This is a genomic window from Candidatus Nitrosocosmicus sp. T (assembly GCF_054408485.1).
On the sequence record NZ_CP166992.1, the window covers coordinates 692,057 to 1,153,429 of the forward strand.

The 461,373-nt window shown below is 34.0% G+C and carries 459 protein-coding genes, 7 tRNA genes, 1 rRNA gene and 7 pseudogenes (2 of these 474 only partly in view); 285 read left to right on the top strand and 189 right to left on the bottom strand.

Translation table 11 applies throughout. The annotated features are described in order from the left end of the window. A protein-coding gene (locus AB0A59_RS03620) for a hypothetical protein (RefSeq protein WP_458746554.1) crosses the window boundary here: on the top strand, positions 1–34 show its final stretch. It extends 338 nt beyond the left edge of the window; the window shows 34 of its 372 coding nt (coding positions 339–372); the start codon falls outside the window, past its left edge; its stop codon occupies positions 32–34. 501 nt (positions 35–535) lie between these two features. On the opposite strand, the gene AB0A59_RS03625 is transcribed toward AB0A59_RS03620, so the two are convergent. Together AB0A59_RS03625 and AB0A59_RS03630 are read right to left on the bottom strand one after the other, a co-directional pair. Beyond that, entirely contained in the window at positions 536–1,081 is a 546-nt protein-coding gene (locus tag AB0A59_RS03625; protein ID WP_458746556.1) for a hypothetical protein, read from the bottom strand. 274 nt (positions 1,082–1,355) lie between these two features. After that, positions 1,356–2,243 (bottom strand): LbetaH domain-containing protein, encoded by an 888-nt coding sequence (locus AB0A59_RS03630; protein WP_458746557.1) that lies wholly within the window; start codon positions 2,241–2,243, stop codon positions 1,356–1,358. Positions 2,244–2,553: 310 nt separating this feature from the next. On the opposite strand from AB0A59_RS03630, the gene AB0A59_RS03635 reads away from it, so the two are divergent. After that, on the top strand, positions 2,554–3,024 hold the full coding sequence (locus tag AB0A59_RS03635; RefSeq protein WP_458746559.1) for a hypothetical protein: 471 nt from the start codon (positions 2,554–2,556) through the stop codon (positions 3,022–3,024). 37 nt (positions 3,025–3,061) lie between these two features. Further along, a complete protein-coding gene (locus tag AB0A59_RS03640) occupies positions 3,062–3,490 on the top strand; it encodes a hypothetical protein (protein ID WP_458746561.1) in 429 nt (142 codons plus the stop codon). Between the two features lie 570 nt (positions 3,491–4,060). Here AB0A59_RS03640 and AB0A59_RS03645 read toward each other — a convergent pair. Next, entirely contained in the window at positions 4,061–4,240 is a 180-nt protein-coding gene (locus AB0A59_RS03645) for a hypothetical protein (protein WP_458746562.1), read from the bottom strand. A 440-nt stretch (positions 4,241–4,680) separates the two neighbouring features. Further along, positions 4,681–5,703, bottom strand: a complete 1,023-nt coding sequence (locus AB0A59_RS03650) for a cache domain-containing protein (RefSeq protein ID WP_458746564.1) — start codon at positions 5,701–5,703, stop codon at positions 4,681–4,683. Positions 5,704–6,509: 806 nt separating this feature from the next. Between AB0A59_RS03650 and AB0A59_RS03655 the strand changes: the two genes are divergently transcribed. From AB0A59_RS03655 to AB0A59_RS03665, 3 genes are all read left to right on the top strand, one after another. Beyond that, the gene (locus AB0A59_RS03655) at positions 6,510–7,829 is read left to right on the top strand and encodes a multicopper oxidase family protein (protein WP_458746566.1); all 1,320 of its coding nucleotides are present in this window, start codon (positions 6,510–6,512) and stop codon (positions 7,827–7,829) included. Between the two features lie 10 nt (positions 7,830–7,839). Further along, positions 7,840–8,013, top strand: coding sequence for a hypothetical protein (locus AB0A59_RS03660; protein WP_458746568.1), 174 nt, complete (start codon positions 7,840–7,842; stop codon positions 8,011–8,013). Positions 8,014–8,241: 228 nt separating this feature from the next. Then, positions 8,242–8,649, top strand: a complete 408-nt coding sequence (locus tag AB0A59_RS03665; protein WP_458746570.1) for a hypothetical protein — start codon at positions 8,242–8,244, stop codon at positions 8,647–8,649. A gap of 414 nt (positions 8,650–9,063) precedes the next feature. Here AB0A59_RS03665 and AB0A59_RS03670 read toward each other — a convergent pair whose 3' ends face one another. Next, positions 9,064–9,288, bottom strand: coding sequence for a hypothetical protein (locus AB0A59_RS03670; RefSeq protein ID WP_458746572.1), 225 nt, complete (start codon positions 9,286–9,288; stop codon positions 9,064–9,066). Between the two features lie 531 nt (positions 9,289–9,819). Here AB0A59_RS03670 and AB0A59_RS03675 point away from each other — a divergent pair. Continuing rightward, entirely contained in the window at positions 9,820–10,302 is a 483-nt protein-coding gene (locus AB0A59_RS03675; protein WP_458746573.1) for a hypothetical protein, read from the top strand. A gap of 412 nt (positions 10,303–10,714) precedes the next feature. Here the strand turns inward: AB0A59_RS03675 and AB0A59_RS03680 are convergent, their stop codons facing one another. Beyond that, the gene (locus AB0A59_RS03680) at positions 10,715–11,929 is read right to left on the bottom strand and encodes an alpha/beta hydrolase family protein (protein ID WP_458746575.1); all 1,215 of its coding nucleotides are present in this window, start codon (positions 11,927–11,929) and stop codon (positions 10,715–10,717) included. Between the two features lie 310 nt (positions 11,930–12,239). Here AB0A59_RS03680 and AB0A59_RS03685 point away from each other — a divergent pair, with 310 nt between their 5' ends. After that, positions 12,240–12,674: a secondary thiamine-phosphate synthase enzyme YjbQ gene (locus tag AB0A59_RS03685; RefSeq protein WP_458746577.1), complete on the top strand. Its 435-nt coding sequence runs from the start codon at positions 12,240–12,242 to the stop codon at positions 12,672–12,674. A 378-nt stretch (positions 12,675–13,052) separates the two neighbouring features. Here AB0A59_RS03685 and AB0A59_RS03690 read toward each other — a convergent pair whose 3' ends face one another. Next, complete coding sequence (locus tag AB0A59_RS03690) at positions 13,053–13,940, bottom strand: hypothetical protein (protein ID WP_458746579.1); 888 nt, start codon at positions 13,938–13,940, stop codon at positions 13,053–13,055. Positions 13,941–14,417: 477 nt separating this feature from the next. Continuing rightward, positions 14,418–14,594: an OsmC family protein gene (locus AB0A59_RS03695; RefSeq protein ID WP_458747549.1), complete on the bottom strand. Its 177-nt coding sequence runs from the start codon at positions 14,592–14,594 to the stop codon at positions 14,418–14,420. 287 nt (positions 14,595–14,881) lie between these two features. Here AB0A59_RS03695 and AB0A59_RS03700 point away from each other — a divergent pair, with 287 nt between their 5' ends. Next, positions 14,882–15,391, top strand: a complete 510-nt coding sequence (locus tag AB0A59_RS03700) for a hypothetical protein (RefSeq protein WP_458746581.1) — start codon at positions 14,882–14,884, stop codon at positions 15,389–15,391. Positions 15,392–15,506: 115 nt separating this feature from the next. Beyond that, positions 15,507–16,370: a peptidoglycan-binding domain-containing protein gene (locus tag AB0A59_RS03705; RefSeq protein WP_458746583.1), complete on the top strand. Its 864-nt coding sequence runs from the start codon at positions 15,507–15,509 to the stop codon at positions 16,368–16,370. 359 nt (positions 16,371–16,729) lie between these two features. Here AB0A59_RS03705 and AB0A59_RS03710 read toward each other — a convergent pair whose 3' ends face one another. The 5 genes and pseudogenes from AB0A59_RS03710 to AB0A59_RS03730 all read right to left on the bottom strand — a co-directional run bounded on the left by AB0A59_RS03710 (position 16,730) and on the right by AB0A59_RS03730 (position 21,604). After that, entirely contained in the window at positions 16,730–17,656 is a 927-nt protein-coding gene (locus tag AB0A59_RS03710; RefSeq protein WP_458746585.1) for an alpha/beta hydrolase, read from the bottom strand. A 429-nt stretch (positions 17,657–18,085) separates the two neighbouring features. Further along, entirely contained in the window at positions 18,086–18,865 is a 780-nt protein-coding gene (locus AB0A59_RS03715; RefSeq protein WP_458746587.1) for a DNA alkylation repair protein, read from the bottom strand. A gap of 383 nt (positions 18,866–19,248) precedes the next feature. Beyond that, positions 19,249–19,677: pseudogene (locus AB0A59_RS03720) on the bottom strand (nuclear transport factor 2 family protein). 577 nt (positions 19,678–20,254) lie between these two features. Beyond that, positions 20,255–20,713, bottom strand: a complete 459-nt coding sequence (locus AB0A59_RS03725) for a hypothetical protein (RefSeq protein ID WP_458746589.1) — start codon at positions 20,711–20,713, stop codon at positions 20,255–20,257. Between the two features lie 675 nt (positions 20,714–21,388). Beyond that, positions 21,389–21,604 (bottom strand): hypothetical protein, encoded by a 216-nt coding sequence (locus tag AB0A59_RS03730; protein ID WP_458746590.1) that lies wholly within the window; start codon positions 21,602–21,604, stop codon positions 21,389–21,391. A gap of 311 nt (positions 21,605–21,915) precedes the next feature. On the opposite strand from AB0A59_RS03730, the gene AB0A59_RS03735 reads away from it, so the two are divergent. Continuing rightward, positions 21,916–22,275 carry a hypothetical protein gene (locus AB0A59_RS03735; RefSeq protein WP_458746592.1) on the top strand — a complete coding sequence of 120 codons (360 nt, stop codon included), beginning with the start codon at positions 21,916–21,918 and terminating at the stop codon, positions 22,273–22,275. 387 nt (positions 22,276–22,662) lie between these two features. On the opposite strand, the gene AB0A59_RS03740 is transcribed toward AB0A59_RS03735, so the two are convergent. Continuing rightward, on the bottom strand, positions 22,663–23,193 hold the full coding sequence (locus tag AB0A59_RS03740; RefSeq protein WP_458746594.1) for a hypothetical protein: 531 nt from the start codon (positions 23,191–23,193) through the stop codon (positions 22,663–22,665). Between the two features lie 547 nt (positions 23,194–23,740). On the opposite strand from AB0A59_RS03740, the gene AB0A59_RS03745 reads away from it, so the two are divergent. Continuing rightward, the gene (locus tag AB0A59_RS03745; protein WP_458746596.1) at positions 23,741–24,364 is read left to right on the top strand and encodes a hypothetical protein; all 624 of its coding nucleotides are present in this window, start codon (positions 23,741–23,743) and stop codon (positions 24,362–24,364) included. A gap of 399 nt (positions 24,365–24,763) precedes the next feature. Here AB0A59_RS03745 and AB0A59_RS03750 read toward each other — a convergent pair whose 3' ends face one another. Continuing rightward, a complete protein-coding gene (locus tag AB0A59_RS03750) occupies positions 24,764–24,931 on the bottom strand; it encodes a hypothetical protein (protein ID WP_458746598.1) in 168 nt (55 codons plus the stop codon). Between the two features lie 632 nt (positions 24,932–25,563). Between AB0A59_RS03750 and AB0A59_RS03755 the strand changes: the two genes are divergently transcribed. The 4 genes from AB0A59_RS03755 (at position 25,564) to AB0A59_RS03770 (ending at position 29,680) form a co-directional block, all read left to right on the top strand. Further along, positions 25,564–26,190, top strand: a complete 627-nt coding sequence (locus AB0A59_RS03755; protein ID WP_458746600.1) for a hypothetical protein — start codon at positions 25,564–25,566, stop codon at positions 26,188–26,190. 133 nt (positions 26,191–26,323) lie between these two features. Beyond that, positions 26,324–27,613 carry an MFS transporter gene (locus AB0A59_RS03760; protein ID WP_458746602.1) on the top strand — a complete coding sequence of 430 codons (1,290 nt, stop codon included), beginning with the start codon at positions 26,324–26,326 and terminating at the stop codon, positions 27,611–27,613. A gap of 11 nt (positions 27,614–27,624) precedes the next feature. Next, positions 27,625–28,914 carry an MBL fold metallo-hydrolase gene (locus AB0A59_RS03765; protein ID WP_458746604.1) on the top strand — a complete coding sequence of 430 codons (1,290 nt, stop codon included), beginning with the start codon at positions 27,625–27,627 and terminating at the stop codon, positions 28,912–28,914. 382 nt (positions 28,915–29,296) lie between these two features. Then, a complete protein-coding gene (locus AB0A59_RS03770) occupies positions 29,297–29,680 on the top strand; it encodes an aminoacyl-tRNA hydrolase (RefSeq protein WP_458746606.1) in 384 nt (127 codons plus the stop codon). A gap of 418 nt (positions 29,681–30,098) precedes the next feature. Here AB0A59_RS03770 and AB0A59_RS03775 read toward each other — a convergent pair whose 3' ends face one another. Beyond that, positions 30,099–30,611 (bottom strand): 3-keto-disaccharide hydrolase, encoded by a 513-nt coding sequence (locus AB0A59_RS03775; protein WP_458746608.1) that lies wholly within the window; start codon positions 30,609–30,611, stop codon positions 30,099–30,101. Positions 30,612–31,228: 617 nt separating this feature from the next. Next, positions 31,229–31,762, bottom strand: coding sequence for a PsbP-related protein (locus tag AB0A59_RS03780; protein WP_458746610.1), 534 nt, complete (start codon positions 31,760–31,762; stop codon positions 31,229–31,231). A gap of 118 nt (positions 31,763–31,880) precedes the next feature. Here AB0A59_RS03780 and AB0A59_RS03785 point away from each other — a divergent pair, with 118 nt between their 5' ends. Further along, entirely contained in the window at positions 31,881–33,638 is a 1,758-nt protein-coding gene (locus AB0A59_RS03785; RefSeq protein ID WP_458746611.1) for a spermidine synthase, read from the top strand. Between the two features lie 662 nt (positions 33,639–34,300). Here the strand turns inward: AB0A59_RS03785 and AB0A59_RS03790 are convergent. The 3 genes from AB0A59_RS03790 to AB0A59_RS03800 form a co-directional block, all read right to left on the bottom strand. Next, complete coding sequence (locus AB0A59_RS03790) at positions 34,301–34,774, bottom strand: pyridoxamine 5'-phosphate oxidase family protein (RefSeq protein ID WP_458746613.1); 474 nt, start codon at positions 34,772–34,774, stop codon at positions 34,301–34,303. A gap of 697 nt (positions 34,775–35,471) precedes the next feature. Further along, on the bottom strand, positions 35,472–36,203 hold the full coding sequence (locus AB0A59_RS03795) for a hypothetical protein (RefSeq protein WP_458746616.1): 732 nt from the start codon (positions 36,201–36,203) through the stop codon (positions 35,472–35,474). A 1,152-nt stretch (positions 36,204–37,355) separates the two neighbouring features. Further along, positions 37,356–37,622: a hypothetical protein gene (locus AB0A59_RS03800; RefSeq protein ID WP_458746618.1), complete on the bottom strand. Its 267-nt coding sequence runs from the start codon at positions 37,620–37,622 to the stop codon at positions 37,356–37,358. A 141-nt stretch (positions 37,623–37,763) separates the two neighbouring features. Between AB0A59_RS03800 and AB0A59_RS03805 the strand changes: the two genes are divergently transcribed. After that, positions 37,764–38,081 (top strand): hypothetical protein, encoded by a 318-nt coding sequence (locus AB0A59_RS03805; RefSeq protein WP_458746620.1) that lies wholly within the window; start codon positions 37,764–37,766, stop codon positions 38,079–38,081. Between the two features lie 1,108 nt (positions 38,082–39,189). Here the strand turns inward: AB0A59_RS03805 and AB0A59_RS03810 are convergent. Next, on the bottom strand, positions 39,190–40,194 hold the full coding sequence (locus AB0A59_RS03810; protein ID WP_458746622.1) for an LLM class flavin-dependent oxidoreductase: 1,005 nt from the start codon (positions 40,192–40,194) through the stop codon (positions 39,190–39,192). A gap of 612 nt (positions 40,195–40,806) precedes the next feature. Beyond that, a complete protein-coding gene (locus AB0A59_RS03815) occupies positions 40,807–41,022 on the bottom strand; it encodes a hypothetical protein (RefSeq protein ID WP_458746624.1) in 216 nt (71 codons plus the stop codon). Between the two features lie 643 nt (positions 41,023–41,665). On the opposite strand from AB0A59_RS03815, the gene AB0A59_RS03820 reads away from it, so the two are divergent. Then, entirely contained in the window at positions 41,666–41,998 is a 333-nt protein-coding gene (locus AB0A59_RS03820; protein WP_458747550.1) for a pentapeptide repeat-containing protein, read from the top strand. A 1,142-nt stretch (positions 41,999–43,140) separates the two neighbouring features. Here the strand turns inward: AB0A59_RS03820 and AB0A59_RS03825 are convergent. Further along, positions 43,141–43,497 carry a hypothetical protein gene (locus tag AB0A59_RS03825; protein ID WP_458746626.1) on the bottom strand — a complete coding sequence of 119 codons (357 nt, stop codon included), beginning with the start codon at positions 43,495–43,497 and terminating at the stop codon, positions 43,141–43,143. 314 nt (positions 43,498–43,811) lie between these two features. Then, positions 43,812–44,387, bottom strand: coding sequence for a flavin reductase family protein (locus AB0A59_RS03830; protein WP_458746628.1), 576 nt, complete (start codon positions 44,385–44,387; stop codon positions 43,812–43,814). 381 nt (positions 44,388–44,768) lie between these two features. Here AB0A59_RS03830 and AB0A59_RS03835 point away from each other — a divergent pair, with 381 nt between their 5' ends. Then, entirely contained in the window at positions 44,769–44,993 is a 225-nt protein-coding gene (locus tag AB0A59_RS03835; RefSeq protein ID WP_458746629.1) for a hypothetical protein, read from the top strand. Between the two features lie 90 nt (positions 44,994–45,083). Here the strand turns inward: AB0A59_RS03835 and AB0A59_RS03840 are convergent, their stop codons facing one another. Then, complete coding sequence (locus AB0A59_RS03840) at positions 45,084–45,668, bottom strand: MarR family transcriptional regulator (protein ID WP_458746631.1); 585 nt, start codon at positions 45,666–45,668, stop codon at positions 45,084–45,086. A 676-nt stretch (positions 45,669–46,344) separates the two neighbouring features. Further along, complete coding sequence (locus tag AB0A59_RS03845) at positions 46,345–46,644, bottom strand: hypothetical protein (protein WP_458746633.1); 300 nt, start codon at positions 46,642–46,644, stop codon at positions 46,345–46,347. 198 nt (positions 46,645–46,842) lie between these two features. Between AB0A59_RS03845 and AB0A59_RS03850 the strand changes: the two genes are divergently transcribed. Next, complete coding sequence (locus AB0A59_RS03850; RefSeq protein ID WP_458746635.1) at positions 46,843–47,562, top strand: DsbA family protein; 720 nt, start codon at positions 46,843–46,845, stop codon at positions 47,560–47,562. 227 nt (positions 47,563–47,789) lie between these two features. On the opposite strand, the gene AB0A59_RS03855 is transcribed toward AB0A59_RS03850, so the two are convergent. After that, on the bottom strand, positions 47,790–47,948 hold the full coding sequence (locus AB0A59_RS03855; RefSeq protein ID WP_458746637.1) for a hypothetical protein: 159 nt from the start codon (positions 47,946–47,948) through the stop codon (positions 47,790–47,792). A 666-nt stretch (positions 47,949–48,614) separates the two neighbouring features. Here AB0A59_RS03855 and AB0A59_RS03860 point away from each other — a divergent pair. The 4 genes and pseudogenes from AB0A59_RS03860 (at position 48,615) to AB0A59_RS03875 (ending at position 50,849) form a co-directional block, all read left to right on the top strand. Beyond that, a complete protein-coding gene (locus AB0A59_RS03860; protein WP_458746638.1) occupies positions 48,615–49,457 on the top strand; it encodes a hypothetical protein in 843 nt (280 codons plus the stop codon). A 97-nt stretch (positions 49,458–49,554) separates the two neighbouring features. Beyond that, the gene (locus AB0A59_RS03865) at positions 49,555–49,794 is read left to right on the top strand and encodes a hypothetical protein (RefSeq protein WP_458746640.1); all 240 of its coding nucleotides are present in this window, start codon (positions 49,555–49,557) and stop codon (positions 49,792–49,794) included. Further along, the gene (locus tag AB0A59_RS03870; RefSeq protein ID WP_458746642.1) at positions 49,775–50,398 is read left to right on the top strand and encodes a sensor histidine kinase; all 624 of its coding nucleotides are present in this window, start codon (positions 49,775–49,777) and stop codon (positions 50,396–50,398) included. The genes AB0A59_RS03865 and AB0A59_RS03870 overlap by 20 nt, the downstream gene beginning before the upstream one ends. Positions 50,399–50,519: 121 nt before the next feature. After that, positions 50,520–50,849 (top strand): annotated as a pseudogene (locus AB0A59_RS03875) (sensor histidine kinase). Between the two features lie 276 nt (positions 50,850–51,125). Here the strand turns inward: AB0A59_RS03875 and AB0A59_RS03880 are convergent. Beyond that, positions 51,126–51,680, bottom strand: a complete 555-nt coding sequence (locus AB0A59_RS03880) for a hypothetical protein (protein ID WP_458746643.1) — start codon at positions 51,678–51,680, stop codon at positions 51,126–51,128. Between the two features lie 219 nt (positions 51,681–51,899). On the opposite strand from AB0A59_RS03880, the gene AB0A59_RS03885 reads away from it, so the two are divergent. Beyond that, positions 51,900–52,841 (top strand): metallophosphoesterase family protein, encoded by a 942-nt coding sequence (locus tag AB0A59_RS03885; protein ID WP_458746645.1) that lies wholly within the window; start codon positions 51,900–51,902, stop codon positions 52,839–52,841. 156 nt (positions 52,842–52,997) lie between these two features. Here the strand turns inward: AB0A59_RS03885 and AB0A59_RS03890 are convergent, their stop codons facing one another. Both AB0A59_RS03890 and AB0A59_RS03895 read right to left on the bottom strand, forming a co-directional pair. Then, on the bottom strand, positions 52,998–53,681 hold the full coding sequence (locus AB0A59_RS03890) for a methyltransferase (RefSeq protein ID WP_458746646.1): 684 nt from the start codon (positions 53,679–53,681) through the stop codon (positions 52,998–53,000). Next, on the bottom strand, positions 53,674–54,021 hold the full coding sequence (locus AB0A59_RS03895; RefSeq protein WP_458746647.1) for a methyltransferase family protein: 348 nt from the start codon (positions 54,019–54,021) through the stop codon (positions 53,674–53,676). Before AB0A59_RS03895 ends, AB0A59_RS03890 begins: the two co-directional genes overlap by 8 nt. 612 nt (positions 54,022–54,633) lie before the next feature. On the opposite strand from AB0A59_RS03895, the gene AB0A59_RS03900 reads away from it, so the two are divergent. The 4 genes from AB0A59_RS03900 (at position 54,634) to AB0A59_RS03915 (ending at position 59,705) form a co-directional block, all read left to right on the top strand. Further along, complete coding sequence (locus tag AB0A59_RS03900) at positions 54,634–55,191, top strand: hypothetical protein (RefSeq protein ID WP_458746649.1); 558 nt, start codon at positions 54,634–54,636, stop codon at positions 55,189–55,191. 294 nt (positions 55,192–55,485) lie between these two features. Continuing rightward, positions 55,486–56,985: a carboxypeptidase M32 gene (locus AB0A59_RS03905; RefSeq protein WP_458746651.1), complete on the top strand. Its 1,500-nt coding sequence runs from the start codon at positions 55,486–55,488 to the stop codon at positions 56,983–56,985. Positions 56,986–57,143: 158 nt separating this feature from the next. Further along, on the top strand, positions 57,144–58,895 hold the full coding sequence (locus AB0A59_RS03910; RefSeq protein WP_458746653.1) for a hypothetical protein: 1,752 nt from the start codon (positions 57,144–57,146) through the stop codon (positions 58,893–58,895). A gap of 267 nt (positions 58,896–59,162) precedes the next feature. After that, positions 59,163–59,705, top strand: a complete 543-nt coding sequence (locus tag AB0A59_RS03915) for a hypothetical protein (RefSeq protein ID WP_458746655.1) — start codon at positions 59,163–59,165, stop codon at positions 59,703–59,705. Positions 59,706–60,057: 352 nt separating this feature from the next. Here AB0A59_RS03915 and AB0A59_RS03920 read toward each other — a convergent pair whose 3' ends face one another. After that, positions 60,058–60,474, bottom strand: coding sequence for a response regulator (locus tag AB0A59_RS03920; protein ID WP_458746657.1), 417 nt, complete (start codon positions 60,472–60,474; stop codon positions 60,058–60,060). 536 nt (positions 60,475–61,010) lie between these two features. Between AB0A59_RS03920 and AB0A59_RS03925 the strand changes: the two genes are divergently transcribed. Further along, the gene (locus AB0A59_RS03925) at positions 61,011–62,066 is read left to right on the top strand and encodes a hypothetical protein (protein ID WP_458746659.1); all 1,056 of its coding nucleotides are present in this window, start codon (positions 61,011–61,013) and stop codon (positions 62,064–62,066) included. A gap of 271 nt (positions 62,067–62,337) precedes the next feature. On the opposite strand, the gene AB0A59_RS03930 is transcribed toward AB0A59_RS03925, so the two are convergent. After that, positions 62,338–62,886, bottom strand: a complete 549-nt coding sequence (locus AB0A59_RS03930; RefSeq protein ID WP_458746661.1) for a hypothetical protein — start codon at positions 62,884–62,886, stop codon at positions 62,338–62,340. Positions 62,887–63,220: 334 nt separating this feature from the next. On the opposite strand from AB0A59_RS03930, the gene AB0A59_RS03935 reads away from it, so the two are divergent. Next, positions 63,221–63,592: a hypothetical protein gene (locus AB0A59_RS03935; RefSeq protein WP_458746663.1), complete on the top strand. Its 372-nt coding sequence runs from the start codon at positions 63,221–63,223 to the stop codon at positions 63,590–63,592. A 406-nt stretch (positions 63,593–63,998) separates the two neighbouring features. Here AB0A59_RS03935 and AB0A59_RS03940 read toward each other — a convergent pair whose 3' ends face one another. Both AB0A59_RS03940 and AB0A59_RS03945 read right to left on the bottom strand, forming a co-directional pair. After that, the gene (locus tag AB0A59_RS03940; protein WP_458746664.1) at positions 63,999–64,814 is read right to left on the bottom strand and encodes an aldo/keto reductase; all 816 of its coding nucleotides are present in this window, start codon (positions 64,812–64,814) and stop codon (positions 63,999–64,001) included. A gap of 327 nt (positions 64,815–65,141) precedes the next feature. Beyond that, entirely contained in the window at positions 65,142–65,840 is a 699-nt protein-coding gene (locus AB0A59_RS03945; RefSeq protein WP_458746357.1) for a plasmid partition protein ParG, read from the bottom strand. A 50-nt stretch (positions 65,841–65,890) separates the two neighbouring features. Here AB0A59_RS03945 and AB0A59_RS03950 point away from each other — a divergent pair, with 50 nt between their 5' ends. The 3 genes from AB0A59_RS03950 (at position 65,891) to AB0A59_RS03960 (ending at position 67,525) form a co-directional block, all read left to right on the top strand. Beyond that, on the top strand, positions 65,891–66,715 hold the full coding sequence (locus AB0A59_RS03950) for a class I SAM-dependent methyltransferase (protein ID WP_458746666.1): 825 nt from the start codon (positions 65,891–65,893) through the stop codon (positions 66,713–66,715). 112 nt (positions 66,716–66,827) lie between these two features. Further along, positions 66,828–67,034, top strand: a complete 207-nt coding sequence (locus tag AB0A59_RS03955; RefSeq protein WP_458746667.1) for a hypothetical protein — start codon at positions 66,828–66,830, stop codon at positions 67,032–67,034. 272 nt (positions 67,035–67,306) lie between these two features. After that, positions 67,307–67,525, top strand: coding sequence for a hypothetical protein (locus AB0A59_RS03960; RefSeq protein ID WP_458746669.1), 219 nt, complete (start codon positions 67,307–67,309; stop codon positions 67,523–67,525). A gap of 285 nt (positions 67,526–67,810) precedes the next feature. Here AB0A59_RS03960 and AB0A59_RS03965 read toward each other — a convergent pair whose 3' ends face one another. Then, the gene (locus tag AB0A59_RS03965; RefSeq protein WP_458746671.1) at positions 67,811–67,975 is read right to left on the bottom strand and encodes a hypothetical protein; all 165 of its coding nucleotides are present in this window, start codon (positions 67,973–67,975) and stop codon (positions 67,811–67,813) included. A 414-nt stretch (positions 67,976–68,389) separates the two neighbouring features. After that, positions 68,390–69,961, bottom strand: coding sequence for a cytochrome P450 (locus tag AB0A59_RS03970; protein ID WP_458746673.1), 1,572 nt, complete (start codon positions 69,959–69,961; stop codon positions 68,390–68,392). Positions 69,962–70,409: 448 nt separating this feature from the next. On the opposite strand from AB0A59_RS03970, the gene AB0A59_RS03975 reads away from it, so the two are divergent. Then, a complete protein-coding gene (locus AB0A59_RS03975) occupies positions 70,410–71,201 on the top strand; it encodes a hypothetical protein (protein WP_458746675.1) in 792 nt (263 codons plus the stop codon). Between the two features lie 52 nt (positions 71,202–71,253). On the opposite strand, the gene AB0A59_RS03980 is transcribed toward AB0A59_RS03975, so the two are convergent. Then, positions 71,254–71,808 carry a hypothetical protein gene (locus tag AB0A59_RS03980; RefSeq protein ID WP_458746677.1) on the bottom strand — a complete coding sequence of 185 codons (555 nt, stop codon included), beginning with the start codon at positions 71,806–71,808 and terminating at the stop codon, positions 71,254–71,256. A gap of 1,397 nt (positions 71,809–73,205) precedes the next feature. On the opposite strand from AB0A59_RS03980, the gene AB0A59_RS03985 reads away from it, so the two are divergent. From AB0A59_RS03985 to AB0A59_RS04005, 5 genes are all read left to right on the top strand, one after another. Then, on the top strand, positions 73,206–73,472 hold the full coding sequence (locus AB0A59_RS03985; protein WP_458746679.1) for a hypothetical protein: 267 nt from the start codon (positions 73,206–73,208) through the stop codon (positions 73,470–73,472). A 108-nt stretch (positions 73,473–73,580) separates the two neighbouring features. Further along, entirely contained in the window at positions 73,581–74,153 is a 573-nt protein-coding gene (locus AB0A59_RS03990; RefSeq protein ID WP_458746681.1) for a hypothetical protein, read from the top strand. Next, entirely contained in the window at positions 74,150–74,428 is a 279-nt protein-coding gene (locus AB0A59_RS03995) for a hypothetical protein (protein ID WP_458746682.1), read from the top strand. The genes AB0A59_RS03990 and AB0A59_RS03995 overlap by 4 nt, the downstream gene beginning before the upstream one ends. Positions 74,429–74,663: 235 nt before the next feature. Continuing rightward, positions 74,664–75,380, top strand: a complete 717-nt coding sequence (locus AB0A59_RS04000; RefSeq protein WP_458746684.1) for an esterase/lipase family protein — start codon at positions 74,664–74,666, stop codon at positions 75,378–75,380. 490 nt (positions 75,381–75,870) lie between these two features. Then, a complete protein-coding gene (locus tag AB0A59_RS04005; protein ID WP_458746686.1) occupies positions 75,871–76,899 on the top strand; it encodes an aldo/keto reductase in 1,029 nt (342 codons plus the stop codon). A gap of 602 nt (positions 76,900–77,501) precedes the next feature. Here AB0A59_RS04005 and AB0A59_RS04010 read toward each other — a convergent pair. Continuing rightward, positions 77,502–77,642: a hypothetical protein gene (locus AB0A59_RS04010; RefSeq protein WP_458746687.1), complete on the bottom strand. Its 141-nt coding sequence runs from the start codon at positions 77,640–77,642 to the stop codon at positions 77,502–77,504. Positions 77,643–77,776: 134 nt separating this feature from the next. Between AB0A59_RS04010 and AB0A59_RS04015 the strand changes: the two genes are divergently transcribed. Then, on the top strand, positions 77,777–77,983 hold the full coding sequence (locus AB0A59_RS04015; protein WP_458746688.1) for a sporulation protein Cse60: 207 nt from the start codon (positions 77,777–77,779) through the stop codon (positions 77,981–77,983). Positions 77,984–78,250: 267 nt separating this feature from the next. Further along, the gene (locus AB0A59_RS04020) at positions 78,251–78,637 is read left to right on the top strand and encodes a hypothetical protein (protein WP_458746690.1); all 387 of its coding nucleotides are present in this window, start codon (positions 78,251–78,253) and stop codon (positions 78,635–78,637) included. Positions 78,638–79,303: 666 nt separating this feature from the next. On the opposite strand, the gene AB0A59_RS04025 is transcribed toward AB0A59_RS04020, so the two are convergent. Beyond that, positions 79,304–79,528 carry a hypothetical protein gene (locus AB0A59_RS04025; protein WP_458746692.1) on the bottom strand — a complete coding sequence of 75 codons (225 nt, stop codon included), beginning with the start codon at positions 79,526–79,528 and terminating at the stop codon, positions 79,304–79,306. Positions 79,529–79,842: 314 nt separating this feature from the next. Between AB0A59_RS04025 and AB0A59_RS04030 the strand changes: the two genes are divergently transcribed. Both AB0A59_RS04030 and AB0A59_RS04035 read left to right on the top strand, forming a co-directional pair. Continuing rightward, positions 79,843–80,259, top strand: a complete 417-nt coding sequence (locus AB0A59_RS04030; protein WP_458746694.1) for a large conductance mechanosensitive channel protein MscL — start codon at positions 79,843–79,845, stop codon at positions 80,257–80,259. Between the two features lie 174 nt (positions 80,260–80,433). Next, on the top strand, positions 80,434–80,604 hold the full coding sequence (locus tag AB0A59_RS04035) for a hypothetical protein (protein WP_458746695.1): 171 nt from the start codon (positions 80,434–80,436) through the stop codon (positions 80,602–80,604). A 476-nt stretch (positions 80,605–81,080) separates the two neighbouring features. Here the strand turns inward: AB0A59_RS04035 and AB0A59_RS04040 are convergent, their stop codons facing one another. Beyond that, entirely contained in the window at positions 81,081–81,512 is a 432-nt protein-coding gene (locus AB0A59_RS04040; protein ID WP_458746697.1) for a copper resistance CopC family protein, read from the bottom strand. A 589-nt stretch (positions 81,513–82,101) separates the two neighbouring features. On the opposite strand from AB0A59_RS04040, the gene AB0A59_RS04045 reads away from it, so the two are divergent. Both AB0A59_RS04045 and hsp20 (AB0A59_RS04050) read left to right on the top strand, forming a co-directional pair. Beyond that, a complete protein-coding gene (locus AB0A59_RS04045) occupies positions 82,102–82,548 on the top strand; it encodes a phosphoribosyltransferase (protein ID WP_458746699.1) in 447 nt (148 codons plus the stop codon). Positions 82,549–82,916: 368 nt separating this feature from the next. Continuing rightward, on the top strand, positions 82,917–83,573 hold the full coding sequence (gene hsp20, locus AB0A59_RS04050) for an archaeal heat shock protein Hsp20 (protein WP_458746701.1): 657 nt from the start codon (positions 82,917–82,919) through the stop codon (positions 83,571–83,573). 444 nt (positions 83,574–84,017) lie between these two features. Here hsp20 (AB0A59_RS04050) and AB0A59_RS04055 read toward each other — a convergent pair whose 3' ends face one another. After that, positions 84,018–84,266 carry a hypothetical protein gene (locus AB0A59_RS04055; protein WP_458746703.1) on the bottom strand — a complete coding sequence of 83 codons (249 nt, stop codon included), beginning with the start codon at positions 84,264–84,266 and terminating at the stop codon, positions 84,018–84,020. A 639-nt stretch (positions 84,267–84,905) separates the two neighbouring features. Here AB0A59_RS04055 and AB0A59_RS04060 point away from each other — a divergent pair. Both AB0A59_RS04060 and AB0A59_RS04065 read left to right on the top strand, forming a co-directional pair. Beyond that, positions 84,906–85,340 (top strand): hypothetical protein, encoded by a 435-nt coding sequence (locus tag AB0A59_RS04060; protein WP_458746705.1) that lies wholly within the window; start codon positions 84,906–84,908, stop codon positions 85,338–85,340. Positions 85,341–86,006: 666 nt separating this feature from the next. Beyond that, a complete protein-coding gene (locus AB0A59_RS04065; protein WP_458746707.1) occupies positions 86,007–86,717 on the top strand; it encodes a hypothetical protein in 711 nt (236 codons plus the stop codon). 402 nt (positions 86,718–87,119) lie between these two features. On the opposite strand, the gene AB0A59_RS04070 is transcribed toward AB0A59_RS04065, so the two are convergent. Next, on the bottom strand, positions 87,120–87,386 hold the full coding sequence (locus AB0A59_RS04070) for a hypothetical protein (RefSeq protein ID WP_458746708.1): 267 nt from the start codon (positions 87,384–87,386) through the stop codon (positions 87,120–87,122). Positions 87,387–87,750: 364 nt separating this feature from the next. Here AB0A59_RS04070 and AB0A59_RS04075 point away from each other — a divergent pair, with 364 nt between their 5' ends. From AB0A59_RS04075 to AB0A59_RS04085, 3 genes are all read left to right on the top strand, one after another. Further along, positions 87,751–88,485: a hypothetical protein gene (locus tag AB0A59_RS04075; RefSeq protein WP_458746709.1), complete on the top strand. Its 735-nt coding sequence runs from the start codon at positions 87,751–87,753 to the stop codon at positions 88,483–88,485. Between the two features lie 40 nt (positions 88,486–88,525). Next, positions 88,526–89,272, top strand: coding sequence for a YsnF/AvaK domain-containing protein (locus AB0A59_RS04080; RefSeq protein WP_458746711.1), 747 nt, complete (start codon positions 88,526–88,528; stop codon positions 89,270–89,272). 158 nt (positions 89,273–89,430) lie between these two features. Beyond that, positions 89,431–89,580 (top strand): hypothetical protein, encoded by a 150-nt coding sequence (locus AB0A59_RS04085; RefSeq protein ID WP_458746713.1) that lies wholly within the window; start codon positions 89,431–89,433, stop codon positions 89,578–89,580. 159 nt (positions 89,581–89,739) lie between these two features. Here the strand turns inward: AB0A59_RS04085 and AB0A59_RS04090 are convergent, their stop codons facing one another. Then, positions 89,740–90,048 (bottom strand): hypothetical protein, encoded by a 309-nt coding sequence (locus AB0A59_RS04090; RefSeq protein ID WP_458746715.1) that lies wholly within the window; start codon positions 90,046–90,048, stop codon positions 89,740–89,742. Positions 90,049–90,608: 560 nt separating this feature from the next. Here AB0A59_RS04090 and AB0A59_RS04095 point away from each other — a divergent pair. From AB0A59_RS04095 to AB0A59_RS04105, 3 genes and pseudogenes are all read left to right on the top strand, one after another. Next, positions 90,609–91,586 (top strand): radical SAM protein, encoded by a 978-nt coding sequence (locus AB0A59_RS04095; RefSeq protein ID WP_458746717.1) that lies wholly within the window; start codon positions 90,609–90,611, stop codon positions 91,584–91,586. A gap of 295 nt (positions 91,587–91,881) precedes the next feature. Continuing rightward, positions 91,882–92,052 (top strand): hypothetical protein, encoded by a 171-nt coding sequence (locus AB0A59_RS04100; protein WP_458746719.1) that lies wholly within the window; start codon positions 91,882–91,884, stop codon positions 92,050–92,052. 12 nt (positions 92,053–92,064) lie between these two features. Further along, positions 92,065–92,148 (top strand): annotated as a pseudogene (locus tag AB0A59_RS04105) (hypothetical protein); the annotation flags it as partial. A 380-nt stretch (positions 92,149–92,528) separates the two neighbouring features. Here the strand turns inward: AB0A59_RS04105 and AB0A59_RS04110 are convergent. Both AB0A59_RS04110 and AB0A59_RS04115 read right to left on the bottom strand, forming a co-directional pair. After that, positions 92,529–92,939, bottom strand: a complete 411-nt coding sequence (locus AB0A59_RS04110; RefSeq protein ID WP_458746721.1) for a hypothetical protein — start codon at positions 92,937–92,939, stop codon at positions 92,529–92,531. A 294-nt stretch (positions 92,940–93,233) separates the two neighbouring features. After that, positions 93,234–94,109: a manganese catalase family protein gene (locus tag AB0A59_RS04115; RefSeq protein ID WP_458746723.1), complete on the bottom strand. Its 876-nt coding sequence runs from the start codon at positions 94,107–94,109 to the stop codon at positions 93,234–93,236. A 673-nt stretch (positions 94,110–94,782) separates the two neighbouring features. Between AB0A59_RS04115 and AB0A59_RS04120 the strand changes: the two genes are divergently transcribed. Together AB0A59_RS04120 and AB0A59_RS04125 are read left to right on the top strand one after the other, a co-directional pair. Continuing rightward, positions 94,783–95,280, top strand: coding sequence for a hypothetical protein (locus tag AB0A59_RS04120; protein WP_458746725.1), 498 nt, complete (start codon positions 94,783–94,785; stop codon positions 95,278–95,280). A gap of 618 nt (positions 95,281–95,898) precedes the next feature. Beyond that, positions 95,899–96,288 carry a hypothetical protein gene (locus tag AB0A59_RS04125; protein ID WP_458746727.1) on the top strand — a complete coding sequence of 130 codons (390 nt, stop codon included), beginning with the start codon at positions 95,899–95,901 and terminating at the stop codon, positions 96,286–96,288. Positions 96,289–96,593: 305 nt separating this feature from the next. Here AB0A59_RS04125 and AB0A59_RS04130 read toward each other — a convergent pair whose 3' ends face one another. Further along, positions 96,594–97,322: a YsnF/AvaK domain-containing protein gene (locus tag AB0A59_RS04130; RefSeq protein WP_458746728.1), complete on the bottom strand. Its 729-nt coding sequence runs from the start codon at positions 97,320–97,322 to the stop codon at positions 96,594–96,596. 390 nt (positions 97,323–97,712) lie between these two features. On the opposite strand from AB0A59_RS04130, the gene AB0A59_RS04135 reads away from it, so the two are divergent. Further along, a complete protein-coding gene (locus AB0A59_RS04135; protein WP_458746730.1) occupies positions 97,713–98,039 on the top strand; it encodes a hypothetical protein in 327 nt (108 codons plus the stop codon). Positions 98,040–98,600: 561 nt separating this feature from the next. On the opposite strand, the gene AB0A59_RS04140 is transcribed toward AB0A59_RS04135, so the two are convergent. Continuing rightward, positions 98,601–99,149: a pyruvoyl-dependent arginine decarboxylase gene (locus tag AB0A59_RS04140; RefSeq protein ID WP_458747551.1), complete on the bottom strand. Its 549-nt coding sequence runs from the start codon at positions 99,147–99,149 to the stop codon at positions 98,601–98,603. A 440-nt stretch (positions 99,150–99,589) separates the two neighbouring features. On the opposite strand from AB0A59_RS04140, the gene AB0A59_RS04145 reads away from it, so the two are divergent. The 4 genes from AB0A59_RS04145 (at position 99,590) to AB0A59_RS04160 (ending at position 103,868) form a co-directional block, all read left to right on the top strand. Then, positions 99,590–100,462, top strand: coding sequence for a ParA family protein (locus tag AB0A59_RS04145; RefSeq protein WP_458746732.1), 873 nt, complete (start codon positions 99,590–99,592; stop codon positions 100,460–100,462). 365 nt (positions 100,463–100,827) lie between these two features. Beyond that, a complete protein-coding gene (locus AB0A59_RS04150) occupies positions 100,828–101,985 on the top strand; it encodes an adenylate/guanylate cyclase domain-containing protein (RefSeq protein ID WP_458746734.1) in 1,158 nt (385 codons plus the stop codon). Between the two features lie 328 nt (positions 101,986–102,313). Next, positions 102,314–102,577: a nickel-binding protein gene (locus AB0A59_RS04155; RefSeq protein WP_458746736.1), complete on the top strand. Its 264-nt coding sequence runs from the start codon at positions 102,314–102,316 to the stop codon at positions 102,575–102,577. 184 nt (positions 102,578–102,761) lie between these two features. Then, a complete protein-coding gene (locus tag AB0A59_RS04160) occupies positions 102,762–103,868 on the top strand; it encodes a hypothetical protein (protein ID WP_458746738.1) in 1,107 nt (368 codons plus the stop codon). Between the two features lie 248 nt (positions 103,869–104,116). Here AB0A59_RS04160 and AB0A59_RS04165 read toward each other — a convergent pair whose 3' ends face one another. Beyond that, positions 104,117–104,533: a VOC family protein gene (locus AB0A59_RS04165; RefSeq protein WP_458746740.1), complete on the bottom strand. Its 417-nt coding sequence runs from the start codon at positions 104,531–104,533 to the stop codon at positions 104,117–104,119. Between the two features lie 335 nt (positions 104,534–104,868). Next, positions 104,869–105,384, bottom strand: a complete 516-nt coding sequence (locus tag AB0A59_RS04170; RefSeq protein WP_458746742.1) for a CHRD domain-containing protein — start codon at positions 105,382–105,384, stop codon at positions 104,869–104,871. A gap of 280 nt (positions 105,385–105,664) precedes the next feature. Between AB0A59_RS04170 and hsp20 (AB0A59_RS04175) the strand changes: the two genes are divergently transcribed. Further along, positions 105,665–106,327, top strand: a complete 663-nt coding sequence (gene hsp20, locus AB0A59_RS04175) for an archaeal heat shock protein Hsp20 (protein ID WP_458746744.1) — start codon at positions 105,665–105,667, stop codon at positions 106,325–106,327. A 240-nt stretch (positions 106,328–106,567) separates the two neighbouring features. On the opposite strand, the gene AB0A59_RS04180 is transcribed toward hsp20 (AB0A59_RS04175), so the two are convergent. Further along, positions 106,568–107,458 carry a DUF72 domain-containing protein gene (locus tag AB0A59_RS04180; RefSeq protein ID WP_458746746.1) on the bottom strand — a complete coding sequence of 297 codons (891 nt, stop codon included), beginning with the start codon at positions 107,456–107,458 and terminating at the stop codon, positions 106,568–106,570. 135 nt (positions 107,459–107,593) lie between these two features. Between AB0A59_RS04180 and AB0A59_RS04185 the strand changes: the two genes are divergently transcribed. Then, the gene (locus AB0A59_RS04185; RefSeq protein ID WP_458746747.1) at positions 107,594–108,247 is read left to right on the top strand and encodes an NADPH-dependent F420 reductase; all 654 of its coding nucleotides are present in this window, start codon (positions 107,594–107,596) and stop codon (positions 108,245–108,247) included. A 192-nt stretch (positions 108,248–108,439) separates the two neighbouring features. On the opposite strand, the gene AB0A59_RS04190 is transcribed toward AB0A59_RS04185, so the two are convergent. Further along, entirely contained in the window at positions 108,440–108,934 is a 495-nt protein-coding gene (locus tag AB0A59_RS04190; protein WP_458746748.1) for a Mut7-C RNAse domain-containing protein, read from the bottom strand. A 237-nt stretch (positions 108,935–109,171) separates the two neighbouring features. Between AB0A59_RS04190 and AB0A59_RS04195 the strand changes: the two genes are divergently transcribed. The 6 genes from AB0A59_RS04195 to AB0A59_RS04220 all read left to right on the top strand — a co-directional run bounded on the left by AB0A59_RS04195 (position 109,172) and on the right by AB0A59_RS04220 (position 112,462). Then, on the top strand, positions 109,172–109,438 hold the full coding sequence (locus AB0A59_RS04195; RefSeq protein ID WP_458746750.1) for a hypothetical protein: 267 nt from the start codon (positions 109,172–109,174) through the stop codon (positions 109,436–109,438). Between the two features lie 173 nt (positions 109,439–109,611). Beyond that, entirely contained in the window at positions 109,612–109,974 is a 363-nt protein-coding gene (locus AB0A59_RS04200) for a putative quinol monooxygenase (protein ID WP_458746752.1), read from the top strand. Positions 109,975–110,208: 234 nt separating this feature from the next. After that, complete coding sequence (locus tag AB0A59_RS04205; RefSeq protein WP_458746754.1) at positions 110,209–110,451, top strand: hypothetical protein; 243 nt, start codon at positions 110,209–110,211, stop codon at positions 110,449–110,451. Between the two features lie 329 nt (positions 110,452–110,780). After that, on the top strand, positions 110,781–110,978 hold the full coding sequence (locus tag AB0A59_RS04210) for a CDGSH iron-sulfur domain-containing protein (RefSeq protein WP_458746756.1): 198 nt from the start codon (positions 110,781–110,783) through the stop codon (positions 110,976–110,978). A gap of 255 nt (positions 110,979–111,233) precedes the next feature. After that, on the top strand, positions 111,234–111,593 hold the full coding sequence (locus AB0A59_RS04215; protein WP_458746758.1) for a hypothetical protein: 360 nt from the start codon (positions 111,234–111,236) through the stop codon (positions 111,591–111,593). A gap of 494 nt (positions 111,594–112,087) precedes the next feature. Next, positions 112,088–112,462 (top strand): cytidine deaminase, encoded by a 375-nt coding sequence (locus tag AB0A59_RS04220; RefSeq protein WP_458746760.1) that lies wholly within the window; start codon positions 112,088–112,090, stop codon positions 112,460–112,462. A 178-nt stretch (positions 112,463–112,640) separates the two neighbouring features. Here AB0A59_RS04220 and AB0A59_RS04225 read toward each other — a convergent pair whose 3' ends face one another. After that, positions 112,641–113,600, bottom strand: a complete 960-nt coding sequence (locus tag AB0A59_RS04225; RefSeq protein ID WP_458746762.1) for an SPFH domain-containing protein — start codon at positions 113,598–113,600, stop codon at positions 112,641–112,643. Between the two features lie 292 nt (positions 113,601–113,892). Here AB0A59_RS04225 and AB0A59_RS04230 point away from each other — a divergent pair, with 292 nt between their 5' ends. Together AB0A59_RS04230 and AB0A59_RS04235 are read left to right on the top strand one after the other, a co-directional pair. Continuing rightward, on the top strand, positions 113,893–114,030 hold the full coding sequence (locus AB0A59_RS04230) for a hypothetical protein (RefSeq protein WP_458746764.1): 138 nt from the start codon (positions 113,893–113,895) through the stop codon (positions 114,028–114,030). Then, positions 114,031–114,780, top strand: coding sequence for an SDR family NAD(P)-dependent oxidoreductase (locus AB0A59_RS04235; protein WP_458747552.1), 750 nt, complete (start codon positions 114,031–114,033; stop codon positions 114,778–114,780). It abuts the gene before it with no gap. A gap of 346 nt (positions 114,781–115,126) precedes the next feature. Here AB0A59_RS04235 and AB0A59_RS04240 read toward each other — a convergent pair whose 3' ends face one another. The 3 genes from AB0A59_RS04240 to AB0A59_RS04250 form a co-directional block, all read right to left on the bottom strand. Further along, complete coding sequence (locus tag AB0A59_RS04240) at positions 115,127–116,410, bottom strand: alpha/beta hydrolase family protein (RefSeq protein WP_458746765.1); 1,284 nt, start codon at positions 116,408–116,410, stop codon at positions 115,127–115,129. A 493-nt stretch (positions 116,411–116,903) separates the two neighbouring features. Beyond that, the gene (locus AB0A59_RS04245; protein WP_458746767.1) at positions 116,904–117,155 is read right to left on the bottom strand and encodes a YjbQ family protein; all 252 of its coding nucleotides are present in this window, start codon (positions 117,153–117,155) and stop codon (positions 116,904–116,906) included. Between the two features lies 1 nt (position 117,156). Next, entirely contained in the window at positions 117,157–117,348 is a 192-nt protein-coding gene (locus tag AB0A59_RS04250; protein ID WP_458746769.1) for a YjbQ family protein, read from the bottom strand. A 325-nt stretch (positions 117,349–117,673) separates the two neighbouring features. Between AB0A59_RS04250 and AB0A59_RS04255 the strand changes: the two genes are divergently transcribed. The 3 genes and pseudogenes from AB0A59_RS04255 to AB0A59_RS04265 form a co-directional block, all read left to right on the top strand. Then, complete coding sequence (locus tag AB0A59_RS04255) at positions 117,674–119,461, top strand: Vgb family protein (protein WP_458746770.1); 1,788 nt, start codon at positions 117,674–117,676, stop codon at positions 119,459–119,461. Between the two features lie 255 nt (positions 119,462–119,716). After that, positions 119,717–120,976 (top strand): MBL fold metallo-hydrolase, encoded by a 1,260-nt coding sequence (locus tag AB0A59_RS04260; protein ID WP_458746772.1) that lies wholly within the window; start codon positions 119,717–119,719, stop codon positions 120,974–120,976. 298 nt (positions 120,977–121,274) lie between these two features. After that, a pseudogene (locus tag AB0A59_RS04265) lies at positions 121,275–121,445 on the top strand (hypothetical protein); the annotation flags it as partial. Between the two features lie 494 nt (positions 121,446–121,939). On the opposite strand, the gene AB0A59_RS04270 reads toward AB0A59_RS04265, so the two are convergent. Further along, positions 121,940–122,266 carry a hypothetical protein gene (locus AB0A59_RS04270; RefSeq protein ID WP_458746774.1) on the bottom strand — a complete coding sequence of 109 codons (327 nt, stop codon included), beginning with the start codon at positions 122,264–122,266 and terminating at the stop codon, positions 121,940–121,942. A 482-nt stretch (positions 122,267–122,748) separates the two neighbouring features. Between AB0A59_RS04270 and AB0A59_RS04275 the strand changes: the two genes are divergently transcribed. From AB0A59_RS04275 to AB0A59_RS04335, 13 genes are all read left to right on the top strand, one after another. After that, positions 122,749–123,195, top strand: coding sequence for a hypothetical protein (locus AB0A59_RS04275; protein ID WP_458746776.1), 447 nt, complete (start codon positions 122,749–122,751; stop codon positions 123,193–123,195). 398 nt (positions 123,196–123,593) lie between these two features. Further along, the gene (locus AB0A59_RS04280) at positions 123,594–124,097 is read left to right on the top strand and encodes a Dps family protein (RefSeq protein ID WP_458746777.1); all 504 of its coding nucleotides are present in this window, start codon (positions 123,594–123,596) and stop codon (positions 124,095–124,097) included. Positions 124,098–124,418: 321 nt separating this feature from the next. Then, entirely contained in the window at positions 124,419–124,817 is a 399-nt protein-coding gene (locus AB0A59_RS04285) for a response regulator (protein ID WP_458746779.1), read from the top strand. Between the two features lie 371 nt (positions 124,818–125,188). Then, positions 125,189–125,326, top strand: a complete 138-nt coding sequence (locus tag AB0A59_RS04290; RefSeq protein ID WP_458746781.1) for a hypothetical protein — start codon at positions 125,189–125,191, stop codon at positions 125,324–125,326. A 146-nt stretch (positions 125,327–125,472) separates the two neighbouring features. Beyond that, entirely contained in the window at positions 125,473–125,637 is a 165-nt protein-coding gene (locus tag AB0A59_RS04295) for a hypothetical protein (protein WP_458746783.1), read from the top strand. A gap of 246 nt (positions 125,638–125,883) precedes the next feature. Then, positions 125,884–126,501, top strand: coding sequence for a DNA-3-methyladenine glycosylase family protein (locus AB0A59_RS04300; RefSeq protein ID WP_458746785.1), 618 nt, complete (start codon positions 125,884–125,886; stop codon positions 126,499–126,501). Positions 126,502–127,007: 506 nt separating this feature from the next. Beyond that, positions 127,008–127,208 (top strand): hypothetical protein, encoded by a 201-nt coding sequence (locus tag AB0A59_RS04305; protein WP_458746787.1) that lies wholly within the window; start codon positions 127,008–127,010, stop codon positions 127,206–127,208. A gap of 221 nt (positions 127,209–127,429) precedes the next feature. Continuing rightward, positions 127,430–128,221: an AN1-type zinc finger domain-containing protein gene (locus tag AB0A59_RS04310; protein ID WP_458746789.1), complete on the top strand. Its 792-nt coding sequence runs from the start codon at positions 127,430–127,432 to the stop codon at positions 128,219–128,221. A gap of 483 nt (positions 128,222–128,704) precedes the next feature. Beyond that, positions 128,705–129,403 (top strand): hypothetical protein, encoded by a 699-nt coding sequence (locus AB0A59_RS04315; protein WP_458746791.1) that lies wholly within the window; start codon positions 128,705–128,707, stop codon positions 129,401–129,403. A 160-nt stretch (positions 129,404–129,563) separates the two neighbouring features. Next, the gene (locus AB0A59_RS04320; RefSeq protein WP_458746792.1) at positions 129,564–130,541 is read left to right on the top strand and encodes a magnesium transporter CorA family protein; all 978 of its coding nucleotides are present in this window, start codon (positions 129,564–129,566) and stop codon (positions 130,539–130,541) included. 1,575 nt (positions 130,542–132,116) lie between these two features. Beyond that, positions 132,117–133,547, top strand: a complete 1,431-nt coding sequence (locus AB0A59_RS04325; protein ID WP_458746793.1) for an MFS transporter — start codon at positions 132,117–132,119, stop codon at positions 133,545–133,547. A 304-nt stretch (positions 133,548–133,851) separates the two neighbouring features. Continuing rightward, positions 133,852–134,226, top strand: coding sequence for a hypothetical protein (locus AB0A59_RS04330; protein ID WP_458746795.1), 375 nt, complete (start codon positions 133,852–133,854; stop codon positions 134,224–134,226). 1,115 nt (positions 134,227–135,341) lie between these two features. Then, positions 135,342–136,823 (top strand): hypothetical protein, encoded by a 1,482-nt coding sequence (locus AB0A59_RS04335; RefSeq protein ID WP_458746797.1) that lies wholly within the window; start codon positions 135,342–135,344, stop codon positions 136,821–136,823. A gap of 484 nt (positions 136,824–137,307) precedes the next feature. Here AB0A59_RS04335 and AB0A59_RS04340 read toward each other — a convergent pair whose 3' ends face one another. Both AB0A59_RS04340 and AB0A59_RS04345 read right to left on the bottom strand, forming a co-directional pair. Then, positions 137,308–138,543 (bottom strand): cation:proton antiporter domain-containing protein, encoded by a 1,236-nt coding sequence (locus AB0A59_RS04340; RefSeq protein ID WP_458746799.1) that lies wholly within the window; start codon positions 138,541–138,543, stop codon positions 137,308–137,310. Positions 138,544–138,746: 203 nt separating this feature from the next. Then, positions 138,747–139,160 carry a hypothetical protein gene (locus AB0A59_RS04345; protein WP_458746801.1) on the bottom strand — a complete coding sequence of 138 codons (414 nt, stop codon included), beginning with the start codon at positions 139,158–139,160 and terminating at the stop codon, positions 138,747–138,749. Between the two features lie 786 nt (positions 139,161–139,946). On the opposite strand from AB0A59_RS04345, the gene AB0A59_RS04350 reads away from it, so the two are divergent. Both AB0A59_RS04350 and AB0A59_RS04355 read left to right on the top strand, forming a co-directional pair. Then, positions 139,947–140,006, top strand: coding sequence for a CbtB domain-containing protein (locus tag AB0A59_RS04350; protein WP_458747553.1), 60 nt, complete (start codon positions 139,947–139,949; stop codon positions 140,004–140,006). Positions 140,007–140,199: 193 nt separating this feature from the next. Continuing rightward, positions 140,200–141,273, top strand: a complete 1,074-nt coding sequence (locus tag AB0A59_RS04355) for an inositol-3-phosphate synthase (protein ID WP_458746803.1) — start codon at positions 140,200–140,202, stop codon at positions 141,271–141,273. A 53-nt stretch (positions 141,274–141,326) separates the two neighbouring features. On the opposite strand, the gene AB0A59_RS04360 is transcribed toward AB0A59_RS04355, so the two are convergent. Further along, positions 141,327–142,388 (bottom strand): PhoU domain-containing protein, encoded by a 1,062-nt coding sequence (locus AB0A59_RS04360; RefSeq protein WP_458746805.1) that lies wholly within the window; start codon positions 142,386–142,388, stop codon positions 141,327–141,329. A gap of 70 nt (positions 142,389–142,458) precedes the next feature. Here AB0A59_RS04360 and AB0A59_RS04365 point away from each other — a divergent pair, with 70 nt between their 5' ends. From AB0A59_RS04365 to AB0A59_RS04390, 6 genes are all read left to right on the top strand, one after another. Further along, complete coding sequence (locus AB0A59_RS04365) at positions 142,459–143,412, top strand: pantoate kinase (protein ID WP_458746806.1); 954 nt, start codon at positions 142,459–142,461, stop codon at positions 143,410–143,412. Between the two features lie 3 nt (positions 143,413–143,415). Further along, entirely contained in the window at positions 143,416–144,192 is a 777-nt protein-coding gene (locus AB0A59_RS04370) for a phosphopantothenate/pantothenate synthetase (RefSeq protein ID WP_458746808.1), read from the top strand. 69 nt (positions 144,193–144,261) lie between these two features. Beyond that, positions 144,262–145,119 (top strand): 3-methyl-2-oxobutanoate hydroxymethyltransferase, encoded by an 858-nt coding sequence (panB, locus tag AB0A59_RS04375; protein WP_458747554.1) that lies wholly within the window; start codon positions 144,262–144,264, stop codon positions 145,117–145,119. A 15-nt stretch (positions 145,120–145,134) separates the two neighbouring features. Further along, a complete protein-coding gene (locus AB0A59_RS04380) occupies positions 145,135–146,565 on the top strand; it encodes a phosphopantothenoylcysteine decarboxylase domain-containing protein (RefSeq protein WP_458746809.1) in 1,431 nt (476 codons plus the stop codon). Positions 146,566–146,683: 118 nt separating this feature from the next. Next, a complete protein-coding gene (locus AB0A59_RS04385) occupies positions 146,684–147,520 on the top strand; it encodes an isocitrate lyase/PEP mutase family protein (protein WP_458746811.1) in 837 nt (278 codons plus the stop codon). Between the two features lie 31 nt (positions 147,521–147,551). Further along, positions 147,552–149,111, top strand: coding sequence for a hypothetical protein (locus tag AB0A59_RS04390; RefSeq protein WP_458746813.1), 1,560 nt, complete (start codon positions 147,552–147,554; stop codon positions 149,109–149,111). 9 nt (positions 149,112–149,120) lie between these two features. Here AB0A59_RS04390 and AB0A59_RS04395 read toward each other — a convergent pair whose 3' ends face one another. Next, positions 149,121–149,957, bottom strand: a complete 837-nt coding sequence (locus AB0A59_RS04395; RefSeq protein ID WP_458746815.1) for a glycosyltransferase family A protein — start codon at positions 149,955–149,957, stop codon at positions 149,121–149,123. 439 nt (positions 149,958–150,396) lie between these two features. Between AB0A59_RS04395 and AB0A59_RS04400 the strand changes: the two genes are divergently transcribed. Together AB0A59_RS04400 and AB0A59_RS04405 are read left to right on the top strand one after the other, a co-directional pair. Continuing rightward, positions 150,397–151,539: a glycosyltransferase gene (locus tag AB0A59_RS04400; protein ID WP_458746817.1), complete on the top strand. Its 1,143-nt coding sequence runs from the start codon at positions 150,397–150,399 to the stop codon at positions 151,537–151,539. 186 nt (positions 151,540–151,725) lie between these two features. Further along, positions 151,726–152,349: a class I SAM-dependent methyltransferase gene (locus AB0A59_RS04405; protein ID WP_458746819.1), complete on the top strand. Its 624-nt coding sequence runs from the start codon at positions 151,726–151,728 to the stop codon at positions 152,347–152,349. A gap of 78 nt (positions 152,350–152,427) precedes the next feature. Here AB0A59_RS04405 and AB0A59_RS04410 read toward each other — a convergent pair whose 3' ends face one another. Further along, positions 152,428–153,330 carry a glycosyltransferase family protein gene (locus AB0A59_RS04410; protein WP_458746820.1) on the bottom strand — a complete coding sequence of 301 codons (903 nt, stop codon included), beginning with the start codon at positions 153,328–153,330 and terminating at the stop codon, positions 152,428–152,430. 443 nt (positions 153,331–153,773) lie between these two features. On the opposite strand from AB0A59_RS04410, the gene AB0A59_RS04415 reads away from it, so the two are divergent. Beyond that, positions 153,774–155,009, top strand: coding sequence for an asparagine synthase-related protein (locus tag AB0A59_RS04415; RefSeq protein WP_458746822.1), 1,236 nt, complete (start codon positions 153,774–153,776; stop codon positions 155,007–155,009). Between the two features lie 222 nt (positions 155,010–155,231). Continuing rightward, positions 155,232–155,744: a hypothetical protein gene (locus tag AB0A59_RS04420; protein ID WP_458746824.1), complete on the top strand. Its 513-nt coding sequence runs from the start codon at positions 155,232–155,234 to the stop codon at positions 155,742–155,744. A 14-nt stretch (positions 155,745–155,758) separates the two neighbouring features. Here AB0A59_RS04420 and AB0A59_RS04425 read toward each other — a convergent pair whose 3' ends face one another. Then, entirely contained in the window at positions 155,759–156,799 is a 1,041-nt protein-coding gene (locus AB0A59_RS04425) for an NAD(P)/FAD-dependent oxidoreductase (RefSeq protein ID WP_458746826.1), read from the bottom strand. Between the two features lie 208 nt (positions 156,800–157,007). Between AB0A59_RS04425 and AB0A59_RS04430 the strand changes: the two genes are divergently transcribed. Then, positions 157,008–157,877 carry a right-handed parallel beta-helix repeat-containing protein gene (locus AB0A59_RS04430; protein WP_458746827.1) on the top strand — a complete coding sequence of 290 codons (870 nt, stop codon included), beginning with the start codon at positions 157,008–157,010 and terminating at the stop codon, positions 157,875–157,877. 203 nt (positions 157,878–158,080) lie between these two features. Further along, positions 158,081–158,680 (top strand): hypothetical protein, encoded by a 600-nt coding sequence (locus AB0A59_RS04435; RefSeq protein ID WP_458746829.1) that lies wholly within the window; start codon positions 158,081–158,083, stop codon positions 158,678–158,680. Positions 158,681–158,728: 48 nt separating this feature from the next. Here the strand turns inward: AB0A59_RS04435 and AB0A59_RS04440 are convergent, their stop codons facing one another. The 3 genes from AB0A59_RS04440 to cobO are packed head-to-tail and all read right to left on the bottom strand — an operon-like array spanning position 158,729 to position 160,317. After that, positions 158,729–158,902 (bottom strand): RNA-protein complex protein Nop10, encoded by a 174-nt coding sequence (locus AB0A59_RS04440; RefSeq protein ID WP_458746831.1) that lies wholly within the window; start codon positions 158,900–158,902, stop codon positions 158,729–158,731. Between the two features lie 13 nt (positions 158,903–158,915). Then, the gene (locus AB0A59_RS04445; RefSeq protein ID WP_458746833.1) at positions 158,916–159,725 is read right to left on the bottom strand and encodes a translation initiation factor IF-2 subunit alpha; all 810 of its coding nucleotides are present in this window, start codon (positions 159,723–159,725) and stop codon (positions 158,916–158,918) included. Between the two features lie 49 nt (positions 159,726–159,774). Continuing rightward, the gene (gene cobO, locus AB0A59_RS04450) at positions 159,775–160,317 is read right to left on the bottom strand and encodes a cob(I)yrinic acid a,c-diamide adenosyltransferase (RefSeq protein WP_458747555.1); all 543 of its coding nucleotides are present in this window, start codon (positions 160,315–160,317) and stop codon (positions 159,775–159,777) included. Between the two features lie 253 nt (positions 160,318–160,570). On the opposite strand from cobO, the gene AB0A59_RS04455 reads away from it, so the two are divergent. Both AB0A59_RS04455 and AB0A59_RS04460 read left to right on the top strand, forming a co-directional pair. Continuing rightward, a complete protein-coding gene (locus tag AB0A59_RS04455; RefSeq protein WP_458746835.1) occupies positions 160,571–160,969 on the top strand; it encodes a pyridoxamine 5'-phosphate oxidase family protein in 399 nt (132 codons plus the stop codon). A gap of 1 nt (position 160,970) precedes the next feature. Further along, a complete protein-coding gene (locus AB0A59_RS04460) occupies positions 160,971–161,456 on the top strand; it encodes a hypothetical protein (RefSeq protein ID WP_458746837.1) in 486 nt (161 codons plus the stop codon). Here AB0A59_RS04460 and AB0A59_RS04465 read toward each other — a convergent pair. Beyond that, positions 161,449–162,513 (bottom strand): NAD(P)-binding domain-containing protein, encoded by a 1,065-nt coding sequence (locus tag AB0A59_RS04465; RefSeq protein ID WP_458746839.1) that lies wholly within the window; start codon positions 162,511–162,513, stop codon positions 161,449–161,451. The genes AB0A59_RS04460 and AB0A59_RS04465 overlap by 8 nt on opposite strands. A 115-nt stretch (positions 162,514–162,628) precedes the next feature. Continuing rightward, entirely contained in the window at positions 162,629–163,324 is a 696-nt protein-coding gene (locus tag AB0A59_RS04470; RefSeq protein WP_458747556.1) for a P-loop NTPase family protein, read from the bottom strand. Between the two features lie 64 nt (positions 163,325–163,388). Here AB0A59_RS04470 and AB0A59_RS04475 point away from each other — a divergent pair, with 64 nt between their 5' ends. The 6 genes from AB0A59_RS04475 (at position 163,389) to AB0A59_RS04500 (ending at position 168,890) form a co-directional block, all read left to right on the top strand. After that, positions 163,389–163,655 (top strand): LSM domain-containing protein, encoded by a 267-nt coding sequence (locus AB0A59_RS04475; RefSeq protein ID WP_458746841.1) that lies wholly within the window; start codon positions 163,389–163,391, stop codon positions 163,653–163,655. Positions 163,656–163,708: 53 nt separating this feature from the next. After that, positions 163,709–164,869, top strand: a complete 1,161-nt coding sequence (gene metK / locus AB0A59_RS04480) for a methionine adenosyltransferase (RefSeq protein WP_458747557.1) — start codon at positions 163,709–163,711, stop codon at positions 164,867–164,869. A 58-nt stretch (positions 164,870–164,927) separates the two neighbouring features. Continuing rightward, a complete protein-coding gene (locus tag AB0A59_RS04485; RefSeq protein WP_458746842.1) occupies positions 164,928–166,109 on the top strand; it encodes a cobalt-precorrin-5B (C(1))-methyltransferase in 1,182 nt (393 codons plus the stop codon). Between the two features lie 240 nt (positions 166,110–166,349). Next, positions 166,350–167,432: a cobalt-precorrin 5A hydrolase gene (locus AB0A59_RS04490; RefSeq protein WP_458746844.1), complete on the top strand. Its 1,083-nt coding sequence runs from the start codon at positions 166,350–166,352 to the stop codon at positions 167,430–167,432. Beyond that, the gene (locus AB0A59_RS04495) at positions 167,429–168,190 is read left to right on the top strand and encodes a sirohydrochlorin chelatase (RefSeq protein ID WP_458746846.1); all 762 of its coding nucleotides are present in this window, start codon (positions 167,429–167,431) and stop codon (positions 168,188–168,190) included. The genes AB0A59_RS04490 and AB0A59_RS04495 overlap by 4 nt, the downstream gene beginning before the upstream one ends. Continuing rightward, complete coding sequence (locus tag AB0A59_RS04500) at positions 168,177–168,890, top strand: precorrin-8X methylmutase (protein ID WP_458746848.1); 714 nt, start codon at positions 168,177–168,179, stop codon at positions 168,888–168,890. The genes AB0A59_RS04495 and AB0A59_RS04500 overlap by 14 nt, the downstream gene beginning before the upstream one ends. Before the next feature lie 72 nt (positions 168,891–168,962). Here AB0A59_RS04500 and AB0A59_RS04505 read toward each other — a convergent pair whose 3' ends face one another. The 5 genes and pseudogenes from AB0A59_RS04505 to AB0A59_RS04525 form a co-directional block, all read right to left on the bottom strand. Next, positions 168,963–170,390, bottom strand: a complete 1,428-nt coding sequence (locus AB0A59_RS04505) for a cobyrinate a,c-diamide synthase (RefSeq protein WP_458746850.1) — start codon at positions 170,388–170,390, stop codon at positions 168,963–168,965. A gap of 134 nt (positions 170,391–170,524) precedes the next feature. Further along, a complete protein-coding gene (gene uvrC, locus AB0A59_RS04510; protein ID WP_458746852.1) occupies positions 170,525–172,228 on the bottom strand; it encodes an excinuclease ABC subunit UvrC in 1,704 nt (567 codons plus the stop codon). Between the two features lie 82 nt (positions 172,229–172,310). Continuing rightward, complete coding sequence (gene uvrA / locus AB0A59_RS04515) at positions 172,311–175,202, bottom strand: excinuclease ABC subunit UvrA (protein WP_458746854.1); 2,892 nt, start codon at positions 175,200–175,202, stop codon at positions 172,311–172,313. A gap of 6 nt (positions 175,203–175,208) precedes the next feature. Further along, positions 175,209–177,169: pseudogene (gene uvrB / locus AB0A59_RS04520) on the bottom strand (excinuclease ABC subunit UvrB). Positions 177,170–177,290: 121 nt separating this feature from the next. Continuing rightward, positions 177,291–178,616, bottom strand: a complete 1,326-nt coding sequence (locus tag AB0A59_RS04525; RefSeq protein WP_458746856.1) for an ABC transporter permease — start codon at positions 178,614–178,616, stop codon at positions 177,291–177,293. 68 nt (positions 178,617–178,684) lie between these two features. Between AB0A59_RS04525 and AB0A59_RS04530 the strand changes: the two genes are divergently transcribed. Then, a complete protein-coding gene (locus AB0A59_RS04530; protein WP_458746858.1) occupies positions 178,685–179,392 on the top strand; it encodes a type 1 glutamine amidotransferase in 708 nt (235 codons plus the stop codon). Between the two features lie 666 nt (positions 179,393–180,058). Here the strand turns inward: AB0A59_RS04530 and AB0A59_RS04535 are convergent. Further along, a tRNA-His gene (locus AB0A59_RS04535) sits at positions 180,059–180,162 on the bottom strand. A gap of 131 nt (positions 180,163–180,293) precedes the next feature. Here AB0A59_RS04535 and twy1 point away from each other — a divergent pair. Then, positions 180,294–181,322 carry a 4-demethylwyosine synthase TYW1 gene (twy1, locus tag AB0A59_RS04540; RefSeq protein WP_458746860.1) on the top strand — a complete coding sequence of 343 codons (1,029 nt, stop codon included), beginning with the start codon at positions 180,294–180,296 and terminating at the stop codon, positions 181,320–181,322. Positions 181,323–181,336: 14 nt separating this feature from the next. On the opposite strand, the gene rdgB is transcribed toward twy1, so the two are convergent. Next, positions 181,337–181,909 (bottom strand): RdgB/HAM1 family non-canonical purine NTP pyrophosphatase, encoded by a 573-nt coding sequence (rdgB, locus tag AB0A59_RS04545; protein ID WP_458746862.1) that lies wholly within the window; start codon positions 181,907–181,909, stop codon positions 181,337–181,339. Between the two features lie 105 nt (positions 181,910–182,014). On the opposite strand from rdgB, the gene AB0A59_RS04550 reads away from it, so the two are divergent. The 3 genes from AB0A59_RS04550 to AB0A59_RS04560 all read left to right on the top strand — a co-directional run bounded on the left by AB0A59_RS04550 (position 182,015) and on the right by AB0A59_RS04560 (position 185,001). After that, positions 182,015–183,058 (top strand): sodium:calcium antiporter, encoded by a 1,044-nt coding sequence (locus AB0A59_RS04550; RefSeq protein WP_458746863.1) that lies wholly within the window; start codon positions 182,015–182,017, stop codon positions 183,056–183,058. Positions 183,059–183,224: 166 nt separating this feature from the next. Continuing rightward, the gene (locus AB0A59_RS04555; protein ID WP_458746865.1) at positions 183,225–183,797 is read left to right on the top strand and encodes a hypothetical protein; all 573 of its coding nucleotides are present in this window, start codon (positions 183,225–183,227) and stop codon (positions 183,795–183,797) included. A gap of 322 nt (positions 183,798–184,119) precedes the next feature. After that, positions 184,120–185,001 (top strand): radical SAM protein, encoded by an 882-nt coding sequence (locus AB0A59_RS04560; RefSeq protein ID WP_458746867.1) that lies wholly within the window; start codon positions 184,120–184,122, stop codon positions 184,999–185,001. Positions 185,002–185,525: 524 nt separating this feature from the next. On the opposite strand, the gene AB0A59_RS04565 is transcribed toward AB0A59_RS04560, so the two are convergent. Next, the gene (locus tag AB0A59_RS04565; protein ID WP_458746869.1) at positions 185,526–186,659 is read right to left on the bottom strand and encodes a M24 family metallopeptidase; all 1,134 of its coding nucleotides are present in this window, start codon (positions 186,657–186,659) and stop codon (positions 185,526–185,528) included. A gap of 80 nt (positions 186,660–186,739) precedes the next feature. On the opposite strand from AB0A59_RS04565, the gene AB0A59_RS04570 reads away from it, so the two are divergent. Next, positions 186,740–187,873: a pyridoxal-phosphate-dependent aminotransferase family protein gene (locus tag AB0A59_RS04570; RefSeq protein WP_458747558.1), complete on the top strand. Its 1,134-nt coding sequence runs from the start codon at positions 186,740–186,742 to the stop codon at positions 187,871–187,873. A gap of 57 nt (positions 187,874–187,930) precedes the next feature. Then, positions 187,931–188,770: an FKBP-type peptidyl-prolyl cis-trans isomerase gene (locus AB0A59_RS04575; protein ID WP_458746871.1), complete on the top strand. Its 840-nt coding sequence runs from the start codon at positions 187,931–187,933 to the stop codon at positions 188,768–188,770. Between the two features lie 40 nt (positions 188,771–188,810). Here AB0A59_RS04575 and AB0A59_RS04580 read toward each other — a convergent pair whose 3' ends face one another. Beyond that, positions 188,811–189,860 (bottom strand): sn-glycerol-1-phosphate dehydrogenase, encoded by a 1,050-nt coding sequence (locus AB0A59_RS04580; RefSeq protein ID WP_458746873.1) that lies wholly within the window; start codon positions 189,858–189,860, stop codon positions 188,811–188,813. Positions 189,861–189,940: 80 nt separating this feature from the next. Then, positions 189,941–190,285, bottom strand: coding sequence for a TRAM domain-containing protein (locus tag AB0A59_RS04585; protein WP_458746875.1), 345 nt, complete (start codon positions 190,283–190,285; stop codon positions 189,941–189,943). A 136-nt stretch (positions 190,286–190,421) separates the two neighbouring features. On the opposite strand from AB0A59_RS04585, the gene egtB reads away from it, so the two are divergent. Then, complete coding sequence (egtB, locus tag AB0A59_RS04590) at positions 190,422–191,738, top strand: ergothioneine biosynthesis protein EgtB (RefSeq protein WP_458747559.1); 1,317 nt, start codon at positions 190,422–190,424, stop codon at positions 191,736–191,738. Positions 191,739–191,768: 30 nt separating this feature from the next. On the opposite strand, the gene AB0A59_RS04595 is transcribed toward egtB, so the two are convergent. Beyond that, positions 191,769–193,553, bottom strand: a complete 1,785-nt coding sequence (locus tag AB0A59_RS04595; RefSeq protein WP_458746877.1) for a Vgb family protein — start codon at positions 193,551–193,553, stop codon at positions 191,769–191,771. A 264-nt stretch (positions 193,554–193,817) separates the two neighbouring features. Here AB0A59_RS04595 and AB0A59_RS04600 point away from each other — a divergent pair, with 264 nt between their 5' ends. The 6 genes from AB0A59_RS04600 to sepF all read left to right on the top strand — a co-directional run bounded on the left by AB0A59_RS04600 (position 193,818) and on the right by sepF (position 197,451). Then, the gene (locus AB0A59_RS04600) at positions 193,818–194,558 is read left to right on the top strand and encodes a 30S ribosomal protein S3ae (protein WP_458746879.1); all 741 of its coding nucleotides are present in this window, start codon (positions 193,818–193,820) and stop codon (positions 194,556–194,558) included. Between the two features lie 19 nt (positions 194,559–194,577). Beyond that, positions 194,578–194,967: an RNA-binding domain-containing protein gene (locus AB0A59_RS04605; protein ID WP_458746881.1), complete on the top strand. Its 390-nt coding sequence runs from the start codon at positions 194,578–194,580 to the stop codon at positions 194,965–194,967. An 11-nt stretch (positions 194,968–194,978) separates the two neighbouring features. Further along, positions 194,979–195,575 (top strand): PHP domain-containing protein, encoded by a 597-nt coding sequence (locus tag AB0A59_RS04610; RefSeq protein ID WP_458746883.1) that lies wholly within the window; start codon positions 194,979–194,981, stop codon positions 195,573–195,575. Further along, the gene (locus AB0A59_RS04615) at positions 195,562–195,927 is read left to right on the top strand and encodes an Rpp14/Pop5 family protein (protein WP_458746884.1); all 366 of its coding nucleotides are present in this window, start codon (positions 195,562–195,564) and stop codon (positions 195,925–195,927) included. Before AB0A59_RS04610 ends, AB0A59_RS04615 begins: the two co-directional genes overlap by 14 nt. Before the next feature lie 43 nt (positions 195,928–195,970). Continuing rightward, positions 195,971–197,080: a tRNA (5-methylaminomethyl-2-thiouridylate)-methyltransferase gene (locus AB0A59_RS04620; protein WP_458746886.1), complete on the top strand. Its 1,110-nt coding sequence runs from the start codon at positions 195,971–195,973 to the stop codon at positions 197,078–197,080. An 83-nt stretch (positions 197,081–197,163) separates the two neighbouring features. Further along, positions 197,164–197,451 (top strand): cell division protein SepF, encoded by a 288-nt coding sequence (sepF, locus tag AB0A59_RS04625; protein WP_458746888.1) that lies wholly within the window; start codon positions 197,164–197,166, stop codon positions 197,449–197,451. Positions 197,452–197,475: 24 nt separating this feature from the next. Here sepF and AB0A59_RS04630 read toward each other — a convergent pair whose 3' ends face one another. Beyond that, entirely contained in the window at positions 197,476–199,338 is a 1,863-nt protein-coding gene (locus AB0A59_RS04630; protein WP_458746890.1) for a beta-CASP ribonuclease aCPSF1, read from the bottom strand. A 172-nt stretch (positions 199,339–199,510) separates the two neighbouring features. Here AB0A59_RS04630 and AB0A59_RS04635 point away from each other — a divergent pair, with 172 nt between their 5' ends. Continuing rightward, positions 199,511–199,708, top strand: coding sequence for a hypothetical protein (locus AB0A59_RS04635; protein WP_458746891.1), 198 nt, complete (start codon positions 199,511–199,513; stop codon positions 199,706–199,708). Beyond that, a complete protein-coding gene (locus AB0A59_RS04640; protein ID WP_458746893.1) occupies positions 199,698–202,493 on the top strand; it encodes a DEAD/DEAH box helicase in 2,796 nt (931 codons plus the stop codon). Before AB0A59_RS04635 ends, AB0A59_RS04640 begins: the two co-directional genes overlap by 11 nt. A 53-nt stretch (positions 202,494–202,546) precedes the next feature. Here AB0A59_RS04640 and AB0A59_RS04645 read toward each other — a convergent pair whose 3' ends face one another. Together AB0A59_RS04645 and AB0A59_RS04650 are read right to left on the bottom strand one after the other, a co-directional pair. Next, positions 202,547–203,989 (bottom strand): hypothetical protein, encoded by a 1,443-nt coding sequence (locus AB0A59_RS04645; RefSeq protein WP_458746895.1) that lies wholly within the window; start codon positions 203,987–203,989, stop codon positions 202,547–202,549. A 353-nt stretch (positions 203,990–204,342) separates the two neighbouring features. Further along, positions 204,343–205,482: a hypothetical protein gene (locus AB0A59_RS04650; RefSeq protein ID WP_458746896.1), complete on the bottom strand. Its 1,140-nt coding sequence runs from the start codon at positions 205,480–205,482 to the stop codon at positions 204,343–204,345. 379 nt (positions 205,483–205,861) lie between these two features. Here AB0A59_RS04650 and AB0A59_RS04655 point away from each other — a divergent pair, with 379 nt between their 5' ends. From AB0A59_RS04655 to AB0A59_RS04715, 13 genes are all read left to right on the top strand, one after another. Continuing rightward, a complete protein-coding gene (locus AB0A59_RS04655) occupies positions 205,862–206,113 on the top strand; it encodes a DNA-directed RNA polymerase subunit H (RefSeq protein ID WP_196815457.1) in 252 nt (83 codons plus the stop codon). An 8-nt stretch (positions 206,114–206,121) separates the two neighbouring features. Continuing rightward, positions 206,122–209,484, top strand: a complete 3,363-nt coding sequence (locus AB0A59_RS04660) for a DNA-directed RNA polymerase subunit B (protein ID WP_458746898.1) — start codon at positions 206,122–206,124, stop codon at positions 209,482–209,484. 33 nt (positions 209,485–209,517) lie between these two features. Continuing rightward, positions 209,518–213,312, top strand: a complete 3,795-nt coding sequence (locus AB0A59_RS04665) for a DNA-directed RNA polymerase subunit A' (RefSeq protein ID WP_458746900.1) — start codon at positions 209,518–209,520, stop codon at positions 213,310–213,312. An 8-nt stretch (positions 213,313–213,320) separates the two neighbouring features. Next, positions 213,321–213,623, top strand: coding sequence for a ribosomal L7Ae/L30e/S12e/Gadd45 family protein (locus AB0A59_RS04670; RefSeq protein ID WP_458746902.1), 303 nt, complete (start codon positions 213,321–213,323; stop codon positions 213,621–213,623). 171 nt (positions 213,624–213,794) lie between these two features. Continuing rightward, the gene (locus AB0A59_RS04675; RefSeq protein ID WP_458746904.1) at positions 213,795–214,265 is read left to right on the top strand and encodes a NusA-like transcription termination signal-binding factor; all 471 of its coding nucleotides are present in this window, start codon (positions 213,795–213,797) and stop codon (positions 214,263–214,265) included. A gap of 6 nt (positions 214,266–214,271) precedes the next feature. Continuing rightward, positions 214,272–214,709: a 30S ribosomal protein S12 gene (locus tag AB0A59_RS04680; RefSeq protein ID WP_144733459.1), complete on the top strand. Its 438-nt coding sequence runs from the start codon at positions 214,272–214,274 to the stop codon at positions 214,707–214,709. 2 nt (positions 214,710–214,711) lie between these two features. Continuing rightward, positions 214,712–215,320 carry a 30S ribosomal protein S7 gene (locus tag AB0A59_RS04685; RefSeq protein ID WP_458746905.1) on the top strand — a complete coding sequence of 203 codons (609 nt, stop codon included), beginning with the start codon at positions 214,712–214,714 and terminating at the stop codon, positions 215,318–215,320. Between the two features lie 40 nt (positions 215,321–215,360). Next, positions 215,361–216,488 (top strand): hypothetical protein, encoded by a 1,128-nt coding sequence (locus AB0A59_RS04690; RefSeq protein ID WP_458746907.1) that lies wholly within the window; start codon positions 215,361–215,363, stop codon positions 216,486–216,488. Between the two features lie 32 nt (positions 216,489–216,520). Beyond that, complete coding sequence (locus AB0A59_RS04695; protein WP_458746909.1) at positions 216,521–217,762, top strand: AAA family ATPase; 1,242 nt, start codon at positions 216,521–216,523, stop codon at positions 217,760–217,762. Positions 217,763–218,319: 557 nt separating this feature from the next. Continuing rightward, positions 218,320–218,547: a hypothetical protein gene (locus AB0A59_RS04700; RefSeq protein ID WP_458746911.1), complete on the top strand. Its 228-nt coding sequence runs from the start codon at positions 218,320–218,322 to the stop codon at positions 218,545–218,547. Positions 218,548–218,632: 85 nt separating this feature from the next. Next, positions 218,633–220,177, top strand: a complete 1,545-nt coding sequence (locus tag AB0A59_RS04705) for an acyl-CoA carboxylase subunit beta (protein ID WP_458746913.1) — start codon at positions 218,633–218,635, stop codon at positions 220,175–220,177. Positions 220,178–220,189: 12 nt separating this feature from the next. Then, positions 220,190–221,698 carry an acetyl-CoA carboxylase biotin carboxylase subunit gene (locus AB0A59_RS04710; RefSeq protein ID WP_458746915.1) on the top strand — a complete coding sequence of 503 codons (1,509 nt, stop codon included), beginning with the start codon at positions 220,190–220,192 and terminating at the stop codon, positions 221,696–221,698. A gap of 6 nt (positions 221,699–221,704) precedes the next feature. Then, positions 221,705–222,217 carry an acyl-CoA carboxylase biotin carboxyl carrier protein subunit gene (locus AB0A59_RS04715; protein WP_458746917.1) on the top strand — a complete coding sequence of 171 codons (513 nt, stop codon included), beginning with the start codon at positions 221,705–221,707 and terminating at the stop codon, positions 222,215–222,217. Positions 222,218–222,318: 101 nt separating this feature from the next. Here AB0A59_RS04715 and AB0A59_RS04720 read toward each other — a convergent pair whose 3' ends face one another. The 4 genes from AB0A59_RS04720 to larC form a co-directional block, all read right to left on the bottom strand. Further along, positions 222,319–222,831, bottom strand: a complete 513-nt coding sequence (locus AB0A59_RS04720; RefSeq protein WP_458746919.1) for a redoxin domain-containing protein — start codon at positions 222,829–222,831, stop codon at positions 222,319–222,321. 118 nt (positions 222,832–222,949) lie between these two features. Beyond that, positions 222,950–224,158: a cysteine desulfurase family protein gene (locus AB0A59_RS04725; protein WP_458746921.1), complete on the bottom strand. Its 1,209-nt coding sequence runs from the start codon at positions 224,156–224,158 to the stop codon at positions 222,950–222,952. Next, positions 224,145–225,026 (bottom strand): ATP-dependent sacrificial sulfur transferase LarE, encoded by an 882-nt coding sequence (larE, locus tag AB0A59_RS04730; protein ID WP_458746923.1) that lies wholly within the window; start codon positions 225,024–225,026, stop codon positions 224,145–224,147. The genes AB0A59_RS04725 and larE overlap by 14 nt, the downstream gene beginning before the upstream one ends. Before the next feature lie 10 nt (positions 225,027–225,036). Further along, positions 225,037–226,296, bottom strand: coding sequence for a nickel pincer cofactor biosynthesis protein LarC (gene larC / locus AB0A59_RS04735; protein WP_458746925.1), 1,260 nt, complete (start codon positions 226,294–226,296; stop codon positions 225,037–225,039). Positions 226,297–226,445: 149 nt separating this feature from the next. On the opposite strand from larC, the gene AB0A59_RS04740 reads away from it, so the two are divergent. The 11 genes from AB0A59_RS04740 (at position 226,446) to AB0A59_RS04790 (ending at position 235,002) form a co-directional block, all read left to right on the top strand. Next, entirely contained in the window at positions 226,446–227,360 is a 915-nt protein-coding gene (locus tag AB0A59_RS04740) for a malate dehydrogenase (RefSeq protein WP_458746927.1), read from the top strand. A 19-nt stretch (positions 227,361–227,379) separates the two neighbouring features. Next, positions 227,380–227,583, top strand: coding sequence for a hypothetical protein (locus tag AB0A59_RS04745; protein WP_458746929.1), 204 nt, complete (start codon positions 227,380–227,382; stop codon positions 227,581–227,583). Positions 227,584–227,614: 31 nt separating this feature from the next. After that, positions 227,615–228,157, top strand: coding sequence for an AIR carboxylase family protein (locus AB0A59_RS04750; protein ID WP_458746931.1), 543 nt, complete (start codon positions 227,615–227,617; stop codon positions 228,155–228,157). 566 nt (positions 228,158–228,723) lie between these two features. Beyond that, positions 228,724–229,296, top strand: a complete 573-nt coding sequence (locus AB0A59_RS04755) for a 50S ribosomal protein L18 (RefSeq protein WP_458746933.1) — start codon at positions 228,724–228,726, stop codon at positions 229,294–229,296. 140 nt (positions 229,297–229,436) lie between these two features. Next, positions 229,437–230,057 carry a 30S ribosomal protein S5 gene (locus tag AB0A59_RS04760; RefSeq protein WP_458746935.1) on the top strand — a complete coding sequence of 207 codons (621 nt, stop codon included), beginning with the start codon at positions 229,437–229,439 and terminating at the stop codon, positions 230,055–230,057. Positions 230,058–230,065: 8 nt separating this feature from the next. Beyond that, positions 230,066–230,536 (top strand): uL30 family ribosomal protein, encoded by a 471-nt coding sequence (locus AB0A59_RS04765; protein ID WP_458746937.1) that lies wholly within the window; start codon positions 230,066–230,068, stop codon positions 230,534–230,536. A gap of 99 nt (positions 230,537–230,635) precedes the next feature. Next, the gene (locus tag AB0A59_RS04770; protein WP_458746939.1) at positions 230,636–231,073 is read left to right on the top strand and encodes an uL15 family ribosomal protein; all 438 of its coding nucleotides are present in this window, start codon (positions 230,636–230,638) and stop codon (positions 231,071–231,073) included. After that, positions 231,054–232,505, top strand: coding sequence for a preprotein translocase subunit SecY (gene secY, locus AB0A59_RS04775; protein WP_458746941.1), 1,452 nt, complete (start codon positions 231,054–231,056; stop codon positions 232,503–232,505). The genes AB0A59_RS04770 and secY overlap by 20 nt, the downstream gene beginning before the upstream one ends. Positions 232,506–232,666: 161 nt before the next feature. Continuing rightward, positions 232,667–233,227, top strand: a complete 561-nt coding sequence (locus tag AB0A59_RS04780) for an adenylate kinase (protein ID WP_458746943.1) — start codon at positions 232,667–232,669, stop codon at positions 233,225–233,227. 73 nt (positions 233,228–233,300) lie between these two features. Continuing rightward, positions 233,301–233,924, top strand: coding sequence for a cytidylate kinase-like family protein (locus AB0A59_RS04785; RefSeq protein WP_458746944.1), 624 nt, complete (start codon positions 233,301–233,303; stop codon positions 233,922–233,924). Positions 233,925–233,955: 31 nt separating this feature from the next. Then, positions 233,956–235,002, top strand: coding sequence for an RNA-guided pseudouridylation complex pseudouridine synthase subunit Cbf5 (locus AB0A59_RS04790; RefSeq protein ID WP_458746946.1), 1,047 nt, complete (start codon positions 233,956–233,958; stop codon positions 235,000–235,002). Between the two features lie 78 nt (positions 235,003–235,080). Here AB0A59_RS04790 and AB0A59_RS04795 read toward each other — a convergent pair whose 3' ends face one another. Next, a complete protein-coding gene (locus tag AB0A59_RS04795) occupies positions 235,081–235,239 on the bottom strand; it encodes a hypothetical protein (RefSeq protein ID WP_458746948.1) in 159 nt (52 codons plus the stop codon). A gap of 68 nt (positions 235,240–235,307) precedes the next feature. Here AB0A59_RS04795 and AB0A59_RS04800 point away from each other — a divergent pair, with 68 nt between their 5' ends. Genes AB0A59_RS04800 through AB0A59_RS04810 form a run of 3 tightly spaced genes read left to right on the top strand, consistent with a single transcriptional unit; the run spans position 235,308 to position 238,026 of the window. Further along, positions 235,308–236,384: a hypothetical protein gene (locus AB0A59_RS04800; protein ID WP_458746950.1), complete on the top strand. Its 1,077-nt coding sequence runs from the start codon at positions 235,308–235,310 to the stop codon at positions 236,382–236,384. 1 nt (position 236,385) lies between these two features. Continuing rightward, on the top strand, positions 236,386–237,612 hold the full coding sequence (locus AB0A59_RS04805) for a DNA primase small subunit domain-containing protein (RefSeq protein ID WP_458746952.1): 1,227 nt from the start codon (positions 236,386–236,388) through the stop codon (positions 237,610–237,612). A 39-nt stretch (positions 237,613–237,651) separates the two neighbouring features. Beyond that, positions 237,652–238,026: a hypothetical protein gene (locus AB0A59_RS04810; protein WP_458746954.1), complete on the top strand. Its 375-nt coding sequence runs from the start codon at positions 237,652–237,654 to the stop codon at positions 238,024–238,026. Between the two features lie 18 nt (positions 238,027–238,044). Here AB0A59_RS04810 and AB0A59_RS04815 read toward each other — a convergent pair whose 3' ends face one another. After that, positions 238,045–238,437 carry a hypothetical protein gene (locus tag AB0A59_RS04815; protein WP_458746956.1) on the bottom strand — a complete coding sequence of 131 codons (393 nt, stop codon included), beginning with the start codon at positions 238,435–238,437 and terminating at the stop codon, positions 238,045–238,047. Between the two features lie 96 nt (positions 238,438–238,533). Between AB0A59_RS04815 and mtnA the strand changes: the two genes are divergently transcribed. The 3 genes from mtnA (at position 238,534) to AB0A59_RS04830 (ending at position 240,258) form a co-directional block, all read left to right on the top strand. Further along, positions 238,534–239,589: an S-methyl-5-thioribose-1-phosphate isomerase gene (gene mtnA / locus AB0A59_RS04820; protein ID WP_458746958.1), complete on the top strand. Its 1,056-nt coding sequence runs from the start codon at positions 238,534–238,536 to the stop codon at positions 239,587–239,589. A gap of 70 nt (positions 239,590–239,659) precedes the next feature. Next, positions 239,660–239,950: a metal-sulfur cluster assembly factor gene (locus tag AB0A59_RS04825; RefSeq protein WP_458746960.1), complete on the top strand. Its 291-nt coding sequence runs from the start codon at positions 239,660–239,662 to the stop codon at positions 239,948–239,950. Further along, on the top strand, positions 239,908–240,258 hold the full coding sequence (locus AB0A59_RS04830; RefSeq protein WP_458746962.1) for a PqqD family protein: 351 nt from the start codon (positions 239,908–239,910) through the stop codon (positions 240,256–240,258). The genes AB0A59_RS04825 and AB0A59_RS04830 overlap by 43 nt, the downstream gene beginning before the upstream one ends. Positions 240,259–240,336: 78 nt before the next feature. On the opposite strand, the gene AB0A59_RS04835 is transcribed toward AB0A59_RS04830, so the two are convergent. Then, complete coding sequence (locus tag AB0A59_RS04835) at positions 240,337–240,714, bottom strand: translocase (protein ID WP_458746964.1); 378 nt, start codon at positions 240,712–240,714, stop codon at positions 240,337–240,339. 173 nt (positions 240,715–240,887) lie between these two features. On the opposite strand from AB0A59_RS04835, the gene AB0A59_RS04840 reads away from it, so the two are divergent. From AB0A59_RS04840 to AB0A59_RS04850, 3 genes are all read left to right on the top strand, one after another. Further along, positions 240,888–242,261, top strand: a complete 1,374-nt coding sequence (locus AB0A59_RS04840; RefSeq protein WP_458746966.1) for a nucleotide sugar dehydrogenase — start codon at positions 240,888–240,890, stop codon at positions 242,259–242,261. 71 nt (positions 242,262–242,332) lie between these two features. Then, on the top strand, positions 242,333–242,887 hold the full coding sequence (locus AB0A59_RS04845) for a thioredoxin family protein (protein ID WP_458746968.1): 555 nt from the start codon (positions 242,333–242,335) through the stop codon (positions 242,885–242,887). A 96-nt stretch (positions 242,888–242,983) separates the two neighbouring features. Continuing rightward, positions 242,984–244,507, top strand: a complete 1,524-nt coding sequence (locus AB0A59_RS04850) for a leucyl aminopeptidase (protein ID WP_458746970.1) — start codon at positions 242,984–242,986, stop codon at positions 244,505–244,507. A 58-nt stretch (positions 244,508–244,565) separates the two neighbouring features. Here the strand turns inward: AB0A59_RS04850 and rrf are convergent. Continuing rightward, a 5S ribosomal RNA gene (gene rrf, locus AB0A59_RS04855) occupies positions 244,566–244,684 on the bottom strand. Positions 244,685–244,973: 289 nt separating this feature from the next. Between rrf and AB0A59_RS04860 the strand changes: the two genes are divergently transcribed. Next, positions 244,974–246,764 carry a ribosome biogenesis/translation initiation ATPase RLI gene (locus AB0A59_RS04860; RefSeq protein WP_458747560.1) on the top strand — a complete coding sequence of 597 codons (1,791 nt, stop codon included), beginning with the start codon at positions 244,974–244,976 and terminating at the stop codon, positions 246,762–246,764. Positions 246,765–246,784: 20 nt separating this feature from the next. Then, the gene (locus tag AB0A59_RS04865; protein WP_458746972.1) at positions 246,785–247,630 is read left to right on the top strand and encodes a class I SAM-dependent methyltransferase; all 846 of its coding nucleotides are present in this window, start codon (positions 246,785–246,787) and stop codon (positions 247,628–247,630) included. Between the two features lie 23 nt (positions 247,631–247,653). Here the strand turns inward: AB0A59_RS04865 and AB0A59_RS04870 are convergent, their stop codons facing one another. Together AB0A59_RS04870 and cobT are read right to left on the bottom strand one after the other, a co-directional pair. After that, positions 247,654–247,863: a transcriptional regulator gene (locus AB0A59_RS04870; RefSeq protein WP_458746973.1), complete on the bottom strand. Its 210-nt coding sequence runs from the start codon at positions 247,861–247,863 to the stop codon at positions 247,654–247,656. A gap of 232 nt (positions 247,864–248,095) precedes the next feature. Next, entirely contained in the window at positions 248,096–249,067 is a 972-nt protein-coding gene (gene cobT, locus AB0A59_RS04875) for a nicotinate mononucleotide-dependent phosphoribosyltransferase CobT (RefSeq protein WP_458746974.1), read from the bottom strand. Positions 249,068–249,167: 100 nt separating this feature from the next. Between cobT and AB0A59_RS04880 the strand changes: the two genes are divergently transcribed. After that, positions 249,168–249,302 carry a hypothetical protein gene (locus AB0A59_RS04880; RefSeq protein WP_458746975.1) on the top strand — a complete coding sequence of 45 codons (135 nt, stop codon included), beginning with the start codon at positions 249,168–249,170 and terminating at the stop codon, positions 249,300–249,302. Here the strand turns inward: AB0A59_RS04880 and AB0A59_RS04885 are convergent. The 4 genes from AB0A59_RS04885 to AB0A59_RS04900 form a co-directional block, all read right to left on the bottom strand. After that, positions 249,289–249,903, bottom strand: a complete 615-nt coding sequence (locus AB0A59_RS04885) for an MBL fold metallo-hydrolase (RefSeq protein ID WP_458746976.1) — start codon at positions 249,901–249,903, stop codon at positions 249,289–249,291. The two genes, AB0A59_RS04880 and AB0A59_RS04885, sit on opposite strands and share 14 nt — an antisense overlap. A gap of 7 nt (positions 249,904–249,910) precedes the next feature. Further along, positions 249,911–250,654, bottom strand: a complete 744-nt coding sequence (locus AB0A59_RS04890; protein WP_458746977.1) for an NAD(P)H-hydrate epimerase — start codon at positions 250,652–250,654, stop codon at positions 249,911–249,913. A gap of 62 nt (positions 250,655–250,716) precedes the next feature. Continuing rightward, a complete protein-coding gene (locus AB0A59_RS04895; protein ID WP_458746978.1) occupies positions 250,717–250,962 on the bottom strand; it encodes a hypothetical protein in 246 nt (81 codons plus the stop codon). Positions 250,963–250,996: 34 nt separating this feature from the next. Next, positions 250,997–251,485, bottom strand: coding sequence for a resolvase (locus AB0A59_RS04900; protein ID WP_458746979.1), 489 nt, complete (start codon positions 251,483–251,485; stop codon positions 250,997–250,999). Between the two features lie 85 nt (positions 251,486–251,570). Between AB0A59_RS04900 and AB0A59_RS04905 the strand changes: the two genes are divergently transcribed. Beyond that, the gene (locus AB0A59_RS04905) at positions 251,571–252,209 is read left to right on the top strand and encodes an RNA-binding protein (RefSeq protein ID WP_458746980.1); all 639 of its coding nucleotides are present in this window, start codon (positions 251,571–251,573) and stop codon (positions 252,207–252,209) included. Positions 252,210–252,266: 57 nt separating this feature from the next. Here the strand turns inward: AB0A59_RS04905 and AB0A59_RS04910 are convergent, their stop codons facing one another. After that, complete coding sequence (locus tag AB0A59_RS04910; protein WP_458747561.1) at positions 252,267–253,727, bottom strand: NAD(P)/FAD-dependent oxidoreductase; 1,461 nt, start codon at positions 253,725–253,727, stop codon at positions 252,267–252,269. A 2,101-nt stretch (positions 253,728–255,828) separates the two neighbouring features. Here AB0A59_RS04910 and AB0A59_RS04915 point away from each other — a divergent pair. Next, entirely contained in the window at positions 255,829–256,395 is a 567-nt protein-coding gene (locus tag AB0A59_RS04915; protein WP_458746981.1) for a cupin domain-containing protein, read from the top strand. Positions 256,396–256,446: 51 nt separating this feature from the next. Here the strand turns inward: AB0A59_RS04915 and AB0A59_RS04920 are convergent, their stop codons facing one another. The 4 genes from AB0A59_RS04920 to hflX all read right to left on the bottom strand — a co-directional run bounded on the left by AB0A59_RS04920 (position 256,447) and on the right by hflX (position 259,499). Further along, positions 256,447–256,689, bottom strand: a complete 243-nt coding sequence (locus AB0A59_RS04920; protein ID WP_458746982.1) for a hypothetical protein — start codon at positions 256,687–256,689, stop codon at positions 256,447–256,449. Between the two features lie 118 nt (positions 256,690–256,807). Further along, positions 256,808–257,794: a magnesium transporter CorA family protein gene (locus AB0A59_RS04925; protein WP_458746983.1), complete on the bottom strand. Its 987-nt coding sequence runs from the start codon at positions 257,792–257,794 to the stop codon at positions 256,808–256,810. A 97-nt stretch (positions 257,795–257,891) separates the two neighbouring features. After that, complete coding sequence (locus tag AB0A59_RS04930) at positions 257,892–258,179, bottom strand: hypothetical protein (RefSeq protein WP_458746984.1); 288 nt, start codon at positions 258,177–258,179, stop codon at positions 257,892–257,894. 198 nt (positions 258,180–258,377) lie between these two features. Further along, entirely contained in the window at positions 258,378–259,499 is a 1,122-nt protein-coding gene (gene hflX / locus AB0A59_RS04935) for a GTPase HflX (protein ID WP_458746985.1), read from the bottom strand. A gap of 99 nt (positions 259,500–259,598) precedes the next feature. Between hflX and AB0A59_RS04940 the strand changes: the two genes are divergently transcribed. The 4 genes from AB0A59_RS04940 (at position 259,599) to AB0A59_RS04955 (ending at position 263,243) form a co-directional block, all read left to right on the top strand. Then, positions 259,599–260,096 (top strand): GNAT family N-acetyltransferase, encoded by a 498-nt coding sequence (locus AB0A59_RS04940; RefSeq protein ID WP_458746986.1) that lies wholly within the window; start codon positions 259,599–259,601, stop codon positions 260,094–260,096. 784 nt (positions 260,097–260,880) lie between these two features. Beyond that, complete coding sequence (locus AB0A59_RS04945; protein ID WP_458746987.1) at positions 260,881–261,174, top strand: winged helix-turn-helix domain-containing protein; 294 nt, start codon at positions 260,881–260,883, stop codon at positions 261,172–261,174. 303 nt (positions 261,175–261,477) lie between these two features. After that, a complete protein-coding gene (locus AB0A59_RS04950; protein WP_458746988.1) occupies positions 261,478–262,617 on the top strand; it encodes a hypothetical protein in 1,140 nt (379 codons plus the stop codon). Next, positions 262,617–263,243 carry a TetR/AcrR family transcriptional regulator gene (locus AB0A59_RS04955; protein ID WP_458746989.1) on the top strand — a complete coding sequence of 209 codons (627 nt, stop codon included), beginning with the start codon at positions 262,617–262,619 and terminating at the stop codon, positions 263,241–263,243. Before AB0A59_RS04950 ends, AB0A59_RS04955 begins: the two co-directional genes overlap by 1 nt. Before the next feature lie 175 nt (positions 263,244–263,418). Here AB0A59_RS04955 and AB0A59_RS04960 read toward each other — a convergent pair whose 3' ends face one another. Together AB0A59_RS04960 and AB0A59_RS04965 are read right to left on the bottom strand one after the other, a co-directional pair. Next, positions 263,419–264,231 (bottom strand): hypothetical protein, encoded by an 813-nt coding sequence (locus AB0A59_RS04960; RefSeq protein WP_458746990.1) that lies wholly within the window; start codon positions 264,229–264,231, stop codon positions 263,419–263,421. A 614-nt stretch (positions 264,232–264,845) separates the two neighbouring features. After that, on the bottom strand, positions 264,846–265,196 hold the full coding sequence (locus AB0A59_RS04965; protein WP_458746991.1) for a hypothetical protein: 351 nt from the start codon (positions 265,194–265,196) through the stop codon (positions 264,846–264,848). Between the two features lie 232 nt (positions 265,197–265,428). On the opposite strand from AB0A59_RS04965, the gene AB0A59_RS04970 reads away from it, so the two are divergent. Beyond that, a complete protein-coding gene (locus tag AB0A59_RS04970) occupies positions 265,429–265,857 on the top strand; it encodes a hypothetical protein (RefSeq protein ID WP_458746992.1) in 429 nt (142 codons plus the stop codon). Positions 265,858–266,417: 560 nt separating this feature from the next. Next, complete coding sequence (locus AB0A59_RS04975) at positions 266,418–266,696, top strand: hypothetical protein (RefSeq protein ID WP_458746993.1); 279 nt, start codon at positions 266,418–266,420, stop codon at positions 266,694–266,696. A gap of 735 nt (positions 266,697–267,431) precedes the next feature. Here AB0A59_RS04975 and AB0A59_RS04980 read toward each other — a convergent pair. After that, positions 267,432–268,199: a class I SAM-dependent methyltransferase gene (locus tag AB0A59_RS04980; protein ID WP_458746994.1), complete on the bottom strand. Its 768-nt coding sequence runs from the start codon at positions 268,197–268,199 to the stop codon at positions 267,432–267,434. A gap of 218 nt (positions 268,200–268,417) precedes the next feature. Here AB0A59_RS04980 and AB0A59_RS04985 point away from each other — a divergent pair, with 218 nt between their 5' ends. Next, positions 268,418–269,098, top strand: a complete 681-nt coding sequence (locus AB0A59_RS04985) for an adenylate/guanylate cyclase domain-containing protein (RefSeq protein ID WP_458746995.1) — start codon at positions 268,418–268,420, stop codon at positions 269,096–269,098. Between the two features lie 288 nt (positions 269,099–269,386). Here the strand turns inward: AB0A59_RS04985 and AB0A59_RS04990 are convergent. Beyond that, positions 269,387–269,487 (bottom strand) — tRNA-Ser (locus AB0A59_RS04990). 1,298 nt (positions 269,488–270,785) lie between these two features. Between AB0A59_RS04990 and AB0A59_RS04995 the strand changes: the two genes are divergently transcribed. The 5 genes from AB0A59_RS04995 to AB0A59_RS05015 all read left to right on the top strand — a co-directional run bounded on the left by AB0A59_RS04995 (position 270,786) and on the right by AB0A59_RS05015 (position 276,047). Then, complete coding sequence (locus tag AB0A59_RS04995) at positions 270,786–271,661, top strand: deoxyribonuclease IV (RefSeq protein WP_458746996.1); 876 nt, start codon at positions 270,786–270,788, stop codon at positions 271,659–271,661. An 821-nt stretch (positions 271,662–272,482) separates the two neighbouring features. Then, a complete protein-coding gene (locus AB0A59_RS05000; RefSeq protein ID WP_458746997.1) occupies positions 272,483–272,653 on the top strand; it encodes a hypothetical protein in 171 nt (56 codons plus the stop codon). A 77-nt stretch (positions 272,654–272,730) separates the two neighbouring features. Beyond that, on the top strand, positions 272,731–273,414 hold the full coding sequence (locus AB0A59_RS05005; RefSeq protein WP_458746998.1) for a hypothetical protein: 684 nt from the start codon (positions 272,731–272,733) through the stop codon (positions 273,412–273,414). Between the two features lie 75 nt (positions 273,415–273,489). Continuing rightward, complete coding sequence (locus AB0A59_RS05010) at positions 273,490–274,209, top strand: YsnF/AvaK domain-containing protein (RefSeq protein ID WP_458746999.1); 720 nt, start codon at positions 273,490–273,492, stop codon at positions 274,207–274,209. A gap of 368 nt (positions 274,210–274,577) precedes the next feature. Further along, positions 274,578–276,047: a glycine--tRNA ligase gene (locus AB0A59_RS05015; protein ID WP_458747000.1), complete on the top strand. Its 1,470-nt coding sequence runs from the start codon at positions 274,578–274,580 to the stop codon at positions 276,045–276,047. 16 nt (positions 276,048–276,063) lie between these two features. On the opposite strand, the gene AB0A59_RS05020 is transcribed toward AB0A59_RS05015, so the two are convergent. Continuing rightward, entirely contained in the window at positions 276,064–276,447 is a 384-nt protein-coding gene (locus AB0A59_RS05020) for a hypothetical protein (RefSeq protein WP_458747001.1), read from the bottom strand. Positions 276,448–276,545: 98 nt separating this feature from the next. On the opposite strand from AB0A59_RS05020, the gene AB0A59_RS05025 reads away from it, so the two are divergent. The 3 genes from AB0A59_RS05025 to AB0A59_RS05035 all read left to right on the top strand — a co-directional run bounded on the left by AB0A59_RS05025 (position 276,546) and on the right by AB0A59_RS05035 (position 279,507). Beyond that, positions 276,546–277,103 carry a type 1 glutamine amidotransferase gene (locus tag AB0A59_RS05025; RefSeq protein ID WP_458747002.1) on the top strand — a complete coding sequence of 186 codons (558 nt, stop codon included), beginning with the start codon at positions 276,546–276,548 and terminating at the stop codon, positions 277,101–277,103. Between the two features lie 77 nt (positions 277,104–277,180). Further along, on the top strand, positions 277,181–278,155 hold the full coding sequence (locus AB0A59_RS05030) for a tetratricopeptide repeat protein (protein WP_458747003.1): 975 nt from the start codon (positions 277,181–277,183) through the stop codon (positions 278,153–278,155). A 56-nt stretch (positions 278,156–278,211) separates the two neighbouring features. Continuing rightward, positions 278,212–279,507 carry a hypothetical protein gene (locus AB0A59_RS05035; protein ID WP_458747004.1) on the top strand — a complete coding sequence of 432 codons (1,296 nt, stop codon included), beginning with the start codon at positions 278,212–278,214 and terminating at the stop codon, positions 279,505–279,507. Here the strand turns inward: AB0A59_RS05035 and AB0A59_RS05040 are convergent. The 3 genes from AB0A59_RS05040 to AB0A59_RS05050 all read right to left on the bottom strand — a co-directional run bounded on the left by AB0A59_RS05040 (position 279,460) and on the right by AB0A59_RS05050 (position 283,925). Beyond that, positions 279,460–280,632 (bottom strand): glycosyltransferase, encoded by a 1,173-nt coding sequence (locus tag AB0A59_RS05040; RefSeq protein ID WP_458747005.1) that lies wholly within the window; start codon positions 280,630–280,632, stop codon positions 279,460–279,462. The genes AB0A59_RS05035 and AB0A59_RS05040 overlap by 48 nt on opposite strands. 181 nt (positions 280,633–280,813) lie before the next feature. Then, positions 280,814–281,185: a hypothetical protein gene (locus AB0A59_RS05045; RefSeq protein ID WP_458747006.1), complete on the bottom strand. Its 372-nt coding sequence runs from the start codon at positions 281,183–281,185 to the stop codon at positions 280,814–280,816. Positions 281,186–282,926: 1,741 nt separating this feature from the next. Continuing rightward, on the bottom strand, positions 282,927–283,925 hold the full coding sequence (locus AB0A59_RS05050) for a coiled-coil protein (RefSeq protein ID WP_458747007.1): 999 nt from the start codon (positions 283,923–283,925) through the stop codon (positions 282,927–282,929). Positions 283,926–284,265: 340 nt separating this feature from the next. On the opposite strand from AB0A59_RS05050, the gene AB0A59_RS05055 reads away from it, so the two are divergent. Next, positions 284,266–284,661 carry a hypothetical protein gene (locus tag AB0A59_RS05055; protein WP_144730414.1) on the top strand — a complete coding sequence of 132 codons (396 nt, stop codon included), beginning with the start codon at positions 284,266–284,268 and terminating at the stop codon, positions 284,659–284,661. Positions 284,662–284,669: 8 nt separating this feature from the next. Here AB0A59_RS05055 and AB0A59_RS05060 read toward each other — a convergent pair whose 3' ends face one another. Next, a complete protein-coding gene (locus AB0A59_RS05060; protein WP_458747008.1) occupies positions 284,670–285,371 on the bottom strand; it encodes a hypothetical protein in 702 nt (233 codons plus the stop codon). 194 nt (positions 285,372–285,565) lie between these two features. On the opposite strand from AB0A59_RS05060, the gene AB0A59_RS05065 reads away from it, so the two are divergent. Continuing rightward, positions 285,566–286,249 carry a hypothetical protein gene (locus tag AB0A59_RS05065; protein ID WP_458747009.1) on the top strand — a complete coding sequence of 228 codons (684 nt, stop codon included), beginning with the start codon at positions 285,566–285,568 and terminating at the stop codon, positions 286,247–286,249. 128 nt (positions 286,250–286,377) lie between these two features. On the opposite strand, the gene AB0A59_RS05070 is transcribed toward AB0A59_RS05065, so the two are convergent. The 3 genes from AB0A59_RS05070 to AB0A59_RS05080 form a co-directional block, all read right to left on the bottom strand. Further along, positions 286,378–287,412: a NosD domain-containing protein gene (locus AB0A59_RS05070; protein WP_458747562.1), complete on the bottom strand. Its 1,035-nt coding sequence runs from the start codon at positions 287,410–287,412 to the stop codon at positions 286,378–286,380. A gap of 27 nt (positions 287,413–287,439) precedes the next feature. Further along, positions 287,440–287,604: a hypothetical protein gene (locus AB0A59_RS05075; RefSeq protein ID WP_458747010.1), complete on the bottom strand. Its 165-nt coding sequence runs from the start codon at positions 287,602–287,604 to the stop codon at positions 287,440–287,442. A gap of 462 nt (positions 287,605–288,066) precedes the next feature. Next, positions 288,067–288,420 (bottom strand): hypothetical protein, encoded by a 354-nt coding sequence (locus AB0A59_RS05080; protein ID WP_458747011.1) that lies wholly within the window; start codon positions 288,418–288,420, stop codon positions 288,067–288,069. A 186-nt stretch (positions 288,421–288,606) separates the two neighbouring features. Here AB0A59_RS05080 and AB0A59_RS05085 point away from each other — a divergent pair. Then, a tRNA-Ala gene (locus AB0A59_RS05085) sits at positions 288,607–288,680 on the top strand. Between the two features lie 366 nt (positions 288,681–289,046). Here AB0A59_RS05085 and AB0A59_RS05090 read toward each other — a convergent pair. Beyond that, on the bottom strand, positions 289,047–291,515 hold the full coding sequence (locus AB0A59_RS05090; RefSeq protein WP_458747012.1) for an ATP-binding protein: 2,469 nt from the start codon (positions 291,513–291,515) through the stop codon (positions 289,047–289,049). 628 nt (positions 291,516–292,143) lie between these two features. On the opposite strand from AB0A59_RS05090, the gene AB0A59_RS05095 reads away from it, so the two are divergent. Further along, entirely contained in the window at positions 292,144–292,272 is a 129-nt protein-coding gene (locus tag AB0A59_RS05095; RefSeq protein ID WP_458747013.1) for a hypothetical protein, read from the top strand. A 123-nt stretch (positions 292,273–292,395) separates the two neighbouring features. Here the strand turns inward: AB0A59_RS05095 and AB0A59_RS05100 are convergent, their stop codons facing one another. Then, a complete protein-coding gene (locus AB0A59_RS05100; RefSeq protein WP_458747014.1) occupies positions 292,396–292,581 on the bottom strand; it encodes a hypothetical protein in 186 nt (61 codons plus the stop codon). 521 nt (positions 292,582–293,102) lie between these two features. On the opposite strand from AB0A59_RS05100, the gene AB0A59_RS05105 reads away from it, so the two are divergent. Then, entirely contained in the window at positions 293,103–293,723 is a 621-nt protein-coding gene (locus AB0A59_RS05105) for a hypothetical protein (protein ID WP_458747015.1), read from the top strand. Positions 293,724–295,437: 1,714 nt separating this feature from the next. On the opposite strand, the gene AB0A59_RS05110 is transcribed toward AB0A59_RS05105, so the two are convergent. Both AB0A59_RS05110 and AB0A59_RS05115 read right to left on the bottom strand, forming a co-directional pair. Next, positions 295,438–296,211, bottom strand: a complete 774-nt coding sequence (locus AB0A59_RS05110; RefSeq protein WP_458747016.1) for a cupredoxin domain-containing protein — start codon at positions 296,209–296,211, stop codon at positions 295,438–295,440. A 1,921-nt stretch (positions 296,212–298,132) separates the two neighbouring features. Further along, entirely contained in the window at positions 298,133–298,594 is a 462-nt protein-coding gene (locus AB0A59_RS05115; RefSeq protein ID WP_458747017.1) for a universal stress protein, read from the bottom strand. Between the two features lie 569 nt (positions 298,595–299,163). Between AB0A59_RS05115 and AB0A59_RS05120 the strand changes: the two genes are divergently transcribed. The 3 genes from AB0A59_RS05120 (at position 299,164) to AB0A59_RS05130 (ending at position 301,940) form a co-directional block, all read left to right on the top strand. Next, on the top strand, positions 299,164–299,919 hold the full coding sequence (locus AB0A59_RS05120) for a DUF72 domain-containing protein (RefSeq protein ID WP_458747018.1): 756 nt from the start codon (positions 299,164–299,166) through the stop codon (positions 299,917–299,919). Positions 299,920–300,186: 267 nt separating this feature from the next. Further along, positions 300,187–300,750, top strand: coding sequence for a hypothetical protein (locus AB0A59_RS05125; protein WP_458747019.1), 564 nt, complete (start codon positions 300,187–300,189; stop codon positions 300,748–300,750). Positions 300,751–301,610: 860 nt separating this feature from the next. Next, complete coding sequence (locus AB0A59_RS05130) at positions 301,611–301,940, top strand: hypothetical protein (protein WP_458747020.1); 330 nt, start codon at positions 301,611–301,613, stop codon at positions 301,938–301,940. Positions 301,941–302,062: 122 nt separating this feature from the next. Here AB0A59_RS05130 and AB0A59_RS05135 read toward each other — a convergent pair whose 3' ends face one another. The 3 genes from AB0A59_RS05135 to AB0A59_RS05145 all read right to left on the bottom strand — a co-directional run bounded on the left by AB0A59_RS05135 (position 302,063) and on the right by AB0A59_RS05145 (position 304,852). Further along, positions 302,063–302,539 carry a CBS domain-containing protein gene (locus tag AB0A59_RS05135; protein WP_458747021.1) on the bottom strand — a complete coding sequence of 159 codons (477 nt, stop codon included), beginning with the start codon at positions 302,537–302,539 and terminating at the stop codon, positions 302,063–302,065. Positions 302,540–303,063: 524 nt separating this feature from the next. Next, the gene (locus AB0A59_RS05140; RefSeq protein ID WP_458747022.1) at positions 303,064–304,194 is read right to left on the bottom strand and encodes a cache domain-containing protein; all 1,131 of its coding nucleotides are present in this window, start codon (positions 304,192–304,194) and stop codon (positions 303,064–303,066) included. 325 nt (positions 304,195–304,519) lie between these two features. Next, complete coding sequence (locus AB0A59_RS05145) at positions 304,520–304,852, bottom strand: hypothetical protein (protein ID WP_458747023.1); 333 nt, start codon at positions 304,850–304,852, stop codon at positions 304,520–304,522. Positions 304,853–305,394: 542 nt separating this feature from the next. On the opposite strand from AB0A59_RS05145, the gene AB0A59_RS05150 reads away from it, so the two are divergent. Further along, complete coding sequence (locus AB0A59_RS05150) at positions 305,395–305,625, top strand: hypothetical protein (RefSeq protein WP_458747024.1); 231 nt, start codon at positions 305,395–305,397, stop codon at positions 305,623–305,625. 718 nt (positions 305,626–306,343) lie between these two features. Here AB0A59_RS05150 and AB0A59_RS05155 read toward each other — a convergent pair. The 6 genes from AB0A59_RS05155 to AB0A59_RS05180 form a co-directional block, all read right to left on the bottom strand. Beyond that, positions 306,344–306,607, bottom strand: a complete 264-nt coding sequence (locus AB0A59_RS05155) for a DUF5661 family protein (RefSeq protein WP_458747025.1) — start codon at positions 306,605–306,607, stop codon at positions 306,344–306,346. A gap of 821 nt (positions 306,608–307,428) precedes the next feature. After that, on the bottom strand, positions 307,429–307,884 hold the full coding sequence (locus tag AB0A59_RS05160) for an acyl-CoA carboxylase biotin carboxyl carrier protein subunit (RefSeq protein WP_458747026.1): 456 nt from the start codon (positions 307,882–307,884) through the stop codon (positions 307,429–307,431). Next, entirely contained in the window at positions 307,881–308,093 is a 213-nt protein-coding gene (locus tag AB0A59_RS05165) for a hypothetical protein (protein ID WP_458747027.1), read from the bottom strand. The genes AB0A59_RS05160 and AB0A59_RS05165 overlap by 4 nt, the downstream gene beginning before the upstream one ends. Before the next feature lie 39 nt (positions 308,094–308,132). After that, positions 308,133–309,404 (bottom strand): acetyl-CoA carboxylase biotin carboxylase subunit, encoded by a 1,272-nt coding sequence (locus tag AB0A59_RS05170; protein ID WP_458747028.1) that lies wholly within the window; start codon positions 309,402–309,404, stop codon positions 308,133–308,135. Between the two features lie 136 nt (positions 309,405–309,540). Further along, on the bottom strand, positions 309,541–311,076 hold the full coding sequence (locus AB0A59_RS05175) for an acyl-CoA carboxylase subunit beta (protein WP_458747029.1): 1,536 nt from the start codon (positions 311,074–311,076) through the stop codon (positions 309,541–309,543). Between the two features lie 828 nt (positions 311,077–311,904). Further along, a complete protein-coding gene (locus AB0A59_RS05180) occupies positions 311,905–312,372 on the bottom strand; it encodes a hypothetical protein (RefSeq protein ID WP_458747030.1) in 468 nt (155 codons plus the stop codon). 383 nt (positions 312,373–312,755) lie between these two features. Here AB0A59_RS05180 and AB0A59_RS05185 point away from each other — a divergent pair, with 383 nt between their 5' ends. Together AB0A59_RS05185 and AB0A59_RS05190 are read left to right on the top strand one after the other, a co-directional pair. After that, positions 312,756–312,884 (top strand): ester cyclase, encoded by a 129-nt coding sequence (locus AB0A59_RS05185; protein ID WP_458747031.1) that lies wholly within the window; start codon positions 312,756–312,758, stop codon positions 312,882–312,884. A gap of 21 nt (positions 312,885–312,905) precedes the next feature. Next, complete coding sequence (locus AB0A59_RS05190; RefSeq protein WP_458747032.1) at positions 312,906–313,064, top strand: hypothetical protein; 159 nt, start codon at positions 312,906–312,908, stop codon at positions 313,062–313,064. A 90-nt stretch (positions 313,065–313,154) separates the two neighbouring features. On the opposite strand, the gene AB0A59_RS05195 is transcribed toward AB0A59_RS05190, so the two are convergent. The 5 genes from AB0A59_RS05195 to AB0A59_RS05215 form a co-directional block, all read right to left on the bottom strand. After that, a complete protein-coding gene (locus AB0A59_RS05195; RefSeq protein ID WP_458747033.1) occupies positions 313,155–313,391 on the bottom strand; it encodes a hypothetical protein in 237 nt (78 codons plus the stop codon). A 947-nt stretch (positions 313,392–314,338) separates the two neighbouring features. After that, a complete protein-coding gene (locus tag AB0A59_RS05200) occupies positions 314,339–314,776 on the bottom strand; it encodes a hypothetical protein (RefSeq protein WP_458747034.1) in 438 nt (145 codons plus the stop codon). A 59-nt stretch (positions 314,777–314,835) separates the two neighbouring features. Then, the gene (locus AB0A59_RS05205; RefSeq protein ID WP_458747035.1) at positions 314,836–315,222 is read right to left on the bottom strand and encodes a hypothetical protein; all 387 of its coding nucleotides are present in this window, start codon (positions 315,220–315,222) and stop codon (positions 314,836–314,838) included. 127 nt (positions 315,223–315,349) lie between these two features. Next, positions 315,350–315,694, bottom strand: a complete 345-nt coding sequence (locus tag AB0A59_RS05210) for a winged helix-turn-helix domain-containing protein (protein ID WP_458747036.1) — start codon at positions 315,692–315,694, stop codon at positions 315,350–315,352. Then, positions 315,691–315,948, bottom strand: coding sequence for a DUF7521 family protein (locus AB0A59_RS05215; RefSeq protein ID WP_458747037.1), 258 nt, complete (start codon positions 315,946–315,948; stop codon positions 315,691–315,693). Before AB0A59_RS05215 ends, AB0A59_RS05210 begins: the two co-directional genes overlap by 4 nt. 129 nt (positions 315,949–316,077) lie before the next feature. On the opposite strand from AB0A59_RS05215, the gene AB0A59_RS05220 reads away from it, so the two are divergent. After that, positions 316,078–316,491 carry a cupredoxin domain-containing protein gene (locus AB0A59_RS05220; protein ID WP_458747038.1) on the top strand — a complete coding sequence of 138 codons (414 nt, stop codon included), beginning with the start codon at positions 316,078–316,080 and terminating at the stop codon, positions 316,489–316,491. A gap of 175 nt (positions 316,492–316,666) precedes the next feature. On the opposite strand, the gene AB0A59_RS05225 is transcribed toward AB0A59_RS05220, so the two are convergent. After that, positions 316,667–317,509, bottom strand: a complete 843-nt coding sequence (locus tag AB0A59_RS05225) for a cupredoxin domain-containing protein (RefSeq protein ID WP_458747039.1) — start codon at positions 317,507–317,509, stop codon at positions 316,667–316,669. Between the two features lie 1,152 nt (positions 317,510–318,661). Between AB0A59_RS05225 and AB0A59_RS05230 the strand changes: the two genes are divergently transcribed. The 6 genes from AB0A59_RS05230 to AB0A59_RS05255 all read left to right on the top strand — a co-directional run bounded on the left by AB0A59_RS05230 (position 318,662) and on the right by AB0A59_RS05255 (position 324,520). Next, positions 318,662–319,249 carry a hypothetical protein gene (locus tag AB0A59_RS05230; protein WP_458747040.1) on the top strand — a complete coding sequence of 196 codons (588 nt, stop codon included), beginning with the start codon at positions 318,662–318,664 and terminating at the stop codon, positions 319,247–319,249. Between the two features lie 735 nt (positions 319,250–319,984). Further along, positions 319,985–321,496, top strand: coding sequence for a multicopper oxidase family protein (locus AB0A59_RS05235; RefSeq protein WP_458747041.1), 1,512 nt, complete (start codon positions 319,985–319,987; stop codon positions 321,494–321,496). 27 nt (positions 321,497–321,523) lie between these two features. Continuing rightward, positions 321,524–322,192 (top strand): hypothetical protein, encoded by a 669-nt coding sequence (locus AB0A59_RS05240; protein WP_458747042.1) that lies wholly within the window; start codon positions 321,524–321,526, stop codon positions 322,190–322,192. Between the two features lie 425 nt (positions 322,193–322,617). Further along, on the top strand, positions 322,618–322,908 hold the full coding sequence (locus AB0A59_RS05245) for a hypothetical protein (RefSeq protein ID WP_458747043.1): 291 nt from the start codon (positions 322,618–322,620) through the stop codon (positions 322,906–322,908). Between the two features lie 298 nt (positions 322,909–323,206). Further along, positions 323,207–323,473, top strand: coding sequence for a TFIIB-type zinc ribbon-containing protein (locus tag AB0A59_RS05250; RefSeq protein ID WP_458747044.1), 267 nt, complete (start codon positions 323,207–323,209; stop codon positions 323,471–323,473). 468 nt (positions 323,474–323,941) lie between these two features. Continuing rightward, positions 323,942–324,520, top strand: a complete 579-nt coding sequence (locus AB0A59_RS05255) for a hypothetical protein (RefSeq protein ID WP_458747045.1) — start codon at positions 323,942–323,944, stop codon at positions 324,518–324,520. A 286-nt stretch (positions 324,521–324,806) separates the two neighbouring features. Here AB0A59_RS05255 and AB0A59_RS05260 read toward each other — a convergent pair whose 3' ends face one another. After that, positions 324,807–325,577 carry a plastocyanin/azurin family copper-binding protein gene (locus AB0A59_RS05260; protein ID WP_458747046.1) on the bottom strand — a complete coding sequence of 257 codons (771 nt, stop codon included), beginning with the start codon at positions 325,575–325,577 and terminating at the stop codon, positions 324,807–324,809. A gap of 357 nt (positions 325,578–325,934) precedes the next feature. Between AB0A59_RS05260 and AB0A59_RS05265 the strand changes: the two genes are divergently transcribed. Next, positions 325,935–326,393, top strand: a complete 459-nt coding sequence (locus AB0A59_RS05265; RefSeq protein ID WP_458747047.1) for an FxLYD domain-containing protein — start codon at positions 325,935–325,937, stop codon at positions 326,391–326,393. A 232-nt stretch (positions 326,394–326,625) separates the two neighbouring features. On the opposite strand, the gene AB0A59_RS05270 is transcribed toward AB0A59_RS05265, so the two are convergent. After that, positions 326,626–326,757, bottom strand: a complete 132-nt coding sequence (locus tag AB0A59_RS05270; protein ID WP_458747048.1) for a hypothetical protein — start codon at positions 326,755–326,757, stop codon at positions 326,626–326,628. A gap of 661 nt (positions 326,758–327,418) precedes the next feature. Here AB0A59_RS05270 and AB0A59_RS05275 point away from each other — a divergent pair. From AB0A59_RS05275 to AB0A59_RS05295, 5 genes are all read left to right on the top strand, one after another. Beyond that, positions 327,419–327,973, top strand: coding sequence for an HdeD family acid-resistance protein (locus tag AB0A59_RS05275; protein WP_458747049.1), 555 nt, complete (start codon positions 327,419–327,421; stop codon positions 327,971–327,973). 1,076 nt (positions 327,974–329,049) lie between these two features. Further along, the gene (locus tag AB0A59_RS05280) at positions 329,050–329,214 is read left to right on the top strand and encodes a hypothetical protein (protein WP_458747050.1); all 165 of its coding nucleotides are present in this window, start codon (positions 329,050–329,052) and stop codon (positions 329,212–329,214) included. A 272-nt stretch (positions 329,215–329,486) separates the two neighbouring features. Then, a complete protein-coding gene (locus tag AB0A59_RS05285; RefSeq protein ID WP_458747051.1) occupies positions 329,487–329,819 on the top strand; it encodes a ZIP family metal transporter in 333 nt (110 codons plus the stop codon). A 454-nt stretch (positions 329,820–330,273) separates the two neighbouring features. Beyond that, on the top strand, positions 330,274–331,224 hold the full coding sequence (locus tag AB0A59_RS05290) for a cation diffusion facilitator family transporter (RefSeq protein ID WP_458747052.1): 951 nt from the start codon (positions 330,274–330,276) through the stop codon (positions 331,222–331,224). 799 nt (positions 331,225–332,023) lie between these two features. After that, positions 332,024–332,362, top strand: coding sequence for a hypothetical protein (locus AB0A59_RS05295; protein ID WP_458747053.1), 339 nt, complete (start codon positions 332,024–332,026; stop codon positions 332,360–332,362). Between the two features lie 447 nt (positions 332,363–332,809). Here AB0A59_RS05295 and AB0A59_RS05300 read toward each other — a convergent pair whose 3' ends face one another. Then, positions 332,810–333,415: a MarR family transcriptional regulator gene (locus AB0A59_RS05300; protein ID WP_458747054.1), complete on the bottom strand. Its 606-nt coding sequence runs from the start codon at positions 333,413–333,415 to the stop codon at positions 332,810–332,812. Between the two features lie 510 nt (positions 333,416–333,925). On the opposite strand from AB0A59_RS05300, the gene AB0A59_RS05305 reads away from it, so the two are divergent. Continuing rightward, entirely contained in the window at positions 333,926–334,471 is a 546-nt protein-coding gene (locus AB0A59_RS05305; protein WP_458747055.1) for a VOC family protein, read from the top strand. A gap of 492 nt (positions 334,472–334,963) precedes the next feature. Here the strand turns inward: AB0A59_RS05305 and AB0A59_RS05310 are convergent, their stop codons facing one another. After that, positions 334,964–335,125 (bottom strand): hypothetical protein, encoded by a 162-nt coding sequence (locus AB0A59_RS05310; RefSeq protein WP_458747056.1) that lies wholly within the window; start codon positions 335,123–335,125, stop codon positions 334,964–334,966. A gap of 566 nt (positions 335,126–335,691) precedes the next feature. Here AB0A59_RS05310 and AB0A59_RS05315 point away from each other — a divergent pair. From AB0A59_RS05315 to AB0A59_RS05330, 4 genes are all read left to right on the top strand, one after another. Continuing rightward, the gene (locus AB0A59_RS05315) at positions 335,692–336,243 is read left to right on the top strand and encodes a hypothetical protein (RefSeq protein ID WP_458747057.1); all 552 of its coding nucleotides are present in this window, start codon (positions 335,692–335,694) and stop codon (positions 336,241–336,243) included. 408 nt (positions 336,244–336,651) lie between these two features. Beyond that, positions 336,652–337,485, top strand: a complete 834-nt coding sequence (locus AB0A59_RS05320) for a hypothetical protein (RefSeq protein WP_458747058.1) — start codon at positions 336,652–336,654, stop codon at positions 337,483–337,485. 464 nt (positions 337,486–337,949) lie between these two features. Beyond that, positions 337,950–339,368: an MFS transporter gene (locus tag AB0A59_RS05325; protein ID WP_458747059.1), complete on the top strand. Its 1,419-nt coding sequence runs from the start codon at positions 337,950–337,952 to the stop codon at positions 339,366–339,368. A gap of 370 nt (positions 339,369–339,738) precedes the next feature. After that, positions 339,739–340,608, top strand: a complete 870-nt coding sequence (locus AB0A59_RS05330) for a S1C family serine protease (protein WP_458747060.1) — start codon at positions 339,739–339,741, stop codon at positions 340,606–340,608. 204 nt (positions 340,609–340,812) lie between these two features. On the opposite strand, the gene AB0A59_RS05335 is transcribed toward AB0A59_RS05330, so the two are convergent. Next, the gene (locus tag AB0A59_RS05335) at positions 340,813–341,436 is read right to left on the bottom strand and encodes a nitroreductase family protein (RefSeq protein WP_458747061.1); all 624 of its coding nucleotides are present in this window, start codon (positions 341,434–341,436) and stop codon (positions 340,813–340,815) included. Positions 341,437–341,548: 112 nt separating this feature from the next. Continuing rightward, on the bottom strand, positions 341,549–342,007 hold the full coding sequence (locus tag AB0A59_RS05340) for a hypothetical protein (RefSeq protein WP_458747062.1): 459 nt from the start codon (positions 342,005–342,007) through the stop codon (positions 341,549–341,551). Positions 342,008–342,195: 188 nt separating this feature from the next. On the opposite strand from AB0A59_RS05340, the gene AB0A59_RS05345 reads away from it, so the two are divergent. Further along, the gene (locus AB0A59_RS05345; RefSeq protein WP_458747063.1) at positions 342,196–342,816 is read left to right on the top strand and encodes a hypothetical protein; all 621 of its coding nucleotides are present in this window, start codon (positions 342,196–342,198) and stop codon (positions 342,814–342,816) included. 37 nt (positions 342,817–342,853) lie between these two features. Here AB0A59_RS05345 and AB0A59_RS05350 read toward each other — a convergent pair whose 3' ends face one another. Beyond that, positions 342,854–343,690, bottom strand: coding sequence for an SDR family oxidoreductase (locus tag AB0A59_RS05350; protein ID WP_458747064.1), 837 nt, complete (start codon positions 343,688–343,690; stop codon positions 342,854–342,856). 810 nt (positions 343,691–344,500) lie between these two features. After that, on the bottom strand, positions 344,501–344,731 hold the full coding sequence (locus tag AB0A59_RS05355; RefSeq protein ID WP_458747065.1) for a hypothetical protein: 231 nt from the start codon (positions 344,729–344,731) through the stop codon (positions 344,501–344,503). A gap of 189 nt (positions 344,732–344,920) precedes the next feature. On the opposite strand from AB0A59_RS05355, the gene AB0A59_RS05360 reads away from it, so the two are divergent. Together AB0A59_RS05360 and AB0A59_RS05365 are read left to right on the top strand one after the other, a co-directional pair. Beyond that, positions 344,921–345,202 (top strand): peptidylprolyl isomerase, encoded by a 282-nt coding sequence (locus tag AB0A59_RS05360; protein ID WP_458747066.1) that lies wholly within the window; start codon positions 344,921–344,923, stop codon positions 345,200–345,202. Positions 345,203–346,164: 962 nt separating this feature from the next. After that, positions 346,165–346,668: a hypothetical protein gene (locus AB0A59_RS05365; protein WP_458747067.1), complete on the top strand. Its 504-nt coding sequence runs from the start codon at positions 346,165–346,167 to the stop codon at positions 346,666–346,668. On the opposite strand, the gene AB0A59_RS05370 is transcribed toward AB0A59_RS05365, so the two are convergent. The 3 genes from AB0A59_RS05370 to AB0A59_RS05380 form a co-directional block, all read right to left on the bottom strand. After that, positions 346,665–346,880 (bottom strand): hypothetical protein, encoded by a 216-nt coding sequence (locus tag AB0A59_RS05370; protein ID WP_458747068.1) that lies wholly within the window; start codon positions 346,878–346,880, stop codon positions 346,665–346,667. The genes AB0A59_RS05365 and AB0A59_RS05370 overlap by 4 nt on opposite strands. Positions 346,881–347,161: 281 nt before the next feature. Beyond that, entirely contained in the window at positions 347,162–347,728 is a 567-nt protein-coding gene (locus AB0A59_RS05375) for a hypothetical protein (RefSeq protein ID WP_458747069.1), read from the bottom strand. Further along, positions 347,691–347,858, bottom strand: a complete 168-nt coding sequence (locus AB0A59_RS05380) for a hypothetical protein (protein ID WP_458747070.1) — start codon at positions 347,856–347,858, stop codon at positions 347,691–347,693. Before AB0A59_RS05380 ends, AB0A59_RS05375 begins: the two co-directional genes overlap by 38 nt. A gap of 362 nt (positions 347,859–348,220) precedes the next feature. Here AB0A59_RS05380 and AB0A59_RS05385 point away from each other — a divergent pair, with 362 nt between their 5' ends. Further along, on the top strand, positions 348,221–348,631 hold the full coding sequence (locus AB0A59_RS05385; RefSeq protein WP_458747071.1) for a PPOX class F420-dependent oxidoreductase: 411 nt from the start codon (positions 348,221–348,223) through the stop codon (positions 348,629–348,631). A 313-nt stretch (positions 348,632–348,944) separates the two neighbouring features. Here the strand turns inward: AB0A59_RS05385 and AB0A59_RS05390 are convergent, their stop codons facing one another. Next, positions 348,945–349,526 carry a GNAT family N-acetyltransferase gene (locus AB0A59_RS05390; RefSeq protein ID WP_458747072.1) on the bottom strand — a complete coding sequence of 194 codons (582 nt, stop codon included), beginning with the start codon at positions 349,524–349,526 and terminating at the stop codon, positions 348,945–348,947. Positions 349,527–350,118: 592 nt separating this feature from the next. Further along, entirely contained in the window at positions 350,119–351,162 is a 1,044-nt protein-coding gene (locus tag AB0A59_RS05395; RefSeq protein WP_458747073.1) for an alpha/beta fold hydrolase, read from the bottom strand. Positions 351,163–351,482: 320 nt separating this feature from the next. Here AB0A59_RS05395 and AB0A59_RS05400 point away from each other — a divergent pair, with 320 nt between their 5' ends. Both AB0A59_RS05400 and AB0A59_RS05405 read left to right on the top strand, forming a co-directional pair. Then, a complete protein-coding gene (locus AB0A59_RS05400; protein WP_458747074.1) occupies positions 351,483–351,908 on the top strand; it encodes an NUDIX domain-containing protein in 426 nt (141 codons plus the stop codon). A gap of 148 nt (positions 351,909–352,056) precedes the next feature. Further along, positions 352,057–353,585, top strand: a pseudogene (locus AB0A59_RS05405) (B12-binding domain-containing radical SAM protein). Between the two features lie 108 nt (positions 353,586–353,693). Here the strand turns inward: AB0A59_RS05405 and AB0A59_RS05410 are convergent. Beyond that, on the bottom strand, positions 353,694–354,029 hold the full coding sequence (locus AB0A59_RS05410; RefSeq protein ID WP_458747075.1) for a hypothetical protein: 336 nt from the start codon (positions 354,027–354,029) through the stop codon (positions 353,694–353,696). A gap of 52 nt (positions 354,030–354,081) precedes the next feature. After that, positions 354,082–354,924 (bottom strand): FAD-binding oxidoreductase, encoded by an 843-nt coding sequence (locus AB0A59_RS05415; RefSeq protein WP_458747076.1) that lies wholly within the window; start codon positions 354,922–354,924, stop codon positions 354,082–354,084. Between the two features lie 575 nt (positions 354,925–355,499). Here AB0A59_RS05415 and AB0A59_RS05420 point away from each other — a divergent pair. Further along, entirely contained in the window at positions 355,500–356,084 is a 585-nt protein-coding gene (locus tag AB0A59_RS05420) for a hypothetical protein (protein WP_458747077.1), read from the top strand. Between the two features lie 5 nt (positions 356,085–356,089). On the opposite strand, the gene AB0A59_RS05425 is transcribed toward AB0A59_RS05420, so the two are convergent. The 3 genes from AB0A59_RS05425 to AB0A59_RS05435 all read right to left on the bottom strand — a co-directional run bounded on the left by AB0A59_RS05425 (position 356,090) and on the right by AB0A59_RS05435 (position 357,894). Next, positions 356,090–356,557 carry a peroxiredoxin gene (locus tag AB0A59_RS05425; RefSeq protein WP_458747078.1) on the bottom strand — a complete coding sequence of 156 codons (468 nt, stop codon included), beginning with the start codon at positions 356,555–356,557 and terminating at the stop codon, positions 356,090–356,092. A 129-nt stretch (positions 356,558–356,686) separates the two neighbouring features. After that, complete coding sequence (locus AB0A59_RS05430) at positions 356,687–357,730, bottom strand: redoxin family protein (RefSeq protein WP_458747079.1); 1,044 nt, start codon at positions 357,728–357,730, stop codon at positions 356,687–356,689. 79 nt (positions 357,731–357,809) lie between these two features. Continuing rightward, positions 357,810–357,894, bottom strand: a tRNA-Leu gene (locus tag AB0A59_RS05435). A gap of 98 nt (positions 357,895–357,992) precedes the next feature. On the opposite strand from AB0A59_RS05435, the gene AB0A59_RS05440 reads away from it, so the two are divergent. The 10 genes from AB0A59_RS05440 (at position 357,993) to AB0A59_RS05485 (ending at position 368,061) form a co-directional block, all read left to right on the top strand. Then, complete coding sequence (locus AB0A59_RS05440) at positions 357,993–358,229, top strand: DNA-directed RNA polymerase subunit N (protein ID WP_458747080.1); 237 nt, start codon at positions 357,993–357,995, stop codon at positions 358,227–358,229. A gap of 6 nt (positions 358,230–358,235) precedes the next feature. After that, complete coding sequence (gene eno / locus AB0A59_RS05445; protein WP_458747081.1) at positions 358,236–359,486, top strand: phosphopyruvate hydratase; 1,251 nt, start codon at positions 358,236–358,238, stop codon at positions 359,484–359,486. A gap of 209 nt (positions 359,487–359,695) precedes the next feature. Continuing rightward, on the top strand, positions 359,696–360,328 hold the full coding sequence (gene rpsB / locus AB0A59_RS05450; RefSeq protein WP_458747563.1) for a 30S ribosomal protein S2: 633 nt from the start codon (positions 359,696–359,698) through the stop codon (positions 360,326–360,328). 7 nt (positions 360,329–360,335) lie between these two features. Next, positions 360,336–361,199, top strand: coding sequence for an AmmeMemoRadiSam system protein B (gene amrB / locus AB0A59_RS05455; RefSeq protein ID WP_458747082.1), 864 nt, complete (start codon positions 360,336–360,338; stop codon positions 361,197–361,199). Between the two features lie 33 nt (positions 361,200–361,232). Continuing rightward, positions 361,233–362,273, top strand: coding sequence for a mevalonate kinase (gene mvk / locus AB0A59_RS05460; protein WP_458747083.1), 1,041 nt, complete (start codon positions 361,233–361,235; stop codon positions 362,271–362,273). A 100-nt stretch (positions 362,274–362,373) separates the two neighbouring features. Further along, positions 362,374–363,189, top strand: coding sequence for an isopentenyl phosphate kinase (locus AB0A59_RS05465; protein WP_458747084.1), 816 nt, complete (start codon positions 362,374–362,376; stop codon positions 363,187–363,189). 41 nt (positions 363,190–363,230) lie between these two features. Beyond that, positions 363,231–364,349, top strand: coding sequence for a type 2 isopentenyl-diphosphate Delta-isomerase (fni, locus tag AB0A59_RS05470; protein ID WP_458747085.1), 1,119 nt, complete (start codon positions 363,231–363,233; stop codon positions 364,347–364,349). Further along, the gene (locus AB0A59_RS05475; RefSeq protein ID WP_458747086.1) at positions 364,324–365,331 is read left to right on the top strand and encodes a polyprenyl synthetase family protein; all 1,008 of its coding nucleotides are present in this window, start codon (positions 364,324–364,326) and stop codon (positions 365,329–365,331) included. Before fni ends, AB0A59_RS05475 begins: the two co-directional genes overlap by 26 nt. 6 nt (positions 365,332–365,337) lie before the next feature. Beyond that, positions 365,338–367,182, top strand: coding sequence for a glutamate--tRNA ligase (gltX, locus tag AB0A59_RS05480; RefSeq protein ID WP_458747087.1), 1,845 nt, complete (start codon positions 365,338–365,340; stop codon positions 367,180–367,182). A gap of 9 nt (positions 367,183–367,191) precedes the next feature. Next, positions 367,192–368,061 carry a fumarylacetoacetate hydrolase family protein gene (locus tag AB0A59_RS05485; protein WP_458747088.1) on the top strand — a complete coding sequence of 290 codons (870 nt, stop codon included), beginning with the start codon at positions 367,192–367,194 and terminating at the stop codon, positions 368,059–368,061. Between the two features lie 70 nt (positions 368,062–368,131). Here AB0A59_RS05485 and AB0A59_RS05490 read toward each other — a convergent pair whose 3' ends face one another. Next, a complete protein-coding gene (locus tag AB0A59_RS05490; protein WP_458747089.1) occupies positions 368,132–368,461 on the bottom strand; it encodes a hypothetical protein in 330 nt (109 codons plus the stop codon). 308 nt (positions 368,462–368,769) lie between these two features. On the opposite strand from AB0A59_RS05490, the gene AB0A59_RS05495 reads away from it, so the two are divergent. The 12 genes from AB0A59_RS05495 (at position 368,770) to AB0A59_RS05550 (ending at position 380,801) form a co-directional block, all read left to right on the top strand. Continuing rightward, complete coding sequence (locus AB0A59_RS05495) at positions 368,770–369,966, top strand: NAD(P)/FAD-dependent oxidoreductase (RefSeq protein WP_458747090.1); 1,197 nt, start codon at positions 368,770–368,772, stop codon at positions 369,964–369,966. A 61-nt stretch (positions 369,967–370,027) separates the two neighbouring features. Next, positions 370,028–370,402, top strand: a complete 375-nt coding sequence (locus tag AB0A59_RS05500; RefSeq protein WP_458747564.1) for an NADH-quinone oxidoreductase subunit A — start codon at positions 370,028–370,030, stop codon at positions 370,400–370,402. 60 nt (positions 370,403–370,462) lie between these two features. Next, positions 370,463–370,978, top strand: coding sequence for an NADH-quinone oxidoreductase subunit B (locus tag AB0A59_RS05505; RefSeq protein ID WP_458747091.1), 516 nt, complete (start codon positions 370,463–370,465; stop codon positions 370,976–370,978). Further along, the gene (locus AB0A59_RS05510) at positions 370,978–371,508 is read left to right on the top strand and encodes an NADH-quinone oxidoreductase subunit C (RefSeq protein ID WP_458747092.1); all 531 of its coding nucleotides are present in this window, start codon (positions 370,978–370,980) and stop codon (positions 371,506–371,508) included. The genes AB0A59_RS05505 and AB0A59_RS05510 overlap by 1 nt, the downstream gene beginning before the upstream one ends. Before the next feature lie 88 nt (positions 371,509–371,596). Continuing rightward, positions 371,597–372,676, top strand: a complete 1,080-nt coding sequence (locus tag AB0A59_RS05515; protein ID WP_458747565.1) for an NADH-quinone oxidoreductase subunit D — start codon at positions 371,597–371,599, stop codon at positions 372,674–372,676. Continuing rightward, a complete protein-coding gene (locus tag AB0A59_RS05520) occupies positions 372,676–373,977 on the top strand; it encodes a complex I subunit 1/NuoH family protein (RefSeq protein ID WP_458747093.1) in 1,302 nt (433 codons plus the stop codon). Before AB0A59_RS05515 ends, AB0A59_RS05520 begins: the two co-directional genes overlap by 1 nt. Beyond that, positions 373,974–374,474: a 4Fe-4S binding protein gene (locus AB0A59_RS05525; RefSeq protein WP_458747094.1), complete on the top strand. Its 501-nt coding sequence runs from the start codon at positions 373,974–373,976 to the stop codon at positions 374,472–374,474. Before AB0A59_RS05520 ends, AB0A59_RS05525 begins: the two co-directional genes overlap by 4 nt. Continuing rightward, the gene (locus tag AB0A59_RS05530) at positions 374,464–374,985 is read left to right on the top strand and encodes an NADH-quinone oxidoreductase subunit J family protein (RefSeq protein WP_458747095.1); all 522 of its coding nucleotides are present in this window, start codon (positions 374,464–374,466) and stop codon (positions 374,983–374,985) included. Before AB0A59_RS05525 ends, AB0A59_RS05530 begins: the two co-directional genes overlap by 11 nt. Beyond that, positions 374,969–375,271 (top strand): NADH-quinone oxidoreductase subunit NuoK, encoded by a 303-nt coding sequence (nuoK, locus tag AB0A59_RS05535; RefSeq protein WP_458747096.1) that lies wholly within the window; start codon positions 374,969–374,971, stop codon positions 375,269–375,271. The genes AB0A59_RS05530 and nuoK overlap by 17 nt, the downstream gene beginning before the upstream one ends. A 139-nt stretch (positions 375,272–375,410) precedes the next feature. Beyond that, the gene (locus tag AB0A59_RS05540) at positions 375,411–377,159 is read left to right on the top strand and encodes a complex I subunit 4 family protein (RefSeq protein WP_458747097.1); all 1,749 of its coding nucleotides are present in this window, start codon (positions 375,411–375,413) and stop codon (positions 377,157–377,159) included. Positions 377,160–377,163: 4 nt separating this feature from the next. Beyond that, positions 377,164–379,284, top strand: coding sequence for an NADH-quinone oxidoreductase subunit 5 family protein (locus AB0A59_RS05545; protein WP_458747566.1), 2,121 nt, complete (start codon positions 377,164–377,166; stop codon positions 379,282–379,284). Positions 379,285–379,301: 17 nt separating this feature from the next. Continuing rightward, positions 379,302–380,801: an NADH-quinone oxidoreductase subunit N gene (locus AB0A59_RS05550; RefSeq protein ID WP_458747098.1), complete on the top strand. Its 1,500-nt coding sequence runs from the start codon at positions 379,302–379,304 to the stop codon at positions 380,799–380,801. Between the two features lie 351 nt (positions 380,802–381,152). Here AB0A59_RS05550 and AB0A59_RS05555 read toward each other — a convergent pair whose 3' ends face one another. Then, positions 381,153–381,749, bottom strand: a complete 597-nt coding sequence (locus AB0A59_RS05555) for a uracil-DNA glycosylase (protein ID WP_458747099.1) — start codon at positions 381,747–381,749, stop codon at positions 381,153–381,155. A 32-nt stretch (positions 381,750–381,781) separates the two neighbouring features. Further along, positions 381,782–382,033, bottom strand: a complete 252-nt coding sequence (locus AB0A59_RS05560) for a hypothetical protein (RefSeq protein WP_458747100.1) — start codon at positions 382,031–382,033, stop codon at positions 381,782–381,784. Between the two features lie 448 nt (positions 382,034–382,481). On the opposite strand from AB0A59_RS05560, the gene AB0A59_RS05565 reads away from it, so the two are divergent. From AB0A59_RS05565 to ilvA, 3 genes are all read left to right on the top strand, one after another. Continuing rightward, complete coding sequence (locus tag AB0A59_RS05565; protein ID WP_458747101.1) at positions 382,482–383,417, top strand: transcription initiation factor IIB; 936 nt, start codon at positions 382,482–382,484, stop codon at positions 383,415–383,417. Positions 383,418–384,806: 1,389 nt separating this feature from the next. Beyond that, on the top strand, positions 384,807–384,968 hold the full coding sequence (locus AB0A59_RS05570) for a hypothetical protein (RefSeq protein ID WP_458747102.1): 162 nt from the start codon (positions 384,807–384,809) through the stop codon (positions 384,966–384,968). A 461-nt stretch (positions 384,969–385,429) separates the two neighbouring features. Further along, positions 385,430–386,635, top strand: coding sequence for a threonine ammonia-lyase (gene ilvA, locus AB0A59_RS05575; protein ID WP_458747103.1), 1,206 nt, complete (start codon positions 385,430–385,432; stop codon positions 386,633–386,635). 57 nt (positions 386,636–386,692) lie between these two features. Here the strand turns inward: ilvA and AB0A59_RS05580 are convergent, their stop codons facing one another. Then, on the bottom strand, positions 386,693–387,490 hold the full coding sequence (locus tag AB0A59_RS05580; RefSeq protein WP_458747104.1) for an SDR family NAD(P)-dependent oxidoreductase: 798 nt from the start codon (positions 387,488–387,490) through the stop codon (positions 386,693–386,695). A gap of 363 nt (positions 387,491–387,853) precedes the next feature. Next, the gene (locus tag AB0A59_RS05585) at positions 387,854–388,861 is read right to left on the bottom strand and encodes a magnesium transporter CorA family protein (RefSeq protein WP_458747105.1); all 1,008 of its coding nucleotides are present in this window, start codon (positions 388,859–388,861) and stop codon (positions 387,854–387,856) included. Between the two features lie 686 nt (positions 388,862–389,547). On the opposite strand from AB0A59_RS05585, the gene AB0A59_RS05590 reads away from it, so the two are divergent. Together AB0A59_RS05590 and AB0A59_RS05595 are read left to right on the top strand one after the other, a co-directional pair. Then, positions 389,548–389,733 carry a hypothetical protein gene (locus tag AB0A59_RS05590; protein ID WP_458747106.1) on the top strand — a complete coding sequence of 62 codons (186 nt, stop codon included), beginning with the start codon at positions 389,548–389,550 and terminating at the stop codon, positions 389,731–389,733. 600 nt (positions 389,734–390,333) lie between these two features. Beyond that, positions 390,334–390,654 (top strand): hypothetical protein, encoded by a 321-nt coding sequence (locus AB0A59_RS05595; RefSeq protein WP_458747107.1) that lies wholly within the window; start codon positions 390,334–390,336, stop codon positions 390,652–390,654. 323 nt (positions 390,655–390,977) lie between these two features. On the opposite strand, the gene AB0A59_RS05600 is transcribed toward AB0A59_RS05595, so the two are convergent. The 7 genes from AB0A59_RS05600 to AB0A59_RS05630 form a co-directional block, all read right to left on the bottom strand. After that, the gene (locus AB0A59_RS05600; protein WP_458747108.1) at positions 390,978–391,751 is read right to left on the bottom strand and encodes an NAD+ synthase; all 774 of its coding nucleotides are present in this window, start codon (positions 391,749–391,751) and stop codon (positions 390,978–390,980) included. Between the two features lie 592 nt (positions 391,752–392,343). Then, entirely contained in the window at positions 392,344–393,099 is a 756-nt protein-coding gene (locus AB0A59_RS05605; protein ID WP_458747109.1) for an HAD family hydrolase, read from the bottom strand. 571 nt (positions 393,100–393,670) lie between these two features. After that, complete coding sequence (locus AB0A59_RS05610; RefSeq protein ID WP_458747110.1) at positions 393,671–393,991, bottom strand: hypothetical protein; 321 nt, start codon at positions 393,989–393,991, stop codon at positions 393,671–393,673. Continuing rightward, positions 393,978–394,190 (bottom strand): hypothetical protein, encoded by a 213-nt coding sequence (locus AB0A59_RS05615; RefSeq protein ID WP_458747111.1) that lies wholly within the window; start codon positions 394,188–394,190, stop codon positions 393,978–393,980. The genes AB0A59_RS05610 and AB0A59_RS05615 overlap by 14 nt, the downstream gene beginning before the upstream one ends. 214 nt (positions 394,191–394,404) lie before the next feature. Continuing rightward, the gene (locus AB0A59_RS05620; RefSeq protein WP_458747112.1) at positions 394,405–395,448 is read right to left on the bottom strand and encodes a diacylglycerol/lipid kinase family protein; all 1,044 of its coding nucleotides are present in this window, start codon (positions 395,446–395,448) and stop codon (positions 394,405–394,407) included. 170 nt (positions 395,449–395,618) lie between these two features. After that, positions 395,619–396,176 (bottom strand): hypothetical protein, encoded by a 558-nt coding sequence (locus AB0A59_RS05625; RefSeq protein WP_458747113.1) that lies wholly within the window; start codon positions 396,174–396,176, stop codon positions 395,619–395,621. 72 nt (positions 396,177–396,248) lie between these two features. Continuing rightward, positions 396,249–396,578 carry a hypothetical protein gene (locus AB0A59_RS05630; protein WP_458747114.1) on the bottom strand — a complete coding sequence of 110 codons (330 nt, stop codon included), beginning with the start codon at positions 396,576–396,578 and terminating at the stop codon, positions 396,249–396,251. A 396-nt stretch (positions 396,579–396,974) separates the two neighbouring features. Between AB0A59_RS05630 and AB0A59_RS05635 the strand changes: the two genes are divergently transcribed. Beyond that, complete coding sequence (locus AB0A59_RS05635) at positions 396,975–397,262, top strand: hypothetical protein (RefSeq protein WP_458747115.1); 288 nt, start codon at positions 396,975–396,977, stop codon at positions 397,260–397,262. A 15-nt stretch (positions 397,263–397,277) separates the two neighbouring features. Here AB0A59_RS05635 and AB0A59_RS05640 read toward each other — a convergent pair whose 3' ends face one another. Further along, positions 397,278–398,267 (bottom strand): 2-hydroxyacid dehydrogenase, encoded by a 990-nt coding sequence (locus tag AB0A59_RS05640; RefSeq protein WP_458747116.1) that lies wholly within the window; start codon positions 398,265–398,267, stop codon positions 397,278–397,280. Between the two features lie 417 nt (positions 398,268–398,684). Here AB0A59_RS05640 and AB0A59_RS05645 point away from each other — a divergent pair, with 417 nt between their 5' ends. The 4 genes from AB0A59_RS05645 to AB0A59_RS05660 all read left to right on the top strand — a co-directional run bounded on the left by AB0A59_RS05645 (position 398,685) and on the right by AB0A59_RS05660 (position 402,580). Next, the gene (locus tag AB0A59_RS05645) at positions 398,685–399,506 is read left to right on the top strand and encodes an AAA family ATPase (RefSeq protein WP_458747117.1); all 822 of its coding nucleotides are present in this window, start codon (positions 398,685–398,687) and stop codon (positions 399,504–399,506) included. 99 nt (positions 399,507–399,605) lie between these two features. Further along, positions 399,606–400,745: a hypothetical protein gene (locus AB0A59_RS05650; protein WP_458747567.1), complete on the top strand. Its 1,140-nt coding sequence runs from the start codon at positions 399,606–399,608 to the stop codon at positions 400,743–400,745. Further along, positions 400,726–401,574: a GNAT family N-acetyltransferase gene (locus tag AB0A59_RS05655; protein ID WP_458747118.1), complete on the top strand. Its 849-nt coding sequence runs from the start codon at positions 400,726–400,728 to the stop codon at positions 401,572–401,574. The genes AB0A59_RS05650 and AB0A59_RS05655 overlap by 20 nt, the downstream gene beginning before the upstream one ends. Positions 401,575–401,611: 37 nt before the next feature. Continuing rightward, positions 401,612–402,580 (top strand): porphobilinogen synthase, encoded by a 969-nt coding sequence (locus AB0A59_RS05660; protein ID WP_458747119.1) that lies wholly within the window; start codon positions 401,612–401,614, stop codon positions 402,578–402,580. Here the strand turns inward: AB0A59_RS05660 and AB0A59_RS05665 are convergent. Further along, positions 402,577–403,026, bottom strand: a complete 450-nt coding sequence (locus AB0A59_RS05665; RefSeq protein ID WP_458747120.1) for a hypothetical protein — start codon at positions 403,024–403,026, stop codon at positions 402,577–402,579. The genes AB0A59_RS05660 and AB0A59_RS05665 overlap by 4 nt on opposite strands. A gap of 92 nt (positions 403,027–403,118) precedes the next feature. Between AB0A59_RS05665 and AB0A59_RS05670 the strand changes: the two genes are divergently transcribed. Further along, positions 403,119–403,280, top strand: a tRNA-Tyr gene (locus tag AB0A59_RS05670). Positions 403,281–403,301: 21 nt separating this feature from the next. Here the strand turns inward: AB0A59_RS05670 and AB0A59_RS05675 are convergent. After that, complete coding sequence (locus tag AB0A59_RS05675; protein WP_458747121.1) at positions 403,302–404,372, bottom strand: alcohol dehydrogenase; 1,071 nt, start codon at positions 404,370–404,372, stop codon at positions 403,302–403,304. 449 nt (positions 404,373–404,821) lie between these two features. Here AB0A59_RS05675 and AB0A59_RS05680 point away from each other — a divergent pair, with 449 nt between their 5' ends. Beyond that, a complete protein-coding gene (locus AB0A59_RS05680; protein WP_458747122.1) occupies positions 404,822–405,493 on the top strand; it encodes an adenylyltransferase/cytidyltransferase family protein in 672 nt (223 codons plus the stop codon). Here AB0A59_RS05680 and AB0A59_RS05685 read toward each other — a convergent pair. The 5 genes from AB0A59_RS05685 to AB0A59_RS05705 all read right to left on the bottom strand — a co-directional run bounded on the left by AB0A59_RS05685 (position 405,490) and on the right by AB0A59_RS05705 (position 408,870). Next, a complete protein-coding gene (locus tag AB0A59_RS05685; RefSeq protein WP_458747123.1) occupies positions 405,490–406,248 on the bottom strand; it encodes a DUF120 domain-containing protein in 759 nt (252 codons plus the stop codon). The two genes, AB0A59_RS05680 and AB0A59_RS05685, sit on opposite strands and share 4 nt — an antisense overlap. Before the next feature lie 7 nt (positions 406,249–406,255). Next, positions 406,256–407,599 carry a DNA primase DnaG gene (dnaG, locus tag AB0A59_RS05690; protein WP_458747568.1) on the bottom strand — a complete coding sequence of 448 codons (1,344 nt, stop codon included), beginning with the start codon at positions 407,597–407,599 and terminating at the stop codon, positions 406,256–406,258. A gap of 179 nt (positions 407,600–407,778) precedes the next feature. Next, complete coding sequence (locus AB0A59_RS05695; protein ID WP_458747124.1) at positions 407,779–408,174, bottom strand: toprim domain-containing protein; 396 nt, start codon at positions 408,172–408,174, stop codon at positions 407,779–407,781. 18 nt (positions 408,175–408,192) lie between these two features. Continuing rightward, complete coding sequence (locus AB0A59_RS05700) at positions 408,193–408,495, bottom strand: hypothetical protein (RefSeq protein ID WP_144730046.1); 303 nt, start codon at positions 408,493–408,495, stop codon at positions 408,193–408,195. 69 nt (positions 408,496–408,564) lie between these two features. Then, a complete protein-coding gene (locus AB0A59_RS05705) occupies positions 408,565–408,870 on the bottom strand; it encodes a hypothetical protein (protein WP_458747125.1) in 306 nt (101 codons plus the stop codon). Between the two features lie 97 nt (positions 408,871–408,967). Between AB0A59_RS05705 and AB0A59_RS05710 the strand changes: the two genes are divergently transcribed. Both AB0A59_RS05710 and AB0A59_RS05715 read left to right on the top strand, forming a co-directional pair. Then, positions 408,968–409,135: a 50S ribosomal protein L40e gene (locus AB0A59_RS05710; protein ID WP_458747126.1), complete on the top strand. Its 168-nt coding sequence runs from the start codon at positions 408,968–408,970 to the stop codon at positions 409,133–409,135. Between the two features lie 98 nt (positions 409,136–409,233). After that, a complete protein-coding gene (locus tag AB0A59_RS05715) occupies positions 409,234–410,958 on the top strand; it encodes a B12-binding domain-containing radical SAM protein (RefSeq protein ID WP_458747127.1) in 1,725 nt (574 codons plus the stop codon). A gap of 6 nt (positions 410,959–410,964) precedes the next feature. Here the strand turns inward: AB0A59_RS05715 and AB0A59_RS05720 are convergent, their stop codons facing one another. From AB0A59_RS05720 to AB0A59_RS05730, 3 genes are all read right to left on the bottom strand, one after another. Then, a complete protein-coding gene (locus tag AB0A59_RS05720) occupies positions 410,965–411,873 on the bottom strand; it encodes a hypothetical protein (RefSeq protein ID WP_458747128.1) in 909 nt (302 codons plus the stop codon). A gap of 64 nt (positions 411,874–411,937) precedes the next feature. Beyond that, positions 411,938–412,645, bottom strand: a complete 708-nt coding sequence (locus AB0A59_RS05725; protein WP_458747129.1) for a triose-phosphate isomerase — start codon at positions 412,643–412,645, stop codon at positions 411,938–411,940. Continuing rightward, a complete protein-coding gene (locus tag AB0A59_RS05730) occupies positions 412,629–413,711 on the bottom strand; it encodes a fructose 1,6-bisphosphatase (protein ID WP_458747130.1) in 1,083 nt (360 codons plus the stop codon). The genes AB0A59_RS05725 and AB0A59_RS05730 overlap by 17 nt, the downstream gene beginning before the upstream one ends. A 233-nt stretch (positions 413,712–413,944) precedes the next feature. On the opposite strand from AB0A59_RS05730, the gene AB0A59_RS05735 reads away from it, so the two are divergent. The 14 genes from AB0A59_RS05735 to AB0A59_RS05800 all read left to right on the top strand — a co-directional run bounded on the left by AB0A59_RS05735 (position 413,945) and on the right by AB0A59_RS05800 (position 427,298). Further along, the gene (locus AB0A59_RS05735) at positions 413,945–414,202 is read left to right on the top strand and encodes a hypothetical protein (RefSeq protein WP_134485267.1); all 258 of its coding nucleotides are present in this window, start codon (positions 413,945–413,947) and stop codon (positions 414,200–414,202) included. A 98-nt stretch (positions 414,203–414,300) separates the two neighbouring features. Further along, positions 414,301–415,488, top strand: coding sequence for an argininosuccinate synthase (locus AB0A59_RS05740; RefSeq protein WP_458747131.1), 1,188 nt, complete (start codon positions 414,301–414,303; stop codon positions 415,486–415,488). Positions 415,489–415,490: 2 nt separating this feature from the next. Beyond that, positions 415,491–416,363 (top strand): RimK family alpha-L-glutamate ligase, encoded by an 873-nt coding sequence (locus tag AB0A59_RS05745; protein WP_458747132.1) that lies wholly within the window; start codon positions 415,491–415,493, stop codon positions 416,361–416,363. Positions 416,364–416,489: 126 nt separating this feature from the next. Next, a complete protein-coding gene (gene argC / locus AB0A59_RS05750; RefSeq protein ID WP_458747133.1) occupies positions 416,490–417,542 on the top strand; it encodes an N-acetyl-gamma-glutamyl-phosphate reductase in 1,053 nt (350 codons plus the stop codon). Beyond that, positions 417,539–418,336, top strand: coding sequence for a [LysW]-aminoadipate/[LysW]-glutamate kinase (locus tag AB0A59_RS05755; RefSeq protein ID WP_458747134.1), 798 nt, complete (start codon positions 417,539–417,541; stop codon positions 418,334–418,336). Before argC ends, AB0A59_RS05755 begins: the two co-directional genes overlap by 4 nt. Continuing rightward, a complete protein-coding gene (locus AB0A59_RS05760) occupies positions 418,336–419,532 on the top strand; it encodes an aspartate aminotransferase family protein (RefSeq protein ID WP_458747569.1) in 1,197 nt (398 codons plus the stop codon). The genes AB0A59_RS05755 and AB0A59_RS05760 overlap by 1 nt, the downstream gene beginning before the upstream one ends. Then, entirely contained in the window at positions 419,525–419,959 is a 435-nt protein-coding gene (locus AB0A59_RS05765; protein ID WP_458747135.1) for an AsnC family transcriptional regulator, read from the top strand. The genes AB0A59_RS05760 and AB0A59_RS05765 overlap by 8 nt, the downstream gene beginning before the upstream one ends. Positions 419,960–420,131: 172 nt before the next feature. Beyond that, a complete protein-coding gene (locus AB0A59_RS05770; RefSeq protein ID WP_458747136.1) occupies positions 420,132–421,340 on the top strand; it encodes a LeuA family protein in 1,209 nt (402 codons plus the stop codon). Positions 421,341–421,344: 4 nt separating this feature from the next. Beyond that, complete coding sequence (gene lysW/argW / locus AB0A59_RS05775; RefSeq protein ID WP_144730454.1) at positions 421,345–421,518, top strand: alpha-aminoadipate/glutamate carrier protein LysW; 174 nt, start codon at positions 421,345–421,347, stop codon at positions 421,516–421,518. Continuing rightward, entirely contained in the window at positions 421,506–422,387 is an 882-nt protein-coding gene (lysX, locus tag AB0A59_RS05780) for a lysine biosynthesis protein LysX (RefSeq protein ID WP_458747137.1), read from the top strand. The genes lysW/argW and lysX overlap by 13 nt, the downstream gene beginning before the upstream one ends. Before the next feature lie 11 nt (positions 422,388–422,398). Further along, the gene (locus tag AB0A59_RS05785; RefSeq protein ID WP_458747138.1) at positions 422,399–423,541 is read left to right on the top strand and encodes a M20/M25/M40 family metallo-hydrolase; all 1,143 of its coding nucleotides are present in this window, start codon (positions 422,399–422,401) and stop codon (positions 423,539–423,541) included. A 67-nt stretch (positions 423,542–423,608) separates the two neighbouring features. After that, a complete protein-coding gene (gene dph5, locus AB0A59_RS05790; protein ID WP_458747139.1) occupies positions 423,609–424,718 on the top strand; it encodes a diphthine synthase in 1,110 nt (369 codons plus the stop codon). Positions 424,719–424,795: 77 nt separating this feature from the next. Further along, positions 424,796–426,304 (top strand): RAD55 family ATPase, encoded by a 1,509-nt coding sequence (locus tag AB0A59_RS05795; protein WP_458747140.1) that lies wholly within the window; start codon positions 424,796–424,798, stop codon positions 426,302–426,304. A gap of 58 nt (positions 426,305–426,362) precedes the next feature. Beyond that, positions 426,363–427,298: a metallophosphoesterase family protein gene (locus AB0A59_RS05800; RefSeq protein WP_458747141.1), complete on the top strand. Its 936-nt coding sequence runs from the start codon at positions 426,363–426,365 to the stop codon at positions 427,296–427,298. Between the two features lie 24 nt (positions 427,299–427,322). Here the strand turns inward: AB0A59_RS05800 and AB0A59_RS05805 are convergent, their stop codons facing one another. Next, positions 427,323–428,243, bottom strand: coding sequence for a transcription initiation factor IIB (locus AB0A59_RS05805; protein WP_458747142.1), 921 nt, complete (start codon positions 428,241–428,243; stop codon positions 427,323–427,325). Positions 428,244–428,415: 172 nt separating this feature from the next. Between AB0A59_RS05805 and AB0A59_RS05810 the strand changes: the two genes are divergently transcribed. Then, positions 428,416–429,804 carry a glycosyltransferase family 2 protein gene (locus AB0A59_RS05810; protein WP_458747143.1) on the top strand — a complete coding sequence of 463 codons (1,389 nt, stop codon included), beginning with the start codon at positions 428,416–428,418 and terminating at the stop codon, positions 429,802–429,804. A gap of 100 nt (positions 429,805–429,904) precedes the next feature. On the opposite strand, the gene AB0A59_RS05815 is transcribed toward AB0A59_RS05810, so the two are convergent. Continuing rightward, positions 429,905–430,002: transfer RNA gene (locus AB0A59_RS05815), tRNA-Leu, on the bottom strand. A 144-nt stretch (positions 430,003–430,146) separates the two neighbouring features. Here AB0A59_RS05815 and AB0A59_RS05820 point away from each other — a divergent pair. Further along, a complete protein-coding gene (locus tag AB0A59_RS05820; protein ID WP_458747144.1) occupies positions 430,147–430,440 on the top strand; it encodes a single stranded DNA-binding domain-containing protein in 294 nt (97 codons plus the stop codon). Between the two features lie 249 nt (positions 430,441–430,689). On the opposite strand, the gene AB0A59_RS05825 is transcribed toward AB0A59_RS05820, so the two are convergent. Together AB0A59_RS05825 and AB0A59_RS05830 are read right to left on the bottom strand one after the other, a co-directional pair. Then, a complete protein-coding gene (locus AB0A59_RS05825; protein ID WP_458747145.1) occupies positions 430,690–430,917 on the bottom strand; it encodes a hypothetical protein in 228 nt (75 codons plus the stop codon). A 336-nt stretch (positions 430,918–431,253) separates the two neighbouring features. Further along, positions 431,254–431,523, bottom strand: a complete 270-nt coding sequence (locus tag AB0A59_RS05830) for a hypothetical protein (protein ID WP_458747146.1) — start codon at positions 431,521–431,523, stop codon at positions 431,254–431,256. Positions 431,524–431,963: 440 nt separating this feature from the next. Here AB0A59_RS05830 and AB0A59_RS05835 point away from each other — a divergent pair. Continuing rightward, positions 431,964–432,032, top strand: a pseudogene (locus tag AB0A59_RS05835) (hypothetical protein); the annotation flags it as partial. 160 nt (positions 432,033–432,192) lie between these two features. Here the strand turns inward: AB0A59_RS05835 and AB0A59_RS05840 are convergent. Beyond that, complete coding sequence (locus tag AB0A59_RS05840) at positions 432,193–432,519, bottom strand: PH domain-containing protein (RefSeq protein WP_458747147.1); 327 nt, start codon at positions 432,517–432,519, stop codon at positions 432,193–432,195. Positions 432,520–432,589: 70 nt separating this feature from the next. Continuing rightward, the gene (locus tag AB0A59_RS05845; protein WP_458747148.1) at positions 432,590–433,231 is read right to left on the bottom strand and encodes a DNA-3-methyladenine glycosylase; all 642 of its coding nucleotides are present in this window, start codon (positions 433,229–433,231) and stop codon (positions 432,590–432,592) included. Between the two features lie 43 nt (positions 433,232–433,274). Between AB0A59_RS05845 and ahcY the strand changes: the two genes are divergently transcribed. Together ahcY and AB0A59_RS05855 are read left to right on the top strand one after the other, a co-directional pair. Further along, entirely contained in the window at positions 433,275–434,531 is a 1,257-nt protein-coding gene (gene ahcY / locus AB0A59_RS05850; protein ID WP_458747149.1) for an adenosylhomocysteinase, read from the top strand. 104 nt (positions 434,532–434,635) lie between these two features. Further along, a tRNA-Val gene (locus AB0A59_RS05855) sits at positions 434,636–434,710 on the top strand. Positions 434,711–434,735: 25 nt separating this feature from the next. Here the strand turns inward: AB0A59_RS05855 and AB0A59_RS05860 are convergent. Together AB0A59_RS05860 and AB0A59_RS05865 are read right to left on the bottom strand one after the other, a co-directional pair. Beyond that, positions 434,736–436,517 (bottom strand): DUF2070 family protein, encoded by a 1,782-nt coding sequence (locus tag AB0A59_RS05860; protein ID WP_458747150.1) that lies wholly within the window; start codon positions 436,515–436,517, stop codon positions 434,736–434,738. A gap of 16 nt (positions 436,518–436,533) precedes the next feature. Continuing rightward, complete coding sequence (locus AB0A59_RS05865) at positions 436,534–436,704, bottom strand: preprotein translocase subunit Sec61beta (protein WP_458747151.1); 171 nt, start codon at positions 436,702–436,704, stop codon at positions 436,534–436,536. A 119-nt stretch (positions 436,705–436,823) separates the two neighbouring features. Here AB0A59_RS05865 and AB0A59_RS05870 point away from each other — a divergent pair, with 119 nt between their 5' ends. Continuing rightward, positions 436,824–437,351: a TIGR00725 family protein gene (locus AB0A59_RS05870; RefSeq protein WP_458747570.1), complete on the top strand. Its 528-nt coding sequence runs from the start codon at positions 436,824–436,826 to the stop codon at positions 437,349–437,351. 60 nt (positions 437,352–437,411) lie between these two features. Here the strand turns inward: AB0A59_RS05870 and AB0A59_RS05875 are convergent, their stop codons facing one another. Together AB0A59_RS05875 and AB0A59_RS05880 are read right to left on the bottom strand one after the other, a co-directional pair. Beyond that, complete coding sequence (locus AB0A59_RS05875; RefSeq protein WP_458747152.1) at positions 437,412–438,551, bottom strand: 3-hydroxyacyl-CoA dehydrogenase family protein; 1,140 nt, start codon at positions 438,549–438,551, stop codon at positions 437,412–437,414. Between the two features lie 57 nt (positions 438,552–438,608). Continuing rightward, positions 438,609–439,934, bottom strand: coding sequence for a DEAD/DEAH box helicase (locus tag AB0A59_RS05880; protein ID WP_458747153.1), 1,326 nt, complete (start codon positions 439,932–439,934; stop codon positions 438,609–438,611). A 323-nt stretch (positions 439,935–440,257) separates the two neighbouring features. On the opposite strand from AB0A59_RS05880, the gene yciH reads away from it, so the two are divergent. Together yciH and AB0A59_RS05890 are read left to right on the top strand one after the other, a co-directional pair. Beyond that, a complete protein-coding gene (gene yciH, locus AB0A59_RS05885) occupies positions 440,258–440,566 on the top strand; it encodes a stress response translation initiation inhibitor YciH (protein WP_149862586.1) in 309 nt (102 codons plus the stop codon). A 42-nt stretch (positions 440,567–440,608) separates the two neighbouring features. Next, complete coding sequence (locus tag AB0A59_RS05890) at positions 440,609–441,592, top strand: hypothetical protein (protein ID WP_458747154.1); 984 nt, start codon at positions 440,609–440,611, stop codon at positions 441,590–441,592. Between the two features lie 14 nt (positions 441,593–441,606). Here AB0A59_RS05890 and AB0A59_RS05895 read toward each other — a convergent pair whose 3' ends face one another. Beyond that, positions 441,607–442,503 carry a transcription initiation factor IIB gene (locus AB0A59_RS05895; RefSeq protein WP_134485877.1) on the bottom strand — a complete coding sequence of 299 codons (897 nt, stop codon included), beginning with the start codon at positions 442,501–442,503 and terminating at the stop codon, positions 441,607–441,609. Between the two features lie 411 nt (positions 442,504–442,914). Between AB0A59_RS05895 and AB0A59_RS05900 the strand changes: the two genes are divergently transcribed. The 3 genes from AB0A59_RS05900 (at position 442,915) to AB0A59_RS05910 (ending at position 447,824) form a co-directional block, all read left to right on the top strand. Further along, the gene (locus tag AB0A59_RS05900; RefSeq protein ID WP_458747155.1) at positions 442,915–445,275 is read left to right on the top strand and encodes an ABC transporter substrate-binding protein; all 2,361 of its coding nucleotides are present in this window, start codon (positions 442,915–442,917) and stop codon (positions 445,273–445,275) included. 104 nt (positions 445,276–445,379) lie between these two features. Continuing rightward, the gene (locus AB0A59_RS05905) at positions 445,380–446,381 is read left to right on the top strand and encodes an ABC transporter permease (RefSeq protein ID WP_458747156.1); all 1,002 of its coding nucleotides are present in this window, start codon (positions 445,380–445,382) and stop codon (positions 446,379–446,381) included. Positions 446,382–446,405: 24 nt separating this feature from the next. After that, positions 446,406–447,824, top strand: a complete 1,419-nt coding sequence (locus AB0A59_RS05910; protein ID WP_458747157.1) for an ABC transporter permease — start codon at positions 446,406–446,408, stop codon at positions 447,822–447,824. Positions 447,825–447,845: 21 nt separating this feature from the next. Here the strand turns inward: AB0A59_RS05910 and AB0A59_RS05915 are convergent, their stop codons facing one another. Next, positions 447,846–448,271, bottom strand: coding sequence for a Mov34/MPN/PAD-1 family protein (locus AB0A59_RS05915; RefSeq protein ID WP_458747158.1), 426 nt, complete (start codon positions 448,269–448,271; stop codon positions 447,846–447,848). A gap of 142 nt (positions 448,272–448,413) precedes the next feature. Here AB0A59_RS05915 and AB0A59_RS05920 point away from each other — a divergent pair, with 142 nt between their 5' ends. From AB0A59_RS05920 to AB0A59_RS05930, 3 genes are all read left to right on the top strand, one after another. Next, a complete protein-coding gene (locus AB0A59_RS05920; RefSeq protein WP_458747159.1) occupies positions 448,414–449,904 on the top strand; it encodes a hypothetical protein in 1,491 nt (496 codons plus the stop codon). A 186-nt stretch (positions 449,905–450,090) separates the two neighbouring features. Beyond that, a complete protein-coding gene (locus AB0A59_RS05925; RefSeq protein WP_458747160.1) occupies positions 450,091–451,428 on the top strand; it encodes an NOP5/NOP56 family protein in 1,338 nt (445 codons plus the stop codon). A gap of 34 nt (positions 451,429–451,462) precedes the next feature. Continuing rightward, complete coding sequence (locus AB0A59_RS05930; RefSeq protein WP_458747161.1) at positions 451,463–452,164, top strand: fibrillarin-like rRNA/tRNA 2'-O-methyltransferase; 702 nt, start codon at positions 451,463–451,465, stop codon at positions 452,162–452,164. Positions 452,165–452,188: 24 nt separating this feature from the next. Here AB0A59_RS05930 and rnhB read toward each other — a convergent pair whose 3' ends face one another. After that, positions 452,189–452,836 carry a ribonuclease HII gene (gene rnhB / locus AB0A59_RS05935; protein ID WP_458747162.1) on the bottom strand — a complete coding sequence of 216 codons (648 nt, stop codon included), beginning with the start codon at positions 452,834–452,836 and terminating at the stop codon, positions 452,189–452,191. A gap of 243 nt (positions 452,837–453,079) precedes the next feature. Then, positions 453,080–453,298: a hypothetical protein gene (locus AB0A59_RS05940; protein ID WP_458747163.1), complete on the bottom strand. Its 219-nt coding sequence runs from the start codon at positions 453,296–453,298 to the stop codon at positions 453,080–453,082. A gap of 528 nt (positions 453,299–453,826) precedes the next feature. Here AB0A59_RS05940 and AB0A59_RS05945 point away from each other — a divergent pair. Further along, on the top strand, positions 453,827–455,038 hold the full coding sequence (locus AB0A59_RS05945; protein WP_458747164.1) for a tRNA (guanine-N1)-methyltransferase: 1,212 nt from the start codon (positions 453,827–453,829) through the stop codon (positions 455,036–455,038). A gap of 85 nt (positions 455,039–455,123) precedes the next feature. Here the strand turns inward: AB0A59_RS05945 and AB0A59_RS05950 are convergent, their stop codons facing one another. Next, positions 455,124–456,194, bottom strand: coding sequence for a hypothetical protein (locus tag AB0A59_RS05950; protein WP_458747165.1), 1,071 nt, complete (start codon positions 456,192–456,194; stop codon positions 455,124–455,126). A 100-nt stretch (positions 456,195–456,294) separates the two neighbouring features. On the opposite strand from AB0A59_RS05950, the gene pyrE reads away from it, so the two are divergent. Then, positions 456,295–456,918, top strand: coding sequence for an orotate phosphoribosyltransferase (gene pyrE / locus AB0A59_RS05955; RefSeq protein ID WP_458747166.1), 624 nt, complete (start codon positions 456,295–456,297; stop codon positions 456,916–456,918). Here the strand turns inward: pyrE and AB0A59_RS05960 are convergent. After that, on the bottom strand, positions 456,915–457,478 hold the full coding sequence (locus AB0A59_RS05960) for a TATA-box-binding protein (protein ID WP_144734851.1): 564 nt from the start codon (positions 457,476–457,478) through the stop codon (positions 456,915–456,917). The two genes, pyrE and AB0A59_RS05960, sit on opposite strands and share 4 nt — an antisense overlap. Before the next feature lie 347 nt (positions 457,479–457,825). Here AB0A59_RS05960 and AB0A59_RS05965 point away from each other — a divergent pair, with 347 nt between their 5' ends. The 4 genes from AB0A59_RS05965 (at position 457,826) to AB0A59_RS05980 (ending at position 460,844) form a co-directional block, all read left to right on the top strand. Further along, positions 457,826–459,211, top strand: a complete 1,386-nt coding sequence (locus AB0A59_RS05965; RefSeq protein ID WP_458747167.1) for an aspartate ammonia-lyase — start codon at positions 457,826–457,828, stop codon at positions 459,209–459,211. A gap of 274 nt (positions 459,212–459,485) precedes the next feature. Beyond that, positions 459,486–459,986, top strand: a complete 501-nt coding sequence (locus tag AB0A59_RS05970) for a DUF192 domain-containing protein (protein WP_458747168.1) — start codon at positions 459,486–459,488, stop codon at positions 459,984–459,986. Between the two features lie 305 nt (positions 459,987–460,291). Next, positions 460,292–460,450, top strand: coding sequence for a 50S ribosomal protein L39e (locus AB0A59_RS05975; protein ID WP_144734863.1), 159 nt, complete (start codon positions 460,292–460,294; stop codon positions 460,448–460,450). A 19-nt stretch (positions 460,451–460,469) separates the two neighbouring features. Further along, positions 460,470–460,844: a 50S ribosomal protein L31e gene (locus AB0A59_RS05980; protein ID WP_458747169.1), complete on the top strand. Its 375-nt coding sequence runs from the start codon at positions 460,470–460,472 to the stop codon at positions 460,842–460,844. 131 nt (positions 460,845–460,975) lie between these two features. On the opposite strand, the gene AB0A59_RS05985 is transcribed toward AB0A59_RS05980, so the two are convergent. Beyond that, positions 460,976–461,373: the 3' end of a hypothetical protein gene (locus AB0A59_RS05985; RefSeq protein WP_458747170.1), read on the bottom strand. The gene runs 595 nt beyond the window's last position; 398 of the gene's 993 nt are visible here — the last part of the coding sequence; its start codon lies beyond the right edge, outside the window; its stop codon occupies positions 460,976–460,978.

The following is a 461,373-nucleotide window of genomic DNA, read 5'->3' on the forward strand; positions in this document are numbered from 1 at the left end:
AATTGACGGCTTCAAATCAGAATCAGAATCTTAATATGGAATAGATATAAATCCAATCTCGAAAGGTCTAAGAATATGGAAAGTATGATCACCCCTTCGGTATATGTCTGAAATATAGTTAAAATCACATTGTTTACATTTTATGCTACGAGTCATCATATAATAAAAGACTGTATGAAATATTAGTTTTTTTCATAATGCCCCTAACAGTCATCTTACATGGTTTGCTTATGGTAATTAGATAAATATTCGGAATCCCATTTTATCATGAAATCTCTGATCTTTACCTGATGGATCATGACGGTCTGCTACGACCCGCTTAAACTTACTTATAGTAATTCGACTCAATCGTTGAAACCCTATAGGTTATTGTGTACATCCTTTTATCAATTCCATGTGAAAATCCTCATGATTTCCACCGAACACGCTACCAATTTATAGTAACGACATTCTAATGCATTACCCACTAATATTACTGAAATGGTGCTCTATGACTATATTACCAAATATGAATGAAGTTTAGTCTATTCACATGTTAACAATTGAGCTTATCTCTGATAACTTTTGTATGTTCCCCACCAAATTTGTTTAGAATGTCACAATAATTGTTTTCATTACTCTGGACTAGAGGAGAAACATGATATGTAGCTGTTGCGATACTACCACGAGATATAGAACATGAAGCTTTTATTTGTCCAAATGTTTTAACGTCGCAAGTATTAGAGCCTAGATGTGGATTAGAAAATTTAAACTCTACTGATCCCTGAACATCTCCAAATCTAACATTGGCTGTAACACTGCCCACCTCACTACCACCAAGGAATAGATTTCCTGCCGTCACCCATTTGATAATCGGTCCCACTTGTGGAGCAGGAGAAACAACAAATTTTCCAAGGGTCATATGCCCTCGAACGTCATAAAAGAAGCAACATCCACTCATAGTGGCAGTGGCTGTAATCCTTGCATCTGCTTTTTCAGTTAGAATAGGAACCAGAAATATCATCGTCCCTACAATTACAGAAAGCACCGCTAATTTTGTACGGTTCTTTTGCATCATTTTTGCAAAGCACAATTCATTCATACAATTCTACTTTGAAATGTCAATATAACAATGACTATTAATTATACCTCTAGATATTTCTCCTATACACTTAGTGATGATCGAACAGACTAAATTTTGATTTAGGAGGATTTTGTTGTTTAATTAATCATCAATGTTTTTTTATCATATCGTGCAACACAGATAGATATAATCAATATTATAAACCTAAGTTTCAAATTAGAGTCAAATTAGTTTTTCATAGCTGTGTAAATAAATAATATAGTTAATTACATCTTGACGAAATGTTACAGAATTAAGGAGAACGACTTGTTTCTAACATTCCTCTTTCCATCAAATTCTCTCGTTCTGCAATTCCAAGTTCTCCATATCCTTCTGCAAGTTTTTCATTCACATGAACTACTGCAGTATTGATATTCTCATAGTCGCTGCCTACTCTTTCTGGAAGACTGTTTGCTTGTTCCTGAGTTGTTATGACGCTACCAGGAGGTACAAATTTGTCGTCTGCAACTTCTATCCCTCCTGTTATAGTGCTTGCAACTCCAACTGCTACATCATTTCCCAGTTTAGCATCAAATACCAAACTTTCCATTCCAACAAATGTATTATTTCCTACATATGCCGGTCCATGTATCAATACACCATGTGCTAAGCTTACATTTTCACCAACAAAAACAGAATATCCGTTATCAAATCTGCTGTCATTCCCTAACAATCTTTCTCCAGTATTAGAAAAACGTCTTTCATCTATATTCTTGCCATTAAATGTAGTTTCTAAGCCATGCACTACAACACCGTCCTGCATGTTAGAAAGTGCTCCAATATAGAGGGGTGTGCCTTCATCACCTCTGCATACAGCTGTAGGTGCCACCAAAACCTTCTCCCCTATGTAACAATTTCCGATCACTATTGCAAACGGATGTATGAACGTAGATTCTTCCATAAATGGAAATGATACATTTGAATTAAAATCCGTTACAACATTTTGATGAATATTTGGCCAATCTTGATTATTTAATGTGCCTTCTTCACCTATTTGTTGTTGATTTAATACACTACCTTGTGCATAACTTTGAGGTAGTATGGTGATCAAAATAAACATACTTGTAATAAAAGGTAAAAAAGTCCATAGTTGATTCTTTTTGGCTATCATAACTATTACTTTAGTTAGTATTTTATACATAATACTCATTGTAAATTGTTATTACCTGTTTGGTCAAAATTATTACTATAATAAAATTAGATTCTTATACTCAGACCCATGCGAAAATCCTCATGATTTCGACCGAGCCCTGATACCAATACGGAACTTTATCCGCCGAATGTGCTCTCTGTATTAGTAACTATCAAGAAACAAAATATATATAATAATATGAATTTATTAAACAATTCTATTAGAATAATGTTTATCGTTACTTTCACTATTTATATATTGCAGTGTATGGGATTAGTCGAACAGGGCCCTTATATAGTCCATCATATAAAATCGTTTATTGAATAAAATAATTTTCAGCATAGTTGTAGTCGGAACAACACTTCTATTATTTAGTATTGTTACTGCTCATTATATGCTAGGTTCATATGATAAAGCACAGGCATTTAGGGCCGAAGATGGACAAAGATCAATGACAATTGAAAAAGCTCCTGTATCTATCTCCGGAGATAATGTTTATGTTGTATGGTGGACAAACAATACCGCAAATGGTGATGGGGAAGTCATGTTTCGAGCATCAAATGACTCCGGCGCTACATTTGGAGATAAAATCAACTTAAGCAACAACACCAACAACAATTCTGTGGATGCTATGATAGATTCAGACGGTGATAGTGTAGTAGTTACATGGTGGGAAAGAAATCAAACGTCTAACGAACCTGTGGCAAAAATAAGTAATGATAGCGGTGTTACATTTGGACCTATACTAAAACTTGCATTAAATAATACAATTGGCATCGCACAACAATAGGAAGTGAGTTAGTATAAGCAATTATCTTTTTACTGTTTTGGTAGCGCTTGTATTAGCAGGAGTAATCACATCGATAATTATTGTAAACTCATTGATGATTATCTCAGTAGATGCAAAGACTTGGTTACCGTCTAATTTTGATGCGCCCATATCCCTATCTGGAGACAATGTATACATAGTGTGGTGGACTAATAACACATCAAACAATATTAGCGAAGTAATGTTTCGCGCATCAACTGATGGGGGACAATCTTTTGAGGATAAGATAAATCTCAGTAATACTATTAATGCTAATTCCGATACAACAGAGATAGATTCAGACGGTGATAGTGTAGTAGTTACATGGTGGGAAAGAAATCAAACGTCTAACGAACCTATGGCAAAAATAAGTAATGATGCAGGACATACTTTCGGACCTCTAATACACCTCTCGCAGAATAAAACAATTAAAAATAACGAAGGGTAGCTTTTATTATTTTTTTGAAACTCCCAAAGAGCCAATAATGCATTTAACTCCATTAATCAAAAATTGATTATTGATTCAAATATCAAAGTTCTAATTAGACTCATGCGGATATGATTCTCATTAAAAACGCACTCTTATCTATGACTATCTCAAAGGTGTTACTAATATACCATTACCATCAATATTATGATTTTCGAACGTAACTGATTTGCTCTGCAAATTGTTTTAGTGTAATGAGATTTGTATTATAATCAAACCAAAAAAAGATTTGTAACATGCAATATGGATATATGATTCTAATTTTGGGTTGAAAACTAGCGTTAAATTTATTTCACATACCACGGAATCAGATATCTAATTTAGTAATTTAGTAACGATAGAAGTAGTATTCATAATTTAAGTATTAGAAGTTATGACATATCAATAAATTTTGAATGTTTCAGCGAACGTCGCTCCTGCAATAATTTGAGATGACCCAGAGGAATCTTTCTTAGCACCAGGCTTCGAATTGGCCACTCGGAGGCAATTCCTGAAGTGCCCCAGAGTTGCTGTCCGGATCATTAAAATGAACTAACTTACCCAAAATTGTCGGTTCACATCAGTAACATCCACTCCGCGCTTTTTAAAATCATCATGAGCTGCCTGAGTGTCCATGACTATCTTTTGTAAATCCTTAATGCTACCGGGTTTCATCTTGTCGGCAATACTAATCCCGAAACAAATTGAGCAGGCAGAACCTGGAGTTGTCATTTGAACAAAACGTAGCCTCTCGTTCCAGGTGTGGTCATGGTCTAAATTAAAAGCTACTTTACCTTTATAAAAATCAAGAGAATCGATATCGGCATTACTTTCTATGGACCCGCCTTTTGAAATATTTTAATTTTGATCTACTATTTATAAAAATAATTGAAGTAGCATATGTTTGAAATCTCAATACATCTTATTAGAAAAAAATAGAACAAATACTTATCCAATATCTTACTAGTCATTTGGTTTCATATCTGACCGAGGCATCTGTAGCATATGTAACTGAAAATGGTTCACCAGATGTTTTATGAAAAATTAGTGCATTTCCCACAAAATCAAATGAACCTATCTTATTTTGGTTGGGTTAATCTCCGTCATTCATTTATTGAAGTGCAAATACGATTTCCTGAGATGATTGTCCATGGTATCTAACAAGAGCTTTTTTACTTTGATGTATTTTGTAATAGCATTTCTTTTTGCTTATCGTTTTCCATTATACCATTATTGGTTATTGCATAATTGCTGGATGATACAACAGAATTGCCATTATTTGGTTGAATTAACAGAACGGCCCAATTGTTGAAAAGAGCTTTGACTGGATAGTACGAGACTAGCATTTCTGTGCAATTAACTATTTCTTTAACGGTGCCTGACTTCCCATTAATGGCATTTTGGAATCCCTGCAAATTGGCAAATGATTCGTTTCGGTTAGCTGATAGTATGTCTGAGTCAGCAACCACCTTACCAAGATTGTCAACATATGCTATGCGTTCATTGTTGGTCAGATTCAATAATTGAAGGCTCTCGTTAAATTCACTCATATCCAAACCACCCGCCCATATTCCTGCTAATGATCCATTTATTCCCGAATAGATGGGCACCGCCATCACGGCCTGATTCTGGCCAGAGGATGCAGATACTATTACATTACCCAAGAAAGTATCATTATTAGCTATCACTCCCTTGTAGTAATCTCTGAACGCAAAATTAGATTTAGAGAGATTCTCCTGAAGAGAATATGGTTCCTCAATATATATATCACCATTTGGCATCAAAAAGAACACCACCTGAAACTCTTCATATTTTTCCAAAATGTCTTTTGCTACTTGTCTTTTAGGGATATCCGCGTTTTGGGGGAGTCCTTTTTGCTGTCCTATCGTTTCGTCAAGCTTATTCACAGAGGTTACATTTTTAACTTCTGGCAACATACCCGTGAGTTCAAGTATTGCCGCAGCTTTTTCAAGTCGGTTCTCCATATCTTGTGCTAAAAGTTTTACATAATTATGAGCTTGATATGCATTGTTTTCAAAAATAGCTGTGTTATTGTTATTGCTGTTTCCATTTATTTCAGAAGGAATCTGTCCATTAGAAAGTGTTTGTGTTGCTAAAGATATTGCTAAAATGAGTAAAGTCAAACTCGCGATTCCATAGATTAGATTTTTAGTTACAAAGTTTTTGTTTCGCATGGCTAATCTCCTATACACAAAGACGATGTAATAGAAAGGTCTTTCTTTTACATAAAAGCTGATTTAATATATATCCCATGTAACCCATAAACGTATTGTCATTATCCGGGCAGTGGCCTTTCTAACTATAATTCAATTTCAAAATGTTAGAACCCCAGTCTGATAGATGTAGATTTGAGTTCCAAACTTCGCATATTTAATGTGCTTAAAATATGTGAATTATTGGAGAATGTGATTGAGAGAAAACTGGATAACTAATAGCGAAAAATTTTTATCTGTTTCCACCGAATCCGTTTTATATTATTATAGTGTTAATTTATATGTTATTTTGGTAACCGGCTGATATTGTTGAGAAAAAAATTTTACCTTGCCGGGTTAATTTCCATACTTCCGGACAGAGACGTGTAAACACTAATTGAGCAAACTAAACTTTTTCTATCACTGGGATCTTAGTTCTGTCGATCTTATAATGTACCAAAAAATATCATACAAGGGTACATACAATCTTGATCTGTATTTTAACAATCGTAATCACAACTAACTTTTAATTTTTGTAACTTAAATAATAACAATTAGTTGCACAAGTGTTAAATAACAAATGGTATAAGCGGGCAATATATATGAGTCAGACTAAAAAAAACTATTTTATTGATAAACAGAGCAATGAAGGAATTGAATATAAAGGGAATTATTTGGAAATATCAAAATTCTTGGCGACAGTCATCTAAATGGTCCATAAAATAAGGTTCTCCATTAATAGTTATGACCTCCTATACATTTTTTCCATCTCGATTTTTGTTTCGATAATGTTTGTATTTGGATCTTCAAATTATGATACTTTTGCCAGTGATCAGCATTCACCTTTGGATGGAATGAACTTTTCAAGGTCACAAGATGTTTATAGTAAAGACGGCGTTTTGAAAAGTACCATCTCTGCATCATATCATATAGGAAAAGTTGACAACCAATCAATTAGTTCTATGCTCTATAATGGTTCTCTTGGAGGACCAACTTTATACGTGCATCCTGGCGATAAGATCGAACTTGATTTGATAAATAACCTAAATGAATCTACTAATCTTCATTTTCATGGACTTCATGTATCTCCTGTAAATAATTCGGATAATGTATTTCTTGAAATTGCTCCTGGTAAGACACAGCATTATTCAGTCGATATTCCAAAAGATCATCCTCCTGGTAAGTTCTGGTACCATTCACACATACATCATATTTCTAATGAACAGGTTGCCTCGGGTCTGTCTGGCTTGATTATCGTGGAAGGGTTAGAACAGTTATTGCCAGAGCCATTACAGAATATCACAACCCAGAACTTTGCCTTGAGAGATTTCCCAGATAGTAGTACAACTACGAGTTCCTATCGAACCGTAAACGGAGACATCAATCCAAATATCAATATTACGTTAGGTGATACTCAATTATGGCGTTTTGCAAACATTGGTTCTGAACCATATTATGAAATTGGACTACAGGGCTACAAATTCTATGTTATAGCAGAAGATGGAAGCCCGGTTTGGGAGGTATGGGATAATGATACTCTATTGCTTCCTTCAGGAAAGAGGTTTGATGTACTGGTCACTGCTACAGACAACGGATCTATTCCATTAATGGCCTCTGCGTATTATCCACTCCCTGAGACCAAAATTGCGACTGTAAAGGTACAAGGTAACCAAAAAGAACCTGTAAAAGCTATTCCGACTAGCTTAATTTCAAAGGATGACCTAAATCTTAAGAACATTACTAATTATCGCGTCCTTAATTTTACATCGAACGACGAAGAGTTTATTTATAAAATAAATAACAAGACATTCGATGCTATCAGAATAGATCAGAAAATAAAACTGGGAGATATAGAGCAATGGAAGTTGATAAACTATGACGACGATGATCATCCCTTTCACATTCATGTGAATGATTTTGAGTTAATATCAGTTAATGGAAAGCCATATGACGCTCACGGATTACAGGATACGGTTATAATCCCAAGTCACGGTGAAGTAGTCATTCGGATAGCATTCGAAGATTTTGTGGGAAAATCCGTATATCATTGTCATATCATGTTCCATGGGGATAATGGCATGATGGGTACTTTTGAGGTCGTCAAATAGGTGATATAATGTGAACATAAGTATATTGAAGAGATTTTACTTAAAAAATAGCTGTACAAATGATATCGCTTGTGAAATCGTAGAATTTCATAGACATGAACCTCTCATAGGAACTGAACTTGCATACCATACGGAACTTAATTCCACCGGAGCAGTTAAAAGGATTTATGAACACCCGGTGTAAATCATTTATCAACGATAAATTCGAGTGGAACATCGACAAATCTTTTAGAACTTCTAATCGCGTTGTCTAAATCCTAATAGATTCTAATATATCAATAGGATAGAATAACTAACAAATTTTATAATTGATTCTCTATCCACTTACCTACCTTTCATCTACTTACAGGCCTATCACTTACCAATTTATATACTTACTTTTCTATAGTGACTATTACAAAGTGATTTAGTGTTGACAGGAAATCAGTGTGATTCAAATTGCGAAGTTCAATATGGAAGAGAAGGACATGCATCGTTGTACCATGGACATAATAAGCTTTCAGATAGATGTGAATGCAATAGTTGTGGATGTGAAACAACGTATCAAGATAGTAATGCTAGTTGTTCAAGTTGCAACGTTGATCCAATTGAAGGTGCAAAAAAATTACTGGAAAGTGCATTCTTTGAAGCTTTAAAAGAAGTTCATGTAGAGAAGATAAAGAAAATAATAGAAAGAGATTGGGGAAATAACATAGACAAAGCAGCTGAATTAGTGGTTAAAACAATTGAAAAACAATGGCAAACATCCTTATCTACTTCATCTCCAAGTAAGGAATTTTATGAAGAACTAAAAAAGATAATGACATCAGGCAATAAATAATTATTAATGATGTTCATATAATAAACTAAACATAATATTTTTTTTGATTAGAGTGACTAAATATGTCAAATTTGTTTTATATACCCAGAACCCGCAAACCATACGGAACTTAATCCCACCGAATACGCATAATATACAGGTCTATACCTAGTTATTTGCTATATTATTTGTTAAAAAGTGAAGATTTCGTCTATCTGTAAAATAATAAGAGGAGCCTAAATCTTGCCTGTTAGACTTGATACGACCATAAAGAATATTCAATTGTTAGAAAATTATAAAAATGCAGAGTTATTTTACCAATTCGATTTATATTTAAGATCCAATAATGGATGTAGTTCCTATGTAACTACAAAGTAGAGTATAAAAAGTAAAAAAAGTTAAACTAAAATAGATTTATCCACATATCGTTTCTAATTATTGCATCGTTGAATTATCCATCATACCTGTAGAATTGTTCGTTCCTCCAGTCATGTTGTTCGTTCCTCCAGTCATGTTGTTCGTTCCTCCAGTCATATTGCTAATTCCCTCGGTTATTTCTTCATGAAACATTGCAAAAACAGGAGATATCATAGCTCCTCCCACTAATGTCGATGTTGCTGCTATTATACTTAATATTACGAATAAGTTTATTTTATGCATGCATGATTTTAATTATTATGCTTTATAAGCTTATACAATGCTACATTATAGTAATGCCTAACTTTATTCATTTTAAATGATGTTGACTAAATAACTCGTCATATTAATTGTCATAAACTATTGATTTAGATATAAGCTGTGATCAAAATCAAAGTTATCAAATTACTGTTGCAGCAATCGTATCCTCTCCTGTAATTCTGTAATCCCCAACGACTTCGACTACAGAACCAACAGGAGAAGGATCCGCAGTCAATAAAAAACAGTTATTCCGAAATTCCCTACAATGAATACCTAGTTATAAGGAGACTCGCTGAAGTGGTTTAGAATCAATCATTCGCCGACTATATCAAAGATGTACTGGAGATAAGAACTCAAGCAGACTTAGACGACTATGTCACTGTATAAAAATCATTTGAGTCTGCTGAGAAATTGATGGAATGGGTTTAAGGAAAATACTGTGGGATACAGTATGATCATTTTTAAAACAGCAATCTACTATAATTTATTTGAAGAAGAGGGGAATCAAAGAGGATGGAGTTAGAGAAGAAACACTATGAAAATATAGAATTAGGCATAGCATTTGATTATCCATCAGATTGGGTCGAGATAACTGATGAGAGCATAAAGAATTTTGGTGCAGATGTGTTGATGCACAGCGATTCGGTAATTTTTGGGTTTAAAAGAGTGAATGTAAAAATAAACTCCGAGGGTCCCATTGAAATGGCTATTGAAAAAGTATTAAAAGATGCAATTTACTTAGGAGAGACAATACTCGAAGAATCAAAGTTAGATAAATATCCTATTAGAAGTGGCCGCTCTGGAACTGTAATCGTAAAGAGATTGTACGATGATAAAAATATAGTTATACATGAAAGAACGTTTATCATAAATGACAAAAAAGATCGTGGTTTTATAACCTTATTTGAACAGGATCAACAAAATACTAAAAGCATAGATTCTGTGAATCTTCAGAATCAACTGGAAGAACTATTTGAATCGTTTAGGTTTTTGTAGCAATTTGCTAGAAATAGTTATTTGATAGATTCAAATGAGTTTGAAAAAGATGCAGTATTCCCAAACTCCAATCCATCTGATGTTCTTCAATTTTATGATATAAGATATTGCATTAATTGATTTATTTGTTTTACTAGCAAAATAATTATTGATTTGGGTTGATTACTTGAGTCAAATTTGTTTCACATACCACCGAACCAGCATAACATACGGAACTTAATCACACCGAACTAACTACCTGCTTATAGTAGCTACATAATTATGTAATTGGGATATCTTGAACACTAAATTCCTAGTCTTTTATAAAGAAAATAAAGTCAATCAGAGTCCTCATCTCTAGCAAACTTTGACCTACTATATGTTGTGTGTTTCAACAACGACTATTTTCAGGACACCTAATCAGACTATTATTTCATTCTTGTTGCAAAATGGTAAATTTCTTGATATCTCTGATTGGATCTGAAAGCCATTCATAAAGGTCTTCTAGAACCTTTGATTCGATTGGTCCCCCAGCTACAGTAATCCATTGAGATGAAGGGTAAAACAAATGACCTAGGTTCGGATATGTAATCAACGTATGATCAGGATGTCTTACTTCTGTGAGTTTCTGTTGTAAAAGTAATGCGTGCTGTATTGGGGTTTGTGAATCATTCTTTCCATTCAATATCAGAATAGAGGTGTCGGAGGGAACTTTACTTATGATATCCAAATTAGGTATAGCAGAGTATTGTGATTTAAGCCAAATTGGACATGGTTTTAGACCGCACTTCTCATCTTGTGTCATAACTGATGCTAACCTGAGTTGGTCTATTAATCTCGGTTTAAGTTCATCATTAATACTTATGAATGTGTCATTATTCATATTATACTGGGGATTGAGCTGTTTGACTGTTCCATTGATAGTAGTAATGTTTTGAGTGAGAGCCTGAGTGAGATTTATTGGAATAGAGTGGAAAATACGATCCTCTAATGCTTCTTGCACTGATATTAATCCATTATGATTATGGTCTAGAACTTTCTGAGCATAGAGTATTGGGAGGGTAACGGCTTGATAGTATGCTTCTTCGTGATAGCCCAGGGCTACTGAGCCCATCAATACTATATTATCTACTATATCCGGATTGTTGATTGCAAGTCTTGTGACATACATAGTACCCTCGCTATGGCCAACTAGAGACATACTATTAGAATCAACCTCTGGTTGATGTAGAAGAACCTCTAGCGCTTTCTCTGCATCGTTTTCTAGATCGTTAACAGTTATATTCCCCCATACGTTGCTATCCAAAATAGTAAAATTTGCACCTACTCCCCTCTTGTCATACTGCAAGACTGCAAAACCTCTTTCTGAAAGATATTGTGCTACGTCAAAGAATGGTCTAGCAGATGGATAGATAAGCGAGCCTGTTTCGTTATCTATACGAACGTAGTTACCTGCAGTTTCATTCATATCAATAGGTCCAGAGCCAGATACAAGAAGAATACCTGGAAAGGGACCGTCACCTGTGGCCGGAAGATTTAGTCTAGCATTTGTCTCTAAACCATTGCCCAAATCAATAACCATGTTTCTATATTTTGTTGTCTGTAACTCTGATTGAGCATATGCTGTGAGAGTTAAACCGCAAAACAAAAAATATAAAACAAAAATGGAAAGAATTATTGAAATCTTTAAATACAAAGCATTTGATCATATGTGTTCTATGAATTAAAGATTACTAGTTCGTGATGGGTAGATATTGATCGTCCTTTTTTTCATAAATTTAATCATTGATAAATAGCCAACTACTATACTGATGAAAAACCCATGTGGATATCCTCATGATTTCCACCTGTGAGTATTCTTGTTATGCTGATTGAATAACAAAAAAGAGTCAAATTTGTTTCACATACCAAAGAATTCGTTTAATAGAAAAATTTTAAAATTTATGAAATAACACAAAATGTCAGCACAAAATATGACGGTGATTATAAAGAAAATTCAGATCAAATCGAAATCAGAAAATGACATTCTTGGTATTACAGATAAAGTATCACAGTTTGTTAAGGAGAGCAAAATAGAAAATGGGGCTGTTATAGTTTTTGTTGTCGGCTCCACCGCAGCAATCACAACGATAGAGTACGAACCAGGATTACGAAAGGACTTTCCAGAAATGTTGTCAAGACTGGCGCCTAGAGAGATTGAATACGCTCATGATAATACATGGCATGATGGAAATGGACACTCCCATGTTAGGGCCTCTTTGATTGGACCAAGCTTGGTCATTCCAATCTTAGAAGGTCATCTAACGCTTGGCACCTGGCAACAGATAGTGTTAGTAGAGATGGATACAAGACCGAGGGAACGCAAAATCATATTACAAGTGATGGGTGAATAAACATATGCCACAATTAGATGTAATAATAACTCTCCGCTGTATGACTGATCGTATTTTATTGTAGGATAGTATCCGCATTCATCCTCTCGATTCTACATTTTTAGTTTGATACTGCGTCTCTTCTAATGTCGCACATCTAGTACAATCCTATCCAAATACCTTACGAATCATAATCCCTAAGATTAGTTATCAAACCCATGTGAAAATTCACACGATTTCCACCGAGCCAGATACCATTTATAGTAACAAATAATATATTTAGTAAACCTAAAAAACTTCAGAACCTAAATTAATATATTTTGCTATCTGCTGCTGGGACTACTAGTAAGTGAGTTGTCGATGCAATGACTAAAACAAGTTGTAAAGACTATCGAGAAATTATGGATTATCATAGCATATTGCATAAGCCTGGACAGTTAAAGCTGAATCCGAATTTGAACTAGTAGTAATTGTGACTGTAAATGTGCTAAGAGAATCTGGAACTGCAGAGAAAGAAGTTACATTTCCATTAGTAATTTCATAAATAGGTCCTCCTCCTAGGATTAAATCATTGGCGTGACATGATGCAGTAGAGGAATAAGGGTTACCGCCAGCTTTATCAATTGGTCCGTGAATTATGTAGGTTTTTCCATCTAATGATGATGAATCAGTTGATGATGAATCAGTTGATGATGAATCAGTTGATGATGAATCAGTTGATGATGAATCAGTTGATGATGAATCAGTTGATGATGAATCCGCAACTATTACATTATTAGTATTATCTGTCGAACTGACCGAGTCCTTATTATTTGTTGGACAACCTGCACCACCAATACCATTAGGACCTGTAGAACAACCTGCACCAGCTTTGCCTCGGGTGATGGTATTATCTGTCGAACTGACCGAGTCCTTATTATTTGTTGGACAACCTGCACCACCAATACCATTAGGACCTGTAGAACAACCTGCACTACCTTGGCCTAATTGGCCTCCAGCACTACCTTGGCCTAATTGGCCTCCAGCACTACCTTGGCCTAATTGGCCTCCAGCACTACCTTGGCCTAATTGGCCTCCAGCACTACCTTGGCCTAATTGGCCTCCAGCACTACCTTGGCCTAATTGGCCTCCAGCACTACCTTGGCCTAATTGGCCTCCAGCACTACCTTGGCCTAATTGGCCTCCAGCACTACCTTGACCCTCATTCCCAAAATGTAGACCATTTCTTTGGGAAAAAGCGAAATCAAAATGACTAAAACTAATCGGGATGGTTAAAATTATAACCATTAATCCCTGTATTAATAATATATTTTTTAGGTATGACATGGAGTTAAAAATTGAAGATGGTAATATAGATTTTGTTTTATTTACAGTTTTATTTCTTTGATATATTCTCAATAATTTTAGATTCATGTGGATATCCTCATGGCTCTCACCGAACCTTTAAACAATAGGGACCTTTATCTCATATGACTCGATACCTGTTTTACTAATATTGAGTGATAATAATGGGTCAAATTTGTTTCACATACCGCTGAACCCGCTACCTGTTTTAGATTCATAACTTGCAATGATATAAAATGCAGGACATCAGGTCAAGTGACGATATCCTGAGTAAATCGCTAATATATTGCAGATTTTTGTGTCCATAATGGGTCAACTTAACTTTAATCTTTTTATTATAGTCCTCTTAATAGCAAATGCTTTGTCTTTAAAAGTAATATCACTAATGTTGAGTTGATATATTTTAAAACATCTGAACCCTTATACCATACGGAACTTAATCCCCCCGAATTCTCTACCAATTTTAGTAACGAATTCAACCTTCTCTATTTTTATACCTTGGGCAACAGCATGGTAGATTAGTGTTGTAGTAATACAACCGTTTAATGCTGCAAGAGCGTATTCTACTGGATTGGCACGTGATCTTTTCCTGATAATACTGGTGGTTTGTCCTTTTCAAATACAAAAGGCTGACTTCGAGTATGGATTTGACATGCCCCATCAAAGCCGTTAATTGTAGTTTGATTATGTCCTCCATCGATCCATCTACCTTTAGCACGGAAATTGAATTTTGAGACATCGAGTGTCTATAATTTGCGTCCATGGCTCCAAAAAGGTTTATGACACTTTTAGAAAATGTCTATTTTTTTGTTCAGTTACTCTGTATAAATGTCTTCACCATCATTACCTTTTTACTTAAATAGGATATGCTTGTTCACCAGAATGTGAACACAATTTCAAAGTTCATTCCAACGATGTCACTGTTCTTGTTGACAGCAGTATTGCTAGGTATATGGCCTTCTGCCAATCCGATATATGCACAGAATAACAACCAAACAACAACAACAGCAGCTATTGACCAGCTGGCATCAAATCTAACTCAGGCAAACTCAGAACTACCAATAAAACCGCAGCTTAAAGTAGAAATTCTAGTACCAATTTTTTACAACAATGGTACGAATGTAGAAGCTGAAAAACATAGAATAATGTTTGAAGAATTAGTTAAGCAATTTGGTGCAGTTAGCTCTGAAGACAATAATATAATAAATGGTTACTGGATTAATCCACAAGATAATAAATCCTATGCTGATAAAAACAAAGTGTACTGGATAATAGTGCCCGACACAGAAGAAAATAGACAGTACTTTGTCAATTTTCAAGACAAACTAGAGTCACTGTTCGATCAAGAATCAATCTTAATTTATTTTACTCCGGTACTGAATTTATTATCTTAGTGATGATGAGGAAAGTAAGGAACCAGAGGATGATCAATCAGAGCATAATGAATGTGGAAAGTGGGCCAATTTGTAATCCAAATCTATTTAAATCACCATATTTCACAGAACCTATTTGAATAGGATAATAAAGTCGTCATTACTTCTATCTTTGTTGATCATCTCCACTGTGGGGGTTTTGTCCCATTCTGGCACAGATTTATTAGCACAGACTTCTGTCACTACAACTTGTGATCCTAACGCTCAAACACTTAAGAAAGATAACACAGGTGATATTGTTGTTACACTACAAAATCTATTAGTAGAAAAAGGGTATATGGATAGAGATCATGTAGATGGAGATTTTGGACCCGGTACAGATGCAGCTGTCAAACAATTTCAAACAGATAATAGTTTGACTGCAGATGGAATCGTTGGTCCTACTACATGGCAAGTATTATGTTCGACCGCAGTACTACCTTCTGATGAAACACCAGGAATGATGAGCTGTCCTGATGGTAGTGAAGGTACTTCATGTCCGGCAGAAACTTCTCCGACTCCTCAACCAAGTGTTAACAAACAGATTACCCCACCTTTGGATGCAACCGATTCAATTTATAGCGCTAATAAAACTATGTTCTTGGGTTCAAAAAATATATCATTAACTCCTTATCTAGTGACAGAGGAACGTTCCTCTGATCACGGAATCCTAAAAGGTGTAGGGAATGTTACTAACAATCAAACTTATATAAGCACTCATTTATCTGATGAATTAATCCAGAGTACAGGTAATGGGACATTAGAGACTCAAGATGGAGAAAGTATTGCTTGGATTACTTCTGCTATAGGAAGACCGGCTGATGATGGTAGTTGGGTTTTCCATGAAATAATATTATTCAACAATACACAAAGCAAATCATTGGCTCTACTAAATAATAGCATAGGTTTAGTCAAGTCTACTGTTGGCAATGAACCGGATTACATGTGGCTTTTAGAGTAGAGATCTTTTTCGATGTCTAGCTTGAAAGTATGCTTATAGAGTATAAACGAACCCGGTTACCTATATAACCAAACCTCCCCGGGTCCATTTCGTTGATACTCATGTTCATAACGAAAACGATTCAATAGCTAAATCTTGACTTAATCTTATTTTTTGGATTCAAATAGAGTGAATGATTAAGTCAAATTTGTTTCACATGCCACCAAACCCGCTTAGAAATACTCACTAATATAGTTGATATACCGTATGGATTCGAGCCCCAAACTTAGTCTGCTCTATTTTCACATATTTTGAATATTTCGTTAGATAAAAGATAAAATTTGAAGAAAATTCTATTTACTCAAATTCCATTTTTGAATTCAGCTATATAGCTCCTTATTTAGTATGCTAGCAGCTTGAGATGTGGCTTCCTCTGCAGCTGGAGTATCAGCAATGACATTTAGCATCATAAAGTCATGGATTGTTCCAAGATATCTAGCTGATGCTACAGGTACTCCTGCTTCCATAAGCTTGTGAGCATAGGCTTCACCTTCATCGCGCAATACATCATTTTCGTCTATAATTACTAGTGTGAGTGGTAAACCTTGTAATTGCTCGATGGATGCTTGCAATGGAGAAACTAGTGGATCTTGTATGTTAGTATTCTGATTGTCAACATAATTATTCCAGAACCTTTTCATAGCATCACGAGTTAGAAAATAACCATTTTGGAATTGTTCATAGGAGGTTGTATTAAAGTTGTAGTCAGTAACTGGATAGAACAATGCTTGAAATGATATCATGGGACCACCTTTTTCTTTTGCTAGCATTGCTATGGCGGTAGCCATGTTACCACCAGCGCTATCTTCTGCAACTTCTAGTCGAGACGAATTAACATTAATAGATTGACCATTTTCAGCAACCCATTTAGTTGCTGCATATGCTTCTTCAAGAGCCTGAGGATACTTTGCTTCAGATGATAAAGTATAGTTTACATATACAATAGAAACATTAGCAGCATTAGCTAACTCTTTTATCAATCTTTCGTGAGTATCAAAACCTCCAAGCACCCATCCACCGCCATGAAAATACATAACAACAGGTAAAACTTGATTTTCACTAATACCTGCAGGACGAACAATTTGAATCGTTATTGTTTCATTATTTGGACCTACAGGGATTGTTTGATTTGGTACTTCGGTTTCAGGTATGTCTACAGGAAATGAAGATTGAAGTCCAGATAATGCCATCCTAGCTTCGTTAGGTGATAAAGAGTTTATTGGGGGATTATTTTTTGACTTTGTCAAGCAAAAACGATTTTGTACTTTGTTCTAATCCAGTATAATTTACAGGGTTAGTCGAATTAACTGTATATACTTTTGGAGTCAAATTATTTGATAAAAAGCTGAAATCGTTGAAGAAGGAGGAAGAGTAAGATATTCCATTAGATTTCCAAACACTAGAAGGGATATCGTAAATAAGAAGGTTGTATACAAAATAGATATTCTATATGTTTTATAATTATTTTTATGAATCATAGTTGTTTATTGTATCATATCTTAAAAACCCTCAGTTTCAATGGCTTTCAGAAATTTTTCTTTCTAGCAATTAGATATCATACAAAGATATGTTCTACTTTCATGATAAAACATCAAGAAATCCTTGGCTAGATCAAATTCTTAAATACAATAGATTAGATGACTATTATGAATCTGTAGATTGTTTTTTCATGTTTGTTAATTATATAGTATCAGCCTTTTAGCTTCGACGTTTCCTTTTTTTAATTCATTTCTTAATGCATGTTTTATTATCCATTGTGTATTAGTATTTTGAGAATTTGACCATTTTTTTAATACCTTAAATCCAATACTATAATTATCTTTTAAAATATCATTGAGGTTATTTGCTACTGATTTTTTTACAAATAATGATTCATCCTGTCTTAAATTCTCAAGTATAGGTAGGATTGGTTTTGGATCTCTAATAAATTGGTCGAGCTTTCTTGCCCAAGGGAGCCTTGGTCTTATCCCTTCAGAGGAAAGCCTTCTTACATGAACGTTTTTACTTTGTGACCATTCTAGCATTAAAGATATCATTCTATCTGGAAACCTGATAAGAAAAGGACGTACCGCATATTCACCAGTACTTCGCTGTGTTATTTGGTAAATTGCATTAGTTGATGTCTCAAAATCATCAATACCGTACTTTTCTACGAAAAATGCTATTGGCATAAGCCAGTAGCCGTCTCTAAACATCCCCGTCTCATTTTGATTGGGTGGTCCAAGTATGTTCATCATAATATTTACGGATTCTTTGTAGTCTTTAGGAAGAAATTCATAGAGTGAGTCTGTAATTACCTCGACACGAGCCTTTAGTTCCAGATTTTTCGTATCCTTATCTACTCTCTCGATAAACTTTTGTTTTTGAAATTTTGGAAATATATTGTAAATTTTGTCTGCAAGTAGTTTTGCAAGATCCCTACCATAATAAGATTTTAATTTAGTATATTCTGTCATTTATGTTCACCTTTCTAGTCAAACTCCAATTTTCTACTACTGACAACTTAGCGCCTCCTACATTCCAATATAGTTCTGTAAATGAAAGTGAAGACAAGGCGACTTGGGAAATGGATGAAGATAGTACGATAATTGAGACTAATAAGCTTCCTGAGGTTATTAATCTTAAATTATGATTAGACAATCGACAATCAAATCATTTTCCAGCTCGCCAATAAAATACTTTTTATCGATTGTGATGAAGTCAAAAACAGCCGTATAGTATATTGATGTATATTATGAATTCGATTTTGTTTGTTGCTTATATTATAGGAATATTTTCGCTATTGTTAAGAATTTTAACTAATATTTAGATTATTTGAGTTCTATTTATAGTAACGATATTATGAAATAGTGATATAAGGGAAATAATATTGAAGTGGCTTGTATCCTTCGTACATATGATAAACTTTAGCAATTATTTGCCAGTTACCGTTGATTTTGATCAGTGTATGAAAGTCAATGTAGTTAGCGCCAATCGCGTCTTTCTCCATATCAACGCGGACCACCGCAGTTGTCGGATTTATTGTCACAACGTCTAGATGTGTCTTGATGTCGGGCGCTGTACCGTTCTTCTCAACAAAATCATAGAGATTATCAATTGGACCTCCTGACAACCTGCCATTAGTGTAACTATACATAATGGCATCCTTGTGGAATGCGTCGGAAATAGTAGCTACACTACCTATTCGTAGCCCTTAAACATATTTCTTCACGGTCTCAACCACGTCTTCATAGTCCTTTGTAGCCATAATTTTGATATTTGTTGACATTTGTTTTCCATTTCATTGTTATCAAGACTGTCCTAAAAGTAAACTTATCCGAACCCTTATACCATGAGGAACTTACTCCCACAAAACTCGATGGCACAACTCTCATAGTATACATAACAAAAAAGTATTAATAATTTCTTATATTCAAGAAAACCCTGACAAAAAATTCTTCAGACATGATTCTAATACCTTTAAGAAAAAAGAAAATTGTGAAATTGAATAATTTATTACCTTTGAATGTCTACTCAAGATCAAACAAAGAATATTATTTCAAAAGATTAGACCTTTTTCCATTATTCTGGCATTACATGTGAAGATTTCTATGACAAGGCTGCAATCATTTAACATCCGTAAGAATAATCCTCAATGAACTTTAAAGTTCAAGCGTAACCTCATTAAACATCAAAAACAAAAAGCAGTCAACAATAAAATCAAATGGGACATTACTAAAAACATTAGAAAACCAACGTCATATAGTCAAAGCGATTGATATACTCATTTGATATAAAAAGATGAAAGACAACCTAGAGGAAAAACAAGTCCATGAATATGTTATGATACTCAAGGAGCAGATCGATCAACTGAGTATCTTTGTCCTTTTTGCAAGAATATTTGACACTATTATGTATAGAATCCATCCTATGATTGTAGTTGCAATGGAAACTCGAAATGAATCAAGCTGAATGAATTGAAAGAACAGGTACGTGGTAGTAAACTTCGTTACTAGATATGCTACTTCAGATAACCCTAATGTGGTTAGAAACTTTACCGAATCTTGTCTTAATCTTTCATTCTTTATTATTTTATCCTTATAAAGAAGAACAATGAAAGTCGAATTGAAAACAATAAAATCTGCAATCAAAGATACAGAAGATATTAAGAGATAGTTTTCATTAAAGAGAGAAGCAGATAAAGTTACTATTGCTATGTCAGCTATTGCAGTTATTATTGCAGATATTAGTAGATTCGTGTTATAATGAATTACGTTTCTATTTTTGTCATAAAAATTTTTGATGAGGCAAGATAGACTCATCACTGTATATTAGTATGCGAATTACTTAAATACGATTATTGGAAGATTCTCAAAAAATAGAGTGACAATCTCTAAATATATAATGTTTTTCCGATGTATGACTAAATTTTAAGTCTGTAATGGGTCGAAATTAAGAGATTAGATGTGTTTTCAAATTACCTGCAAGAGGATTCAAACGGTTTATCTATCTCCTTTTTATTCTATTGCGTTGGAATCCCTTGTTTTAAACACAAAGGCTACAAACCTCCTTCCTGCGCTTAATACATGATTTTTAGCATATTTTCATGGAAAAATATCCATCTATATAGTATATGTCAATCAAAAAATTGTAGTAGCTGCTAATTTGTCAGACCCGAGTTGGAAAATATTGAGAAAAGTAGTAAAAAAAGAAGGATGCAATATTTTCATTTTATATCATATTTCAGATTTTGACATCGTGTGGATATCTTCATTATTTCCACCTAACCCTCATACCCTACGAACTTAATCCCGCCCATATAGCTATATATTGTAGTAACGATATAGGAAGGCATAAGATGTAGAATAATTCTTAATTTTCATCTTTTTAAAAACAAATCTTTTTCTGTTTTCATCTTCACAATTGAGATCGTAGAAATATGACCATTGCCTATTTTGAGAGTAAAATTTAGATAAACGATCTTTTGGTATCTGTTTATATTATGATATATTCTTTTTTGCGCATGAATCACAGTATTTTTCTATAATGGTGGCTCCTTCTACACTGAATATTGCTTCCTGAGTAGCCGTGTTACCGCAAATTACACAGGGTTTTGTCTTTCCGCCAACATCAACAAATGCCCTTACCGACGAAAAATTCTTATGAAGAGAGTGTAGTGACATCATTTGAGGATTAGAATTTTTTTCGCTTGTCATATCATATATATACATTTCGTATCTATTAAGTATGTCATGATGCATATCGTTGACAGATTGCTCTAATCGTTACTATAAATCGAAATATAGAGATTTCATTTCGTTTTATAATGATAATACACGCAGATATTAACCAAGATAATGAAATGGAAATCCTATTTTCTTTGGACATCTATTTATAAATACCTAGTCAATTAAATAAGATGTACCTATTAGAATCAACGAAGTAACACATAGATGACGTTATAAAACTTGTTGCATTATATATTACATGAGAGCACATCATGACATTTATATTCTAAAGCGAGAAAATGACGATAGAAAAACATAAGGATAAGGCCGTTCCTCAATTAAATAGAAAGGGAAAATATGCGACTTCCACTGAAAATCGTAGATTAATGTGGGAATATATTATCTGGCCCTTAGTTTTAGAACTTAATAGGAATTATTTTACACCAGAGGAATATCATAAAATGAGAAATAAAGTTTCAATAGAAAAGAATATCCCAATTTCAAAAATGTCTGGGGGGCTGGTATCACTATTGCTTAAAGGAATTCTCACTCAAGATAATAAATATTATTCAATTCATTACAAATTAATTCCTTATATGAGAAAAAATGCCCACTTAGATTACGAAACTGTCCTAAGGGAAGTAAGATCAAAAAAATAAATGAATTATCCAAAAAGTAGCGTCATTGATCCTTCAACTTCAATTGTATATTTTATATTATTTTTGCTCATATTCGCTTGTTATCGTTTTCCCTATTTGGTGTAATTTCGACACTGAGAAAGCAAAGGTTATCTCCATAGCTGCATAATATTTTACCAAGTCCATCTATTGATCATTTGGGTAAATGACGCATTAATTCACTTTTAATTTCAAAAAAATTTTTCTAACCTATTTTGGACTTAAGTAGATATACTCATGATTTCCACAAACCAGAAACCAATGTATAGTAACTATTGCATTATGTTTTGGTGACAATAAAATTGAGAATGTTTATACTCTGAATTATGCTATGAATCTATCTCTAACTATTAATATAGTTACTGGCTATTATTGATGAGGAATTTCTATTTCATTTTTCCTACAAGTCTCAAACATTCTTTTAATATCATCCCTCTTTCCTTCCGGAACTTCATAATATACTACTATTTGTAAAGCGTTATTAGGCAAATTGTGTGATTGAGAGCCATGAGTTTTTCCTTTAAATTCCTTTATTAGATCAGTCAACAGCTCATATTGTTTTGTAACCGTATCTACCGATCCTTGAAGTATTTCCACAGAGTTATCCATTGGTTGTTTGTTGTTTGAGTTAAGCCATGATTTTTTATAATTGTAATTGTTCTTACTGCTATAATTATTATGTGGATTATTTTTGTAATATGTGGGCTTTGATGACGTATTATTATTAATTGCTGTTACATCTACTGAATTATTACTATTGATTGATCTGTTTGGACAAAAATGTTTCTTCTTTGTGAGAACCTCTGAATATTCGCTATTTAGGGTATTCCAGTAAATTTTGGTGTTGCAACCATACACACAGTATTTTGAATTAATGTTGGAGACGTCTAAAGTACTCATCTTTATTATATACTTTTGACTGTATATAACTATACACATTAATACACTGCGTAAGATAAGCTAATAATTAGTATCATATAAAAGTTCAAGCCAATCTTAGATTCATTAAAAGTTCCATTTTCCGAATGGACAACTCTATTGACAGTTTAGAGATGATCATCCATATTTAATCAATATTAAGGATATTTGAGTTAAGCCATTTAAAACTCTATTATTTCAAGCATGTGGATGTCCTCAAAGAATAAAAATTATCTTCGATCCTCTATGGTCAATTAAGCAGTTCACAGGAGAGGTAATTTTAACTCAGATTTGTTTCACATATCCACAAACACGGTAAGCATTTTAGTAACTATATAAATATATAAAAATTATGACAAATAATTAATATAATTGAAATAGCGGTGATTTATGATTGATTAGATATAAATCTTAATTATATATCAGCATTTTTTAATCATATCACCAATTGTAGTCTTGTCTTGTCAATTTCAGTCATTAAAAACCGTTTGATACCGATGTTTATATAGTATAATATCTAATAGATACTATGTCAAAGAAAGCAGAAACAAGAGAAAATCATTCAAGTTACACCAATGAACATAACATTAACAATTACAATAACAATAATATCGATTTCCAAGAATCCATTAACCAATCATTTGATGAAACCAAAGATAATATTAAAAAATCAATAGATGAATCAAGAAACCAAATTCCAAGAATTAATAGTATTGTAAATAGTTATCAAGAACAATCACTACAAACTGCAAAAGAGATATCAGAAGAATATATAGATTCTCAAAAAGAAGTCGTCAATTCACTCCAATCAGCATGGAGGCCATACAATGAAGCCTTTAATGGATTAGTTACCAACTTCTATTCTCCTGATGCAGCAGTTAAAGCATATTCAACATTTGTTAGTACTGTTGCAGACAATACCGTATCAGCTATTAGACTTTCAAACAACGTTATTTTCTCAACCCTTGATGCATGGAAACCAGTACTACAACAAACAAAAGATTTTGCAAGACACATATCAAACACAGGAGTAAACGCCGCAAGAACGTTTGAGCAAAATTCAAGACAAATAGCAGCAGATGTTAAAGATGTAACAGCCGATTCAAACGTAAACGCATCTACCAGTACTACCACAAAGTCCACAAGTCATTAACAACGAAATAAGAAAAATCAAATACTAAAATAACATTTAGCCCATTGATTTTTCCTTTTAGAGTTAAACAAACTCAAATTTTTAAATTCATCAATACTAAAATTACATTTACTCATCTGACCATTGTCTTTATACTCATATAAGGAAGTATGATTCAAAAAAAAATAAACCCATTTCAAGGCATTACTCATGTAGATATCCTCATGATTTCCACAAACCAGCAACCAATGTATAGTAACGATATAGGAAGGCATAAGATGTAGAATAATTCTTAATTTTCATCTTTTTAAAAACAAATCTTTTTCTGTTTTCATCTTCACAATTGAGATCGTAGAAATATGACCATTGCCTATTTTGAGAGTAAAATTTAGATAAACGATCTTTTGGTATCTGTTTATATTATGATATATTCTTTTTTGCGCATGAATCACAGTATTTTTCTATAATGGTGGCTCCTTCTACACTGAATATTGCTTCCTGAGTAGCCGTGTTACCGCAAATTACACAGGGTTTTGTCTTTCCGCCAACATCAACAAATGCCCTTACCGACGAAAATTTCTTTTCCATTCTATGTCTTCACTTTATTATTATTATTCAATTGCACTTATAGTATGTGTTTGCTAGATGTGAGCCAAATTTATATAAAAGACTATTAACCAAATGAATGTTTTATACTCATTGGTGAATTAAATTTATTTTCCATGCTGTAGTTGTTTATATAAAAGCTGAGGACAAGTTAATTAGAGCGTCCAAAGAATTTAGGAAATCTATTCCTAGACTTTGCAAAGGTTCTGTAATTTACCAAATTATCATTTGATCTATTTCATACACTTTTGAATTGAATCCCTAATGGCGCGCATTAAAATAAGAACGCATATTCATGATAGTTAATAATGGTCGAAACATCCACCCCTATACCACCAGGAACTTAATCCCACTGAATTAACAAAGCACGTATCAATACAATTTTATGAAAGATTTATTTTGTAAAAAAGTCAATAGGACAATAGATGCAAAATTCGGCGTGTGCTCAATGTAAGTGCTCTCCCGAAATCTGTTCAAGAGTAATAATAAAGTGCAAAAACTGCGTAGTAAAAAACTGTTGCTGTATACCTATACACAAAAGCCAATTCAAAATCTTAAATTTTAGTTGTATCCCACAAATATTTCAAAACATAAAAAAGGTGTTTATAGCCGCATTGGGAATTGAAATTTTATGCATAATTTCAGCAGAAATAGGAGAAAATATTGGGCTGTCTGTTTTTGGTTTTAACTTACTGGGTATTGTCATTGCATACTTCTTAGGGTTTGCAATAGCTGGTTTTTCCACTTTTATGACTATTTTGGGAAGATGGGACTTTGATGATGATGGTAACATAAAGAAAGCACAAAGTTGTTGTACTTTTCTTAAAGGGAATTCCAATAAAGGATTTCTATTTAATTTTAAATTTACATTCTTAAGTTTTGGGAAAGGATTAGCACAGTTTATACAGCATCGAAATAATCCTCAAATGAAATCCATTCTTAAAACTAGTATTATAATTTTAATTACAGCAGAAAGTGCATGTATATTGACTGCAGAAACAGTGACATTGATATTCTATCAGTATTCCATGTTCTTGGCTATCCCATTGGCTTTGCTAGTTGGAACATTTACATTAACTCTAGTAGAATCTATAAGAAAAAATAGTACCACTGATCCTGATTGTGGGTGTGAAAATTTTGACAATCAAGATATTTCATCCTCCTCATCCTCCTCATCCTCATTCACACGATCCAAATTTCTATCGCCATCCGAATTTAGGAGATTGAAGAAGGAACCTTAGTGGTTCTTCCATCAGTGCTCTTTGTGTCAGATAAAGAATTATCCATTTCCCGGTTTTTTTGGGAAGTAGTATTTTCAAATCAATCTTTAAATAGTTATCTTATGACCGTATTAACTCTTGAGGAAAATTAAGAATGGTTGGTAACAAGGATAATGATGGTCGGACTGAAAAACCGATTAAACTAGGTTTACGACCCAATCTTAATCAGTTCTTAATCCTTGTTTTAGTTAACGCGTTCGTAGGTTCGATGATAGGATTGGAGCAAACTGTAGTCCCACTTATCGGGACTAACGAATTCGGTATTCAATCGAATGTACTGGTGGTATCCTTTATTGCAAGCTTTGGATTAATAAAAGCAATTCTAAATCTTTTTGCTGGTAAAATATCAGACAAATGGGGTAGAAAAAATATATTAATTTTGGGATGGTTGTTTGGAATACCGGTTCCTATCATATTGCTTTTAGCACCAGACTGGAACTGGGTAATAATTGCCAATATATTTCTTGGAATTAACCAAGGACTGGCATGGTCTATGACTGTCAACATGAAGATTGATCTTGTCGGAAAAGAAAAAAGAGGGTTTGCATTAGGATTTAATGAATTTTCTGGATACTTTGCTGTAGCTGTTGTTGGTTTTGTAACAGGTTATTTAGCAGCCATATATGGGCTAAAACCATATCCATTTTATCTTGGGGTTATATTTGCTACTGCAGGATTTTTGATATCATGGCTAATTGTTAAGGATACAAAAAAGTTTACTCTCTTGGAAATAGAAACTCATGATTCTCTTGTCTCAGAAAATAAAGACAAGGATGCAACTAAAGGGGATTTGAGTTTTAGTCATGTATTTATTCAAACATCTTGGAGGAACCGCTCCTTGCTGGCCATTAGTCAAGCAGGATTAGTTAATAATTTGATATTTGGTGTTTCATGGGGGTTGTTCACCATTTATTTTTCATCTTTTGCCTTAAATACAAATGATATTGGCCTTTTGAAAGCACTACATCCTGGAATATGGGGAATTTTACAACTTGTTACAGGTTCACTAAGCGATAAAGTAGGAAGAAAAATTTTCATCTTTCCTGGCATGTTTATACAATCGATAGGAATCTGGATAATTTTATATTCTCAAGCATTTCCTGGCTGGATAACTGGAATGTCTCTATTAGGTGTTGGAACCGCGATGGTATACCCTAGCTTACTTGCAGCAATTAGTGATATTGCACATCCAAGCTGGCGGGCAACATCGCTGGGAGTATATAGATTTTGGAGAGATATAGGGTTTGTATTTGGTGCGCTTGGAATAGGATTTATCTCGGATTTATTTAATACGTTTATTGCAATTCAAGTAGTCGCATGGATTGGATTGGCTTCTGGTATTATAGTTATTTTTCTGATGAAAGAAACCAAAAATAGGTATTAACTGACTTCTAGATGGTAACTTCTCATCCAAATGCAATTTTAAATATTAATGAATCAACTAATGATAGTATGACAGTTGAAAATAATGACAGTAATGATAATAACAAGAATAATAATTTACGAATTACATCAGATGAGCTAAAGAAAAAAATAGACAAGGGAGAAGACATTTTTATACTTGACGTACGAAATCAACACGAACATGATGCATGGAGTGTATCTTATGACAGATATCAAAATACACCGTTAATTCCAGTTGATACAATAACTTCAAGTTCAGCTCTTAAACAGATTCCAAAAGATAAGGAAATCATTACATTTTGTACTCATGGACAAAGGTCATCAAATGCTGCGAAAATGCTTTCCGAATTAGGGTATAAGGTTAAGACCATTGAAGGGGGGTTGGATGGTTGGAGCACTATATATGATACTGCAATTGTAGATACCGATTCAGACATTTTGAAAATTTGGCAAATAAGACGTGTGTCAAAGGGGTGTATGAGTTATGTAGTTGCATCATTAAAAGACAAGAAAGCAACAATTATCGACGCTACTTGTAAAATCGACACGGTCCTCAAAGACATACTACAAGAAAATAGATTAAAAATAACTAGAGTTATTGATACTCACCTACATGCCGACCATTTGTCAGGTTCAACAAGAATTGCTAGTAAATATGGAGCCAAGATTTCGATTAGTTCACTTGAAAAATATGATACCAAAAACCTGGACTCTGAAAAGAACTTCAAACCCACGCTAATTTATAATGGAGATAAATTAGAAATTGGGGATGGAATTTACTTAGAAGCTATACATACCCCTGGTCATACAGATGGTAGTATATCTTTTAGACTGGAAATTAGAAAGACGAGTAAATTGGAAACAGAAAATGGTATAAGTAAATCAAAATACTTTATTTTTACTGGGGATACAATATTTGTAAATGGAGTTGGAAGGCCTGATCTCCATAAAAAGTCAGAAGAGTACGCCCAGAAACTTTATCAGACCTATCAGCAAAAGTTATTCAATTTACCTGATAATACTGTAATACTTCCATCTCACTATAGTTCAACCTTTAAACATGCAAAACCAGTTTTTGATACAATTGAATCTATCAGACACAAACTAAATTCTATTACCCTATCCGAAAAAGATTTTCTAAATTATATTACTTCAAATATTCCGCCCCAGCCAATGAATTATGAACAAATTGTATCCATAAATAAGAATTTGACCCATTGCGATAGGGTAGAGCAACAGGATTTAGAATCGGGTCCTAATTCCTGTGGTATCAGTGCATAGAAGGATAGATACCATCTCATGACTTTGATAATTTGGCTAACCATATAACTACTCAACCAAAGAAAAACCTTTTATCAAACCCATGTGGAGGTCCTCATGATTGCCACCGAAACTCTTACTCTGTGTGGTAACCTTATTTAACCACTATTAATATTCATACATACTTCTCACAATTTTAGTAATAATTATGTTAAGATCAGTAGAATTTATAGAACAACTATCAATCTGCATACAGTAATTTATCCAACCGCAGATTTAATTGAATATTTAAATTGGAATATTTAAACAGCCAGAGTTTACTTTGGTGAGTACAATTTTGAGATGTGACAGTAGATTGTTCATATACTAAACAGCTTGTAGTATAATTTCTGAGGTGAAAGATATGAATCTAGAAGGTGATAAAATAGCGATGTTTTTCCTAGTACGATCCGACATAAAAATGAGTAAGGGACAAATTGCAAGTAGAGTAGCAGATGTTACTCAATATGTAATAGAGGAATGCATACAGAGAAAATACATTACATATACAACATGGAAGAAATTTCATGCTTCTCAAAAAATTGTCTTAAAAGTAAACTCCATGAGAGAATTTTATGAATTGCATTCAAAATTGATGGATTTATCTCGCGTACTAAGTTTTCCTATCAAGATTGTAAAAGAAGATCAAAAAATAAGGGTAGCTGAAAATGTACCCACAGTCTTAGCATTTGGGCCGATAAAAAGAAACCAGGTTGAACACATAGTTGCTGATTTAAAGCTATTATAAATGGCTGCGAAAAAGCTAACATTTAATATTTTTCATTACAAATATGATCATGGGCTCTGTTTTCGAACCTAAGAATTTGTCAAAGAAACATCGGAAGAAGATTTCTCATGATTCGGTAAAAGATATACTTCCAGATACGCCTGAAAACTTGGAAGAAAAATAAACTATAAAATTAATTCTTACTGGTTGTCAAATCCGACATATCATTTATTTTTTATATATAAAGAAAAGAAAATATCTTGTCTATCTTAAGGTCTATCTAAAAAAAACAAAGTTTCCTTAATTATCATATATTTAAGTCAAAATATAAAGTCAATTTGTTTCACATGACCACGAACCAGCTTATTTATGTACACTAGTATGGTAAAGCCTTTGGTCTAAAAAATATGAAGAATTTTCTCATAAATGATAAACTTCTTTATAATATTTCTTTTATAAAGATATTTTTAAAATAAACCGTTGATTTGTCATCATGATTTTGCAATCCTATATATCCTTCTTTATTTCGAATTCCTTGAAAACCATCTATCACTTTTTCATCATTTATGATAACTGTATATTTTTGACCTTTTACTGAAACATAAAGACTATTCCAATATCCAGCAGGCTTTGATGCGACTTTAGATGGACCCATAAAACCATAGATTGCACCAGTCATGTGAATTGATTCTTTGTTAGGCAAGGCCAGATCATCAATCTGTATCTCGTACCCATTACTGACTGCATGCCAAGGATCACCTTGAGGATTTGAAAATCTTACGAATATCCCTGAGTTATCTTCAATGTGAGTAACTCTCCATTCAAGCATGAGAATAAAGTCTTTGAACTTCTTTTTGTAATGCCATAGCAATCCCATTCCTCCTCGGGTCTTAAGCAAGGGATGTTGTTTTTTGTCATCTCCATCTTCAAATATTATTGTAAAGCTAACCATTCCCGATCATTTTCCAACCATCTAAGTTACCATTAAATAGTTTGATAAAATCTATATTCCTTTCCTCTTTACAGTCTATTTTTTTACTCTCCAAAGATAATGCATGGAGCAAACCCGACTTAAAATTGTTCAAAATCTGTCATGTGTCCATTTTATTTTTCTATTGGAAAGTTTTGGTTGGCATTTGCGCCTTTTATCATTTAAAATTCAAACATAATTATCTATGTTCCATTCATATGGCCCAAATTAAAATAACTTGATATTTTTACTATTAATTCTCATAATTAATCATTTTAGACTTATTCAAGTCCTTTACACTCAAATACAGAAGTTAAAATCAAAAAGCCGTGTATTTCGCTAAATTTGATATTGTCAAATTCTAAACTCGCATGATTATCATACTCATCCCTCAGAACCCTTATACCATACGGAACTACAATGCTATGGAATGAGATACCTTTTATAGTAACGATGTGCTATAACATTTTCATATCAAAAGACTAAATCACAATTCTGAAAATATTAAATTTCAATCATTAGTAAAATATTTGAACGGTCTGATATAACGATACTTTTCTATGAACACATTCTTCTATTTTGTTTGAGAAATAAAAAAATTATGTGTTGAACATAAAGCTCTTTATTATTTGTTGAACTACAGGTAATGTTTCTGGAACTTTTGATTTAGGTGTAGTGAAATGTAATTGATATTGATTATCTCCATGAATCACAAATGTTTCCATATCAAATGTTCCAAGACCATGGATAAAATATGTTAATTCTTTGGCAGGTAAACCATCCACCGTTGTTGCTTCGTTTTTAAGAATTTCAACATTAAGGTTGCCATAGAATGATACTGGATCTTGTAGAAATGCAATTTCCTTTGCAACAATTTTGTCTAAACTATCGGGTGATACTGTTTGTGTTGTTTTATCTAATGATATGCTTACCCGAAGCGGAGAAATATTAAGGTAAGTAATATTTAGAGGGCTTGTTTCACCTATCGGCTTGAAAACTATAACCGTATCAGAACCATAATACGGAAAGGTTGAATTTTTTGGAGCAATCTCCCAGGTTGAGGGATAATCTACTTTAAATTCTGGATTGTCAAATGTTTGTAAGGTCGTATCTTGAGCATATACATTTGTCATTTCAATAATAGAAGTAATTAATACTGCTGTGAGTATACAGATACTTAATTTTTTTAATTGACTAAACGTGTTGATTATGATATCATATCTTTATAACATTATATAAAATATATATAAATTGATTTTAAAAATTTCTATTTCTTCTTTAAAGATTCTCTTAATTCTTGTATTTGTTGCTGGGCTTGCTACTATGTGTTTAGAATTCTCAATTAGTAGATTACTAGTTCCAATATTTGGAGACTCTATCTATACTTGGGGGAGTTTGATCGGCGTGGTTTTGGTAGGACTGAGTGGTGGATATCAATTAGGAGGGCAAATCGCAGATAAACTTCCCACATTTGAAAAATTTGGATCAATTTTATTTTCTGCTGGATTGTATATTCTCTTCATACCTTCTATTTCTCCACCGATCGTTGATTTCACCACGGAGATAACTGGAGTATATTTAGGAAACATAAATCAAAACTATGCTAATAATCTCAATTCTCTGCTTTCAACATTTTCTTTAATAATATTTCCCACCCTGTTATTGGGGATGATTTCTCCTTATGCAATAAAATTGGCAGCCAAATCAATGGATAACTTGGGAAATATTTCTGGTAACTTGTATTCTGTAGCGACAATTGGTAGCATTGTTGGAACTTTTTTGACCGTTTTTGTCCTTATTCCTTTCATTGAGATTAATGATATTTTATATGGCATGGGAGCTTTATTGTTACTATCTTCTCTATTTTATTTGAGAAAAATAGCAAAAGTATTGATTCTGATTTTGATTGTTATTGTACTTGTCTCTGTATTTTTTGACAATTTTCCTTTATTTTCTCTAGATTTTAGAAGTTTGCATTTTCATCCAGGTACCCTTGTTTATCAAACCGAAACGTTGTACAGCCATCTAGATGTAGTAGATAACTACGATTCGCCCAATAACAGGGCATTATTCTTAAACGGATTTCCACATAGCATAATGGACAAATCAGATCCCAACTCTCTAGTAAGTGATTATACAAGATTTTTTCCTATTGGGTTATTACTTAATGATAACGCCACCAACATATTGTTCATAGGTGGCGGAGGATTTTCGGGGCCCAAGTACTTTTTGGACAATTATCCAAATCTTTCAGTGGATGTCGTTGAGATTGATCCAAAAGTGGTAGACGTCGCAAGGGAGTATTTCTTATTGAATGATTCTAATCCTAAATTGAACATCTATACTCAAGATGCAAGGGATTATCTTGAACATTACCAGGGAAAATATGATGTTATAATCTTGGATGCTTTTTCAAAAACCTATGTTCCATTTCATCTCATGACACTAGAGTTTTATGATTTACTTTATACTAAACTGAGCGATGATGGACTTGTAGTGGCTAATCACATAGGATCTCCTGATGAAGATAAACCTGAATCCGACTTATATAGGGCTAATCTAAAGACATTCCTGGATGTTTTTCCTAAAGTGTTTGTATTTATGACCGATTATTCGAAAGACATCCAGAATCTTATTTTAACTTCCGTAAAGACTCTACCAATCTCCTCAACAAATAAAACAGATGACAGTACGTTGTCAGAACTTCAGAAATCAAAGCCATATATACTCCAAGAAGTTAATTATTCGGATTACCTACTAAAAACAGATAATTTACGATTAAGTGACGTTCCAATTTTAACTGATCAATACGCTCCAGTTGAAAGTTTACTTGATCCGATGTCTGGCAACTATTACGACAGGGATGTACAAAATAATAGCCAGGTTGGTACACTTGGTGAATCCGGCCCAGAGCAATATACTAGTATACCTTTTTCAACCTTAGCTATGTTGATAATTGCTCTTTTCTGGATTACACTGCAGAAACCTATTTGGACTAGTAAAAAGTAATGATATAAAATGCTTTATCATCTGACTCAACCTATTAAACTGAGATTGATCATAATAGAGAGATTTGCGATTAATTGTTGGGCCTTCTTACAACCGATCATTAGTTCGACTTAGTGAAGTCTTTACCAAACCCATGTAGGTATACTCATGATTTCCACAGAATAATATACCTTTGCTAGTAACAACTTTAATATACTCGTAAAAATTATAGTTCCAAAAATATTATTAAAATCAATATTATTGCAAATGTTAAGATCTGTGACTTAACTAGCATTTAGATTCTTGTCATAAAGATCTTGAATTTATAATACTTATAAAATACAATGAATTAATTACCTGAAACTTAAGATGACTTTCACTTTTTATCTTTCTTCTGATCCATAGTTAGTTACCACCTAGATATTTCTTGTCACAAAATCATGGTATCTATCAATAATATCACTTCAAAAAATTCAAAAAATATTGAGAAGAATCATTTAGGCTACAACGATGCCTCTATGTTATCAGGATCCAACTACTAAAGATTATCAAAGAGTTAGATAATCAGAATAATAATAACTGTGGCAATGATAATATCGATAACAAAAAAATACCGCATAAACCGCATAAACATGTTAATTCATTTCTGGGCTATAAACATAATTCACAATAGGAATCAATCACTACATTGACTTTCCAAAATCCCATGCAGAGAAAAATTTGGGCGTAATTTCAATAACAACCTGTATACCTTTTTTAGCATTTTCCAGAAGCATTTGGGCGAGAGGATTATCCAAAGTTCCTAAATACTTAACTATTATTTTCTCTATAATCGGTCTATTCCAATCAATATTTTCGGATATTTTTGCTATACCTCTTCCTTTTACCCCCTTATAAGGAAGATTCTCATCATCAATAGAGAAGTAAATCTTGTCGGAATTTTTGGATAAATTATGAGCCTTTCTTGTAGTTTTTTGAGTTGAGATATAAATTTTGCCTGATTCTTTATCATATAAAAACCAGAGTGGTTGAATAGACGGATATCCCTCTTCGTCGATTGTAGCCAGTTGCAAGTTAAGTTTAGTTTCTAAAAAACTATTGACTTCTTCCTCAGTGACCTCATTTGGCATACCCGGTAAAGACTGAATTAATTTCAATGTATAATCGAATATTCTATTTGATATAAGTTTTCGTGAGAATATGTTTGGAACCTGGTTATTATCGTGTTACTAATTTTCTAAAGTTCTCCTTGTCCTTTCCGATTCGTTCATTAAATGTCATTTTTGTATATCCGTGAGCCTCTATACCGTTGTCTTTTTGCATTCTCTAAAGTTCTTGCTCAGTTTCACCATACATTGTATGAGTGCAAACAGGATCACCTGCATCTTTACAGTTAAAACTTAATGTCATATTTACTGAGTATTTTACATTAAATTAAAGATACCTATTAGTTTCCTATAGAAAAAAGAAAAGAACCATCTATCTCGCAGAGTTCATGTTTAATTGCCTTTTGAAGTCCATGCGTATTTATTTTGAGTATAACCTATGCGATTACCCTGTGATTTTGACCAGACCATCGTAGTAGGATGCGCGACTTAATTTTACCTAATCCACGTTTAGTTTCATAAAATTAATAGAAATTAATAGCTGTGTTTGACTACTCCTGTTAATTAGATGATGGATTTCAGCATACTTATTCTGCAAATTTATTAATTTGGATATAATTATATTTCAAAGAGTAGATCAATATCTCTTATTCATATACCTTTTTTTATTAAAAATGCAATATTTTTCTTATGTGATCAAATTCTTCCTTTGAAATTTCGCCTTTAGATAGTCTCTGATTTAATGATTCTACAAGTCTATTCCTGATTTGGAATTGTCATACTTTATGTTGTTCTTTTTTAAGGATTCTTCTACTTCTCTTAGGAAATACCATTCTTCTCTTATATCTACATCAGGCTGCTTTCCTATCTTATAAAGAACCCTCATTATCTCATTTTTCTTTTTAGCAAAAGAACTTGGAACGTGCAGAGCTATCATGAATCCCTTCGTAGCAAACAACTTTTTCCATTCACTTGGATATGGTAAATGTGTAGGTGTAAAATCTAAAGGTAATACCTCATGTGGTGATCTATTTTTTTTGTCTTTATTTTTCCACAAATATCCTAGGTAACCTGGACTTCGCTGATATGGATCTTGTTGCTTTGGCTGAATTACATTATCTACAATAGTAGGATCATGTGTTCTTCCCACCACAATAAATGTAGTACCGCCGTATCTTTTTGTGGACTCGATTCGTCTTTGTATTTCTTTTGGATTTGGTTGTCCCTTATTAAAGAAGCCTGCAATATGTACCTGAATAATTGTGGTTTGGGGTTTATAACCAAAAAGTTCCAAGTATTTTTGAAATTCAATTTTTCTTTGAGAAGGTTCAATTTGTTTTGAGATTAAATCATTTACATGTTCGTATGTCAATTTATATTTTGAATTAACTTGAGATTTTTTAGGTATCTGTGTATTCGTTATAGCTTTTCCTACTCTCATTCCCCTTTTTTCAGTAACAAAATCGCCTTCTTTATTCATTTACCACTCATCTACCTATATTCTCCAATAACAGTCCTGGATGGAGATTTAAAATCTACAAAAGACATTTACATTTTTCATATGTATAATATAGTTAAAAAGGACTAACCAATCATCAGTAGTTGTTACAATCCAAACGATAGTCCATTACAAAACGAAATCTCAACAACAACTGCATTAATTCTAGTTAAGCATACAGCAATGAAACTGCTCTTGATGTTTTCTCTTTTGGGATACTCATCAATATAAAAACAAATAGGATGATAAAATAAGAAAATCGAAGCTATGGAAAAGAGGAGCCAATCTTAATGAATATAAAGGACTCAAAGGTGATAGAGCAAAACAAGAAGATGAAATTGAAAAAATAGGCAGAGAAATCAAGCTGGTTGAGAAGAACTTTATCGACAAGAAGAAGACCCAATAAACAAGAAAAATTTTTTGATTAGTTTAGTTTCAAAAGTAAATCACAAAATAACCTTCTTTAACATGCATACTGCCACTAAATACTCCATACGTCACTAACAAATAAATAGTGAAATTCGAAACTACAAAAATTTCTTTCCACTGACTTTTTCTTTCATATAAAACTTCATTTAGATTATATCTTCATCAGACATGATTCGTATCTACATCCTCGTGAATTCTACCTAAACTATCCGATAGGAACACGATCCCAACGAACACGCTACCTTGTTTTTGTATTTAAAGATGCAAAATGATCATAGATTAAATAATATGTTATACAACTATAATTGCTTTTATCGGATAGAACTATAATTTCGCAAGAAAATATAGTCTTATTCAATAAAGGCATTTTTAGACTCATTAATATACCATATTCTATTTCAAACATCACAAGTTCAGCCATGAGAATTGGGCTTCATTTTTTAAGATAGGCGTATAATTGTAATTAAGCCAGTTGTAATTATTATTATACCTAAGAACACCACAAATTTTTAAAAAATAAATTTCCTTCACCTGATTAATATTGATTTCTGACTGGTGTGAAATATATTACTCGTCCGATCCAATTCACTGCCCATTTTGAATAACAACTTTTCAGTGCAATACCAACGAATAGATTAACCGCTAATGTTACTGAAATGGTGCTTTATGACTGTGATATCAAAAATAAATAAAAATTTTGGTCTATTAGCGTGTTAACAGTTGCTTATCTCTGATAACTTGTGTATATCCCCCACCAAATTTGTATAGTATGTCACAATAATTGTTTTCATTACCCTGGACTAGAGGAGAAACATAATATGTAGCTGTTGCGATACTACCACGAGATATAGAACATGAAGCTTTTATTTGTCCAAATGTTTTAACCTTGCAAGTGTTAGAGCCTATAGGTGGATTAGAAAATTTGAATTCTACTAATCCCTGAACATTTCGAAGACTATTTTCCTCATACAATAAAGAATTGTATAAGAGTATGTAAGGAATTGGTTAAATTTGGTTATTATATGTCCCCCCAAAAAACTATATACCTTGAAAGGAACGAGCCAACGGAGTAGCTACTAAGTTAAATACTAGTTCAGTTACCACTACAATACAATGAAATTAGAATCATACATGTTAATGATGGTCCTTCTAAGTGCTCTCATGATACCTACGTCAATCGGTACCTACTTGGCATATGGTAGTAGTGATGATGATGACGATGATACCAACGATAGTGAAAATCAGGTTTGTTATCATAGTGGCTTTGAAGCTGGACAGAGTGGCTCGTACAACCAAACTCAACAAAGTGATTGTGGTACCAGTGAAACACATTACGCTCATGCATATTACCAGGGCTTTATTCAAGGTTGCATATCATCAGGGGGCGGAAGTTATTTTGCATGTGAAAATAAAACGCCTGGCCCTCCCTAGCTTTTTTTATTTTTATGTTTTTTTGATATCGACTAATTAATCCGTAAATCCAACCTTTATTCGCAATTTTCAGTACGTTATAGTCATCAAAAGAAAATATCTATTTGATTGGATCGTTTCTATTTTTTATTATCTTCTCATGTGCAGTTGGTGAACCAAGAGGATAGGTGCAATAGGGATGTATTGTCATGATTTAGACCTTAAAAGTTGGAATCAAAATGCAACTTTAGCACGTAATCCAGCTCATCAAATATTTTTAGATTACAGGTATGACAAAAATAGTAAAGATGCCACAGAAATATGAACCATAAAGGATGATAAAATATACATTGTTGAGTTTGTAGCTCAAGACGAGTTCTATAGTTTATACTTACCAGTCGTAAACGAAATTATTGATTCCTTTCAAATCACGAATTCTTAAAATTCACAATGGCTCTTCAGCTTTGTGAATAATTCTAAATTTATCTTGAATTTGGTAAAACGCCAAAATAAAACTAATTAATTTACTTCGTATCAGAATCTTTTATCCTCAGCGGTAAGAATCTATCCAAAATAGGATCAAATGTATTGGAAATCGGATTACATTCGTATATGGACTATATCTAACCCACGTAGTATTAACTGCTGTTTTATTACTAACTTACTGGGATCTTCAAATGACCACTCTGGATTGATATTTGATTCAAATTTGTTTCACATACCTACGAACCAGATAACTATTTTAGTAACAATATTAAGAATTAGATCTCTAGAATAAAATAACGTATAAAAATTAATATGTGAACAACTTCCATTTATGGGAATTTAAGCATATGGCTGGCGAATTCCACATTTAATACCGATTGGTTCGTGCTGTTGATGTTTTTACAGTTGGTTTTCAGGTTGCTGGTTTTACTATTGTGAGAACGCTACTACAACATTGCAAAATCTAATTTTGCTATTGCCATACAATTCGGATCGCCCTATTCTACACAAATAACTAATAGCAATGTCGAAGAATCAAACAATAACCAAAACATTTAGTCATTTTCTCCACCACCTGAAAGGTAGCAAGCTGATTGTTTTTAAAACCAGATGTCTAATGTATTCAGCAATGTCTTTGATGTTGTCAGATTGAAGATAAAATCTCAAAAGAGCGTAGTCTTTTAGCATGGTAATAAATATGAGAAACAGCCATGATTTCATCTACATGGGTTCGATTCAAAAAGAATTCTAAACCCTTTTTGACGGTGGAAGGGCCTCCAACAAAAGAATATTTGAGCCTTTCACCCACGGCATATTCCTCAAGTTGGTCCCAGATATCATTCATATTATTTACAGGGGGTTGTAATAATCCGTGGTTTCTTCTAATCATTCCTAATGCCATTAGTTGCACGGAGGTGAACAGATGATTTGCCTCTTCATCGGTATCAGCTGCAAACACATTGACAGCAGCCATGACATAAGGCTCCTTTAGAGTTTTTGAAGGCCGGAACCGTTCTCGATAGATATTAACAGCCGGTTCCAAGAATGTAGGAGCAAAATGACTAGCAAAAGCATATGGGAGTCCCAATTCCGCGGCCAGTTGAGCACTAAACATGCTAGAACCCAAAAGCCAGATTGGAATATTCAATCCTTCTCCTGGGGTAGCCCTTACCTCACGACCCGCGGTTTGAGGGGAAAAATAGTTCATTAATTCCTCTACACTGTTAGGAAAATCTTCCTCAGATTCATCTAGACTGCCACGCCTTAAGGCCATAGCAGTCATTCTATCAGTTCCCGGAGCACGGCCTAAACCTAGCTCAATCCTGCCAGGATACAAACTCTCTAGTGTTCCGAATTGTTCGGCTACGATCAGGGGGCTGTGGTTTGGAAGCATTATCCCTCCAGAGCCGACTCGAATGGTAGAAGTACCTCCTGCTATAAACCCAATTAGCACAGAAGTAGCTGCACTGGCTATCCCTTTCATATTGTGATGTTCTGCTAACCAATATCGCTTATACCCCCAGAGTTCTACGTGCTGAGCCAAATCTAAACTGTTTCGCATTGACTGGCTTGGAGTACCATCAGCGTTTACCATTACTAAGTCAAGAACCGATAAGGGTAGGTCAGTTTTCTTTCTAGGATGCTTCACAATGTAACCCTACTAATCCGATGTTTTTATATTTCAATTGATATTTCAAAATGGCCATGAGTCGATTGATGAGAGTGCTTTCACCAGCAGATAATTTTCATTCTCAATAGATTTGTTCTCAGGGTTTGGATTATATGCAATGCCTGAGGAAGTGAATGGTATTGACCATTATACAGTCTATGTAAAGGGAGATGGACCGCTTTTCTAATATAAGATGAGTCTACAAAGAATAAAATATTTGGTAAATCAGATCAACTGTCAACTCTATTACTATTTTTCTCGTCAAGTACAATTTAAAACATTATGTGTTTTACTCTGTTAGGCGAAAATTAATTATTGATTCACATCTTGAAATGGACAGCTTAGACTCATGTGGATATCTTCATGATTTCCACCGAATCCTCATACTCTACGGAACTTAATTCCGCACAAACAGCTATATATTGTAGTAACGATATAGGAAGCTATAAGATTAGGGTAATTCTTAATTTTCATCTTTTTAAAAACAAATCTTTTTCTGTTTTCATCTTCGCAATTGAGATCGTAGAAATATGACCCTTGCCTATTTTGAGAGTAAAGGTTAGATAAACGATCTTTTGGTATCTGTTTATGTTATGTTAAATTCTTTTTTGCGCATGAATCACAGTATTTTTCTATAATGGTAGCTCCTTCTACACTGAATACTGCTTCCTGAGTAGCCGTATTACCACAACTTACACAGTATTTTGTCTTTCCGCCAACATCAACAAATGCCCTTACCGACGAAAAATTCTTATGAAGAGAGTGTAAGGACGTAATTATAGGATTAGAATTTTTTTCGCTTGTCATATCATATATATACATTTCGTATCTATTAAGTATGTCATGATGCATATCGTTGACAGACTGCTCTAATCGTTACTATAAATCGAAATATAGAGATTTCATTTCGTTTTATAATGATAATACACGCAGATATTAATCGGGCTTTGGCATTTGACTCTGATCACATTGTAAAAATGAATTTTCTGGTGATTGTATAGACCTAACACGGGGACAGTATGGGTTATGAATGAACTTTATAGTAATTAGAATTAGAAGAAGATTCAAGTTAACAGATTAATATCGACCCATGTGGATTTCCTCCCGGTTTCCACCAAATCAGCAGCCCATTTATAGTAACGATATAAGATTCAATCGTGTTGGTGCTTACATTAGGTAGATTATTTTATTTTTATGTTACTTAGCAAAAAGAATATGTGATTGCTTCGTCTATGGCTGTCTGTCTCAGCCGTTAAAATTTTTAGGACACTATATTGCTACACTGCTATCCTGTTCTGTTGAATTTCCTTGTATTACGGGACAGTTATAAAGAATTTTCTCCGAAACTAGATTGTGCTCTAGCTCTATTTCGAGTTTTTAATGATTACTAGTCAGAAATAATTGGAAAAAGTCTTAGTTATCGCTTAGTTGCCTTCTCACCACTATTATTATTCACCGCTGTCATCTCCACCGCTGTCATCTCCACCGCTGTCATCTCCACCGCTGTCATCTCCACCGCTGTCATCTCCACCGCTGTCATCTCCACCGCTGTCATCTCCACCGCTGTCATCTCCACCGCTGTCATCTCCACCGCTGTCATCTCCACCGCTGTCATCTCCACCGCTGTCATCTCCACCGCTGTCATCTCCACCGCTGTCATCTCCACCGCTGTCATCTCCACCGCTGTCATCTCCACCGCTGTCATCTCCACCGCTGTCATCTGCTATCTCTCCTCCTGTCAATCTCGCAAAATAGCCTACTGAATGCTCATCCTGCCATTTAATGGTAAATTCATAGGTCTCAGCATTACTCTCAATGACTTCGTCAACTAGTTCTAAAGTAAACATCGATCTATCCCCGGAGTTGATAGTGGTAGGATTAAGGCGAGTTGATTCGGAACCTACAATTCCACTATCATTATAAAAAACTGCAGATATTTCGACTGATTTTGCACTGCCTGTTCCATTATTTAAAATCTCACCAACAATTTCATCGGCCAATACTTTGCTACTGTAATTTTGACTTAGTAATATCAGGTCATACTCTTTCTTGTTTTCCTGACTGAAAGCATCAGAATGAAGATTGATCTCTATAACCAATATTGTTATCAGCACAAATGATAATCCGAAAATTTCGATATTTGACAATGCTTTCATTATAGGTCATTAATGATGAGCATATAGATAAAACTTTTATTATAGATTTTTCTGTTCTATAATACTATTCATCACTATTATCGTAAAAATAAAAATTTTTTTGTTCATATCCTAGAGTAGATTTGTTCCTATGATTTACCATAAAGAAGATCATAGAGAAAGAAGTAACCTGATCTACAAATCATTTAGTTCTTAAATTCTGTTGGATTGTTTTTATTCAGTTGGATATTCGGTTGGAGTGATAGGAAGGAGTCAAATTTGTTTCACTTACCATCGAATCAACTACCTATTAATAGTAACATTTTAAACTACACCGTTAAAAGCAATTATTCTGGTTATTTGCGGATACATATTACAGAGTTCTCTGATATTTACAGTTTAAAGTTATAATACTGAATATAATATTAAGGATATTGACTTCTACTATATGAATTATAGAATTGTGATTATCGTTTGCGAGGAACTAATAACATACATGTGATTAGGTAACTATCCGTTATGTTACAAAAGCATAAAAGGAGACTATCTAAAAACTACTTTTTAATATCTTATAGCGAATTACTCACAGATTAGTGACTCTTTCCATTAAACCCTCATTGTATTGAGGTCTCTATGTATTAGTTATTCAATTCCAAGTATGTTCACGGAGAAAGATTAATGTAAATGTGTTAGAAAAATTTTAGCAGCCTTGACATTTCAGCAAAGCGTGATACATCATTAGGTAATACTTTTCATATCAATTCGGGTTGGATGAGCCTGTTTCTTTCAATTAGTGTGACTCGAAGTAAGACTCATCTGAACTATATGATTTAAACTCGGTCCACTCCATATCAAGGACTAGATTATTATTAACTTCCCTAGCTTTTGATATCGGAACGTCAAATCTTTGATCATAATCCCCAAATATCGTTATCTCGGTATCTGTTTTGCCCATCATAAAGCCCACGAAGTCTTCATTCAATAGACTTACTTTTTTGTTAAAAAGGGAACTAGGAAACCTATCTATAGCAGATTCGGTTGTTTCAATTTTAAATATTTCCTCTTCATTACTTAAATTTGTAGATACTAAAATATCATTTCTATCTAACAAGTACCTTCTTAATTCGTTATTGCCAGTTATTTGCATTAGTTAGTTATCAATTACCTTAATGCATTTCGGAATCAAGACATCAGACATTTTAGTATTTATTAAAATAGACCTTTGTTTATTTTTCATTTTTCTTAGCTGCAATAGCCTTATGAAGAGAGTGTAAAGACATCATTATAGGATTAGAATTTTTTTCGCTTGTCATATCATATATATACATTTCGTATCTATTAAGTATGTCATGATGCATATCGTTGACAGACTGCTCTAATCGTTACTATAAATCGAAATATAGAGATTTCATTTCGTTTTATAATGATAATACACAAATACTATGATTATTCTGCATTTCATCATTCTTGTTGGGAGGGTTTCCTATGTTTCTCTAAAATATCTTTTATACTTTGACGTTTATCTTCATTAGGCTTTGCTATGGGATGCAGGGACCAGTACATTCCGTTATTGTATATTAACGATTCTTTTTCAGTACTATGAATCGCTTCTATTACCTCTCCAATTAGCATTACATGATCCCCAAAAATGACCTCATTGAATAACTTACATTCAGCACTTAATGAAGCCCCTTTCACCATTAATACATTTATACTGTCTGCTTGATAGAATGGAAACCCCAAATCCTTTAAAGCATTAATTTTGTCATAGTCTCTTCCACTATATCCTCCAGCCACACTAGCAACGATTGTCTGATCAGTTGCACATAGGTTAATTCCAAATTCTTTTGACGCTCTGATATTTTCGACAGTGGCCTTTGTGGGTCCTAAAGAAACCGCTATAAGCCCTGGTCTGTAAGAAAGATGATGTGTCCATTCACATGCCAAAATATCGTGACCATGAGGACCATTTGATGTTATCAAGCCTATTGATGTAGCGAATTTATTTGAACGGGGATCACCCCAAGGTAAATCCATAACATGGAATTACAAAGTAGAGTTAATAAATCGTAATCAGCATCGGCTGTATCATACATCTAATACTAAACTTCTTTAGGTTGGTGTTTGAGAGGAAACATTTTTACAATGAAAAACCGGTCTTGACGACTGGAGCATATCACATTGCCACTACGTGGATTGATAATTTGAGTCAAATTTGTTTCATATACTACCGAGCAAACATAGTATATGGAACTTAATCCCAGTGAATAAGATACCCTTTTTTAGCAACAAGTTTATCTATAATAATGTTTTAGAATTAAAAATCAAAGGTTTCTAATAATCTGATTTGTAATAAATTCTTATGATTATTGAACATGCCAAAGAGTTTATCAGTAATATCGATATAGAATTGGAGAAATGAAAACATGTGAGATTTGTGGCGGTATAATGTCCTCTGGAACTACTAACACTGTATGTTCATCTTGTACTGGTATTAGAGAATCTACAACGGCTTTAAAAGACTCTCTTGCAGATCATATATGTGGTTGTATTAATACAGATAGAAAGAATTGCCCATTGTGCAAGAAACCTTGTCATCATGATACATCCTTAAACCCTAAGATATTGATTTCACCAATGTAATATGAAGATGCAGTAATCGACACACAATTTATCTTATTTTGTAAAAGAATATGGGCGACTTCAATTATCAATAAATGAGATTCAGGTTAGCTAAAAAGAATCAAATCCACCCATATCCATTCCACTATCAGCGCCCATATCGCTAAAACTACCTGTATCACCAGTATCAGACGCTGCTCCGGTATCTTCAGCTCCAGATCCTCCAGATTCACTAGCTTGGGCTTCACTTTGGGCGCTTTCGGCTGGGCTCATTGACATTCCCATAAAAGACATCATCGAACTAAACATTACCATATTCATTATTCCAGAAAATAGCATCATCGGCATCCACATTCTATTATCGTCCATATAGCTCTGCATTTGACCTTTATTGCCGGTTTCATAGAGTTGTTGAAGATGTTTAGATTTAATGACTAGTTCTTGCTTCTTTGATTCTAGTATTTTATCTCCTATTTCTGTGACATAAAGCTCAATCTTCTTATTGCCAAAAAAGCCTTTTTTTTCTACCATAGTGATAAGCTTTTGAGCATTCAAGTCATTGACTACTAATTCTATCTCATCTTTGGATAACTTTGTAACTTTTGATATGTTGTCTACCTTTTTTATACCTCTTGATATTGCAGCTAATATCATAAAATGATTTGGACTTTGACTAAAACCGTTATTTGAGGACATACTTCTTATATGAATACAAAATTATTTAAATCTTATTTGATTACCTAAGAGTTGGCAAAAAAAACTGAAATATTAAATCGTATGTTCAATTAGGATCTAATAAAACTGTATTAGAACTTATTTTTAAGATGGTTACCAGCACTATATTTTCGGAACTTAGGGGGGAGTCAGCCGAGTTCAAGAAAAGAACTTCAAAACTCATACATTTGGTAGAAAACGGAAACTCATCCCACCAATCCACGTTATATATGGGTCCATATAATAATTATTCGCTATATAATATGTCACAAAGCAATAGATTTCGTTTGTCGGCCAGATGCCAATAGGAGGCTAATTCTTGCCTGGTTAAACTTGAAACAACGATTAGAATATTCGATCTTATACTAAATGATCCTATAAGAGAGACATTAGGTCTTCCCATGGATCGAATTAAGACATATTGGAAGTTGGATAATTTTAGTTATAGACGATGCTTACATGTCTTTCACTGATCTGTAGTTGACAACTGGTGTTGCCATGGAGTATAATGTTACTATGTTTTAGTTATTGCGCAATATGGCTAACATGTTGCAACCAAAGTAACTGACTTTATAGTTCTCCTATTGCTCATAACATCATACACTACATGAATTCGTTAGAAATGAAATACATAACCTCTACTCCGCCCTCGCGTAGCTCAGCCTAGCGCCACATTTAATGCGGCGGGACAGTCCAATACCCTATTTATTATCGACTCCAAACCGATGGGAATATTTATTTCTTTGATTATTTTCTTGCTTCTACACTTGATTGACATGTATTCTTTTGCAAATTCCATGCTCATAGATTTAACACCAGAAAAATCTAATATAATCTCGTCATAAGGAATACCCAAAATCGTTTTCTCTAATTCTTTGGCAGTATTTGGCCTTAGTGTCAAAGTGGGAGAAAATATGTCTTTGATATATTCAACATAAAGAACTGACATTTTAATCATATTAGAACAAATTAGATGTTCAGATATAGCTATTTCTGTTGATTGTTATAAGTTCATTTCTAACTAAAAATGTTAAATTACAATTATAGAACATAACAAACAAGACTGGCTCAAACAAAAGATCAATATTCACTTTGAATTTTAATATAGCAAGAGAATGGAGTATATACAGGAAATGACAATAATAACTATTAGAGCATGGCATTTAATCTAAACTATCTCAGCGTTTATTCATCTTTTGTTTTTGCATTTTTTTTCTTATTCTTAGCATCAAATATCGTTTATACCGAATCAAATCCACATATAGTGAAGGATATTGCTTTTGCACAAACTCTAGATAACCTAACACTATCTACTTTAATTAATCAGGGATCACCATATTATGGAAATCTTAGCTCTCCATTAGTGCTTGTTGACTTTAGCGACTTTCAATGCCACCTATGCAAAAGATATGTAGACAATACAGAACAACAAATTAATTCCTCCTACATCCAAACAGATAAAGCAGTCTATGTATTTAAGCATCTTCCAAACAGAGGATTTGATTCTAAAAATGCTTCGCTAGCAGCACAATGTACAAATGACCAAGGAAAATTCTGGGAGTTTCACAAGATCTTGTATGCAAACCAAGGACCGATAGATTCTGGCTGGGTCAATACTGAAAACTTAAAGAAATTTGCTTCACAGTTATCAGGTATCAATATTACCAAGTTTAATTCATGCTTTGATACTAAAAAATATGGATCATTCATAGACAAAGATATTGCCTTGGCAAATTCTCTAGGCTTTACAGAAACTCCATCCTTTATAGCAATGACTAGTGAAGGTTCAATTATTGAAAAAATTCAGGGTCCAAAGCCTTTTCCAATATTTAAGTCAGTTATCGATAACTTGAAAAACAAGGCAATCAAGAATTAAATGTTAGGACTTTTCGCATTTAAAATAGCATACGGTTCAAATCCACCTTTATATATTGGGTTAACCATTCTAGTATTCACTTTATTTTGGATTTTTTTTAATGTCTTTGACGAACTGCTATATTTTTCTCCGATACTTTATTTTTATCTACCAAATGACGCTATAGCCGGGTTCATTTTATCTACTGCCAGTGCATTGCTTCTGGGAGTTGTTGTTTCGATGAACATTTACCTATTGAGAAATTCAAGTATAAAATTAGATAAATCGTTAATTTCAAGTTCATTTTTGACAATATTATCTAGCGCTTGCGCCAGCTGTTCTTCAATCGGATTTGTACTAATTTCTACTTTTGGCAGTGCAGGTATAATTGCTACCGCCTTTCTCACGAATTATCAAATTCCACTAAGATTGGTTTCAATAGGCATTTTGATTTTAGCTCTGTATACTGTTTGTCGCAGAACAACAAACAATTGTACATTAAATAATAAGTAACATGAATATTCAAGCTAAAGTGATACCAAAAATGAATAAAAGGTGGTTTACTCGTATGTTAGCAGCATAGCTTCTCTCTGATGACATTTGTTTGTTACCCAACTGTATTTGTTTATTATCTCACAATACTCGTTATTATTCTCCTGGAGTCGGAGAGAAACTGTAATGGCAAGTGATGCCGAATTGCTTGAACTTATACGACCTGTGACTATAAATAAGAAATGATGACTTGGATTGCAACTATTAGGCCCTGAACCTGGAGATGGATTAACGCTTTTGTTTAAAATGATGATGGATTTGAAATCAACAAATAGTATCAACGATTTCTTTTAAAGAGCGCAAAGGTATTTGAGTAAATAAAAATAGAACTGAAAGTTTAGCGCATCTTTTCTTTGTAGAATCAAAAATTGCATTCTAAAATATATAAGAAATGGTTGCAGCTATTTAGATATATCAACAGAGTACAAAGTATACTTAAATAAACAGAGTCAACCTTTAACATAGTCATTCTTAAATAGTATTTGCTGTATTCTTAATTGAATAATTGGAGGGCCAGTTTATTGTCTGTTCCAAAACCTAACGGCGAAGAATTTTCCTCTGCAAAAAACATCGATGCTCATTTTTCTGTCGATAACGATTCTGAGGATAAGTCTACTACCATAATAAAAAATAGAAGAAAGGCGCTTCAGGAGGCCTTTAGAAAATCTCTTACTTCTATAAATGACTATTATTGTATTACAGGAGAAGAAATGGCTAAAAGTTACAAACCTTTTATTCCTTTACTAAAAGAAAGGATAGCCCAGCGTCATGGCAGCACAAAAATTCTAACAGATATTGAACCTGGAGTAATTTATGCGGCAAAGGAATTTTCCGATGCAGGAGTAGAAATTAGACATATAGATAGTTCGGGCTTGAGACGCTGCGTTATTTATGACAATGAAGCAGCATATTTCTCAATTATAGAGCCATTGATCACTCGAGAGGCGACAAATTCAGTCAACCAAACCGAAGGAGAGGACTTGTGGATTGCTTCAAATGAGTCATCAGTTATATATTCTGCTAAAAAGCGCTTCCTTTCAGACTGGGATCGGGCTTTACCCCTAGACAAGAGAATAAAATATTTGGAAAAAGGTATAGAGCCAATAACAACAAAAGTGTTAGAAAAACCTGATGAAATTCTAAATCAAATCAGAAAGTTCAATACCTCGTCTAACCAAATTTACGCCTTTTCCACCATAGAAGGCCTAATAATGATTCGAAAAAACTTTCCAGAATTTCATAGTAAAATCCTACAGAAATACGAAAAAGGAGAACACTTGGGAGTCAAGTGGATAACTACCATTAATACAAAGGCAGATACGGAAGAGGTTAGATTTTTTTTGGAATCAGAGTTTCCAAATTAGACATGTAAAGGATTCTTTATTTACTAATTTCGGTTTAAGCGACAAAATACTACTTTCATCAGTTGATAGAATTGATTCAGCAAACATGATTAAAAGTATGCTCACAAGCAATGATCCTCTCTATCTTGAACATTACAAAAACATCTTTGAAAAAATGTGGATGATGGGTATAGATGCTGAAGAAAGAATACAAGATGTAATAAGTGGAAATTATGTTAATATCCAGGTAATACCGGATGCAATTGAATCCTTAAAATTAACTAGCAAATTATTTTCATCGATACAAAGAGAGGTATTGATAATTCTTTCATCTAACAATGGACTGCTTCGGTACTGAAGCATCGGGAGGTTTTAGGGTTCTCAACGAATTGGCATCAAAGGGAATAGATGTAAGAATTCTTAGTTCAATGGATTATAAAAATCAAGCTACTTATGACAGAATACAATCATCATATGGTAACATAAAGTTTAGAAGACTTGATACGATTATAAAAGCCGTTAATAGAATCAACATTTTAGACAGAGAAAAAACATTAGTATGGGAAATAAAAGATGATTCAAGTCTTAACTTTATAGATGCATTAGGAATTGCAATATTTATTGAAAGCAAATCTACCGCCATGTCTTATGCATTCATATTTGACAGTCTTTGGAATCAAACTAACCTGTACGAACAATTACAAATGGCCTATGAAAATCTAAAACTACACGAAAGAATGCAAAAGGATTTCATTGATTCAGTTGCACATGAATTAAGAACTCCCATTACACCCATTATCGGTCTTACAGAACACATAAAAGACAATTTGAAAAATGAAGAACAGGTACGGTTACTTGACATTGTAATAGACAACGGCAATAAATTACATGCGTTAAGTGAAAATATTCTAGACATAACTCGAATGGAGGGCAATATGATTAGCCTGAAGAAAGAACTCTGACATTAACCAACTATTAGTTAAAGTAGTAAAGAATTTTGAGTTATCCATTAGAAAAGACAAGGAAATATCTATCCAATATGACAACTTCAAGAAATATTTTATATATGCTGACAAGCACAGAATTGCTCAAGTTATTTCAAATCTGTTAGATAACTCTATTAAATTCATTTTGGACAAGAAAGGAGGATTGATATCAATAACAGTGGAACAAATGAAAGAAGAGGGAAAGAAGATAATTGTTGTTTGTGTAAAAGATAATGGCGAAGGTATACATCCAGAAATCTTTCCAAGACTTTTTAACAAATTTGCAACAAAGTCTTCTTAAGGTACAGGACTAGGACTATTTATCTGCAAAAACATTATAAAAATGCATGGTGGAAAGATTTGGGCTCAAAACAACAAGGAGGCCAATGGCGCCAGTTTTTTATTCAGCATACCATCAGACAGATAACTGATTACATGTAATTATAAATTTGTTAAACTATTCTTTTTGATTTCATAATTTCTAAAAAACAAAGAAAATAGGACCAAGAACCAGTGTGGATATCCTAATGATTTGCACCGAGCCCACATAATATACGGAACTTAATCTCACCGAGGCTATTATCGAAGGATCCTGATTTTAGAATACTCTATATCCGTATTAAAATCGTATTAAATTTTATTTTTTTTGGAATCATTCTCATCTTATACATTACGTGCTATTAAATTCTGTAAGAAACCACTATTATTTCTTTTGAAGCAGGTAACCTTTAAGAATTAAGAGTGTTGCCATAAATCCTAATATTACTCCAAATAGGATGTGTGCAATAAATCCAAATCCGTATATAGGAATAAGATTTTGTTCAATCGTTCTCTGATCTTTTGAGCTACTCTGGGCGGGACTGGATTGGTTCATGATGTCAACTAGATTTGGATAGACCATACTCATTGTAGTTGGAATATACAACACTATGAAAATAATAATTGAATAAACAATTCCTTCCATAATTCCTCTTTTAAGATTAATAATTCTGAATTTCTTTATCGTACTTACTATTACTGTAAATATTGCACCGGCGATGGCTCCAGTGAGTAAATGCATTCCAATACCCAATGTCAAATTAAGGTAATAGTCGTCATTGACATTACTTATTGCCATTCCTCTGGCTATGGATAAGTCATCTAAAGGAATTCCCATCATGCTAGTAGTAAGAAAAAGGAAAGGATACATGACGATGCTTGCAATGAGTCCTCCTAACGCTCCAAGCGATAGGGTTTTAACTATTCTTTGATATATCACAGAAATACCAACTCATTCTAAAATATACATAAAGGTATATGATGTAGATACAAACTAAAGTCAGGATAAACTGGTAGTAGAAAATTCGTTCTCGTCCCACCGAATCCGCATTAAATTTACATATATTATGTTACAAAAATTGTAATGCTGGTCTCATATTCAAATCTAAATTCTATTTTTATCTTAAATCATAAATGAAGGGGAGAATAAAGAATTTTTGTGAATTATCTCAAACTCTTACTCTCATTAACCATTGGAGCATCTTTTATCTTTATTCTGTTTCCATCTAGTATAATTGATGTATTTGGACAACAAGACATACCATTTAATGTCGCTGCAGTTGGAGATCTCGGTTGTAATGATAATGGAAAACAAACAATTTCATCAATAGCAAATATCCAACCCAATTTAGTTATTTTCTTAGGTGACTTGTCTTACGATACAAGTTTAGCTTGCTTTTTTGATCAAACAAAGGTTTTAGGAGAGAATGGAACTAGTCATACATTACTAACAATTGGTAATCATGATATAGGCAGTGGTGATGGTAATGAGGAAACAAAAAAACAACTTATGCAACATTATAGCATACCCGAAGAGGGATATTACAGCAGAACATTTGATCACAACGGCAGTAAAATTCTTGTTGTAGCAATGAATTTCACTGGATTAGAAGAAAATAACCAAAACAGCAATAGCGAGAAAAACAATTTAGAAAATGAACAATTTAACTTTGTTAAAAATGAATTAGAAAATTCGGATGCGGTATATAAGATTGTGATAAGTCATGCTCCCTTTGTTTCATCAGATTGCAATTCCATTTTAAAATTTCTTAGACTGATATCCTGTCACAGCACCTTAGAACAATGGAACAATAGCCTATTTGTCAAATATCACGATCTTTTTAAGAATACTGAAGTAGATATGGTGCTTTCCGGCCATAATCATAATTATCAGAGAGAAGAAAAAGATGGCATAAATTATGTTATCAGTGGACTTGGAGGTAGAAGCCAATATAAAATAATGGAGGAAAATGATACTCATTTTTATGATGTTTATGGCTTTTTGCAACTACAATTTTATCCTAAAGTTATTGAAGGCAAATTTATTCCAAATGATGATGGATATACAGAAAGAGACCGATTTAACGTAAAAGTGTCTTAGCAATCAAGTTAGCCATGAAATATTTATGAAAAGTTCTAGTGGTCAATGTACGAGTGCAAATGCAAATTACAAATACCATCCAGATTTACTAGTTCATGTCTCACAAAATATTAGTAAGAAAAAAAGTAACAAAACTTGATTAATTAAATGACTTAATTATATTGTTTTAGTGCATTCAATAACGCCAATCATGTTAGAATTGGGGTAATGAGTTTGGATATGTCGCCATCCGGATTGGCTTAAAATTGATTTATACTCTTCAATCGTTCTTTCTCTTCCAGTGGTAGCGCACATCATATGTATATCAAATAATTTAGAAAAATGTGGTGTCGCTGGGTCTGGTACTATGTGTTCAACAATGAATACCTTGGATTTGACAGGTGCAGTTTTGTGAATATTTGAAAGTATTTTTATGCATTCGTCATCATTCCAATCATGAAGAATCATTTTCATTATATATAGATCTGCAGAGGGGACTTGTTCAAACATATTCCCTATGATATATTTACAGCGATCCTGTAATCCCATTTTAGTAGGCCATGATGAATCTTGATTGTTGACCACATGCTCCAATTCTAAAATCATTCCATTGAGATGATTATATTTTGATAGCAAATGACTTAAAAGATGTCCTTGACCACCACCAATTTCACAAACATGAGAGACATTAGTAAAGTCATATCCATTCAACGCTTCTAATACCATGGCAGTATGCATTGCTGAATAACTGCTCATTGCATCATTGAAAACTTTAGAATAATCTGAATTTTGGCCCGCATATTCAAAAATGCTTTTGCCATATTCTGAAATAAATGCATTTTGTTGTCCATCTTTAATCATTCTTGACAAATGCTTCCATATTTGATAATGCTCTGGCCCTTCCTCTAGAAGCAAAACTCCTTGAAGAGTTTGAGGATGATTCTTTTCTTAGCAGTTCTCCTAAAGCCGTTATCGAGAATCTGCGGCCGTCCTCCTCTTCTTTTAAAAAACCTAAAGATGCTATTGATCTAAGAAGACGATATGCCATTGTCTCATTCAGATTCAAATCCCGTGCAATTTGACTTAATTCTTTGGGACTTGCTGTTAGGTAATCAAATACTCCTATCTTGGCACCAGTATACAGTATTTGACCTTTCCATCTACCAAATATGATATCCATAGTTTTATCAAATTCAGACATATGCTTATTCTATCAGACTTTTTATTATATGTTAATCAAAAATGATAAATTTCACCTAAATGTGTGTTGATAGCCCAAGTCATTTTTTCATTTCTTTAACATGTATGCAGATAAAATGGTTTCTGATTCTGATGCATAACTGGTCATTCTATTTTTTTATCTTGATGTTCTAAAATGAATGAAATAAATAATTAAACTCCATGTGGATATACACATGGTTTATGTCAAACTAGATATCTATTTTAGTAATAAGTAAAGGAGTAATTACTGCCATACTATCTGATTCTGATGAAATCCTTTGCACACCATCTGGCATTAAATATAATTACAATAATTCCAGTATAATTGCGCAGACGCATGAAGATATACTTTGAAAGATATTCTTAATTATGTCAATCGACATTGTAACATTCAAAGACTTTGATTTTATATTCCAAAAATGTTAATTATAAATTAATCAAGCAGGTAAAATCAGTTTGAGTTTAGAAGGCGACAATGTTTGAATTTTTTTTGATTATATATTGATAACTTTGCTACCTTTAATTCCGAATATTATAACGCAGTTGATAGCCTAAAACTTATAAATTTGTTATAGAGATATTATCACCGAGTTTGAATAAGGGAATAGATTCAATTCTGATCTTTGGTTCTGCTCTGTTAGTTTTTTCTATCTTTTCTTTACCGTATTTTCACGCTAATGCTCAACACCATGGAGCTCCACCTCCTCTAGCCACAATTGGAGACAGAAATATAATAATGAATTTTACCACAGAACCTAAAGATTTGATTGCTGGTAAGGCTGCCCAAATCGATATGCATTTGACCAATAAAAATTCTGGAGAAAAGATCCAGCATGTTACGTACAGGGTAACAGTGAGCAAAGAAGATCAAACCAAAATGTCTGAATTTTTTCATTCACATCTTGGAGAATTAACAATTTTGACTAAAAATGCACCATCCTCACAAATTGGGGTAGGTGGAACATTTGATTTACTGACTAATGCTTTTGTTCCAGATCCTTCTGGTAAAATAACTGTTAATGGTCCATTATTTTCAGAGGCAGGTGCGTATGAAATAGATATTGAAATAACAACAATGGACAATGACATAACAGATTTGCAAGTTCCACTGCAGTATCAATTTTTAGTAAATAGTAGTGCAACAAATTAGTACTAGCATTAAAATAATATGCGTTCAACTAAAGTGATATAACAAGTCTAGTTAGATTAGTTTTAGATAACAACGATAGCTTTAATGATGTGGTATTGAATGATGAAAACAGAACCAGATACCGATTGCGGTAACTGTAGACTCTGTTGAATCGAAAACCTGACAATTGATATAATATTGATCTTATCCACATTAGGTTCTCTTACTTCACCTTCCATTTTAGTCTCAAGATGCAGTCATCTCTAGCAAGGATTAATTGACCGATGTGATTGAGTTCTTGAGAGATACGACAAAATGAGATGCGAGAACCCTGTCATGAATCAAATTGTCGAAGCTTATAAGCCCATTTGGTCGCTCAAACATGCTATCTCTCTGATGGGATGGGACTTTGAGACTTATATGCCTAAAGACGGAACGGAAGAAAGGGGAATGGCTGATTCTCAGCTTCACATGCTGCACAAGGATCTTCTGCTAAAGAAAGATTTTATTGCTCTTATTGAGTCGGCTAAGAAACAGGGAAGCCTTGATGACTTTGAAAAGGGTATTATACGAGTACTCGACAGGGAGATAACGAAACAGGTCAAGATACCCAAAGAGTTGACTGAAGCAGAATCTCTGGTAAGAATTAGAGGAAACATGGCATGGAGGGAAGCGAGGGCAAAATCTGATTTCAAAAAGTATGAACCTCACTTGGAGAAAATGATAGAAATAAAGAAGCAAATCGCTGCGAAGTGGGGATATCAAAAGCATCCATATAATGCGCTGTTAGATACATTCGAAGAGCAACTTACTGTAGATGACTTGGATAAGGTATTTAGTGTATTAACTCCTCGTATTCAGAAGATTCTAAAAAAACTCGTAGATTCAAGCAGCCCGTTCTGCAAAGAAAACAAACTTGAAAAATCAAAGTATGATGCCAACAAAGTGGATGAGCTCAATCATGATATTTTGACTCTTCTTCAATACGACATGAAACGCTTCAGAATGGATATATCCACTCATCCTTTCACCGAGACTATGGGCCTTAACGACATCAGAATAACTACTCGCTATGAAGGCACTGATTTCAAAAAGTCAATATTTAGTACTATTCATGAAGCTGGTCATGCCTTGTATAATCTACAATGCGATCAGTCATTGTCTTTTACTCCTATTGAAGGCGGATCTTCACTTGCACTCCACGAATCTCAGTCAAGGTTTTGGGAGAACATTCTGTGCAGAAGTTTACCTTTTGTTCAATTGATAGGTCCTTTGATTAGAAAACAAGTAAATTTCGCAAACCAAACTACAGATGACGAATTGTACCTTTATTTCAATAATGTCAAGGCCGATTATATACGAGTTGACGCTGATGAAGTTACTTACAATTTACACATCGCAATAAGATATGAGATAGAGAAAAAAATATTTGGAGATAAGCTTAGTGTCTCTGAGATTCCTGAGTTTTGGAATGATAGAATGGAACAGCTGCTTGGAGTGAGACCAACTAAGGATTCAGAGGGAGTGCTGCAAGATACACATTGGAGTAGCGGCCTCTTTGGCTACTTCCCGACTTACACTCTGGGAAACTTGATTTCAGCGATCATTGCTTCAAAGATGCACAAAGATCTAGAGAACTATGAAGAAGACATCAAGAGAGGTAATTTTGATCCTATTAGAGAATGGTTGAGAGTAAAAATACACCAATATGGTTCTGCTTATGCCCCGAAGATACTACTTGATAATAGTCTAAATGAAGGCTATAATCCGGATTACTTTGTTACCTATCTTGAAACTAAATATCTTAGTTCCTAAACCTTACTCTTTTTGATTGGAGTTATATACTAATTCTATCTATAAGGACGATTTTAGGAATAAGTCTGAAATATAACAAAAGAAAATACATACAATTACTAATTGAATTAATAATTATATACATGGCTTTATATAGCCATACTCGTAATAAGTGCTGAATGAGTATCATTATTAATTTAAATACTATATCTATAGTTATAGTTACAATATCATTCATTTTACTTTTAGGTCCCACATCAATGACCATGAATGTATTTGCTACAACCAATACAGCTAATCAGGGCATAGGCCAATCACAATCTACACTTCAACTCGGTGTTTGTGTATCGGGAAACGGTACACTTTTTTCGTGTAACAATACAAATAACCAAAATCAAGCAAATAGCGGAAACAACGCAGCAGCTCAAAGTGGTGGTAGCGGTAGCGGTAGCGGTAGCGGTAACTCTGCAACCCAAGGAATAGGCCAATCACAAACCTCCAACCAAAACAGTGGCGTATCATCTGGTGGCAATACTACCAATTCTGGAAACAACGCAAACAACCAAAGCCAAACTAACACTGGAAACAACGCAGCAGCTCAAAGTGGTGGTAGCGGTAGCGGTAGCGGTAACTCTGCAACCCAAGGAATAGGCCAATCACAAACCTCCAACCAAAACAGTGGCGTATCATCTGGTGGCAATACTACCAATTCTGGAAACAACGCAAACAACCAAAGCCAAACTAACACTGGAAACAACGCAGCAGCTCAAAGTGGTGGTAGCGGTAGCGGTAGCGGTAACTCTGCAACCCAAGGCATAGGCCAATCACAAACCTCCAACCAAAACAGTGGCGTATCATCTGGTGGCAATACTACCAATTCTGGAAACAACGCAAACAACCAAAGCCAAACTAACACTGGAAACAACGCAGCAGCTCAAAGTGGTGGTAGCGGTAGCGGTAGCGGTAACTCTGCAACCCAAGGCATAGGCCAATCACAAACCTCTAACCAAAACGCACAATGTGTAGCAGGCGGAAACGTAGCCGATTCATGTAATAACACCAGTACTCAAAACCAAAATAATACTGGTAGTAATGCCGTAGGACAACAAGGCGGTAGCGGTAGCGGTAGCGGTAATTCTGCAACCCAAGGCATAGGCCAATCACAAACCTCTAACCAAAACGCACAATGTGTAGCAGGCGGCTCTTTAAGCAATTCATGTAGCAACACCAGTACCCAAAATCAAGCAAATAGCGGAAACAACGCAGCAGCTCAAAGTGGTGGTAGCGGTAGCGGTAACTCTGCAACCCAAGGCATAGGCCAATCACAAACCTCTAACCAAAACGCACAATGTGTAGCAGGCGGAAACGTAGCCGATTCATGTAATAACACCAGTACTCAAAACCAAAATAATACTGGTAGTAATGCCGTAGGACAACAAGGCGGTAGCGGTAGCGGTAGCGGTAGCGGTAATTCTGCAACCCAAGGCATAGGCCAATCACAAACCTCTAACCAAAACGCACAATGTGTAGCAGGCGGCTCTTTAAGCAATTCATGTAGCAACACCAGTACCCAAAATCAAGCAAATAGCGGAAACAACGCAGCAGCTCAAAGTGGTGGTAGCGGTAGCGGTAACTCTGCAACCCAAGGCATAGGCCAATCACAAACCTCTAACCAAAACGCACAATGTGTTTCTGGTAAAGACGCTATAGTATCTTGTGATAATGAAAACTTCCAAAACCAAGTAAATAGTGGAAGTAACGCATTAACACAACAAGGAGGTAGCGGTGACAGCAATGATAGCGGTGACAGCAATGATAGCGGTGACAGCAATGATAGCGGTGACAGCAATGATAGCGGTGACAGCAATGATAGCGGTGACAGCAATGATAGCGGTGACAGCAATGATAGCGGTGGAAATTCATCGGACTAAGACATACTTCAACCACAAACCTCCAACCAAAACAGTGGCGTATCATCTGGTGGCAATACTACCAATTCTATAAATATTTTATGATTAAATCTCATAAACACATGTGGATATCCTCATGATTTTCACTGATTTCGATATCTAGTTTAGTATCTATGTACTATACAATTAAAGAGTTTATTCGTATTGTTCGGTATTTTAAAAAGAAAACACCTCGATTATGATAAGGTCAAGAAGCAATTTAATATATCAGTATTCATTGTTATTGATATGCAATCTATAATATTGTTTATTATGATACTATTTAGTGTAAGTATATTATTACAAGTTGACAAAGAGGTATTCAGTCAACAATATCAAAATGAAAATGAAACTGCAGATCACGACTTCGATATTTTATCCACAAACTCTCTGAACTTATCTGCTCCAATATATCAGGCATATTCGGGAGTTTTTTTAGGAACTAAAAATTTATCATCCGGCCCGCCTATAATAAGCGAAGATTATGCTATCGAAAAAGCAGTTATGAAAAACGTGGGTAATGTAACCAATAATATGACCTTTGTGAATACTCACGTATCAGATGGTACAATCAAGAGCACATCCAAAGGAGTGATTACATCTGAAAACGGACAGAACATTAGTTGGATTGCGTCAGATATTGGAATGATTAATGACCATGGCGAATTGTTTCATGGAATTGTCCAATTTAATATAACAAATAGTTCAAGTTTCTCATTTCTGAATAATGCTACAGGTATAGACAAACAGACGCCGGAAATTAAAAGGACGATTTGGTTAATTGAGAAGTAGATATATACTGGTATGGATGGGTAAATACCAGGATATATGAATTAGTTGACAAGGCCATTAGAAATAAAGTGATACCTATGAGATAGACATAATTATAACCCAAAGCTGCGACTGAAAAAAAATAGTCAGAAATAGTTGAGATATTACATGATAGATGAACCACTGTTAGATTAGTTGATAAATTAGTCAAAAGTAATTTAACAAAAGAATTTGTCATAGTATATCATAATCAACTTTTAAAGACAGATTGGACTGTGTTGAGTTGTGGTACGATTGTAATTCTACTTTATGATCTAAAGTATTTGTCAACAATAAAACAGGTATTTCATGTATGGATTTCGCTGACTTTTTATTATCTTTCCAAAAGTGTGTTAACGGTACTAATTAATTTAATTAATGAAAATGGTTTATGCATGACCTCGTCAATTCTTACACCGTTGTTCAATTTATCTGATATCTCTAATTCAGAAATATCATAAGCAGATATCAAAACTGTCTTGATTAATGGATCAATGCACTTGATTTCATTTACCAATTGATAGCCATTAACTTTGGGCATACGGATATCTACAAGGATTATCCGATATTTTTTAGGATGCTCTTTTAATTCATCTAAAGCTACTGAAGAATCAACAAATGTAACTACTTTGAGTCCCTGTAACTCTAATGCTTTTTTATATACATAAAGCAAATCTTTTTCATCGTCAATAATCGCTATGCTACGATCATCTGCTCGATTAGATGATGTTCTAGGAGTATGGGGGGGCAATACATATTATATACAATTCGAACTATTAATGTTTTTGCAATGAAATGACAATCTACAACAATTTTCTTACTTTCTATTGACAATCAAGATATATAATTCAACTGGCTATGCGGATCATAACGATAATGAATAAGACAAACGATACTGCTATGGCCTTTTTTACCGATGTTAATAATAAACCATTTAACTGTTTTATGTGATAAAAAACACAAAAACAAATAATGCGAATTCCATACTCTAAAGTAACCATATTTAAGTATGATTTTTCTTAGAGAATGTGTATCTGTCTTTTATGCGATTTCCTTTGAAGCCAGATAAATCCCTATTTATATGTGTAATAATTTGCAATATATAGAAACTAAATTACACAATTTGCAATCTATGAAAAAATCCTTTTTATTACTTGGTTCTTGTAATTTTACTATTGTCATATATATATATTAATTTTCTTTATTTCTTCCATTTACTTTCCCACGATTTTTGCTGTATCACCTGCTTTTGAACCCCCCGCCTTCAGTGACCAGAGTAATGATTGGGTGCAAACTTTTGGTAACGAAAGCATTAGTCTAAAATCCGATCATGGAGATCTATTGGAAGTAAATTATCTTAGTGATGGAAAAACTTTGGAGGCCACACTTTGGTTAGGCTCAGATTCGGAAAATGCTTCCATCTATGATCAACCATTTAAAAAGATTAGTTATGGTATTCTTATTAAAATCGCTAGTTATAATATAAACACTGGATTTAGTGGGGCAGATTACAATTATTATATTGAATCGGTTAACGGAAAACGGAATGAATATCTTTATCAACCTTCCTCAACTGGCAGTCAAGTGCTTTTATATTCCAAAACAAATTATACTGAATTCTTTGGTGGTCCTACTATAGGACCAGGATATGTTAAACTTAACTTAAATTTAAGTTCGACTGATAATCCCAGAGAATACGGAATATTATTCTACGCTACAGATTCTTTCAAAACAAATGAAGTTAGTGATTTTACAGATTGGGTCGGCATTCCTCCATCTGCTATGACAATGGTAACATCTCCAAAGGATATAGTGGTAAGCCAAGGAATACAACAACTAGTTCCTGCCAATATCTTTTCAACCTTTTCTAATAATGTTACTGATATCAGCTTTAATAAAGGCAGCAATGATGGCGGCTCAGAATTCAAATCTAGCGGCCTACATGTATCTATCGAAAGAATTCAACCTCCATTATTTAAGATAGATGTATCTACTCAAACACCTATAGGGTTCTATACTGTTCCCTTCACTGCTTCGATATTTTTAGAAACAATTATCGAATCTATGGAACCTGCATCTAGTCATAATCAGAGTGGATTTATAAATTCCAAGCTTCAAGATTCCCAAAAATATCCCACATTTGGCTATGTAACTAATCCATCGATGAATCTGACAGTTACCGTGACACCACCGCTTAGTTTTGATGAACAGTTCAAGGAATTTTGGAGCATATATGGCCAACCAATCAGTATTATTGCAGGAGGATTTGCAGGAGGCTTTGCCTCATTAGTATTTGCAAAAATTAGAAAAACTGATAAGCAGTCCGAAGACACTAAAAGGTAAACTGAGTTGTATAATAAAAACTGTAAATTATTAATACTAATTCTTTAGATATATTGTCCCCTTTTTTCTACAATGCTTAATACATTTTACCTAGCTGATCAATTATTTTGTCCTAACGTACATGACTGTTAGGTACGGTGTTGTTGGTGGATGGTGAATTGTCGATTTCCCCGATTATTTTGTTCCTTTATCAAGGTATCATTATAGTCTTTATTTTTTATAGACTAGAGTATTAATTTTTGATTGCCTGTCTAGACTTTTCCATCAATAATTAATGCATCAAGTGTTCTGAACCTTGATATTCCATAAAATCTCTAATTGCATTGATTACTTCTTTCTCGTTTGTAATCATTGATAAAATGGAGCCATTGCTAATTTGTCTGATATCATATTCGATTAAATCTTTTTTTTCAATCATTGTATTTGTTCCAGGTACTTGCTCAGCATGAATGAAAAAAGGCTTTGTAAAATTACCATTTGAAAAGTCATTTTGAATATCGATGATATGTTCTCTAATCAGATTTAGTGTGTTTAGATCACTCGCATTTATAGGCCTTATGATAATCTCGCCGCCAGTTTCTGTTGGTATAAATTTATGAGTTATTTTCTCTTGCTCAAAGCCCATTGCAATATTACCTCGTTGAAGCATTGCTTCGGTTTGATTATTTATGGTAGTAGTGGGTTGGTGAGCATAGGTGGTGTTAATATCATCATCATATCTTGAAGCTTCGATAGTCTGAGATGGGTATACAAATTCAATAAATGAAAGGCTGGCTAGACTTGCTGAAAGTACTAAACTTACAAATATTAGATTATACATTAATTTATGTCGTATTGACATTAAATTGAGATTATAAAATTTTTGGTGTATTCGTAGAATATATCAATATGACTTGAGTAATGCATTTTTTAGATGAATTTTACTTATTTTCAAGGTTATGAAAATTAAGACAGCTCCAAAAATAGATTAGTATGGAATTTCATACTATTTTACCCGGCTATATTTTAGTCATTAATCTCGGTAGAAAAATGGATTAATTATGTGAGTAGATTAATTGCATGATGGTATGAAATATTTCTGAGTCTATGGAACCGGCCTTAGAATAATCCGTGGCAATATTTTTATATTTATTAAGAAAATAGTTACGAATCAAATGGACACCTTTTATCGTGCTACGCTCATTGTTTTAGTTTCTATTGTTGCAATAGGTTTAATTGCAATCCCATTGGGGAATCCCAAATTTATTGATAGGGCAATTATTTTGGAATTATCATTTGTCATACTATTTGTTTTTATGTGGAGAGGATACAATAAAGCGCTGTATGTATGTATCCCGTTATCTATCTTAGTTATTATTGGAAACAGCCTTGCTCCACCACATGTTAATTTGATGATAACCTTTTCTAAACCAATAAATGCAATTATTCTGGTTATTGGTGGATATGTATTACAAGTTGTTCTTATATACACTAGTTTAAGGTCTATATTGAACATAAAATCAAGAGGATCGACTACTGCAGCCTAAATTATGAGAATTACTATACTCTTACCTTTCTACTACTAAGGGAAATTCAACAAAATACAGGTTGTTGAGGGCGTTCAACCATAATGGTATTTGATTATTTTATTGCCTAATCCTTGAATAGAACTGTATAAGGATTTAATTTATTTCACATGTACCACAAAGCCGGTATCTATCTTAGTAACTTCGTTTCAGTTTATAACTATGCTAAATTAATCTAACTAGTAACTGATTTAATATTATGTCCCTTTTTGATTGCAATAATTGTCAATAATGTCTGTATATCAATACAATCTTTATTTTGACAAAAAACAGCTCTTTTAGATGTTATCTTTTGCTAATTAAAAACTACTTACATTTTATGCTAACCAATGGTAAAGCCCTACAAATAGACATATTGAAACTATAGCTAATCCAAAGTAACTGTATGCAAATTCTTATTCAATGAATCTAAAATTTCCATATCTTTTTGATTAATATGGAAGTCAAACACCTGACTGTTTTCTAAAATTCTTTTCTCATGGCTAGATTTTGGAATAACAACTAAATCATGTTGTAAACTCCAACGTACCAGTATTTGTGCAGGGGTTTTGTCATATATTTTTGCAGTTCTCACTATATCCTGGTCATCAAGCCTTAGGCCTCTTGTCAATGGACTATAAGCTTCTATCTGGATTAAATTGCGCTTACAGAATTGTAATAGATCTTTCTGATATAAGAATGGATGAAATTCCACTTGATTAATGGCAGGTACAACATCAGAGATGTGTATCGTTTCTTTCAATTCGTTGATGGAGTAGTTGCTTACTCCAATTACTCTGACTTTTCCACTATTTAGTAGCTTAATCATTGCCTTCCATGTTTCAATAATCTTTCCGTGAACTGGCCAATGTATAAGATAGAGATCCACATAAGATAGACCAAGACGTTTAACGCTAGACTCATATGCCTTTAGAGTGGAATCGTATCCTTGATCGCTGTTCCAGACCTTTGTAGTGATAAAGATATCTTCTCTTTTTACATCACTTTCCTTTAAGGCTGTGCCAACATCTGATTCATTACCATAAATCATAGCAGTATCAAAGTGTTTGTATCCAATTTCCAGTGCGTATTTGACTGCTTTGACAGTCGATTTCCCCGGAGGTATTTGATAAACTCCCAGTCCAAGTCGTGGTATTTGAATTCCATTATTTAATTTAGCCGTAGAATTTAAGGTAAATGACATACAAAATATAACTTTAGATCTGACTTAACTCTATCTATAACAGTCAATCAATCAGGACAACAAAATTTCCCTCCAACTTCTACAAATCAAAGGGAACCTGATATTCACCCAACCTTTATACCATGCGAAATTGAATCTCACAGAATTAAAAAGATTTGTGAAAATCTATCTTGATACAATGAGAATGAAGAAATTTGATCTCTACTCTACCAGAACTCTTTCTCTCCATCTCCCTCTCTCCATCTCCCTCTCTCCATCTTCTTTTGATTTTCACATATTAATTTTAAAACTTTGCTTATTTCGTTTACTTTTTCGTATCTCTTATAATTAACTTAAGAATAATTTATGTATACTCTCTTTAGTCAAATGCAACTTGAATATTTGATCATCATTGAGAATAAACACCTGGTCGTGTGATTCAAACAACTCTATCATTTCTGATGTAGATGCATTGAAAAGATTGGTCATCTCGTAGGCACAAAATACCAGACCCTCTAGTCTATTCTTATCATATTGTTTTTCAAGAGAAATTGCTTCGGAAATTGAAGAAGTTGCAATATCGTTAATGAGAAAATCCACCAAACATATTTCTTTATTATTAGAATTCTGCGATATGTTTTGCAATATGTCTTTAATATGTTTCATTTTATCTTTTTGAGATTGTTTGTACTGTACTATCGTTCCGTCAAACCAATCTAGTTTTTCTAATGCTTCGGTAATTAAAGTATTTGAAGAACGGGCAAAACATTTGAACCATTCGTCTTCTCGAGTCATCTTATCTAATGACTTGATCAAGTGTTGGATAGACTCTTCGTTATCATAAAGAAGTAAATGATGTCTTTTTGGGATTTCATCCTGTTTTTTTAGCCACTGATCCACGGCATCTTTTACAATTGAATTGATGGAGACACCTTTCTTTTTCGATTGATTGCCCAATTGCGAATGAATCTCATCGTCGAAGCCTCGAATTATCAAATTTCGTGTCATATCTTTATTTACCTGGTCGTGTCTTATAAGTGATATCACGCTATCAACTATAGAAAACTATATATAATATGATATCGTGATATCAAACTATGAGCCTTATAAATAAAGAAAGTGAAAAAGAAAAATCTGTGAACACTAAAGCTGAGAATGTTTGGAAACTGGGAGATTACCGTAGCATATCTACAATGCTTCCACCCATTTCTGCTCATTTGGTCAGGTCAATTGGCATCCAATCAGGAGAATCTGTGCTTGACGTAGCATGTGGTAATGGTAACACTGCAATTACCGCTAGGAGAAAGGGTGCAAATGCAACTGGAATTGATATCACATCTGAACTATTGGATCTGGCAGTAGAAGAAGCAAAAATAGCCCAGGTGGATGGAATAACTTGGAAAGAGGGTAATGCCCAGAACTTACCATTTGAAGATGAATCATTTGATGTTGTCCTTTCAACCTTTGGGCATATGTTTGCACCCCAAACTGATCTTGTCAGCAAAGAAATGATTCGTGTAACAAAGAAAGGTGGTAGAATAGGATTTGCAACATGGCCGCCCGAATTGGCCATTGGATCAATATTTAGAGTAAATGGTAAATACCTACCGAAAAATCCTGATACACCGCCTTCACCAATACTTTGGGGGATTCCCGAAGTCGTAAAAGAGAGATTAAATGGAATATCAGAAATCTACTTTGAAAGAGGAACAGCATTATTTCCCATTCTTAGTCCAAATCACTTTTGGGAGTTTATGAGTGCAAAATATGGTCCATTACTTAAAACTATTCAACTATTAAAGAATCAACACAGTACTAATCAAATCAATTTGTTTAGAGATGATTTCCTACGAGCAATAAATCCGTACGTTGTAGAGAATGGTATAAGACTAGGTTACCTTTTGACGGTAGCAAGAAAATAAAGTCTCATTCAATAAACACATTCTTTTTTGTACTTTGAGAACGCAATTTATGAAGGGAAAATTCAGTAGAAATGAATAGCATTATATGTCATAAGATTTAAGCTAATTGTACATGAATAAATTCAATGTATTCGTAGTTTTAAGTATCGTAGCCGCAACATCTTTATTTGCAGGAGTAGCAATGGTAACACCATCTTTTGCACAAGATAACATGTCAATGACAATGGATAACTCCTCAATGCCAATGGATCAAATGGGTAATATGACCATGAGTATGGATAATTCTACCGGTATGACTGGTAATTCAACTACACAATAACTAGAATAATATACCCAAAACAACAAAAACCACTTTTTTTAGATCAATCTTAACAATTAATTATTGTAGGTCAGACTAATCATTGCTGCCATAAGATGCAAATACAAAAATGATATATCTACCTAATATAAATGAGAATTATTGAGAGAAACCATTGATAAACGAAATCAAAGGTTCAATTATTATATTGATAAATATCTTCAGTAGACTCGACATAACAAGTATTTTAACTGTTGTATATTGATTTTATACTATGATAATAATACAGGAACATGAAAATCATCAGTATTATATCAGTTATTAGTATTATGACCGCAATAGCTTTAGTGAATGGCGTAACTCCATTTTCGACTTTTGTAAACGCTCAGACACCTTCTACTTCGGACCTTCCAGCAACTATAGGCAACGAATCCAATTCTGATATGGCCCTGACAAATAACTCGCTACCAGTGGAAAACGCTACTACTGTTAGTCCGGTATTTCCTAAGTAGATGAGTACCCATCGACTTAGCCTTTTATCTTAGTAACGACATTCCGTTAGGATAATATAAGACTGGTGATGTACTGAAGGTACAGTAAAATATAAAGTATTGGAATAACATTCAATTCAATTAGATTAACACTAATTTAGCACCAGTCTGGTATACGATGAGGAAGTTCAAATCTGTTTTATTCTAAAAAATAACGTTGTGATTTGTTACTGTTGCAATTTTGAAATGGCTTTTTTACGTCATCAAAGTTCATTGCTTGATGTACTTCAATATGGCTTCAAATCCTTAGAATAAAGGTTCTATAATAGTAGGAACAATACCTGTACTTGGTAAATCCAAAACAAAGATCATAGTCCTATTTCCACCGATTTCGGTAAAGTAAGATATTTCATAATTAAACTTTTTAATAGATTTCTCAAAATTCATTAAAAAGTTGGGATCCTTGACCATTTGATTACCTGCTGTAGTTGGAATAGTTGCTCTTACTAATACTCTTGTATAATTCTAACTTTAGATCTGTGCCCTTGATAATTAACCTTTCTAAATCTAAACAGCATGTGGAATTTTAAAGTTCTAACACCAGTCATACGATTTGTTGGGTGTTTTTAAGCTACGCATCAGTACCTTCGGAAGGATTAATAATAGATAGACCTATGATAATTGAAACAGTATGCGAGAAAGAAAAGATGGAACCTTTGTTAGTACCATTAATACAATTAATAGGCGACAATGGTTTTATTACAATACATAAAGTGGAGGTTGTATGGTTGAATTCTCTGCCCTCGCGATGCAATTAGAAAATATTTGGTTTTTTTCACTATGGAATTAAAGATAAATCTGTACAATGTCAGTGATTATTTACTTTTAAAATTCATTGTTGGACTTTGTATCAGATCTAGTTGATATTTTCATTCTTATACCATTTTTTGGCCTAAGTGTTACTAGTGGCTGTGGTTTTATATTTGCAATATCTTCCTCCTCAAGTGTAATTTTCCAATTATTGAGAACATTTGCTAACACAATGATGCCTTCAACCCAAGCTAATGGCTCCCCTATGCATGATTTAGGACCACCTCCAAACGGAAAATAGCTAAATCTTGGCATTGAGGCCTTAAATTTTGAAGACCATCTTTCCGGAATAAACTTTTCAGGATCTGAAAAGTACCTGACATCATGATGCATTAGATACTGACTCATTATAATGACTGAGCCAGAAGGTATGGTATACTTTTCATTTAGAGAGTAATCATGTATCGTCTGCCGACCTATGGCCCAAGATGGAGGGTAGAGTCTCATCGACTCCATCAAGACTTTTTCTGTATATTTTAACTTTGATAAATCTTCAAAGGTTATAATTTTCCTGTACCGGCCGTCGTCCTCTTTCTCATCATTTATGATGTTAATTTCATCTAGAATTTTAGATTCTATTTTAGGATTACAAGATAAAAGGTACAAAGTCCAAGTCAATGCGTTAGCAGTCGTCTCATGACCTGCTAAAAAAATCGTCATTACTTCATCTCTAAGCTGTTTGTCAGTCGTTCTTGAAATCTCTTCTTTCTGTTCTTTGGCCTTCTCAAGCAATAATTGTTCATTTTTATTGGTTACTTCATTGTGAGTTAAACTAATAAGGACAGAAAGAATATCTGATTCACTCTGAAGTTTCTGGGAATAATTTTGATTTCTTATCTTAGTATCATTAATTTCCAATTTATTTATTTTCTTGCATTCATTAATAGGTGTTTTTTTCTGATGCAGATCAATTTTACTATAAATTATATTATCTAGTTGATTTAACGCTTTCCTATATTCCAAGGTTAGAGGTATTGGCAGTCTTTCAATAATCCTTAAAAATGGAAGCCTGAGTTTGTTAATATATTCAATAATTAGTGTAATATGATCACTAATTTTATCGATCTCATTTAATGTTAGTACACTATTCCCAAATAGCAATTTACTAATTATAGAAAGTGTTAATTTGGTCATTTCTTTATGGATATTTACTATCATTCCATCTTTCCAGTTTGCATTTGCATATTCAATGCAATGTTCTGTTATTATGTTTCCATAAATCTTTATCTTATCTTTGGTAAATGCTTGCTGGACTATTCTTCTTTGTTTTGAGTGACTTTCGCCTTCATTTGTTATTAATCCGTTGCCAATTACTCGTTTTGCTAACTGCAATCCTGGACTTTTAACAAAATATTGATTGTGTTTTACTAGAATGTTCTCAATAAGATAAGGATCATTTATGAGATATACATGTAATTTGGGTCCCAATCTAAAATGAGAAATATCGCCGTAACTATTGACGATTTCTTTTAGTATTGGTAAAGGATTGGATATGAACTTTATAGCCAGATTGTAAGGAAATATCTCCCGAGGTCCAGGTGGATATATATAATTTCCATTTTTGTTATAATTTGGCTTTACTTTCATGGATTCTATCTATGTTCTAATATACAATAGTATAACTATTTTTGTGGTGTTTTAGCCACTATTGTAAATTTTTTATACCGTCTAATAACTTTGAGCAGTAAATGAGATGACAGTTCCCAGATGCAATAACCCATGTCTGTTATTGTGTAAGAACCATACAGGATCCCTATTCTTTTATAGATGAATAATACCCTTTAAATGATTAGAATTTCAAAATTTAAAATTTGGCCGTATAACATATCCGTCCTAGATCAGTAGCTTCAATGCCCTGTCTAAAAATCATTGACGATACCATGACTTTACGACTCAAAATAATGAATTTAGATTTCATTGCTTTATAGACAATCTTAAATAATTATTAGATTAATACTGTCCACTGATGAAAAAAGTCTGCATTTTAAAGAAGTATCCTTTCAAGTCCTATTGTATTATATTTATTGGAGTTTTTGTGACTGGAGTTCTATCTTGCAATATTGATAATAATCAGTCATTTGCAAGATATGACACCGTGGCATCAAATCATCAAATAAAATTAGAAGAAAGTTATCTGCCCGGAATTATGTATATTGATACGCAAGATGAAATATCTCTTTCCAGGATTTCAAGTGATAGTCCTCCTGCCAATAACAGCAATAGCAACAGCAACATTAATACGTTTCCAGATAATTCGGAATTTAGGCAAGACATTAGTGGAAAGTATAGCAATCCTAAATATGGTATAACAGAATTTGAAATTCCTGCTGGATGGTTTGCAACAGAAGGTATGAACGGAGATAATGGTATAATCCTCGCAATGCATCCTGATACAACCGAAGAATTTTTTACAAAGCTAAATTCTCCTTCAAACAAAGAAACTCTACCCATAATGAATCTAATTGTACAAGACAGAGAAGACCTGCGAGAAAGACAAATATCATCTATATCTAATGCTGAACCATCTTCTCTTTCGACCAAGTGTACAGAATTAACACAAAATTCAACTGCTACAATAAACGATAAACAATTTCAAATATCAACAATGAATTGCTCAACAAAGGATAAAGAGCCCGCACCCGGTGGTATTGATTTTGGTCATGATGAGTCAACAAAGTCTTACAAATATGATTCACCTAATACAATTTACGTCCTACAATTGATATTATCTAGCGAATATTCCCCAAACAAAATGGTAAATGATGTAGACCTTGCTAATTTCCAACCAATAATAGATAAGGCAATTCAAACATTAAAAATAGGATAATAACAAAATGCAAATTCTTTATTAATTAAATGGGGTCAAAAATCATTGCTAACTAGCGAGATGAAGGCGAGCCACTGGATTTTTCTGCAAGGGAGATAGAGTCGTCACCATTAATTTCCTGTTTGACTATTAGTCCTTGCTGCTCAAGTGAGTCAATTATTTGAATTATTGGTATAACTCCTAATCTATGCGAATACCGCTTTTTTAAACTACTAATCGTTACAAAATCTGTATTGAGTGTCAATTCAAATAATAATCTTTGAAATGATTGTGAATACTTTTCCAGATCATTTCTAGATAAAATCCCAAAGGTTTCTGAAGATACCTGATAGTATTCTGAAACTCTGTATATCCCCTCATAGAGGATGTTTAATTCATCTTTTTTATCATAACCAAGTAGTTTGTCTTGAACAAGAATTGGTAGGATACTATTTCTAAACGCTATCTTTGTCATAGGAAAATTGGTATCATCGTCCCATCCGATTTCTGTCCAAACCTTCTCAAATTGGACCTTTTTTCGGACGTCACCATTGACCAATTCAGCTACTCTTTTTAGAAAACTAAATGCATGGTCTTGTTCAACATAGTCCAATTCTGAAACTTTCATTATTAGAGATCTCTAGCATTTTTATTACATTTAAAGATGAATTGACACAATATTTATCTACATTTAAGTGAGTCATCATTTAAATATGCAATGTCTAGAATTCATGTTGATATTAGCGCGATTTAACCAAAGGAGAAATAGATTATTGAAACGATATGAGTATTTTTGAGTTTGGTGATGGCTAAAATATTTACAGGTAATAGACAAAGAAATATTTATTGAACCATGATCAATATAATGTATGTGCTAGTATTTTAAAGTTTTAGATACCTTCTGGCCCATCTATCTTTGACCGGATTAGTGGATATTCGTTATCGAACTATTACTTATATTGATCTTTGGCATGGAACTTATTGAAAATCCTCCAATATGTTCGGAGGAGAAATTCTTAACTCCTAGATAACCCGGTGTTAAATTACTGAACATACTATAAATTTCTTCAGAAATATTTTGACGCGCATAAGTTGTATTAAGGGTATTTATCAAGATCGATATTGTCAATATCAGTAATAGTGAATGATGTATCATCAAAAATATTTATGCAATAAAGGTTAATACATAGCTATGATTTTGCAAATGATATCAAATCATCCAGATTCAAATCCAACTAAATCGTCAATAAGGCCATTCTTGCCAAACTCTTCTTTGTGATAATAATTCGTTTCAGCTGTTCTTCTTTACATGAATTTCCAGTATTCTAAAATCCCAAAATACCTGATTTGATTAATATACTATCAGATCCTTCAGTGTGAATAAAAATATCCTCCATATATATCTGACTTGTCATATATCCATATTGATTAATTATGAGTGATGTTGTTGATTAACTTCAAGATAATGAAATCATTATAACTCGCTTAGTAGAACTCCAAAAAATAGTAGAGGGTTAGATATTTTAGAGACTTCTAAAATAAACCTCTTTGTCTCATTCATAGCAAGTGTCACAAAGCAGATTATGTCTTCAACTTTGTAATTCTCAAATAAATTATTGAATTGTTAGATCTACAAATATTTATTAGTACCATTATTAATATCTTGTACTAGAAACGTCCTACTATAAAATCATGATAAAAAATAAATATATAAAAATACTGTTCTTAAATATCAGCAAATGTTGTTTACTAGCACTAATATATCATAACTAGATATGGAGTCCTTCCTTTGCTAATAATTCCAATATTTTTCTTTTGAATATTTACAACAACCACCATTCTGAGGATAATCCTTTCCAAAGAATTGTTATTGATTGTAACACAATACCAATCGCTTAATAATATTATGGTACTGTATATAAACATGTTAACTCCAGTAAAGGCTGACGTTGAGACACATCAACAACGACCACAAACACATCGGGCATTAGTATTTCAATAAGGGGTGCATTAGGTGTATATGAAGTGGGGGCATGCAAGGCCCTGTATGATAAGCTGAATGAAACTGCTTCAAAAGAGAAGAGTTTTGGAATGATATTTATGCTGATACCGCGCTCTATGAAAGCCCCCTTTTTACATGGTTTTATAGATGCTTCATCATTTTTGAGAGATAGATTTAATGATTTTTGGATGAATGCATTTGAGAGCTTTGATGAATGTTCTTATAACTTTAGAAATAATCCTTATTTTCAATCTTTTCAGTATTTGTGGCCCGACGGACTTGAAAATTAGCGTCGAAAGAATCATTTCGAAGATCTTTTTCATGGCTTCAATTCTCGTACCTTCCAATGGGAATTCACAATGTTTTATCACCTCATACATCAACCCGATTTTCACTTTATGAATCCTTTTAACAATCTGTTCAAGCATGATAATGACTCTTTGACCAAAACCATTAAAAAATACTGGGACTATGAAGAACTCCCAATAAAGCCTGCAGAAGGACGACCAAGATTACTGGGTGTTACTGTTGATGTACAAGATACTACAACAATAATATTTGATAGTTACCCCAAAAAGGAATCCAAAATGTTATCAATTTATGGTAATGATGATATCAAACTAAGACATCAAGTGCGATACGACAAAGGGATTGGAATTGAACATTTGCTTACAACAATCTCTTCACATGTACGACTTAATTTTCCTACATTAAATGCTATAACAGGAGAAGTTGAAAATGATCAAATACTCAAAGGAATAATGTCGCTTCGATCCTTTATGGATGGTTTTTATCCTAGTAATACCCCGCTGAGAGAAGTACTTCAATCGCATCGAAATTATTGGTACAAAGTGACCTATATCCCCAAATTGAAGAAAGAACACCATGGGACCCCGATGCCATCAACAATAGAGTTCAAAATATATTGTTTCATGACAAGACTAAATATGACGAAAAAGTTACGACTATGATATCAGATTACATTAACATTATTAATGAATTGATAGATATAGTTAGGACCAAAGACAAAAACATAACTAAAGATAGTATTTACAGCCAGTTAGAGCAACAATTGAGAGACAGGTTGGTGAGCAATAACAGCGATGAGGGGCCCAGAGATATTAAAAATCTTAAGGGTAGATTTACCATAAATCAGGTACAGCGGGTTGTTTATGGAGATGGTCTAAAGATAGATGATAGTGATGATATTTTTGGCAAAGCATTTGATTTTTCAAAAGACCATTAATTATCTAATCGCGCCGGGAATTAACGATACAATCGCTAAATTCGATCTAAAATATTAATAATGTTATTTTTTATTATCGCTTTATCTAAATATATTTACATAGAAAAGGAGATTATACTATTGGTTATTTAAGGTATTATATGCCACTATTCTTGACTTGAAAAGTAAAATCAGTCTAAAAATTATAGTATTAATACCTTTAATGTTAGTAACATCTATGTGCATGATTGCTTGTTTGCTACCACTGCAACAAATTTTTGTTCAAGTTTCAGCTACTACAAGTAGCAATGTAACCGGACCATTGCCCGTTCTTTTGATACATGGTTATTTATCAGATGCTTCCATATGGAAAAAGTGGGAAGATTTGTTAAAAAAAGACAATATTCCAGTATTCCCAATAACTTTTACGCAAACTGATGATAAATGTGGTTCAGCTGCCGAACATGCAAAAGAATTATCAGATCAACTCGTTAATGTCAAAGACCAGACTGGTCAAAACAAAGTAAACATAGTTGGTCACAGTAAGGGCGGTTTAGATGCAAGGATGTATTTAGCCAATAACACTCAGGATGTTGCCAACTTAATAATGATTGGAACTCCTAATGCCGGTTCTCCATTAGCAGAAAATAATGATATATGTGCACCTGCAGTATACGATCTGAAACCAGGAGCTCCTGATACAAAAGTAAAGGAGAATCAAAATACTCAATATTATACCATTGCAGGTGATTGGAATCCTGATGCAGGAAACTGCGACCTATCACTATTTTCTCCTCTTCAGCAAGGAGGATATAATAGCCTTCCAAAACCCAACGACGGCATGGTTCCAGTATCTAGTGTGGAATCATTAGAATATTCAGATAGCCTTGGTCATAGTAAAAGCTGTCACTCGAATTTATTAAGTGAATATGAATATGGGTTAGCAAAAGATGTTCTCTTAGGAAATAAATAATATCGTAGTGATAGGAAGCCGATCCAATCACCATACTATTAGGAGCGTATATAATTATATATTAACGGTGAAACTGAAGCGATAATGATTAGAAGGTCCTGCGTCGAAATAATTAAAAAATTTTCTAAATACATGAATAAATAATCTAAGAATTTACCCATTGCTTGATAAAACTATATCCGAAAGAAGGAATATTTCTTGCAATTTTTCGCTAAACTAGCCTTATTGTTGTTGTAAAAATATGAAGTTTGATATTTTAGTTTCCTTCTATTAATTAAATATATTTCTAAAAAAATACTTAACAGTATAATATCAATATTATTTATTGCTTTAGAACGTTTATACTTGGAAAAAATAAGAGGTGTCTTATATCGACTATGCACAGATGACTATGATTTTAGTTTCGTGAACTAGAAATATACTTGAATCACAATATTTGTGGTTTTTGTACTTTATATTTGTAATACAAAATGTAAAGTAAACATGGAGAATGAATAATAATAAAAGTGAACAAGGCCACCACTACCAACTAGCTCCTGATTTGACAATTCATAGAATAATCAATGGCATGTGGCAGGTCGCAGGAGGACATGGATATATCGATCATGAATTGGCAATTGAGGATATGATGAAATATCATGAAGCTGGCTTTACTAGCTGGGACATGGCGGATATCTATGGCCCTGCAGAAGATTTTATTGGACAGTTCCGACGGAGATTAAGTGAGATAAAAGGGAATGATGAACTCGGTAGAATTCAGGCATTAACAAAATGGGTACCCCAACCAGAAAAAATCACATATCCAATCGTTAAAGAAAAAATACAGAAATCGCTAAACAGAATGAGTGTTGACTCTTTAGATTTACTTCAATTTCACTGGTGGGATTATAATAATCCTTATTACATCGCCGCTCTCAAATATTTGTCAGACCTTCGAGATGAAGGAATAGTCAAGCATATAGGCCTTACAAATTTTGATACTACACGTATGCAATTTATAATGGATTCAGGGTTACAAATTGTAACAAACCAAATTCAATATTCGATTATAGATCGTAGACCTGAGGTAAAGATGATTTCTTTTTGTAAGGAGCATAAAATTAGACTTCTTGCATATGGAAGTCTGTGTGGTGGCCTCCTATCAGAACGATATTTAAGAAGAACGCAACAGCCATCTGTAATTGAACTAGATACGTTAAGTTTACGAAAGTACAAGAAGATGATAGATAAGTGGGGCGGATGGAGCTTATTCCAAGAACTTTTATCCACTTTGGATGAAATTGCACAAAAATACAATGTGAATATTGCAAATGTAGCAACTCGATATATCCTGGAGAAACCTGTAGTTGCAGGTGCAATTATCGGTGCTAGGCTTGGGATATCTAATCATAGAAATAGTAATGTCCAAGTATTCAACTTCAGTTTGGATAAGTCAGATTATGATGCCATAGATACCGTATGTTCAAAATCAAACAACTTGTTTGACATGGTGGGAGACTGTGGTGATGAGTACAGATAATGATTTTTAGCCTAAATATTCTCATTAAACAGTTTGGAATGTTGTTCCAATTTGGGAGTAGTAAGCAATATGTAACTCTCGCTCAATATTAGCAACATACTATGATTAATGATTCATTGGATTATTGATTTTTCATAATCCTTATTTTTTAAAAGTGGATGCTTTTGAAGATTATCTAAACAATCTACTTATTTAGATCCGTAGAGTATCATAAGTCACCAATTGATGGATAGTAATCTCAGGAAATAATAAATTAGACAAAAATGTAATAAAAGTAAGTTTTAATCCCTATAGTTACAGAAATAATACATATTACGAAGGAGAGGATTACGAAAAGTACATTTCGTAAGGACCTTAATTAAAAATCATATTTTTTGGATATATTTTTACATGTTAGATATTATTTATAATTTATAATTTATAATTTATAATTTATAATTTATAATTTATGCGACCTCTGTGGATATCAACACGATTTTCACAAAACAAACATCTATCATAGTAACTGTTCTAATATGCAATTCGAATTGACGCAATTTTCAAATATTTAATTTACTAGAATAGGAATGGTCAATATACTTGTTGATAAAAAAAATTATAGCTTATTTTCTATTAGATGTTTTTCCATCAACTCTTTTCAGGGATATGACATTGCTATCATGATTTGTTAATTTTCCATAGGATCTAGTCCTGAGAATTGAACCATCCCCATCAGCACCACTACATGGTGATTTGTCATACATTATTACAATCGTATTAAAATACTGTTGACCTGTCAATAGGAGAACTAATATTATCTTTAGACTATCAATCTATGGTATTAAATCGAAGATTTTATATCAATAAAACATCTTATTGAAAATAAGGCGATTTGAATATGACCAGTGTAAAGTTCTATAATAACCAACGACTCTCCGATATTGAAAAAAACATTAATGAATTCCTTAAGAAAGAGGGGGTGAAGCAGTTAATTGACATTAAATTTAATGCTCTTAATAAAAACGGCATTGATGAATATACTGCTTTGATTATTTATGAAGAAAATATGCAGCCAGGCAAGGAAGATCCTCAAATGTACGAATAGTAATAGATCCTCTACATAGGATGTCCCAATCACTATTACTATCTTCAAAGTTCTCAATAGGCACAGTTTTGATATTATTTGGCATAATATTTCTTTTTCACTAGGGATGAAGTATCTCTACTAAACAAACTTATCATATAGGACAAAGATGGAAAGACTGACAATATATTAGGTCGACCGGGCAAGACGCATTCAGTCGAATCGATTTAAATTCTAGGGAGATGACGTTATAAAATTGCTATATATTATTAAATAGGAAGATCTACTATGTTAACTATATTCGTAAATCAAGAAAAAGTTAATAGTAAAACGTCGGACAAAGACTATATCCATTCCAATAAAAAAGGGAAATATGCGACTTCAACTGAAAATCGGAGGTTGGTATGGGAATATATTGTGTGGCCCCTTATACTAAAGATTAACAGAAATTATTTTACACCAGGCGAATATCACACAATCAGAAACAAAGTTTCATTAGAAAAGAATATTCCTACTTCAAAGGTGTCTGGAGGGCTGGTATCACTATTGCTTAAAGGAATCCTCACTCAAGATAAGAAATATTATTCAATTCATTACAAATTAATTCCTTATATGAGAATAAAATCCCATCTGGACTATGGAACAGTTTTAAGAGAAATTTGTTCTAAAAAATGATATATATTTAGTGGTAAATTAGTCTTGAATTCCTTCAGCTATGTATATGCATTTTTTTCTTCTTCATAATTCACTAAATGATTGATTATTGTCACGACCTTGCAGTATCCTAATCATACTGCCAATAGATTAACGCTTGACTCTTTTAAATGACAAATATTTTGCAAACTTGATTTACCTGATTAGATAACACAAGCAGATACAATTTGATTTGCATATAGCAGAACCTGCTAGAAGAATTATCTAATAAGATTTTTATAGAGAAAATACTGTGAATAGTTTTAATAGGTTAATGACTTTAAATATACAAAAAGAATATCTTTAACTGTAAAGTAAACATATTGATAAAACTAGATTAAACTAATTCAAATAGTGATTCTCACGGTGAGGTAGAGGTTTAGGATTGGGGTTAAGTGTTCATTCACAAATATTCCCCAACATTTTTTCAAAGTTTGTATCCAATTTTGACATTGACTTGTTCTGAAATGTATATTTTGAAAAAAATATTATCAAACTCATAGAGGTAATATTGACTCAAAATCACGACAATAATGATGAAAAGGATGCAACATTCTCATTTGGGTTACCCTTAAACAAATGATTACATGCCTACCAGTCAATGTGTACAAGTTTATTATAATAAATGTATGTAGTATAATAACTACATTACATGGGAGACGGCAAATTATTGTCTGACTCACCCGAATTATTTTCTAGCGGATTGGTTGCGTTAAACTTTTCCCCTATTGTTAAAGTTGGATTATTTGGATAAGTTAGATTTGAAGAATTTTCTATTGAAGATTGTGATGCTACTAGAATTATAGACTCGGTATTAAAAGATGCCGATACACTGAGAATTCCCACAAATATTAAGATAGTAGCTTTAATCATATGTTCATAATGCTAACATAATATAAATAATTACAAGATATTGATTAGCATGATTTGTTTTTTTTATTTAGATATTTCTACATGTATGAGCTTTTGTAATCTTGATGGATGAAGTTACACTGGTGTTTGCTAACAAATCGGATTGCAAATGTTTTAATGAGTTCAATCCAATCAATATCTAATTTAGTAACGAAATTTTAGATGGGTATACTAGAAATGCTAATTTGCAGTACCATCCACCCAACCATTAAAGAACTACAATTATCTTAGTAAATGATTACTAAAAAATATTCAGATATCATTTATTTCTAGTTTTGAAAAGATACCCATTGAGTAATGATGATATAAAGAAGAGCGAGCAAAATGATGAAGTGTTGATAGTAAAAAAAACACTCGCTCAAGAATTTTTTGACTTTTTAAAAACGTTTGGTGTAATTGGACTAGCATTAGCCTTTGTCGTAGGTCAGGCCGCTTCTGGACTAGTAACTTCATTAGTAAATGACATCATAAATCCTCTGATTGGTCTATTTTTGCCTTCGGGAAATCTGGATGCCATGTCCGCCAAAGTGATTAATATATCAGGCGAGCTTACAGAGTTTAGATACGGTCATCTTGTATCAAGTATTATCGATTTTCTGATCATTGCTCTTGTTGTATTTATCGCCTATAAGCAACTGTCGCGATTTAAACTGGTAGATGAAAAAACTTTAGCTCAGAAGAATAATCTTTAATATTTATTTTGAGTGGTTTCCTGTACAAGTCTAATTTCTCATTTTGTGGAATAGTCAAATCCGAAATGTATGTCTGTCCTTATGAGTTCAACTTAAGAATTTAATGATAGTTATTCTGAAAATATTCAATTTTCATCTTAAAAAGGAGAAATACTAGTACTTTTGGTAGGGATTATGGAAAATCACTCAATCAAACACACTGCTGGTTCTGTTATAATCAAACAATTTTCTGAACCCCCACCTAATCCGGAGCCTTACCCTACCCCTGATCCACGACCTCAGCCTACACCAGAACCCGTACCGGAGCCTAGTCCAGCACCAAATCCGGAACCTGAACCATACTAATAGACTACATATTCTTAGCTTATGAGGTCTCTGTTCTTAGCCTAGTTTGTTCTCTCCTTCTATTTTAATTCCTTTTTAATAATATCCTTAATCAATACAAAATAGATAAAGCGCAAATGTCTAGAATTATTCTATAGTCGGATTTACATTAAATATGCTGTTAGCAGGAATGTGTACTAAAATAAAATATCCATTATTTTTCCTCATCTCAATGTTTGAATGAATTTCTTGAACCGGAAAAGACATTAAAAAAGTTAAAAATGTATGAGTTCTGTTCCTGTGGTCACATCTTCTTTATTATTAGGAAGATATAAACCAAGAATAAAAAACAGGTTAAAAACAGAATCGGTTTAGATGTATTCATGTTCTAGCCTATTCTATCTCGATGCTCAAAAAGAATTATTATTATATTATTTATTTCAGAATTTACATTGTTTCTAACTCTATATCGACTCTTTCTCCTTCAGGTCTATTAATTAGTTTTCGTCTCGAGTATATGAAAAAACATAAGAACCTTTAGTAATGAAGCCATCATCTTTGGATAGAACTAACCAATTGATAGTATAATCACCAAATATTAATTTTGACTTATTCAATTTTACAGTAAGTACTTTCTCAGAATCGCCTACCTTGAGGTCATTATTGTCTATCCTTGTATCATTAAAATCGGTGACACGTATGATACTCACTTTTAATTCAGGCCTCTCGCTAAAAGTAATGATTACTTCGTCAGGTATTACTTGAGTAGAATTGATAATTTGATTAGGTTGAGGTTGATAGGCAATAGGACCAGCATGACCACTCACGGGCATTAATAACATGTAATTTCCTTTCATATACAAAATAGTAGATAATATAATAACTAAAATGAACGTCTTATTATTACTGATACTATTCTTTAGTTTCATTGTTCTACCCTTCGACAAAGTCTTACTGTCTTTTATAATACAATTACGGGTTTGTATATTTATAAATTTTAACTCTTTATCTATGGACCATCTGCTACTTACATTCTTTAACCAAATTTATACAAAATATTTGTCATTTAGGTGTTCAAAAATCATATTCTTTTTACTTGCCAATCTCTTTGAAAAGAGTCAGCTGAAGGTCGTTATGAATGTTTGTTGAAATAGTTGAAATAGAGTAAGCAACTGATTATCCAGGGTTCCTCAAAAGGGTTCATGATGAGCTCTCATTTGGGTTGTAAAAAGGTCCGTATAACCTCTCAACAAAAAATAGCACCTGATCTAGAAATTATATTTGTTTGTCCTCTACTTTATTGACCTGGTGATATCACATACATATATAGAATATACTCTACCCAACATATTGATTTTTTATAGTCATCTGTAAATACCAATTCGCTTCAAGTTATTCCTAACGTGTATCTTATCTAAACATATGGAACTATATACATTCTTAATAGAAGAAGCATAAAAACGAAATTATGATTCTTAATATTATTGTATTTGTTATAGCTAATAGTATAATAGGAATTTGAAGTTTAAAAAAAAAGGAGTGAACGAAAACAGCTCCCCTAGAGAGTATTGCAGTTGGGAGGAAGTCGGATTATTGACAAAGGTAGTTGCAACTAAAATACAAAGTTTAAACAAAAAGTATGATGTGATCCTAGGAATAACCAATGGTGGAATCATTCCAGCTAGGATGATGGCCCTCCATCTTGACATACATCATATTCAATTTATACCAGTTAGAAATAAAAATCTGTATACTGAAGAAATGCCTCAATTAACGACCGATAAGAAATATCTTGTAGTGGATGAAATATACGATACTGGTGAAACATTTACTAAAGTGCACCATGCAATGCGAATTATGAGAAGATTCAATGATACTAATGGCAAAGACACAGCATTTATCGGAAAAATATTGAATCATGACAAATGGATTATTTTCCCATGGGAACGAAAAATATTATCATAGTATAGATACTTACATCATCAGAAATACTTTTAGTTTAACAAATAGAAATGAATTGCATTAACGCTCAGGTCACGTACGAAACTATAAGAACCATAGCCTTTTAGGAGATTGGATAGTTGAACAAAAAGTATGATTAAAGACAATAACAATAAAGATGATAATCACGTCACAGTCTAGAGGTAGAATGTCTACTACTATAATGATTTGTAACTTGCTCTTACGCCATAACGAAATTAATACCTACAAAACATACCTGTTTCTGTAACGACAAGATTTCCATTCGACTTTGACCATGATGCCGAAATAAACATTAATTAACAAATAGACCATCATGGATAATAAACTATGTTAATTATATGGCCAGTACAATGAGTAATAGAGATCTAAACCCTTTTGACTGGTATAAAAATTTCTTTGCAAGACATATAGACAAAAATAGAGAAAGGTTTTTCGATGATTACTTTTCCGGCTTTGAGAAGATGCAAGATGAAATGGAGAGGATATTTAAGCAATTTAATAATATCCAATCCAATGCACCAAAAGAATTAGTAAGAGAATATCAAAAGCCTGATGGTACCAAAGTGCGAGAAGTAGGACCGATCGTATATGGATATTCGATGACCATTGGACCAGATGGCAAGCCACATATAAGCCAATTTGGAAACGTTAAAAACTTTGCGGGAGGATCAAATGAACATGAATTAAATCTCTCAGGTATTGGGTCAGGACCAGCCTTAACAGCAGAAAGAGAACCTTTAGCCGATCTAAATATCACTGATAAGGAAATTAAAGTTATAGTGGAGATGCCTGGAGTAAAAAAAGAGGAGATTAAAATAACTGCGATAGAGGGTACGGTAGAAATCACAACTACTGGTTATCAAAGAAAATATTATAAAACTGTAGAAATACCACCTGAAGCAGATATCGATTCAGCTAGCTCTACCTATAACAATGGAATATTAGAAATTGTTTTCAACAAAAACGAAAATATTAAGCCAAAAGGTAAGGAATTAAAGGTAGAATAATGTCACACTATAACCATACTTTTTCATGTTGTATGTGTTCCTTTCGTTAAAAAATGATTTAAAATGGCAAGTGTAAAGTGCTACAAGAATTATCAAACTAATATTGATGATCTCTATAATCATATAAAGAAAGAACTTTAAAAGGGGTCATCTGCAAAAAACTGCAGTCAATGGATCGCCAGTGGGTTAGCTGGTGCTTTAATAGATATCGTCATACAATCTTTTTCTAAAAAAAATTAGGAAAAAAATGCATCATATAAGTGAAGAGATTGATCCCTACCATGGCCCTGTTCTTTCTCGTGCGGTCATGACTGATCGGCTTCAGTTGATTCTTGAGAGAGCTTACAGCTAGCCTTACAAATAGATCTGTCGATTATATGAAGTTAGATAGGGACGAAGATAATTTACCTAGTCCTTGAGACTGCTTTACTGGTTCCTTTGTTTCTAATATGCTGCATTAAATACCGAAGCCGGAGGCCGGACGGTATCGCCTTCAGATTTATTAGGTACTTCATTGCAATTGGATTTCTGTCCTGTTTCTAGATACATATCGCACTCAAGGCATTTCACATTGCCGTCTGGTCCATAACAACATGTTTCTTTGCTTGTACCATTATCAAACTTACGATTAAGAAAAGTATGTTTGCTATTATCTAGTGCTAATACTTCGTTTGAGGATGAAATATTTGTCAAAAACAGGGCCAGGATAGCTAAAATACATTTTGATAGGAACGTTTTATTTATGTTTATTTTTTTTATTTAATTCATGATCCTACTTCTAATAAAATCATAAATCTTTTGCCAATAATTTTCGATATTCTTTGATTTCATTCTCTTAGAATAATAGTTTACTTGGAACAAAAATATTAATTTAGACTATAACATTACAATCATCCTATTAGCTGACAAAAGTATGATTATGTCAACCATATCGATTTCTATTTTGTGTTTATATGTATATGTTATTTTCCTTTAGCTGTTTATCGCCTACCAGTTTCTTGTCATATAGTGCTTATTTCAAAGGTCATATATCAAAAATGTCTCTTTAAACGGAACGCTATATTAATTAAATTGCTTAAACAAAATCCGATATGTTCTTAGATTTATAAATATACAAATAAGAATTAAGTCTGCATACACTAAATTGGCTGCCAATGGATTTAACGTGGTAAATATGGGTCATCTTGGTCCGATGATCCAAAAAATGAAATACTCTAATGATGGTATCCTCTTGAACACCATCTGATAATAATCAGGTGCGGTACTTTACTACAAATTTCATAATCACTATAATATTTTCATCTATTTATAAGATGTTTAATAAGAATTAATGTGAGTTCAAAAATTGAATGGAATGATGTAATCAGAAAGGAAGCAAGAGGGATAAATGATGAAGATCTTGGAGAGGTGCAAGAAGTGTCAAACGGTTTTATCGTAGTACAAAAAGGGATAATTAACAAAGAAAAGTTTTTTATCCCAAAGGACAAGGCCGAGAGCTTTGATGGTAAAATTCTTCAATTTAAAGTATCAAAGGATGAAGTCTCAAACAATTATCAGAGAGACACTTATCCGGAACCTACCCATCAAGATGAGTCCGATAAAACATCCACTATCAGGAAACCCGAAAAAATAACTATAGATGTGATCGAAGAAAAATTAGACATTTCTAAAAGAGCTGAAGGAAGTCACGTTTCACACGTCAAGGAATCAGTGAAGGAAATAAGAACAGTTCAAGTTCCAGTGGTTCTTGAGGAGATATCTAAATAGAGAAAACCCCATACAACAAAACAAACTGTTACTTCTCAAAAACCAATAACTTCAGGAAAGGAGATGAAAATGGACCTAACGCAGGAAAAGATAGAGATGTCCAAAAATCTATAATTAAAAGATAGTGATAGAAAAGAGCTAAATTACAGAAACTAGGCAGGTCACTGAATAGATCAGTTCAGAAACCGGATTCAAATAATAAAACGACAAACAACACATATTATCTCTGTAAACCGTTGAATTGGTAATAAATTTAGAAACTTAGATGTCCGTTAATAAATTGCGTATTGACAAGTTATCAGAATCCAACCGAATCTAATAACGATTTTATCAAACTTTAAGATAATTTGTAACCAAGTAAAACATACTACTTAATATTTGAAAAAGATGCAAACTGAAAAGAATAATTATGTAATTTGATAGATTTATGAAAATATCGGATTTTTTTATAGAATTATAATGTAGACATTTTATTAGATAATATGATTGATTACAAATTCAAAATAGTCTGGCAGGCATCATATTATTGACTAGTTTCTAATTATGTATGCAATTTTAAATATCGTCCAATAGATTTACAAATTTTTAATTCAAATACCACTCTGAAGTTAATCAGTATTTTAAGTTATTTGTGATAGTTATATAGTTTATTCTCAATTAGGATCTATGAATAACCCTAACAATGATAGTAGTAGTTTTGATTGGAAGAATAATAGTATAGATTGGAAAGATATTTTAAAAAAAGAAGCTAGGGGCTATGACAAAGGAGATGATTTGGGAGAAGTTCAAGAACTGGGTCATAATTTTGTAGTGACATTAAAAGGAAGAATAAGCAAGCACAAATTCTATCTACCAAAGCATTTGGTGAAAGGTTATGATGGTGAAACTTTATGGTTTAATATAACTCAACAAGACGCTGAAGATAATTTCAAAAAAGATAATCCTCCAAAAGAAGGAGAATATTCTAGGTATGAATCCGCTTCTGTAACGCAACAGCCCTCTGATTCAAATTCTTCATCTATTAGTCCAGGAGACAATATTGGTAGATCGTCAACTGGTAACATTAATCTTAATGAACGCCTTCCTTTGATAGAGCGAGGCAGCCAGGTTTCAGGTTCTAATAAGAAATTCAATAAATCAAAGACAGCTGTGGAGGATTGGGATTCAATAATTCATAAAGGTGCTAGAACGGGGGAAGGGCTAGCCATAGGAAGTGTAACCGCCGTTAATGCAGATTTTATAATTATCACTTCTGAAGGAGCACGAGAAGAATATAGTATTCCTAAAGGTGAAGTCGATTCATATAATGGTTCAGAAGTCATTTTAAATATCTCCAATGATCGACTAAGTCAATTTAAGGTAAAGGTCCCTAGGTAAAGGTCAAGTTAGTAACAAAGTTGGTATACTCAACGAAAGGAGATTATAATTTTTGTCTCTATTACTACTTCTATCTATATAGTTACTTACATAATCAAATAACTGGAAGGTGCCTCCTTGGTAAAATAAATTGGAATCCTAGGAATGTTTTAAGATAGGTTCTTACTACTTTGTATCCTAGTATCCAAACTATTGCATTAGAGTATAATGGAATTGATAATCACTTTACAGGAAATAATATAAGTACTCTCATGAGTTATATCATTAGTCATAAATGTATTTAATTCTCTAATTCTCAATTAATAAATGTTGAGTTCTCACTGAAAAGAGTGTCGAAGTAAAATAACCTTATAGATTTATAAGAATTTGGTAAGGTTTTCATTCAATCTAAGAAAAATTTATTTAAGGACTTGAACCATTAACTAAGTCTTTAAGTCCTTCAAAAATTCCTCCAGTAGCATTTGAAAGGGCTTCGCCAGTCTCATTGACAGCACCACCCAACCCTTCAGTTACATTTCCGGCTGCTTCGCCAGTCTCATTGACTGCACCCTGGGCATTCTCTCCTGTTTGATTGACTTGAGTTGTATTTTGAGCAAAGGAGTTGACACCCATGCTTCCAAGAGAAAGAACTAATGCCATACATATCATGAAAATTGTTGCATTCTTCATTTCTAAAAGGAAATAAATAGTAATATATAAATATTATGTTAATAGGAATATTTCGACCATGGGAATCAACCAAGAACCATGTCAAAAAAGCCGTTCTCTTTCTGAGATTGAATCCTGATCTCTGATAGTAAACGTTAAGATAAGCGTTATGATAGAAAATCATATTTTTGCTTTCTCACTTCGTATTATGAAGCTACAGTCTATTGACAGGCATTATCATTCCAAGGCAATATGAGTTTAAAGTTAAAATTATATTCTATTCTATCTGATATTTTAGAATATAACATGTGAAGCCCTTATAACGTCTGCTTCATCTAGGAGGTTGAATGTAGATAATTATAAGTTATCATGACCTTTCTGTTATATGAACAACACTTTCAAAGAAAATGGCGATCCCAAAGACAACAAAGATAGCCAACAATCGTATAACGATACTCTATCAACCAGTTCCGACATGCAAGATGAACAAATTGTAAGCCAAATTCCACTCTATTGCGAAGATTTTGAACTAACAAAAAAAGAAGTAGAAACTAACATCCAATTGGAGAAAACATGGGTACACACGACAAAGAAAATTGAAATCCCAATAAAATACGAAGAGATCCTACTCAACGGCAAAGAATTCGGTTCTTATGACCAAAAAGAAATAGTGGAAATGCTATCAAAGATAAAGGATAAAATTTCACATGTTTTTCATCATGATGAAGAGCATAAAAAAAACAATAATGAAGATTCTCGACCGGATAAGAAGTCTGACAAGCAGCAGCAGCAGCATGATAACCGTGATCCTTCTCATGAAAATAGGGAATTAGAGATTCATTATACTAAACAAGGTTCAAAAAAAGAAAAAGTCGATTCGCCATCAACTCCATTGGTATCACCAAACGGCTACAATACTAATCAATTCGAAAAAGTCATTCCTTTATGGGGCGAAGAAATAACTATCAATAGAAAATTAGTCAAAATGGGGGAGATCATTATTAGAAAATATCAAGTTAGTGAAAATCATGATATACAAGTTGAATTAAATAAAGAGAAATATTCGATAAAATATCCTGATGGTTTTGATATTAATGAAAAATATAAAACCTTGACCTAATTGTTATCAGGAATATATCTTTTGTTAAATACTAGGATATGTGTCTACCTCAAATGACAAAAATATCGATTTAGATAGTCTGGCCGAAAAAGAGGCCGTAGGAACTGATGGCTTAGACTTAGGTACTGTCAAGGAAATTGGAGGTACCTTTATTATTACTCAGAAAGGTTTGATAAATAAAAAAAAATATCATCTTCCTGTCTCATCTATAGAAAGCTTTGATGGGGATGTAGTTAGATTCGCCATAAATGAAACGAACTTGGAAAGTTATGAACAAGGGGAGGAAAATAAATTTGATGATTATTCTTCATTTAAGGCATCCGATATGTCAAAAGCAATTGAAACTACAATTCCTTTACTGAGCGAAGATCTGCAAGTCACAAAAAAAAATATCGAAGATAATATAAAAATAATAAAAGAACCTATGAAGGAAACCAAGACTGCTAAAATTGAGTTAATGTATGAAAAGATAACAATTGAAAAAAAGCCTATCAACAATGAATATAATGATCTGGAAAATTTTAATATTAAAAATCAGAAATCATCGTCGAATGAATCTGAATCCACAACAGAGCTTGAAAGCCAAAATGATTCAAAATTTAAAATTATTATTCCAATAAAAAGAGAAGAACCCGTAATCACAAAGAGATCCTTTGTTACAGAAGAATTAATTGTAAGGAAGCAATCCGTAACGGAAACAAAAACTATTACGGAAGAAATAACAAATGAAGAAATAAAGAATGACAGTCAGGACAATGATGAAAGTAAAAATAGGATACCGCTTTAGTATTAAAAACAATATTATACCTAAAAGTTATTATGAAATAATTTATTGTCCTCATTAAACGTATATCTTCAAAATAATCTTTAATTATATTTTTTGTATGCTTTATTATACTACTTTTAATGATATGCTGTATATTGTTTGTTTTCACCATCTATTAAATGGTATCTAAGAAAGTTACATCAAAAGATGATAAAAAAGGATTAGCTTCTGCAGACAAAGAAACAAAGAAGAAGGTCGCAAGTAAAGGTGGAAAAGCCAAGGCCAAGGTCACCGCAACAAAGAAGAGTAGCACTACGAAGAAAAAATAGTATTAAATCTATAATACTTATTTTTAATAAATTTTATTTCTTTAATATCTTGGATTCTTATAAAATAATGACATGATGGAATAAATAAATTCTTTTTCATGGTAAATTTCTGGTATAAATAAACCATTTAACAGCTTAAAATTATAATTTTATAATGTATTAAAATAACTGTTTAAGCGATTCGTATCTTTTAATATATTCAATTCCTTTGGGTGATATTACATAGTGAGGAACATCCGTGTACTCGCTATGCAATATTAGGTTTTTGTTGGTAACAGGTTTAATAAATTGATAAGATAATAATGATGAGAGTGTATGCTTGTTTGTTGAAATCCTGTATTTAGTTTGTGGGATTGGCTGGTTTTTTAGATAAAGTAGTGAGTCATACACACTATCATAGCGCGTTTTATACTCTTTCACTTTTACTTTTTGTCTTCGAACTAAAGCCGTCACGATTAAATCAAACATTATAAAATATATGCAAATCTTAATACGACAATCGATTAAAAATACCTTGTAATAAATATAGACAGTTAAAATAGTAGAATCATTGATAAAATAGTCACAAAGGCGATGACAAACTATTTTTGTTAATATAAAAAGACTAACCCAAATGGAATTTGCTCTCTTGTTCATAGCCACATCCTAAATACGTTTTGGAAATTATCGCTGTTATATAGAAGTGTTCACCTGAGTTGGTAACAACAGTCCATAAAGAAGAACTATCCAGAGAGACTTTGACCCTACAGCAATTGATGGAAAAGACATCCTTGTTGTGCCATTCGAACTTTTACAATTATGTGAGCAATAAATCAATGACGTTTCTATACTTTATCATCAAACATGTACAAACAATTAATTTCATTACTTTATCCTGTTATAGGAGTCCCTAGGACATCAAGGAGAGGAGCGAACAGGACATGACAGGATAGGTATAATGTAAAGAATCAGTATAAAACTCTTAAATAAAACGCTTAAATAAAACTGTATAAATTTAATTATCTGTTCGATGATATTTAATTATTATAATGGATTCTTGGTATAGCAAAAGTGCGCCTGTGTTTAACAGTAAGAAGAGTAAATCAATTCTTCATCCATTTACTGTAAATAACCACAAAGGTAACACCTTAAATTTGTACCAAGGATGTCAGCACAGATGCGGATACTGTTATGCTACTTATGAATGGTCGCCAGAATTTTATGATAAAATTTATGCAAAAAGTAATGCTCCTGAAATATTAGAAAGTCAATTATTAACTTGGAAGTTACCAAGTGTACAACCTGTTATGATTTCCTCAGCCACCGATGCTTATCAACCAGCAGAATTAAAGTTTGAATTAACAAGAAGGTGTGTTAAAATTTTGCAGAAATACCATATACCTTACTATGTATTCACAAAATCTGCATTAATATCTAGAGATCTTACACTCCATGAACAATACAAACATAATTGCTTTCTAGTGTGGTCGATTACAACATGTAATGAAAATATCCGACGAATAATAGAACCTGGGACTCCACCCTCATTTGTACTGTTTAAAGTGATAAAAAGATTTAGTGACCGTGGAATTCGATGTGCTGTAAATATCGATCCAATACTTCCGCTAATTACAGATTCGTTAAATGAGATTGAGTCAATAATAGATAATTGCTTCAATTCAGGTGTCCGTTATGTATTTGGAGCCCCGTTAAGACTTCGATCAGATATTTGGGAAAGAATGAAAATTGTATTCAAACTGGTAAATAAAAAGGAAACAGAAGTTATCAGACAGTATACCAAACTTTATCACTTTAAGGAACCCGTGAGACAGGGTTATAATTTTTATGTGGATAAAATTTATGCAGATACTATACAAAAAAATCTAAAGGAAAAGGTAATGGAGAAAGGCATGTTGTTTGATTTCCCTCATCTAGATGAAAACAGATACATGTCGAAAAAAAAGAAAGACAATAATAAAGATCAACTTACATTATTGAATTTCATTCAGAAAAAAACATTGCCGTAGATAAATATAGACGATATAGATAAAATGGGGGTAGAGAATAGTGATTCAGATCGAGTGAAGTTAAACAAGATGAACGAAAACCGCTTAAAAATTAGGATAATGTCTTGCCAAGGTAGCAAAATTTGAAAAATTATAATATATTTAATCTGTATTGCAATTTTGATTCTCATTATGTGCGGAATTTATGCTATCGCATTTATTATGGAGCAATATCATACTCATGGGTCCTCGAACACTCAAACTATGCTGTTACTACTAACACGACTAATGCTATCCTAATGCTACCACTACTCCGATGAACGTGACTCAAGTTAATGCTACTTCTACTAATAGTACCAAACCAGTCGATGGTTATGGTGGTTCACCCACTGATCCATTAACAGCGGTGAGACACCTATATGACGATCCTATCCCTAGAGTATATCAGTTTTGTAAACCTAATGATAAAATTATGACGGTATGTTAGCTATACGATAGCCGTTCTCCAAATACAACATTGATCGGAGTAGAGTATATGATCGATTGTAAAGTATATAAAATTTTACCAGATAGTAAAAGCTGAATTGGCATTATCACCAAGAGGAATTTCTCCAGACCGAGCAAATCCAAAATTCCCCTTTCTAAATGACCCGCAACAAAAAGAACGGCTATTGAAATTATCTGAATCAAATGGGAAGGTTATTTAGATTGGGACCCAATAGATACCATACCCATATCCTACCTCAAATACAACAAGTTCAACATCCATTTATGGTGAACCAGACTGTAAATAATAACACTGAAAAATATGTTGGTAGCTTTAAACAAACGTTAAAGTACCAGATTTATTTTATTTAGTTTGTCTGTCTTCTAATAACTTGAATGTTCTAATTTCTTTTATGGTAGTGCAAAAAAATTGTAATTGTGATAGATAGAAATTGGGATGGTTAGACCATGTAAATATTATTTGGTAGTATTGGAAAGTTTGTCCTCTGTATCCCTTTCTAATCTAGGTCCTATCGAAGCCCTTCCACCACCGGCTCTCGAGCCTCCAATTTCAATTACATCGTCAAAATTACTAAGATAGCGTAGGGTATCAAAATTCACTCGATGCTCTATAGCGGCATGTTCGCCATGTTCTTCATCTTTATGAAATGCTGGAACCACACCAAAATCTTTGATTATTGTCTCGCGGAAAGAATCAGTATTAGATCCCTCCTTTAAAAATACCTGAAGCGTGTAACCCGGATACTCTTCTTCCTTTAATGTATGTAACAAGTCTATGATCAATTTAGTTTTTACTTTAGGCAGGCAAGTTCTCATGGCATCCTCAAATTCAGTAAATTTCTTCTCGATACCGTCTGTACAGTCCATATGATTTCACTTTTCTCATATATAATATAGTATAAATATTTCATAGATTCTCTTAGATATGTAATCTTTATCGGTAACGTCTAAAGGTCTTTCCCTGTACATCCTAGGTAATTATATGCTCGACTTTGTAGACTAATATTTTAATAATGACAGACTATGTAATCAATATAAAATATTTTATGAATAGTGTTATAGTATTTTAAAACATAGAACCATTTGGACCCAATGAGTATGGGAACACTAATTTCTTACTAAATTTGTGAAATTAATGTCTCTCCTTAGTTGTTACCGCTTTTATAATTTCTTTGCCAATTTCATCAGTTCAGCGTCTAATCCTGGTGAAAACTCCTGTGGAGCTTCTGGCATGATAGGTATTTCAGCACCTTCAGGAAATCCTTCAATTACCTCTAGGGTACCACCATCATCAAATGGGGAATCACCTTTGAATATCTTATCTAGTAACGATGTTTCTCCTTTATTTGTAAATGTCCACATTTGATTATGCAAATTCTTGTTTTCCAAGTCTTTAACTTCTGGCATATTGGATGTATCTATTCTTGGAACGGGTAAAGCTTTCCCCCAATTTACTCCAAGAGTCTCTAAGGCTTTGGCAAAAACCTTTTCATGCACCAAATCTCTGACTATTAAATAGGAGACTGTAGACCTAAAGGCTTTATTATCACACATTTCATACAACCTACACTTTTGTAATCTTCCCGTGGCCTCGAGCATTAAATTATATAACATGTTAAGCACAAGATTTCCACTATCATATACATACGCAGCATTCCAAGGATTTCCTGCTGCATCAACTGGTCGAGCACTTTGGGCTGCAACCAAAAAGTGGTGAATATTTGGAGATTCTAATGCGATTGATAATGGTAATTCATTTGGTTGATTCGTATTAGTTGAAGCGCCTTCTAAAAGGATATTTATTGTATTTGTTATTTGCTCTACATGTCCAATCTCTTCAGTAGCCATGCTTCTTAGTAAATCTTGATAGGGTTTTGCATCTCCTCTAAAATTCATATTTTGGAAAAAATACTGCATCATAGTACGCATCTCTCCAAATTGACCTCCTAAACCCTCTTGCAAGGCTTGAGCGGCCTTGGGATCAGGTTTATCTGCAGGCGGTATCGGATGAGGAATTCTATTTACTGATAAAAACATATCATAACATACTAAAGATCAAAGTATTTAACAAACATATTGCAATAATTAGTTAATCATTTGAGGAAATTAAACCGTATTATTTCGTTATTACTCTAATACATACATACATTATGACAGATTCAATTTACTGAATTTACAGTTTAATTCTTTGACAGCCTGGACAAAACTGATGGTAAATATCATTTCATTTTTGTTCTTTTGTTCTATCGCCATCTTTTTTCCATTTGAGGTTGAAATTCGATTGTACAATGAGGACATTGCATACTTTCATGAATAATAAACTATATTAAATGTAAAAACTGCTCGCTATTTTATTACTCTCTTTAAGCATGTCCCAACTGTATATTGCAAATTGAATGGTTATAATATTATTTCTATCTATTGCAAATGTTTAAAATAAACATGTCATGTTTGAATTATGTAACACAATATGGTTACAATCTTAACTTATTCCATTTCTTGCTCTAATCTATATTCTATGTCCAGCGGTTAACCTTTCTAGATCTAGATTAAATATTACTAATTAATATGAGTAGAACCCAAAAGTATTGGACCTAGGTTATTATACGGTAAAATTCAAACTTTTATTAAATTATTGGAATGAAATTGGTAAGATAGTTCATCTACTTTTTAGTTGAGTTATTTAAATTTTTATACATATAGGATCATAGTGCCAAACAAAAAAGAAAATATAGAAAATCTGCAAAAGAAATTGGGTGAAGTTCTAGGCTTAGAACGAGCAGCTCAAAAAGCAGTGGATGAACTAGTCACCATGAAGTTATTAAAATCTGATTCCAAAACTGAAGCTAAGGAAATTCAAGGGGAGGCAAGTACTCATGAGGAAAAGATTCAAGAAGTTATTGGTATTTTTTCTGAAGATAAAAATGTGAAATTGGATGTTGCTAAAGTAGAAGAAAGTGCTAAAGAAACAGAGGAGAAAGCTACTCAGATTATGAAGACTTACCTAGGCGAAGAGCCGGATACATCCGAAGCATTAGAATTCCTGTGTCTAGCAGAAGGCGGCGAAGTTTCTCATTATGAAGTTTTACAGGCTATTTGTGAAAACTTTGATAATAAAAAAGCGTTATCAACAGTAAAATCTATCCTAAAAGAGGAACAAAGGCACCTCTCTCAGTGTATTGAGATGGCCAAATCGGCAGTTTCATAATAAAGTGCTTATCAATCTCTATAATATTGATAAACTGTTCATGTAATAGATGCTACACAATGATTCTATTACTCTTTTTATAGTAAGTGAAAATAATTTATTGAAGTAGGATGGGTTAAAAACGTAAGACTAAAAGTATATAGATTTGATCCTTGACCTAATGATCAAGGTCCATTACACTTCTCTTCAATAAGAGAGCCAATATGATTGGTTACAATTTCAGCATGAATCAATCCGATACACTAATTTACATTGAAGATGATATTATCATTGAATAGGATAAAAGAACTTTTTCTTGGTTTATGGATGGGGAAATAATAGAGAATTTAAAAGATTATGGATACCTTGGAGCAAGGAATGGCTATCGCGATTTATTTGAAATTACAGGGAGACCAATATGGTTATCAGACTATATAGATTGATAGCAAGTCCATTATCGAATTATGTGCTTAATAAGACCATGTGGCGAGAAAGTATCTTTCTAATCCATCCCATGACCGCCGCATAAACCCCTCAAACCTAATTTTAACAAAATTGATGCGATGCTTCTAATTCTCACAATTTTGTAACCATATTCTGGTTTTATAGTATGTTATATAATCAATATTGTAATACAAAATGGGAGAAATTATAGACAAAATCAAGGATAAAGCTAAAGACGTAAAAGATTCTGTGGTCGATACTACCAAAGATGTTGCGGGCAAGGCAGATAATTCAGTAGATCAATCAGGAAGAACAACGGTGGATTCTACTGATAAAGAGTATGAAGAAGGGGTAGCTGGGACAAATAAGCATAGACAAAGCGATCCATTAACAGAATATTCAGATAAAGAACCAATGACTCCGGCTAAATTAAATGCAGGCGAGCCAACGGCCGTAAAGAGAGATCCCAGTGATCAGAAAATTACTTCAGAAGGTCAAACTGGTACAACTACAGATACGGCTGCTGAGCAATACCGTAAACGTGGAATGACTAAGGTAGACTCAGATTCATCCAATACTATGTAGTTGATCATTTGAATTAACTACAAATACGGATAAATTTCTTTTTTTTTGTGCCTGTTAAATGATGAAGGCCACATTAAGCAAATAATAATTAGCAAAGGAAAATATCTAGTCAAGGAATTAAATTATAATCAAACAAAATACCTGTAGTTGTCTTTAAATACTACTGTTCTAAATAATAGTTGCAGATTTATCTATAAGTCCTTAACATTAAGATATTTGGATAAAATAAATTATATTTAAAACATAGAATCGGAATCTTTTGACCTTTCATCTAGCATAACACGAGTGACGAGTGAAATATTGTCTCAACTTTGAATATTTTGCCCCTTGTTATAACTAATTTCTTCATTTGTTATTTCTTCCGTAATAGTTTTTGTTTCCGTTACAGGATTCTTTTTTATAACTACTTCCTCTCTTACAAAGGATCTCTTTGTGATTATCGGTTCTTCTCTTTTTATTGGAATCAAGAATTCTGCCTTTGAATAAATTTCTGATCCATCACCCGGCTCTTGACTTGATTCCACATTATTCTTTAAATCAATATTCGTTCCTTTCTCATAGGTGTTGTCATTTTGATTGATATTTCTTCTTTCAATTGTTACCTTTTCATGCATTAACTGAATTTGCACTGTTTTTGTTTCCTTAATAGGTACTTTTACAATTTTTTTATTATCCTCAATAATGTTTTTGGTTACTTGGAGATTTTCACTGATCAATGGAATTAATGTTTCTTCATTTGTTGACGTATCTTGTGACTGGAGCAAAGATTTGTCATCGGCTGCACTTTCATCAATTTTTTGTTCATAAATTGAAAGATCTGACTCATTTAACGAGAAGTTTAGAAAAACTCCATTAAAGTATTTTGCAGAAGACTTTGGAAGGTGATAAATTTTCTTATTGAGCATACCTACCTCCGTAACTAAATAGTCGCCGGCTACTTCTTTGACTGTACCAAAATCCAAGCCATTCTCTCCAAGCGCTTCTTTTCCTACAACTTCATTCCAATTGATTTCAGTATCATTTTCAGATGACATATAAAATATATTATTTTAACAAATTATATATTGATAATAGGAATTACTCTCAAATTTCATTAATTAGTGTGGAATCTGTTAGGTCTGGACTGTTGCTTATATCTGCTCCCAATATTTGATAAATTAGAATAATGTGGTATAACACCAGGATTCTTTTTCTCTCAGGTAGTGGGGAGATATCCAAGAGTATAAATGACAGCTTTAGAAATGCGGGAGATAAAAGCCTCTTGATTCAATTTCCGAAGGAAAGGAAAAAAGTGATTGTGTGTAATTGTTGTGGCATTAGATAATTGACTATTTAGAAATAAATATCTCGACGTGTTTGCCAATTAACTACCAACATGCTGTCAAATTACTGAACTATTTAAAAATTGATGTCTATAGTAAGTTATGAGAGCAGTTTTAATTTTGGTTTCACTATTGTTTATACCTCTAGTAAATGTAGTCAATGCACAAAACATAGAGGGGCCTGGAGTACCTTTTGATCAAACTTCCGATACCAACGCAAATGTATCATTTCTTCCCGGAGACGGAAATATGAATTTTTCAGCTGATAATATGACAGTGGGATCAGAAAAAGCACTTAACAATACGATTGGGAATAGTACTGAATCTATGAAACCTGGTTTTGATCCAAGTAAACCAATAGACGAGTATGATACTAATTCTTCTGATTGGAATAAGATCCATCCCTTTGCACAAGGAAGGAGCGATTAAATTTAGTAAGCACCACTAATCCATCCATCACATTTTATAAGTGTCTTAATATTAATGAAATAATTTCAGAAGTTGTGGGTCGGAAATGGACAAAAAAGAATAAATCCGTTTTTGGAAGATCTTAGAAAAGTATATTCTTTCAAACGAACAGGAGGATTAAAGTAACTGACAAGAGAAATATATTATGAAAAAACTACTTGACCCTTTCTAATTTTATATAATTTGATATAACAAACATTGATTAAAACAAGGTATAAGACTTCAAATTCAATGAATGCAAAATATCATATTAAATGAAATTAATATAGAACTTAATTTCTTACCTCTGATATTTACGTTATTAATACTAAGTGAAAATGCCTTTCATCTGCATAACATTTATTTTTGTAATGTCTTTGGAGACAAGAAATAACATATCAAAATAAATTATTGTCCGAACAGGCTTTAATTATGCTCCACCATGCCCTACAGCGTTAAGATCGATCTCATCCACTGGCCTTCCAGTTATTAGGAACCCTTGTAGGAAGAGGGATTTACCATAGTGTCTCTTATAATATGGTTTTATAATATTAATACTGCTGCGCTAATTACTGTTGTCCACAAACCATCTTTATTTCCAGCAGCTGACTGAGTGAAATTTTGTGTCTTGTAGATTTTTCCTGAGAGCTTCCATTGTTCTTCATTCTGATCCCATGTGAGTGTCGGGTCTGTGGGCAATCCAATTGTTGTGGCGAGCATTTCCATAGCTAAATCCTCAGCATAATCTCCGGCCTTTACAGCCGTCTCTCCCGTCGAATGGTGCTCCGACAAATACCCATATCGAGCGTCATCGGCGGGCCTGGCTAACCCAATGGATGCAGCAATCAGCCTGTTTGGCTCGTTTGTAGCCGATCTAGCCATTACCGTAAAAACAATTTGTCCTGGTTTCAAATATTTTCTTCCCTCGTCCTTATTTACTATCTTACATTGCGGTGGCTTAATACTAGAAACAGATACAAGATTCAAATCGCTTATTGAAGCATCACGTAAGGCAAGTTCAAAACTTGTGAGATAATCTTTGTGGGTGCCTCTGCCTTTAGTAAAAAACATTATCTTTGGAATATATGCCAAAGGATCTGACAAAGGTATTTTTTCACTTGATTCATGATCTCCAATCATCTCTAGACAAATTGTGTAAATGATAGGTTAAAAACATGATTCAATAATTACAGATTTCTAAAAAGTCTGAACTCTTCATGCTAATGAACTGTATTTTCTCGAGAATCCTAGATGTAATGAAGATTGAAAAAAAATATAACATTTGACTTAACATGTAAATTAGGTTTTTTGGATTGTAATTACTCTTGTTTAGTCTACCAAACAAAGAACAATAAGGATTGTTTTATTGAATCGAGTCTTCTTAAAGCACCAAAATTTCGCAATTTATCTGTCGAGCATTTAAGAACGTTTCAACATCCTAAACTTTAATTGCTCCTAATTTCTTCGATTGAATTACTTAATGAATGCTTCCCACTGATAAGGTTAAATATTTAATAGTAAATTTTGACTTAGTGGCGAAAGTCATAGCATTTCATTCATACAAAGGAGGGACAGGTAAAACCACACTAGCGGTAAACCTTTCTGCCAATCTGGTGTCAAAGGGTTACAATGTTCTGCTTATTGATATGGACGTATATGCTCCAAGCTTATATGTATATTTTAATATTCAACCCAAGAAATGGATTAATGATTACTTAAATGATAAAATTTCCTTTTCTGATTCCATTTATGATTTCTCCCATGTTCTGAAGGAATTTCATTTGAACACTCGGATCAAAGAAAATGTAGGCTCATTTCATACTGTATTTTCTAATCCTTCAAAGCAAGAAATAACCGATTTGGACTCAGTCATGAGAAAGGACTCATCAAAGTCTCAAATGTTAAAGAAGATGCTATTTTTAAAAGAAACGGGTATTGCAGATACAGACTATGATTATATCATACTGGACACAAGTCCCGGTATTCGATATTGGTCAATTAATTCATTGGCCATTTCAGATACTATTTTTTTGTCTCTAAAGATGGATAATATAGACATTGAAGGTACTAAGCATCTGGCGATGGATGTATACGGTTCCTTCACAAGTTATGGAACTATTTCTTATCTTTTATTGAACCGAGTCGCAGGCTATTGTGAGCCTCCGGAGATCCCAGATCCAGGCAGCTCTATTTACGGTGAAAACTCTCCTTCTTTTGGCTCATTAGTGTTAGAACAAAATGAAACTATTAAGAATCTAGAAAGGTTAATTAAAATGGACGTTATTTCAATGATTCCTTGTTATTGTGATATGCAGTTTGAAAGACAGGAGTATTTAACTGCATTAAAAAATCCAGACCATCCTTTTTCAAAGAAAATCGATGAATTGTCAAAGAGAATTGAATAGTTCATGTCAGCCTATGATAGTTGAGAATCGGTTAACCGCTCGGATATGGAATCTTTTTATGGAAAAAAAGAAATATCTATTTGATATAATAATTTTGGATGAAACATTTCCCTGGTAATGACATCATAAGTAGAAACTTAACACAACCTGAGCTTGGAATATATCTGATTTATGGGCCAAAATCATCGGGAAAATTACATTATTGCAATAATTTTGTCTTAAACGGAATAACAGATGGGATTTTTTGTATTTGTATCAGTTCTTCATTCATAGAAAGGAAATATAAGCGCGTTTTCTTCTCGGGGAAAGAGAACCTGTGGATTAATTTGAAGGTGTTAAATCCATATACCTTAAACAGATACGGTATGTCTGATTTCAATGATGGTCAAGCGCTAATGCATCTTTTTGAAGAAATCAGACAATTAGTTGACACACATTCAAATCAACCTGTATACTTTGTCTTAAGTTCATTGACCAACTTTCTCGAAAATTTTAGTGATCAAGAGGTGATCAAATTTGTCACAAGTTTGGTCTTTCTTCTCAAAAACTATGAAATAAATTCCATTTTTACGATAGACAACACAGATCCTAAATCGTCCTTATTCGTTAACAAGATGGCCCATCTTTTTGATGGACTATTTGAAACTAAGTTGCCTTCTGATTCTTCTCAACCCCTCAAGTACATAAAACTAGTATCAATATTTGGAAATAATAATAGCAAATCTGATTGGATAAATTACACACTAGATAATAACAATATTATCACGGCGATTAGTAATCAAACGAGACTAATTTGCAATGTATGTAAGGAGCAAATTAATGAATCTCCAGTATTCTATCAAGACCTATCGTTTCATCAGGAGCATTTGACCATCTATATGAAATTAGTTAATTTTTACGGAAACTCCAAAATTGCGGAATTTGGATCATCGGGAATATTATATGCAAACTTCTTCTTTATTGATATCGTTGGATTGTCAGACCCTGTTTTGTCAGTTAAAAATCAAATAGAAAAGATCCAGATATTAAATAATTTAATTAATTCATGTAATTCTTATAAAAAAGATCGTGATAAGAAGATTCTTCCAACTGGAGACGGTATGGCGATAGGTTTCTTGACCGATCCTAAACTCCCTGTAGAATTAAGCTTGGAACTTCACAGAAAACTGGGAATACATAATTCAAATTCATCAAGTCAATCTGTAATTCGGGTACGTATTGGAATTGGTTCAGGCCATGTATTTATAGTCAATGATTTGAATGATAATCAAAATTTATGGGGTCCAGGTATAATACTTGCTAGGAGAGTTATGGATTTGGGGGACCAAGGTCATATTTTGATTGAAGGTGGATTTGCAAATAACTTATTTAGTATTGATAATGAGTTAAAGAGAGATATACATCATCTTGGAAATTTTTCCATAAAACATGGTCAAAAAATTGACGTTTATTCTCTATATAATCAATATGCGGGCAACGCTGAAATCCCACAAAAATTTTTAGATTTGGACAAATCAATTTAATATATCATATATTAATTATATGGATAAATCATTAAAATCTGATTTGATAAATACGATATTCCGTTTTTAGGGAATTCATTATCCTATTTATAATTACCTTTTACCGTAACTATTTATATTAATATTATTTTTTTTGTGTTATTACTTGGTCGATTTAAGTACTAGAAATAATCAAATTGCTATTGCTCCTATTTTTAACAATATGTTCCCTAATAACTAAAAGTAATATTCAAATGTCTATATGGATGGGATGGGATTTTAACCGGTATAGTGTCGATGCCTCGCATCTTGAGAATGTTTTTATAGCTTTGCCAAGTAAAAAGCCTGCATGGGTATTTTTCTTGATGTTCATAAAGTGCCATTTAAAGAAGAGAATCTCCAAGAGCTAGTAAATGCTCCAGCAGATGAATATGGCGTAACACATGTCAATTTATTTTACAACATGGAAGCTGGTGTATGTTTTTGTTTATTAAACGCCCCTGATAAAGAGGCAGTTATAAAGCATCACGATAAGGTTAATATAGAATGCGAATGGATAACAGAAGTTAGCATGGCAACAGGTAACGAATCTTTAAAATATTCTACAAACTGAGCGTATTTCGTTCAGAAAATTATCTCCTCTGCCAAAATTAATTATAGGGACCGGAATAGCCAATTACGAAAACAATAAAACTTGTCAGTAATTTACAATTTATTACATTGGCTTATTTTGACAAGTAAAAGAGTAAAGATAATCTTATATCTGTAGGTGGATTAATAACCTTAAGTTATTAGAAATGCCCCAAGATATCGGCATAAAGGAAGTCAATGTAAATCATACCCTTGATGAAGCCCTTAATCTAATATCTAAAATATTTTCCAGTACTGATCAATATTTAGAAATAATTGTAGATCAAGATTGGTTATGCCATTTAGTAGAGCATCCTTCAATTCTTACACTTGTCAAAAAACTGAAGCATCGCAGTATTGACACCAAGATCGTAGTGGAAATTAACAAGATGAATGTTAACTATTCGAAGCGACTAATGAAGTATTCTGATATAAAACATTCAGATGGGCTAGTGAGCTGTAGCTTTAGAAACAAACAATCCTACTGTTTTTGTCACATCTCAGAAAATGAATTGAGCGATCTGAGTCATGAAATTGAACCTCCAGAAAAATTTGTCCATTTTTTCTATGTCGATAACACTCATTTTGTAAACCAACAAAGTATTTTATTTAAACCTCTATGGCATGATTCCGTTCCCGCAAGGGAAAAAATAACTGAAATTGAAAAAGGTGTAATGGAAGTTATCTTAAATCCTGAATCTAAATCAGAAACTCATATCAATTCTAATAAAATACTTTTTCGCATAGTGGAATCTTGTGTAGATCAAGTACTAGTATTAATTCCTACAACTGCTCTCTTCTGGAGTTTTTATAGTAGCAATCTGCTCGTTTCAATTTCAAAGATGTTAGTCAAAGACGTGACTGTAAAAATACTAATTCACTTGGAAGATGATCAAACTGCCTTAAAAGACGAAATACGATATAAACTCAAAGAATTCTCTCAGGATTTGGATATTAATACTAATTTTTTCTCAAAAAAAATTCCCCAGTCCCATATCTCAATAATTGTAGACAATGTTGTTTTAGTAGAAATTGATTACAAGAATAATAAATCCATTCAATCCGAAGTCGAACTCAACCAAATAGTTTCCTTTTCCATTAATGATACCCGCGTATCATCCTCTACGTCGGTTTTTGACATGTTGTGGATACAATCTGATTTGGAAAGACAAAAAAAGATCAAACAAACCTATTTTGATATTTTTAAAGGATTCAATATGAAAAGCGAAAATTATACTAGAGATTGGAATTTTAAAAAAAAAGACAAGGAGTAGTTTAATACCTATGTCCAATTTTGCACTAAAATTACCAGACATCTTGAATGTTATTAATGTCCCTTGGTGCAATGCAGGGAGTCTAGAATCGAATTAATGTAGTGCACCATTGTGATGCTCTTATCAATTCTATCATACTATTGGTTTCATGATGTATCTTCAATAATTCATATCTAATCCCATCAATACAATGCTCATAATCTAGTACCATTATATGCTAGGTAAATCCTTGAATAGTATTATAGAGTTCAGGCGAATTTAACTATTAATGCATAATTCTGTAGTCGATATAAATTCAAAACAATCACGAGAAAAATAAACTGTATTTTTATTCCATCATAATCATAAATATAAAATGATAATTGCTGGCAAAAATCCAAGTCAAACAATCTTTCATCGAATGATATGCCATTAACCATTAGGTGGCTTTCCAATGAATCTTTCTTTTTGTCGTTATCAAGAATCCATATTGCAAAATGGTCAAGTCCAGGCTGGCCCACGATATTAACACTGTTAGGTAAGATGTTTGTTGCCCTCCAAGTATTAGTGGCAACATGATGGTGATATCCATCTGCGACAAAAAATATACTACAGGACAGGATGCAATATGGTAAAGACCAAGCAGAGCCTCGTAAAATTTTTGGCTTTAGGAAGGTTTGATACACATAAATGAACATGACCTATCCATGTTTTTACTAGGAAAACCACTTAATTTCCATAAATTTCATGATTTAACAAATTGTTGATGTCCCGAGATTCTGTTACCATCTGTACTTTTTTTTGCACTTATCCATGCCCATTCTCAAATAAACGAACTAGCATCACTTTAACACTCAAATTTTGGGTATAAAACTACTGTAACGGATAATTTTGTCTATTTAATATCTATTTAACCATCTTTCCTAATAAATGATAATTATACTTACTTTACTTTAGAAATATTAGCAAAAAAAATATCTTATTTATTGATTCTAAATCAATACAAAAAAATTATTGAGATTTATTCGGTACTTGATAATTGTCCTCTAATTTCACCATTTGGATTTTGCTCGGTGTGAACATTCACATACGTACTACCATTCTTCATTGCTGCTATCAAGTCTGATGTTGTTTTACCTTGCATTGGACCCTCTAAATTAATTGCTGTAATATTACCATTTATTGTAAACCCATTTTGATCTGGATTCTGAGCTGGATCGAATTTGAATAAGGTTACCACAATTGGTCCGTTTTCTCCTAGAACTCCGCTATGTATATGAGCTTGTGTTACAGCCTGAATTCCTGTAGCATTGGCATGGAAATCGATTGTCTCATTTGTTGGCTGAATTGGGACAAAAATTGCTTGGCCAGTTGCTTGCGTATCTACGGCTGGAACTTCTTCTTGACCTGTAAGGTTTGCAGCAAAATCGTGGTTTGCAAATACCGTTGGTGTACTTGAAATTGCAGATACTGCAATTACGCTTCCTAGCGCTAGAGCTATAGTTAGAAATAACATCTTATTGTTTTTGATTGTCATCCACTTATTGTCAATAATGTGGTATATAACCACTTTGTTGGTCTTCTCATTATCCTAGAAAGCAGCGATTGCCTCTTACTGTTACATGCCGTTTCCGTCGGCCTTCCTGAAGTCGATTATATCACAAAGAAAAAGAAAATTTTAAGTTCAGTAATACAACTATCACTATTTAATCAGTATTTTAAATTTGATTCATATATCACCATATGTCTCACTATTACATAATGTAAGAAAAATTTATATTATGTAATATATATTACATATTTTAGGAGAATAATAAATGTATAATAGAGATATAATACCAAGCGATTGGATCAGCCGATTCTTTGATGCAGGCTTCGGAAGAGGTAGAGATAGAGGATTATTCAATACAACAGACGTGTTCAGCGATCTTGACAATATCCATGAAGAAATGAATAGAATGTTTGATGTATTTAACAATATTTCAACCAATGCTCCAGAAGAACTTGTAAGAGAATACGAAACAAAAGAAGGTAGCAAAGTTAGAGAAGTCGGACCAATAGTATACGGATATTCAATGACTATCGGACCAGATGGTAAACCTCACGTAAGAGAATTTGGAAACGTCAAGAATTTGTATGATAACAATGTAAAAAAAATAGGAGGACAATCGCATAATAAGTCGCCTATATCTGCAGAAAGAGAGCCATTAGTTGATGTGAATACAACGGATAAAGAGGTCAAGGTAGTTGTAGAAATGCCGGGTATCAAAAAAGAAGACATAAAAATAAAAGCGTATGATTCCCAAGTTGAAGTAACAACATCAAAGGATTCACAGCGAAAATATCATAAAAATATAGAACTTCCCGAGTTAGCAGAAATTGAAACCGCAAGGTCAGTATATAACAATGGTATATTGGAAATAACTTTTGACAAAAAGAAAGTCAATAAACCCGCGGGTAAGGAAATTAAAATAGAGTAGACTCTAAATGACTACTCTGGACCTTAAATGACTATATTTTTTTCTAGGTTTCTAAAATAGAAACTTTATATTTATTTTGTTTTGATCAAAATTATTTGGTAATATTGTGTATTCACATTATGATCTGAATAGGTAGGACCTTTTGATCATACCCAAAACTTAGGACCAGTTAAATGAACTTTTCTATGCTGTGAGGAGATGAAAACTTTTATAGATACTAAAGCTGTGGCTCATTAATAATTAGAGTGTGTTTGATAGATATTTCTTTGCTTTCTCCATTACCCTCTTTTCAATTTCGGGTAAAGGCTGATTATTTATTAATTCTTTGAATTGTAATGAATTTACGATCGCTTTTCCACCATAATGGTTATTAAAATATATGAATATAGTATCCGTATTTTCCTTTATTTTGTTAATCTTTTTTATCCATGGAATAAGTTCCTTTTCAGAATAAAGATAATCGTACCAATAATGGTCTCGAGTTGTGTTTCTTCCATGGAGTCTGACCACTGCCAAATTATTTGATGTTAGATTATTCTCATTTGATAAAAATCCTAGATTTTCATGCGCAGGAGAATCGGTTAAAACAGATGCGATATTAAAGTGATGTAGCAATTCCAAAACTCCTTCTGTATTCCATGAATTATGTCTGAATTCTATGGCAATATTGTTCTTATTCTTAATATCAGGTCGTTTTCTCAGTGCATCTAAAAAGATCTCTAATCTATTGGATTCACTAATAGTAAAACTTGGTGGTAACTGTATTATTATTGCACCCAATTTCTTATTGCTTTCAAGTGGTGAAATTTTATTAAGGAATTCATTAAAATCCGTTATCACATTCCTGTTAATATCTAATCTCTTTTCATGTGTAATTATCTCGGGGACTTTAACTGATATTTTAAAGTTATTAGGTGTTGTCTTTGTTAGTCCTATAAATAAGCCTTCATTCATGTGATTATAGAATCTCTTATAGAAAGTAGCGTCCATCTCAACAGTGTTAAAGAATTGCGAATAGTAGTTGAGTTTCCGAGTTTTATTGTCAGGATAAAATACGTTTAGCCAACCTCCCTTTTCAGATGAATCACCATAATTCCATCCAGAACATCCTAAATATAATTGAGAACACATGAATAAAACTAATATGATAACTTGATAAATAAAAAAAATCGATTCCTTTTCTATTAATGCAATGTGAGATAATAAGAATCAAAAATATTGACTCGGTTTTCAAAGTTTTAATCTCTTCAATGTATCATCATGATTATGAAGATAGGAATATTAGGATCAGGGGAAGTCGGTAGAAGATTAGCGGATGGATGTATGAATCTTGGTCACCATGTGATGATTGGAACGCGTAATCCTGCAAAAGAAGAAATACAACAATGGATTGACAAGACTAAACATAAAGAAAATGCTTTTGTAGGATCATTTGCTGAGGCAGCATCTTTTGGAGAATTAATTATCATTTCTACCCTGTGGGAGGGAACTCGGAATGCAATAAATTTGGCCATTTCATCCAATTTTAATGACAAAATAGTTATTGATACAACAAATCCATTAGAATTTGCTAAGGATATGCCACCAAAGCTTTCACTTGGGTACGACAGATCTGCAGGTGAGGTGATTCAATCCTTGCTACCCAATTCCAAAGTAGTAAAGGCATTTAATATTGTAGGTAATCCTCATATGGTTTATCCAGACTTTCAGGGAGGTCCGCCAACTATGTTTATATGTGGCAATTTTAAAGACGCTAATAACCAAGTAGTTGAAAAATTATTAACCCCATTCGGTTGGGAGTCAATAGACTTGGGAGGAATTGAACAATCGAGATTATTAGAACCCCTTGCTATGTTGTGGATAACTTATTACATTCAAACAGGATCGGGAAACCATGCATTCAAGTTGCTAAAGAAATAATAATATATACCTCATTATAGTATGTGGAAAATCAAAATAAAATAATACTCGATATTAACTAGATATGTACTGTACACTTTTTTAGCACTTGAATTATAAAATTTGTGTCGATACTGTTTAATGGATCATTCCTAACCTAAAAACTCATAGAATAATATCCAATTATCACGTATTATTAATGAAAACATCGACCTACTTGCACTGCCTTAACAACTTGTTAATATTGCCTATAGATATGTTGATATTCTGCACATGAGTACCATCCCAATAAATTTTTGAACATTTTGAACATCTATAAATTGTTGATATGCTTTTGTATACTTTCTCAGGAATGGGATTACATACCATTGTCTTATCAAGTTTACTAAGAACGCCGTTGCAAATAGTACATGGGGTATTTTCATTTGGAACCGGATCGATATATCTAATACCACACTTCTCTAATATGAATACCAAATCTTTAACTTCATCATTATTATGGAGTAACAAACAATTATTACCCATTTTAGAGATCTTTAAATAAAGCGCTTTATCTCTAGTTACCAACATCTTCTGTTCATTTATACATTTATTGATTAAAAAATCGTCGTTAGCGGCTAACCAGAATTCGGTGTCAAACCCCATTATTCTTAATTTCTTTGCAATATTTCCTAGCACACAATCAACGATAAATCTTGGATAATTCACAAACTTAATCAGTATGTTTCCATTACTTTTAGTTATTCTAATATTGATAAATTACTTATAAGACTTTCTTGGTCATTTATCTCCCCTCTATCGGTTATAACTGTCCAGGAAAAAAGATCGCAAAATATTTGATATTTTGATATTATTACTAAAGATTATAATTCTTAATTGAACATCAAACTCTAAATTTTTAATATTAAAAGTAAGATTATAAGTGTTGATGTGCAATTAGCTTGAATGTCTGCTGATAATGATGTTCGAAATAATTTAGCAAAATATGAGAAATTTAAGGGTGGAGAGCCTGAGAAGGTAATGCTCTATCATACACTTAAACTTGAAAACTTGAAGATAATAAGTGATAAGACAAATTATTTGGATATGGATACTGCAAAGATTCCGATTGTCGATTTCGTATGTGACAGATGCAACCTTCCAATGGAGAATCAACAACATCCCTCCAAAGTAGATCTCGTCTGTGTAAACTGTAATCTCACATATCCATAGTATCAGAACTTAATTTTGAGAGCGTTGTATCAACTTTGAAATGACCGAACTATTTTCAAATATGTTTTGAATTTAGTATAAGGTTGTTATTTTGACTATTGCAAATAGTTCTACCTTAAATAGGATCATCCTTAAGTGATCCTAAGTTAAGATCCAAATGAAAGGATGCCGCGATGCAGCAAACATTACATTTTAGGGCAGAATTTACAATTTCAGAAGGAAAAATAAAACAATACAAAAAACTCATAAAGGAAATGAGCAAAGTAGTGAAGGCTAATGAGCCTGATACAATAAATTATCAGTTTTATTTCGACAAGTCTGAGACAAGGTGCATTGTACATGAAACATACACAAATTCTGAAGCGGTATTTTCTCATATCAATGGGGTTGCATCAAAAACAATTCTTCCAAGGATCCATGATTTATCTCGAATAACGAGATTTGAGGTTTTCGGGATTGCAAGCAAAAAGCTACAGAAAGCGATGGAAGGATTAAATCCACAAATCTATGTTCTATTTACAGGATTCAATCGTTAAATATAATGTATTTCCGCGCCTATTCCTAGAGAACACAGTATGTGAGAAAATAATTATCACTCCTTAATCATCCATTGTGAAATTCTCTACATTAATTATCAAAATAGTGTTAAATTAGTTCGACTAAGTTAGTATAATGACTACCTATTATAATTTAATCTAATTAAACATGTTTAAAATAAATCAAACAGAATATTTTTATCAATCTATGTTCTATATGATAAAAGATGTGTAATGTATTCCGACATCTCAAAAAACGATACTGACATTGCAAAATTCGAGAGATTAAAAGATAATTTTAGTTGGTTCTATTCAAATTATGAGGAGTTCAAGAAGGATTTTCATAATCAGTATGTGGCGGTCAAAGATAGAAAATATCTGGATAACGACGTCGACCTTGAAAGTCTCATAAAAAGACTTAATTTAAAGAATTACGACGATTCAATCGCTATCGAGTTCATAAATTCTAAAAGTTAAGACATTTCGAGTAAATAGCCACAATTATTTAGCAAAAGATTGAAACTCCAGGTAAAATACAAATTCAAATCAATGTCTAGTGGATATTTATTCTGATGTAGAATTATCATCCCGTAGAGAATCTATACCGTTTGACAGCACAACTCCAATTCTTACTCTATTTTATTTGAATTGCTATATCTGGGTGTCGAATAATCTCGTCATTACTTTAAATAAACATTTATAGAAATATATAGAAATATGATTACACCTTATCTTCAACACGAGAAACAGGCACCTGAAATTTTTCAACAATATTTTATATATTTCTAATTATCAATGTTGATTTAATGGTAAGATACGTAAAAAAAGAGGGTAAAGGGCCTATGGAAATTAAGTGTGGCAATGATAGTAAATGGATTTGTATGTGCGGACTAAGCCAAAACCAGCCATTTTGTGATGGTGCTCATAAAAATACACTAAATGAGGAGGATGGAAAAGTATATAGGTACAACACTGATGGCACAAGAAGTGAGATCCAAATCTGAATGAGTAATACTTTTGATTTATTCTATTTTTTTCTAATCAATAGCACAAGAAGCCATTCTTGGTAATTTTTCTTGCTAAAAAGTATTTTTGTATTGTTGCGCACTTTCACACGTACAATTATCTATTATTTCTATAAGGCTAGCTCAAAGGTGATCCTTTATTGTATATCAACTTAATATCGGAATTAGGTATTAAAGTGGACGAGAATGAAATAGATAGATGATAATATAGTTATATCTACAATATATCTTACAATGGAATCCGATTATAAATTCAGGTACGTGAATGAATACATTACAAATTTACTGGAAGGAAACATAACACTTCAGTATGAGGATATCGATTTGAAAGGTGAAAAAAAACCGGTCGAATATCTAGACAAGATTGAAAAATGGTTGGAATTCAGAAATAGAGTTAGAGGTGAGGATCCAGATGAATTTGCTAAACTTACAGGCGAATTGTTTACTCATCTTTTAGCTATACGATTAGGTGGTGTAATTGTAGATCACACATGTGAATATTGCGATATGACTGGTAACGAAGATGTGCATAATACCGAATCACTATCGACATCGACACCAACTCAGGGATCAAATGAGGTTTCAGAGTTCTAAATTTAATTATTTTTACTTTTACTTTAATTATTTCTGATAAATCATCATTCTATTATAACTCGTGGATTTATTCAATGCTATCTAAATAAAGCATCAAAAGTATGAAATGGTCTAACTAATTTAATTAAGTCCATGACTTGGAAAATCAATTTGATATTTCAAATCGATGTATAGTTATTTTATTTAATACTATTCTTTTTGCTGTTACCCTGATGCTATGCATTCTTAGAAAAGAATGAGCAGAGTTCTCTGATTTCTGTGTTTATTATTAGCCATGTGATTATTGTTATAGTCAAATACTTAACCTTGGGTCCTGATTGTATAATTACTAACACGGTCCTAAAGCACCTGTAAATCCTAGATTACTTTAATATTCTTCTTACCAGATTGTTTAGTTATAAGAGATTTTGGTACCTTTTAATTTAGTTGCCTTTCTGAGGAAACAAAGGTAAGAATTTGATTAATTCTTATTGAGAATCACAATGAGTTTACCTATGAACATGTTAATTGAAGTTGCTATGAAAAGTCTAAAAAAAGCATATAATCCATATTCTAAATTATCTGTAGGATGTGCCTTAAAAACTTCCTCTGGCAAGATCTATGATGGGGTTAATATTGAAAATTCAGTTTATGGGCTGACTATGTGCGCCGAAAGGGTCGCAGTCTTTAAGGCCGTTTCTGAAGGACACCCCGATATAGAAGAAATTGCCGTGGTGGCCTCTACCGGAAAGCCGATCTATCCATGCGGAGCCTGCAGACAAGTATTAATAGAATTCAATCCACGAACAAAAATTCGTTTGAGTGATGAAAAAATTATAACTTTATTAGAAATACTTCCCTTTGCATTTTCAAAAGACGCATTTGAATAAATTTGGTAGAACACAACTGACTATTGATAATGCATTACCTTCAAAACAATAACTTCAAAATTTGCCAATTCCAACTCACTGTCGTTATGATACTATCCAGGGAATCATAATGATTAAGCAATAGCAAGTATCGTTATCCTTGGTGGTCCATAATTAAAGAGTAGTTCGTGCTTTATCCTCATTGTTCTGGAACTCCAGATTTTTCTGTTGATTTGTTTATACCATCTTTTAAACTACTAAGGTATGCAATTGTTGCACCTAGATTTCCAAAACCTATGGAATTTAATGTTTCAGAGGGTACCATTATTACTGTATTTCCCTGAATTTTCATGGTTTCATATAGCATATTTGATTGCCTCAATGCATATGCAACAGGATTATTGGAATAAACCTTAGACGCATCGAGAAATTTCTGAGCCACAAGAACCTCTGATTCCCCGTATGTCACCCTTGCTTGTTTCTCTCTTTGAGCTTGTGCTTGCATTGACATTGCAGATTCTAATTCCTGTGGAATTATTACCTGTCTAATCTCAACACCAGTCACCATTATTCCCCAATTGTTAGATTCCACTGCGATCTTGGATTTGATGCTTTCGTTGATTTCTTCTCTTCTTGATAGAATTTCTTGAAACAAAGAAGAGCCTATACTATTTCGTAAGGTCGTTTGTGATACTTGTTGTATCATGTCATTAAAGTTTTCCACATTTAGATACGCATCGCTAGCCCTTTCTTCGATGATTTTGTATCTGAGTATTGCATCAATTGTTACTGGAACATTATCCTTTGTAAGCATTCTTTCTGCCTTAAACTCCGTTACTTTCTCACGAACATCTATAACTAAAACGTTATCTGCAAGAGGAATTCTTGTATGAATCCCCGGCTCTACCTGTTTCTTATATTTACCTAATCTTAAAATAATTGCCCGCTCATACTGATTAATAAGAATAAGAAAGGAGGAAATAATTAAAATGGCGCTTACTGTTAACAATATATAAAATACCATATCAATATCGGTGACCATCTCAGTCCAAACGGCTGCGATCAAAATTATGATAGCCAATACTAGTTGAATACCTGATCCTTTTTTGGTAAATTTATTCTTGGAAAAAAGCATATTAACATTTGATGAAATAGACATAAGTATAGAAAGTAAAACAAATATATAATGTTATTACAATTTTTTTTTAAAAGTCTATATTATTGCAATGATGAGTGAAAGTTTTATACTTGATCGTCTCCAATTTACAGAGGACTAGATGATGATCTCCTTCGTAGTTTCTTTTACATTACAAATGCTTAATATTGTTACTGCAGAATAATACAAATCATTGAGATTCTTGTTGCAATTTTTAATCATTTGGAATTTCTTATGCTGTTCACCCTAAGTGACAAAACATAATACTTAATTTTGATTACCTATTCTCTGCAGAATGTCTAACAATCACAAAAGCAAGGTGGCTCTTGTAACTGGGAGTTCTACCGGGATTGGTTTTGAGGCTTGTGCTACAATGAGGAATAAAAGCAAATCTAGGATTTTAGAGAATATTGCAAGGAGTGAAAATTTATAAATCAGAGTATTTGAAATGGATATGGACAAAGCCAATTCTGTTTGTGATACTATTGAAAAGATAGCTATCGAATACGGTAAAATAAATGTACTTGTCAATAACGCTGGATATGGTCTCTTTGGAGCATTAGAAGACTTTTTAATGGATGAAATAAAGAATCAATTTGATACTAATGTTTTTGGTGTGATTAGAGTAATTAGTGAAGTACTGCCAATAATGAGACAACAAAAGAATGGAATTATTATTAATATTAGCTCCCTGTCGGGATTGGCAGGAATCCCTACTCAATCTATATACTGTGCAACAAAATTTGCAGTAGAAGGTTTGAGCGAGGCCCATTCGTTTGAATTAGATCCTTTTGGAATAAAATTAGTCTTAATAGAGCCTGGTGTAATAAACACTGAATTCGTAAACGATTTAATTGTACCTACCAATAAATACGGAATTGATAAAGGTGGCGGATTGGTGCGTCCGTCTTACAATAACGAAAACAGAATCCCGTTATCCATCTACAGCAACACGGTTAACAAGTTTTTATCTTTTTATTATAGTGCTATGAGCCATACACCTCATCCACACGTTGTAGCGGACGAAATAGTTCGAGCAATCGCTAATTCTTCTAGCAATGACAATAAAAACACACCATTGAGAAGTAGTGTTGGAAATGATTCTAAAGAATATTCAAAGCTCAAAAAGGAGTTATCGGACAGAGATTTTCACGAATTATTAAAAAAGAACCTATTAAAATGAGATTGAAAAAGATTTATGTGAAAGTTAAATAGTCGTGTACTATCTTCATTTGTTTTGTATTTGTTTACTGAAATGATGAGGTGCCTTGCGCTAATTTTCTGCCCTCAAAGATTTGGGCCAAAAACACTAACCTTATTGTGGTTTGATAATCAAACTAAAAAAATTATAGAACTGTTCACAATACTTTTGAAAGCATTTAATCAAAAAGTTGGATAGTCAAAGTTAGTGTTTTAACAACTTGTCAACTTATAAACAAAAAATTGACCTCTTATTATGGTTTAAACTAAATACAATTCAATACATACTCGCTAATGAGTCCACAAATAATGCCATGTCCTTTACGCTTTCAAGGGGGCAGTAATTTTTTGTCAAGTATATCATCTAGCCAATCAAATATCCTCTGATTAGTGATAGCGGGTACACCACACTGACAATGCTCCTCTCCTCCTTCTTCTTGGGTAAATACTATGTACTTCTTTGATGAAGGCCCTAACGATGTCAGGCCTTCATAGACTTTCTTTGGTTGGCCCGGAAATGAATCGTCTTTCTCACCCTCTAAGACAAGAGTAGGACATTTAATAAGACTTAAAATATCTTTAGTTGAATATTTTTTAGCACCGGTAATTAATTCGTAAGGTGAATTTGTTCCAGTAGTCCACATTCCATGTTTTATATTGAATTTTACATTCGGATCCGACTTCATCAAATCCGAGAATGTCGCATTAACAAGTTGCGAATTGCCTGCTTCAATTGCAACCAGAAGTGATTTTGGCAGACCTGATTTAATTGCGTCGTATCCATCATAGACCCCGTCATAGAGAACACATGCCGATATCCTCGGTTCAAATGCAGCGGCCCTTGCAGCCAAATATCCTCCCATGCTGATTCCCATTAATACCACCCGCTCTAAATCTATATTGAATTCCTTCCTTTTTATTGTAATAAAGTCGAATACAGGCGTTACCACCTTTTCCCAATCATATCTAAAAGGTATTTTCTGTTTACGAATCACTTCTCCCTGTCCTGGACCTTCAAAAGTCAAACAATTATACCCTCTTTCTAATGCGGGTGCAGCGGCATAAGAATATAGTTCTTCCAATATAGAATCAAACCCTCCATGAACTATAAGTGTCGGAAAATTATTACTGCTTGGGATATCTAATTTTCTATTGCGATTATCACTATGTACTCGATTAGTATCACCATCATCTATACATCCCATATTCTTAAATGCGGCATTTTGTTCTTCTATATGATAATAGTAACCCGGTAAAATTGTTCCTTCATAAGGGATTTCCACAGCTTCAACTTTAAATGGAAACGTCGATATCGCATTTCTAAAACATTCTTTACTAAGTTCTATTGACGCATGAAATCGTGGATCAGCTGGCTCAATTAGCAAAAACCCCGCTGTACGATAGTAATTGGATGCGCGCAAAAAAGCCTCGTTTGCGCTTTTCAAATGACCTTCTGATATACAAACCTGGGCATAGTAATGTATCCTCTTTGCTGTCTTTATCCATTCATCGTACCAACTCTCAAAATCACATTCTTTAATACGATATGCTGTAGCGAGGCATTCTCCAATGTCTGCTCCTTTATAGTAGGTTTCAGCAATAGTTCTTAACAATAATGCAGAAAATGTTGAATCATTAAAAATCAGTTTCAATGGTAAGTTAAATCAATGGATCCATGCAGATAAGTATTGTGATTAGTACGTAACTGATAAAAAAGAACTGTATAAGACGATTCTATTTGATGCTGTTACTATGTACTTATCAGAATATTTCTTCTGTTTTCTTTTGAATTACCCGTGGTCGCTATTTTAACAATTTTAACAGGTAAGACTGCTCCAAATCTTTAATTTATCCCATACAAAAGAATTCAGGGCTTGTAAAAGTCAATTGTATTGTTTAAAATCCATATACCGTTGAATATATAGCAAGTAATTACAAGTAATCTTAATATTTTCTTTGCAACTCGATAAAATTATGCCTGGCAAAACCAAAGTAATATAAGATTACTGATGCTCAAAAAAATAAATTATAGATCATTTTTTTTAGGAAGCCATGCCAGAATTACTTTTCGGATTAGTATCAAAAACTTAATTTTAGCTTAAATATTCATATCGCTGAATCCGATACAATTAGATCTGATTTGAGAGCATCAAGCATGATTTTGCATTCTCTCGGTCTTTTGTCTATCTCTAAAAATACTATTTGTTGCCATAACCCTAAATCCAGATGGCCATTTTTAAATGGAATTGTTATACTAGGGCTACTTAGTGAAGCGCGAACATGAGAATGTTCATTTCTATTATGCCATGTATTGTCATGTTCATATTGTATGTTGTTCGGTGTTATCCTAGAAAGCATATTAGGAAGAGTATTTGAGCCCAGATTCATATTCTATGGTGGTAATTGCAGAAGTTGATCCAACCACAAAAACTGTTGCAATTCCATTTTTTAGTTTGCTTTTAGCTATAACTCTCGCAGTGTCTTCTGAAATATTGACAATATCATTTTCATCATTAATGTTAATTTTAATAGTTATATCTAATACTTTCATACCAGACTTTGGTACGCCTTTTTATTTTCTTTTTGTTTTAGTTGGAATCAACTGATAGAATGAATATAATAAATATTTATGGAACACTATTATCTGCCTATTACCAGACTGTTACAATTCATATGGCTTTGGACATCTAGAACGCATAAAATCCAATTCTAGGAGGATGGGGATTATTCCTTCTTACATCTAAAACGTATCTATCAGATTTCATTTATGGTAGCACTGGTGCATTATCAGAGTCATATGCTTGCAATTAGCGGCGCTTATGCTGATTGCAAAGGCTACAGGAATGATTATTAACTGTCAGAATTACTCATTCATTGTGAAACTTTTTGAAAATAATGTATATTCAAAGATCCCTGTAGTTACCATTATGATAATTTTTTGTATTTCAGTTATTTTTTCAAATCACCCTTATTCATTCTTTGATAACTCAATGTTCGTTTATGCAACTACTAATCCTTCTACTACGAATTCTGTTGGAAAAGTTATTGCACCTGCTCTTAACAATAACTCATTTTCCAATTCTAGTAACTTAAATACAGAAATAATCAAAACCATGTCTGATAAGGACCGGCCATTACTTTGTGGAAATAATGTAACAAATTCCAATTCCTATGTTCATGAATTTATTACACCGATTTTGTGTAGTCAACCTGTTGGATTAACAGTGGATCAAGAAAATAATATTTGGATAGCATCTGGAAAGTCAGGTACACTTTTGGTATTTAATACTAAAACACTACAGTTTGATAAAACCATAAAAATACCAAACTGGCTTGAACAAACAAGAAGCATAGGTTCTATGATATGGGATTTAAAACTTGATAATAATGGCGACCTCTGGTTTACTGATGAGCTTAGTAATTCCATTTGGAAGTATTTTGTCAAGGAAGGAAAGTTTGAAAATTATAGATTATTAGGGGAAGGTGGATACCCTCTATCAATAGCCTTTGATTCTGATGGTAACGTATGGTTTACCCAAGTTTTTGGCAATAGACTTGGATTTTTTGAACCTTCCAAGGTGATAAATAACACCACAGAAGGTATTTCAGAATTAGATATGTCAAGACAAATCGAATTCCAGACTATGGGACCTATTTCTAATGGTTTTGGATTCACCAATGACGATACAAATAGCAGTACTACTAACCCTACCAACGCAAATGATACATTGTGGTTTTCAACTGCTATCTTTCCTGTAGGAGGGCATATTATTAAATACGATATAACAGCAGGGTCTCTAACTATTCACGATGTGACCTATACTCATAGTGTTCCATTCAGTATTGCAGAAGATGAAAATGGTACTCTTTGGACTAATAGCCATATTGCAAATCTTTTCTTTTCGTTAAATCCAACTACAGGCGAAATAAAGCAATATGCAACCTCCAACCCCTCTACTTCTGGCAATTTAACCACTTTGCCATATTATAATGAATATAGAGATGGAAAGGTATGGTTCAATGAGCACTATGGAAACGCCATAGCATCATATGATCCTAAAAATAAAACTCTAGTCGAGTATTATATTCCATCACAAAATCCGTTATGGGTTAATTCTTCAAATCCCCTTAGATTCATATTTGATAATAATGGATCAATATGGTTTACAGAATGGACTGAAAATAAACTAGGTGTAATAACAAAAGATAGACTAGATAATATTCCAATTGCTATTGGAGTATCTAAGAATAACATAACTTTGGATAGGGAAGGTAATAGAGGAGATATGTTAGATATTTACGTTTATAATACTTTATCAAGTAACCATTCAATATCAACAAGTCCATTAATCAATGCAAGTGAATTATATTCTGATATTAGTAACAACGATACAAAATTGAATGAGTCTATGAATATAAGTATGGCTGCAACATCTTCAATATCTAAAAATGGTAAACTTGATAATCTTACGGCACAGTTTAGTCCTACATCTCTAATCGTCAGTGAACCCAAATTATCCAATACGAGTTCATCGCCACAAACTACCTCATTTAAAATTGAACCAACCAAAGAGGCGATTCCCGGAAACTATACATTGACAATTAGTGCGAAATACAATGATGATTTGACAGTCTCAAAAATAATTGATATGTTCATAAAATAGTAAAATAAGTTCATGTTAAAAATATGAGTAATCTACTCTAATGGAATGGATGGCTTTAATCTCATTCATTTTTTCAAGCTTGCTAACGTGCATATACTGATGATCGAGTAACTGACTTTGACTATCCAGGCGAACTTGTTTTGGACTGATAAGAAATAAATGATAAATGATTTACTTATTTTTCAATATATCATATCCAATATCAATTTATGATTTATAAATCTCAGTTTACAATTTATGAATATGATTAGACCAATGACAAGTTACAATGGTATTGATGATGACAAGAATAGTTTAGTTATTAAACCAACAGAGTTAAAGAAAAAGATGGATGAGGGCGAAGACATTTTTATTTTGGATGTCAGAAGTAAACAGGAACATGATTTGTGGACTATCTCATACGACAACTATCCAGATTCACTTGTCATCCCAGTAGATACATTAGCTTCTATAGATTCTCTAAAACAGATTCCAAAGAATAAAGAAGTTATTACATTTTGTGCTCACGGCCAAAGGTCTTCTATGGCAGCAAAAACACTTGCTTCCTTAGGATATAATGTTAGGACTGTTGAAGGAGGTATGACTGGATGGAGTAAACTGTACGATGTTGCTCCAATAGATATCGAATCAAATATTACATTGAAAATTTGGCAAATAAGACGAATATCAAAAGGGTGTATGAGCTATGTTATTGCATCGACAAAAGAGAAAAAAGCAATAATTATTGATGCTACATGCGAGATTGACACCGTTATCAATAATCTGCTTCAAGAAAATGGATTTATAGTTAGTAAAGTACTTGACACTCATATGCATGCAGATCATCTATCAGGTTCAGTCAAAGTTGCTATAAAGTATGGATCAGAGATAGCAGTCAGTTCATTTGAAAGCTACATCACGCAACAGTTATCACGTGAAAAGGAACCAAAATATAGATTAATCACAGCGGGAGAAAAATTTGAGATAGGAGATGGATTCTACTTAGAAGCGATTCATACCCCTGGGCATACAGATGGCAGCATGAGTTACTTATTGAAAATACATAATGTTGCTCAAAAAGAAGATATAGGCAAACAAGAAAATAGTGGTGATAATTTTGACAAAAATGATGGCAATTCAAATTACTATCTTTTTACAGGTGATACCATTTTTGTAAATGGGGTGGGAAGGCCAGATCTTCATAATAAATCAGAGGATTATACCAATAAACTTTACCATACTTACCATGACGTGATATTTAATCTACCTGACAAAACAATTATACTCCCTGCACATTACAGCTCCGCTTTTGAACATAAAAAACCCATTCTTGATTCATTGGGAGCTATCAAACAAAGACTGACTACTATAATTGATTCTAAAATTAAATTCATAGATTTCGTAACTTCAAACATACCGCCTCATCCAATGAATTACGAAAAAATAGTCTATCTAAATAAGAACTTGATCTCCTGCGATAGGGTCGATCAAGTGGATCTTGAATCTGGTCCAAATTCTTGTGGTATCAAGGCATAATGATTTGTCCCTATGCGTGTAGATTAATGAAAATCCTGGTATCACCTTGACAGTTGTAACACAACCCAAGATGTGAAGGCATGCCAAAACTAATGGTTAATAAAGCACCGGATATCTTGAGTAAAAGGATTATGTATTCTATGTGTGTCAATAAATGAGTTCTTGAGAAAAGTTCTTCGAAAATTGTCTGAAAGATTTAATGATCCTGAAGCTAGAGCACATCTTATTTTGACTTTTATGATAATTACCTAATGATACATGGTTTCCCTCAAAATTTACCACGAACAAAGAGGGATTTAAACAATTTATCTCTTTTCTTTGGAACGCCATTACTGATTTTAGAATCATATTTGATGAGACTATTACCGAGGAATTTAAGGTAGCTTGTCGATTTACTTTGCTTGGGATTCACAGGGATAAGTTTCTGAGGATGCCTCCAACCAATAAGATTTTTAGAGAAGTGGTATGACCATCTTTTACTTTCAGGATATTAAATACGTTCAGTGTTGAATCTGGTAGATATGATTTCTTTATTAGAACAATTAAAGCCGTAGTCACATCTGCTAGATTCATATCATTTTATTAGGAGTATCCATATGAAAGGTAAACAGAGTGTTGATGCTATTGAATCCTCTACTTCATTCCTTCTAGCCAAAAATTAACAATAGTAATATTCAAAATGTAATTCTATACAATGGTAACATACTTTCTTTAGGATGGAAATTCATTTAATTTTCGGATCTTTGGTAGATAAAGATCTGATCATAAAGCTCTAACGGGTAGTCGGTTTATACCACCCGATCTCAATTTAGTCGATTTTATTAATCTTATCTTACTAGATAATACTCCTAAAAATGCAGGATTAAATGGGAATAGTAAAAGAGAAGTTGCACTTATACTAAGGTGTCCTGTGGGTGCCCGTACCATTAATCATTAGTTGTTTGACCATTTTCTATGACGGTATTAAACATACTTTTGCATTTTAATGATAATAATTCTTGAAATTGCTATTCCTCTATAACCGGATGAAAGTTCATAAATAACAGGTTTAAATTTTCTTGACAAAAAATACTCAAGAAATGAAACAACTGCCTTTCCATGCATATCGGCTGTAAAAATTATTATAATTTCTGGTCTTAATTCGTTAACAATCTTTAGTAGTTCGTCTATACAATAGGATTTTAAATTTATTTTTTCCCACCTATAATGATTACTTAAAACTAGGTATTTTTCAGTGTCACCTTGATTTGGATTGGTACTTTCAGAAATAATAGTAATTTCGTCATTCATTTACTGGCACATCGTCTATACATACATTTTTATCTCAAGTGCAATTTGTTATAAAAATTATTATATGTGTCTAATTTATCGGTATATATCGATATCTTAAATAATTGTGGACTAGTCGGATTTACTAGTCATAGCATCTAATTGATCGAGCAAAGTGTCAACTATCTCTAGTTTCGAACCTGCTTGCACAATGTTCCCATCATTTAGTGCATCTTTGGCATCGTTTACATGCTACTGCACCCTCATCCAAACATACAGATGGATAAAACGTATGACTTGCAATTACATTCTGGGGTCTATGTGTTAATTAGTTCATTTTCAATTAGAAATCCATAATATATTCATAGAAGACGAAAATTATCGATGTCATGCTGACTTTACTTGAAACTATTATAACGGAAAATTATTTGATTATCTAATTATGGTACTTAAAATGTTATAAGCAATGAACTCCCGAAAATCTAAAGGGAGTTGAGATATGAATGAGCTTTTCTGATATTGAAAAAGCAGGAAAACTGGCAGAACAAGTAGCTTTGCAAATTCAAAATTCCAATGGCAATCTTAGAACAGTTTATTATAAACTTGAAGAAATTCTGATAAATTATAGGAAAAATAAGGTAGACGTAGATTTAATCATGCCTGCTATTTATGAAGTCGATTTTGAATTTAATAAGACGAATCCTGATGGTAGATCTGTATGGATTGCATATGCAGATGCGTTACACGAAGAGTTATGTGATTCAACAGGCAGTCTTCACAAGAAGGTGACATCTGGAAACGATCTAAATGGTGCATCCTTAGTTAATCATATTATGGATCAGTTGAATTTACCACCGAGTTCGGCTCTTTTGATAAGTCCCATAGCTGCAAGTATATTGGGATTAGGAGTAACAGCGTTTTGCAAACACGAAAATAAGAAATGTAACTAATGAACATATCAAAGTTGCATAACTCAGTCTCGATCAAATACAAAAATAAAGCAGAGTACATTAAAGAACATTTATTGATCAATTTAACTCATGTTTTGATGTTAAGAAATATGCCGTCATATGTTACCATTCTGATAAAAGAAGAAAAGAGAACTGGTAATTATTCTAGATCAATAGTGTTTTTAAAAATCTCTGTATCTTTAATAAAACTATATTTAAAATCGTCTATAGTAATTACATTAGTACAGCCTCGGTCATAAAACTTTCAGCATAATTAAATTATTTAGTCAACGGTTTGGCAGTGAGTAGGGTTTTAACTACTGCCTTTCTGCAATGACTAACCGCGAGGTGAAAAAATTCGTATTAGGTTTAATAACTTTCTTCCATATTGTTAATTCATGCTAGAAAAGCAAACCACTGAAATGAAAGAGAATATAGATATAGGCATTGAAGCAGAAAACAGAAAAGAGGTTGTAGGTATTCTTAATATTTTGTTAGCCGACGAATACTTGCTATTTACAAAAACGCGTAATTACCATTGGAATGTAGTTGGCAAGGATTTCAAAGAGCGACATGAATTTTTTCAAGAACAATATGAAAAATTAGATGGAATGATTGACGAAATTGCTGAAAGAACAAGGCAATTAGGTGGAGCCACAGTTGCAACGATGAATGAGTTTATGCAGATTACCAATTTGAAGGAAAATCCTGGGGAATATCCGTCTGATTTAAAAATGATCTCTAATTTATTAACGGATCATGAGAGCACTATAAAATATCTACGAAAAAGTGCAGATAAATGCGACGAGGAATATAATGATATGGGGACCAATGATTTTCTGATAGGTTTAATGGAAATTCATGAAAAAATGGCCTGGATGTTGAGAACGCATCTAGACTAATAATTATATCTGAGGCCATTTGACTACAATCTCAAGGTCTCAGCTGCGCTATTTATGATTTAATGAGTTATGGTATAGTTCGACAACCTTTCTGGGACGAGGAAGCTTCCTTTTTGGATGAACATGACTGAACTAGCAATATATCTTTTAACCCTTGGACAGAAAGGACCAAGATTGTGGAACCCATCTATAATTAATTACATGAAATGTAAATTGAGGTTTAAAAGGGAACTTGAATATGTAATTACTACTACTACCTTCATAGTGATATCTGAATATTTTACAGTTAAAATTTAATAGTTAGAAAGGTAACTTAGGATTATGAAATCTTCTAATTCAAATGCCAAGAAAAGGAAAGTGGTAATGATTTGTGAAGATGAAAAGGAATTACTTGATCTTTATTCCAGAGTGTTAGAATTGAGATATGATGTCATAAAAGTTTGTTCAGGAGCAGAATGTATACGTGAATATCTTGAGAATAAAGCGAATGGATCTCCAATTGATCTCCTTTTCTTGGATTATAAATTAGGTGATATGTTGGGCGATGATGTTGCCAAGAAGATTAAGAAAATGAATGGAATAAAGATAATCCTAATTTCAGCATATAATTTGGATGAGCCAATTAAAAATGAACTCTTAGAAAATAAATATATTGAAAAATTTTTACAAAAACCTATCCGAATGAGACAGATAATTCAAGTTGCGGCAGATTCAATCTGACATGATTTAAAAAATTCTTTTTCTAGATGGTAATATAGTAATTCATGTGATAGGGCCAGAAAAAGTTGGATATATTACTACTCCTCTTGTTTTTTTATTTACTATGAATAAATATTGAACCAAGAAAGATTGCAAATGGGGACTAACTATGGTTGGTTAGAATTTCTTCAATATTGTGAGTATAAAGTATCTGTTATAATTGTTTATGATTGATCATTTACTCACTTTTGTCGGTTTTATTGGTACGTGTCTTGCGTTATCTAGCACATTGATTCAGAAAATGAAAATAGTCAAACTAAAAAATAGATGTCGTTCGATTTGATTCATTCTTATCTTGATTATTGGTCTCATGGTAATGAATGACTTATGGAATGGGAAAAGAACTTATTGTTTTGATCTCGAGGAATTCTGCAGCTATGGGATTGAATATTTGTCTGTTAGCTTGCAAATCAAAATTTTCTGATAAACCATTAAGAGAAGATAATGATTATTTCTATCGACTTGGATAACTGGTTGAGTTGAAAAGATTCATTTTCTAAAACAATTGACCAGTTACTTAAATGATATTATTTTAGGCGTTGCTAAAGCATCATCCACAGAACTTGTGGAAAATAACTGATATTTTACTATTAGAATTCTCTGCATAAACAAGAATATGAACTATTTTAAGTATTATTCTCCAAATATCTTCATGAAGGGACGATGCGAAGAGTGTGGATTAGAAAACGTTGAAGTAATGAAGATATCAAAAGAAGGATCAAATGAAAAGGCCACTTTGTGTAATCAGTGTAGACCTGCTGATGGTGCTTATGCATATTAAGTTTCCACTTGGCGCTATGCATGACCAGGATCTATCACCGTTGGGTTTAGTAAGATGATTGAATACAACAATCATGAACAAAACAGACTGATGGCGATTAACTTAAGGCCAGAATAATACATGTAAATCTTCTCACTAGCAGAAAATAATCAAAAAGCATGAATATATTTAACCCTAGTTTAAGGGATATTGTTAGATATCAAAGAAAATCTTAAAACATGATCAAAACTATTTTATGTGTAGAATATGGGCGATCCGGATCCACTAGAATTACTTTCAAAACAGGACATGCGACTCGGGAAATTAATTAAATCTATCGGAAATTTTTCAATTCAGATCCACGATAATCTCTTTGAATCATTACTAAAATCTATAGTCTATCAGCAACTTGCCGGCAGTGCTGCAAATGCGATATATTCAAGATTTCTACTATATTATGATAATGCTATACCATCTCCCGAACAGATAATTTCAACTCCTGACACTGTTTTGAGATTTAGAATAGGACTATCATTCAAAAAGATAGAATATATTAAGAATTTGGCAACAAAGATCGCTTCCGGTGAATTAAATATCCATTATTTACCCAAACTTCAAGACGAAGAAATCATAACTGAATTAGTTAAAGTAAAAGGCATTGGTAGATGGACTGCTGAGATGTTTCTTATCTTCAGCCTGAATCGCGCAGATGTAATTCCATTGGACGATTTAGGGGTAAAAAAGGCAATTCAAAAATTATATAATTTATCAGACCTACCTACTCCCGCGTACATGCTAGAAGTATCGTCTAAATGGAAACCTTATAGGAGTATAGCTACTTGGTATTTGTGGAAATCATTATCTAGATTTGATTCTATTGGTTAGCTTTCCAGTAAATCCTTTATCATGTAGTCGAGTTACCTCATCTAATTTTAGAAATAGTGTTTTCCCCCTTAATCCCGATCTTCCTGTCTAAAATGTTTGGCCCCATAAACAATATACTTTTGTTTTGTGATCTAACAAACCTTATCTCGGTTAAGGAATATGAATCTGGGTATTTTGATAATCTGTATAATTTTATGGTCACACTTCCAGATTTCGTCAAAAGCATGCATTGTGAACCTCCTTCATTCTGAGATATCTTTCTAATTTTACATTAATTTGTTTTGATAAGTTCCTATGATATTTGATAAATAATACGCAAAGCCTATTTAGCGATGGGTAAATGAAATCAGGCATGAATACTTAAGCTTGTCAAAAGCTAATATTATTTAGTTACTACAATATAGGGATAACTTATAATACTCATGAGAGAACATACCTAATATTTTTACCAATAACTAGATTTTTTTAATAGGTGTTAAATACTTTGTTAAAAATATAAATTGGAAATGCTTAAACTATATTTACTCTTGATATCTACGCTTTTGGCATCCTCAACCCTTTTTGCAATACCAATAATTCCATCCATGCAGGCACAAGCTCCAACATCTGATCTACCAATGACTATAATCAATGAAACGAACTCTTCCAATAATACTGCAGAAGATGTCACAAATACTTATAACATGTCACAAATACGTTCTCAGTAAGATACTGCAAATCTCTATATTCTGAATTTTACTGTAATTTTGAAGTTAATTTGATATAAATGAATCTGCTATAGTAAGATATGAGGATTTGGACTCTCAAATATCTAGGGAAATGAACTAGAATTGCCATCATTTCTAAATAATAATGCTATTCTATTATCTACGATCACTGAGTGTTCGATCACTATTTCATGCTTATTGGAATCCATTAATCCATTACTATGACTACGGAAAGAAAAAAAAATCCTATCCAGTGCTATACTTGTGGATTGGTGGCTAGCTTACCTTTTAGATGTAATTACTGTAAAGAATACTTTTGCAGTGATCATAGAAATCCTTTACATCATTCATGCCCTTTTTTAAATTTCTATAATAAGCGGATACAAGGTACCCTCTTTAACGATAAACCAGATAGCAAATCCAATCTATCAGGATTACGAAACATAGGTAATATATTGAACATAAAGACGTCAAAAACCGAACTCATTCATCTTTCAGTAGCTACTGCACTTGTAATTTGTGTAGGTCTTTCATTGAATAATTATAGATACTTCTCTTGGCAATTCCTTGCAATTTTTACAAGTGCTTTTCTAGTACACGAATTGGCTCATAAGTTTTTGGCCCAATATTATGGTAGCTGGTCAGAATTCAGAGCTGAGATATATGGTCTTATTCTAACGGCAATCTCTGCTCTTCCTATAATGCCCTTCAAGTTCATCGCTCCTGGAGCAGTGATGGTCAGGATTTATGACCGATCTAAATTTGGTAGGGTGGCTCTCATAGGGCCGCTTACAAACTTGGCAATGGGTTTTTCATTTTTGATTTTAGCTTTGACTTACGACTCCTCTAACCCTTACTTCACGGTTGGTGCGTCGTTTAATGGCTGGATCTCCATGTTTAATCTTATACCCATGGGTATCTTAGATGGCCAAAAGATTTTTGATTGGAACAAATTAGTATGGGGCGCTGCTATGGCAGCTGCTATGGCACTTTTTATTATTGGATATCTATAGAAAATGCTCTAACCCATAATTTGAAAGTTATCCTTCTTATATGAACATCGAATTGCAAACTAATATCTAATTATGATTACTAGAATTTTTAACAAATCTCAAAAAGTGAAAACCAGCTATCATATCCAAAAAATAAATTAAATGAAAAACCTAACATTTGCAAAGGATTCCGTCGGAAAACAACATTTATTTTTAAACTTTCTAAATATCGATTAAGTAGATGAAAGAATATTTAGAGGAAAAGGTTATAAAGTACATAGTTTTCGTCAAATGCGATTAAATAATAAATAAAGTTTCAATTCTTTTTGGATTAATTTAATTTAGAGTGAATATAAACGTTTTAAGTAATAGGTTCCATTCAACTAAGACTATAGTATTCCACTACTTTCTTAATTAACCGGACGCTGTCATTCTGCATTACTATCCGTGACATTAATTCTTTAAATTGCAAATTCTTAATAGCAATATCGATGATGTAGTTCTATGACAAACAGCCAATTTCTTTCAATTTTATTTGTCTCGATGATGGCAACACTATTGGTGAGTGCTTATACAATTTCGAGTGTAAATATTAACTCTTATGCAACTTCGTCTCTTGGTCAGTCGATCCAACAAAATCAACAAGACCTGCAATCGGCTATCAATAGTCAGGTCCAACAATCGATTACCGATACTATTAACAACATAAACAATAGTAATAATTCAAGTATTAGCAACATGACTAGTAATCCAACACAAAATATTACCGATTCTACCATAGATTTGATAAAAGGAGGTATTACGAGCTTACAGAATGATCCACTAGATAACAGCACTACTTGGATAGTAGGCGGTGTATATAGGATGGAAAATCTTAGTTCGGAATCTCCAACATTTAACGGATCATTTTATATGGTAAAAACAGATGGTAATTCTTCTCATTCACATGAAATCTATGATTTATCCTTGAACAACCCACCAACTGACAGCGCTATAAGTAATGTTATACATCTTAATGGTACCACAACTGTGACCTTGAGAGACGAACCAATACATAATGTACCAACAAGCATTACCTTGTTAGGTGACAGTGCCATTAGTATTTTGTTGGATCCATTTAGGGTTAATAATCATTTTGGAGATTCCCCTATCTACGGTACTCAGCAATTAAAATGTGTGGATTCACCTGCATATTGTAAATGAGATTAATAGTCGGAATAACTCACCATGATATTAGGCTGCACATTACACATGAACAGGATCTTTGCCTAATTCATACTTATTTTTTCTTGTAATATCGTGACCTATAATGTGTTTTTCCATTACATTATATACTCAATCGACTATTGTATATTGATTTGAATTGGATTTTCCTGATTATGTTGACGGTTTGGAAACAATCACTAATCAAGATCTGTTATGGGTTTACTTAGAAAGGCCCACAAGAGAAAAAATGGATATAATATCCAAAAAATTTCCTATTCATGAGTTGAATATCGAAGATTGTTTGTCAAAGAATCAACTCCCAAAAATTGATAGGTATGACGACCATATCTTTGTTATACTTCAATTTCCAAATTCTCTGAAAGAAAGAGCTGCTCCAAGCTTTACCCAACTCTCTTTGTTTATAGGTAAGGATTATCTAATTTCAATTACTCAGGGTGATCTCCATCCGTTAACTGAACTATTTAGAAATTGTAAAATCAGCGATCAGAACAGCAGGAGTAATCTCATGGGTGGATCTCCAGGATACCTATTGCATTCCATTTTAGATGCTCTGGTTGACAATCTACTTCACATATTGATGAAAATTATTGGAAACTTAGACGACATAGAAGATGAAGTATTTGATGATAAAGTGGCAAATGCTAAAGAAATATCTATCCTCCGGAGGGAAATTACTACACTTCGCAGGATAGTCCTGCCCCTAAAACGAATCATGTTAGAAATTACATCTAGAGATGTCAAGAGATTTTCGGGTAGCGCAGAGGAAGAAGATCTGATTGATTATTTTGACGACATTAATGATCATATATCGAAGGTACTAGAAGCCCTTGACGAGTCAAAAGAAACAATTGAAATTTACAAAGATACAGATAATATGTTGAATTCAGAAAAAGCAAATAAAATTCTAAGCTTTCTAACAATATTGTTCACACTATCAATTCCAATTACCGTAGCAGGAACTTTCTATGGTATGAACATTGTTATTCCAGGCAGTGTCAATGAGGGGGAAAAAATTATAGATTACTTTCCACTTATTTTGACTGCGACACTTTCGTCATTGTCCGCAGGAGTTATGGTATATTACTTTAGAAAACTAGGCTGGATCAATTCGTAGAATCGTCTGAGAGGGATGTCACCATTTCTTTATTCTCTATATTAAACTTACATAAGTAAATCATTTCTCTAGAAGGAATGTGGGATCGAGATGGAGGGGAAGAGATCTTTGCTTGCCTATTCCATTATTTGTTGAATTCCTGTCGATACTTTCACCATTTCCATTATATGAACGGTCATTATAATAGTAGTCATATTTTTAGTGCCTGTTAAAAAACTAGTGGAAATTATCTGGTTAATTTTTCATGACAGAGTGCAAAAACATTCAATTGCATTCATGCTCAGCTCGTAAGAAAAATAAGTAAGCAAGATCAAATTGCAAATATTGTATCATTAGTATTTCTCATTAGGGTAAAATGAAAAGTGCTTTATCTATACCGCAATATGTAAAATGGTAAAGTAATAAACTATATACCATTCGTTAATACGATCTGAATTGATTTCTTAAGATACTATTATTGGTATCTTTCAATACTTGGCATTCCTTGCTTATAATAGATTGTAAAGTTTTGACCTTGAGAATAAGGACAATTTTCGATCGACCTGAGTATACCGTCCAGTGCTTAGACTATGCAAGTACCATTCTGTTTTATCTTTACTACGACGTTCTCCTGAATACTTGGGCTAAAAAGCTGCTGTAGAGATCCACCCATTAAGATAAAAACCAAAACTACTCCTACAATTATGAATAAAACTGCCAACATTTTTGGTGAAAGATCTAAATCGATTTTCTAATACAGGTACACTAGAATTCAACCTTATTATTATACTATGTTTTCATTTTTTATTGATGTATAACCGGATCCTCGAATGCATTTGATATCTTTATATGGTTATGATATCGCAATATATCATTTGACCGGGCCTGTAGTCCTAGGGTGCACACAGTATGAAGTGAAAACATCTACATTTATACTAACTTATTTTTAGAGGTATAGTTGTTAATTTTATTTAAAATTAATGTTTACCAGCTTATTAATCCTTCATGCATTACCTCTATGTTTACTTTGAGCCTAAATACGATATGAATTCTACAAAATGAGTTCTTAGGTGACAAGTCAGCAATCTAGTTCATTTGTCAAAGTTTCAAATCCATCATAATAATAAATAAAATGTAAATTGGTCGGTATTAAATAAGATAAAATTCTTCTTTTTAAAATGAATTGAAATTTCGTACTGCTTAAAGTTATTAGGATTATGATGAAAAAGCTCTTATTAAAACTATACTTAATCTTGCACAAATTAACGATCCATTCTTAGATATTTGTAACGGACCGATGTCTGGGTTACTTCTCATTAATGATCTTCAAATTAATGCAGTTGTAATGGAATATACGTTCTGAACATGACAATTATGATCATAATTTTTAAAAATTCAAACCTTCTGTTAATATCTCATTCTTTTAAGAGGCTTACAATTCTTTGAGTATTAAGCGTAGCTGATGCAATAAATATATTGCTTTAGGTTAAATGGTAATTATTATTATGTCCACATCTATAATATCAATAAAATAATGAGATTCATAAGCCTGTCCAAAGAACTGAGATTATCTCAAGTAAGGATCGGTTTCAATTTATGAATAAAAAGAATTCCGGGAAAGATGCATGGATTACACTCATGATCCTTAGCTCTCTTGCACTAATAACTATGTATGGCGAAACTATGCTTATTCCTGCTATCCCATATCTGATAGATGATTTCGGGATATCCTATAATACGTCATCTTGGATATTAACAGCTTATCTAATTGCTGGCGCAGTAATGACTCCAATCATAGGTAAACTTTCTGATATTTATGGGAAAAAAAAGATATTGGTGATTGTAATCGTGGTATATTCTGTGGGCACTTTGCTTGGAGGATTATCTAATGATATCTTTATGATGATGATTTCCAGGATAATCCAAGGCGCTGGTCTAGCTATGTTTCCTGTTGCTTTTGCAATTATCAGAGAGAAATTTCCAAATGAAAAACTTGCAATTGGTCAAGGAATTTTTACTTCAGTTTTTTCAGCGGGTGCCGTAGTTGGCCTTGGATTGGGAGCAACTATTGTTGAATATTTTAGCTGGCATATGACTTTTCTCTCAATAGTTCCTCTAATGATAATATTATTAATTGTAGTAATTAGATGGGTTAGAATTGATTCGGAAGAACTCGTCTCAAGAATACGAGGGATTATAGATATAAGCGGAACTCTGGTATTGGTAGGTATAGTTTCAACTTTCCTTATGGGTCTGACGTTATTACCGAATTCTATTTCTGGTCCGAATAACAATCTATTGGTAATAATTTTAGGTCTGTTTATAACTTCCATAGCCTTGTTACCCGTGTTCATTCTCACACAGAGAAGGGCACAATCCCCAATTATTGATCTCAACTTGTTGAAGGATACTGTTCTTTTGCCTACTAATATATTGATAATGAACATCGGTATTGCTTTATTTATAATATATCAAACTTTGCCAATCTTGATACAGAGTCCTACTCCGCTTGGATTCGGTGGTGGTCCCTTAGCCACTGCAAGTGTTCAACTTCCATTCATGATTTTGTCATTTGTAATTTCAGTTATATCTGGATTCTTAATATCTAAAATAGGTAACATAAAACCAACTTTAGCAGGAGGTATTATAAGTACTTTCGGATTCTTTCTGCTTTTTGTTTTTCATCCAACTACATTTGTGATATCTTTAGAACTTTGTATTATTGCAATAGGATTAGCTTTAGCAGAAATAGGTGCTTTTAATATATCATTGATATCTGCTCCTGTAAACCAGACTGGTACATCCTTAGGAATCACCATGCTAGTATTCTTGATTGGTATGTCATTAGGCCCTGCCATTGCTGGTATCTATTTAGAGATCTTTAAATCCGCCGTCGATAATACAAATGAATCTTATCCCACCCGTATCGCTTATGACTCGATCTTTGTAACTGCCGTATTTATTTCAATATTATCTGTGGGACTCACGCTGTTGATAACTAAGAGACTGTTATGTAAGGCAATATAGTCTTAGGTTTGTAACCATGCATGATCCAACTATTTGTAGGATTGAAAATTCTATCATAGTAGCAGTCCTCTCCTAAATATCATAATGATCTTAATTAACGAAATAAGAAGATAATATCTAAATATAAATTAGAATTCAGTCACTCTACTATCCTACAATACTTAAATTGAGGTATATGTTGAATATGTTATAAGTAATTTGATGCTGCTATTATTGATGAAAAATCAATTAGATCTGAATTGTAAAATATCCATAGAAATAATTAGAACGTATATAAATTCCTAAAACAACTTGAAATTAACTCTTGAAAAGAGAACTAGATGACACTTTTAAAGCATATATTGTACAACTAATTATTGATAAAAAAACAGAGCAGGCACTAGAGAGTTTAAGTAGATTTTATGAGATCAAACCGCCCCAAATCGTTGTTGGTACAATCAAAGGAAAGAGAAAGACAGTGTACGCAGTATATGTCCAAAGAGAAAGTAAAATTTATTGCATAAATTCTGATATTTTTTACAATCCCTTCATAATCATGCACGAATTCTATCATCATCTGCGAACCACAGCAGGAATCCATAAAGGATCAGAAAAACATGCTAACATGTATGCTAGAGACTTTGTCGATTCTTATAAAATTATTATGAATGGGATGATGGCGAAAACTAAGGATATATAGCATAAAGACATTTGTATTCGCCTTTGAAATATTGATCAGGAACATCAAACAAACCTATCTAACATTAGTAAATTGTTCTTATTGTTATTTGTTTGATCATCGGGTCATCTTCACAGTACTCTTTCTAGGATCCTTATTGTTTTAACTGATTAGGCCAATTCGAAAACTCAGAAATATCGAATGCAATTGACCCTAGTAAGTGAAAATGTCTTCATCTTTTATGTACTATATTTCCTCAAAGCAGCTCCCATCATATGGATCCTTAAAATATAATGTAGATATTCTTACACCTTAAATTATTTTACATAGTCTAGTAATTTATTGCACAAATCTCTACCATTATATATAATTTATTCCCTTTAACACACTAACATTTAGGACAAAGATAGTATTGATCAATTGCATCGAATCATAACAGATGTGTTGATAACAACGTGTAATCTAAAGACTATATTTTGTTGATTGTTATTAAAGTTGCTTTATACTTTGATGAATTTTTGTCAACTCTTAGTTTCGTATATTTGACCGACATTGGTTTACAATGACCCTTTGTTAAGTTCGATTCTAGATATTTTGGAATAATGGAAATTGATAACAAGTTATTCGATTTTGGAAACGCACCATCTAAGAAGATAAGTTTTACTCGAGAAAAGATCCGTATACCCATTTGATAGGGAAAATTTCATAAGGGGGGCAAAATCGAAATCATTCCAAAATTATTCATCTAATAATGATAGAACACAATACAATATTAACCTCTCGTAAAATTATGTTCAAATCTGGTGCGATGGTAATGTTCTGTTATTTGAATCTAATTCATGTTATACTTGTAAAAAGGATAGGTGCTATCTTTCTCTTATTATTTAGTAGTAATGTCGGATTACAATGAATGTACTTATCATATAAATCAATTCATTTACTCTGTTTTAGTCTAATTATTCTTTGATTAATCTAGTTAAAGCGTGATAAATGATAAAGATATCATAACTATATAAGCTTCGAGCCATCGAATTGCTGTTCACTCTTCGTATCTTTCTTACTAAAAAAGATATTGTACATTTTTTCAAGTAATGAGTTATCAAACTCCTTTATTATATAATGCTATTACTACTTGAATGATAAGGATTTTATCAGTAAATATGCTATTAATATTCTTAGTACTGATTTTTACGGCACCAACTGCACAAATGATTTTTTATCAAAATGTTGAAGCTCAAGGATCAAATACTTACAGAAGTAGTAGCTCAAATTTTGATATCAATAGCATATTTAATAACCTTCAAAATAATATTATAAATCCATCAGACGGATTGAATTCCGAAAATGTTGAAGCTCAAGGATCAAATACTTACAGAAGTAGTAGCTCAAATTTTGATATCAATAGCATATTTAATAACCTTCAAAATAGTTTTACCGATCCACTAGGACAGGTGGACATAATTTTTCCCCCTGAAAGTACAGAGTCTATGGTACCTGTAAATCAACCTAGCTCCACAGAGTCTATGGTACCTGTAAATCAACCTAGCTCCACAGAGTCTATGGTACCTGTAAATCAACCTAGCTCCACAGAGTCTATGGTACCTGTAAATCAACCTAGCTCCACAGAGTCTATGGTACCTGTAAATCAACCTAGCTCCACAGAGTCTATGGTACCTGTAAATCAACCTAGCTCCACAGAGTCTATGGTACCTGTAAATCAACCTAGCTCCACAGAGTCTATGGTACCTGTAAATCAACCTAGCTCCACAGAGTCTATGGTACCTGTAAATCAACCTAGCTCCACAGAGTCTATGGTACCTGTAAATCAACCTAGCTCCACAGAGTCTATGGTACCTGTAAATCAACCTAGCTCCACAGACAAACCATCTACCACAGACAAACCATCTACCACAGACAAACCATCTACCACAGACAAACCATCTACCACAGACAAACCATCTACCACAGACAAACCATCTACCACAGACAAACCATCTACCACAGACAAACCATCTACCACAGACAAACCATCTACCACAGACAAACCATCTACCACAGACACAACAGACTCTATAGCACCTCAAAGCGATAAATCAGAAGAAGAATCAAGCTCCACAGACAAACCATCTACCACAGACACAACAGACACAACAGACACAACAGACACAACAGACTCTATAGCACCTCAAAGCGATAAATCAGAAGAAGAATCAAGCTCCACAGACAAACCATCTACCACAGACACAACAGACACAACAGACACAACAGACACAACAGACTCTATAGCACCTCAAAGCGATAAATCAGAAGAAGAATCAAGCTCCACAGACAAACCATCTACCACAGACACAACAGACACAACAGACACAACAGACACAACAGACTCTATAGCACCTCAAAGCGATAAATCAGAAGAAGAATCAAGCTCCACAGACAAACCATCTACCACAGACACAACAGACACAACAGACACAACAGACTCTATAGCACCTCAAAGCGATAAATCAGAAGAAGAATCAAGCTCCACAGACAAACCATCTAATGCAGCCGGTAAAAAACCTGTAGAATTTACAAAGATAATATCTCCAACCAATACTAATCCTTCAATTGAAGGCTAAAACTTGGAGTCAAAGACCTATGATAACTTGGAGTTAACATTTTTTTCTTCCATATACCAATGGATCCTGCAACGAAAATAAAGTTAAGATTAGTATATCTAATTCACTTTGTAAAAGCATTGAACTTTAATACAATCTTCTGAAATGAGCTAGCCGTCGCTTCCTGCCGATCTCTAATAACGATCCTATTCCATTTTCCTTAAGGTCCTGTCGAGTTAATCTGCACTTGCATCTTCTAGTATGTCATTGTCGAACTTGACAGTTGCAGGTAAAAATTGGGATTTCAACTATTGATATGATCTTAGATATATTTGTTAAATTAAATGATGCCATATTTGGAATAGATCTGTAATGATGAAAATGGCTCCTAGATTAGTATTTAATTAAACCTTTGGGATTCAAGAATACGCCTAAAAAGGATAAAGGGGATTAGTGTAAAGCATATCGCGAATCCCCAAGTAATAATACATGTCCTATAACGTTTCTAATTCGGTTCTGCTGGCTTAGAATCATTTGGAGACTTTGAAGAACTGGTATCGACGTCCTTTTTCCTTTCAGCCAGTTTTAATCCTAACTTTATCAAATAAGGCGCTAAGAACGTGGAAATTAGCGTTATAGTTCCTATAATGGGTAATAGAAAGGAACTCACTATCCCTATATCTATTCCTCCTTTTGCTACAATTAATGACATCTCTCCACCTCTTGATGATGAGAGACTAATACCTGTCTGCATAGATGTGAGTTTGCTAAATCCTTGATATCTCGAGGTGAGGTACACAATAGCGAATTTTACAGCTGAAGTGACTCCCACAAGTAATAGTGCGGGTATTATGAATACTGGTATCAATTTGATATCCATTAATGCTCCTACTGAAACGAAAAATAAAGCTACGAACATATCTCTGATGGGTGTTGTCAGGATACTTGTAACAGCATGTGATTTTGATTCAGCTATCAGGACACCTGCAAAAAAAGCACCAACAGCTACTGAAATCCCAAGCAAATTTGACACATAGGCAAAGCCAAAGGCCAAACCTAGCACAGCCACTACCAAAACATCACTCTGGTTCGTCCTTGCAACAAAATCGACTAAGCGTGGAATTGTTCTCGAACCAATTATCAAAACTCCTGCAATAAATACCACTGTTATTCCTATGGGGATGAGGATTTCTACAATTGATATATTACCTGTTACCGTGGTTGATTGTAATAAGGCAAAAATCGATAATATTATTATGTCCTCGATAATCAGAATTCCTAGAGTAAGATATGACGCCTCCTCTCGTAGGATCTTTAATTCTTCTAATACCTTCATTATCACAACTGTGCTAGAAACGGATAACGCTACTGCCAAAAACAAGCTGTCATAGAAAGACATGTTTAGTGCCTGCCCTACGAAAAATCCTGCGATCAGTGTTCCTATTTGTTCTGCTACTGTTATGATTGTGGCCCTTTTACCTATCTTCCTCAGATTACGAATTGGAAATTCCATTCCAACTGTAAATAGCAGCAAAATTATTCCAATCTCTGCAAACAAGTTTAAGACTTCTACATTACTAATGAAACTGAAAGGGGGAGTATGAGGTCCTATAATTATGCCTGCCCCTATATATCCCAAAATTAGTGGCTGCTTCAATTTATATGAAATAATTGTCATTACCGCTGCGATTATCATTATTGTCGCAAAATCTTGTAAAATTTGGGTTATTTCTATAGCCACAATAAAAATTAATATATATATTATATAAATAATTGTAATTGTTTACCGGACATTAATTTAAAAAATTTTGTTTACCTGAAAAATACGTATGCTAGACAGTTCGATAGAGTTTTTTTACGCTGAAAATTAGTTTAGTATTCCATTAGTAAATTGCATAACAAAAGTATTTCTAAACTCAATTATTCATCTTTTATTAACTGTGGTTATGGGACCTGTTCTCCTTCCGTAGTTATTTTATAATGATCGACATTATTTGCACTAACAAAAAAGTAGAAATCTCTTTCATACCCTGGTTTAAAAGTTGAAGAAGCAGGTGTAATGAACCTGCTGGTTTCGGAAACTGTGCTATTCTTAGAATCAAATAATTCTACCAATACTTTTACATCTCTCACATCGAAAGTCGAGTTATTGATAGCGGTGCCTTTAACAGATATTAATCCCGTTGGACTTTCTCCTACTTCAATTTCTTTGAGCTCGAGACTAATTATTGTGCTAGAAAGCGAATTTATCATTCCTTGTTCTTGTGCATTTATCGGGTTCGCTGTTGAATTTACCAGAAATATAATGACTATTAAAATATTTGGTATCAAAATGAAGGAATTACTTATTACATTCACTCTTTTTCCTCTCCCTACTAAATATTTCATACCGTATCCTAGATATGAATTGTTATCCGGTGGGTAAAGTCGTATTTATGTGACAAAAGTTTGTAGTTTTTATATTTGAGATTAGCATTGAATTAATTATGGAGTAACAGTATCATGAGATCATGAAAAATACCTCGGCTATACACGAATACTAGCGAATTGATTAATTCGATAAATGATACATCGTTTTCCACATGTAAGGATTTTTATGAATTAATTTTTGCTTGTTTCTGACAAATAAAGTAAAAGGAGGGAGATCATTCAGTATCGTATTTTACTTAACCCCTGTTTCCGTCTTCTACTTCGATAATTTGGTCGTCAGGATATTTGACCACCTTAATATTACAATGCTTGCACTCGTAGTATTGAATGTCATGCCTATGACTAATAGATCCATTTAGCCATATCATCATATTTCGGCATCTCAAACAAGACATAGTCATACTCATGTGTGACAAATTTGTGTTATTAAATTCTTTTGATTTTTTACTAATTTCAATTAAAGTCTCGTTTAGATAGATACTTTAAGTCCGACAATCTGCCAACTTAGGACATTGCTCTACAAGATTATTTATTTAATAAGGATAAATGGTAAAATTATGAGTTTGTACCATAGCTTAGAATATTACTACTGATAGAGTACCAAAACTAGCGATTGGTATCTTAGCCGCCATAGCAATTTTAAGTATTTAAATAGTAGGAAATGAGCAAGGACAGCTTTTTAGCATGGTACAAGGAAAAGATGCATTTGACACAATGTGGCTTCACGAGTTTACCCATGATGTAAGACATGTGTCCGGTTTTTCCTGTCATTAGCAACCAATATCATTTTTTTAATTTCCGATGTCCATAGACAAACCGTATTTCAGATATTTTTGATCGAATTATCGGAATAAGACGTAAATACCGACTTATTCCTTATAAATTATAATATCTTATTTCTCATTATTCCCACTATTTCCAAGTTGTAAAATTTATATTAAAATTGTATATGATAGTGATCGTAACCATGGGTAAAAAAATAAATGTTGCAATTGCCGGTGTAGGAAATTGCGCTTCTGCTCTCATTCAAGGAATTCACTATTATAATTCTAATTCATCCTCTAAGGATTCTATCGGTCTTACTTCATTTAACCTCGGTGGCTATGAGCCGGGAGATATTAATTTTGTTGCTGCATTTGATATTGCCGAATCCAAAGTGGGAAAGGACCTGTCTGAAGCTATCATCTCGCCACCAAACAATGCTTTACAAATTATTAATGTTCCTCCAATTGGAATTAAAGTTCAAAAGGGTAACGTGTTAGATGGGGCAGGAAAGCATTTTTCAGAAGTGGTAAAACTTTCTGATGAGACAAATACCGATGTTTACAATATGCTAAAAGAAACGCATACTGATATCTTAATTAATTATTTGCCTGTTGGAAGTAGGGAAGCTAGCAGATACTATGCAGAAAAATGCCTTGAAGCAGGTGTTTGTTTTATTAATGCAATTCCAGTTTTCATATCGTCAGATTATACTTGGCAAAAACGGTTCGCGGAAAAAAATGTTCCATGTGCAGGGGATGATGTAATGAGCCAATTGGGTGCTACTGTAGTACACAAGACATTGGCAAAGTTGTGGGTGGACAGAGGGGTATCGATTGATGAGACCTATCAACTAAATATTGGTGGGGATATGGATTTCTACAATATGTTAGATGAAGAAAGATTGGAAGACAAGAGAGTTAGCAAAACTTCAGCGGTACAAGCTATGATACCATATGATGTGCCAATGAGGATAGGTCCGTCTGATTACGTTAACTTTCTTCATAACGATAAAGTTTGCTATATTTATATGAAAGGCCGAATACTGGGAGCAGTACCTATAGAACTAGACTTGAAATTACGCGTTCCAGATGCCTATAATAGTGCGGGCGTGATGATAGATGCAATTAGAGGCGCGAAAATCGCATTAGATAGAAACATCTCTGGACCTTTAGAGAGTATTTCAGCATACTGTTTTAAACATCCTCCAGTTCAAATGTCATATTCCACTGCCAAATCTAATTTCATCGATTTCATCGGCGGAAAAAAGGAACGATAGGTTAATTGTATAGTGTATTATTAACAACTTAAAATCCACATTGATTTTTAGACTTATTTTAGCATATAGGTTGGTTTTGCTAGATCAGTTATATCTATCCAACATTTTGCAATTTTATCAAGACAAGAAATACTATTTATCATTGCAATAGAATATGCTCCGTTTATCACAATCTCTTTGTTAGATGTTATATGCTGTTTTAATTCTGAAATTGACTTTTTAAATTCATCGTAGTTTTCAATTACCTTGAAAGCCTTATCCCTGCTTGTACTCGTAAAAGCTTCGATGGAATAATGCTGCATTTCTTCGAGTGCATATCCGATTTTTCTAATCAAATCTGCTATTTGGCTCTTTTCCCTAACTTCTGATAGATAAGATACTAATTCTGCTATTAAATCTCCTGCAGTTTCTAGATAATTAGCTGCTATTCTGTAATCGAGCATATCTATATTGCTTAGATTCAGATTGCTCGCAAGTTTTTTATTCATAATAGCTGTTCTTATTATTCTAACTAGAAGGAAATACTGTCTGTCTATTTCGTCGTCTCGGCTATCAATTTTTTTCTTTAGATCGCTTCCAAAACCTTCACTAAGTGAATGAATCGTTTCCTTGAACATTCCTGCAATGATTGAATTCATCATACTCAGTATTTTCTCAATGTTTAGAGTTTTAGCATCGATTAGAAATTGAAGATGTATGTTATAGCTATTCTCATCAACAATTTCTAATCCAATTAATTTTCGAGTAGCCCTTTTTATTGTTTCACTATCTTCAAATGATATTTGTTTCTTTGAATGTATATTTATTAGGGTATACCCTAATAAATAAGCCCCAAAAATTTTGTTTAACAGGATTTTTATCAACTTATCTTTAATATCAACATGATCATCAATATCATTTCTTGATTGTTGGTGATTGTTCTCCATTCCATACTCAAATTCTATTTTTATTTCTTCGTCTTGGTAATTATTATAAATTGAGACAGTATTGTCAATATTCGTTTCTATAGTTATGCTCCTTCCCTTACCCAGTGAATTTTTCTTTATCCAATCATTTGGAAGGGATATGAGAATACTACTGCCTATTTGTTGTAATATTCGGGTATATATTGTCATAATTTATATATATCAATATAAATAAATTATACTATATTTTTATATTTACTTTTGATTATAAAATGCTGTAGTGGTTTTAGTTACTCAAATGCCTGTGGCAGTGGCAAAGGGCTATAGTCCTGGCCACATTACCGGTTTTTTTGCCACACCGACCAAGCCTAATTCCATAGTAGATCCGAAATTTCTTGGATCTATAGGTGCTGGTTTTAGTATTGATAGGGGAATTACATCTACTGTCAAAGTATTTTACTCGGCTGAAAATAACTATGAAATAAGACTAAACGGGATTCCTAATTTTGAGCTAAAGGTGTCTAATTTTGTTGTAGCTTATTATATGCGGCTAATCTCTGACCCTGTTTTTCTTTCAATTGAGCATGATTGTGATTTGCCTATTGGGTTTGGATTAGGATCCAGTGGCTCGGCTGCTCTAAGTCTTTCTTATGCTCTTAATGCGGCACTAAAGACCAACTTGACCAATCTTCAGGCAGCTCAAATAGCACACAATGCAGATATAGCTTGCAAAACTGGACTGGGAACAGTAATATCGGAATTTACAGGGGGTTTTGAGTTACGTTTGAGTGAGGGAGGACCTGGGATTGGCAGAGTTATAAAATCTGAATTGTCTCCAGACCTACGCGTCATCATTTTATGCCTTGAGCCCATCAAAACCGAGTTGTGGTTAGATGAGTCCGTTACTAGTGAGAAAAAACATTTTTTGAATCTTTTGGGTAGAAAAATGGTAAATGATTTAAATAAAGATAAAAATGTCGAATCATTTCTCGATATGTCTTATCAATTTGCAAGTGAATATCAATTGGATGAGGGTAAGTGTCATTCTCCATTACATGTGCTGCAGGCAGAAGGCATTAAGGCTAGCGTGGCACTATTTGGACATACTTTATTTACACTGACCCAAAGAGATAAGATGTCTAAAATTGTGAGATTATTAGAACAATTTAAGGGACAACTATTAATTTGTGGGATTGACAATTTGGGTGCGAGACTGATTAAAAAGAATGACTAAGAGATGCCAAGGAAAATAGAATTACACGAAAGTCACCCAAGGTATTTATCCTTGTTAATGAGAGAAAAACTGGTAACAGGTTTTAGTAGGGGATTAGTAGCAACAGAGGGTCTGATCGCTCATGGGAGGGGTGAATGCTTTGACTATTTGCTGGGAGAATGCACAACAGAATCGGCTAGAGCGGCCATAAACGTTGCCTCTGCTATGCTGTTACTTGCTAGATATCCAGTAATTTCAGTAAATGGTAACGTTACTGCATTATGTGCAGAGCAGATATGTGGGTTAAATCGATCTATAGAAAACTCAATCATTGAAATAAATCTCTTTTATTATACCAAAGAAAGAGAAAAGTTGATATCAGAAGAATTCAAAAAATATGGATTAACAACATTATTAGGTATCAACCCAAAAAATCTTGTGAGTATTCCGGAACTAGAGAGTAACAGAAGACTAGTTGATCAGTATGGAATATCTAAAGCTGATGTTGTCTTTGTACCCCTAGAGGATGGTGATAGGACTATGGCCTTAAAACGTATGAATAAGAAAGTTATCACAGTGGATTTGAACCCTCTCTCAAGAACTTCATTGACATCCGATATAACAATAGTGGATAATATTGTTAGGGTAATTCCCCAGCTTATTGAAAGGGTCGAATATCATAAAAAATATTCTAGTGAAAACGACCTGAATGAACTCATAGAGGACTTTAATAATCTTGATGGCTTAAGAAAGACACTTGAAGTAATGAAATCTAAACAAGTATCCCTTTTAAAAAATTGACTTGCATATTATTTCTATTAGTTTTTTTAGACTCTACGTTAGGAGTTATGACTTGATCTGATTCCAAATATCAGTCACCTACAACAAAAAAAGAAAAAAAGTGAAAAAATCACTGTCGTGACTGCTTACGATTATACAACATCAAAGGTATGCGACGAATCAGGTGTAGACATATTGCTAGTTGGTGACAGTGCGGGTATGGTTATGTTGGGATACCCAAGTACAATTTCTGTTACTATGGAAGAAATGATGGTCTATTGCAGAGGTGTTGTTAGTGGATCAAACAATACTGTAATCATAGCCGATATGCCATTTGGATCCTATCAGTTTGATGAGTCATTGGCTTTTCTAAATGCCATAAAGTTCATTAAATTAGGTTGTCATGCTGTAAAAATTGAGGGTGGTGTTGAAGTTATTCCCCTTATCAGGAAACTTACAGAATATGGAATTCCGGTTATGGGACATATTGGATTAAAGCCTCAAACCTCATTCTTATGGGAAGGTTACAAGGTACAAGGTAGGACTGCTGATTCTGCTATTGCATTGTACGAACAAGCAATTGAAATAGAAAAAGCGGGCGCTTTTAGTTTAGTACTAGAACTAGTGACTAGACAAGTGGCTGAACAAATCTCCAGATCTCTTATTATTCCGACGATTGGGATAGGTTCAGGTAGCGGATGCGATGGTCAAGTTTTGGTCTTTCATGATCTGATTGGATCATACAATAAATTCAAACCAAAATTTGTAAAAAGATATCTGGAATCATTTCCTTTGTTATTGGGTGCAATGAAAAATTATATTGCAGATGTGAAGAATGGCAAATTTCCAGATGAAAATCATTCATTTTCCATTTCAGAAGAGGAGTTATTAAGGTTCAATAAATATCTCAGTACAAAAGCAAAGATTCGCAAGCTGAATCCAAAATAAACGGGACAATATGCCATGAGAGAAGATGAATCGTTCATTAAAAAATTCGTTGATACTAACGACGATGATAGATGTGATTTACATCCGTCAAAGGATATTAAATGCACTTTGGGAAATGAATTAAACGGAAGGCGAGTTGTAATTTGTATCACCGCTAGTGTAGCTTGCTACAAAGCGATAGACTTGATAAGAATTATGATAAGACATGGAGCTGAAGTATTTGTGGTAATCTCAAAGGCGGTTGAAAAATTCATGCATAAAGATTATTTTTTGTGGGCCAGTGGAAATTCGGTTATTTCAGAACTTTCTGGAGATTTGGAACACGTAAGGTTAGCAAACTACCAAGCATCTGATCTGATAATAGTATATCCGTGCACAGCTAATACAATAGGCAAGTTTGCAAATGGTATTGACGATACACCGGTAACCTCAGTGCTATCTATAGCATTAGGAGCGGGAGTTCCTATACTAATCGCTCCTGCGATGCATGATGCGATGTACCAAAATATGATCATCAAACAAAATATACAGTATTTAGAAAATATTGGAATAGCATTTATGAATCCGATCCTTGAAGAAGATAAAGCCAAAATAGCAACTGTGGAATCAGTCTTTCTGCGAAGCGTTGAACTTGTAAAGAATCAAATTTCAAAATATAGTAAGAAGAATGGAATGTCAAACGATCGGTTAGACTGGCATTTTTGTAAGGGTTCGATTGATAAATCGTTACCATTAAATCATCAACAAATGCGATCTTTTATGAAGCATAGAAAAATTTTGATATCTACAGGCAGCACCATTGAACACATAGATCCGATTCGGGTCATTTCTAATACTAGTTCTGGTAAAATGGGTTATTCCTTACTAAGGAAGGCCATTGATTTGGAGTTAGATATTACAGTTGTTAAGGGATCGACATCGATGGATCTAGAATATACTAAACTAAAGGACCAGTTTAATTTTAAGCTAATCGAAGCAAGATCAACCGAACAAATGATGGCTAGTATTGTAGGAGAATTATCTTCGAAATCATATGATATTATCATACTTGCCGCGGCAGTTTCTGATTTTAAACCCGAATTTTATTCTAGTGATAAAATCACAACTGGCACTCATTCGTTAGTCATTAGACTTGTGCCAACTGGTAAAATTGTTGATCAAGTTAAATGTATTCAAAGAGAAACGTATTTAGTTGCTTTTAAAGCTGAATATCATGTTTCAGAGCGAATACTTCTGGAAAGGTCCTACCAGAAGCTATTAGATTCAAATGCCAACATGGTTGTTGCCAATGACGTAAGCAATGAAGGTGCATTTGTTGGCTCCGATTCAAACAAGATTCTAATTGTGGATAAAATGAAAAATTATTATGATTTTCCACTTCTAAATAAGGAGACCGTTGCAGAAAACATTTTAAAACTAATATATTTAGATTTATCTAAAGAATAGAAGATGAATACTTGATTAAATTATCTGATTTCAATTAAGATAAGTCTATTAATTTTATATAAATAAAATTATATAAAGAGGTCAAAAGTAACACTATCATTTGTCGTTAAGTAAGTTATTGAGTCGTCAAAATGATATTTTAGTCATGCCTGGTGTATATGATGCTTTGACAGCTAAAATTGCTGAACACGTAGGTTTTGAGGCCATTTTTCAGACGGGATATGGAACATCGGCCTCATTGTTAGCATTGCCGGATTTTGGATTCTTAAGTATTACTGAAACTGTTGAAAACGCTCGGCGAATAACCCGAGCAGTTGATATACCATTAATAGTGGATGTGGATACTGGTTATGGTAACCCGTTGACCATATCTAAATTAGTAGATGATTTGCAAAGGATTGGCGTTTCAGGAATATTTCTTGAAGATCAGGTTTGGCCAAAAAGGTGTGGCCATATGGTAGGTAAAGAAGTAATCAATTCTCAAGAATACGTCCAAAAACTAAGGTCAGCTATTGATGCTAAGAAAAAGGACTCGGATTTCATAATTGTTGCCAGAACCGATGCAATGGCTCCATTGGGTATTGAAGAGGCCATAAAAAGGGGAAAGCTGTATAGCGAAATGGGTGCTGACATCGTTTTTGTAGAGGCACCTCGTTCTCTTGACGATATGAAGAATATTGCAAATCAAATTGATGCCCCTTTAGTTGCTAACATGATAGAGGAAGGTATAACCCCTAATTTGACCTCAAAAGAACTTTTAGAGATGGGTTATAAAATTGCCCTCTTTCCACTTTCTGGGTTATATTCCTCCACGTTTGCAATATTTGAAACGTTTAAGACTTTAAAAGAGACAGGTACAACAAAATCTCTAAAACATAAAATGATGCAATTTAAGGAATTTAATAAGTTGGTTAATCTAGATAAATATATGAACATGGAAAAAAAATATGCTTGATTTTATTCAAAGAACCTAAACTTGACTATTTTTGAATATACATATAGTTTATGCTATTTTGATCGTATTTGGCATTGGTTGCCTAATAGGAACTATTCCAATAATTCAAAACTTTCCATTTCCTGTAGGCTATGATTCCATCAATTATTATCTACCCACTCTATATAACCTGAATTCTAACCCCGTTATCGGAGAAGAATTATTTCCGGTTTATATATTTTTGGTCTATATTTTTTATTTGATCGTTTTTTCAGATCTATACTTTGCCTATAATGCTGTAAATATTGTTTTATATGGATCATTCGGTGTTACCACATTTCTTCTTATTAAGAACGTATTGAGACAATCGGTTGATAAAAGTATACTGTTTGCCATTTTTGTTATGTTTCAGTTAAGTACTTTGAGAATGGAATGGGATTTACATAGGGATATTTTGGCCCTTGTATTTCTTAATCTTTGTTTGGTTACCGTAAACAATATGAAGTCACTTGTTACCAATAAGTTTGTTCTCTTACAATACGTTAGTATTAGTATCATTTATGTGGCCACAATATTTTCTGATAGAATGATAGGAAGTTTATTAATTGTATCTTCAATCTTCCTTTCGATCCTACATAAACTCAAGATACTAGGTGTCGTTAACTTATTAATACTAATATTGTTTCTAACCTACTTCTTATTATCAGATGATGTCACTTTTGTTTCTATTGGCTCAAACCCAATTGATGTATTATTGAATCCCGTATTTAACAAGAATATTCTATTTCATTATGATTTACTTGTACTGCATCTATCACTAAATGGGATCCTTATTCCATTTTTCATCATAGGTTTCCTCAAAAAGTCTGATTCGTTAACCCTTAAAATTCCTACTTTTGTGACAATCATGTTTTCATTTAGTTGGCTAATCGTTCCTAATTATGATTACTTGGTACCGGAGCGTTGGATAATTCTTTCGGGATTTTTTATTTCCATATTTGGACTGTATGGATTCTTTCTACTTGTAGATAGATTGGTAAATTCAAAACTCAAAAATCTCATTTCAGTTTTATTTATAGCTTCTTTTGTCACGTACGGTATTTTGTTTATGATCCTCCCGTATGGAATTGTTTTTACTATACCTTCTGTATTCCAAAACCAAACTGGCTTGACATTCCCTTTGTCAATGTCTTTTAATTCATTAGAGATATCTAAGAACCAAGATTTGGTGAAATCTATAGAATGGATTAATTCTAATACTAAGAATAACTCACAAGTTATTGGGACAATGCATTGGAGAGGATGGTTTAATTTATTCCTAGAAAAACCACGTCAATATATTTTTTCAGAGACTATATCTCTTCGGACTGATAATTTTACAAAAGAGAAAAATATAGTAGGCTTGTACAACCTGCTGAAAAGTAAAATTGATTCTCAATGTGCTAATAAAGTGGAGACGTTTACTAACAGTAGTTCCGCGTTGGGAAATGAAGAAAATATTTTCTTGATCGATTTGAAATCAGGCTACTATGATACTCCGGACAACCATCCAATAGTTTACGATTCAGAATATTTTAATATTTATGAAATTACTCATTCAATTTGTGGGTGATCAGTCCTTCTATCTGGGTTTAATTAATGATTTAATTTTTTCGATCTGAGTCTTTCTAGTAAATTTTCTTATATCATCGGGATACAAACTATCGTACCCTTCCAGTTTCGGTTTATAGGATAAATAATAATATAGCATATACAATGCCCCTACTCTTCCAATAGGTTTGCTAGTACCAAAATATAGAAAAAATCTTCCGAATGCAAATAGAGGGTGATAACCCAGAGTTCTCATACTAGCACCGAATTCATAGAAATGATGATTTTGTCCAAGGGGTCTTGTATGCTCAAATTTTGCTTCTTTTAAAATAGTCTCTTTATATCCATTTTTTCTAGATGCAATTAAAATAGCTGATTCGTAACCCATTTTCTCAGGATAGTGATCGTATTCTTTATAAAAAAAGGAATTTCTAACAAATCTGCCTGCTCCACGAGGGGTTTTATAACCAATACCACCAAAATTTCCAGATACCACCGCATAATCTTTGTTCCTATCCATAAATCTAATTATCTTTTCAGCATAATCCTCGGTATAGATAGTATCGTCTGTTCCTATCATATGGTAATCGGTTTCCCCCAAACTTTTTTCAGTCTTCAGAGTCAAGGCTTTATTCCAGTTTTTAACCACTCGAGAAATATCATAGCCGAAATCAGGATTGGAGATGATAAATAAGTTATCTATTTTTTTAGATATCTCTATTAATATCTTTCCAGTATTATCTTTAGAGCCGTCATCTATTACAATTATATATGATGGCTTTGTGGTTTGATTTGATATTGACATTAAGGCTTTTTCAATATCGTTTTCAGAATTTCTACATGTTACAATTGTAAAATAAGTTCCCATAGTTTTAGATGACCAAGTAACAAGTAATAATCACTGAACATATAAGTTTTAAAATCGTCAAGGAATAAATTATATTCGATGTGAAGAACTGGGTACACATGGATTGACTCTTCCAAACAGAAGAATGGGTTGATAATACCGGAATAAACTGCGATTAATGAATATAGATGACCAATATCTTTAGGTAAATGAACTGACTCGTCATAGTATGTAATTTTAATTATCCATAGAAAATGATTAAGGCTATAATTTTTCGTATAAAACGTTATGGATTGCAAATTATGTCTATAAAAAAAATTCCATTTATACATAACAATCCTATTCATTTCCTTGTCTTCCAACAGTCGAAATTAAAATTTTGAATTAGCGATTATCAACTTTATGGATCTAGAGCATTATTTTATATTATCTTTTATCAAAATATTCAAAGTTGAAGATTTTGCACTTATCTACCGAAGGACTACCCGATTGGAGGATTGAAAAATCTGCACTAACGGCATCTAGTCAAGGACATGAGGTAATATTTGCTGGATCTAAAAGCCCATTTAAATATAATAGAAATACTTTTCCAAAAATCTATGAAGTTATATGGACGGCAAAAGCCAGATATGGGATTCCTTATTATTGGCATTTAGTAAAAAAACAAATATTTCGAATTATAAAAGATACTCGACCTGATATAGTCCATGCCCACAATATTTTCTCTGCTAAGATGATGCTTGAGTTTGATATACCATTTATCTACGATGATCATGAGTTTTGGTCCAAACAATCTCAATTATTACTTGAAATGGATAAACTAGATGAAGGTGTGGATAAGAGGGTGCGCATGAATGAATTAGTAAAAGATGTGCAAAGAAAAGTAAAAAGAAAAATAGTGAATCGTCATGTCAATCGTTTGTGGACTAAATGGGAAAGGGAATTAGTTTCAACAATCCCCACAATTACTGTTTCCAACGAAATAGCAAATAGGCTGAGAATTATAGGCAATAGTAACAAAATATTTGTTGTCCCTAATTTTCCAACGAAATTTGAAATAAGATATTCTAATAAACCCCGTCCTCACAACCAGTTGTCAAGCGTTTATGCTGGGGCGGACGGATTCAACAAAAAGAAGTATCCAAATAAGAATTTAGACGGGTTGACAGATATATTTACCCAAAACGATATCGGAGATCTTACAGTCATTGGTTGGGATGGGGAACCTTCCAATAAAATCAAATATACTGGTTTTCTACACAGAATTGACATGTTTAAAGAGATGTCCAATCATTCGATTGGTTTGATACCATTTAAAAAACACTGGTTTCACGAGTATATGAACTCTAATAAAGCATATGAATATGCTCATGCAGGGCTTTACGTAATGTGCACAAGTTCGCTTAAAGATACTCAAGTCGCTTTAAACCAACATTGTATTACATTTGCTGATCATGAGGAAATGAAAGAAGATCTATTATATTTTAAGAATAACATGGATGAATTGTATGAAAAGAGATTGAACTTATTTGAATATGCTCGTAATAATTTGATTTGGGAACTTAATGAAAAAAAAATTCTGGATGCATACAAAATGTGCTAATTCTTGAAACCATGTTGTTCGATTTGAAATGAGCTTGATAACTTTTGACTGCGATTAATTCAGTTTTTCATATATTCACATTCAAATCTTTCCAGAGTGAATCTGATTTGGTACTTTATTAACTGCCCTATCTGGGTGAATCTAAGCAAACAAAATAAATATATCTTGAGAGTGAAGTAGGAAGGCATGTCATATATTCCGAATGAATACTGGACACACCGAGGAAAAGACTATAAGAAGAATTTCAAATATGATCACAAATTTGAATTGCAAGAGCAAATGCTAATTGAGTATTTAAAAAAATATTCTTTTGACTCTGTTCTGGAGGTAGGATGTGGATTTGGCAGAATAACAAAATTATTACTTACTAATTTTCCAAAAATTAAAGAATATTTTGCATTTGATCTTTCTACACATCAAGTTGAAAATGCTAAGATAAACATCAGGGGGGTAAAAAATAACACAAATATCCAATTCGCGGTATCAGATATACAATCATTTCAACCAATTCAGAAATATGATTTAGTAATCGCGTCAGAAGTTCTGATGCATGTCTTGCCTTCTGAAATTGAACAAATTATTCAAAAGTTAGTTAGTTTATCAACTAAATATGTTTGCAATATTGATTGGTTTGAGGATAAAGTTCCTAAAAAGGCAGAATCTTTTAATTTTGTTCACCAATACCAAAAGATATATAATAATATTCCATCTATTAAAAATGTTTATCGCATTCCAATACTAAAAAAGAAAGGTTTCTTGTCTAAGGTTGATGCAAAACAGTCTATCTTTTTCTTAGAACTAAAAAATTAATGCATCATCTCTGTTAATGATTAAGTATCGCAGAGTTCAAGCTTGTACTATAGATACAATCATTCTAGAAGAAACGTGTTAAACTGAATAGTATTTATTCAAACTGATTATGATATTCTCTATAGAATGATTTTTTCTAACATACTCGTACCCTTCATTGCTTAATCTGTTAATCTCTTCCTCATCTTCCATTAATCTTATTAAATCCTCTTTTAGAGTCTCCTTGGTGGTTCTGTAAATCGGTGGTCTGTACTTCTCATATAAATAATCAGATACATAAGCTATTACAGGTTTTCTTAAAGCCATACCTTCAAGTTCAAATTTTCCGAACCAACCCACATCAGGCATTATTTTCCCGATTACGATATCTGATCTTTGAATCATTTGCATTGTTTGGATATGTGAAAAATTAAGGATTTCGACTATTTCACATTTATTCTCCTTTCTTAGTTCCTTTAGACCTATAGAATAATTTTCAGATGTTATCGAAGAATGAGTTCTGTAATAAGGGTAATGTGCTATCTGTTTTATCTCCTTATTCCTTGCAGTATTATGTACATAAAGTGAATTGACATTTTTACTTATTTCGTCGAAATCGATCGGATTAGGTACCCATTTTCCGTTCGGTGCATAGTCTAAGAGATCAGGAGTAGAAACTAGGCAAAAATCAAGATCTTTCTTTCCTCTAATGTCATCTCCATGATAATGCTTCAAATATATTTTACCTTGATTTCTCCCTTCCAAGCTCTTCCTTAAAGAACCATAAGGATAATGATAATGCCAAATATCATATTCCCTTTGTAATTTTTTAAATAACTTCCATCTCGCTAAAGGCGACATATAATTAATCATGTTACCTCCAAACTGATTGGAAATTAGTTTATTGAAGACAAATACATCTACTTCATGACCTTGTTTTTTTTGATAGTTAGATAATATTGAGGCTACTCCCGACGGGTTATTTATATGAGCTATTTTCATATACGAAAATGTAGCTAATCAACGTGCATAAATAAAAATCTTGTTACACTACAACGATGTTGATTGATCCGTCCGAATTTTGGTTTTAATATTCAGAAATGGCAAAGCTCGAACGCTTACAGGGGCCCAAAATTTGTTTTGTCCTAATTGAACAGGATCATTTCTAAATAGCATTAATTGTTCTTAATCTGTAATTCATCGTTATAAATATATGATTCCAAATTTTCACTTGCAATTGCAATATCGATGGATTCATCTAAATTGCAATGCATAGTATTAGGTGAGATTGTGATTAAATGGGGAATAATAGGAAAGGAGTGGATTAATAACGGATTTAATAAATTTTTTGTAGCTTTTCATATCAAAGCAATTTTGAAAAAATGAGACTGATCTTCAGCAATTCACTAAATTTATTAAATTAATCAGATATATGCAATCTAGTAATGTCTTTGATTTTAAATGATATTAATATAGCAAATTTTTTAACTTTAAGGTATGATCCTACTTTTACTAATTTACATACTCCTTTGAAAAGTGATTATTTTATTGAAAAAGAAATTGAAAACCTTGACTCAAAAATAGAGAATATTGTTAGGGCGGACTTGGAATCAAAACTGTCACAAAACAAGGCTTCAAAGGTTTCTATTGCCTTAAGTGGTGGCGTAGATTCAGGATTTACATTGATGATGATAAGGAATCTTCTGCCTGAGATACACATTGATTCCATATGCGTTGGTTTTGGGGATGATGATGATGAGATTTCTGAAGCAAAGAAAATTGCTCAACAATATGATTCTGATTTCCACGAATTAATTGTAGATAATGCGTTGAGGGATCTTCCAAAGTTGATATCCATAGCAGGAATGCCTAAATGGAACTTGTATCAATTCTACTCATTAGAACAAGCTGCCAGGTACTCTAACATATTTTTTTCCGGAGATGGCGGAGATGAAACATTTGGAGGTTATATTTTTCGTTATAGAAAATTTCTACAAGAGCTAGAAAATATCAGCAACCCTTCATGGCTAGATAAATCCAAACTTTATCTATCATGTCATGATTGTGATTGGGTTCCCAACCAAGATGACATATTTAATAAGAGATTAGGCTTTTCATGGATTCAAATCTATGAAAACTTTAGACCTTATTTTGATAACAACCTTCTTCCGTTAAACCAATTATTTCTAGCTGATTTTAATGGTAAATTATTACATGATTGGATTCCAACAAATGATACTTTTGGAAAGTACTTAGGCCTTGAAATTGATTCTGTGTTCTTAAATCCGAGGCTAATAGTCTTGGCTGCAAGCATACCATGGCACTATAAATATAGTTATGAAAAGAATATAGGAAAACTTCCTATTTTGTCCCTATTAAACAAGGTTTCGGGCTTTGGTAAATTTCAAGGAGTCAAAAAGGGGTTTTCATTGAATTTATTGAATTTGTGGAGGAATTATGGTAGAGAAATCGTTTTATCATATCTTAATGAAAATTCAGATTCAGTTAAAAATAATATCATTAATCCTAACTGGATAGAAGAGTCAATAACTTTGGTTGATAGTACGACTCATTCCGATATGAAAATCCGTTATATAAGCAAATTATTGTCGCTACTATCTTTTGAGATTTGGTATAGACTATTTGTATCGTTTACACTAAAAGCAAACACAAAATTATAAAACTAAATTACTTTCTCTTAAGATTGAGAATAACGAACAACAATCGATATGCTGGTATCGATACTGATAGGTATTTACAGAAATATTCATAGATACCACTAGAAATATAAAAATATTTTATGAGTCTCTTTTTTGTTCAACATTTAATAGACAAGATAAATCCTTTTTTGATGGGACTCGATATACTTATCGTTGTGCGCTGCACTGTGCATGTAAATCAAAATGAATAATAAATCTAAATTAGAGGCCCATTTAGTATGGTATATGAAACTAAAGATATCGCGAGTCTTCTTAAGACGACGATGGTTGGATTTTAGAAATGGACATAGTATTTATTTGGCATTTTTCCTTACTTTTGTTAACTTTATCTTAATATCGTACAACTTTTTCATAAAGCAACTACCATTTGGAATTGGTGATTATTTCAACCTGCCCATGTTCGTACTTTTATTTGCTTCAATCTATATCCCTGCTGCTATTATTCTAGGTGTTTGGCATCGAAAGCATCAGTACTCTGTTGAAAATGAAGCATTGCTCAGACAGAATTGGATGTGGGCATGGATTAGCCAATACCAAATTAGATTGATCAAGGGCAAGACCAATCCAAAGGAGGATGAATATGTTATAAATTATCTAAATGAAATACTAGTCAGAACGAACAAGAAGGATTTGATAGGCAAAGGGAGTGATGTAACTGATCTACCAAAAGAAAAGAAGCCTGAGGATGACAAATGATTAGATCTGATCTTTTATAATGCATTTACTAATCTCCTCATTTTTTCGAAATTAACTTCAAAGCCAAACCTCTTTTCATCCTTCTTCATGTTTTTATACATACTCAATAACAAATTAAAGTGCTTGACGGTACTTAGTTTACCATCCATTTTGAGCCTTACAATTCGGTAAACGTCATAGTAATAGTTGAATTTCCTTAGAATTTTTTCCCTATATTGTTTTTGGTCAAACTTTACCTTCTTGTGTTTGTTATCATCCAACACCTGTAGAAATATTTCACAGCTTAACAATGATGGAATGATTCCCTCACCAAGCATTGGAAACACAGTACCTATTGATTCTCCTACTCCGATGATATTGTTGTCGTAAAAAGGTTCCATCAGTTTCGGCGGTGAAAGTCGGATGGGCCTGCCTATTTTTTTGATTATTCGTGCATCTGGATGAGTTTCTAAGAATTCTTTTACTCCGTGATACTTTCTGTCAAGATTTCCTGCTCCCATAAAGCCCGTTCCATTGTCTAAAGGAAAATACCAAAAGTATCCACGAGCACCCTTGTAGCCAATTACATGAAATTCATTTATATCTTGAATGTTTTCGACCATATACTCATATGCTGGAATCGCAAAATCCTCTTGTGATTTAGGTAAAAATCTCCTATGGAACCCGGTACAATCTAAAACATAATCGTATTTATCTATAGGAAAAGTCTTTTTATCACAGTTAATACCGTACTCCACCCTGATACCAGTGAGCAAATCGCTCTCCCATTGTTTCTTATTATAGGTAACTAATCCGTCTAAATCGAGAAACTCTTCCTTACCATTAGGAAGTCCCATCCTTAATCTTCTTCCTACATGATAAATATATTCATCAAAATTAAGTCCTGCTTTACTTGAAAAGTACTCTAACATATGCCTTGATGCTCCCCATGCGCATACCGGCCAATGCATCTCTTTCTTATTTGATTCAAAGATAGTTATTTCGTGGCCAATTTTATTTAACATCCCACCAAGATAACTTCCGGCTACGCCGGCTCCGATCACAGCTATCTTCAATTGATATGGTTAGGCTCGAAATAATATTAATATTTGTATATTTTTTATAGTCCACTTTACTCCGATGATTGATTATACATAACGATTTATTACAAAAAAAGTTCTAATCAATCTAATTATTAATTATTTATATCTGATAGAAAGTAATCTTGAGTTACGTAAAAACAACAGTTTCCCATATATATTATACAATTGATTGTTTGTTTGAATGAATAACAAAATATATCTCATGGCGGCATTAATTGCATTTGCATCTGTTGGTGCTTTGTTAATACAGCCAACTGTAGCATCAGCACAAAGCAGCATGATAGACAATATTTTGAACAGTGCTCTCCCCTCTTCTAATACTAATGATAATAATCAACCATCACAAGCAAGTAGCAGCAGTAGCAGCGCAGTCCCATTAAGCACCAGCTTATCTTGTGGTCAAGTTATTAAACAAAGTGTAAAACTGACAGCCAACCTTGATTGTAAGACTGATGGTATAATTGTAGGTGCTGATGGCATTACAATTGATTTGAATGGATTTACATTAAGTGGCCCAGGAGAAAAGAGTTCTAAGGTCGGAATCATGTTTGCAGACAACGATGGCGTAACTGTTCAAGGTCCAGGAACAATTAAGAGCTTCCAAGCAGGTGCATTATTCTCAGGTGGAGAAGACAATAAAATATCCAGAGTCACATTCACAGAGAATGAAATCGCAGTATTTGAAACAGGATCCAAGAATGTAGTAATTGAAGACAATCTAATGTTTGGAAACAGCATTGGTGTAGCAGCTCACTCCTCATCAGGTTCAAAGTTGACCACAAACCTTTTCAAATCAAATGACTTGGCTGGTGTGACATTGGTCAACTCCGCAAGTAATGAACTGTCAATGAATACAATCCAAGGGTCTGTAAACGGTATCTTCTTAGATGGCCAAAGCACAAAGAATAACGTAAATTCAAATAATGTATTGCAAAACCGCGGTGTAGATTTGAATAACGGTAACGGTCTACCAACAAACATAAACGACAACGTGTTCTCAGACAATAACTGTAACACATCTGTCCCAGACGGTTTATGTTTGGGTAGATAAACCCTCCTTTTTCTTCTAAATAAGACAATATCTGAAATTTCTTTTTCAATTTTAAAATCAATCTATCTTTTAGCAATATATTTATTTTATCGCAGTTTAACAAACTTGTTATGAATATTCACCATCCCCTCGACCGAGTCGCTTTTGTTTACTTATCTTTTATCGTCCTACTAAGCTTTATTCTCTCATTTTCAAATCTGCAATTGACTTCAACAATTTATATATATGGTCAAGAAACAAATTCTTCTAGTAATAATGAATTCTTATTAAGCATCAATCAAACATATCTTTCTTTAATTCCATTAATGATTGAGGAAGTTCAAAACACCAATGCGAGCGATATCCCGATTAAACAAATAATGGAGGCAACTCCTTCAAATGCAACTGCCCTTCAAGACATTGTCAAAAATAATTCTAATAAAACAGCTCAAAACGAAGACAATACTACTTTAAACACAAGCAACAACGCTTCTAGACCTCAGGACCTCATTCCAGTCGTTGTTAATATGACTCAAAACACCAATGCGAGCGATATCCCTATCAAAAATGTAATTGATACTGTTCCTTCAAATGCAACTGCCCTTCAAGACATTGTCAAAAATAATTCTAATAAAACAGCTCAAAACGAAGACAATACTACTTTAAACACAAGCAACAACGCTTCTAGACCTCAGGACCTCATTCCAGTCGTTGTTAATATGACTCAAAACACCAATGCGAGCGACTTGGCATTCATGCGAATCATTGATGCAATCCCCGGATACAACAACTCAGAGTTAGATAATCAAAATTTCTTAAATTAATTTCATAAGTGAATTGGAAATTAGAATAAAACAATAGTTACTTAATACTCATTCTTTTTCCACAGTGTCTGCGTAGGCATCCATAATCCGATACCTTATATACTTATCATCGATGGAAAATTTTGGTGGATGTGGATCATTAGTCTCAGACTTACAAACTGGACATTTATCCTTTAATGTATATTGCTTACACATTCTACAAATTCTAATCCGATGTTTCATAGTTGTTCAACGATTAAATGTTTGTATGGGTTTTCTTTGATTCTTCCCTTGTAAATTTAAAAGTTCCTGAATTCTTTTCTATATTCGTCTTTATCTTTTCGATTGCTTGATTGAGGGCTTTCTCAGCTATTTTGAAATTTTCGGCTGTAACTGTGATCCTGTATTTTGGGGCACCTACGTAAGTAATATCTATTTTAGAATTATTTTTGGATCCATCTACAGATCCTAAAATATTCTTTATGATATCAATACCGTCTCCCTTTCTTACCATAATATCTAAGACTGCCCTGACTTCGATATGTGGGATCTGAATCTTCTTGCTTTCTACTTCTATCGCTTCAATTACTTCTGGTTTTAATTCGAGACTAGATAATACATCAGTTCCTTTGATGGCGACTGCTTCAAATGCATCATAGATAAAATCATATTTTTGGCTTATTTTTTCTTCAATCTCTCTTATGCTGTTTTGATCATAGCCAAGATTGGTCTTTATCACGTCCATAAAATTGGCGCCTTTTTCATCTTTTTTTACTTCCATGACTTTCGACTTCTTTTCTTCGCCAGTAACCTGTTTTAACGAAAGATCTACTTCTGACCTAATTGGATTAACTCTGATTACCTTGAGGACTGTTTTTTGTTTAGCCTTTACATACCTCTCAATATTTCTGATCCAGCCAGTGGCTATTTCTGATATATGTAAAAACGCAGTAAGATTGTCATATTCGTCAAGCGTTACATATGCTCCATGGCCCGTAACTTCTTTGACTGTAACTATAACTATTTCTCCCAAATCGGGGAGTTTTTTGGTTTCTGAAATACTCACTATGTTTAAACCAAATTCTTAGATTAATTAATTTTGCTTTTATAATCTTCTAAAAATCAATACCCTTTTTTGCCTTAATGCCCTTATTGTATGGGTGTTTAATTTCTCTCATCTCCGTAACCAGATCAGCCCTATGAAATATGTTGTCTGTTAAGTAATTCCCTGTTAATATTACAGTTACTTTAGCTGGTTTTGAGTCTAAAAGTGAAATAATTTCTTCTTCTTCAATTAGTTTAAGCTTTAATGCATAATTAATTTCGTCTAAAATAACAATATCATAATTTCCAGAGTTTATTTTCTCCTTAGCGATTGCCAAAGCATTTTTTGATGACTCTACATGCTCCTTAAAATCATGATCATCATCTATTATTCCTACAAATCCTTTTCCTGTTATTACTAATTCAAAATTTGGTTTTAATCTATTTGAGCTATAAATTTCTCCATAATTCCACTCGCCCTTGATGAACTGAATCATACAAACATTCATTTCGTATCCAATTGCTCTTAAAGCTACACCTAAAGCTGCAGTCGTTTTGCCTTTTCCATTACCATGGTACACAATTATTAATCCTTTATCCATAGTCCTCTTCAGTATTCTTAATTCAAGTTTACTGAAGCTCTCTATTTAGTATGTTCATCCAAAGTAAAGTATGGTCGATAAGTCCTACTTTAGCCATGACATTCTATGTGATTTATTAGATTGCATTAATAATTTATTTTGAAACTTATTTTCATGTTGATCAAGTGAGGCAATCATGGATAATGAAAATCAAATCCGACCATAAAATATGACTGCAATTAGTTTAAATTAACTCGACGGGTTAGGTGTTGCATGTAAACAGTCTATGTTCCAGTTAACACCTAGCGAGTTTGAATTTACTGTAGGAAATGAGTGTTGTAGATTAGCAACTTCTTTTAAAGATAGACCTCACGTCGTACCGGTTTCATATATCTACGAAAGCAATTTATTTTATATTTCAACTGACTATAATACAAAAAAATTATTCAATATTTATATGAATCCAAATGTCAGCTTAGCTATAGATATTTACGAACCAAATCAGAACAAAGGAATCATCGTAAACGGGAAAGTTAAAATAATTGAAAGTGGTCAAATTTATAACAAAATTTATTCACTTTTTTACAATAAATTTGAGTGGGTTCGAAATGATCCATGGAAAGAAGGAGAAGCTCCTTTTATAGAAATGAAACCGTATTCTAAAACTAGTTGGGGAATTAACTGATTTGAACATTAAATTTAAATTGGAACAAGCAGCCGGCGTAGTCTGTCAAGCTATCTACCCGATTTCTGTATCTTCATTTAGTGGAAAAGGTACAGAGGTTGGAATTTGTACACTATCGAGCATGGACCTTTTGAAGAAAATCTCGCGTAACCCTATAATGGATAAGCTTCTGATTGTAGGACGTTTATTTTCTGAAAACAAAGGTATTGATCATCTTATTCAGTTTTGTACGATATCCTTGACTATGAAATATTTGATTTTATGTGGGAAGGATACTAGTGGTCATTACCCGGCGGATGCATTAATGAATTTAATGCGAAATGGATTGGATGAAAATAACAAAATCATTGGAACCAAGGCTCCTTATCCATTTATAAAATCTCAAGCACATTTGGTTAATAAATTTAGGAAGCAAATAAAACTAATTGATATGTGTGAATGTTATGATTTGGGTAGAATTACCGATATGGTAAACGACCTTACTTAATTTTCTTAGTATAAAGCAACTGATTTGGCTCTGCTGCTTGCGTTTTTCTATCAGTATTAATTGTCACAGAGCCTGTGCTACCTTTTTTCTCTCTATTTTGGATATATTCTTTATAGTCCTCATCTATTTCCATGGCTGCTTGTAAAATCTTGCTTTTTATTGTATTAGATGAATTAATAAACATCTTTGTATCTTTGGGAAGACAGTGACCACCTATTCCATCTCTTGGTTCTAGTACTTCTACATTCCATTTTGTATTGAGTGATTCACGTAATTCCGAAAAACTGATACTATTAGACTTGCAATAAAGGTAAAGCTCTTCTGCAAATGCTATTTGGAGATATCTATGAGCATTCTCTACTATTTTGGTTAGCTCTGCTACTTCAACTGATGATACTGGATGCATTGGAATTGATAGACTTTTTAGCCCTTCTTTTGTCGCTGTAGTTGTAGTTGTAGTTGTAGTTGTAGTTGTATCTATTCCTTCTATTCTTCCTGCTCTTGTAGTTGGCATTCCTTCTGTTCCTGTTGTTTGTTGTGGGATTACCTCACGTCCATCATAAAAGTTAAGACCATGTTGTAGACAACAGTTGCTTACACCTCCTACAATACGTAATTGATTTACACCGTGAATTTCTTCTTCTAATGCATACCATCTATGTGGTGCATGTACAACGTGTAGTCTATGATCTACTTTTTCAAATACTTTTTTTGATGTACCTTTTGGTATAGTACTTTCAACTGATATTAGTGCACCTGTCTTTGCTTCTCTAGATATCTTTTCAACAACGGACATCAAACCATCTACTTGTGGTGTAAACATATCATCTGGTCTATGTGTGGATACACAGATAATTAATACGTCAAAATCACCAAAGTTTGTTGCTTGTTTTATTCCATAATTGGTCTCAGCTGATTGCATGGTTTTTTGATTTATATCGTATCCATAGGTATCAAAACCATGTTCTTTAACATATTTTGCAACTGGAAGACCAAGCTGGCCTAGTCCTATAATAACTACTTTGTTGTAGTCGTTTTTATAATTATAATTATACATCCTTTTAGTTTCTTCATTCAATTAACGTAAAAGAATAATTAATGATTTCTTAAGATTCTATCATTCTTTAAATCTATTACTTTTTACTATAATAATTTCTAGTATGTTTTAAATCTCATTGATGTTGCGCCGCGTTTAGCTCTACTAATAATTTTGAATCCCTTAGTCTTGAGGGATGAATGAACGTACATTCAATCAAATTTTGGGTTTTCCTTTTGATACTTGCTTTGATATGAATATATCTGATGATATCGTGATAAAAAGGTTCATAGTGGATTCCTTCAAAACTATTTCCCTCAAATTTCTCGACCAAAGTACTTGTAAAAATCATACTTATCTTTTTAGTTATGGCAATCAAAGCTATTTCTCTAATGAATCTTCTAACTTCATGTCTGATATTCTTATTCTGATTATAGAGAAATAAGGGTATTACATCATCAAGAATTACACAATCTATATCTAATACTTTAATTTTTTTTAAAAGACTAATTAGTTTATCTATTTCATAGATTCTTTGATAAGTTATATTTTTCAAAAAGATTCTAATTTCCTTGTCACTAACATCTGTTATCTCTTGAAGAAATTCATAAATCACTTCCGGCCTAAAATTGCCAGATCCGTCTATATATAGCGTTTTTTTCCTTTTCGTGCTAATTAGGGCGCAGATTAAGTATATAAGCTGGGTTCTCCCATGACCCTTCTTTTCAATCAATTCGATGAGTGTACCATTTCGGGTCAACAGGAGCAAAAGATCATCTAATTTTGCTAGTTCTGTACCTATGAGATTGGGTAATTCTCGATAGATAAAAATATTGTTTTGTTAGGCACATTTTGCTAGAGGAAGCTTTTTATTGTAGCCTAGGGTCTTTTCACAATTGATTAACAATATGGCAGCATCACCTTCACAACAACCTACTAAGAGACCATTAAATGTTTTACAGCGTTCTTTGAACAGAAAAGTTGCTGTAAGGTTAAAAAGCGAAATCGAATATAGAGGCAAAATGTCTAATGTAGATTCTTATATGAATCTAATTTTAGTTGATGCAGAAGAATTTGAGGGATCTGATCTGTTAGCAAATTATGGTAAAGTCGTTATAAGAGGTAATAATGTGCTTTTCATCAAATTAGAGAAAGAATTCTAACAGCAAGTATTTTCTGAATTCTTGCTCAATGATAATAATGCTCAATGATAATAATGCAACCACGAAAATATATATTTACATCTGAAAGTGTAACGGAAGGACATCCTGATAAGATATGCGATAGGATTTCTGATTCCATTCTTGACTCATTTCTAATTAATGATCCTGATGCAAGGGTAGCGGTAGAGGCCATGACAACTACAGGTGTAGTCATAGTAGCTGGAGAGGTGACTTCAACTCATAAAATAGATGTCCAGGATATTGTAAGAAATGAAATAAATGACATTGGTTATAATAAACCGGAATATGGATTTGATGGAAATACCTGTTCAGTGTTAGTTTCACTTCATGAACAAAGTCCTGATATCTCCATCGGAGTCACATCAAATGAATTAAAAGAGCAGGGCGCCGGCGACCAAGGACTTATGTTTGGGTTTGCTATTGACGAAACCCCTGAGTTTATGCCCTTGCCCATTACCCTTGCCCATAATTTGTCCCTGCGTTTATCCGAAGTAAGGAAGAAAAAAGAGTTAGATTGGGTTAGACCAGACGGCAAATCACAAGTTTCAATTCTGTATGAAGATAACAAACCAAAGTCGATCGATACTATAGTACTATCAACGCAGCATTCTCCTGAAATCTCTCAAGAACAGATTAATGAGGAAATTACCAAATTAGTCATAAATCCCGTTTGCTCAGATTGGATTACATCCGAAACGAAAGTTTTTGTCAATCCTACTGGTAGATTTGTTATTGGCGGACCGCCTGGCGATACAGGATTGACGGGTAGAAAAATCATAGCAGATACCTACGGAGGGATGGGAAGGCATGGAGGTGGAGCTTTTTCAGGCAAAGATCCTACTAAGGTAGATAGGTCTGCATGTTATATGGCCAGATATATATCAAAAAATATCGTGGCAGCAGGGTTGGCCACGAAATGTGAAGTTCAAATTGCTTATGCGATAGGTGTAGCAAAACCGGTATCCATTATGGTCGATACTTTTAAGACATCGATAGTAGACGAAGAAAAAATAGAGGCTAAGGTCAAGGACATCTTTGATACCAGTCCTGCAGGAATCATTAGATCTCTTAATCTGAAAAGACCAATTTATAAAAAGACTTCTGCATACGGACATTTTGGGCGAAGAGATGTTGACTTTAGTTGGGAAAAAACAGATAAAGCAGACGCTTTAAAGACAATTAGTATCCATTAAACAACGTAAAAGTTTTTTTTTGAGATCTTTGCATGATTATTTTAGTCGATGAAGGTTATTGAGCGAGTCAGATGAGAAAGTCACTAGTGATCTATCTCTCGCGGAAAGCGAACAGGATCTTCCTCAAGAAGTTAAAGAGAAAAAATTAAGGGGCCAGCTAAGAACTGGTTACACTACTGGGACCTCAGCATCGGCTGCTTCTAAATCCGCTCTTCTTGCACTCTTAACGGGAAAAAGTTTCGAAAGTGTACGTATTACACTTCCTAAAGGTAAAATAGTTACACTCAAAATTGCTTGGACAAAAATGAATGAAAATTCGGTTACTTCTGCAGTAATAAAAGATGGGGGAGATGACCCGGATGTAACTCATGGTGCTGAAATTTGTTCTACTGTCGAATTTACCCATGATAAAGGTAACATACAAATCATTGGTGGCACGGGAGTCGGTAAAGTCACAAAACCTGGACTTGGATTGTTGCTAGGACATGCTGCAATAAATCCAGTACCTATGAAAATGATTCGCGAAGCGGTGCATGAGGTTTTTGATCTTTATCCAAAGTTAGTTGAAAAACATGGCTTGAAAATATTAATCTCTGTTCCAAAGGGGGAAGAAATAGCAAAAAAAACTGATAACCCTCGACTGGGTATACTGGGAGGAATTTCAATTTTGGGGACAACCGGTATAGTACTTCCATATTCAACGGCTTCCTTTGCTGCTGCCATAAGACAGAGTTTGGATGTTGGGAAGGCACTACATGCAGATACTTTTATTCTTACAACGGGCGGCAGAAGTGAAGATTTTTGTAAAAGTTTGTTCGGCAATACTTATCCTGATCATTGTTATGTTCAGATGGGTGATTTTGCAGGCTATAGCGTAAAGCAATGCCACGACAAGAAAGTCAAGAGAGTATTTATAGCTGGATTCATTGGAAAATTAACTAAAATAGCAATGGGCGTCAAGCAAACACACGTAAGAGGCTCTCATGTCGATATGGAATTTATGGCTAAACTAGCTAAGGAAGTGGATGCTTCTGAAGATATTTTGAAACAAATCAGAGAGGCAAACACTGCACGACATGTTTCAGAAATAGTTGAAGCTCATCATGTCGAAGGTTTTTATGATCTTATTTGTAGAAATGCGGCTATCCAGTTAAATAATTATTCAAAAAACGAGTTATCAATAGAAGTTATTATGTTCGACTTTAAAGGATATACCATTGGTAGGTTCCCAAAAAAATAATAGGACTCGTTTGGTAAAAATAGTTTATCTTAGCCTGTTTCTGAAGGAATTATTAAAAGCTCGGTGAGAAACTGTTAAGTCATTATGTTTTCACAAATGATACTATCTTACTTAAATCTCAATACAATTTTTGACCTGACAGTAGATTCATTGACGTAGATAATAAATCTAGCAATGCAAACTTATAATAAAATAGTTATTGTAATAATATAGTAAAATATAGGAGATTCATATTTAGAATTGAATGAGAATATATACAAAAAGGGCATCGCTATTGTCGCTATAACTAAAAAGGGCATTGAAATCGCAAAGAGAATTCACGATACGTTAAGCGAATCGCAAATCTATGTACCGGAAAAATTTAGGGAATCGGATTCATCAATAATTTACTTCTCTGATTCCGTAATGAACAGGATAGGACCCATTTTTCAGGGATATACTTCGATAATTTGTATCTTTTCATTGGGAGCAGTTATTAGATTGATCTCACCTCATTTGAAAGATAAAAAGAACGATCCGGCTGTAATTGTAATAGATGATACTGCAAAATTCGTCATAAGCACGCTCTCAGGACATTTGGGCGGTGCTAACGAATTAACACTTAAAGTATCCAGCATCTTGAATTCGATCCCGGTAATTACTACTGCAGCGGATGTCAACAAAACCATTGCGATAGATCTATTGGGAAAAAAATTTGATTGGGTTATTGATAATTTTGAAAATGTAACAAAGGTAAGTGCTTTGATGGTGAACGAAGAGAAAATCGGAGTATTTCAAGATGCTGGAGAAAAGGATTGGTGGAATATGGATCAACTCCCAAAGAATGTCGAAACGGTACCTTTGATTGTTGGCTTGTTATCTAATGAATACAAGGCCTCTATAATTATTACAGATAAACTAGTGTCAAATAAATTCCTGACTGATAAATCAGTAATATATAGACCAAAATCACTTTATGTAGGGATCGGATTGCATTGGAATACCTCTAAGGAATCAATTCAACAAGGCATACTAAAAGTACTTGAAGAAAATGAGTTAAGCATAAAAAGTATCAAGGCCATTACCTCCATAGATAAAGGTAAGCGCATCGTTGGCTTGGATGAATTTTGCACTGAGAACAATATTCCACTACTTCTTTTTTCAAAAACTGAGCTAAATGAGATAGAAGTTCCTAATCCATCTGAATTAGTTGGAAAATATGAGGGAACATCTAGCGTGTCTGAAGCCTCTTCATTGGCAGGTTCGAAGGGTATTTTAATAGTACCTAAACAAAAGTTTCCACCAGATTTGACTGTCGCAATAAGTCGGGTGAACAATCAGTGAAAAAAGCATTGTTGATAATAGATCGAGGAAGCAAGATGAAAGAAGTACAGGAGGAATTGCATCATACATGTGAATTGATTAAATATAAAACTGACTATTCTTACGTAGGTTATTGCTTTCTAGAAGTTATTCCACCTTATATCGATGAAGGGATTAGAAAATGTATTGATAAAGGCGCTGATTCTATAACTATTGTTCCCTATTTCCTTTACCCTGGAATGAAACTTAAAGATGCTGTTACCCAAACTGCATCCATTATTTATCAAGAGAAAAAAAAAATAGTGATTACAAAACCCTTATCATATCAACCTATTATATCGGAAATAGTTCTCAAGCGGGTAAATTCCTTGATTATCGAAAGGGATCTAAATAATGACAAAAAAAACCTGTGTTTATTGTTAATTGGTCATGGTAGTAGCGATAAACGTTCTAGAGAAGCTTTTCTATATACCGTTAATAGCTTAAAAAAAACATACCGGAATGTTAAATTTTGTTTCTTGGAATTAGAACCACCAAATATAGAAGAAGGCATAAAGGAATGTATGACTTCTAACCCCCATACGATAGTAGTAATCCCATACTTTTTGCATAAAGGCGTCCACATTCAAAAGGACATCTTAGTTGATTTATCTAAAGCACAAGAAAAATATAATTTTGAAAGGTTGTTTATAGCTGGACATATAGGAGTGGATCCTGCAGTGATAGAGCTTGTAATCACACTAGCGAAGGAGGCTGAAGTTAAAAGTGGGATTTTCTAACATCAAAAGTAATGACTATGGTATAGGTAATCCTCAATCTCGAGACATGTCTACTAGGGCTTTTGGAATTGAGAAACAAAGTTTTGATATTATTGAATCCGAAATCGGAAATCATGAATATGTTGACAATGAATGGGCCGTGGTGAGACGGGTTATCCACGCTACTGCTGACTTTGATTTTGCAAAAAAAGATAGAATTATTTTCCATGAAAAAGCAATAGAATCTGCTTTCTTAGCTTTTTCCAGGAAATCATTTATCGTTACCGACGTGGAAATGGTATTACATGGTATCAATAAGAAATTATTATTGGATTTAGATCTAACTGGAATTTGTCTTATAAATGATCCTCAATTAAAAGAAATATCAAAGAAAACAAACAAAACAAGATCAGAGCTCGCCATGCAGAAGGCGGCTGACAAGATAAATGGTGGTATTGTCATCATTGGAAACGCCCCAACTGCTCTTTATGAATTAATTTTGATGATAAAGGAAAAAAAAACCTTACCATTACTAGTTATTGGAATTCCAGTTGGATTTGTGTCAGCAGTTGAATCTAAAATTGATTTATTAAAAATGGATATTCCTTATATTACAAACATAGGAAGGAAGGGCGGTAGTTCTGCAGCTTCATCTATTATTAACTCGCTCATGCTGTTGTATTCTACAAGAAGATCTACAAAGCAAACTTCGAAGGAATGATTGTGTTATTTTTGGTGTTAACCATTCAATAGAAAATAGTTTTACTTGTAAAAATCATAATGTCTGTTCATATTATTTTCTTGAGTACTGAATACAGCAGTCTATAAATCTATCTGAGAAAGTCGAATTAGCAAAATGTGTGTGCATGTATGAAGCAATACAGTTATGAGCATGGAAACCATCCTTTCCATCCTTTATACCTTTTCCCTTTTTTAGATTATAAATCAACTCAACGTCGGCGTTGTTAATAACTACATTTGAATAATGAAATTCATGACCTCTCACTTTCCGCATTTTTCCAAGATAAGTTTGATTATTATTTAACAAAGCCTCTGTATAACCAAGAGTAACTTTATTTGTCATAATGGTATCTGCATCAAACAACCCCACCATTTTGTGCTTTTTTTTACCGTTCTTATAGCCAGAAATTGTTTTTGTTAAATACATTAATCCTCCACATTCGGCATAAATGGGTATGCCTTTCTCTGCTAAATCCAGGATTGACCTGCGCATATTAGAATTGCTTTCTAATTTATCAGCAATTACTTCTGGAAACCCGCCGCCTAATATCATACCATTTGTATCTTTAGTCACACCATTATCATCGAGGGGACTGAAAAATTCAATTTTTGCCTTACTGTGTAATAAATCTAAATTGTCCTGGTAGTAAAAATTAAAAGACTTATCTAAAGCAATGGAAATCTTTACTTTTGAATCAAGCAATTTTTCAGAAGCTTGATACCTGGATTTTCTATCTACAAAGTCCAATGAGAACTTTTCAAAATTTGATTTATTTATATAATTCATGTTTTTACATATCTGGATAATCTCTTCAAAATCAAGATGTTCGGCAATAATATTGGAATTTATTATGATACTATCTTGTAATTTGTCGTTTAGTTCCATCCTTGGTATCAAGCCTAAATGTCTTTCATGATAAATTAGGCTTTTATCATTAAATATAGTTCCTACAATCGGTATCTTAATTTTTGATTCAAACGCTTCAGCAATATATCTCAAATGCCGTTCACTGGCAAGGTTGTTTAGTATTATTCCTGAAATCTTGATGTTGCGATCAAATTTGATAAAACCCAAGGCGATGGCAGCCAATGATCTGGCTGCTTTTCTTGCATCCACAACTAAAAGAATAGGCAAGTCTAGAATCCTTGCTACATGTGCGGTGCTTGCAAAATTATTCCTTCCAGACATTCCGTCGTACAATCCCATAACACCTTCTAGAACCGTAAAATCAGAATCAATAGAATTTTCCAAATAAGATTCTAACAATCCGTCAATTCCCATCAACCACACATCGAGATTTCTTGATCGGCGTTTTGATATCATATTATGGTAAGATGGGTCGATAAAATCGGGCCCTATTTTGAAGGGTTGAACTTTATATCCCCTTCTCAAAAGTCCCTGTATTATAGCAATTGATATTGTTGTCTTTCCCACCCCACTAGTAATTCCTGCTATAACAATTCCCGGGGTTTTCATCATAGAATGTTATCATAAATCACTTAAAAATATTATTTCAATGAGACCTTTCTGGTTATCAATATTGTAGTAGGTGTATTCAGCTTCCAAATGGGAGAACACACTCAAAATGACTATTCTGGTGAAATTCCCAATATCTACTGGCTTAATATTTTTTTCCTCAAATATCTATTATATGTTAAACCAAATCTATGCGATTCGTCTCTAATGTGTTGTAAAATTTTTAATGATTTCTTGTTTTTGGGGACAAAGATTGGCTCGCTCGAATATGACGTGTAAACTTCTTCGTTCTGTTTTGCCAAGGAAATGCAGTCGATCTCTCCCATGCCTATCTTTTTCAATTTTGTAATTGCCACGTTTAAGTGACCCTTTCCACCATCAATTACAATCAAGTCCGGAAATCTATCAATTAGTTTGTCATCTGAAACATCTTTGCAGATATTATCGGGCGAATATCTTCTCCCAATAATCTCATCCATCATCAAAAAGTCGTTTTGGTATAATACCTTTTTTATTTTGAATTTTCTATATCCGTTTTTATCTGGAATGCCGTTCATAAATCGGGTACAAGCTCCAACAGCGAAATCATTTCCAAAATTCGAAATATCGAAACAATCAATAATGTATGGCAATCTTTTCAATCTTAGTAATACCTTTAGTTCATCAAGAGCTGGTTCATGGTTCTTTTCAACATATGTCTTTAGATTGTTCAATATTAATTGCATAATATTAAACTTGTTCGTGTCATTGGATTTCGAGTGATGTTCCTCTGATAAGTAATCTGAATCCATAGAAATTATTTTGATCTGTGTTCCGGTCATCTGGTACAGGACTTCATTTAACTTTGCTTCCTCTTCAATATTTTTATTTAGATAGATAACATTTGGAACTGTTGTACTAGAATGATAGTATTGACAAATGAAATTTTCAATGGAATTATCTCCTAATAAGTCAAACTGATATTTTTTCATATCATTTATGACTCCGTTCTTACTAATTAGTGTCATTACGTGCATAATTTTTTGATTATCGTCCTCAAGAAATCCTATATATTCCTCTGATTTGTAGCCTCCGATAAAATTATTTTCCATTTTCTGATGCTGTAAGAGATTTTGTAGTCTGGTTAGGGTATCTCTGATGAAAATAGCTCTTTCATACTCTTGGTTGTTAGAAGCAATCTTCATTTCTGCCTCGAGTTTCTTATAAAAATCTCCGAGGGCTTCGTTATTGTCTAATATTCTTTTTAAGGATGTTACATTTTCTTTGTATTGCTCTTCATTAATCTTGTTAATACAGGGAGCATCGCAGTTTCCAATGTGATATTCTAAACATTCTTTTCTTGGAAGTCTGGTGCAGATCCTTATCTTAAACATTTTCCTCAATAAACCCACGGATAAGTATCTTGAGCTACCTTTTACAAATGGACCTATTACTTCTCCTTTTGTTCCTGAAAACTCTCCGTTTCGGTTTCTCCTTGTTACTAGTAACCTTGGAAACTTTTCATCTGTAACTTTTAAGTAGGTGTATCTTTGCTGGTCTTTAAGTTCAATATTATATATTGGCCTGTGCTTCTTGATCAAGTTTGATTCGAGGAGATATGCTTCAATTTCGTTATCTGTAATGATATAATCTATGCTTTTGATTTTAGTAATAAGCACTCTGGTTTTCCAATTTCCATCTTGATTTTTATGAATTTTTTTGGAAAAATAACTTTTGATTCTTCTATCAAGATCCTTTGCTTTGCCAATGTAAATAATCTTTTGTTGATAATCCTTCATAATATACACGCCGGGATTATGGGGATAAGGATATTTGATATAGCTGGACTCTCTTGCTTTCAATTTATATTTTTACCTTTGAATATTATTAATCATATATTTTAAGTCAAATAACGATGCCATTACTACCAAACCAAATATCTATTCACTTATTTTTCTCTATTACCAATTCTTTCGCTCTTAACTTTCTCATTTTTTCTTTTAGAAAATGTCCGGTGTAACTTGAGTTGTTCTCAGAAATTTCTTCTGGAGTACCTGCAGCTATAATTTGTCCCCCTTTATTTCCACCCTCAGGACCTAAATCTATAATCCAATCAGCAGAAGCGATGATATCGAGATTGTGTTCAATTACAATAATGGTATTTCCTAGTTCTCTTAATCTAAATAATATTTTTAATAATTTCTTTACATCAGCAAAGTGCAGTCCCGTAGTTGGCTCATCCAAGATATACATTGTGTTACCTGAATCCCTTTTTGAAAGTTCAGTAGCCAATTTTATCCTTTGAGCTTCTCCTCCTGACAGAGTAGTGGCTGGCTGCCCCAGATGTAAATAGCCCAAACCTACTTCATCCAACAACTTTAACTTGTTTCGAATGGGGGGATTGTTTTTAAAGAAGTCTAATGCTTCTTCCACAGTCATATTCAGAACATCGGAAATGCTTTTTCCTTTATATTTGACCGACAAAGTTTCACTATTGTATCTGGCTCCCTTACACTGATCACATGTAATATATACATCAGGTAAGAATTGCATTTCAATTTTTCTGACACCCGCTCCGTCACACATATCGCACCTGCCGCCAGGTAAATTGAATGAAAATCTTCCCATCTTATATCCTCTTTCCTTTGATAGTTGAGTTTTTGAAAATAGATCTCTTATGAAGGTAAAGGCATTGACATAAGTAATGGCATTTGACCGTGGGGTTCTACCAATTGGAGATTGATCTATCCCTATGACTTTATCAATGTTCTCTATTCCGACGATCTTATCATGCTTTCCAACTTTAGATTTGGATTTGTAAAAATAGTTGGTTAGGTAGTTGAACAATATATCGTTTACTAGTGTGGATTTTCCAGATCCAGAAACACCTGTAACTACTGTAATAACGCCTAATGGAAAAATGGGATTAATATCTTTAAGATTATTTTCAGATGCACCAAAAATTTTGATAAATCTCTCTCCAACCAGCCTGGGTTGAAGATTTTCATTTACCTTATTTCTTCCAATTAAAAAATCTGTTGTAAGGGAATCCTTACTTTCGAGTATATCGTCTAGTTCTCCTTGAGCAACTACGTGCCCGCCATGTGTTCCTGCTCCTGGGCCAATATCAATAATCCAATCAGCACTTCTAATTACTTCTTCATCATGTTCTACGACAATAACTGTATTTCCGATGTCTTTCAATTTGAAAAGGGTGTTTATGAGTAGACTATTGTCCCGCTGGTGTAAACCTATAGTTGGTTCATCTAAAACATAAAGCACACCGGTAAGATTAGTACCAATTTGGGTCGCCAATCTGATTCTTTGGGATTCCCCACCTGAAAGTGTACCTGCATTTCTATTCAAGTTCAGATAGTTCAAACCTACATTTGATAGAAACTTAAGTCTACTATTAATCTCCTTTAATATTTGCTTTGAAATTATCATATCACTCCTATTTAGGGTAATGTCACCAAAAAATTCAATTATTTTTTCTACAGGAAGGTTACAAATATCCATGATGGATTTTTTATTTATCCTTACAGAAAGAACCTCTTTTTTTAGTCTTTGACCGTTACACATTTCACATGGCTTTTCAATCATAAATTTTCTAATTTCTTCGCGTTTGGATTCTGAGTCGGTCTCATTGAATATTCTTTGTAGATTGAAAATTACTCCTTCAAACCTACCTGAGTATTCCCATGAGCTATCACTCGATCTTGATGTATAATTATATTTTATCCTTGAATCTGTTCCGTATAATATAACATCAATTTGCTCCTTGCTCATCCTGTCTATCGGCGTGTTTAGATTAAAACCGAATCTCTTACCTACATCCTTTAACATGGATGTTCTGAAACTTGCAAAATGGCCCGACGACCAAGGTTTAATGGCACCATCCAGAATAGTTTTGGTCTTATCTGGAATTATTAAGTCGACATCAAACTCTGTTTGAACACCCAATCCGTGACAGCTGGGGCAGGCACCAAACGGAGAATTGAATGAGAAAAATCTAGGTTCCATTTCTCCAATACTTATGTTGCATACAGGACATGAATTTTTTTGAGAAAATAAATGTTCTTTACCATCAATTAGAACCATGACAATACCACCACCTTTATCAATTGCATTTTGGACCGCCTCAAACACTCTGTCCTTCTCATCTAATATTTTATTGTTTGATATTCTATCAATAACAATCTCGATAGAGTGTCTTAATTGTTTCTCCTTGGCTGAAATAATATCGAATTTTTTACTGTCTGCAATATTTATTATATCTTTGTCAACTCTGATTCGAGAATAGCCTTGTTCCTTTAGAGATTCAAGAGTCTTTTCATAAGTCCCTTTTTTTTCTCTAATGACGGGAGCCAAAATTACTAGCATTCCTTCATTAGTGTTATTACTATTAATGGCTAGAATGGAGGTAACAATTGACTCCAAGGATTGATAGGATATTTCTCTTTCGCAATTAGGACGGTACGGGATACCGATTTTTGAAAACAACAATCTAAGATAGTCATAGATCTCAGTAATTGTTCCAACCGTTGAGCGTGGATTTTTATTAGTTGTCTTCTGTTGAATTGCTATTGCTGGTGATAGCCCATCGATTACATCTACATCCGGTTTATCCATTATTTGCAAAAACTGCCTTGCGTATGCCGAAAGCGATTCCACATATCTTCTTTGTCCCTCAGCAAAAATGGTATCAAAGGCCAAGGTAGATTTTCCAGAACCGGACAAACCTGTTATTACTATTAATTTATTTTTTGGAATTTCTAAGTTGAGATTTTTTAGGTTGTGTTGTTTTGCTCCTTTGATTACTATTTTGTTTTCCATTTTAGTTTAATTGGTTCTAAGTTTTAACAAAATTTCATTTACCTTTTTAAGATGCTGTCTATGTTCAATCGCTTTTTCAAACTCCAATTCCTCTGCAAATTTGTTCATCTGAGTCTCTATACTGGTTGATAACTCTATTAAATCATTTCTAGTCATTGTTTTTAGATTAACTTCCAGGTTTGAGATATCCGAATTCTTTTGAGGTATGGGCTTTAGGATACTTTTGGGTTCGATTTTATTTTCTAGGTTATATTCAATCTGTCTTTTGCGCCTTCTCTTGGTTTCCATCACTGCTTCTTGTATGGATTTTGTCACCGAATTTGAATATAGAATTACTTTCCCGTCTATATTTCTAGCCGCCCTTCCAAATGTTTGAATAAGACTGGTATAATTTCGTAAAAATCCTTCCTTGTCAGCGTCCAAAATGGCCACAAGCGAGACTTCAGGTAAGTCTAATCCTTCTCTCAACAGATTTATGCCGACCAACACGTCAAACTCGCCTGCTCTTAGCTGCCTTAGTAATTCAGTTCGTTCCAGACCATTTATTTCTGAATGAATATATCTTACTCTTATCCCATTTCTAGATAGGTAGTCTGCCATGTCTTCCGCCATCTTCTTTGTCAATGTCGTTACTAGTATTCTCTGTTTTTTGGAAACTCTCTCTTCGATTTGGCGGATTAGATCTGGAATTTGACCATTGGTCTTTTTTATCTCTATTTCAGGATCAACTAATCCTGTGGGTCGTACTAACTGCTCAACAAGATTATCATTATTATTTATCTCATATTTACCGGGTGTAGCGGATACAAATATTACATTGTTGAGATATTTTTCAAACTCATCAAACTTTAGAGGTCGGTTATCAAATGCGCTGGGCAATCGGAATCCATAATCTATCAAAGTTTTTTTCCTTGAATAATCCCCTTTATACATTCCCATAACCTGAGGAAGAGTTACATGCGATTCATCTATAACTAATAGAAAATCTTTATCAAAAAAATCTAAAAGGCAATAAGCCGGCTGCCCCTGCTTTCTGCCATCAAAATGTCTCGAATAATTCTCTATTCCGCTGCAATATCCCAATTCCGATAGCATTTCGAGATCATAATTTGTCCTAGATAGTAATCTTTGTCTTTCAAGTTCGGTAGGCAAATTGGGTAACCATTCTTCTAATTCTTTCTTTATAGAAACTAGTGCTCTTCTTTGACTATCTTCATCCACGATATAATGTTTGGCCGGAAAAATGATTATCGAATCTAGTTCTTTTTTTATCTCTTTGGTTACTTTATCAACTACTGTAATTCTTTCAATATTTTGTGCGAATAGATCGATTCTTATGATATCATCAGAATAGCCGGGAATTATATCTATGATATCTCCTTTAGGACCCTGAAGGATCCGCTTGTCAAATTTACATCATTTCTTTCGTATCTTATTTTTATTAAATTCCTGATGATGTTTTTTCTATCTGTTTCCATCTCTCTCTTAAGCATGAGGGATTGCTCCCTCCACTCATGAGGTGACCCTAAAGAGTATATACATGAAACAGTAGCTATAATTATTGTTGGTTCACCCGACAATAACATTGAAGTAGATTCAAGCCGCATTTGTTCGATTTTTTCATTTATCTCGGTATCTTTTTCTATATAAGTATCAGTTTGAGGCAAATAGCTTTCAGGTTGATAATAATCATAGAAGCTTACAAAATAACCTACATTATTGTTTGGAAAAAATTCTTTAAATTCTGCATATAGTTGGGCCGCTAATGTTTTGTTATGTGATATAACTAACGTGTTTTTATTGTATTTAGCTATTACATTGGCGACTGTAAAAGTTTTACCGCTCCCAGTAACTCCAAGGAGTATCTGTCTTTTTTTATTATTTTCTATTCCATCTATTAGTCCTTTGATTGCGGCTGGCTGATCTCCGCTGGGAATTAGATTGTTTGATATTTGGAACCTGCCCAATACTGACTACCTCATATATTTATACAGTAGACCCTGTCCCTCTCAAATAGGAATTTCTTCAACAAATTTATCTAATTCTATATGTTCTAAACGGATACATAATATTTTGCATTTCTTTAACTTAAGAATATTTAGACAATGCGTTAACTGGAGAAATTTTAGAGCCCTTGTAGGCCGGATAAAGCCCAGAAAAAATGCTCAGAACAATTACAACAATCCCAATTTTAGATATTTCTACGATATTAAAAACGGGGTAAATATCTAAAGGTAGATTAAGAAAATAAAGGAATCCACTTAAAAGGACATGCGAACCCAAAAACCCGAATACAATTCCTACAATAGCTCCAATTATCCCCAAAAATACTGATTCAGTTAAAAACATTCCAAGTATGACCCGATTTGTTCCACCCAATGCCTTGATTATTCCTATTTCTCTGGTTCTTTCAACTACTGAAGTATAGATTGTAATAATTATTCCAATGGACCCTACTATGAGCGAAAAAATTGCAATACTTGATATAAAGGTACTAATTCCGATTATAAATTTGGTCAAAGTTTTGATTATTTCAAGTGAATTGAGTATGGTTACCTGATTGTTAAAGTACTTTTGGACATCATTTACAATGCTTTCTACTTTGTCTATATCGTCATACGTCAAGAATAACAGATCATAATCATCTGATTTTTCCAGAATCTCCTTTCCTTTCTGTACATCAATGAAAATAGAATTATCTATGATCGGATTTCCAGTTGAATTAATGATTCTTAGGACTGCAAAACTGTTATTTATTGAGGGATTTGATTTGACATTCGTAAGTTCCTTCAAGTTACTTATTGTTACCCTTTTACTATTCATAGATTGATCTTTGTCTTCTTTACCGAGTGCATTATTGACGATTATCTCGGAAGAATTCATGAAAATTTTCTCACCTATTTTCTGAGGTATAATGACATAGTTTTGAGATGTCAAATTTGAGACCATAGACCTTATGTCTAAGTTAGGGATGATATCAGTCAAATTATTAATATCTGTAGCTAGCACATTGGTTACTTGGGAATAATTTTGATAATTTAACATTGCAACGCCCTGATAAGCAGGATTTATCTGTTGAACGCCGGAAATTTCCTTTAAGTATTGCATGGCTTTGTTATCAAAGGGGATATTTTTTCCTACCATAGTTATATTCTGGTCAAAGAGCACTTGTAGTTTATTCCGTATTCCTTCTATGCTTGATTCCTGTATTTTATCGGTGTTCGATATAACTATTTGATTGGGAAGAATTTTCTTAAAATTTTGTTCTACAAAGTATATTAAACCTTGAGAAAGGCTATTTAGGGAAACTAGTAATCCGCAACCCATTATAATCATTAGGATTGTTAAAGCATTCCTTGTTTTTCTCTCCTTCATGGAGCTGTATGTAAGGAAAAAAACCTCTTTAAAATCCATATTGTCTAGTTATGAGGAGTGGAACTGCTGGTAATATAATGTTTTTAAACAGGTATCTAATACGATTTATGTTATATTTGGGCAGTACTAACCAAATTCTATGTATAAAGAATATTTCGATTGAAACGCTGGGCAACATTGAAAGATATCTGCTATCAGACGGATTTGAAGTAAAAGAAATCCTTGCCGATACGAAGACAATCAAGTCCCAGAACTTGACCGATTATGATGCAGTTTTTATCCTTGGAGGTCCAATGTCTGTTAATGACAATATTGATTATCTGCTTGAAGAGAAAAAATTAATTCAGTCTACTTTCAATCTTGAAATTCCAGTTTTTGGAATTTGCCTTGGCTCACAACTGATTGCATCAAGCTGCGGAGGAAAGGTCTACCAAGGCCTAAAAAAAGAAATCGGATGGGGCGAGGTAAGAATAACTAGTAGAGGCCAATCGAGCATCTTTAATAAAATACTGGGGAATAAGATACAGGTATTTCATTGGCATGGTGATACGTTTACTTTACCTAGTGATGCTGAAATTTTGTCCGAATCAGACTTATATATACAAGCATTTAGATTCCAAAATGCTCTTGGAATTCAGTTTCATTTGGAGGTAACAAAGGATATGATCCGAAATTGGATTCATAAATATCAAAAAGAGTTAAAAACTGAAAAAATAAGTGAAGCTAGTATTTTTTACAATATCGATAAAAACATGTCTGAGGTAAAAAAAATTTCAAAGATAGTATATGAAAATTTTAAGCTTATGATTGAATAATTGTATTAATAAAATCTTGTGAACAGAGTTGACCTAACTGGAGTCTTCTAGCTGTATAATGTTACTACGATTATTTTATCTAACACGCAATAACTTTTACTATATAATAGAAACACATTTGAAGACAAGTAATCCTTGAATAATTTTTTTTGGTTTGATTCATATCTATTTTGCCTCATAAACTATGTTAGAAGGAGTTTGGGTAGACCCTAAGCTGCTGCCTAGATCGCCTATTGCTTTAATTACAAATTCTCCAAGTTTTTTATTATACACTATATTAGAGTTATTTGAATTAATATGCTAGTAAAAGACTTTAAGATATTAATTTTTAGGAGAACGCAAATATGTTCTTTATTCAATTATAACCTTTTTCTTGTTTCTACCTGTAGTTTACAAATAGAATATGTATGACACTATTTAAGATAAACTTTTAATAGAGGGATTATTTCTGTTTGATAAAGTATCCTGTTTTCAAATTATTATTGCATGGTATATTGACAGGGTGCTTTCATAATTTCCTTTACTGTGGACTGAAATTGGGTCGAGCCATAGAGGTGCCTACAATAATAGATGAATTAAGGTTTATTCCTATGTAATTACTTAAAGGGGATGGCATAATCGTAAAATTGATATCTGTTTAAGAAAAATACATAATTAAACCTAAGGGGCCTTCGGAGGGATTTGAACCCTCCTCAAGCGGTTTCTGTATTCTTTTAGAAGCTAAGTGAAATCCACAGCCGCCTATACTAACCAGGCTATACTACGAAGGCCACTAATTGAATCAAAATTTTATATCAATTATTTATATATAATTGTTTTAACTCTCAATACCTGGTAAAAATTATACATCAAGTTCTTTGACTGTACAAAACTTATATTTCTACAGTTATCCACTATAAAGATGAGCTGCTCAGGCGAAATATATTCTCACAGCAGTACCGATACTGATCTTATCCAGATTACACCCGCTGTCAAGCTAAAATTGAAAAAGGCCAAATACGGTGTATTTAATCATTCAGCCGTAGAATTATGCCATTGGACAAAAAAATCATTTTCTGATGGGGGGTCTTGTTATAAGCACAAATTTTATGGAATATCAACTCATAGATGTATGGAAATGACTCCTACAGCTCTTAATTGTGAGAATAGATGCATTTATTGTTGGAGACCAACCGAATTTTATGATACATTAGAGATGCCTGTACATTTAGTTGATGATCCTGAAATAATTGTCCAAAACCTTTTGGAGGAACGACGAAAATTAATTGTCGGATATTATGGAAAGACTGGAGTTAACATCTCCAAATTGGATGAATCTCTTTTTCCAGAACATTATGCAGTTTCTCTTTCAGGGGAACCAACCATGTATCCTAAATTACCTGAGCTAATAAAATACTTGTCCAATCTGAAGGCTACAAAGTCAATATTTTTGGTAACTAATGGTCAAGAACCTGCAATGTTATATAGATTGGCCAGTGAAAATGCATTACCTACTCAAATCTATCTGTCCACTAACGCTTCGAATAAAAATATGTTTTATAAAATAAATGGACCAAAGCATAGAAATGCATGGGAGAGATGGCTTCAAAGTCTCGATTTTATGTCCGGCGTAAACACCCGCACAGTCTTACGCTTTACCTTAATTCGAGATTTTAACGACGATCATACGTTTATTAAGGATTTTGCTAAATTAGTGAAGATAGCCAATCCACATTTTATTGAATTGAAATCATATATGCATATTGGAATGTCTACAAACCGATTAGAAGAATCAAATATGTTGGAGATGGATGAGATAAGGTCATTTGCCAAGGGATTGAAAACCCACCTGGGAAACTACTCTATAATGGATGAAAGTATAGTATCTCGAATTGTTGTTTTACAAAATAAGGATCGATTTATTTCTAGATGGATAGAAACTTACCCGTAGAATAGAACTTATGATCATTTTAGGGTTGAGTTTAAATACCATTTTACAAATTTATCTAAAGCAGCCTTTCTATGTGAAATTTTATTTTTCATTTCCAAATCCATTTGACCAAAGGTTACTTCAGAATTTTCAGGGACGAAGATCGGATCGAATCCCCAGCCTCCTTTTGTAAGGTGAAAGGAAATTTTGCCTTTTATTTCACCGGTAAATGATTTTATTTTCTGACCATCATAGAATGCTATTATTGACTTGAAACTCGCATTTCTGTTTATTTTATTGCCAAGCAGGTCAATAATCCCTCTATTTCCAATTGTTTTACTTATATATGAAGAGTAAACAGCGGGGAAACCATTTAGTGTTTCTATGAAAAGACCGTCATCTTCGACAAATACTTCCTTTTGATAAATCTTGAATGCTTGTTGAACTTTGTCTTCTGCCACTTCAGCTAAACTATCAGATTGAATTTCTTTTAGTTCCATTTTTTTGAATTCAATCTTAATTGTTTTTTTTCTAGTTGAAAGTAAGTTCTCTATTTCTTTATATTTGTTAATATTGCTACTTGCAAAATACATAACGTTCTTTAACATACTGTTTAATTTGATTTTACTGCACTAATTTGGGTCTTCTAATCATCAAATAGCTTAGACAAGATATTAAATTTATATGCTGTTTAGAGATAAACCTTAACGCTTTTGAATATTGAGAATTTTCTAGCAATGATTGCCTGGCTGGGAGCGCTTATCTTGGCAAGCTGGGTGCTATCATATGGTGCAGAGCATTTGTCGACTAGACTCGGAGCGAAGTTTGTAGGTAGGACCTTGTTGAGTGTTGCTACGACACTTCCGGAAATAGCAATTGTCATTTATGCCGCATCTGTTGGCCTTTATGAGGTTGCAATAGGTGCAGGGCTTGGAAGTAATATCTTGATGATGACTCTTGGTCTAGCATTAATGTTACTAATTGCAACTACAAGGTTATCAAAAGCGCCCTTAAAGAGAATCGATGTCAGCACCTTCAAGATTGATAAAGTGTTCTTGTTGGTTTCTGCTTTAATCAGTGCAATGCTATTGCTTGACGGATATAATTATATAGATGGATTCATTTTTGTTGGGATGTTTGTAGCATATATACTCATAGCATATATCGAAATGAAGAGAGAACAAAAGATAAATGAACCCGCTGTTGTTCAAACTGTGGAAGGTAAATCAGTTTCTACTCCAGTTCATGTTCTAACTAATAAGAATGATATGACAAAAGCCATTTTGGCTTTCGTCGCAGGTACTATTGGTATTTTGGTCGCTGCTGGTCCATTTATTAATTCTCTTCAGACCTTTTCTGAGGATATTGGAGTCTCAACTATTGTTTTAGCAGTCATTATTAGTCCTATTGCAGGAGAAATGCCCGAAAAAATTTCTATGATGATATTAGCCAGGAAGGGAGCTGCAGGTGCTGCGATAGCAATTGCTAACGTCCTTGGCTCAAAAATACTAAATAATTCTCTCTTATTGGGTGTGGCAATCATAGCTGCTATGTATCATGGTGGGTTCTTTACTACCATTCCCAATAGCGAGATGTTATGGTTTCAGATGATGCTTGCTACTTCAATCACAGTGGTTGCCTTAATTCCGATGTTTAAAAGATACATCGGCATTCGTTTTGGAATACTTCTCGTTGGACTCTATATACTGAGCATAGCGATTCAATTCTTTGCACCCGGGGAGATCAAACCTCATTAATTTTTCTAAATTAATTTAACTAGATATTATTTTCAATAAATACAATTTAATATCAAAATTATGGTAAAAAATTAGGTATAATTGAATGATAATATACAAATTAGTTATTTTTCTATAAAAATATTATATGTAAATTTTAAAAACAACCCTCTACTATTACTTTATAATGAATTTTGTTAAGTATGCAGCAGGGATGTTCGTTTTTGCAGGAATTATCTCTTTATTAGCCGGAAGCGGTGGAAATTATTTCACACAATCTGTGAATGCTCAATCTTTAGGTGAACAAATTGGTGACAGTATAGGTGGAGTACTAGATGAAACCGGTGAAGGACTTGGTAACGCAACAGAAACCTTGAGTGAAGTTGGTAGTAATGCAACAGAAGGTTTAAGCGGAGCAGCAAATGAAACTGGCGAAGCAGCTGGTAATGCAACAGAAGGTTTAAGCGGAGCAGCAAATGAAACTGGCGAAGCAGCTGGTAATGCAACAGAAGGTTTAAGCGGAGCAGCAAATGAAACTGGCGAAGCAGCTGGTAATGCAACAGAAGGTTTAAGCGGAGCAGCAAATGAAACTGGCGAAGCAGCTGGTAATGCAACAGAAGGTGCAAGTCAAGCCGCAAATAATACAGCAAGTGAAGCTGGACAAGCTGCAGACAATGCTACAACAAGCGGAAATGAAACAAATGCAACAGACTCCAAGAATCCATTGGATATGCTAATGAATTTGTTCAAGGGAAATTAGCAATTTATCCTTAACTCTTTTTTACACTTTCAATTTTTGATTATAAAAATTTCATAAAATATTGCAACTTTATTATTTAGATCTAAAAATGAGGAGACGTTAGGACTGCACCAAGCATGAACTACTTTTATATAACACAAATAAGAGGTAGTTCTAGCATTAACGCGCCTTTTTCATATAAATGTCTTAAATACTGATTTAGAATATGTTTTGGATAAGCAGAATCTGTGATATGGGAATATCAAAATAACAAATCTGAAAATTTGATCTAAACCTTTAATCGAACTTAAGTTATTTATTGTGGTTCATTGCATCTTAACTGATGGAATTAGTTTATGATTATCCTTTATATCGACCACCTTCTGAATCACAATCTTTAATTTTTCAAGTAACGTTGGGATGCTCTTTCAATAAATGTTCATTCTGTAATATGTACAGAACAAAGGAGTATTCCGAACGATCTATTGATGAGATTGAAAAGGAAATTGATTTGATGGCTAGTTATTATCCAGAGACCAAGCGGGTCTTCCTGGCAGACGGTGATGCACTAAACTTGGAAACTACCAAATTGATTCGTATTCTCTCTACGATTCGAAAAAAATTTAACAAATTGGAAAGGATATCAAGCTACTCCATGCCTAAGAATTTATTGGAAAAATCGCAAGATGAATTGACATCATTAAAAAGAGCCGGTCTAGATATGGTTTATCTAGGTATCGAGAGCGGGAATAATGCAGTCCTTAAAAAAGTAACAAAAGGTGCAACATCTAAAATGATTGTAGATAGCTGTAAAAAAGCCAAGGACACTGGATTTATTTTATCATGTATGATAATACTTGGTCTAGGAGGAAAATCTTATTCTAAGGTGCATGCAGAAGATACTGCCAAAATAATAAACGAAATAGAGCCAGATTATGTAGGAGCTTTAACTCTTTATATGGAACCTGAGATAGAAAAGGAGTTTTATATAAAGTTCAAAGAACCATTCATCCCACTTGATGATAAGGATGTATTGGATGAATTGTACAGTTTAATTAAGGGTATAAGTGTGAGTGACTCTATGATTTTTAGGGCGAATCATGCTTCGAATGTATACTCTATTGGTGGTACACTCCCTAAAGACAAGCAAAATATTTTAGAGAAAATTGGATATTTAAGGGAGCATCCTGAATTACTCAAGCCAAAGATGCTGAGAAGATTTTAAACAAAAGAGTCACTCTGAGTGACTAATCACATGATATATTTTCTCTGATTAAATAGGTAGTTCCAAATCAAAATTCAAATACTAAATTCATGAAGACCACTGCGATTTTTCAATCATAAACACTGAATAATAAAATACTAAATTAACCTTGCAATGCAATCCCACATATTGATTTTTTGTTTAGAAACCTATTCGACTATTTCTAAGCAGAATAAGAAAAAGGATGGGCAAATCTAGATGTTTGCATCAAAGATAGACCGTTTTAATCTACTGGGTAGGAACTGTCTATGATAGCATATTAAGATAGATAACTTGACTCCATTTCTAACTATTTTTTACCATAAAACTACTGACTGATGAACTTTGCATTTACTTCGTATTGATCCGATTTATTGGGTCAGTTCGTCGCAGGGTCATCATTGTGATACTCAGACTGGAGCAGCTAATTACTTCATCCCCAATTACATTTTTCTTGATGGTATTTAGACCTCTTTATTTGTTTTCGTTACTTCCATAACAGGAATTCAGAGGATAATCAAGTCTTTGTTAAAGGAATGAAAATTTGTGGCATCAAAATTTTGTCTAATGTTTCCATCCTTCCTTCTAACTATACATAAACTGTCCTCTATTCTTACCCCAAACTTATTTTCAATGTATACGCCTGGTTCTATGGTTATCGTCATATTTTCTTGGATACGACTTGTTATTTTGGGTCTTATCCAAGGTAATTCGTGGACCTCTAAGCCAATCCCGTGACCAGTTGAGTGAATAAAATATTCTCCAAAACCTTGCTTTTGAATTGTATCTCTGCAGGCTGCATCAACTAACGCGAAATTATCAGTTTCTGTTAATCGTCTAATTCCTTTTTCCTGTGCAACTTTTACAATATCATAAACGCTCTTCATCTTGTTAGATATTCTTCCTATTCCAAATGTTCTTGTTGCATCAGAAACATAATGATCATAACTTAAAGTAATATCTAACACTATGAATTCATCCTTCTTGATAGTTCTTTTGGATGTCTCCGCATGTGGAAACGAGGATTGCGGTCCGCTAGCGACTATTAGTGGGTTAGAGGTAAACTGATAAAAAGGAAATTTCGCACCCATTTTCATGGCTTCATACACAAGTATAGCCTGAATTTCTTCCTCCGACCTATTTACTTTAATTTCTTTGATTGCAACTTCAAAAAGTTTATCAATTATTTTAGAAGCTTTCTTAATATTTTCAATTTCGTGCGTATCTTTTATCTCTCTAAGTTCTTCTACCGGATTATAGCCAACTACCCGGTTCCTTCTACCTATTTTTTTAACCAGTTCTTTAATGATATTATTATCATTATTACTATAGAAGACAATGCTATTTTCCTTTAATTGATTCGATAAAGAATCTGTTAAGGTTTTGCCTCTGTCTGATGATATCACATCGCATTGCTTGGACATTCTTAAAGCTCGCATATACTCCAGTTTTGGGACTATTAGCTTTGAACTTAAAGTATCAAATATCACCAAGATACCTTCTCCCCAAAAACCTGTAAAATAGAAAATGTCTTCAGGCTTGTCGAGAATCATGGCCATACTTTCAGTAGCCTCTTCTTTTTGCCTTTGAGCAGTCATGAGTTTGATTAATTTCTCTCGCCTAGTCTTATGTTGGTTCAATTACCTCTCCTCCTGTATGACCAAAGCAAATGAATTACTTATAAATAACGGGTAGGCTTCCTGTAATTTTGAAAGTTGCCATGGAATATCTAGTAATGTTGCCAGGACCGACCAATGTTCCCAATAGAGTCATGAATGCTATGTTAGCTCCCATAATTAATCATAGAAGTGAAGATTTTAGAATATTATATAGATCGATAATAGAAAAAACTCAAAAGCTATTTCAGACACAAAGTGATATAGTTTTATTGTCTTCCTCCGGTACTGGGGCAGTAGAGGCATCGGTAGTAAATCTCATAAAAAAAGATGATAAGGTGGTTATTCCAGTAAACGGTGAATTTAGTACCAGATTGGCAGATTTAATTGATAGTTGGGGGGGAAAATCTATAAGGATAGAATCGCCATTTGGTGAGAACCCTCCATTCGAAAAATTTGAACAAGTTTTTGATGAACACAAGGATATCAAGGCATTATATGCAGTTTATAATGAAACTTCCACAGGGACAACAATTAGGTATATGGACAAGTTAGGTGATCTGTGCTCTAGAAATGATTGTTTCTTCATTGCTGATTCTGTGTCTATATTAGGTGGTGATGAATTGCCAGTGGATAAATGGAATATCGATTTATGCCTTACAGCATCTCAAAAGGCCATAGCTGCTCCTCCTGGAGTTTCTCCAATCTCAGTTAGTCCAAAGGCTAAGAAGTATATACAGGAAAATTCTGCACCGATTCTCTATTTTAATCTCAAGAGATATTTCAAATATTATCAAGAACATTATGAAACACCTTTTACTCCTGCATTACCATTGTGTTATGCATATAATGAAGCCCTTAATCTGATATTTGAAGAGGGATTAGCAAACAGGATTGAGCGACATAAAAGATGTGCGGAAGCCTTCTACGAGGGTTTGGGAGCGATGGGGTTGACTCCCTATGCAAAACTAGATGCACGCAGTAACGTCGTTATTGCTGTTAATTATTTACCCGGGATAGATGACAAGAAATTCAGAGATCTTTTATCCAATGAGTTTAAGATTCTAATCGCAGGTGGGTTTGGAAATCTCAAAGGTAGAGTTTTTAGAATCGGATCAATGGGGGAAGTTAATAAATATCATGTGGTTAGGACACTGTCTGCCATAGAATCTGCTTTACGAATGATGAACATCGAAGTCCCGTCAGGTGCAATCAACAAAGCAATTGCAAAATTATAAAATATCCTTTTTGTTTTATTGTCAAACTTAATATAGGGAAAATTAATAGCGAATTTTATGACATTGGAGAAAGGTTCTCTTATTCTACTTGATTATACTGCTAAGATTAAAGATACTAATGAGATTTTTGAGACAACTAGAGCGGATGATGTTAAAAATAATCCCGATTATGATCCAAATAAAAAATATGAACCACGATTATTAGGTGTAGGGGAAGGCTGGGTATTAAAAGGCTTAGATGAAGCATTACTAGAATCCAGTATCGATACACCATTAAATATTGAAATTCCACCTGACAAGGCTTTTGGGGAACGAGATCCTTCTAAAGTCCGAATGATCCCGTTACGTAAATTGGGTGAAAAAGCAAACGAAGTAAGCATCGGGGATGTAATAGAATTAGACGACCGAATCGGAATTATACGTTTTATTGGATCTGGACGAGTACAGGTTGATTTTAACCATAAATATGCAGGTAGGACTCTTGTCTATTCCGCAAATATTGTAAAAAAATTGGAAGATGACAATGAAAAAATTTCAAACCTAATTAGACGACGTTTGCCAATAGACTTGACAGAGGTTAAATATGAAAATAAAGAAAATGATTTAGAAATATCTCTACCTGAAAGTACGTTCTTGATTGAGGGTATTCAAATTATCAAAAGGGGAATCTCGACAGATATTTTTAAATTTATCCCTTCCTTGAAATCTGTCATATTTTTGGAGAAGTATCCTAACTCTGCTGCAAGCTCTGAGAAGCCCTCAGAAGAAGAAAATACTGCTTCTATTCCAGACAAAGATGCTATTAATGATGGAGATGAAAAGGATAAAAAAGATGATATCGAGATCGAGGATAAGACCACTGATGTCAGTCCTAAAACTAAAAAGGAGGAACCATAACTTTATTTTTGTGGTTGCTCTGCAATACAGATTTGTTTTTTCAATCTAAAATCCCTAATTCATGTAGAATGTCTTTATAGCTTGACGGACTAATCTCAAGCCTATTCAAGATGGTATACCTTTCAGGTCGAATTTTCTTTGCGAGTAGTAAAGCTTCCACTAGTTGATCTTTGTCTACGTCTATTTCCTTCGAAGTTGTGGGTGCACCAATTCTTTTCAATGCTTCCCTAATTTCCAACCAGTCTAAATTGTGCAATTTAGCCATAATGATGGTTCCAATCCCTACCCTTTCACCATGTAATCCACATTTATTTTCAGCTATGTATTCTAGGGCATGGCTAAAGAGGTGCTCTGACCCTGAACACGGTCTGCTACTTCCGGCTATACCAGCGGCTACACCCGAACTTATTAGTCCTTCAACTATGGTCCTTGTAACTTCAATAGTAATTTGGCTTTTCCTAATCTTCTTTGAAATATCTATAATCATTCTTGATCCTAAATAAGCTAACTTTGCTGCATACTCGCCATAGTACTCGTTCTTGTAGTCTCTTGCTAGCTCCCAATCCTTTATGGCGGTTGTCTTGGCAATTAAATCTCCGCATCCACTGGCAATTAGCCTGTAGGGGGCACTTGAAATAATGTCTAAATCTCCTATTATCTCTACTGGGGTATCCGCCTTTATAGAATAAGGTCTGTCATTTCCCTTAAGCGAAACAAAAGGACTTGAAATTCCATCATGTGAGGCTGATGTAGGAATACTGATGAATGAAACTTTCAATCTGGTCGCTATCATTTTTCCTAGGTCTATGCATCTACCTCCTCCCAAACCCATGATGATGGAGATGTTCCTATCTTTTAGAATATTTGTAAGCGAGTCGACTTGTTGAAACGATGCTTCTTTCGCAATTATCCATTCATACTGGAGATTGCTTTGAGCTAAACTATCCTCTATTATTCCTGCTATTTTATTTTTGACATTTATACCAGTTATGATCGCGATTTTATTAATATTCTGGTCACTATCTTTGATGAACTCTCCAGAGTTCTTTAATATGTTATTTCCTATTATTACCTTCCTAGGTAACTGCATTACATGAGTCAAACGGTAACTCATTTATTTATAAATAATTGAGAAAGTTTGGGAAAAAAACTAGAAAAGTTTTTTTGAGATTATTCTTCTGCTTTAGCTTCTACCAAATCTGCTGTGGCATAACCTCTTCCTACTCGGGTAATCTTAACTTTGACTTTGTCTCCTACTTTTGTATTCGGAACGAAAATAACTAGTCCCTGAATCCTTCCTACACCTGCATCTCCTCTTTTACTCATGGATTCTATATCAATCTCGTGTTCTTCTCCTGCATTTACTGGGGATGGCTTAAAAAATCTGTTGTAGCTACCGCCTCCATTGCCATTACCGCCTCCATTTTCATTTCTCCTATTGGGAAATCTTCTTTGACCATTGTCACCTTGTGAAATTTGTTCTATTCCGGATGGTTGTGATTCACTGTTTTCCAATCTATATCAGTACACTACTATAATATTATTGGATATTTCAACTTTGATGTTACGAGATCGCGCAAACATGTAAATTATGTTAAAATACTTTATTATATCAAAATATAGTATGCAAACCTCGTTGCAAATCGATAGTATGATCAAGGAGTTCATGGATGTGAGAAATAGAACTTTGGAATTATTTTCTCCTTTGGATATTGAGGATGCAGTGATGCAGTCGAGCGATTTCGGAAGCCCGCCTAATTGGCACATAGCACACGTGACATGGTTTTTTCACAAGATTTTGGAGAAATATTCTAAAAGTTATATCACTAATTATGAAGATTTTAATCTATCCTATTTGAATTCTTATTATCAAAAGTACGGTTCTATTCTCAAGAAAAGTGATAGAGGGAAGTATCCTAGGCCCACCGTTATGCAAACCATCAAGTATAGGAAGGAAATCGAGAAACTATTTATAGACTTTATAAAATTGACGAGTAATAACTCAAAAGACTATTCAGACCGATTAACTTTAGACATTTATACCGCAATTAATCATGAAAGGCAACATCAAGAGCTAATGATTTATGATTTTCAGCACTATTATAATCGATTCCTTGATGACTCCGATAACTATGTTCCAATAATATTTAATCCCTATATTGTCAGGGAACATGTTCCAGAAGAAATGGTCCGTATTGAAGGAGGTTTATTCTCACTAGGCTATAATGGTGAAGAATTTTGTTATGATAATGAGTTACCTGAAAACAAAGTATATTTGAATAATTACAAGATAGATAATAAATTAGTCACAAACCGGGAATTTGTTGAGTTCATTGAAGCAGGCGGATATCAAAATTATCGATATTGGTTGGCGGATGGCTGGGAAATAGTATTATCTGAAAATTGGAATTCACCTCTATATTGGGTATTCGACAAGGATGAAAATAAGTGGACCAAAAAGGATTTTAGAGGCACTCAGGAAATTCTAATGGATGAACCGGTTGTGAATTTGAGTTATTATGAGGCCGATGCTTTTTGTAAATGGGCCAGAAAGAGGTTGCCAACTGAGGCCGAATGGGAAAAAGCTGCATCATGGGATAGCAATTCTAACTCAAAAACTATTTATCCGTGGGGAAATGCTCCCATAACAAATGAGCACGCCAATCTGCTAGATTCTTATATTTGGCATCCTACGGAAGCAGGCTGCCACCCAAAAGGCAAGAGTCACTATGGATGCTATCAAATGATGGGTGATGTATGGGAATGGACCTCTTCTGAATACATGTTATATCCTGGCTTTCAATCTAGGTTCGAAGAGTATACCGATAAATGGGCAATCAATCAAAAGGTACTTCGTGGCGGAAGCTTTGCCACTCCAAAAGAACAAATACATAATAGCTACAGGAACTATTTCAAGCCTCATGAGCGGATACTTTTTTCAGGTTTTAGATGTGCGGCAGACGCTTAAATTATTCCATGATGAAATTGGGTAAGGCCATCAATCTAATATTTGTAGTTGTACTTTCTTTAAGATAGAAAAATCCTGTCCTTCAAGTCCTATCATCAAGGAGTAATTTCCTGGGGATATGTATTGAGTTTCTCTCAGAGTGATATCTATTTTTCCTAAGTTAATTGTTTTATTTTCGATTATTTGCTGAGATTTAATCTCAAAAATTTCAGGATCAAAAGTTACATTTAGACCCAATAAGTCTCCTTTGGGTTCAAATGTCCCTGAAATTATTGGCTTGAAGGAGATGGTGCTATTATTAGTAAACAATTCTTTTTGTTTATAGAAATCTAAACTTGAGTCAATATTATTAACCGATAGTTCTATCCTTTCTGTACTATAATTACCATTGTGGAGACTAATTACTTTAGGATTAACGGATAGAGATATGGGAATAACTTTATCCAAATCAATAAAACCAATCTTGTTTTCTGATTGTTCGGTAAACCAGACGCCCGATCCAATGCCCGCCGAGAAATTGGAGACATCTGTAGATACGTCAAACTGTAACACGTTAGAATAACCACATTGTTTGCTACTATTGATCGGATCGCATATAGAATAATGTATATTTTGACTTGGAATCCAATATTCTATTAAAGTATCGTTGTCTGGGACAAATCTCCCAATTTTGTTTCCAACGTGTTCGTTAGTCCAAATCGAGTTATCTTCGGTAGTCTTTATCCAATAAGGTAAGGTACTGTTGTGAAGATTTACCGACTTGTTTGAAATATCGTAATAATCAATTCCTATTATTCTTGACGACAGCGGTGATGTTACAACATGTTCTATATTCTGACTGGTAATTTTATTAGAGTTCCCTGGGGGAGAAATTTTGTAAAATGAACTAGTGGCATGATCTGTTATCCAGACCTTACCCTGGGGATCTATTGCTATACCAGTAGGAGATTTAATGTGCTTCGGTAATTCATAGATGTCAAATTTATTTTCCGTTATATCGTACCTGATTAAGACACCTTTTTTTTCAAACGCTAAAGCTGTAATCCAAATACTATTGTTTTCCTTATCGACTGCCAATGACCCCAATCCTGTTTCATAGGATGGAATATTTTGAAAAACATCCTTAAGCGGAATTGGTATCTCTTTGAGTCCTTCTGAGGTTCCATTTATCATTTTATCTATTTGACCATGCCACAAAGAGAGCGATCTTATTCCAATAAAATACATGCTGTTATTATCTTCAAAACCCATTGATATTGGATAAGAGGTAGAGAAAAACTCTGAATGAAAAGGAATGGGATAGTTATAGAATTTCTTTTCTATTTTATCAAACTTCCATAGTGAATTTAATTTTTCATCCGTGAACCAGAGGCTATTCATTGTGTTATCTAGTTTTATATCCCAACTCCAAGAGTTTCCCGCAGGAAGATCTCTTGAATACCAGAAAGGTAACATATACGATTCAAATATCTGCTTCAATGGATCAAATCCAAATAAAGTACCATTTCTGGTGGAAATAAACCATACTTTGTTGTCTGTTTTATCATAAGTAATAGCTATGGGGATACTACATAGCTCTGGGATCTTGAATTCTGTTACGAAATAATTGGAGTTTGGTGGACTCTCAACGCCGCAATTCCACTTTTCAAATTCCAAAATTGGATTTGTCATTTGTTGTTCCATTGTAGGTTCCACTGCATATGAATAGCTGTAAACCATTGAAAAACAAAGAAATGAAATTAGCGTTATTGACACGGATAGGAGAATCATCATTTTAGTCATACTATCGTACCCTAAACTTAGGATCTGAGACATGAAAATTCGTCATATGTATTTTCTATCGTGTTTATTAATTTGTTTGTATAGTCCTGTGTAACTGCGCAGTTAGGATTCATCTTAAGTTGATGAGCCAAATAGATAACTAAGGTTATTCCAACTAGATAAATAGAGTTTATGGTGCGATTTAAGTTTGATATTCGATTTATACCCGAGTTTGAAACATGTTCCAAACTGAAATGGATTGCCTAAAATTTTTAGAGTTAGTATAACTTATATTTTGGATTCAAGGATTGCCTGCATATGGCAAAAGGTTCCAGACGAGGGGGCAGGGTTCGTGATAAATGGAGAGATAAACAATGGATTATAGTGAATGCTCCGCCCGCATTTGACAGAGTCCCTCTAAATTATATTCCAATTTCCGATGTTAACAATGCAAAAGGAAGGGTAATTGAAAATACATTATATGATGTGCTTAAGCAAGATCCAACCCAACATCAAACTAAGATTTTTGTTCAGATTGATAGGATAAATTCTGGAATGGCTTCTACGATATTTAAAGGACATGAATATGCAAAAGAGTTTTTGAGGAGTCTCATCCGACGGGGCAGCTCTATGATAAATTTTGTTAATGAATATACAACATCTGATGGTTATGTTTTTAGGGTATCCGCTACAGCTTTTAGTCAGAGAAGAATAAATTCAGCAAAAAAACATGAAATCAGACTATCTATGGCCACATTGTTGGCTGAAAAAATTCCCATGCTATCTCTTGATGAATTTGTAAAAGAGGTGACTATGGGAAAAATGAGTTCCGATATGATGGACGTCGCAAAGAAGATAGCTCTCATCCGCCATGCGGGTGTAAAAAAAACTAAGCTTCTTTCATCTCCTCTAAAGGTCGATGGGGATAAAATAGATTCGGAAGGTTCCATTGCAGAAGCTAACTCTGAAGTTTCTACAGAAGCTAACTCTGAAGTTTCTACAGAAGAGGAGGTTGTAAATGTTCACAAAGAAGAATTAAACAAAGAAGAAGATACTTAGTATATCTTCATTTTTTGAATTGTTTTCATTCGTAGATATATCTATATTAGTTCATGCAACGGAGGATGAAAACAAAATATTGAATCACACTTTGGAAAGTTTTAAACTCTCTACCAATGTAGTTACCATCGATTGGGTGAAAACTGAGGGGCATTGGAAGAATCCAATAATGCGACTAAATATAACTACATCATTCGATATAGATCGACTATATGACGACCTTTGTAACCAGCTAAGAATTAACTATGGATCCGAGGATTTTGATAATTATTTGAAAAACAACCATGATGAAAAAGGCTCTGTATATGTTCGACTAGATAAACAAAACCTTTGTTTAGGAAATCTTCTCCTTTCTGATACGGATGCCGTCAGAGTGGTATTCAAAAAGAAAGGAAAATTTGAAAAATAAACTGATTACTGTTGTCCACAAATAGAAACATTATTGACCTCTCCGTTGGTTTTTCTTTTCCGGATAAGACAGTATCGTTCATAAAAAAATTCTTTTCCATAGATGTAATAGGAATTTATGATAATAGATTGCTAGCTAATGAGAAGGACTCTCTGGTATTGAGGATTCAAAATACGAAACAAGGTCTCATTACTACCAAAAATAACTATTTCTATTTGTACTACCAAAATTTCCAAGGAAATCTTGACAATACATATGGTAATACAGATATCTTGACAATGAGTGATTTTTTTAATTCTAAGAATCTTTTGAGGAAATTAGCGGGCAAGAACATTGGATTTGAATTTATGCTATCAAAATTAAGATATTTAAATATCTCAGATCTAGGCAGATGGTTTTCATTTGTGAAATATTTTTATGGTCTCTGTAAAAGATATGGACATCAGTTAATACTCTCCAGCGGTGCAAAAAATATCTATGAGCTAATTTCTTTGCGCATAATCAATTCTCTCCTTGATAAATTGGAAGTTTCTTCTACTGAGTATTGGTCTGACCTAAACCAATGGTTGTCTCGTAAAAAAAGGGGTTTAATCTATGACCCTATCTAAAAAAAAATACCGTTATATTGGCATTTATCTATCTAGTCGCTCATCCTCAAATAAACCTGGTATTCTAGAAGAACTATCTACTAGATATTTGGGATTATTTGGATCAATTGATTACAGTAATGCCAATATCCGAATTATCGAGATTAGCGATATTCCTAATTCAATCGTCATATTAAAATGCCGATTGGAATCTTTGACTAGCATGTTGATATCTCTTAGCCTTATTGAATTAGAATTGATGATTGTGTCTATATCAGGTACGCTAAAACAGCTCAAAAAAAAAATTCTAATGTTTTTGAATTATGTTTCTGAAAATCAAAAAGATCTCACGTTTAACTTCAAAGACAGCTAAGTATAAAGATGCCACTAAGCAACTATATACAATTCGAGACATAATGTTCAAATCAAATTCAATGAAATCAACATCGGAGGAAAATAAAGAACTACTTAACCATAAAACCAAAGATACTGTTGACAAGAAAAAAACTAAGGCAGTAGCGTTATTATCGGGTGGTCTAGACAGTCACTTGGCAGTTAGGATGGTGAAGGAACAAGGTATTGAGGTAGAGGCAGTTGCAATTAAGACACCGTTCTGCGATTTTGATTGTGGGAAAGGGTGTGGACATAAGGTTCTAGAAGTTGCCTCTGAACTAGACATAAAGTTAAAAACTGTTTACTTAGGAAAGGAATATCTTAACATGTTAAAGAATCCTAAACATGGCTATGGTTCTGGGATGAATCCTTGTATAGACTGTAGAATGATGATGTACGATGAAGCAAAGAAACACATGCAAGAAATTGGAGCAGACTTTATCATTACCGGTGAGGTCCTTCATCAGAGACCCATGAGTCAAAATTCAAATGCTCTGTCTGTAATTGAAAAAGGAACACAGATGGAGGGAAAAGTGCTACGACCATTGTCTGCACGGTTGTTGCCCTTAACAAACCCTGAAAATAATGGATTAATAAATCGTTCAATGCTTGGATCCATACGAGGACGTTCCAGAAAAGATCAGCTATATTTAGCCGATAAATATGAAATCTCAGATCCTCCTAACTCTGCTGGTGGATGCCTTTTAACGGATCCTCAGTTTTCGAAAAGAGCTAGGGATCTGTTCAAATTTTCTGTTCCAGAGCCAAGTATCAACGATGTGGAACTCCTGAAAATAGGCAGGCATTTCAGATTAAGCTCCTTCTCAAAACTGATTGTAGGACGGAACCATACTGAGAATGAAATGATAAAATCATTAAGCGATGATACTGACTATTTAATACAGCCAGTGATAGTTCCAGGTCCCTCCTCTATATTGAGGTTAAATGTCGATCCAGATCTGCGAAAACACAAATATCTATTGAATTTATCTATTCAAATTACCTTGCGTTACTCTGACACGAAAGTAGAAGAAACGTACGAAGTTTCAGTGATTAATAGAAGAAAAAAATTAGTTAGGACCTTATCGTCTCGACCATTGAATAAAAATGAAGTAGATGATTTCAGAATTTGAATATACTCTTATATATTAACTTTAATATCTTTCAATATTTATATTAATCAAGTAGTTTATACATTAATTATATATCTGATAAAATGCAAACAAAAAAAATTGGGGAAAGACCTATTTATTTAAAGACTTTTACTCTTCGTCATTCAAAAGATATTGTTGAAATTAAAAGGGATATCAAAAAAAATATGATAATTATTATCAGAATAACACCGCTGGCGCAGAGAGATGTCGGAGAGTTAAAAGTGGTCGTTGAAGATCTTTATAAATCCGTTACCATATTAGGTGGAGATATAGCAAGGTTGGGTGAAGAACGTATTATAATTACACCTCCTGAAGTAAAAATATGGCAAAACAACCCGGACGCACTTTGATGACTAGTATAACTGATTACTAAATTACAATAATTTTATGGCTTCTTGATTTTGTAAATATTGAGTTGAAATGTTATGGACTTTACTAGAATAACCACAAAAGTTTTGCACTTTTGATCTTTCACCGTGATTTACCAATATTTTCCTAAGCTTCGGTCTTAATCTTGAAATATATGCATTTAGTTGATTAAAATCAGAATGTGAATTAAATGAATAGATTGTTTCAATAGGGCATCTTAATTCCAAGTCTTCTTCGTCTAAAGATATCTTCCTTTGTCCATCTATGATCTCTTTCCCTAATGTTACACCGGATGGTTTCGATGTGAAAATTATCAGATTTCCGGGATCATTTGATATTCTTTTTAAATAGTCCTTCGAGGAGCTGCAATTTAACATTGAAGAAGGATAAATGATGACGCCTGAGTCCAATTTTTGAGTATTTATGTCTGTAATCGATGCTATATTTTTGGAACGGAAGGGATTGTAATCATTTGATATAATAGATTGCTGTAACTCTCGATTTAAGAATTCCAAGTTGAATTCGTGTATAGAATTGATTTCGGTTACCAACTTTTCAATATATAATTTGCATTTCATTATTTTTTTTTGTTTAATCAGCATATCCAGAGTAATCAGTAATTCTTGGGAGCTTCCAATTAATTGAGCGGGCATCAAAGCTAATTTTTGATTGTTGATTACCTTATTGAGCACTTCTATTAATTTTTCTTGCGCATCTTCCCGAGACATATAGGAGTCTTCTCTTCCACCATTTGTTCCTTCAATTAGTAGTGTCTCTACTCTGGGAAAGTTCCATACTGCATTTTCCAAATACGAACTTTTTCCAAATTTTATATCTCCAGTATACACAAAATTATGATCTCCATTTCCTATATGGAGATGAAATGACGAAGAACCAATAATATGTCCTGCATTGTAAAGTGTAACTTTAATATCCGGAGCAACATCTGTAACGATATTATAATTCAGATGAATTAGATGCGAAAAAACCTTTTCAAATTCCGTGTCCGTATAGTGTGCTTCAGGTCCGTAATGTTTTATGTATTCTCTATATAGAATATACATTAGGTACGCAGTAGGCTCTGTACAATACACTGGACCATTGTACCCATACTTGAATAACATAGGCAAAAATCCAGTATGGTCAAAATGAGCATGCGTTAACAAAACAGCATCAATTTCAGAAAGCTTGGTCCCAGTTGAATCGAATCGTGGAAACCTAGACAGAGGGTCTTTAGTATATATGTTCATACCACAATCTAGTAAAACATTACTTTCATTGGTGCTCAAAATCATTGACGACCTACCTATTTCTGCAAATCCTCCCAAAGTGTTCAAATTGGCCTCAATATTTGGATCTAACTTTTCACGAAATATTTTCTCACCTACTCTCTTATAAAATCGAATGCGATAGTCAGAAACATTTCTAATAATTTTGTTAATATTCTTGATTGTGACCATGTTTTTCGGGGTCTTTTTAAATGATATTTTCCACCCTGATTCTAAGGTGATATTATTTATGATCTTTTCATCTTTTATTACTTCGGATATTTTTTTTACGAATATTGTGGCTTCTCCCAACGCAGGATCAAACAATATATCTGTTATGTTTGATTCCTGAGAAACATATTTTTCAGCTACTTTTTGAACTTCGCCCTCGTCAATTCGAATATCTTCATCTATCCTTAATACTATTCGCTTTTTAATCTGGCCAACTATATTAGACAATATTTTATTATTCTCGAGTAAAAATTGAGGTTTGTTTGTGTGAAGAGCGATTCTAGGACCCTCATATTCAATTTTGGTCAAAGAACATTCTTTAGGAAGATTCTGTAAAATTGTTGCCATTACAGATTGACTTTCAGGCAAGTTCTGGCTCGATTCAAAGGACCTCGAGTACATTTGAATCACAGTTTTTGATTAAAATCAAATAGTAAAACAATTAACAAGGAACTTTTGAATATAAAAACCTATTTCTTTATTTCTCTTTTGTTCTTTAACATATTTATAAGCTGATTACTAATATCTATTAGTCCAAAGGATGGCTGATTATTTTGACAATTTAATTTTTTCATCATCAATAATTATATTTGTTGTCGCTTTGATTTGTATATTTGCTTATGAGTTTTTCTTTAGGGGTCAAGGCAATATTGCTGAACAATCTCGAGTAGTAGAAAAAATTAATAGAAAGGGTTCTAAATTTAAGCAAAAGCAACAGCCTGATAAAGTTGAAAAGTAGTTACACTCAATTAGAACGACATATATTAAATAAATTTTCAAAAGAATCTTTTTCAAAGTTAACTTCCATCCAGAATCAATCATTTAAGGTTTTAGTACGTGGGCGGGATTCTTTGCTGGTAGCGCCGACAGGTTCTGGAAAAACTGAATCTGCTATTATTCCAGTAATTACCATGTTAGCAGATGACAAAGGTATGGAATCCGCTGATGACAGAGGTATAAGATGTTTATATGTTACTCCTCAGCGTTCATTAAATAATGATGTTTTTAGAAGAATCATAAAGTATGCAACTAATGAAAATCTAAAAGTCGATATAAGACATGGCGATACATCGTATACTAAACGAAAAAAAATTTATCAAAATCCGCCAGACATATTGATAACCACTCCGGAATCCTTGGCAATTATGCTAGTTAATGAAAAGATGGGTCAGTTATTGAAAACAGTAAGATGGGTTATCATTGATGAGATTCACGAGATCATATCTTCCAAACGAGGATCTTATCTGTCGTTGTGCTTGGAACGTCTGACTTTTTTTTCTACTGGCTTTTGTAGAATAGGTGTTTCAGCTACTGTTGGAAACCTTGCTGAAACATCTCGTTTTTTGGTAGGAAAAAATAGGAAATGTGCAATTTTGGTAGATAAAACTCTGAGAAAATATGATATCGATCTTAAACATATAGAAGGATCAATTAAAGAAGTTTCTACCTTTATTTTAGACTATGTATCTAAAAATCATTCAGACTCTTCTGTTTTGTTATTTACAAATACTCGCGATGAATCTGAATTTTTGAGTACGGTACTCAAAAATCAGGGTAATTTGCAAGTTCAGGTACATCACGGTTCACTATCAAGAGATGCTCGAGAGGAAACTGAAAATTATTTGAGGAGTGGTTTTATCGGAATTGTGGTATGTACGTCTTCTCTTGAATTGGGGTTGGATATCGGATCGGTTGATCTCGTAATACATTATGGATCCCCTAGACAGGTATCAAAATTAATACAAAGGATTGGACGTAGTAGGCATACACGGAGATCATCTGCTAAGGGACTGATAATTACAAATAATCATGATGATTTTTTAGAATCATTGGGTATAATTCAAAGAGTTAGAAAAGGATCTATTGAAGATCAAATTCCACACGAATGTCCACTTGATGTGTTGGCGCATAACATAGTCGGAATGACGTTACAAACTAGAGAAAAGTTGAATTTGGAAAAATTATATGGAGTCTTTTCATCTGCTCACTTATTCAGATCACTGTCATATTTTGATTTCATTGATTGCATAAATATACTCGCTAATAGTTTTCTAATCCGATTAGACGTGGAAAAAAAACATGTTACAAGGACTGGAAAGTCTTATAAATACTATTATGAAAATGTTTCCACAATACCACACATCGTAAAGTTCGAAGTAATTGATTCGATATCAAAAAAGAGAATAGGTACCTTAGATCAACAGTTTGTGGGAGATTACGGAGAAAAGGGAAACGTCTTCGTCCTAAAAGGTTCACAGTGGAGAATATTGGTAATAGATGAGGGAAAACTTCAAGTTCATGTTGAACCGCTAAGCGGTGCTCCGATTAATGTTCCATATTGGGTAGGAGAAATGATACCAGTCGATTATGAAACTGCGGTGATGGTGGGCAAATTAAGAAAAAAAATTAGGTCAGAAAATTCAAGCAAAAAAATTGATGTTAGTTTCTCTGATACAGATCCGAAGATAATTGCTAATGTGTCAAGGAATATAAAATCGCTGGAAATTATTCCAGATTCCTCAAATTTAGTCTTTGAGACTATACCTAACGAAAGTATTATTGTAATCCATAGTACTCTAGGTTCAAAAATCAATAATACCTTGGGTTCATTACTGTCTACATTCCTCTCATCAAAGACTGGTTATATAATTGAGACTCGGTCAGATCCATATAGGATATTATTGAGTTCTGTGAGTATCAGATTAAGACGGAATCATATTTTTTCATTGTTTGATGATGAATTTGATGTAGAATCAGTATTAATAGCGTCTTTTAGCGGAACATATAATATCAATTGGAAAGTATGGGGTGTTGCGAAGCGATTTGGACTCATAAAAAAAGAGTCCGTTTACGATAAAAGGGTGGCCCGCATGCTTTATGATAGATACTATAAGACCTCGCTTAGTAAGGAATCGATTAGAGAATTAGTCCACGATAAGTATGATGTAAAAAAGACATCTCAAATAATTAAGGATATAAAATCTGGAGTCATCAATTTGCATTGGGTAGACACCCGTCAATTTTCCGGACTTGCTCAACCTATCTTATTACGTTCTAAGAAATCAATTTCGGCCCCACTTGGTATAGAAAATGGAATATTAGAATTGGTAAAGGAACGCTTGACCAAAACAAAGCATAAGTTAATTTGCATGAGATGCGGTAAATGGGAGAGAGTATTTGAAACTAAGGATATACCAAGCAAATTAGGTTGTCCATTCTGCAAATCCAAGCTAGTTGCGGCTACTTTTTGGAAGGATGGTGATTTGGGTAACATCATTGGTAGGAAAATTACTGGGGCTTCACTCTCAAAAGATGAAGAACATAAATTTGATAGAGCTTGGAAAATAGCTTCTTTGATAAATAATTTTGGAAAAATGGCTATTTTTGTGTTATCAGGTCACGGAATCGGAGCTGATACTTGTGCTAGGATCTTACGTAATTATACTGATGATGAGAACTTGTTGAAAACAATCTATGAAGCTGAAAAACAATACGTAATGACTAGAGGATTTTGGGACAATTGATGAAACTTGTTTATTTTAAGATCATTAATTAATCATGATCCATCATACCAATCTTAACTTATTTTCATAATATTTGAATAAGGTTTAAGAGATAACTCGATATTTCCTTCCTTTCCACTCGATGCATTTACTGCCAAAATTCTTACCCTTTCACCTATTTTGAGTTCACTTACTAAACTACTACTTTCTCTCCAACCCACTAATCTGATTTCTCCGGTGTCATCGCCTACTATTGTGTCTGCAACAGTCACTATTTCTCCACTCTTAGTGTTAACATCCATCTTATTTGGATTCTGAAGAACAATGACCTCCACTACATACGGCTTGTTCATGCTATCTATGTCTACTATTTTACTTTCAAACTGTCCAGCCATTGGTATATCTTTGTCCTCCTTCAAAATCTGTATGTAGGAGTCTTGAGCAGTTATCTCGATTGTATTTCCAAGAACTCTATTAGGATAACATTCAATCACGTCATCCGTTTCAATTTGAATATTAAATAGTTTACTATCTATTAATAATAAATATGACTTTGTAGCCTTATCTATTGCCATACAATGCATTTTCCTCTCTGACTGATCGATCCTTGCGGAGATAATCCTCAGTATGTAGTTCTCCACAGGTTCTATTTGCTCTACAAATTCAAACCCTGTACCCTCATCACCATGTATTTCTAAATCGCCATTACTAAAATTAGGATTACCTAGTTTCGTCTTCACGCCGATCAATTTGATTTTTGAGCCTATAGTCAAAGACTTTGGGACTTTTTCTTCATTAATATTCCAAACTATGGATCGAATTTTCCTCGTGTCGCTATCATTTGATAACTCCATGTGTAGGGATTTTGCACGTTCTCCTCTACTGTTGGTGAATGCAGATATCCTCGGATCCGAAGTAATTCTTCCAGAAATAACCATATTTTCTTTCGGAACATCTAGGTCATCAATAGTTTTTGTAATCTCAGAGAGTAAAGGAATTTGATATTTTTCGTATTCTGAAACAATTTCAATTGACCCGTGGCCGCTCAAGTTGATAATAGGTTTATTATCCATCCCGGCTTTGACCTGACCCTTTGATACTTTAATCAAATCTCCAAGCTTTAAATCCATCTGTTCGGGCAGATCTACAAAATCATCCCAGAGCTTTACTTTGATATTTGAATCCTTATCATAAATATGGATAGTTCTGTTCTTTGATTCCTGATTTGAATCCCTTTTCAAAAATATCTTGATTGGATTAATCGTCATAATTCTACCGACAGTAGTCACATCCCTGGCGCCAACGAATATTTCTTTGATACTATATTCTGATTTCGAGGTTTTTTCCAAAGAAATACCTAAATCTGCGGCCACTAGGAATAATGCCCCTTGGTCCGTCAAATACCCTGCACCTACCTTTGTCTTTTTTTCTTCAATCAATTCCTTTAATTTCGCAAAATTTAGGTCCTGCTTTTCTTCCAGAATAATTTCAATCATTTTATTATAGTCGAGTGCCAATTATGATGATCTAAATCACATTAGATATTTTAATTTAAAAAAATTTTCGTAGAATGTTAAGTGAAATATAATTTTTATCTCATGTATACCTTGCAATTGATTGAGTATCGACTCCTATTATAGTACGTAAATTGAAAAGAATTCGAGTGTGGATACATAATGTCGATTGGTTCATTACAGTAAATCTCTATCTCGCCTTGACACGAATGAGAAGGGTGGTCATACCTCAAGTATCGGGCATTTATCTTCGATTTTTCAGTTATCTCCAATCCTAAACTGATTGATCAGGATAGACGTGGGTTATAATATTGAATTCTACCTACATCCAAAGCATGTAAACAGTCTTATGTTGCTTATTTTCTAATATGAAACTTTCTCTTTCTATACAGGAAATAAACAATAGTAAAAATTATCCCGAGGATGAATGAAACCACGGATATCAAGAAATATAGATTTTGGTTACCATCATGAATATCATTCGGTTTAGAAATGCTTAAACCAGACTGATCTTGACTAGTTATATTACTAAGTTCTGTACCGATGATTTTGATCACTTTTGCATCTTTTCCAAATTCTATTACCAGTTTTCTAGTTTCATTTTCAACAGTAGAATCCTCAGATGATATATTTGATTTATTTTTGTTTACTATTTCCTGATATTTAGATGGTTGATTATTTATTAACACTGTAAAGTTCTTATCTGTTTCATCTATCCTCGAATCTATTATCCTCCGAGGCAGATCAATGGATAGTTCCCCATTTTCGTTATATGATGTTATATCGAGGGTTAGGGTTTTATTAATTCCTGATTTTGATTGTAGTTGGAGATCACTTAGGCTCCCGCCTTTTAGTTCGATGCTGGTGTAATAAATTTTATTATTAACTGTAATCGGGATAATTTGTTGCAATATATTGTTTAAACCAGACTGATCTTGACTAGTTATATTACTAAGTTCTGTACCGATGATTTTGATCACTTTTGCATCTTTTCCAAATTCTATTACCAGTTTTCTAGTTTCATTTTCAACAGTAGAATCCTCAGATGATATATTTGATTTATTTTTGTTTACTATTTCCTGATATTTAGATGGTTGATTATTTATTAACACTGTAAAGTTCTTATCTGTTTCATCTATCCTCGAATCTATTATCCTCCGAGGCAGATCAATTACTACACTATCTGATTTACTTTGACCTGGGGTTATTACAAGAGTAATACTCTTTTGATCATTATCATAAAGTATGTTGCTAATTCTAACTCCTACAGTTGATATTGATACTGGATTCAAAACATTATCTATATTGACTTGATAATAAATATCATTTTTTATATTCGGGAAACCCATAGGATTTCCATTTGCGGATGTGTTTCCAAAAATTTTGTCCTGACTTTTAGGGGTATCTATAGTCGTGTTATCTGCATTATTCAAACTAGCAAATGCATCTCTAAATCCAAAATTACTGCAACCTAATATTCCGATGCATAGTGACATCGCGAGCAGGCAAATTCCAATCAATACCACAGGTCCATACTTCCACAATAATTTAGTATAGGTCTAATCATATGATATAAGAATTCTGCGCTATCGATTTGCTTTAACATTCAATATGTCTCCTTGCATGTCTTGTTATTTTCTTACCTGTAAAGATCTATGGGTTGTGATTTCCCAATTATGCTTTTCTGAAATTACATTTACTTTATAATATCGAAATCTTCATTCTAGTATTGATAAATAATATAATTTCGGATTATTTTACAGGGGTTTATGCCGTCTGAGGGAATATTATATATATTCGATTACTGCTTTATTCGATACTTGACATTTATTTTGTTATTATGTGATCAAATAATTAGTATGGGGGAATTGTATATTGTCAGCTGAGAAGAAAGAGATAAGAATAGTTGATCATATTTACCAACCTAAACATGAAATTCTAACAAAAGATGAGGCTGAGCTTGTTTTCAAGAAATTCAATTCTAAACCCAGCCAATTTCCTTATATGATGTCTTCTGATAAAGGCATTCAAGGATTAGAGGCTCAACCTGGAGATGTAATTAAAATAACCAGGAAGAGTTCTACTGCGGGTGAAAGTGTATATTACCGATATGTAGTAGAAGGTTGATCTAGTTAATGACAGTCAGTATCAGTAATAATTCATTAGATATGTGGCCTATCATCAACGATATTTTGCGACGAGAGGGAGTAGCAAGGCAGCATCTCAATTCTTACAACGAGTTTATTGAACGGGGACTCCAAAGCATAATTGACGAGGTCAATGAGATAGAAATCGAAACGGCAGAGTATCCTTATAAAATAAAATTGGGAAAAATCAAAATGCAACAGCCTAGGATCATGGAACTAGATGGTTCAATTACTCACGTTGCACCTGTCGAAGCTCGACTTCGCAATTTAACTTACGCTTCTCCAATCATGTTGGAATGCAGCATAGTTGAAGAGGGCAAAACTTTGGAATCAAGATTTATCCATATTGGTGATATGCCTGTAATGGTAAAGTCAAACGCCTGTATGCTTCATAATTATTCTGAAACAAAATTAATCGATGTGGGGGAAGACCCAAAGGATCCTGGTGGATATTTCATCATAAACGGTTCAGAAAGAGTAATAGTTGGGTTGGAGGATCTTTCTTATAATAAGATCATCGTTGATATCGAGGAAACATCGGGTACCATGTTATACAAGGCAAAAGTATACTCTTCAATTGTTGGATATCGTGCAAAATTGGAGTTGATTATGAGGCCTGATGGTTCCATAGTTTCTAAGATTCCCGGTTCTCCAGTTGATATCCCCCTTATCATATTAGTGCGGGCTCTAGGTTTGGAGTCCGATAAAGATATTGCAAATGCAGTTTCTTTGAATGATACTATCCAGGATGAACTGGAGCCATCTTTTGAAAAATCTGGCGAAGTTGCCACTAGTAGGGACGCCATAATTTACATAAGTAAAAGAATTGCACCAGGCATGTTAGAAGAGTTTCAAATAAAAAGAGCCGAAACATTATTGGACTGGGGACTATTGCCTCATCTTGGTAAGAATCCTGATAACCGATACGAAAAGGCATTGTTTTTAGGAGAATCCGCATGCAAATTGGTTGAGTTAAATCTTAATTGGATTGAACCAGACGATAAGGACCATTATGGCAATAAAGTCATAAAATTTGCAGGTCAGATGTTGGCAGACCTATTCAGGACTGCATTTAGGAACCTTATTAGAGATATGAAATATCAGTTAGAAAGATCTGGTCAGAAGCGAGGAATCAATGCAGTAGCAGCCGCTGTCAGGCCCGGAATTATTTCTGACAAATTAAACAACGCAATAGCTACCGGAAATTGGGGAAGGGGTAGGGTCGGTGTTACCCAACTTCTAGATAGAACAAATTATATGTCTACAGTTAGTCACCTAAGGAGAATCCAGTCTCCACTAAGTCGAAGTCAACCCAATTTTGAAGCTAGGGATTTACATGCAACTCATTTTGGACGTATCTGTCCAGCCGAAACACCAGAAGGTTCTAATTGTGGATTAGTTAAAAACTTGGCACTATCTGCAGTAATTTCAGTCAGTGTTTTATCATCCGATGTAATTGAAAAATTATACGAATTGGGTGTTCAAAATGTGAACGAGGCAAATGATGATTTAAAACAAAAAGGTGCTAGAATATTTGTCGATGGCCGATTAATTGGATACATAGAAGATGGTCGTAATTTATCAAACAGATTGCGTACCATGAGACGATCTGGTAGAATGCACCCTCATATGGGAATCTATTTTTATTCTTCTTTGAATGACAACGCAACAAAAAGGTTGTATATCAGCTGTAACTCAGGCAGGGTATTGCGTCCGCTAGCAATAGTAAAAGATGGAAATATACTATTGACAAAGGAAGTGATCGAAAAGATTTCAAAGAAATTCTTATCATGGACTGATCTTTTATACATGGGAATTATAGAACTTGTAGATGCCAATGAGGAAGAAAATTGTTATATTGCAAGTGAACTTAGGAATATAACTAACGACCATACTCATGTTGAGATCTTCTTATCTTCGATATTGGGTGTTGGTGCCTCTATTATTCCATACCCTGAACATAATCAATCACCTAGGAATACCTATGAGAGTGCAATGGCAAAACAAAGTTTGGGCTTCTCTACTCCACTAATGAATGCGAGTACATATGTGAGGCAACATTTTATGCTTTATCCACAGATGCCTGTTGTAAGCACTAAAGCAATCAATTTATTGGGATTAGATGAACGACCAACCGGCCAAAATTGTGTGGTAGCGGTTTTGCCATTTGAAGGGTATAATATTGAAGATGCTGTAGTTTTTAGTAAATCATCAATAGATAGAGGACTAGCACGTACATTCTTTTATCGTGTTTATGAAGCTGAAGCTAAACAATATCCTGGAGGAATGAAGGATACTTTTGAGATCCCGTCTTCTGAAGCAAACATTCGTGGTTATCGTGGAGAAAAATCTTATCGTTTATTGGAACAAGATGGTGCTATAATGCATGAATCAGTTGTTAATGGTGGTGATATTTTGATTGGCCGAACTTCACCGCCCAGATTCATGGAGGAATACAAAGAGTTTGAAGTTAAGGGTCCATATCGACGTGACACATCAATAGGAGTTAGACCATCTGAGAATGGGGTGGTGGATACTGTCATCATGACTCAGTCTGTAGAAGGTGGCAAAATGTATAAGATCAGAGTTAGAGATATGCGTATTCCGGAGATAGGTGATAAATTTGCCTCCCGTCATGGTCAAAAAGGAGTTGTTGGTATGCTTGTAAACCAAGAGGATTTGCCTTATACCGAAGATGGTGTAGTACCAGATGTAATGATCAACCCTCACGCATTTCCTTCTAGAATGACAGTTGGGATGTTCATGGAGTCATTGGGTGGTAAAGCTGCTTCTTTGAGAGGTAAAATCGTTGATGGCTCTGCATTTTTGGGGGAAAAACTGAATGATATAAAGGATACAATGGAGTCTTATGGATTCAAGCATAGCGGAAAAGAGGTAATGTACGATGGGAGGACCGGGAAGCGATTCCCGGTTGACGTTTACGTTGGCGTTGTATACTATCAAAAACTTCATCATATGGTTGCTGACAAAATCCATAGTAGAGCAAGAGGTCAAGTTCAAATGTTAACAAAGCAACCTACAGAAGGTAGAGCTCGAGGGGGCGGGTTGAGGTTTGGAGAAATGGAAAGAGATTGTCTAATTGCATATGGTGCTTCAATGATGCTAAAGGACAGACTTTTAGAAGAATCTGATAAAGCAGAGATAAATGTATGCGAGAGATGCGGATTATTATCATATTTTGACACAAAACAGAGAAAATATGTATGCCGGGTCTGTGGTGATAAGGCAAAAATTTCCAGTGTTATTATTGCATATGCTTTCAAATTATTATTGCAAGAAATGATGAGTTTAAATGTCGCTCCACGCTTATTGGTAAAGGAGAAGGTTTAATCATTTTGGTTGCATATAATGGAGGTTTTTTAAATGAATGATGAATCTGTCAAGATATTAGATGGTATTAGATTTAGCATTTGGTCGCCTGTGGAGGTAAGAAAGTTTAGTGTTACTGAGGTAACGGCACCAGAAACGTATGATGAGGATGGAATGCCTGTTCAAGGAGGGTTGATGGACAACAGACTGGGAACGTTGGAGCCTGGTCAAAAATGTGCAACCTGCGGAAATACATCTGCCCGATGTCCAGGGCATTTTGGTCACATAGAACTTGCGGAACCCGTTTTACATATTGCTTTTATCGACGATATTCATAAATTGCTTTTGATTACGTGCAGATCTTGTAATCGTATCAAACTTAGTAATGAAGATTTAGAAAAATATAAAAATTTGCGAGACAGCAAGGCAGCATATGCTGTAATTACTCTTGAAAATGTTAAGGACGAGATTATTGAGAAGGCAAAGAAAGTTAAGGTTTGTCCGCACTGTCAGAAAGAACAGTATGATCTAATTTTTACAAAACCTACAATTTTTGTTGAAAAAACTGATGTAGGGGAAAATAGATTGCTACCAATAACAATTAGGGAAAGGCTGCTAAATGTTTCCAATGAAGACCTAATATTGCTAGGATATGATCCAAAGACTGCTCGACCAGAATGGTTCATTCTTCAAGTCTTGCCTGTTCCGCCAGTAACTGTGAGGCCGTCGATTATTCTAGAAACAGGTATTCGATCAGAGGATGACTTGACACATAAGTTAGTTGATATTATAAGAGTAAATCAGAGACTAAAAGAGAGCAAAGAAGCTGGCACACCACCTTTGATTGTCCAGGATTTGGTAGATCTATTACAGTATCACGTTACAACTTACTTTGACAATGAGGTGTCAGGTATCCCTCAGGCTCATCACAGGTCTGGAAGACCATTAAAGACAATAACCCAGAGACTCAAGGGTAAAGAAGGTCGATTTAGAGGATCCCTGTCAGGCAAACGAGTTGATTTTTCAAGTAGAACCGTAATTTCACCTGATCCAAATCTTACAATATCAGATGTAGGTGTCCCAAGTGATGTCGCAAAAAAGCTCACTATACCAGAAACTGTTTCTACTTGGAACATTGATAAACTGAAAAATCTTGTTTTAAATGGACCCAACAATTATCCTGGAGCCAATTACATTATTCGACCCGACGGTGTAAAAATAAGACTGGACTATGTAACAGATCGAGCCGCTATTGCTGATTCATTAATGAATGGCTATACTGTAGAGCGTCATTTAATGAATGGGGATGTTGTTATATTTAATCGACAGCCGTCATTGCATAGAATGTCTATTATGGCTCATAATGTAAGAGTACTCCCATATCGTACATTTAGACTCCATCCTGCTGTATGTCCACCATACAACGCTGACTTTGATGGTGACGAGATGAATCTGCACGTTCCTCAAAGCCAGGAGGCAAGGGCAGAAGCAGCCTTGTTAATGAGAGTCCAAGATCAGCTTATATCGCCGAGATATGGCGGTCCTATTATTGGTGCTATACGCGATTTCATAACCGGGGCATTCTTACTAACAAAGGATGAAACGATACTAACTGCTGATGAAATCGCTAATTTTGCGTATTTGGGTGGATATAGTGGACCTTTACCCAAACCTCATTTAGAGAAGGATGGAAAATCATTTTTTACCGGCAAGCAGTTATTTTCACTTTTCTTACCAAAGGACTTCAACTTTGTAATTACTTCAAAGTGGAATAAGGCTTCAAAGTTGCAGGGTAAGGATGTAGTCATCAAAAACGGACAATTGATGTCAGGTGTAATTGATAAAGCTTCTATAGGTGCAGAAGAACCAGATAGTGTACTTCACAGAATTACAAAGGACTACGGTAACGATGAAGCAAAAAAATTCTTGGATGCTATACTTATAATGTTAAAAACTTACATTACTCACAAGGGATTTAGCTATGGGTATTCCGATTTATGGCTGAGTGACGAAACTCGGAAAGAAATTCAAGATGTAATTCAAAAAACTTATAGTAAAATAGATGAATTGATAAAACAGTATCATGACGGTACATTGCCTTTAACCAGAGGTTTGTCTCCGGAGGAAGCTTTAGAGCTATATGTTGTTAATGAACTCTCAAGAGCAAGAGACAGAGCAGGAAAAATTGCCGACCGATCGTTTCCTGATGACAATTCTGGTGTAATCATGGCTTCAACTGGGGCAAGAGGTTCCACTTTGAATATTGGTCAGATGACCGCAGCTTTGGGTCAACAATCAATACGAGGAAAAAGGATTATTAAGGGGTACCGGAATAGAGCGTTACCACATTTTAGGCCTGGTGATCAAAACCCTGATTCTAAGGGCTTTGTAAAATCAAACTATAGGGACGGACTAAATCCGATCGAATTTTTCTTTCATGCAATGGGAGGTAGAGAAGGTTTAGTTGATACTGCAGTACGTACTCAACAATCAGGATATATGCAGCGCAGACTCATAAATGCGTTAGAACATCTTAAAATTGAATATGATTTAACTGTCCGTGACCCACATGGAAATATTATTCAATATATTTATGGGGATGATGGTATTGATCCAGCCAAAAGCGATCATGGGGATGCCGTAAATATTCCTAGGCTGGTAGAGAGTGAATCCGTTGTTGATGATGGGATCAAAACTAGTGAAGCTGAAATGAAGGATTTGTTGCTGAAATTCAAGGAGAAGATGAATCCTAAACTAACCCAGGAAATTGAAAATTCATTGGTGACCTATCCTCTTAGCAAGACGGGAATTAAGAAAGTAGTGCACAAAATAATGGATTTGTTTGAAAAAGCTTTGATAGAGCCAGGAGAAGCAGCAGGAGTTGTTACGGCTCAATCTATTGGAGAACCAGGTACACAGATGACCTTGAGAACTTTTCATTTTGCAGGAGTAAAAGAAAGGAATGTAACGCTAGGTCTGCCCAGACTTATTGAGCTAGTAGACGCAAGAAAGAAACCGGTTACCCCTACGATGGATATTTATCTTGATAATGAACACAAATTATCCAGAGAGAAAGCCTTAGATGTTGCAAAGAGAATTATTTTTACACGGATATCCGATCTCGTAGACAAAGTGGATACTGATTACAGTGGAAACTTGTCGTTTTTCTTCTCTGAAAAGAAGATCGCTGACCGAGGAACGTCTTTACAGGAAATCCACGAAGTTTTAAAAAGTTCTAAGAAGAGGTACGAAGTTACCATAAACGAAGTTAGTCTTGTTATAAAGGTTTCCTTGTCTCAGGAACCTGATGCTCAAACTTTACTAACATTACGAAATAAATTATTAAACGCGCGTGTCAAGGGTGTCCCTGATATCGAAAGAGTAACGATTGTAAAACAAAATGATGAATGGGTTATTCAAACAGCCGGCTCAAATTTGGCAAAAGTTGTACTTGTAGAGGGAATAGATGTATCTAGAATAACCACTAACAATGTATTTGAAATATGGCAAACTCTTGGGATTGAAGCTGCAAGAACCGCATTAGTCAAAGAAGTCACTAATACGTTAGAAGAGCAGGGTTTGGAAGTTGATATTCGACATATTATGCTAGTGGCAGATTTGATGACTTCAAAAGGGTACTTGCAACAAATCGGCCGTCATGGTATAGCTGGAACAAAGACTTCAGTATTGGCAAGGGCAGCTTTTGAGATTACTGTCCCCACAATCGCTAGGGCTGCACTAGAGGGACAAGTGGAACCATTAAAAGGAGTTACTGAAAATGTAATAGTCGGGGCCACAGTACCAGTTGGTACTGGAATGATTGATCTATATATGAGTGTAAAGGAATAGATAATTATATGAATGAAAAGAAATTAGCAAAATTCCTGAAGGAGGGTGTAAAAAATAATAAAGTAAAGACGGGGTATAAAGAAGTATTGCAGTATATTAAAGGCACAAAGTTAATTGTACTTTCAAAGACCTTGACCACGGAAAAGGAAGAGAAAATAAAAAAGTCCGCTGAACAGAGTGATATTTCTGTGATCCACTACCCTGGGAATTCTGTACTCCTCGGAAGACTTTGCAGCTTGTCATACGGAACCAGTGTAGTTTCATTAAAGAATGTCTCTGATGAAGAAATAAAAGATCTCATTAGTAGTTAATTACTACCCATTTTTACGGGGAAAACTGATTAAATCAATATGGCGATGTCTCTTTTTATCATTATTTACATATCTTGAATTTATTTCTTAAAATAGACTTAAATTGGGATAACTTTGAGAGAATTATTTATACTTGGATGAATTATTCTTCTGTTACTGGGTGCATATGAAATGAGTGAAAAAATTAAATTATCTCCTGATGAGTTTCGATTACTATCGTTATTTCAGACAGTCACGACCGCTGATGCTCGAGACTGTATAATTGACGAAAAGATGGAACGCGTAATATTTGTAGTAAACAGAGGTCAGATGGGAATGGCAATTGGCAAAGGAGGGTCCAATATTAAACAGTTACAAAACGTGATTAATAAGAAAATAGAATTGGTCGAACATTCTGATAATGCAACCGATTTTGTCAAAAATATTTTCAATTCAAATATTATACAAGAAATTCGAATTAATGATCATTTGGATGGAACTAAGATAGCCTTAGTTGTTGCAGATGCAAAGAAAAAGGGACTTGTTGTGGGTAAAGATGGCAGGAATGTCGACAAAGCGCGACTACTTGCGAAGAGATACTTCAATATTACGAATGTATTGGTTATTAGTCCGGAACAATTAATTAAAAGTGAAAAGATGTGATATTTATTGAGTAAATCACCCTTAGGATTATTCTCGGGTAGAGTTTTGAAAACAAAACGAAAGCGATCCCGATGGTCAAATAAATATTATAAACGTAGAATGTTGATGTTGGATAAGAAAGCTAATCCATTGGAGGGTGCTCCACAGGCCAGAGGTATTGTCTTGGAAAAGGTTGGCATTGAATCAAAACAGCCCAATTCTGCGGTCCGAAAATGTGTGCGTGTACAATTAATTAAAAATGGAAAGTCGATTACTGCATTTTTGCCAAGGGACGGTGCATTAAACTTTGTGGATGAACATGATGAAGTGGTTTTGGAAGGTATTGGAGGCTCAATGGGTGGTGCAATGGGTGATATCCCAGGGGTTAGATGGCAAGTATTCAAAGTAAATGGTGTATCACTAAATCAACTTGTAAGAGGAAAGAAAGAGAAACCAAGGCGATAATAATGAGTGGAAAAGAACAAGTAAATATGCTCCTATTTAACAAATGGGATACAAGACTTATCGAAATTGTTGATGAAGGGTTGAAAAATGTCATCCATTTACATCCCTCAATGACCATACCTGTAACATTTGGACGTCATGAGCATCAACGATTGAAAAAAGCAGAAGTCAATATTATTGAGCGTTTAGCCAACAAACTGATGCACTTTGGAAAAAGATATGCGAAAAATACTGGAAGAATGGGTGGTAAAAAGACAAAGGTTATGAACGTAGTGAAAACTGCACTCGAAATAATTTTTATAGAAACAGGTAAAAATCCTGTCGAATTGCTCATACGGGCCATAGAAAATGCAGCACCAAATGAGGATACTACCAGAATAGTATACGGTGGTGTCGTTTATCATGTTTCGGTGGATGTTTCACCTTTAAGAAGGGTGGACCTAGCATTACGATTCATTGCGGAGGGAGTACGCGAGTCCACCTATTCTTCACCCCAGGCTATGGAAGAAGTACTTGCTAAAGAAATAATGTTAGCCTCTGAGAACGACATGAACAGTTATGCCATAAAAAAGAAAAATGAACAGGAAAGGATTGCAATGTCATCTAGATGATAATAAACTGTCAGTTTCTATCATTATTTCGTGACATTCAATGAGTGGCAAAGATGATTATATATTTAATAAACCGAATTTATTAGTGACCGGATCCGGGAGAAAAATTTTTAAGAGTGGTTTGATCAGGGACAAAAAATACACTTCATTCAAATTCTATCTGAATAAATCAAGAAAAGAGTATGATGGTTTTGCCCAAAGATATAAGGACGGGATTTATGAATTAATAAAGTCTGATCCTGATCCTGTCAAGACGCACAGGGACTTCATAAAGGAAATTGGTGGGACCACTGAATTAGAACTTACTCCGGAAGAAATTGAATCGCTAAAGTTAAAATTGAAAAATCCGGCTAATTTGTTTGACAGAATCAATAGGATTCTTAATTCAAATTTCATAAAAATGACTTTTCCCGTATTTTATGCTCTTTTTGATGGCTACGCTGATAGTAGGGATTTACGAGATGATAAAATGAGAAATAATGTGATAGACGGACATTTGATCGCAATCGATTTGAGCGAGCCGATGGATAGAATTTTAGATAAAGATGAAGACCTTGATTATCTTGAAGATTACAAATTTATTAATCCATACATCCTCCTATTGGCAAAGCAAAAGATAAATGAAACAGCACCTGGAGTACTAGAAGAATTTCAATCTGGCTTCGCTGACGCCCTTTTAGGTCAACAAATCGATTATGAATTGAAAATCAAAAAACTTGAACTTACTTACGAGAATTTGGAACAAAGTTACAAGAAATATCGGTCGGTGCTAGGAACAGCTGGTAGAAACATGAGTCTAAATCAACGACCTTTGTCAGAAATTTATTACATAGGTATGGCAAAAGCTGCAGAATGTGTTGGGTGTGGAAATGAGATCCAAGATGCAATTGTTACTAAGGGAATCAAGTCTCCGTCATGGCCACTTTTTTATTCAAACCTAACTCATGATGTAAAAACAGGATTTAGATTAACCTTAGAAAAGAGTAAAATATATTTATCTGAGGCATACTTGGCATTGGAGATGCTAGATAACGATGTTAAGATAAAACCATTTCTTGAATTTCTGTTCCTAACAGTGAGCCATTATAATGAATTTTGGTATAGAGAGCTTGTAACCAAAAGAGCAGATCTTCTACATAGATTTCAGAACGATTTAGATAAAAAATAGTTTTTGATTTGATGTGGCGGTTTTAAGTTATTATGTGGATTGAAAAATACCGAGTGACAGAATTTGACAGTTTTTTTGGTAATGAAAAACCAAGGCTCATAATTGTAAACTGGTTAAAAAAATGGATTAAAGGCACAAAACCACTTATAATTATAGGCCCTCCTGGAACTGGAAAGACATCGTTTGTTAAATCATTGGCTAAATTGCTGGATTTTGATTTAGTTGAACTAAATGCGAGTGACCTCAGAAATAAAATTAATTTGGAGGGCATCATCAATCCGATGCTACTAAACAATAGTGTCTTTGGAAAGCAAATGCTGTTGTTTTTAGACGAAGTAGATGGTATCTCCGGTAGAGATGATTATGGCGGATTACCCTTTTTGTCTAATATATTAAAGAATGCCGATGTTCCGATAATAATGGCCTCAAATACTAAGATCTATAAAATGAAAGATATAATCAAAAATAGCAAGCTTGTTGAATTTAGACCGTTGTCATCATTTGCGAGTTATATGTTGCTCCAAAATGTAATGAGGATGGAGAAAAGACATTTAGAAGACATGGAGCAGTTTAATATCATTAATCAAAGTCGTGGTGATGCTCGGACCCTTTTGAATACTTTGCAAGCGCGGCTGGAGGGAGAGGTTCATTCAGATAGTAACACCGGTACTGAATTAGCTATTGAAGAATGTATTAACAAATTTTTTACTCTAACTGACATTTCCCAAGCAAAACAAATATTGATAACATCATCCATCCGTTATTCAACTCCGAAATACGGCTTTACCTCGGAGGAACGTAGCAAAGATTTCCTGAATGCTTTGTATACCAGCATTGTTAGCAACGAGAGAAATATACGATCAGATGATTTGGCAAACATATTAGGTAAGCTTTCTGAGATTGACTTATTTGTAAACCGGATATACGAAAAAAGGAATTGGAACTTACTAAGATATGCTAACGACATCTTGCTTCAGAAATTATTTAGGATTACTAGAGATAAGGCTATAGAATATAACCAATATTCCGTTCCATTCTCTTCGATGGGTCCAATATTTATGAGGGGGCAGTCATTAAGACCTGTTAGAACAGAACTATCAAAGATTTTTCACACAAGCATATCCAAAGTTGGCCTTTTTTATTATTCCAATTTCATTATGATTTTGAAAAATCTGGCTATTCGAGATATTGATTTTGAAAATCCTGAAAACTTAAAGTTAAATGAAATCATAGCCAAGGAAATTGAAAAACAGTCAAGTAAAACAAAACTTTAAACAGTGGTTATAATTTTTATACGTAGATAGATTGTACGATGAACAAGGATCCTTTACTCGCCCGTGATTGGATAAAGATGAGTATAAAATTTGCAGGTTTTTGTATAATTTGCAAACGAAAAATCAATCCAGCAGAAGTGGGTTATTGGTCTAGGGAGGCTAAATCAATCCTCCACCAAGATTGTTATAATTTGTCCAGTCTTCATACTAAAAAGATTAAAAATTCATTGAACAGCAAAACAGATCTAACTCAAAAAAATGGGGACATCTTGCTGGAAGAATTTATCACACATCGAGAAAATAAGGAAAAATGTTTTATATGCGGTAATCGGGTAAACTTTCATGATAATTTGATAATGACACTATTAAAACTTGAAAGAAATATCAGTACTCTAGACACAATTTTTTGTTCGACTTGCTTAACTTGCTTCGATCTTCTTATATATGAAGAATACAAACGTGCCTTTTCAAATAAGCTAAAATCCCTATAGAATCATCTGTTTGACGCTTTAAAAAGATTAAAATGTATATATCCACAAGATATGATTTGATATACATTGTCAAGTGAGTATGAATATAATGTCAGTAAGCTCTTGGCAGAAAAAGTAAAAAGATTACAGGAATTGCAAAATTCAGATAAATCTTCTAATTATGAAAAGGATTTCTTAAGGATGGAAATTGAAACCCTTGAATCCTTATATGAAAATTACAACCTGGGATTAAATTATTTTAGACGGGCTAAGGGGGGTAGGAATGGATTGCGTGAACTTCGAGAAAAGGACTAAATAAAGACATATTATTCAAAATGAATCAGCAATTATTCATAGCAAAATCTATATTTAATACTGATAGGGATTAAAAACATAATATATGCGTGAGGAAAAACTAAAACAATATTACGACCAAAAACACAGTGCTGAAGCAGGTGGAGGTCCAGATAAAGTTGAATCTCAGCATTCCAAGGGGAAGCTAACTGCAAGAGAGCGCATAAATCTTTTATTAGATCCAAATACATTTACTGAAATTGACAAATTTGTAACTCATCGAAGTGATGACCCTGAAATGAAAAAATATTATGGTGATGGATTGATAACTGGTTTTGGAACCATTAACGGTAGACAAGTGTTCATCTACGTTTATGATTTTACTGTTCTGGGTGGATCGCTAGGAGAAATGGCTGGAAAAAAAGTTTCTAAAGTTATGGCACATGCACTAAAGGTAGGATGTCCAATTATTGGTATACTTGATTCAGGCGGGGCAAGGATCCAGGAAGGTGTATCCAGCCTAGACGGTTATGGTGATATTTTTCTAAAGAATGCTCTTGCATCTGGTGTTATACCTCAAATAACTGCGAGTATTGGACCATGTGCTGGTGGAGCTGTATACTCTCCAGCGATGACAGATTTTGTTATAATGGTCGAAAATGTGGGCCAGATGTTTGTCACAGGACCAGAAGTTGTAAAAGAAGTCCTGAGTCAGGAGGTTACATTTGAGGAATTGGGAGGCGCTAGAACTCATGCTACAAAATCAGGAGTTGCACATTTCGTAGCTAAGGACGAGGTTGATTGCATGGATAAAATCAAAACATTACTCTCCTACCTTCCGCAGAATAACAAAGAAGAAGCCGAAATATTAGAAGAAGAGGTTGATGACCCTAACCGAATGGATAGTAATTTGATAAAGGTATTGCCTGATAATCCATATCAATCTTATGATATGAAGGAAATCATAGTTTCTCTTGTTGACAGTGGGAGTTTCTTTGAAGTTCATGAACTCTTTGCAGAAAACATAGTTGTAGGATTTGCAAGGATGGGTGGGAGGTCTATAGGTATTATTGCAAATCAGCCTTTGTTTTTAGCTGGCGCATTAGATATACACTCTTCTAATAAGGCTGCGAGATTTGTTAGATTTTGTGACTCATTTAATATTCCTATAATTACGCTTGTGGATACACCAGGATATTTACCGGGAGCTGATCAAGAACATAATGGAATTATTAGACATGGTAGCAAGCTTTTGTTCGCATATTGCGAGGCAACCGTCCCAAAAATTACGTGTATCATAGGCAAAGCATATGGCGGAGCATATATTGCCATGGGGAGCAAGAATCTTGGTACCGATTTAAACATTGCATGGCCCACAGCCGAAATTGCAGTACTAGGGCCCGAAGCAGCCATAACTATCATGCATAGAAAAAGTCTTAAGGATTCTCCTGATGCAGCGAGTAAAAAGAAAAGTTTGGCAAAAGAGTATCGAAACAAGTTTGCAAACCCTTACATAGCTGCGGAAAGGGGAACGATCGACTCTGTCATTGATCCTATGGAAACCAGGCCCTTAATAATAAGCGCACTAAATGCCCTTTCTAATAAGAAAGAGAGTAGACCATGGAAAAAGCATGGGAATATCAATTTATAGGTAGGTGATTGGATGTCAAAACAAATTTCTAGTATATTGATTGCAAACCGTGGAGAGATTGCCCTAAGAATCATTAGGGCCTGCAAGGAACTAGAACTAAAGTCGGTATCCGTATATTCGGATGAAGATAAGAGTTCAATTCATGTTAAACGAGCTGATGAGGCGTATTATATCGGAGCGGCGGCTCCTGCTCAAAGTTATTTAAACATGAACCGGATAATGGAAGTTGCTTTAAAAGCAGGTGTGGATGCGATTCATCCTGGATATGGATTTCTTTCAGAAAATGAAACTTTTGCTGAACTATGTGAGAAGAACAATATAATTTTTATTGGGCCTAAAAGTCTAGCGATGGAATTAACAGGAGATAAAATGAAGTGCAAGCGCATAATGAAACAAGCTAAAGTTCCCACAGTTCCGGGTAGTGAAGGAGTAATTGATGACGTTGATAAAGCCGTAGAGATTGCTCACGAAGCTGGATACCCCGTATTACTAAAATCAGCATACGGCGGGGGGGGACGCGGTATCAGACTTGCAAAGGACGAAAATGAGTTAAGACAGGAATTTGAAATGGCCTCCGCAGAGTCAAAAGCTGCGTTTGGAAAGGCTGCTTTATTTGTGGAAAAGTTTTTGGAAAAAATTCGACATATTGAATTTCAATTGATTAGGGATTCGCATGGCGATACAAGACATTTGTTTGAACGAGAATGTTCAATTCAAAGAAGGCATCAAAAATTAATTGAAATGTCTCCATCTCCAGTAATGACGCCTGAAAAGAGAAACGAAATTGGAGAAATTGCAAAGAGAGCCGCTGATGCCGTTGACTATCTTAATGCAGGAACAGCTGAATTTCTGTGCGATCCACAAGGTAATTTTTACTTTATTGAAATTAATTCTAGATTGCAAGTTGAACATCCCGTAACTGAGCTTGTTACAGGCCTGGATTTAGTCAAATTGCAAATATCGATTGCAAATGGCGAACCAATTCCCTTTAAGCAACAGGATCTCACATTAAGCGGTGCCGCAATGGAATGTCGTATTAATGCCGAAGATCCCTTCTATGACTTTGCTCCTTCAGTAGGTAAAGTACCTTATTGCAATTTACCGTACGGCCCAGGCATACGTGTGGATACTTATCTATATCCTGGATGCACGGTCTCAGGCTTTTATGATTCCTTGACCGCAAAGCTAATATCTTGGGGATCAACATTTGATGAATCGCGTCGAAGAATGCGAAATGCTTTGGATGAATTCACTATTGAGGGAATAAATACTACTATACCACTGTACAAAACTATAATGAATGATGAACACTTTATCAATGGTGATTTGTCCACAGATTACCTTGATAGGTATTCTATCATAGAGAAAATGAGGAAAGAATTAAAGGCAAAGAATTCTGATAAATTCAAAAGACTTTTACCGGCGGTCTCATCTGCGATCATCCAAACAGAATATGTCAAACGACCATCAAAGAGAGATCATTCTGTCCATAATACCTGGAAATTTGGAGGAGTTGCGTGAAAAAGAATGGAAATAAAGGTTGATGATATACAGGAAGAATTCAGCGGTAAAATTATAGGTTTTGATAAAGGAGGCAATTTAGTTATCCAAATTAATGGATCTAATCACCTCATAAATGTAATAGATATAAAATCAGACAAATTTGAATATTTGTTTGATAATACCTTTCATGAAATTAAGATTCTGGATGTCACGAGTACAGAATTAAAGATATTATTAGATGGTCAATTAATGTTGCTCAAGAAACATGCTAAATTGACTGAAATAATTGAAAAATCAAGTGCCGCTTCAGGAGGTAATACTTCTCAGAATACAATCTCAAGTCAGATACCTGGCAGGGTAATATCAATAGCTGTAACAAAAGGCGATGCTGTCAAGCAGGGGGATAACATAGTGGTTTTGGAATCAATGAAAATGCAAGTTGCTATCAAATCACCAAGAGATGGAACGGTAAGAGATCTCAAGGTTAAAGAAGGTCAAAGTATCTCAAGAAATGATGTTGTAGCAATTCTTGATTAAAGTTACAATTATTTGTATACAGATACTGCGGTTAGTCGTTCAATTTGGATCAAAAAAATGAAAATTTGAGCAATCGATTCTCTTCAAAAGGATTTAAATTTTTATGAGATTTTGGTTCTAATTTCTTCATAATCGGGTTCAATAAGTGGATTGTCTGTTACCCATTTATATACTATCTTCTGGTTACTATTATCCACAACAAATATGGATCTTTTAGCCACTTTGAAATCTTTTAATTTGCCTAAACTAGGCATCACAACATTGTATTGTTCTATCACTTCTCTGTTATAGTCACTTAAAATGGGAAAGTTTAAGTTATGGTGTTCAGCGAAAACTTTATTTGCAAAAGGACTATCAACAGATATTCCTAGGATATGTATGTTGTCTCTTTTCAAGCTACTAAGCGTATCTCTGAAATTACACATTTCGACAGTACAAACTGGAGAGCCTGCAGCTGGGAAGAACGCCAAAATAGTCATTCCTTCTTTATTATCTGATAAACTATGAACTTCCTGATTCGTATCTAAGAGCCCAAAATCTGGTGCCTTATCACCAATATTTATATCTTTATAAGCTGACTTGCTATTCAAATTGTTGTTCTGATTCGAAGACATCTATGATAATATGTGATTAGCATTAAAAAGAACCTTTCTGTATAGATACCCGTAATATTCTTAAGGTATGATACAGATTAGATTACTAGACTGATGGTGTAATAATCCAACGTTTCTTTCATACAAAGTCAAATCCGTTTATTTTTCTAAATTCTATAATTAGTTTTTTTAAAGTATCTATAGCAATTTTCAATTCCTCTTGTGTGTTTTGATGTCCGATGGAAAACCTTATGGAACCACTTATTTGATCATAATTCAATCCCAGAGCTTTCAGAACATGAGATGCTTTTTGTTTCTTATTAGAAGAACAAGCAGAACCGGTAGAAGCCTCAATACCATATTCATCTAATTTAATTAATAGATCCTCTCCATTTATGCCAGAGAAAGAAAAGTTAACATTATTAGAAATTCGATTCTCCATTGATCCATTTAATACAGATCCTGGTATTTCTCTGATTATCCTGTTTATCATGTATCTTTGTAGTTTCTTAATGTTGGCTTGGACGGATTCAAATTTATCCTTCCAAATTTCGCAGGCTTTGCCAAAGCCAACGATGGCACTTACATTCTCTGTTCCTGATCTTACATTCATTTCCTGTCCACCGCCAAATATTATCGGCTTAATGTGTATTCCTTGCCTTATGAATAACGCTCCTATTCCTTTTGGCCCATTTATCTTGTGAGACGAAATCGTCATCATATCTATTTTTAAGTCATTAACATCTATTGGAATTTTAGCAAGAGCTTGGACTGCATCTGAATGAAAAATAACATTCTTATTTTTTGCTTTCGCAGTTTCAACCAAAGCTCTGATTGGTTGAATAGTTCCTATTTCGTTATTAACTAACATAATACTAATCAAACTAGTATTTGGAGATATCATGTCACTAAAAATATCTAAATCAATCAATCCATCCTTCTTTATGGGCAAATGGTCTACCTCAAATTTTAGATCTTTCTCTATGAAGTTGATAGTCTCTAATATGGAGTCATGTTCTATTTTGGATATCAATATTCTATTGCAAGCTGGATTTATACTGTTTATCAGCCTAGCATATCCAATTAGGGCTAGATTGTTGGATTCAGTCCCACCAGAGGTAAAATAAATTTCATTAGATTTAGATCCGATTAAATTGGATATCTGTTTCCGCGCCTTGGAAACGGCGATAGTTGACTTTCTACCTAAATCATGAAGTGATGAAGGGTTTCCATAATTGGCAGTTAAAAATGGTAACATCTCATTCATTACATTCCTATCAATCGGAGAGGAAGATGCGTTATCTAAGTAAATGGGTTCTTTGATTTTAGTATGGTTATTTTCTGACATGTTTATCGATTGTTATTATCTCCTTCTGGTACAGTTTTCCAATATCCTTTTCCCTGTAACCTTCTAAATCTAAAGTGACATGCTTAAAGCCTAACTCTTTGAGCGCAAATACTATCTCATTCATTGCATCAAGGTTGCATAGTTTCGTAATTTCACTCTTCTCCACTTCAATTCTCGCTATCGTTCCATGATCCCTTACTCTTACTTGCTTCACGTCAGATATTTTTTTTACTATTATCTCGCATCTTTCAATACGTCTTAATTTGACTGAATCAATTTCCGTTCCGTGAGGAACTCGTGACGCTAAGCATGAATTCGAAGGTTTATCATAAACAGACAAATTTTTCATTTTGGCAAAGTGGCGGACTTCATTCTTTTTAAATCCAATTTCTAATAGAGGACTCTTTATTCCCTTCGAATGTAGCGCGACAATTCCTGGCCTTTCATCATCTAGGTCATCAACGTTCGTCCCATCTACAATAAGCGTGATATTTTTCTTCTTTGCTACGTTTAACAAATTGGCGGCCAATTCATTTCGGCAGTGAAAGCAACGAAGCTTATCGTTCCTTGTGAAACTTGGATTTTCTAATTCGTTGTATTCTACTAATAGATGATTTACATCAATTTCTCTGGCCACTTTTTTAGCTGTTTCTAATTCTTCGTTTGCCAATGTCTGATAGTTTGCTGTTACTGCCAGGACCATATCTTTCCCTAGTGCGTGCCTCGCTGCGAAGGCCACTAATGCACTATCTACTCCGCCGGAAAGGGCTACTAGAACATTACACTTTCTGGATCTAAACCAATTAAGCAGTAGATTATATCTACTATGATTTGAATCCTCTCTACTCTTGATGGTATTATTTGACATCTGTTATCAGCTATAAGTCATATAGATTCCTTTGAAATATTAAATTATTGACTGTCTCCATTGTCTTCTTCAAGGGAAAACCAAGTTTGTTGGCAATTTCCCTAACATTTTCGAACTCTGGTTTTATGTTAATTATTTTTCCTTGTTGATCTTTTGATATCTTTACACTTATGACATATTCATGATTTTCAATTGTAATAGGAAGCAGGACACTAAACCGCTCCAATCTGTATCTTTCATTTATAGTTTTTCTTATCCCTAATGTTCCTGTTTCATTAAAAATCAATTCTATGATCCTCTTTTCAATGTCTCCTGAACAAATAACTTTGAGAATATGTACTGGCCTATTCTTCTTAGTTATCCCGCTAACAACTGTAACATCCTTAACTCCTTCATCTAGTCTTGATATTTTTTCCACCAAGTCGCCAATCATTTCACCGGCCATATCGTCAATATTTGTCTCAAGAACCGATATCGTATCTGATTGTATCGAGTCATAAATATTAGACTCTCCTATAGATATTCTTAACACGTTAGGAATGCCGTCAAATTTTTTAATTCCAGTACCATATCCTATTTTATGAGGGATTAATTCGGGATATGTACTAATAATTCTAGGATTCAATCCCGCTAATATTGCTGCTCCTGTAGGGGTGGTAATTTCAGTGTGCACTGGACCTCCTGCTATGGGTAGCTCTAAAATCCTAAAAATTTCTAGCACTGCGTTAGTGGGATTTGGGATCGTTCCATGAGAGAATTGAGTTGTTCCACCGCCCACAGCGACCTTGGTAGAATAAAAAGTCGTATCACTAAACAGATCCAAATCATCAAGAGCAGTTGCACTGCCAATTATATCTGCGGCCGTATCAATGCTTGAAGACTCGTGGAGATGCAAGTCTTTAACTTCTTTATTATGAATTTTTGACTCTACTCTGATTATAGTCTTCATCGTTTCCATTACAAATTTTTTTGCCTCTTCAGAAATATTTGTAACCTCACAGCAATTGGCCAAAATTCTTAGCATCTCAGAGGCATTCCGCGCTCGTAATCTCTCTTCAATTTCAAGAAGTAATTTTGTCGCCCTTATTCCATTTGATTCAGAATTTATGAATTCTATCTTTTTTATGATGGTATCGGAAAATAATTTTTCTATCATCTTTATATTATTTATGATTTTATTTTTGTCGGCCCCGCAATCTACCAAAGCAGATAAGAACATGTCCCCTGAAATTCCTGCAACCTGCGGATCAATTACAACTATCTTTCTCAAATGTATTTTATTATGAGACTCTTCTATAATGGGCTTTATAGTCCAGACCTTAAATTGCGTATTAAATGCTTAATTTAGATATTGCCAATGGAACTTTAGAGTTGATAAAAATTTAAAACTATAAATAAAAAAAATAATGTCACATTTGTATGACAATATCTATTATTGGTTCTGGAAGAGTAGGTGCTTCAGTTGCTCTAAATTGCGGAATGAGGGAATTAGATCCCCAAATAAATCTAATTGATATTATCGAGGGCTTGCCACAAGGGGAGGCAATGGATATTAATCATCAATTATCTGAACAAGGTCTAGACAGTTTTGTTCAGGGCACCAATGACTTTAGTGTTTTGAGTGACTCAGAGATAATCGTTTTAGTTGCTGGAATCGGCCGAAAACCTGGGATGACAAGGATGGACCTCCTCAAAACAAATGCTTCTATTGTTAAGGATGTTTCATCAAAAATCGCTCAACATCGTGATTTATGTAACCTAATAATAGTAACTAATCCTTTGGATCCAATGACTTACCTTGCTCTAAAATCCACCAAATTGCCTAAGAATAACGTAATGGGTATGGGGGGAATGCTGGACTTGTCCCGATTCTCGAGCTTTATTAATGAGTATACCCGCTTATCCAGAAATTCTATTTCAGCAATGGTGATTAGTGAACATGGTGAAAAAATGTTACCATTAATTCGATTTTCCTCGATTTCTGGAATACCGTTAAGCCATTTCATAGATGAAAAGCAATCAAAGGAAATATATGAAAAAACTAAGCAAGTTGCTGCTGAAGTCATAAAGTACAAAGGAGCTACAGTATATGCACCAGGCAATGCAGTCGCAACCATGGTTGAATCGATAGTAAAAGACAAAAAAACTGTAATTCCATTATCTACGTATCTTGATGGTGAATATGGAGTAAAGGATGTTTGTATCGGGGTCCCTGCAATACTCGGGAGGAACGGAATAGAAAAAATTATAGAGTTGCCCCTAAACGAATTTGAACAACAAGAGTTCTCAGACGGAGTTAAAAATGTGAAGGAAGCAATCTCTCTTCTCCAATAATAGTTTTCTTGAAAGTTTTATGGATTTAAGGAATATCTTATTGGATTATTACAATAACAGGAGAACCCTTGATGATGTGATCAAATCCATATCTCTTTTTTCTGTAGAATACATAGAGAACGATATAGCTCAAATCGACATTAACAGAGATTTTAGAAAATCGATTCCAGAGATTGTTCTTGCAACCCGAAAAAAGACTAGCGAATTAGTACCTGATAGCTAATCGAGTTCTTGAGAAAAAAGGTTATGTCCTTATGAGCAAAATCAAACCGTTGATAGTAAGCAAATTAATAAGGTACTATAGTAAAAAAGGTTTTATTGTAGACAGAAGCCGTAACGGAACTTCTATACTAGTGTACGACACCATCTCTTCTCTCCCTGTAAACAGAGGGGGTAAAGTGGGAATAATTTGTGCAGGGACTTCTGATGTGGGGATTGCCGAAGAGGCACGCTTGGCAACATTAGTAATGGGCTGCACACCTCATCTTGCATATGATGTTGGTATAGCTGGGATTCAAAGATTGCTCGGCTCATTGAAGCAAATGGTGTCGGGTGGTATTGACGTGATAGTAGTAGTTGCCGGGATGGAAGGGGCACTTCCGGCTGTGGTGACCTCTTTGGTAACCGTACCAATAATTGGTGTGCCTTGTTCTGTAGGATATGGCTATGGTAACAATGGCAAAGGTGCTTTGGCGTCTATGCTCCAAACCTGTTCATTTGGCCTTTCAGTAGTAAATATCGACAACGGAATAGGGGGAGGCATTTTTGCAAGTCTAATCGCGAACAAAGGTCGATAAAGAGGTCAAATACATTTATGATTTTAAAATAAAAAACCTCAGCTAAGATCATTTTATTTAAGCCATCCGCGAAATTTTTGATCACCCCTGCGCCCAAATTCCTAAGAAACATGTCTATCTTTTCGGTAAAGAATAGATGATAGTTCTACTGTTGCTAAATCAATTGACTAGAGTTTAGATGTACATAGGTTTATTGAATCCGACTTGTAACTGCGTCACTAGCCTTGCATTACTCTTGGGGGGGGGACTTTCGACAATTAGGGTAAAACGGGGTATGTACAATACCTCTTGCAGACCATAATTTCATACCCAGTAGTCTAGTCCACAGTAAAGGGCGGATTTAATATCTGTAACAGTTCTTTAACCCACGCTAAATTCTAGACTGCAAAACAAAATTAAGCTATAAAATTTTAATTGATTTAGCAGTTTTAAAATAAATCTTTTGCGATGTTTGTATTAGGTTGGATAGCATTCTTATTCCATATTTGATTAGTCGATTTTTAAAACGTTTATAAGAGATTTAAGAGAGTTTTTTTGATTGTTAGAATAAAGGAAAGAAGTAATGAATGTCTTACATTAAAACGCTTAAAAGAATAAGAAATAATAAAACAAATTATAGAAAAAGAAAGGCCGTGCTAATCAGCAAGAGGAATTTCATAACAGTAAAAATAAGCAATCAAAATATTCACTGCCAACTAATCAAACCAGCGATTAAAGGTGATATTGTCCTCTCGTTTTCCAATAGTAAAGAACTAGCTAAATTTGAGTGGAAAGGTTCTACAAACAACTTATCTGCTTGCTACTTGGTAGGCTTGATGCTTGGAAAAAAAATGCTTGCCAAAAAAATTGATTCTGCAATCTTATATACTGGTCAAACCTCTTTCACAAGCAAAGTAGCAGCCTGTCTTAAAGGTATTGCAGCTTCGGGAGTTAACATTCCGTTATCTGAAGAATCTTTACCGAATGAAAATCGAATAAATGGTTCACATATATCTGAATATGCCACGATTCTTAAGGATGACAAAAATAAATATGAAAAACAATTTTCTAAACTGGTTAGTAAAAAAATTAATCCCGAAGAATATCCAAAGCATTTTGAAGAAGTGAAGACGCGGATTTCTGCCGGCAATTTCGAATAGGTGGAAACTTGGTCGCACTAATATTCACCGAAAGAATAATAAACAAAAAAATAACTGATTTTGATAAGGTACTGATGTGTTGAGAATGAAAGTTATGATGATTAATGAATTAATAATGCTTTATGGCTTAGGTGTAAAGAATGAGTAGAATGTCTAGGCCCAATGAACCTGAAGCCGAATGGAAACCCCGAACTACACTAGGCATCTTGGTAGCGAGTGGTAAGATCAACTCTATGGAGCAAATATTCGAAAATGGAATGAGGATTCAAGAATCTGAGATTGTGAAGCACCTGTTGCCTGATATCAAAACTCAGGTAGTTAGTGTTGAAATAGTGCAAAAACAAACCGATGCTGGCGAACTTACTAGATTTAATGCACTTGTAGCAATTGGCAATGAGTCTGGTTGGTTTGGAATAGGAAAGGGTAAAGCCTCACAAATGAGAAATGCTATAGACAAGGCCACTAACGCTTCGTACTTAAACGTCATCCCAGTAAAACTGGGATGTGGAAGTTGGGAATGTCGATGTCAACAAGCTCATTCAGTGCCATTTAAGGTGCAGGGTAGAGGTGGCAGTGTAACAATTGAATTGATTCCTGGACCGCGTGGATTAGGTATAGTAGCTGGTGAGAATATTAGAAACTTGTTAAAATTGGCGGGGCTAAAAGATTGTTGGAGCAAATCCTTTGGATCTACTAATACTATGTCATCTACTGCAAAAGCAATATTTAGTGCTTTAAGAAGTACGTTTATCACAGGATAGTGTTTGAAATGGTGTATTTAGTAGTTAGAATGAAAGGTACTGTTAATATCCCAAATTGGGCGAATGTAACACTACAGAGTTTACATCTTAACAAGAAATTTCGAGCAACACTAATTCCAGAAAATGATCAAACATTAGGGATGCTCCGGAAAATAAAGGAAATAGTTGCTTGGACGTCGGTTGAGGAAAACTTCATCAGAGAATTTATCGAGCAAAAAGGCCGTGCATCTGCCTCCAAATTGCTATCCAATCAAAACCAAGCAGAATCTGAAAAGGTATCTAATACGGATATTAACAAGGTCGTCTCTGAAGTCTCCAAAAATGAGATATACTTGTCTAAATTAGATGGAATAAAACCATGGTTCGCATTGAATCCTCCAAGAGGTGGTTTTAAGAAAAAATCAAAGGTTTTACATTCTCAAAACGGCATCTTGGGAGAGAATAAAGATTTGTTAGAAATCGTAAAGAGGATGATGTAGTCTATGAGTAAAAATAGTTTGACGTTTAGTAAAGCATTGCAAACTTTAATATTTATACCCAAAGTTGCTTATCCCCTAAGGAAAAATTGGTGATAATGGATGGCTACTCGATTAAGAAAAAGTAGAAAACAGCGTGGAAGTCGCTTCTGTGGATGGGGCCAAATTGGTCAACATAGGGCTTCAGGAAGTCGAGGCGGTGTAGGTAATGCTGGAAAGCACAAGCACTTCTTCATTAGAACCATTAAGGAGGAACCAAATCATTTTGGGCATGAACAATTTCATGCATTAAGGCCTAGTGACTCCGTAAAATGGATCAATATTAAAGATTTAAATGAATTGGTAAAATATTCAGAAACAAGTGAAGATGGTAAGGTTATACTTGATTTAGAAAAGTTAGGATATGACAAAGTCTTGGGAAGTGGAGCCATAAACTCTGCCCTTACAGTTAGAGTGAAAAGAATCTCAGACTCTGCCAAAAACAAAATCACAGCAGCTGGAGGAGAGGTGCTAATTTTAGATGAGCTCAATACAGAATGATGGCTTATTTAGAACAATTGTAAAGACTCTTTCTCCATTTATTCCACAAGTTGAGAAACCCAAAAAGAAAATTACTTTAACTAATAAATTAATATGGACCGGTATTGCCATGTTAATATATCTAGTAATGGGACAGGTCCCATTATTTGGAGTAAATGTTGATCCAGCTACTGATCCATTGGCTTTTGCCCGAGTAATCTTTGCTGCTCAACAGAGAACTTTACTGGAGCTAGGGATTGGTCCTATTGTTACTGCTGGTTTGTTAATGCAATTATTGAAAGGTTCTGATATATTAAAACTAAACTTTAAGGATCCTAATGATAGATCACTTTTTACATCTGCTACAAAGATAGTAACAATAATTGTAATAGTTGCAGAGACCCTGCTATATGGAGTGAGCGTATATGGTGGCGCTACTCCGTCGGGTTATCATTTGACCGTACTAATAGCGCAGTTGACGGCGGCGTGTATCGTAGTAATGTACCTAGATGAATTGGTTCAGAAGGGTTGGGGACTAGGCTCAGGAATTAGTATATTTATTATGGCCGGGGTTGCGCAAGCGATTTTGTGGAGTCTCTTTAATCCAATACCGATACCAAACGGCACTGAACTTAGTGGCTTGATACCATTCATGGTTACGAGTGGAATGGAAGGTCATATAGCGGACTCGGTATTGCGTTCAGCCCCACCTGCTCCAGTTCCAAATATGCCTAGTCTCTTTGCATTTGGTATTACCGCGGGGATATTGCTGCTATTGGTATACGTTCAGGGGATACACGTGGATATACCAATAGTATCGACCCGCTACAGGGGATTTACTGCAACATATCCAATCAAATTACTTTATACGTCTAATATCCCAGTGATTTTGGCGTCGGCGCTTATGGCGAATGCGCTTTTCATAGGGCAAATGGTCTGGATAAATTACAATCCAAATAACGATAATCCTGGCTTTAACTTAATAGCGCAGTATGATGCAGAGTCTCAGAATCCTACGGGCGGTCTCTTTTATTATATAACCGCACCTCGATCCTTTGAGGCTACCGTAGCTGATCCCGTAAGAGCGGTTGTATACGTACTGTTCTTGACTACTATTGTTACCATCTTTGGTCGGTTGTGGGTCGAGCTTGGTGGACTCTCAGCGAAGTCGGCGGCTAAGAATCTATTGGATGCTGATGTCCAAGTACCTGGTTTTAGACGGTCGGAAAGTTCGGTAGAATCGTTGCTGAATAGATATATCCCATCTGTGACTATAATAGGAGGAGTAATAATCGGATTACTGGCTTCCGTTTCAGATTTGTTCAGTGTGTTTGGAACTGGAATAGGATTGTTACTGATGGTGGATATACTCGTGAACTACTATAACTTGCTGGTTAGAGAACAAGTCGATGTTCATATGCCAAAATTAGCTTCCTTATTAGGACGCTCTTAGAAAATTTGGTCATATGATGATGATTGTAGGGCTAAAATCATCATCATACACTATATTTTCAAATAATAGTACTTTCCAATTTATTCAGACCAAAATTCTCAATTATAAAGCTAAAAATAAAGGATTTCTTTTTTAAATAGAATTGTATGACTAAACGCGTTATGATAGTTGGTATTCCAGGTGTAGGAAAATCTACTGTTATAACAAATGTATTCAATTTACTCTCTCAGGAGGGCATCGATACTAAAATCGCAGAATTTGGTAAGATAATGTTCGAACAAGCAAAACTCTTATCGATAAACAATCGCGACCAGCTCCGAAAATTATCTATAGAACAGCAGAGGTCACTACAAGAATTGACTGCAAATCATATTAATTCACTCGGTAACGACGTCGTAATAATCGACACGCACTTATTTATAAGAACCGACCACGGGTATTACCCCGGTATGCCATTAAAATTATTGAATATAATAAATCCTTCTCACTTGATACTCATAACAGCAAAATCCGAAGAAATTTACAAGCGTAGGGCGAATGATAATAGCAGACAAAGGGATTTAATTTCAATTGACCGCATTAGCCATGATTTAAGGCTATCTGAAAGTATGATATCTTCGAGCTCCATAATATCGGGTTGCCCTTTTTATATCATACAAAACAATACAGATGAGATTGGAAAGGCTAGCGATAATATCTGTAAGGTCATATTAGGCAAATGACGGTGAAAAACTCATTGATAGCTTTATATATACATAGGTCACTATTGACCAAAATCTAGTTTTAGTGTTAAAAATGGGATCGAGTCAAATTAAGGATATTAAAAAAAATGAAGACCATACGGATCGCAAGATGAGTATTGTGATATCTGGATGGCCTGCTGTAGGAAAGACTACAATTGCTGAAAATCTAGCAAAGGATTTTAATCTAAAACTGTGGAACGGGGGGGATATCTTAAAGATGATGGCGTATGAACGAGGTTATTCATCATCGCTCAATCATGATTGGTGGGATACAGAAGAGGCGGCCAAATTTATGAAAGAGCGTAACGATAATCCAAACTTTGATAGAGAGGTAGATAATCGGTTGATAGAACTAGTCAAAGAGGGGAATGTCGTAATTACGAGTTATACGTTACCATGGATCTCAGACGCAACGATAAATTTTTGGTTGCAAGGCTCTGTTGATAACAGATCAAAACGTATGTCAATGCGAGACAAGATTGATATCAATACTGCCAAGAAAATAGTACAAAGACGCGATGTTGAAAATAAACTGATTTATCAAAAACTATATCAATTCGAATTTGGAGAAAAGTTAGATGTATTTGACTTTGCCATGAATACTGATATATTGTCATTAGAATCTTTAATCATTATTTCAAAAAATATAGTAGAGAATGTAATAAGTTCATCTTGAGTAGTATGGAATCAAAAGGTAACGAACATTAATGGAATTTAATCTCCCACAATTAGACAATTTAGTTAAGATAAATGATGGAACATCCGATGAGAAATTTGGATATTATCCTAATAATAGACCTATAGCGCAATTATTAAGTTATGGACTGATCTTGTTGGATAAACCCCCTGGCACCACAAGCCATGAAATTGTTTCTTACGTTAAGAAAATACTTGGGTTGGAAAAAGCTGGACATAGTGGGACCTTAGATCCAGGAACAACTGGATTGTTGCCCATTGGGTTAGATGAAGGAACAAAAATAGTGCCTGTACTGCTCATGTGCCCAAAGGAATACGTTGCCCTAGCCAGACTTCATAGCCACGTTTCCAATGAAAATCTTCATCAAGTACTTAAAGAATTCACAGGTCCCATATATCAAAAGCCACCTCAAAGATCATCGGTAAAACGTCAGACACGTATTAGGACAATTTATGAACTAGAACTACAAGACCAATTCGATCGATTATTATTATTAAGAACATTATGTGAGTCAGGAACATATATTCGTAAACTGATATATGATATAGGAGAAGTCCTTGAAGGTGGTGCTTCAATGATAGAGCTACGGAGGACCAAAGTTTGTAATTTTGTAGATGAATCCGACTTTATTAGACTACATGATCTGGTAGATGCATTTCAGTTGTATAAAGAAAGCGGCAACGAAGAGAAACTTCGAAGAATTATACTTCCAATTGAAATGGCCATGAATCACATTCCTGCAATAACCATTAGGGATACTGCAATTGATGCACTTTGTCATGGCGCACAGTTGGCACTGCCTGGCATAGTATCCATTCCTAAAAACCTAAAAAAAGGCGATTTAGTAGGAATTTATTCACTAAAAGGCGAAATCGTTGGACTGGGTATATCTGTATTAGATTTTAATGAATTTCTTAGTAAAAAGAAGGGAATTGGCTTTCAAATAAAAAGAATCGTTATGAAACCAAATACATATCCTAAATTTTGGTCCACATCTGAGGATAATGCCAAGCCGACCAACTCTGAAATTAACAGTGATGAATCGATCTTTACATGATTTTGAACTTCTGATCCAGCCACAACTGGTAATTGTGAGGCAACTAGATTCGATCTAGATTTTTAGTAATTTAGATAGTTAAATAGTCTCTCCAAATCCTGGACTTGTTTTATCTAGCATTGATATTTTCCTTGCTAGGTTTTCCATAGTACCGGGCAAATGACAATTACACATGCAGTCATCACATTCTGCGTGTTTTAAATTCTTACAAGAGATTGAAAGTTGTAATTTTTCCATATACCTATCTTTTGAAAACATGTTCTAAATTTAATTGTTTAATCCATAGAAAATTTTATTTAATTTTGATGTGTTATGTAACCAAGTACAATTTGGTAGTGAGATTTGGTAATAAGGATTTAGCTAAATATCCTTTCTTAAAAGAAGCATTTTCGTATATTACTAAATATGATTTTAAACTCGAAGATCTTGACAGCAAAGATTATCTTCATCTTATAGATAGGGCTAGCGAAAAAATAGACCATTATCTATTTTTTGGAAGCTATGATTACCAAATTAATTATGGCAAAACACACGAAACGATAGTGCAAGAAGAGGTTATCGTATTCTTGATCTCATTATTATTAGTCAAATCTATCTCAATCGAAGCAGTGACTAAAAAATTTGCATTATTAGAATCAATGAGGTTTGAAAAATATCTTATTTCTGATTTGAACACAGCTAATCAAGACGATAAAACAATTAAACTGATATTATACAAGATTTTTGAGGATTTATTTAATACTAAAATCTTGTTAGAGGTAGATATTTACAATTTCTATAAAATCCGAATCAATGATTATTTGGACCACCCTATTGCATTTCAAGAGAAACAATGGAATTTAGTTAATAGAACTCTTCACAATGGATTTGTGTATTTGGATGGGATAGAAATAGTAAGGTTATTCAGAAATGAACTCTATTTACTAATAATTGATAGGATAAAGAAAATGAGCATTGATCGTATTCCAGATACTATAACGGCGATTTCAAAATCTATCAAAAGTCGATGGGAGCAATTGCATCCTTCTATCAACACGTATGCTTACAATGCAGTTACACCACCATGCATTCAACACATCTATGATCAAATTAGCAAAGGTGAGAATCTTCCCCATCCAGCCAGGTTGCTTTTGGGCACCTTCTTGATTTATTCTAATAAGACCTTGGAGGAAATGTTAGAACTCTTCAAGAGATTACCGGATTTTGATGAAAAAATTACTCGCTATCAGTTGGAACATCTTGCCGGAAAGAGAGGTAATTCTAAAAGATATTTTGTTCCTTCTTGTGAAAAAATCAAATTAGAAAATTTATGCTTTGAGACAAAAATATGTCAGGGAATTAGCAATCCTACTCAACTCATCAGGAAGAAACCAGATATCTAATATGTCTGATACATCTTCTTTTGATTTAGACAATTCCATAAAAAACGGAATACATACGTCTAGGTACCAAAATTCTGAGCCAAATGATAAGAATAAGAATTGGCTTGAAGGGGTCTTTAGGAAATACTATTTTTATCATTACTCTCTCCTTGAACTTGGCGAATTAATTAATGAACATGAATTTGGATTTAGACTGTTCGATGGCAAAATCCGTAGACACTTGGCCTTTAACAATAAAAAAGAACTATATGCATATATTATAAAATTTTCTCCTTCTGATATATTTTATTCCTCGTCCCGGTATCAGAATCCGAAGGCAGAAATGGATCAAAAAGGCTGGATTGGCTCTGATCTTATATTTGATATTGATGGAAAGGATCTTCATTTAGAGTGTGCTCAAAATCATAATCTAATTTTATGTAAGGATTGTAACTCTATTTCAAAAGGTATAGTCTCCAAATGTGTAGTGTGTAATGGTAGTCGATTACAAATTATTGACTTACCGTGTACTAAATGTTTCAAATCCTTAAACGTGGAAGTCAAAAAGTTGATAGAAATACTTAATGATGATTTCGGTATTGATAGTGAATGTATATTTAAATATTTTTCTGGCAATAACGGCTATCACCTTCATGTCATTGATAAGAATTTTTTTCATGCATCTGCCAAAAAAAGAAATGCCTTTGCACAATATTTAATGGGTAAAGGATACTTGATTGAGAATTTAGGTATTCGAAGAAATAAAGAAGGTGCTCTTATGCCGATATCCAATAAGATTCTCTATAATCGGGGATGGAGAAGAAGAATTTTTAATTCCATACGCATGCCAATTCAGAATCATAAAATTGATGACAAATTTGTCAAGAAATATAATAAGATGCAGGATACAAAAAATAACAATATAGAGGACATTATTAATAAGCATATTTTTGACCTCTCTGCACAAATCGACCCAAACGTCACTATGGATATTCACAGAATATTCCGACTTGCTGGTTCTCTTAATAGCAAGAGTGGATTAATCAAAGCTTTTTGTAAAGACTTGGATTCTTTCAACCCATTTGTGGATGCCTGCTTTATCGGAGATTCTAATGTTGAAATAGAATCCAAGTTAAATGTTAAAATATCTTTGAAAGGAAAACAATTTAGCATAAAAACCGGAAACAATACAGTTCCCGAGTATATGGCTGCCTATATGATTTGTAAGGGTATTGGAGATATCCACTAACAAGTATAATATTAAATTATGAAACCCCGATATTGAGTGATGGATCATGAATCAGATGGTGAACCAATTGCAGAATACTGGGTCATGGCATTTTTTAAATCAGATTCAAAAAATAGAACATATTATAGGCAATTTACCGCTGCCGGATTTTATGAAGCCTTTGATATCGTAATGACCTTCTCTGAAAAAACATCTTGTCAAATTCTTTGGTACAAAGAGAAACGAAAATGTGATTCAAAATTCACAGCATTAGGAATACCTTTATTGGAAAACATTTGCACTTTTTGTAATAAAGAGTTTAATAATATTGAGCCAATAAAGTGTAATTATGAAAAAAATAATTCCAATTGCAGTTCTGAATTTTGCTCTTTAGAATGTAAACAGGATCATTTTTACTTTAAACACGTTCGATAACTATATGGATTTTTATAATTAGATTGCCTTTTTTATCAATTTTAAGTATTCACTGACCATTTGAGGATCAATTACACCTTGAACCACTGAGGAGAAGCCAGATTCCAAAACGATATCCATTGCTACGGCACTGTAGGGAATCTCAAACTGTTCAATCTCTTGTTGATCTTCAGTTTCGTAAATTTGTTTATCGCTATTTCCAAATATCTTGAATCCGAAGATCCTGTCAATCTTTCGCATACCTGATCCCCCTCCCCTACCTCCAGCCGATCCACTAGATTCTTTGACCATCAGAACAAATATTGTATTTTCTTTCACGCGACCGTCTGCTACTTTTAAGTTAATTTCCTGCGATGAAACTATCAATTTCCGCATTGGAAGATTCAGTATCTCTGATACTCTTAAGACCATTAGACTAAGAGAATATCTATATGCTGACAAAAATATATTTATTGTATTTGATCTGTTGTTAGAATTAAATAATGAACTAATAATAATTTATCAATAATGGCTAAGCCTAACAATGGGGGTTATCTAACTACAATAGCTTGGGAAAATGATGGCGTGAAATTGATTGATCAAACGAAATTGCCAGAATCACTCGAATATATAATTTGTAAAAACCATTTGGAAGTAGCAGATGCAATAAGAAAGTTGGCAATTCGAGGAGCACCCGCAATTGGTGTTGCTGCAGCGATGGGACTTGCCCTTTGTGCTAATAACAGCACCAGTAATAACAAGAAAAGGGTGATGGAGGAATTAGGACTTGCATACGACATTTTGCTCAAGACTAGACCTACAGCCATCAACCTCAAATGGGGTTTAGATAGAGTACTTGAGGAAGCAAAGAAATACGATGGGGTAGACGATATCAAGAAACATACAATCCTACAGGCAATTAGAATGTCTCATGATGATGTTGCTATCAACAAGATGCTGGGAAAACTTGGCTCTGATTTAATAAATGATGGGGAGGTAGTAATGACCCATTGTAATGCTGGAGCATTGGCTACAGTTTCTTATGGAACAGCGTTGGGTGTAATCAGGTCAGTGATGGAGTCAGGGAAGAAGGTTAGCGTTATTGCAACAGAGACTAGACCCGTCATGCAGGGATCAAGGCTTACTGCATTTGAGTTAATGCATGATGGTATTGACGTTAGTTTGATTCCAGATACGGCAGTCGGTTATTTAATGTCTAACAAAATGATTGATAAAGTAGTTGTAGGAGCTGATAGGATACTAAAATCAGGCCATGTTTTTAACAAAATAGGTACTTATCAGGTGGCTCTACTTGCGAAAGTTCATAATATTCCATTTTACGTTGCTGCACCATTGTCAACTTTTGATATGAATAATAATGAAGAAGATATCGTTATTGAAGAGCGTTCCGTGGATGAAGTGGTAAAAATTGGAGAGAAAAGAATAGCACCAGTAGGGGTAAGAATTTTTAATCCTGCTTTTGATGTGACCTCGCCAGATTTAATTACTGGGATAATAACGGAGAAAGGGGTAATATATCCGCCATACGATCTAAACCTGAGGCCACTATTTCAGTCTGACTGAGAACTAGGCTGCTGCGACAGTTAGGGACCAAGCAAAAAAATTTAAAAAGAGGTTGGATTCACATTGAATAGTGTCTACAGAGCAAATAACCAGGGAAAGAGTCTTTTCTGAATTGCGAAAATGTATGGATCCAGAAATTCCAGTTAATGTAGTTGATCTTGGTTTGATTTATAACGTGGATGTTTCAGAAAAAAATAATATTGATATTAAAATGACCATGACTACTCGCGGTTGTCCATTACATGATACCTTAGTAAGTGACGTAAAAAAATATGTCAATACCATAGAGGGAGTGGGTGATATCAATGTACAAATAGTATGGGATCCCATGAAAAAAATCCGGCAGTCAGGGATAAACTAGGATTTGGCAAACCGACTTTGAGATTTCAGATCGACTATGAAAAATATATGCCAATGAAGACTGGCAAAGTAACTAAGCAGGAGGACGGGTCCTTAGTTCTAGTTAATGAAAAAGGACAAGGATTTATGGTAAATGAGAACATTATCGAGTTTTGGGAAAATTGTACTGGGGATCATACCATAAATCAGTTAGCAGACAATTTCTCAGAAAAACTAGGTCTCCCACGACAACAGATAGAACAGGAGGTAGTTCAGTTGATTCAGCAACTACTAGAAGCTGAGTTGTTAATGCCTCCAAAAGAGAATTAGTCAGGTATAGACAATCCAGTCGGTCATGTCCTGTTATGTCCGGTTAGTTTGCTGAGAACACAAGACCTTAATTTGATATCAATTAGTTTCTCTACTATTAGTTTCTTTCATTTTAGATGAGATTAGATTTCTTAATTCATCATCTACCATATCATCAGAATTTATGTTCAAGGATTTAGCAATTATATCTAGTTTTTCACGTTCCGACGATATGGGTCTTTGAATTTCCGGTCCTTTGTAAATATGGTTATTGGCAGTAGTCACAGATGTGGCTGGAACGAACATGTTTTTTTGTTCCATTATTTTCCCCTTAGCCTTTTCATATTCCCCTACAAATTTACCAATGGTTTTAGAAATACTGCCAATTTTCTTCGGAAATATGAAAATAATAATAACAATAAATATGATAAACCATTCAGAACCTGCGATATTTAGCTCATAGATAGGGAAAAACATTGCCTATTTATTAATGAATAAATGCAGTAATATTTTTCTTTTACTAGTACTACAATTTCCAAAGATTAACCTTTCGTTGAATGTTTAATCCGAGGAGATTTGATCATCTTTGTGAAAATATAATAACAAGTTGATAAAATATTCAATTTGTGAAATCAGGTGGAAACAAGGACATGTCTAATGTGCTCGTAGAAAACGACGTAACCTTGGAGCCTTTCGACTCTATAATTAGAAAATTTAAGTCAGGTGAATACATCATATCAGTGTATGGGTTAGGTCATGTGGGAGCTCCCATAGCCTCTGCCTGGTTGAGATCAGGTATAACTGTAATAGGCATTGATAAATCTGCAAAAGTTTTAGAAAATACTCGAAAAGGGGTGACACATATCCCAGAACCGATGGTTAATGAAACTTTTACCAGTAGTTTAAACAATAACAAATTATTGGTATACGATGACCCAATCCAAGCCTCCCGCGACTCAAAATTGAAGATGATATGCGTTCCTGTCCTGATAAGAAAAAACAAAGCCGATTTAAGTGCTGTAAAAGAGGTGGCTTTAGCCATTGGAAACGGTTTAAAGAGAAATGACATCGTTTCTGTACATCCGTCAGTACCTCCTGGAACTACAGAAAAGTTTTTGGTACCTCTTCTAGAGAAATCAAGCGGCTTGAAAGCTACATCGGATTTTTTTGTGATTTATAACCCGGAAAGGATTTATGAAGGTCGTGCCATTTTTGACATCGAAGAGGGTCATCCTGGGATTGTATCATCTAACGATATTTACAGTTTAGATCTCGCCGAAAAATTATTTGGTCTTATTTATAGGAAAGGAATAGTACGAATCTTGGGAATTAAAACGGCCGAAGCTGAAAAGTTATTTGAAGGTGTTTATAGGGATGTAAACATAGCTCTTGCAAACGAGCTTGCCAAGTTAAGTGATAGATTAAATATCGATTTTTGGGAAGCCAAAAAGGCTGCCAACTCACAAAATTTCTGTCATATCCATGATCCAGGAATTGGAGTAGGTGGTGCATGTATCCCAATTTATCCTCAATTCATCCTTGATGTTGCGGCAAGAAACAAGATAAATTGTAGAATTACTAAAACTGCTAGAACAATAAACAATGATATGCCTACCTACTCGTTAAACAATGCATTAAAAATGCTTCCTAGAAAGGGTATTACTCAATCCAAAATAACTATCCTCGGGCTTGCTTTTCGTGGTGGAGTGTCTGATACCAGACTCTCACCTACTTATGAACTAGTAAAAGAATTGACAAAGTTGAAAATTAAAGATGTTATAGTACATGATCCGTTGGTAAGAGAAGACCGTCTTATTTCAAAACATAGAAATGTTGAACTAGTGAATAATTTAGATTATGCTGTTACTAATCGCGATCTTATAATCTTGGCCACCAATCATCAAGAATATTTAATGCTCAACGCCTCCCTCATCGGCCAAACTCCTATCTATGACGGGAGAGGGTTTCTTAATCCTGACAATTTCGAAAAAAATCTTTATAGAGGGATAGGTAGGCCAGTTTAGCCCTGATTTCCTGACTAGATATTAATTTAATACTAATAACATTTTTATTTATTTTCAAAACTCACTATTTAATGGTCAAGACGCAATCTACACAAAAATTGATATCCGGATCTGATGCGCCTAATTTTTCATTAAAAGGTGTTGACAATAAAAATTACTCTTTGATGGATATTAATTCACGTACTCTTTTGATCGTGTTTATCTGCAATCACTGTCCTTACGTTAAAGCTAAAATAAATGATTTAATCTCCATGCAATCCAAATTTGAAAGCTCAGATTTACAAATTATAGCAATAAATAGTAACGACCCTGGTTATGAAGGAGAGGGATTTGATAATATGGTAAAATTTGCTCAGGAATTTTCTCTCAATTTCCCATATCTTATAGATGAAACTCAAAGTGTAGCTAGGAAATACGGAGCCGTGTGTACTCCAGATCCATTTCTATTTGATGAATCTAAAAAACTTGCTTTTCATGGCAAAATTAACGATGCTTTAGAACCTACCTCTAGACCCACAGTTAACACTATGGAAAATAATATTCAAAAAATACTGGACGGGAAAAAATCTACTATTGAAAAGGATTTTGATCCATCGATTGGTTGTTCAATCAAGTGGATTAATTAAAGTACAATAATCAAGGAATCAAATAGGAAAAGGCTAAATTTATTTAATTATTGTCAGTGAAGTAATTATAAATATATATATACATTCAATAGATTTATGGTAGAAATATCAATAAAGAATATTGATGACTTAGATATATTCGAAGGATTATTTGTCATCGGGTTAGATGAGAACAATAGAGATCTTAATTATTTAAGGAAAAATACCAAATTAATGGGTATTTTGAATACTCACAAAGTCATTCAAGAGGAACACTTGGAAAATATGAGGAAGTTTGGAAAAAGTATGATTCTTTACTTGAATGATGGTGACAAGATATTAAAGATTATGTTATTAGGGATTGGAGACAGTAAAAAACTCAATGAGGATAAATTTAGACAACTTGGGGGGATAATATCCCTCAAAGCAAGGGAGTTCAATTTTCCTAATGTCATAATATCTAATTTCTATTCAAGTTCCTCTCATATCGAATCAATAATCGAAGGTTTGCTCTTGTCTTTGTACGAGTTTAATAAATTTAAGGACGATAAAGTAAACGATCTATCGCCTACCTTTTATGAAAATTACTCGGTAGTATTAACCGCTGCGGACGACGATTTTATTGATAGAAATAAAATTAATATTGGTAAGGTAGTGAATATATGCGAAGCAGTTTTTTATTCCAGAGATCTTGCAAATTCTCCACCAAATGTAATTAATCCAAATGCTTTAGCCGATTCTGCTAAAACACTAGAAAAAATGAAAAACATTCATGTTGATATATTAAATCAGAACCAAATTAAGGACCTAGGCATGAATGGCATTATATCGGTTGGTAAAGGCAGCGAAAATGAACCCAAGTTAATCGTCGTGGAATACAATAATGCAACTACTTCTACAGACAAACCGATAGTCCTTGTCGGGAAAGCAGTAACGTTTGATACTGGTGGTATATCGATTAAACCCAGCGATAAGATGGACGAAATGAAATTTGATAAGAGTGGTGGATGTACGGTCTTAGGTATAATGAAGGCATTGGGGAATTTAGATCTTCCAATCAAAGTTGTAGCAATTATCCCAGCAGTAGAAAATATGCCTTCGGGATCTTCATATAGGCCGGGAGATATTATTCGAATGTATAACGGCAAAACCGTCGAAGTTCTGAACACTGATGCTGAGGGTAGATTGATCTTGGCTGATGCGTTGGCATATGGTATTTCACAATATTCTCCAAAATACATTCTTGATTTTGCTACCTTAACAGGTGCTTGCATAATTGCTCTGGGAACAAACATAGCAGGAGTAATAGGTAATGACAACAAATTGATTAATAAATTGGTATCAATATCGGATGTTACAGGGGAGAAAATTTGGCAGTTACCACTGTCAGAAGAGTTTTTAGATCTCATAAAGAGTAATGTTGCCACTATTAAGAATATTGGCGGCAGGACCGGTGGAACAATCACGGCCGCAGCATTTCTGTCACATTTTGTAAATAATGTATCATGGGCACATTTTGATATCGCCGGTACAGCCTGGACTCAAGATGGAACTGCAGACAAAAGTTACAATCCTAAAGGCTCCACAGGATTTGGAGTTCGCACCATCATAAAATTCCTAGAGGAGCATCAAACTGAGTAGTATATCTTATTTTTTCTTTTATCTTAGTTTTTTAATATGTATGAATAAATTGAGGTAAAAGTGCCAGCACTGCTGTTTCCCAACGGCTCACGCACGTCAGTATCAAGCAGCGACATTAGGTTTGACTTCCGGGTTCGGAATGGGACCGGGTCGGGCCCTAACGCTATGGCCGGCTACATTTTATTATAATTCCGTCAATTTAATCCTTCCTATATTTGCTAGCCGTTAAATCCACTTTACATATCCTAGGTTGGGAAATGAATTAGTAGGATTTTTTTGGATTCTGTTTTAGTTTTAGTTTTTTTTAGCTCTAGACAACTTCCCAAAATTTTTTGTTAAAGACATTAGCTTTCAGGGTTCCTCATTTTTTTAAATATTCTCTTATTTCTGTTTTGCTTCATTTGATTCAGGATTTATATAAAAGATTTGCGCATATTATAGTATACAATTGGATAAACATGGAAATTTGACTCATAGAGTTGCTGTTTTAGACCAGGAATTGTGCCAACCCAGAAAGTGTGGTCTAGAATGCATAATCTATTGCCCTGTAAATAAGACTGGTGGAGAATGTATTATTCAAAGGCCCGATGATGGGAAGGCTGTTATTTCTGAGGATTTATGTACGGGATGTACTATTTGTATTAAAAAGTGTCCTTTTGATGCTATTGTAATAGTTAATCTAGCCCATGAAATAGGTGTAGATAAAATACATCAATATGGAATTAATAGCTTCAGGTTATATAAGATTCCTATTCCAAAAGAAGGGACCGTAACAGGTATCGTTGGGAGAAACGGTATGGGGAAGTCTACAATAATAAACTTGCTTTCAGGAAATATAAAACCTAATTTTGGTAACTTTGATAAAGAATTAGATTGGGATGAAATTTTGACAAAGTTATCAAACATTGAGCTTCGAAAACACTTTGAAAAGATTCAAACCAAGTCGTTGCGTACTTCTATAAAGCCTCAGCTTGTATATCTCATCCCAAAGGTTTTCAAGGGTACTGTCTCTGAATTAATGAAAAAATACGATGAACGGAAAGTTTCTGATGTTTTAGTAGAAGAATTAGGTCTAAAAAATTCACTCGAAAGGGACCTTTCTACTCTAAGTGGGGGTGAATTGCAAAGGGTGGCCGTTGCAGTTGCTGCGGCAAAGGATGCGGAATATTACTTTTTCGACGAACCTTCTTCTTTTAATGATATATACCAACGTTTAGCCGTCGCGCGGGTAATAAATAATTTAGCTAATGAGGGTAAAAGTGTAATGATTGTAGAACATGATATGTCTTTGCTCGATTATTTATCGGATAATATCTATATCACTTATGGAGAGCCTGGTGCCTATGGTATAGTATCGTCTCTTCAAAGTACTAAAGTTGGTATAAATAATTTCTTGGAAGGCTATATTCCTACCGAAAATGTTCGGTTTAGGGATAAAGCTTATAAATTTGATATATCCAGTAATACCGAGACTATTCTCTCATCTTCTCCTGTAGTGGAATATACTGCCCTTATGAAGACACTTGGTCGGTTCTCCCTTACTGTTGAAAAGGGCGAAATCCATCAAGGTGAGGTAGTCGGAATTGTTGGGGCTAACGCTTTGGGTAAGACTACCTTTATGCGAATGCTGGCCGGTATAGAAAAAATCGATCAAGGTAGCCTGGACACTACCTTGCGAATATCATACAAGCCTCAATATCTCAACCAAGATATAGATGGTGATGTTCGCTCTTTGATCTATTCTGCAAATGGCGGACCCTTCGAAGGCACTAATGTAGAAGAACATATCTTTTCTCCTTTAGGAATCAAGAAGCTATATGACAAATCCTTAAAAGGGCTTAGCGGCGGTGAATTGCAAAAAGTAGCAATATCGTTATCATTAATAAGACCAGCTGATGTATATGCCCTGGATGAACCATCTGCATTTCTAGATATAGAAGACAGAATTACGTTTGCAAAATTCATACAGAGATTTACAAAGTCAAACGGAAAGTCTGCATTAGTTATAGATCATGATATCCAATTGATAGACTTGGTTTCCGATCGATTGATTATGTTTGAAGGTATTCCTGGTATAAAAGGAACAGGTAGCACTCCTATCACCAAGGAGATCGGTATGAATGACTTTCTTAAATCTTTGTCCATATCATTTAGAAGAGATGAGACAACTGGCAGACCCAGAGTCAACAAAGATAGCAGCAGGCTAGACAGACAGCAAAAAACCGAGGGAAATTACTACTACTTGAAGAATAAATAAATTGCAAGTCGTATTAGCAAATGAGTAAATTTTTAAAGAAACTCCTCAAAGGTGTATTGGAAGATGAGGAACTTGAAAAAGTTTATTCTTCATTTGATATAATAGGCGATATAGCCATTATCAAGATATCTGATTCTCTCTTGACAAAAAAAAATATTATTGGAGAGGTCATACTTCAAAGCATAAAAAATCTGAAATCTGTTTTTTTACAAAGGTCTTCAGTTTCTGGAGAATATAGGTTAAGAGATCTAGAAGTTATTGCTGGAGATGAGAGATACGTTACTTATTATCGGGAATATGATTGCAAGTTTTTAGTTAACGTGGCCACATCGTATTTTTCACCTAGATTGTCTACAGAGCGACTTCGAATTTCTAATTTGGTTTCTCCCGGAGAAATAGTGGTAAATATGTTTGCAGGTGTAGGAACATTTTCAGTAATAATGGCAAAAAGGCATCCTATAAAGGTGTATAATATTGATTCAAACTTGGATGCGTATATCTTGAGTATTCTAAATTCAAAAATAAACCGATTAAAGGATCGCATCTTCTCCATACATGGGGATTCGCAGGAAATACTCCGTTCAAACAGCTTTAAGGATCACATCGACAGAGTATTACTTCCATTGCCCGAAAGGGCCCATGAATTTGTAGATGTTTCCATAAATTGCTTAAAGCCCTCTGGAGGGCATTTACATTTTTTTTCTCACATAAAAAGTGAAACTAAATCTCAGGTTGTCTCTAATTCTGAGGCCCATATTCGCAACTTATTCTCAAAGTACAACTATGAAATAAAACATACCCAAATAGTTAGAGATGTAGCACCGCGAATTTATCAAACTGTTACAGATCTCTTTATTTTCAAGTGATCATGTTTTACTAGCAAGGGATCCTATTTCTCGTCGGTATTTTTTTCATTAACTGTAAGTGTGATTCCAATCCAGCCTACTATAAAAAATATTACACCTACGATTATTGCTACGGTCAGCTTTAGCAACAGAATTCCATATTCTGTAGCAAAAAGAGTATAGGCATAAGCAGGAAAAACAGACACAGCTATAAACAATAATAAGATTCCCTTGATTTTTTCAATTCCATTCATAGTTTTTTCATTCTAAAATTCTTGTATTTAAACTATCGAATTGTTCTTTAATAAGTGTATAAGTGATTAAGTGTATTATCTATTTTTTGTCAATACTAATCTGGGTTCTTCAATCGTTTTGGTATAGTTTTCCTCTATCTTGTGTAAAAATTGTTCTTTAGTTAAATGATCGTTATTTAGAAAGGCGGCAATAGAACTACCACCTGCACCTGCACCTTCTTTTACAAAGCCTTCAGAATAGGATTCTCAGTCCCTTTTTGGATGAGTTTTCTAAAAGGAGATCAATATAGAAAATAGGTACCTCATGAGAAATTTTATTCATCAGTCCAACAATATCTGATTTTTTATCTTTGATTATATAAGAGGTTGTTCCGATGCAGACATTATCTCTTAACTTTATATCTAATGATCTTAATAAAGCCAAGATACAACACATTTGAGTTCCTCCAGCTAATATAATTTTCTTCTCTCTTGAAATAATTTCTTCTGCCAATCCTACGACTGTGGGCATTAGTGGGTCTCCCAAATTGGATATGGCCTTAAAAGGGTCGTTTGAACAATCTCCAGCTCTCATATTGGATCTTGATAGAGCTTTCTCTATTACCTTGTTCTTCAATTCATTAGGGTTGTCCGGCATACTACTACTTACCATGTCATACCCATCAATACCAAGGGCTTGTAGGACACCCAATGCAGTTGTAGTACCTCCTGGAATACTTTCTCCTATAATCACAGCTTCATTTACTTTGGCTAATTCTTTACCAAGTGTTTTGCCCATTTCATAGTTATTCATTACATTGTCTAGCCCTAAGCCAGGCTCTTGAATTATGTTCTTTCCAAATTCTGAATTAATACTAACGTAGGGTGAGATGGGTTTTATCTTGGATCCAGAGTCGACTATTGATATTGGAATATTTGATAAATCCAATGCAGTTTTTGAAATTATTGCCGGCGTTGGTTTTCCATCTGGGGTAGCAGGTATTGTATCAATACATTTACATTTACCATAATAGATGTATTCGGCATCGGCGGCGGGTGTGTATTTTAACAATTCTGTATTTGCTCCAGCGACCGTCAGACCCGGGATGGTGGATGTTTCTGTATAGGATATTGCCAAAATAAAAGATGATTTATGTGATTTGAACGATAACAAATCATTATTGCCTGTTTTAGAAGGAACAGTTTTGATAACGTCGGTAATCAACAAAATTCTCTCAAAGTCTATTTATAATAACCTTTACTTATCGATGGCATGTGTTCTGTGATTTGAAGACTTTTTTTTGTTATGGCCTAATATCATTTGTATGCACATCTTAAAAACACAGGGGAAGGAAATGAAGGAAGGAAATGAAGGAGGGACAGGAGTCTATAACAGCAACAACCACAACAACAACGACATTTATTTGTATTGTCTTCCTCATGAAGTCATGTACTCATGAACCTAAGGAAATCATCTTTATTCTTGAACTTGAAAACAAAATTGGATTCAAATTCTTTTTGTAGCGTTGACGTCTTACTTGAACCATAATGATGGCCAGGGAGGATTGTCAAATTTCCATCCAAGTTAACTAGTTTACTATATATAGAATCAAACATTTCTTCTGGATTTCCTCCAGGCAAATCTAGTCTTCCGCAACTACCTACAAATACGGTATCTCCGGTAACCATAACCTTGTCATCAATTATTAAACAAATACTATCTCTGGAGTGGCCCGGCGTGTGAATTATCTTAATCTTTATATCATAAAATTCAATAAACTGTCCATCCTCTACGGCGATGTCTTTCTCTAGCGGAGATAACTTATGTTGTATAACTTTTGCTCCTGTAGTGCTTTTTACTTGTTCATTACCGAATATATGATCAAAATGTGAATGTGTGTTTATAATGTACCTATTACTAAGCGAATTTTTTTTTAGGTATTCATAGATAATTTCTAGGTTCCAAGAGGGATCCACGATTATTGAGTCCTTATTTTTTTCATCTACAATTACGTATGTGAAATTTGCCATTTCTCCTACCAGAAATTGTTCAACTCTCATGCTCTTTTCACTCCACCCCTTTTTCCGATTCAAATGGTATTCCAATCTTTCTAACTATTAATTTTCCTGCATTTTCAAAATTCTTCAGTATTCCATGTTTTGGTCGATGAAATGTTATCGTAGCGTCTGCATAAATTGCTTTGTCAATAATTTTTCCGCTGTCCGGATCTAACCCTGAAGGAATATCCACCGCGAGTATAAAACTAGTTTCCTTGCAATAATTTATTGCGTCAATAACTTTTGAAAATGGTTCCTTTATCTCTCCCTTAATTCCTGTCCCAAATATCCCGTCTATAATGATATTTGATTTTTTAATTTCATATTCAATTTCAGTAATATCGTTTGATTCTAATGTAATTTTTCTAACCGATTCCATTTTGTTTATAATTTGCCAATTTAAACTGGATTCTGGAGTTTTTAATTCTTCAGGGCGACATAATAGTATCACAGATAAGTTGCTTTTATTATTAGATTTATTTCTTGCAAGAATGTATCCTGATAGGTGGCGGATTGCAACTAATGCATCACCACCATTATTTCCCTTACCACAAACAGCAACAATAGATTTATTCAGGATATTTTCTTTGAAATCGTCTATCAAGAAATCTGCAACTCTAGATCCTGCATTCTCCATCATCAATATTTTCTTCATCGAATAGATTGAATCACCGTTATTCTCAATCTCGTACATTTGACTCGATGATATCGGCTCAAACCCTTTCTCGACTGCATAATTATCATTTAAATTCATAAATTTACTTACCTTTCAGACTGTATTAATAAATTTTTCCCAAAAAATTGCTGACAGTTTTATTACTGGTATGAATGCAGTCTCTTTTCTTCATGTGATTTTACTTTCTGATCAAGAGGTTCTTTATGATCTTTTGTAATGTGAGGTTTATAACATTCATCGTGAAGGATTCCTATGTCACAGAATTCACATGATGTTACAAATTCTAATTCCTTGAAATTTTGTTTACAAAAACTGCATTTCTCATTGGGCAATGACTCGGTTAATAACGGTTTTAGCCATCCTTCTCTCCATAAAACATTGGGCAATAAATAAACAGTAATCTGATCCCTTAAATATCTGTTATATATTAAAAGGCATCAGATAATTTTTTAATTTAACTTTCTTGATTTTAGAATCATAAATTGCATAGGTATCTCCATTGTAATTACATTTAATGATCGGAAATTTTTTTGGTTTTTTCTTAAATCTTACTATTTTGTAGTACTCTTTTGTTTTTCTTGGCAGGTATTTTATTTCCCCCTTAACTATTAGCCTTTGTTTTCTCATAAATTTAAATGCCAAAATTATATATCTGTCTTGATAAGCTTCAAACATTTGTGTAATGAGATAACATCTATCAATTTGATCTTGGGGTACATATATGCTATTACTAGTAGCCGTCTTTGCCTCTATTGATAGTAATATAGAGTCTGTGTTGTTTACTGCTACAATATCAGGTAAGCCTGTGCTCGACCCTCCCAATCTTCGCGCAATCCATTCTCCACAATTTAGTTGCTTAACCAAACGATACTCAAAATTATACCCTCTGCTTCTGCGAATACTGGTCATCTATTTCAACGTTTGATTTAGATGCCATAAATTTTTTTTTATACGTTCGTAGCAACTATTTATAACGAGCTATGAAACTCTAATTATGACTTTTGATATTGATTCTACCAAATTACATAATTCCTTGAATGAATTTTCATCCTATCTGAAACAAGTGGAATCAAGTAGGGAGAAATTAATTAAAGAAAATAGGGAAATTATTGCTTTAAGTAGCAAAGCTATTATCTTGTTACACAGTGGAAAGACAGTTGAAGCAAATGAATTAATTAATAATGCGTTTTCTTTGCTATCAGAACTTAAAAAATATGTGATTTCTGATTTAGAACGCTATCTGTGGCCTGCAGAACAAGAATATGTTGAAGCTGTTATTCTAAAAGAGATTGTAGAAAGGAAAGACCATTTTAGCGGACATGCCGAGCTGCAGGTTTCATTCAATGCATATATTACAGGACTGCTTGATTGCATCGGTGAAATCAAGAGAATGATTTATGATAATCTTAGAAGGGACGACTTTGAATCGTCATTGTCTTTATTTACTATCATGCAATCCTTATATGATTCAATCTACCCATTTTCGTTCTATGACAATATTATTTCTGGGGTTAGAAAGAAACTAGATGTTGGTAAACGCATAATCGATGATGTTCGTATTTCTATAACAGAGGAATACAGGCGAAAAAGCTTTCTAGACAGGATCGACAATTCGACCATCGTAAAAGGATAGATAGTATTAGATCCCTAAAGCAGGGAAACCTTTCTTAATGTCCTAAAAAAATAAAGGCTAAGCAAATTTGGCAAAAGCTTCAGAAAGATATTTGTTTAGCTTATTGGACCAATCCGGGAATCCTTCTGATGTATCGGGATAATTTCTATAATGTTTGACTAATTCTTCATTCATTTGAGAGGTAAATTTCAAGTCATCTGCAAGTTTCTTATTTAATGCTCCTCTTATCATCATACCTAGCTTGCTAACAGTGCTAAATTCTGGATGTTCGCCGTTAGTAATTTTATCAACATCCATTTTCGACAGAAAGTGCTTCATGCCATAGTTAATCTGTTCGTTGGTGAGTTGTTGGAGCATTCTTCTGAAAACTTCCAAGCCAGCCGTCTTGTAGCCATATTCGTTAATGAAATTCTTATTATACTTCCAAAGCCCGTTCTCTGAAACATCTCCTGATTCTATTGCTTCAACTAGGTCTTTTCCAGCTATTGTGGCTGCAATTATTGCAGGACCTATTCCGCCAGCATCCAGTGGCTTTGGCATCCATGCCGAGTCTCCAACCATCATATAGCCATTGGCAACCATGCAGTCGTTCTGCCTCCTTACTGAAACCTGCCATGTACCCCATTCGTTGCCTAGGTCCTCCTCACCTTTTGATAACCTTGGATTTGATATAACCGGATTGACACCTACATAATCGTCAATTAACCTTTTCAAATCCCTCTTTCTTCCACTCTCCTTGTTTGCTTTATCAAACAGCTTTTGTTGAACACCCAAACCAATATTCACTTTATTTTCTCCTTTTGGAAAGACCCATCCATAACCACCTGGAGCCAAATTTTGATCTAAGTGAATTATACAATATTCAGGGTCAAAAAACGTCTTGTCTTCGGTACCCTTTTTATCAAAATCGTAAATATACCTGCCAGTAGATTCTAGATCATTCCTATCTATCCTTCTTTGTATGTAAGTTTTAATCGGTAGATTTGTGCGTAGTACCGAAGTAACACCAGTGCAATCGACTACCACTTTAGCAGTTTTTTTAAATATTTCCTTAGTCTTTGTATTTTCCCCTTCAACACCGACGATAAAATTATTCTCAGATGTTAGTTGTCTAATCATGATATTGCTAGCTATTTCAACTCCCAATTTGCTCGCCTCCGTAACTTGCTTTTGGGGTAACTGTTTTCTATTTAATATATACCCCTCACCATCAAATGAGACTCGGGTTTCGTGATCCGGTGAAAAGGCTACTACTCCCTTTACTGGATGTTCAATTTCTGGGTAACCCCATGATATTTTGATTCTATCTGTCATGTAATCAACAGTGTTTTTCCCTACCGCATCTCCACAAATCCAACCAGAAATGGTCTTTCTTCCTTGAATGTCGATAGAGTTCCTATCTAGTACTAGAATCTTCATTCTTTGTTTAGAATAGTAAGCTGCAGATGAGGCTACTATTAGTCCAGCTAACCCTCCACCTGCTACTATGATGTCATAATCTGTTTTTGACAGGCTCATCTTTTCCTGATAATAGGTATAAGAAAGGATAATTAAAGCTATGTTGTCAGTATCTTCAATCAAGAATTATTCTCAATTATAAATAATAAAACAAAAGGACAAAATTGGGACTAAATACTGGGATTGATATTAAAAACAGCAATTTAGGTCGTGAATATATTAATATTAATAATCTAATAATACATCAATAATAAACTTATAATACAGTAGATGAAAATCACGATGCAATCGATCTCATTGCAATTCGCAAAAAGATTGACGTTGATGACGAAAAGGCGTATCTAGTTTCCTATTTATCCTGAGGCCATGACATCTGTGACTGAATTTGACTTATTGAAAACCTTGGGTTTGATATAGACTCTCCAAATGTTTTTAGAATGTCTTTTGTATCATCATCAAGGAAAACAGATTGATTTTAGAAAATAGATATCAATTGCAGCCCTGACCTTAACATGGAATTGATGCTATCTTCCACTGCACTTTCAGCAGATTCAAGGATAGTATTTGCCGATTTCAAATCTCCTGCGAATGAAAACTGGTATGCCTGAGTTAAGTTTGACTGTACATTTTCAAATCCAAACTGTTCCTTGATTTTATTCCAGATTATTTCTCCTTGTTTCTTTAGATCATTTTCTATATCATCCTCAGCCTGAATAATTTGGTTACTTATTGGCTCTGTCTCCTAATCGGCCTCTGCCTCGACTGATACGGTCCAGATTAACAAACCATTCCAAGTTACAAATGTTACAAGAAATACTCTAACAAGTAGACCAAAAATACAGGGAAAATAATGATTCAATATTCTGTTACTCAAAAAACAAGTATAGAGTTTCAAAATTTATATTTAAAGATATTTACTGCTTTTTATATCGTCTGCCATATCCTTTTTTTGCCGATTTTAAGAATCTGTAAAATGCCTTCTCTTATATATGAGGAGGAACCACAAGTAGGGACTAATTCAACGATTATCTGCAACTAGAGATATAGATCTTGTTGAATGGACCGTCAAATTGTTTTGACGAAAATCAATTTGAACATCTAAAAGCTCAAGTATCATGAATTGCTTACTAATATCGTGACAACAGAAATCGATCAATTTTTTCGTAATATCAAGTGTGATCACTGCAATAAAATAATAGAAAAAAAGGTAAAGTATTACTTTGATCAACCTAATGTTGTTTTGTTATCAGCTGACGTGTGTACAGATTGTAGCTACCGCATAAGTTTAAAATAATTCTCGATGAACAAACCTGCACATAAGCAAATAATCTAAAATATGCAATGGATGTATCTCATTTCTATTTGTTAGGGATTTTAGATCGAGGTTTTTTTATTCTTTTCTACCCTGTCTATTTTCATCCATTTTGTGCATTTCTTAGCTAAAGATGTATTATCGATAGATTAGCATCAGAATCTAACTCTAATTACAGTTAATTTTACAAGCCAAAACGCTGCTAAATACATACAGCTTTATTGTCTCTACCTCGATTGGGATAAATAACGAGTCCTGAATCACATTTGAGCAAAATTATTAATATATAGTTCCGCACGATTATTCTGTAACTCAAACAAAATTTTTGGTGAAGTTGACACAAAATATTAATCAAGTTAGTCCTTTTACTATAGCATAGCAAATTGGAGCGAGAGATAGACACAGCAAACCCTGAACAGAAAAAGACAAAAATTGAGTGTATTAGATGTGGTTCGATAATGGGGGAAATTACTGTATGTCACCTTAAATGCCTTAACTGTGGAGCGGAATTGACTTGTTCTGATAAAGGAAATTTCTGGTAAGCACAGTTTGGCGCGATAGGGTTATCTGATGAGACAATACTATAATTAGCATAACTAATCATTTATCCGGTACTTAATTCAATAAATCAATCTCTTGTTCTCAAATATTTTTCTTTGAGTCTGCGATTAATAACTACTTCAACCCTTTTCAAAAAGAATGATCATACGTTACATTTCCAAAATTTTTACATATAGATAATTTTCAAGCTCCTATTAGGCTAATTACGTAATCACTTATCTTGATTGTAGATGATAAAATCCAACTGATTGTATATACCAGTTAGAATAAATTCTGGATTTCTTAAGAATGAATGTGATTAGACAAAATCTTTACTATTCAAATGAAAAAAAAGTTAATCCTTATTATTTTGATGGTGACGTAATAATTAGAGAAATTTATAACGAATCTAATAGTAATGATCAGGAAGTCTATTTTGTAGAATTTGCTAGAGGGGCATTGACTACTATTCATTATCATGAAACTGAGCAATTCTTAGTTCCTCTATATGGGAATGGTATAATAGGCGAAATTGGTATTAACAAATCTAATCCATTGCTGGACTTTACTTTTGAGAGTCTGACTATAAAATCGCTAAGTGTTGGAGAAATTGTTTCTATTAAACCAGATATTCTGCATTTTCATGGTGCATCACCTGATCAAAATTTTTCGCATGTGGCATTTCGAAACATGTTTGAAGCTAAATCAGTTTCTCAAAAGAATGAATCAATTCGTACGCAAACAATATGGGGCTATGAGATGATCGCCAAAGCACTAGAATCCGAAGACCAATCTAGAATATTAAATGAATTGAATAAGATTTCTGAAAAAATTCGGGACGCCGTTTCTACATGGGCGAAAGATAAAAAGGCTTAAAACTTATTAGGATTAGAAATTTATGATAAACTTGTCAAAAAAAAATAAAGGTTAGTTACTTTGATTTTCGTTAGTTGCTAGACTATTCTCAAGGTTATTTGCTGGATTACTGATGTTTGTATCATTTGCGAAAATTGCATTGTTACTTCCTTCTATTGCTTCCAGATCTTGGATTGTTTCGGTATTGTTAGGATACATGGATGTTGTATTTTGTGCTAATGCATTACCAAAACTAAAACTCATTAGTATTGCTGCAAAAGTAAAAGCTGCCACAATGATTGTTTTATTTTCCATTGGATAAAAAAGTAATAATGTATTATAAAAATATATTGAAATGTTATTATAGTACTTTTCGAAAAGTCGAAAAGGAGATGTTGCTAAAAGAGTCAAGATATGCCGTGATTACTATATATTACTTTGTAAGATTAGTGAGCCATCCGAGCTTTCTAAAATAGTATAGCATTATGATTACCGATCCGACTGAAAAACTTAATGTGATGATTAAAGGTATAAAATCCATTAAATTATAGCTATAATTTGTACTTCCTGGAATTATGATATTCATTCCATAAAAGGTTCCAATTACTGTGACGGGAATTGATAAAGTAAAAAGTATTGTCAGGAAACTCAGTATTTTGTTAGTTTTCTCGCTGCTAAGCATATGGTCCGTATCCTTGTAAATTTCAATTGTTTCCTTGGACTCATCAAGGGCTTCAAGTACCTTAGAAACGTGGTCATTGATATCATTAAAATAAGAAATTAAATCATCTTCTTCTAAATCGGTAGAGAATTTTCTTACATCTCTTGAAATGATTTCCAACATGATTCTTTTTAGCGGTCCAACTATTCGACGAAGAGTTGTTATTTCTCGTCTCAACATTGAGATTTCTTTTGCTATAGCTACCTTGTCATCAAAAACTGCATCCTCAATATCATCCAGGTTGCCGATCACTTTCATCAATATATGTAGCAAATCATCCACTAAAGCATCTAATATTGAATGTAATAGGTGTCCTGGAGAATTTCCCATCATGTTTAATTTGTTCTTTCCGCTATCCATTTTACAGGCCTGAAATAGCTCAGAGAGTGGTTTCAAGTCTCCATGATGAATGGATATTAAGAAATTTTTTCCAATGAAAAGTGAAAGCTGGCTAAATCGTGGAGACGTCTTTTCCTTCTGGGTCGTCGGAAATTGTAATATTATAAAAACATGATCATCGTATCTGTCTATTTTTGGCAATTGATTTTTGGACAAACAATCTTCAATGTTCAATTCATGGAGTGAATATTTTTTTGAGACCAGATCCATTTTTTCCCTGGTCGGCTGCTCAATGTATACCCATTCTAGTCCTCTACTTACCAGTGACTCCAACCCTTGAAATCGATTAGACAATGTCATCTTGCATAACCTTTGTTAGTTTCATTTAATTTCAAGAACTCCTTACTAATTAAGCTACTACGTTCCGAATCTATACAAAACCAAGATACATACCTTACTATTTTTTAGAGGGAAAATCCTTCAAGTTATGGGACTTACATCTATGACAATTCGGTGATTCCGATGAGGCTAGATAATTAACATAAAAGCAATTTGTGCATTGCTTACGTTCAAACCTTGATTTTAAGATGACTGCTCCATTATCCTCTTTAACAATCAAAACATTCCTATTATTAAGATCAGATATAACGCTACTAAATAACTCGGTTATTTCTTTCATATTCCAGTTTCTATATTTGAGGTAGTTTTCTTTCATGATACGACAGATCTCCTCACTGTCAAACATCCGATTAAATTCTCCACCATTATTATTGTTTATACGAAAGAAGTAATCTCGCAGATACCATTCAAATTCGAATGATAAAATTTCCGTATTCACGTACTTTTTTTAATAAATATTATTATTTTTTAACTCTTTCGGTTTAGTGATATGAAGCATCCCATGGATCTCTTAGGTAATCAGTGAACGGAAATGGATAGGGTATTATATTGGAGGAGATGCCTGATTTACTAACTGCTTGGAAATTAACTTCTTCAACCCCGGAAGATTGTAACCCATTTGAGCTGAAATGGGTATTATTTGATCCATGCTTTCATTTACATTTAGCTCAATTATCTTGTCATTGATTTCATTGTTTTTTACCATATCTATTTTGTTTAATACTAAAATACACTTTTGAAAAGGAATCTGCAATTTTGACAAAATTTCAAGGGAACTTTTTAATTTTTTCTTTATAACAGGAACTTCATCGCTAAAATCTACTATTAATAAGATGATATTCGCGTAATTCAGCTCGGATAGGGTAGACTTGAACGCCTCGATCATGTAAGGTGGTAACTTACTAATGAACCCAATCGTATCTGAAACTAGAACTTTTCTACCCTCAATCTCAGAAGCACGGGTAAAAGTCGTCAATGTAGTAAACAATTTGGTACTAGTCTCCTTATTCTCGCTTGACAATATGTTAAACAATGATGTCTTGCCTGCCGAAGTATAGCCTGTCAAAGATATCAAGGGTAGGTTGTCTGAGAGTCTTTGGATCCTATGGAGAGCTCTTTTTTTCTCCTCTGCTTGTAGTTTTTTCTTTAATAATGCGGTTCTTTTCTTTATATCCAGAATGTGTACGTCTGCATCATATTTTCCTAGACCAAAAAATCCGGGCTGTTCACCTAACTTCGCGAGCCGTGACTTTTCTTTTACTCTTACAATATCGTATTTTAGTTGTGCAAGCTTTACTTGAATCTTTGATTCATTAGTTATCGCTCTATTTAGGAAAATCTCTAAAATCAATTTCTCTCTATCTAATACGTCTATTTTGCATAATCTTGCAAGATTATACTGTTGACTTGGTTTTAGAACTTCATCAAATATTATTACATCAGGTTTTAATGCCGCAACTCTTTCTTTGATTTCTTCTGCCTTTCCCTTTCCTACACCAAATCTTGAACGGGTCAAGTTTTTCTGGCTAATTATCTCTATGACGGAGTATCCAATTGATTCAGCAAGGCTTTTCGCCTCGGATAGTGTAAATTGGTTTGGATACGTGATTAATAGTGCTTTCCTATCCTCTGAATACATTAATTTTGATTTTTCTAATCTTAACATCCAATTTAAACTATCAGCTTATTTAGGAGGATTCTCTTTGAGTTTTGATAAAAAATATTTGGTAAAGTTAAATAATTTGTTTTAAATATGATATATTGTTTGCAAGTAGCATTAAGGAGAGTTAACGGCTATACAATACGAAGATGTGCTTACGAGGATTTGAATCCAGTAATTAGCATTAATTTGAAAACTCTTCCCGAACATTATACCGAGTATTTTTTTGAGTCACTCTTACGCGAAATTCCAGAAGCATTCATTATAGCAGAAATAGATAATGTAGTGGTAGGCTATATAATGTGCAAATTAGAATTTGGTTTCTCCAATTTTAGGAAACTTGGCTTTGTAAAAAAGGGACACGTTGTATCTATAGCATTGTTGCAAGAACATAGAGGCAAAAATATTGGGGAAGCACTGATGATAGAGGGTATAAATGGGATTTCAACAAGGAAGGGTGACGAGATTTACTTAGAAGTCCGTACGAGTAATGGTCCTGCTATTTCATTATATCATAAACTTGGATTTCAAATCAAATCAGTACTAAAATCCTATTATAGAGACGGGGAAGATGCCAACCTGATGGCTCTAGAAATATCTTAAACTATAGTAAAGTAAATAAAATAATTTACCTAATTACAAAAAAATGAATTAAATAGATGATATTTTACTAAACTAGTATGAATATATTTGAACCCTCTACGTTTTTGGCCATTTTCCCATATGTTTTCATCTCCTCTTTTCCAATCTTTGGAATAATATTGGTCACATATTGGTTGGTAAAGGATAAGAGATCGATAATTAGGAAAAAGTGATTTATTTACATCCACCTTGATTTTATCTCTATTCTCGACATAGCTCCGACAATTGGTAATTATTTTTGAATGTTTGTCTTTTTCAATGCTGCTCGTGTCCTAGTGATTTACGATCCTTATACAATAAACGAGAATGTATCGTCTATTCATCAGTAGTCTATTGTATAATAGTCAGATATCTTGGTTGGTTTAGGATTAAACAAATTATGCATAAATCGGATCATTATAATTTTGAAGTTGGGAGAGGAGGACAGTGAGGATGGGAGGACAGTGAGGATGGGAGGACAGTGAGGATGGGAGGACAGTGAGGATGGGAGGACAGTGAGGATGGGAGGACAGTGAGGATGGGAGGACAGTGAGGATGGGAGGACAGTGAGGATGGGAGACCGAGAGGCATAGGCTGGAGTGATCCTATCCTTCTTTTCAGGGTATGCTATTGGAAATGATAAACCAAGCAAAATGATTCTAACTAAGACTTTAATGGATAAGGGATGATCATAATTTGACCAATGAGTACATTTTTTTTTATCCTGTATTTAATTTAACCAAACATTTACAGTCATTGAATTCGTTTGTTAATAAAGGGAAGAGAAAGAGGGAAGACAAAGTATCGGGACAAGTGTCAAATCTTCTACCTAATTGTAAAGAGTTGTATAGGTAAATACCAAACCAAAAATAAACTTAGTTATTACAGCTCGTATAAAAGATTGAATGAATATCTGGCAGACTTGATGCGGTTGAATTTACTATTATTTGATGAAAAAAAACAAAGATTCATAGCAACTCCGAAAGGAAATGACTTTGTAAGAAAATACGATAACATCATAGAGTTTATCCCCACTTTTAAAAGAGACTATGAAATATAGTGTAACTTTTTTAAGATATTCTAGACTAATTCCATCATCTCTACACATCTGCTGAGGACTTTTCTTAATAACAATTCAATAACTTTTCTCTTTTTGGTCACATTGCGGTCTAAAATGTCATTATTAAAAAATTCATTTTGTGAATTAAATTCATATTATTTTGTTATCTGCTCATTTTAAAAAAGTTTAGATGGCTTAATTTATCGTGCAATAGGATTGTCTTAAATTTGACTCTCTCATATCTATAGTGATTTTGACTGACCAGTCAGTAATATTTATATGCTCTAAATTTGTACTACTTATATGGAACCAAAACTTGGCCTGTCTACCAGTGCTTTTAAATTTCCCATGATTATATTGATATTTGCATCCATTGGTTCCCTCCTGCAAATAGGTGGCGGTAATTGGGATGTTACTTCACATTTATTACTTATTCCTGAATCGTTTTTTACTCCTTCTCATGCCTTGCTTTACGCTGGTATAGGTATCTTGTCTCTTTCTGCTATCATGGGGGGTGCCATATTGATGAAATATGGTGAATTAAAGAAAACCGGTATGACTCTATCCTTTAAATTACTCATAATAGGATCTGCTTTATCAATTATATCCGGACCGAGTGATTTTATCTGGCACGAAACCTTTGGAGTGGATGGATTTCTCAGTCCGACCCATCTGATGTTAATTACAGGAATGCTAATCAATACCTTTGCTGTTGCAATTGGACTCTTTCGATTAAATTCTGTTGTCAAGACCGGTACTTTATATCAACTTGGGAGAATGTTCTTTGTTGCAGCTATGATAGCCTTATGGTTAAATTTGATATCTTATGTTTACATTTTTGCTTTGCCCATTTCTAATGGCGAACTATTTAATTTTAATTTGAATCCACTAGCGGAATCATTAATAGCGTTAGTACTATTGCCCTCAATTAATTCAGCTTTGTTCCTGTTTGTTCTAAGAAGTACGCATACTGTCGGGATTGCTAGTGTTATAGCAGCCGGAGTCATCTTGTTAACAGCGTTTACTAATATATTACCATCCCAAGCGCTTTCGAATTTACTTCCTTTTTACCTTCTAACGATTATTCCATTCATCTTGATTGACTTGCTGATTCATGACAAACTTCCATTAGGGAATAGAATAATTGGTAATAAACTCAAAGCTGTAATTTCTGGGGCTATTTCAGGTTCTCTATTTTATATTATGGGATATCCATTGCTTCCTTTGACGCTTTCTAATTACCTGACGCCCATTGATTTGGAACAGGTGGGATTTATAACAATTGTTGACATTCTTCCAAGTTTTATCAATTCTTTACCTGTGGTATTGCCCATAACCATTTTTATAGGTGCTATCTTTGGGATTTTATCTATCTGGATTTATGACAGAATCGAGGGCTACAAGGAAAGAAATTCCAAATCTAATCGAGTGATCGTTGAATAATGTGTGCAAAGGTTACTTTAGAACACAAGTTAGAAATACGAGATAGAATTGTTGCAGGTGCGCTCATTTCCTTTTCTAAAAACGGGTTTGATAAAACTAGAATGGATGACATAGCCGCTAAGTCGGGAGTGAGCAAGGGAACTATTTATATTTATTTTAAAAGTAAAGAGGAACTTTTCTATGAACTGTGTGAAAAGAACTTGGTTGCACTTAGAGAACAGTTATTTTCATTACTCGTTATCAATTATGAAGGTAACAATGCAAAGAATGATAAATTAATTTCTAATGCGAAAGGATTCTTTAATAGTTTTAGTCAAGTTGAAAATAGTTATATAATTTTTCTAGAAATTTTGTCAAAATCTACACGAAATAAAAAACTAAAATCAATACTATATTCTCAACATGAAAAGATCGTTACAAGTATGAAGGAACATATCTTGGACTCTATTAAGAATGAAAAAACAAGAAATTTTCCGGAAGAGAAAGAAATTGATAGTATGGTTATGAGCCTAATGACAGTTTACAATGGACTAATGATGAACAGACTTCTAGGGATAAAAGAAGAAACAAACAAGAAGACATGGGATGACAGCGTGAGCAGGATTATTGGGACTATGCGAAAGTAATTACCAAACTAGAATGTATGAAATAGTATTTGTAATAAAAAAATCAAAAAATTTTATAGTTTTAATATGTTGTTATTGAAAATTATACTAAAAATAGTAATCCGAATAAAAAACCCCTTGATAGGGAATGATTGTTTGCTAGCTTGCAAAGTCCATGATTATTAAATATATTTAATTATCGACGATTCCCCATGTCGCTGTGCTCGCCTCCACCGCCACTCTGTGGTGAAAAGCCTCCACCGCCACTCTGTGGTGAAAAGCCTCCACCGCCACTCTGTGGTGAAAAGCCTCCACCGCCACTCTGTGGTGAAAAGCCTCCGGCACTGTGCTGATGTGAAACGCCACTGTGATGAGCATATGTCCCACTGCCGCTTTGTTCTACATGATTACCCGTACTGTAGTTGGTATTGTGTGCATGAGTACCACTTGAATGATTATCGTAGGCGGTTCTGCTGTCTCCACGGTCATCATGGTTCACTTTGTTACCATTATCGTCATAATGGAATTTCTGGTTATGATTGTTGTTTGTATAATAGTACTTGTGACCGTCATTGTCGTACCAATAGTTTTGACCTTGAGCATTTGTATAATAATTATTACCACTTTCATCCTTGTAGTAAGAATTACCACTTTCATCCTTGTAGTAAGAATTACCACTTTCATCCTTGTAGTAAGAATTACCACTTTCATCCTTGTAGTAATAGTTGTTACCTCCATCGGAGTCGTCATCGCTGTCTTCATCGTAGTAAATTGGTTGACCATAATAGTCATAATCATCCACAACAGTCTCATTAACTACGTTTGGTACCGTTGCATTTTGTCCCAAAACACTTGTTTCTGTTGCATTTTGTCCCAAAACACTTGTTTCTGTTGCATTTTGTCCCAAAACACTTGTTGATGATCCTAACAAAGTTACTGTTACAAGAAAAATTGCAACAATACAAGTAAATATGAACCGGTTACCTAAAATCGATCTTTTATCACCCATTACCGTCATATGTTATAAATTGTATATAAAGATATTGAGAATAACTTCCTAAAGTCCAAAAAATGGACAAAAGATTTATCAAGTAACAAGGAATTTTTATTAGCTTTAATTATTATTTCTAATTCCTAGTAGTATTTTCACTTTTTAGAAATCTTTGTTTGATCTTTCCAAGACACATAAAGTAAGTCAACTAAATGCACATGTCTTGTGCTACTAAAAGAGAACGGATATAACAAAAGGACATAGGCGTAAAACATTTCTATGTTGTCATTTTAAACTTCCATAAACTATTCTAGCGTAAGCTATCTAAAATTATATCTGGCTAAAAGTCATGCACAAAGATTTTCTTTCTTTTATATAATATGTGACAAATACATTTGTTTTACTAAATAAGATATCTAGATGGATGCAGAACTATATACTCAATTTAAAAAGTTTTTCATAATCATTTCCTTAATAAAATATAACTGACGTCGGCTGATAAAATAAGCCATAGTTCATAACTAAATTTAAAAATACTATTTATGATGAGTGCTTTTACGCCAAGTACATTGTCAAGATTAGGGGATAAGATATACTGATCCAAGGCGGTTTGTTATGAAAATTGAGAGCCACTATTTGGGATTATCGATGGGAAATGATAACGTAGAGCGTATCAAATTAACAATCGGGATATATATACATTGATTATTGTTACCAATGGCATCTGTAAATTTAAAATCAGCTGTCAGTTTGTTTAATTCTATAAATTTTCTGAAAGGTTTTTCGGTTAGAACATGATAATGGGCAACAACACCACCAACCATGCCAGTATGAACAAATAGTATTTCTTTATCTTTGAACGTAATATGATAAAGCATTGGTGTAATGGCCATGAATGACTGTGACATGTACAATATGACATTTAACAAATCCTTCATATTTTCATATTGAAGATAAGTGGTAAACCATTCTCCTTGCGACATGCATTACCTTACAAGTCATACGATTATATATGTTACCTATATTTATTAATAGTGAGAAAAATCCATATTATTGATGGCTAAAAATTATGTAATAGTTAGTAGCATTTAATCAAAAGTTTTAGCAAAGACAATCCATACTACCAAATTCTTCATATGAGCATATATTCCAATAACAACCTGAATAGCCTAATTAGCACTGAATTTAATAATGACCAAATAATCATAGAATTAAATGGCTAGTTTCTTAAGACCTCCATTAGACTTTACAGTTTCAAGGGAAGATTGGTGTAGATATAATTTATCGGACGACTCCATTCTAAAGATTAAGTTAATAGCCACTAAAATCCGAAAAAAAAATAATGATTATAATATTGATATCCAAAATGTAATTGTGGTGTTATCAAATGAGCGAGGTCAAGCAGATTCTAAATCCTATACTCCACCCCAATTACAACAATCGATAACACATGATGTTAATTATACAACTATAACTCAAGATTGGAATGAATATATCGTTGATGATGGGGCGATTATAAAGGTTCAGCCCATGGTAACGAAAGTATCAAAAACATCAAAATTTGATCTTAATGGTGATCCTGTATACTTAGTTAATGTACAAGGTAATGTAGTAGTTGAGCTACCAAAACCAAAAAGTCAATAATATTTATTTGTCTGACTAATCTTTACACTTTCAATTTAGACGCTGATGTGGAGAAAACAACTGATGGAGCAATCATTCTTATTGATATTATTTTAAATAAATTAAACTCTGGTCACCTTTTCCAATGATTTCGGTAACCTCTGGATAATTCCTAGTTAATGATTGTTTAGGTTATTGAGTTCTAACGCAAAAAATTACTAATATATCCATGGATTTTAAGATTTTAAGATTGATATTAATAGGCTGTTTCCGAGAGTAAAGCTCCGGGAGAGGGATTTGAATTCCGCAGCAATACTTGACAAGACAGAATACAAATAAATTTCCAAACCATTTTGAAAAAATACTATTCTAAAGGGTCATAGAAATACAGAGAGGGCTATCAGAACCAAGTTTTTTTAGGATGAAATCTATTTGTAGTTTCTCAACACGTGAGATATGGGACAGATACGACATGAACCAATGGTGGGTTCATCAATTGTATTCTATTTAAGTTTTAAGTCGTTTTCTAATAGTACAATGTTCAATAAGAATATATAGTAAGACTTCTCTATTTATATTGATTGCAAACTCATACAAAAACAGGAATGTTAGGACAAACCCGTGCTAATGGAGAGAAAGAGGACTTGGAATGCAGTACTCGACAGCAGATGATGGATTACTATTATCTCAAATTCCAACATGATCATGGTTTTGTAATCGGAGATAATAAGTTAAAGCGTAATGTTGAAGTTATGATAGGTAAGCAAACTCTATATTGTTGTTTTCATGATACTCGCAATGCTTTACACGAATGTGAACATATTAAATTTATCAAAACGTTAGACGAAATACAAAATTAGTCTGCTAGTTTTTTTATTATAACCTTCATTCTTTTGAACCCTCGCACCCTTTTAATTTATTCATAAAAAGAATTTTCCGAATTATTAGATTTACAGGATTTCTCCATGTCAACTAGGCATTGGAAAAGAAGTTATTTGTAGAATTGGTATAGAAATGTATCCATGGGCTATATTTAATTTTTAATTAGATGATACTTAAAAATATTGGTAAAACTGACAAAGATCAAATGCCCTTACTCTCTATTAGTAATGCAATTATAAATTTTACTTACACTGAATTTGGCAAATATAGTCATGATTATTAACAATGCATTGGCGAGATGAAAATTTCTTTATCTAGGAGAATCAGAGTGAAGATTTTCAAATATTGTATACTAAATGTATTTCCGTTATTTAGAAATGAAAATTAATTATAGAATCGTTGTAATGTCGTTTTTCAAGAAATAAGAAGTACGTATAAAAACTCATATCAGATTATCGATTTATTTATCTATTTTCAAAGTTTAAAGCTAATCGAGTCTTCGGATACTACTCTGTCCGATTATCCAGCATATTAGATTCATAATACCCACAGGCTTGAAGGTACAGAACTTAACAATCTGCAAATTTGGAGTGCAGTTGGTGATAGGGCATACGTATTAACTTATGGCGCTATTCCCAAAGAATTTGATGATTCATTGCCTGTCATTCAGAATATGATTGACTCATTCGAAATACAAGAAATACTATAATTCCTTATTTCTTTGCTATTGTTATAAGGTATCCTAATCTCAATGCATTATCTGAAATATATGGCACCAAAGTTTTGATATAATCCTTTTTGAAGGATTCAATTTTATCTTTATCCAAGGAATTTATTACCTGAATCATAAAACCCGCTTTAGTGATTGTATCCTGCCAGTAGTGCTTCGGACTCAGAAGGGGAATACTAATTGTTTCTCTTTCAAAGAAAATGTCCTCAATACCTGGCAAAAGTTGTTTCACTCTTTCTGGCATTCCCCAGTTATAAGGCGAAAATGCTTCAGAAGATAATGTATTATATTTGGAAACAACTTCGGATAGTTTTCCGACAGCCAATTCTGGTGGCCAACTTGTGAATCCTAAGCGTCCACCTTTCTTTAAAACTCGTACCATTTCTTTACCTGCTAACCCTTGATTAGCTGCAAAAATGTGACCAAAGGTTGACAAAACAACATCAAAAGATTCATCTTCAAACGGTAGGTCCTCTGCATCACATTCTTTCCAGTCTATCCCGCTAATACCCGCAATTTTTTCTTCTTGTTTTGCCAATGCTAAAAGCTTGGGAGTAATATCAATTCCAGTAACTTTTGCTCCCATCCTTCGAGCAGTTATCGCTGTATTACCATATCCGCATGCTATATCCAAAACTGAATCGTCTGCTTGCAACTTTACAAATTTTGTCAATCGAGCAGATACCGGAGGAAAAAATTGGCCTCTACTTCTATAATCTCCTAAACTCCATATTTCTTTGGGACTATACAATTATAAATTCTACATTATGAAGTTAAATAAATATGAATACTATAATAAATTCGATAAGTTACTACATAGTAAATACAACTTCACCGACAGAGTATAATGTAGAGTAGTTTGAAAAGCGTCAAAAACAGAGCCATGTCAATTTGTTTTTAATGTCGTAAATAAGGAACCTGTAACATATTACAAACATTTAGATTCGTATAAGAGGATGAAAGGAAGAGATGATCAAAGATATTGATATTAGCAGGGATGAACTAGTGAAATATTTTGATTCAAACATTCTCAATATCTTGATGGACCATGAACAGCGAACATTGAAAAACAAATATCTTTCTGTTGTATTTTGGGATATCAGTGGATTTGCTAATTTGTGCAACAAGTTAGTTGATGAACCGTTCGCAATAAGTGAACTTTTAAAATTATATTTTCAAGAAGCAAATGATATTATTCATAGGTATGACGGAATAATCGATAAATTCATCGGAGATGGGGTAATGGCGTACTTTGGATATCCATCGGATGAAAAACGCGAAATTGCGTCAGCCGCAATTAATGCAGCTTTAGATTTGAGAGAAAAATTTGAAGATATCAAAGTATACTGGTTAACTAAATTTGTTGATAAATCAATTAGTTTAGAAGATGTATTTGTGAAATGTGGCATTCATAGAGGAAACGTTTTGTTTGGACTATTAGAAACTAAATCTAGGAATCAAATAACTCTTGTAGGCACTAATGTTAATTTCGCAAGTAGATTGGAAGGAATAGCAGAAAAAAATCAAATAGTTGTTTCAAAAGAGATAATTAATCTGATAGGAAATAATTATTATTTCGATACCATTACTCATGACATTCATGCATACGGAAAAACCGAAGTATTTGATATTAAAGGAAAAAGAGAGTAGAAAGATGCATCTTTGTTCTGAATCTTTTAGCCAACTAGTTGTTTATACTCGTAGTGTTATACCAGGGAGCTAGAAACCGGTAACTCAGCAAAGCAAATTTGATTCAAAATAAAGAAAATACAGAAATTTTTCTCTTAGGGTTTTAGCACAATTTTAGTAGTATTATCTTTGTCATTGTAAACCGATCATAAATTGCTAAATAATTCTTAATTCAGGATTTAAAAATGGACTATTTTTCTCGGTTAATGGAATTCCTACGACCCATCCATTTTGTATTCTCGAGTAAGGCGCCGGGAGAGGGATTTGAACCCTCGAGGCCCTCACGGGCCACAAGCTATTCAGTTTCCTAATTTCCAGGCTTGCGCCCTTCCAGGCTAGGCGACCCCGGCTTTTGATTAAATGATAATTGTCCTCTTTTTATGTATATCTAATATTAATTTATATTCTAAAATTAACTCATCTCTATCCTGTCAATCATCCGGCCTGATAACAAATCAAATTTATAAATCTTTGAATGGCCGGTGCTAGCTTTATGATCTTGGACATCTGAATAAAATAGAAAATTTTGATTACATTGAGTACAAACCCAAACAATATTTAGATCTTTATCATTCATCTCTTTGTCTAAGCATACGATTCAAACATACGATATAAGCAGTTTGAAAACAAATAATATTAATTTATTTTGATTATTCTTAAGTAAAAATATCTCCAATTATTATAACGATAAAGTGTAAATGACTATTTTAATACAGTGCTGTTTAGAGTGTTTATTACAGGATATTGCTATGTATTAATCAATCTCGTTTCACATTATATATAAAAGGTTTCCATAAATTATATAGTATATTCTTATTTTGTTGCTTTAATTATTTCAAACAGTATATATATTCAGATGATCGGGTGTCAACATAGCAGAACAGAATGAGTAGATTCAAAGAACGTTGATTTTTTGGATATCAAACTCATTTAAGTTGATTCCACACAGAGCAATACATTATAAAAGAAAATTCTTTTTAAACTTATTAAAAAAAATAAGGTTGCTCAATTGGAGTTATAATTTCCATTGTTACCTTTTAACCTTTAACAAAAAATCCTAAACCTTAGAAGTTCCAATTACTAGGAGATATTTGGAATATTTTTTCCGTATAATTATCAACGCTCGAGGGCACAGGGCCCAAATAACTCAATATATCAGACTTTTGAATTTAATCTTGCTAAAATAGTCCTTTAGAGAGTCCCAGATCATGCCGAATTCAATAGAGATAAATTCAGAGAAACTATCTTGTAGATTCTTTTAGCAGTTTAAAGAATAATAACTGCTAAATTATATGCGGATTAACTTATTTCGCTAGAAATAGCATACTTTTAGATGAACGTATTTCATCGGACATTGTAAGAGTATGAATAGGGTTAAGGAACTAGTTGTGGTACCTGCTTCCTCCTTTGTTCTTACCCCTAGGATTATGTCCGCTCGCAACCAAATGATCTGCCTTGTTTTTCAGTAGTTTAATAACATGAACAACTATCACATGCATAATGTTATTTTGCTAGAATTGAGAATACACCTATTATCCATTGCCACTATATTTGCATTTATTACCCTTTGTTTGCATAAGATAAATTCTCCGGAGATTTATTTCTAAATAATTAACTTATAAATTTCTGACATATAATTTTGTTTATAGTGGTTCTCAGATTAGGTGTCCACGTATCAATTGGTGGTGGTATTGCGAATTCGGTTGATAACGCATTAAGGATTGGCTGTTCGGCCTTTCAGATATTCACTAGAAGTCCAAGACAATGGAATACCAAGGAATTGACGCCGCAGGAAGCGGATATTTTCAAAGAAAAATTAACAAAGAGTCCAATAAATTCCGAATCCGTTGTAGTGCATATGCCATATTTGCCTAATCTATCTGGACCGAAAAGTGAAATGTATGAAAAATCCATATTAGTATTAAAAGACGAAATAACACGATGTAATATGCTTGGGATACCTTATCTTGTTATACATCTGGGTAGTCATCTAGGTCAGGGACCAAAAAATGGAATAAATCAACTTGTAAATGCATGTAGAAAATCATTGCATTCGTACAGCGACCTTGGTCTATCAAGAAATAAAGTAAAGATCCTTTTGGAAAATAGTGCCGGACAAAAAAATAGCATTGGAAGCCGGATTGAAGAAATCCAGAGTATATTTGATATCCTTGGGAAGAATGACTTTGGTTTGTGCCTCGATACCTGTCACTTATTTGCTGCAGGATATGATTTATCTAATAAAAGTGATGCTTCCAGTCTCATTGATAATGTAGATAGGATTATTGGTCTAGAAAATTTGAAAATAATCCATTTGAATGATTCAAAAGGCGACTTGGGGTCTAACCTTGATAGACATCATCATGTTGGTTTGGGAAAAATTGGCGAAAGTGGATTAAGATGCCTAATAAATAACAAGAAATTAAGTCAAGTTCCATTTATAATGGAAACACCTGTTGACTCTACAAGAAATGATGCTGATAATATAGATTTTGTTAGAAATGTGTTAAGTGATAGTCATTGATAATTGTGATTGCATAAATTTTTTGCTTTCACTTTTCCTTGAAAAAGTACTGGCTGAAAGAGTATATCTCATATTTGATTAACCAATTCTGTGTGTTGCTTGTTTTGGATGAAATAAACCAATGAGCAAAAGATAATGAATACGCGTTAATCAACGAGTATTGTTCGGTGTAATTTAGCTTTTGACAATAGTGCAATTATAGGAATCGATTATAGCATTTTGTTTGAACCAGGTGTTAATGCTGTTCAATATTGTAAACGCCAGCAAAATTCTGGATTTCAAAGATCGAATATTCCAAGTCCGAGTTTTTTTAGAAACCATAGATATTTTAAATGCCATCTTATAATTGATATTTATCCCAAATCCGTCGATAGGCTCAATGAAAAGAAGATAGTAAAGGCGTCTTTTGGAACTTATGCTCTGTAAACCCTAATTAATTGAAATGTCATGGCTTGTAAGAATGACTGACCAAATTAAGGAGCGTTACCCTTTGCAGAGCCTTTATTACCTTCCTAAAATAAAATTTAATGTTAACAATTATCATGGATGACGGGGGAGAATATTTTAATGAAAATAATACTGTGTTCTTTGTTTCACTTTTGTCTATCACTATCTCTATCAAGATTTTTATCAATTGATACACACACAACGAGCCTGGTTTAGCTGATTTCTGTTTTTGAATCAATAGTCAACTGGGATTTCAAAGAAGCAAGTAATTCAGGCTGGCTGAGATATCGTCAAAAATCTGTTTAGTCTAGTTGTTGAGGATTTAGTAGGGTTCATTTTTTTAAACTTATTAGTCGAGACAATCAAGTAGTCTTATGATTAGGATAAAGGAGGAGAAGCTTCATGCTAGACAATCGGAGAGAGTTATTCTTGTACTTGATAATCATAGCGAAATAATTTTTGATTCTTATCCTGTAGTTATTAAACCAAGTCACATGAAACATACTATTTATCAGGGATCAGTTTTGGAAAAAAAAACAAAATGAATCGCTGATATTTTTTTCTTATACTCTTTCTAATAGATGTATATAACATTTATATCATAATACCATAGGTTAGATAGATGGTCTCTCAAACTGATGAAAATAAATTCGATATGAAATTATCTGGCGATCAAAAAATCAACAATTTTGAAGGCCAAGATAATCCCGAAAGTGATGGGCTTATCAAAACCGAAGAACTGGTGAGAAAAATTCCATTGTTCAACGAAAAACTTGACGTTACTAAAAAAACAGAAAAAGGAAAGTTGGTAATTGAAAAGAAATGGATTACGGTTAAGAAGAAAATTGAGATACCATTAAAATATGAAGAGATATTCATAAATGGTAAGGTATTCGATTCTTTTAATGATAAAGAGCTAAGCGAAATATTCTCCCGAATTAAAAGTAAAATTTCTGATGTGTTTTTACATGAAAGAACAGATCTTGAAAACAACAAACAAGCTGAACCAGCAGGGAGTGAAATAGAAATTGTTTGCTTAGAACCAGGAGGAAAAGATTCTGATAAAAATATATCAAGTGAGAAACCATTAGCGCTTTCAGATGGAACGAAGGCAGACCATAATAATAACCAACAGATACTAGAGTTATGGGGAGAGGAAATCGTTATAAATAAGAAGATGGTAAAACTAGCCGAGATTGTACTAAAGAAATATCAGGTGGAAGAAAAACGAAAAATCGATGTTGAAGTTAGTCGAGAAAAACTTACTCTAAAATTTCCGGGTAATATAAAGGAAGAGATATTTTAATCTGGGATATAATAAATTATTGCTGTTAAAATCACAATCCATATTATTTTATATATCTTATTATAACTATAGAATGTGCATGTTAGTAACAATAACGATAATATAGATTGGACAAATGTTGTTAAAAAGGAAGTAATTGGCACCGACGGTTTGGATCTTGGAGAAGTTGTAGAGATTGGTGATAATTTTATTGTAGTACAAAAGGGATTATTGAACAAGAAAAGGTACATAATACCGATTTCAACCGCCGAGAGTTTCGATGGTGATATACTACGAGTTAAAGTTAACGAAAACGAATTATCTGGATATGAGGAAACAACTGAACCGAAGTTCAAAGATTATTCTACATTTAAATCATCGGATATGTCCAAGGAAATGGAAACTAAAATTCCTCTAATAGGAGAGAATCTAGTGGTGTCAAAAAAGGTCGTCGAGGATAATGTCGATATTATTAAAGAGCCAATTAAAGAAACAAGAACTGTTGAGATAGATTTGACTTATGAAAAAGTTAACATTGAACGTATACCTTTTAACAATGAAGAAAAAGGTACGAAAGATTCTCCTAATCAAAACCTAGGGGAAGGACGAACTGAAATTGAAAAACCAGTATCTTCGAGAACGCAAATTTCTATTCCGCTGAAAAGAGAGGTCCCAGTCATAATTAAGAATCCATATATTCGCGAGGAGGTAGTTATAAAAAAGAAGCCAGTAAAGGAGACCAAAATAATTACTGCTGACGTGACAAATGAGGAGGTTACTTTCGAAGACAAAGATCCCAATCAAAATATAACATAAAATTTGATTAAATTTAATCATCTGAATATTTAGCTTCAAGAATAGTCTAGCAATCTGACAAAGATTAAACTTAATTTGTTAACAAGAGAGGCCACGTTTTCTGTGGCAATTATTTAATAATAATGTGAGAGACCATACCTAGTATTGCTTATGAGATTCCCCTCTACCATTGTCTTTGATATCTTTGTTTTTGATCTGATTTTGTAATATTCAGAACTACTCAATATCATCAAAATCTCGATATAGAGTAATTTTTATTAAAATCGGTTCTGTTTTTTTTTATTTTTTTCATAAAAAAGATACCAATACAATATTTTTTTCCCACAAATAGATTTAAGGATCTGAATTTTCATATATGAATATTATCGATGAATACATATGATGAAATAATACAGTTAGCGCTAGAGCGAGGATTTTATTTTCCAAGTAGTGAATTATATTCTGATGCAAATGCAGGATTTTGGGAATATGGACCCAATGGTGTAAGAATGAAAAATAAGTTCTTGGAGCTATGGAGAAGAGAATTAGTTCGAAGAGACAACATGCTTGAAATTGATGGATCTCAAATAATGAGCAAAAATGTATTCATGGCTTCAGGTCACTTAACAAATTTTACCGATCCAGTTGTTAAATGTAAAAAATGTTCTAGCTCCTTTAGGGCAGATAAGCTGATACAAGAAGTGGCCAACATAGATGTTCCGGAAAGATTGGAAAATGAAAATGTTGATAATTTGATAATACAGAACAATATTAAATGTCCTCTATGTAAAGGTGAAATTTCTAAATCTGAAAGATTTAACATGATGTTTAAGGTAGAGATTGGACCAAATCGAGACGAGGCTTACTTACGACCTGAGACATGCCAGTCCATTTTTGTTGATTTCTCTAGAATATTTAAAGTTAGTAGGGGTAAATTACCTTTAGGTATAGCTCAGGTAGGTAAGAGTTTTAGAAATGAAATATCGCCAAGACAGGGACTTTTACGCCTTAGGGAGTTTTATCAGGCGGAGATCGAAGTGTTTTGTAACGCTGCAAAATTAGATGATTTTAGCAAATATGATGAAATAAAGAATACCACTTTGAGATTTTTTGATACTCGTATAGTGGAACTTTCCGTTGAACAAGCATTAGAACAAAAGATATTGCCAAATAAGTTAGTAGCTTATTATTTAGCATTACTCGTTGAGTTCTTTGATAAGACCGGGATAGACAAGAAAAGAACTAGACTCAGACGTTTGTCAGATCAAGAAAAGGCTTTTTATTCTACAGTTGCATTTGACTTCGAGGTTGATACGTCCATAGGATGGTTAGAATTAGTTGCTTGCAACTACCGCTCAGATTACGACCTAAAGTCTCACTCAGTAACTAGTAAGACTAATCTTGAAGTAATGGATGACGATACTAAAGTATTGCCACACGTATTTGAACTCTCTCTGGGGGTAGATCGGTGTATTTACTCTATACTAGAACATTCGTATTTTGTAGATAGGGAGAACGATGATCGAGTTGTCTTGAAATTAAGACCATATCTTTCACCTATTCACGCAGGTATACTTCCACTAGTAAAGAAACAAGAGTTTAAGGATAAAGCATCTAGGATTCTATCCAATATTCAAAGAGATTTTGATATTTTCTATGATGAATCTGGCTCAATCGGACGTCGTTATCGTCGTCTTGAAGAAATCGGAACACCTTTTGCCTTTACTATTGATCATCAAACACTTGAGGATGACTCCGTAACAGTCAGGTTTCGCGATTCTATGAAACAGGAGCGGATTAAGATAGATGCTGCGCACTCATTTCTGACCAAACACATATTTTCGTTTGACGTGATCTGAGATATTTGAAATCTGACTACCAATAAGCGCTATCTGTTTCATCTATTTGATTTTTTTGTGTGTTTTTATTTTTACTATCTCCTCTATCTTCCTTCTCTTTTTTTTGTTTTACATGTTCAATATAATTCATAATTAGCGATTCTTCCTTGAAGATCCCTTCGGCTGCAATAACAGAAGGGGCTTTCGTAGTTGGTAACTCTCCGCAACAGCTTTCTTCAAATTTCTTTATGTGATATTTTACGAATTCTATCTTATTATTTTTGAACAGTTCTAGTATCTTTTGTGACTGGGGTGAATCATCCACCAATATTATCGGCTTTCTGGCTCTCAATTTGATCCCTGGTATCAATATTACAAGGGGACAATTGCAATAATATTTTATCGATTGTATCATGATCAAATATGTAACTCTCTATTTTGAGTTTGATTCATAGGTTAATAGCAAACTAAAAATAATTTCGATTTATATAATAAGTCTAAACACACTTGAAAACACTTTTGATAAACAACTTTTCACCGTACATTTGTGATATTGTAGAATTATTAAATGAACTTGAAAATGATTTTGAATGCTATGATTGTAATCAAATCCATGCACTTGACGCCCATTTAGAGTTGCTACAGCGATTTGATAGCGTCATATTGTCAGGACGACAACGAAACTCCTCCCTTATCAACAAGATTAATTCTCGTATTGTGAAGGGTTGTCTAGTATTAGACAAACCATTGTTGGGAATTTGTTATGGCGGGCAGATTCTAGGATTGACTCTAGGTTGTACATTAAAGAAAATTCAAAAGATTAGAGATACAATTAAAATTGATCTGTTAGAACCGACGCCAATACTTGAAGGTTATAAATCGGTTAAGATGTATGAGAGTCATAATTTTTGTATTTCAACCCTGTCTGATGATTTTAAGTTACTTGGAACATCTTCTCACTGTGATAACGAATTATTCTGTCTTAATAAAAAACCACTATTTGGTACACAGTTTCATCCTGAAAAAAGCGGCAAACCTGGAAAGCACCTTTTGGAGAATTTCCTCAATATACATTAAGATGTACACAAGCATTTTCTAACCATTCATATGAATTAACATTATGATTTTTATTTACTATCTAGTATAGTTACGGTGTGTACAAGAATGAAAAAGATAATAATATACAGATAACACTTCCCCTTGTTAGCAAAAATGAAGATAATGTAGTTTTTCCACTTGTATTAAATGTATTAACGAAATTCTGGGGCGAAATGACACCAGATGAAGATATTTTACAGAGATCTACACAATATACGAGTCATAAGGGTACCATTTTTATAGAAGGGTTAGAAATAATTGAAGAAAGATTCAATTTATTATCCAAAGTATATCAGGGCTCTTTAGATGATTTGAAGAAACGACTTGGTCAAGGAATCCCATTAATCGTTATCTTACCTGGTATAAATGAGACGATTCAATTTGCTACCATCGTGACTGGTTATGATCCTGAGGAAAAAAGATTACTAACTTATGTCCCTGAACCCGATTCATTTGGAGCCATACCGGAAGAAAGATTTTTTAGCGAATGGGCACAGGAGGATTATTTAACCATGATGATATATCCAGAGGATGCCAAAGATATACTCAAAAATAGCTCTTTTAAGTTTGAAAAAACGAATCGAATTTCTTTAGAAGTCGAAAGACTAAAAATCAAAGGTAAAACTAAAGAAGCTCTAGAATTGCTTACAAATACATTTAACAATTTTGTAGATGAGAAGGATAATCCACAATTATTGTTAATGATGGCCGGAATTCTTAATGAGCAAGACGATGAAAAATGTGTTGAACTTTATCAAAAAATTATAAAAATAAATCCAAAATTTTATTTGGCCCATAGAGGATTGGGAAACTATTACCTAAAGAGGAAAAACTATCTGCAATCGAGACAACATTATTTGGACGCCATAAATATTAGTCCATCACGCTACGGACCGATTTATAAGAATCTGGGTATTGCATACTTAAACCTCGGTAATGAAACTTCTGCAAAAGAATCGTTTAGGGAATATCTTCAACGTGTACCTAATGCCCCCGATAGCAAGAATATTCTTGATTTCATAAATTCATAACTGTTTCTCTTATAGATGAATGTTCTTGTAATCCATCTGGTTTGTATGATTCTAAAATGAGTAACACCAACTTTACATTATCCGCAGACAATAGAAAAGCTATCGTGATAGAGTCCACATTTAAATCTATTTCATTTATAAATTTATTAAAAAAATCAGCCACTGCCTTGCTCAGTTCTTATAAATACAAAATAAAGTCCATCAAAAAGGAGGGATATTACATAATCATATTCTTAGATAACGATTCACAACTAGTTCAAGCTACTGAGATATTAGGGAAGTTGGCGGGAATATCTTATATTTTTATAGGTATAACGAAAAAACTTCAGTATGATACTTTATCTAGTAGCGCCTTATCAATTGCAAATAAGTTCTTAATGGACGGTGAAAAATATCTGGTCAAGATAGAAAGTTCAAAGTTGACCAAGCCCAGAGATGGTGACTTCATATATAATAAATATGATCTTGATTTCTTTCTTCAAAGTGAATTATCCAGCAAAGCAAAGGGCCTTGTTTCTGTAAAAGATGAGTCTCAAGCAGACAAAATATTGTACATCCTTATTGGAAACAAAATTGCATTCGTGAGCTTATTGGTGCTTAAGGGCTCTGATCGTACTCCTTTTAATTATGTACAGGAAATGGTGGTATGTCCTCTTTATGACGATTGCTCCATGTTGTCGCTAGTGCAAGTTTTAGATTCAGGGTATATGCCTATACCGATATTTTTCTTTTCAGATCGGCTTCAACTAATAAAACAATTGAGAAAATTTGATGTAATAATTAGGAATTACCCCATCGACTCAATTACTTTCTATTTATTCTCTATGACGGTAATTGTTGAATCAGCATCTTTAGAAACTGCCAACATCGTATCAAAGGAGCGTGGTCTGTCCAAGTACAAGGACAGGTACAAGTACAAGGACAAGGACAAGGACAAATGGAATCAAATTCAGCACTTAATTTATGAGCAAGTTATTATCAAGATTTTAGTTGATTCAAATTTTGAATCCTTTCTTGTTAGTTTTCCATTTGTTCCCTACATTCATCCTAACTGGTTTATTCAGAAAAACATTAGATTGTTCCATCAATCAGAAAAAATGCTTCTCACACCCCTTCTTTTTAGGTTTCCTCCTGGGCTGTTAGAAAGAGAATTAACAAAATTAATAGACCCAAATTATACTAGGAATTCCGCCACCTCTTCTATACAAAATTATTTAATTGACAGCGAGCCAAAGGATTTTGATAAGATTGTGACCGAGTATGCAAACCCCAATAGAGACTTAATTCGTAAGAAGAAATTTTCATTAGATGTAAGAAAGAACGATATCCTTGATGTTTTGAATACCATCTAGTTTATTACTAATTTTCATTAAATTCAGTATTCTGTCTTCATAGGAGCTATTACAAATCAATTCGTTTAATACATTGACAAGGGTGGTTTGATTCATTGTTTTTGAATCAATCGTCTTGCCTATCCCGAGTCTCTCAATCTTGGATGAATTTGACAGTTGCTCTCCGTGACTCTCAATAGGAATAGATAAAATTGGCTTTCCATATTGAATGGCTTGCGATATAGCAGTGTGTCCACCACGCATAATAATGACATCCGAAAGATAAAATATTTCGTCTTTGTATGGACACCATTCAAAATACCACATATTGCTAGAAATTTTTCTTGGTACTATACTGCCGCTAGACTTTCCTTCAGAGAAAACAAATTGAATTGAAGGCTGCTTCTTAAAAAGATCAATGAGCTTCATTATTATCGGTATCCTTGTACCCGTAGGTCCACTAATGTGGACAAAAACAAGCGGTTTTCCATTTTCAAACTGTAGATCTGCCTTAGCTTTGGAAATACTATCTTCAGTAATTTTTGCCCTAGGGGTTACAAACCCTACATAATCTAATTTTGATTTGATTGATTTTACGGAATTTATTGTACTTTCTGAAATGGTGTATGGTGGAGGCAAATCTGGTATCAGGATTCTGTCTGACATTTTCCACATTCCTCCCATAAGCTCACCATTACAAGTCTCGAAAAATCTTCCAGCCTTGAACTCTCGCAATCTGGGAGTTAGTAGAAGTTTAATCTGATTAATTATTAAGATCTTTGGTATGTTTAATATTTTAGCGGCTATAAGCGGGGATAATCGAGAATCAGATATCGCTATCTGGGGACCAAAGTTCTTCATATATTTTATTTCCTTATTCACTTGGACAGGTAAATTGACAAGCCATTGTGGTATTTTATTTATATTATTTTTGACTGAGAATTGCCCATCCTTTCCCCACATAAATTCCACTGGGGGAACTTTTTTACACTCAAAGCCTTGTCTCTGTATATAGTTGCGCGCCTCACCAAATGATGAGAAGAGCATTTCAATGCCGGGTCTTTTTATATTCTCTGCTAATATTAAGAGTCTGCTGGCGTGGCCTAAGCCAACGCCATATGGTGCCAGATAAACCCTTTGCATCATAAAGACGATTTTTGAAGAGACTAAAAAGTGTTCAGATAAACAATTAAACAGGTCCCTCACTGGTGCAACCATGAGTAAGGGCGAAATCGATAAAAAGTCTAGTTTGGAACACTAAGGCTTTGGTTTCTTAGTTATATTAACAAGATACTATCACGGGCTTTTACAGACATAAATATACACCTTATTCGTTAATTTTTTTACCATTTGTTTTGATTTTGGAAATTTCAGGGATCATCCAGATAAATTTTGTGTGAATACAATTATTTGATTGATCTGTTTCACATTGCAATTCACCATTTACATAGAACACATCAACTAGAATTTTCTTTTTGACATCCTTTAAGGTTATTCTATTTCCTTGATACGAATCGACTGATAAGGAGGGCGCAACCCGTGATAGAAATTCCTCTTTCTCTAAATATACTTGTAAAAAATCGTTTACATATTCCTTAATATTAATACGCTTTTGGATTGCTCTTTGTTTCATCTTTTCATAATTCTCAACAAAGATCTCAACCGTAACTACGCTTCTTCCTCCCCTCTTGACGGGCATAAATATGACAGCATGTGCTTCCGTTTAATAATTTCTATTAACATATGAAAATATATTATTCGATATAGTTATATATTATAACATGTTTATACATGTTATAATATGTTAATTAAACGGATATTTTTGTTTCAGCTGACTCTGTCTCTTAAGCAAATAAAAATAAAGGAAATAAACCCAATCAGGAAATTAGCCCGCAACAATCGGAAGAAAATACGACGTGGATTAGAAGAATTTAGTGGGAATAATATCGTCATGAATCAATGGTTAAGATTAAAAAGGTTATGTGAGCTCCTTCATTGCATCGTCAATTTCCATGGAAATAAAACCTATGATCCATTGACTGTGTTTACACTATCCCTATTGCTTTTGAAAAAGTTGTTGCTAATATTAGTATTTGTCATCTGTAAACTAATGAACGACCTTTTAGACGAATTAATTAAAGGAAATTGAAACCTGACATTTTGATGAAGAAGATGAATGGATTGACATTTGCTGGCCGACCAAGTTATATGACGAAGCCTGTTAGGGCAATGAGATGATTAACGGACTTATCCTTCTGAGGGCAAATACCCTACACTAAAAATATAATCTGCTTGATGAAGCAAATAACCCAAACTATGCTCAACCCTACAGTTTTGAGGGAGAGGGGTGGCGTCAGCGGCTTGGGCTAGAGTATAATCGCTACAGGTGTTTTCAATTAAATCATTTAAGACAATGGCAGTCGACGATGTTAAAAAGTCATATGACAGATTATACCCGCAAATTGGATTGAACGAGCAAGAAAATGACTATTTGATATATTAGGGGGTTATTCTTTTATCCATAAGGAATCTTTCTGCTGAGTCTTTGAGCATTATATACATTATTTATATACTAAACATTTAATAAAATTTTTATCAGATAGCATTTAATATATGAAAATACTTAGAACGTAAAGGACATTTTCTATAAGTAATAGCCCAAGGTTTTAATTTTTAAAGTTTATCTGAAATTATATTTAAGCGATCTATATACATTATAATTTGGATAATTGATTATGCTTTGGTGTCGTCTAGTGTCTCTAGATGTCTCTAAGTGTCAGCAATTTAAACAACCAAGTCCAAAACGGGAATAAAAGTCTCAATATATTATATAATCAAGTCGTTAAAGGGATCTCCGGGGTCGTCCTAATATTAGTACATTGTTTGATCATAAAAGGTCAATTGCTATAGGCGTAGAGTCTTGTAATAATTGCGCTCACGATGTCATTCATAGTCAAGGTTCATAGACTTTTTGTTTTAAGCGTTAAATCGTGTTTTTAAGATATTTAAAATTAATTGATTTATCTACCTTGGTTATCTTTTGTAAATTTATTGCATCTCTATCTATTTCAAAATATCATTGTATCTATCCCGATGATTTCATTCTAAAGTTTGATTCGCTAGTTATTTGATTATTTAATAGTATTATATTTATTCTATTGCCGTACTTGTTGAAAATCTGGAATCAATATGGAATATCATGATTTCTCTTATTATTTTCATTATGCTAGGTAGTAAGCCTTCTGCCGATCGCAGGACGCTATTATATGAATCATCAAGTCCCATATTAAGGAGCATTGAAATTTGGTTAGCAATATTTTTAAAAAAATATAGATAAGAATTAAACTAGTATATGCTTAAAATAACGTCTTCAGCTTTCAAAGCATACAATTAGCATAGTCGTAAAAAATTAATAAATGATTTACCCTAACTATTCATTATTAGTCAGATTCTTCTGCATAAATCAATTTCATTTCATCGAAGGTAAGTTTTTCTCCGCTCGACATTTTCTTCATGGCAACTTCTTTTAACGAATTCCACAAGTCTTGATTTTCTCTGTTCTTGCGCATCTTGTCTTGAGGTATTTCATGCCTGGTCTTTCTTTCTGGGCTATAACGTCTTTGTCTTTCTGAAGAATGCTGTAACCTGTTTCTCTTAAATTCAATAGCATTCAGTTGGGTATCTACCATTTCGATTTTTGCCCCGGCTTCTCTAACCCTATGAATTACACCTCGTCTTTGCTCGTAAAGTTCTTCCCTTGTATTCAGCAATTCATCTAAATTTGACTTTATTTTGCCAATTATCTTTCCTACATCAGCTTTTTGATCAAATATATCATTCATTTTTCCCTTTATGTCCTCAAACTTTGTTGCCATTGACTTGTAGGTGTCTTCCTTCTTGTGAATAACACGTAATGCATGTAACCTAGTAGCTATTTCCTTTGATTTTAAGACCAACCTCCTTTCTTCGTCCTTTGATAATTTCTTTGTTTGAATGTCTCTCTCTATTTGCTCTAGTGCCTTTGTTAAATTGGATATATTGTACTTGTCTCGTCTTGCTCTTGGACCTCCGCTAGAAGCTTTGGTATCCAGAGATCTCATTCTTTTCCTTTCTTCAATCAGATTGTTTTTTAGCTCTGTAAATTTTGCATAATCTGCATCCTTTACTTCATTAATTTGTTTAAGTTTTAGCCTTTCAGCTTCTAACTTTACTCTTTCTTCGTCAATAACCTTCTTTGTCTCTTCAATCCTTTCGTTAATTTTCTCAATTTGGGTTTCCCCTACTTTTTGCTCTTCTATTAACGACTTTTTGAAATCTAATAGAGTTTTTTGATTTGAATCTATTGCATTTTCTGATCTATTGTCTTTTTTTGTCGTAGAAGCTGAAGCTGCAGCAGAAGGAGCTGTAGCCGTATTTCCACTGTTCTGTTCTTGAACCACGCCGCTTATAACCTGTTAAAATATGCAAAGATATATTTTTTTTCATTTCATTTTAGTAACCTTTTTTGCTATTGAATGATGAAACATGATTTATGGCTCACTGTCAACATTATTGATTAATAGGTCTGTGCAAAGGCGATAATATTTCTAATAGAATGATGGTTAATAATTGACTTCATTAACTGACCATCAAGGCAGATAGAATAGAAGAGAAAAACCCAGTTCCAAGTCTATCCTCATTTCTTTTTTTAGTACCGAGAAGCAGCATATTCTCGAAGAGCGTGAATAAGGTATATACATATATTTATATTCTATCTTGTGGATTAATATATGAGTTAGAATGGATGATTTTGATAAAGATTTTCCAGGGTTTGATTGGAAAAATACTCCAGCTTATAAACATCCAGGAGGAAAAGACTGTCCTTGTCCAAAGCATGAGTATATTAGAGAGCAAATTAATGTTGCCAAGACTTTAAATACAAATAGTAAAAACGTAGATACCGATAAAAAACCTACTTCAAATGTTACCCTTAAATTTTGCCCTGATCATTATAATGTTTATTTCAAAGAGGTGATTCCTGCAATGCCTTTAAAATATAGAATAATTACCAAAATCGCATTGAAATTGGGAGCCGTTGTAATACAGCAAATTCCTTATATGATGTCTGATAAGTGCTTTTATTGCAAATTTGGTTCGGGCGGCTTCGATAAGAAAGTAGAACTGCCACCAATTTAATCTTAACCTTATTTTATGTCTGATTTTTTTAATAAATTTTTTGCCAGGTTAGTATGATCAGCTACTAAAACGAGGGCAGCTATGTTTCTGACGATTACTGATAGGTACGGTAATTTATCGTTTGGATTGTTTTTATATCCCTCTAAAAATGATTGTTCTACAATTTTATATTTTTCATTCTCCAGATCCAGTAGACTAGCCAAGAAAATACCGATATCAAGGCTCTTTGTATACTCTGTAGCATGATTCTGTATCAACCCTAGGTCGGTACGAATTATTTCTAAATCCTTCACTAAATAGTTCTGAGCTTTGTTGTCAATGAAACAAGATCCACTATTGTGTAAACTCCTGGTGATTGTGCCAACCTTAGAAACAATTTCTAAGTTGTTGCTCTTTTTTAGAAATCCGTAAAGATTTCCACCATCTATATATTCCTCAATAATGACATCCTTGTTTATTTCTATTAATTTAGGAGTGCGAATTCCTATATCCTTTAATTTCTGTCTATTAAATGAGCCTTCATTTAGTATAATGGATTTTCCGATTCGAAGTGGAGGCGTGGGATGCATTAGTATAAATGAAATAAACGTAAAGATGAAAACTAAAAGATATTCATTAATGCTCTTAACTGCCTTATTTCTCTTGATTACAACCATTTTACCATCAATTTTTGAAATTGCAATATCCCGCTGCCAATTCACAAAATGCAAAATAATTTAATCTCTTTACTAAAAGTAATCTATTTTAAAAACTTTTAAACATAGGGTTCGAAATCGTCAAATTAACGCTTGACAAATTTTTTTATTTTTTTAAAGTCGCAAATTAATGTGTATATAGGATTAGTGGCTATCGAAGAAAATTTACTATATAAAACTTAATAGAAGGTGTACTATAAAATATTCCTGTGTTTACGTACACAAACTTTTTTAGAATTTTAAGCACTTTTGTAATTGCTGGAGCTTTGTTATCTCTAACAGGCACAAATGCACAAGCATTATCGGGATCTTTAACTGATTATAAATTTGGATATGGTCCTATAGCAAGCATAAATAATGACTGGATATTAGCTGGTCATTGGATGGGTTATCATCACCTTTCAAACTTAACCGATTCAGGCTTTCATTCAACATTTGATATGGTAATGGAAAATGGATCAGCTCCTCATATGCATCAAATATCTAACGGTACTATTAGCGACGTAAGAATGGATGGAAATAATACTGCTATCCAGGGATCCGTAACAATAACAATGAAAGATGGACCTGTGTCAGATGTACCGACTAATTGGACAATTTATAATAACAATACCCTCGCCATTGATTTGGAACCTTCAAAGATTAACAATCACTTTGGTGAATCCTCAATCTATGGGCTCGTATTAACGCCGGAGAAGGAGATGAATATAATGAATAAAATGATGGAGGATACAAAATTCATGGATCAATGGATTCCATTGATGATGCAAAATATGATGAGTAAAATGGATTTAAATGGTAAAAATATTTCATCGATGCCTCAAATGATGAATCATTCAATTTCAAATAGCAGTATGGCAATGAATATGGAAAATAACACGGTGATACCATAGACAGATTAACCGTCTTCCAAACAAATATTCTTTATTTTATTTAAAATAAGATTTATAAGAATTTTTTGATGCATACAATATAAACCACTTGAAGTGTTACTTACTATCATAATATCTTTAATACCTGCCTACCTGCCTATGCATAAACCCGATGGAAGACTTGTTATACAATTGTTGTTAGCATAATGATTATTGTTGATGTTTATCGGAAGATTATTTGCATTGTTGATATCAAGTACATTATTAAATACATTGTTAAAGTCCACATAATTTAAGGAGCTTTGTGTATCTAAGAAAATTCCATTTGTTGTGTTCAATATGTTGTTACCATTGATCAGTGTGTTTTCAGTATTGATTAAAGTGACTCCGGACAATCTATTTTTGCTTAATTGATTATATTTGATGTCGGCACCATCGGATGAATGCAAAGCTACACCGATGGTGTTGTTATTTATCATGTTATTTGATATTTCAGAGTTTTGAGCACCAGTTACATAAAAGGCAACTCTATTGTTGTTAAGGTTTATCTCATGAGCGAAAACATTATTACTTCCAGATAAATAAATCCCAGATTGGAAACCCGATATGATGCCGTTTCCAGATATCGTCACATTATGCTGTCCTGCTATCATTATTCCCACCTTATTGCTGTTTACTCCGGGACCTTTTAGAGAATACCCATTCATATCTATAATAGTATCATTTGCTCCAACGATTATTCCATCGCTCTTGCAAATCAAATTCGAATTTAACTTTACTTTGCCTTGGACAATTTGACCGCAAGCAGGATGTATTTCTGCGATACGCTGTTGTGATACTTCGGACACTTGATTTACTCCTTCTCGATTTTCTTCCGGAGTTTCCGATACTTCTTCATTTGTTTGATCATCTTCTACTGATATATCACTGGTTTGGGGTTGTTCTATTTCGTTTTGACTTTCATCATTAGTATTCCTATTAGAATTCCCTGTATTTTGACTGGTAATGATATCCCTGTCAGGGTCAAGTTGAGACGTCTGGATGTCCGCAGAGTTATCCGTCGTAGAACTGAATGCTATATTATTTGCTGATAATGGAAATTGAAACAAAAAAATAGAGAAGAAAAGAATTGCAAATGACGAATTTAATAATAAATTCTTAAAGCTTGGGATTACTACTCTCATCACCGATAAAATTCTACACGATGTATATTATATCAATATTACCTTTGTACTGCTCTCTTTATACTCTGCAATCGCAATCGAACCTATGACCGCACTATTATAGACAAAGACTACACTATACTCTATTATTCTGAGAAATTCTATCTTGATTATTTGTATCTCGCTCTCCTTGGGCCACTTCTTCTGATGCATACGTTAAACCAAACATTGTGATATTACTAATAGACTAAAATAACTTGAAGAGGTATAGACGTTGAATCCATTGGTCTATCGTATACTTTACAATAGTCCCAAAAGAATGTTAGTTTGGATAAGTTTCATAAAATTTTGTTTTCGATTGAGCAATTTGTTTGCCATTTCTTTGAATGTTCCCTGGTTACGCAAGAGGAATAAAAAATGGACATTTATTTGGCACCTATTTTGATATCTGAAACGGGGCGGAGTAGTAATTATTCAAATCATGAATGAGTGTGAATTTTCGATTTTACTTTAGAAATTTTGTTCCTTTTTGGATCGGAAATCTTCATGATAATCCACTCTAAGATTGGAATTTAAATGAAGGTGGTAAAAGTGGTGGAATAGCCTAGCAATTTCTTATTTTGATTTATACTCTTTCTTTTTGGTACAAGTTTGACAACATTCTTACCAAAATGCCTACTTGTTTAGATAATTTTCTTCTAGCTGCAGATACTTTTTTTTCAAATTCTCATAATCAGATGGCTGTATGTCAGGAGCATTCAGGTACAAGTAATTTTTCATAGGCTGATTGTTTTTGATATTTTTCCAGTTTGATAGGAATTTCTTTATGAAATCATCGATAACTTCCTTATTCGTTATTCCGGTTGAATCAATTTTGAGACTCTCATTAATGATGCATATCTCCTCTTTGTTGTCGCCGCTGATATACTCGATTGGAATTGGTTTAAATTTTTTACGTTCGACCTTGTTAGGAATTATTACAGCAATGTAGGGTTTTTCTTCAATCTCTAATCTTTTCTTTTCTCCCATTACTTATATTAGAACATAAAAATTAAAAATTAATTGGATCAAAATAAATTCGAATAATAAATGCAATTTTTGCCGTATGATTTCAATTGTTTTTCAATAGGTAAGGGGATTCCTTCGACAATTTTTCTATGAAATACTAGTAACTCAACAAATATTAATGCGTCACAAAAATTAATGTTAACAGACGGGCCGATCGTCTAGCCTGGTAGGATACGGCATTGGCATTGCCGAGGTCGTGGGTTCGAATCCCACTCGGTCCATATCGTTTCTGTATTCTTTTTAGGTTCCACAACTAATAATAAATCATAGAAATTGAACCTTAATTCACACCGACAAATTAGCCAAAATCCATATTCTCATTTTTGTACTTTATAAAGTCTCCACAAACCAGGAGGCGATACCCAGATCGGTTTAAAACTTTTCTGGACTTCCTTGAAATTACAGGAAAGGGAATCAAGGAAAGACTGAAATAATTTTTAATTTCAACCTACTGAGATTAGAACAGCGCAGAGAAAAAAAAAGAGATAGTTCTCCATTTTCGCTATATTATATGCTTTTTTTATCTATATGTATTTTTTTCTCTGATTTTAATATCAAAAGAATAAAAGTGTTACTTGCGTTATACCTTAATTTATCAATGGCAGACTGAAACTAAATGTGGCACCAGGTTCATCTTTGTTGTTCTCTGCCCAAATCTTTCCACCATGTATTTCTATAATGCGTTTTGAGATATATAGTCCCAATCCCGTTCCAGATTCGTGTTTACTATCTGTAACAAATTTTTCAAACAAATGCGGAAATATTTTTTTATCTATTCCTTTACCTTTATCTTTGACTCTTATTACTATTGTTCTTTTCGTTTTCTTTTTTAGAGAGGGGGATATCTTATTGCGTGCTTTCTCCTCATCATCTTTATTAACTAAATAACGTGTTGAAGCTTTATTGTCACATTTATTGTTAAAATCGATAACTGGACCTTCTTTCTCGTTTGATGTTTCACTGTCTATAATTTTCATGCTTATCGTAATATCCTGATTTGATTCTGAAAATTTTAAAGCATTACTTAGAAGGTTTGTCAATACTTGATAAATCATCATTTTATCTACATTTACGATCGGCTTAGCCTCAAAATGCTGTTCTTCCAAGTGTATACTGATATTTTTTCTCCTCTTCTCTTCTATACGATCTGCTCTAGCCGGCATTTCTTGTAAATCATGTACGATATCTTTTACAAGGTCATAGATGTTGATATTTTCTTTTTCAAATGCTAACAAATTGTTTTCTATTCTGGTGACATTTAGAAAATTTTCCAGCAATCCATTTAATCGGTACGCATTTTTGATAATTGTTTCAAATAATTTAGTATGATGAGTTTCGCTGCTGCTGGCTCCTTCTTTTTTGGTTTCCAATCCGATCTCAGAAAACCCCATAATGGCCTGAATAGGCGTCCGTAACTCATGAGCAGTAATGTCAATAAACTCTTTATACCGTCTCTCGTTATTTGATATCTTTTTATTTACCTTTTTAAGATCTTTATATAGTTGTATTCCACTCCATAGGCTCTCAAATATCGAACTATAGGACGAAACAAGGGGTCTGCTGTTAGAATAGATCGCAAGTTTTGTGGGCTCGGAGTTTTTATAATATAGTTTATTCAATTCCCAACACAAAACCTCATTGCGATCAACTACTAAAATTGACATACCCTCTGCTTCATTATTGTAGTTTTTCTTGTCAATCAGATCAAACTGTACAGGAGACATTGAATTTTGAATATAATTCTTAATTTTGCTAATGTATTTGACTTCTTTTTGATTTTGTTCGTTATCGAGCTGAATTTCAGAACGTGGTGATAAAGGTGTGGAAAGTAGTATTCTTACTCTAACTGACTTTTCTTTAACAAGCCTATTGAAGGCCTCAAATGTTTGGTTATTTAATAATTGATTAAAAGCATTGCTTGATGCTAGAATCAACGTAACATCCTGTCTGGTTTTTTCTATCATTTGTAAGATTATTTTAGAAAACTCTTCTGAATTACGAATTAGCTCTGTCCTCTGCTCCTTTTGTCCAGATTTTACCAATTCTAACTCCCGTAGTCTAATATACGATTCTGTTCCAGATTTCCACAATCTTTCAAACACAACGTTGAAATGGTTTACGTACACTTTGTCATTGCTAATCAAGACCTTTGGCTGATGAGCTACATTTTGTATATTGCTGTCCTCCAACCCCTCAATCGTGAAATTGAAATATTTATCTGTGACACTAAAATTGACAGGAATGTCGTCAAGATGTCTGAATTGCACACCTTTATTCGAAAAGGATTTTATCGTTTCAATATCTTTTATGTGGATTGGACATAGCCACCTTATGCCTTTGTGTTTTCCATTCTTCATTTTTTCTAGAATACGCATAAAGGACTTGCCTATTTCTTTATTCAAAGAGTCAATCCATTCAGCTGTCGAGCATACTGAGAGCCACATAGAAGACTCTGTTACCGTTGTAGCTCTATTGATTATTTCTCGAGGATCGTCTATTATGGTGGTAACTATCGAACCATAATCTCCTTCTATTTCTCTAATTTTTTGCTCTGCAGGTGTAGCAATGTTCCAAAAGCTATTGAAGATAAGCAGTTGCTGTTGTAGTAAGGCGACTGAATTAGAATATAGTAGTTTTAGATCAGTTTCTTGCTCTCGTGAGAGCATGGAAGCAATATATTCTCCTGCATCGTTAATACTAAAGTTTCCTTTAATATCATTAATGTGCCTTACTTCTCCAAAAGTCATAAGCACCTTACAATTGTTGATGTTATTCGCATTTATGTCCGTGATGACTCTAATTCTACCTTTTCTTTCCTTAAATTTTTCAAAACCATTCCTATATTTAGGAGAACTCAATGCTGTCAATGGCCATGTATTGAGCTGTCCGCAAATGTCGATTCGTTTTACAGAACTTTGAATAAATCTTACCAAAATGTTATTGGTATCATCGATTGCAGAAATTATTGTGATTTTGTCATCGAACGTGGCTTTATCTTGATTAGATTCTATATTATTTGTGTTGGAATTTAAATATTTTTTTTCGCTAAAGCCCACGTTGTTATGTCTTTATTCTACTGTAGAGCATTTGTATATATAGACAATCTTAATGCGGGGAAATTATCTTATATGCTATTGCTATCGTATAGAATTGCTTAAAAAGTCAAAGTCATTCTTAAAAATGTATATAATCTTGGTACGATTGATTATCAAATACCATAAAAGATATCATTGATTAAGTTCCATGTCATTTATGCCCCGAATCCCTTTTGATTTCCAATCAAATTTGGTCAACCCCATTTGTCTCTTGGCGGATTATTTAGGCTATTCAAAGGACAAGATAAATTATTTAAAAATTAAATAAAACTAGATATCGTATCAAAGACTGATAAAATATGCTTTCTTCTGATCTGCTACTTTTGAAATACGTTAGGAATAGTTGTTAACATATGATCAGGAGCAGTGAGGTTTGGTTACCCTACGGGCTCTGCTTGTGTAAGTACAAAGTTTGTATTAGAGGAGTAAAGCGAATCAATGTCATATGAACTTAAACCATTGGTATTAGAACTGTGATAATAGAATCAGATGTAATTGATACTGACTTTCATCATACTTCTCTGATTACAAAGAAATCCAAGGATCCTAATTCGCCTTAGCTCCATTAATGAAGGCCATGCGGTCTAACATGAACAAGATGATTGGCAGTGGTTCAACACCACGATATATTGCTATAGTCATACTCAAAACAATTACCGGTCAAAGCGCAAAATTACGATACCTAGCAGTTAAAGATGTTGAACAATGGATGAAATAAGACAAAAATGTCTTATGAAGAATTTATAAAGATGATGAAACGGTCTTTTTTAGAACTATGGTCTAGGTGTATACTTCCTAGCTTATGATAAATTTATGTCTATTGATAGCATTGTTTCAAGTGTTAGCCCAACTTGTTGCCACAGAAGGGACAAAAATTAAAAATATACTCATCAATGCGTTTAGGGTAACCGTCGTCATTCATACAGAATATCTCTACTTTGTTTTTTTCAATAACGTTGACCCCAAAACCTCTTTGCCAGGAGTCATCCTCCAATTCGTGTAATTCTCTACAACAATACTTTTTCATTTTAATTAATCATTTAGTACTTGTCGCTGATGTAAAAAATTTGGGTTAATAATTAGCATGATTACGCCTAGAAAACCCCGTAACCAAGGATCAAATTTAGTCTGTTTATTAAAAACTCAAAAAATATATTCAATGGTTTTCGAATAAATCATTTATACACTTTCCTAGTAACTTCATTAATGAACTATGGGTGAAAGAGAATTAAGAAAATTTGTGTTCTTTAATGAAAGTTAATTTGAATTCATTATTTTAAAGATTGATCTAATAAATACAGTCCTATTTTTATCAAAAATAACCGTGTCGATGAAATAAATTTTCTAAAGAATCTTTTACTGATATGATTTTAATGTGCACCAAATAACCTCCTTATTTAGATGCAATAAATGACTTTGGGTTACGGCATGACGAGTATTGCGATGATTAACGGGATGATATTAATGGAGTAGATATTACTAGGACCTTCTTACATGAATGTGTAATATAGAAGTCTTATATACCCTGAAGACTATGTTAATAGAGACATGAAACTAAGAACAAATAAACCCTTTTTAATAACTAGTGTATTCCTCTTCGCCGCCGCAATAGTATTAGCCAGCGCAATGAATAGCAACAATGTGGTAGCACAATCAACAGGAGGAGTTAATACCTTTAGTGCTGAAGGAAATATAGGAACCCTAGCACTCTCTCCGGAAAGTTTGCAATCTTTGAATGCATCCCAAGATACGAATTTAAATTTTGTACTTGGTGGAGACTGGAGCTTTGATGTATCAAATGGTCAACTACAAGACTTTAAAGTCGAACTAAACAGGCATTCATTAGGAGGCCATGAAGCTGAAACTCACGTGATAGACGGACTAGACAACGCTACTGCTGTAACAAATACAACAGGAAATGATCAAATCACCTTAACTGGTAATAATACACAATTTCAAGGTCTAGCAAATATTGAGACTGTAGAGACAGGTAAGGTATGGGAAGATGTTCCAGTATTAGCATATTTGATCAATGGGCATATACTTAACCTATCTTTCGACGTATCAAAAACTGATGGACATTTCTTAAATCTTCCGTTGATAGGTGTAGTAACATCATTAACAGAGGGCAGTAGTAATGGTCAGGCAAACTCAACAGCAATTCAATAGACATTTAATCTCTCATTTTTTTTGATCTGTATATTTTGATTATAATTCTCAAGTTATGAATATTTGAGTCGTAATATTTGGTATTTTACACTAAATTATATAATTTAAATATATATCAAAAACTGGAAAACTTGAACATAAAATCACATTCCTTTTTTTTAAAATTGTTTAGTCTATATTTTAAATTTATTTTACGTTTTTTCTGAGGGCGCCGAATAAGCAAGCTTTCTGTTTTTTTTAAATATTCATATTTTTATGAATATGTGATAAATCGTCTCTGTTCTTTTGAAGACAAGTCTATAACATGAAGATGTCTTATTTCATCTTTGAGCACCAAAAATAGAACCTCTCTTGAAGAATCATCATTCTGGGTCTGTATTATAATATTCTAGGTGTGTCACTAGCTAGTGTTCATGTCATTTTTGCCGCGAATCCTACATGTTACTAATTAGGAACAAAAATAAATTGACTTGAAAGAAAATACCCATTTCTTTTGAACTAAAGAAAAGTATCAACTCAAGCATTGGAATTTGTCAAATTTTTGTAAGGCTTCACCTTGATACATTATCTTTTGATTTAGTCAAATAGTTGTGTCAAACATGGATTTCATAAATTATAACTCAATTAACAACTGCCTGTTCAATATATTTTGACTATTTCTTGAGCCTTGAATTTATGTTAAGTAATGAGCATAATTATAAAAATTGTGCTTTTTAGATATATTTAAAATTGTTTATTAAGATCGTCAAGAAAGCTAGGGTACTAAAAAACCGATGAAATATTCCTTATTCTATTCCATTATGTTTGATTAAATCGAGGCAGAAATCATCCTGTATTTTCAATGTGATATCTTCCTTCAATCTCATTTAATTTAATTGAATCAATATGCAAATTTGAGATTCAGATAATTTCACAAAGGGTAATAAAATTTGCAACAGTAGTGTTGCAAAATTAGAAAGTTAATCTCACTTTACTGCTCAAAGAACTTCTGAAATCTTGCTTTTTTGTAGTTTGGAAAGTTGCTTTGTCAGAAGTCTCTTATCTTATTTATAGTAAAAATATGGTAATCAAATACCTCTTTAAAGTAATTTTTCTTTCGATTATACTTCACAGGTTGTTTAGGTGCCATATTCAATTCTTCAACCATACGACCAATACTTAAGATTTCAAAAACAATGTGAATTGAGGTAATTTTTGAACTTGGTTGACTAATACTGAAAGCGATTTGGGGCTAAGTCAACTCCTTTTCTTCTTCAGAAAGTTTAAACTGTTCTGTTATTTCTCCAATAGGTTCTATGATCACAGGAGCATAGTATATTTTGTAATATTGATTTTATCTATTATTTAAGACGAATCTACTCCAATGCCACTACTAAAAATTGATCGTATTCTTCTATCTAAGTGTCGTGTGACAAAGTCATTCTAATCTGAATCGTAAGAATAGATTCTATTCTATGTTTGAGTTCTTTATGGGCTTTTCCATAAGTCTAATTAATCTTATAACCGCAGAAAGACACATATTAAAAAAGTAATTACCAACGTGTTTTAGTATTTAATTTAGATTAGTTGCAGTTTCTCGTATATGATGACTAAAAAAGGTTTAAGCCAGAACGAGAACAAAAGAAAAAACGACAGGTTACTAAAATAGATTTGATTTAAAGATAAAAAACGAAGAAAATGGGGGAATTAGATTCAGAGGCAATCTGTTTGTGTACTAAGTAACCGTTTGTAAAGTAAACTCATCCACTATTGGCGTTTCAGGTTGTACAGAATTAACGGCTGTCACCTCTGCTCTTATGGTATAGTTGCTGTCTCCTTCTAAGAACGGTGCATCAATATGATATGCTCCTGTGCTGCTAAAGTCTGGACCATATACGTTAGTCTGATTTCCATGGCTTTGTATTAATTCCAAGGGTAACGACTCACCACTAGTGACAAATGTATCAGTGAAGACTGTATTATTATTGTCCTTTGATATAGTGATATTGTATGCGATAGGGGTTGTTCTATCTAGAGGCACTGTTAACGGTGCAAAGTCAACAAGTGTTCTAAAGTTCTCTGTGAGGTTGAATAGGGTGCCAACACCTGATGACATTTTAAAATAATGGCCATTTTCATATGAATCACTTGCTGATACTATTGCCTGTCTCCAGGGATGAATTATACAGTGATAAATATAATCTCCAGGATTTTCAAATGTGTATTGAAAGAATGCGTTTGCAGTTGGTGGCATTATTCCAGAATTAAAAATTGAACCAGCATCAGATGCGTTGGGGGCACCACTTGTAACTGTGTGAGGCTGACCATAATCATTGTTAAACCATGCTACGGTAGTCCCAACAGGAACACTAATTGCAGGTGGGTAATAGTGATTCGGACTATCTCTTTGAGCAGCTCCAGGGATTATACTAACAGCATAAGTTGAAGGGGTATTTTGAAGTGTAGCCATACTTCCAAATTGAGCATGGGCACTGGGTATTATTGTCATTGATGGCGTCAATGTACTCGTAGTGATAATTATAAACAGCGATGCTACTAATATCATCGACAAACAACGGTTCTTTGAATTTCGTATAAAATTCATTATCATCATAACAGCTTGAATGCTTATAACGTTTATTATGTAGGGAGGGCTAACATACTATGACTGTAGTCTATATAATTTATAAAAATGAATTCAAATTTGCAGGGTGTGAATCTCCACTGTCCATCAAGGTGACTAATTCAGCTACAATTTTAACTCTTCAAATAAAATGCTCTTCTTTTTGATTTAGCAAATTAAATATTAATTACTTGATAATAAAGACAAAGTGTAAAAAAAGAGTAAAGTGGATCTGTTAGCTTGTAGTTGAGTTAGTTTGGCTGCTCTGGTCTGTCAGTGATGTTACTATACCAAAAAAAGCTAAATCTACGAAATGCCCTTCTGTTTTTGCAAAACTCGATTTAATGATTCTGTTCAGCATATAATAAGTCTTCAGGTATCATAGAAATACACAGATGCCTTTCTTAAATGAATATCTAATTACTTTTTTTAATGATATTTGTCAAAAGAACGGCTACCAAAAATCTCAGAATAAGATAAATAGTTAAATTTAGCCATACGTTTTCAAATGGTTGGTAACTAAAATACTCGACGGTTGATGATAGTAAAAAATTAATCTACTAAATTTTATAATTAATTAAGTTCCATGTCATTTATGCCGCGAATCCCACTCGGTCCATATCATTTCTGTATTCTTTTTAGGTTCCACAACTAATAATAAATCATAGAAATTGAACCTTAATTCACACCGACAAATTAGCCGAAATCCATATTCTCATTTTTGTACTTTATAAAGTCTCCACAAACCAGGAGGCGATACCCAGATCGGTTTAAAACTTTTCTGGACTTCCTTGAAATTACAGAAAAGGGAATCAAGGAAAGACTGAAATAATTTTTATGAATTGGCCAAAGAAAATCCCCAATTGCTACAAGATTCTCTGCTAAACTTCTTCATCTATCAGAAGCAACGAGTATCAAAAGGTGAGATGGTTGCATCTACTATTTCTAATTATTACAAACCTGTCAAATTATTTTGTGAGGTAAACGACATCCTGATAAACTAGAAATTCATTTCAAGGGGAATCCCGAGAGGGAAACATGCATCTGATGATAGAGCTCCTACTTTGGAAGAAATAGATCAATTATTAAAATATCCTGATCTACGAATAAAACCCATAGTTTTGTTTATGATCTCATTAGGAGTTAGAATAGGAGCCTGGGATTATCTAAAATGGAAGTAGATTGTCCCGTATGAAGATCAAGAACAAAATATCATTGCAGCCAAGGTAATCGTTTATGCCGGTGAGCTATAGCAGTATTATTGGCCGGACTTGGCAAATTACTATTATGGTAAGTTGAACCTTGACAAAATCTCTTTCTATAAAGCGGATGGTGTCCAGAACCACACAAAGAGGTTTATTGATATGTTCTTAGAGTTGTTCAAGGACAGAGCCCGAATGGTTGGAAGTGGCCGCTACTCTAATAGATGTCACAAACTATACCGATAATGAGCAAGAATGTTTGATCAGGGTGTACGCCATGAAGTCAAAATAAAATGCAAGCTTCATTGATAATACTTGGAATGAGTTAAAAGATAAAAATTTAGTGAATTATAAACATGGTCTCAAATTGAACAACTTTTTGTCAATGTTTTAGAAGTTCAAATAGTATAATTAATTAAAGTGAAAACGAGATAGGGCTTTTCATAACAAAAAGACAAAATAATGTTTATATTTATCCTTGTTAGAATACTAGTTATAGAATCTCATTAACAGAGCCTTTATCATTATTAATCGTCGCGGATGAGAACTGTTATTAATTAACGATATTGAGTTATAACATGGTTTATAAAAAAAAGATGAATCATTTAATGAACTATAAGTACCGGGCAATCAGCTAATTCTGATACTTTTCTTGTAACACTGCCTAATGCACCTATCTTGGAAATGCCTTTTAGCCGTTTGCCGGTACCCATAACAACCATGTCTATCTTATTGTCTTGCACAAACTTCAAAATTTCTTCTGAAGCAACACCCCAAAGACAGTAAGTGCTGATAGATATGATGTTCTTTTCCTTCTTTAACTTATCAATTATGGAATCAGCCCTTTGATTCCACCCTTTCTCTATTGATTTACCTATGGTTACCCTAGCTACTTCGATTGCAGGTCTGTCGTTTCCTAGAATTAGTGATGCAGGTATTCCTATATCGTTAACAACATGAAGAATAATTAAAGGGACATTCATTTGTTCTGCTAACTCAGAGGCCTTTTCTATTGCCATGTCAGAAGCTTCAGTTCCATCATCTGTTACTACTATTTTATTTATCATATTATCTGTATAGTTATTGGATATAATAATACCTATTTATAGAACTCATTTAAAATGAGTTCATATAGTCGCATGAATCAGTCATGGTAAATACTGACACAGAATAATATTACAAGACAAATGGATGAAACCTGTTAATAGAGAATATGACTTTGAGTATGATGTTTAATTAATATTTAAGTATGTGAATTAAAGGAAAGTCCAAACTAATAATATTTGGCATTATATATTTTTGGAATGATGAAAAATATCAAAATCTAAAATTGTCTAAGTATACCGAATTGGTAGGTAGATACAAGTCGTTTCATCTTGGAGGATTTGAATTGATCTAGCATAAGGCACACTTTTTTTCAGATTTATTTGTTAAAGTTTGTCTTAAAATATTATTTTAAGAAACACAGTTAATTATACATATTAAAGGTCTTCGATCGTAAAAGGAACCAAAGAAGTGATACAGTAAATAAAAGAAAATCTACAAAGTGGAAGAATAAAAGGAAGATACTTAATATAATCCTAAGTGAAAATTGAACTGTATTCTTTTAAAACTAGGTAATTAATCATATTTAATAGTGAATCTTTATGTTGGATGCTCTGGATGGACGTATTCTGGATGGAGGGGCACATTTTATCCCAGGAACCTTGAGAATTGGCAGAGACTATCGTATTATTCAAGGTTTTTTAATTTTATAGAAGTTGATTCAACTTTTTATTATGTTCCATCAAGATATGTCATCCAAGGGTGGAAAAACAAAACTCCAGATGATTTTAAATTCACCTTTAAAATTCCACAGGTGATAACACATGTAAACAAGCTTGAAAGAGTTTCCAAATACCTTGCATACTTTTTTTATGTAATGGAACCAATATTAGATAAAACGCTGATGCTTCTCATTCAGCTTCCGTCATATATGTCGGCAAAGGTAGGTTTGGAATCACTAGCTCACTTTTTAGATAAACTAGATAAGAGACACAGATACGCTTTGGAGGTACGAGAATCATCATGGTTTAATGCCAGTGTATACGATTTTCTGAGCGATAATGATATTACATTAGTCTGGCGAGTGAGGGAGGATTTAAAAACTCCAACCTTTGTAACCACTGATACTATTTATCTAAGATTCATTGGTGATAGAATTGCTGACCAGAGAAACTTTGGATTGAACATAAAAGACAAGGAAGATGAACTAAAAGAGTATGTCACACACATAAAGGATACAGTAAAAGGCCATAGCATTCATGACGTCATTGCTACTTTCAATAACAATTACGCAGGATTTAGTCCTCAGTTAGCCAATGATTTTCTGAGACTAATTTATGAACCTTAGGAAATGGTTGGTTGATGTATAAAACAAAAAAGCTCAACTATACTCTCCAGATATTAAGAATTATACTAATAAGAATAATTCTAGCATTTGTATGTATTAACTCGACTCAGTTTTTCATTTGTTTATTTTTAAACTACTCATTTTGCTTGAGGCATCTCTCGAACACACATTTCATCGCAGAAATTTAATTTATCATCTAGAAGAAAATTCCCTTATTATCTTGGTAAATTATTATATGGTAGATTTTTCTTAATAACCCGAAGTAAAATGCTAAAACATAATAGCTTCAAAACAGTCTCGGTACTTGCTGTAGTATTTTTTGCAGTATTTATGATAACAGGTCCTGCCGCATATAATTTTCAAAGTGTATTAGGACACTATGGAGTCAAACTGGACAAATGTGAAGATGATGACGATTACTATGACGATAACAAGAAAGATTGTGATAGGAACTTTAAGAAGCATGACAAAGAGGATGACTACTGCGATGATAAAGAACATGACCACAACGGACATGATAACGGAGACGAGTGGTGCGATGATCATGGAGAAGGTAAGGGAAACGATGACGACTGTGATGATAATGGCAAAGATGAAGACCGTGGTGATGATGACTGTGATGATAATGGACATGACCATGATAACGACAACGGCCATGATGACAGACATGATGAAAATGGAAATAACCAAGCATCTCAAGCCATAGGTCAGTCACAATCATCAAGTCAAAACAGCCAAGTAGCTTCAGGCGCTGATACAACAGCCGCGGGAAATAACATAAACCTACAAAACCAAGAAAATACTGGTAACAATGCAATAGCACAACAATAACATTTCCTTTTTTTTATCAAAATAAACTGATTTTATTTCTGATTTAGAATATAATAGTCACAAATGCAATCTTGCGTATTTCATCCTTTCTTGTAGGATTACAATTTATAAAATTGATTCCTGATATATTCGACATTAGACCTCGACCAGTTCGATTTATTTTTCTCTTTTGCCAAGGAGATCAATAGAATTAGTAAATGTTAATCGCTTATTTTGTTATTGAGCAACTCTGTTTATTATACTCAAACTTCTTGGCTTTACGCCGCTAAAAATGACGTTTTTAATAACAAAATAATTTATTCAGAATCTTTTCAATTCTAAAACCGAAGATGGACGGTTGACGTAAAAAGATACAGATGAAAAGTGTCAGTTAGGAAAATATTCCCCATCTAAATATGTGCTTCTTGGTCATGTATTTATTTGGATTAAAAGAACCATTGGAAAAAATTCCTCTTGCGCTGGACGCATTTCAGTTGATCAAAATAGTCACTGTCACAGTCACAGTTACTAAATTTCATATGTTATAATTGGGTTTATAACTAAATTCTGGTAATTCTCTGCTAAACTGTTTGTAAGAATAATATCCGAAAAGTTGAAAACTCTAATCCATCTAAAGAGAAATTAAAAAAGAAAATTACGCACCGAAAGTTTGGATAGATATTCCATCTTTAATCTATTTTTCAATATTAAAGCAACAAGTTAGAGAGAAGGTTGTTTCTGGTTGTGGAGGCACTACAAAATCTATTTAGGTGTTATCAAAGTATCGTGTTACTTAACACATATTAATATTATAATCTATTCTGAATGCAATATTAAATTAGGAAGAGTTTGATTATATTGAATGAATTTGATGAATTATCATGTCTGGAAATTGTAATAAAAATAGATTAGAGTTGGCTTTTCCAAAAGTATTTGATTGGATAAAGGCTGCGAAAATAATTGATGAAAGTAACATCCAGAATGCAAGTGTTGCCTTGGACATGTCACTGGAAAATACATACCCAATTTTGAAAAATGGAAATCCGCTAAAAAGTGAAGGCAACGTACTAGAGTATCAGGTTGACAAGCCAGTGTTAATAGATGACAATACTGGCCAAATAATAAATTGTTTTTCTGATGTTGATAGCGAAAGTAGGCATAAAAAGTCATCTATGCCAACTTCAAATGAAGATCGGATACCATTACGATGACCAAAGAAAGCAATTGATATTCTTACAAATTAATTTTGCTATAAAGGTATATTTTAAATAATAAATACCACATATAGATAGAAAAAAAAATTAAGATCCTGACAAATAAAGAAAAAAAATAATTATTTAAAAAATGAGTTGCTAAACCAATGATGTGAAAATTCTTGGTACATATCCTTTTGTGGGATTGGAAAATTACTATCCATGACGGTGGTAATCAAGTTCTTATTCTTCATTAGAGTATTAAATAAATCGTGTTCTGTGACAATACCTACAAAGCTGTTTCCCTCAAGTACAATAATTCTTCGAATCTTTCTTTCATACATCAGTTTCATTGCATCCAAAACAGATGACCTTGATGATAATGTGATTATAGGATGACTCATAAGCTCCTTGATAGGCACCTGCATATTGACTAGCTGTGTTGAACTTAGAATTCTGATTATATCTTTTTCAGTAATTATTCCAACCGGATTTTTACTTTCATTACTATCAATGACAACAACTGATCCTATTTTATTATCAAACATAATCTTGGATATTTCGAAAATATTTTGATTCTGTTCTGCGGTTTTGACATCCTTATTTAATATGTCCATTATACTAATTGATTCTAGACTCATTTAATATGGTTGACACTTTGGGTATTTAGATTTTCTGAAAAAATTAAATTAAGTTTTGGAAAACAGCCATCTATAGTATATAATGAACGGTATTCTTCTCATATAGATGAGTTTTGCAGAGTAAATTTATGTCCATTCCTATTAGGAGAAAAGTCCAAACATAAATAACAATCCGAATCCTAACTATATATAAAGCAGCATAATGTAGTAATTCATCCAATCATTCAACTTAAAAATCAATATTGGAATATGGCTTGAATGGATTAAAAAATAGGTTAGACGAATAGCACAATTTCAAATAGATATATAAACCCTACTTAATGTAATGAAAATATTATTACTAAATAATTTAAACTAGATTATATAGTACACGAAAAGGGTTTTTTCAAGTTTTAGAAGAAGTAGATCGGTTAGAAAGTTCAAAAATAATCCAACAGATGAAACGATATTAAAAAATCCTTGATATATGTAATTCTTCTCCCTCTGTTTGAAATTTTGTTTTAATCCGACGTACCTGTTGCATCAACTGATTGCATCAACAGGACAACAAAAGTATTATGAAATACCTGGACCGGATAATACGTTACTGAAATGTCCTTATTCTCTATTGTGTCTAAAGTCAAACCCGATTGTCCGTTTATGGCATTCCTAAAACTAGTGAGATTGGCAAAAGACTCGGCAATCGTGCTTTTGTTCGCATCAGAATCTGCAATTTTCAGTCCATTGTGTCCTACATAGACGACACGCGTGTACCCATCTGAAGATGTAAGATTAATCGATTGAAGGTCTTCATTCAAAGTCTCAAAGTCAAGACCTCCTGCCCAAATGCCAACCATAGTAGAATTGTCTTCTAACGAAAATACTGGAACTGCTATTATAGATTGCAATTGACCTGAAGATACCGATTGGGTGGGATCTCCTAAATAAATCTCATTTGTGTCAATTACTCCTTTGAAGTAATCGCGAAATCCCAGATTGTTTACCGTGGACATTATCTGTCTGGAGTACGGTTCGTCAAGATATATATCTCCATTTGGCATTATAAAAATAATTATCTGAAAATCCTCATAACTTGACAAAATATTTTGAGCCACCAGTCTCTTTTCAATATCTGCATATGGAGGTATTCCGTGTAAAGTGGTTAGTGTTTGATTAAGCAAGTGACTAAGCGGAACTTCTCTTATCTGTGGTAGTTGACTGGTCAGGTTAAGTACTGCACCTGCATTTTGAATATAGTTTTCAAGGCTTTTTGCCAAGATTTTTGTTATAACTGTGCTATTCTGTACACTTTCTGGATCAATAATAGGGCTGACCTGACCTTGATTCATGTTGTTGATCGTATCTGTAAATGTTTGCTGAACTTGATTCTCTATTGTTCTCTGCAAATCCTGTTGGTTCTGTTGGATTGATTCACCAAGTGAAGGATCAGAACCAGAAGAAGTAGTTGTCGCGTTGACATAAGGAATAGCATCAAAATTTTGAATATATGTTATAGAATATAACGAGGACAAAAGGAACGAAATCATAAAAATAGCTCTAACCTTATTTTGTGCCATCGCTGATGAATGTGTGACTGCTAATAACAAATTCAAACGCATTGAAAGGCTTGATGATCTTTCTTTATTTTTCATACAACCACTGCTTTTATACCGAGGCAATAGATATATCTATTTCGCAGTAAAGAAAATCTGACACAGCTCCTGGGCTCGTAATACGCCTATTAATAGACTCGTTGGACTAGGTTAATAACTAAATCCTTTTTTAGCCTCAATAACATGAGATATAGAGATAAATAGTTGCGATGGCCTGACAATCAGACCGATCGCTAATGACATACCACAATACTTTAGGTCATCTATGTCTTAATAGATTATGAGACAAAAAGACCATACTCAAACCGATTGGGTTTGGTGAATTACTTAAAAGCCAATTGGAAAACACTAATTATTACAGTCATTATGGGTATGAATAAAGACTCAGTTGTATTATCTTGTTTCTTATGGGTTCTTTGACCGATATCTCATCTGCCGGAAGGTTCAGAAAAGTGGTAAAACAAATAATTGGTTTCAATCTGTCAATACTTTCTGAAAATGCCTCATATAGTGAATTTACCAGTTCATTTCTCTCTTGAGGATGTAAAACGGTAATTTTAGGGTAAACTTTAAGGGTATTAATATCAAGATCAAGATGCCTTCCTAAATGTTTTCTATACGAATTTATTCCTTCAAAAAGATATTTTAATATTTTAACTTCATCATCTTTTTGTTCATACAAACTTTTCCTTACCATTACTTTTGCATAATGATATCGGAAATGTTTTACTGCTATTAAAGAAACTAGATGCAGATAACCTTCAAAAAAGATTATGAATAACAGTATAGATCGTATGGAGAAATTAAATGGATCCGAGGATAAGAATTCAGTGAATGAACCTAACAATCGATACCTATAAAGTCAATGATCCCAAAAAGTATTGCGAGTGGAATTGCGATATACACGATTTTTAAGCTAAGATCTCTTGTAAAGAACCGATATCGGCACACATCCCAGGAGATGAGAATTGCTATTAACAGACTGTTAATAGATTTGTCCATGTTACTGTGTTGCAGATAATCGAAAAATCACCTTTCACTTCATAGCAAACTCTATAATTGGAGTTAATGTTGTTACTATATTGTGATACAACTGGATTAAGCTTGATAAAGTCTATTTTTAACCACAATTTGAAAAGAGAAAGAAAAAAATGATATGATCTAAAAGTTTTCAATTTCACGTAGTAGTTTATTAGCATCGACAGCTATTTAGTAGGTATGAAGTGTCGTATTTGTAATATGCCAATTGTAGTTGTACCCTTAAAGACAGTTACACTTGATAAACAGAAGGAGATTTACTATGATTTAATTTTAGACATATGTGATTATTGTAATGGGCCTGTGATAGGAGTTCGTAAACGCAATAGGCAAGATCCCACGTCACTTAGCAATAATGAGAATGAGCATAAGGAATTAGAAGATAAAATGGACTTTTATACAAAGAGTAATGATAATAATGGGATTTACTGAATCCTTATCTTGATAAATCTGCATCTATATATGGAATCAGTTTGTTTATACTGAGACATGATTGCACTTGGGGATCCTCTACAAATCTATTTGATTTGTTTCTTTGAACAGAATTTGTCCTGTATACCTCTTTAAGAACAATATTGTAAGACCGAAATTTAAAAACACAAATCATTTTTGATAATTTGTTCATTGTCTTGTAAATCATCTTTTTTGCCACAAAATTACTAGAATGTTAATAATTAACAAGATGTGTTACAAACTAGCGAGTTTAATACGAAATGATTCGCCTGCTCCAACAAAAAAATCGTTCACAGATGATCAAATTGGAATCAATATAATTATCATTGATCATAATGAATTTTTATAATCATTAGAACCCTATGGCCACAAAGAACATATTTACCACGGACGACGACTTTTAATAATTGAATAATCTATAATAAATCGAGACTGTAAGAAACATGCTTAAGTAAGTAGCCTATTACCACAGAAGGAACAGAAATTGAATGTATACTAATCTATACACTTGGGGTAACCAGCATCATCCATACAAAACATCTCTACGTTGTCTTTTTCTATTATGTTGACCCAAAACCTCTGCCAATTTTGAAATCAGAAGTGTTGAAAACTTGTATAAATATTTAAAACATAGAGAAGGAATTACCGTACAATTAATATGCCTTCCTAAAATTAAATTTAAACATTATTAATGGTACTATACCTGCTCTTCTTTTGCTTGACTTTCCATTTTTTGCAGTCGTGTATAATAATCAGGAAATTCATTTAAATGTGCCAGTGCAATCTTTCCGGTTGTTATTTCATCATCATTCGTTACATTAGTTGATAACTCGCGACTCCCGTGTTCTAATTCTACATCTAACCCCATTCTAAATTGCTCTGCGTCAAACTTAGTCCAATCGATACCTATAGACTCGCCAATTCTTCTGGCATCATCTTTTGTAAAATGTTTTGCTGTCATGAAATAATAATTATAAGATTACTTATTAGAATTTTTTCTTTTTTATTAAAAATGAAACATATAATATTTATAAAGAATAAATTTTTTCATTATACGACTCTCGAAATAGAACGATGACATTAATGTTGCTTTTATGTGTTTACATCCCAATAGAGGGGCATCAACAATAGATAATCAAAAAAAAAGCTTACGGTGTCAAAATGCAAATGATATTTTAGTAGGTATTCATATTTACTTAGATGATCTAATTATTTTGATGTGTCATATCAATGCACTGAGGTGGCTGCTGGATCCTCTTCCATAAGGCCAAGTATATTGTTTTCAGTGTCCTTAAAGACTGTCATATACCCAACACCTGGTATTGCTGTCTTTGGCTGAATAATTTCTCTACCATTTTCCTTTATAAGTAATGAATATTTTACGACGGAATCAACATTGATGAACGGAGTAAGATACTACAAGATTTTATCACGTTTTGCCAATCCTCCGTCAATCCCATGTTCACTCTCATTTCCTGTCTTTACTTGCCAGCATTACATTGGTCCTTCCCATTTTTTTAAACTCCCACGCAAACACCTTCTCGTAGAATCTGATGTCTCGCTCTGGCTCATCTGCTGTAAAGTCCAAATATGATATCTGTGTTATGTGTAAATTACCATCAGAGAAATCACTTATAAAAATTATGAATTACTAATAATTATTTTTTCAAGATATGAATTCAAATAATATTATGAACTTCAAAGACAAGAAGTTCATCGCTTATCGTATGAAAAAAGAAAATTATGTCCGGTCATCTAAATACAACATTTCAGATGGAAGTACTACTCAAAAATTAGTATTATTTCTCCTGCTTTTACAGGTTGCTGTTTGTTGAACAATATTTCTATTATCTTTCCATCTCTAGGAGATTTAATTTCGTTGTACATTTTCATTGCTTCAAGAACTAAAAGAGATTGACCCCTCTTAACATATGATCCAAGTTGCACGTAAATATCAATTATATTTCCACTCATGGGTGCATGCAATTCCCGTATGGTTTCTTGGTCGATATTTATTTTAGATATCGTGTATGCCAAGCCATTTATGATTAAGAAAGATTGTTGTTTACCATCATTTCCTATTCCTGTTCTCTCATAAAAATCAAGACAAAACCTCTTTGAATCTATAACAATTTCATTTTCTTTTATTTTGGTCAAATCTATAGCTTTATCATTTATGAAGATTTTATTCTCATCTAATTTTACTTCATAAGTTGTTCCGTTAACCTCTAACTTCATTTGGCCCATCTCATAGAATTTTCTAAATTATAATTTCCTTGTAAATTAAGAAATTCTTCAAATCTACTTAAAATCCATGGTTGTCTCTGCCCATTTTCTTGCGGTGTTTCGTCTTCTTTAAAGTACTTACTTGATGATCCTGATCTTTTCAATATATTTTCAAATATTATTGCTGCAATTTCTCCACCCTTTTCTGAATATGATTTCATTTTTTCAACAAAAGCAGTATCGTAATTTCCGGTTAGAAATCAATCATCATTTAAAGCAGATAAATGAAAAGGTATGGTTGATGGAATCCCAGAAATTCTGAAAGATAAGAGAGTATTTTTCATTTTTTCAATTGCTTCTTCTCTATTTTCTGCCCTGACTATTACTTTGGCAATTAAAGAATCATAAAATGGTGGGATGTTATATCCTTCATACACTGAACCATCTATCCTAATAGATCTTGAATCAATAGGAGGGGTATAATTATTTACCAAACCAGGATATGGTGCAAAGCTAATAGGATGTTCAGCATTTATTCTGCACTCAATGGCATGCCCGCTGGCTTTTATATCATTTTGTTCAAGTGTCATCCCATTCCTACACGATATGTTGAGTTGTTGTTCTACTATATCAATTCCAGTAACGGCTTCTGTTATTGGATGTTCGACTTGTATCCTTGAATTTATCTCCATAAAATAAAAGGACTTATCCTTTAAAAGAAATTCGACCGTTCCAGCGTTATCATATCGAATTTTTTTCATAATTTCAACTGCAGTTTTTACCAAACTCTCCCTAGCGACGTCATCTAATGCTGGAGATGGTGTTTCTTCGATTAATTTTTGATGTCTCCTCTGAATAGTGCATTCTCTTTCTCCTAGATGGATTATTCTCGAACGATCACCTATTATCTGTACTTCTATATGTCTTGGATTTTGTACATATTTTTCAAGATATACTCTACCTGAACCAAAGCTTAATAACGCTTCTCTTATAGAGAACTTTAATAATTTTGTCAATTGTTGAGGAGTATTTATTATTTGAAGTCCCCTTCCTCCTCCTCCTCTTGCAGCTTTTATAATTACCGGATATCCTAATTCTTCTGCAAATTCCAATGCCTCATTTATATCCGATACTTCTTTACCCTTTATAGTAGTAGCAACGTTTGATAATATCTCTTTAGCTAACACTTTATCTCCCGAAATTTTTAATACATCAGCAGAAGGGCCTATAAAGACCAATCCCTCTTTGTTACACAAATTAGCAAATTCTGATTTTTCAGCAAGAAAACCATAACCTGGATGTATGGATGTGCAATCCATTTTTCTTGCCGCATCAACTATCTTGATCATATTCAAATAACTCTCATTGGGCAAATTTCCACCGATATTTTCTACACTGTCACAATGTTTTATATGCAAGCTATCCTTGTCAGCATCAGAATATATTCCACATGGAGAATATCCTAGTTTACGACATGTCTTGGCCACTCTTATCACAATTTCCCCTCTATTAGCTATAAGTATTCTCTCCATTCTGAAACTAAGTCACAAGGTAAAATTAAAATTGTTCTATACCAAAAAATTTTAATATACACCAGCAGATTACGTAATGGCCTATCTACAAAACCTTTTTGTACCAAAAAATTGATCAAACTTATTAAATTATGGTTTATATAGGCATGTTTCCATGTTTTCTTTTTGGTAAATCTTCTCTTTTCCTATTGATGGCCTTTAGAGCAGAAATGAGTTTCTGTCGAGTCTCTCGAGGCATTATTACATTGTCAATATAACCTTTAGAGGCTGCAATATATGGATTTGAAAATTTTTTTTCATAATCCGATACTAACTCAGATCTTCTTTTGACTTTATTTTCAGAAATAGATAATTCTTTCCTAAAAATAATATTGCATGCACTTTCGGCACCCATAACAGCGATCTCAGCTTTTGGCCAAGCGAAATTATAATCTCCTCCTATATGTTTACTATTCATTACATCATATGCTCCACCATAAGCCTTTCTTGTGATTACTGAAAGTCTAGGTACTGTAGCTTCCGAGAATGCGAACAACAGCTTTGCACCGTGTCTTATTATTCCCCTCCATTCCTGATCTGTACCAGGAAGAAAACCAGGAACATCAACGAAAGTTATTATGGGAATGTTGAAGCAGTCACAAAATCTTACAAATCTTGCTGCCTTGTTGCAAGAATCTATATCTAAAACTCCGGCTAAAATTTCTGGGTTATTGGCTACTATACCTACAGTGGTACCATCTAACCTAGCAAAACCAATTATAATATTTCTAGCCCAGAATTTTTGGACTTCGAAAAAGTCTCCCTTATCAACTACTTTTCTAATTACACTTTCCATACTATATGACATATGTGAGTCGGAAGGAAGGATTGAATCAAGGCTTTCGTCCAGAAGAGTAGAACTATCAATTGATTTGACCTTTGGTGATGATTCCAAATTGTTGGACGGAATAAATGATAGCAATTTTTTCAATATTTCAAAACAATCATATTCATCATCTGCAACAAAATGAGCTACGCCACTTTTTTCATTATGTATGTAAGCGCCACCTAGATCTGTAGATGTAACATTTTCATTGGAGACCTGTCTCACAACATCTGGACCAGTGACAAACATGTATGCTGATTTTGTCATTATTATAAAATCGGTCAAAGCTGGAGAATAAACTGCACCCCCCGCACAAGGGCCCATTATCAAGGATATTTGAGGAATTATGCCAGAGACTCTAACATTTCTATGGAATATATCTGCATAACCACCTAGGCTTTCGACCCCTTCTTGAATCCTCGCACCTCCAGAATCGTTTATGCCTATTATTGGAACCCCTTGTTTTAATGCATGATCCATTACCTTACATATCTTTGATGCAAAACCAAGACCAAGTGAACCACCAAAGACTGTAAAGTCATGACAAAAAGAGTAGACTAAACGAGAATCTATTCTTCCATAACCTGTTATAACACCGTCACCTAGAATTTTTTTATTTTCCATTCCAAAATCATGACAACTGTGAATCACAAAAGGATCTATTTCCTCAAAACTAGCTGTATCAAATAAGGCATTGATTCTTTCAAACGCCGTCAATTGACCCTTTTTTCTTCGTTCTTCTAGTTTCTCTTTTCCACCACCTAGAAGATGAGTTATCCTTGTTGCTTCTAAATCAGAAAAATTCATGATCCAAATTATGCAACTGAATAAAAAGAGTTTTCGTTATCGTTCTAGTAGTGTTCTAATTGTTATTGCAAAATCAGATGAAATAGGATAATTTACCAGTTATTTAAAAACAAAGATTCTGAGGGTGTTTATATAGGTTTTATTGTTGTTTTGAATTAATCTTGTCTTCAGATTATATATAGAATTTGAGGCCCTGACGTTATGAAGATCTTATAGCATTCTACTTATTGTATGTGGGGTATTAGGTTCAAAGTTAAAACGCTCAGTATAAGCGCCAGGTACTCACTGAACCATATTTCTTTGCGCGGCCATCAAAGTACCCCACAGAGTGTGAATGGATGTTTGCCGCCTATATGGCCAACAATAATAAAAAAGGAAATGAGATAGAAGTGAATCATCTCGAAATAGATGTAGGTAAAAGAATTGATGAGTTTTAGAGTCATTAGGTGAAAAAAAGTAGGTCCTAATTCATTCATTATTCGTAACCTTTGGCAAATAAAAAGTCAAAGATATGGGAACTATTTGGTTCTTGCATAACATCCCAGAAAATTAAGTGCTACAGGAATTAGAGTTTTAATCAAAGATGCTTGGCAGATCCAATGTTTAAGAGGGAAATGAACACCCCAAAATGGAGAATACAATTTCAGAAAATTTGATTTTAAAAAGTGTACATGGATTTTGAAAATTTTTTAAAACGGAATGACAGAACGTCATGAGGGTACTCATCGTTTCAATGCTAATGTCACATGATACCGCCAGTTTTCTCCCTCTGATTAATATTCTTATTAAGATCAATATTATATCAGAGAATTCACAGATAATCAAAATTCATAAATTATTGATTGCTTCTTGCATATCTTTTTCACTTAAACCTTGATATTTCATAATTTGCTCATAGACCGGTCCTTTAGTGACTAATTTTGGTCCTGGTTCCAGTATCGAAATAGTATGCTTGATCAGATCATTCATATATCTTATCCACTCTGTCAATTGTTCTTTTAGACTCTCATCCGAAGTCACTTTCGCGGTTCCTATTATTTGACCTAGTTGATGAAATGCCACAATGATCATCAGTCTAACTCGTTGACATTCTTGCTTAAAATTATCATTATCTTTTATATTTGAAATTGTCTTACTTAGGTGATATTGACAATTATCAAGTGATGTTGCAACTTCATTTGCTTTCACAAATTCGATAAATTTATTAGAGAAGTTCGCCAGACCCATATTCAAATCTGCAAACCCTATCTTTGCCCCATTCAAAGTGATTTCATTGCCAGTCCTTTTTATTAACATCTCATGCTCTCTCCCTTTGATCAGCGTTACAATTTTTGTGAGCAATTCCATAATATTTTTCTCAGAAAGATATTATATAAATTTAGGTTGCAATTCCATAGGATGTTTAATAAATGCAAAAAGAATCAGAATTGTATCTTCCGATTATTATTCGGGTTTTTATTGTTGATAGGCGGTGGCTGCTTGCCTATAGTTTATTCTCAAAGTTCTAACTTGTCTCAAACAAACCCGCCGGACGTTAAAAAAACAAGGACGTAATTGTTGAATTAACAGATGCTTTTAACGAAAGAAATCTTACCGCGATAGATACGCTTGTTGCAAAAGATATTAAAGAGCATAGGCCAGGTGCATGACAAGGAGTATAGGCAACGAAAGGTTTTCTTATGGCCCTCCAAACAGCGTTCCCAGACTTTAAGACCGCTATAAACCGGATAGTAGCAGAAGGTGACAAGGTAATTGTATTTACAAATACTACAGGCATTCATGAAGGACCATTTATAATTGCACCATGAATACCACCTACAGGTAAAGTATTGTCATTTCAAACAGGCGATTTTTACACTATGGGTGAAAACGGAACGATTGTAGAGCACCAAGACGTTATTGAAATCGTGGACATGCTTCAAAAGATGGGCGCTATACAATTCTTAACAAACTCCTCTTCTTCCTCATCCTCATCATTATTACCATAATCGTTGGCGCAATAGATCAATAGATAAGTTTTATATCTTATCATTTTGTGCATTGATATGGAGCTATCCTATCGAACAGGAATAATAATTTTATTGGCTTTCAAAATTAATAGTATAACCTATTATTTGTATTACAAATCCAACAATCAAAAGAATCGCGCCCAGTCGTGCCAATCGTGTTTCTAATATTCTGTGTTTTATTTCATGTTCACTGTGTTTTGACATTTTCTCGATTGTTTGACTAGACCTGAAAATCTTACCGTAATACATCAGTATTGCTCCAATAATATCTATCAACAAGCCAATCACAATTATGATGTCTAACACTATGCTACTATTTCTAGGACGTTATTAATAGTAATAGAAACCACAAAGCATTCAAAAATGTCATCGATCACCTATCGTTTTTAAATTAAAGTAAATTTACTCAAAAAGTCATCTTTGACCGAAACATTCATTGTTGGGAATGTATCTTGGATTTTTCTTTTACAAAAGAAAAGAAAATCAAAGTAGATGAGGGTTGTAGATTTGAAATATCAAGAGCATCGAAATTATTGTGATATATAAGCCTTTTATAATTTTTAAAATAGATTTTGTTTAATAAACTAATAAAAAAGTTAGGAGCTATGTAAAAGACTGATAAAACATTCATTATTATATTCACTATGTGTGAAAGAAATCATGGCCGAAAATTTTTAGTCCTTTTTCTATTATGCGATTATCTTTCATTTTCATTTTAGTTAATTGAATCAATATGCAAATTTGAGATTCAGATAATTTCACAAAGGGTAATAAAATTTGCAACAGTAGTGTTGCAAAATTAGAAAGTTAATCTCACTTTACTGCTCAAAGAACTTCTGAAATCTTGCTTTTTTGTAGTTTGGAAAGTTGCTTTGTCAGAAGTCTCTTATCTTATTTATAGTAAAAATATGGTAATCAAATACCTCTTTAAAGTAATTTTTCTTTCGATTATACTTCACAGGTTGTTTAGGTGCCATATTCAATTCTTCAACCATACGACCAATACTTAAGATTTCAAAAACAATGTGAATTGAGGTAATTTTTGAACTTGGTTGACTAATACTGAAAGCGATTTGGGGCTAAGTCAACTCCTTTTCTTCTTCAGAAAGTTTAAACTGTTCTGTTATTTCTCCAATAGGTTCTATGATCACAGGAGCATAGTATATTTTGTAATATTGATTTTATCTATTATTTAAGACGAATCTACTCCAATGCCACTACTAAAAATTGATCGTATTCTTCTATCTAACTGTTCACTTAATCGTAACATTCGATTGCCTTATGTTGTATATAGAAAAAGCAGACAACGCTACTACTATAACCTGAAAGATTTTAGAGATCATGTCTAATCTTCCGACATAATACTCGACGCCAATAACTGGAACACCAATAGTTCTAGAGGCTATGTATGTTACTATCAATCCGATAGATATTATAATGACTACTATATGTGGAATCGTGTTTGTATAATTTGATTTTAGAACCCAAATGCCTAGAATGAAATTAACTATTCCTACCGAAATAAAAAAAGCCATTTCAATCTGTTTTTCTGCCAATTCTCCTTGTATTCCAAATTCTGAGAGCTCTTTGAAATCTTCGTATTCACCGTTTGCTACAACAAAGTAAACGATTCCCGTCACAAAAAGAAAGGCTACCAAAATATAGTTAACATATTTTTGATTTATTATCATGACTAAAATTATCTCCTGTGAACGAAACAGAAAAATGACAAAAAAATGAAGATGATTTTTTAAGATAGGCCTTTTTTGGCTTCTTCTGCGTGAGTAACTGCCCCGGTTGTATCACCTTCTTTTAACGCTTTTAATGAAGCCTCAATATGTTTTTCAGAGTTTACAGCGCCTGGATTGTCTTCTAGCGCAAGTTCTGCTTGGTATAATTGCTTTTTGGCTTCAGAATCGTCACCACTGTTTATAGCTGCTATTCCTGCATCTATTGCCTTTACCACTGGACTATCAGACAAAGTGGATGTTTGAGGAACAGAGCTTGTCGTGGTATTTTCTATTGAATCGGTAGTATTTGTTTGAGCATACGTACTGATGCTGCTTGAAACCAAAAGTATTGACACTGTTAGGGCGATTGTAAGCAGTTTACTAAATGAGGATGTAGAGATATTCATTAAATCATTATACTGATTAAATTTATAATAAATTACCGCCCATTCTCACTATATGAGAATACGAGTATAGCTGATAGAACAGTATGTATAGGGTATAACAATAAAAAGTAACACTTGAATTAGAGATTTAACCTTTAAACTGCTGCCACAGTCTAGCTATTTTATCTTCTAGAGGCTTGTGTTTAGCGTTGTATACGAGTTTTTTGTTTTTGTATCTTATAGATATTTCGTAAATCCAGAGAGTATAGAATGCTTCATCTAATCCATCCATTCTACGCAAGATTTTTGTTTTCTTGATTATGTCTAGGTCTTCTAATTTGCTCATTTTTCTATATGTGGAAGATAACGGCAAATCCAATATGGTGGCCACCTGTTGAATAGTGATCTCTTTTTCTTCAAGCAATTTCATTATTCGAAGACTAGCATCATCTAAAAGAATGGACAGATAATCTCTTGTGGCTAGACTCTTCAACTTTTAAGCACTGCAACAATCACAAACACAAATCCAGCTATTTCGGTGATTTCTTCAATTAATTCCTTATTGCTTTCTTCTGCAAAATTCATATAATCTCCTATTATGGTATCTCCCATAGTTATGAGAAAAAATCCAAATGCAAGGTAGAGCATTGGAAGATACTTTGATCTTACAAAAGCCCTGGCAGCAAAGTAAACAAGTATGAAACCTAAAAGAATATGAATTAAAATTACCAGCCCTAACCAGTCCATTGATTAGATGAAATAGACAAGGGTTAAAACCATTTTCAGATTAATCCCTCTTTTAATATAGATCAAAATGGTTTATAATAAAATTGGCTAACGCTTTAAATTTTTATAACAGCTTTTATAACCATTATTATGAAAACTAGTTATTATGTGTATTTTCTACCCCTGTTTGTAATGGCTATTGGCCTTATTTCTTTACCTGTCTATCAAAGCCTTGCTCAAAGTACACATTCAGAAGCTGACTCTACTCCCATTAATGCTGTCATTATGATAACAACGGGAGAACAAGGACAACCCGTTTTTAGTCCGCAAAAGACAGAGATAAAGCAAGGAGACGAAATATTGATTGTGAACAATGTAACCCAACAACAAACATTTACCAACGGCAATGGAACCGGAGATCAGATGGATGGCAAAATATTTTCAGTAGAAATAGCTCCAGACAGTTTTGCAGAATACTTGGCTTCAAACATCTCTCCTGGTAATTACACATTCTATTCAGAGAATGATCCTAATCTAAAGGGTGAACTCATCGTATCGCCTTAGCAAGATTTAGCCTATCAGTCTGTTTTTTTTATACAAGTTGATTCTAAAGCTTAACTTGTAGTATCATTATGTTAAGTTCGTATTAACGATAGAATATGCCATTACTAAATTAAACTAAGAAAAAAATTTGTAAATTGTTTGTTCCTTTGTCTTCTTTTATTTTTAATTCTTCCCATTAACTATATGGCAAGGAGGAAGATAACTCGCTAATAGGAGGAATAATGGTGTCAAGAGCATTGCCTTGGGAAGTCCAAACTATTAATGTCTGTACATCTCCTGTCCCCTTTTGTCCTCCTCTTAAATCGTTAAAGTCATACATGCTATCAATTGTCAATCCTGCATTTTGAATATCTTGAACATATGCGTCAATATCTTGTGTTGGAACCATCAATACTCCTACCGTGTCTTTTGTTGAGTTGTCTGCTGAATTGGCAATAGATGAAGTCGAATTGTCAACTACTGTTACTGTTCCGGTCATTGTAACACCTGGGTCTCCCTCAGCTTGATAGTTATATAAACCAGGTTCATTGAAGGTAAATGTTTGAGATAATTGCATATCAGTTATTTCTCCAGTATTAAATAAGGTGGATGATCCATCAGTGTCTTTTACATCTATAGTACGTTCATGGCCTACATCCCCGTTAAACCAACCTATGGTGGTTCCAGCACTTACAACTGCATTTTCTGGTACAAAGTGTTGGTCCAAAAATCTGGCTTCATTGTCTTCACCAGCAGCATGATGACCTTCATTTGGGATAAGAATAACGAGATTTTTTATACTGTCGCCCAAAGTCATTGTTTTGGTGTTAAAAATGCTTTCTGCATTGATATTTGGTTGATTATTATCGCCAATGCTACCGACACCGTTATTGTTACTATTCGTAATAGTAGCAGCGCTACTAGTGTCATTATCTAATTGCGCATATGCGTCATAGTCGAAAGAAGAGTATTGTGTCGAAAAAGAAAATACAACAAGCATGCCAAAAATAAATAAAACTACTGGAATTGTATTGATCATAGTCTAAATGGTATTTTATCAGTAATATTAGTAATACGTTTAATTCGTTAGAGTCAGTTATTATGAAGGGATTTTCCATATCACCTTTGCGCATCAATTTAATTGCTTTCAAATATGAGAATTAGAATAAGGCATATAAACAAAATAATCGTGAAAATGGGTATAAACACATGTCATAAGTTGCATCTAGGAAGGAATATCTCATCTTTCCCAGATGTAAGTGCCATTTAGCCTAAATGACGCATAGTATATTGTCATCTTATCTCTATTAAATATTACGAGAGGTTGAACAATGAAATGTATTTATGAAAAAATAATTGAAGAGTCAAATCCTACCTTTAATTGTAATTATTTTCGGGGATCGGATTTAAATTTCGAGATTACAATGCCTCTTAATCTATGATTATAACAATAATAATATTGAATCAATTCGGGTGTTGATATGAATAACTATAGTAACGAACTACTTCATACTCTGGTTTTGTTAAAAGTTCATTTTCCATGTCAAGATTTTTCATTTGAGAAATAGTTTTAAATCTATATAGACTTTCAAAATCGTATATGCCACGAAATCGGCATCGCCTTCGGGCTCTCATTCATAACAAAAGATAGAGTTCCGTGTCATATTTGCCGCGAATCCCACTCAGTCCATTCTAGTAAAGCCTCGTTAAAAGACCTCAGTTACTAAATCTTCTATCTCTTTTTTGGTTAAGATCAATGTTTGTAGCATTAGGCACTGCTAATTATCTTGAAAGGTCTTCATTCTCTGCTTCTAAAGCAAATAATTAACATTAGTTGATGAATCAAGACGGCTGTACCAACTTTTGACATTGGGTATATGCTTGAGTAGTAGACGGGTTTGTGCCTGCTTGAGATACGCCTTTGCATTCCATGAATTACCTACGGGTTGATACTTGTTATAATTCTAGGATTTTCCAACATTTCCGTTCATAATTCGAATGTACTGTAATATTTTATATCCATGGTCAAAAAATGGCAAAATACAAAAACGTTAAATACCAATTACTAGAACTAGGTAATATACATGAGTCTGAGCACTAGAAATTATTATAATGATAATAGAAAATACAATATGGAATCTAAACTAAGCGGAATTGCTTGGAATGGTCAATTGATGGAGCGAATAATTCGATGATCCAACACATACGACCCCAGATCAAGACTTGTACCTTACTATGTACACTTACTATATCGATGTTTGTTTTAGTAATGTTTGCTTTTGATCATTCAAATTATACTACAGTATTTTTTATTCCGAATGCATATGCTACCAACGGTCCTGAGGCAATAGGTGGTCTGGCCGCAACTGTTGATTTGGGTAGTCCCTTTTATATTCAACATTATCAGCATGTTGTTGAGCCACCACAATCGGAATCGGAACCAAATCTTTACGTAAACCATACAAACGAAGGAATAATCAATGGAAACTTGACCGTAATTCAGGAAGGGAACACCACAGAGACTTTCAGAAATAATAACACAGTCTATCTCCAAGGTTTCAGAAATCTAACAACTGATAGTGATCTGGATGCGGCAAGTTATAATTTCCAAGCAATAGGTAACTACAGTCCAGATAACACTTACGAAAGTAGAGGCGTGGCAATTTTTGATGAAGGTGCTACTGGAGAACTATCATTTCTAGAGAATTCAGTTGCCATCTATAAGGTCAAGGTTGATGCCGACGGAAACGGGGCATTTCTTATGTGGCACTTGAAATAAGATGTATGGCACTGGAAAACTATCAAATTAGAAATACAAGTAAATGAGGGAATGGCACATAAAAACAACATAATATTCCGATAAAGTAGAACCGCTTGGAGTAGTGGACCTAGAAGCCTCAACTAGCACGTGAATAAATAGTACGGATAGTAGCAGCCTATCCTCTTAGAATTGTAAAAGCTAGCACACTTTTCCCTGGCACTTCAGAACGAAATATTTCTTGTTTTAAATCCTGATAGTAATACGCTATAATTCTGGGATTTCCCATAATTCTGTTCATAATTCAAAACTATACCACCTTTATATCCTATAAAGAGAATGATTAAAATTAAAAATACAGAAGGTTTTATTGATAACTTTGATGTTGGTATCTATCGAAACGAAGGCGCAGTGTACATATCCTCAAACTGCGATGTGGTATTAGTTTAAACTAATCCACTGGTTTATACATTATATAATTTCATTTTTTAATTGTTAATAACTACACTGGCAGTTAAATATATCAATACATTGTTCATTTTTTAATGTTTTTTTGGTTAGGTCGTACGTATTATGGCAAAAATATGAGGTTAAAACCAAAAATTTTAGCAAGCAATAAATAGCAATTGAAAGAAGCGAGCATTACTGATGATACAGAATAATAACTATTACTTTTTTAATAAGCAGTTCAGTTTAAGAATTGAATATAAAAGAAACCATTTAGAAAGATCAAAATACCTGGCGGGATTTAATTAGATGGTCAACAAAATAAAACCTTCTATTAATAGCCGTGGCTTTGTGTACACTTTTTCCATTTCTATGTTTGTTTTGATGATAATGTTTGCATTTGATCATTCAAATTTCAATGCTTTAGCCCAAAATCAATCTTTGCCTTTTTCTGATATTTATAGCGAACAAGTATTAAAAAAAATAAACGATAAGGATCATTTGGCTGGGATGAACTTTTCAAAGCCTGTAGATGTATACAGCAAAGATGGGGTTTTGCAAACTACACTCGTTGCTGATTACAAGATAGGTAAAGTGGACAACAAGACAATCACTGGAATGGTATACAATGGTTCTCTCGTGGGACCTGCTTTTCATGTCTATCCTGGAGACAGAGTGGAGATTGATTTGGTAAACAATCTCAATGAATCTACCAACCTGCATTTCCATGGACTTCATGTGTCTCCTGGAAATACTTCTGATAATATATTTCTGAATGTTGAGCCAGGCAAGACGCTGCACTATACGGTCGATATTCCGAAAAATCATGACCCAGGCACGAATTGGTATCATTCACATTTGCATAAACTTTCTTATGGACAAGTTTCGGGAGGGATGTCTGGATTGTTTATTATTGAAGGCTTAGAACAGTTATTGCCAGACCCATTACAGAATATCACTAAACAGCCCGTTGCCATGAAGGATTTTCCATTTGACAATCTATTCGTTACTACACATAATTTGAGTAACACAATGACGGGCCGTGAAAGCCTAACCGTTAACGGGGAAGTCAATCCGGTTATCAACATAAAATCAGGCGAGACTCAGTTATGGCGCCTTGCCAACATCGGTTCTGAGAATGAATACACGCTCACACTCCCCGGCAATACATTCCATGTTATAACAGAAGATGGAAGCCCGGTTTGGGAAGTATGGAATAATGATACTCTTTTCTTCCCATCGGGAAAACGGTTTGATGTACTGGTGACTGCCAACGGGAGTGGGCCTATTCCATTAGGAGTTCCTGCTAACCCCTTTACTGCACCGTACGATTCACATGTTGCGACTGTAAATGTACAAGGTAACCAAACAGATGCGAATTCTGCAGATACTCTCCCTACAAGCTTAATTCCAGAGAGGGACTTGAGTAATGCGAACATATCTAATTATCGAGTCCTTAATTTCTCATCAAATGATAGAGATTGGATCTACGAGATAAATAATACGACCTTTGATCCTAACAGAGTAGATATAACAGCGAAGCTTGGAACTGTAGAGGAGTGGAAGTTAGTAAACCTTGATAAAATCTCTTCTGGCAACATACATCCATTTCATATCCATGTAAATGACTTTCAGGTAATGTCAGTTAACGGAAAACCATATGACGCTCACGGGTACCAAGATACAGTTATTATTCCAACTGAAGGTGAAGTGGTCATTCGAATCCCGTTTGATGATTTTGTAGGAAAATCCGTCTATCACTGCCACCTGATGTTTCATGGGGACTTTGGCATGATGGGTATCTTTGAGGTCGTTAAGTAGATGATGATGTTATTGGAGATTAATAGCATGTTTGAGATAATTATGTCCCAAAAAGGAAAAGCAGTGGCTATGATCGTTGTAATGGCCTTTGCCGTAGCCGGACTTACAGCAGTAACCTCTCTTTCAGATTCGCTTGTGATAGCTCAAGGCGTCGGTAATCTTTCAGATCCGTCTGTAGTAGCGGAATTATCTGGATTGAACAAACACCCCAATTTAACACCCGGAAATGTTTCAGATTCGTCTGGGGTATCCCAGAACCAAGATAACGACCCAAATGATTGTTTTAGGACAAACAATAACATAGATACTTGTCCTTTGCACTCTCATTTTAAAGGCCTCAGTAATGCCACAACGGATTGTTTTAAGATAGTTGGAGAAGCGAAGGTAAGCACCGGCGATGCTCAAAATTACACGGAAAGTGTACAGAGCTTTTTCTCCTTACTACCTACAAACAACGAACTAACATCAATAAATGAAAATATAGGTGGAGGCAGCGGTCCAGTAACTGATATGAAGGGTATATGGGATTTAATGAAGAGTGAGGACATGACTCGAAACGATAGGCAATTGGTATTGGACGAAATTAATAGCATCTTGGCAACCGCCCAACCCGGGTTCACCCAAATACAACAGGATGCGCTAAGTTTCTGTTTTACAGATGAAACCAATGCTTTGGGCCCTGGACTTAACTATTAGGTCCATCACCTTTTCTTTAGACTAGACAATAGTCTGTAAGATTGCCACTTTCCATTTATTCATTCTTGTTTCATAAATTTCGATTCAAAGTGACTGACAGCCGAACCTGATTCCCCAACCATTAGTATGTTGTAACACTTCCTTGTCATATTTGCCGCGAATCCCACTCATTCCACTTTTATAACAGTGATAAAATACGGTTCTCACAATAATAATAGTGATATAGAACCAATGGACTAGCCAGTTTTAGACGACTTAATAAATAGGATTATCTATGATTTTGGTCTATTTGATCGTATATTCTAATAGATTCTAATTCTAGTTATGAAATCATGGTACTATGTAGCAATGGTAAAAAATGAATCCATAAAATTATACTTATACTAAACTAAGTATTATATATCATAAAATAAAAGGTACCTCGCATGAATAAATTCAATGCATTCTTAGTTTTAAGTATCGTAGCAGTCACGTCAATATTCGCAGGAGTAGCAATGGTAACACCAGCAGTAGCACAAGGTAATTCAACAATACCAATGGGTGATATGGGTAATACGACGATGACGATGGACAATTCTACTAGTATGACTAGTAATTCGACTAACTCAACCGAATCAGAAGAAGAAAGCTCTGAGAGTGGCGAAAGTGAAGAAGAAAGCTCTGAGAGTGGCGAAAGTGAAGAAGAAAGCTCTGAGAGTGGCGAAAGTGAAGACTAACTTTAAATCATTTTAATTTTTTGTCTAGTGATTCCTAAGCTACATTAATTATTGATTTCTGAGAGAATAGTTACGACTTCGAGGACTATCTTATGGGTAGATTCTTAATGTTCATTAATAAACTCTAGCAAGAAATTACATTTTTTAAAAATGAAAATTAACTGATTTTTCAGTTGTTAAAAAGGTATAAAAACTTAGTTAGAATACAAATTTACTTGTTAAAAGAAAGAAATAGAGGTTTATAGATACACAATGTTGCTTATAGTAATTTATAAACTTTAAAGTACAATTTCAGACAATGAGTTTATTGTGTCCTAATTGTTCCACTGAAATGAGATTAAGCAATAGATCAGGGGTTGAAATAGATCAATGTCCTAGATGCAAAGGTGTATGGCTAGATCGTGGAGAATTAGAAAAAGTTGCAAATATGCAAAACAGGTACGAAGATGAACACTACCAAAAATATCACTATGGAAGAGGTCATGATGACGATGACGATGACTACTATCGTAGAAGAAAACACAAAAAAGGCGGTTTCTTGGGTGATTTATTTGACTTTGGTTGATTATGTACGAATAAATAATTCAATACTCCTCTTTTAATCGAATTTTAGGGGTTCTTATAGGGTAGATTATGGATAATGTATCCATCCAGGGTTAATTTATGATATTTACTGTATCTGCATGGTTCACTCGAAGAACTTTGGGATACTTGTGCCTCTCTGGGATAAAATAACGACGTAGGATTCCTATACTATACCCTATTACTTGAGTAACTTATATGAAAAAAATGTTTATCCGTATCCCAAAACAACCAGATTCTTATATAGTAGATTTGTTGATGACCATCGATTCTTGTCAGATAGCCGTCAGATAGCCGTCAGATAGCCGTTAAAGACAGACACTGCTTAACTTGGAATGGTAAAATCATCATCAAAATTTTGATATAAATACTCTTTTTTTGTTATATATAACATGTATAAGATTGGGAAAGGCGATTCCTCAAGCAATAGAGGTCAGTCCTTAGAGGCTGGTTGAGAGGTATATCGCGTGACAGCATAGCCATAGAGAACAAAATAGGGTATCGCAGTGTTTCTACTATAATTGATCAATTCCGACTCCAAATAGCAGATATGGATTTATTGAGAGCAGTTTCTATAGAGTTAAGAAAGAAGGACCTTGATCTATATCAGTTAGGTGCCTCTATTAGATTGAAAAGGAAATTAGACAAGATAAACTTACCAGAAGAACAAATAGAAAATGTCCTTGAGCAAATGAGCATCCATTGCTTTCAGGAAGATACTGATATTGAACAATTCTTTGTCCAGATCGACAAAGTTACACAGATGTCTAATACTCTTGGTATTTCAATATTTGATATTTCAGAAATCATTGAAAGAGAAAAACGGGAATTAGCCCGATTAGATGAACTGATATTCATTAATACTAAAGAAATTAGTAGACAGATAGTAGAGGAAGGAATTACGAAGAAAGACTTGGATGAATATAGAATGACAAGACCGCTTGCAGACAGAATAAAGCAGCTGGAGTGGGAATCAAAAGAGAAGGATCGAATTATAAGAAATTATTTACGATTCCTAGAAAAATGGTAAATGTTACAGGTTTGAAAACCTGTAAGCGTAGGATAAGTACAATATTCCACCAGCCGTGGAAACTGGATGCTTTTCATGAACCCTCACTCCATTGGCAATCGCCTGTGAGATGTGACATTCCATCTATGATGCTTTTAGGAGGTGGTTGAGTAATCATAAATTTTCATGGCTATTTTTCCAATATGATTGAGACTTAATTTAGTAATTTAAAAAGTAGAGAATGATAAAATGTTTACTCATGGAGATATTATACTCCATTAGCATTCCATGATTGCCTTATCTTATCTTATGTTACTGTTATGCTTCCGGTCATCCATGGATGCAATATACAGATATAGTTGTATGTCCCAGGTTTCTCAAATGTTACTGTAAATGTATTTCCTGCACCTGGATATTCTTGCTCCATACCCTTTGGAAGGAACCAACCGGAGTTGACATATTTTTCGGTACCGACAATCGTATAATTCGCATTGGGACTCATAAACTCAACATTACCAGTAGAGTCTATCACAGTTGGATTAAATGTTCTTGCATTTATGGCTATGATGGTGTTGGTGCCGTTTTGGCCTGGTAATACTATGGGCTCGTTGTTAGAGTTAGGGGGGAGAGCTGTGAATGTTGTGGTATTTGAAACAGACAGGGGAGAAACCACTCCTGCCATTGTGTTATTATCCATTACAAATGTCACCGTATGTGGTTCGCCTACCTCTGTAGGATTATGCCAAATCACAGGTTGTCCCACGTTTGCTTCAATATTGTCCGGAATATACATGGTGAGAGGGGCAGTATAATTACCTCCGCCAGCCGCAATCTCAATAGATTTGTTGTCTTGTTGTTCCTGTTGTTGTTGTTGTTGTTGTTGTTGTTGTTCCTGTTGTTGTTGTTGTTGTTGTTGTTGTTGTTGCGTCTGTTCCTGTGACTGTGAGGTTGCAAACACCAAGATATTCTTATCCTCTGTTGTGGTTTCAGATACAAAAAACAATAATGACATGAACACCATTGAAGTTATTGTTGCTATTACCATTGCAAAGATGGTTGAGCCTGATTTGTTACTCATCTTTTCAATATTATTGTGCTGCTTTATTAGTTTTCGGTGATTATTCTGGTTCTATTACTCAAGGACATTAAAATCATTGTTGTATTAGTCGACAAATACCAAATTAAACTAATTATATGTTGAATTGTGTGATTCTATCTTAAAATATGATAATGATATTCCCAACCGCCTAGAAAGTTAATGAAACTTTTGTAGCTGCCGTAAGTAATTAGATTCGGTGGATTACTATAAAGCCCTGTAAGACATACAAGTCATAATTTGGAGAAATACAATAGAGCACTAAGATTAACCTTGATATTTTGACTTAGATTCAATCACAAAGAAAATTTAATTAATATGCTTTTACTACAGAAGATAATGAAAAAAGTCTATTCTATTGTATTATCTTCTCTTGTTTTTGCTCTAGCAATACCTTTCGCTTATGGACAACAACTTGATAATCCTACAAATCCTAATACCACTATAAATCAAAACACAACTACAAACGCTCCTGAATCTATCATAGGCAAGAGCGAAAATCTTACAATAACCGATCTTAGATACCGTGCGGAATCAAATCAAATAACGGGAACGGTCACAAATAACTCGACAAATGAGCAGTCTTCTATAACCATATATGCGGTCCTTTTTGATAGTGATGATTCTTTTCTTGGAATATCTGAAGGAAGACCTTTAGTTGAATCTCTTCCACCATCTGATAATTCTCCATTCTCAATAGATTTGCTATCAGGATTTGGATTCTATGCAATGCCTGAGGACCCAAAGAGTATTAGCCATTATACAATATATGTAAAAGGATCCGAACCACTTTTCTAATACAATTAAAATCTACAAAGATTAAAAAAAGCAAGTCGATAAGGTCAAAGGGCCAACCAATAATTATCTTTCTCTCCGATTACAAATAAGTACTATATGGCATGTTTTTCCCACAACCAAAAATTGATTATTGAATAGACTCTTAAAAGTCCTTTTTAGATTCATAATCATGCCTAGAAAAAACAGCAGAGTCCAGCGTGTTAGAAACGGATTCGTTATATTTAAGACTACTTCAATTACCTGTGGGAATAGCTTTTGTAATGCTTAATCCAATAATGGGTATTATCGCAATCAAATATGGTAATGGCGTGTAATGTGTATTTCTTATAGCGGCTGTGATCTCGATTGCTATGATATTTATCACGGCAATATTGAAAAGGAGGGCAGCTTCAACAAAATTGTCATCTTAGTAACAAATAAAATATGATAAACTTTATTCTGTGCGTATGAGCAATCAAAGCCAATCATCATAGGTTAATTTCAATAATGCCTTTGTACTTTAAAAATTTGAGTGCAGATCTTAAATCATAGACCCGATTTTCTGCTTTGTCAGGAATCAAAGTCATATTGAAACCTCATTCAAGGTTCCTTCCCATGTGATCTTGTGGTCAATCCAGTCTATTAGATCAACCTTTTCTGATGTTCTGATGGTTCAAACATTTAAAACATTAGAGAAACTGATACTTTTATAGATGATGACAAGTTGATTTGGGCGGATAATTTACCTTATTTCCTAAATATTTACCTATTCAACCATTATAATCTAGTGAAAATGATCGCTAATACCGAATCCTTTTTTTTATCTCTACCGGAATCTAACAAACCTGCGTTTACAATTCATGATATTATTAATCTCTAATATTTGTAAAACTTTATATCTACAGTAACCTATTACTATTGAGTAGTATTATGAAGTATTTGAATACATATGCATTTAATGCATTTCATTTCCAACAATGCCATATTTTCTTGTCTAACATTCCAAAGTCTAGTACCGACTTTAACTCTCTAAGGGGGACCTTTTTTTGAGTATTGATAAATCTCCAGTTTGGGTACGTGCAGCCCAGATTGGTCTGGGTATAATTATCTTAATTCTATCTATAGTGGTATTGCTTAATCCAGTTATAGGAGGCATTTCGATAATTTTTATCCTTGCACTACTCTTATTCTTTGCTGGAATTGAAAAGGTCGTTTCGGGTATTATTGGAAAGGGAAAATCGCGCTTTGCCAATATTGCATTAGGAATTATTGTGATCATCATTTCATTGATAGCAATGACATATCCAGTAGGAGCAACTGTAATCGTAGTTGTATTGCTTGGTATAGCATTACTAGTTGATGGTATATCAAGAATAATTCACGGGCTAAAAAGTAGAAAGGAAACAGGAAAGTCAAACCTATTTGGTATGGGAGTCGGTGCTTTGGAAGTAATCTTTGCAATAGCAGTTATTGTTATCCCAAATATTGGAATCGCCTTGGCAGGAATCTTGATAGGCATAGCTTTGCTAATAACAAGCATACAAATAATTTATGCAGGGGTTACCGGTCGTTCTAGAAGCAAGGATACGTTGACAAAGTAGCAGCTTTATTTTACCTATAAAATTTTTTTTCTTTTTTTAAATAACCAATTCTTTTTGTTTCGCTAGTTTGTTTTAGAATAGTTTTTAATTTTGGGAATTGCCAATAGGATCATAGCAGATTACTATATTATAATATTTTTGTTCACTGGAAATGATGACTAAAAGTAAAAATTAAACTTGTATAGATTTAGATATTCTCAAGCTAGGTAAATTATATTTCTATTCTATTATTTTGTCATGTGGCAAAATTTCCATTTAATTATTATGATATTTGAAATTTAATTTTTTCTATCACCTTTCGTCATTAAATTTATTACTCAAATTCTTTTGTGTAATTGAATAGTAGGAACTTATAATATGCTTCTCCATTTTCTGATATTATAGCAAATTCAATTAATTTGATGATTTTTCAGATATTCGTTATTCATTGTTCTGAAGTAATCTAATTCGAGATTAATTTGAATCAAATCTTTCTTGTTACATAGTTACTATTTAATAGATAGCAGCAGTTGATAGCAATGGAAGGGCAGTGCAATTTAATAGCAATAACGATCATCCTTTTCTAAATAAATATATTTAATAATATTTTGGTTAAATAGAATTTACTAAGATGGTAAACACATTTGTATAACTCTCTTTATCAGCCATACTAATCGGTTTCAGGATTAAATTAGATATCAGTTACTATTAGAAGAGTTTTTAATTAATCGGTATGGCTGCTAGATGGTTCAAGTACGGTGCATGGGGCTAAACTCAATACTACACCAAAGGATTGAAAGTCCCTTAGACGGAGTATTTGATCAACAGACTTAAATTGTTACCAATGTTTGGGAATAATAGTTTTTAAAAACGCAAACGCATAATCAAATCAAATTTCGAACTTTATCGAGCCAAAAAAAGACTGATTAAATATAATCGTGACAATAAGGTATAAGTTAATTCATTGCTTTATATTGAAGAATAAATTTATAGTTTGTTTTTAATTAATAAACAGGTTAAATGGTCGATTATGCCAACTCATCTATAGAATCGTTGATGCTAACTATCCTTGTATCATTCTTAGTAGCATCCCATTTTTGATAGCATCAATCATTTCCAAAGAATATGGACACTCACTTAGATTACGTGCAGATCTTGCCTCATTTTCATCCGGCATTTTTATCGGGACCGTAACATTTAGCATTATAGAAGAATCTGTTAAAATGGGTGACATTTTTACCATGGGAATTGGATTGGAATAGGAGCTGTAACTTTTAGTTTAGTGCGATACAAGATCGAAAGCAAACCAACGCTGTTCATAAATAAGGATAACGGCAAACAAAATATTGCAGATTCAAATACGATTGGTCATGACAACTCTGTATAGAAAAATAGTACTGACAAAGAAACAGAAATTCTAACTGAGAAAACAGGGTCAGGAAAGCTAATAGTAATAAGCACTTTAACAGATAGTCATCCAGAAACTGTCATGATTGGAGTCATGATCGCGCTGGGTATCCCGTGATTATTTCCTATGGCTTTGGCATTATTTATTGGAAACTTTGCAGCTACTATTGTAGGTACCAGAGAGCTGATTGCAGAAAGGGAACCCAAAAGAAAGATTCTACAAAAATGGGACATGGTATTCATGTTCGTTACGATAGGAGGTCCAATTGGATACTTTCTAACACTGTTTCTTAATGAGTATTACTTGTCAATTGTATTCAGTTTTGCAGCAGGAGCGTTAATGTCATTGGTAAAAGAAGAATTGATACCTAATGTATACAAGAAGGTAAATTGGCATATTGGGCTTTCTGCATGCGTAGGATTATTCGTGAGTTTTGCAATATTTCACTTTAACCAATAACTTTATTCAGACATTTTCGGACTTGACCTTAATTTCACTCTTGCAATATTTCTTGACATGAATCGCGTGTAGACCTACTGCCCAATAGATACAAATCTAATAAATTGCTCACTTCCAAATATGGAGGCTATATCTGGTCAATATTTCCTATAATTGCTAGTAGTTCAATAAACTTGCTATTTTCAATAGATATCAACGAAATATTATACAGAACAGATATGAATTTTTAAAGATAAAGCATATCATAATCACTTTTCTATTGAGAAGTATTTGGATCGCTGAATGAACAGCACAAATTATCATGACAGTATAGAAGGATTTGATCAATACTTTTCGTATTAAAATACATTGCAATATCTTTTGGAATTTTAGTTGATAAAGATCCGCTCAAGTCATTCAAAAACTCATAAATATTTTATTCAAATTTATTAGCAATCAGGAAGAAAATAAAGTAATGGCGGGGGGAGGCGAATCAAAGAAGGCTATCTACGCTGCATTGTTTGGCAATTTAGCCATTGCTATATCTAAGCTTTTTGCAGCGTTATTTACAGGCAGTACGTCTATGTGGGCTGAAACGTATCATTCATTCTCCGATACTTTCAATCAAGTGCTACTTTTGTTAGGTGTAAAGACAAGTAAAAGGGAGGCAAATGAAAAATATCCTTTTGGATACGGCAAGGAACAGTTCTTTTGGTCGTTTGTTGTAGCCATACTTATATTTGGCGTATCAGGTGTGTTATCTTTAGAACATGGTATCAGTTATTTTTTAAGTGGTCATGATGCTCACAGAGTAGAAAACACTTTAATTAATTATATTATTTTGGCAATAGCTTTTGCATTTGAGGCAAATGCAATCAGAATAGCCTTTGCAATATTTAGAAAGACAATCACAGATAGAGGTGATAAATTAACTTTACCTATTTTGTTCACCGAGCTAAAAGAAAACAAAGATCCGGTTATTATGACAGTACTTGTAGAAGACGCAGCTGCTCTGCTGGGAATAATAATTGCAGCAGTAGCGTTGTTGCTTTCTGATATTACAGGAAATTCTGCATATGATGCAATAGGCTCTCTCTTAATTGGAATAGTGCTAATGGGTTTTGCATTATTTTTGGCTAGGGAAAACAGGGGTATGCTTATAGGTGAAGCGATGTCCAAACGAGATTACAAAAAGGTATACGACGCAGTAATTAAAATCCCTGAAGTAAAAAAAATAATATCAATCCGTACTATGCACTTTGGTGCTGAAGATGTTCTGATAGCTATTGAAGTGAGTTTGATTGAGAATTTGCATACTGGGGCGATTGAATCCAGTATTGACAATATTGAAAATAAAATCAAGGAAGCCATACCCTACGTTAACACTTCCAAAATATACATAGAGCTAACACAGGCGATTAAATAAAATAGGTGATTTCAATTTGAAATGAGAAGAACTATCAAAATATCTCTAATGCACCAAACAGACTAGTCGACGCTATTTGATATCAAATATTATTATGAATCTAAAAGAATTAGGGTCTTGTCTAAATTAATTGGTAACGGATCCTCCTATGAGATCTCATTTAATATAATTAATAAATTACAGAAAATTGATGATCCTCTATCATTTAGAACTAATTACAACCGATAACACATTTTGGTTAACTGATTCCAAGATTTCAGCAGTTTAGAATCTATTAACGTCAAAAGCAGGATTAAAAATTCTTTGCAACTTTAAATCGAGTAAGTTATCTAGGCTTATGGCTTTTTTGAATGGTTTATTATAGTAGTAAAAGTCATCACAGATGTTACTTATATCTAGAAAACTATCTTTGCAATTTTATTAAATTTAGATCCTTTCTCTTTTACCCTTAACATATATTTTTAAGCGCTAAAAGAATTATGACATTTTAATTGTGAATTATTTGGAGTCAATATACATAAAAATAATTTTTGAACATGATTGGCATATTATGTATCAATGATAATTGTGTAAAAGTGTTCTCAAACAATTAAGTAGTGTCAAATATTGATCATCCATGATATCGTTTCTAACAAAATTTTCAAGTGTTTATAGTTATAGATTTGAGGTCTTAGACAAACGAGAGCCAAAAATTTTTATGCTACTCAGAGTGCAAGATCAGTAGAAACAATATACTTGTATTTTATTTCAGTTTTTCATATTGTCAAATTTTAATACTATTTGTGAGAATGTAGAATATATGAAACCCACAAGCCTACTAGTCATATCGCTTTTAATAATACCGTCTAGCTTAATGTTCTCTATATCTGGTTTGGTAGCAAGTCCAAATCATGCTGTCTATGCAATATGTAACGAAACAACAGATCCAAATGTAGTATGTAATGAGCAATATAATACCCGTTCAAACACACTTACCACTACAACATCAAGTAACACCACTACTAGTAGTACCGATATTAGTGAAGAAGAACCAGAATCAGCTTTGTGTTTTGACATTACTTGCAGTTTAACAGAAGACTATATTTCAGACTATGAGATTGATTCTGAAGATAGCTTATCAGATGTAATTGATTACTAAACAGATGATAAGTTTTAGGGATCAACTAATTAATTTAGTTTAATTTACTATATCTCAAATGTCATTAGTTAAATAATATGTTTTATAATATGGAATGCTTTTATAAAATAGAATTATAATTTCGCAAGAAATTTTAGTCCTATTTAACAAAAGCAAAATCCTGGTTTTAACATGTGCAAGCAGACTTTCTCTTCTTATTGTTTTTGTTTTAAATAACCGAATGTTTTTTTCAAGAACATCAACGTAAATTTAACAGGTTAATATATCTAAATAATAAATAGCCAAAATTAATATACGTTGTTAACCAGTTACGGAGAATTAATCTTTATTCTGTTAGCAAATAATACAATAAAAGGTAAAGACCGAAGTTAAATCATGACAGAATCCATTCTGTTAAAAAGTATGGATCTAAAATATCACTTTTACTTCTGTGTTTCATGGTGCTTGCTAAAAAGAATCAAATCCCCCCATATCCATTCCACTGTCAGCGCCCACATCGCTAAAACCACCTGTATCTGAAGCGCCCGTGTCTGATGCGCCAGTATCAGACGCTGCTCCTGTATCTTCAGCACCAGACCCTCCTGATTCGTCTACTTGTCCTTCAGTTTGAGCGCTTTCAGCCGGATTCATTGCCATTCCCATAAAAGCCATCATAGATCCAAACATTACCATGCTCATTATTCCAGAAAATAACATCATCGGCATCCAACTTCTATTATCGTCCATCATGCTCTGCATTTGACCCTTATTGCCGGTTTCATAGAGTTGTTGAAGATATTTGGATTTCTTGACTAGTTCTTGTTTTTTTGAATCTAATACTCTCGCACCCGTTTCTGAAGTATGAAACTCGGTCTTCTTATTACCAAAAAAGCCCTTTTTTACTACCATGGTAATTAGCTTTTGATTTTTTAGGTCATTTACAATCAATTCTACCTCGTCTTTAGATAGTTTTGTAACTTTGGCAATACTATCTATCTTTTTCATACCCCGAGAAATCGCATCTAGTACCATGAAATGATTTGGACTTTGACTAAATCCGTTATCTGAAGACATACATTTGTATGAATAGGAAATTATTTAAGTATTTGAATAAGTAATCAACAATATCTAATAAAATTAACTGATTAAGTCATTTATTGAGCGAGCTAGAACCTGGAAAATCTAAAACGGTAACTCAAGTATTTATTATATGAATACTAGATTTTCTCACTCTTGTTTTGTTACTTTTGCAGGAGTCAGCCAAATTTTTTGTTGGGACACTACAAAGCTTATACTTCATACTTTTGGCTAAAAAGCCTCATTTTTCTATCCTGTGTTTCTTAGAAGCGGGACCATTATGTAGTGACCCTTCATAATGAGCAAGTTAGACCATGTTTCCATTTATATCATAAAATTAAAAGAACTACGACGACAGATGTATTTGCCATCAGTTCCATACTAGCCTAATCGATGACTTGCTTTTCTCAGGTTTGTGATAAAATTGATTATTCAAGAAAACAATGAATAGACATTTTGGTAGGGTTAAAGAATAAAAATGAATATCGGCTATGAAGTATTTAGTATATGAACGATTGTGGCATCACAAATAAACCTTCATCATCATCATCATCAGTACAACCGATATATCCAAAAACGTTAAATCACATAGCAATTAGCGTATCCGATCTAGATTACGCTGCAAAATGGTATAAAGAAGTTCTCGGGTTTACCGTATTGGCAGGACCGGTAGAGTTTATACTCGATGATTCTCAAGTGGGCATTGCATTGAAAGATATTCATGGCCCTGACCTAAAAAAGATGAGAATGATTTGGATGAGTTCAGGTAATCAGATAGGATTTGAAATTATTGAATATTTGGAGCCAAAGGCCGTTAGACGTCAAGAGAATTTTGAGTATTGGAAATCAGGAATTACCCACATTTGCATTACTGATCCAAATATCGAAGATTTATGCCACAAGATTTCAGAAACCGGTGGAAAGCAGAGAAGCCGGGTGTGGGAAATTGTTCCAACAAAAGGAAACAAAATAGCATTTTGCGAAGATCCATTTGGAAATATCATAGAGATTTATAGTAATGGTTATGAACAAACCGTAACTTCTGTTGTGTAGGCTGGGAACTATAGTACTATTAATTCTTCTTCTGCTTTTCTGATATCTGAAAACAATAATTATAGTAAATTCGTACCTTGTGAAATGTCTTGGGTCGATCTTAGCCTATAACAAGACTGCTCTATTTTATAGAAAAAATTAACTGCAATACATAATATTCAGCTTTGATCAGTCGTTTTAAACTTGATTTTCTAGATGACTAATAGAATATTTACCTTTGATATGTTACTAATATTAATGATGATTTATTATTTAGAATAAACATGTACTCGGCTTTCTTAAATAAATAATTATTATAGATTATTAGGTGGCAATAAAGGCTAATAATGATACTTTGTTGGTGAGCTTGGAATTGTTCTATCTAAAGCCTTTTTTTGATTTAATTTTGTTGTAAAATGATCAAATACAAAAGAGAAGCAAAATAAAAGAATTTGTAATATAAATAGAGGTACGATATTGCAAAGTTACCAGAATTAATTAGAGATAGTTATATCACCTATATGTATTGGCTTCACCAGCAGTTGTAGTAATATTAGATATATTGGTACCTTCATTCAATGTGGTATTGCCTTCTAATAGAGGCTCTAAAGTGGTCTGTGTTTGATTATTATCAGTAGATTGTGCCATTGCTGGGATCAGAATTCCACCTAACATACTGAAAGATATAATGATGCCTAATATAGTACAAATATTCAAAATCTTCATAAAATTATACGATAAACATATTATATAACGTACATACTTGAATTATCTCCAATTCCTTAGTCCTCATTTGTTAATGAATAATTGAGCTTACAAATTCCGAATTATATTTGATAAAATCTGAGGTTTAGCATAATTCTGCCTTCATCTAATAATGAAAATCCACAATTTATATTTTAAGTATATTTTTATATTCCATGTCCTTAAAACATGCTTGTTTTGCAAATGAATGCATTTGAAACCTAACCATTATTTCTTGTCCCATATTTTAGCACCTATTGGGTTGTAAAGGATTATGTGTAAGATATGATAGACTAGGGGGAGGAAAAGAATCTGTTTATGCTTTGGGGTATAAACGCTCTTCAGGATGCAGTTTATATATAAAATTCAGCGGGACTCGCTATCCATGTTGCAATTATCCTTTGCGAACCAAAAAGAGGGATTAACAAAGTCAAAGTTTACCTTTGTAAACAAAACAAACAAAGCATATTATTATATAACACGAAAAATTCTTTTGGATGCATGACAGTGGTAGTTCAAGTTCGGGCGAATCCAAAAAAACTGCAACCATGACATTTAGAATCGACGAAAATGTATTAAATGTCTTGAGGACAGAATCGGATAGGAATCAAATCACATTAAATAGTTTAGTAAATCAGCTCCTCAAACGCTATGTTAACTGGGATATGTTTGAACCAAAAGTGGGTATGATACCAATAGCAAAGCCAATTGTAGTTGAATTATTTAAAAAGATGAGTAAAGAGGAGATATCGAGCATGGCTGTGAATATTGGTAAGGATGTTGTTCATGATATCGCCCTATTTATGAAGAACCGTATGGATCTTGAATCATTTCTTTCATGGTTTGAAACAAGGATGGCTAGTTCATTGACAGAAACTAATCACACGGTGCAAGCTGGTTATCATATCTACGTTTTAAAGCATGAACTGGGAGAAAATTGGTCACTATATCATAAAATTATCTTAGAATCAATGTTCAATGAAATATTCAATATGACTATAAATATTACGATAAGCAGTACAACAATTAGATTCAAGTTCAGAATCTAAATTTCCAAAACAGCTAAATAATTTGCTGTTTTCTCCTATGCAGAAAAATATCCTCCATGTGTCTCTGTAGTTCTCACAATACCGCTAATTGTTCCATCTTTATTACTATTTCCAGGGAATTTAGAGAATATACGCAAAATAATGAACTGTCTTCAAATTCAAATCCGATAATGACATTCTAGCATAGTGAAACTGATTGAAATTTGAGATATTTACGATATGTATATTTTAGGGTAGAGAATGTGTATTTATGGAGTAATATATTTTAATTTCAATCATTCTTTTGCTACATAATAATAATTTGATATAAAGTATACGTTACCAAACTCTACAACATTATTATATAACTTTTTTACTAATAAATTTTCTATAAATGTCTTTATATAGTTTTTTATATAGAATATAGAGATGAATAACAAATCATTTGCAAATAAAGCTATAATTACGTCAACAGCACTAGCAATCTCATTCATACTTTTGATGGGGCCTACGTCTATGACCATGAATACCTTTGCTACAACTAACACAGCCAACCAAGGTATCGGCCAATCACAGGCTTCAACCCAATTAGGAATTTGTATCTCAGGCGACGGAACTCTATTTTCATGTAATAATCTAAGCTTCCAAAACCAAGAGAACGAAGGAAACAATGCAGCAGCACAAAGTGGAGGAGATGATGATAACGGTGGCAACAGTGCCAACCAAGGTATCGGTCAATCACAAGAATCAGAACAAAGTGCATTATGCGTTTCTGGTGAAGGAACATTCCTATCATGTAACAATGTAAACGTACAAAACCAAGAGAACGAAGGAAACAACGCATTAACTCAACAAAGCGGTAGTAACGGCTATAACTATAATGGTGGCAACAGTGCCAACCAAGCTATTGGCCAGTCACAATCTTCAATTCAAAGCAGTACCGTAGTCTCTGGTGATGACTCGATACTATCAGGTAACAACGTAAATGTACAAAACCAAGAGAACGAAGGAAACAACGCATTAGCCCAACAAAGTGGAGGAAATGGTAATGGTGATGATTATGACCATGATAAGAAGGATAAGAAATCAAACCACAATGAGGATAACGACGGCAACAGCTCCAACCAAGGCATCAGCCAATCCCAGGACTCTGATCAAAGCAGTACCGTAGTCTCTGGTGATGACTCAGTAGGTTCAGGTAACAACGTAAACGTACAAAACCAAGAGAACGAAGGAAACAACGCAGCAGCACAACAAGATTAACTACTAAAATAACTTCCTTTTTTATTTTTTCTTCTTTGATTTTTTAAGAAATTATCATTTTAAAGAAACGATTCTATATATCTATGCCATTACTATGCCATTTCTAGCGAATTTTATGATTGTCAGCAAGAATCAGATGGAAAATAACTTTAACTATTATTATTAAAAAACAAATGTTTGACTATAAAAAAAGATGATCTATAGATCTCTTTCATTGTCGTGCATTTCAATGATCTGTCTCATTACCAAATTGGTATAAAGTCCTGATAACATAATCGGCAAAACCACTGCAGATGTGCAATCAATTCTGATAAACAATTCTAATTTCTTAGTCTAGTTTTCAAAGCCCAATTGATTTTAGAAAGAGAGGGTTGTTCTTTTAGCTCCTATATAATCGAAGAAATATTCATCCTTTATTGTGAAGCATTTGTATATGATGGTTAAGCTATCATATTTAAGATAATTTGAATTACAAATGGTTAGCATTAAGTAATACAACTATTGGTACCCTCATGGCATCTCTTGATAGAAATATAGTAATAATAGCTCTTCCTTCAATTGCCAACGAATTACATACATCTCTTATTACACTGGTCTGGATTGCAATTGGGTACTGGGTAATAACTGCTTCAATGCTATTGACATTTGGAAGACTAGCTGATATGTTTGGCCGAGTCAAATTATATAATCTAGGATTTGCTTTGTTTACAATTGGTTCCGGGCTTTGTTGCGTATCTCAGACAGGAGAACAATTGATTGTTTTTCGAATTATCCAGGCATTTGGAGCAGCTTTTATTTTTTCAAATAGCTCTGCCATCCTATCGGACTCATTCCCAGAATCAGAGAGGGGAAAGGCTTTGGGGATAAACCAAATATCTATTGTAGTGGGATCAGTCATGGGCTTAGTGATCGGTGGGGCTTTAACCTCATATTTTGGGTGGAGGTCTATATTCTGGATAAATATTCCTATAGGAATATTTGCTACACTATGGGCATTCTCAAAACTAAAAGAACTGGGAACAATAAAAAAAGAAAAAATTGACTGGCTAGGAAATTTGTTATTTGCTGGAGGATTGATAGTCCTATTAATTGGAATCACTTTCGGGTCCTTTCATCTTTTAAATATTTTCGAAACTATCTTGTTTATACTGGCCGGATTCTCTTTGTTAATACTATTTTATAAAAATGAGAAAAAAGTTAGTTTTCCCATGATGGATCTTACCTTATTTAGACTTAGACTTTTCACCAGTAGTAATATTGCAATTTTCTTAAACTCACTTGCACGTGGAGCATTTACTTTTGTGATGGTATTTTACCTCCAAGGACCCACCATGCGCTTAAGCCCATTAGACTCGGGAATTTATTTAATTCCAGTCTCCCTCGCATTAGCTATAGTTGCTCCTATAACTGGCTGGTTTTTTGATAAATATAGGTTTCAAATTATCTCTCAAGCAGGATTGATAGTTTCTGCAATAGGGTTTGTATTGTTAACTGCCATGGGCACAACGATTTCATACGTAGATGCAATACTGCCACTTGCGCTCATAGGGGCAGGAATGGGTATATTTACATCGCCTAATAGAGCCACTATAATGAATTCGGTACCATCAAATAGGAGAGGGGTTGCGGCCGGTATCGGTACTACTTTGGTTATGACTGGAAGTGCGTTTAGTATAGGATTGGTATTTTTGATATTTTCTGCTCTACTGCCGTCCGAGTCTGTCGGCGTTATCTTTTCAGGTTCGACTGACCACACAAGTCTTAATTCAATTCAATTCAATAATACCAACCTAGACGGGTTTATTTTGTCAATTCATGTAATATTCATAATTTCTGCTTTATTGATGATATCTTCAGTACTGATTCAGCGTAAAATGAATTAATTTAAATTTAACAAAATATCATTTTTTGTTTAATTCGGTTTTGAATGGATATTACCTAATACAATTGTATTATTATTTTGATAGCGATTAGTGGTAAATTATCCATTAATAGAACCCACTATACTATTTATATTAGACATCGTCCATAAATCTATCTAGTGGTAAGAAAGTTATCATCAAATACAAATGAGAATTCTTTAGTCTATTTGTTAAAACCCTTTTGCTTTTCTGATGCGCCGGTTATTTTCCACGGGTTATCATTGAAGGAGGAGTTTTCTAAATAATACCATTTGATTATGAGAATGAAAATATAATCATAAACGCAGTTGAAAAGGTTAACAAAGATGTAGTAAACATAGCCAGCGTAAGAATGGTCAAGGATCAACTATTACGAATTTTTCCTGTTGAAGGTGTTGGATCTGGGGTAATAATTGATAAGAAGGGATACATATTGACAAATAATCATGTCATCGAGAAGGCAAACAAGTTAAAAGTTACAACCACGGACGGAAATATTTATGACGGAACAGTAATAGGAACGGACCCTCTCACTGATTTAGCTATAATCAAGATCGAATCCAAAGATGCGTTATCTTACGCGGAATTAGGCAATTCGGAAGAATTGAAAATAGGGCAAATAGTAATTGCAATTGGGAATCCTTTTGGTTTGGATGGGGGTCCATCTGTTACCGCAGGGATCATAAGCTCTTTAAGCAGAAAATTACAGTTTGATAGAGGTATCATGGAGCTTGTTCAAACTGATGCATCGATCAATCCTGGTAATTCTGGAGGCCCACTTATAAATACAAAAGGCCAAGTAATTGGAATAAATACTGCAAAAATGCCATACGCGCAAGGCATAGGATTTGCAGTGCCCATAAACGTTGCAAAGTTGATAATAAATGATTTAATAATGAACGGCCGCGTTACCAACAGACCCTGGATAGGCATTTCCACAATAAAGATTACGAGTGAATTGGCAAATTCTTATGGACTACCAACCAACGAGGGCTCCTTAATTGCTGAAGTACAAAGAGATGGTCCAGCTTACATCGCCGATTTGCGTAAAGGAGACATCATTGAATCGGTGGATGGGATAAAAATAACTGATCCATATCAGATTTCTCATCATATACGAAAGAGGAACATTAAAGACCAAATAATTATCCAAATCAATAGATATGGAAAAAAAATGGATAAGGAAATCCAATTAATGCCTCATCCAACAAACCTCAATTAAATAGTCCCAAAAAGAAGATTTTTTGGTTTGACATCCGCAAGACTAGGCTATTTCATTTTTTTCAATACCTTTATTCTTGTTTTATTTTATTCTGTCAATAAATTTGCGTGATACTAATATGAGTATCTATTCTAAATAAATTTACTAGATTGTTATGGAACTATATAATATGCTCTTCAAGATAATGCATAGGAATTGTCTTATTTATTCCTCATTTAACATTTTTTGTATACCCTGACCCATGTCTTCTAAAAATGCTATTTGAGATAAATGCTTTCTCTCCCTAGGTTTTGTATTTTTAACTTTGAATTTTTCTGGTAAACTATCATTCGTACCTTGATATCCTATGGCTATCATGATCCCAACTTCATAATCGTCAGGTATCTTGAATATCTCTTTTGCTAATTTTACATTAAATCCACCCATCTCGTGCATAATTAGACCTTGATTAAAACATTCCAGAAACATATTTTCATTTGCAGCACCAAGGTCATGAAAATAAAGTCTATTTGGCTCTAGACTATCCGTATAGGTCTTTTTTGTGATAGAACATATCAAGATAGGTGCTTGTTTTGCAAAGGAATTTGATTCTTGCAGAACTGATTGAGCCTCAAATAATCTACTGGGATTGTCACTTGTAAAAATAATATAACGCCAGGGTTGTTCGTTTCTCGAAGATGGTGTCCACCTTGCTGCCTCTAGTATCGAAAATAGCTTTGTTTTCTCAACCCTTCTAGTCGTAAATGCTCGAGCACTCCACCTTTTTCTTAAAAGGTCATGAATAGGATGGTCAGTCACCGCATGATTATCTATAATGCTATTCTCCAAATTGAATCAATAAATAATCCATAAATCATTAATTAAAGTTCTTAAAAGGCTAAACAGTTTGAAGGGTACTGTGATTATATATTAAAAAATTCCATGACCAAATTATTCAGTATCATTTTCTAGAAATTGTGGATTTCCTTCTCTTATTGTTTGTTAATTTTCTAACTTGTTGTCCATCTTCCTCGATTTCTTGATCAGCTGGTTGGTTTCTTATGCTTAGTTTTGCGACACGGGGGGTAGCCATAGCAAATTGAATATGGAAACATGCAGATGATTGACAGAGTGAACAATGTAACTTTTCGTCATTAAAATGGATTTCCGTAGTCTTATTTTCTTTATAGTCTTTGATGTAGAGCGTATCTCTGGTGCATCCCTCCTCTGACAAGAAAGGAGCATAGTGTTTCAAAAATTCATCTTTTTCTAGTATTTCATGTAGTAACTCGTTTACAAATCCTCCAAAGTGTTCATTTATATAGGGATTTCTCTCTCGTTCCCTTTTCCATTTACTTCTTAACTCTTTTACAATGTTAACTCTGAGCGTAATTAATTCAGCGGAATTTGATCTCGGCATCCTTCTAGTCATCTTAGGCTAAAGTGATATATAACTTTAATAATCAATGGAGTACAGTAGATATGCTACTTTATGCAGTGTAACATGAGCTAGGTCTTTTCCATTTCTCCTTTCCCTTCCCCATTTCTCCTTCGCATCAGCGTGACAAAACAGAGAAAATTAAATAACTAGTGATTCCCTTGTTATTAATGTATAATAAACTCGTTCTTTTTGTTTTTATTCCATTATCATTATTGCTATTATTGATAGGAACAATGATCTTTCAACATGATTATGTCAAAGCACAATCGAATTCGGCGCAAAAAACATTTACCGATCCAAATTACCAATACAATCTTACATATCCATTAGACTGGGAAATAGCTCCAAGAAATTCCACCTTCCCATATTATGGAGAAACTACAGCACTAGTTCTACGACCAGTAATGGATGAACATGTCACTCCATTAAATGAAATATTTTTTAGCATTTCTATTAGTAATGTAAAGAGATCGCTAGTAGACAGTCAGTTATTACCATCAGGATTCTTGGATAAATTAGTCTCTGATAAGATTAGTTCTTTTCATGATCAATCATCAATCTATGGAAATTTGAATGTAAAGCTACTTGGAAATAACTACACTAGACTTGCTGATCAGCCTGCCAAAGAATTGACATTCCTACCCCAAAATATCGGGACCTTTGAAGTGGATACTTACACAATCTATAATAACCAATTGTATCATTTCAATTTCATTAGTCCAGAGTCAAATGCATCGGAAATGTACGAGGAGTTTCAACAAATTAAAGAATCTTTTAGATTCATGTAATAGGATTCTATCCATGATCCTGCTATTCTACCTTTAGTCAGCTACTCATGTTCTTTATCAGATTATGAAAGTCTTCATCTGATACCTTGTTTTTTATTTCCATAATCTGTTCCACATCTTTACCTGCTAGATATCTCAACTTTGGATTGGAGTCGTTTATGGCATCCAGTACAACCTTAGCAACATTTTCGGGCCTCTCGCCAGTCTGAATTAATTTTTTCATTCCCTTATCCATATTATTCATAAATTGAAAGTAAGGAGAATTAGGATCTGTAGATTTTTGTGCTAGTACCGCGGCTTTAATAAAGTTGGTCTTGATTATTCCAGGCTCTACAAGTACAGTCCTAATCCCAAATGGTTCGAGCTCATACGATATAGATTCAGTTAATCCCTCCATAGCAAATTTTGAACTCACATAGGCTGAACTAGTTGCAATGCCAAAACGGCCAAGACCAGAACTTATATTGACAATTATTCCAGATCTCTGCTTTCTCATAATGGGTAACACTGCCTGTGTGGCTCGTATCAATCCAAAAAAATTAGTGTCAAATTGTAATCTAATCTCATCCATCAAAAGATCTTCGAAAGCTCCACTCAAACCATATCCTGCGTTATTAACCAAGACATTGATTTGATGGGACTGATTTTCTATGATTTCAATAGCTTGTTTAACCGACATATCATTTGTGACGTCAAGTTGAATACATCTCAAAGGAATGTTTTCTTCATCGGCGATAGATTTCAGCGTTGAACTTTTCTTTAAATCCCTCATCGTTGCGTAGGTAATGAATCCATGTCTTGCTAACATCAAAGATGTTTCAAAACCTATTCCACTTGAACTTCCAGTCACAATTGCAACTCTCTTCTCACTCATAATTTTATGTAAAAATGTCAAATTAATAAGCTATTCAGATACAAGTAAGTTGATTGATTCAAAGCTTAATTTCACATTGCGGGCTATATTATTAACCCTATTTTGTTGCATTCATGTTGGATATGCGCCCCATAATATAGATAGATTTTATTTTAACATCAACTTGCCTGATCCTAAACATTGCAGATATTCAACAAATCACTCTGAATTCCAAATTGATTTATTTATTATTTTTTTGTCTCAGGATTTACTCAACAAGTAATTTATTTTCAATTCTTTATCTGGTTTTAATATGGATATCAATTAATAGTAAATGGATGAAGGGATAATAAGGTTTTTATGATATCAAAAAAAGATGATTTCTCTACTACTTTTTCAGTAAGAGTAGATCAATTTAAAAACATCACGTCTAAGTAATATTTCAAAGACATCGATTGAAGTCTATATTGAAGTAATAAAATCAATCAATTTTGGAACTATTGCAAGGCACTGTTATGATGACCAACAACAGTGCCTTCTTTGATAATTATACAACACTGGCATCCAGAATTTAGACAACTCTTTGATTTCTTATGATTACAGATAGAACACATACATATCTTAGCTAGATTCTGCTTTTGATCTCATGTTCTTGAATGAAGGATATCTACTAAACAACGTCATTAGTATTCCTAATATAATAACGATAGTGCCTGGGAGAAAAGTTCTAGATATCATAAGAAATATACCTAACCCCATCATACATAGGCTTCCAATCAATAAAATATTCATGAATTTCACACTCCAATAATGTATATCATACATTCTCTCTTAATTGGTGATCTCATTTTCAGGATTTACCTTCTTTTTTCTAATTTTTCTGATTTTTTCAAGAATCTCCGCTAGCTGATCTTCTGAAATTTTTGATATCCTTGAATCACATTCAATACCTTCTGCATCCAAGACTTGTTCAGTGATATCCACAATTTCGTTCTTATGTGTTATTTCCTCTTCGGTTAACATGTTCAAACTTGCAAATCTGAAAAAGGCAAAATCGCTCATGAAAGAATACTATGCGTAGTACTAGTTATATTTATAGACTAGAAAATGAATTTACAAGTGAGGAACCTATACAAATTGTGCTTATGCTTAAGCCCAGCAAAATTAATATAGAATTTGTCTAGAGTTTCCCACTCTTTCAAAATGTTTATTTATTTCGAGAATTTCAATTTAGATTGAGAGTAGAATAAGATGGCTGATAAAATCAAATGTTATCATATTTTGGTAAAGAAGCAAAGCGAAGCATTGTCGCTATTAGAAAAATTGAAAAAAGGGGAAGGCTTTTCAAACCTGGCTAAGGAGTTTTCTATTGACAAAGGAAGTGGCAAAAAAGGAGGCGACCTGGGCTTCTTTGGAAAAGGGATGATGGTCAAACCTTTTGAAGAGGCGGCATTCAAGCTAAAAAAGGGAGAAGTTACGTCTGAGCCTGTAAAGACCGAATTTGGGTATCATATTATTAAGCGGTCTGGATAATAGTAAAAGAGAATTACGGTTTGTGTCTATTTCGATCAGTGTAAGACAAATTTGTACCGATTGGGAAGTCTTTTAAAATTCTGATTTTATAATCAAATCATGATTTTTTTTAAATTGTAACTGAATATTACTACCTATCTTGGCTGACTTGCCAATTTAACTTATTTTTTGAACATTTTTCTAAACAAATAAAAAATAGATACAAGGTTTTATTTTTTTTCAATCTAATTGTTGAATTCTAAATAATTTAAAGAATTTTTCAGTCATAGAATGCAATATAGTTGAATTTAACCTTCTGAATGTGCGAATTGATATGAACCAGACCAGGTCAAACATCAACCTTCAAATCAGTACAATGCTTTGAAAATGATAAACGAGAAATACCAACAAAAATTTAATCTGTTCAACAGAAAACATTCGTATTTTACAATGGAATTAAGTACATAGAAAAATGTTATTATAGTGACTTTAGCTCATCAGCGGCATCAACTGTTACAGAACTCGTTATACACATCTTGTAATCGTTTCTTGTTTTTATTGTAGTCAGCTAAATTCTGATTTAGGCTGAGATATGGTCCTCCAAATGCTAAAAGAGTTTTCTTACTTTCAGATTTCCATCTTAGGTTCGGAAGGATATGTTTTCATTTTATCTTTAAAAAAGTGATTATTTGCATTATGACAGCAGTCCTGCTTTGACAGCAATTTTACACGGGAACACGAGTACACTTGCTATCTAGCAGGGATCATAATGCAAACAGAATTTATAATACATCGGGTAATATAAACTGAAATATTATCCATTAATTAAGAGTAAATTTTGTCGGATTTGTATTGATTCAATCCTTAAACATGATCGCTTTAGTATGGGCAAGTCCTAACAACATAAATACTAGTAAAAGAAATGCCAATCATAATATCCAAAGATTAGATTTTTACATCTTTTACGTACAAATCTTAAGGTTTTGTATGGAGCTAGGAAAAGAAAGCCCCAGGATAAGATTCATGACTCTGATATACTCTTTGGATCCTGTCTGCGAAAAGCATTTTATGCTCGTACTGTTAAAGACTATGAATTAACTATAGAAGACATTGACAATTTTGTGAAGGGCGAGTCCTCTGAATATGTTCTTGTACGGCTTGCAGACGTCGGTATAAGTCAAATGGAATTATTATTTGAAGATGATCTAATAGCAAGGCCTGATCTGATGACAGGTTCTCAGTCTCATAGGACGGAATCTCAAGACGCCGTTTCCACAAAAAAGGTTAATGAGGCTGAAATCATCGTTGAATTCAAAGATACAAAGAGCTTTGAGAGGTTAAAACCAGATAGCAAGCAGTTTAAATCCTATTTCCGTCAACTATTGTATTATTTGGTTATTGCTGAATATGATACCGCGATACTTTGTATTCGTTATGCAAACAACCGAAGAATGGTCTGGATAAAACGAGACAGTGGTGGGGATTAATTCTTTTCTCCTAAAGCAACTGACCAAGATGGAGAAGGCACTTTGGCTGAAATCGAGTCTTGGACCGTACTATTAGAAAAAGGATCTCCTATCCGTGATATTTTAAAAGAAGAAATTCGAAAGAGTTTCTTTGCTAAAATCTGCGCTTGATGCCAATAGCGACATTCAGCTGCCAAAGGTAGCTGAAGAATAGAAATGTATAAAATGTCCATTTAAACAAACTTGTAATCCCTCAAGTGTAACTAAGCAAGATTCTGAAATAGACTTTTTAGATGAAGATGAATTGATAGTAACAATAGAATCCAATTAGTTTAAAAGTTATTTAAGGGCGTACATTAGGAAACAATATTCCTAACAGTCGGATTAAGTACCTGAGAGTATATTGTATCTAAGAATTCTCTCATGCACGAAAATTCAAAGATTTTCTGCATTAATATACTTGTGAAACTTTATAAATTCATCTGAGAATCTCATATGCTTATTTTACTCAAATCTAGCAAATCCTCTTAAATGCCCATACCAATCTCCCGCTCGTTCTTGTAAAGTTAAATTGATATTTTGGATAATAAATTTTCTCGGCCAACGATTTTGTCGTCTTAAATATGAGAAGTTTGATTTGTTTATCTTTGTTTATTGATTGGACCAGGCCGATACAAAATAGCATTATGTATTTTCCAATTCCATAGCATCTGTATTGTTTATCGATACCTATTTTCTTTATCAAGAGTGCACAGGTAGGTCTTTGATAAAATGCTTCGTTCTTCCCTCTTACTTCGCGTTGAGGAATAAATTCAGGTTCCTTCATATGCAACCTAATCAGATGAATAGAAAAAAAACCTATCCAATTGTCAAAGTACTTTATTACGTATTTTACCTCATCAGTATCAGATTTGCCACTTAAGATATAATTCTCATAATACTCTTGAACTGCTAGCGGGTCCTCACCATTTGTTTGTCTGAAATCTATGCGGGGTAGTTGATGTTCCTTTGGATTAAAAATCTTAAATTTTAATCCATCTGGATCAAACTGAGTCGTCTGAGTCATGCCTATGTTTTTCATAAAACGCAGATGCTTCGGTTAAGAATTCTTGTTCTTTGGCATTAATTTTATCATTTAAATATTCACTAATTTGGTGATATTCACCACATTCTAGGAAAATATCAGATTGTAAAGTAAACAATTTTGTCATAATTATATATCAATAAAGCACTATTAAAATATCGTTGATCGGGGTTTTGGCGCGAATTCGATGAATAAATGCCGTCTGTTTGAGAGTATGATAATAAAATATTATGAAATTATTCATTATTCCATAGAAACAATATTTTTGATATGATTTTATATTAAAAAAAATATTCAGATGCTTCGGATTATACTAGTGTTAAATAAGGTCCATCCCGTCTGAAAAAGTACAGTTCCAGTATTATTAGACTTGTATTTTTTATTGCTAGCTTATACTGTTTCGTATCGATTTAGACAAGTTCTCTTGATTAAATATACCTAAAGGGATGTGTTTAAAAACCATAGTGAAAAGTAATATATGTACTAAGTATGAGTCAACACCAAACCGATATTAGTCAACCTCCTATCAAGAATCTTTTTGAAGACAAGAACCTGGCGTTTGTTGCTACTATAATGAAAAATGGATTTCCACAGATAACCCCTACTTGGATCGATATACAAGGTAATGAGATTTTCATCAATACCGCTCTAGGTAGAGTAAAACAGAAGAATGTAGCAAGAGACCCAAGAATAGCTATCTCCCTAGTAGATCGCAATAATCCTTATCATATGGTAACCTTGAGGGGAGAAGTCATTGACCAAATAGCCGGTGAAGAAGCTGACAGACATATAGACAAAATGGCAAAAAAATATCTAGACAAAGACAAATATCCATTCAGAGCGCCAGGTGAGAAAAGAGTCATTCTAAAGGTAAAACCTTTACGAGTAGCGTATATATAAAAATCAGTCTAAGATGATTATCCGTAACTGTTATCAAGTCAGTAACTTGGTTTTAAGGGCCATCAAAATAGTATCCCTAAAGATCAGATTTTGATTGAAGCCTTTGATTATTTTTTAACTGTACGGTTAAAAATACATTGGAATACGGCTATGATAGAGATGTTTTTCATATCGCTCATGAATAAAAATGATTTTTCAATAAGTTAGAAATATCAAAGTAAAATTCTATTTCGAAATTTTAATTTTAATGGTATTAAATTTTTTAGATCTCGAATAGGATGATATTTTGATTTAGATGGGCAATCATTGCTGTCTAGTTTCTGAGTTTTTCTGCCAAATTCACCTTTACTTGCGGCCATTCTTCATTAATAATACTATAGCATGCCGTATCTCTTATCCTCCCATTTCTCATTATCTTGTGATTTCGCAAAATTCCGTCTTGCTTTGCACCTAGTCTCTCAATTGCTTTTCTTGATACTTGGTTTAGCGCATCTGTTCTAATTTCTACTGCAATGCAATTTAGCTTTTCAAATGCATGTTCTAACATTAAAAACTTAGCCTCGGTATTTACAGGGGACCTCCGATAAGATTTTGATATCCATGTGTGCCCTATTTCTACTCTGTAATTTTGGTGATCAATATTTAAAAATCTAGTGGTCCCAACTATGATTTTCAAATGCTTGTCGACTATAATGAAAGGTAAACTAGTACTATCATGTTTTATCAAGTTCTGTAAATAAATGGACATTTCTTCAATACTTGGGAATGATGCGAATGGGTTTTTCCAAATTTCTCCATCAACTGCTGCATTACATAAGCCATTCAAATCATCGAGTATGGGCGAACGCAGTACTATATGACTGTGCTCCATCGTTATATCATGGATGTCAAGCATGTATCAAACATAGTAATAGACCATTACTGCTTAATTAAATCGAATGTTTCTTTATATGCTGATTCATTTTATAAAACGTTAACACTTTGTAGTTGTCGAATCTCCGTCCGGATACATTATAATACTCGATGATGCTTTGTGGCGGAAACACGCATAACTACCGAATACAATCAGTGTGTTTAATGAATGGATAATGCATTAAATAATTAAATATGCTGTGCTTATTATTGTGGATCATGATGATGATGAATAAATAAAGGATTTACACTTTATTCAACAGGGAGATAAAAACCGTAAACGAATTCTATGACGTTATCTATGTCTCTGAAAGGTAAAAAGGATGTTGCAGGTAATGCCAAAGCTGAAATAAATGTTAATAGAGTTACCATTTTATCTCGTAATATCTAAGTAGGTCTGACCTGATGCTATATTATACTGATTTTCTTAAAACGATGATAATCAAATATGGCACTAGTCGTTGAAACTTTTGTAACGGAGATATTGATACTTCTTACATTATTTTGTCAAGAAGAGAATTCAATATACTATTGATTACTAGAACCGCATTCATCGTTCACATTCTGTCAACTATTTATTTTGTAGTTGACAGAAATGTTTGCAAAATCATATCAATTTCCGCAGGATACTGATCCATTACTGCATGACCAGCATCTTTTATCTGTACAAGCCAGGCCCCTGGAACTTTGCTTGCAATGACTAAAGCATTTGCATGTGGGACATAGAGATTATCGTCTGTTCCGGCTATGACCAATGTGGGTTTGGCTATTTTAGCAAGCTCGTTACAAGCGCCATTCCAGTCGGTTGACTCCCAAGCAAATCCGGCGTCCTTCTGGTTGTTCAATGCTTCAGGTGAAAGACCTGGCTTCATTTGTTGGAATGTAAAGTTTTCTGGAATGTCAACAGATTCAGGATGCAATTTTATCCATCCCGCCCCTAAGGAGGCAGTTACAAGTGCTTTTAATTCATCCTCAGAAATAGATTCATTGTTTAGAGATTTATCTGCCATTTCGGACATCGATTTCATAAACTCGGCTGGTTTAGGTATTCCATCTTTACCACCACAGGTTGAAGCAACAAGTATAATGCTATTGACCTTCTCAGGATACATAACTGCAAATTGCTGGGTTACAAATGAACCCAGAGAATATCCAAAAATGTTTGCCTGTGGTATTTTCAAAGCATCCAATAAACCAGCCGTATCATTTGCGAGTAACTGTATAGAATATGGCTCGGAACCATCTGTTGTATTTCCAACTCCGCGACTATCAAACACTATTACTGTGTTATTTGAAGAGATAGGAGTTAGAAAGGACGGATCCCAAGCATCCATGTTATCGGAAGCACCATTGTGAAGAATTATCGGGTCACCTTTACCGAATATTTTGTATGCAATATCGATATCTCCAACATGGACTTTTTCTAATGGAATATCCTGTATATTCACTAAATTGGTATTATTGCTTGAATTGGCTTGATCAGAACCTGCTTGACCACGCACTACATTAGTAACGCCACTATAACCATAGTTACTAATTATTGAACTTGAGAGAATTAGAGTATACGCGACTACTATTATGAAAAGATAATCTTTTCTTAACTGTCTTTTATCATACACAACGCCATTCAGTCGTCATAGTATAAAAACAGGCTCGAATCTTACATGAGGTTTTGAGGGTTCAAATTTCGCACCTCGCACTTTATTATGCATAAAACTAACTGTTTGTTGGTATATGGCTGAAGATAAAAAGAGGGTAAATGGACTATGTTTTTTATGATTCATTAGGAGTATATTGGCTGCTTGACTCTGGGGTAACTCCTTCAGTGACATTCTCCTCTGCATTTAAACGAAATTTTACCTATTATATGTACGAGAAAATCCATAGAAACAGTATTATATTTATTACTTTACAATCTACGTAATTGGGATAGAGAAGAGTGACGATAGAGCTATCAGTGGGTGCAATAATAAGATATCAATCTGTTGAATTTAATAGAGATCATTCGGAATTTCTACTTTTGAGAAATAAACGGGGATTTTGGGGTTTTCCCCAAGGCCACAAGGAAAGAGGCGAGAATGAAATTCAGACATTGCAGAGAGAGGTACAGGAAGAAACCGGGATCGTCGATTTAGATATACACCAATACATCGGCAAAATTCAATATAAATACTTTAGAGCGGATGGAATTCGATCAGAGAAGGAAGTAAAATTTTATTTTGCAACTACTCCAATTAGAGAAGTCACAATATCAAATGAACACGAAGGTTTCAAATGGACTACTTATCAAGATGCGCTTTCACTTTTAGATCACCGTCAACTGAAATCCATAATACTAAAAGGCAGAAGAAGAGGCCTTTATTAACACGGATGCTTCTAAAGTTACTGTCCTACTCCGCATACTCTAAATGCTATGAAAATAATTTTATACCTACGTTTTATTAATAGAAGCGGATATAGATTAAAAAATGGTTGCTGGTAAAAGAATAGTACTAACTGCCGATCGTAGTTTGATGACCAATTATAGAGGTAATTTTCTCTATGGGTTTATTGCATGTGGCCCATATGAGCTTGTCCCTGAATTTGTTTTTGATAAACTTTTTTGTCCTAGTGTTGAAACTGATAAGAATACTGGCGAAATCAAAGTTGCCCAATGTGGTTTACGTCGTATCGAAAGTGCATTAATACGAGAGTATGATAAAAGTGAGGTATTCCTAGCACATCCGGAAATGTTGGAGAAGTGTATTGGACCACAAACCAAGGTTGTTGGAATAAATGTCATGGATCCGTTGGGAATGGCTCCGGTTACTACTACTATGTCCCCTGAAAAATTATCTTATGTGGCAATGAAATTTAAAAAAATGTGTGCTTCAATCATTCAGTTAAAAAAGAAATATGATTTTAAAGTTGTCGTTGGAGGTAATGGGTCTTGGGAATTAGCTAAACCTGAGAGGATGAAGATTCATGGAATTGACACCGTTGTGATAGGTGAGGCTGATGAATTAGCTTTAGATTTGTTCCATGACCTGGAAGCTGGGGACGCACCCGAACTCCTGCATACTTTTGTACGCAATATAGAGAATATTCCTGTTATACGTGGTCCAACGATTAACTCATTAATTGAAGCCATGAGAGGTTGTGGACGAGGTTGTGATTTTTGTGACGTCAATAAGAGATCTAAGAAGGATATTCCATTAGAAAGATTACAGGAGGAGGCGAAAATAAACTTGCAATATGGTTTCGATTCTATCTGGCTGCAATCAGATGAAATGCTTCTTTATGGCTGTGATAACAAAGATTTTATACCAAATCAGGATGCAATTTTGGGTGTTTGGAAGGGCCTGAAATCGGTAGGAGTAATTTTGTGGGTACCACTCACATGACATTGTCTGCCGTTGCTTCCTCTCCAGATTTGATAAAAAGTATATCACAGGTAAATGATATGGAAAATAATGGTCGTTGGCTTGCCACTAACTTGGGAGTTGAAACTGTCGCTCCACGAATGGTAAAAAAACATCTTGGAGTAAAAACGAGGCCTTTTCAACCAGAAGAATGGGGAGCAGTTGTAAGAGAGGGATGCAAAATATTAAATCAAAATCATTGGTTCCCCGCACTAACACTGATAATTGGATGGCCCGATGAAACACCTGATGAGACTCAATACACTATTGATTTGATCCAGGATTTCAGACAAATGCGTATGAGAGGATTAGTCGCCCCATTGCTATATCAGGATTTCTCTGAGAAAAATTCAATGCACTTTGGAAATTTGAATGAATCACAATTTGCGCTTTTCTGGACCTGCTGGCAACACAATCTTAGGGTTATAAGCGATATTATACCTATAATTATTCGTAACAAGTCGTACGGACCTGCTATGAAAGTGTTCATGGCAATGTTAATAAAGTTTGGAACGTGGGCCATTATGAAATACTTGCGTGGCCTCTCTAAGGGATTATTTGAAGGAAAACCTGCTGAAGATATTGTTGCAAAATATGTAAGGCCGCGTTCTGTGACCGCTCCAATGCCTCCAAAATTATGAAATAGAGCGAATCTATTTTAGAATTTTAGTTACATGTTTTGTTTCCAGCTCAATTGAGCGAGAATATTTGATGTTTTTCCAAGATTTATTCTTGGAAAAAAAGACAAACTATTGTATTGAACTAATTTGACTTAATGCTACATCAGCAATGGTGTCCCTCTTAGGAGTGATGACAATAAAATAATTCTTGTCAGCTCTCTCCATAACATTGACTAATTTATGTTTTTTTGCAGAGATATCAAATTCGTACATTCCGCGTTCAAGATTCCCCTTAGTATAAATCATCAGTAGTGTCTCTCCTGATAACGGGGTAATAGGGACCATCGAAAATACATATCCTTTGTAAGAACTAATTGGAAGGATTTGTTTCATATAGGGCGCTACAGAAACCAAATAAATCAAAACATCTTCGATAGTTTCGAATTCTTCAAATTCAAATTTCATTTAAATTAACTATTTGAAAGTAGGTTAAATAAACTTTATAACAAAAAGAGGTTTATCCGTACGATTCAAATTTAACATCAAATGTGCCGTCTTTTCTCTTGTTCCTTTCGGTTACAAAACCCTTTGGTACAAGTGAATCTAGTACTCCATCTACAGTTCCCTGCCATCCGCACACATAAAATGATGTATTTTGAGGAGTAATTTTCTCGCCTACAAGTTCTTCCAATGGGGATTTATCATTACCTGGCATTGGACGTAGGAAAGTTTCCACTCTCCCCTTGTGCCCATTCCAGGACCTATTGAACCATTCTTGAGGTCTGCTTATACTAGCTCGATATCTGAAATTCCATGCATTATCACCTTTATCCAAACTCTCCTCCTCCAGCTCGGTTAATAATTCTCTATAACTTAGCTCATCGACATAGCTTGCACCGTGAAGGACAATGATTTGTCTTTTAGTCCCTTTGGATTTTAGGTGCAGAGAATATGATATGAATGGGGCCAAACCTGTTCCACCCCCAATTAAAACTAGTCTTCTGTTATCTGGACCGCCGTCAGGCATTTTTTCATTAATTGTAAAAATGCCAGTAGGTTTGACCCAATTAATTTCGTCACCTTCTTTTTTATCAAATAATTGAGTTGTAAGCCTTCCGGGTAGTGGTTTTTTAACCCACCGTACTATAAGTTCAAAGTATTTTTTTTGTTCGGGAGGTGAGGCAATAGAATATGCTCTTCTTATCACTTTACCTTCATTTGGAACATTCAAACCCAAGGTAACAAACTGACCAGGTTTAAAGTCTGGAACTTGGCCATCGTTTGGTTTAACATGAAAAATCGCAAGGTCTTCCTTTAAAACCCTAATATATGAAACTGTTGCCTTATTGTCTACTACCATAATATTCTCTGTTTTAAGCCAAGTTAGTTAAATATTTTGTTTTCATAATTTTTATTAACTAATAAGTGTTTTAATTATCGGACTGGAAATTACGAGATCTCATAACGATTTTGTCATGACGAATCATTATTAAATGAACCCTACACAAAACTGGAGGAGACCTGGATGATACTCTTAACAGATGATTTGGTCTAGTTGAACTTTTTAATAATAGTATAGTAAGGAGATCCTTTGTGTCTTTCGATACATTTTTGACAAATCGATTTATCACCGTATTTCTTATGACAGGGACAATCGCAAACCAAATTCATGTTGGATCCCAAATAATACTCTATGAGAAATTGACGAAACATATAAATCGTTATATAATATATTACGAAATTCTAAAAGTCAAGAGGTGTTCGATTAACCATCTCATGAGTACCAATGGTCCTCAAGTGAATCTACATACCGCTTATGATATCAACATTCTGAGAATTGATGAGAGTGTCTTTTTCATCTTTTACCGATAAACATCCGAATTTCTATATAGTATAAAGTATAATCTAAATACGACTGAAATTTTGACCGAATCCATGCACTCACTTGTTACAAATTCAATTATTTCTTCAACATCTTGCAAGAAGTTTTTGGCTTCTGATGGTATCTCATCTAACTATCTGTTACTGAAGGATCCATCAGGAAAAGTATTGCTTAATTGCAAGGATGTGAATGCTCTGAAAGGTAAAATAGACGGAGTAGGCGTTTCTTTTGCTATAACTAAGAATTTAGACGAGTATCAGTTTCTTGTATGTAAATACATTCCCACATTACCTGATCATGATGTGTTTAAGTTGAAATTTCAAAAGATGCGTTTGCTTATTATCCTGTTCATAAATAAGATGGTCAAAATACTACTTCAACCTAAAATAAACTCGAAGGTCTTGGCTGACTTAAATAGACACGGTAATGCTATCTTGTTAGAGGTTTCTGAATTAACTCAAGAGTATCGTGAAAGAGACAAAGACGACAACGTCAGTTATTGTTTCAACAGTAAAAATGCAGATAAAATAAATCTCAAAATGGACTATTTTATCCAATATGAGGCAACCGAAATCCAAATTAATCGGATTCTTTTATCAATTTATGGTTTTGATACAACAGCATCTGCAGTTGAATGAAAGTGTTATTCCTCGCTAAAAAATTCTAGGACTTCTCTACTATGACCTTTAGGTTTAACGCTTGAATATATTTTGGCAATTTTACCAGTTTGATCAACAAGAAAGGTTGACCTTGTAATACCATAGTACTCCTTACCCATGAATTTTTTGAGGCCGTATACACCGTAACCCTTCGAAATTTCATTATTAGGATCAGCTGCTAGCATATACGGAATATTCATTTTCGATCTGAATTTTATATGAGAATCCTCCGAATCCGGACTTATTCCGATAACCTCGATCCCTTGTTGTTCAAACAGATCATAGTCTCTAGTGAATTCCTCGGCCTCTACGGTACAACCAGGTGTAAAATCTTTTGGATAAAAGTAAATAACTATTTTCTTTTGATTTAGTAGATTTGACAACTTGAATTTTTCACCTTTAGAGTTTTGAAACTCAAAATCGAAGGGTTTGTGGCCCTCTCTGACTTCCATTACATCATGGCCTTCTTGATTTGTCATATTGTAATGTTCACATACTCAAAGATACATGTTTGTTTTCATCTTGTCTTACCTTTTGCTCAACAGGCATCTATAACTAAAATCTCTGACTGTCATTATGCTCTAACCAAATACAAATGTATAAAAATAAAAATTATCTGTAGTAGGTAGTATTTCTAATATATGACTTTCAGGATTTGATGTCTTAACTATATTCATGATATGTGGCCATGTGATTTCGAAAAAACTGGAACTACTATCCTTTTTTGTATGATATCCTAATTGTTGATCAGTTAAAAATTGACCATCAAGCTTGATATTTGCAAATGCAGGCTTTTTGTCTATACTTGCAACTATTACATTCACATTCGAAGCCATATTGTATTTGAAGATGATTGCTGGCTGCTTCTCTTTATGGTCAAATGATGCCTTTATACCCTCTCTATTCCATTTCCATTTGCCTCTTAAATATACGGTATTATCCAACACGGTTACAGGTCCATTAAACACGTTATATTCATCAATTTTAGCTTTCTGATTATTACCAAACCTTGTAAGACGGGAGTAACCAACACAGATCTCAGGGGCCATACCGGTAAAGTGCATTCCATATATTTTGGTCACCTCATTTTTTTCCTTGTTATTTTCATTGAATAAATCATCCTGTGAATCTGATAATTTTCCCTTTTGCTGTACCAACGGTGCGTCCGAGTATGGAAGATCGAGCAAATCGTTCAATGCCTCTTTAAAATCATCAAATGTCCCATAACCTGGATGTTCGTATCTAACAAACCCGTCTCTGTCAATCAGAATGTGCTTGGGCCAGTATGAATTTCCATATACCTCCCAAGTCTTATTGTTGGTATCATATCCAGTTATATATTCATTTAATTCTAACTCTTTTAATGCCCTTTCAACATTAGTGATATTTTTGGCAAAATCGTACTCAGCGGAATGAATTCCAACAACAACCAAACCTTTGTCCGAGTATTCCTCTTTAATCTTCTTTATCGTTGGGATGGTTCTTAAGCAAAAAATACAAGTATATGTCCAGAAATCCAAAAGTACTACCTTACCCTTTAATTCTTTTATACTATGATTGGAATTATCGTTCCAATTGTTGATATCTTTAAACTCAGGTGCTGATATAGCAGGTATAATGTCCATCTAATGACTATTTTCTGTCCATGTAATTTATGTCTGTATTCTAGCCGCTTATAGGATCTTGTTAAAGAGTCATATCAGATGCGGGAGATGGGATTTGAACCCACGAACCCCTAAGGGATAAGGCCCTCAACCTTACGCCTTTGGCCAAGCTGGGCGACTCCCGCTTTGACCTTTTATTATAGGAAGGATAATTTGAATATTCCCAATAATATTATAACGTGATTTTGAATGATTTTTATTATGGAGTTCATTTTTTTATACCATGCTTGTTCCAGTAAGATGCTTTACATGTGGAAAACTAATAGCTAATATCTATAATGAATATTTAACCCGGTTAAAACAGGGAGAAGAACCGAATAAAATTATGGATTCTTTAAAAATTACAAGATATTGTTGTAGAAGGATGTTTGTCTCGAGTGTAGAGACCATATATCAAGTCATTCCATATTATGAATCTCTGCGGAAACGAAGGGCGGAGATACAATCTGAGATGGAATGATAGACATTGCCTAAAATCACTTCGATTGAGGAAAGGTTAGTTTTTAACAGCCGAGGCGATAAATCCATCGAAATTGATGTTAAGTCTGACAACAAATTTCAGGGAAGGGCTTGTGCTCCCTCCGGTGCTAGCGTCGGAATGTATGAGGCACAAAGCTTTGTTCAAAATGATCCAGAGCAAACCCTCAAAAATTTTAGAAATATAAAGAATAAATTTATTGGAATTGACAGCACAGATCTCAAAAATTTACACGATGTAATCAAAACAGTAGATCCCTCTGATAATTATTCTAATATTGGCGGAGCAGTAGCTTACGCTCTTACTATAGCCACTGTGGAGTCAGCTGCCAGAGCCATGAATATTCCATTTTACAAAGTCTTGAATCCTCAAATGGATAGGATTAGTTTCCCCTATCCTCTCGGGAATGTATTGGGAGGTGGTGCTCATGCTGGGCCCGGAACTCCTGACTTGCAGGAATTTTTGATATGTCCTATCAAATCGAAATCTATCTTTGAAGCAATCTCTTTGAATTCGCAGATTCACAAGGAGGTAAAAAAAAGTATCGAAAAAATCGACAGTAAATTTACGTATGGAAAAGGAGATGAAGGTGGCTGGGCGCCTGCTATTGTGAATGATCGCGCCATTGAACTAGTTGAAAACGCAATCATTAACTGTGGATATGATCCAAAGAAAGAAGTTAGAATGGGTGTAGATTTCGCAAGCTCTTCCTTATGGGATAACCACAAGAAAGTATATGATTACCGACGTGAGGGCATCATTAGAACAACAGAGGAGCAGATAGACTATACTAACAAATTAATCCGTGATTACAACCTCGTTTATGCGGAAGATCCGTTACATGAAGAGGATTTTGAGAACATGTCGGTTATTACTAGGGATAACCCTGGATGCTTCATTACAGGTGATGATTTGCTTGTTACAAACACAAATAGAGTTAGGATTGCGGCTGAAATTAAGGCATGTTCTGGAGCAATTTTGAAGGTAAATCAAGCAGGCACCTTATATGATGCCATGTTATTTGCAGAAGAATGTAACAAGAGTAATATCAAAATCATTACCTCCCATCGATCGGGTGAATCGGTTGATAGTCATATTTCTCATATTTCAATCGCTACAAATTCAATAATGATAAAAACTGGAATAGTAGGCGGTGAAAGGATTTCCAAATTAAATGAATTATTAAGAGTGTCAGAGTATGGTTTAATAGAAGGAATGGCTAAATGGAGCAGTATATAATGAATATGAATACTGAAGAATTGGATTCTATTGATAATTCTAATAATGAACAACTTGATAAAACAGTTAATGATGATCCTTCCAAAACTGAGGACGAAGATTCAACGAATACTACTGTTAATACAGAAGAAACTTCTGAAAGTTCTAATCAAATTGAACAATCAACCATAGGCAATGAGGAATCTAGCAGCAGCAACAGCATGTCTGAAATGGCAGAACAATCAGAATCATTGGAAGATCCTAATAATTTAGAGAAAATGATATTATCAACCGGAATCAGAGTGGGAACTCCAATTAAAACTAAATTTATGACATCATTCATAACTCGTGCTAATCCAGAAGGGTTATACATACTTGATATTAGTAAAACCCTTGCCCGAATTGATGTTGCCGCTAAATTTATTGGTAGAACTAATATTGCCAATGTTGCAGTCACATCTGCAAGGGAATACGGAAAAACACCAATCGAAAAATTTTGTGAACTGACGGGTGCTCGTGGTATATTTGGAAGATTTATGCCCGGAACTTTTACAAATCCTTCACTACCAAAATATTTAGAACCTGAAATAGTTATAGTCACAGATCCGCAAGCCGATGAGCAAGCGGTATTAGAAGCGACAAGAGCTGGGGTCCCCGTAATCGCTTTATCAAATAGTGACAATATTACCGCTAAAGTAGATTTGGTAATACCATCAAATAATAGGGGCAGGAAAGCTCTTGCCACAGTATATTGGCTTTTGACAAAAGAAGTCCTCAAAAAACAAGGGAAGATAAAATCTGACTCTGAAATGCCATTAACAATAGATGATTTCGAGGCAAAACTAGTTGAAGAGTTAATCTAATAAAGTTTTGACACGTGAACATAACTTTAGTGGCGTTTTTTATCCTAAAGATTATGGGAAATTGAATGAGTCGATTCAAAACTTTTTTTCACTTTTAAATTCTTCCCCTGAAGATAGCAAATTCTTACAAATGGTAACTGAGTATATCCAAAATAAGAAGATCCTAACATTCATAGTTCCTCATGGCTCATATGATTACTCTGGTTTTGTGGCTGCATTTACTTATTATCTAATAGATAAAATAGAATGCCAAAACTTCATAATATTATCTTCTGATCATCGTGGAACAAGCCCTGGGATCTCCCTGATGGATCATGGTTATTGGAACACACCATTAGGTCAAGCACAAATTAATGAGATAATGGCAGATAATTTGATAAAGAAAAGTAGTACCGGCTTTATACATGTAGATTCATATTCTTTTGAAATAGATAATACAATTGAAACTCAGTTACCATTTATTCAAGTTCTGAAGAAGAATAATTTCAGATTTTTACCTATACTCCAAAGAAAGCAGGACAAAAACACTTGTATAAAATTGGCAAAGTTATTAGCAAGTATATTACCACAAGATGAGAGGGTTGTATTAATTGCTACAACCAACTTTACTCACTACCTAGGTTATGAGGAATGCTATGCCATCGACAAAAAAATGATTTCGGAGATTACCAAGATGGATGTAGAGTCTTTTTACAATACGTTAAAAAACTATTTTCAGTATATTTGTGGATATGGTTGCGTAGCTACTGCTATAGAATTTTCAAAACAATTGGGAAATTTTGATGTTATTTTATTAAAACATCTTACAAGCGGCGATATCGATGGCAATAGGTCGTCTGTGGTGGGATATTCATCGATTCTAATGCTTTAGCGGATTCAAGGAGCAGGGGGAGGATGAGTTTGATTGATTTCACATGCTAAAACTTTTGAAAGACAGATAGTAACAATAGCACCAGGGAAAGTGATCCTCTTTGGAGAGCACTTTGTGGTTTATGGATATCCTTCATTAATTGCATCGATAAATAGGTTCTTTAAAGTAAAAGTAATTTTCTGGCCCTCTACAGGCAACGACATTCAAATTGAATCAAATCTAGGTTTTAGAGCCACCGTACGGGATTCAGTACTTATCTTCCCACCAGATCAAGACAAGGCATTCTACGAAACCATCAGGAAATTGTACAATGTTATTAAATATTTGGTGACTAGTACTACAATTCATGTGCAACCCAGATATAATATTTTTATTCATTTGGACTCTGAAATTCCGCTAGGAGGAGGACTTGGATCCTCTTCAGCTTTTTGTGTTGCATTAACAGCTGCCCTTTACCATTTAGTAAATAACAAAGTAGATAAGAATATGATTTGTTTTGAATCTATTAACGCGGAGAAAATAATCAATAGAAATACTTCAGGGGCTGATTGTAATATTTGCACATTTGGAGGTTTGGGACAATTTGATAAATCAAACGGTTTTAAAAGGATTTCAGCGGATTTCAGCGATTACCAGTTTTTGATAATAGATAGTGGAGTCTCCCATGATACATTTTCTATGATAGAGAAAGTATCTAAAATCAAAAATAACAATCCTAATGCTTTTAGTAACCTATGTAATGAATATGGAAGTATTTATGATCAAGTTTACAGCTTCCTTGAGGATAAAGAACTTGGACAGATTGGTGAACTTTTAAATAGAAACCACGAGATTCTCGCGAAACTGTCTTTGTCTAATCCAATAATTGATAAGATAGTTAATATTTGCAATTCTGAGGGCTCATTGGGAACAAAAATTACAGGGGCAGGAGGTGGGGGCTCGGTCTTATCGCTTATACACAAGGAGGATCAATCAGTACCCAAAAAAATACTAAAAAGATTGGATTTGCTAAATTTAAAATATTTCTTTGCAAAGATTGATCCTGAGGGCCTAAGGATTGATTTCAAAAATTAGATACCTCATCAAAAATAGACTACACGACTATCTAGATTATCAAATATTTTTTAAATCACACAGTTAATAATATCTTGATATTTCATTAATTAAATACATCTTGAAGAGCAGTAATTTAATTATTATAAAGCTAGGCGGATCCGTCGTTACATTCAAAGAAAAACCATTGACCCCAAACTTCAATGGGATTGAAAAAATAGTAGGGGTGTTGGGTGAAATTAATAAAAATTTCAAGATTATTATTGTTCATGGTGGGGGATCTTTTGGCCACTATTGGTCTGTAAAATATGATATGCACACCAAACCATATCCGTATTCAGATCTAGGTGTATCAGTAGTTCATGAATCTATGATTAAACTAAATCACATAATTATTAATAAATTCATAGAGTCTAAATTAAAACCTTATTCGATTCAACCGTCTGCATTCGTATTCAATAGTGTGGCAGATCCTGAAAGGATACATAATATTCTTGATATGACTACTGAGAATGATCTGATACCCATTACGTTTGGAGATGTAATTTATACCTCGGGTAATAACTTTTCGATCCTTTCCGGGGATACAATCATGTCCATGCTGTGTAAGGTGTTAAATCCAAAGTTCTCTATTTTCACCACAAATGTAGATGGAGTATATAGTGATATTACGAAAGGAGAAATAATTCGAGAAATTCAAGTCGATAAGATGGGAACTAGCAATATTCTTTTGGAAGGGGTGAGAAAAAAAGGACACTCTAATTCTACTTTTGATGTTACTGGCGGAATGAAACGGAAAATTACTGAATCTATTCAAATTGCAAATTCAGGGCGTCCGGTATATTTGATAAACGGTTTCCATCCAGAAAGAATATTAGATATAATTCACGATCGTGAGTACATCGGTACATGTATAAGAACCAGTTCTGGGAGTTAGCAGGAAATTGAGGTATTCAAATCTCTGGAAGGGAGTTACAAATGGATCGCGATAATCCCTCCCTTTCAGAAAAACAAGTTGAAACAATTAAGAAAAGAAAAAAAGAAGGGATAGACATTCCTCTAAAGGAACAGGTCCAAGGCAAAGAAAGTACAACTCTTTTGGAAGATGTTTATTTGATCCACAATGCCTTGCCAGAAATCAACTTCGAGGATATAAAATTGAATACCACTTTTCTTGGTAGGAGCTTTTCTGCTCCTATAATTATTGATTCGATGACCGGTGGCACTGATGAAGCATTATTGATTAACAAGAGGCTTGGTCAAATTGCAGAGAAATATGGGTTTGCAATGGGACTTGGAAGTCAAAGGGCTGGGCTGAAAAGTGACAAGCTGATTCCGAGTTACTCTGTTGCCCGTAGTGTTGCCCCAAATGCTTACTTGATTGCAAATATAGGTGGGGCTCAACTTGCTGAAGGGCTGTCAAAAGACGAAGTCAAAAAAATCATACAAATGATTGATGCAGACGCGTTAGCCATACATTTGAACCCACTACAAGAATTAATTCAACCCGAGGGGGAGCCACGCTTTAAGGGTATTCTACAAAAAATAACCTCACTAAGAGACAACATAGAGATTCCCATTATAGTCAAAGAAGTGGGCTCAGGAATTTCGCCTGAAGTTGCAGTCAGGCTCCAAGGCGCTGGTATAAGAGCTATTAACGTTGCAGGATCGGGAGGCACTAGCTGGGCTGGGATAGAAAAAATAAGAGCAGATAATGTAAAGAGTGATCTAAAATCCAATTTAGGCAACCTGTTTTGGGACTGGGGTATACCGACTGCTCTCTGTGTTTTATTAACTTCAAAATATGTAGACATCCCTGTGATTGCTTCGGGTGGACTTCGAAATGGCCTAGAAATAGCCAAGTGTTTGATGCTTGGAGCTAAAATGTGTGCAATGGCATTTCCTTTCTTAAAGAAGGCTGCAGAGTCCGAAAATGAATTGGACAAATTTACACAATTGATTTTAGCACAGTTGAGAGGTACTATGTTTTTGTTAGGTACATCTAATATTGAATCTCTAGTTAATACAAGATATATATTGAAAGATAAATTAGCAAGTATGTTGAATAGTTATGAGTTCAGAAGAAATAAAAACTGAAATCAATTTTGTTGCTTCTAAAATAAATCAATTTATTCTCAATAATATTTCTGGCGAACCTTTTGTTTTGTATGCGCCTTCATTGCACTATATCAAGAGTGGGGGTAAGAGGCTGAGACCGTTTATGACTATAAAATCCTGCGAACTTCTCAATGGTAATTTACAATCATCATTGCCTGCTGCTGCTTCTATAGAATTGATTCATAATTTTACATTGGTTCACGACGACATAATGGATAATGATAACATTAGGCATAACGTGACGACAGTGCATAGGCAATTCGGAATACCTTTGGCAATATTAGCTGGGGATGTTCTCTTTTCCAAAGCATTCCAGGTAATATCTGTTCATGGTAAAGAAGTTGGAATCGATCAATCGGTCCTACTAAGGATGGTTGATATACTATCCTCTTCCTGTACGGATGTTTGCGAGGGACAAGCCTTGGATATACAAATGGCACAGGATGACGAATTTTCTTCAACTAAATCGTATATTGAAATGATTGAAAAAAAAACTGCTGCCCTGTTTAGAGTTTCATGCGAATTGGGCACGTTATCATCGCCAGATTTTACTGAAAAAGACTTTGAAAATTTGTCTGCCTATGGGAAGAAGATTGGTGTTGCATTTCAATTAATAGATGATCTAATTGGAATTCATGGAGATTCAAAAATAACTGGCAAATTTGTAGGAAATGATATACGAGAGGGGAAAAAAACTCTGCCTATCTTATTGGCTTTTCAGAATCTGAGTTCTACCAATAAGGATTTACTAAAACAGCTATTTGGCAGTAAGAATGCCAAAGATTCTGTAATTGCGGAGATGATAAAAAAAATCGCTGAAATTAAAGTCGATAAGGAAGTTCGTGACATTGCCAACAACTACGCTGAAGAAGCTTTCAAAACATTGCAATCCTATGACCGTTCTCCTGCCTTAATTTCATTAGAAAATTCTGCAAAATACATCGTAGAGCGGAGTTTGTAGTTCATATTGACCTCTGATCAGAAATTTATCAATACCGTTAAATTGATAGCCTTAAAAAACGCTATAGATTTTAACAACACAATAAAAATTGACGTTGTTATTTCAAAGACTTTTTCAATCTCAAAGTACTTGATAGGGAAAATCAATGTAATAGATTTAGTCCCAGAAATAAAAGAAATTGCCGGTGAATTAAACAGACTATCGATTGAAGAAAAAAAAATACTATATGATTCAATTATTTTGGAGAAGAATCATTATTTAGAAGACATCCAAAGTGGCTCGGCGGCAAACGATAATACCCAAAAGGCATTAGAAAACAAAAGAAAAAAAACAATATCCGGAAAGGGTATCGAATTTGAACTCCCAAATTTGGATGGGGCAATACAAGGTAAAGTAGTAACAAGATTTCCACCAGAACCAAATGGCTATCCTCATATTGGACATGCCAAAGCGGCAGTAATTGATGAAGAATATGCTAGGAAGTATGGAGGAAAATTGATCTTGCGATATGATGATACCAACCCTCTAAAAGAAAAGATTGAATACTACCATGCCATAAAAGATGGTCTTGATTGGCTGCAGGTAAAACCAGATAAAATTAAAAATACTTCTGATGATATTCTCAAAATCTATGAATATGGTAGGAAGCTAATAAGGAGAAATTTTGCATATGTTTGTTCATGTTCGCAAGAAAATATCAAGAGTAATCGCCAAAATGCTATCGCGTGTGAATGTACTAATAATTCGATTGAACATAATTTGTATGAATTTGAAAATTTGATCTCAGGAAATTATGATCAGAACCCCGCAATCCTTAGGTACAGAGGAAATATGTCCAGTTTAAACACTGCAATGCGGGACCCAACTCTTTTTAGAATCATATCAGGGGGCCTTCACCCTAAGGTAGGGTCAGAATTTTCATTATGGCCTACTTATGATTTTGCCGCCCCTGTAGAAGATAGCCTTGATGGGGTTACTCATGCCTTTAGGACCAAAGAATACGAATTACGAAATGAATTATATTTTTCTATCTTGGACAATCTTTCTTTAACAAAACCAAAGCTAATTGAATTCTCAAGGTTGGAATTTGAAGGCATTCCGGTTTCTAAGCGGAAAATTACACCATTGATTGAAAAGGGCATAATAAAGAATTGGGATGATCCCAGACTGCCTACACTATTAGGTTTGAGGAGGCGCGGAATACTACCCCAAGCAATTAGAAAATTTGTTCTTTCACTCGGTATTACATTATCTGAAACCAAACCCTCGATGGAAATATTGGAGTCATTTAATCGGAAACTGTTGGATTCCAAAGCACCACGACTCTACTTTGTCAAAAATCCCGTCCAGGTAAACATAGATTCGCTTAACATCGATACAGTTGAGATAAGAAATCATCCTACTCTTGACATGGGTAAGAGGTTAATACGGGTGGGAAATATAATTTATATATCTAACGATGATGCAATTAAACTAAAAATCGGAGATACATTAAGATTAATGGACTTATGCAACATAGAAATTCTGTCAATTGAAAAAAATCTCAATATGAATAATGACGGTGTAGATGGCCGCAACATTATTATCTATGCAAAAAATAAGGGAAATGAAATTTCTCACAATATTCCAAAGATTCAATGGGTCTCTAACTCTGACTCTCAAAATTATAGGATCTTAAGACCACTAGCGCTATACCATGGAGACAAATACAACGAAAATAATTTAATAGAAGATTGCGGATTATCAGAATCCCATATATCAAAACTTGAGCTGGGAACTGCCATTCAATTTGTTAGATATGGATTCTGTAGGATTGATGATAGTTCAACTGCAATATTTACACATAGGTGATTTAAAAAAATGAAAATAGCAAGAATTAGATTAAAAGATTCAGTAGAAACATACGGCATTGTATCAGAAGATGGAAAGAAGATTATTACCAAAGAACAGATTCAGGAAAAGACTGGAGTCCCAATACCACCGCGAATTAAAGAATTCTTATTTGGCGGTTGGCTTTCAGAAATAAATTCTGTTGGATCTGGACTTACATATGATTTGCCCATAGATGAGGTTGATTTATTAGCTCCTCTTCCCAATCCGCCTAAAATTATATGTCTAGCTTTCAATTATTATGATCATGCCCGTGATGCAGGATTGACTCCTTCGGAAGAACCTGTAATATTCTTAAAACCAAGAACAGCGTTAAATTCTCCTCACGGAAATGTCATCTCTCCTTCCTACGTAAAGCGGCTAGATTATGAAGCAGAAATAGCAGTAATTATTGGAAGACAGGTAAAAAAAATTTCTGAGAAAGATTCATTAGATGCCGTATTTGGTTACATGATATTCCACGATGTTTCTGCGCGAGATATCCAGTTTAGGGATAAACAATTCACACGAGGGAAAAGTATTGATACGTTTGCTCCTTGCGGGCCATGGATAACGACTAAGGACGAAATTCAAGATCCTCAAAAATTACGTATTACAACCAAGGTAAACGGGGAATTAAGGCAAAATTCATCAAGTAGCAATATGGTTATCCCTATAAGGAAAATAATATCTTCATTGAGTGATCTTATAACAATTGAGCCTGGAGATATCATATCAACTGGAACTCCTGCTGGAGTAGCTATGTCAATGAAAGAACCTAGATATTTGAAACATGATGATATAGTAGAAATTTCTATTGAGGGATTGGGAACGATCAGAAATCGGATCATGTTTAATTGAATAGAGTAAAACAACCATCCAGTTTTCCCAATTAAGGTATCGCTTTGTTATAATCATTTGTAATTATTATTCAATCATGATTTCGCGATTCGGTATTCTTGGATTCTTTGTCCAAAGCCATTTTTAGTTCATATTCTAATAATCCACAATAATGCTTGTACGTTTCTACCAATTGTTCTCTAATAGTAGCTAATTGCATTGACAGGTTAAGCGTTTGTACACAACTCTCAAGTGATCTCTCAGAAGCGAATACTTCCATCTCTAATTTAAATTTCTTTACTATCTCTCTCTGCTCATCACTGATTTCTTCAATCGATTTAATGATTGACTGGATATTTTCATTTAATTGCCTAGTCTCCCTTTTATCCTCCTCATGGGGGCGTTTTCGCAGAAATATCAAACTAAACACCGTTTGTGCGCATAATTATTATTTATTTACTAAATCAAAGTCGTGAGAAAATAATTTATTCAAATTCTCCAGCCTCTTATCTAGTATATCTAGGTCTGGTTGTAACTACTTGTAACCCAACTATGTCCTGCAAATATATTTAATCAAGAATATGGTCTGTGCATCTACTTTGAATCAAGGTCGGATGAGTAGGGTGTTATTTATTAGAAATTGGATCCTCCTATACGATTATTAAATGAATCATAACATTAAACAAAGAAATATGTATAATACCCCTTGGAGAATAAATTATTAATTTATTGAAATATGACATTGCGATAGTAGGGGGAGGACCAGCAGGATTATCTGCAGCATATTCTGCTTCAAAACATGGTGCAAATGTGATCCTTTTCGAGAAGGATCCTTCTTTTGGTCATAATATTAGGACCAGTGGTGTTACCTGGATCAAGGAGATTGAAAAATTTGGTATTACAGAGGAATACTATAATCCTATCAAGAATTTTTCCTTTGTATCACCCACTAATCAAATCATGATTTCAGGTACTTTTAATTCCGCATGTGTTCTAGATGTGAGGAAAACTTATCAATATCTAGCATCAAAAGCAGCATCCGAGGGTAGCAATCTGCTTGTGAAAAGCCAAGTTATTGATGTTCAAAAAAATTCACAAAGACATTCAAGCATCCTGAAAGTGAATTCTCCTAGCGGATCATTGGATGTGGAGGCGACTTTAGTAATAGATGCATCTGGCTTTAGTAGTTTTGTTTCAAGGAAATTAGGATACGTCGACTCGTGGAAGAGATATGGCATTGGAGCAGAATATGAATGCTATTGTGATAGTGTAGATAGAGAAACTATGTGCCTTATGGTGGGACAGATTTATTCGGAGGCCGGATATGCTTGGCTTTTTCCGTTATCAGAAAATCGAGTAAGAATAGGGGTGGGCATTGGAAAACCAAATTCAAATACTGACCCATTAGCTAAATTGAACAAAATCATGAAAAGTCTGTTGCCTCCATTAGATAAACTTGGAAAAATTCAACCTTTGGAGTTACATTACGGCATGATTCCAAATGAAGGATTGCGGTTAAATAGTGTTTTTGATGGATTGATTATGGTTGGAGATACCGTAGGTCAGGCAAATCCACTTGTGTTAGAAGGCATAAGATATGCAATTGAGTTTGGACGTTTGGCCGGAAAGGTAGGAGCTGAATCTTTGAAACACGATTCGTCGCAAGATTCCTTGAGGCCCTATGAAGTAGCAAATAAAACCCTCCTTGAAAAAAAAATAAAATCAGCATTAAAGGTTCAATCAAGATGGCTTGGTCTTTCTGACTCAGAATGGGACAAAGAAATTGAAATAATAAAAGAATTGTCAATAGATGAATTTTTAGATTTTATTAAATCAGATTTTACATACACTAAAATGACCAAACTAGCTCTTAACCATCCCAAACTGATTGTTAAACAATTGTTTAAGCTCGTACTAAACAAATAGTCTCTTCTATGAGCATCAAATAAGAAGATATAAATATCTTCTATTGTCAGCCACTGTTAATTTGGCAGGAGAAACCGCTACGCAATTTCTTCCAATATTATATTTATTTGGATTTGGAATCTTAGCTGGGGTCCCTTCAATAGTTTTGTCGAGGTTGTTGATGACAAGAAGAAGGTACAATCCAGTAAAATTTCTTCCAATGGAATGTGGTCAAGTTCCTTCAGGAGAAGGACGATCTCATTTTATGATGCAGTATTATTCTTATATCCTAATGTTTGTAGTGTTCGATGTAATGTCTATCTTTCTGTATGCATGGGGTGTTACCTTTTTCTCTATCCCTAAAGAGGCAACATTGCCAATGATAGGATTTTTGGGTATTATGTTCGCCGCAATGGGGTATGCATTGTTTTTGGCCGGCAGAAAAGGAATCTGGTAATCTTGTTGAACACAATAGGTATTAATAACTTGAATGTAAATATTTATCAAGTGTAGAGGTATGTTAAAGGAGCTCGTTAACCCTACCAATTTTAATGTTTTAGTGTCTAAGCTAGGTGATGTTTTAGTCAAAGCTTTGGATGAACCATTAGGCTATGCAATTAACTGGGGCCGAGTCTGGTCACTATGGCCCGTTCACTTGGAAACTGCTTGTTGTAGTGTTGAATTTGGTGCTGTTTCTAGTCCGCGCTATGACGCTGAACGATTTGGAATACTGGAAGCATTTGGATCTTTAAGACAGTGTGACTTGATAGTTGTTCAAGGAACCGTCACAAGGAAAATGGCACCTAGGCTCAGAATGGTTTATGATCAAATGCCAGAGCCAAAATACGTTATTGCTATGGGAGCATGCGCAATAACAGGTGGATTGTATCTAGATTCATACAATGTTTTACCTGGATGTGATAGTATTTTGCCAGTAGATGTGTATGTCCCTGGTTGCCCGCCAAGACCTGAAACTTTGATTCAAGGTACTATGCTGTTGCAAGAAAAAATTAAAAGGTCGAAAATTAAATAATGGAAAACGCCGAAACCAAAAATAATCAAACAAAATTACTGGAAGTTAAAGAAGAAGCGACTCATTTACTATCTAATAGTCTCATTAATTCAGTCATTACTAATTTTGGAGAACAAGTTAAACTTGTGTATAAAAAAGAAAATCGTTCCAAAATAATGGTGAGTCCTGAAAACCTTGTAGAAACAGCGCTTTATTTGAGAAATAACCATGGATTTGATCATGCTGAATCGGCCTCGGGAACTGACTACCCTACTGATAATCAAATTGAGATTAATTATCATCTAGGATCGTATAGTAACACCGATTATTATCCTTATATTGTCATACTATCGACGAGAGTGGATAGAAGCGATCCTAAATCAAATAGCTTGATAAATATATTTCCAAGTGTAGAATATCATGAACGTGAAACGTATGAAATGCTGGGTGTTTATTTTTTGGGTCATCCACGTAATGAGAGATTTATTTTGCCTGAAGATTGGGCGGATATACCACCTCTTAGAAAGGATTTCCGCATAAAAGGAAGATGATTATGAAATGAGCAGTCTGGAGGACAAAATCGATGAGGCAAAGAAATTATCACTTCAAATAACAAAGGAAACTGAAGATGACCGATTAATGACTCTAAGTGTTGGTCCACAACACCCAGGGTCAGGCCATTTTAGATTCGTTATTAAAGTTGATGGAGACTATATAGTATACGTAGATCCTGACCCCGGCTATGTTCATAGGGGACATGAAAAAATGTGTGAATATAGAAATCACTTTCAAAATATACCCCATTTAGAACGCCCAGTGATTCATGATTCTTGCAATATTACTTATTCTTACAGTCTGGCTGTTGAGGATCTTGCGGATATCTCAGTTCCCAGAAGGGGACAGTTCATTAGAGCACTCGCATCGGAACTTAGTAGGCTATCTTACACATTGTATTGGCTAGCAATATATGGTATATTCTTAGGACATTCAACAATGTTCATGTGGCCTGCTGGAGATAGGGAACTGCTTATTGATTTATTAGAGCGATTAACTGGGGCCAGAATAACTAATGCATTCAATATTCCTGGTGGAGTTAGAAATGATATTCCCTATAATTTTAAAGAAAAATGTCTGTCTCAGGTTAATTATTTTGAAAAAAGGCTTAAAGAATATGACGATATTTTTTTTAATAATCCACTGTTAAGACAAAGAACTGAGGGTGTAGGAGTTTTAACCAAAGAAGATGCGATTAAACTAGGTGTGACAGGTTCTGTCTTGAGGGCATCGGGTGTACCATACGATATAAGAAAAGTGGAACCATATGACGTTTATAATGAGCTTGATTTTAATGTCCAATATATGAAAACATGCGATTCATTTGCAAGAGCATATGTTCCTATGCTGGATATGCGTGAATCCTGTCACATAATTAGACAATTACTGGATAAGATGCCTGAGTCAGGAGACGTTAGAGAAAAATTGCAATTTAATCTTAAGAGTCCCCCTGGTGAAACATACAAGAGAGTAGAATCAGGAAGGGGAGCTTTGGGGTATCATGTGGTTAGCGATGGATCACCAAAACCCTATAGGGTAAAGGCATCGGTTGGTTCATTTAGGAATTTACTTGCTTTACCTTTCCTGCTAACAGGATCAAAATTGGGTGATATGCCTGCAATTTATTGGTCTCTTAATTATTGGCCGGTGGAGGCTGACAGATAATGGGTTCACTGACTCCAGATTTTAGATTCGGGAACTTCGTAGGCAGTGTAGTTTGGCTCCTATTTGTTGTCTTAGCGTTAGTTACCTTACTTATTCTTCCGATAATCTTTTTTACATTGTTTTATGTTCCTTTGCCTGAAGTCGACGGACAAGTCTTAACACCATATCTTTTCTTTTCGATGATGGTTGATCCTTCCAGAACGCTTCCTATTGTTCAATTTTTTGTTCACACCGACCTGTTTAGGGCAGCTGTTTTTCCAGGGTTTGGATTTGCAGCTTTGATAGCCGCAGCTACAATATTTGTCGAACGAAAATTGCTGGCCAAAATGCAATTGCGTGTAGGACCATTATATGCTGGTAAAGTTGAAGGTATCTTCCAATTATTGGCAGACGGGTTAAAACTTCTTACAAAAGAGATTATAGTACCTTCAGGCGCTGACAAACCCATATTCTGGTTGGCCCCCATAATGTTTGTGTCTACTGCTGCTGCGGTAGTAGCGCTGATTCCAGTAGCTTCAGGATGGGTAGTCGCTGATGTTAGCGTAGGGTTATTAGCTGCTTTTGCAATATTGGGCTTCTTTCCGTTGATTGCATTACTATTTTCATGGGCCAGTAATAGTAAATATCCATTTTTAGGAGGATTAAGGGCTCTCCACCAAATGATTGCCTTTGAGATACCTTTTTTCTTATCGGCGTTACCGGTTGTTATTCTATCGTCGTCACTTAATCTCTCAGAAATTGCGAGATCACAAAATGCTTTCTGGAATATCTTTCTACTCCCGATCAACGCTTTTGTATTTTTCATTTCTTCACTAGCTGAATTAGAAAGGATTCCGTTCGATTTACCCGAAGCTGAGAGTGAAATAGTTGCAGGCTGGTTGACTGAGACTACGGGGATGATATACGGATTAATACAACTTGGTAGCTATTTGAAATTGTATGCTCTAGCAGGATTATTTGTAATTCTCTTCTTGGGTGGATGGTCGGGTCCCCAAATTTTTCCCCAAGAATTAATTCCAGGAGCTCATGATTCTAATTTTCCATTACTGCAAATGTTAGCTTTAGATGGTCTATACAACCCTATAACAGTAAATAGCATATTCTGGTTCTTGGTGAAAACAATAGTGATTATATTTCTAATGTTGATTATCCGAGGTATCAATCCACGAATCAGAATTGATATTTTGCTTCATACTGGATGGTACAAACTGATAGTTTTAACATTCATAAATCTGTTCGTCGTATTAATGTTGATTTACGGTGGAATTATTGGACCGGAGGGAGTGATTTCGATACGATGAAAACTGCAACAGGTTTCATAAAAGCACTGGAGTCTGGAACTAAGCATATACTTTTAAAGAGATTTACCCTCCGTTATCCTGAAGAAAAGCTGAAATTCGTGGGTGACGGATACCAATTTGACCCCAAAAAAGGAGTTGGAATTGCGGGGACGAGAGGTAGACATATTTTGTTTCATGACAAATGTACCGGATGTCAACTTTGTGCTATCGCTTGCGAAGGAATAGCAGAAGCAATAACTATGGTAAAAGTTGATGAGCAATGGAAGCAAAATAAAAAATCTATAATGCCTCAAATCGATTATGGAAAGTGTGTTTTTTGTGGTCTGTGTGTAGATGCATGCCCATTTTATGCATTATATATGACCAATGACTATGAGTTATCCTCTTACACAAAATCTCATTTAATATATACTCCATCCCAATTGGCCGTCAAACCAAAATATGACGGCGATGTAGAAATAAAAATAGGACGCCGAGGTGCTTATCATGGTAGATAGCGTATTTGTGGGATTGTCTGTTATCACGATTGGTTCAGCTATCTTGTCTCTTGAGAGCCGGGAGTTACTATACGGTGGTATAGCACTGGCAATTTCCATGCTAGGGATAGCGGGTTACTTTATTATTTTGGACGCTCCTTTCGTTGCAATGTTTCAAATAGCTGTGTATGTGGGTGCAGTTGCGGTTCTTATAATATTTACCATCATGTTGGTAAGAGCACAGAATACCGTTACGAAAAAAGAAACTAGGAAAAGAAAGGTTGCAGGTATCTTACTTGGATTAGCCTTTCTTATTTTAGCCGGATCGATTTTAGGAAACTCTTCTGTAAACCAGCTGAAATTTAACGATACAGTTCCCATATTTGATGTCCAGGCTATAGGGAAAGAATTAATGACATACTATTCACCGGTATTGATAGTATTGGCGCTAACACTGGCAGCAGCGATAATAGGTGCATTGGCTTTAGCACGAAGAGAGGATATTGAGGAAAGAAATGAACCAGCCAATTGATTTTCTCTATATAGCTGTAATTCTATTATCCATTGGAATTTATGGATTAGTTGTAAAAAGAAATGCTCTGAGACTTATATTTTCCATAGAGCTAATAGCAAACGCTGTAAACCTTGCACTTATCGCATTTTCGAGAATGCTGCCTAGTCCTCAGGGCCAAGTCTTTGTTCTTTTTTCCATTGCAATCTCTGCTGCTGAAGTTGCAGTAGGCTTAGGAATCATAATTGTGGCCTATAGATTCTATAAAGACATTGATGTTACCGAATATAAGAACCTTAAGAATTAATTTTTATCCACCATATTTATTTTTTTGAAAATTCAACCGTATAATATATAAAAGGAGTTAATGTCGTTGAGGTAGGGGTATTCGGAGCAAGAGAATGTAGATGGTGGATTCTTCCTATTATCTAATGGTGGCAACATTTATGCCCTTGATATTATCACCGGTAGTATATTTTTTAGGTAAACGAAAGGGAATAAACATTACGACGTGGTTGACATTTGGAATTTTAGCTATCTCCACAATATTGGTGATTATCCCATCCATAGACCTAGGTTCTGGGGGATCATATCAAGAAGTCTTTGATTGGAGTCAATTAGGTCATTTCGGGTTAAAATTAGACGGTTTAAGCATTCCTTTTGCAATTTCGATTTATTTGTTATCAACTATTGTAGTTATTTATTCAAAGCCATACATGACAAGAAAAATTCTCCTTCAATATGAACAGGTTAAAAATTCCTCTGATCTGGAAATTAAGGATGCTGAAAGCCAGTTGTATTCTTTTGAGGACGGAAAAACTTTGTCTTCATTAATTCTCTCAGTAGAGCAAAAATCCTATTTGAATAGTCAGATGGGCTTGTATTATTCTCTCTACCTTGTATTTGCGGTGGGTATGCTTGGCACTGTTTTAGCAACTAATTTATTTGAATTTTATGTATTCTTTGAACTTATGTTAGTTCCGGCTTTCTTTTTGATTGCATTCTATGGATACGGAAAAAGGAAAAGAACTTCATTAATGTTCTTTTTCTGGGCCCATGTCGGTGCAGTAATCCTACTATTGGGTTTAATGGCCATGGGTTTTCTAGCCGGTGGATTTGATTATGACACAGTTAAGGCAAATGTATCTCAAATTCCACATGCATGGATAGCCGTCATTGTGGCTGCACTTGTTATCGGATTTGGTGTAAAACTTGGTGCTTTCCTTGTGCACATATGGTTGCCTGATACATATACGGATGCTCCAACACCAATTACAGTACTGATATCATCAGTAATGACTGGAATAGGTGCATATGGTCTGATCAGAATTTGGATTGAACTGTTGGCGGGCCCTGGAAACTATACTGATTATAGTATTTACGTAAGTCTATGGGGGGTTGCAACAATGATTTACGGCGGTGCAATGTCCCTAATGCAAAAAGATATCAAAAGAGTTTTGGCTTACTCAAGTATAAGTTCGATGGGCTATCTGCTTTTTGGAATAGGGTCGGAGAGCGTTCTGGGTATTAGCGGTGCAATTTTTATGTATGTTACTCATGCTTTGGGAAAAGGCCTATTGTTTATGATGGCTGGTTCAATTATCTTACAAACGGGAACAAGAAACATGGATAAATTAGGTGGCTTAGGTGGAAAAATGCCATACACAGCCGTATTTGCCATGATTGGAGGACTAACGATCATTGGTGTACCAATTACAAGTGGCTTTATGTCTGAATGGGTTCTTTTTAACGGCGCTCTACAAAATGCAGTAGTTGACTGGAGTACTATTAAGGCGATATCCTTCGCTTTGGCTATTACTACAACTATATTGACTTCTGCTTATATTTTGTGGATGTATAAACGGATTTTTTATGGTGTTACCCCAGAAACATTAAAAAATGTACGTGATTCGAGTAAATATGTTTTAGTAACCATGGGAATTTTGGCTTCATTAACTTTGATTCTGGGAGTATATCCTGATTTATTTTACAAACCAATTATAGGATACGTTGAAAATCTGTATGAGAATTCAAACGAGCTTATACCAGTAAAGATCAAACCTGGAATGGCTCAAGTAAATGAAACACTTACAAATCATACACAGGCCAGTAGTGCTGCTTTGCTAGGTAATTCTGAATTCCAGAGGACACATCTAATATCAGATAACCAAAGCGGTCATTCCATTAATATATAGGTGAATAGATCTGGCTGAAGTTTTAGGTTTTGAAGGACTAGGTGTAATTGCTTGGTTAATTTGGATGACTCCATTTATAGGAGCTGCATTCATTCCTATTTTAAGAAAAAGTAGTGAAAAATTTAAAAGTTACATAGCTGTTGTCTTCTCAATTGTTAGTGCACTGTTGGCACTGACTATCTTGCCTTTGGGCTTATCAAATGGGGAAATACATAGTCAAATTCCATGGTTTTCAGCTTTAAATCTGGAAGCAGGTGTACTTGCTGATCCCCTTGCTATAATTATGAGTAATTTAGTCGCTTGGATTTCGGCGGCTATATTTATCTATTCTGTATCCTACATGCGCAGAGAAAAATCCCTGATAAGGTATTGGTTCTTTATGCTGTTCTTTATTGGATCAATGCAGCTTATTGTATTATCCGATAACTTGTTGATGGTATTTTTCGGTTGGGAAGGTGTGGGACTTGCTTCCTATGCTCTGATAGGATTTTGGTATTCTGATAGACGGAAAGATTATGTTGGCAAGGAAGGACATACCGCTTGGGGTATACCTCAGTGGACATCTCCTACCCATGCTGGGATAAAGGCGTTCTTACTTAACAGGGCTGGAGATGTAATGATGCTGACTGGCATGTTTATGATCTTTATGTATGCGGGTACTTTTGGCTTTAGAGAGTTATTGGCCGACCAAAGCTGGGCAAATGAGATGATGCAGCAAAATCTATTGGTGCCTGCGGCTGTTCTAATATTTGGAGGAGCTATAGGCAAATCAGCTCAATTTCCATTGAATGAATGGTTATTAGAGGCAATGACTGGACCTACATCTGTTTCGGCTCTCATCCACGCTGCAACAATGGTAAAAGCAGGTGTATTTCTTGTTGCGAGAATTGGTCCATTATTTTTTGCACTGTCTGTATTTAATATGACGCAGTTTTTTGAGATAGTTACCTGGGTCGGAGCGATAACTGCTATTTTGTTGGCTACTCAAGCAATAGTTAATCCTGAAATAAAAAAGGTTTTGGCTTATTCTACAGGATCACAGATCGGATATATGATGATGGCCCTGGGAATTGCAGGTCTGTCAACAAACTTTGTCGACGGATATACTGCTGGATTCTTTCACTTGATTAGCCATGCACTGTTTAAAGCTTCTTTGTTTATGGCGGCAGGTGCTATAATACATACGGTACACTCTAGGTTCATGAACGATATGGGTGGGTTGAAAAAGAATATGAGAAAAACTTATATTTTCATGCTACTTGCAAGTTTATCACTAGCGGGTGCTCCATTAATAACATCAGGATTCTGGAGCAAAGATGCAATTTTTGCTTCTATTATTGAATCTAACTATGAATTCTCATCGTATATCTTTTTTATTGCTGTTACAGTAGCCGTAATGACTGCCTTTTATACATTTAGGATGGTGGGACTTGTATTTTTTGGAAAATCAAGCCAAAAAGTGGTCAATATGGAAAATAAAGGTCATCGTATACATGAAGTAAATAAACTCATGTGGCTTCCTTTTGCGGTTCTGGCAATTGCATCTATTGTAATAGGAGTCGTAGGATTTGCTTTTGAGGGCCAATTGCATCATTTGTTTGCAGCCTATCTTGCCAGTACATTTGGCATCATCGAAGGCGGAGTCGTACCCCTAGAAGGCTCCGCAGACCCACAGAGCCAACAAGAAGTAATAAAGTCAGACACATCTTCTACCCACGGGGCTGAACAGGAAGGATGGAACCTCAATCCAATTGCGGTTATTGCATCTGTAACAGCATTTGGCTTGGGGGGATTTCTGGGCTACTTATTTTACATCAAAAGAATCGCCGATCCGAAGAAGATCAACGACAACGTTGTTTCAAAGGCTTTATGGAAGTTCCTTTACAACCGATGGTATCTTAATTCCATTCTATACTGGGGAGGTGTTGTTGTACCCCTGGCGGTTTATAGGCGAATATACAGGTATTTTGAAGATATCTTAATGTATGGAATTAATCCTTCGGTCCAACATTCAATGGTGTTCTTATCTAGAGTGACAAAAGCGGCACAATCGGGTAACGTACAGACATATCTCTATGTATTCTCGGCTGGTATAATTCTAATTACCATGTTACTTTTGAGTTAAGGAGTGAATGAGTAATAATGATTGATATATTTTCAACTCCTGCTTTAGTAACCATTATCTTAGGAAGCGTAGCTTTATTAATTCCAATAATAGATGCCTTGAATAAAGAGCGAGGCACCAAAAATAAAGTTTATAGCGCAATAGCCTTTGGGGCTCTAGCTTTGGCGCTTGTCCTTGTAATATATAGGATATTTTCTGGAGAAAATCTTCCTGCCTTGTCATTAACAAAGAGCGGGGTGATAGCAGATGACATTTTTGGTGCATTCTTTTCTATTGCATTTCTTATAGTATCTATTATGGTGACAGTTTCTTCATGGAGTTACATGAAGAAAAAAAGCAATCATGCAGCCTACTATTCTTTAATATTATTATCAAGCATAGGGATGATCCTTATAGGGTATTCAACTGATTTCGTAATGTTGTTAGTTGCTTGGGAACTTATGTCTATTCCTACTTATGCATTGGCAGCTTTTAACAAAAGGGATCCAATCTCAAACGAAGCTTCAATCAAATATTTCTTGTTTGGAGCCCTATCGTCAGCAATAATTGTTTTAGCGATGGGAATTGTGTATGGATTAACCGGAACCACTAATATTTACGATTCTATTATCGCAATGTCGCAGCTGAATACCGATTTGATCCCATTTGCTTTACTGGCAGTCGGCCTTTTTATTGCGGGCTTTGGCTTCAAAATGGGTCTAGTTCCATTTCATATGTGGTTGCCTGATACATATTCTGGAGCACCAACAACAGTTGCTACGCTGCTTGCAGCAGGAACAAAAAAAGCTGGATTCGCAGCTGCCATTAGAGTCATAGTTATTGGTTTAATAGCACTCAATGTCCACTGGACATTTACACTTGCAATAATAGCCATTTTTACAATGACCCTAGGCAATCTGGGGGCTCTAACTCAGAAAAGTATTCCGAGAATCCTTGCCTATTCCAGCATTGCGCAGGCTGGATATATTTTAATAGGCCTTGCGGTGGCTCCATATTCTAATTATGGTTTAGATGCTTCTTTGTTACAAATAATGAACCACGCAGTAATGAAATCTGCTGCATTTATTGCTGCCGCAGGCGTGATCATAACCCTAGCTGGCTATACACTAGAAAAATACACAGGATTGGGATTTAGAATGCCTATTACTGCCTTCGTGCTTACTATTTCTTTACTTGCGTTGGCTGGAGTGCCTCCTCTGAATGGTTTTTGGGGTAAATATTTGATCTTTGGTGCAGCCTTGGATAGTGGCCAAATAGTATGGTGGGGACCCTATCTGGCAATAGCAGGTGTCCTAAATAGTGCACTATCTCTGGGTTATTATGCTTGGATCATAAGGAAAATGTATATGGAAAAAGGCGAGAATAGAGTCAGACAGAAGGAACCAAAGTCGATAGTTGCTGTTTTGTTATTTGCTTTAGGTTTTATGATAATATTCGGTATATGGTACGCCCCATTGCTGGACCTAGCTTCAATGGCTGTTCCTAATGATTTGACACATTTAATAAGTGCCAAATAACAAACTCAAATTTACTATCCTTTACCTTAACTTTTTGTTTCCCAAATATTGTACTATTGCTACATCTACATCTACATCTTAATTGATGTTACTTTTTTTAGAACTATTAATATTGCAGTATTATTCTATATTTTAAAACTTCTAACTCAATATATGATCAGAAATGATTAAAGAAACTATTACTAATAACATTAGATACATTGGAGAGGAAAGTTATTTAATAACCTCATGATCAATATGATTGAAAACCCATCTTGACATTTTCCATCTTTTGATTTTTGCATTGCTTTTTCTGTTATTATTTAACATCTTGGCAGTTAAAAATTGTCTTTACTTTTCCTTTTAGTTAAGTTAAAAAAATCTATCTATACTTTGGTCTTGATCGTTAACTATTCTTGATAGCTCTTTGATATCTTCAAAGAAAACTTGCTTTAATTTGTTATTATAAATAGTTGCTGCAGGGTGATATGTTATAAAGTATTTTAATGGCGGTCGATTGATTATTTTTCCACGATGATGTGTCATATGTTCTAAACCAAGTAACGACTTTAGCGCTGTGGCGCCTAAAATACAAATAACTTTAGGTGAAATAATCTCAATCTCTTTTTTTAAATATTGATCAGTGCATATTCTTATTTCTTCTTCAGTTGGGATTCTATTGTTAGGTGGTCTGCATTTGACCACATTCGTGATAAAAGTATCTTTTCTTGCTATTCCCGCATCGACCAAAGCTTGATCCAAAATTTTACCGGCACTCCCTATAAATGGCATACCCATTTCATCCTCATTTTTTCCGGGAGCTTCGCCTATTAGGATTATTTTTCTGGTGAAATTGCCAGTTCCCGGTACGGCATTCTTTCTAGTTACTGATAGGTCGCATAGGATACATCGAATTACTTTGTTTTTAATTGATTCTAATGATACATTGTGCGAATCCGGCTCAGTCATAATTATAAAAAAGTGACAAGAGTTCTTAAGGATTAATATTTAGATTCAGTTACTGACTCTGAGGACAACCCTCCGGTGTTATTTTGTGCATCTCCTTGGGATGAATCATTAACTGTCAAATCTGCAGGACTTGAGCTAGAATTTGTAATTGCAACATCTACTGACTCTGAGGACAACCCTCCGGTGTTATTAGAGAAGCCAGTATTGTTGGATTGAGCAATCACGGTGGGAAATCCGACCATTAGTAGTGGTAAAATAAGAATAAACCATCTAGAACTATTCATATCCTTTTCTATAATTTTTGTAATATAAAATAATTTCGTTAGGTATGATTTTCATTTATCTGCGAGTCCTCGGCTTATAGCGATAAGCATTTCATTTCTGACATCTGCAACTTATAATATTCGTTTACCACTATAAAATATTAAAATAAGGGTTTTGATTGCCTCTGTTATGGATACTAACATACAATAATCATGGCAGTTATCGACCAATATTACTTAATTAACTTACCAACATTAGGTTTCTTTAACCATAATACCACTTGGTGGGATTATTTCATCAGATTTTTATATCATGATGATCAATAATGTCAATATTTTTATCATCTTTAATCCAAATGTTACATAAATATAATGTTGATAGCGTTTACTTACTGATTATTATAATAGAAACGATAAAATGGTGGAAAACCATTATAATAAGAACTAAAATGTGGTGGAAAAAATCAAAATGAATCAAAAATTAATTAATTCGTATTTATCAGTCTTATGCCCTTTATGTAACAAGCACACTAATATAATTACCGATCAGAATTCTGGTGAATTGATCTGCACTACCTGTGGAAGTGTTATTATTGACAACACCGATTTAACAAGGTCTGAATGGGCTTCTTCAAATATTCAAGAACTAGACTTCAGGGATAGAACAGGCGGACCAACTTCTTTGGCGAAGTACGATCGTGGGCTCTCGACTGTGATAGGGAAAGTAGATAAAGATGCGTCTGGCCGTCAGATTGACTTGGCAATGAAAAGCAGAATAAATCGGTGGAGAACCTGGGATACCCGATCTCAAACAAAGGATTCTTCAAAAAGAAATCTTCAGACTGCGTTTATCCACCTATACACTATGAAAGATGTGCTTGGATTACCCGAATCGGCAATTGAAAAGATTGCATATCTTTACAGGAAAATACAGGAACGAAAATTAGTAAAAGGCAGAACAATTAAGGGTGCTTTGGCTGTTGCTTCTTATATCACCTGTAGAGAATTAGGGATACCCAGGACACTAAAAGAAATAGCAAGAATTACTAATCTTAAGGAAAAAGAGATTGCGCGAATATACAGAAAAGTAATGTTGGAACTGGATATCAAAGTACCTCAAGTCGATGCACTAAAAGAAATAATTAAGATCGGAAATATTTGCGGGATTTCAGAGAGAGCGAAACGACGGGCCGTCAAAATGATGATGACTGTAAGGAAAACGGCTATATATGCCGGGAAGAATCCTATGGGTTTGGCTGGGGCTGTTCTTTACTTATCATGTAAGGAATATGATGAGGAAATCACTCAAAGTAAGATTGCAGAAGTTGCGGGCGTAACAGAAGTTACGCTAAGGCACGATTTAGATATAGTAATAAAACTAACCGAGATTAAGTTAAGTAACTAAATTCTATATCTCGACTACAATTCTAATTCTTTTTAAATTCACAAATATTAAATAATCAACAATAATAAATTTTGCCTAGGACTTTTGAATGTAGGGAAAGTCATTCCATTATAATTAAAGTATGAATAATTTATTCAACGCTACTAAATATTTTGCCTTAAAGACTCGTGAAAAAAAGTGATCCCAAAAATAAATATCAAAATCTCAGTTAATCTAAAGACAGTTTTTCACTTAATAATATTCTAAAGGCTTTGATCTAATTTCTAATTTCAATAATTATTTGAATTTTTAAAAAGATGAATTTTAACAGAACAAATGCAATTAATCCACATCTTAATTTTATGATTCGCAATATTCTTTATGGTCGTTAATAAACTTGTTATTATATGATAGGAGATCTATTATCAGCCAATTCCGTGTTTGGCCTTTCTCCATTACCACATTAATGTCTCGGTGAATGGAATAGAAACCCGGGACATCGTTTTGTATGTTAAATTGTTTAACATTTTATTTAACAATATGTAAATTGAAATATGTACTACTTTCTCAAATAAGTCAAAGTGAGTACAAAACTAAAAGATAATACCTAAATTGAAATACTAATTTTGAAGGAAAACCAAAAGAGAAATTCCAATTAATTGGATCGTCAAAATTTATTCATTAAACAACATCCTTCTTATTTAAATCAATCAATAACCAGAAATTCGGAAACCTTTTTACTGGCAGTCCGCCTAAATTCGAAGCATAATGACTTTACTATGTCAAATACACTTTGCTTTTGTCCTATGAGTGTATCAAAATATATCTACTCTACTGAGTTTGAGGTACATTTCATTCTAAATAAAAGTCGTCAAAGATCTGAGGTATTGTGTAGGTGTCATTTGAAGGCCCATGCAGTTGTAGTCCATTGACCAATTCTTTGACATTTGGGACACTGTCTTCTATTAACATATTGTTCTACAGATTCGTTAATTTCTGGCTCAATAATAATTTGTTCTCCACAATAGCATTTCATCATTTCAAGCATATACATAGCCAATCATTCCTAGGTATTTTAGTTTATTCGAAATCCATTTCCATCTGATTTAATAACGCTTAGTACGTGTCGAATTGCATATTGTATTGAGCAACCAAATATATCTATACGCTAAGACGATCAACTAATACTGCCGTTGAATAAGGAATGTACATACTCTCAGGATGCCGCGGCTGTCTATTTTTTCGTCACCTCCAATTTGCCTCCCTATTTGTATTCGGAGGATGCTTCTTGTAATTCATAAAATTTAGCATACAGATCTTTACAGTATTACTAGTTGACTACAAGTGAGAATGATCAATTCTATATAGATCTTAATATATTTTGTTGATATTTTATGTATGAACAGAATATTGTCAAATGAAAATACTGAAAATCTCGAAGAATCTCAACAAAATCAAAAAAAAATTGGTTCGGCATCAGATAACCCAGAAACCGCAGGTCCTTCTGAAAATCTTAGAGAGGAAGCGCTTGAAGAAACAGATAAAGAGAACACCGAGAAGGAACCCGCCTAATCTTTTTTAGCAAATCAATCATATGATATTACATTTTATATTCCTTTATCAAGATGTTTGAGATTGTAAAGAATTAATTCAAAAAAAGGATATGTGAATTTAATGGTCCACTTTTATAATTATACATAGGATATTTAACTATAATCTGTAATTCGGTAACTTTGCTTTCTTGAATTAAAGTATGTTAGCTTGGTAAAATAACCTCTGATTTTAAATCTTCATTTATCGGTCGAGATATATATTTAAATAAAATATTAGACAAATGAAGATAATAATAATTACAATGCTTCATTGTTAGAGCATAATTTGTGTGTGATTTTAGCCTATTTTAATATCCTTCATTAATCCATGCTTTCCTGACTCTAATGGTTATAGTTAGGGCCAGACAGTGAGGTTAAATACAACAGATTTAAATAAACGTCATTTGATCTAATGAAAGATAAGAAATTTTTAACTTAGACTTGAACAACATTAAGGAGGCTCAAAGACTACTTTCAAGTTATAACATCAGAAGAACAGATCTAATAAAATCGGCAACATTTTCTAAATTAACTGGTAACAACGTTTATCTTAAACTCGAATGCCTTCAGAAAACAGGATCCTTCAAAGTTCGGGGAGCAATGGTAAAAATTCATAATTTGTCAAATGAGTCAAAAAAGAATGGTGTAATTGCAGCTTCGGCTGGAAATCATGCTCAAGCAGTAGCTTTTGCTTCTAATTATCATAATATTTCATGTACCATTGTTATGCCTAAAAATGCATCTCCAAGTAAAATTGTTGCTACAAAGTCCTATGGGGCAAAAGTAATTTTAGAAGGAAACAGTTACGATGAATCTGCTAATTCTGTCAAAGATTTGGCTGAGAAAGAAAATAAAATCATCATTCCTGCTTTTGAAGATTTAGATATAATATCGGGGCAGGGAACAGTCGGTTTGGAGATAATGGAGGACTTAGAAAACCTAGATGAAGTTTATGTTCCTGTAGGAGGGGGTGGTTTGATTGCGGGGATATCCGTAGCGATAAAATCAATCAATCCAAGGGTAAAAATAATTGGTGTTGAATCTACCGCTTTTCCCACTATGAAAAAATCAATTTCTACCAATAAGATAATGAAGGCTAAAGAAGGCTACACTATTGCAGATGGTATCTCTATCAAAACTCCTGGAAAACTAACCTTCGAAATCATAAAGAAGAATGTAGATAGTATTGTATTGATAGATGATAATGCAATTGTAAAGACAATGTTTTTATTGATGGAACGATCAAAAATCGTGTCAGAACCTGCTGGCGCTGCAGCTCTTGCTTACCTTATTTCTAAGAAGAAAAACAATAAACGAGGCAAGAATTTGGTCTCAATCATATCTGGTGGCAATGTGGACATGTATCTTTTGGGTCAGATAGTGGCGAAAGGCTTGATGCAAACAGGCAGGTTATTGAAAATATTTGTAGATCTTAATGATAAACCTGGAGCCTTAAAAAAAATTGTTGATGAGATATCAAAGGCTAGCGTGAACATTGTCGAGGTAGAACACGATCGATTGAGTTCCAACATCCCCGCTGGTACTGCTGGAGTATATTTAAGTTTAGAGTTAGAGAATAAAAACCAAGCCAATACTTTAATGGATTTGTTCAAAAAAGAAAAAATAAATTTTGAAATTGTAAAATAGCGTTAATATCTCTATTTTTACCTTGTTTACGAATAGATTACTGTTCTATTTTTACAACTAAACTAATACTGTTCCACCGTCTACGACTATGGTGTTGCCTGTAGCGTAGGAGAAATAGTCATCGGCTAAGCAGGCAGCGACCCTAGCTACCTCGCGAGGTTCACCCCATCTTTTCATGGGCGACTCTAGAGCGGCTCTGATTATGATTTGCTCTGACATTGAATCTAGTGTAGCTGGTGTAGCGATATTACCTAATGCGAGAGTATATGCTCTAATCCCGTATCTGCTGTACTCTTTGGCTATACTTTTCGTTAATGTAATGCATCCAGACTTAGCAATGGAGTAAGGGAAACCTCCTGCATGTCCTGAAATTGCAGGGGTGGAGGAAATATTAATTATTACGCCGCCCACCGCTTCTTTGTCCGTCTTTTTGCTGCTTAGATTTACAGTAAAAGATTTTTGCATCATAATCGGAAGTACACCTTGACAAAGTCTTATTGATCCAAATAAGTCGACCTCAATTATCTTTCTAAGCTCTTCAATAGATCCCTCATGTATTTTTTTATTCCAGATGATATCGTCAAATGGATAACCTGAATTATTTACCAAAATGTCGATTTTCTGATATCTGTTCATAACGTTTTCTATAAATTTATTTACGCTTAATTGATTGGTTACATCGACTTGGAGTGCATGAGTTGCACCACTCATCTTAGCGGCCGCCGTCTTCGATTGATTCTTATTTCGAGAACATACTATGACGATAGCTCCTCTTTCTGAAAGCTCCTTTGCTATCTCAAATCCAATGCCTCTACTTGAACCAGTAACGACTGCAACTTTATCTAGAAGTGACATTTCATTATATGATGACGTACAATCTTTATATTTGATGGCTCTTTATTTTCACCAATAGCTAAAAAGTAAGACAGTGATCAAATATTTTAAGTTTTGATCAACTAAACTTGTTGTGAAATTGATGATATTCTAAGACGAATCAAATTTACTATTATTAGTAGCGGTAAAAGTATGTTTAAATGACATTTGCTATAAACAATCAATAGAAAAGGATATTAGAAATAATTGTTCGACTAATCAATTATTTCATATCAAATTTTAGAGCTTCAATATAGCTTACACTTTCATGGAATCTGATAGCGTTTGATCCAATTGGGTCTTGAGGTAAACTAAATTGATATTAAAAATCATGTCTTATCGGACCTAGCCTTTTGAATTCAGCTTGGAATTGGAATTAGGATATATATCTTCCTTTGAAAAAATCCATTCTTTACGCTTAAAAAAAACTAATAATACTATTGAAATTAATACCATTGTCACTAGGACTGTGACTAATCCTGGGGGAATGTCACTTAATCTGGCCAGGTCTAATCCATTCATTCCATAAATTCCTGTAATAAGAGATAAGGGTAGGATTATCGCACTAAAAACTGTCAGAATTCGCATTGTATCATTAAGTTGTAACGATATATTTGCGATGTATAAATCTCGGGTGGAATTTATGGTATCACCATATGATTCTATCAATTGAATCAACTGTCCTATGTCGTCATAGGCAACTTGTAAATATCTTATTTCATTACCTTGATTTTGCATATGTATCAAAAAGTTTACAGCGTCTCTTGTGTACCAGAAATGCCGTCTTATTACTATGCTTTGTTTTGCCACTACATCTAGATAGTTGAGCATGCTCTTGGAAGGCTTTTTGAATAAAGATTTTTGTTCAAAATCTGAAAGAGTAATCTCTATTGAAGTTAAAAGTTGTTCATATCTTGATATTATTTCCCCGATAATTGTAAAATATAGTGCATTAATACTTAATACTAATAGTTTTCTATTCTTTTTTTCAATAATATCCTTAATGGTTGAAAATATTTCAACCTGAGATGAATGTAAGGTGATTATCCAATTCTTGCCAACATAAATATAAACGCCTTCAATTAGCAATTGTTTAATTGTTTTAAAACGAATATCTAATAATATACTAAAGGTATGATTGTCGAGTATCCTTATCTGCGGTCTTTTCGTTTTCTGACCAATAAGCCTTAGACTGTCCTCATCTAGACCGTATTCTTCTCCAATGGATTTCAGATCTTGGGGCGACGGATCACTTATATCAATCCACAATTTATCGGTATCTTTAACTGCTGGACTATTCTGCTCGGTCTTAATTCCTTCTTGATTATAGTAGATATATCGCTTTGTTTGCAAGGATCTAATTTCTGATAATAGAGGGTAAATACATTTGATATTAATATGTCGAATCTTTTTTATGAAATTATTTGTGAAATTAGTAAATTTTCCATTATAGAAATTGAATTTTCAAATTATCCGCACAATGATATTTGTTACATTCTTAAAAAATGAGTTAATTTTGTCATGAAGAAATGTAGATAATGAGTTGGTATCAATTAATATGAACATCTGATTAGAAAATATCAATAAGGGCTTCTTTTTGCCTTATTGCTAGTGATAAGGCTCTGTACAAGTTCTACAATAAAACTATTAGAGTGAGAAAATCTGGTTGGTTCGAGTTAGGAAGGAATGGCAACGGAATTACCAATTCTTATGCATCCCAAGTGACGTTTAAGAAAGTAATCCATATTTTTTAAGTAAGGCTATGGTTAAAGATTTCTACAAAAGTAGTAAATCCCATTCATAAATATGAATAGATAAGCAAGAAGTAAAAATCAATTCAGATTACTTTCAGACAAATAGAGATTAACCATAATCAAGGCAAATTTACTCATTTATCCATCAACAGGAGATATATCATGAATACATTGTGGAAAAAATGATGCATTTATGATAATTGTCATCTTACTACTTGAACAAAATCCCTAATTAGGTATGAAATTTACTGGATGTTAATAACCTTTTTTGTATAATAAGAAGGTATGAGTTTAGTTGGAGGAATAATCCTATTAATAGTAGGAATCATTTTGTATGCAGTAGCTGGAATGTTACCACCCGTTGCCACAAAAATTGCTAGAATTCTGGGCATTATATTAGCGATCATAGGTGTAATCTTAATTGTGTTAGCAGCTTTAGGAGTTGCATTTGGTTTGGCTTTACCATTGTGAGAACCACTGTAAATTAAATCAAACCAGGTGTAAACTAGGCAATTTTTTTTATATTTGGCGCGGAATTCTATTAAATGACCTTTTCATTTTTTTTAGATTCGGACATAATCAGTTAATGTTGAATATACATTTTTCGGTCTTTTTTCGAACCAGGAGAAAATAGAATTCGGTAGTGCGGTTTTAACAGATCATTGACCAATATATAGTACATGAAGCCTAGTTGGCTACTATTATCCTAAGAAAGTAAGATATACGCTTATCCTCTGCGGTGCTTTACTACATTATATTATTTCTCAGAATGCCCTTATCTTGAGCCGCTACTAGATGCAAATTAATAATTGAATTTAGAGAACTATTATAAGGCCTGAATTATAATTGCTAGTAACCTACTCAATAGTAATTTTCGCGTTATAACGATCCTCTATAATAGTTTCTTCTGTTTGTATAAAACCTTTTATTATTGTATATAAATATAAATATTCAACCAGAGATAAAACCCAAGAATCCTCAATAAGAGAAGGAACATACAAAAAGGATTGTATAGGATAAAGGGTTACTATTTACCTAATTGCTTATTTATTATCTATCAGAACTTGTAATATGACAAGAAAAGCAAGAGATTTCAGAGTGCAGAAACTCAGAAATTCAATTAAATTTTACTTACCAAGAATAGAAGGATATCTAGAAGTTGTAAAAAAGTTATCGAGCGAGTTTGAAGGCATGACTCTGATCGAGTTTGATGGATATTTTGAAAAAAAAATCGAACCTACAAAGTATGTTAGAGTAGAAGTACATAAGAATAAACTAAACAAAAAAAGCCTAATCAGACAGGCAAATGAGCTAAGAAAAATTTTAAAGCAAAAGAGTATTGCAATAGAGATAAACAATGAAATGATTTTGGTCGAAGCCGATAGCGGCTAATATAGTAAAATAACCACAGAATCTTAAGCAACAATATCAAATGATCTAGAAATGATTTTCAATTTGTTGAGTCAATTTCTTTTAGTATTCGACTTATAATGCTTGTTAACCTATTTCAGAATGGCTTAATGACCTACCATCATTTTTTAGTTTCTCCTAGATGATAAAATATACGTGATCCTAGTAATAATTATATGTTAATTGATCAGGACAGTAACATTTTGAAATAAGTTGTTATATAGCAATATATATATAATAGCCACTTGATTTTTTTTTGATTGCTTCAAAAAAAGATTGAAAAATCATTAATAAAAACGAGCCCTTTACTTAAAATTCAGTTTACACATAGGAATTGGTAACTCATGTTTGTGTCTGTTACTTTTTATCCACTCAATAACTGTCTTCACGTTTTTTCCATCCACTCCACTTATCTCAGGGACTGGCGTATTTTTTAAGATTTTATTAAAATTTATTTGATCAAGAATTTTGTCAATAATATCATATGATACACCTATTTCACCTTCGGCGGTCTGTCCCTTCCAAAGTCTTGCACTACTTTGCTTTTTAATAATATCATTAGGTACACCTATGTAGCTGGCGATTTTCCTAACTTCTGTTTTATACAAGTCTGCAATTGGAAATATGTCTGCTCCGCCATCTCCAAATTTTGTGAAATAACCAAGTTGCAATTCAGTTTTGTCTGCTGTTCCTACTACTATTCCTCCTTCGGCTGCAGCGTAGTAGTAGAGAATAGCCATCCTGAGTCTAACAAGAAAGTTGGCTTTTGCTAGCTTATTCCGAGGAAAGTTCTTTACGATCTGATTTTTACCCTTGCCAATATCTATCAACTCATAATTAATATTCAATTTTTTTGAGATTTCTAGTCCATGCTTTACATCGGTCTTTGGCGTTACAGAATAGTCAGGAAGTAATAGACCGAGAACTTTATCAGATCCTAGAGAATAGGCTGAGAGATAAGCGGTAAGGGTCGAATCTATTCCACCGCTAATTCCAATGACAACACATTTTGCGTTTCTTGACTTTACCTCCTTTTTCATAAATCTTGCAATTTTTTCTAAAATCTTTTTTTCATTCAATCATTACTACCCTCCTCTGACGCACTAAGTCGCATATGATCCACACTATAATTATTTCTAATAATTTAAATTAATAACTTGCCAATTAATACAAAGACGATCATTATACTTAATATACCATATACACAAATATTTATCCTAATTGAAGATTTTGGGATATTCTCGTATTGAACTTGTAAACATAGCAATCTCATCACTATGGTTTCATAGCAAAGGTAAATTGTTTTAATCCTGTTTTAAAAGAGTACTCGCGGTCTGATCATAATAGTCTAGTATTTACTATAAATATGAAATAGAAGGTAGTACCTTTAATTCAAATGAAAGATTGATAAACATCCTTCTTGCTACAAGGGCAAAGATTAAGGAAAATTTTTTAATTTACCCGAAGTTTAAAGAACCTTTTCGATACTCAGTAATATTCGACATATAAAAAAGTAAATTTTCCAAAATAATAATTATCAACTTAAACCAATAAGTTATCCCTTTAGAGATGATATCACACGGTGTAACTTCTCTCACAAACAATTAACAAGGTCGGAAATGTTCTCTATTATGAGCTTGACTAAATTTAGTACCTCTAGAAGAGTATCATTTATTTATGTTCTAATAAGTTATCATCATGACAGCACCAATCTACTAAAAATTTTGTAGCTGATTGAGTATCTTTAAAAACCCTTTTCCTTTCAAATTCGATTTCATTTGGATTATCATAAAAATCTGATAATTCAAGGGGTGTGTTGTTAAGTGTAATGATATATTGAATCTTGGCCTTTGCAGCTGAATTAACACCTAGTGGTGAATTTTCTACAACTAAGGCTTCTGAAGGACTAAGGCTAAGTTTAGAAAGGGCCGTGCTAAACGGCTCTGGACTTGGTTTCCCTTCTTCCAAGTCATCGCCGGATATAATTAAATCAAATTTATCAAGGTTATTTTGTTTTAACAGCGATTCAACCTCACTTTTAGATGCCCCACTTACCACAGCTTTTAAGCAATTCTCACAATTAATTAATTCAATTAATTCGGTTACTCCTGAAAAAATTGTCGCTCTTTGGTGCTGTTCAAATAATTCTTTTTTCCTATTACTAATACTTTCAACAAGTTTTTCATCAGGTGTTTTGAGATTATTTCTTTCGAAAATTTTCTTGATGAGGCCTGGACCGGGCATTCCCTCAAGTAAGAACACGTCTCTTTTGTCTATCTCAAGTTTGACAATTTCTTTAAATGCAATCTGGAAAGCCTCTGCATGAAAAGGCATTGCATCTATCAGGACGCCGTCCATATCAAATAAAATTCCTTTCAACTTATAGTTGATGAATCTCAGTTCAATAATATAAAGTAGAGAGGACAATATATCGTGCCGTCCTCTTGTTTTTTTGATCAAAAAGGGATTTACCTTTAAAAGTAAAATTATATAAGAAGAGACGTAATTCTTGATAAACTAACTTTGATCCGGCATTCGTTAAATAACATCTGAATAAATCAGTCAATATGTAAAAAAATTATCCTGCTTGCTTCATCTTCCAAGGACTTTAAATCTGAAAGCAATTGATCATTCCACTCCTCATTTTTTTTTAGTTCAGCGGATTTCTCATCCATCGTAGATACAAATTTACCTGTTCGTACTTCATTTGTAGGAATATATTATCGTACAGAAGATCATATCTTAATTCCGTATTCACTTTCAAATTCGTTGTCTCCTGTTGTCGATGATCAACAATAAAATCAGTATTTCTTTTATTAGACACAGCATAAATAGCATAAATAGCCAAGTCTATGATGGTGAGTTACTAACTATGTGCAGATATTTAAATTGTATCGAAATTCATTATTCTATGTGAATAAGAGAGACGGCTAGATACCATTTGGAAGACCAGATTTATTACTATCTATCCCTTGATCATTAGCTAAGTTTAGATGGTTTATTCCAAACATAAAAGCAGGTCACTTGTAGTTAGTTTCTCCGTCACTTTCTTGCGCTCTATTTTGACTAGCAGGGTTATTCCCTCATTACTAGAAAAATATGATCGGCTGTTACCGTCATAAGATATTAGTCCATATTCAATTAAGTAAAACAAGTATTTTTTGATCAATTCGCTTGAGATGGGTAATAGTCTTTGAATATTAAGATTAATCATCTGAATTGATGAGCCTCTTAAACACATCAATAAAATAGGTTGGAAGATAACTGCCTCCATAACCAATATATTTTTAGGTTTTTCTTGATCTTTAATTAATTTCATTTCGAAATCCGCCAGCGATTATTTCATTATTCGCTTGTCCAGTATTCGTCCTCAATATAGGTAACTCATAATACATTACAATTTTTATACTTTCATCAGTTAAATAGGCGCTAATTTTCTCACATGAGCGATCGATCCCTATCTTAGAGAACTGTTGCATTTTAGATAAATTGTTATCATCTAAACTGATCTTGACCATGTTTAAAAATTTTAGAACAACATTCTATATAAGGGCTGATCCGTCTTATGACCTGGTGACTATCTTTATAATAATCTCAAATTACTGAATCACAGTGGGCTAATAATTGCAAACAAATCCACACGGCTGTTAAGATTTTGCAAACTAAGAGTAAATCGACTCCTTGCAACGAAAATACAATGAGCCATATGTAAATATCAATAAATTAAGTGATTCACAAACGAATAGCTAAATTTTGGGGATGGATCCTAAATATGCCTGGTAAAATTCCGATAGGTTCTCCATCAACTGTTACAATTATATTATTTTGAATTTCAGTTATCCATCTTGCTGTTTGAGACTGACCATAATAGATATCATCCTCATTATCAATGGCCTCTTCCCCCTTTTTTATATTTATCAATTTATTTAGGATTTTGAAGCTATCCGAATTTTTTATTACTATTGTATCTAATAGTCCATCTGCCATGTCTGCCTTAGTTGCAACTTGGAATCCCCCTCCTAAAAAACTGCCATTAGATACCATACCCATGGTCATTTTCGTCAACAGTCTATTACTTGTACCGTTGCCTTCAAGTGTCCCCTCGATAATTTCACATATATTGCTTTTGTAGGTAGGTAAAGTTGCAATTATTCCTGTAACAGTCGAAAGTATTCGACTACCGATTTGATCTCTTACCAGTTTAGATTTATCGATAATTTCTGCTCCCAATCCTATCTCAGCAGCATTTAGGAATAATCTAAATTCAGATTTTGGATATTGCTCCCTACTGGCCATCACTAATGCAGCAATAATATCAATCTTTTTAATATTATTAGATCCTGTTAGGACCTTACAACATTCCTCAAAATCCGGAGGTAAACCCAAAGACTTGACCAATACATTGCGCGTTCCTCCTGGAAGTATCATCAAGACCGCGTCTGGATTGATTGGTTCGACATCAGTAATCGCTAGCAACTCGTCATTCTTGATATTTTTAAAATCTGCAGAGTCCAGACTTCTATTGATATTTTCTTTGAAAAATCCATTAGTAACTTCATTTATTATCCCGTCACCACCTATTGGTATTATATGAGTAGCTCCTTGCTCTAGATGCTTGCGAGTGAGCAACGTCCCATCTCCTGTTTTAATTGTGAATACGAATTTTAAGTCATTACCAAAATACTTGCTTAATATTTGTTCAATAGAGTCCCAGTTTTTTCCTGTTTGACCACCATTAGAATTAGGATTAACTATAACAATAGTATTGTCTGGCATGTAGCGTAACTAAGCATAAGCAGTAGGGAAGATTACATATAAATTATACAGGATGTATTGTTTTATAAAAATAAAACCGAACCCTGCCATTTCACTGAAGTTCAAATATATACGTCGGAATCTTATTTTTTATATAATTTTGTAACCGACAACGATAGGATAATTGTCTGCTAGTCTTCGGGGTTAATATCGTTAATAAGCTTGGATGATTCAATGACACTTTTAATCTGCATGTCATCACTACCTGAAATGATCTTTGATACAGTTGGCTTTGCTTCCTTTCCTAATATTAATGCCTCCTTACCTTTTCGCATTACCACAACCGTCATGTTATTTTCTGTCAATTTACGGGCCAACTTCTTAGCCAAATTCAACTGCAGTTGGAGACTAGAATCCTTATCAGTCATTGTGTGTATAAATTCCTTGGCGTCATCTAGTTTATCTAATAGTTTATCTACTGAACTTTCAGTTTCATTCTGACCTCGTACACTTTTATCATTATAAGTATCACTAAGATTCTCTTTAACTAATTCAAATAATTCAGGTTCTACCATATTAATATCAAATTTGTTTGATTCCTTATCAGAAGTAGCAATCATATCTATAGCTAATTTATTCTGGATTTTAATATGTAATTTTCCACTTTTTACTGTTTTAAGAGTTTTTACTAACTTGTCAATTAAGAAATAACTCGGACTCTCAATTGTTATATCATCGATGTCAGCCAATTCAACCTATCTCAATCATTTGTGTGGAAGTCCGTCGAATCTAGCTTCTCAAATAATTGAAGCTGCATGATATCAATGTATGACGTCATTATTGCTTTCATAGCCTCGAATATCCACTTTGCTTGGCATTTCATAACCTTTCTTTCCTTCAACTCTAACATTATTTTTCTTATGAACTTCGGCTGAAATGCGAAGAGTACCGTTTACATTAAGATTACCACCACCAATCTGGCGTCCTTCAGGACCTTTTGCTGTGGGCATCTCTATTTTGAGGTTATTAAATGAATAAGTAATTATTGCACCCTTTCCTGTTAACTTCTCAATTAATCGTTCTAAAACAGGTGCACCCTCTTCTGAAATTTTATGAGTTATCTTATTTAGATTATTATTTAATTGATTCATCGATACAATAATACAACTACATAAAACGTTATAAATTGTATATATTTTATTTCCTCGCTATCTGCATTAATGAGAGGATAAATCAAGTTCTAGGAGGAAAACATAACCCATGGACAAATTAAGTTGATATCGCATCAGGATAGTAAATAGTATATGGGGGTTGGGCTCAGGGTAATAAAAAACTGATAAAGTTATTATATTAGAATAATCAAACTTCTGATTTCTCAAATGTAGTTTGCTATTAACACTGCTATATCCATTCAAAGAGTAACCAGTCAATAGGATGATTAAAACATATACTACATCCAATTTGATAGTGGTAGATAAGCTTTAGGTCGTCTATACTATCCTGAGAAACAAAGAACTTTAATTGGATAAGGTGAATTGTTTCAATAGTTGATCCCTGAGCATTGTTCTTTTGTATCAGAAGGTAATAAATGCCCTCTTCCACCTGAATTTATTATCGAGGTAGAAGATGAGATAGACGACAGTACATTTATGATAGGATTAACCTGTTCTGACCACAGAGTCATATTAGAGAATAAATTTCATTTACTCCAAAAAGATAACGCTATTCCTTCGGGCAAAATAAGATTGACAAATATAAAAATTATTCACACGGACTGTATCAAAGGCAATCAAGAAGATAAAGAAGAGGTCAGGAGTAAGAGGCTAAATATATAGTTTTTAATAATATCGTCATTCCAATAATAATGCCTTGTCTTCCTGGCCTCTCAGTACGTGAATTATGTTTGAGGCAGCAATTTCCGCCATTTTATTTCGAGTATCAAAACTTGCACTACCTATATGTGGTAATAGAACTACATTATGCATTTTAAGCAATGGATTGTTACTCCGTATTGGCTCGTCCTCAAAGACATCTAGACCAGCTCCTGCAATCAACTTCTCCTTTAAGCCGCGAATCAAATCTTCCTCTTTAACAATTTTGCCTCTTGATATATTTACCAAACAGGCATTATTTTTCATCAATTTGATCTTTTCATAATCTATTAAGTGATAGCTGTCTTTATTTAACGTACAGCAAATTATGATATAGTCTGAATATGAAATAAGTGTTTGTAAATTACAATATTCCAGTTTGTCGAGCAATTTGTCATCCCCAATATCATTTTGATTGAAATTCCTTTGTGTGAATAATATTTTCATCCCAAATCCAATTGCACGCCTACAAATTGCTCTGCCAATTTTTCCCATCCCTATGACTCCCAGTGTTTTGTGATGTAAGTCCATTCCAATCATTAGATCGGGATTCCAGCCATATTTCCATTTACCTTTTCTCAGATATTTATCGGCCTCCACTAGTCTTCTCCCAACACAAAGCATTAACCCAAATCCCAAATCAGCTGTTGTTTCGGTAAGGATGTTCCCCGTATATCCTATCTTTATTTGTCTCCTGCGTGCTTCTGAGACATCGATATGTTCATAGCCAGTACTGAAAGTGCTTATCACTTTAAGTGATCTACCAGCAATATCCATTATTTGCTTGTCAATCTTATCATTAAGAAAGCACAAAATTGCATCAACGCCCTTCGCATTATCCATCAATTCTCGATATCGAAGAGGTGCCTTTTTTTGATTAATGATTATTTCACAATCAGTCTTTAAGATGTTTAAGCCTACTTCAGAAATCGGTCTTGTTACCAAGACAATCGGTTTGTTTTTTCTCAACAAATATTGTCTATCGAGGTAATGCTATATTATTTCTTAATCCCCTATTCATGATCAAGATAAAAATCAAGATATTATGCATACACAACGACTAAATTATAGTTTATTTATAACCCCGTGTCATTCCTAACGATCAGAAGTCTTATTCTACACTCAAAATTCTATATACATTGCTTTGAACTTAAATTCACCCATATTTACATGAGTTTTATATATTACCATGTTATCAAGAGAAAAAATAAATAAAATTATACCTCCAAAGAGCTGGGAACTTTTCGACATTATTGTGATAGGAGTGAACTTTCCTATGATAAGGGAATAGATAGAACGAAGTCGAAAAGTCTTAACTTGTAAAAGCAGAAATAATGTACTTCACTTTACAAGCATATTTTTATAGATTACTGGTTATTAAATTTCATGCAAGATCGTTCTACTGATGCGCAAAGGAATGAAATGAATTCAATTAGCAAAGGTAAAAGTCATAAGCTCAAAAAGAGAATGGAAAATAAGAATGATCCTGATAACTCGGAGGTATTTCTGATTGAAAAAGATTTCATGGAATTATCAGAAAACTTATTTGCAAACATAGTTGGATACGATGACATTAAAAGGATTTTTAAATATGCATTTAATTCATCGTTACCAGTCCATATACTGTTAGTGGGTCCGCCTGGATCGGCTAAAACGCTATTCTTAATGGAATGTATGAAGCTTTCTCGTTCGTATTTTACATTGGGTAGCCATAGCACAAAGGCAGGAATGTTAGATTACTTGTTTAATAACAGACCAAAAAATCTAATTATCGATGAAATTGAATATATGGCGATCAAGGATCAGGCCGCTTTATTAAGCTTAATGGAAACGGGTATATTAAGTGAAACCAAATATGAAAAGACTCGAAAATCAATCATGAGGACGTGGGTATTTGCATCCTGCAATGACGAAAAAAAACTTTTAACACCTTTACTTTCTCGTTTCTTTGTGCTTTATTTTAAGAAATATGATTACGCTACATTTGAGAAAATATCAAACCATATTTTAGCAACTGAGTGCAATACTGATTTTGAAATCTCGACTCTCATTGCTCAATTGGTTTGGAATAAACTGAAATCCAGAGATATACGAGACTGTATCAAAATAGGTCGAATTTGTAATAACAAGGATGATGTTTGCATGATAGTAAACACTCTAAAAAGGTATGACAATAGAAATGCTGGTAATGTTAAGAATATTTCATAGAAAATGTATGGCATTCTGTATTTGAATTTCTTGTCACCTTCTGTATGTCCAATCAGTAAAATACTTTAGTGTACTTTTTTGATTAAAGCACAAAAAAATTTGAAAATTTTTATCTGTGGTCCAACGTTATATGAAAAAAGTCATTTGGGACATGCGAGAATCTTTATTTTTTTTAATTTTTTGATCAATTATTTCAAATATCTGGGGCTATCTCCAATTGCTGTCGTACAATTGACTGATATTGATCCGAAAATATTCGATAAAATGATGGCATCTGATAATATTATCTTACCTGACAGTATAACTTTACCTCACCTGACACAACTAATTAAGGATTTACAACAATTAAAGGTTATAAAGAACTTTACATTCACCCGAGTATCTAATTTCCAATTTCAAATGATGAACCAAATAATAAACTTAGTAAAACTCAAGAAGGTTTATTCTTATGGAGGGAATATTTATCTTAGAATAGATTCAGATGTGCAGAGTCCTTTTGGCTTCACAGCAGAACAATTGAATGATATGCCAATTGATATCTCGCCAGGTAAATTAAATCAAAAAGATATAATGCTTTGGAATGCTGAAAATTTTTATGATCTCCCTATAAAGGGTAATGATCGCGCTGAATTCTACTTTAGGAATCTAGTAAGCGGAATCCCTGGATGGCATTATCAAGATTTTCAAATCATAAAATCTGTTTTTAACAATAATTACGATATACATGGTGGGGCCGAAGAGTTAATGTATCCTCACCACGAATTCATTTTTAAAATATCTCATCAGATCCAAAAGATTAATCACCTGAGTGAAAAAAAACCACAGTGGATTCACATAGGCATATTAAAGATCAAGTCTAAGAAGATGTCCAATTCCAGAGGCAATACTATCACTATCAGTGATTTCCTAAACAAGTATTCTCCAAATTCCTTAAAAATTCTGTTCTTGCTTGAGCACTATAACAAAGACCTTAGTTTCAATGGTAGGAAATTGAGGAATGCGGTTCAGATAGATAATGAAATTTCGTCATATTTTATGTCGGAATCTTTTAAAACCGAAAATTTACTACAATCAGTGAATGAATCTGATACACAAAAATTTTCCGAGTTTTTGAGAATCTTGAACAATAATTATGACACAAAATCAGCAATCAGTCATATAATAAAGTGTATAAGAGGTCTAGAAAGTGCTAGTTACGTAAAGAAGATGACCGATCTACTTGGATTGTACTATAATTGAAAAACTGAGATCAAATGAACTTGAATTCTGTAAGAATTGGAGTGATAAGGCAATCGAATTAAAAAATTCCGTCCATATTTTAGCTAATGGGGATTTAGGAGACGACTATTTTCTTAATCGTGTCTTCTTAGTTGACGGAAGTGAGGATTCTAACACACAAGAAAAGGAAATATTGTCAAACGTATCAAGTTTGAAAGAAATTTCTAAAAAGCAGATACCTACTGTGTATGTACATATCGATGATAACTATTCATCTCATAAATCAATATTGGAAAAGAATGGCTTTAGGGAAATTGATAAATTGATAGGATTAGTCCGAGTGGTTAATAATCGAGAATCCTTTTCAATTAAAGAATTTGGGGCACAAAAATCACTCTTAAATGGAGAAACGTATAAGGTGGTCGAGACCTCAGGTGAATTGGATGAATGGATTGATGTTTATATCTCATCATTTGGAATTGCGATGGAAAAAAGAAATATTATTCGTACTATTCTTCATAAAGAGAATTTTAGGAATAGCAAATTTATTTTATCTGAGCAAAAATCCATAGATAACATAAATCAGCTGAATTTAGAGCCAATGGGATGCTGCATGTTTTTTCCCACAAATAACGTCCTAGGCCTTTACTGTTTAGGTACCAATCAGAAGTATCGAAATAAGGGTATCGCTTCTAGAATTATAGATTTTGCAGTCGCATATGCCATAATTAATAATTTGAATTATCTAGGGCTTCAGGCACTATATAGCGACCATAAGATAGAATTCTATCAAAGAAGACAATTCACAAAAGTTTATACCAATGCCATTTATTCTCTCCCTGTCAGTTAGATTTAATATATCATTTGGTCCACTTATTAAAAATCTATTGACATTTCTTCAACGTATACAGGATGACCTGATTTTTCCAGTATTCGTTTATGAGGATGAGCATGCCTACAAACAAAGCTTAAAGTCAGGCTACATGAACAGCTCAAAGGTATTTTCGAAGAACTTGACCATTCGGTTTGAAGAGTTAGCTCATCTTAAAATCACTAATTTGTTATTATTTGGGATTCCTAGAAATAGAAACAGGTTGGGAAGTGAATCTTTTAATAAGAACGGTGTGACTCAGAGGGCAATCCAAACGATAAAAAAAAATTTTGAGAGGAAATTTAACATTCTCTCAGACGTATGTGTATGCCAATACAATACAAGCGGTCATTGTGGTGTTACAAAAATGTTCCCAGAGAATATTAAACAATACAGGATTGAAACAAGAATAGATAATGACAAGACTCTAGATATTCTCGGAAAAATTTCATTGAGTCACTGCGAGAGTGGTTCCGATTTCATAGCTCCTTCTTCAATGATGGATGGTCAAATAATGTACCTTTCAAATTTGTTAAATCAAAATGGGTTTAATAATGTCAAGATAATGAGTTATTCAGCTAAACATAATTCTTGTCTATACTCCCCATTTCGTAATTATAACTATCTTAACGCTAGCTTCATAGACAAATCAGGTTATCAAAGTAATTTCAACAATCCTAAGGAATCGGCAAGAGAAATTCTGCATGATGTGAAGGAGGGTGCGGACTGGGTAATGATAAAACCTTCATTGTGGTATATGGATTTAATAAGATCAATTAAAAAAATTATAGACGTCCCTTTGGTGGTTCAGAATGTCTCAGGAGAGTATGCATTATTAAAAGCAGGGTCAAAAATAGACCCCATTAACCAGCATGAATGGATAGTCCAATATCTCAAAAGTTTAAGGAGGGCTGGTGCTGACAAAATAATTTCTTATTTAATGCTTGACCTGTTTGTTGAGCTTGATTCGGGTCTGCGTTTTTAATTTGAATTCTGATTCTGATTGGATTTCTCTGGATAAGAGATCATCTGACCACTTGTAGAATCGACGTAGTATTTTGTATTATTTGCCGTAATTTCCCAGCCATAATGAATACCGCCCGTTAAGGGCTCAACGGTATTGCCCAGTATTTTGCCTAGTTCGTGAGTAGTTTTATCTGCTTGATATACAGTTCCATTAGCTTTTACCATTACATATGTAGATGTAAATTTCTGATCAAGATCTTCAAATGTGATATTTCTTAGTTGATCCATGGATTGATTAAAAACGTCGTGTAGAATTATTATATAAGCTTCTTCTGGGATGAGCTTGCCAGAGGTAGAATTGGGTTGACTTAATGAATAACTCAATACCAAGTACATTGCAAAAGTAAATCCAATGGACAATAGAATTATGAATATTACTTTATTACGGGCAATATCCAATTTCATTAAGATATATTATTGACTAAAAAACACTATATATTCATTGATTTATGGCTTTACGATTAGATTATATATCATTTCTATTAAAAATTACCTATCCCGCGGTAGCTCAGCCTGGTAGAGCTTTCGGCTGTAGTTGTTGGCAGATTATTGCTAATCGTACATCAGCCTATCAGGCTTACATTCAACAGTAACCGAAGAGTCGCAGGCTCAAACAAAAAATAAGAGATTATTTTTTGGAGTAAATCCTGCTCGCGGGATACAAACAAATGAAGATTTTTTTAATTAGGATTTATTATGGCCCGTCCAATGATTTTACCGTTCTTCAAATCATTTAAAGCCTCATTGACCTGGTCAAGAGAGAATCTTTTATCTAAGACTGTGCGTACTTTTCCGTCAGACGCAAGGGTTACCAATTCTGTTAAATCCTGAAATGTTCCCGTATAAGCTCCTGTCAAAGTATATCCTCTCAAAGGAATCATTGGTAAGTTAAGTTCCATCGATCCACCAAATAATCCAACCATAATTAGCTTGCCCCTTTTCCGTAACATGTTAAATGAATTCACAGATGTAATGTTATTATTTACAAAGTCCAAGACCACATCTGTTCCCGATCCATTGGTAAGATCTTTGACTTCTTTTACCACATCTTGTTTCTCTTTAGTATTAATAATGTTGTCTGCCCCAAGCTTTTTTGCTTCTGCCAATTTTTGATCATTCACATCGATAACAGTTATTCTTGATTTGTAAATAGCTTCAGCGACTTGTACAGCCATCAGCCCTAGTCCACCAGCCCCTACTATTACAATATTATGATTATCTTCTAGACTTGGTATAGGCTTTGCTTTTTTTACCGCATTATATGCTGTCAACCCCGAGCAGGCCAGTGACGAAGCAGAATCAAAGTCAAGCCGTTCAAGTTTAATCAGAAACTTTGAATCTGGAATTAAAACATATTGCGCATATCCGCCACTTTGATAAATTCCAAGAGTTCGTGGATTATCACATAGGTTTTGTTCTCCTGATATGCAAGCAGGACAGGTTCTGTCCCCTAGCCATGGATAAACCAATACCCTGTCACCTAAATTAAAATTATTTACAGCATTACCCACTTCTTCTATTGTTCCAGATATTTCATGGCCGGGTATAAGAGGAAATTTAACACCTCTATCCTCAACCTTCATAAAGACGCCTTTTGGGCCGGCATATCCTCCCTCCCATAAATGGAGATCGCTATGACATACCCCAGATGCTACGACTTTGACCAAAACTTGATTCCCTTCAGGTTTGGGTTTTTCAACTTCATTAATTACTAATGGTTCATTTGTTTTAATAATTTGAGCCCCTTTCATATCAAAATCAAGGCCTCCTTGTTTAATTATCTTTGCTAATAAATATGATATTCAAAAGAATATATTAATTCAAATGCTAAAACTATTGATGTCAATGATGACGACGAAGAGCCGTCTGAAATTTCATGGTGACGAAGATTATGAGGTACTGAGACATCAAAATTTAATAGGATGAAATAATAGATATTTTTATTCGCTATCTAAAATATCAATATCACATTCAAAATATAACGCAATCATATTAATACTGTGTCCAACGGCCTGCAGTTTGGGTTACTACAGAAGAGTCAGGTAGTACCGGTGTAGATACTATTGCAATGCTTGGTTGGTTTAAATTTCTAGAGCTTACAAGTTACTTTGCAAACCGCTTAATAATCCTAGTTAATGAAATATCAAAACTCATGAGATGTAAAATTATATACAGTGAAGTTCATGATAAATCAAATTTAATGAATTCGATACAACGATTCCTACTATGTTCGATATATAGTAATAATTTGATAGATAACCAAATTTCTAATCCCATATTGCCATATTTAACTAAAAAATTGGCATTTGATATCACCTTTTATAAAAATCAATTAACAGAACTTGAAAAACTGGGCTTAATTGTTACAAAACAAATTGGATCCGATTCCGAAAAAAGTTTGAACAATATGACTTGCATACTTACGAATTTAGGTCGTGAACAGATTAAGGTTGTGCTTGTAGGAGGGGTGTTTGATCTACTTCACGTTGGTCATATTCATACACTAAAATCTGCTAAATTATTAGGGGACGTCCTAATTGTTGTAGTTGCGACTGACTCTACAATTAGTACCTTGAAAAAAAATCGCAAGATTTACCATGACGAAAAGAGCCGGTTAGAGTTAGTTTCGTCAATAAAATTTGTAGACAAAGCTATTATTGGAAGAAAAAAATCCATTTATGATACAGTCGAATTCGTGAGGCCCGATGTCATTGCTTTAGGTTATGACCAAACTCATGATGAAATAGTGATGAAAAAAAATTGTTTTGATCGTGGCTTGACTCTTGATGTTGTCAGACTTTCCTCCCCCCTTCCAAAACTAAAAAGTTCATTAATTAAAAGCGAATTGGGAAACTCTTTTTATGAATTTTAAGTATTTCCCACAGATTCTTTAATCTTTACAACAACGTTATCTCCATTTTTTAGATTTGATGATTCTTTTATGTTCAAAGGGCCAATGACCTCTATTAGATTATTGTTATGATGAGTCCTTTCCAATAAAAGAACGTGAACATCATATGAAATATCAGTTGTTTGCGATTGGGTCAAGTCACGAGAGTATCTTGTTTCTTGAGATATAGTGGCTGGGTAGCATCTCACCCAGCCAAAAGTCCTATCCGAATTTTTGAAACCATCAATGAAAATAGAGGGGTAATTTATCAAATCTTTTCTTGAATTCATATAATTCTTATCCTCAATTTTTACGTTAAGCGTTCCAGGAAATGGTTCATAACCCAATTTATTTTGAAACTGTTTCTTGTACCCCTCCAGTGACATGTAATAAGCACCTTCTCCCATCCCAGTAACGATTTTACCTTTAAAAAGCATGGACTTAATTTGAGATTTCTCCATAGATACTTTTAACAAATTATAAATATTCTGTAATATTTCACAGCCGGTTTCTGTCAGTTTCATTCCAAATTTTTTTTTATTTTTTACTCTTTCTATTAGGTTCTCTTTCTCTAGGTCGATTATTATTTTTGAAGCCGTTTGTTGGGATCTATTAATTATGTGACTTATTTCTGTACTCGTAATTTCTAAATAACTGTCTTTCCCTCCATTTGACAATAAATGAATCATTACTAAAAGATGAAAATAGTTAAAGTTTGAATACTCTTTAACCATCATTATGCAATTATCTACTACTGATTGGCTGGCTAATCAACCCCATATCTGAAAATGTTTGAACACGAACATCTGGGTTTACCCTTTTTAGATTGCTCGTTCTATGACCTATTACATACTTTATACCCGATTTAGCTGCAGCCTCAACGAGCCTAGGGGTAATTATGCCGTCTAATATTAGTAGATTTACGTCATTTAAGCTAGATATTTTCTTCATTATTTCTGATATCGGAATTTTAACTATCCTTTTCATTGACTTATCAAAACCCATCGCTTCTAAAGTTTCATTTATTTCTTGAAATACTTTTTTAACAGTGGAGATAATTTCTTCATCTTCTTTCGAAGTCGTGCTATCGGGGATTAGCATTTGCTTGCTACTGTCATAATTATTATTTTTGTTGAAGCTTTGATTGTTAAAATCTCTGTTATATGGGAATGTGTTATTTTGGTCTTGATTATTTAACTGATTCTGGGAATGATCCACTCTATGAGTATTCCTAATTTGTTGGACATTCGATGGAACGGTGTTCGTGTCGTTGATTCTATCTTTCATAAGCTGTTCTACATCTTTCAATATTTCTGAAATCTCCAGCGGGGTGCACTCCTCTACCTCCCTACCGGAAGGAGCTCTGTATACTTTCTCAATATCTACCAGCCCTTGTAACTCCTTTAGTATCAAATCCCCAGCACGATCTCCGTCAATAAAAGCAACAGTCCGTTTTCCCTGGGTCAATTTTAAAATAGTTTCGTCAATTTTTGCACCTTCTATTGCAATTGAATTATCATATCCCGCTCTTAAGAGATTGATTACATCTGCACGTCCCTCTACAAGTATTATCCAATCGCTATCAAAAACGCCTACACCGCATGCTAGTTGGGCCTTCCCAAAAGTTGTCAATCTGCCGGGTTTGCTTGCATCATAAACATCCTTTAACATTTCTTCTCCTTCGCTAATGGTTTTGGTTGCCCATTCTTGGACAATTTTTTTGGCTCTATCTACTATTACTTTCTTCTTTATCGCTCTAATGTCATCAATTCCAACCAAAGAAAATTTTGCTTGGAAAGGTCCCACTTTATCAATACTTTCAATAGCTGCAGCTATCAAAGCTGCTGTAGAAATATCAGTACTCATGGGAATCAAGGCATCTCCACGTGCTGAGTTAGACTTGGTATCTACGTTTACTTCAATTCGGCCGACCTTCGAAACCTTCTGTAGTTCGTTTAAGTTCATCTCTGGACCCAACAATCCTTCAGTTTGGCCAAAAATAGCTCCAATAATATCGGCCTTCTCAACTAGTCCATCAACATCAAACTTTAGCTTGACATGATATTTTACAATACCAGTATTTGGCATTTTTATTACTTCGTTATTAACTTTATTGATCATATTTCACTGATTATCATATCTATAATGGCTTACCTTGATTAAGTTTTTTGTTTTAAAATTTTTACGTGATTAATGACACTTTTGAATTTTTACAATACAAATCTTATGTCGACCATAAAATTATTTAATTAAACTTTTTGTTTTATTTAATTTCTTGACATACTATTGTAGAATGATTTTAATTCCTCAACGGTCCTTATTTTTCCTCGTGTAATATTCACTATTCTGTATCTGTAATAATTATCAATATACCTTTGATTTAATAACAGCGAGATTTTTCTAGTCATTATTTCACCACTATGATCCAAATCTAAAAGCAAAATTAATTTCTTATATTTATTTCTGAAATTATCTACTAAATTTACAATATTTTTATAGTTGTGAAATGCTCGAATGTTTCCAGAACAACCTAAATAATACAATGCTTCCAAATCTCTTTTACCCTCTACCAAAATCAATGAATCTGTGGTGGATTCACTGTTTATTTGATTGACGAATTCTCTTAGTTCTCTTAATTTCTCTAGTCGCTGGGTGCGATCCATAATTCCATTCCATTATAGTTACGAGCCTACTCTCTTCATTTTTGAGCCGCACTTTGGACAGGAAGATTGATTATGTTTTGTTCCACAGCTCATACAATAGTAGCTTACGGAACTCCCATTCCCTCCGAATACAGAGCCTGCCATGCCCATCTTTTTCATGGCTCTATTTCTAATGTAATAACTAAGCAAAATGAAAACTACTATTATTACCGGTAAAGATAACGGAAAAGGTAGCAAGAACGAGATTGCAAGACTTATTCCTAAGGATATACCAATCCACAATAATTGTTGAGACAAGAATTGTTTGTTATTATCTATCACTATCTCTCAGTATAATAATTAAGAAACATTATATATAAAATGTTTCCCATAAAGATTAAGGCCCACAATTTAGCTATATTCTGCGTAATACTTGTATCTCTTCTCCACTTCCTTATTCTTCCCTTCTTGAACTATATCGATTTCTTTTCTCAATAGTTTCTTGGAATACTCAATAAATCTAATTCCCTCTTCTGTAGTTGGAAATTTGCCTAACGAAAATTGAAATTGGTCCATAAATTCAATTACTTTATCTCTAAATTCTTCTTTTGAAGGATTCTTGTAACTATTGACTTTAAACCAGGAAACTGCTAATTGAGAAGCATAAAGCCTTGCTATATCTTCAACTAATCTGTCAACTTCAAAGTAATCAGCCACCAGGTAAACCCACTTTGATAATTTATAAGTTTTATTCGATGTTTCTAAATCGTTAAATAGAAAGATAAAAATGTGAATGATTTCTAAAAAAGTTATTATGCCAATTACCGATGTAACAAAAAGAAGTATTGCGCAGCAGCGTCGATTATTTTTCAAAATCTGTTTTAATTGTGGCGCAAAAAATCCAATAGGCGGAACTCGATGTAGAAAGTGTCACGGCAGTCAAATGAGATTGAAGAATAGAACCCTAGGTGCGAAGAAATAATCTCTTGGTTGGCATTTATTTATTGTAATTTTTTAGATTTTAAATAAGAAAACTTTAATTATCTTTTTTGATTCCTACACTTTGAGATAACAAATAATATGAAGTACCCAAAGGTTGTTCTTACCGCTGATAGAACATTAATGTCTCCCTATCGAGGAATTTCACTTGCATCATTTTTTGGATGTGCTCCTGCACTTGATCCAAATCGTAGTCATGATTCTATTTGGTATAAGATTTTAGGAAATCAAGTTACTCCTAAATTGCTTTTTGATTTTATTTGTAACCCTATTGCTAATTCAAACGGATTGGCCGATTACGCACCATATGGCTTGAGAAAGGTTGAAGCAGCATTACTGAGAGATGGATATGCAAAGGACGATGTAGTTGTAGCTCATCCCGATCATATTGACAAATTCATTGGACCACCGACCGAATTCGTAGGTACATATGAAATGGACCCACTAGGCATGGGTCCGGTTACGATGACATTTACTTATGGGAGAAAACAAATGTCCTACGCTGAGTTTTATAACCGAGATCTTCATCATCGAATTAATGCTGCCAAGCAAAAGAATGGAAGCAAGGCAAAAGTAGTGGTAGGGGCCTCCGGGACGTGGCAGTATAATTATGACCCCGCCAAAATTGAAGAATATGGATTGTATGCAATCGTTGAGGGAGATTTGGGAGGCATTGGACCTGAAATTGATGGAGCAGGAGGGAGGTTTTTTGATGCCATGATCAATAATGAGTTGGAAACAGCTAATCCATTTAAGAAATCCGAGTTTAAAGTTGAAATAAAGGAATTCGATAGAAACGGTAGAAAATATCACGGTAGATTTGTTCATTATTCAAGAGAACCAAGCGTAGCTGAAATTCCGGATATAGTCAATCCCAGTATGCATGGAATGGTTGAAGTGATGAGAGGATGCGGAAGAGGGTGCAAATTTTGCGATGTTACACTTCGACCATTACGCTATTATCCAGTAGAAAAAGTGCAAAAAGAAATCCGGATCAATATGAAATATGGTGGATTAAAGAATGCTTGGATCCATAGCGATGATATTTTTGTTTATGGTCTTAATCCAAGGACAACCAAAAATATGCAGCCAAACAGAGAAGCAATTGAAGAACTATTCAAAGGGATTATGGAAACTGGAGTAGAACATACTAATCCTACCCATGGAACATTAGCGGGTGCTATTGCCGATGAGAAACTTATACCCAATCTTTCCCGAATAATCAAAGCTGGACCTGCTAATCACATTGGTGTTCAATGTGGGTTCGAGACAGGCAGCATCAGATTGATAGGCAAATATGCCGACAGAAAGTTGGCTCCATTTAGACCGTCTGAATGGCATTGGGTGGTGAAAGAAGGTGTAAAAACACTAAATGAAAATTACTGGGTACCTGCATTTACTCTTATCATGGGATTGGATAATAATGAGACTGCTGAAGATAGTTGGGAGACTATCCAACTGATACACCAGTTAGAAAAGGAACAACCTGATTCTAAATTCACCGTAACGCCATTGACTTTTGTTCCCATTGGACTGTTAGAAAAGTCTGACTTCTTTGATATAGGGAACACAATGGATCCAGCAAAATTAGGTGTTATGTATAAAACATGGCAACACAACTTCAAATACGCCATTCACAAATTCATGCATAAGGTTGGCCAAAATGATCCAATAAAGAAATTCTTCTTTGCTTCACTTGCTAGGACGTTAGGAGGTGTGCCCTTGAATGCGATGGAAAGGTATGCTCGTAAGAAGAGCCCTGAACACGAAAAAGTAATTGAAAAAATCAAGGCACAGTATGCATAGAGTTGTCTAATTAGTATTCTTTATTTCTAGTTTACTTAAGAAGGGTTCAATCTCTGAATAAATCGGGCTAGAGACTGATTTTTCCAACTTTTCCTTCATTGCCTTATTTGAGAAAACAATGATTTCATATTTTTCTTTACCATCTTGATTGATAAGAGATGAATGTAAGAATCTTATGGCCGTTTCATTATGTGAAACAACGATTATAGTGGTTTTTCCCTTTACCCTTTTAGATAATTTATTGATATAACGTTGAAAATCTATATCAAAAAAGGGATCAATAACGTTTTCAACATTTCCTATAATGGTAGAATTTAGGCCATCTCGCCGTGTCAAAACATCAATCATTATGCAGATAGGTAAAGATTCGTCGTCTCCAGATACTAATACAAGTAAGGAGTTACTGAAGCTTCGATTACTATTACTATTTGTTTTAATATTATTTCTCAATAATCTGAATGAGTCGGTAAGATTGGTAAGTAAGTGAATTTTTTCTGTTTTTCCTATTTTCCCTCTGTTATACAATTCCAGAATGGTATTCAAAACTGGGAAACAAACATCTGTGAAAATTTTCCTCATATTGATATTCCGGTTGATAAGACTTAGAACTATATTGTCTGTGAATTCCTTTTGACCATTGATGAGGGATTCAATGATCTTTTGCTGAATCTCAAGGAAATTTTCATCCTTCAAATCTAAATTGATAATTCCCGGGTCTAAAAACCAAAAGTTTACAGAGCCAATTCTTTTCCTGTTTAGGATTTTTTGAAAATATAGTATATCAAGATATTTGGATATCGTAATACGATTAGTTCCTAGTTTGTTTGAAATTTCACTACTAGACATAGGATTATTATTTTGTAAGAGATCTATTACTCCTTTCTGAATATCGTATAAATCGTACTTCTTATACATTGGTTACAATGATTTGGTTGGAATCATTTAAAAAGAATTTTTTTGTGTACTCGATTTACAAACTTCAAAATTGCGATGCCAATTCATAAATCTTCTCGTACCAATTTTTTGACTTTACAATGCTACTAGCTGCAAGTATCCCTTTTGAGCCCAATTCGACTGCGATTCTTATGTCTTCTGATGAATTTATTCCGGCACCACAAATTAACTGCGAACGGCTTCCTACTAATTTTAAATGTTGAAACGAATTAGTTATTAAAGATGGCCTTTCTGTAGCGATAGATTTTTTGGTTCCGATTAGATCTGGAGGTTCTATGGCTACATAGTCGGGCCCCATAGAACTAATATCTCTTAGTTCTGCCAAATTTTTTGCACATACAATGCTAAGCAGACCCAGTGAATGCAATCTCGGAATCAAGTCTCTTATAATATTCTGATTTATTGGATGTTCACTATGATTTATTATTGAACCGCCTCCACCTGCATCTTTAATAATCTCTGGAATTGAAAAACCTGTACTTGCACCTGGTTGATGGGCGTCTACATGTTGTGCTATTACACTTAATTTAGTATTTTTTGCCAGCCATGCTAATAGGACTTGGGGTGGCGAAAGGATAATTTCAGTATCGGTCTGCTCGCTAACTCGTTCCGCTTCTTTTGTAAGAGATAAAGCCTTATCACCTGAGATCTCTAGATAGTTTTTAAAATTGATGATGAGCGGTCCCTTTCTCGTTGACATTGGGGTTTGTGGCAATTTATTTGAATTTTTCATTCAATTTAGTCATTCTAGCTTCGTATCCTTTGTTATATTCTAATTCTTCAGGCACAAGCGTTGCTGGATGAATAAATCCTTGAACTCTCAACATCGTTGCACGCTCAGATGCTAACCTACGTTGATATTCCCAATCGGCTGTCCCAAATCCGTCATGGGGACCAGTAAGCCTTCCATTGTGCATACTGAATAATAGGCATGAAACTATAGGGATTGAATAATTCAAACTTGCTGCAGAGTTTAGCGAAACGGGCATAAATGGCATGTGATGGCTACCTCGAGTATTTCCTGCTACTATGTGAGGATCATTAAAGGCACTTCCTGCTTCTTCGGTGGCGGGAAAATTCTTTTGAGTTCGTACGATTGCAATTGGATCATCTTTTCCAACATATGTACCGGCGATATTATGAAGCCTATCAGTAGAACTTGACACAATTTGTTCTCGCTCGTGTGTTAACACAGAATGTACCACATATCTGCCTGGATACATCAAAGCTGCCTCCAGCTCTGGTTTATCATTCCATAACTTTAGATCAGCAATTTTGCCTGACATCACATCCATGATCCTAAATATTACACCTTCTGCAAGCTCCTCATTAATAATCAAACCTGTATTGCTTCTCGCGTCAACAAACATTCTCCAAAAGGGAAAATTATAAGCCCCGGGCTCAGTTTTATCTGCTGCAAATACGCAAAATACTTCACTGGGTCTTTCTTCCATTTCTATCTCGGCAACTCCTGGGCCCATTCCTTTTACATTTCCAGAGAATGAGTCTTTAAGTAAATCTTGCCCTGCTCCGTATAAACCCTGTTCTTTAGCTATTTTTGTCCCCTCGGTAAATGCATCCCAGGCAAGTTTGTGAATCTCCTTATTATCTGTGCCTAGCGTATGTGTCATCACAATATGGATATCATCGCCGGTATATCCGATATAACTATCAATCAACATTCCTTTTCCATTTTTTAGGATAAAATCCCTAACAGTTTGAACCAATTTATCACTAGGTCTGGTGTGTCCTCCGATTCCTCCAATGTCTGCTTTTATTGCTGAAACAGTGATCCTCATACTCAACTTGGATTCTAAGTGATTTAAAAATTTTTGTTTCGCTCGAAATTACAATACTTAATCTATGTTCAGAGGATTTTGAAACAACAAGCTTGTTCTCTTTGGTAAAAGAAGAAAATATAATGATTTGTTAAAGTTATTTTTTACTAATGACTAAACTATTCTGTGATTAATATCATTATTTGTTGCCAAAAAAAGTAACCAATAAATATCCTTAGCATTACTTTACTGTCATGCGTGACGCAAATTTAATAAAAATAATGATCGAAGAAAGAGCTTTAGTGAAATTGATAAAGACTATCGGAGAAAAGGAATATTCAACAAGAGACTTATTGAAGAAATTGGGGGCCTATGGGTATGGTCATAAATTACTCATAAAAGCTGAAGATAAAGGATTAGTTGAACGAAGTAACGTAAAAAACAAGACTTATAATAAATTGACGAAAGAAGGTAAAAAAATTATAAGATTGGCTAAGGAGATCGGGGTATAGTTTTATTTTAAGGGATTGATAAATCATTCTGATCTGACGATTCTTTCCTTTTTATTTCACAAAGATTAAATTATTAGTTATACAACGGACGCGTATTAATGAACAAAGTAATTCTAGCTTTTTCTGGTGGATTGGATACATCTGTTTGTGTAAAATATTTACAGAATCTTCATAAACTTGATGTAATCACGCTTACTGTTGATGTAGGTCAAAATGATAACTTTGATGAAATTAAAAGAATTTCAACAGAACTGGGTGCTATCGAACATATTTATATTGACTCAAAACAGGAATTCGTTGACAACTATGTAACTCCAGCAATTAAGGCAAACGCCCTTTATCAACAAAAATATCCTCTTGCTACAGCACTAGCTCGACCGCTGATTGCTAGTAAAGCTGTTGATATGGCCAAAAAATATAATGCTATGTCTATTTCTCATGGATGTACGGGGAAGGGTAACGATCAAGTTAGATTTGATCTTACAATTAGATCTCTGGATCCGAATTTGAATATAATTGCTCCAATTAGGGATCTGAACCTTACAAGGGATAAAGAATTGAAATATGCAAGTGAGATGGGTATTAAAATAAGTGAAATAGCTAAGAAATATAGTATTGATGAAAATCTATGGGGTCGAGCGATAGAAGGTGGACTCCTTGAGAATTTAGAGAACGAACCTTTGAGTGATTCACTTAAATACGTTCATCATGACAATACCTCTCCTGAATATATAACGATCGGCTTCGAAAAAGGAATACCTATTTCTATCAACGATCAAAAAATGGATCTAGAAATGTTGATCGCTGAGCTCAATAATATTGCAGGATCGCATGGAGTTGGTATAATTGATCATATTGAGGATAGAATAGTAGGCATAAAGTCGCGTGAAGTGTACGAAGCCCCTGCTGCACTCGTATTAATTGAGGCTCACAAAGATCTTGAAAAATTGGTATTGACCAACTTGGAACTTCGTTTCAAGCTTTTAGTTGATGATCAATGGGCATGGCTATCGTATTCAGGATTGTGGCATGATCCACTTTTATCCGATTTGAATGCTTTCATCGAGCGAACTCAACAAAGGGTAAGCGGCGAAATAAAGGTTAAAATGCATAACGAATCCTATCGAGTAGTAGGGAGAAAATCGATGTTTTCACTTTACAATAATGACACTGTAACCTATATGTCCAATTCTAACTTTGATCAAACATTAGCGAGAGGATTTGTAGCACTTTGGGGTCTACAATCTACCGTAGCAAATTCAAAAATTATGGAAAATAAGGAGTAAAAATGGTAAAATTAGATATCCTATTTGATAAATTACGATTCGAAGAAAAGGCTCTCTATAATACTGCAATTAAGAAAGGAATCAACGTACGGTTAATTGATTCACGAAATATCATCATTGATACGGATGATTTAGATTCAAATGAATTGGAATTTGCTGATGTATTGTTGCAACGCAGTATAAGCCACTTTCGGGGACAATTTCTGACCTATTGTCTAGAATTGTGCGGGTATAACGTAATTAATAATTCAAAAATTGGAGAAATATGCGGAAACAAACTACTGACTTCAATGATACTTAAGAAAAACAATATACCGACCCCTAAGTCTTATTTCTCATTTAATTCTGATTCTGCCTTTAACTTTATAAATACTAAAGATTTGGAACAGAACCCATTAGTTTTCAAACCAGTGATTGGATCTTGGGGACGTGGTGTATTTCCAGTTCGGAATAAAGAAATAGGGAAGATAATTGTGGAAATGAGGCAAGAAAGTCCTAGCCCTTTCTCCAGTATTTTTTATTTTCAAGAGCTCATTCATAGGCCCCCAAGGGATATTCGTTGTATAGTTGTTGGTGAAAAATTAATTGCAGCAGTATATAGATATTCGTCGGACGGCGAATGGCGGACGAATGTCGCTAAAGGCGGTAAGGTTGAATTAATTGAATCTACATCCGAATTGGAGGAATTGGCTTTAAAGGCAGCAAAAGCAGTAGGTATTGGTGTTTTGGGTATAGACATGATGGAAGATCAAAAGCGGGGACTAGTGGTACATGAAATAAATAACACAGTAGAGTTTAGAGGAGCCAGTCTAGCTACCGGTATTGATGTTGCTGATACCATCGTTGAATATGCAAAAGATTGTGGCAAAAGATAGAAAAAATAATATCGACAAAAAATTTAAATGAGGATTATTGAACGATTTATTATTTATGAAATTCATTGTTGCTATATACTTTTTATTTGAAAAAGAGGTAATTGAATATACATTGAGGAATTCTAAATGAAAATTGGAGTTATAGGAGCTTCCGGTTTTGTGGGTGGAGAGTTGCTTCGTCTGTTAGTGACTCACCCCAAGGTCGAGGTCTCGATAGTTACGTCAAGACAAAAAAAAGGCGAATATGTACATAGGATTCATCCGAGTCTCAAAAGTTTTATTAATTTAACGTTTTCTGATCTTAATCTTGATAAATTAACAGACACATGTGATATAGTTTTTGTTTCTGTTCCTCATGGTAAATCAAATAAAATCGTTAACGAGCTTTATAAGAGGGGTATCAAAATAATCGATCTTTCTGCAGATTTTAGATTGAAGAACCCAGACGATTATGTAAAATGGTATGGATGGGAACATCCTTATCCTGAAATGCTGTCTAAGTCGGTATATGGAGTTCCAGAATTTCATAGAGACCAAATAAAAAATGCAAAACTGGTTTCATGTCCTGGATGTATGGCTGTTACGTCGATCCTCGCATTAAAGCCGCTAATTGAGAACGATGTGATAGATACCGAGCACCTTGTAGTGGATAGTAAGATAGGCTCATCAGGTGCAGGGGGACAGGCGAATTCAGCAACACACCATGCGATGCGCTATGGAGTTATTCGACCTTATAAGCCTGCCAAACATCGTCACACCGGGGAAATAGAACAAGAGCTAAGTTTGTTGGGTGGCAAGAAAATTCATGTTAGTATGACCCCTCATGCTGTTAATATGGTAAGGGGGATATTGACAACTAATCATGCATTTTTAAAGAAGGATCTAAGTGAGTTAGAACTTTGGAAGATGTATAGAAATTCGTACAACAATGAATTTTTCGTGAGGTTAATAAGGGACAAGAACGGGATTTACAAATTTCCAGATCCGAAATTTGTAATAGCATCTAATTTTTGTGATGTTGGATTCGACTTGGATGAAGACAATAAACGAATCGTAGCTATGTCCGCTTCTGATAATCTGATGAAAGGTGCAGCAGGCTCAGCAATTCAAAACCTCAACGTAATGTCAGGATTTGATGAAATGACTGGGCTAAAATTCACTCCAGTTACTCCAGTATGATCGTTATCAAAATAGGTGGAAGCATAGTTGAGGGATTAAACCCTTCTATCTTGGATGATTTTAATGAATTAGTAAAAGAACAAAAATTGGTAATAGTTCATGGAGGCGGAAAGGATGTTACCAGTATCGCTACCAGTATGGGAAAGGAACAGAAATTCATAACATCGCCAGCTGGTAAGCAGAGTAGATATACCGATAAAGAAACGGCCATGATTTATACAATGGTGATGTCAGGGAAGATTAGTAAGAACATTACTGCGATGCTTGAAAGTAAAGGCATATCATCTGTAGGAATAAGTGGCATTGATGGTGAAACCATAAAGGCATACCGTAAAAAGAAATTGATGATATTAAACGAAAAGGGAAGAAAAATGATAATAGATGGAGGTTACACTGGAAAAGTCTCAACAGTGAATCCCAAATTAATTAATTGCTTATTAGACAACGATTATGTCCCAGTCGTTTCTCCGATAGCTATTAGCGATGAGTTTGAATTTCTGAATATAGACGGGGATCGCGCAGCGGCCAATGTAGCTGGAGCCTTAAAATCTGATGTAATAATCTTCATCACCAACGTGAATGGGCTTTTTATGAATGATAAATTAGTATCGAGTATTTCTCTAGAAGAAGCGAAAAACATGCTCCCCAAAATTGGACCTGGAATGGAAAAAAAAGTGCTTGCTTCCACCGAGGCTTTGTCTATGGGTGTAAAAAAAGCTATAATAGCCTCTGGTTCGGTACAAAATCCTATAATGTCTGCTCTTGAAAATAAGAATTGTACAGTGATCTCATGATGCATGAGGTAGAGAATGAAGAGTCCTTTGTAGGTAGTTTGTATCAGAGGTTTCCTGTTAATATTACAAAAGGAAAAGGATGCAAAGTCTGGGACATTAGCGGTAAAGAATATCTTGATTGTATGGGTGGATATGGAGTAGCCCTAGTAGGTCATTGCAATGATCGGGTCGTAAAGGCAATAACGAGTCAAGCCCAAAATTTGATTACCTGTCATATGTCTGTTTACAATGACGTCCGTATTGATTTTCTTAAGAAGTTCTCTAAAATTGCTCCGACGAATTTACAAAAAACCTTTTTCACAAATAGCGGAACTGAATCTGTGGAAGCTGCCTTAAAATTTTCCAGAAAATACACTAGTAAACCAGGCGTTTTAGCCTTAAACGGTGGGTACCATGGAAAAACTTTCGGGTCTCTGTCTGTAACCTATAATGAGAAATATCGAAAGTCATTTTTACCATTATTGGATCATATGCAATTCATTTCTTATTCTGAATCTAACATGATTTCAGAGATCTTGACAAAGTCGGATAAAAAGATAGGCGCCGTAATAGTCGAGCCTATCCAAGGCGAAACCGGAATCATTATGCCACCTTCCGGTTTTCTAAAAGAAATTAGGAATATTTGCAATGAAAATAGCCTCGTACTTATTTTTGACGAAATACAATCTGGGCTAGGACGAACTGGAAAAATGTGGGCAGGTCAGCATTGGGAAGTTGAGCCTGATATTATGTGCTTGGCAAAGGGTATTGCAGGCGGCGTTCCAATGGGACTCACAGTCATGCGTTCTGAAATTTTAGACTGTCTGAAAATTGGAGAACATTCTTCTACATTTGCCGGAAATCCATTAGCGTGCGCAGCTGGTTCTGCCACCATTGATTCAATAATTGAGGATAAGCTCGTGTCAAACTCTGAAAAAATGGGTCGTATCTTTAAGTCAGGTCTTTTAGAAATTAAAGAAAAATACAAGATTATTCGTGAGATTAGGGGGGTTGGAATGATGTTGGGAGTAGAAATGAGGTTTGATGTGAAAGACATTCTTCTTGATGGTATCAAAAACGGTATTTTATTGCTCTATTCCGGTAGAAACATTTTAAGATTGCTACCTCCAATAGTCATGAAAGAAGAAGAAGTGAACAAGTCTCTGGAATTAATTGATAAGCTAATTTATAACGAGGAGAGAAGACGATTTGGCTGATAATCTGAATAGTATAGATGAGAAAATAATAGGGTTGCTGAAAACTGATTCACGCAAGTCGTTTGTCGAGATCGCAAATTCTATAGGGATGTCAGAATCCGCAGTTCGTCGCAGAGTGAAAAACTTGCAAGACACAGGAGTAATACGAAAGTTTACAATCGACATGGGTCCTTCAAATAAGACGAGTGCCATAACGCTAATTTCAGTAAGCTCAGTAGCTGATACGTCTAAGGTGTCTGACCAATTATTAAAGCTCAAGGGTATTGAAATAGTATACGAGATTACTGGACAGTATGACATAGCAACTATAATAGTAGCTCCTACCATATTAGAAATAAACTCGTATATTGATGAAATACGTAAAATTGACGGAGTATCGGATACTAATACGGTCATAATCTTGAGAACACTGGGAAGCCTAAATTAGATATGGTTAGCACAGTAAAAATGTTATTGTCATTATCCATCTAATTTATCAGGGAATTACTATTAACGCTTGATATCTATTGTTTTATCAAAAGACATTATATAGTTGATTTAATTTATTTTTTAACGAAAACATACATTAAATAACCGATTATAGTAATATTATATGTCGAATGTCACTAAAAACAGATGACCCTAACTATTTTGCTCATCAGTATAATGATTCTGAGAGGGATAAGAAAAAAATCAGAATCCTAGACTCTACTCTTAGAGAAGGAGAGCAGCATCCCGGTGTATCATTCTCCAATAAACAAAGAATCCAGATAGCTTGGATGTTGGATTCCTTTGGAGTAGATCAGATAGAAATTAGTCCGATAGTTTCACCTGATCATCACGAAGCGACCAAAATAATCATGAAGCAAGGGTTAAAAGCTGACATTGTAGCACATGTAAGAGCAATAAAATCTGATGTGGATAGAGCACTAGATTGTGATACCAATTGGGTTGCAACATACATGGGAATTTCTGATATTCATTTGTTAGCAAAGCTTCGAATATCTAGAGAAGAGGCGAAACAGAGGGCACTTGAGGTAGTTGATTATATTAAATCTCATGGCCTAAAATCGCGCTTTACTATGGAAGACGCCAGTAGAACCGACCCGGAATTTTTACTAGAAATGTGTAGAGAAATGAATCAGAGAGGAATAGAAAGAATTAGCATTCCAGATACTGTTGGGATCATGAGGCCACGAGGAATGTATAACTTAGTTAAAATGGTATACGATAATATAGACAATTCTAAAACTTCTTTAGATGTACACTGTCATAATGATGTAGGTTTGGCACTTTCCAATGCATTATCGGGATGTGACGGTGGAGCTGATCAAATTCACACAACTATAGATGGACTTGGTGAACGGACTGGAATTCCTACCTTAGCTGAAACTGCTGTTGCCTTGAACTTAATCTACAAATCCAATAACAGTTTTAGACTGCACCTCTTGAAGGACCTGTCTCGAACAATATCCGACTACACAAGCATTCCAATCCATGAATCAAAACCACTTGTGGGGGACAGTGCTTATAAACATAAAGCGGGCACCCACTTGGCAGCTATACTGAGAAACCCCTCAGCATATGAAATCATCGAACCTAAACAAGTAGGGAATCGTCGTAAAATAGTGTTCGGGGAGTTGTCAGGGAAGAACGGCTCTGCCTATTTATTATCCCTCCTTGGTTTGGATTCTAACAAAGAAAATGCAGAATGTTTGGCCAAGGGTTTGAAAGAGCTGCGGATGGGTGATATTTTGGAACTATTTTTAGACGAAAAATTGGAGAGAAAAATACTTAATGAGGATTATGTCAAAAATAATAAGGAATAATAAAATGGCAAAAGTTAATTGTAAGGAATGTGATGCGGAAATTCCAATACCAGCTGACTCGATGCAAGGTGAAATCGTTACCTGTCCTGACTGCGGAGAAAGTTTTGAATTGGTAAAATCTGGTGACGAATTCAGTATAAAGCCTGCGCAAGTAGTTGGAGAAGATTGGGGACAATAAATATAGAGGAAGGTGAATCTTCTCTCTATATCCTTTTTGACAATATACGTTGGGAGGAGAAATCCATTATCGAAAAAGCAAAACAAAGCGATTTGGACCTAAAGCCTATTGATTGCAAAGACCTTGTACTTTTCCTAAATGAAGATACGAAAAGATTTAAGGAGAAAGTCATTTTACAACGTTGTATAAGCTATTTTAGAAGTTTGCATTCAACGGCCGGACTAGAAGGATTGGGTGCAAGAATGATTAATTCTTTGTATACGTCATTCATGTGCGGCAATAAGTTAATTTCTCATATAGAACTCCAAAAAAATGGAATACAAACCCCTACCGCAATATGTGCCTTTAATACTAATTCATCTCTAGAAGGCATCAAAAAATTTGGTTACCCTGTAGTTATAAAGCCCACTGTAGGAAGCTGGGGGCGACTAATTGGGCTATTAAATGATGAGGAAGCAGTGAAGGCAGTCTTAGAAGATAGAGAACATATGTTTCCCATTTATCACATTAATTATTTTGAAGAATTTATTAAAAGACCACCTAGAGATATTCGGGCTATAGTAATTGGTGATAAAGTTGTTGCCGCGATCTATAGGTATTCCGGGAACAATGAATGGAAGACTAATATGGCTTTAGGTGGTCATGCTTCTCCTTGTCCCATTACGACAGAATTAGAAGATATTTGTATAAAATCCTCAAAAATTTTTAAGGGTGACATAGTGGGAGTGGACCTAATGGAAAGTGAAAAATACGGATTAGTTGTTCATGAAGTAAATAATACTACTGAATTCAAGAATACTGTGCGAGTAACTGGTGTTGACATTCCCGGTTTAATTTTGGATTATATGGTAAATATTCATAAGAGATAATTATCTAAAAAATGGTATCTCCAAATTTTGCTATAGAGTTATTAAAAAATACTTTGGAAATCTATACTCCATCAAGGTCCGAATCTCAACTTGCCAATTTCTTGAAAGATATTTGTATGGATTTAGGTTTTGAGAGCGCTAACATTGACAGCGTTGGAAACATGATCGCAGTTAGAGGAAACGGAGAACCGGTTATTCTCCTCTGCGGCCATATGGATACTGTCCCAGGGATTGTACCTGTCAGGCTCGAGGGAGATTATCTGTACGGGCGCGGTGCTTCTGATGCAAAGGCCCCGTTAATTTCAATGTTATTGGCAGCGGCAGACATTCCAAAACAAGCAGGCACATTTATTTTCGCTGCTGTCGTAGACGAAGAGGGAAATGCCACAGGAATAAAAAATCTGGTAAAAGATACTACATTAAATCCCGACTATGCTATATTTGGAGAACCCAGCGGAATAGAAAATATCACCATTTCGTATAAAGGTCGTCTTGAAATCCGTCTGATGTGTGATGTCGATGATAGTGCACATGCGAGTGCACCTTGGCTGTCATTAAATGCAATCGATGAATTATACAATGTGTGGAATGATTTGAAAAGCGTATTTCAGAGTAAGGAATTAGCTAACACAAAAAGCAAAGCTGATCAGATTAGTTACAGCGTCACGGAAATAAATGGAGGTACAAGTCATAATGTTACTCCTCAAAAATGTAGAATAACTATAGATATACGTATTCCAACGAATTTATCCTGCGACAAAGTATTAGAGCTGATTGATATGCGCATAAATGAGATTAAAAATTTCATTAAAGGTGTAAAGATAAAGTATCGAGTAGAGGATAAAACCGAACCCTTTCAGGCTAACGTTTCCTCTCCGTTGGTACGGGCCTTAGTTTTATCCATTTTGGAACAAAGAAAAAAAAGACCCTTATTATTAAGGAAAACTGGAACAGGAGACATGAATATCCTGGGAAATGTTTTGAACATTCCTGTGGTGACTTATGGACCTGGCGATCCTCATTCATCTCATACAGTTGACGAAAAAGTGTTTGTTCCCGACTATTTGACTGGTGTAGAAATTTACAAAGCTGCATTATTTCATATGGTCAGGCTTCACAAAAATCTTCAAGAAAAATCAAATACATACAGCTGATATGAGGATCGGTGGCAGGAACCATACATTAATATAAATTAGAATAATTAACGGGAAGAATTAGAAAATGTTGTATATAATTGGCATCGGAATTAATGAGTTCGAATCCTTATCCTTAGGATCTTTGGAAATATTAAAAAACAGTGATATAATATATGTTGAAAGATTTACTGGATTTATTTCAGATGAATTTATGCAGAACCTGTCAAATTTACTGCGAAATTCACGTGATTCTAAATCAAGAAACGATATTGAAATTAAGTTCATTAAGAGGTGGTTTATCGAAGATGGACGAGAGGTTCTTGAAAATGCTCAAAAATCTCTTATATCCATCTTAGTATACGGAGACCCCTTAGTAGCAACTACTTACAACGAATTACTTGTGAGGGCAAAAAAACAATCCATAGAATTTAGAGTTGTTCATTCCTCTTCTGGAATCCTTTCACTAATGGGCGAGTCCGGCCTTCAACCTTACAAATTTGGGAAGATGGTCACCATGATGGACGATCCAATGTCTTCTATTACAGTATACAATACAATATATGAAAATATGTGCCTTGGGTTGCATACACTAATACTTACAGAGTACAACAATGATGATGAAAAAAATAATTTTCAGTCAATTTCTGATCCATTCTTCTTGTCGCCCAGCAGAGTCATGGATCTATTACTAGAGAGAGAAAAAGAAATCAAACTCCTAAATTTTTCTACTGAAACATATGGTATGGTGGCCACTAAAATAGGACATAGGGAGTCAACCTTTAATTCTGGAACAATCAAGTCACTATTGAAGTTAGAATATAGGGGTGGTCCCAATTCGATTATTATTCCTGGAAGATTGCACTTCACCGAGGTAGATGCGATCAGATATCTTACTAGTATGTTAGATGAACCAACTGATAACACTGAGCGTATTCACCGATTGGCTCACAGGATGCTGAACAAGTACATTCCTAATACTAAAGCCGCTGTTGATAATATGTATCAGCTTATTAAAAGTGAGTTAAATGGGCTATCAAAAGATTACGCACCTGTGATTGAAAATGCCGAAAACTATTTGCTTGACGCACAAAATTTTTACAACCAAGGGAGGCTTGAACTAGCCATACTAAGTGTGGGGTACGCCGAAGGTTTAATCGATTCCATTAGATTTCAGAAAAATATGAATCCTTGGTAGGTTTTTGTATACTAATTTTTTATAGTTGATAGTTTAGAATTGTTAATAGAATATCTTAGTTTAAGATGTATTAAGTAATGTCCGAGAGCAACAGAATTTCTTCCAATGATGATGACAATAGCATCAATAGTACGGACGTCGATAGACCCAAACGGAATAAGAGAAATACAATGGGTCATTTGCCAAGTGAGCTCCTTAAGTTTGTCAAAAATGAATCATATTCGTTACTTATAAAAGGTAAACCAGGGACAGGTAAAACTACATTTGCACTCACTCTATTAGACAATCTTAACGATGGTAGTAACTACTTTTATATTTCTACACGTCTGTCATTAAAACAACTATTATTTTATTACCCGTGGGTTGAAAAATTTTTCTCGAAAGATGAGAATAAGTCTGGTTATAGATTTGAAGACGCGCGCCTAGATGAACCAGAATCATTATTTGAAAGAATCACTAATCAATTAATGGATGTAAAATCTCCAGTAATAATAATCGATACATGGGACACTATTGCATCATTTATGGATCGAGAGTCGAGACTAAATAATGAGAGAGTGTTGCAGATTTGGAGAGAGAGGGCAGGAGCTAAACTAATCTTTCTAAGCGAAACTTTCGATCTTGGAATTTTGGATTCAATTGTTGATGGAGTTGTTACTTTGGATAACAGTATTTCGGATTCTACTAGCAACAGACAATTGACAATAAATAAACTCCGAGGGTTATCCATTAGATGTAGCAGTTATTCTTATTCATTATATGGCGGCGTTTTTTATACGTCCGACTTGATTAAGGATTTAAACTTATTTTCAACTCTTGAAAAAATAAAGCCCTTCTATGAGAGGTCAAAGTTGATTGTTAATAAACAATCAAACAAGTCAAAGTCTAAGACAATTGATGACTTTGATGTACAAGAACTTTTTATAAAGAATAATTTTATCTCAATTTTTGTAGGAGATAATATTAATAATGAATTGTTAATATCATTATTATTAAAACCAATTTGCTTCTGGATGAACAAAACTAACAACAAAATAATGCTAAATAATTTTGGAACCGGTTTCAAATATTTGTGTGAGAGAATCTTAAGTTATCACTTGTCTAATGAAGAGGTTATAGACAAATTATTAAAACAAGAAATTAATTTTACAGACTCATTCGGAGTCCTTAGGAACAAACATGAGAAGGAAGAATTAAGTAACTATGATATCCGAGCTATTAATGATAAGATAAAACTTACAGGTTCATTAAACTCGCAGACAGATCCGAATCCAAAACTGTATGATTCTCTGCATCTCAAAGAGGAAACGAATATACTAAATATTTTAAATGCATCTAACTTACTATCTCTCTTAAATGATGAATCCTTCTTAAATCTACTACAACACAGCTTTGCTATAAATGTAATTGTCATTAGGCCACCGGAAACGAATATGAAATTAGGCTTCTTAGAGAAAGGCATACACCTGGAAATGAACTTGGTCGGAAAAAATATTTTGATAAGACTTTTTGATCGTGATATCATATTGTTTGAAACTATACTCGATAGATCTCGCTTATTCGTGGAATGGCGTCATATTCTTTGATCACATTTTATCTGCAAACATCAATAAATTTAATTTAATCAATGCATAACATTATCAAATGGAAGATCTATTTTCGGTTTTTGATTATACCCTTGAAGAAAGTAGACTGCTGGTAGAAAAGATTACCTCAATTCACAAGGATCAAAAATTCCATGGTTTTTTTTCAGATGTTGGTATGATTTCAGGTGACTATCTTAATTTTCAAATTCCAGACAATTTAGTCGTGGTGGGAGACTTACACGGTGATTTTAGATCATTAAAAAAAATAATGTACAAGATCAACTATTATCAGTATTTAAAGAGCGAGTCAAACATACTAATTTTCTTGGGCGATTACATTGATAGAGGTAAATATTCTCTGGAGGTATTGCTTTTCCTTTGTAGTATTAAATCTATGTTCCCTACCAATATATTCATGTTAAGAGGTAATCATGAAGCATATCATCGATTTCCATTTTCCTCCTTTGATTTTCTCAAGGATCTGCAAAACAAATTTGATGATTCTGGCAAGACACTCTATATCAATACAATGATACCATTTTTCGATTCACTTTCTGGTATTTGCGAAATAAATGGGTTTTCTCTTTTGGTACACGGAGGTGTACCTGTGATACAGGATAATGAGTTTCTTAGAAATTATAAATTTAGAATGTCTAACATGAATTCAGACCAAGAATTATTGCAAGAAATACTCTGGAATGATCCTCGGGAATTTACCGATAGAGAATGGCAGGTCTCAAATAGAGGATTAGGTAAATACTTTGGAATCAATACTACAATGAGTTGGATCAATCATACTAAGACCAAGTTGATAATAAGAGGCCATGAACCTTGTATGGGATATAAATTTAATCACAACAACAGGGTACTAACACTGTTCTCATCAAAAGATCCATATCCAAAGTTTGAATCCTCATATCTAGAAATTTCAAAAAAACAAATTGAAGCCCTTGAGCTAACTCTTGATATTAAGGAATTTATCCGCCGAACTTAGCGTATTTTTTTGTTATAGACTAACTTAAAGCTCTGTCTTTGACTTTATTTCTTTACATCTTTTCCTTAATGAAACAGTTGAAATTTCTGCAACTTGACATATTTCTACTTGTCTTAAGAATTCATTGCAATTCTGGGAAGCTAGATAGATTATAGATCCTGCCAAAGCTCTTGGATTCTTGCCTATTGAAATTCTGTTTTGCTGGACCAGCGAAAAAATTCGTAGAGCTTCTCTTTTTGTCTTTTCACTTAGTTGTAAGCGGTTACATATTAGCGTAACATAATCCGGTCCGTGTAAGACAGGCATCTGGAGTGAGAGTTCTTTTAGTATCAGTTTGTAGTGAGACATTATATCTTTGGTGGTTATATTGCAAGCAGTTGCGATATCTGTAATTGTTTTAGGTGTAGCAGTTTCTCTGCATGCAGCATATAATGCTGCCCCTACCAATCCTAGAGTTGAACGTCCCTTTGCTAGTTTCTTGAGCGCTGCTTTTCTATATATGTAAGCCGCTCCTTCTATCACTGCCTGACTGAGATACAATTTATCTCCAAAGTTATTCAAAAGTTTTAATGCTTTCTCTAAATTCCTAGAAACAGAATCATTGAGTTGAGCTCTATTGTTCCAAGTTCTTAATCTTTGGATATTATTTTTTTGAGACGAATCCAAAGCTTTCCCTCTAGCGTCAGTGTCTCCGATTCCAATTAATGTCGAAAGCCCCTTGTTATGGATTGCAAGTGATTCAGGCATACCTGTTCTTGTCCTGTCATTATATCCGGAATTATTTCTAAAACTTGCCATCGAGTCAGAATTGGGGTCTTGACTTGATACACAACCGCAAGATGAGCATACATATTCGAAAGATACATTATCAAAAATAACAGAATCACTTTTACAAAATTCACATACTAGTGGCTTTGAATTCTCTACCTTGCCTTCGGGATGCATAAAACTATATTCAATCCTTTATCACTTATAACAGTTATTATTTATATTTTTTCCAAAAATTAAGTATATCTATGTTATTAGTAATTCCTCTATTACCGCAAGTCTGTTTTAATAAAATTCTGATAAAAATAAACGATTAAATTATTAAATAATAATAATATTAGTTATTTAATTGATTGACAATGCTGCTTTAATGATAGCTATGATTCTTTGGATATTCTTTATTCCAAACGCCGTTAAATTATTCTATAGATTTGTCAGAAACAATAAACAATTTATAGAAAAGGATCTTAGGAGAATTCCCAATGATCCAAAGATTATATTCCAGATTACTACCAAATCTGCTACAAAAACCAGTGTTGTAAAACGTGGAATTCAATCGATTATTGATTCATGTAAATCGACGAAATACTCAAAGTACGAGATTTTAGTTGTAACTGAAGATCCGAAAGATATTGAAACATTGGAATTCATGCCTTGTAAGGTGCTTTGTGTTGAAAAGAGCTTCTCACCTGATGCCATCAAGAAAGCTAGAGCGCTGCAATTCGCGGTAGAGTCAAGAAGAAAACTAAAAAAGCAGAATTCAGACCATTGGATTTTTCATATGGATGATGAGAGTTATGTCGTATCACAAACTATTCTCTCGATTTTAAAATTTATACGTGAAAAGAAGGGAATAGCAAGTGAGGGCCCGATATTCTATCCACTGAAATTTGAAAAGGCTAATAGGATAACTGCTTTGGCAGAATCTATGAGAGCTTTTGGTTGTTTTGAATGTGTTACTCATATGCATCATCCCCCACCAATACATATGCACGGGAGTAATCTGCTCGTTCGATCTGACGTTGAGGACAAAATTGGCTGGGAGTTTGGACCAATCTTGGCGGAGGATCAAAGATTTGGATATGAATTATTTAAGAAATATGGGAGGAATTCAATGGGCTGGCATGGAGGAATTCTCTTAGAACAACCACCTCTGAACATCAAAGATCATTTTATGCAGAGGAGGCGTTGGGTAATAGGTAATTTGCAAAATATAGGGAATTTTTCAAGGCTATTTAAGATTAGATTAATATATAAATGCACATCCTTTTTCCTTGGATTTGTTTCTGGAGTTATCTCCTTAGCCTTGGCCTTTTACATTAATGTTCCAAAATTAATAAGTGTATTTTCATATGCAAGTTTTGATTGGAACAATAACATAAGTTTTGACTTGTTCGTATGGTTTGATAGAATAGTGCATATTAACAGCTCATATAACGAAATATTGAGACCGCTTTTTGATATACAAATTTTTGACGGTACCCTTGCTCTAATCTTACTGTTTTCAAGCACAGTTTGGTTATTGTCTTATCAAGTAGGACTCTTTCTTAATCTAAAATATACCAAAATTGGGAGATTGAAGCGCATATTTTTACATTTTCAAACCTTAATACTTGCTCCTTTTTTAGGACTGTTGGAATCGTTTCCCGCCTTCTATTCAGTCATCGAGTTCTATTTCTACAAGTTAATTAGACAAAATAAATTGAAATCGTATGATTTTTACGTCGTAAAAAAATAATATTCTGAGCGTGTAGGTTTGTACCTACTCCGCGTGCTAATCCTTGGAAATGAATACTTTTCATTTTATAGTTGTCCCGTCGCAAAAATTAAAAATGCGATGGAGGAGGTGGGATTCGAACCCACGAACCCCTAAAGGACGGGATTTCTTAATATAATCTTGAGTCCTGCGCGTTTGACCAGGCTACGCGACTCCTCCTTTGTAAAAATAATGAAGAAAACTCTGTATTATAATCTTTTGATCTTTGAAGAGTAATAAATTTTGGAACATGGGTAAGAGCCATCAAAAATAAAAATGATAAAATTTTATATTAATTAGAATTAAACATAATAAAAGATGACAATGAAGATAAATGAACTAACAAATGATATGAGGCATGTTACGATTGAAGGTAAGATCGAAAAAATTAGTGAACCTAGGACAGTAAATTTACGTGCAGGGGGCTCGGCGCTTGTAGCTGATGCAATGATCTCTGACGACACGGGGACCATAAAACTATCGTTATGGGACGATCAAATAAAGATGGTTAAAGAAGGAGATAAAATATCAATAGAGAATGGATATACTCAAGCCTTTAGGGGCGAAAATAGTCTTAATATAGGACGGTATGGAAAAATCGCAGTTATGGATGAATAAAATACCTTGACGTAGCTTATCTTTTTCTATTTTTTAATTGCATTAGATCGAGTTCTATGAACCTTTTGTACTATTTCCTAAATGATTCTTTCAATTGTGGTAATTATTATTTTCATTCGACCTCTTTCCATCTATTTAGAGTTTTGACTTATTTAGTCTAATCAATAATTGTGTTGTTTTGATATGGGGGATCTTGCTCATATTTGGTAGTCTAAAACTGCTTTCATAGTATCGCAAAAAAATTAAGGATTATCCAATACCAATCGGGAAACGCATTCTCAAGGATTCAGAGATAGTAACTAGGAAAGGTATCATTCTTAAGATGCAGATATTTTCAGTAATTCTATAATAGATATTTGGTGAAATTCTCCAGCCTGAGTTCTCCTCAAAGCTTACTATTTCAACAGTCCATGTGATAGAAATATTATGACTGGGCAGAGCCGGCACCACTGCAAATACCGAGTCAAAGAAAACCACCGGGAAAATCTTTCACTGCTTCAAATGACCTTAATCTGAATGATTAGGTTATGAATTCTGAATAAGTCGATAAAGGATTTTGATATCGGAATCTGCCGTTATTGCTTGTGAACTCACTATTACATTTCATTGGAAAGACTTCTTAAAAATTTTTCATTATTCCCAAGTTTTCAATCAGATATGAGCTTTGGTAATGCTTTTAATGTCTGTCCTTTACTGTTACAAGATCACACCATAATCTTATTTAAAATCATAACCAAATGATTTTGTTATGCAATTATTATAAACTCCTATATTTTATAGATTGTTTTTCATCTTGATGCATTACCTTAAATGTTATGGTATTCTTATTCTAATTATTCCTTCACTATTTTTGGCAGGCGTATTCAGCCCTTTATCTTTTGGGGCAGTTGATAAACCCCATATTATAACTCCAACAAAAAGCATCTGTTGCCAGAATGATACAAATGCCGGCTCCGAGCCTACTTCCACTTCTCTTGCAAGCCCATTGAAGAAAATAAACACAGATGAGAAAAAAATTATAACTCCAACAAAAAGCATCTGTTGCCAGAATGATACAAATGCCGGCTCCGAGCCTACTTCCACTTCTCTTGCAAGCCCATTGAAGAAAATAAGTACAAAACCAATCCAATCAGATGATTCAGAGAAAACTCAGTCTACTTCCACTTCACTTGCAAGCCCATTGAAGAAAATAAGTACAAAACCAATCCAATCAGATGATTCAGAGAAAACTCAGTCTACTTCCACTTCACTTGCAAGCCCATTGAAGAAAATAAACACAGATGAGAAAAAAATTATAACTCCAACAAAAAGCATCTGTTGCCAGAATGATACAAATGCCGGCTCCGAGCCTACTTCCACTTCTCTTGCAAGCCCATTGAAGAAAATAAGTACAAAACCAATCCAATCAGATGAAGAAGATAATTTAGAACGTAAACTTCATGAATCTGCTGAGAAAAATAATGATCGGAACCTTTCTGATTTAATTCAAACTAATCTGGCTAAACTACTTAGTGCAGATCCAGCTGAGATTGAGGATAACAACAACGATAACAACAACGATAACAACAACGATAACAACAACGATAACAACAACGATAACAACAACGATAACAACAACGATAACAACAACGATAACAACAACGATAACAACAACGATAACAACAACGATAACAACAACGATAACAACAACGATAAACTGGATGAATTAAGGTCCCTTGTAAGCACAGTTATGTCCTAATTCATTTTAATTAGTTATTTTGAATTAATTAAGCATTCAAGAATCTTGAACATGTTTCTTACTTCATTTGATGGCCCTTTAATGTCTAACTTGATTCCGCCATTAATGGATATTTTTGCTAGATTTAATAACCCACCTTTTTCTTTGTATTCTAATCCTTGCAATCTTTCAATTTTTTCACAAATAACATCCTCGGATTTATTTATGAACCCACTTTCCCTGTATAATAAGATTCTCTTGTTTGTGATAAACAAGTCATACTTTTTGTTTGCATATTCGATTTCTCTTCGACAGATAAATTTCACTTGTTCTTCAGGTACTAAGAAATCTTTCAGCGGCATTTTAGAATAATTTCCAAGCAGCTATATATTGAATAAAGTCTATGGATTTAATCTGTTTAGTAATTATATTTTAGCTTCGAGACAAAAACTTGCTTGGTTGATAGCGCAAGCTGTTTAGGTCTTGTCTTAGCATAATGAATCTCCATTTTTTTTCAATACCCGTTGAGATGCCAATCCTAATAGTTTGAGAGACTCTGAATCGATTAGTTGAAGAAAGATACTCGTTCTCCTCGACATAGAAATAGTTATTTATTGAATGATCGGTTACATCGAGATTGTTATGTTTGATGGTAATCTTGAATGCCTGAGTCAATCTTCCCGGTCCCGTAGTCAAATTATATAAATTTTCAGTCTTCCTGAATAACTTCATTAAATTAATTCCTTCAAAGGGCTCTATCGATCGGATTAGGACTGCTCCTGCCAATTGATTTTGATTCCTTGCCACAATATTGAGACAATGATGATTCCCATAAATGAAGTATATATAAAGTCGGCCTACCTCTCCGAACATTGAGGCATTTCTAGGAGTCATTTTTTTATATGCGTGGCTTGCGGGGTCATCTGTGTAACCATATGCCTCCGTTTCTGTAATTATTCCGCTGATCTTGAAATAGTTGCCCATAAAGTGCGTGTACTTGACTAAAACCTTTCCAATCAAGGAACTAGCCACCTTGGGTGTTTCTTTCTCAAAAAATGATTTTTTGAGCCTCAACTATTGTGTTAAAGTAATATAAGGTCTGTATATTTTTTTACCTATGGAATATAGAATTAAGGATATTTCCTTAGCAGATAAAGGTAAAAAAAAAATCGAATGGGCTGAAGCGAATATGCCCGTACTATTATCTCTAAAAAATAAATATAAAGAATCAAAACCGCTAAAGGATCTTGTGGTTGGTGGTTGTTTGCACGTAACTAAGGAAACAGCCGTTTTAACTAAAACACTTGCAGCAGCTGGAGCCAAAATAGCATGGTCGGGATGTAATCCCTTAAGTACTAATGACGATATTGCTGCCTCACTCGTAAGAGACGAAGAATTGTCCATTTTCGCAAGCAGGGGAGTGACAACTAGCGAATATTATGAAGATATATACTCAGTCCTAAAGTTCAACCCTGATATTACGATTGATGATGGTGCCGACCTGACAATTGAATTTCATAAAGCATTTGAAAAATATGGAAAGAATATCATTGGAGGGACAGAGGAAACTACTACTGGAGTTTTAAGATTAAAAGCTCTTGAAAAAACATCAAAACTTAGTTACCCTATAGTAGCTGTTAATGATGCTGAAACCAAACATGACTTTGATAATGTTTACGGTACGGGCCAATCTGCTCTCGATGGTATCATTCGGGCAACTAATGTATTAATTGCTGGTAAAGCAGTGGTCGTTGCTGGTTACGGACATGTCGGAAAGGGGATCGCAAGCAGGGCTAGAGGATTTGGTGCATCGGTAATTGTTACTGAAATCGATCCAATAAATGCCTTAAAGGCAAAGATGGATGGCTTTATAGTTGCCCCAATGGAAGAAGCAGCATCTATTGGTGATTTATTTATTACATCAACAGGTTGTAAAGATGTTATAGTTGGTTCGCATATTGAAAAAATGAAGGATGGCGTGATCCTAGCTAATGCAGGACACTTTAATGTGGAGATTTCCATTGAGGAGATTAAAGGTTTGGCTAAAAGTTCAAAGCATGTAAATGAAAATGTAGAACAATTTATTTTGAAAAATGATTCAAAGATTAATGTAATTGGGGAAGGAAGATTGGTAAACTTGGTAGCCGCAGAAGGTCATCCCTCCGAAGTTATGGATATGAGTTTTGCTAACCAGTTCTTATCGGTGCTTAACCTTGTTAATAACAAAGGCAAATTTGAAAACAAAATTTATGAGATCGATAGGGATCAAGATTTGCTTATAGCAGGCCTAAAGTTAGAAGCAATGGGGATAAGCATAGACAAATTATCTGAGGTTCAAAATAAATACCTCAGTGAATATGGTGAAGGTACATAACTGTCTGAGCATAACGATTCATTTATCCCCTGAACGTAACGATGATCCAACAGCCAAAAGTTAATTAATCTTCATATTTTAACACTAGAAGGGCATTCATTTCTGGATGGGTAGTCTAGCCTGGTTAGGATACCTGTCTCACACACAGGTGGTCGAGAGTTCAAATCTCTCCTCATCCATCGCCATACTAAAACTAAATATGAATTAGGTAAATAGTAACATTAGGATATATACAACAAAAGTAATTGCCAGGAATACTTTTGTTACTAGAAAAGATTTTTCCAAGGCGTTTGAATAATCATCAAATTGGTTGTTTCCCATGACCATTACTTTACTTTCTATCTTAAAAATATCAAATGTTGCTTTATTTAGAGAAACTTTTGCTCTTTTAGCTAACGATTGGAATACGTCCAATATATTTGACTCCGGAGTGACGTCACCTAATGTATAATAGCCTTTAGTATTTCTCTTCCCTGATGTGGAATGAGTGTCAGAAGTACAAATTTCTATGATCTCTAAATTTTCTGCTACAAGAGTGTCTACAATTTTCTCTCTAAAGCCATTTTTCATATTGTTAGAATCGATCCAACATAGCGAGTAGTCTATGTTATTAATTGAAATGATCAATAGTCCAAACTGGCCGTGTCCTAAATCTGGTTGTCTTAACAAATCCTTCTTCGTCTGTTCCTCTATTTGAAAACTATTAGCATATCCTACCTTAAAGTAAAATTGTTCTGATCCTCTTAGTCTAATCAAGCATTCTTTACCGATTTTTATCAGTACTTTTATATGCTCTTGTTCGATTTTTTCCCCAAGCGAATTATGAGCGTCAATAATCAAAATTTGCTCAAAACCAATTTGTTTTGCATATATTTCAAGCTCTGTTTTCACATCAGGTGGTATGTCCTCCATCCCTGAGGGAGACTTTGAAAATAAGATTATTACATTTTTTCCAAGAGCAAACCCACTGCAGTTACAATCCTTGTTACGAATTGTAATCGGAATGGAACATTTATCACCTGCCTCTAAATGACTGTGCTGATCTAATGACATTAAATATTTTTCAACCTCTTTCTTTGAAGGTATGTTTAAAGAATGGTCGGAAATACTATGCATGACCATCGCAGAATTTGAATAAAATTTAAAAATATCGTATGGCAAATTGCTGCCTCCTATTGGGTTAAAAGGACCCGGATGGAGTTCAGGTAGTACAATAGAAATTTCCTTCTGATTATCAGGCTTTAATCTTACAATTAGAGTATTGACTATCTTAGGACTTGCTTTCGCTTCTGCAATCTTTTCCATTTCATCTGATTTATTCTCGGTCCATGCAATAAGAAAAGCTTGCAATATCTTAAAAGCACTAGTAAAATTGGGTCTGCCGATCCTGTCGATTATGATTGTCCATAACACACCTATGAACAAGATAACCGACCCGAATACGTATACTGCAAAGTTTGTGTAAAATATATGGTTAAAGTAAAAAAAAGAAAATAAAATGAAAATGATCAACGGTTGAATGAATGAAATCGGGATAGTTCTCTTTAACGATGCTCCAAATACTGACACAAAAATACCTATACGTAGGCCTATGGCCATAAACATCCCTTGCAAAACGAAATTGATGGTCAAACTGTTTGTATTAATAATGAATTCAGAAATAAATCCACCAATTACGGTTAGAGTCCAAAGAAGATTTGCAAAGGCAGATACGTGCAAGACTTTGGAAAATCTGTTTAGAGGTGTGCCACGTAATGAAAGGTAGTCAAAAACAAGTGTGACTGAAAATACAGATGCAATGATTGGAAGACTTGTCAAAAAATCAGTGATAGAGTGTGGAGTAATTACGAAATTAATTAATGCGACATTTGTAATTAAACTTAAGATTGATATTAGATAAGAAAATTTCTCTGAAGAGGGATTTATATTTGTAAATAACCATCTTTTATGAAGACTGGAAACACTATCAGACTCAAAATTACTCATTAATAGTCAAAGAAATTTAGACTGGAATCAAAATTTTTATTGCTATTGAAACAGCAATTAAAGCTCCTGCAATTCCTAATATAATTTCCGGCTTTACCTTAACTCCTTTGGTTTCATCCTCAAAAAACCTTAAAAGACCAGCACTGGATGCAGGTAAAGGTGCATTCTTCTTCGCCTTCTTACTCATATTTAAAAATTCTTACAATCTAAATAAAAGCATTTCTGTATCAAAAAAAATGAAACAACTAATCTATTTCTAGATCATATTTAAATGATAGTCTTTTTACTTTAACTAGTTTGAAACGAGTGCAAATTGGGGTGATAGGATACAATAGTGGCTCCCTTCCAATTAAATCAAAAACGCTCGATTTAGCCTACGAGGTGGGGAGTATTATAGCAAAGAAAAATGCTATCTTGGTTTGCGGTGGTTTGGGTGGGGTAATGGAATACTCTTGTAAAGGCGCTAAAGACAATAATGGTTTCACTATTGGGATTGTTCCACAGGAGGATTATGCAATTGCCAACAAGTACTGTGACGCGGTAATATGTACAGGAATTGGACTGTCCAGGGATTTTATCGTTGCTTACTCTTCCGATGGCCTTATCTCAGTTGGAGGCGGTGTTGGTACGTTAATTGAACTTTGCGTTGGATATATAGCAAAAAAGCCCATGGTATCTATTTCGGATAGTGGTGGGATTTCTGATGACTATGGAGGAAAATATTTAGATGAACGAAAGAGAGTCATGATCGAAAAAATAAAGTCTCCAAAGGAGGCCGTAGAATACATATTAAAAAAAATCGTCCACAATAATGGTAGAATATGTTGCATTTAACTCCCATATCGGTATAAGAGTCGATACTCCGAATCAAATCATAAGGAAATTGAAATCATTTTATTTTATCGAATACAAATATTGATTCGGGTGATAAAAGAATCCATGTTTTGATTCTAATTCTAATAATTTGTTTATGATGCTACTAGGTCCATTCTTCTCAAACAAATCAAAAATATCAATTTTAAGACCCATACCCAATTTCAATGCATCGTTCAAATCCTCTATAGTACAAACTTCATTATCAATAAGCCAGGCAGCATTATTAGCTGCGACCCCTAAAATTGAATAAGGATGATACTTTGACGCCTTTTCTGGCGTTAGGTCTATCCTTTCATAATTGCTACCCTTGTATTCATAAAAGCCTTTTCCAGATTTTTGGCCCAGGTCATGATTGTCGAATAACTCTTTAATTTTTGGATGTGGCAAAAGGACTGTGTTGTCTCTTAAATGCATCTCATAAGAGGCTTTATGAATAACATCAAGGCCGGTATAATCGGCAAGTTCAAAAATTCCCATTGGAAATCCCAAATTGAATTTAACTGAAGAATCAATTACCTCCATAGAAACCTTATCTCTATCCATCGAGTAGAGAGCCTCATGCACCATTGGTATGAAAACTCTATTTACGATAAATCCTGATACATCCTTATTACAAACTACTGGATGTTTGTTGATCTTAATAATATAATTTGTTACTTCTTGTGTTACTTTAGAATCTGTTCTGGTGCCTGGAATGACTTCGACCAATTTCATTAATTGAGGGGGATTAAAAAAATGGACGCCAATGAATTTGTCTGGACGGTCTGTTAGTTTGCTCAACTCCGTAATGGGTAACGTACTGGTATTTGATGCAAAGATAATGTTCTTTTCTGCCAAACTATTCAACTCCTGATAAACCTTTTTCTTCAAATCATAATCTTCAGGGACTGCCTCAATTATTAAATCAGCCTTCTCTACTGCTTTTTGAAGGTTGACCACAGGTGTAATATTATTATAAAAAATATCAACTTCCTCTTTGGAAATCCTATTCTTTTCCGCAAGTTTTTGTAAAGACCATTTGATCTTGTCCATTGCCTTATCTAGGAATTTTTGTTCAATATCACGTAATACTACTTTATAACCTGCCATGGCTGATACTTGAGCAATTCCATGACCCATAATTCCTGAACCTAAAACAGTTATATTTTTTATTGACACAATCAGCGATTAGTTAGGATCAAAATATATCTTTTGTTTTCTACCAATTTAATTAATCTAAAATTCATCCGTGATTCTAGTTTGTTTTGTTCCTGTTCTGATAATTTTACTGCTTTTCTTGCCAACTGCTTTATCTACCATTCTTAGAATATTATTATCTCTGGTCTCTTTAGCATAAATCAGATATATCCATGCACTGTCCTTTTCTTCGGTTTTCCTGATTACCCTGCCTATTCTTTGGGCAATCTGATTTATGTTAGAAGTATTTGAAAGAATTATGGCTATTCTGACTTGGGGAATATCAAAACCTATTTCCAAAGTGTGAACTGATAGAAGAGGATAAAAATCCTCTCCCCATTTTTCAAGAATTATCTTCCGATCCTTGGTTTTTATCTTTGAATGGATTATCTCCGATCTAATATTTTTCTTATTAAGTATTTCCTGTAATGTTATAATCGAATCTATAGTTTCACTGAAAACCATTATCTTTTCATTATTATGTTTCTGAATTATAGAAACTGCTTTTGATAATTTTAGTTTGGACGAATTCAATAAATCCTTTCTCAATCGTACTTGGTTAAACCATTCCTTTGCGTACTTTGAACGCATACCACCTTGGTAAAGGATCTTTGAGATAATGGCTGGGTCATAAGCATTTAGTTTGTAGGAAATATTCCTAATGGACTCGCTGGTTTTTTTATAGATCTCTTTTTCTTCGTTTGTAAGGCTCACCTCAATAGAAACTATTTCAGGTTTGGCTAATCTTCCATCGTCTACTGCCTCCTTGATGAGATATTTCTTAACAGGAGGGATTATCTCAATAATTTCTTTGTACTTTGGATCTAATTCATTAATCGTAGCTGTCAGCCCTAAAATCTTTCTTTTCGGATCGGATGTTATTATTTTAAATAATTTCTTGAAAGAGAAGGCTGTGTTACTTAATAAATGAACTTCATCAAGAATGACTAGTTTTGCTTGTTCAATTAATGAATAATTATTTATTGCGCTTTGATAAGTCGAAATAGTAATTTCCTTTTGATCTTTTCTTTCTCCATAATATGTTCCTACATATTCTTTTGGAATATTGTATCTTAAGAGTCGGTTAACGTTTTGTTCAATTAGTACTATCCGAGGAACGAGGAATAAAATATTAAAAGAATACCTAAAGTCATCTTTAACCTGGGACTCACTAATTACTTCTAAACATGCTCTCCTGGCGCTCTCGTATGCTATTTCAGTCTTGCCGGTACCGGTTGAATAAATAATGGATCCTCGGTAACCGTTTTTAATCCATGAATCAACTGCCGCAACTTGGTCTGGTTTTAACGCAAAAGGGAATTTAAGTGAGAAAATGGCAGGAGACATACCACTATTTGTGTCCATTTTTATTTAATCCTTACACAATCAAAATTAAAGTAAATTAACTAAACACAGTATAGAACAAAATAACGGTCTTGTGAATTATTGGTGAAAGGTCTGTAAATCATTTAAACAAAGTTATTGCTCAAATGAATTCGAAAATACATATGTGAACATTTTGAGATATTCCTCAAACTTTAGTATCAATTTCGAAATATTGTGATATATTTTAAATGCTTTTCTAATCTCAGTACTAATGTAATCTTCAACCTGATCATTCCAGGTTTAAAAAATCAGTGACTAAGGAAGGCTTAATAATAGGAATTAGGTATATCAAGCATTAATAGATGGCTGTAATATGCAAAAAATGTGGCCTACCTGATGATTTATGTGCATGTGGAGAGTTAGATAAAGAAGATACTCGAATTGTAGTAAGGTTAGAAACCCGCCGATTTTCTAAGACAACTACCATGATTGAGGGGTTAGATCCAAAAATCAACGATATACATACAATTGTTAAGGAGTTGAAAAGCAGGTTAGCATGTGGCGGTACAGCAAAAGATGGTTTTATACTTTTACAAGGTGATCATAGGGATATTGTCAAAAATTATTTAGTTGTAAAGGGCTTTAATGAAGCTTCAATAGAAGTAATGTAGATTAATCATATTAAGAAAAGACTTTTGCTAAACAAATTATCTTTGAATAAAGTTATAAATTGGATAGAGGGTACCCTCATCTTTATCGTTATCTTGGTAACGGCTTTGTCTTTCGTTATAGGGTTCTTTTTAGTTTTTTCTACAAATCTTGGTGATGAAGTTCATTGGTATAGTGATGTTCCCCTTGATTTTTTGATATTTGGAATTTTTGGACTTAATTCAATATATTTCAACTTGGGAATTACTTTCATGTTATTTTGGACCGTTTATCTGGCTTGTTATGTGTTCTGTTTTCTAAAACCTATTCCAATCCTTAGTTTGTCTTCAGTCAAAAAATCAATTCAAATCATTGGGCTTCAGGCGATCAAAATTCAGCGGAATAATTATCTTGCTATAACTATTTCTTGGTTTTCAGGCTATTTTGTGCTCTCTATTTTAATAGATGTTATACAACAGCTATTTGGTTTCAAGTTAGGGAACCCTTTAACAACTAACCCTCTATTATCCTTTTTCTATTTATCTGCAGCACCTCTGAATGAGGAAGTTTTATTTAGAGTTATACTTTTAGGTATACCTTTATACCTTTTATTTATCCCATTTGGTAAGGGTTTATTCCTTTCAACACTTACTCATCCATTTAAGAATATTTCGTCTAGAAAAGGAAAATACATTACAATAGCAATTGCTATAATAATTGCATTGAATTCGCTAGCTTTTGGATTATCTCATGTTTTATTTGGGGGTGGATATGAAATAGGAAAAATAACTCAGGCGGGGCTGGGAGGAGTTATAATAGCTTGGATTTACTACAGACACGGCCTTTTTTCAGCGATAACATTTCATTGGATTTCCAACTATGTGTTTTTTGCATACAGTATTTTTGGATATTTTTTGTTTCAAACTCCTTGGAACACCGAATCTGATAATATATTTTTGGCCTTACTATCAATGGTTTTTATAATAATTGGTATCGTATTTTTGTATAGGCTTTTTGAGCAATTAATTACAAAGTATTGGAAAAAATAAAAAAAGTAATTTTTTTACAATTTCAAATGAGTTTTAAGTCCCTTATACCTATTTCGGATAGTAACTTCAGTGACACCAGCTGCTTCCGCAACATCTTTTTGAGTTTTATTTTCACCATTCATTACGCAAGCGACATAAAGTGCTGCAGCTGCTAGTCCCATTGGATCCTTTCCTGCCGATATCTTACCTTCTTCTGCTTTCTTTAGAATTTCTAAAGCCTTTCTTTTTGTTTTTTCCGTAAGTCCGGCCTTGCTAGCTATCCTTGCAACACATTTTACCGGATCAACCACTGGCATTTTAAGATCCAATTCTCTAATCAGTAATCTATAACACCTTGCAACGTCCTTCTTTTTTATGTTACTGGCATTTGCAACATCTTTTAATGTTCTAGGTGTTTCTGTATCTCTACATGCAGCATAGAGCGCAGCGGCGACCAGTGCTGAGATAGATCTACCTCTTACTAAACCTTTTTCTAAAGCCTTTCTATAAACATAAGCAGCTTTCTCAATCACCGCATCACCGACTGCTAACTTATCTTTTAACCTGTCCAATTCACTAAATGCTTGCCTGAAATTTCTGTCTACAGGCTCATGGACCTGACTTCTACTATCCCATGTCCTTAACCTTTCAATTGTGCTCTTCATGGAGGCAGACAGAGGTTTACCCGATGCATCTTTATCTACTGGTCCAATAATGGTAGCTAAGCCCATGTCATGCATCGCCAAGGAGGTGGGTACACCTGCTCTACTTCTATCTTCATGTTCTTCTTTGGAAAAGGCTCTCCATTCTGGTCCAGTTTCTTCTATTCTCTCCGTAACTACAAAGCCGCAATTGCCACAAAACATTTCCCCGGTTGAATTATCTGTAACCATCGGACCTTTGCCACACCGTGGACATCGGTCACCAAACATGGAAATATCTTTTACCAATATTTATCACCATAAAACTTATAAAGTAATTCCACATGTATTTATATCTTTCCTTACATATAAATATATCGGAAATTATCTAACTTTAGAATTTAATACTTTGCTTTAGTTCTTTTTCTCCTCTCTACTTTTGCGTATTTCTTGCTTTCACTTCTCTTTGAACTATAAGCATGAGTTCTTTTTGCACTTTTATTACTCATGAATAAAAATAATGGGCGATTATTTATATACTATAGGGTTTGCTGCTGAGATGAAACGTACTGAAATAATGAATTTATAATGCACTATTCCTTCTATATTCTATTAATGAGGAATATGATATATTCGCTGTATTTTTTGATAGTAGTTTTCGTCATCGTTTTTTTCATTTCTTGTGATTCTGCTTTTTCTCAGTTGAATCAGACTGGCGGCTATGCTGACCAAGTTAAATTCATAAGGTTTTCTAATGAAAATGTCGCGTATCAAGAAGTGAGTAATGGTCAGCTTGATAGTTACTTTTTTCAAATTCCTCTACAACTGGTAGAATCAGCTAAAAAAAATCCAAATTTACAAGTGTTTGAGAAAGAAGGCCTTTCTTATGGTTTGTTATTAAATCCCTATCATAGTAACCAAACATTCAATCCTTTTTCAATCAAAGAAATTAGATTTGCAATGAATTTCTTAATTGATAGAAACTTTATTGTAAATAATATTTTAAAAGGATTTAGCAATCCTATTGTAGAGCCATATGGACCCACATCTCCAGAATACCATAATGTGTTGCCTGTAGTAGATCCATTGAAAATCCGTTATGATATAACCCTTGCTACCAAAAGTATCGAGGATTCTATGACAAAGGCGGGAGCAGTTATGGATCAAACAGGCAAATATACTCTAAACGGAAAACCCGTACTTGTTAAGATTTTGATTAGAAATGATGATTTGATAAGAAAAGCATTCGGTGATTTTGTTGCATCTGAAATTGAAAAAGTTGGATTTACGGTCATGAAAGAATATGGCGATTTGACAAAAGCCAATAGAGTTGTTTATGGATCAAACCCTGCAGATTTAGAATGGAATATTTACACCGAATCCTACATATCTAGTTCATTCTCAAGGTATAATCCAACAACTGTCAGTCAAATGTATGCCCCATGGTTTGGAAATATGCCGGGGTCTCAGAATCCTGGCTTTTGGCAATACTCCAATTCTACAATTGATGATCTAACACAAAATCTAGTGTTTAACAACTTTACATCCGAAACAGAACGAAATCATTTATTACAACAAGCAGAGTCAGTAGGTTTACAAGAAGCAGTTCGTCTGTTTTTTGCAAGATCCTTCGATCCATACATATCTTCATCAAAAATTAGTGGCTTAATTAATGATTATTCTGCTGGTATTGCTAACAAATTGTCGTTAATAAATGCTATAAAAGACGATACCAATAATTCTACTCTTAATATAGGGATGAAGGAAGTATATCAAGGAGCCTGGAATAATGTTAAGGGCTGTTCAGATTTCTATTGTAGAATTATATATTCGCTTATTGCTGACACGCCAACGATATCGAATCCCTATTCTGGTGACCCTGAACCCTCCAGGAATCAATGGACCAATTTAGTTTCAAAAGGACCTACAGACAAGGTCATAGTTCCAGATGATGCTATTACTTGGAATTCACATAATCAAAGTTGGGGTAAAAACAAAAATCAGAGTAACTCTGCATTGAGCAAAGTTACGATGCAACCTCTATTCTCAAAATGGCATAATGGGGAAATCATGGATAAATACGATCTAATGTACTCTTATTATTTTCCGTTTGAATGGTCCACTGATACCAAAAACGCTGATAAAACTTTTGATGCCGAATATTCCAGTTTAGTTTTTCCAACTCTATCCCTGATTAAAGGTATAAAATTTTATGACAACAGTACTTTTGATACATATGTAGATCTTTGGCACTACGATAAAAAACTAGTTCCCTCTTACGGGACTTTATGGCCTTCCGAACCGTGGGAAATTACCGCGGCTACAGAACGCCTAGTTGCTGATAGTAAATTAGCATATTCAAAATCTGACGCTAATATCAAACAGATAGATCAGTTATCACTAAATCTTCCAGTGCAATCCGAATTGATAAAACAAGAGTTGGTCAAAATGTCTAATGAAAAATATATACCCAATGCTTTGAAAGGTTTGGTGAGTTTGGAATATGTACTTGAACGCTACCAGGCATCAATAGATTGGATAAATACTCATCACAATGCAGTTATTGGAAACGGGCCTTATTACTTGCAAACTTTTAATCCTACAGGAGGAGTTGTAATCTTGAATGCCTTTAGAGATACTACCTATCCATTCAAGACAGGGGAATACTCTGACTTTAAAAACCCTCCTGAACTGCGTGTTGATACGGTTAATGTTCCAAGGTTCTTAAAAATAGGCGATCCTTATAATTTTGACTTGCGGGTAAAAGTAAACAATCAGTCTAACAGCTCAAATAGTTTTGGTGCGATCATTGATTATTTCATTTCTGACAGAAATAATAAGATCGTGATAGAAGGCTCTTATATAGTAAATAATAACTCTAATAATCAATCTAATAGTGAAGTTCAACCTAAACCGGATGAATCCGGAATTGTAGCCGTCTCATTGAATGCAACTCAGACACAGGAACTCATACCGGGTCCAGCGAAAATGAAGCTTATTATTACCTCTACAGAGTCACCAAAGCCTCTAATCCAGGAAATGACGTTAATTGCCCGGCCTTGAATAGCGTTTAATACAGCGACTTAGACGAATTTGCCTTGATGACTTTCTTCATTTACCTTTTAAAAAAAATTTCGATTTTGATATCGGTTTTAATTATTACCCTATTGATTACAATATTCCTATTAGGATCGACAATTGACAAAATAATGATAGATAATATCCGACTACAGATAACTAATTCTGTATTCGACTCTTTAGCTGAAAATCAAAGACTAAATCAGCTACAAGACCCGCAGGAAAGGCAGTCAATCATCGATAAACAAGTTAGCATTCAAATTAAAAGTTTGGGTCTAGACGAACCTTGGTATTCACCAAAAAAAATCATCAATAGTCTTGTTCAAGTCATGACGTTAAACCTAGGTAATTCTAGATTTTTTACTACATATGATGGCTCAAGCAGCGTGAATGAATTAATAATTGAAAAAGTGCCCAATACGATTTTATTGTTTACTACCTCATCCATAACTGTAGTAGCCATAGGAGTAGTAATAGGTTCTTATTTAGCAAAGAGAGAAGGAAAAATTTCGGACAGAGTAGTTGCTGGGCTTGCATCTGTCAGCCAAAGTGTACCTCCATGGTGGTTCTCAATGATAATGATTGTTTTGTTCTCATTCTTACTGCAAATTTTTCCGGCTAGATCAACCCCTTTGATTTCTCCAGATACTCCAGGATACTTTATTGATTTATTATATCATATGACTTTACCTTTTATTACAATGGTTATCCTAGGTTTTGCATCATCAGTATACTATGTCAAATATATAGTTCTGAGGATAATTGATGAAGATTATATAAAAGCCCTAGGAATTATTGGATTGCCTTCTAGAAAGATTTTACTCCGACACGCTTTGAAGAACGCTGGGCCCCAATTGACTACTATGCTAGGATTAGGTCTTACTGCAACATTGGGTGGATCAATACTGATAGAAGAAATATTTGATTGGCCCGGCATGGGAAACCTGTTCTATAATGCAGTTATTCAGAATGATTCACCCCTAATTATAGGATTAGTATACTTCTTTACATTGCTTTATTTATTAACAAGATTGGTACTGGACCTTACACTTTCAATTCTAAATCCACGAATTAGAACTGGAGACGAATGAGTTATTGGATGTGCTCTATTTAATTTGACGAATAAAATGAATCTTTATTTAAAGCATTACAAGGGTGGTGTCTTGGGCTTTTGCCTACTTCTGGTTTTGATCGGCATCACTATCTATACAGTTTTTTATATTCCAGAAAAGGAACGATCGGAATGGAATAATCCCTTTTATTGGATTGATTTCCCTAAAAATGCGGCCCCTGTTTGGGTTAATTATTTCTTGATGCCTTTTCACCAGCAATTACCAGAACACAAGGTATATTCTAGTGACGAAGCTTTACTTTCATCTTATTCGGAAACCGACTTTAAAGTGAGCAATCTTACATTTTTGTACGAATATATGTATGGGCAATTTCCATCCGCATTTAATATACCATTTTCATTGGAGATTGGTGAAATTCCTCCAGCATTAGAAATTTCGGTTAAAAGGCCTGATGGATTGATATTTGTCCTATATTATAACTCTTTAGACTCATTACCAACCATTCAAAACGAAAGTGGCGCTCAACCTTCTGAAGACCAAATCGAAAACTACGAATTATCTCAAAGACTTTATTCATCGTCTAAAGAGGTAATTGATTCTTTAATGAAATATTCAGGTGTATTTAACTTTTCTTTAACTGGTTTACCTGCGGAAAAAATTATTTTCTCTGAAACTCATTCAAATATACCTCTCAAAGGAACATATCAGTTTATATTTACTACTTATTCATTTGATAATGACACCATTCTAAGAGATATAAATCTCATAATAGAAGGTAAAGTGTTTGGATTATTAGGAACAGATGAATTCAGACGAGATATATCCTTTGGGATCATGATTGGGACTCCAGTAGCACTACTAATTGGAGTTACAGTAGCATCATCTTCGACAACTATTGGTCTTTTATATGGCTTGATCGCAGGATATAAAGGGGGAAAAACAGGAACGTTTATGTTAATAGTAATTGATATTTTTCTATCGATTCCAACAATGGTATTGTTTATAATATTATCACTTAATTTTGGAAGGAGCCTATTATTTTTAATTGGGCTTTTTGTTTTATTTGGTTGGCCTGGATTGGCATTAATTAATCGGACATTCAGTGTTCAAATTAAGAATTATCCTTATGTCGAAGCGTCTAAATTAATGGGCGAATCTGATTTTAAGGTCGTATTGAGGCATATTATTCCTCAATTAATCCCGTTTACCCTTGCCAATTTTGCACTTTCGGTGCCCGCAGCCATACTGGCTGAGTCGGCCTTAAGCTTCCTGGGATTTGGTGATCCATCATTTCCTACATGGGGACAAATGTTGCAGGATGCTCATTTCTCATCCGCCGAAATACTAGGATACTGGTGGTGGATATTACCTCCTGGTCTTATGATATCTATTACTAGCATAGCGTTTATTCTGATAGGACGATCTTTAGAATACAGAGCCAAAATGAGCAAAAAGCAATGAATGGTAATCTATTTTCTCCTCTCAAGCGGTACCTTCCCTACCTTGGCTATCGTATGCATGAATATTCTCCTCATCATAGGGATGACATATAATAATAGAGATTAAGCCATAGAAATGGTTTAGGTCCTCAAGGGAAGGTTGACTTGAACCACTTGGATGAGAATGAGCTGTTCCAAGATACTTTAAATCGAATGGTAATTCGTTTATTGGAAACCCCGAATAAAAGGGACCGTGTACGGAGAAAGGAGGGATGACTAAATTGTTAATAAATATCTCTGATTTTTTTCTTTCACCCTCTAGAATCAGTATTCCCTCATATGGATGATGCATTTTAGCATAAGAAATCAATCCATTGATTACATTTTGGGTTATTGCAACAATTTTTTTTTTATTTATATGTCTTTCAGAAGTGTTTTTTTTTCTACCACTCAAAAACCCAAAATCCATTATAGATCTTAAGACCTACTAGGATAAAAAATGATATTTGGATTCATTTAAAAATCTTAACTAATTCTTTTATCCAAAAAGTATAACCTTAATTTTTATGTTATATTGAGCTTGTTAATAAAATAACAAGCTTTTAATATTTTTGGTAAGTACTATTTCTAGTTTGATTTATCAGATTTCCATCATGCTTATTTTTTCTACCTTTATAATTATTGGTGGGCTTTTTTCAGGTGCAAATGCACAAATTCTCCCACAAAACAACAATCAAGATTCAGATTCTAAACCAATTACTGCTCCTTCGTCTACTACTACTATGATAAAAAATCCTTACGGGATCAGAATTACAAACCCAACAAATGGCGTTCAGTTTTTTATCAATGGTACCGATTATTTTGATAGTACTGGAAAAAGACTTTCTGTTGAAGGTTTTTCTGTATCAAACAACGGTAATTTGACTAACTGTGATGTTTCGATAGTGACTAATAGCATTTTTCCCTATCAAAATGTGAATGGGACTGGTCCTCTAGGTAAAGCGGACTTTTCTAAATGGAATTACATGTTCAATTCCAACTATGCAAACTTGCATGAAGGGTCAAACAAGATCACTTCAAAATTAAGTTGTGAAGGAGGAGTTGCGAAGGCATATTATAGTGTTAATATAACAGGAGTAAAATTTACTGGGACATTTCCAGCTTCCTCTTCGAATTTGCCCTCGGGTACTGAGGGTATGACAGGTACCAGCTTACCTTCAAACTCGAATGTTGTAGGTAAATCTCAAAGTAATTTGAGTTCAAGCGATATCAACTCATCTACTGAAAATTTACCACTTCCTGTGACTGGAATTGCAATAGAATCGCCTTCCAATGGAGAAACAATTAATATTGATAAATCTATAAATATTAACGGCACTTCAGAATATCCAACTAATTATGATTGTGAAGTACTTTTAGGTGATGGTAATACGGAAGGCGTAATTGCACCAACTAGCGCTAATCATTCTAATTTTAAGAAAACTATACCTGAAGGCATTAACGGCACTAGTGATTATAGAAATTGGAGCATGGTACTTGAACCTGGATTAAATAACCTAAAGAATGGTTCACAATCCTTAACTGCTAAATTGCAATGCTATTCCCCGCTATCCTCCGTGAAATTTGCAAAGATAAATGTAGTTACAAATACTTCTAAACCTTTAGAACTTAAAGCAATGGATGTTAGTATTGACAAGACTGGTCAAGGTACAAACCAAAAAATAGTCATAGGCGTAAATGACGCTACAACAAATGATCCTTTAGTAGGTAGTGCTATTACTGGTTCAATTAACGCTGATCCGTTTTCGGGGACTACCGACTCGCTTGGGAAATACAGCGTAACAATACCATCTGCTGTTTTAGCTTCTGGCGCAACCGTTAGCGTATCGGTTTCTGCTTCTGCTGATGGTTATAAGATTAAAAGGACTAGTACTACTTTTGAAGGATCACCTGCACTCTCTGATGAAACAACTCCACCTACGTCCGATGCAGATAATCGAGATGTAACAAACAACGAAGAGGACCTTGCAGATAAAATATTCGATGATGTGCAAAAGCAATTAAGTGAGCAGGGAATTAATATCCCTCTTCCATTCGGATAGCATAAGTACGGTTGACTAATTACATATCGATTGAATATAATTAACAACTTCTGTAGTTAGATTATCAATACGATGTGATTATGTATTCTTTTTTTTGAGCTTATTATCCTTTTAGATTAGAGTTTCAACCAGAAAAATAACAAAGTTATTATTCTTTATCTCTTAAGTTAACTTGAAATTAGATTTATGACTGACAATGTGTACAAATTTTTGGTTCTTGAGTTAGGCATTGCTATTGTAGATGAAAAGAATCAAATCCAGTCCTTTAAAAAATTTCACGAGCCTGTACAATCCCACTTAAAAATAAAGAATAGGGACTATGCTGAAATCTCGGAGAGCTTGGAATTTTTTAAAGTTAAACCAGAATTATTACAAACTAATTACCCCGAGATAATAGATCATCTAAGAATCAATTCGTTTAATTCTGAAAAAATTTCTGCATTAGAGGAAAGACAATTTCAGGTTGATAAGATCAGTTTATACACAAGGATGTATGATTCTAATCAACAGGACCATTCAGATCTAGGGAGGAAAGTATTAGACGATTTAAGAGAATTCTCTCTCAAATGGTCTTCAATAAGGGTTCAGGAAGCATCAGAGCAATTAGATTTGCATATCAGTCAATCCATCAATGCATTGGACGAAATTGACAAGATATTAAATACTGTTGGAACTCGTATGAGAGAATGGTATGGGCTTCATTTTCCTGAATTAGATAATCTACTTCAGAATATAGTAACATATGCAAACATTGTATCCAAAGTTGGAAAGCGGCAGGAAATTACAGGAGATTTCTTACAAAGTTTGGAAATTCCGGAGAACAAAATTGAGATTATTCTAACGACAGCAAAGAGAAGCAAAGGAGGTAAAATTACTGAAGAAAATTTATTAATATTAAAGAGTTTAGCCAATGAAGTCATTTCATTGGCACAAATTAGAAAGACCTTGGAGGATCATATTGATGTATCCATGGAAGAGATCTCACCAAATTTAAAGGAATTACTAACTGCCACTGTCGGAGCACGATTAATAGCCAAGGCAGGGAGCTTGAAAAGGCTAGCTTCATTGTCATCTAGCACTATTCAGATTCTAGGTGCTGAAAAGGCATTATTTAGGACTTTGAAAACTGGAGCTAATCCACCAAAGCATGGCTTACTTTTTCAGCATCCTGTTATTCATTCTGCACCAAAATGGCAAAGGGGGAAACTGGCAAGGGCCATTTCTTCAAAAGCTGCAATTGCTGCGCGAGTTGATCTTTATAGTCGTAATCCTGAATCAAGCAATACATTGGCAAGTAAGTTAAATGATCGCATTAGAGAAATTCAAGAAAAGTATAAAGAACCTTCAGAAATTCAACAGAGACAGCAACAACAAAATTTCAAACGAGGGGATAGGAATTCATATACTAGAAATAAAGGAAAGAAATACGGGAGAGATAGAGATAGAGATGGAGAAAGAGATAGAGATTTTAAATTTAAGAAGAATAAGTTCAAAAAAAGGTTTAATAAATCTAATAAAAAGTAATGATTTGTATTTACAACAGAAGGTATGATGTTAGATGAATCAGTTATCTCTTCTTAAATCATTTGACAATGGATCTTTTGTGATATTGGTAGACCAAGCAAAAGAGAGATACTTGGCAACCCAAAATCTAGACCCAGGAAAAAGTGTTTATGGAGAAAAAATAATAAAAATCGATGATCTTGAGTATAGGATTTGGGAACCTTATAGAAGTAAATTAGCTGGAGCAATATTGAAGAATCTCAAAGGAAACCCAATTATGGAATCTACCTCGGTGCTTTATCTGGGTACATCAACCGGAACAACTGTGAGTCATGTATCAGACATAGTGGGAAACAAAGGAAGAATATTTGCAGTAGAACCATCGGTCCGTGTTGCAAGGGAGTTTTTAGAAAATGTTGCCTCGAGAAGAAAAAATATAATTCCTATTTTAATGGATGCAAGAAGATTTTTGCATTATTACTCATATTACGGTTTGGTTGATGTAGTGTATTCAGATATCGCACAACCCGATCAAACTGATATTGCCATCAATAACTGTAAGTGTTACTTAAAACCCGAAGGGGAATTGATAATAGTAATTAAGACAAGAAGTATTGACGTACTGACAGACCCTAAATTGGTAACTCAACATGAAGCTAAGAAACTGGAGGATAATCAATTCCAAATTTTACAGATTATTAATCTAGAGCCTTTTGATAAGGATCATTCATTGATTCATGCAAAATATCTAGGTTAAGTCGTTTGATAGATAAAAGTTTTTTTAGAAAAGCTTTGTTTGAACACATTCGTTTATTAGATTTTGGACAGGGCTCCACGAGAATCTAATGTACTCTTTATTTTCGTTATCAAAAAGATGATTTCTTAGGTATAATTTTGTCAATGGATCAGAGGGATATCCTGAGCCTATTTTCTTACTTAAGATTGCTTCTATTTTCTTAATCTCTCTATCCCTAGTAACCTTGGCTATTACAGATGCTGCAGAAACTATCAAATTATCTGTGTCAGCCTTGTGAAAGCAGTATATTTTGACAGACTTTTTTGTCAAATTTTTTAGGATTGATTGTTTGAATCGGTCCGGCTTTACGTCACATGCGTCAATAATAATCTTATCTGCGTTAATATTGTCCGCAGTGATTGTCATGAATCTTGATTCCAAAACATTCAATTTTTTGTGGCGCACATAATTGTCGATAGTCATGGGATTTATTCTACATATGAAAATAGAAACGGCCGATTGTAAAATTTTAGTATACATTGTTTCTCTTTTAAGGACTGTAAGTTTCTTAGAATCTGTTATACCTTCATATTTTATATTTTCTATTCCTGTAGCGTCAAATGAGAGACCTGCGATTACCAGCGGACCAATTACAGAGCCTCTCCCAGCCTCATCAATTCCGCCTAAAAGCAATTCTATCTACTATTGTTGAATTCATTAATCCTATATTAATGAAATACTCTCCATTCTCAAATGATGAGTCACTTTGTCTATAAATATAAGCCTGCCATAAATTGACTTCGTAAAATGTTTAGACTTCTCATAACTGATATAAAATTATCTGTTTCTGGTCTCTACATAGAGGATCTTGGGGTATTAAACATATACTTCTAATCTTTTAACTTTGAGCAATTATAGATAAGGAGCTCCATGAATCTATTTAGAGATATAAACGTGTTGAACTGTTATTTTTATTCTGGGAATAGATATGGATACAAGACTGTTTACAGAATGAGTGCCCAAACTGCTAACAGAATCCGTTCCATAAAGCATTTCATTTTCTTGACTAAGATTATAGGAGAAAGTTAACAAAAGTAAAATTTTTTGATGTTTTGCTCTTCCATGCTTTGGTTTGTTAGAATAGACTCCATCCATAGCATGTAAACAATTTTATCATGAAAGTACAGAGTTGCGCCATAAGTTATTGCGATATAATACTAAAAATACCCTTTTTACTAATTCAACATCAGGTATATGCTGATTTATGTGGAGTAGATTTCATTTAGTGCAGCAGATTTATGTGTAATTAGAAGCAGAATGTTTTGTGATTAAATGGCGTGGAAGTGGATTGAAATATTCACACAGAATGCTATTAGGGAAAAAATCTAAAAATGTTACTTGGGAAAGCTTTTGATTTGACTACATATCGGAACCTCTTCAAACAATCTTTTCTGAATCCTCAAACTTTTATGGTCGTCATTGAGATAGCCACTTTTTATTGTTGCACCGAGATTCACAATTAGAAAAAAACAATTTTCAGAAAAATAAGGTCAAATTGAAAATAAAAAAAATCAAGATGACTAGTGCTTATCTTCTGAGAGGAAAAATATCCATTAGTATGATACTATTTTGCTAAGCTAGCATTGAGATTGAATAAATATGGGCTGTGTCTTCCTTTATTATTTGGATAGAAAAAATACCCCGAATGATTGGTCCACGATCAAAGAAGGTGACGTCACACTGTTGGTTCCATCCATGGCATTAGCACAAAAAGAACCTCCTAAATTTCCTGCTTTCTTTAACCCCGCAGCAAAATTTAATCGAGATGTTTCTGTTTTGATATACCGACATTACCTTGATCAGTCAAGAAAGAATATTTCCTTCGTTGATTCCATGTGTGGGTTAGGGGCAAGAGGAGTAAGAGTCGGAAAAGAGATCCCGCAGATTCGAAAAGTAATTTTTAATGATTTTAATATGTTATCAGCTCAAGCGGCAAAAGTTAATACTATAATAAATAATGTATACAACAAGTGTGATTTTTATTCTTCCGAAATTTGTAGTTTCCTGTCCGCTAGTTCCAATTTTGCTAATCGCGCGACGATAATTGATTTAGATCCTTTCGGGACTCCTGCGCCTTTTTTGGATTGTATATTACGAGCGGTTGAAAATGATGGGATGATCTCAATTACTGCAACCGATACCGCGGTACTGTTAGGTGTTTATCCACGAGTATGTTATAGAAAATATTATGGAATACCTTTGAGAGTTATGTATGCTCTAGAAATTGGTACAAGATTGTTACTCTCTTGTACAGCACTAGTTGCCTCCAGGCTTGATCTTTATATTCGCCCTATCTTTGCACATTCCTATAGAAATTATATTCGAATTTATTGTAAAGTATCAAAAAGCAATTACTTGGCTAACAAAATATCTGACAAAATAGGACATATCCTTCATTGTTTTGAATGTGGATATAGAGAATTAATGAAAAAAAGTCCTTCTGATATTCATTGTCCATTGTGTCAGAAAAAAATGAGGATTGGCGGCCCATTATGGATATCTAATATATTCGATAAAAATTTGATCGTCAAAATACTGACCGGAATACTTGAATCCGAAGTTAGAAATGAAAAAGAATCAAAACTTGGTATTCAAAATGTCAATCATACCAAGAGGTTTTTTGAAATCGCTTCTAATGAATTAGATCAGATTCCGTATCATTACATAAGCGACGAATTTGGGAAACTCATGAAAAATAGCACCCATTCACTTACAAAAATAATTGATAAATTGACTATGGATGGATATAACACCAGCCCGACCATTTTTTCATCAACGGGGTTTAAAACAGATGCAAATCTACAGGAAATAAAGTCTAGCCTTTCTAATCTCTGAAAATTCTCTTTTTCAGATGGATAAATGACAAAAATGGGGTGTTGGAAAATACTAATATTCCCAATTCAGTTATTTGTTTGAATGCTCAGATACTAACCCGTGTAATTTCCGAATTTGGAATTATGATAGATTTTGAATACTTGCCATTCTTCTCAATAATTAGATCCAATGCATCCTTTATCCTTGGTAGTGATTTCAATCCTAATTTATCTAGATAGACTCGAGGAAGAGTTGAGATTAAAAATATCTCATGTTTTTCTCTTAACATATTGAGAAAATTAATATGTTCCAAATGTTTTGTATATTGATATTTATCAAGTCCATTTAAATCAAGCCTATTTTCAATTAGCTTGAGTAGTGCACCATTGCCTACTCCTGCTTTGCTTTCTGATAATAGTATTATGATTCCATGGTCTATTACTGCGTGGCAATTATTCCATAAAAGATTCAAACTATTTCCTATGGTCGTTTGGCATGAAAAGTTTGTGTTACCGGAAATGAATCCCGATTTTGAAGATTCAGCGGTTGGTTGTGTGATTGACTTAAACCTTTGAATGGCTTGGTTAAAAGAATCTGTAAGGTCTCCGATGAAGATTGAATCTATTCCTTCGTTATCGGAAATCACATGTATCGACTGAAAATTAAACTTAGATGTTATTTCAGTTGCTAATTTAAGAGATTCCGTATACTTACCTGATTGAGGTAACGAATCAATGATTGTAGCATACACTTGATTCATTCCCTCAGGATAGCATTCCCTTAGCAATCTGACTGGTGCTCCTGTATAACCAAATAACGGATCGTATTCGATTCTATCTATTAATATGATGTTCTTAAATTTACTTACTTTATCCAATACTTCTTGGCCGGCTAATTTACTGAGACTAATACCATTATCGTTAAGCTGTTGTTTTAATTTTTGAGGAATAGATTTAGAAAGAATACGGTACTCAATATTTTGGATATTCAAAGCTTTTGACTTGTTTTGTATCAGTTCTAACAATGGTAATACAAAGTAAAAGGGACTTGAAATCAGAATCAATGTCGATTCTTTAATCAATATTTTATTCTCAAATTCATTTCTCAAGATTTCCATATTTAGTTGATTCATTGAGGGCCTTGGTATCTGGGAAATATTCTCATATTTGATGTCCAATATGATTTCTGACTCACCGTACCCTAACCATATTTCCGGCATAATAGAGTAAGAAAGTATGAGTAACATATAAAATCAGAGATCACTTAATAACCAAGAATTGAACGAAAGTGATAGAGTCCAGCTTGAGGAAGATATTGTACTATTTTTATTCGATAGAAACGCAATTAAAATCGGAAATTTTACTCTCTCGAGTGGTAAGAAGAGTCGTTTTTATCTGGATTTGCGGATACTTCAAAGTCATCCTGTTTATTTTAGAAAAGCAATCTTCTTATTGACATACCTTATTCATTCGCAAATCGGACTTGGAAGTTTTGATTATATATGCTCTGTACCAACTTCAGGAACCGTTTTTGGTTCGGCTCTTTCATACGAACTTTTCAAGCCCCATATTTACATCAGGAAAGATCTTAAGAGCTATGGTATGCAGAAAAAAATAGAAGGAGAATTCACTCCAAACTCAAAAATATTATTTGTGGATGATGTAATTACAACGGGCCATTCAGTATTATCAGGAATCAAATCATTAGCCAATCGTTCAACCGTCAGCGGAATAGTTGTGTTAGTAGATCGACAACAAGGATCTAAAGATATACATGATCAGTTCGCAATAAAAATAAAAAGTGCAATTCCAATTCATCACATTATTAAAATCCTAAAAGACAATAATAGGATCGATAAAAATGAGTACGAGGCAATAAAAAAAGAGATCAAAGAATACTAACTTTCGTATATCATTAAGTTCTTTTCTTCCAAAAGAGTGTGCAAATTAGTAACTGCCCTGTATACTTCAGTTTCTTTTTTTGCGCCAGTGCAAACCAGCTTGCCACTGGCAAACAACAAAATTACTGTTTTCGGATCTAACATCCTATGTATTAATCCTGGAAACTGCTCCGGCTCGTACATACTTCTAGGCAATATTCTTGCTGCTAACTCTAAATGGATCTTACCTCCTAGACTTGCTGAGGCAACAATATTCTGAATCTCAATTATAGGATCATTTTCTACAGGAATTCCACCCTTTCGTAACTTCTGAACTACACTTCTTACTGCCTTGATTGCTTGTTCTTCTGATTTTGCGCCGGTACACACCATCTTACCTGAACTAAAAATTAAAGTAGCGGTTTTGGGGGCTTTTAATCTAAATACTAACCCTGGAAATTGATCAGGATGATATTCTACGTCGGGAAATATCTGTGTAATTAAGTTTAAATTAATAGTTTGATTGACCGTTGCAGATGCCACAACGTTTTCTATACTCACCATTGGCTTTGTTTGGGGCATTATTCGTTTCCTTGGGTATATATATACTCGATATAAATATACCTTTATGTGATATTGTCAAGTTTGATCAATACCACAACTTCTTAATCGCATTTAACAAATATCTCATTATTCTAATCATTTGTTGAAATTTATTAAAATATTAGTCGATTTATATCAGTATTTATTTAGGAAAAAGCTTTATGATATAATTATTACTTATAAATATACAAATGACTTTATTCTAGCCCTATGACAATAAAAGGAAATCGAAATAAAGTGCATTTCATTTCCAAATCAATAACGTTGATCGAAGTTTGCAAGCCTTACGTTATATATTTTAAATATCCCTAATAAAAATGAAAACTATGTCTCAAAAAATTAGATTTGATAAGGATTCATTAGGTGAGGTAGAAGTCCCTGAAAATGCCTACTATGGTCCATTCACTGCACGAGCAATGAAACAATATCAAATTACTAAACTTCGTCCGCATCCGAACTTTATCAAATCCTTCATACTGATTAAGAAAGCAGCTGCTATAACAAATCAAGACCTTGGAGTATTAGCGCCACGAATCGCCAACCCCATAATCAGAAGCTGCGATGAAATTTTGGAGGGAAAATTGTCTGATCAATTTGTAATCGAGACACTGAATTCGGGAGCAAGTACGGCTTTTAATATGAATTGTAACGAAGTAATTGCAAACCGAGCCTTAGAAATACTTGACAAACCGAGGGGTTCTTATGAAATAATAAGCCCCAATGACCATGTGAATATGTCTCAGTCTAGTAACGATACCTCCCCGACGGCCATTCATATCTCTATCATCTTTAATTGTTTAGACTTAATAAAATCGTTGGATCTATTAATTCATTCGATAGAAAAAAAAGCAACTGATTTTAAGGACGATATAAAAATTGGTAGAACACATCTCATGGATGCAATCCCTGTTACTATGGGGGACGAATTTAGTTCATATTTGTTTGCATTAACAAAATCAAAGAAATTTATCATTAGTTCTGTGGAGCAACTTTACTATGTGGCCCTTGGGGGCACCGCAGTAGGAACGGGAGCAAATACCCCAAAAGGTTATCAACACCTTGTGGTGGAAAACCTAGCAAATATTTCAAGACTACCTTTGAAGCCGTCTCCCAACTTATTCTACTCTCTACAAAGTAAGCTCGATGTTGCTAATTGCTCCTCTTCAATAAAAAATTTGGCTATCGAATTGACAAAAATGTCAAACGATATTAGGTTAATGGCTTCAGGACCCACGGCTGGATTCGCAGAAATCACAATTCCAGCCGTTCATGCCGGGTCCTCAATAATGCCTGGAAAAGTCAATCCTTCTCTATCTGAGACCATGAATATGATTTGTTTCATCGTAATCGGTAATGATCTTTCTGTAACTCTTGCATGTCAAGCAGGGCAGTTTGAATTAAACGTTATGCTTGGAGGTATGGTCAAATCAATCCTAGATTCTACAGATATGCTTACTAACTTCCTGCCTATATTTTCTAAGAATATGATCGATGGTATACAAACGAACAAACAAAAACTTCAATTAAGTGTACAAAAGAGTCCCGTGTTGGTTACATTATTGAATCCCATATTAGGATATCTGAAAGCAGCTGAAATTTACAAAGAAGCAATGTCTAGCAATAAAACCATCAAAGAAGTAATACTCGAAAAAAAGTTAATGACTGAGCAAGAATTCGATAACGCATTATCAAAGGAAAAACTCCTCTCATAATCGTTATCCTTGTTATATTTATTATTTAAGGGGAATATTTACAAATATCACAAAACCTGAATTGTTCACCATCTAGATGATTAAAATGTACTCCACAGGCTCTACACGTATGATGAGAATCTCCATAACCGTCCGAAGCTATAAAATCGTTACTAGTTAAACTAGGACTCTTGCAATTTATGCATCTGCAATTGCACTCCATATGTGTAATGCTCTATCGCATTATAAAAAATGTATTGTTTAAATTATGTAAACGATTTGTACATCGATACAATTGAAGAAAATTATTTTCTCACTGTTTACATATTTAGTTTTTTCTCTAGTGTTGTTATTTCCAATAGTAGATAATGAATTTGGAAGCGTACTAGCGCAACAAAGGGAACAAAATCAAACTGCTTTGGTATCGGTGGGAGGAGAGAATATAATTGCCACTCTGTCAACGACTCCAGAATCTCAGTCCAAAGGATTAGCAATTAAAGATTCCATCAAGCAAAACGAAGGAATGCTATTCATCTTTAAATCGGCGCAAAAATACTCATTTTGGATGAAGGATATGAAATTTCCGATAGACATTCTATGGATTGATTCATCAGGGAAAATCGTCCACATTGAAAAAAATCTTCAGCCCTGTGTTTTCTTGCTACCGTGTCCGTCCTATTCACCTCATGACGATTCTTTGTATGTTTTAGAGGTTATTTCCAATTTTACAAATAAATTTGATATAAAAATCGGTGACCAGGTCTACTCGAATGCCATACAACATATTCAAGGTTAGATATTTTTACTATGATTTGAAACTATCAACTAACTTCTTATGATAATTGCTGAGACATTGTAACTGTGATTCTTGGCCTTTTGAAATGACTTTAATTTTTTTTAATTGCTTCACAGTATAAATGGATTTCATAAAGTTAAAGCAGGTTTCACAGACATACATTTGTTACCTACACAATAGGAAATAGGCAATTAATTTGTTATTTCATATATGATGCATTCATAAAATTCACGAAACAATTTTGCCTGATTAACTTTGTTGTATGTTAACACTTAAAAATAGGTTATATTGTAAAATAAGATATTATGGCTGCCCGCAAAAGTACTACTAGAAAAATAAGACTATTAAAGAAAATTAAGCAAAACAGACCGGTGCCAGCCTGGATTATTATTCGGACACACCGACATGTCAGAACAAATCCAAAAAGAAGGTCATGGCGTAGATCAGATGTGAATATAGGATAAGAAAAGGAGATGATGTAAAATGTCAAATGTTGAGGATACACTAGCAAGAATTTATACAATAAATTTAAGTAAAGCATGGCTAACACCGAAGCATAAAAGAACTGATAGAGTAGTTAACATGATTAAAGAATTCGCCATAAAGCATATGAAAAGTTCTCAAATTAAAATTGATCAAGAGCTAAATCGATATATTTGGGAAAGAGGTAAGACTAATCCTCCAAGGAAGGTAAGAGTTAGAATTGTTAAAGATGAAGATGATCAGGTTATAATTTCTCTATATGAGGATGTCATCATAGAATCAGGTTCTCAAATGAAAACTGAAGAATCAATAGGAATCGAAGAGAAAGGTGACGGAGTTCCAATTGAAGAGAGTGGAGAGAAAGAAAAGAAATAGCAATGACTTAAGCTGATATAGATTTTCTTCAAAACAATTTTTTATAATTAAAATTATCAACAACTTAAGAATTAAAAAATTTCTGATAGTGGATTGGTAGACAGATATTATTCAGTTTTCATGTATAAAATTCAATTACTGAACCTTCTGTTACTTACAGTAAATACCGATTCAATATCATTGAAATATGGTATTTGAATATCATCCATTGCTATCTCAGGCTCAAAATCTAAAATGTTTTTCTTTGGAATCAAAAAGTTCAGCGGATCGTATCCCGATACAATATCTTTATTTGTCTTGACCACAATATGACATTTTGTAACTTCATTTCCTTCTTCCATTATGTTTACTTCTTTTTCAGCTTCGGAAAGTAAATTATTAGTTGTCTCTATAACATTCTCTATTATTGAGATTTTTTCCCTAGGCTGATACAAATAGAGCGAGCATTTTTGAATACTATTAATATCAATTTTTTGTGTCAATTGGGCCATTGTATCAATAAATGCATTCTTTATACCCTTTGTCGATT

Bases quoted from the DNA above. Each gene is read 5' to 3' on its own strand.
- AB0A59_RS03715 (WP_458746587.1), bottom strand. From the start codon at position 18,865: ATGACAGAATATACTAAATTAAAATCTTATTATGGTAGGGATCTTGCA.
- AB0A59_RS04305 (WP_458746787.1), top strand. From the start codon at position 127,008: ATGCTTAAACTATATTTACTCTTGATATCTACGCTTTTGGCATCCTCA.
- AB0A59_RS05070 (WP_458747562.1), bottom strand. From the start codon at position 287,412: ATGAGAGTAGTAATCCCAAGCTTTAAGAATTTATTATTAAATTCGTCA.
- AB0A59_RS04455 (WP_458746835.1), top strand. From the start codon at position 160,571: ATGTTCCAGTTAACACCTAGCGAGTTTGAATTTACTGTAGGAAATGAG.
- AB0A59_RS04285 (WP_458746779.1), top strand. From the start codon at position 124,419: ATGAAATCTTCTAATTCAAATGCCAAGAAAAGGAAAGTGGTAATGATT.
- AB0A59_RS04405 (WP_458746819.1), top strand. From the start codon at position 151,726: ATGTCATATATTCCGAATGAATACTGGACACACCGAGGAAAAGACTAT.
- AB0A59_RS04800 (WP_458746950.1), top strand. From the start codon at position 235,308: ATGTGTTATGTAACCAAGTACAATTTGGTAGTGAGATTTGGTAATAAG.
- AB0A59_RS05355 (WP_458747065.1), bottom strand. From the start codon at position 344,731: ATGAGCGATTTTGCCTTTTTCAGATTTGCAAGTTTGAACATGTTAACC.
- AB0A59_RS03850 (WP_458746635.1), top strand. From the start codon at position 46,843: ATGGCATTTAATCTAAACTATCTCAGCGTTTATTCATCTTTTGTTTTT.
- AB0A59_RS05035 (WP_458747004.1), top strand. From the start codon at position 278,212: ATGAGTAACACCAACTTTACATTATCCGCAGACAATAGAAAAGCTATC.
- AB0A59_RS04380 (WP_458746809.1), top strand. From the start codon at position 145,135: ATGAGAGAAGATGAATCGTTCATTAAAAAATTCGTTGATACTAACGAC.
- AB0A59_RS04795 (WP_458746948.1), bottom strand. From the start codon at position 235,239: ATGGAAAAATTACAACTTTCAATCTCTTGTAAGAATTTAAAACACGCA.
- AB0A59_RS05345 (WP_458747063.1), top strand. From the start codon at position 342,196: ATGTATAATAAACTCGTTCTTTTTGTTTTTATTCCATTATCATTATTG.
- AB0A59_RS05150 (WP_458747024.1), top strand. From the start codon at position 305,395: ATGCCAATTGTAGTTGTACCCTTAAAGACAGTTACACTTGATAAACAG.
- AB0A59_RS05410 (WP_458747075.1), bottom strand. From the start codon at position 354,029: ATGAAATTTGAATTTGAAGAATTCGAAACTATCGAAGATGTTTTGATT.
- AB0A59_RS04765 (WP_458746937.1), top strand. From the start codon at position 230,066: ATGGTGTATTTAGTAGTTAGAATGAAAGGTACTGTTAATATCCCAAAT.
- AB0A59_RS05895 (WP_134485877.1), bottom strand. From the start codon at position 442,503: ATGTTTGGTGACCGATGTCCACGGTGTGGCAAAGGTCCGATGGTTACA.
- AB0A59_RS05225 (WP_458747039.1), bottom strand. From the start codon at position 317,509: ATGATCAATACAATTCCAGTAGTTTTATTTATTTTTGGCATGCTTGTT.
- AB0A59_RS04310 (WP_458746789.1), top strand. From the start codon at position 127,430: ATGACTACGGAAAGAAAAAAAAATCCTATCCAGTGCTATACTTGTGGA.
- AB0A59_RS05240 (WP_458747042.1), top strand. From the start codon at position 321,524: ATGTTTGAGATAATTATGTCCCAAAAAGGAAAAGCAGTGGCTATGATC.
- AB0A59_RS04130 (WP_458746728.1), bottom strand. From the start codon at position 97,322: ATGTCATCTGAAAATGATACTGAAATCAATTGGAATGAAGTTGTAGGA.
- AB0A59_RS05735 (WP_134485267.1), top strand. From the start codon at position 413,945: ATGCGTGACGCAAATTTAATAAAAATAATGATCGAAGAAAGAGCTTTA.
- AB0A59_RS03670 (WP_458746572.1), bottom strand. From the start codon at position 9,288: ATGCATAAAATAAACTTATTCGTAATATTAAGTATAATAGCAGCAACA.
- AB0A59_RS04020 (WP_458746690.1), top strand. From the start codon at position 78,251: ATGTTAACTATATTCGTAAATCAAGAAAAAGTTAATAGTAAAACGTCG.
- AB0A59_RS05260 (WP_458747046.1), bottom strand. From the start codon at position 325,577: ATGAGTAACAAATCAGGCTCAACCATCTTTGCAATGGTAATAGCAACA.
- AB0A59_RS04230 (WP_458746764.1), top strand. From the start codon at position 113,893: ATGTCTAACAATCACAAAAGCAAGGTGGCTCTTGTAACTGGGAGTTCT.
- AB0A59_RS03950 (WP_458746666.1), top strand. From the start codon at position 65,891: ATGAGCCTTATAAATAAAGAAAGTGAAAAAGAAAAATCTGTGAACACT.
- AB0A59_RS05045 (WP_458747006.1), bottom strand. From the start codon at position 281,185: ATGCCCGTCAAGAGGGGAGGAAGAAGCGTAGTTACGGTTGAGATCTTT.
- AB0A59_RS03735 (WP_458746592.1), top strand. From the start codon at position 21,916: ATGACGATAGAAAAACATAAGGATAAGGCCGTTCCTCAATTAAATAGA.
- AB0A59_RS03650 (WP_458746564.1), bottom strand. From the start codon at position 5,703: ATGCGAAACAAAAACTTTGTAACTAAAAATCTAATCTATGGAATCGCG.
- AB0A59_RS04160 (WP_458746738.1), top strand. From the start codon at position 102,762: ATGCCCCAAGATATCGGCATAAAGGAAGTCAATGTAAATCATACCCTT.
- AB0A59_RS05180 (WP_458747030.1), bottom strand. From the start codon at position 312,372: ATGTTAATAAAAAGGACTGGCAATGAAATCACTTTGAATGGGGCAAAG.
- AB0A59_RS03840 (WP_458746631.1), bottom strand. From the start codon at position 45,668: ATGTCCTCAAATAACGGTTTTAGTCAAAGTCCAAATCATTTTATGATA.
- AB0A59_RS05795 (WP_458747140.1), top strand. From the start codon at position 424,796: ATGTCCGAGAGCAACAGAATTTCTTCCAATGATGATGACAATAGCATC.
- AB0A59_RS05170 (WP_458747028.1), bottom strand. From the start codon at position 309,404: ATGGAGAGAATACTTATAGCTAATAGAGGGGAAATTGTGATAAGAGTG.
- AB0A59_RS04270 (WP_458746774.1), bottom strand. From the start codon at position 122,266: ATGAATGACGAAATTACTATTATTTCTGAAAGTACCAATCCAAATCAA.
- AB0A59_RS05960 (WP_144734851.1), bottom strand. From the start codon at position 457,478: ATGCCCCAAACAAAGCCAATGGTGAGTATAGAAAACGTTGTGGCATCT.
- AB0A59_RS05285 (WP_458747051.1), top strand. From the start codon at position 329,487: ATGGCTTTGGCATTATTTATTGGAAACTTTGCAGCTACTATTGTAGGT.
- AB0A59_RS04965 (WP_458746991.1), bottom strand. From the start codon at position 265,196: ATGTCGCAAGGAGAATGGTTTACCACTTATCTTCAATATGAAAATATG.
- AB0A59_RS04805 (WP_458746952.1), top strand. From the start codon at position 236,386: ATGTCTGATACATCTTCTTTTGATTTAGACAATTCCATAAAAAACGGA.
- AB0A59_RS04920 (WP_458746982.1), bottom strand. From the start codon at position 256,689: ATGGAAAATAAAACAATCATTGTGGCAGCTTTTACTTTTGCAGCAATA.
- AB0A59_RS04785 (WP_458746944.1), top strand. From the start codon at position 233,301: ATGGGATCGAGTCAAATTAAGGATATTAAAAAAAATGAAGACCATACG.
- ahcY (WP_458747149.1), top strand. From the start codon at position 433,275: ATGGAATATAGAATTAAGGATATTTCCTTAGCAGATAAAGGTAAAAAA.
- AB0A59_RS04870 (WP_458746973.1), bottom strand. From the start codon at position 247,863: ATGAATGGAATTGAAAAAATCAAGGGAATCTTATTATTGTTTATAGCT.
- AB0A59_RS04335 (WP_458746797.1), top strand. From the start codon at position 135,342: ATGATAAGGATTTTATCAGTAAATATGCTATTAATATTCTTAGTACTG.
- AB0A59_RS03745 (WP_458746596.1), top strand. From the start codon at position 23,741: ATGTCAAAGAAAGCAGAAACAAGAGAAAATCATTCAAGTTACACCAAT.
- AB0A59_RS04180 (WP_458746746.1), bottom strand. From the start codon at position 107,458: ATGTGTTCTCAATTATATTTAGGATGTTCTGGATGGAATTATGGTGAT.
- AB0A59_RS05710 (WP_458747126.1), top strand. From the start codon at position 408,968: ATGCCAATTACCGATGTAACAAAAAGAAGTATTGCGCAGCAGCGTCGA.
- AB0A59_RS04925 (WP_458746983.1), bottom strand. From the start codon at position 257,794: ATGACATTGTCTAATCGATTTCAAGGGTTGGAGTCACTGGTAAGTAGA.
- AB0A59_RS04525 (WP_458746856.1), bottom strand. From the start codon at position 178,616: ATGGATTTTAAAGAGGTTTTTTTCCTTACATACAGCTCCATGAAGGAG.
- AB0A59_RS04780 (WP_458746943.1), top strand. From the start codon at position 232,667: ATGATAGTTGGTATTCCAGGTGTAGGAAAATCTACTGTTATAACAAAT.
- AB0A59_RS04155 (WP_458746736.1), top strand. From the start codon at position 102,314: ATGGGTATTTTTCTTGATGTTCATAAAGTGCCATTTAAAGAAGAGAAT.
- AB0A59_RS03750 (WP_458746598.1), bottom strand. From the start codon at position 24,931: ATGGAAAAGAAATTTTCGTCGGTAAGGGCATTTGTTGATGTTGGCGGA.
- AB0A59_RS04065 (WP_458746707.1), top strand. From the start codon at position 86,007: ATGAATAACCCTAACAATGATAGTAGTAGTTTTGATTGGAAGAATAAT.
- AB0A59_RS05370 (WP_458747068.1), bottom strand. From the start codon at position 346,880: ATGGACATTTTATACATTTCTATTCTTCAGCTACCTTTGGCAGCTGAA.
- AB0A59_RS04360 (WP_458746805.1), bottom strand. From the start codon at position 142,388: ATGACAATATATACCCGAATATTACAACAAATAGGCAGTAGTATTCTC.
- AB0A59_RS05580 (WP_458747104.1), bottom strand. From the start codon at position 387,490: ATGTCACTTCTAGATAAAGTTGCAGTCGTTACTGGTTCAAGTAGAGGC.
- AB0A59_RS04615 (WP_458746884.1), top strand. From the start codon at position 195,562: ATGACCCTATCTAAAAAAAAATACCGTTATATTGGCATTTATCTATCT.
- AB0A59_RS04010 (WP_458746687.1), bottom strand. From the start codon at position 77,642: ATGTATGACAAATCACCATGTAGTGGTGCTGATGGGGATGGTTCAATT.
- AB0A59_RS05980 (WP_458747169.1), top strand. From the start codon at position 460,470: ATGTCAAATGTTGAGGATACACTAGCAAGAATTTATACAATAAATTTA.
- AB0A59_RS04710 (WP_458746915.1), top strand. From the start codon at position 220,190: ATGTCAAAACAAATTTCTAGTATATTGATTGCAAACCGTGGAGAGATT.
- AB0A59_RS04185 (WP_458746747.1), top strand. From the start codon at position 107,594: ATGAAGATAGGAATATTAGGATCAGGGGAAGTCGGTAGAAGATTAGCG.
- AB0A59_RS05610 (WP_458747110.1), bottom strand. From the start codon at position 393,991: ATGAAATTAATTAAAGATCAAGAAAAACCTAAAAATATATTGGTTATG.
- AB0A59_RS04815 (WP_458746956.1), bottom strand. From the start codon at position 238,437: ATGGTCTTAAGAGTATCAGAGATACTGAATCTTCCAATGCGGAAATTG.
- AB0A59_RS05630 (WP_458747114.1), bottom strand. From the start codon at position 396,578: ATGAATCAATTAAATAATAATCTAAATAAGATAACTCATAAAATTTCA.
- AB0A59_RS04910 (WP_458747561.1), bottom strand. From the start codon at position 253,727: ATGAGCCTGTCAAAAACAGATTATGACATCATAGTAGCAGGTGGAGGG.
- AB0A59_RS04530 (WP_458746858.1), top strand. From the start codon at position 178,685: ATGTTATATTTGGGCAGTACTAACCAAATTCTATGTATAAAGAATATT.
- AB0A59_RS05390 (WP_458747072.1), bottom strand. From the start codon at position 349,526: ATGCTTGACATCCATGATATAACGATGGAGCACAGTCATATAGTACTG.
- egtB (WP_458747559.1), top strand. From the start codon at position 190,422: ATGATCAAGGAGTTCATGGATGTGAGAAATAGAACTTTGGAATTATTT.
- AB0A59_RS05200 (WP_458747034.1), bottom strand. From the start codon at position 314,776: ATGATAATAAATCAAAAATATGTTAACTATATTTTGGTAGCCTTTCTT.
- AB0A59_RS04865 (WP_458746972.1), top strand. From the start codon at position 246,785: ATGAGTAAATTTTTAAAGAAACTCCTCAAAGGTGTATTGGAAGATGAG.
- AB0A59_RS05680 (WP_458747122.1), top strand. From the start codon at position 404,822: ATGAATTCGATACAACGATTCCTACTATGTTCGATATATAGTAATAAT.
- nuoK (WP_458747096.1), top strand. From the start codon at position 374,969: ATGAACCAGCCAATTGATTTTCTCTATATAGCTGTAATTCTATTATCC.
- AB0A59_RS03955 (WP_458746667.1), top strand. From the start codon at position 66,828: ATGAATAAATTCAATGTATTCGTAGTTTTAAGTATCGTAGCCGCAACA.
- AB0A59_RS04665 (WP_458746900.1), top strand. From the start codon at position 209,518: ATGAATGATGAATCTGTCAAGATATTAGATGGTATTAGATTTAGCATT.
- AB0A59_RS05420 (WP_458747077.1), top strand. From the start codon at position 355,500: ATGCACTCACTTGTTACAAATTCAATTATTTCTTCAACATCTTGCAAG.
- AB0A59_RS05290 (WP_458747052.1), top strand. From the start codon at position 330,274: ATGGCGGGGGGAGGCGAATCAAAGAAGGCTATCTACGCTGCATTGTTT.
- AB0A59_RS05880 (WP_458747153.1), bottom strand. From the start codon at position 439,934: ATGGACACAAATAGTGGTATGTCTCCTGCCATTTTCTCACTTAAATTC.
- AB0A59_RS05715 (WP_458747127.1), top strand. From the start codon at position 409,234: ATGAAGTACCCAAAGGTTGTTCTTACCGCTGATAGAACATTAATGTCT.
- AB0A59_RS04195 (WP_458746750.1), top strand. From the start codon at position 109,172: ATGTCTGCTGATAATGATGTTCGAAATAATTTAGCAAAATATGAGAAA.
- AB0A59_RS05385 (WP_458747071.1), top strand. From the start codon at position 348,221: ATGAGTCAACACCAAACCGATATTAGTCAACCTCCTATCAAGAATCTT.
- AB0A59_RS05440 (WP_458747080.1), top strand. From the start codon at position 357,993: ATGCTTGTTCCAGTAAGATGCTTTACATGTGGAAAACTAATAGCTAAT.
- AB0A59_RS05205 (WP_458747035.1), bottom strand. From the start codon at position 315,222: ATGAATATCTCTACATCCTCATTTAGTAAACTGCTTACAATCGCCCTA.
- mtnA (WP_458746958.1), top strand. From the start codon at position 238,534: ATGGCTAAGCCTAACAATGGGGGTTATCTAACTACAATAGCTTGGGAA.
- AB0A59_RS05135 (WP_458747021.1), bottom strand. From the start codon at position 302,539: ATGGACATATTAAATAAGGATGTCAAAACCGCAGAACAGAATCAAAAT.
- AB0A59_RS04890 (WP_458746977.1), bottom strand. From the start codon at position 250,654: ATGAATTTAAATGATAATTATGCAGTCGAGAAAGGGTTTGAGCCGATA.
- AB0A59_RS03865 (WP_458746640.1), top strand. From the start codon at position 49,555: ATGCTCACAAGCAATGATCCTCTCTATCTTGAACATTACAAAAACATC.
- AB0A59_RS05105 (WP_458747015.1), top strand. From the start codon at position 293,103: ATGAAACTAAGAACAAATAAACCCTTTTTAATAACTAGTGTATTCCTC.
- AB0A59_RS04505 (WP_458746850.1), bottom strand. From the start codon at position 170,390: ATGATGAAAACCCCGGGAATTGTTATAGCAGGAATTACTAGTGGGGTG.
- AB0A59_RS05860 (WP_458747150.1), bottom strand. From the start codon at position 436,517: ATGAGTAATTTTGAGTCTGATAGTGTTTCCAGTCTTCATAAAAGATGG.
- AB0A59_RS05975 (WP_144734863.1), top strand. From the start codon at position 460,292: ATGGCTGCCCGCAAAAGTACTACTAGAAAAATAAGACTATTAAAGAAA.
- AB0A59_RS03915 (WP_458746655.1), top strand. From the start codon at position 59,163: ATGCAATCTATAATATTGTTTATTATGATACTATTTAGTGTAAGTATA.
- AB0A59_RS03675 (WP_458746573.1), top strand. From the start codon at position 9,820: ATGGAGTTAGAGAAGAAACACTATGAAAATATAGAATTAGGCATAGCA.
- AB0A59_RS04040 (WP_458746697.1), bottom strand. From the start codon at position 81,512: ATGAAACTAAAGAATAGTATCAGTAATAATAAGACGTTCATTTTAGTT.
- AB0A59_RS04290 (WP_458746781.1), top strand. From the start codon at position 125,189: ATGGGAAAAGAACTTATTGTTTTGATCTCGAGGAATTCTGCAGCTATG.
- dph5 (WP_458747139.1), top strand. From the start codon at position 423,609: ATGTTGTATATAATTGGCATCGGAATTAATGAGTTCGAATCCTTATCC.
- AB0A59_RS05515 (WP_458747565.1), top strand. From the start codon at position 371,597: ATGACTCTAAGTGTTGGTCCACAACACCCAGGGTCAGGCCATTTTAGA.
- AB0A59_RS04750 (WP_458746931.1), top strand. From the start codon at position 227,615: ATGAGCAAAATCAAACCGTTGATAGTAAGCAAATTAATAAGGTACTAT.
- AB0A59_RS04745 (WP_458746929.1), top strand. From the start codon at position 227,380: ATGGATTTAAGGAATATCTTATTGGATTATTACAATAACAGGAGAACC.
- AB0A59_RS04440 (WP_458746831.1), bottom strand. From the start codon at position 158,902: ATGAAACATCGGATTAGAATTTGTAGAATGTGTAAGCAATATACATTA.
- AB0A59_RS03830 (WP_458746628.1), bottom strand. From the start codon at position 44,387: ATGGATTTACCTTGGGGTGATCCCCGTTCAAATAAATTCGCTACATCA.
- AB0A59_RS04215 (WP_458746758.1), top strand. From the start codon at position 111,234: ATGGAATCCGATTATAAATTCAGGTACGTGAATGAATACATTACAAAT.
- AB0A59_RS03805 (WP_458746620.1), top strand. From the start codon at position 37,764: ATGAAATTAGAATCATACATGTTAATGATGGTCCTTCTAAGTGCTCTC.
- AB0A59_RS03765 (WP_458746604.1), top strand. From the start codon at position 27,625: ATGGTAACTTCTCATCCAAATGCAATTTTAAATATTAATGAATCAACT.
- AB0A59_RS05425 (WP_458747078.1), bottom strand. From the start codon at position 356,557: ATGGAAGTCAGAGAGGGCCACAAACCCTTCGATTTTGAGTTTCAAAAC.
- AB0A59_RS04900 (WP_458746979.1), bottom strand. From the start codon at position 251,485: ATGACCAGTATTCGCAGAAGCAGAGGGTATAATTTTGAGTATCGTTTG.
- AB0A59_RS05820 (WP_458747144.1), top strand. From the start codon at position 430,147: ATGAAGATAAATGAACTAACAAATGATATGAGGCATGTTACGATTGAA.
- AB0A59_RS05510 (WP_458747092.1), top strand. From the start codon at position 370,978: ATGGAAAACGCCGAAACCAAAAATAATCAAACAAAATTACTGGAAGTT.
- AB0A59_RS05595 (WP_458747107.1), top strand. From the start codon at position 390,334: ATGACAAGAAAAGCAAGAGATTTCAGAGTGCAGAAACTCAGAAATTCA.
- AB0A59_RS03625 (WP_458746556.1), bottom strand. From the start codon at position 1,081: ATGAATGAATTGTGCTTTGCAAAAATGATGCAAAAGAACCGTACAAAA.
- AB0A59_RS04620 (WP_458746886.1), top strand. From the start codon at position 195,971: ATGTTCAAATCAAATTCAATGAAATCAACATCGGAGGAAAATAAAGAA.
- AB0A59_RS04275 (WP_458746776.1), top strand. From the start codon at position 122,749: ATGAGCTTTTCTGATATTGAAAAAGCAGGAAAACTGGCAGAACAAGTA.
- AB0A59_RS05520 (WP_458747093.1), top strand. From the start codon at position 372,676: ATGGGTTCACTGACTCCAGATTTTAGATTCGGGAACTTCGTAGGCAGT.
- AB0A59_RS04705 (WP_458746913.1), top strand. From the start codon at position 218,633: ATGCGTGAGGAAAAACTAAAACAATATTACGACCAAAAACACAGTGCT.
- AB0A59_RS05300 (WP_458747054.1), bottom strand. From the start codon at position 333,415: ATGTCTTCAGATAACGGATTTAGTCAAAGTCCAAATCATTTCATGGTA.
- AB0A59_RS04420 (WP_458746824.1), top strand. From the start codon at position 155,232: ATGAATAATAAATCTAAATTAGAGGCCCATTTAGTATGGTATATGAAA.
- AB0A59_RS04715 (WP_458746917.1), top strand. From the start codon at position 221,705: ATGGAAATAAAGGTTGATGATATACAGGAAGAATTCAGCGGTAAAATT.
- AB0A59_RS04570 (WP_458747558.1), top strand. From the start codon at position 186,740: ATGGAATATCTAGTAATGTTGCCAGGACCGACCAATGTTCCCAATAGA.
- AB0A59_RS05925 (WP_458747160.1), top strand. From the start codon at position 450,091: ATGACTGACAATGTGTACAAATTTTTGGTTCTTGAGTTAGGCATTGCT.
- AB0A59_RS04840 (WP_458746966.1), top strand. From the start codon at position 240,888: ATGTCTAATGTGCTCGTAGAAAACGACGTAACCTTGGAGCCTTTCGAC.
- AB0A59_RS04250 (WP_458746769.1), bottom strand. From the start codon at position 117,348: ATGAAAGTATTAGATATAACTATTAAAATTAACATTAATGATGAAAAT.
- AB0A59_RS04295 (WP_458746783.1), top strand. From the start codon at position 125,473: ATGAACTATTTTAAGTATTATTCTCCAAATATCTTCATGAAGGGACGA.
- AB0A59_RS03775 (WP_458746608.1), bottom strand. From the start codon at position 30,611: ATGGTTAGCTTTACAATAATATTTGAAGATGGAGATGACAAAAAACAA.
- AB0A59_RS03930 (WP_458746661.1), bottom strand. From the start codon at position 62,886: ATGTATAATCTAATATTTGTAAGTTTAGTACTTTCAGCAAGTCTAGCC.
- AB0A59_RS05930 (WP_458747161.1), top strand. From the start codon at position 451,463: ATGAATCAGTTATCTCTTCTTAAATCATTTGACAATGGATCTTTTGTG.
- AB0A59_RS04260 (WP_458746772.1), top strand. From the start codon at position 119,717: ATGACAAGTTACAATGGTATTGATGATGACAAGAATAGTTTAGTTATT.
- AB0A59_RS03730 (WP_458746590.1), bottom strand. From the start codon at position 21,604: ATGACAAGCGAAAAAAATTCTAATCCTCAAATGATGTCACTACACTCT.
- AB0A59_RS05185 (WP_458747031.1), top strand. From the start codon at position 312,756: ATGGCCCTCCAAACAGCGTTCCCAGACTTTAAGACCGCTATAAACCGG.
- sepF (WP_458746888.1), top strand. From the start codon at position 197,164: ATGCAAACAAAAAAAATTGGGGAAAGACCTATTTATTTAAAGACTTTT.
- AB0A59_RS03690 (WP_458746579.1), bottom strand. From the start codon at position 13,940: ATGGTTATAATTTTAACCATCCCGATTAGTTTTAGTCATTTTGATTTC.
- AB0A59_RS05160 (WP_458747026.1), bottom strand. From the start codon at position 307,884: ATGAAGTTAGAGGTTAACGGAACAACTTATGAAGTAAAATTAGATGAG.
- AB0A59_RS03965 (WP_458746671.1), bottom strand. From the start codon at position 67,975: ATGGTCAAGGATCCCAACTTTTTAATGAATTTTGAGAAATCTATTAAA.
- AB0A59_RS04035 (WP_458746695.1), top strand. From the start codon at position 80,434: ATGGAAAATCACTCAATCAAACACACTGCTGGTTCTGTTATAATCAAA.
- AB0A59_RS04725 (WP_458746921.1), bottom strand. From the start codon at position 224,158: ATGTCAGAAAATAACCATACTAAAATCAAAGAACCCATTTACTTAGAT.
- AB0A59_RS04560 (WP_458746867.1), top strand. From the start codon at position 184,120: ATGGAATTAGTTTATGATTATCCTTTATATCGACCACCTTCTGAATCA.
- AB0A59_RS04555 (WP_458746865.1), top strand. From the start codon at position 183,225: ATGAATTTTGTTAAGTATGCAGCAGGGATGTTCGTTTTTGCAGGAATT.
- AB0A59_RS03770 (WP_458746606.1), top strand. From the start codon at position 29,297: ATGAATCTAGAAGGTGATAAAATAGCGATGTTTTTCCTAGTACGATCC.
- AB0A59_RS04755 (WP_458746933.1), top strand. From the start codon at position 228,724: ATGTCTTACATTAAAACGCTTAAAAGAATAAGAAATAATAAAACAAAT.
- AB0A59_RS03630 (WP_458746557.1), bottom strand. From the start codon at position 2,243: ATGTATAAAATACTAACTAAAGTAATAGTTATGATAGCCAAAAAGAAT.
- AB0A59_RS05040 (WP_458747005.1), bottom strand. From the start codon at position 280,632: ATGATGCAAAGGGTTTATCTGGCACCATATGGCGTTGGCTTAGGCCAC.
- AB0A59_RS03685 (WP_458746577.1), top strand. From the start codon at position 12,240: ATGTCAGCACAAAATATGACGGTGATTATAAAGAAAATTCAGATCAAA.
- AB0A59_RS05110 (WP_458747016.1), bottom strand. From the start codon at position 296,211: ATGACAATAATACCCAGTGCCCATGCTCAATTTGGAAGTATGGCTACA.
- AB0A59_RS03990 (WP_458746681.1), top strand. From the start codon at position 73,581: ATGAATCCTTTTAACAATCTGTTCAAGCATGATAATGACTCTTTGACC.
- larE (WP_458746923.1), bottom strand. From the start codon at position 225,026: ATGTCAAATAATACCATCAAGAGTAGAGAGGATTCAAATCATAGTAGA.
- AB0A59_RS04830 (WP_458746962.1), top strand. From the start codon at position 239,908: ATGGGATCCCATGAAAAAAATCCGGCAGTCAGGGATAAACTAGGATTT.
- AB0A59_RS04200 (WP_458746752.1), top strand. From the start codon at position 109,612: ATGCAGCAAACATTACATTTTAGGGCAGAATTTACAATTTCAGAAGGA.
- AB0A59_RS05115 (WP_458747017.1), bottom strand. From the start codon at position 298,594: ATGATAAATAAAATAGTAGTAACAGATGATGGAACTGAAGCTTCTGAC.
- AB0A59_RS05265 (WP_458747047.1), top strand. From the start codon at position 325,935: ATGAAAAAAGTCTATTCTATTGTATTATCTTCTCTTGTTTTTGCTCTA.
- AB0A59_RS05215 (WP_458747037.1), bottom strand. From the start codon at position 315,948: ATGGACTGGTTAGGGCTGGTAATTTTAATTCATATTCTTTTAGGTTTC.
- dnaG (WP_458747568.1), bottom strand. From the start codon at position 407,599: ATGCCAAATACTGGTATTGTAAAATATCATGTCAAGCTAAAGTTTGAT.
- AB0A59_RS04370 (WP_458746808.1), top strand. From the start codon at position 143,416: ATGCCAAGGAAAATAGAATTACACGAAAGTCACCCAAGGTATTTATCC.
- AB0A59_RS04150 (WP_458746734.1), top strand. From the start codon at position 100,828: ATGTCTGATTTCAATGATGGTCAAGCGCTAATGCATCTTTTTGAAGAA.
- AB0A59_RS05730 (WP_458747130.1), bottom strand. From the start codon at position 413,711: ATGAGGATCACTGTTTCAGCAATAAAAGCAGACATTGGAGGAATCGGA.
- AB0A59_RS03940 (WP_458746664.1), bottom strand. From the start codon at position 64,814: ATGTCATTTACCTTAAATTCTACGGCTAAATTAAATAATGGAATTCAA.
- AB0A59_RS04635 (WP_458746891.1), top strand. From the start codon at position 199,511: ATGGCTGATTATTTTGACAATTTAATTTTTTCATCATCAATAATTATA.
- AB0A59_RS04135 (WP_458746730.1), top strand. From the start codon at position 97,713: ATGAGAGCAGTTTTAATTTTGGTTTCACTATTGTTTATACCTCTAGTA.
- AB0A59_RS04650 (WP_458746896.1), bottom strand. From the start codon at position 205,482: ATGTCACTATGCATCGGAATATTAGGTTGCAGTAATTTTGGATTTAGA.
- hsp20 (WP_458746701.1), top strand. From the start codon at position 82,917: ATGAGTAATAGAGATCTAAACCCTTTTGACTGGTATAAAAATTTCTTT.
- AB0A59_RS04850 (WP_458746970.1), top strand. From the start codon at position 242,984: ATGGTAGAAATATCAATAAAGAATATTGATGACTTAGATATATTCGAA.
- AB0A59_RS05665 (WP_458747120.1), bottom strand. From the start codon at position 403,026: ATGAAATTGGATATTGCCCGTAATAAAGTAATATTCATAATTCTATTG.
- AB0A59_RS03980 (WP_458746677.1), bottom strand. From the start codon at position 71,808: ATGAAAGTTTCAGAATTGGACTATGTTGAACAAGACCATGCATTTAGT.
- AB0A59_RS03780 (WP_458746610.1), bottom strand. From the start codon at position 31,762: ATGACAAATGTATATGCTCAAGATACGACCTTACAAACATTTGACAAT.
- AB0A59_RS04905 (WP_458746980.1), top strand. From the start codon at position 251,571: ATGACTTTTGATATTGATTCTACCAAATTACATAATTCCTTGAATGAA.
- AB0A59_RS05305 (WP_458747055.1), top strand. From the start codon at position 333,926: ATGAACGATTGTGGCATCACAAATAAACCTTCATCATCATCATCATCA.
- AB0A59_RS04090 (WP_458746715.1), bottom strand. From the start codon at position 90,048: ATGTTTGATTTAATCGTGACGGCTTTAGTTCGAAGACAAAAAGTAAAA.
- AB0A59_RS04955 (WP_458746989.1), top strand. From the start codon at position 262,617: ATGTGTGCAAAGGTTACTTTAGAACACAAGTTAGAAATACGAGATAGA.
- AB0A59_RS05770 (WP_458747136.1), top strand. From the start codon at position 420,132: ATGTCACTAAAAACAGATGACCCTAACTATTTTGCTCATCAGTATAAT.
- AB0A59_RS05755 (WP_458747134.1), top strand. From the start codon at position 417,539: ATGATCGTTATCAAAATAGGTGGAAGCATAGTTGAGGGATTAAACCCT.
- AB0A59_RS04210 (WP_458746756.1), top strand. From the start codon at position 110,781: ATGGTAAGATACGTAAAAAAAGAGGGTAAAGGGCCTATGGAAATTAAG.
- AB0A59_RS03740 (WP_458746594.1), bottom strand. From the start codon at position 23,193: ATGAGTACTTTAGACGTCTCCAACATTAATTCAAAATACTGTGTGTAT.
- AB0A59_RS05360 (WP_458747066.1), top strand. From the start codon at position 344,921: ATGGCTGATAAAATCAAATGTTATCATATTTTGGTAAAGAAGCAAAGC.
- AB0A59_RS04970 (WP_458746992.1), top strand. From the start codon at position 265,429: ATGGCTAGTTTCTTAAGACCTCCATTAGACTTTACAGTTTCAAGGGAA.
- yciH (WP_149862586.1), top strand. From the start codon at position 440,258: ATGGCTGTAATATGCAAAAAATGTGGCCTACCTGATGATTTATGTGCA.
- AB0A59_RS04085 (WP_458746713.1), top strand. From the start codon at position 89,431: ATGGTATCTAAGAAAGTTACATCAAAAGATGATAAAAAAGGATTAGCT.
- AB0A59_RS05800 (WP_458747141.1), top strand. From the start codon at position 426,363: ATGGAAGATCTATTTTCGGTTTTTGATTATACCCTTGAAGAAAGTAGA.
- AB0A59_RS05550 (WP_458747098.1), top strand. From the start codon at position 379,302: ATGATTGATATATTTTCAACTCCTGCTTTAGTAACCATTATCTTAGGA.
- AB0A59_RS04880 (WP_458746975.1), top strand. From the start codon at position 249,168: ATGCACATCTTAAAAACACAGGGGAAGGAAATGAAGGAAGGAAATGAA.
- AB0A59_RS04015 (WP_458746688.1), top strand. From the start codon at position 77,777: ATGACCAGTGTAAAGTTCTATAATAACCAACGACTCTCCGATATTGAA.
- AB0A59_RS04430 (WP_458746827.1), top strand. From the start codon at position 157,008: ATGAATAACAAAATATATCTCATGGCGGCATTAATTGCATTTGCATCT.
- AB0A59_RS03960 (WP_458746669.1), top strand. From the start codon at position 67,307: ATGAAAATCATCAGTATTATATCAGTTATTAGTATTATGACCGCAATA.
- twy1 (WP_458746860.1), top strand. From the start codon at position 180,294: ATGAGCTGCTCAGGCGAAATATATTCTCACAGCAGTACCGATACTGAT.
- AB0A59_RS05485 (WP_458747088.1), top strand. From the start codon at position 367,192: ATGAAAATAGCAAGAATTAGATTAAAAGATTCAGTAGAAACATACGGC.
- AB0A59_RS04225 (WP_458746762.1), bottom strand. From the start codon at position 113,600: ATGTCTATTTCATCAAATGTTAATATGCTTTTTTCCAAGAATAAATTT.
- AB0A59_RS03825 (WP_458746626.1), bottom strand. From the start codon at position 43,497: ATGCAAATAACTGGCAATAACGAATTAAGAAGGTACTTGTTAGATAGA.
- AB0A59_RS04770 (WP_458746939.1), top strand. From the start codon at position 230,636: ATGGCTACTCGATTAAGAAAAAGTAGAAAACAGCGTGGAAGTCGCTTC.
- metK (WP_458747557.1), top strand. From the start codon at position 163,709: ATGCAACCACGAAAATATATATTTACATCTGAAAGTGTAACGGAAGGA.
- AB0A59_RS05725 (WP_458747129.1), bottom strand. From the start codon at position 412,645: ATGAAAAATTCAAATAAATTGCCACAAACCCCAATGTCAACGAGAAAG.
- AB0A59_RS04280 (WP_458746777.1), top strand. From the start codon at position 123,594: ATGCTAGAAAAGCAAACCACTGAAATGAAAGAGAATATAGATATAGGC.
- AB0A59_RS03835 (WP_458746629.1), top strand. From the start codon at position 44,769: ATGAAAACATGTGAGATTTGTGGCGGTATAATGTCCTCTGGAACTACT.
- AB0A59_RS04395 (WP_458746815.1), bottom strand. From the start codon at position 149,957: ATGGGAACTTATTTTACAATTGTAACATGTAGAAATTCTGAAAACGAT.
- AB0A59_RS04690 (WP_458746907.1), top strand. From the start codon at position 215,361: ATGAGTGGCAAAGATGATTATATATTTAATAAACCGAATTTATTAGTG.
- AB0A59_RS05675 (WP_458747121.1), bottom strand. From the start codon at position 404,372: ATGAAAGGGGCTCAAATTATTAAAACAAATGAACCATTAGTAATTAAT.
- AB0A59_RS05555 (WP_458747099.1), bottom strand. From the start codon at position 381,749: ATGACTGAGCCGGATTCGCACAATGTATCATTAGAATCAATTAAAAAC.
- AB0A59_RS04740 (WP_458746927.1), top strand. From the start codon at position 226,446: ATGACAATATCTATTATTGGTTCTGGAAGAGTAGGTGCTTCAGTTGCT.
- AB0A59_RS05915 (WP_458747158.1), bottom strand. From the start codon at position 448,271: ATGGATTTTGGGTTTTTGAGTGGTAGAAAAAAAAACACTTCTGAAAGA.
- AB0A59_RS04100 (WP_458746719.1), top strand. From the start codon at position 91,882: ATGAACGTGACTCAAGTTAATGCTACTTCTACTAATAGTACCAAACCA.
- AB0A59_RS05175 (WP_458747029.1), bottom strand. From the start codon at position 311,076: ATGAATTTTTCTGATTTAGAAGCAACAAGGATAACTCATCTTCTAGGT.
- AB0A59_RS03995 (WP_458746682.1), top strand. From the start codon at position 74,150: ATGATATCAGATTACATTAACATTATTAATGAATTGATAGATATAGTT.
- AB0A59_RS05015 (WP_458747000.1), top strand. From the start codon at position 274,578: ATGAATACATATGATGAAATAATACAGTTAGCGCTAGAGCGAGGATTT.
- AB0A59_RS05805 (WP_458747142.1), bottom strand. From the start codon at position 428,243: ATGCATCCCGAAGGCAAGGTAGAGAATTCAAAGCCACTAGTATGTGAA.
- AB0A59_RS05540 (WP_458747097.1), top strand. From the start codon at position 375,411: ATGCCCTTGATATTATCACCGGTAGTATATTTTTTAGGTAAACGAAAG.
- AB0A59_RS04845 (WP_458746968.1), top strand. From the start codon at position 242,333: ATGGTCAAGACGCAATCTACACAAAAATTGATATCCGGATCTGATGCG.
- AB0A59_RS03870 (WP_458746642.1), top strand. From the start codon at position 49,775: ATGGACTGCTTCGGTACTGAAGCATCGGGAGGTTTTAGGGTTCTCAAC.
- AB0A59_RS05250 (WP_458747044.1), top strand. From the start codon at position 323,207: ATGAGTTTATTGTGTCCTAATTGTTCCACTGAAATGAGATTAAGCAAT.
- AB0A59_RS05620 (WP_458747112.1), bottom strand. From the start codon at position 395,448: ATGCCAGACAATACTATTGTTATAGTTAATCCTAATTCTAATGGTGGT.
- AB0A59_RS03795 (WP_458746616.1), bottom strand. From the start codon at position 36,203: ATGAATAAAGAAGGCGATTTTGTTACTGAAAAAAGGGGAATGAGAGTA.
- AB0A59_RS05145 (WP_458747023.1), bottom strand. From the start codon at position 304,852: ATGGTAAGGAAAAGTTTGTATGAACAAAAAGATGATGAAGTTAAAATA.
- AB0A59_RS04110 (WP_458746721.1), bottom strand. From the start codon at position 92,939: ATGGACTGTACAGACGGTATCGAGAAGAAATTTACTGAATTTGAGGAT.
- AB0A59_RS04410 (WP_458746820.1), bottom strand. From the start codon at position 153,330: ATGAAAATAGCTCATATAAATAACCCGTCGGGAGTAGCCTCAATATTA.
- AB0A59_RS05720 (WP_458747128.1), bottom strand. From the start codon at position 411,873: ATGTATAAGAAGTACGATTTATACGATATTCAGAAAGGAGTAATAGAT.
- argC (WP_458747133.1), top strand. From the start codon at position 416,490: ATGAAAATTGGAGTTATAGGAGCTTCCGGTTTTGTGGGTGGAGAGTTG.
- AB0A59_RS04670 (WP_458746902.1), top strand. From the start codon at position 213,321: ATGAATGAAAAGAAATTAGCAAAATTCCTGAAGGAGGGTGTAAAAAAT.
- AB0A59_RS04810 (WP_458746954.1), top strand. From the start codon at position 237,652: ATGGATCATGAATCAGATGGTGAACCAATTGCAGAATACTGGGTCATG.
- AB0A59_RS05080 (WP_458747011.1), bottom strand. From the start codon at position 288,420: ATGGGAGAAAAGAAAAGATTAGAGATTGAAGAAAAACCCTACATTGCT.
- AB0A59_RS03845 (WP_458746633.1), bottom strand. From the start codon at position 46,644: ATGATTAAAATGTCAGTTCTTTATGTTGAATATATCAAAGACATATTT.
- rdgB (WP_458746862.1), bottom strand. From the start codon at position 181,909: ATGTTAAAGAACGTTATGTATTTTGCAAGTAGCAATATTAACAAATAT.
- AB0A59_RS05645 (WP_458747117.1), top strand. From the start codon at position 398,685: ATGCAAGATCGTTCTACTGATGCGCAAAGGAATGAAATGAATTCAATT.
- AB0A59_RS05130 (WP_458747020.1), top strand. From the start codon at position 301,611: ATGTCTGGAAATTGTAATAAAAATAGATTAGAGTTGGCTTTTCCAAAA.
- AB0A59_RS04695 (WP_458746909.1), top strand. From the start codon at position 216,521: ATGTGGATTGAAAAATACCGAGTGACAGAATTTGACAGTTTTTTTGGT.
- AB0A59_RS04095 (WP_458746717.1), top strand. From the start codon at position 90,609: ATGGATTCTTGGTATAGCAAAAGTGCGCCTGTGTTTAACAGTAAGAAG.
- AB0A59_RS04915 (WP_458746981.1), top strand. From the start codon at position 255,829: ATGAATGTGATTAGACAAAATCTTTACTATTCAAATGAAAAAAAAGTT.
- AB0A59_RS05695 (WP_458747124.1), bottom strand. From the start codon at position 408,174: ATGGATCGCACCCAGCGACTAGAGAAATTAAGAGAACTAAGAGAATTC.
- AB0A59_RS05475 (WP_458747086.1), top strand. From the start codon at position 364,324: ATGAGTTCAGAAGAAATAAAAACTGAAATCAATTTTGTTGCTTCTAAA.
- lysW/argW (WP_144730454.1), top strand. From the start codon at position 421,345: ATGGCAAAAGTTAATTGTAAGGAATGTGATGCGGAAATTCCAATACCA.
- AB0A59_RS05230 (WP_458747040.1), top strand. From the start codon at position 318,662: ATGATCCAACACATACGACCCCAGATCAAGACTTGTACCTTACTATGT.
- AB0A59_RS05340 (WP_458747062.1), bottom strand. From the start codon at position 342,007: ATGCCGAGATCAAATTCCGCTGAATTAATTACGCTCAGAGTTAACATT.
- AB0A59_RS05165 (WP_458747027.1), bottom strand. From the start codon at position 308,093: ATGAAATCATATTCAGAAAAGGGTGGAGAAATTGCAGCAATAATATTT.
- AB0A59_RS04220 (WP_458746760.1), top strand. From the start codon at position 112,088: ATGAACATGTTAATTGAAGTTGCTATGAAAAGTCTAAAAAAAGCATAT.
- AB0A59_RS05965 (WP_458747167.1), top strand. From the start codon at position 457,826: ATGTCTCAAAAAATTAGATTTGATAAGGATTCATTAGGTGAGGTAGAA.
- AB0A59_RS05525 (WP_458747094.1), top strand. From the start codon at position 373,974: ATGAAAACTGCAACAGGTTTCATAAAAGCACTGGAGTCTGGAACTAAG.
- AB0A59_RS05155 (WP_458747025.1), bottom strand. From the start codon at position 306,607: ATGACAGCAAAACATTTTACAAAAGATGATGCCAGAAGAATTGGCGAG.
- AB0A59_RS04930 (WP_458746984.1), bottom strand. From the start codon at position 258,179: ATGTTTGACAGTGAGGAGATCTGTCGTATCATGAAAGAAAACTACCTC.
- fni (WP_458747085.1), top strand. From the start codon at position 363,231: ATGGATCGCGATAATCCCTCCCTTTCAGAAAAACAAGTTGAAACAATT.
- AB0A59_RS04950 (WP_458746988.1), top strand. From the start codon at position 261,478: ATGGAACCAAAACTTGGCCTGTCTACCAGTGCTTTTAAATTTCCCATG.
- AB0A59_RS05000 (WP_458746997.1), top strand. From the start codon at position 272,483: ATGATTAGGATAAAGGAGGAGAAGCTTCATGCTAGACAATCGGAGAGA.
- hsp20 (WP_458746744.1), top strand. From the start codon at position 105,665: ATGTATAATAGAGATATAATACCAAGCGATTGGATCAGCCGATTCTTT.
- AB0A59_RS04315 (WP_458746791.1), top strand. From the start codon at position 128,705: ATGACAAACAGCCAATTTCTTTCAATTTTATTTGTCTCGATGATGGCA.
- AB0A59_RS04760 (WP_458746935.1), top strand. From the start codon at position 229,437: ATGAGTAGAATGTCTAGGCCCAATGAACCTGAAGCCGAATGGAAACCC.
- AB0A59_RS05350 (WP_458747064.1), bottom strand. From the start codon at position 343,690: ATGAGTGAGAAGAGAGTTGCAATTGTGACTGGAAGTTCAAGTGGAATA.
- AB0A59_RS05740 (WP_458747131.1), top strand. From the start codon at position 414,301: ATGAACAAAGTAATTCTAGCTTTTTCTGGTGGATTGGATACATCTGTT.
- AB0A59_RS04025 (WP_458746692.1), bottom strand. From the start codon at position 79,528: ATGATTAAAGCTACTATCTTAATATTTGTGGGAATTCTCAGTGTATCG.
- AB0A59_RS05685 (WP_458747123.1), bottom strand. From the start codon at position 406,248: ATGATGGTTAAAGAGTATTCAAACTTTAACTATTTTCATCTTTTAGTA.
- AB0A59_RS05220 (WP_458747038.1), top strand. From the start codon at position 316,078: ATGAAAACTAGTTATTATGTGTATTTTCTACCCCTGTTTGTAATGGCT.
- AB0A59_RS04580 (WP_458746873.1), bottom strand. From the start codon at position 189,860: ATGCAGTTACCTAGGAAGGTAATAATAGGAAATAACATATTAAAGAAC.
- AB0A59_RS05075 (WP_458747010.1), bottom strand. From the start codon at position 287,604: ATGCATCAGAAGAAGTGGCCCAAGGAGAGCGAGATACAAATAATCAAG.
- AB0A59_RS03815 (WP_458746624.1), bottom strand. From the start codon at position 41,022: ATGACAAGCGAAAAAAATTCTAATCCTATAATTACGTCCTTACACTCT.
- AB0A59_RS05140 (WP_458747022.1), bottom strand. From the start codon at position 304,194: ATGAAAAATAAAGAAAGATCATCAAGCCTTTCAATGCGTTTGAATTTG.
- AB0A59_RS05055 (WP_144730414.1), top strand. From the start codon at position 284,266: ATGGATGATTTTGATAAAGATTTTCCAGGGTTTGATTGGAAAAATACT.
- AB0A59_RS04790 (WP_458746946.1), top strand. From the start codon at position 233,956: ATGGAATTTAATCTCCCACAATTAGACAATTTAGTTAAGATAAATGAT.
- AB0A59_RS05430 (WP_458747079.1), bottom strand. From the start codon at position 357,730: ATGGACATTATACCTGCTATATCAGCACCTGAGTTTAAAGATATCAAC.
- AB0A59_RS05330 (WP_458747060.1), top strand. From the start codon at position 339,739: ATGGTCAAGGATCAACTATTACGAATTTTTCCTGTTGAAGGTGTTGGA.
- AB0A59_RS04300 (WP_458746785.1), top strand. From the start codon at position 125,884: ATGGGCGATCCGGATCCACTAGAATTACTTTCAAAACAGGACATGCGA.
- AB0A59_RS04115 (WP_458746723.1), bottom strand. From the start codon at position 94,109: ATGTTTTTATCAGTAAATAGAATTCCTCATCCGATACCGCCTGCAGAT.
- AB0A59_RS04720 (WP_458746919.1), bottom strand. From the start codon at position 222,831: ATGTCTTCGAATCAGAACAACAATTTGAATAGCAAGTCAGCTTATAAA.
- AB0A59_RS05615 (WP_458747111.1), bottom strand. From the start codon at position 394,190: ATGGTCAAGATCAGTTTAGATGATAACAATTTATCTAAAATGCAACAG.
- AB0A59_RS04575 (WP_458746871.1), top strand. From the start codon at position 187,931: ATGACATTGGAGAAAGGTTCTCTTATTCTACTTGATTATACTGCTAAG.
- AB0A59_RS03895 (WP_458746647.1), bottom strand. From the start codon at position 54,021: ATGTCTGAATTTGATAAAACTATGGATATCATATTTGGTAGATGGAAA.
- AB0A59_RS04415 (WP_458746822.1), top strand. From the start codon at position 153,774: ATGTCTTTGATTTTAAATGATATTAATATAGCAAATTTTTTAACTTTA.
- AB0A59_RS05125 (WP_458747019.1), top strand. From the start codon at position 300,187: ATGCTAAAACATAATAGCTTCAAAACAGTCTCGGTACTTGCTGTAGTA.
- AB0A59_RS05375 (WP_458747069.1), bottom strand. From the start codon at position 347,728: ATGAAAAACATAGGCATGACTCAGACGACTCAGTTTGATCCAGATGGA.
- AB0A59_RS05505 (WP_458747091.1), top strand. From the start codon at position 370,463: ATGTTAAAGGAGCTCGTTAACCCTACCAATTTTAATGTTTTAGTGTCT.
- AB0A59_RS05840 (WP_458747147.1), bottom strand. From the start codon at position 432,519: ATGCCGCTGAAAGATTTCTTAGTACCTGAAGAACAAGTGAAATTTATC.
- AB0A59_RS05005 (WP_458746998.1), top strand. From the start codon at position 272,731: ATGGTCTCTCAAACTGATGAAAATAAATTCGATATGAAATTATCTGGC.
- AB0A59_RS05320 (WP_458747058.1), top strand. From the start codon at position 336,652: ATGAATAACAAATCATTTGCAAATAAAGCTATAATTACGTCAACAGCA.
- AB0A59_RS05095 (WP_458747013.1), top strand. From the start codon at position 292,144: ATGAACAAGATGATTGGCAGTGGTTCAACACCACGATATATTGCTATA.
- AB0A59_RS04600 (WP_458746879.1), top strand. From the start codon at position 193,818: ATGGCAAAAGGTTCCAGACGAGGGGGCAGGGTTCGTGATAAATGGAGA.
- AB0A59_RS05380 (WP_458747070.1), bottom strand. From the start codon at position 347,858: ATGACAAAATTGTTTACTTTACAATCTGATATTTTCCTAGAATGTGGT.
- AB0A59_RS04355 (WP_458746803.1), top strand. From the start codon at position 140,200: ATGGGTAAAAAAATAAATGTTGCAATTGCCGGTGTAGGAAATTGCGCT.
- AB0A59_RS03760 (WP_458746602.1), top strand. From the start codon at position 26,324: ATGGTTGGTAACAAGGATAATGATGGTCGGACTGAAAAACCGATTAAA.
- AB0A59_RS04205 (WP_458746754.1), top strand. From the start codon at position 110,209: ATGTATTCCGACATCTCAAAAAACGATACTGACATTGCAAAATTCGAG.
- AB0A59_RS04170 (WP_458746742.1), bottom strand. From the start codon at position 105,384: ATGACAATCAAAAACAATAAGATGTTATTTCTAACTATAGCTCTAGCG.
- AB0A59_RS05560 (WP_458747100.1), bottom strand. From the start codon at position 382,033: ATGAATAGTTCTAGATGGTTTATTCTTATTTTACCACTACTAATGGTC.
- AB0A59_RS03890 (WP_458746646.1), bottom strand. From the start codon at position 53,681: ATGATTAAAGATGGACAACAAAATGCATTTATTTCAGAATATGGCAAA.
- AB0A59_RS04985 (WP_458746995.1), top strand. From the start codon at position 268,418: ATGATCAAAGATATTGATATTAGCAGGGATGAACTAGTGAAATATTTT.
- AB0A59_RS05940 (WP_458747163.1), bottom strand. From the start codon at position 453,298: ATGGATGGAGTCTATTCTAACAAACCAAAGCATGGAAGAGCAAAACAT.
- uvrA (WP_458746854.1), bottom strand. From the start codon at position 175,202: ATGGAAAACAAAATAGTAATCAAAGGAGCAAAACAACACAACCTAAAA.
- AB0A59_RS04070 (WP_458746708.1), bottom strand. From the start codon at position 87,386: ATGAAGAATGCAACAATTTTCATGATATGTATGGCATTAGTTCTTTCT.
- AB0A59_RS05565 (WP_458747101.1), top strand. From the start codon at position 382,482: ATGAATCAAAAATTAATTAATTCGTATTTATCAGTCTTATGCCCTTTA.
- AB0A59_RS04675 (WP_458746904.1), top strand. From the start codon at position 213,795: ATGAGTGAAAAAATTAAATTATCTCCTGATGAGTTTCGATTACTATCG.
- AB0A59_RS03655 (WP_458746566.1), top strand. From the start codon at position 6,510: ATGTTTGTATTTGGATCTTCAAATTATGATACTTTTGCCAGTGATCAG.
- AB0A59_RS04075 (WP_458746709.1), top strand. From the start codon at position 87,751: ATGAACAACACTTTCAAAGAAAATGGCGATCCCAAAGACAACAAAGAT.
- AB0A59_RS04685 (WP_458746905.1), top strand. From the start codon at position 214,712: ATGAGTGGAAAAGAACAAGTAAATATGCTCCTATTTAACAAATGGGAT.
- rpsB (WP_458747563.1), top strand. From the start codon at position 359,696: ATGGCAGAACAATCAGAATCATTGGAAGATCCTAATAATTTAGAGAAA.
- AB0A59_RS03910 (WP_458746653.1), top strand. From the start codon at position 57,144: ATGAGTATCATTATTAATTTAAATACTATATCTATAGTTATAGTTACA.
- AB0A59_RS05745 (WP_458747132.1), top strand. From the start codon at position 415,491: ATGGTAAAATTAGATATCCTATTTGATAAATTACGATTCGAAGAAAAG.
- AB0A59_RS05315 (WP_458747057.1), top strand. From the start codon at position 335,692: ATGCATGACAGTGGTAGTTCAAGTTCGGGCGAATCCAAAAAAACTGCA.
- AB0A59_RS05530 (WP_458747095.1), top strand. From the start codon at position 374,464: ATGGTAGATAGCGTATTTGTGGGATTGTCTGTTATCACGATTGGTTCA.
- AB0A59_RS03935 (WP_458746663.1), top strand. From the start codon at position 63,221: ATGGACACCTTTTATCGTGCTACGCTCATTGTTTTAGTTTCTATTGTT.
- AB0A59_RS04595 (WP_458746877.1), bottom strand. From the start codon at position 193,553: ATGTCTCAGATCCTAAGTTTAGGGTACGATAGTATGACTAAAATGATG.
- AB0A59_RS04885 (WP_458746976.1), bottom strand. From the start codon at position 249,903: ATGAGAGTTGAACAATTTCTGGTAGGAGAAATGGCAAATTTCACATAC.
- AB0A59_RS04005 (WP_458746686.1), top strand. From the start codon at position 75,871: ATGAATAATAATAAAAGTGAACAAGGCCACCACTACCAACTAGCTCCT.
- hflX (WP_458746985.1), bottom strand. From the start codon at position 259,499: ATGTTAAGATTAGAAAAATCAAAATTAATGTATTCAGAGGATAGGAAA.
- AB0A59_RS04325 (WP_458746793.1), top strand. From the start codon at position 132,117: ATGAATAAAAAGAATTCCGGGAAAGATGCATGGATTACACTCATGATC.
- AB0A59_RS03645 (WP_458746562.1), bottom strand. From the start codon at position 4,240: ATGACAACTCCAGGTTCTGCCTGCTCAATTTGTTTCGGGATTAGTATT.
- AB0A59_RS04660 (WP_458746898.1), top strand. From the start codon at position 206,122: ATGACAGTCAGTATCAGTAATAATTCATTAGATATGTGGCCTATCATC.
- AB0A59_RS05310 (WP_458747056.1), bottom strand. From the start codon at position 335,125: ATGTTAGGTGGAATTCTGATCCCAGCAATGGCACAATCTACTGATAAT.
- AB0A59_RS05760 (WP_458747569.1), top strand. From the start codon at position 418,336: ATGCATGAGGTAGAGAATGAAGAGTCCTTTGTAGGTAGTTTGTATCAG.
- AB0A59_RS03905 (WP_458746651.1), top strand. From the start codon at position 55,486: ATGAGATGCGAGAACCCTGTCATGAATCAAATTGTCGAAGCTTATAAG.
- AB0A59_RS04245 (WP_458746767.1), bottom strand. From the start codon at position 117,155: ATGCTTTCTAGGATAACACCGAACAACATACAATATGAACATGACAAT.
- AB0A59_RS04465 (WP_458746839.1), bottom strand. From the start codon at position 162,513: ATGTATAATTATAATTATAAAAACGACTACAACAAAGTAGTTATTATA.
- AB0A59_RS05590 (WP_458747106.1), top strand. From the start codon at position 389,548: ATGAGTTTAGTTGGAGGAATAATCCTATTAATAGTAGGAATCATTTTG.
- AB0A59_RS03970 (WP_458746673.1), bottom strand. From the start codon at position 69,961: ATGAAAGTAAAGCCAAATTATAACAAAAATGGAAATTATATATATCCA.
- secY (WP_458746941.1), top strand. From the start codon at position 231,054: ATGAGCTCAATACAGAATGATGGCTTATTTAGAACAATTGTAAAGACT.
- AB0A59_RS05415 (WP_458747076.1), bottom strand. From the start codon at position 354,924: ATGGTAGTAGACAATAAGGCAACAGTTTCATATATTAGGGTTTTAAAG.
- AB0A59_RS05100 (WP_458747014.1), bottom strand. From the start codon at position 292,581: ATGAAAAAGTATTGTTGTAGAGAATTACACGAATTGGAGGATGACTCC.
- AB0A59_RS05295 (WP_458747053.1), top strand. From the start codon at position 332,024: ATGAAACCCACAAGCCTACTAGTCATATCGCTTTTAATAATACCGTCT.
- AB0A59_RS05235 (WP_458747041.1), top strand. From the start codon at position 319,985: ATGGTCAACAAAATAAAACCTTCTATTAATAGCCGTGGCTTTGTGTAC.
- AB0A59_RS05245 (WP_458747043.1), top strand. From the start codon at position 322,618: ATGAATAAATTCAATGCATTCTTAGTTTTAAGTATCGTAGCAGTCACG.
- AB0A59_RS04960 (WP_458746990.1), bottom strand. From the start codon at position 264,231: ATGGGTGATAAAAGATCGATTTTAGGTAACCGGTTCATATTTACTTGT.
- AB0A59_RS05785 (WP_458747138.1), top strand. From the start codon at position 422,399: ATGGTATCTCCAAATTTTGCTATAGAGTTATTAAAAAATACTTTGGAA.
- AB0A59_RS04125 (WP_458746727.1), top strand. From the start codon at position 95,899: ATGGGAGAAATTATAGACAAAATCAAGGATAAAGCTAAAGACGTAAAA.
- AB0A59_RS05865 (WP_458747151.1), bottom strand. From the start codon at position 436,704: ATGAGTAAGAAGGCGAAGAAGAATGCACCTTTACCTGCATCCAGTGCT.
- AB0A59_RS04835 (WP_458746964.1), bottom strand. From the start codon at position 240,714: ATGTTTTTCCCTATCTATGAGCTAAATATCGCAGGTTCTGAATGGTTT.